The following is a 461,373-nucleotide window of genomic DNA, read 5'->3' on the forward strand; positions in this document are numbered from 1 at the left end:
CGGAAAAGTGCTCCAGCAGTGCACCCCATGTAAAGCCCTCGCCTAGCCCGCATACTAACGTTCACTACATCCTCCTCACATAGACGAATATCTATATGACTAATAGTTTATCAACATATAGACAATTGTCAATGCAAGTGAGAGACTGGAGGACATGACCATTACACTGCCGAACCCCACGAGTCGCCAGCAGTCCACCTGTTGCACGCCGACAGAGACGACGATACCTCGCCCAGCCGAGAGCCGGGACCTTGCCCGCAGGCTCAAAGCACTCTCTGACCCCACCCGATTACAGTTACTCCAACTTGTCGCCGCACACCCAGGAGGAAGAGCCTGCATCTGCGACCTCGCGGAACCGCTTGGAGTTACCCAACCCACCGTCTCCCACCATATGAAGCTCTTAGCCGAATCCGGTTTCGTAACTCGAGAACAGCAAGGAAAGTGGGCTCACTACACTATTAGACCTGAAGCTCTCAACGATATTGGGCAGCGTCTCGCCAGCCTTAGCCATCCGTGCAGTTGAACCCTCACCATTGGCCGGAACTTCTGACAAAAGCGGACAGTTCACAAACATTTCCTATACGCATCCACAGAGTAGCTATTCACGATAACGTCGGATTGAGCCGTTCCTGCAGATTCCAGTTAGGCGTACAAGAGAGAGATTGACGGGAAAAGTAGAGGGCAAACCGACTTATGAGACCACCACTGTTTACATTATTCTGCTAGTGCCATCATTGAGTTCTGGAGCATTCGAATAAGGTCCTTCGTCTTCACTGTCATTATTCCGACGCAGTTTGCGACTAGCGATGAGTCCGATACTGAGAAGCAGCAGGATGATCGCAACCTCAATCAACCCCTGCACGGCTACGCCGGTTTGGGCGAGGTTCGAATTGTTGTATCCGTTCCAATCGGATAAGGGGCTGCGGACGTTTTCTTGGAGATTGAACGAGAGGATTCTATGTTCAGTCAAGAGGAGCGTGGTCGTGCCGTGGGGTTGTATTGCTCCACTAGTATGACGACCCAGCAGGTCGTGGAGTATCTAGGTTATCCCACGCGTCAGTGTTTGGAACGCTGGCTGCACCAGGATCCCCGGTATATGCAGAGAATCCCCAAGCCAATCATCCCGCTCTCCATGCGGGTGAGAGCCGTACGCCTGTGTCTTACCGGCTTGCAACAGCAGGCAGCGGCGGCGCAGTTGGGTGTCAGTGCTGGTGTGGTGAATCATTGGATGGCCTTGTATCGTGAGGGTGGTATGGCAGCATTGCAACCCCAAAGGAGGTCCCCGATGCCCGAAGAAGAGAAACCCGGGGTTCACCCTGTTTCTGATGATGTTGGTGAGCTGCACCGTCGGATCAGAGAACTTGAGCTGGAGAACGCGCTGATGCGCCAGGTGGTCAACGTGGTAAAAAAAGACCCAGGCGCCAGCCTGGGGCGCCTTTCGAACCGGGAGAAGACCAGGCTGATCGACCGGCTGCGCCCGACGTTTTCACTGCACTGTTTGGCCCGCAGGCTCACGATCCCCTTGAGTAGCTACCATTATCACCACGCTCGAAGAGATGGGGATAAGTACTCGGATATCCGAGTACGCGTGAGAGCATTGTTCAAGGAGTCGTCCTCACGCTACGGCTACCGTAGGCTTCATCACGCTCTGGGTATTCACCTCTCTGAGAAGGTGGTACGCCGGATTATGAGGGAGGAGGGATTGGTGGCTCGTATCCCCCACCGCAGGCGTTACAGCTCCTACCAGGGTGAGAGCACGCCAGCCCCCGACAACCTGATCCACCGGGATTTCAGTGCCAAAGAACCCAATATGAAGTGGCTGACCGGCATCACTTGAGAATCAAGGCGTGTGACGGCAAAGTGTATGTCTCGCCCATGATCGACTGTTACGACGGCAAGATCGTCGCCTACACGAGGGGATTACACCCGAACGCCCGATTGGCCAACACCATGCTCAGAAAGGCGATCGGAACCCTGCCCGATGATACCAGGGTGATCGTGCACTCAGATCGTGGCTGCCACTACCGGTGGCCCGAGTGGATCCGGATCTGCCAGGAGCACGGTATCATCCGCTCCATGAGCAGGAAGGGCTGCTCCCCGGACAACTCCGCCGCCGAGGGATTCTTCGGCCGCATGAAAACCGAGGCGGTCTACCCCGAATACTGGGAGAAACTGACCTGCGCGCAGGTCGTGGAACACGTCGACACGACCATGCACTGGTACAACCACCAACGCATCAAACAATCCCTGGGATGGAAAAGTCCCGTACACTATAGAATGCAACAAGGGCTAGTGGCCTAAACCATCTCCAAGAAAACGTCCGCAGCCCCCTACCCATTATCCAGCTAAAAATTATATCACAATGAAATCTTCTTCGAAGTTTCCCGGACGTTATCCTCAGCCCGAACCGACACGGCGTTGATGACCATGCAAATGAGTCATCATCGCGCCCGATCCAGAGTCGGACCTATCCGACGAACGTTCAAGGTGCCGTCGGGCCGCAGGTTACTCATGCTGAGGGCCTACCGATAGACCAGGGTACGCGATATGCGGACCATACACACATTGGAACAGAACATTCCGACGCCCCGGCAAAATCACCACTAGAAACCGCCGTCTGCACGAGCACAGGGACCAACCAATACCAGCCCCTATATCATCAAACCAAGCGGCACCCATCGCCCAAAAACATCAGAACCAAAAACAAATCCATATCACTCCGTCCCCATTGACGTGGTAAATAATGTGGCAACACGAAATATGAAGTCAATTCCCTAATACTAGACCTTCAAAGATTCACTCCGAACCCGGCTTTCCAACATCCCACCAGACCGTTCTGCCGGTGTGCGCGTTCTTCCGCTAGTAGGGTTCACCGCGTCTGTCACGTCTTATGAGAACCAGTGCAGCACACGCGTGCACTGTGCGGCGATGCCGTCCTGGATGCGGGTGAGGAGTCTGTCTCGATTGTTCTGTGTTTCCCTGTCCGCGTGTAGGATTCCGCTGGACAGTTCGCGGGCGGTTTTCGCCGCGTCGGCGAAGGCATCGGGCAACGTGGCAGCATACCGTGCCAGGAGCAGTTCCACAAGTTCGGAGTCACCGGAACCGTCGATGTCGGCGAGTTTTCGCCAGTGTCTTAACTCGACGCGCTCCCAGTTGTATTCCCCGCCGATACTCATTGCAAGCTTGCGTTGGTTGCGCTGCGTAGCATAGGCAAACATGGAAGCGATGTCATACAGTGGTGCCAGTCTCGGGCGTTCTCCGACCGGCTCCTCGATTGCGTAGTTCTTGGCATGGGCATCGGTGCCAGCCATCAGGAAATTCAGTATCAATGCAATGTAGAACAGGCCGACACTGGTCGCATCCAACCCGTTGATGCGCAGGCACGAGAGAATTTCAGTGGCTCCCGGGCCACCATCGGACTGGTATTTCTCAGCCGTCGGATGCCCGGTCGCCTGGCAGAGATCCTCCTGATGGATGCGGATGACCTCCGTATCACCGTCCTGGTTCATCACCCATTTCCGGTCCCACCGCTCACTGACCAATGCTGGGAGCCCATCGAACTCCCGGAACTCGCAATTCGATACCGGCACGTGCAGTGCTGCTATCGCCTTCAGACACACGTACTCGTTGAACGCCTGTTCGTGCATTTTGAGGATGCCCGGTTTGATGATGTGCGTGGTAGCGGCCGAACCGTGCGCCTCGTACCATTGGCCGTCCTGGAAGCGCAGCGCGATCTTGTCCTGGGCGCCGTTCAACGACCAGTGCTCGTCAACGCCCTGCCAGCTCGCCTGCCGAACGTCGGAAATCGATACCAGTCGCTGCCTGATCTCAGCTTCCGTTATCGGCCGCAATGAAGCTTGCTCGCTAAAAGAATCCACGTCCGACGGCGGCACGAATTGCGCTCCGCCGGCACAGTCAAGGCCGATGGCGGTCAGCAGGGAGAACGGATTGCCGGCATTGACATCATACCGGCGGGCGATGCGTTGCCGCATAACCTGATCGTCTGGTAGCACGCCATCGATGAACGCCTCCACCGGCTTTCCCCTCCAGGGCGCCACGCGGCGAGGCAGGGACAGCGACAGTGGCGCATCAATCTCGGCATCCGTGTCATAGGTGAAAATATGCTTTCCATAGCTATCCTCGCTCAGCACACCGATGCGTCTGCCTTCGAGGAACACCACAAGCTCCTTGGGTTTCATAAACTATTCTCCTCATTGGCAGTCACAGTGCCATTCTCGGTACCCCGCGCGAGGGACTCAAGAATCGCAGCTGCCTCCCTGACGGTCTGCGGCCGTATAGTTCGCTCGTCACCCTCCAAGGCTTTTGACGCGCTGCCTTTGGCACGTTGTCGACTGTGTCGTCTAGTGGGAAGCACCTGCTTCCCCGGCGCATATGACGCGGACAGATCGATGCTCAGCACATCGCACATCGCAAGAATGCGACGGAAACTGGGGTCGGAGATAACGGATTGCTCAAAACGGTTGATCCAGACCCTGGAAAAACCGGTTTGCGCCGCCACCTCCTCCTGCGTCCATCCACGGGCGTTCCGCGCGTCCTTGATGACCGTGGCGATCTGATGGATGCTGAAGATCCGCGAGGAAAACTGTTCCATAAGGCCTCTCTCCCGTATTCCCTTAGAATGTTTCAAGATCCTAACATCGTATAAGTGTAATGATATCGCAACATACTAAGAATGTAATAATCAACGAACATTTCGCGTTGGCCATGTGCATGCAACGACCTACCGCCGCGCATACCACCCTATTTACCTGCAAGGCCATATGACAAGAGTATGGGCCCGTGGCTCTCCGATGTTGAGGAAGACTCATCCGGGCCATGCAAGAGAGTTGCGGTCCAGGGAACGGTCGTCCACTGTTTTTCTCACTGGGAGGGATAGTGCTTGTTCACACGTGTCATATTCCCCTTTGTGGTGAATGAGGTCACTTTCCCATGTTTTTTTAGATACTCTAGGAGGATAAGGTTGCCTCGTGTATCCGACAGTTTCGGATGGTCCCTGCCTGCCACTGTCAGGCTCGCATACTCGTCGGGGAGCATGTTCAGGATCGTCTCGACCTTGGATATACCCATGCTCTCGCAACTCGGGCCCAGCGCGTCGATCACCAGTGCCACGTCGACATGCGCGTCGATGAAGAGCCGGAAGTCCTCATCGGCGAACGTGTAGTCCTTGCTCAAGGCGTAGCGGATGGCGTCTTCCATAGTCGGCGCGTCGGCATCCTTTGCGTAGTCGACGATCTTCTTGAGGACCCGCTCCCTGACGGCGTCAGGAACCCGTGTGCTCAAGAAAAGCCGGCTGAGCATCGCGGGAGGTAGTATCTCCGGACTCATGAAGTCCACGAATCCTGTAGACGAGGCGATCGCCGGCTCCATCGCGGGCCAACCGGCCTGGACGATCTTGAGAAACGTGGTTTCGTCATCGGCGATAAGGTTGTGCCCGATGAGCTTCGCGAACAGCTCGTCCGCCTGGATGCCAATATGGTCAGCATCCAGTTGCTTTCCCAAATCCAACGATTCGACTAAGTCGATGCGAAGATCGATGTCCGGCAGTGTATCCGGTGAGTTGAGGATTCTCTCTGCCAGCATTTCCCGGCCTTGCGCGGATTCCTCGTTGTCCGGAATGTCACCGATCGTTCGTTCACCGTCGAGTAGGTTCGCCATGTCCTGGCTGATGGTGTCCGAGTCGTTGGTGAAGGCAGCCACGTTTGCGTAGCTTGGTGGCACGCGTGAATATTCGACCAGCGGATTCCAGACGTTGGCATCGACCGTGGACAGTTCAGTGATCCGGCAGTCCTCTGTCGCCAGTGTGACGATACGATCGAGAACCCCTTCATCGTAGCGCCCCTGTCTGGCGATATCGTTGAGGATTCCAGCGAAGGAGCCCGGTGCCGTTACGCTGTGGTCGTCAGTGGAGAGGGTCGTGAGATACTCGTCGAGATGCGACAGGATATGGTTGTATGCCATGTCCTTCTCCAGCAATTTGAGGCTGTTGAGCGAGATGTCTTCGGAACCCGTGATGACCGTCAGGTTCATACGGTTGATTTCATACATGGATCTCGATATGAATTCATCGATGAACGGCGCCGAGAATTGCCCCAACCCCTCCGCTGACGCTCCCGCCTTCTGCAGTATCCCGCTTATGGATGTCACCGTGTCTTGGGACATGTCTGTCTTATGGAGCACTTCCAGCCCTCCAAATCGATCACACAGGTACGTGGCCGCCGTGTCATCAATGAGATACTCCTGCTGGGCGGAGATGTTCTCCAGGGCGAGGCTGACCCAATGCCTCCGGTCATCATCGGAAAGATCAATGCCGGAAATGAAATATCCCAGTACACCGGGATTACGCTCCAACAGCAGGACCAGGAGCGCATCCTTGGCGGTATTCCTTCCCGATTCGAAATACGATTGCAAGAAACTCCGTTCGTCATCCCCCAAGTCGGCTATCGCGGTTATCAGCCTGCCGGTTTCCACCCTGTTCCCCGAAGCGTCCATTGTGTTTTCCTTGTAACCGGGTCCTAGTATGTAGTCGAGAATGCACGCGTTATAGTAGGCCCGTTCACCGAGATCACCTCCCGTGCTTTCGCGTAATATACCCTGGACGTCCCTGTCCGTGAGTGGAAGTTGGGTATCCATCTCGTTGGGTCCGACCTGGTGATGGATGAAGTTCGTTGCCGCCGCGCTCACCCGGTTGCCATAAAACGTCTGCGCATATATCGCATAATCACGTGTTAGGGCGCCTCGTCTGACCAGTTCGAAGGCCAATCCCCCGCCAAGATGCCGTTTCGTAATGGCTTCGAATGATTCTCCGTGCGCACCTTCATGGTCCGTCTCAGTCGCAGACCTGCCTCTTGACTCTGGAGGTAGCATGAAGTTCTGGTATTCGAATAGATCCGACATGGATGCAGCTCGAAGAATCTTGATCTGATCCGTATTATGGCGTATCGCCTCTTCGATCGACCCGAGTCTTTCAACATTCCACTCGTCGAATTGCAACGAAGCACCGGTGATATCGGCAAGGTCGACCGTGGCGAATCGTGCCGTGTGACTGTACCCGTTTCGGTCTCGAATGTTAATTGTAAAAACGTCTTGTTCAGATGATTCCGCTGCAGCTGCCCAGAAGGACTGCTTGTCAAAATCGGCAGGGCTGAACGAGCGATTCTGCAAGTTAATGCTGTAGGAACTATTCGCAGAGTTCAACGATTTCATCTCTCTCTGCAAGAATGTTCGCAGTGCTGCACCATACTTTGCACTTCGCTCACTGGTCAGGGTGAGGTCGGTTTGCTGCTGTACCAGTTCTCGATTCTCCTGTCGCAGGACGCTGATATTACGGGAGACCAGTCGGCGGTAATCCACGTACAGGCCGTCCATATCGCTTTCCCCGGTCTTCATCAGCTCGAACTGGCGGATGCGCGTGTTCTTGTAAAGCATCATCGCGAAGATCTGATCGGCTTCGTATTTCACATCGACCCCGTCACCGGCGTTGAGACGATCATGGAAAACGATGAATTCGTTGCAGACGTTCTTCAGCAAACGCATATCAGTCACATAGCGTCCTGCAACATCGGCAATCCATGGCGACACACGGGATTCGGACCTCTCCAAGAGTTTGAGGATCAGACTGCCGGCGGTCGTGTGCGAAATGAACGGCACGACCGGAATCACGATGTCGAAGAACTTGGTCCTATTCGCACGGATTGATTCGACCTTCTCCGGGTCATATGCTTCTGGAATGTTCTTTGCTTCTGTCCCCTCTTTCGCTTCGGACGGTTTGGCCTTGGGCAATGATGCTTCATCGAATACGCTGTCCTTGAGCGCATAGATGAAACGAATGGGGTTTCTCAGACGTTTCCCCGGACTATTCAGCAGTAAGTTCAGCGCCCTTAGCGTCTCGAAAATGTGGAAGTCATCGAACCGGTCCAGGTCCTCGAAAATCACTATGGTGCGACGAGACCGCTCGAAGAAATAAACGATTTCATCAAGGTACTGGTCGAAGAAGGAAACAGACTCCTCATCAAGGGTCACAGTCGCGGGACCGGCAGATAATTGCCGCAGGTGAACCCTGCCACGTGACAGTTCGATAAGGACCAGTGCCAACACCGCGCCCACCAAGAACAAAACCACCACGTTCGCGACCGGATTCCAATCCATCTTGAAAGTTGACGATACCGCACTTCCTATTTTTCCAAACCAGCCGGTAATGAACATGATGCCAAGAAATACAACTCCGCAATATGCTGCAATAATCGCTTCACGCAATCGACTCGGCTTGCCAATACGTCTGAACCGGGACTGCGACATATCTTTCGGCTCGGCGCTGTAGAGCAGTTGTTTCACGATTTCCTGTTGGATGAGGTTTGTCTTTGTGGTGGCCTGCTTGGGCACCGAATCATCTATCTGGCTCTTATCCACGGGAGTGAGTGTCAGCAACGATACCCGTACGACATCCCCCTCATGCTCATCCGCAAACCGGGATAAGATACTGCTCTTGCCCACCCCATAGCCACCGGCCAAAGCGATGTTGTGGATGTTTGTGTTCTTCAAACAGGCATTCAGTGCCTCAACATACGGCGAGTGATGACTCTCCTGATACCTCGGAGTCAATGGGCGAAGACCCCATTCCCCGATGAATTCATCGTCCTGCTCTATATTGTCCACGTCGCCCCGCCGCTCTTCCATTTTCCCAACAGATATACAGTTTCAGCAATCATACGTTCCGGGACAGTACAACATCCTGCCCTCCAAATCCATCCGAACTGTTCACCGGGAGCACGCTCTCCAACATCCACCCCAGCGACTTACAAACGGTCTCGTCCTGCCTCCATTGACGTGGTAAATAATGTGGTAAAAAGAGATAAGAAATCAATTCCCCAACGATAGCAAGGCCTTTTAAACACTCATTCCGAACCCGGCTAGGATCGCATGGTCACCCAGAAGGTCACCGAGATCCTCAACCGGATGCTGGACGCTTCAGGCAGACGAGATCACCGGTGCCGCACGCTACGAGCGCTCCGGTTCCAGGAAGGCGTACCGTGCCGGCCATTACGAACGGGACCTGACACTCAAAGGCCGGGAAAATGGCGGTGAGGGTGCCCAAGCTCAAGGGGGCGGTTTTCGAGTCGGCGGTCATCGAACGCTACCGTCGCCGCGAGGAGTCGGTCGAGGAGGCGCTCATCGACATGTATCTGGCGGATGTCTCCACCCGTCGGGTCGACGACATCAGCCAGGCCCTGTGGGGTGAAAGGATGCCGTCCCAGACCCTGTCGGATCAGTTGAAGAAGGTGTATGCGCAGATCGACCAGTGGCGTGAGCGCCCGCTATCCCAGTCCTACCCGTACGTGTTCATGGACGGGGTCTGGCATAAACGCTCATGGGGCGGCGCCGTGGAGAACGTCAGTGTGCTCGTGGCGATCGGCATCGGTATGGATGGGCATCGGGAGGTGATCGGGGTGGCCGAGGGCATGGAGGAAGACACGCAATCTTGGCGCTCCTTCGTCTCCTCGCTCATCTCGCGCGGGCTTACCGGCGTGCGCATGGTGACCGGCGACCGGTGCGCCGGACTCGTCTCAGCCATCGGTGAGCTGCTGCCGGAGGCCCGTTACCAGCGGTGCATGGTCCACTTCATGCGCAACGTGCTGGCCAGGGTCAGTCCGCGTCACACCCGATGGGCCGGCGACGCGCTCAAAGCGATCTTCGCGATGGAGTCGCGCGAGGCGGCGCTAGCCAAGGCCGAGACGGTGGCCACCGAAATGGAAGCGAGGAAGCTCAAGGAGGCCGCCAGGTGTCTGCGGGAGGGCATCGGCGAGACCACCACCTACCTGCTGGCCGACTACCCCAGAGAGCACCGCCGGCGCCTCCGCACGAACAACATGATTCGGGCGACTCAACCGGGAGATCCGCCGCAGGACCCGCGTGGTGCGTGCGTTCCCGGATGGCAGATCGGCGTTGATGCTCATCAGCGCGAGAATCAGATACGTCACCGGCAACGACTGATCCACCCGACGCTACCTGGACATGTCCCGGCTGGGCGACACCATACAGGAAGCGAACTGAACACCGTCACAACGACGAACCAAAACCAAAGTGCGCAAACAACCGGGCACTACCGATCATCCAACATTTCCTATTGCAAGCGGAATCAAATCTTGGTCGGATGCACTATTGATAATAGATAATGATAGTTAATTTTCCCCGCATTTAGAGCTACTACACGGGAAACTTCTGGTTGAGTACATGACAATTGCTATTGAGCTTGCGTACAGCAAGGGCAATAGCAAGAGGTTCATTTGTTTGAGCGTCAACAAGTTGGTGGTGAGATTCAACACCAACACAACACCTGCCGCCTTCTCAACAGAGCATATTCAGCTCGCGTAGTTCTCAAGCATAGGGATCTTTAAAATTACCGTTAGGATATTTTGTCTTGAAGGCAGCGAACGTTGTAAGGGCTTGGTTCTCCCAATCTTTGATGTAATTATCGTCAAAGAGCTTCGTGCTAGAAAGGTCTGAAGCAGAGGCTTGAGCGAGTTGTATAGAGCCTGTATCAGGATACGTCATGAGAAAACGAGAAGTCAGATCGTATGTGGCATCAGTTTTGTAATCGCATGAGATGTATGCTCCATTAACGCTATCAAATACACCCTTAGCTAGATTTACCGAAACCTGCGTTTCGATATTCAATGACTGCTTAAATACCTGTTGTTGCAGCTGTTGAGCATAAGATTCACATACAGTCTGTGCTTGATCTGTATACCACTCTGAAATTGTGCTCAGAGTAACTGATTCTTCCGAAGTTGTTGCAGTCGATGGTGTAGTCGGGACGCCAGTCGTACTTGCCGTGTGGTCGGTAACGCTCTCTGAGAGAACAATCTTTGCAACTGATGATGTATTGTCCACTTTGCTGACTACCCAATTTGTTGGATCGGGTACAGAATACAGAGCAGCCGAATCTGTTCCTATGAGTGAATAATCTGTTCCTAGAGTATAACCAGATTCAGTAAGTTGCGACTGTGCTTTTTCCCACGACAACTTTTCAACTGAAGTAGGTATATCAAGGTGAATAGTGACTATTGGCTTCGTTGTCCCCACTTTGTCGACAGATTTGACAATGTATTTCTTGGCACGGTTTCCAGCCGGTGGAACTGCATAGTTCCCGTCCGAATCTTGCAATGCATAATCATATGAATCCAGGCCGGCTTCATCTAAAGTTTGTAATGCCTTAGACCACGATTGACCTTTGATCTGATTGTATGCGGCAGCCTCTTTATCGCTCGCTTGGGAGCCACAATATGCAATTCCGACAATTATTCCTACTACGAGAATTGCCAACACCAGCAAAGTGCGCCAAGCTCTCATTCTACGTTTGCGGTGGAATGCTTGTTGTTGCTCAGGTGGAGCTGCATCGATGATTCGATTCAGCTCGTCTTTAGCTAGTTGAACGTTGTGTTCCAAGTCTTCTAACTCTTTGTGCGCATCTGCAAGCAGCGGAATGTTTTGGTTTATCTGTTTCTTTGTATCAGCAATATCGTTGGCGATTTCCGCGGCTTCCGCGTTGCGCTGTTGCAGAGCTTCTGGATACTTTGCCTTTGCCTCCCAAACTTTGGTGACAAAGTCCTCGGCCTGTTTCTCCTTAGATATGTCAAAAACGGTTGTCAGACGTAGCCCATTCCCACTAACTTCAATTCTTCCTTTTCTGGTATCATGAACGGTTGATTTCGAGGTTATTGGGTTGCGCTTTTGAGACGCCATGCCTACCGCCGCGCCTAATCCTCCACCCAGTAGAGCCCCTGTCGCGACTCTCGTCAATGTCGGGCGTGCATCACCGCCACTGACCTCCGTTGTGATGTGGACTGGGTTTTGTTCCTGATTTCCCCCAGATAAGGAATGATGGAATTATGGGTACGAGATATGCCAAGGAGTTCAGGGACCGGGCGGTGCGGCTGTTGGCCGAGTCCCGGGAGAATTACGCGTCGGAGACGAAGGCGTTGCAGGGCGTGGCGAAGGATCTGGGTGTGGCTGCGGAATCATCGCGCCGCTGGCAGGCCAAGGCTGATACGGCAGGCACGGCGGGTCCCGAGGAGTCCGGCGAGCTCAGGCGGCTGCGTCGGGAGAATGCGCAGCTGCGTCGGGCGAACGAGATCCTGTCGAGCGCGTCGGCTTTGTTCGCCTCACGGCTCGACCCGACACGACGTTGATGGTCGAGTACATCGACACTCATCGCCACCGGTTCGGGGTCGGGCCGATCCGCACGGTCCCGCGGGCTGCGCTGGCTGGCGGGTTTCTCACCGCCAGAGCATACCGGCAGGTCAAAGCCCGTGCCGCCAGCAGGATGCGTGCTCGTCACGAGACGCCGGCCCGTGACATCATGGTGATCCACGCGCACCGGTTCATGGCGGTGTACGGGTATCGGAAAGTCCATCGTCAGCTGATCCGCCGGGGATGGCGTGGGATCGGGCGTGACCAGGTGCTACACGTCATGCGCTCCCTCACGATCCAGGGGGTGCGTCGGGGACGGAACCCGATCACCACGCGACCCGCCAGAAGCACGGGCGGCAGGCCGGACCTGGTGAACAGGCAGTTCACCACCGAGGCTCCTGGACGCTTGCACGTGGCCGACATCACCATCGTCACGACTCGCGTCCGGCTCGTTCGCGTATGTGGCGTTCGTCACCGACGCGTACGCCAGAAGGATCGTGGGCTGGGCCGTCGCCGCGAGCCAGCACACCAGGACGCTGCCCCTGGTCGCGTTGGACCGGTCCATCAGCTGGACAGCCCGGCACGGGCGGACCACAGGCCTGATCCACCACAGTGATCATGGCACCCAATACATCAGTGCCCTGTACGGCACGCACCTGACACAAGCAGGCATCCTCGCATCCACCGGCAGCGTGGGCGACTCCTACGACAACGCGCTGGCCGAAACCGTCAACGGCGCGTACAAGGGCGAACTGATCCGCCGATCCAAGCCATTCGAATCCGTGCACGCGTTGGAACAGGCCACGTTCCCATGGGTCTCCTGGTGGAACAACCAACGTCTCCATGAAAGCCTCGGCTACCGGACACCATGCGAAGTCGAAACCCTGTATCATCAACAACAGGCGATATCAATCGCCCCAAAAACCAACAAAACAGCGTGAACAAAAACCAGTCCACTTCATTCTAATGAACGCCATTCCCTGGTCCCACACCATGAGACAAACTTTAGACAGCGAAAACGCAATAGCCATTGAGCTGCATAGTTAAATAACTAGTTAGTTAGGCTTTGATGCTGCTGTAGATGGTTTTCCGGCTGACGTGGTACTTGTCGGCTATCTCCTGCACCGTAAGCGCGCGGCTCCGGTAGAGTTCGCGGATCCGTGCGCGGTCCCCGTCATTGAGTTTCGCAGGCCTTCCGCCCTTATGTCCCCTGGCCCTGGCGGCCTGGAGGCCGGCGTTGGTGCGTTCGCGGATCAGGTCGCGTTCGAACTGCGCCATCGCGGCGAACACGTTGAAGATCAGCACGCCTCCCGGCGTGGTGGTGTCCATGTTCTCGGTCAGACTTCTGAAACCTACTCCCCTGGACTGCAAGAGACTCATGAGATCCACGAAGTTCTGCCCGCTCCTGCCGAGACGGTCGAGTTTCCACACGACCAGGGTGTCTCCCTCGCGGATCACATCGAGCAGGTGATCCAGTTCGGGCCGGTGCGCCTTCGCGCCCGACGCGTGATCGACGAAGAGTCGTTCGCAGCCGGCCTTGGTGAGCGCGTCGGTCTGCAACTGTTCGTTCTGTTCCAGGGTGCTTACCCTGGCGTAACCCACGATCATGCCGGCTGGGCGGTCTGGTGACGGCTTGCATGATTGTCCATGTCGCGTTCGACCAGCATGCGCAGGTACTCCGACGTGTACCGCATGCCCGACCGCTTGCGCTGCTCGGCCAGCCATGTCGCCATCTCCCGGGTGGCCTTGAAGTGCACCTGCACGGTCTCCTCACCCTTCCGGAGGCGGGGACGCCCCAGCAGCACATCCTGGGCCTGCCCGACATCCGGCGCGCCCGTCATCTCCATAAGCACCTGCGCCGCCCGTTCGCGGGCTTCCTCACCCCGGTACTCGGCCACCTTGCGCGGCCTTGCCGTCATATCACGTTCCGTCATCACGTCCTCCAATCCTTCAAATGCCGACTGCCTACTCATTGGTATCGTCAAGCTGCTCTTCCACTGGCCTGTCCCAGAAACCGCCCTGCTCCGCGTTCACATGGAATACGACCAGCGCATCATCCGGGGTCCGTTTCATGATGACCTCGATGCTCGGCACCAGCGGGTCGCCATGATGCAGGCCGGTGAACTTATAGATCACATCCCCGCCCTGCTCGTACACCTCCGTTCGCGTGGCATTGACAAACGCATGCGTGACGTCGGCAAGCGTGTAGCTGTGCTTCTGCGCAGACCGGGCGAACACGATTCTTGGATTCATGGGACCATCATATCACACTTTCGTGCTACAAAATGTATAAACCTATAAGAACAATAATGTTATTACACATTGATTGTTAGACGGGTTTCTATACACTTTTTCGCATGAAAAACGGCCCGGATCACCGAGCCGTGGGATTGTGTAGTAAACGTTCGTTATTTGTACCAGCTTGCGCGCAATGGATTGTTCATGAAATTGGTTGTCACACATGTGAAATTGTCAACTCACCGTGCAGCGGTGGCACGGGCCGTTCGGATGATGCAACATGTGGCCTGTTAAGCGTGCGAAACTGCAGCCCAGTAACAGTATGGCCGCTGGAATCAACCAGCGGCCATACACATGAGCGGCCTTGTTGTGCATAGCTATCTGGCCAGCGCGAAAGCGATGCGCTTGCACCCATATGGCATGGACGCAAGCGCATCCTGATCAGAGGCTCAGATGCGTGTTGCCAACTGCGGGAAGGCGTGCAGTCCCGCATATTCGACGGAGTCGCCGAGCCGTTCCTCGATCCGCAGCAGCTGATTGTACTTCGCCACACGCTCGCCACGAGCCGGAGCGCCGGACTTGAGCTGCATGGCGTTGGCGCCGACTGCAAGGTCAGCGATGGTCGCATCCGGTGTTTCGCCGGAACGATGGGACACCATGGTGGTCAATCCGTTGCGATTGGCAAGCTTGATCGCCTCGAGGGTCTCGGTCACAGTTCCTATCTGATTGAGCTTGATGAGCGTGGAGTTGGCGGTGTGCTCACTGATCGCCCGGCGTAGGAACTTCGGGTTGGTCACGAAGATATCGTCTCCCATCACCTGCACTCTGTCGCCAATCTTGGAGGTGAGCGCCTTGAAATCGTCCCATGCATTCTCATCGAATGGATCCTCGATGGAAGCAATGGGATACTCGTTAATCAGGCTCTCGTAGAATTGAGCCATGTCCTGTGCGCTGGCCTTGGAACCATCAAAGTTGTAGACGTCGTTCTCTTTGTCGTAGAACTCTGAGGCAGCGGAATCGAAGCAGATGGCAATCTGCCGACCTGGCTCATAGCCCGCCTTTTCGATGGCCTCGACCAGAAGGTCGAAGGCCTCCCTATTGGACTTGAGGTTCGGTGCGAAACCACCCTCGTCACCCAATCCGGTTTCCAACCCCTTCGCAATCAAGACTTTCTTCAAAGCATGATAGGACTCGACGTTGGCTCGCAGCGCCTCGTGATAGGAGTCAAACCCAACGGGTGTGAACATGAATTCCTGAATGTCCACGTTGGACGAGACGGCATGAACGCCGCCGTTGAGCACATTCATCGCCGTCACCGGGATGACGTGCCCATTGGTGCCACCAATGTACTGATAGAGCGGCAGATGCGCCGAGGCCGCCGAGGCATGCAGGGCAGCCAGCGATACGCCGAGTATGGCGTTGGCTCCGAGCCGAGACTTGTTCTCGGTTCCGTCCAGACGAATCAGCGTCTCATCGAGATGGCGCTGATCGGATGCATCGAGACCGGCAACCGCCTTGGCTATCTCACCGTTGACTCCGTCGACGACGGTTTGCACGCCTTTGCCGTCATATCGTTTCGCATCCCCATCACGTTTCTCGTTGGCCTCGTTCTCACCGGTCGAAGCACCGGATGGAACGGATCCAAGACCGTAAGAACCGTCCTCCAGTGTCATCTCGACTTCCAGAGTTGGATTGCCGCGCGAATCGAGAATCTCGCGTGCGTGAATATTCGAAATCTTGCTCATCATATGTTCCTTTATCTTGTGAAATTTTTTTCAAGGAGTTCACCGCCTCTATACGGTGACTTCCCGAGTCATTCATGAATTGAGACTATTTTCGGTTCGCTCTGTCGAATGCCTCAGCGATTTCCTGCTGCGCCGCTGGCAGATCAGCCCACGACAGATCGGAATCGACGTGCTTGCCTGGTTCTATCGACTTGTAGTTGGAAAAGAAATGCTTGATTTCGGCCTTCTTCCAATCACTGACATCGTCCAGACCCAGCACGCCCTCATATCGAATGTCGTCCGGCACACAGATAACCTTCGAATCAGGACCGTGCTCGTCGGTCATGACAAACAGCCCGATTGGCCGAGCATTGATCAGGCATCCCGGGAATACCGGTACCTCGTCGAGAACCAAGGCATCGAGGGGGTCGCCGTCTTCCCCCAGTGTCCCCTCGACATAGCCGTAATCGGCGGGATAGCCCATGGATGTGAACAGGGTGCGATCCAACTTGATCCTGCCTGTCTCATGGTCCATCTCATACTTGTTGCGCTCTCCCCGTGGTATCTCTACAAGGACGGACAAGGTTTTCGTTGCGCTCATATTCCTCCCATCGTTCTGGCGGAGATGTGGGAGATAAAAAAACAGACCCCTGCATCTCTGCAGAAGTCATCAGCCTAACAGCGGTTCAGACGCTCATCACGACCGCGACAAACTATCTTGGGTAACTTCATACCCATGCTCACCAATATAGCAGGCACGGTCAATCATCGTATTCGTCGGCGAGTGGAACGGTGAGAACGGCAATGTGCTGCGTGTGCGCCAGACGCACCGAAACCGACCCATTGACCCACTCCTGCAACGCAGCCAAGGCCCCACGCTCCCGGGTGCCCACCACAATCATCACGGCATCGTGCTCACGGGCGAACTCCGCAAGCTCCTTCACAGGGTCTCCCACCAGAAGATGGTAATCAGCATCAGCGCCTGCACCCCGGGCAATTTTGAGCGCATGCTCAGACAGTTGCTTCGAGTTGTCACGCTCGGTTACGCCCATGCTGTCGGGATCTAAGGGCTCGATATGCCCGTCTTCCTTGACAAGGGTGGGATCCACATAGACAAGATGAAGCTTGACAGGGGCCATTGATGCGGCCATCTCGCATGCCTTCTCGATCACCCTATCAGGCTGCCCGGGAATGATTCCGACGATAATGGACGATAAATGTGCGGTTGGATGTTGCATAACAGCCCCTGAGTTCTAGTTAGAAGTGCAACACCGCTTATGGTTGGGATTGCTGATGTTCCGACCTTTGGGAGGTGCTGCACTCACTATGAAAGCTTATCCGCATGTGACCGGGGGTGAGCGGATCAGGATTGAGATGCTGCGTTTCGGGGATCATGAGACGATCCGGCAGGTGGCCCGCCAGCTGCATCGTTCCGCCTCCACGATCAGCCGGGAGCTCAGGCGTGGCCTGTGGTTCGCGTCCAACGAGAACGAGTCGTACCGGCCCTACCATCCCGGGCGGTTGAAGACGGGGGCGTGGACGGCTGGCCCGTTCTATTCGGCGTTGACCGCGCAGCGCAAGGCCGAGGCACGTTCGCGCAGGCCGAGGAAGCCCAGGCGCATGATGGACGCGCGCCTGCACGCGTGGGTGGCGGACGCGTTGACGCGTAGCTGGACGCCCGAGCTGATCGAGGGCCGGTTGAAACTGGAGTATCCGGCTGACCCGTCGATGCGGATCAGCCACGAGTGCCTCTACCAGTGGATCTACCAGGGGCATGCGGACGGCGAGGATTGGCGGCGCTACCTGCCCCGGGCCAAACGCCACCGCACCAGACGGGCGGGCCGCAGGGCCGGGCGTGTGACGATCCCGATGCGCGTGCCACTCGCCCTGCGTCCCAAGGTCGTGGACCACCGAGGTTCGTTCGGCCACTACGAATCCGACACGGTCATCGGTTCGGCTCCCTCGAAGCGGTGCGTCGACACGCAGGTCGAACGCAAAACCAGAAAGCTGTTCGCCCGCCTCATCGAATCCAAAAGCGCACCGGCGACCGCCAGGGCCGAATACGCGATCTACAGCCACATCCCCGCAGCGGCGCGCATCGACCGGACCTGGGACAACGGGTCCGAATCCGCGTTGCACCGGCTCGTGGACGAGGCCCTGGGCATGCTCACCTACTACGCCGACCCATACTCGCCCTGGCAGCGCGCCAGCAGCGAGAACCGCAACGGCATGATCCGCCGCTACCTGCCCAAACACACCAGCCTGAAGAACCTGACCCAAACCGAACTCGACGACATCGTCACCGAGATCAACGACACCCCCATGAAACTCCTGGACTACCACACGCCCAACGAAGCATGGCAAGAGGAAATATCCAAACTCGGCCTATCATCAAACCAGACCAGCCAACAAGCCAAACATTGCACTTGCAAATAGAATCCAGCGTTGAAGCTTGCAGTCAGTGGTGATGATAGAGTCTGAATTGTGACGCGCCGAACTGGCCTCCTGGGCGCAAAAACGGCAGGCCGATGAGTAAACCCCGTTATCCGCGCCGATACGATAGGGCATCGGCGCTCAGGCTGGTCATTCTGATGATGGCTCTGCTCGGAGATGTTCATGAGTTTGATGCAAGGGGCAGGATGTAGCATGCATACGATTAGCGGGCGTCGGCGATGTGCTTGAGGATGTCGATCTGTCGTTTGAATGCCCGCCGCCCCTCGTCGGTAGCGCTGATTTCGGTGAGTATGCGTCTGCCGCGGGCAATCTTGCTGACGTTGATATATCCAGCGTTTTCGAGGATGGTGACCTGTTTACTCAGTGTTTGTGGAGTGGTCTGCGCGGCTCTGCGAATGTCCGCGAAGCCGACCGCGTCAGCTTGGTTGATCAGCGACATAATCGTGAATCTCAGTGGTGAGAGAATGATTCTGTCCCAATCTTGCAGATCGTCTGAGAGATTCATGCGGTTCGCTTACTTGCTAGGAGTCGAACCGCGAAGATTAGACGGCAGGCACAGCCGACGGCGCAGATGATCCCTGCCACCAACGCCATCCAACCTAGACCCCTGCTCCCTGTCGAGCTGAACGACGCGGGTAGACCGGCACTCGACGCCGCCGCGCCCAGCAGCACGCAGCCTATCGCTAGGAGTACGTTTCTCCAACCCAACACGATACGCTCGAGATGCTTGCTGCCACGGGGCAGAATGTGACGGTGATTGCGTTCGCTGCGTACCGCGAAAAACGACAGCAGCACCGCACATATGCCGAGGAAAATGATGCCGTTCCAGGACCATGAGACAGACCACCACGCACCGAGCGTCAGGAACAATAGGACTTGGACGCTCGAGACCCAGGCGACCGTCCATCCGTACGACCGGATCTCCCGGTACGGCATGAAGCCACTGGCATCACCGCTGTGCTTGAGGAGTTCCCTCGCCTCTGCCGGTGTCGCTGTGCTGATGTCGTGGGTGTCGTCATCGGTTGTAATATCGTTAATAGTATCCATGTTGGCAAGTATACACGATTCTGTTATTGGTGCAAAGTAAGGTACGGTTCTTAATCGAGAACTTGATGAGGGGGTTTCTCGTCAACCGTTGTTGGAAGAAAGAGGTTCATGCATATGTTGCGTTCAATTTATCGTGTGGGAACAGTGTTGTTCTCCTTCGCCCTGGCCTTAGTTTTCGTCATGGCAGGATCAGAACTGCATGCCCAAGCGGCAGAGCCTGCAACGCAGGTTAAACAAGTATCGACATCCACCGAACCCACCGCTGGAGGCTATGTGCTCTCGTATTCGGACAATGAGGCGACCCGTTCGGCGACGGCGACTTTGAAGATCGGAACCAAGTACACCTTGGCATTGAGATCTCCGGACGTCCTCGTCATCAAAGACGGCCAAGACAAGACCATCGAAAGCCTTGCATCGTACAAGCAACAGCTCGAACAACGTTACCCCGAGGTCGCGGTTGGTGCGTGGATTCTGGCAACAGACCATGAGGCCACGATTACTATTTCTCAAAAACCGACGGCGACTGGGTTATATGGTGAGGAAAAAATCAGCGCCCCAAGTAAGGCATGGTACAACTGCATGGCCAATCACGGTATCGACGGGGGCATTGGCCGGTGCTGTGGCCGGATGTGGCGCGTCAGCAGAAATTGGCTGCATCGAAGGCGTAGCCCCCGAGCGGTCTGTTCGGTGCGGTTGGCGGAATCGTTACAGGAGTGTGGGACTGCAGAGGCAAGTGGTGAACTGCAATCATAAACCTTCGTTTGCTCTATGATCGAGGCACTCCGACTGAGGAGATTAGACAGATTCTCTAAGTTAGATTCAAATCGTTTTGAATTTCTGGTCTCACAATTAACGTCTCGGCGTGACCGTCTGAATAGGAGAAGCGACAAATGTTGATACTGGTCTAACGGTTCTTCTTAAATACGATCATGACTGCATCCATAGATGGATGCAGTTGACCGATGACTTCTGATGAGCGTTGCAAGCTTTTAAACGCTGCGATTCCTAATATCTTCAGATCGATCTTGATGCATCCAGCAGGCGACGGACGTGACGATGATCGGCGGAAAGCGCTAAGTCTACTGTGTTCTGTTTGGTAATTTATTCATTGATGCCATATAAGAGTTTGAGTTTGCTGGCGTTAAGTTCATTCTGTCTTTATGAGTCGGCTCCTACTGGAATCTAAATACCTTATTGAGGAATGATTTATTGTCCTCAATGGCACATGGAGCACGAAGTTGTCGTGTATCCAAATTCCGCTCTAACAGCTAGACGATACGAAACCGATTGATGACCATTTCAGCGTTGGGAGATGAGCAATGACTTAGAGGAGGTGACAGTATCTCATGCTCAGATCGACGATGATGCACTTGATATGCCTGCTATCAGAAAGAAAATCGTAACCCTCAAGGTAAACAATAATGGCTTGGACTGCCGGCCTGTATACGTCGCCATGAGACTGTGAGATTCTGTATAACAACAAATAAATCATATGTGACGACCAGTTGACCGGGATTTATCAAGGCTCAGATTCTCTGGAAGTCGTTTATAGGAATCCCAACCACTGTGTGGACAACATTCCCTGTCGCCTCCCACAGCACTAATCGAGTTTGTTCTTGGACTGATTCTCCAGTCTCCGCCACCCCCCTTACAAGCCCATGATTACCGGTGTATACACGCGGTCTGGCCAGAAAGAACTGACTACACTGGATTTCCGGATGCGATTTGCTTCACATATGAATTATGCAGCCTGTTCGATGCTCTCAAAGGATGGCTGCTGCAACAGCCACTCCTTGAGAACCATCACATGGTTGTGCTCGGTATCCTTTGCCGCGTACAACAGCAATATGTCCTGATCGCGAATGATGTGCGAACAATTACGAGCAAATTCAGCCGCCTCGTCGCTCGCATCCAATTCACTCATATAGCGGTTACGGAACTCTTCGAACCTCTCGGCCTTATGCCCAAACCATGTACGCAGCGGTGTTGAAGGAGTAACCTCCTTCGCCCACAAATCCAAGCGAAGCCTATCTTTCTTCATGCCACGCGGCCATAGACGATCGACAAGTATGCGATACCCCTGTGTATCCGGATCCAAGGAATAGACTCGCATCATAATCATCGAATGCTTCATGTTTCACACTCCCCTGATGACCGTTATAACCATCACGCACTGACAAATCGCTTACGCCCCCAACGCTTGTCAGCAACCATGAGAGGACGCGTGCCTAGTCGCTCGTTTCCTTGGCGTCTCGCGCCGGAGTGATCATCGTCAGCATCATGACGGAGGCCTCGACAGCCTCCACCGCATGCGGCAGACGCGTCGGGAAATACGCCAAGCCACCAGGTACCAGATCGACCGTTTTGCCCGACGCGGTAACCTTCAGATGGCCGGACCCGGCCTGTACGAACACCGGCATCGCTGCGGTATGCTCACTCAGAACCTGCCCCGCATCGAAGGAGAACAGCACGACATTGCCGCCAGCATGCTCCATGATCGTGCGAGACACCGTGGCCTCGTCCTGAACCTTGACCAATGACGAGACATCGCCAATGAATCCAAGCCCCCCCGTCTCACCGTGCTCATCAGACATTATATTTCCCTTTCGGTATTAGCGTGCTCTTATTCTCGTGACGGATAATCCTTCACCCCAGCTTATGGGCGACGATGGCTATGCCATTGATATGCTTCTTGTATTTGGTGAAAGTACGCTTCATAGTGAGAACCCGACTTCTCGCCTGACTGTCCTTGAGGAGGTTCTTCACAATGCGCAACACCCCAATGATTCCTTCATCCGCGATATTGCGTTTCATGTTCAGCAAGGCCATCGGTGCCGCATCAACCCAGTCAACCTCGAAACCGGCATCCTTCAGTAATGCCGTCCACTCGGCTGCGGTCAACGGCCTCGCACTCACCTTGATGGACTGAGCCAGTTCCTTGCGGATGGCATTCTTCACCTTCGTGTCCAAGGTGTCGGGCTGCAGCCCGAGCTCATGAATGGCATAGCGCCCACCTGGACGCAGCAGGCGGGCGGCCTCGGCAATGATCTTCTGCCTGCCACGGTCGGACTGCATTGTCAGCATTGCCTCGCCCACGACCACGTCGGCGCTTGCCTCGGGCAGACCGGTATCGCTGGCATTCGCCGTGATGCAATGCCCTCTACCAGCGACGATCTGGCCGACGATTGCAGCCGCCTTGGGATCCTCATCGACGCCAATATAACTGGCCGGCGAGTGCCCCAGGATCTCCGTCGCGGTGCGACCAAGACCCGGAGCAAATTCGACCACATCACCACCTTCCGCCTTGGCATGGTCAAGCATATGCTGTGTCAATTCCAGTCCACCCGGCCTGAGCACGCGCTTGCCGAGGCGAGCGAGCAGCCAGTGCCCGGGAAGGTGTGCGGAGTCGCGCTCCGAAAAAGGCAGCTCATCACCGCTAAAGTCTTCAGCATGACGTTCTGATGTAGGTAAAGAATTGGTTCCCATGCGTCACACTATAATGAGCCCTGACAAGACACTCCAGATACCTGATGCGGATAAAGGCAGGGCGGAACCATCCACTGACTGACCGCTGAGTAACCGAATAATTATGGACTGGACTGGAGATCACTTCGAAATCTGATACCAGCCACGTGCGCGCGAAGCGATTGATTCAAGAAAACATGGGCGATCCAAAGATGCGAATCTACTCGGTGCCATGCCTTTTCCCTGCATGAGCCGACAACCCGCAACCGCACGACACGGCGTCATGGCAAGATCCCTCGTTCCAGTGCGATGGCGGATCCACGAGCCACGCTTACTTTACAAACACTATATCTTGTGTCGAAAAAAATACCATCACTATATATAGTGGTTTCGATACAACGATAAAGACGAAAGCGTGAAACGGTGAATGATAGGTTTGTGGTAGAACTTGCAGATGACGCCATAGCAAAAGTCGTCAAGGATGTGCAACCTCACTGGGGGCCGCTCGGCTGGGTGACCTACAAGCGCACATATGCGCGTTACGTCGATTCCCAGCAGCGTACCGAGAATTGGGATGAGACAGTCAAGAGAGTCGTCGAAGGCAATATCAACCTTGACCCTCGCCTGCGTGCGTTACGTGGCAAGAAGAACAGAAGCTCTGAAGATATCGCACTCATAGCAAGTCTGCAGGAGGAGGCAATGCGCCTCTTTTCCCTCATCTACGGCTTGGGGGCCACTCCCTCTGGACGCAATCTTTGGGTAAGCGGCACTACGTATCAGAGTGAACATGGGGATGCCCTCAATAATTGTTCGTTTTACGCACCAAGAGTTAACCTACACAGCTATCACCATAGGCAATCGAATCAACCGTGGTTGTTGATCCATGCTCTAGGAGAATGGTCGAACTGATCCAGATCGGCGGGCGTGGGCGGCAGCCCACGATTCATCTCCCCCGCCCGTGCCGGTACTTCGAGATCTCAGGCGGAGATTGATCTGTCGTGAGCCGCTTGGCCTCCGCCTTGAGTTCCTAACGTAGGTAACTGGCGGTCTTCTTTAATTTGGACTTGTCACTGCCTTTGGTCTGGTAGCCGTAGCGTTGGCGCTGCCGCTCGTATTCGCTGTCGCTCAATGCCTGGTATACGTTCGGTGTTGTGGAATCATCATGACCACCGGGCTTGAAGCCGATGGAGGGTAGGAGCCGGCGATCCTGCTCGGGTGGGAGCGGTTGCACGATCTTGTCGAACATGGCTTCCAGCTTGCTATGGTCCACGTTCTCGTGGGCGATGAACGAGGCAATGTCGTTCTCTCGCTTGGATACCTGCGACCAGTCCAGGCCCCAACCGGCGTCACGGGCTATCAGCGTCCAGAAGACGCGCTGCGTGCGACCATTGCCCTCGCGGAACGGGTGCAGGGTGTTGAAGTTGTCGAAGTTGACGGCCAGACGCTCGATGAACCGGCCGCGATCCAAGCCTTGCAGCATATGATCGTTGCGCAGCGTCGTCTCGGCGTACTGCACGCCCGTGTCGAAGAGTTGCAAGGGTTGGAAGACGCTGCCTCCGCCCTTGCTCATGTCGATGGTGCGGATCCGTCCCGTCCACTCATACACATCCTGGAAGAGATAATGGTGGATCCACTGCAACTGGCTAACCGTACCCTCGGCCCTGAGAGGCATCCTGGGGAAGATGGCCGACACCTATGGCGAGAGAACAGTTGCGGTGGCGGGGTTCATACTTCAGACAGCAGGGTACGGGTGGATTGTCTTCGCTTCACCCCCAGGCACGCCATACGCAACATTAGCGTTAGCGCTGTCAGTGTGCAGCGCAGACATATCGATGACGGACCTGCGCTGCAGAAAGCCATGCTCGGTTCCGTTGCAAGGGAATACATTACTAACGCCTCAGGCGTATTCAACGTATCAAGACAGCTGGGAGGCGCTGTAGGCACAGCAATATCCGTCATGATGTTCTACCATTTCAGCACCACACTGTCATACCCCGCGTTCGCCCAAGGATTCACCGCAGTCATGACCGTCTCGGCATTGATATGCCTCGGGGCATGCTTCATGACATTGCTGACGAACAGCGCACACCAATAGGCGAATGCCCCCAACCTGGATCGAGCGCGCCAAAACGTCTCCACCGCGAGAAATGCCTCTTTCTCGTCCCGCAGATGCAGGACACCCGATTCCCCCAACAATCCCACGTCGAACAAAACTACAAGTCAAACGCGTCTCATGGTCCCAGACTCAGCGTCTGCCCAAAGAACAGTCCTTTCATTATCCGCGTTAATCAAAGTGAAGACCGTGTCAGGCACATTGACTGCAGAGGTGGGGGTTGTTTGCCTGTTTAACTGAGATTTCGCATGCACTGTTCCGCCGGCTGAAGGTATGCAAGGCAGCGTACTTTCTCTGACAGGACAAATTTTAGAGTATACTCGTTTTAGAGTATGCTCTATAACTATAGGTAGATTCAGCTAGCGCATCATCAAAGAGGTAGGAAGCATGACCACAGGAATGCAAGAGAGGATGAAGATTAGCCGCCGTGAACGTAACACCACTGCTACGCGTGCGAAAATTTTCGACGTTGCACATGAATTGTTTTCTGAAAAAGGGTATGACGCGGTAACTGTCCAACATATTGCTGACACGGCTGATATTGGTATCGGAACGCTGTTCTATCATGCATCTTCGAAAACTGAGTTGTTTCTCATGGTGTATAACTCTTCGCTGGAACAAGCAATACAAGCTGGCCGAAAAGCCCAGAATGATCTTCCGGCGGATGCTAGTCTTTGCGATCGTATTCTTGCTCTCTCGCTTCCCATTGCCGATGCGATGAACAGTCCTGAAGCTGGAAACTTTGCCAGATATCACAAGGAGTTGCTGTTCGGTGATTCCAACGATCGTTATAGGCGTGCCGGCATTGATTTGGTCAGAGGCTTTGAAAGCGAGGTTGCAGGTGTGTTAGGCGGCGCGCTGCATATTGATGCGCACAGTTTGCTGACACGACTGACCGCCCGTGCAATCTTCGCTGCATTGCATTTCGATATTGCCTTACCTGAGACGGATTTGAACCCGGCCACCAGATTCGCGGGTGCTGGTTCGATGAGTCTTCGCATGCAGATTCAGATTATCGTCGAAGGTTTTGAAAGTATCGGCGCACGCCACGCCACACCCAACCGTGGTGAGTTGAATCTGGGGACGCAAGCAGCTCACACCAGTGACGACAACGACTCTTGGTTGGCCGTCATCCCGGCTCACGATGTTTCCTGATAGTTCTATCGCAACAATTCACAGATATGTCATTAGCTTCGAAAGGAAATACTATGCATTACTCAAGTGGTAATTATGAAGCGTTCGTTCACCCACGCAAACCAGCTCGATCTGATTCAGTGTCAGCATATATTGTCGGGAGCGGACTAGCTGGCCTTTCGGCCGCCGTGTTCCTCATCCGAGACGGGCAGGTTGCTGGGGAGCGCATCCATATATTGGAGGAACTGCCGTTGGCAGGAGGTTCACTTGATGGCATTCAGCGACCTGATATAGGGTTCATCACCAGAGGCGGTCGCGAAATGGAAAACCATTTTGAATGCCTGTGGGACATGTACCGGTCCATCCCATCCTTGGAAGTTCCGGGAGCCTCATATCTCGATGAATACTACTGGCTTGACAAAGATGACCCGAATTCTTCAAACTGCCGACTCATACACGAGCGAGGTGACCGCGAGCCTAGTGACGGCGATTTCACACTCACAGATGATGCGCAGAAGGAAATCGTCAAACTGATACTGATGCCGGAGAGTGAAACCGGCGATAAGACCATCGAAGACTTCTTCTCTGAGGAATTCTTTGCCAGTAATTTCTGGTACTACTGGGCGACCATGTTTGCATTTGAAAAGTGGCATTCGCTTGCCGAGATGCGTCGCTATCTTATGCGGTTCATTCATCATATTGATGGGCTTCCCGATTTCACCGCGCTCAAATTCAACCGCTACAACCAGTATGATTCCATGGTCAAGCCTCTCCTCGCATACCTTGAAGAACACCATGTTGACATTCGCTATGGCACCACTGTTCGCAATATTGAAGTCGAATCGCATGGGGACAGCATCGTTGCGAAGAAACTGATCCTCACTGTCAGCGGCGAGGATCAGGAACAGCCATTGAGTGAGGATGACCTGGTATTCGTCACCAACGGTTCCATCACCGAATCGACGACCTATGGAGACCACCACACTCCTGCGCCCGTCACCAAGGAGCCAGGAGGCAGCTGGACCCTTTGGAAGAACCTCGCTAAACAGTCACCTGAGTTCGGGCATCCTGAAGTGTTCTATAAAGGTTTGCCTCAACGAAGCTGGTTCATTTCTGCAACAGCGACCATAGAAAACACTGAAGTCGATCCATATATCGAGCGTCTGACCAAGAGACCTCTGCATGACAACAAAATCAATACCGGCGGTATCATCACCGTCACCGATTCCAACTGGCTGCTGAGTTTCGCCGTGCATCGTCAACCTCACTTCAAAGAACAACGACCGAACGAAACCACTGTGTGGATTTATGGCCTGTATTCCGATACCGAAGGCAACTACGTGCACAAGAAAATTACCGAATGCACTGGTGAAGAAATTACTCAGGAGTGGCTCTATCACCTTGGTGTTCCCGAGGCGCTGATCCCGAAGCTTGCAAAACAGGATTCCATCAACACCAACCCTGCATACATGCCGTTCATCACGAGCTATTTCATGCCACGCAAGGCAGGCGACAGGCCTGCGGTAATACCACAAGGATCAAAGAACCTTGCCTTCATCGGCAACTTCGCCGAATCACCCACCAGAGACACGGTATTCACCACCGAATATTCAGTGCGCACGGCAATGGAAGCGGTTTACTCTTTCCTCGATGTGGAGCGCGCTGTGCCTGAAGTATTCGGATCCACATATGACATCAGAGAATTGTTGAAAGCTGCGTACTATCTGCGCGATAGAAAGAGCCTTCTCGAAGCTCCTCTGCCAACTAAATTACCAATACCTGCTCTTGTGAAAAACAAAGCATTACACAAAATCCAAGGCACCTGGATAGAAGAACTCCTCAAAGAGTCCCACCTCCTGTAAAACGGATTGAATTCAAAATCGATTCGTAACCAGGATCCTCTACAACAGGACTACGGAAAACGCATCTTCTCTCGGCCAAGTCAAAAATACGCATAGCCAAGAGAAGATGCATTCTTGATGCCATCATTACCTTGTCATGTGGCAATGCCCACAGTTTCTCCGTGAAACACCTCCGCAGATGATCACAAGGCCATACCACAGTCATACGAATCCATACGCTTTCTTTCCAAGCTGAAACGCCCCACCGCCAGCCAGCATACGAGGCAGTCGAATCAACCGTGATTGTTGATCCATGCTCTAGGAGAATGGTCGAACTGATCCAGATCGGCGGGCGTGGGCGGCAGCCCACGATTCATCTCCCCCGCCCGTGCCGGTACTTCGAGATCTCAGGCGGAGATTGATCTGTCGTGAGCCGCTTGGCCTCCGCCTTGAGTTCCTAACGTAGGTAACTGGCGGTCTTCTTTAATTTGGACTTGTCACTGCCTTTGGTCTGGTAGCCGTAGCGTTGGCGCTGCCGCTCGTATTCGCTGTCGCTCAATGCCTGGTATACGTTCGGTGTTGTGGAATCATCATGACCACCGGGCTTGAAGCCGATGGAGGGTAGGAGCCGGCGATCCTGCTCGGGTGGGAGCGGTTGCACGATCTTGTCGAACATGGCTTCCAGCTTGCTATGGTCCACGTTCTCGTGGGCGATGAACGAGGCAATGTCGTTCTCTCGCTTGGATACCTGCGACCAGTCCAGGCCCCAACCGGCGTCACGGGCTATCAGCGTCCAGAAGACGCGCTGCGTGCGACCATTGCCCTCGCGGAAGGGATGCAGGGTGTTGAAGTTGTCGAAGTTGACGGCCAGACGCTCGATGAACCGGCCGCGATCCAAGCCTTGCAGCATATGATCATCGCGCAGCGTCGTCTCGGCGTATCGCACGCCCGTGGTGAACAGTTGCAAGGGTTGGAAGACGCTGCCACCGCCCTTGCTCATGTCGATGGTGCGGATCCGTCCCGCCCACTCGTACACATCCTGGAACAGGAAATGATGGATCCACTGCAACTGCTTGACCGTCCCCTCGGCAGTGAGTGGTGTCTTTTGCAATTGCAGGAATCGGAACGTGACCCAATCATTCTCAGCGGCATTCAACGCCTGCCCGCTATGGGCGTTGACCAGGTTGCGCAGCACACCGGTGCCAGGAATCAGATACGGGTCAACGTCGCTCATAGGCTGCTATGCATGGCATATCGTTGGTTCAACCGGTCGAGCAAACCCTGCAAGTCAATGGATCCATCCACATACTCTTGCGCGTCTCGATGGAAGGCGTCGGTGACGCGCCCGCCTTCAAGCTCGGCGGAATGCATGCCGTCACGCAACGCTAATGCTCGTCGTGTCCTCTCATCCATTGAACCCTCCCTTACTCGTACCTTCCATTATCCCACAATCAGCGGTGTTTCACCTTGCCGCGCACTGGGTCAGGAGATTCACGGTCTGCGTCTTCTCCGCACTGCTCATGGTGAGCCGATACTTGTGCTTGATGTAGGCTCTTTTGGCCATGTAGTCGCAATGCCAGGCCGTGTTGTCGGGCAGCCATACCGGGCTGCTTGACACATCCCAGTCCACGCCGGCGGCCTGCAACACGTCTGGATCGTTGTAATAGGAGACCCGCTCCCCCGCCCTGGACGACCGCCACAGGCCCGACGCCCAGGCATCCTGCACGGCCACGACATGATCGATCTGCACCAGCATGCTCGTCTTCTCACCCTTCACGAAATACATGCTCTCACTCGTATAGGGATCCTGGAGGTCGCCGGACTGCATCTTGCAATACCGGTTCATGACCACGTTCGTCATATCCCTTTTCAACACGTAATCCCTGGTCGTGCCATACCCGCACAGACTGCTGCTTCTCTGCCAGTCACCGAACTGGCTGTCACGGCTGTACCCCGGCAAGATGAGGCGTGGCCACACTCTCCTGCCGCGCATACCGCAAAGCCGTCGCATAGGACACGGGAGCCTTGAACGCCGAGGCGAAGGAACCAGACGCAGACGGCGACGAGGCAGAGGATGACGTGGCGTTGGCCTGAGCGGAACCGGAGTCGGCGGTGATATTCCTGCCATACCCCTGCCAGGCCGCGAACACGGCCATAACAACCAGCGTCGCCAGCCAGGGCACTGATCCTCGCGCCGGCCGGCGCGGATAGTAGCGTCTACTCATCGGACTTACCATCCTTATGCAGTCGATCCCAGTTGAGCACGTCATAGCCCAGGCTCGTCTCACTGCTGAACACCACAAGCTTCAGCTTGCGCTTGTTCCCCTTGGCCTTCGCCGGGCTGCCCCCGGCCATGACGAACGAACCCTTGCACAACGGATCCACGGGTGCGGCAGCGAGGTTCTTGATGTATTCCTTCGTCTTACCCCTGGCTTCCAACTCCACATACTCGGTGGCCGCGCCCGTATGGTTCACCGCCACCGTCAGCCACACCACCTCGTCATACATCCCATCAGCAGCAGGAAACCGCTGCACGCGAGGATCCGTCGCCAGATTGCCCGCCACATACACAAAGTCACCAGACATGAAAGCCATGGTCGCCTCACCTAACAGATTTATCGCTTTATGTCTTTATTCTAGCAATATTAGTGTTTTTATGTAATTCTGTTTCTCTGTCTTTATTGCATTGTTGCTTAGTTCTTTATCTCTGTGTCTATCCATTCCTCAATGATTTTCGTCATGGGTTTGCCTGTTCTTACCGATTCCATCTTCAGCTTCCGATGCTTGCTCACCGGAAGGTACAGACTGATCTGCTGCGTCTTCTCCTTCGTCTCGCCGGTCTTGTCAATGAGCACGTCGGTGAGCTTCTTCGTTGCCTTCTTATTCAGATCTATTGCCATGATTCTTGCTTTCTGTCTTTATTGCTAATGTCTTTCTGCATTTATGTTTTTGTTGCTTATTGGCGGAAGGCGGCCATTACCTCGTCCACGGCTTCCTTGTACCCACTGTCTGCCGGGATGGCATTGGTGCCGATGGCTCGCTTGATGCTTTCTCTTGCCTTGATGTAGGAATCCAGGCGAGATAGCCCGGCTTCCTTGATGCGTTTCTCGCATTGACGCCACTCGACCGTGCGATCATCCACGCGCGTGACCAGCACCGTCATGGGCTTATCGACCGCCTCTGCCGTTTCCAGTGCTCGGGTCACGTCCAGTTTGCTTGGCTGTGTGGTGATGATGACAAGATCAGCCGCCGAGATTGCCGCTTGAATGATCTCGGCTTGCAACGGGGGGGGTGTCGATAAGCACCCAGTCGGCGTCTGATACGGGTGGTTCATCTACTTCCTTCATGTTTGCGCTGTGCACGAGAAAGGGGAGAGGCGTCCCGTTTTTCTGTGCCATCTTTTTCCAGTCCGTAGCCCCTCCGGAAGGGTCGGTGTCCCTAACTTCCACCTTTTCCCCTCTTGCAGTCAGGATACCGGCGAACATGAGGGCGCTTGTGGTCTTCGCCGCGCCGCCCTTGGTGTTGGCGAAGGTGATGAAGTGTGCCATGACTATGCCTTTCTGTCTTTATTGCTTATGTCTTTATTGTAGCACTAATTATTGCTTGCAATAAAACGGTTATTATTGTTGGCAGCTATTTCAAATAATCCCTTACTCACCGCGTTGAATGCTATCCGAAACCAATCGAATCAACTTTGTTGTTGATTCGTGCGGCAGTGCCGAGGGCATGGTCGAGCTGATTCAGCTCGGCGGGGTAGAGGGGCGGCAGTCCCTCATGCAAACATCAGAACAACCTTTGCAAACATGATTTCGTGTGCTCTATATGTTTTATGGCCTTTCGCTGTTTGGTGTGGGTGGGGCTGGTTATATGGTGACGGTGGCTAGGTCGAGCTTGCCGCAGGTCAGGTAGATCATCGTGGAGAAGTAGTCCATGTTGCGCAAGCCGCGGGCTCGGGTTTTGATGTGTTGGATGATGCTGTTCAATCCCTCGAGGATCGCGTTGGTGCACCGGTGGTCGAAATACGTGAGGATGTCCTGCCAGTGACGACGGATCCGGCGGGCGAGGGTTTTCATGGGTTCCAGACGGGAGTGCATCATCCACGAGCACAATGTCTGGAACCCGGCTTTGAAGTGGACTGGTTTTTGTTCACGCTGTTTTGTTGGTTTTTGGGGCGATTGATATCGCCTGGCGTTGATGATACAGGGTTTCGACTTCGCATGGTGTCCGGTAGCCGAGGCTTTCATGGAGACGTTGGCTGTTCCACCAGGAGACCCATGGGAACGTGGCCTGTTCCAACGCGTGCACGGATTCGAATGGCTTGGATCGGCGGATCAGTTCGCCCTTGTACGCGCCGTTGACGGTTTCGGCCAGCGCGTTGTCGTAGGAGTCGCCCACGCTGCCGGTGGATGCGAGGATGCCTGCTTGTGTCAGGTGCGTGCCGTACAGGGCACTGATGTATTGGGTGCCATGATCACTGTGGTGGATCAGGCCCGTGGTCCGCCCGTGCCGGGCTGTCCAGCTGATGGACCGGTCCAACGCGACCAGGGGCAGCGTCGTCCTGGTGTGCTGGCTCGCGGCGACGGCCCAGCCCACGATCCTTCTGGCGTACGCGTCGGTGACGAACGCCACATACGCGAACGAGCCGGACGCGAGTCGTGACGATGGTGATGTCGGCCACGTGCAAGCGTCCAGGAGCCTCGGTGGTGAACTGCCTGTTCACCAGGTCCGGCCTGTCCCCGGTGCTTCTGGCGGGTCGCGTGGTGATCGGGTTCCGTCCCCGACGCACCCCCTGGATCGTGAGGGAGCGCATGACGTGCAGCACCTGGTCACGCCCGATCCCACGCCATCCCCGGCGGATCAGCTGACGATGGACTTTCCGATACCCGTACACCGCCATGAACCGGTGCGCGTGGATCACCATGATGTCACGGGCCGGCGTCTCGTGACGAGCACGCATCCTGCTGGCGGCACGGGCTTTGACCTGCCGGTATGCTCTGGCGGTGAGAAACCCGCCAGCCAGCGCAGCCCGCGGGACCGTGCGGATCGGCCCGACCCCGAACCGGTGGCGATGAGTGTCGATGTACTCGACCATCAACGTCGTGTCGGGTCGAGCCGTGAGGCGAACAAAGCCGACGCGCTCGACAGGATCTCGTTCGCCCGACGCAGCTGCGCATTCTCCCGACGCAGCCGCCTGAGCTCGCCGGACTCCTCGGGACCCGCCGTGCCTGCCGTATCAGCCTTGGCCTGCCAGCGGCGCAATGATTCCGCAGCCACACCCAGATCCTTCGCCACGCCCTGCAACGCCTTCGTCTCCGACGCGTGATTCTCCCGGGACTCGGCCAGCAGCCTGACGGCCCGGTCCCTGAACTCCTTGGCATATCCCGTACTCAACATCCCATCATTCCTTATCTGGGGGAAATCAGGAACAAAACCCAGTCCATATCATTACGTTGATCGGCGCCGTCTTCACACTAACCTACATGCCTGCTGCCAGCATGTATCCACTCATGACCATGAAATACTTTCAGGGAACCGTTAGTCAGGCTGGCTTAATTGAAGCCATTTATTCAACTGGCATGCTAATCGGCGGCACTATCATTGGCCTCTTTGGTAAGTGGCAGGACCGGATGAAGCCCGTAATCATCGCGTTTTTCCTGGTTGGCATTCCAACCGGTATTAGCGGCATTTTGCCAGGTAACCAAACCGGATTTTTATGGTTCGCAGCTTTAAACATCATTGAAGGAATTGCGACCCCATTTTTTACAACGCTTTTAATGGCAATGATTCAACAAAGTTATCCAGCAGAAGAGTTAGGGCGGATTCTAGGCGTTTTGAATTCTTTGTTGAATCTAGCTGGACCAATTGGCTTAATTTTTGCCGGTCCCCTAGCTGATGTGATTGGCATTGAACGCCTATTTGTGATTGCAGGAATCGGTGCTGCCATTTGCGGGGTGGTCGCGGTGTTAATGCCAATTACCAGGCAATATGACATTAGGCTGCATCAAAAATTGGCGAAATTAACTGAGCAACCAGATAAGTAATTAACATGATGATCATAAAGAGGAGAAAGACCAGACTACCAGCTGATCTTTCTCCTCTTTTTGTCATCACTTAATTACACGTTTTTAATCTTTTCACCGGTCAATCCCATCGCATTAATTGCCACGATAATTGTCGACATCGCCATGACCGCAGCACCAACGGCTGGGTCTAGAATGATTCCAATAAATGACAACACACCGGCAGCGAGTGGAATTGCGAAAATATTGTAGCCTGCTCCCCACCAGAGATTTTGAACCATTTTCCGATTTGTGATTTTAGCCAAATCAAGAAAATGTAAAATATCGCTGGGTTCTGATTTAACCAACACAACATCAGCGGAATCAATGGCAACATCGGTTCCGGCGCCAATTGCAATTCCAATATCGGCCGCGGCAAGACTTGGTGCGTCATTTACGCCGTCACCAACCATGATGACGTGATTGCCCTTTGCTTGATAATCAGCAATAACCTTTTGCTTATCATCTGGTAATAGGCCTGCATGGAATTCAGTCAATCCTAGTAAGTTAGCAACGTGTTCCGCGGCTTTTGGATTATCGCCAGTGAGCATTACGGGGGTAATTCCTCGCCTCTGAAGACCACTAATTAATTCCTTAGCACCCGCTTTGATGGTGTCGCCTTCAGCAACCATTCCTTGGACTTGGGTGCCCTGCAATAAGAAGCTGACGGAATTACCCTTAGCAGCCCATTTATCAGCAGCGGCCTCGTCGAACCTGATCCCTTGCTTCGTTAAATAGTTACCATTAACAATCGTATAGTCAGTGCCATCAACATTACCGGAAATACCAACGCCCGGAATATTTTGAGACTTTTCAGCCGCAACGACTTCAATGTCCTTCGCTTGGGCTTCAGTAATGATTGCTTGGGCCAGCGGATGAGTCGAATTATTTTCAAGGGCGGCCAGTCGGCTTAATAACGTTGTTTCGTCAATCCCATCATTTGGAATCAATGCATTCACCGTAAATTTACCTTCTGTTAACGTGCCAGTTTTATCCAAGAGAACGTGGCTAACATGTTGACTTGCTTCAATGGCTTGGCGATTTCGAACTAATAGCCCATTTTGAGCGCCAATCGTAGTAGAACGAGAAACCACTAATGGAATCGCTAATCCTAATGCATGCGGGCAAGCAATCACGAAGACGGTCACCATGATCGTCATTGCAGTCGCCAATCCCTGGGGTAACCAGGCAAAGAAAGCAATAATCCCAACACCAAGTGCCGCGTAAAATAGATACTTGGCAACTAAATCAGCTTTATCTTCTGCTTTAGATTTAGCTTGCTGGGCATTTTGAACCATTTTCATTACTTGAGAAAGATAGCCGGAGTCACCAGTACCACTAATTTTAACCGTTAGCGTCCCGTTATTGTTGGTTGCACCACCAATGACCTTATCGCCAACGTTCTTGGTAACGGCAGCAGATTCACCGGTTACCAGTGCTTCATTCACGGTCGACTCCCCAGCCGTAATAACACCATCGGCTGGAATACTCTCACCTGAACGCACTTGGAAAGCTTGACCAACTTTTAAATCAGATACTGGCACTTCTTTTGTTTCACCATTATCTGTAACTAGATGGGCCGTCTTAGGCAACAGGGCCGCCATCTTTTGTAAGGCATCCCCAGCCCCCATCAATGCATTCATTTCAATCCAGTGTCCTAGAAGCATAATTAAAATCAGGGTTGCAAGTTCGAACGAAAAATTCATTACATGATTTTCCGGGTTCAAGAAGTTGTTGGCAATAAATGCGTACAAACTGTAGAAATACGAGACGGAAATTCCAAGGGTTACTAGCGTCATCATTTCAGGAGATTTATCCTGAATTTCCGCTTTAGCCCCCTTTAAAAATGGCATTCCGCCATAAAAGTAAAGTGCTGTATCAAACAAAACGATGATAATGCCAACAATTAGCGGTGAACTGAAACTAAGGATGGAAACGTTTAAACCCATGATTGGTGCTAACAGTAAAACTGGAATCGCTAAGACAACGGAGACCCAAAATTTAACTTTCAAATTCCCCATATGCATCATTGAGCCACCGTGCATCATCATGTCGGTCCCAGCCATATCCATATCACCGTGATTCATCCCACTCATATTCATAGTTTCATGATTCATGTTCATTTGGCTGTGATCCATGTTCATTTGATTATGATCCGTTTCGGTCATATCGTGATCCATTTTCATGTCATCATGATCCATATGACTCATATTTGATTCATTATTTTCCATATTCTTAGCACTCATGTTTTTCATGTTCATATGGTCCTCTTTATTTGCCATGATTATCGACCCCCTAAAAATAAGTGTGCGTAGCAAAGCGGTTAGAAGCCGGAATATAAGTTCCTTGTGTGGAAATCCCCGGGCTCGGGATTTTTCCACCAGGTTCTTATATTTAGGCTTCTGCTTTGCGGAGCACCATGCCACTATATGAATGAGAATTACGACAAAAATTCATAAATTTCCGCCATCAGAAATCCCAGATTCTGGATTTTTGTGCAGCAATCCTAAAAGTAGACAGAACACCACAGTCTTAACACGTTTGATCACCTGGCAAGCAGTTACACTGAACTTCCTCGGGCGCTGTTTTGGCCTTTTCAGCTAGAATCGCCTGTAAGTTCGCAATATCCGCCCGTGAGAGTTCCCTTGACTGAATAACGCCGGCAATTGTTGAACCAGCCCGCATCGCACACATATGGTCAAACAAATCATCTGCCGCTGCCGCCATTGATTCCTTCTCGCCAACAACCGGCTTATACGTGAATGGTCGACTGCCGCCATGCTGCGCAACCGCCTGTTTTTGAATCAACCTGTGAAGTAGCGTTTTGGTTGTTGAAGCTGACCAGCCTTCTAATTCGTTCATAGCATCGATTAGTTCACGACTAGTCGCATGTCCCATTGTCCAAATTGCTCTCACAACCATCCATTCAGAATCGGTGATGGTTACATTCTTTGCATCCTTCAATTGGCTTCCTCCATTAATTGAATTCTAAGTTTACGTTTGTAGTCTCCTAACACTTATTAGTTTACAACCGTAGTCACAATAATGCGACCTTTCTGCCAGAAAATAGGCCTTTCGCTGTTTGGTGTGGGTGGGGCTGGTTATATGGTGACGGTGGCTAGGTCGAGCTTGCCGCGGGTCAGGTAGATCATCGTGGAGAAGTAGTCCATGTTGCGCAAGCCGCGGGCTCGGGTTTTGATGTGTTGGATGATGCCGTTCAATCCCTCGAGGATCGCGTTGGTGCACCGGTGGTCGAAATACGTGAGGATGTCCTGCCAGTGACGACGGATCCGGCGGGCGAGGGTTTTCATGGGTTCCAGACGGGAGTGCATCATCCACGAGCACAATGTCTGGAACCCGGCTTCGGCCTGCATCCGGCTCGTGCCGGTGGCGTGGATGTCCTGGAGGGTCTCGCGCATCCGGCGGGCGCGTCCGGTCTTGACCCGTTGTTTCTGCAGGTTATGCTTGGTCTCCAGCTGGAGCCCGGTCAGGCCCTCCTCGTTGCGCAGCCACAGGTATTTCGTGCGCCTGAGCGGGGGGTTGCGCCCGGCCTGCGTCTTGCGGACCTTGTCGACGGCCTCGTTGGCGTGCTTGATCACATGGAACTTGTCGATCACCTTGGCGGCGTTGGGCAGGTGTTCGCGGATGCCCTTGGCGAACCCCAGGCTCATGTCGCAGGTGACCAGTGTCACCCGGTTCGGGTCACCGTTGTGGTCCATGAAATCCAACGCGAACCGTTTGACGGTGTTCGCGTCCTTGCCGGGCACCACGCAGATCACGTTGCGCTCCGCCAGATCGGCGACCACGGTGATGTACCGGTGGCCTTTGCGGCCGGTCTCGTCGATGCCGATCGCCTCCACGCCCGTGTAATCCCCGTACAGGCGGGCCTGGTCCACATAATGTCTGATGAACCGCCACAATCTCGTGTCATGTTCGCCGACCTGCTCGGCTATGTCCGCGACCGGCTGGCTTTTCGCCAGCTCCACGACCATCGCCTCGAACAACAGCGTGAACCCGCTGCCTGGACGGGCCCACGGCACCGGCACCGCACGCACGCCGTGCTCGGGGCATGATACGCGCGGCACGCCCGCGTGGATGAACGCCTTGTACCGGAAGAAGTTCAAGTGCCGCCACACCCGGTTCCTGACATCATGCATCGGGCACGCCTCCCGCCCGCACTCCGCATGCGGGCAAGAAAAACGCGAGCCGGGCTCGAATCCGATCATGATGTGCAATTCGCGTCTGCCGCCCTCCCCGTCACGCAACTCCACACCCGAAACCCTCCAGGAATCAGGCAACTGCAAGGCGGCGGCGAACAACAACGTGGTATCCATACCCCCAAACTACCCGCCAGCCACCTCCACCCGACCAGCCCACCCACACCAAACAGCGAAAAGCCTATTTAAGAATTCGGTTAGACAAACGGGAGCTGTCAACATTTTCCTGATATCTCGCACTCTGTTGTAGCTGATTGAGTCATTCATAAACTCGGCAATATGGGTATTCGTCATATCTGTTTCAGTTATCAATCTATCGATTTCTTCTGAAGCGACTACGCTGCAATTTGACCGTTCGTATTTTCGCGTTGGCGCGCACTGCATCAAATCATGACATATATCACTTGCTGTATTCTTATATCAAGCGACATTCCCCATGCTGTCATAAAGTAACAAGTGTTATATTTCTGGTCGTGAAGAGTCTAAGAGAGGAATCCCCTCGCACACTTGTCACTTCGGTAGCTAGGAGCTCAGCGCACTACTTGGAGAGTCTTTTGTGAGATGAATGCGGTGCGCAGTGACCATAGGATGCTGGCTGCATCGATGCCTTCCTGGATAAGCGCTCCAAGGACAACGGAAATAAGCCCGAATGCTGCAAGAACCATACACGCTGTTGCAACAACCAGTCCTCCTACAACCGCCTGTAACATGATCTTACGCGTCATGCGGGCAATCTCAACAGCCGAAGGCACTCCGCCAATGTCATCGTTCATGATGACCACCTGGGAGGATTGCGATGCCGCCGTGGATGACCCGTCAGTCATGGCGATGCCTACATTCGCAGCAGCAAGTACGGGTGCATCGTTGACACCGTCACCAACCATCATCGTTATCTCGGCATGATGTTTTACATCAGTTTCCGATTGTTCGGCACGGTTTGCATGAACCGCAGCGAATTTATCCTCCGGTAGCAGGGACGCACGCACATCCTGGATGCCAACCTCCTTGGCCACGATCTGTGCCGAATCCATATGGTCGCCTGTAAGCATCGTTATCTTGTGGATGCCCAGCACGCGCAATCTCTCGATGGATGCTCGGGCAGCCGGTCTCGGTACATCACGCAGAATAATCCTCGCGGCAGGCGTGCCATCGATGGAAACATATGCAGCCATCTCATTCAATGCAGCTTTGCCCCACTTGTTCCATTGACTCCGGCTCTGTTGGCTCCATTCATCTGATTTGCCTGGCAGCGACAAGCCATTTCCCACAACGAATTCAGCTCTGCCAACGCAAACGGTTTTCCCGTCTACAACCCCCTGTACACCTTGGCCTGGCAGCTCACGAATATCCGTTGCAAGCAATGTCTCCTTCCCTGTTCGTTCGGCAGCCGAAACAATGCCTTTGGCCAGAATATGCACCGAATTGCTTTCCAACGCCCCTGCAGCACAAAGTATCCATGTCGAATCTGTATGCTCAAACCCCTCGGCCAGTTCAACCCTTGTCACCTGGGGTTGTTTGCTTGTAAGGGTTCCAGTTTTATCAAAGAAGATGTGGGTCACCTTCCCAAGCACTTCCAGGATTTCCTGCCGTTTGATAATGATGGAGGACCGGGCCAAACGTCCGGTTCCTCCCATATATGCAACGGGTGCCGCGATAAGCAATGGGCATGGTGTCGCCAGCACAAGCACTTGTGGGAATCTGACCGGATTGCCGGTCAAAGCCCATGCCGCGCCTGCCAGGATCAGTGACAGAATCGTGAATGGAATCGCAAGCGTGTCGGCTGTTCGAACTATTGGCGCGCGCGACTCCCTTGCCGTTTTCACGAGGTCAAGGATGCGTTGGTACTGCGATTCGTTTGGAGGAGTCGCAACGCGCATGGCAAGCGCCATCTCTCCGTTGATGGATCCCGAAAGCACGTGCCCAGCCTTTCCGACATGCACAGGCATCGATTCCCCGTTGATTGCGGACATGTCAAGGGTGGCCCGATCGCTGAGAAGCTCACCATCGGAAGGAACTGTTTCACCAGGTCGGACGATGAGGACATCGCCCACCTTCACCTGGTCTATCTGTCGCACTTGCCAGGGAGAAGACAGCAGATCATTCCCTGTTCTCGTGACAACGTTTGCCGTTGCGGGTGCTGCATCGACCAAGGCAGTTAGGCTTTCCTGTGCGCGTCGCTGCGCATATATCTCGATCATCTCACCGGTACGAATCATCAGGCATACTAGCCAAGCAGCCCAGTATTCTCCCACCATTGCCGTTGATGCGATAGAGAGCAACGCAAGAAGATCGACTCCAACTCTGCCCTTTCTGAAAGCAACGATCATCTCGTGAATCGTATCGATCGCTGTATAGACGACTAGAGCCACAATCAGCCACACCGCTCCCTGATGCCAAGGTGTGCCCGGATTCCACAACCCCGCACTGCACACACCGACGAATGCAGTTACCGCCATAGCCGGGTAACGGGCAATCAATCCACCTGCATGGGGGAGAAGGTCTGTCAAAGTCATATGGTCATGTTCTGCAAGTGTCGGTGCATCTCGTCGATTGTTGTTCATTACGCATGCCTTCAGTAATTCATTAATTGTATTGCGAGTGTTCACTACCGGATGGGTTGTTCTATACTGAATTGTTAATTGTGTGGTTATGCGATCGCAACAAACAATGTGGTGTGTTTGTTCGATATCGGACACTTCTGCGTAGTTGTATGGGATGAAAGCACGGTTGCAGGAAATGCGGTCGTGCAAACTGGGGAACTCCCTATGCAGGGAGCATAAAGGTGGGAAGCATGTCAAGAACCGTACTTGATCCGGACAGGCGTCGGCAACGGACACAGCAGGCGATCTTCGATGCCTTCGCCGGACTGTTCGCAGTGGAAAACTACTCTGATATCACCGTGCAGCAGATCATCCGCGAAGCGAACATAGGCCGCAGCACCTTCTATGACCATTACCAGTCAAAGGAGGATCTGCTTGACGACCTGTGCGTCGACATGTTTCACCATGTCGCTTCGCCACGACCTAGTACCTTGCAGGATCATGGATTTGAGCAGCGTCCCGGCGAACTGATGCCCGCACTCACACACCTGCTTTTTCATCTTCGTGAAGACAACGCCAGACTTCGCGGATTGCTTACAGGCACCAGTTCGGGACTGTTTCTCAAGAAGATCAAACCCTACCTGCATGCTCTGGTGAAAGACGAACTTCGAGCCGACCAGCACTGCTATCTATGTGATGAGGTTCCCGAGGACTTTCTCATCAACCACATCGTAGGATGCTTCACCACTGCTGTGGATTGGTGGGCTTCCCATGATTTCAAGGAATCACCCATCACATTGAATTCATATCTTTGCACGCTTCTGCCAGCGGAAATCACTGCAGGCGAACATACCAGCATCCACAAGAAATGAGGAATATTGAGTGAAAAACATACCTATAGGAACCGCCGACATGGCCGCGTCACGTATTGCTCTTGGCGTGATGCGCATGGACGTACTGAATAAATACGATGCCGCGAACGTTCTGAACACCGTGCTGAAGCGCGGCGTGAATTTCTTCGATACGGCCGACATCTATGGATTCGGCGCGGGTCACGCCCATGCGAGTTCTGAGGTGTTCGGAACTGCACTGAAAGACACCGGCGTGGAGCGATCAGATGTCTTCATTCAAACGAAATTTGGCATACTGATCGATTATTCCAATGGCAGTGCCCGCCGCTACGACTCGTCCGTCAAGAATCTAACGGAATCGCTGGATGGAGAACTCGTCGCATTGGGAACCGACTATGTCGACAGCGTGCTCATGCACCGCCCAGATCCACTCGTTGACGCAGATGAGTTCGCCAATGTCATTGATACACTGATCAGCTCCGGCAAAGTGCGTCATGTCGGCGTGAGCAACATGGACCCCTGGCAGATCGAGTATCTGCAGTCTTCCTTGAAGACCCATATTCAAGTAGACCAGTTGCAGTTTGGGCTGATGCACACGCCAATCATTGATGCCGGGATACACGTGAACATGTCTGACGACGATGCAATCAGCCGCGAGGGTGGCATCCTGCCATATTCACGACTACGCAACATCACCATTCAGGCGTGGAGTCCCTTCCAATCCGACACCCAGTACGGCGCGTTCATTGGAAATCCGCATTTCCCGGAACTGAACAATGAGCTTGACCGACAGGCACAGAAACACAACACCACACTGAATGCAATCGCTACGGCATGGGTACTGTATCACCCTGCAAACATACAGATCATCCTCGGATCGATGAATCCGCAACGGCTGTCACAGATGATCGACGGTGATACCGTTCAGCTCGAACGTCAGGACTGGTGGGATCTGTACAAGGCAGCAGGTCATCGGGTGCCTTGAAATCCGCTCGCTCCGGTGAACCGTACCCCATTGTTGAATTGGAATATTCAATTCAATGAATGGAGTGCGATTTTCATGCCTGTGAATCGTGTAAGAAAAGAAGATTATGACTTTAAGTTGACAGCTTTTAGCTTGATCGTCAAGGTATAGGGGAGACGTTCGACTGCTTAAGAGCTTGAGATTTCCGAGGATGTAGCGTGACAGTTGATTTTGACGTATCGCACCCATGGCATGGAAGAACTGGCGATGAGCGGAAAATGATCGCATGGATCGAAGACGAAGCTTTCGGCCTGTCGCTATCAAGTTGGCCGCGGGAGGACCCTGTCCTAGTGGTCGTGAAATATGGTCTTTCGAACGGAAGCCTGCTAGTGAGATGGTGCAGTGAATACCGCAGTGCAGGTGGCCATTTCGCCGATCTTCTAGAAAGGAGGAATAGTTCCTCCACTGATTCGCCCGTCAGATTGGCATTTCAGGCCAAACCTGCGCACAATCCTGAGCACTGTCTTGGCTGCCACTCTCTTGCCGAACTCGCCAAACAGACACATGTGTATATGCCGATGCCAGCACCCATTCGGGCTTCTTAAGAAAATCCTGGCAATCAATGGCTCCTGTCGGGTCTCGCCACGGGCGCAGGATACAAAAGATAGTAATAGTAAGAGGAACTGGACTGGATTACGGACAGCGACCATTGTGTTTGCAGTGTCAGTGGACATTTGACATGTAGCGATGTGATTTTTCTGTCGTCGTTGCGGAGCGCAGCGTCTGCTCCTGTGATGGCGAAGAGTCTGCCTGTTGTGCTGCGTCCTGCAACCGCACATTCAATGGCGTATTGCGCTGACTTGACGTGGTGAATGCTCCAGACACGGTGAAGTTCTGCGTTACGGGCGAAGTAGGTGTCGAAGAAATCTTAAGTCTTGTCGATTCCCGTCGATCTTTCGCCTCGTCCGGAGGTGAAGGATGCATCTGGGGCAAAGAGCTGTACCGGTTCCGTGAAATCCCTCTCGTCCTGGCCTGCGGTGTTTGACAGTGAGAAGTAGTGGTTGAGAACACCGCTGGAAGGGGTCATGCGATATTTTTCTTTTTCTTGGATGCGTTCTGTTCCAATCGAATGTCGTGCTTCGCATGTGTCAGGTGTTTATACAGTAGGATAATTCAAGTTCTCACGCTTGCGGGGAAGGGTAAGGAGCACAGCAAGGCATTCTGCGCCATCGCGGCGGGACCTGATATGGTCTGGAAACGGGACGGGAATGAATGCGCGTGCAGTGTCTTTGAATCCCTGCAACTGGTTCACCATTAATGTCTGCTATGTCGAGAACATATTGCAGGTCGAATGAGTGGAATTCTCTGCCGTCTAGCCCATTCAAATATCTTGTTTCCTCAAACGCTGAGGTAGTCCGATCATGCAGGTATTCATTCATGAATACTGTTTATCCGTGGATGCCGAATGCCATGCCAATCAGCCATGCGAACAGCATAGTCGATAGCCCCATGAGGACGTTGCGCAATATGGCCTTTCCTAGTGCTGCCCCGCCAATTCTTGCTGAAATGCTACCCGTAATGAGAAGAGCTATGGCAACGGAAAGCACTATGAGAAAAACCCTCAACGGGAAAGAAACCGGAATCAATGAAAACAGCATGGGAATGATTCCGCCACTGACGAATGACAGGAAAGATGAGTATGCGGCCTGCCAGGGACTCGTCAGCTCATCCGGATTTATGCCTAACTCGTCGGTAGCATGGGCACGCAAGGCATCATATTGCATTGCTTCGAATGCCGCTCGTCTGGATGTGTTGGCGGAGATGCCCTTAGCCTCATATATGTGAGCCAGCTCGTCAAGTTCTTCAACTGGAAGGTTTTCCAACTCCCAGCGCTCCTTATCGAGGAGTGCGCGTTCTGTATCACGCTGTGCGCTCACGGATACATACTCTCCTCCGGCCATGGAGAAGGAGCCTGCCGCAAGGGCTGCAAGGCCTGCGACGAGCAGCGAACGGGGATTGCTGTCTGCTCCGGCCACGCCTATGATCGTGCCGGCGACGGACACGATGCCGTCGTTGGCGCCAAGGACGCCGGCACGAAGCCAATTCAACTTGCTGGATGTACCCCTGGTATCATGCAACTCACCTGGGTGAGAGAGAGCGGTTTTGCCACTCATCTTGTTTGGCTGTTGCTGACTTATCCACCCACCGTAATCCTTATCAGGAATCGGGAATGATTCCGTAACGTCTTTATCGACGGCATTTTCCTTATGGTCATCCATGGGTTCACCATTCAATCATGGAACAGCTGCGGTTGCGCTGTCTTGTCTTCTACGTTTTCGCCTGCACTACTAAAACATCGTATTCATCATTCGTGTCGTTTGGTTAGTGTCGGACATATTGCAAAGAGTGTCCGGGGCCAGGCTGCGGATGACATTGAGTCAAGACGCTTAAATCTGTAAGTTGCAGCCTCAAGCATCCTGATTCTTAGATTTTTCTGAGTATGAAACATGTAGTTTGTTGCTCGGTGACATATAGAAGATGTTCATGGAATCCGATGGCACTGCTAAGAAACCACCCATGAAACATGAAAGTCAGCGAATCAGAATACTCTCAGCGGATGATGTGATGTACACGATACGGATCGCTCACGGATGTGAATGACTTTCGCAGTGGTCGGGGCCGGAGTATCAATGGCAGAAAGTGGATGCAATGAAAAGACAAGGTAAGATGGCAATAACCGCAGTATCGTTGTTGGCGCTTTCAGTTGACGTAGCGGCGATATTTGTCGTACCAGAGTTACGCATGCGATATGCAGATGCGTCTTTGACTTCAACGCAAGCCGCAGGGCAAACTGCCACGCAGGCAGGCAGTTCACGCGGTGAGAATAGCTCACCAAGCAGCTCGACCCCCTCTTCAAGTTCATCGGTATCCTCGAGTCTGAAGGATGGAACATATTCGGGAGCGGTTGTCTCTACCAATAGAGGTGATTTCCAAGTGGATTTGACAGTATCTGGTGGGAAGGTAACCAATGTCGAAGTCTTGGAATATCCGCAGGATCCGACATCCCAGTCCATCAACGAGCAAGCCATTCCAGTGTATGTCAAAGAAGCCTTGGCAGCGCAGAGCGCTCAAATTCAACTCGTTTCTGGCGCAACCGAAACCTTCAATGGATTCACCGGATCGCTGCAGGATGCCATCAATCAGGCCCAGGGTCCAAAATGAACACGTACGTTCTTAATGTGATGAACCTTCCCTTTACCATTATGGTTAATTCCATATCGAAAGATCTCAAAATTGAGAAGACGGTCAAGACCATCCACAGCCTTCTGATCGATGCAGATCGACGCTTCTCCCCGTTCAAGGCAAACTCTATGGTAAGCCGCTTCCAACATGGTGACCATGGCGTGCTGTCAGACGAGGATTTTCAAGAAGTGTATCTCAAGACTCTTTTGGCACAGGTTGAAACAGATGGACTTTTCGACCCATTCTACTCAGGCGTGTATGACCCTACTGGATTGGTGAAGGGATGGATCGTTGAAACTGCGTTCAATCAGGTTCTGGAGCCTTTGTTGCGTACTGGTCAGGTCACGGCCGCGGCCATCAATGCGGGAGGAGACATGATCGTTTCCGCCAATGCATTTCAGACTGCCTGGACAGTAGGCATTGAGAATCCATGTGACACCCACCACTATGTGGCAGCATTCCCACTGCGTTCTGGAGCTGTCGCCACATCAGGAAGCAGCAAACGAGGCGAACATATCAAACGTGCACATCATGACATCGTACAGTCGACGGTCATTGCCGATTCATTGGTCGATGCCGACGTTTGGACCACCGCCCTGTTTGCAGCCTCTCGTGACGACATCCCCCATCTCATAGCGGAGCATGCGCTTACGGCCTTTCTCGTCACTGATTCAGGACAGTATCAAAATTATTCACGTGGCACGCTCGTAGACGCATCGTCAATATCCAGTCATGATAAGGAGTTCTGGCGATGAAACACCTATCGACACGCATACTCCTAACATGGATGATCCTACTGTTTATTGTGCCCGCGCCCATGGTGCTGATGCTTTCGACGACCTTGCCAACGTTGTATTTACACAATATGGTCGGCATCCAACTTGGTGTCATTGCATACTCATGGATGCTTGCCGCCATGTATCTTGGCACTCGTCCTCGATGGGTGGACAGAAGTGTCGGGTTACCACATGTATATGTGGTTCATGGGGTGATGGGACTTATGGCGATTACCCTCGCAGTCCTGCATCGCCAACTTTCCCTTTCGTCGGGGTGGATCAAGAGAACTGGCGATTGGGCACTTATGCTGTTCATCGCACTTGCAGTCTGGTCATGCGTGTTCATGGCAGGTTGGCTTACTTCACGCTTACGGTGGCTCGAACTGTTGAAACATTGGCTCGAACACCTCGCAAGGCATGAACTTTCAGTATGGCTTCACCGGCTTAATCTCATAGCCGTAGTCCTCGTGTTCATCCACGTGCAGCTCATCAACTACATAGCATCACAACGAATTTTCATGGCAGTGTTCGATACTGTTACCATACTGGTATTCACACTATATGTTCTTGAAAAAATGCGTCTTCATTTCATTTCCATAACGGGACGGATCACTGGAACTCGCATGATAGCTCACAAGGTTCATGAAATAGCAGTTGCGATTCCACGTCAGCATGGTATGGATTGGGAAGCCGGAGACTTCGCATTCATCCGTTTTCCCGATAGTGACGGCTTGCGGGAATACCATCCGTTCTCGATAGTGAACGCACCTCTCGATCACCGGAACCATGGGGTGGCAAGACGCAATCTTCCCAATGCAGTGACACTATTTTTTGCTATTCGTGAAGATGGCGATTTCACACGTCGAATGGGTGCGTTGCCACCAGGAACGGTTGTTGACATGTTGCCGCCATACGGGCGCTACCGACGCTTCGTTGAAGAGCATGCACACAATGCCCCCATGATTCTTATTGCGGGTGGTATTGGCATCACGCCACTGATTGCCGTGCTTGAGCACTATGGGCCGCGTGTTTCGACCTTCGTGTACACGGCCAGGCGAGGTCAGATGCTGCCGTATACCAGTTATCTGCGATACTGGGCCGAGACGAGTCACATGCGTTCAATCATCTCCGAGCATCGGATACCGCCATCGCGAATAAGGAATGAGGTGATTGTCCGACACGCGATCTATCTCATAGCCGGCCCTATGCCCATGCAGCGCATGTGGTCCAAGTATTTGTGTTCCCAGGGCATTCCGGCAGATGACATATACGCCGAACCCTTCTCCTGGTAAAAGAAGCGACAGACCAAAGACTGGTCATTTTTCAGACATACGCCCTCTGATGTTGTAACTGTCCTTATGCAAGGAAGCCACAATTCAAACTACAAGCATTCTAGCAGCTTGAAAAATCTGCCGATATCTTACTAGGTCGCACACTGATATTGCCGTGCAGGGATTGAATTCAGACACCACCGCTGGGATATCACGATGTACACCTTGTTGTTACATCTTTGATGCAGTTCATGGATTTTCAACGTGATTAGAAAATATGCGCAGCACATCGTGGATCTGGAACACAGCGGATGTTGACCCATATACAGGGCGGCGGCCTGTTGCTGCCGATACTGAACAGAATGGGAAGTACTTTCAATAACTAATTAGCGGCGTCTATTGCTATCAGATTAAGAAAACGTCCATAATGTACGATAGTCGAAACTTATGTAGTGCACGAGCGGTATTGTTCTCGGCATCGAAGTTGCGTTATAAATGTTTCGAAACGGTATCATTCATAAACAATGCTTGACCATTATTAATCACGGCGAATGTTCGGTGATACTTTATGGGCAATCTCCTTAGCATATCAATATTGTTTAAGAATGGTTTTAGCCAATTTTTAATGGTCATATGGTTGTTGACTGATTTGTCAATTTCATCCTGATCGAGATGTTCAACCCTGATCATAGATGCATTGAGCTCAGCATGTTCCATTATTGGAGAGGAGGGGCGCTCAGTCAAAGATTGATGAGTATTTATTGCTTTAGGGATTCTTGGAGAATTGATCGAAGTCCTCGACGCGGCTTGCAACTTGGCCGTTGACATTGTTCCGGCATAATGTTGGTTTGGGAGCAGGATTGACTGTTTAGACCGTGCGTGGCTCGAACTGGTCAAGTTCGGTGAAGCAGCGTCTGTATATCAGTATCATGATCAGGGTGTCTCCGATTATGGTGATCGAGCTGAGTGCGGCAAGGACGACGAACTGGTATTTTGCCGCTTCGAGTGGATCTCCTCCTGCCATGATCTGGCCCGCCATCATTCCCGGTATGAGTACGATGCCGCTTGAAGCAAGCTGTGCGATCGTAGGGATGAGACCCAGTTTCGCCGAGGCGATGATTGATGGTTTCGCTGCCTCGAAGGGGGTCGCACCCATGCTGAGGTAGACCTCAACCTCATATTCCCGGGCTTTCATATCGGAGAAGAATCGGCTCATAGCAACGGCGATTGCGGCGACGAGATTGCCAAGCATCATGCCGGTCACAGGAATCAGAATCTGCGGGGCGTACCATGGCGATGGCGCGATGATGAGTTCGCTGACGACGCTGTCGACGATGAGCACACTCACCATCAAGGTCAGCAGCACTGGCATCACCAGGCCTCGCGGAATTCCATCTGCACGGGTGAGCGTGATCTGCACGGCGGCGATGACCATGAAAACCATCAGTGCCAGGACAATCCACGGGTTGTTGGCTTCGATGACGTATTTGATGATGTAGCCCATGGCCAGTAGCTGCAGTAGTGAGCGCAGGGTCGACCAGATCATGGATTTCGCCATTCCCAGTCTCATGACGACGGTCAGGATGGCAGCCAGGGCGACCAGCAGAAAAGTCACGGAGAGTCCGAATATGTTGATGTCATACACGGCGCCTGCAGTATGCGAAGCGATAATCATTCCATCTCCTGTCGTGACAGCCTGCCATGTGCGAGGCTAAGAATCCTGGAGGCCCGTCCATCTGAATTTCTGTGCCGGACTCGCAACACCGCCATTCCCGTGTGAGTTGCCGCGTTTTGCAGCATGGCGCCGACCTTGTCGGAACTATCTGGATCTAACCCCGCATCCACCTCGTCACTGAGCAGGACTTTCGGCTGGAGCATCAGGCTGCGCAGCAGACACACCCGTGCCTGCTGCCCAACGGATAGCATTGCGGGGTTGCGGACAAGCTCCACATCATCCAACCCCAGTTCGTCCAACCCATTTCTGATCTGCTTGGCAACAGGCTTTGCCGTTTGCGGTCTCAAGCCTTTAGCGTTCCTGTTGATGGAAAAGCCGAAGGGAAGCAGCACCGCATCAAGAACGGTATCAGAAGTCAGCACAGGCCTTTGGGGGAGATATACGACATTGCGCCTCCAGCTTTCGGGTGTGAAGCTGCTGCTGTCTCTCCCCTCGAGTGTCAGCTTCGCTGAAGCATGTGGGTCAAGCAGTGCCAATGCCATGAGCACATGTGATTTGCCCGAACCAGAGGGTCCCGTGAGATCGACGATCTCGCCTCGCTCAAGATGAAGAGACAGGTTGGAGAACAGGGTTTTCCCGTTCTGTTGTGATGAATCCTGTTTAAACACGCACGACAGGGCATGCGCCGAGAAGTAGCTCACTTGTTGTTTCCTTTCGATTCGGTCGGATCGACTGTCAATCGCAGCGTAATCTCCATCGTCGTTCCGGATGATGATGTTGAAAGAACACGAATGGTTCCTTGGTAGCGGGACAAGATATCGCGCGTCAGGGCCAGTCCCAGACCATACCCTTGGTGTTCGGATTCCGCATCGGAACGTGCAAAGCGCGCGAACCACTGTTCGGGATTTCCTTCCATTCCCGTTCCTTGGTCCCGAACCGTCACGACTGCTCTGTCTTGTGCAGCATGCAGTGTCACTTCTATGTTCGTGTGATGCGGTGAATGGACGATTGCATTGTCAAGCACGGCGACAAGACAACGTTCGATTCCCGTTTCTTCGCACAAGACGAGAACGGTGGCTGAGGGTGATGCGAAATGGATCGCAACCTCACGCTGCTCAGCAAGCACATCGATTGACTCTAGGGCGTGTGTGATTGCCTGGGATAGATTCACTGCGTGCGGGCTGGTAGCGCCGCGTGCCGCCAGCAATAGGTCGTTGATGATGATGTCCATTCGTGACACGTCAGTTGTCAATTCCTTCAGCAGAGGATCGATGGGTTTTCCGAGTCGCAGGCGACGCTCGATGAGTTCGCTACGAGCGTTGATTATTGCAAGTGGCGTTTTCAATTCGTGACTCGCGTCTGCTACGAAGTTACGTTGCAGCCGTATGGCCTGATCCAACGGCCTGATCTCTTCGCGGGATAGAAACCATGCAACCATCCCTGTGGTGATGATGATTCCAGCGACAAAGAGAATGATGAAGATTATTGCCTTTTCGGAGTCTATGATCAAGCTGCCGTGGAAGAGAGCTCCCGAGGTTACGTCGTTGGGGCTGAAGCCGCGTTCGCTGAGTTCATGTCGCGAACCTAGAATGACGCCAATGACCAGCAGAAGTGCTCCGAGAATCGCAATTGCACTCATTGCCAGCATCATCCGTATGCTGATTGATCGTATGGCTTTCATCCCGGATGTCTTGCGCTCGACCTGTGCATCTGATTCGTTATTAAATCTCATATGGGGTCGCTTTCCATGGGATTGCCGAGGCAATATCCCTTTCCTCGAACTGTCATGATCAATCCTTTGACTGTCTTCTGTCTGATATAGGAAACATAGGTATCAATGGTTCCCTCCCCAGCATCACGGCTGAAAGCAGCCATGAGCAATTCTTTTCTTGTGAAGACCCGGTCAGGATTGATGCACAGCGCCTTCAGCAATGAAGCTTCCGCAGGAGATAACTGGATGTTTATTCCCGACGGCGACTCGATGAGCCCTCGGTGCTCCTTGAATGTCCAATCGCCAATCGCGTGACTCTGCTGCTGTGCCTGATATCCGCGCAGCAATGATCGTATGCGTGCGTTGAGTTCCTCGAAACGGAATGGTTTGGAAAGATAATCATTGGCACCTGCATCCAATCCTGAGACGATCTCTTCCGTACTTGAAAGAGCGGTGAGCATCAGCATGGGAACGGTGATCCCTTCCCTCCGTGCCGAACGCACAAAATCCAACCCATCCATATCAGGCAGTCGTCGATCGACAATCACTGCATCATAGGGATTCATGCCAAACTCGTGGATGGCTGCCTTTCCCGTTGTAACCCAATGCGCACGGTAATCGTCCTCAAGGAGTTCCATGAGAATCCCTCCCATCTGCGGATCATCCTCAATGAGCAGAAGGCTGGGTTGGAGCAGCTTGATCGGGTCTGACAATGCGTACCGGCTGTGACTATCATCAAGTTCATTCATATTTCAGCCCTCCACCGATGACGGTATTACTTCGCTTCGATTTCTTCACTTCTTGACAGCCAAGACGTAAAAGCCTTGAATGCCAATGGAAGAATCGAAATGAGCACGATGCACAAGCACACTATTTCGATATGATTCGATATCAGCGGGATACGACCAAGAGCATACCCCATGCTTGGAAGTGCAACGCCCCAGATAACTGCCCCGACAAGGTTCGCGATGATGAAACGGCGATGATTGAAATGCGTCATGCCTATGATGAAGGGAACAAAGGTTCTCAATATGGGCACGAATCTCGCCAGGATGATCGCCCGGCTGCCGTAATCATCGAAGAAGCGCTGTGCTCGCTTGATGCGATTTCTATTTTTCCCCTGCACCCAGGATTTAATCCGGCGAATGTTTCCGCTGTGCTTCCCGGTCTCATACCCGGCTTGGTCTCCGGTGAAGGCAGCCACCGATACTATGAGACAGATGATCCACAATGGCATTCCTGATACGGGTGAGTCAGCCAGCGTCATTGACGCGGGAACCATGCCAAGCAGGAAAACTAGGGAATCTCCGGGAAGAAAAAATCCTATCAGCAGACCGGATTCTGCGAAGATGATGAATGCGCAGGCTGCAAGTGCCCAAGGCCCTGCTGCTGCAATAACGAATGCCGGGCTAAGAAAAGATAGCATGTTCAAGTCCTTCTTGAGTACCTTTTATACTGTCACCGACATAATCCCAGTATGGAGCTAAGCAAACGCTAAGAATTGCATGCCAGACAGAGCAGACACGTACAGAAATGATTCTTGGAGAATTCTTGGTATTTCAATGCAACACTTGAACGCATGAATAATCCTTTCGTCATGTCGTTGTCTCGGCTGCCTTGGACCAGGCGGCTGCTCCTCTTAGTGACAGCATTGGCTCTCATTTGCATCATTCCTATCGGAGACGCATTGAAAAGAAGTCAGTCTATCACGAATCACGAGATGAAGATACTTGAACAATTCCAAAAAGCTCCACATTTGTTGCTGGCTATCTCAACAGGCTTTGGACAGGCTTTCTCGATCGCGGGGACTGCACTGATAGTTTCACTTTCTCTGCTCTATTTGGTTTGGACCCAGCGTGGCTGGGTCCAACCTTTGAGGGGTGCCATAATCGCCGTCACTCCAATGATGGTGACGCTCGTGGTAAAGGTTATCGTCAATCGTAGCCGTCCAGGAACATCCCTCGGGAATCTGGAGAACGATCCAAGCTTTCCAAGCGGGCATGTCGCGGCTTCGATATGCTGCGTGGCGCTGCTGTTTCTGATCATGCAGTTGCGTCATGTCCGCGAATCGTCAAGAGGGAACAGATATTTTCTGAGGCTCGCCGTATCGGTGATTCTGATGCTCATTCCAGTGATGACTGCAGTCTCCAGACTGATATTGGGCGTCCACTATCCCAGCGATGTAGTGGCTTCTCTGATTCTCAACGCCCTGCTGGCAGCAAGCATGGGAGTCATAACACAACAAGAGATAATGGCAGGTCCACTGCATTAATATCGATGGATAAAACGACACAACCGACAAAATTATCTTAAGATCTCAGGTGAAACTAACAGAGTAGTACATTATACGGTGATACTCATATCCAGCCAAAGCGGAATTCAATTTAACTACGTATAACCTACATGCATTCTTGATATGTTTCATCCCCCGCTTCTAAATCGAATCTGGATGATGAGGTTCGATGCAAATCCACATGTAGCCGTTGGATCCGCTGGCTGCTGTTTACCAGACATTAAGAACAGGGATATCTGGGTCTGAATCTTGGCTGATTCGACTCCTTACTTTACTCAAGTGCGCTATTTCTGCCTGCCAGCTTCTTACGGGCGTCAGTGGTTCTCACTGCTCTTTTCCACCCATCTTTCGGAATGGTTCACCATCGTACTCAGAACTGGCTATCTCATATTTCTTAATATCAATATTCTCTTTATTCTGCATCTTCCATTGTTTTTGAGTGGACCAATCTGTTTTCCAACGTGGTGATGCCCTCATTGGTAACATCTGGTGAATTGCTCTGGATTCCTCGTGTATGAGTTCTGACCAATCCTGTGAGAGGAAGAACTGGCATCAGGAAACCAGGCGACGGTGGCTTTCCCTGTTGCCAGAACAAAGCCATAGTAATAGTCATGATCACTGCCAAATGTGATATGGACTGGTTTTTGTTCCTGATTTCCCCTAGATAGGGAATGATGGGATTATGAGCATACAATTTAGCGATGAGTTCAAGGATCGGGCCGTGAGATTGTTGGCCGAGTCGTGGGAGAATTATTCGTCGCAGACGAAGGCGCTGCAGGGTGTGGCCAGGAGCCTATGGGTCGCCACGCAGTCGCTGCGCCGCTGGCAGGAACAGGCCGATGCGAACGGTGCGGCCGGTCCTGGCGAGTCTGCGGAGTTGAAACGGCTGCGCTGGGAGAATGCGGAGCTACGTCGCAGCAACGAGATACTTTCCTCGGCCTCGGTTTTTTCGCCTCAAGGCTCGACCCTACACGGCGTTGATGGTAGCGTACATCGACCGTCATCGCGCACGGTTCGGGGTCGGGCCAATCTGCTGGACGTTGAGGGTCTCGTTGGATGGCGGGTTCATCACGTCTCGCGCGTACTGGCAGACGAAGGCACATACCGTCTCCACCGGTACGGGCTCGTCACGAGACGCTGGCGCGTGGCATTGGCGGGCATGCACGCGCACCGGTTCATGGCGGTGTACGGGTACAGGAAAGTGCATCGTCAGCTGATCCGTCAGGGTTGGAGTGGAATCGGGCGCGACCAGGTGCTGCATGTCATACTCTCCCTTGGGATTCAAGGCATACGTCGGGGTCGGATCCCTATCCCCACGCGGTCCGTGAGGAGTACGGGCGGGCGCCCGGACCTAGTGGAGCGCCGGTTCAGCGCAGCCGCTCCCGGTCGTCTGCATGTGGCTGATATCACCTACGTGCATCTGAGCGATGGAAGTTTCGCTTATGTGGCGTTCGTGACCGACGCTTACGCCAGAAGGATTGTGGGCTGGGCCGTGAGCGCGAGCCAGCCCACCAAGGATCTGCCCCTGCTCACGTTGGACCAGTCCACCGGCTGGGCAGCCCGGCACGGTGATACGCGTGGACTCGTGCATCACTCGAATCACGGCACCCAGTACATCAGTGTTCTCTACGGCTCGCACCTTAACGAGCATGACATCCTCGCGTCCACCGGCAGCGTGGGTGACTCCTACGACAACGCCCTCGGGGAAACTGTCAACAGTGCGTACAAGACCGAGCTGATCCATCGCGGCAGGCCCATCGACCGCGTGAAGGCACGGAACAAGCCACCTTCCAGTGGGCGTTCTGGTGGAGCCAGAAACGTTTTCATGAAACTCTGAACTACCTGACACCAGCCGAAGTGGAAGCACGTTACTATAAATCACAAGTGATACCAATCACCCCAAAAACCAATAAAACAATGTGAACAAAATCCAGTCCACTTGAAATGGCTTAAAAGATCGGTTTGGTTCTAGTGGTGGTTGCGGCATCTGTCTTTCTGGGAGGAATGGATGTCGCAATACGAGTATCGGGGCTCGGTCTATCCGCCCCGGCGTGCGATGTGCCAGGCAAGACGCGCCCACTATGTTGAGCTGTTGAATCAGGGTATGAACTTCACCCAGGCTGCCCGCATGGTCGGGGTGTCCAAACGCACTGGGAAAGCTTGGCGCAAGGGGCGAGCCAGAAGCACTGACAGGAACGAACGGCCCCGGGTCGACTGGTATCGTCATGACATGGACCAGCCCGACCGCCATGACGCCCAGAGCGTGCAGCACGCCAGTATCGCCAAGATGCGTCACCTGCCCAAGCTCCTGCGCAACACCCTGACACCTGGGGCGAACTCGCCCTGCACCAGAAGATCAGCACCAGCCTGGGCATGCAGGTCTACTTCTCCCGACCTGCACAGCCCCTGGCAGCGCGGCACCAACGAGAACACCAACGGACTAATGCGCCAATACTTTCCCAAAGGCACCGACCTGAGCATCTACCCCGAGAAATATCTCGACGCCGTCGCCGAGGAGCTCAACGACCGCCCGAGAAAAACCCTCGACTACATGAAACCCAACGAAAAAATCATCGAACTCATCAACCAAGCCGCATATTAGAAACCACAAACACACTACCAACCGTTGCAACCACCACTAGAAACCGCCGGGCTGCGGCCTTTTTCTGGGGGGCGTCGAAGTAAGATGGACACGATGCTGCGGCTACCGCCGTTTGTCTCAAGCCCGGTGCTTGTGATAATTGGCATGACACCATCGGCGAACAATGCACTTGTGCTATAAGCCTTCCCTGAGTGTATGGGGGCATACCGTATCTACCGTTCAAGAAACAGTCACGAGTCATCGGCATTGATTGCTCCGTCCTCATTGATGTGGTAATTGGCGGGGTAAAGGAGAATGTAGTCCATACTTTTGCTTGTACTTTCAAGCATCTACACAGAATCTTTGCACTCTCCCTAGCTCCACAATTCACCTCAAATCGTTGCAATTCCAACGCTTTGGGGTTTTTCTTTGCCTTTGAATCGGTGGGGAAATCGGGGTTAAGTAAAGAATTGTGGTTAACAGGCAAAACGTGGGTCTTATACGGCGTGTCATTTTTGTCCTGCCCAGCCTTTTCTGATGCCGAATCCGTGTTCGTAGCCTCGGCCGCTTTGTCGCCTTCCTGTTGGCCGCCATATGCCCGGTAGTCGTTCCGGCCGCCATCCAGAGTATTTCAGATTCGTGGGATCCCGGCGAGTTAAGAACAAAGTTGCTGGCTCGATCCCCGTATATCGTGTAAAGTTTTGCAGATATTGCGCTGCTTCTCGTCATCCGCACGCCGGGCGGACTTGATTGCTTGACATGGTCCACGGTGTTGCCGAGACAGTAACGGATCCGAAGCACCAATGTCTGGTTCTGATACTCATATTTTGGATACACATACGTAAGAATACAAAAATATAAGATATTTTTTGAGACATATGTATAATATTTCGTGGAATGATACGAAATTTATGGATATATTCAGAAATTGAGGTACATGGTTATGTCCAGCGAGCTTGAGGAAGTGGTTCGCAGCGTCATTCGCGGCCAGTGCGAGACACAGACGCTGGAGATCAAGGCTGCGAATAATGGCGCGCCACGTGTCCATGACACCTTGTCGTCATTCTCGAATCAGAACGATGGAGGCATCATTCTGTTCGGCATTGACGAAGGCAACGGCTTCGCGATATGTGGCGTCTATGACGCGCAGGATCTGCAGAAGAAGTTGCATGGCCAGTGCGAAGCCATGACGCCTCGGGTGAGGCCGGTGTTCGACGTGGCCCAGGTAGACGGGAGAACCGTGGTCGCGATGTACATCACCGGGCAAGCCATGAGCGAGCGACCGGTATACCGTACCATCAAAGGAATTCCTGAAGGGAGCTACACGCGCATTGGCGATGCCGATGTGCACATGACTGCAACCGAGCTTTACGAAATTCAAGCGTTTAAAGAAGGCCGCCGCGATGATGTCGATGTGGATGAATTAGCGAGCGCCGCCATGCTGGATTCATCAAAGGTTTCTCGTTTCATCGATGCCGCAGCCATAGAACGCCCACTGCTTGGAAGACGTTCCCATGAAGAGATGCTGTCATTATCGGGAATAGTGCGCGATGGGAAACCCACGTTGGCTGGCATGATGGCTCTTGGCGATTACCCGCAACAGGTGTACCCCAATTTGTGCGTCACTGCCATCGCAGTCAACGGCACGGAACTGCTGCACCACGATTCTGGAGAACGGTTCGTCGACAATAAACGATACGAAGGCACCATTGACGAAATGATAGAAGGTGTCATGGGCTTCGTGGCGCGTAACAGCAAAACCAAAGTAGTGATCCGGGACGGCAAACGAGTCGATGTTCCGCAATATCCGCAGACTGCAGTGCGCGAGATCATCGTCAACGCGCTCATGCACCGCGACTACGGGCCATACTGCAATGGGACACCCATACGACTCGTGCTGTTCACCGATCGACTGGAGTGCTGGAATCCCGGTGGAATCTATGGCGGCCAGAGCATCAACGAACTTGGCATTGCCAACATGCCTACGCGCAATCCGACCCTGGTATCGATTCTGGAGATTGAAAAAATCGCCAAGAACCGGCATACCGGCATACCGGTAATCCGCGATGAAGCGAGATCTTATAGATTGCGTGAACCGGAATTCATTGACCATAAGGGCTCGTTCCTTGTGAGGCTCTTCAACGAAGCCGCGAGCAATCATGACATAGCTCATGCCAATGCCACTGATCGCCGGCAGGCAAAGACTCGTTCCGGCCAGACCATCCAGGACATTCTCGACTACTGTTCCCAGCCCCGCTCTGCACAGGAGATCGCTGATTCCCTAGGCTACAACATGCAATATGTCAGGAAACGATATATACGACCGATGATCGACGATGGCAGACTTTCCCTAACCATGCCAGATAAACCGCAAAGCAAATTCCAACGGTATCAGTCTTCCAAACTGATTACGCGCGTTCGATTCCCGTCGCCCGCTCCACGTTGCGCTGTTTAAGCGTTCATTGTGAACTTCCCAAAGTATACAACCCTTCAATCGATGGAAATCAGGCCGGTTTAACCCGGATTTTGCCCCTTTTGGGGCTTCTATACTTTGGGAAGTTCACAATGAACGCTAGGGGATGGGGTGCTGGCTGTGTTGATGACACCACCAGCAGATGGCCTTGATGCGTCGCATGAGGCGCAGTCCCCGCTGCTGGCGCATCATGTCGCGCAATTGATGCGAACAAAACCCAGTCCAACAATCGGGGTGCAATTCACTTCTTAGGCACGATCTGCTGAAGCGAGTAAACACTCATGCGCATCGTTCATTGACGCTCAGCGGTGATACGTTCCAGCCAGTTTTTCACCAATGCTTCGGTGAGGGTTTGCTGTTCCAGATGCACATTATGTCCGGCAGCGTCCAATACTGCAAAACTGGCTCGTGGGTAATGTTCTATCCGATGCCATGCATCCCTGTACCCCACCACCTGGTCTTGTCTGCCTGTGATAAACAGACTGGGTTTTGTAAACGCTTCAGGATGCTGATCCTCAGGCTCCTGCTCGAGTGAATACTGTGCCGAGATGGCGTGCAATGCGTTTCGATCCGCGAGCTCGATACCCGGCATCACATACTTCTTAAACGCTGCGGCATGATCGGCGGTCTGCACCACGGCCATCTGCGCATAGTCCTCGCCAGTCTCTCCGAGCGATTCGATGAGTTCGCGATCCTCGTGCAGCACGGTCGTTCCGGGCAGCGTGCGCCGTTCATGGGCGTTCACAAAAACGCCCGCCACGGTCGCAAGACCCAGCACCTGATCTCGCATGTCGTGCGCGATGCAGCGCGCGACCATGCCACCGAAGGAGTTGCCGATAACCGCAAAGGGCTTGCCGCCCATATAGTCCCGAATCCAGTCTTCAACGGCATTAACCACGCCTTGCGAACCTTGGATATCACCAATCGGGGTTTTGCCATGCCCTGGAAGGTCTATGAATATCTGACGCCACCCACCGAGCTCATCAAGCATCGGGCTCAAGTTGGAGAGGATGCGATGATCCACTCCGAACCCATGAATCAGCAGCAACGCCGTTCCGCTTCCCCGCTCTTCTACATACATAAGGCACACCCCTGCAACGTAAACAAAGTGCCATAGGCGGCACTCCCCTTGAAACACCAGCCTATGGCACAATGAAGATTTCTGAGTGACCTGCGTACAGAATGGTTTGCAGCATCGCTTACAGACCCAGCACTTCCTTGAGTCCTTCTTCAAGCGATGCCAGTGGATGACCGAGTGTCTGTTCAAAATCGGACGAGGTCACCTCAAGGTCACCGGCCTTGATGAGTTGCTGAATGCCGAGCGTGCCTTTGGCGGCCTCCTCGGGCAGCCCCTTGCCTTCCAAGGCATCGACGAAGGCGTCCTCGTCAAGGTCACGAGACGTGACGGGCTTGCCGGATGCATGCGACAGGGCTTGCGCCAACTGCTTGTAAGTGTGCGGCTGTCCGGAAAGTTCAAGAATCGAAGGATTCTCCTGCCGCCCCGAAAGCACGCGTGCCGCCGCCTCGCCATATTCCCGTTTCAGAGCCCAGCCGACGGTAGCATCTCCAGCGGCATCCCCTGCCGAGGAATCGAGCTCGCCAGTGTCAAGAGCAGCCTTCAACAGTGCGGTCTCATTTTCGAGATACCAATTATTCCGTAGGAACGTGTGCTCCATGCCGGAACGTTCAATCAGCTGCTCGGTGAATTGATGGTCCGTGGAAAGCATGTTGTCCACATTGCTGGCATTGGCGAAACTCGTGTACGCGATAAAGGAGACGCCGGCCTTCTTCGCCTCATTCACCACATGTGCATGTTCAGCCTGTCTGTTGCCAGGAGCTCCCGAAATGAGCAGCAGCCGGTCAACACCTGTAAACGCCGCGCTCAAAGAATCGCTATCGCCGTAATCCCCCACGCGGACTTGGACGCCCTGCTCCTTGAGCGAGGCGGCTTTCCCCTCATTGCGCACCAACGCGATGATGTCCGAGGCAGGTACCAGCTGCTTCAGATATTCCAGCACGTAGCCACCCAAGCCACCCGTCGCTCCGGTTACCAGATATGTCATAGTCATGCTCCTTATCACTCGCCCCTGAACGGTGTTCCCGCCGAGAGACAAGCATCCAATTTTGCTGTATATTTTTAATGTACAGCATGAGAATATATAATTCTCAATGCTGAGTCAAGTCCTGACGAACCGATCCCACGACAACTCAGCATCGCAAACCGGCCGACTAGCGCACTAAGGGGCACGAACATGAGATATTCCACGCAATTAAGCGACGCGGTGCACATTCTCGCCTACATTGCTGTGTTCTCGGGAACCAGAGATATCACCAGCGACATTCTCGCGGCAAGCATAGAGACCAATCCCACGAACGTACGCAAAATCATGGGTCAGCTTCGACAGCGCGGCCTGATCCACACGATCAATGGCCGGCCCAAGCCAACGCTGAGCCGCCCTGTGGAAGCAATCACACTGTATGACATCTTCACGAGCATACAAGGAGAAACGGCACTCATCGAAGTGGACGAACACACAAATCCACGATGCATCATCGGCGCGAACATCCAGCAAGCCCTCGAAAAAGAATATTCACGGCTGCAACAGAGCGTCGAACACGAGATGAAGAACATCACTTTGGCAGACATTCTACGAAGCATCTCCACCTCAGCCATCAAATCCAATGCAGAAAACACAACACTCGTGGAATCATTCCTCTAATACAGCAAACGTCGAAACCTGCACTGGTCGGTACTGCATACCCAATCCTCTGCAACTTTTGCTGGCATCTGCCCGCACAGTACTCTTTCAAGCTTTGCTGATTTCACTGCCAGCGAGTCACCATATCGTTACACTACCGAAGCTAAGGTGGCGAATATGAGCGCTGCATCACGGGCAGTTCCCGACCATATGACACCAACCCAAGTGGCTCCTGCGGATGATCTTGGTCAGATTCGTTCGCATGCTGAAGCACCGTTGCCTTCACACGTTTCCAACCTTATTCAAAAACCGCGATTACGAGGAATATTGCATGTAATCGCATTCCCCATCAGCATCATTGCGTCGATAGTACTGGTCGGTCTGGCCCCCTCAGGCGAACAGAAAATCGGTGCCCTTGTGTACGCATTGAGTACGATGCTGCTGTTTGGCAATAGTGCGCTGCTCCATGTCGGACATTGGGGCAAGCGGATGAATACGATTCTGTGTCAGATCGATTACACTAATATCTTTGTCATCATCGCAGGTACAAACACCGTCTTTCTGCTTACCCTTCACACCCCGATTCGCTGGACATACCTTGCCATCGTATGGTCGGTAGCATTCCTCGGTTCTGTCTGCCATGTTATTTGGCATGACAACCATGATTGGCTATTCACTGTCATTTATGTGGTTTTGGGTCTTTCTGCGGTGTTGCTGCTACCTTTGCTCTGGAATGCACCACATCATGGTCACGCAATCACAATTCTGCTGGCCGTGGGAGGTGCCGCGTATATTGCAGGTGCGTGCTGTTTTGCGATTCGTCGACCGAACCCTTTCCCAGGCTGGTTTGAATATCATGAAGTCTTTCATGCAGGGACCATTGTTGGCTATACCTGCCACGCAGTAGCAGCTTTCCTTGCCATCACATCAATCGCAGCCAGATAATCAAGCGGCTCAACGGCAATGTCATGGTCGTATGGAAATGCATGGTCGTCCGGGAATGCCGGATAAAGAAGCCGGTAAGTTAGGTGTGAAGTTTTCGCTCTTTCATGTACCGCCATTGGCAAGCGCGATATGCCTGTACGATAGCAATACGGCGATGGGTCGGCCTGTCAGACCAACCCATAACGCATAACGTCAGACGACTATTTGGCCTTATCCCTGCGGAGAGGAAGCGTGGCGCAGCGAAATCCGCCAGGGAACTTGGTGACTTCCGAGAAGTCCAACGGAACTGGCTCCACATCATGAGTGCGCAGGGCATCGGCCAATCGGCGTGCACGCGAATCGATGATGATGCGATCAGGGGCAAGGGCAACGGTGTTGACCATCAGCGATCGCGCTTCCACATCGTTCGCTTCGATGAGTTCGAAGCGAGAAGCGATCTGGCTGCGTGAATATGGGGTCAATGACGAGGAGTGGATATACCCCAGTTTCGGTCCGACCATCGTGAACTTTGTATCGAGATGCACCACGCCCCTGCCAGAGAACTCAATCGGAACTATGTCCCTGTCGATGCCAGCGTGAGAGAAACTTTCTCTCAGCGCGCTGATTCCCTGGAGATTGGTCACCTCGCTCAGCCCGACGAAAACGACATCGTCAGTCACGATCACATCGCCGCCTTCGATATGACCGGATTCGATTCTCTCGACTTTCGAAAATTCCTTCAGATAGGGTTCAAGAGCCCGCTGCTCCTTCTTCCTGATGGGATCGCGCGAACGCGAGAGAAAGATCGTATCATCGACGGCGAAAGCAATGTCTCTCGGATACAACTGAACATCCACATCCGGCAAAGAGGCAAGCGTATGGACCTTCACTCCCGAATCGATCAGAGTCTGCACGAACTTGTCATGCTGGCGACGAGCAATGTCATGGTTCGGCACGCGAACGGCGTTGTTTTCCACATATCGAAGATTGGCGAGATCCGGATAGCGCAATGATCCCCAGATCAGACTCCACCAGCTGTATGTCTTGTACGGTCCGACGATCGCCTCTCGCAGTTCACCGATATCGCTGGGGTTTGCAATGTGAATCATGATGCTCCTATTATTTTTCGTCGCCGCCTGTGCAAGTCGCTGACCATGCCGCGGCACTTTTCGAATGGCCAACGTCTCACGGCTATATTGGCCATATGTCCAACATAAGCGAACTCGCAACTTACGTCAAGCTCCGCTGACTTGCTCGAGCGCATCTGCTCGCTATGCTTACAAACATGAGCAAGATCGTCAATCACTCGGCTCGCCGCCTTGAAATCGTCGACGCATGCCTCAGGGTGGTATCGCGAGTTGGTCTTTCAGGAGCGACGACACGAGAAATCGCAAAAGAGGCCGGGGTCTCACACGGAATCATCTCTCATTATTTCAATGGAAAGAACGAAATACTGCGAGCCGCACTTGAACGTTCATATCAACAGCTCGCCGAACACATAGATGCGAATCTCAATGGGCTCTCAGGTACCGAGGCGCTGCAGCAAGCCATCTATGACGCTCTCCCAGTTGACGAGGAAGGCAGAATCGGAGAGCAGATAGAGCTCGCATTCTGGGCATATGCGATAGGAAATCCAGAGTTGGCCGAAGAGCGTTGGCGTTCATACACCGAGTGGAAACGCGCACTTGAACTCCTGATCAAAGGCGCACAGGCTCAGGAACATCTTGACGGTCCAGACCCGGCTCTTGTTGCAGAAACGATCATCTCGACGCTTGATGGGCTTGGCGCGCAGGTCGCGATATACCCTGACCGCATCTCCCCGGAGCGCATGGTCGAGATCATGAACGCCACACTTGCCGGTTTCGGATTCGCTACTAGCAACAACGCATGATGTGAATTCAACAATTCTTCAGAAAACCAGAAAAACCGATGATTTATATTGTCCATATGGTCAATTTATCTATGTTTGAGCCTCTATCCGCATGGCTATCAGCGGGAGACTTCGAGTTTTGTTGCCTTTTCTGAGTATCAATGGCATTAATCCGTGAAATGGCGATTGAAATGTGGCCAAAATCGGTGCTGATACTCAGAAAAGGCAACAAAACTCGAAGTCTCGATCAGGAAAGGCCATCCGCGCTTGAGAGGGAAGGGTTCGGCTCTTTTTGCGTTTGTTGCATTCGTCGTGTTATTTCAACAAACGTAATTGCAACATTTTTCAACAAACTCACTATCTAGGTGAAACATATCTAGCATGAGTGTCATGACTACAAAGCGCGTTGCGGCAACACAGAGCCAGTTTCCCCGGGGATCTCGCAGTTACATCATGTCCCGCATTCGCGGACGAGACACCAAGCCCGAAATCATGGTTCGCAGGTATCTGTTCTCTCGGGGTCTGCGATTTCGAAAGAACGATCCGCGATATCCTGGAAAGCCAGATGTGGTGCTGCCGAAATATCATACGGCCATCTTCATCAATGGCTGCTTCTGGCATCACCATCAGGGATGCCGCTATGCAACGACACCTAAGTCAAACGTTGAATTTTGGACTCAAAAATTCTTGCGTAACCAGCACCGCGATACAGCAGAGGTGACAGCCCTTACCCAGCTCGGGTGGCATGTGATAGTCGTGTGGGAATGCGAGTTAAAGAAGCCGGTATGCGCCGAACGCCTTGCACAGCTGTACGAAGAAATTTCACAAGGCAAGCAATAGGCGCCTGTCAATCGTGGGGCGAATGATTCCTCGCCTGCATATTCGTCTGTATGAAGGACCAGTGAGTGACGCCCCGCAACCGTTAACGATCTCCGTGCGGCATGGGTCGCATCGTTTGGAGCGATCGCTGCTAGCGAGCAGGTGTTGGATCGTCCAAGCTCATGTAATAGCTCCAATTCCCAACGGTTATGCCGTTGCGTTCCACCATTTGGCTCAAAAACTCGGTAAAGCCATTCTTGACATAGAACCTTCGATTCGGCTCGGTGTTGGTCATCAGCGTTATCTCTGTTCCTCCACGTTGTCTGACGTAAGGAATCAGACAGTCATGAATCATGCGACTTCCAAGTTGCTGGCCTCTGCAGTCACTCTTGACGGCAAGCAGCTCAACATACCATGCGTCAGAATATCTGGCGAAGCAGTCTTTCTCGGTCTCATTGCATATTCTTGAAAAGTCAATCAGTCGTCTCACGCCCACCTGCATCGGCAGACGCCATCCACCGGAGACAATGTTATTCAGCAATCCAACGTGTCGGTTTTTCGGTTTCTCCACCAACGCCATAGAGACGATGGTTCCGTTCTGCACGCCAACGAGACAGTCGTTCTTACGCCCGATTGAGCGGATATACATGCTGAAGAGTGTTTCAATGAACTTGAGATAGTCAGCTTGGCTGCTGAACGCATCTCGAAAAACGAAACTGAATAATGGATATTCCAGGAATGATCGAGAAACCAGATCGACTATCGCATGCAATTCCTTGGGTTTGGCGAATCGATATTGAATGGCTGACTGCTGTGGGTTACAAGACATATACCCCATCATAAGCGCCTTCACCAGCCTCCCCACGGAGGTACAAGTGCCGAATGCCGCAAGAATGAGCTGACTAATCCGAAAGCTATTCATAAAAAAGCAACCATGTGGTAACTTATAACTGTCACAATGAAGTGCGGAAGGAGAAGCTTATGTCAACGCCAAATAAGTCCTTTGAAACGCGGCCATCAGAGGCTGTTGAACCATCGATGACGGAAGCACCCGGTGCCGGGGCAGCGTCAACAGCAGTTGCGGGGAGCAATTTCTCTGCAGACGATTCCCCGCTCAACGAGTTTGGAGAGCGACGATTCGTCAACAAACTCAGCTGGTTCGGCCCGCTGAATCTTGTTACGGTCCTAGCCTTCACCATTCCAACGGCGGCAACCGCCTCCCTGTTTTCGTTCATGTATACCGTGGTGCTCTCCGAAGCCAAGGCCAATTCCGCAATCGGCATCACCAACATCTTCGGAGCATTTTCAGGAGCGGTCTTCGCTGTACTGATTGGCTATCTCTCTGATCGGACCAGAACGCGTCTGGGCAGAAGAAATCCTTGGATCATCTTCGGAACGATACTTGCAACCATCGGCCTGTTCGGACTTGCACTGGCCAATTATTCAATGATCTGGATGGTCGTAATCTTCTTCTGCATCTTCCAGGCGGGACTCAACACCTTCTATGCCGCATACACGGCCCTGCTCCCAGATCGCGTGCATTCTGCACTGCTTGGCCGCGCCTCAGCCTATTCAGGTTTTGGCAGTCTCGCAGGCACCGCACTCGGTTCAATCCTGACTCAGGTTTTGGTTGGACTGTTCGGCGCTGCCAATCTCAAGGCGGGCTTCTTCACCTTGCCGTGGCTGATGATCGTCATTGCTATAGTCATCGTCATCGTTCTTCCTGGAGCAGACATGCACACCAAGCATGGCACACCGACGACAGAACAGCATGCCGAAGGTGTCAAGTCACCATTCCGCATTCCTAAGGATCGTGATTTCTGGCTCGCTTATTTCGGCCGATTCGCCATCGTGCTTGGCGTGATGTTGATTCTGCAGACGGCAACCCAGATCATGCGTTACCATTTGGGACTCAGCGTCAAGGATGCGGCATCTGTCGGTGCGGTCGCAGGTTTGCTGATGGCTGCTGCAGGGGCCATTTCCTCCCTGTTTGCAGGCTTCATCTCCGATAAGATCGGCAAAAGAAAGCCACTCATTGCCTTCACGGTCGCCTTTTTCATCATCGGTGCAGCATTGCTTGCATTCAGCAGCAGCGTGATCGTCTACTACGTGTACACCATCTGTGCAGCGCTCTCCTACGGCAGCTTCCAAGCCATCGATCAGGCTCTTATGGTCGAGGTTCTTCCCGACAAGGAGCATGTGGCACAAGACATGGGCATGCTGGGAACAACCAACACGCTTACCGGTGTGATTGCAGGCGGTATGGGTGCCTTGGTAATTGGCGTATTCGGCTATGAGATGTTGTTTGTTATTGCGGGTATCCTCGCACTCATTGGGATTCTCATATTCATCCCCATCAAGCGAGTCAAATAGAGGGCGATTTTCATATGTCGGTAAGTGCACGTTGGTCCAAAGAAACAATGCCAGAACTCGGAAGCCAAACTGCAAGCCGTGGCGAAACAGACGAGCGACGCTTCATCGATGCATTGCCGCCAGCCGAACCACTGGCTTCGGACTTAAGCAACGGTACCGTGCAAACCGTTGCCGTCCGCTGCAGTTGGGGCGGCGAATTAACGGCTTCAGTGACGCCAAATTACACGACTGCCAAGCATGTTTCATTGTTTGTGCCCGGATTCACCGGTTCGAAAGAGGATTTTCTTTCGTTCTTCCCACATCTGATAGACGCGGCACAACCGTCGGAATCTCGAGCATTCATGGCATTCAGCCAACGGGGTCAGGCGGACTCTGCGCGACCTGCGGGCGATAATGATTATGCGCTTGAGGACTTTGTGCACGATGCGCAGGAAGTCCTCGTCCGCATCGGTGCCGACAAGCGCCCAGTCGACGTGATCGGTCATAGCTTTGGTGGGATTGTCGCCAGACGCTTGGCTCTGGCCAGTCCCTCACTCGTGCGCTCACTGACATTGCTGTCGAGCGGAGCGAAGCCGATTGCTCAGACGTCCCAGGCCAAGGCATGGTTGCAGACTCTGCGCACATTCGGCTCGACCATAATCTACAAGTCCAAGTTCCCCAAGCTTGGCGACGAGCCACAGCAGGATCCTGACATTGAAATGTACCGGGTTCGAGCACATCGAACTTCATTGCATAACCTGCTCTCAATCGCCGCGATTTTGGCCGATTATGACGATGTGACCGATGCGCTTCACGCTGCTGGGATACCAGTTTCCATCATGTTTGGCGAGGATGACCCCGTATGGCCACACGACACCTATAACAACGAAGCAGAGCGCCTCGGAATCACACCCGTCACCTTCCCAGGGGCTGGGCATAGCGCCCAAATCGATACGCCCGACGCGCTGGCTCAGGCACTCTGCAACTTCTGGTCAAAGGTGGGTGAGTGACCATCTGAGTTGCACCATTCATGCGCCCGTCCACACCATGCCACTCTTTGCAAGGGAACAAAGGAGTTTCTATGTCATCAACCATTACCATACCCACCAACTTCCTCTTTGGTGCCGCCACCGCACCTCATCAGGTGGAGGGCAACAACATTCATAGCGACTGGTGGGCATACGAGAACGCCTCCGACAGCACCATTGCCGAGAAATCGGCGGAAGCCTGCGATTCCTACCATCATTGGCACGATGATATGCGGCTGCTTGCCAATGCCGGTTTCAACGCCTACCGTTTCGGCATTGAATGGGCGCGCATCGAACCGCAATCCGGCACCTTCGACCAGGAAGCGATCAAGCATTATGCCTCAATGGTTGCCGAAGCGCATGAGCTTGGCCTGGCACCTTTCGTAACGCTTCACCATTTCACGCTTCCTCTCTGGTTTGCACAGGAAGGTGGCTGGAAAAGCGCTCACGCCACGGAACGTTTTCTACGCTATATCAACGCGATTCTTCCAATCCTGCAGCAGGGCGTTGCCGGCATAGTCACGATTAACGAACCCAATATGGTAGCCATCATGGGTCGCGTACTCAGTGGCGACATTGCCTTCTCAGATATGGAACCTGGGTTGCTGCCAACACCCGATCAGGGCATAGCCGACAAGCTGATGGAGGCGCATCATGCAGCAGTTGACATGCTGCATCGGGAGCTTCCTGGAATCCCGATTGGCTGGAGCGTCGCCAATCAATGCGTTCAGGCACAGAGCGGTGGCGAGGAACGCGCTCACTCCTATAGTGAAGCCATTGAAGACCAGTTCATTCTCGCAGCGCAGCACGATGATTTCATTGGCATACAGTCATATACCCGCACGGTATTTGGAGCAGGAGGCAAGAAGATTCAAGCCGATGCGAGCAATCTCACATCAAACGGGTGGGAATATTATCCGCAGGCAGTCGGATGCGCCCTGCAGCATACCCATGCTCTGATTGGCTCGGTTGCCATGGTGGTGACAGAAAATGGCATATCCACGCATGACGATGAGCGCAGAATCGCGTATACCAATGATGCATTGGTGTCCATCAGCAGATTGATTTCGCAAGAGCTGCCTATTCACGGCTACTTCCACTGGTCTTTGCTCGACAACTATGAGTGGGGCAGCTGGGCACCCACATTCGGCCTCGTGTCAGTGGATCGAAAGTCAAGCAGCTTCACACGCACTGCCAAGCCATCGCTCACATGGCTTGGGCGTTGGAGTCAGCAACATCAATTGCCAAGTAACTGAAGCGTCAGATGGCGCATTGTTCGGTCTGTCTGACCAATCACCTGAAAGGAACTCATATTATGCACAAACTCACCATAGAAGAGAAGGCATCGCTGACTTCTGGAGCTACGACGTGGACAAGTCAAGCTGCTGGAACCATTGCCTCGATGCACATGAGCGATGGTCCTCATGGACTTCGATACCAAGGGTCCGAAGGTGACTCTCTCGGCTTGGGAGCGAGCGTCCCGTCAATCTGCTTCCCCACTGCCGCAGGTCTGGCATCCACATGGGATCGAGACATGATCCATAAGGTCGGGGCTGCGTTGGGCGAGGAAGCCCGCGCATTGCATGTAAGCATGCTGCTAGGCCCAGGACTCAATATCAAACGCTCCCCTCTGGGAGGACGCAACTTTGAGTACGCTTCCGAAGACCCCTTCCTTGCCGGAACATATGGCACGGCTTTCGTGAAGGGCGTGCAATCACAAGGAGTGAGCGCAGTCCCCAAGCATTTTGCCGTAAACAACCAGGAAACCGACCGATTCCGGGTCAGTGCGGATGTCGATGAGCGCACACTTCGCGAAATTTACCTGCCCGCCTTTGAGATGACGGTCAAGCAGGCTCGTCCTTGGGCTTTCATGTGTTCATACAACAAGGTAAATGGCGTGTATGCCAGCCAAAACCATGAGCTTCTCACCAAGATTCTTCGCGATGAATGGGGCTTCGATGGCGTTGTGGTGTCGGATTGGGGAGCGGTCGCGGATCGCGTTGCTGCAGTCAAGGCTGGTTTGGATATCGAAATGCCACCGTCGAACACCGATCATAAAATCGTTGCCGCAGTTCGCAGCGGAGCCTGCGACGAATCCGTGCTCGACACCGTTGCCGACCGTATTGCTCTACTCGCGCAACGCACTCAATCCTCCAGAACGGGCGAACAGCATGATCTGCAAAGCTTTGCCGAAACCCATGACGAGCTTGCCCGCAAGGCCGCACAGGAATCGGTGGTGATGCTGAAGAACACTGGCATACTGCCACTCTCCACAAGCGACACCGCACCAATTGCCATGATTGGCGAATTTGCTCGCACCCCTCGGTATCAGGGAGGTGGTTCTTCACATGTTTCTGCCATCCGCGTCCATGCTCTTGTGAACGAGCTGAGATCTGCCCTTCCCAACCGCACCATCACCTTTGCGCCCGGCTATGCCTTGACACAGCATGACAAGTCTGCCGAAGCTTCAGATGAATCCGACGCGCAACGGTACATTGATGAGGCAGTCGATGCCGCCAACCGCGCCGCCATTGCCATTGTCAACGTTGGCTACTTCGAATCGGATGAAACCGAAGGCGCAGATAAAACCACCATTGAACTCAGTGACGCACAGAATACACTGCTCGAAGCCGTCACCGCAACAGGCACCCCAACGGTTGTCATTCTTTCGGGCGGCGGTGTCATACAACTGGGCCAATGGGCAGACAAGGCAGACGCCATACTCGAGGGATGGCTGCTGGGCGAAGCAGGAGGCGCAGCACTGGCTGACATACTCATTGGAGCTGTCTCACCTTCCGGACACTTAAATGAGACGATTCCGCAACAGCTCGAAGACAATCCCAGCTACCTGCATTTCCCTGGCTCGAACGGCCATGTGCTGTATGGAGAAGGGCTCTATGTCGGATACCGTTATTATGACACCCTGAACCTTCCAGTTGCCTATACATTCGGATTTGGTCTGAGCTACGCAACATTTGCCTATAGCAACATCAAGGTGGAAGTTATCGATGGGACTCATGCCAAGGTGTCGCTCACGATTACGAACACTGGCAACTGCCAAGCAGCCGCCGTTCCACAGATTTATGTTCGCAGCAATCAACCCGATCGCCCGGTTCACGAGCTCAAAGGCTTTGCACGCATCGATCTGGCACCCGCAGAAAGTCGCAGCATCACTGTGGAACTCGATGCTCGTGCGTTTGCAAGCTGGAACATCGAACAGCACCGTTGGCGGGTTTATGCCGGGGACTACACCGTTGAGATTGGCACATCGAGCCGAGATATCGTCAGCTCCACCACCATCAGCCTTGATGGCGATCACTATGTCGCTCAACTTCAGACCATGTCCACGCTTGGAGAATGGCTTGCCAACCCCTACGGCGCTCAGATTCTCAAACCTTTTGTCGACAAGGTTCGGGAATCGGTCGCTGATCCTTCGCCAGAAATGGCGGCCATATTTGCTCAGATGCCGCTCATAAAATTGGCATCATGGGGCGTCGGACTGGATGAGCAGCAGATAGAGGCGATGGCGACGGCAGCACAACGACTTGCCGAAACAGCATCACGTCAATGAGAGCGCATGGGCGTGCATGCCCGACGAGCCTGCACGCTCCACCATTGGAATAGCAATGACATTGTAATAACACTGCAGAAGCACTGTTGAAGGGATATACGGATGACATGCACGTACACCGGGCATCAGCTCGAAGCTTTTCTCAACCATGTTGCCGAAACCACACCCGGGCCGTTCACAGGCATCATGCCGCATCGCATGAGTGCATATCTTCGCTCACAAATCGAAGATCCTTGGTTCATGTGGAATGAATTCTGCCCGTCTGGCATCTGTCTCGAACTGACCATCACCGCACCGACCACGATTGCGTTGACCGGATATTCACTGGACGATACGCGGCAATGGATTTCAATCATCTCGAACGATCATGGCAAATCACGGCGCAAGGATGTTCAGATGACCGGTCTTGGCCGCCTCATACCCGATCTGGATCATGGAAGTTTTGCTCTGCATGCCGGTGCCCCCATGACGATTTCGCTTGAACCCATAGAGGGGGCGAGCACGAATTACACCATCATGCTCTCGCACACATGCCTGATCGAAATCATCAGCGTGGAGTCCGACCAAGCCGTGCACCGCAGTGAAGGCAGCATTCCGCGCCAGCGCTGGACACACTATGGCAGCTCCATCAGTCATGGCGCGCAGTCGCCCCGTCCGGCAGATAGGTGGCTGATGCAGGTTGCACAGCGACTGCACCTCGATCTGACTGACCTATCGTTATCCGGCAATGCTCAGCTCGACCAAGCCGCAGCGCGCAGCATTGCGTCACATCCGGCTGATGTCATCACCTGCGCAATCGGCATCAATATCGTCAATGCCGATTCCATGCGCGAGAGAAGCTTCATCCCTGCACTGCACGGCTTTCTTGACACGATTCGAGAGCGGCAGAAGCACACGCCATTGATTGTCATAACCGCGTGCACCTGCCCCATACAGGAGAATGCGCCAGGCCCGATTATCATCCAGTCAGACGGGACATACAGGGTAGCCTTGCGCAGCGTCGAACATGATGAGGGCGCACTCACCTTGGCAGCGACCCGCAGCATCATTGAACGGGTGGTTCGACAACGAAACGACCCAGCGCTGGCCGTGATGAACGGATTGGATCTCTTGGGCGCACCGGACGCACATGTGTTGAAGGACAATCTGCACCCCGACCAGGAAGGCATCAATCTGATTGCCTCACGTTTCGCGACTTTACTGCCGAACACGCTCGCATCCATGCAAGAGACACCGGCCACGCAATCGATGCGACTCGATTTGGACAATGGGGAAAGAAAGGCATTGCAATGAACGCACACGTGAATGTCATCTATGGAGCCGGAGGGTTTGGCACCGAAGGAGTAGGCAATTTCAAGCGCCTGTGCGAGGGCAGAGGCGCACAGTTCGAATCTCTGCTGCCTTTCGACTCATTGACGCTCCAATGCAGCCCTGCATCTGAGCACATCACGGAACGGCATGAAGCGTCCAGATACATTGATGTCAACGGCATAGAGCCTCATGACGATGCTGCAAGCGAGAGCTTCACCACGAGCATGAATCCCGACAGCCATCAACCGATCATTCAAGCACACTCCGAAGTGGGCATTTTCCGAGCCTTATGCGCGCTGACGATGGGGGAAAGTTCGCGCAGGCACACCACTCCGCACTATCTCTGGCGGTCTCTCTGCCTCGATGTGGCACGATATCAAGCGTCGATTCAGGAAATAGAGCGCGTCATAGACCTGCTTGCCCTGCACGGCATGTCCGTGCTGCATCTTCATTTAACCGATCATCAGTCGTGGCGCATTCCCGTTGATGGGTTCGACAAGCTTTTGCAATCGCCCGGCTGCTTCACATGGGAGCAGCTCGATAGTTTGCGGCGCTATGCCAAGCAACGATATCTCACTCTGGTTCCTGAGATTGACATGCCCGGACACTGCGCCTCGTTGCTGCAGCGGTATCCCGAGCTTTCCGGCAAGCCTTCATTCATCCATCCGCTGGTGTCATATATCGATGCACATGCCGAAGAGTCGCAGAGATTCCTACAATCATGCGCTGCATCTTTGGCCCGTGTAGCATCAGGCGACTATGTGCATATCGGTGGCGATGAAGTGCTGGGGATGCCCGATTCTGACTATGACATGGCGATGACCATGTTTCAGGATGCCGTTCACGATCTGGGGCTCAAGACCATTGCATGGCAGGAGGGTTGCCGCGGCAAGGTTACTGCAGATGCCTATCAATTCTGGATGGATCGGGACGATATTCCCAGTGAAGATAGCCTGGTCGAAGCATGGCCGAAACAATTCTCTGCGGTTGCCAAGCAAGCAGCGGCCATGTATGCGCTCTGCTATGACGATCCGCAACGCCTGCAGTCGAAGGGTTCGCCGGTTATAGACTCCCAGCAGTCCACCATGTATTTTGATCGCAAATATCAGGAGCCGAGCCTTGTCCCCGAACAGAATGAACGCATGAAAACACTGGGCTTCCCCGGCTATGCTCCCAAGCCTTCTCAGGATTGTCTGAACTGGACTCCACTGTCATGCAACCAGAGCCACGATCATCCCACTGACACAGCTGCATCATCGGTGCTGACTCGTGGCGTTGAAGCGGCACTGTGGACTGAGACTATCCGCTCCACAGCTGATCTTGATATGCTGCTACTTCCTCGTTTGGCGCTCATTGCAGATTGTGCCTGGAATGGCACACCGGAGAAGATAGCTGGCAACCCATGTATCGAACAGTTCGATACCTATGCACATGTCTGGAATCTCTGCGGTTTCCATGATTTCTATCGTTCGTCATCGCTGTTCTCAGACGCGGCGTAGCGTCTGAGAATGCCCTGAACATCAATGCCTGCGCGTTCAAGAAAATCTCTCGCATCGGCAAGCATATCAACGCTTTCAGGATCCAGCAGCCATTGGATCTGTATGCCGTCCATATACGCGATAAACTCCTGCGCAACACGCCTCGCGCGTGTGGTGTCAACATTGCTCAGTTCAGCGATGCTGTCAGCAAGCAGTGTGGTAAAGGTCAAATAACGCATGTGGAAGTACTCATGCGCCGGATGACCGGCATCGGTTGCCTCCGCAGACAGCTTGACAAAGGTCGCGACAATGCCAGGATTGGCTGCGTTCTGACGTATGGTCTCAAGCAGCCATGGAATGATGGTCTCTGGAGTCACTTCCCCGTTATTTGCGAAGAATGATCGGGCTGCATCCGCGGTTTTGTCTCGCCGTCTGATTGCCTGAACGATCAAATCATCCTTGTCGGCAAAATATCGCAGCAGACCAGAATGCGAAATCCCGGCTTCGCTTGCTATTGCACGGATTGAAACTGCATTCGACCCACTTTGGGAAAAGAGATGCAAGGCCGCATCCAGAATTCGATCTTTCGTTCTCTCACCCTTGGTGTCTTCTTTGGGACGGTGAATGCTGCGATTGGTATGAAGCTTCGCACGATTGTTTGGACTGTGCGACTGATGCGAGGAGCTGCTCAAGGGATGCTGCGGTTCATCGCTTCCGTGTGATGAATCTTCACCCTTCATGTGTGCATGCTTCTGCATCTGACCAGCTTTCTCTTTACCTGATCTCACTGTAGCCGCAGCAGCACGATTCTGCCCGATGCTGTCAGCGCAGACCTACGCCACATGGCATCCGCATGATTCGCGGATTGTCATGTCTACGGGAATGATTTGCATTCCCGGCGCATCTGGATTCAATGCCGCCTCCAGCGCCCCTCGTGCGATGCGTGGGATGTCCTGCCGCACCGAAGTTAGCTGGGGCCATGTCTCCAAGCCAAAGTATGTGCCATCGAAGGATATGAGCGACGTGTCCTCCGGCACGCGGATGCCATGCTCGTGTAGGGCTCTGAGCACTCCGCCAGCCTCGAAGTCAGAAACCACGAATATGCCGTCCGGCCGTTCACCGGCATCCAGCATTGCAGTGGCGGCTCTGTACGCGCTTTCATGCGTATACCGACTGCGATAGACGCGCCCTCTACGCAATCCGTGCTCTTCATGCTTCTCGTACCATACCCTGATGCGCGATTCATCACGACTGTTGTCCTCGCCATAGAACATCACGAGATTCGTCCGCCCATGCCACACCAGATGGTCGATCGCCAATCTCACACCTTCGCAGAAGTCGGAAGAAATACAGGCAAAGCCCGGTATCTGCACATTGTTTTCCAGCATGACGAAGCTGCATTCATAGTCCTTCAACCGCTCCAGTTCCTCAACCTTCTGGCAGGGCGCCATGAAAATGGCATCGACCTCTCGGTCAACCATTTTCTCAATGCTCTTCCGCTCCAGTTCAGGGTCTGAATGCGCGGTGAGAAACATCGTCGAATATCCACGACCGTATGCTTCCTTTTCGATTGCCTCGTTCAGCAGAGCAAAGTATGGGTTGCGAAAATCGGGGACGATGATGCCGAGCAAACTGCCAGAACCCTTGCGAAGCGCCCTCGCATAGGCGTTGGGATGGTAGTTCAACGATTCGGCAGCCTGACGAACTCGGCTTGCGGTTTGCGGGGCAACTTTCTTGGGCCCGTTGTTCATCACATAGCTCACGACTGCAGTCGAGACTTGTGCGAGTTCGGCAACATCGGCTCGTGTGGCCTTACCTGTTCTATTGCTGTTCACTGTGAGACCTGTTTCGAATCTTGGCGGCACCTGCGACAATGAGATTTCCCAATGGGGTCATGGTTGCAAGGCGCATTCTTCATAGGGTTCGTCTTGAAATATGTATCATATCCCACTGCGGCTGACACCACCATCGCCCCATGCTTGAAGGATGACTCGCTCACGAGGCGCACAAAAAATATTTGCATTCATTTTTCAACACTGTTACCGATAACAACATCGCAGAATTTATACAATGCGTTTGCATTTAAAAATCTACTCGTGTAACCTTTTGCCTCGCTGAGCATGTTCTCTGCTGCATTACTCAGAAAAAGACCTCGAAGGAGAGATCTGTGAAAACAAGAAAGAAGCATCCTGCAACCACGCTATCAGCGCATTCGGTTCGCGAGCGCCGAGCTGCCCTGGTATTTATTCTCCCCGCTCTCGCGGGATTTTTGCTGTTCTACCTATGGCCCACACTCTGCGGGTTCTATTATTCATTGACGAAATACAATCTGCTCGGCAAGCCGAGATTCATTGGCTTGGCCAATTTTGCGAAGATTGTGCACGACAAGCTCCTGCTGAACGCCATCATGGTGACCATCGAATATGTGCTGCTGAATATCGGTTTCCAGACGGTCATCGCTCTTGGACTTGCCGTCTTGATGCAACGCCTCACCAAATCAATCACGCTGCGCGGCATGCTGCTGCTTCCGTGGCTGGTATCAAATGTCATTGCAGCCATGCTCTGGTTCTGGCTATTCGATTATCAGATTGGCTTTGTCAACATCGTCATCGATGCATTGAACATCCCCAAGATTCCATTCTTCGGTGGTGAGTTCTGGGCAATCCCGACCATCGCCTTCGTCAATGTGTGGAGACATATGGGATATACCGCTTTGCTGGTATTTGCGGGCCTGCAGACGGTTCCGAATTATGTCTATGAGGCGGCATCCATTGATGGAGCCTCCGAATGGCGCTCATTCAGCAGCATCACGCTTCCACTGCTTCGGCCGGTGCTTGCCATGGTTCTCGTAGTCACCGTCACCGGTTCATTCCAGGTCTTCGACACGGTCGCGGTAACCACCAAGGGCGGGCCTATGAATGTGTCACGAGTCTTGCAGTACTACATCTATCAGAAAGGCTTCGACCAGGGTGAATTCGGTTACGCATCTGCACTCTCTGTGGTGCTCTTCATCATTCTTGCAGGCGTGGCCTTCGTGCAGCTCAAGATGATGCGCGCAAATGAATCGGATATGGCATAGGAGCAACAATGGATAATCAAGCACAGTTCAACGGCGTAAAAAACCGCTTCTCCCCCGGCAGGATTGCCGCCTGGGTAGCGCTCTATGCAACGCTCGCCCTGACCATCTTCCCCTTCCTGTGGATGCTTCGCACAGCGCTTTCAACAACGAAGTCACTGCCTTCAGCGCCCGGCTCGCTGCTGCCCGTTGACTTTACCTTCGGTGCATTCCAGCGCGTTCTTGGTCTTTCCTCAACTGCTCAGGCAGTTGCCGAAGGTGGATCGGGAGCAAGCGTCAACTTCCTGCAGTATCTGCTGAATTCAGCCATCTATGCTTCGCTGGTGACCATCGGTCAGGTTGCGTTCGGCTCCATGGCCGCCTATGCCTTCGCCCGTTTGCACTGGAAAGGCCGCGATATGGTCTTTGGCGTGTTCCTGGCTGCGTTGCTCGTCCCACCGATTTTCACGTCACTGCCGAACTTCATCTTCATCAAGAACATCGGCCTGCTGAACACCATTCCCGGAATGGTGTTGCCAACATTCTTCATGACTCCATTCGCGATCTTCTTCCTTCGCCAGTTCTTCCTCGGCATCAATAGGGAGATAGAAGAGTCTGCAATGCTTGACGGCGCTGGACATTGGCGAACATTCTTCACGATCATCGTGCCCATGAGTTCGGCACCCATCACCACGCTCGGCATTCTGACCTTCATCAACACCTGGAATGACTATTTCTGGCCATTGCTTGTCGGAAAAACCGAAGGCACGAAGATGCTCACCGTGGCTTTGGGCGTATTCCGTTCGCAGACTCCGCAAGGTAGTCCAGACTGGGCTGGCCTGATGGCAGCAACACTCATTTCCGCTCTGCCGGTGCTCGCGCTCTTCTTCGCATTCAGCAAGAAGATCGTGGATTCCATCGGGTACTCAGGCGTCAAGTAAACACTCACCGTGGTTGCTTGCACCGCTGCAAGCAACCACGCACAGCAGAATATTTCAGCGAAAATCTCGCACAACATTTCGGTATCACACCACAGCTCAGGTGCACATCACCTTGGTTTCGTGATGCCAAAAACAGGTGAACGCCATTCACCGGAAGAAAGGAATAACCATGAGAAATACTCGAAGGGCACGCAAGATTGCCAGTGCTGTTGCAGCAGCGACACTGATTGCCACAGGCTTGGGAGCATGTGGTGGTTCAGATAGCTCAGCTGACAGTGGTGCGCTCTCTTACTGGCTGTGGGACGCAAATCAGAAGTCAGCATATGAGAGATGTGCACGCGAATTCGAGAAGAAAAACCCAGATATCAAGGTGGAAGTCACCCAGTATGGCTGGGATGACTATTGGAGCAACATCACCAACGGTTTCGTTGCAGGAACGGCACCAGACGTGTTCACGGATCACCTGGGTCATTATCCTGAATTCATTCAGCAGGAGCAGCTCGTTGCACTGGATGAACACATGACCATTAACGCCAGTGATTATCAGAAAGGCCTTGCTGATTTGTGGACCGGCCCTGATGGGCATAATTATGGCATGCCAAAAGATTTCGATACCACGGCACTGTTCTATAATAAGGACTTCACCGAAACCGCTGGCATAAACGAAGAACAGATGGCGAACCTGACCTGGAATCCTGATGACGGGGGCAATCTTGAAACAATCATAGCCAAGCTTACGGTCGATAAGAACGGCAAGCACGGCAACGAAGCCGGCTTTGACAAGAACGGCGTCGAAGTGTACGGCCTCGCCCTTGATTTCGGTTCCGGCGATGCCATCGGTCAGACACAGTACGCACCGTTGGCGGGTTCAACCGGATGGCGCAACACCAACAAGAATCCTTGGGGCACCAAGTACAACTTCGATGATGAACGATTCCAAGCCACCATTGCGTGGGAGCGCAAGATGATCGAGGCTGGCTTCGTGCCAACGCTGGAATCCACCAAAGGTCAGAGCTCCGCTGACGTCTTTGCAGCGGGCAAGATTGCCATCGCTTCCAACGGTTCCTGGATGGCGAATCAGTTCTTCGGTTATGAGAAGGTCAACGTTGGCTTGGCTCCAAACCCCACAGGTCCAGAAGGCCGCGCCAGCATGTACAACGGTCTTGGCGACTCCATCTGGGCGGGTTCCAAGAAAATCGATCAGGCAGCAAAGTTCATTGAGTTCCTAGGTTCGGCAGCTTGCCAGACCATCGTTGGCGAAGATGCCGTCGTATTCCCGGCAGTTCCAGCAGGAACCGAGAAAGCCATCGAATCCTGGAAAGCCAAAGGCATTGACGTGACGCCGTTTACCACGCACATTGACGAAGGTACCACATTCCTCTATCCCATCACGGATCATGCCTCGAAGATTAGCCAAATCATGGCTCCTGCTCTTGACTCGGTGCTCATGGGCAAGTCGAAGGTCTCGTCGCTGAACGCAGCCAACGACGAAATCAATGCACTGTTCGACGAGTAAGCCGAATTCGAGCAATATCCCTCGACGGTTTGATCGTTATGACCTCTAAGATCGTTGTGGCCTCTTGAAAGCAAAACGTTATGCGTTGATTGAAACGCGGTACGAAGAACAATCAACGCATATGCGCTCAAGTGGCCGCAACAATTACTTCTTTGCCGGTTGATTTGGGCTCACCTCATTGCTGTACACATAGATGCACTGGCCAGCATGTTTTTCCTCAATGACTTTCTTGACCGAATCACTGCCATACGCCTCAACGACTTTCACGTAGGCAGGATTCTTGACGTCCTTCGCACGTCCGGCAATGATGTTGATCCATGGCTGATTGTATTCATCACCCGGGTTGACAGGCACGCTATATATCGCATCATCAATGGGATCCAGGCCTGCATCAATCGCGACGTTCGTATTGATGATGCCAACCGTGTTATCGGGTAGTAGGCGTGGTACCTGCGGATACTCGACTGGGTTGAAGACCAGATGCTTGGGATTGTCGGTAACATCGGCTTCGGTGGGCAGATATCCCTTGTCGGGATTCGTCTTCAACACCCCAGCCCGCTCCAGAACCTTTAATGCTCGACCCAAATTCGTTGGATTATTTGGCAGTACTACGCTGTCACCATCCTTCAGGTCGTCGAGACTCTTGATCTTGTCGGAATAGACATTCATGGGCTGTATGAAAGTGTTGGCATAGGTGGTGAGGTCATACCCCTCGCTCTTATTCTGATCATCGAGATACGCGTGATGCTGGAAAGCATTCAGGTCGAGTTCACCGTTGGCAGTCGCCGCATTGATCTGGCTTCCATCCATATGCACCAATTCGACCTGTATGCCTGATTTATACTCCTTGAGCTCTGCATTCACTGCATCCCAGATATCGTTGTACGAGTCGCTGTCCACTCCCACCTTGACCGTGGTCACATGGTCGGATTCACTACTGCTGAAACGGTTATAGGCGAAGACAGCCACAGCCGCCACCGCCACTGTGACAAGGATTGCCGCCAATATGATGAGACGGGTTTTTACTGATTTCAATTGATTTCTCCTTTTTTTGTTAACAAACAATGAGATGTTGCCGAGGAAACGCTGCCACAAGCAGGCATGCCTCTGCCTTGATATCGTGAAATGGGACTGAGTGCGCTACTGACGTGCCGTTGCATCGACTACGATCTTGCCGACGAATTCGACAAAACCTACCATGCAGAGCAGCACGATAACCGAGGCAAGCGTGGCGTCGAACATGAATCGCTGGTAGCCATATCTGATGGCAAAGTCGCCAAGCCCACCGCTGCCAAGCGAGCCTGATATCGCCGACAGCCCTATGAGACTGACCAGAGTGATGGTCGTTCCCTTGGCAAGGGCGGGTATGCCTTCTCTGAGATACACCAGACGGATTATCTTCCAGGGCGTGAATCCCATGGAATATGCGGTTTCAATCAGATTTGGCGGCACAGTCATCAGAGCCGCCTCGACCTGGCGCGCAAAGAATGGCGTAATGCCAACAACCAGCGGGAAGATGGCACCCTTGAGTCCGAGGGCCGCTCCGGTCAATGCTCGTGTCAATGGCACGAGGGCTGCGGCAAGAATGATGAAGGGCACCGAACGCAGCACATTGATGGCATACGACAGTATCCGATTGCACAGCGGCGCGGCAAGCAGGCCACCTCGGGGAGTGGTTACCAGAAGCACGCCGAGAACAAGGCTTAATACCAGCGAAATCGCCCCCGAGATGCTGACCATGACCACCGTCTCCCAGATTGACGACACGAATTCCGCACGATATTCAACTACGTGGGGAAACCATCGAGTTACGACATCAAACATGTTCGAGAACCTCCACTCGAATATCCTTCGCTCTTAAGAAATCAAGAGCTGATTCCATGTTCTCCGCAGGCCCTTCAAGGGTTGCGACAAGACCGCCGATAGGTCTTCCACCGATGTTTTCAATGTCGCTGAGCAGAATGTTGACAAGCACGCCAAAGCGAGCGGTTATCAGTGAAACCAGAGGCTCAGAAACATCTTCCTTCGAATATTGCAGACGTATGAGCCGCTGCCCTGGCTCAATCCTGATCGCAGGATCATCCCCGTGTACCAGATCGTCAATCCTTGCGAGATTCGACGTGGTTTCGATGAACTTTCTGGTGAGCTCGGCATGAGGGTTCACAAAAATCGAATACACGGATCCCTGTTCCACAACGGTTCCATGATCGAGAACCATCACCTCATCGCATACATGCTTGATCACGGACATCTGATGCGTCACGATGACGACGGTGACGCCGGTTTGACGATTGATCATTTTGATCAAATCCAGAATGGACGTTGTCGTGGCCGGGTCGAGAGCGCTGGTCGCCTCATCGCACAACAGAATCTTGGGATTGTTGGCGAGCGCTCGAGCGATTGCCACGCGCTGTTGCTGACCGCCTGAGAGTTCGTTCGGATAGGCTCGCTCCCTGCCAGATAATCCGACGAGTTTCAGCAGGCTGTCAACCCTCGTATTGCGCTCTTCCCGTGAGAGATCCTCGTCTTGCAGGGGCAGCAATATGTTGTCTCGAACAGTTCGAGAAGGCATCAGATTGCAGGACTGGAAGATCATCCCGATGGTCGTTCTCAGCTTTCGCCCCTGACGGGCATTCAATTGAGAGAGCTTGCGACCTTCGACAATCACTTCGCCTGATGTTGCCGATTCGATGCCATTGATAAGCCGCACCAGTGTGCTCTTTCCGGCACCGCTGAGGCCAATGATGCCAAAAATGCTGCCCGGCGATATGTCTGCGCTGATGTCGAGCAATGCGGCGTGTTCGCCGTCGCCACTGTGAAAAGTCTTGGAAACCTTGTCGAAGCGAATGATGGCTTCCTGACGTTCACCATGCGTCGTATCGGCTTCAGAAGAGGGAGAAAGCGTATGTGTCATAATGCATATTCCAGAAGTTCGATCACGTCTGCGGTATTCAACTGCAGATAATTGCCAAGCAGGATGCTTCCATGCTTCGTGGCGCGAAGCGCAATCTTTTCAAGATCGGACTGAGATATGCCGTGCTCGCTCAAGCGGGTGTGCAATCCCAGCTCTCTGTAGAATGTCTCGAGTTCAGCGGCCGCAATTTCGACGATTTCGGCATTGGTCCAACTCACGGCGTCGATGTGGAAGACTCGCGTGGCGAACTGCACCAGCTTGTCCGGTTTGCGCGATGCCACGAAACGCAACCATGCCGGGGTGACGATGGACATGCCTTCACCATGAATCAGCCCGAACAGTCCAGATATCTCGTGTTCGATCTTGTGCCCGACCCAGTCGGGAATGCGTCCCTTGCCGAGAATGCCATCGTTATGCGTTACCGCAGAGAGCATGTGCAGCTCTGAACGGACATCAACGTCTTCTGGATCGCGGATCACCTTGCGGCCATAGATGAGGATACTGGTGAAACTTGCTTCAATAAGTCTGTCGGTGACATCAACCGGTGCCTCATCCGTTGCATAGACTTCAAGCAGGTGGGCGGTCATGTCTGCGATGGCACTGCTCTGATACACCGTTGGAACGCTACGACTGAATTCTGGGTTGATGATTGCAAAGGTCGGAAGGATAAGCGGATGCTCGAAGAAGACCTTGTTCTTGCCTTCTTGGATCACCGCACAATCCGATTGCTCTGACCCGCTTCCAGGAATCGTCGAAATCACTCCAATGGGCAAGGCCGTTGCTGGAACGGCTTTTCGTTGAAAGAAATCCCACACATCGTTGTGATACGGCACTCCCAAGGCAATCGTCTTCGCTGTGTCGATGGAGCTGCCACCACCAACCGCTATGACCAGGTTGACATGGTGTTCTCGTGCCGTGCCAATGAGTCGGTGCACAAGCTCCAACCGTGGATTTGGACGTACTTCATCGCTCCAGATCAGGTCAATGCCCAGCTCGTCGCACACAGCTGCGACCGTTGTTCGGATTCCCAGCTCTTCTGGATAGGTGGTGCCGCTGACTGCCAGTATGCTGTTCACATGAAGCTGGAGGAGCACGCTCGATAGCTGGTCAAGTGCGTGCCGTCCAAAAATGGTTCGTGTCGGTTCGTGAAATTCAAAAGCTTGCATTGTCCTGTCCCATCTCATGGCATGCACATGCCTGCTGAAGCTTGTGTGTAATACGTTGATGCACCGTCAGCAAGACTGTATACGATGTATAAATTTGCTACAAGTCACGAAAAGACGCCCGTCAGTTCCACATCAGGAACGGCGGGCGTCTGTTACTCGGGGAATCCTACAATTGCAACGATTCTCAATCAGAGCCATAAGTTAGGGTTATAGACAGTAATCACATTTACTGAGGTATCGCATCGCGCCATGTTGCCGGATGGAATTCATCTTGCAGTGGCAGCAGCCTTGAGTCAACATCGATCTTCAGCACGGAATTGAAGTTGTTGGTTGCTATCATCTGGCCAGCAAAACCAACCAGCACGATTATCTCAGCATCGGTGTAATGCTCATGCAAGTCAGCAAAAAGGGAGTCAGGCACTGTCGTTGGATTTTTCACTATATGCTGCGCAAGGCTTTGCAGGAGCTCTTCTTCCTCGGTTGTCTCGAAACTCGAGGGGTCCAGTCCCAGTTCTCGCAAGTCATGCACGAAGAACAGCGAGCACAGCTGGCAGCTATTCGTCGTCGAGATTGCATGGGCATAGACCGTTGCAGCACGCGTGCCTATGATTTCCGCCAAACGCTGCCATGAGACGTACCAGGCCATATATGCTTCGTAGGTCGCCTGATCGCGCAACAACGCTCGTTTCATGTTCGATAATTTTCCTGCTGACTCCAGCCTGCGATATTCCTCAAGGGAGTCATCGTTGAGATTCTCCTCCGTTGCAAAAGCCACTCGTGCCATGTCACTGTTCTCCTGATGATAAGAATATGGCGGCATTCGGCAAAAAATCGATGCCGGGATTCCCCGAATGGATCATGCCCAAAGGCCGCCAGATGATTGATATGCATGCAGGCAAGCCGATCAATGATGCCGCAACCGGCCTATGCCTGTTTCAGTAGTTAAGCGCATTTATGGACATATTGTCAAATAATTTCGTTTGCAGGTCTTCCCGGCAGTTCTTCCAACTGCGCTGGAGGATTCACCACCTCATGCTATGCGATCTGTTCATGCACCGATGCATTGACCCATTGATGCTGTTCGACGTTTGCCCCGGAGAAGGTGCCGATGTCAATGACGCAGTCGCGATAATCCCGGCCATGGGAAATCGTGATGTAATCGTCGTTGACCAGCCGATTATGTGTGGGATCGAAACCAACCCAACGACCATTGTCATAGATTTCAACCCAAGCATGCGTGGCCCCTTCACCCATCAGCAGACCTGCGATATATCTCGCGGAAATGCCTAGCTTACGACAGACGGACAGCATCGTATGCGCATAATCCTGGCACACCCCAGTCCCCTGCTCCAACGCCTCCTCAGCGGTGGTGCGGATCGTCGTCGCACCTGGCGTATAGGTAAAGGCATTGAATACTTGGCTCATGACCTCACTGGCCGTTGCCATTGAATCGTCGCTCTTGTGCTCTGCAGCCAGCTTCTCCTTGCAACTCCTGCACAGTGCCTCAATTGCCGGACCTGGTACTGTCAGCACTGATTCATAGGTATACAGTGGTTTGAATTCTTCTGACTGCGTATGGTCATTGTCAACAAAGGCAATGCCTGTGACCGAATACTCAAAGGATGCGTGCGGCTTGGGGATAAAGCCAGTCATGACGACAGAGCCGAAGCCATCATGCTCGGTCTCCAGATCCGTTGATGGAAGAACCTTCACCTTGACATCGATAACCTGTTGACGTGGACCTGAAGCTGGCACGCAGCGCAACTGAAAGCGATGATCTGTCACGGCATCGCTGAAGCTCAGCTTCATCACATAGTCGAATACAAGTTTCTTCACAAGCAATCTGCTCCTCAATACATGCGTGAAACAGCAAGTCCCAAACCAGCATCTCACGCATTCTTACGTTGTTAGCATACACACACGCATCACAACACACTTGGTCAGTCAAGCGTCAGAGAAAACGGCGAGCATATGTCCACCGAGCGTGTTCATTCCCACTCAACAACGTTTATTCAAGTCGAAAATCCATATTCATCGAGTTCATCACTCGTGGTTTCCCGCTATCAATATCCAGTACCCGCCCTTCAAATCCATTGAGAAACTCGCTGATGCGCTGCGAAAGCTGCTCGTAGCCTCGTTCTGGCAGCTGTTTGAGCAACTGCCGTGCCCCCGATGCAAAGCACTGCGGCAACGGCATGCCGTTCAGCATCACACCGTAGGTGGCGAGCTTGTTCAGAGGCGCTTGCAAATCAGCCTCAGGAAGACCAAATCGCGTATATAGGTCCACTCGCTCAAGATATTTACCGATGAACAGGAATGCCTTGAGCACGGGTGCCAATGCTGAATTCTCGACCCCTCCCCACAGCGCCAGCATATAATCGGTGATGTCACGCTGTCTGTAAATGTTTTCGGATTTCAAGCCGCCATGAGCAGCTCCGGTTATCGTATTCACCGACATTTCAACGTACTGCACCAGATCCGATCCAAGTTCAGGACGCAATACAACCGCATTGTTGAAAGCTGCCTGCATGGCGCTGCGAACGGAATTGGCATTGTTAGGGTCATAGAGGAAGGAATGGATGAAACTGTCGAAGTCGTCAAAGTCTTCCGACAGGTCCAATGCCTTGGCGAATGGCTTGAATGCCTCGACCTGAGTGTCCATGACCAGATCATAGAAGGGGAAGAATTGACCGATGGTGGTGAACACGCGTTCGGTGTAGCGGCCAAGCCAATAGAGATTGTCAGCCTTGGCTGCAGTGACCAAGGTCGCCGCATGCTTGGAATAGTTGCCAACCAGATTCACAGCATCACGCTGGGTTTTCTCATCCAGTTCCTCGGAATGCTCGGGCGAAAGAATCCATGTGTCCTTGAACCCGCCGCCCTGCGATGAGTTGACGATCATCTCGCCTTTGAACGACGAATATCGCGTCAATCCCGAATACCAGACGTGCGTATGCTGGCCGGATATCACGAACGCCCGCAAATCGGCCTTTCGCGGCATCCTTTCGCCTGTCTTTGGATTGACGATGTCGATGTCTTTGAACTGAATGACCTCTTGGGCGATGAAGCGACGTGGATCTTCACGAATCCTATCCGCCATCTCCTCGCGTTCCTTGCCATGCAGACTTGAACCGAACACCACCCCGTATCCGCCAGCTTCGGCCACATCCTTGATGACAAGCTCGCCAAGACGATCAAGCACGATCTTTCTATCCTTCTCGAACATCGGCATATAGGTCGGCGCGTTCTGAAGAATCGGCTCCTCGTGCAGGTAGTAGCGAATCATGTTGGGCACGAAGTAATACATGGCCTTGTCATCGGCGACACCATTGCCTGGCGCATTCATGATGGCCACATTGCCAGCACTGTACGCTGCCAGCAGCCCAGGAACTCCGATGACTGAATCAGGATTGAAGCTGAACGGGTCAAGGTATTCGTCAGCCAAGCGCCTGTAGATCACGCCGACTCGTTGACGTTTGCCTGCATAGTCGACAAAGTACACGCGGTTCTGCACGACTTCCAAATCTTCCGGAAAGGCGAGTGTGGCTCCGGTCTTTTCGGCAAGATATGCATGTTCAAAGAAGGCTGAATTCTGACTGCCCGGCGTCAGCAGGACGGCTATGCCCTCAGTGGAGACGAAATCCATTGACTTGCGCAGCAGCCGGGGATATGCGCGGTTATCTCGTATGTGCACGTCACGGAAGAGTGTTGGATGGATGCGCCGTTCAATGTCACGGACAAAGAGGGGGTAGCTCGCACCGGACGGTATGCGAAGGTTGTCTTCCAGAACCCACCACTGCCCGTCTTCTCCTTGGACAAGATCCTCTCCGGCAATATGCGCGAAGACTCCACCCGGAGGTGTGACACCATTGACCTGTGGGCAGTAGCCAACGGAGGTGTACACGTATTCTTCGGGAATCACGCCATCCTTGATGATGCGCTTGTCTGAATAGATGTCACGAAGGCATGCGTTGAGCGCCTTGACTCGTTGTTTGAGTCCTCGTTCAAGATTGTCGTATTCGTCAGATTCAATGATTCGTGGAATTGGATCATAGGGGAAGAGCCGATCCTCGTAATGGCCATTGGCATAGATGCCGAAACGGACACCGTTGCGACTGAGCTCGCGATTGATGGATTCTCGCCGACCAACCAATTCGCCTGCAAGTTCACGTGCATTGGATTCTAACATGTCCTGCTCCATTCCCTAGTCGAACGGTGAGCACCTGACCGGCTATACCACTTCATCACATGCTTCGTGGAAAAGTCAGGAATAACACGGCCTCACACCAATTTATACTCTATGAATGAATGTCATGCTAGACATGCAACATTACCACTACCCGCACAGCGTGTTACATGTCACGTCCTTCACAGCAGCGATTCGCGAAGTCGTAGCCCGGTTCTCCGTCGGATTGCATGCTCCAGGCCTGATGCAATCCATTTGGCAGTTGTGGTATGCCTCACACTTGCCGAAAGCATAATTTTGCATCTCTGCAAAGTTATAGTACTGTAACTTTTTGCTTCGAGCGCTTCTTGTGAATTCGCTTGGCACACTTGCACGGCGTACTTGGAACATGGCAATTCGTGTATGGTACTGATTTCCCCGATGGAAGGAACGATGGCATCCTATGGCATCTGAAATAGCAGCAACAGGTCGTCCCCAGGGCAGACATGCGCCCGGCAGTCACAGCCTTATGGATCAGCGTCAGATCATGCTGGTGATCTATGCCTTGATGACGGCCATGTTCTTGAGTTCCCTGGATCAGACCGTGGTGGGCACCGCAATCAGAACCATCGGCGATGATCTCCACGGGCTCAACGAGCAGGCATGGGTGACCACCGCCTATCTGATCGCATCGACGATCACCACGCCGCTCTATGGGAAGCTTTCGGATATTTACGGACGCCGACCGCTCTTCATCATCTCAATCGGTCTCTTTATCGCGGGCTCGCTCATGTCAAGCTTCTCGACATCCATGATCATGCTGGCGGCTTTCCGCGCCTTCCAGGGTCTTGGAGCTGGTGGCCTCATGTCACTGCCACTTGCCATCATCGGCGATATCGTGGCTCCTCGTGATCGAGCGAAATATCAAGGCTATTTCCTTGCCGTGTTCGGTGTCTCGACCGTCATCGGTCCGCTTATCGGCGGCATCTTTGCCAACGCGAGCAGCATCCTTGGCATCACAGGATGGCGTTGGGTCTTCCTGATCAACGTGCCGGTTGGACTGCTGGCTTTCGGCATGGTCTTCGCATTCCTGCACCTTCCGCGCTTTGGCGACAAACGCCGAAATCGCGTCGATTGGTGGGGTGCAACGACGGTCGTCATCGCGCTCGTTCCACTCCTCCTTGTTGCAGAGCAGGGTCGTGACTGGGGATGGGGATCCACAGGCTCCATAGTGTGCTACATTATCTCGGCCATTGGCCTGATTGCCTTTATCGTCATCGAACAGCATATGGGCGACGATGCGATTCTGCCGCTGCGCCTCTTCATTTCTAGGCCGTTCTCGATGGCATCGATTCTCGGCGCACTGCTCGGCTTCGGCATGTTTGGCGCAATGCTGACCATTCCACTATATTTGCAGATTGCAGAAGGCCTTTCTCCGACCCAATCAGGATTTGCGACGATTCCTATGGTGATCGGACTGATGATTTCCTCAATCACCGTGGGTCTTATCATTTCACGTACTGGAAAATACCAATGGTTCCCTCCCCTGGGCACCGCCGTTGCAGTGATCGGATATGGGCTTCTGATTTGGGCCATCGGACGGCCTCTTCAGGCCATGATGCTCGGCATGTTTGTGCTTGGCCTTGGCATCGGCTTCCTGATGCAGGCATTGATCCAGGCAAGTCAGAATGCCGTCTTGAGCAAGGACATGGGCGTTGCCACCAGCTCGGCCACCTTCTTCCGTCAGATAGGAGGAACGATGGGCACTGCGGTATTGCTGTCCGTACTGTTCTCGGTCATGCCGACCAATATTCTCAATGCCATGTCGGATCAGACTGCATTGAGCAACGGTTTGAATGCCGCTTTGACGCCAAGCGTTGCAGCCGCTTCAGAAAACAAGGCAGTCATGAAGCAGATTTGGAATCCTATCGTCTCGCAGATCAAGAAGCAGTCGCAGCAGTCGCTCGATGCGGCTACGACCAAGGTTGATGCGGGAGCAAAAGCTGCCGTTGAAACCAAGGTCAGTGCTGCCGTACAGCAGCAGGCTAAGGCCAAAGGCATCACCGATGCCGCCATGGTTCAGTCCATGATTGACAAGCAAGTGGCAGCGGCGGTACCTGCAGCCCAGAGCCAGGCACTGCAACAGGTCGCTTCCCAACGCAATCTCAGCGTTGTTGATGGAAAGCTGAGCATTGACTATGCCAATGCATCACAGCGCAAGAGTGTGGTGAAAGAGGTCGTTCCCAAGCTCTCCGATTCCATGAAGAAGAACAGTGGCAAGAGCGGTTCACTCTCTTCCTCTTCGACATCCACAAGCGATACGTCATTCTTGAACGGTGCTGACAGCAGGCTGACGCGGCCCTTTATCAACGGCTTTGATGCTTCAGCGCGCACCGTCTATTGGATAGGCGCAGGAGTGCTCGTCGTCGCGTTGATCCTGACCAGCATGTTCCGCGTACCACCGCTCAGGGAGCGCTCTGCCTTGGAAGAGCAGGCCGCAGACAGGGCGGCAGACCAAGCTGCTGCCCAAAAGTCCGGGGACGAGTCGGAATAGAACATCTACACTCGGACTAGAAATATGGTGTGCACTCGAAGACGATGTGATTGAAAACGGTATGTTTTCTTGCTCGCAAGCATGCAAACGACCAAAGAACCATAAGCCTTTAGGAATAGAAAGTGATAGTGAACGACATGGAGACTCTCGGATTGCGCGAGCGCAAGAAACAACTCACGCGTGACACCACTCATGATGTTGCCATGACGCTTGCGCAGAAGCGCGGTTTTGCAGAGGTTACTGTCGAGGAAATCTGTGCAGGAGCCAATGTCTCGGCTCGAACTTTCTTCAACTACTACCCTTCCAAGGCAGATGCGATTTTTGGAATCTCGTTGCACCCTTTGACGGCAGTGCAACGAGAGCAGTTCCTTCATAGCAAGGGTGGGCTACTCACAGACCTGTGCGGTGTGTTCGCATCGTGCATTATTCTGCCCAAGGACACGACCACACTTCGCGAACAGCTTTCCAGCTGCCATACCGAAGCGTTTGCTGAGATTGGTGCTCATTTCAAGGAACTGTTCAAAAGCATGCATGTACTTGCAGAGCGGCGCACCTCTGACCCCCACCAGGCACGTCTCGCGGTTGCGCTGCTCATCGCCGCCTTGAAGGTGGTGGTGCATGTCGATACCGACGAGGAAGTGCACAGCGTGCGCACACTCGAGCTTTCCCTTATCGCAGCCGTCAGGGAACTCGGTGCCATGGCAGGTACCGTGGATGCCTGACTCCCACACAGTTTCCATACACAAACACCATGAAAACTACATCATTGTGGAGAAACTGACTCATTTTAGTCATATCGTATAGTGTTCTTCGATTCGCTCCCATAAGCTGTTTGAAGCCGGACGTGACCGGTAACAGGCCAATTGAGAGGATGAGAGGAGAACGGTGAAACATATACGATACCTTCTACCAGCAATCCCCTGTGCGTTCATTTTCCCCTGGGTTGGTTTCCAACTCGATCTTGCATTCAACCAAGCATGCAAACTGTTGACTTCTTATGTGCCAAGCAATCAGCAAAAGGCCATCTACAATGTGCTCTTCACTAGTGGAGAACATGCCATAACCATACTTTTTGGATTTCAAATGCTGGTTCTTATGTTTGCCATTGCCGACTCGAGGATGCAAGGCCAACTTCGAGAGGAGCAGCTGAAGCACAATCGTTTCGATGTATTGCAACTGCTGTTCGCTTACTTGTCTCTTGCACTGCTATCATTTCTCTGGCTTGGCATGGCGTACGTGACGGGATTGCCGACAGCGATAATTGTCAGCCTTGCCATCGGGGCGATGGACATGCTCGTCATTAACCGACGAAGCGTCGTACCGACATCACCTAACCCGAATCTCCTGGCGTATCAGAAAAAAACCATGCGGCTCGAATACATCAACGGCGCGATTCAATTTTACAAAAAAGAATCGTCAAGCTTCATTGCGAAAATGCAGCATACTACGGCACAGTTCATTCTCGCAGGAATGATCGTTCCCAGCATTGCCATCATCATCGTTGAACCAGGTCTGGATCAAGTGCATCCGCTGCTCGATATGTATGGCTACATATTGCTGCTCTACCTTGCCTTGGTGAGTGAAGCGCATGGGTTCGCCTATTCGATATTAAACATTGAAAGAGCCCTGTTCTATATACAATCCTGGCTGCACTGGCTACCGTTTGTGGTCATCACCGCACTTCTGACCGTCTATGCCTTCATGACATTCGGCATGAACGGGTTTGCCGCGGTGGCATGCATGATTCCGCACACGCTCTTTGCAGTAATCTATAGACGCAAGATTCTGGGGAAGCGATATATCAAAACCCTGCTCCAGGCACGACGCACTCTCAAGCGTGAACTTCGGCGGGAAGTGCGCCTACATCCCGAATTGGCAGAAGAGGGATAGGATGCGTACTACGATGCGCCATCTCGTCCACAGCAGAGCTGACATGAACTGACTTGTCGCACTGAAGATTGTTAGAGTTAGATTGTTGGAGTTGCAAGCGGCAAGGCATATCACGCTGTTCCCTCACCGTTTGCTTCCCAAATCAGATGGTGGCGTGCTGATTGACGCAGTATCCGGCGATGGTCATGATCAAGCTTGCCACACCTAGGAAGGCAATCAAGGTCCATACGCCCCACTCCGCGAAGAGTCGCAGGATGGGTGTGCTCTGCCAGATGCTAACTGCGAATGCCGCGAGAAGCACCACACCGGTGGCAATGATCGATACAGCCAATGCCTTGGTGCCGAAGGAACGAAAAACCGTTCCGAATGTTGCCCCAATCATGAGACTGGTGAACGTCAAGGTGAACATGACCAAGAAGGCAAGGATATAGTTTCCCGAGCCTAGAATTGCCACATCAAATGCATGTACGCCCAACCACCAGTGGTTCGTGATCTTTTCACAGAGCAGAGCAATATCCACGAATATCCCGCTCGCCGCAGCAGTGACAAAGAAGCCCAAGGTAGTGCCTATCCAAAAATCCCTTCGCGTGGACCCAAATGAAAGCGCAGCGTTGAACTGCCTATTCACGCATAACGCTCCCCCTACGACCAGGAAATATGGTGTGCTCATGACCGAGCCGACATTGCCGACTGCATTGCCCTCCTGAATCGACGTTGGCAATGGAAGTCCCGCCTTGATTCCCATTAAGAGAACAATAATCACACTGATAAGCCACATCAGAACCAGTATGTATAGGGGAATGAGCAGAGAGTATTGCCTTTCAGCCAGATATTGAGTCAGCACAGCCATAACGTTGCGCCGTTTGCCTTGATGTCGCTGAACGGCTCCGTTCGGATTGTGATTCAATGGTGCATTCTCCCCGCGTTGCATGCCCCTGTCTCTCTGCATTCCAGAAGATGATGCTGTTCCAGTCATTGCAATACTCCTTTCGTGGCGGTATCTCTGTGGCCTCCATGGAACGAATCATCCTTCTCAACGGTTGACTGCTCATGGCTCTGTGGCTCAAAAGCCCCGATAGCCGAGACCAGTTCCTGAAGGGTTGCATGCCGCAGATCTGAAACGTCACCCGTTCGTAATTGCGCAACTTGCCTGTCGTCAAGCGAGCCCTTGAACACCACCGAGCACATGGCACCCATACTGGAGGAAGACAGTATTTCCAAGGCCGGAAGCATCGGCTCTAGAGACCGCTTCATGCCGGTGAATGACCAGACTTTCGACAGCACATCATCGACTTCACCGGATTGCGACACATGGCCTTGATCCAGGATGGTCACCGTCTCCATAAGCCCAGCACACTCATCAATCAGATGGGTCGACATGATGAAGGTTCGTGGATCGTCCGCCTGCGTGGTAGCAAGTTCCTCATAGAAAATTCCACGAGCTGTGGGATCAAGACCTAGGTATGGTTCATCCAGAAAGCTGTATTCGGCATGCGATGCCAAGACAATCGTTATTGCCAATGCGGAACGCTGCCCGCGTGAGAGCCTACTGACCTTGGTCGCTGCTGGCAGACTGAATTTCTTAGCAAGATGCGCTGCCAATTGCCTGTCCCAGTTCGGATAGAATCTCGAAGCGGAACCAAGGATCATGTCTGCCGTGTAATTGTCGTGCCACCGCTGATCTTCGTGAACAAAACAAATGTCTCCAAGAACAGCGGCATTTTCCGCAGGATCTTGCCCATCAATGTATACATTGCCTGAGCTTTTGAAATTATGGTTGCAGATAATGGACATAAGCGTCGTCTTCCCAGCGCCGTTTCGTCCAAGAAGACCGTGAATGGTGCCTCTGCGAAAAGTAACGTTGACGTTGTCCAACGCATGGGTAGTTCCAAATTCTTTCGAAAGCTTTTGGGTGACAATGCCATCCGAAATCCCACTTTCTTCGCTATTCATTATCGTTCCTTCCAAGGATCAGACATGGTTTCAATTCCTAGCAACGTGTTGTTTCTCTCCGCAATCTTCTGTGCTATCTCTCTATCGGAAATGCCTAGGAGCTTTGCTTCCGCAAGCAGAGGATCGATGAACGTGCGGGTGAATTCATCAATTCGTGATGCACGCAGCAGCGCAACCGCATCCTGAGTAACAAAGGTCCCCACTCCTCGGCGCTTTGACAAAATCCCCTGTTCTGTGAGCACGGTCAGGGCACGTCCCGCAGTTATCGGATTGATTTTGAAAAAGGTTGCCAATTCATTGGTGGATGGCACCTGACTGCCTGGCTTATATGTTCCTGCAAGTATTGCGTTGCTGATAATCCTCGCAAGAGCAAGAAAGATTGGCTCAGATGATGAAGATATTTCGGGCATTCATTTCCTCATTTCTCATTCGTCGATCTCTTGATGCAAAGCTTGCGGGCTTGTGCGCTGCTCATGAGGCCGCACAAGTCATCTGCCGAATTCACCATAACTCAGGTTATTTAGTTATATACATAACTATATAACCCATGTTGGCGTTATGCAACTTCGGGACTCCATGAACGGCTGAAAGCCTACAGTCGAATCGGATCGTTGAAGAACGAGATCATTCTGTCAATATAAGGCCCCATCGCTGGATTGGGCATGCTGTAGAGCTCATGAGGGCCGTTATCAACTCGAATCAACTCGGCAGGGCAGCCGCCGTCACGCACCTGTTGAACGAAGCGATTCTGAGGAGGATTGAGCACATAGTCATCATTGCCAGATTGAAAGACCAATACGGGCGTCTCGATGCGTGCACACATACCTGGCTGGAGCACGCTGTGGGAGAGCTTCAGCGACTCTCTCACCCATCCATATGTGGGAGCGCTGGTATGGCGTCGCATGTTGTTCATGCGCAATGCATGAAACCAATTCGCGCGCGAAGCGCTGACATTCTCAACATCCTGCACGCGCGCCGAGGCAACGAAAGGCCGCTGACCTGGAGCCATGCGCTTGGAGAATCCTGCGGCACATGCCGAACTCACGAACGCCGCAGCAAGCCAGTTGGGCAAGCCGGTTCGCGGAGCGATCATTGGCGAAGACAGCACAGCCTTGTCAAAAATCGTCGGACGCTGTTCCAGAACGGCAGCACCGATGCCTCCACCCATGGAATGCGCAAAGAGGCACAGAGGCAAGCCATCGGCATATTCCTGCGCAATCTGGGAGCAGAAATAGGACATGTCTTCTGCATACCTGTTCCAATCATCGATCCATACAAGATCGGGGTCAGCAACGTCTCGTGCCGACTGACCATGACCTCGGTGCTCGATAATGCACACGGAATACCCCGCAAGAAGGAAATACCAGGCAAGCTCATTGAATTTCTCGGCAAATTCCGTCAGGCCGTGGGAAATGACGACCGCACCGCGAAATATTGCCGTGGCACCGCTGATATGCAGTGCATCGAAAGCATGGGCATCGAAACATACATAATGTATCTTCCCAGGATCGTGGTGGTGCAAGTCATGCGAACCAGCAGAAGCTGTAAACCAGCCTTCAGATCGGCACGCGTCCAACGCTGGCAGCACTGTCTTTCGCATTGCCTGAGAATAGTGACGCTCATCGAGAAGATCAACCTGCATGATTCCAACTTACAACAGCAGGGTTAACGTACACGGGCTTTCAGAAGAAAATCACGTGATCTTGCATCCGTTGTTTTCCATGCATGCAAGAATAAGCAGCAACGAGAGGAGCTCGTATGGGAAGAAATCGTATGGAAGCCTTCAGCGATGGAGTGCTTGCCATCATCATCACGATTATGGTGTTGGACCTGGATGTCCCTCGGGGGGCATCCTTCGCTGATTTGGAAACAGATGTGCCTGTTTTTCTAGGATATGTGCTGAGCTTCATATATGTCGGCATTTACTGGACGAATCACCACCATCTCATCATGATGGTCGATGCCGTGAACGGGCAGATACTCTGGTCGAACCTTCATCTTCTCTTCTGGCTTTCCTTGATTCCCGCATCGACCTCCTGGACAAACGAACACCCTCTGACTGCAGCTCCTGCATGCGTATACGGCATAATTCTGCTGATGTGTTCCGTTGCCTATATCCTTCTGCAAAACCTGATCATTCATCTGCAGGGCAAGGAATCGCCGCTTGGCAAAACCCTCGGCAAGGACTACAAGGGCAAAATTTCGGTGGTGGGATATGCCATTGCCGCAGGAGCTGCATTCATTCAGCCAATCGCATCGTATGTCATATACGTGTTGGTCGCCCTGCTGTGGATCATTCCCGATATCCGCATCGAAAAGGCAATTTACAGCGACGACGAGTAACAATCTCGTGGCGATAACGTCGCAATGTCGAGTTTTGCGACAATTGAAAAGTAGAGGAGGTCAATTTTCGCAATATGCTGCCCTGATTTCAACCATTTCCGACATTGATATCTGCGAATGGCAACAAAACTCGAAAGAACAACAAATGAGGGCTGCATGTGCATACCATGCAGCCCTCAACTCTTTGATTGACATCGTTAGCAATCAATCATGAGCAATCAATCATGAGCGTTTTCCGCTGAACAATCCTCTTACGAATCCAAATACCGCAGTAATGACGAACAGCACAAGAGAAACCCAGAACAGCCAGAGAAATCCCTTGAGTATGATTCCAGCGATACCACCAATAATCCAGAGAACTAGAAGTACAAGAACCAATCCCAACATCGTAAACCACCCCTCTCATATCAATTGCCATACGTTCAAAGTCCCACTCAGCCCTTTGAACCATAGCCCGGACTAGCAAATTCTAACACTTTGGTCAGCAAATCGCCGTAATTCAGCCATTCAGAGAAGGTGTCGGGATCGAACCAGTTCCTTCACTGCATCTTCCAAGCCGACAAGGGAATGCCCCAGAGCGAGCGCAAAATCGCTGGATTGCACTTCCAGATCACCGTGAGCAATCAATTGTTGAGTCCCTATCATCCCCTGAATGGCCGGTTCAGGCACTTCATCGCGAAGCGCTTCAGCAAATTGCGTCTCATCCATGTCAACGGCATCGATGGCCTTGCCGGTTGCCGCCTCCAACGCCTGTGCCAATTCGCTATAGCGCGTGGGATTGGCGGAAAGTTCCATGACTTTCGGCTGATTTCCTGCAATCAGTACTCGTGCCGCAGCCTCGGCATATTCGCGCTTCAACGCCCATCCGACCGTTGCCTCGCCAGCCATGTACACCAGCTGCCCGGTTTCCAACGCATGTTTCAATAGTGTCGTTTCATTTTCCAGATACCAGTTATTGCGTAGGAAGGTGTGCGCAATCCCGGATTGCACGATCTTGGCCTCGGTGAATACATGATCCTCAGAGAGCATGTTATGCACCAGGTCGGCATGCGCAAAACTCGTATAGGCAATGAACGAGATGCCGCACTTCTTCGCAGCTTCTACGACATTCGTGTGTTCCTGCTGACGATTGCCGGGAGCTCCTGAAACGAACAGCAGTCGGTCGATGCCTTCAAAGCTTCTCGTGAGCGAGTCGATGTCACTATAATCGCCGATTCGTGCTTCTGCGCCCTTGGATTCAACATCGCCAGCCTTGTCGGGATTTCGAACCAAACCGACAATATCATCATCGGGAGCAATCTTAAGAAGCCAGTCCAATGCATAGCCGCCGAATCCGCCTGATGCTCCAGTAACCAAATATCTCATAATGTTGCCGCTCCTCATATCGATGTTGCACTCAATGGTTACCCAACCTTTTTCATATATCTCACTGTAGGATTGCTCGCTCAAAGTTCCAAATACCCTTGCCGACATCGAGTCAATATCCAACGCAGCGTTGCATGGGCATCCGGGAGCACACGCAGACCGTTCTTCGCCCTTCATGACTAGACTCAACATTCGTGAACATTGCAGTCATGAACATTGCAGTCAAGAACATTGCGGAACCCGAACGCACGCGGCTTTCTCCCTGGGTGGCTCGCCTTATGCTGCTCATAGCGGCCGCCACATGGGGTGGTGGCTACACCTTTTCTAAAATTGCCTTGGACGCGATACAAGTCCAATGGATGATGGCGATCCGCCTCACGCTGGGATCGCTGATCCTGGTGGCTGTGCTCTGGCATCGCATTCGTCGAACAACAATATCGCATATGCTCATCGCCGGAGTTTTGCTTGGACTGAGCTACTGGGCAGCCTTCATATTCCAGATGGAAGGTCTACGCACCATTGAGCCGGGTCGAAACGCATTCCTGACTGCCACATACTGCGTTCTTGTTCCGTTTCTCGTCTGGTTGATTGCACACCGAACTCCGACGATACGTAATCTCGTTGCTGCGGTCGTATGTCTGATTGGCATTGGATGCATTTCGCTACCCAGTTCAGGCTTTGGCCTTGACTTCGGCATGGGAGACGCATTGACGATGGTTTCGGCATTGCTGTTCGCGTTGAATCTCGTCCTTGAAGGCTTGTTTGCCAAGAAATTCGATGCGCTGATTCTGACCGTCTATGAATTCATCGTCGCCGGCATGCTCTTTCTCGTGGGCGCAGCCATATTCGAACCATTCCCGAAAGCGGCAAGCTTTACGCCAGCCGTTTCCTGGTCCATGGTGTATCTGATCGTGGGTTCGACGCTCATTGCCCAGACCTTCCAGAATGCCGCATTCTCTAAGATTCCCTCAACGCAGGGATCGATCATTCTCTGCACCGAAAGTCTGTTTGGCGTACTCGGTGCCATCGTGCTCGTCCATGAACACGTCAATATGCAGACTGCCCTGGGCTTTGTACTGATCTTCTGCGCAATACTGCTTTCAGAATTACGCACTCAACCGCACAACATACCCAAGGCAGCATCTATCTCAATCGATGATGGCGTTGTTCGCCATGATGGAGAAGTCAGTCATCGCCAAGAATGACATGCACGCCGCCAACCAGCGCGCTGACCAGGTTGTACAGGAACGCACCGATGGTTGCGAGCACCATGACCAGAATCACTTCAAATATGGAGAAGATGGTGGTTGCGCTCAGCACGGTTCCCAAGCTGAGTACACTGGCCAGATCGAAGCTTCCAGCATCCAGACCAGTCTTTGACACCAGCTGCGTCACACTGTCGAACAGGCCGATGGAATTGAGCAGGAACCATATGAATCCCACTGCCACGATCTGAACGATGCCACCGGCGATGGCGAGCAGGAACGAAACCTTGGTAACAGACCAAGGATCGACGCGTGTCACCGAAAGCTTCATTCTACGAGCTCTCGGCACCGATGGCTGCTTGCCTGGCGTTCTTTGGGCTGGACGTTCCCTTGCACCTTCGTTAGAGGAGGAGACGCGAGCCTGCTCCACAGGACGAACGGATGGGGTCTCACGAATCTGGGGCTCAGTCACCGCCGGATTGGAAGACAATGAACGCGCAGACCGTGCCGGACGTGACTCATGCTCCTCGTGCTGAGTATTCTCATGCAGCACGCCATCCTTCTCGGCTCCATCGCTCTGACCGTGTGCATCCAGATGCTCGTCCGTGCCTTCCAGAAGCTCATCATGGTTCAAATCGATAGGCTTACGCGGTTCATCGTTATTCTGGCTCATCGTTTCTCCTTGATCGACATGCCTCGCAACTCTGTTGTGACGCTACCAGCTTTTATGGTCTTTTGCTTCATTTCGCGGAATCGTCCACATTCTCAGCAGAATTGCCATCTGCATCCCCATTGGCACTCGGTGCGGAAGCGAGGGCATTTTCAGCGACTTCTCCGGTTTCGACCATTTCCGCGGCAGTGCTGTCATCCTCGGCATCTTCCATGTTGCGAGCAATCGAGAGAATCTCGTCACCCTTATCCGGCTTGGCCAGCGTGACACCTTGAGTGGTACGTCCCGTGCGCTTGACCTCGGCAACGTTCGAACGAATGACCTTGCCTGACTTCATGATGGCAAGAATCTCGTCATCCTCACTCACGACAACAGCTCCTACGAGAGATCCTCGACCTTCGGCCAATTGGATGGCCTTCACACCGAAACCATTGCGTCCCTGCAAACGATACTCACTCAGGGCCGTGCGCTTCGCAAACCCTTCATTCGTGACCACAAGCAGATCATCATGGGAATCCTCAGGAACGACATCCATGCTGAGCAGCTCATCGCTTTCACGGAAGCGCATGCCCTGAACACCGGCGGTCTGACGACCCATCGGACGAAGCGTGGAATCATCGGCGGAGAACTTGACGCTCATGCCCTTGCGAGATACCAGAATGATATCGTCCCCAGCATTGCACAGCGAAGCACCGACCAATTCGTCAGCAGTCTGACCATCATCAGCCTGTGCATCGGCTCCGTCGATCTGACCATCGCCAGCGAATTCCATAAGGCGCACGGCTATGAGTCCGCCCTGACGCGTCGAGTCATATTCGCTAAGCCTGGTCTTCTTTACCTTGCCGCTCTTGGTGGCGAGAACCAGGTACTGCGCTGCATCGTAATCACTGATCGACAGCACCTGCTGAATCTTCTCGTCAGGAGCAAACTGCAACAGATTGGCTACATGCTGCCCCTTCGAATCGCGTGAACCCTCCGGCAACTCGAATGCCTTGATTCGATACACTCGTCCCTTGTTGGTGAAGAACAGCAGCCAATGATGGGTGCTGGTGAGGAAGAAGTGGTCGACCACATCATCCTCGCGCAGCTTGGCACCACGAATGCCCTTGCCACCGCGATGCTGCGCCCTATATTCATCAGCCTTGGTGCGCTTGATATAGCCAGAATGGGTAACGGTTACCACCACATTCTCCTCGGCAATCAGGTCTTCAACGTTCATTTCGCCCGAATATGGCAGAATCTTCGTTCTGCGTTCATCACCATACTTATGGACGATTTCGTCAAGTTCATCCCCGACAATCGCACGCTGACGTTCTGGCTTGGCGAGAATGTCGTCGTAGTCGGCAATGCGGCGCATCAGTTCTTCATGCTCGTCCAGAATCTTCTGACGTTCCAAGGCTGCCAGCCTGCGCAGCTGCATGGCAAGAATGGCATCCGCCTGCACCTGATCGACATCCAGCAGTTCCATCAATCCGGTGCGAGCCGCATCGACATCGGGAGAACGGCGAATCAGGGCGATGACTTCGTCTATCATGTCGAGAGCCTTGAGATAGCCCTGCAGGATGTGATCGCGTTCCTCGGCTTCACGCTTCAAATACTTGGTTCTGCGTTCAACGACGTCGAGCTGGTGGTTTACCCAATGGCGAATGAATGCGTCAATGCTTAAGGTGCGTGGGACGCCGTCAACCAGCGCAAGCATGTTCGCGCCGAAGGTCTGCTGCAACTGTGAATGCTTGTACAGGTTGTTCAGCACAACTTTCGGCACGGCATCGCGCTTCAGGACGAGCACGAGTCGCTGACCGGTACGGCCCGACGTTTCATCGCGCATGTCAGCGATGCCCTGGATCTTGCCATCGCGCACCGCATCCTTGATCGAAGAGGCCAAGCGGTCAGGATTGACCTGGTACGGCAGTTCGGTCACGACGAGGCACATGCGTCCACGAATCTCTTCGGTGTTTACGACAGCGCGCATCGTGATGAGTCCACGACCGGTACGATATGCCTGTTCGATGCCCTTATGTCCAAGAATCGTTGCGCCTGTTGGAAAATCAGGTCCCTTGATAATGCCAAGCAGAGCCTCCAGCAGCTCCTCTCGGCTTGCATCCGGATTGTCCAGCGCCCAATGCACGCCGGTGGCGACCTCACCCATATTATGTGGAGGAATGTTGGTTGCCATGCCCACGGCAATGCCCGACGATCCGTTGACCAGCAGGTTCGGGAAGCGAGCAGGCAGTACCGTCGGCTCCTGTGTCTTGCCATCGTAGTTCGGCGCGAAATCGACGGTGTCCTTGTCGATGTCACGCACCATTTCCATCGCCAAAGGTGCCATGCGGCATTCGGTGTATCGCATAGCCGCTGCAGGATCGTCGCCAGGCGAACCGAAGTTGCCCTGACCGTCGACGAGCAGATAACGCATGGACCATGGCTGAGCCATACGAACCAAGGTTTCGTAGATGGCGCTATCGCCATGCGGATGGTATTTACCCATCACGTCACCGACCACGCGAGAACATTTGTTATATCCGCGATCCGGTCGATATCCACCGTCATACATGGCGTAGATGACACGGCGATGCACGGGCTTCATGCCATCGCGCACATCGGGCAAGGCTCGCTCGACTATGACGGAAAGCGCATATGCCAGATATGATTCGCGCATCTCCTGCTGCAGATCCATGCGCTGCACCCGTTCTCCATTGAGGAGACCATAATCGTTGGTGTCGCTCTCTTGGGGACTGAGCGGCTCCTGTGAACGCTCAGAGGAATCATGGTCAAATTCGTCGGATCCGTTGGTATTGTTATCGTCTGCCACTGTTATTCCTTAGTGTTTTGGACTGTTCGCACGTATAGATATTGAGACGAATCTCAGATGCTGAGATTCTTATGCTGTGACTGTCTACCTGTATCAGGCATCGATGAATCGAGCGTCATGGGCATTGCGCTGGATGAACAGACGGCGTGGCTCAACATCGTCACCCATCAGCATGGAGAAGGTCTCGTCCGCCTGCGCTGCATCTTCGATATGAATCTTCTTCAAGACTCGGTGCTCGGGGTCCATGGTCGTTTCCCACAGTTCCTGATAGCTCATTTCTCCCAGACCCTTGTATCGCTGGATGCCTTCGCCCTTGGGCAACTGCCTGCCCGATGCCTTGCCCTCGGCAAGCACGCGGTCACGCTCCGCATCGGTGTAGACGAAGTCGTGCGAACCTCTGGTCCACTTGAGTCGATAGAGCGGCGGCATGGCTACATACACGTAACCTGCAGTGATCATCGGACGCATGTAGCGGAAGAACAGTGTGAGATTCAACGTTGCGATATGGGCGCCGTCAACATCGGCATCTGCCATGATGATGACCTTGTGGTAGCGAACCTTGTTCAGGTCGAATTCCTCGCCATAACCCCCACCTACTGCCGTGATCAGCGATTCGATGGTGTCGGACTTCATCATGCGGTCGATGCTTGCACGCTCGGTGTTCAAAATCTTTCCACGAAGTGGCAGGATTGCCTGGGTCAAAGGGTTCCGGCCCTGTATGGCGGAACCTCCTGCGGAATCACCCTCGACGATGAAGAGCTCGCACTCACTGGGATCGTTGGACTGGCAGTCCTTGAGCTTGTCGGGCATGCCGGCAGTCTCGAAGATGGACTTTCTGCGAGTATTCTCACGAGCCTTCTTCGCGGCGATACGAGCGCGGGATGCTTCCAGGGACTTCTGAATGATCATCTTGGCTTCGCCGGGATGGGCGTCGAACCAATCCCCCAGCTTCTCCGTCATGACACGCTGCACGAAGGTCTTCGCCTCTGAATTGCCCAGCTTGGTCTTGGTCTGGCCTTCGAACTGAGGATTCGTGAGCTTTACGGATATGACGGCGGTCAAGCCTTCGCGAACATCGTCGCCAGAGAGATTATCGTCCCTGTCCTTCAGAATGTTCTTGTCGCGAGCATAGCGATTGACCATCGAGGTGAGCGCTGCGCGGAACCCCTCCTCATGCGTGCCGCCTTCGGTCGTAGAAATCGTGTTGGCAAAGGTGTGCACGGATTCCGAATATGCTGAAGTCCATTGCATGGCTATTTCAGCAGAAATGCCAAGCTTGACATCCTCTGCCTCGATGTCGATGACGTCCTCTTCGACAGGATTCGCCTTCTTGGCTTTCACCATGTAGGCAACGTAATCCTTGATGCCGTTGTGATAGAGGTACGAAACCGTTTGATGCAGCTCCTCGGCCACATTTTCCCCATCGCCGGTGACTTCATCGACCGCCTCGTCAACATGGCGCAGGTCGGTAAGCGAAAGGCGCAGCCCCTTGTTCAGGAAGGCCATCTGCTGGAAACGACTGCGCAATGTTTCAAAATCGTAGACGGTCGTCTCAAAGATTGCTGGATCTGCCCAGAAGGTCACGGTCGTGCCGGTCTGCTCACCATCGGCCATGGGCTCGGTGCGCTGCAATGGCGCAGTCGGCTTCTGGTTGACATAGTGCTGCACCCAGTGATAGCCCTTCTGACGCACTTCAACGTCAACGTGGGTGGACAGTGCATTCACTACTGAAATGCCGACCCCATGGAGTCCGCCGGAGACGGCATAGCCGCCGCCACCGAATTTGCCACCTGCGTGGAGCTTGGTCATGACTACCTCAACGCCGCTTGCTCCCTCACCGGGAACCTCGTCGGTTGGAATGCCGCGACCGTTGTCTACGACGCTGACGCCATTGTCTGGCAGTATGGTCACTTCGATATGGTCGGCATATCCTGCAAGCGCTTCGTCTACGGAGTTGTCGACAATCTCGTAGACCAGATGGTGCAGACCTCTCGGACCCGTCGAACCGATATACATGCCGGGTCGGATGCGCACGGCCTCAAGTCCCTCGAGAACTCGCAGATCGCTTGCATCATAATGCTTGGGTGCCAGGGAATCGTCCAGCTGTGCATCCTCGAGGCCGTCTGCCTCAGATGCAGCTTCGGCATGTTCAGCGTTGTCTGCGTGTATTTCTTTACCTTCGTTCAATTCACTGCCTTCGTTGATGGGGTGGGTATCGTCCTGAGAAGAAGTCGCATCCAACGAATCTGAATTCGCGTCATGTGTCGCCACGACCATTCCTTTCTCCGTCGATTGCAATCAACCGATTCATCTTGGCTCATATCGGCTTTTCAGCAATGTCAGCGTCATCGAATGTCTGCAACATCACCATTATAGTCTAAAAAGCAAAAAAACGACCCTTCAAGGCCATAAACCTTCTACAGCTAGGATACTTGTTGAGCGGGACTATATGCCCTTAGAAGTACGTATCTCGCACTCCACGACCGGGGATATCGAATTTTCCCCGTCTGAAGGAATACGAATGAGGTCCGGTCACCCTGATGCGTTCAATGGGAAGACCTTCGAGCTTTTCTGCAATCGTGCCCTGCAACTGTGGAATCAGATAATTCAGCTGCGTGGACCATACCGTTGACGATGCCTGAATGGTCAGCACTCCACGATCGTATGCCACCACATGGGAATGGGCCGCGATGGCCGTTCCGACCACATCGCTCCAATGACGCTCCAACTGTGCGATCTTCAGATGAGGAACCCATTGTGACTGCTGTGCAAACTGTTCGAGTATCCCACCGAACTTATCGGGATCTCTTCCAGGCTTTCCAAAGTTCCACCACGCCTCTTTCGATCTCTCGCGCAGACGCTTTGTCGTCATGCCCTTGACTTCAAAGGGACTGAAAGTCTGCTCGGGCAATGTGCTCACGTTGAGATGCAGCAGAATGTCCACGGGAGTATCGTTCATCTCGATGCCTCTGCTTCCCCCTCGATCTGTTCATCACCGGAAGGCTGTTCGTTGGGCCGGTGAATCGCCTGAGCCTGAATCATTGCCTCGAACATCGTGCTGTCATATTGATTCTTGTCATACACCTGCTGAATATCAATGATATGTGCATCTGCAAACTCTGGGATATCGCTGGCAGCGGCAACCGTAATCAATACCTGATGCTGCTGGCTTGCGAAATGGATGATCTGCGCCCTGCGCTGTTCGTCCAGCTGTGCAAACACATCATCGAGCACAATGATGGGCTCGCTGCCACGTTCACGCACCAATGCCTGATACAGACTCATTTTCAAGGCAATCGCAAGGGTCCACTGCTCCCCATTGGACGCGTACTCTCGAGCTGGAAAACCGTTGAGCATGAACTCGACATCATCTCGCTGCGGCCCGATCAGGTTGAATCCACGAGCCATCTCCCCCTTGAAGATGCGCTCAAAATGAGCGCTTATGGATTCATGGGGATGCTCCTGATCGAGCACCTCTGAGAATGATGGCCGGTATTCCAGATGTGCATCTGCCTGATCTGGAAGGGTTGGCTTTCCAGACAATCGTTGATATATCTCAGGAAAGGTCTCATTCAGCGCATCGATGACCGCTTTTCGGCGTCTCGTCAGTTCAACGCCTGCATCGATGAACTGACCAGTCCACACCTCCAGTCCGCTCAGTGCAGCCGCTTGAGAGGATTGGCTCAGGGCACCGGCATCTGCACCGGCATCGTCCGAGACGAAACCCTGGCCGAAGGCTTCTCCATGATACTGACCATTGCGGCCCAGCTGCTTGAGCAATGCGACCCTTTGCTGAGCGATGTGCCTCGTTCTCTGCAGTATCTCCCCATAATGCCCATCAAGCTGCATGCCCGCCTGATTCAGAAAAACCCTTCTCGCAGCGGGATCCTCCGTAACCAGATGCTGGTCCTGAGGAGTGAAGCTCACGCACGATACCAGACCCTGAACGTCTTTCATCATGAGGGAATGTCCTGCATTGACACGCATTCGGTTGGCACCACGAGCATGAATGCTCATCTCCAACGTCGTTGGTGAAGCCCCTGCTGCGTGACTGTCGTTGCCTGCGCTCCCCCGAAGCTTCTCATCGGCATGCTCGACCACATTCGCTCGAACGACCGCCGTGGTACTGCCGCGCTGAATGAGTGGAAGCGTCGAAGTGACGCGCTGGCTCGAGCCGGTCGCCAGAACCTCGATGGATTCAACGATATTCGTCTTCCCCAAGCCATTCTTTCCCTGAAGAATGTTGATGCCCTGATCGAAGTCAAGTACGCACGCATCCCAGGATCTAAAATGATCCAGCGCCAGTCTCGAAATATACATACCAATCCCCCGAGCCGCTTCTCATTTCGCCATGCAGCACCCTATGCGTTCCCTCTGCCTAGCCTTGGCTCTGCAATCTTCCCATTGCCTCCACGCTCTGCAATTCGGCAATGCTGCTCATGCCATCAGTTGGTGAAGCGCATGGGAACGAGCAGATATCTATAATCGAGCGACTCATCAGAATCACTCTCCTGCTGCCCATTGAACTCGACTGCCTTTACAGCCGTCGTCATTTTCATCCTCACGAACGGTTCGCTGATGGCATTGAGACCTTCGATCAGGTAGGAAGGATTGAATGCGACCGTGATATCGTCACCAGCCATATCGATGTCGAGCGTTTCCGATGCCTGCGCCTCGTCACTCGCGCCAGCAGACAACACAAGCTCCTGCTTCGAGAACACCATGCGGATGGGCGCGTTGCGTTCTGCAACGAGGGCGACGCGCTTGATGGCATTGATCAGCGATTGCCGGTCAAGCACTGCCTGAATTGGATACTCCGCAGCAAACAAGCGGTCGACCGCAGGAAACTCTCCATCAATCAACTGAGACGTTGACACGCGTCCGGCATTTTCAAAACCTAGCAGTGATGGATTTTGCGGATCAAAATCAATGACAACGTTTTCATGCTCGTCGAGTGAACGGGCGATGTCGCGAAGCAGGGAACCGCGTACCAAAGTGACGGTCTCGGTATCGCTGTTCTTCGGAGTCCAGGTGAATGAGGATCTTGAAAGTCTGAAACGATCCGTCGCCGTCATAACGACCTTGTCGCCCTCGATGCTGATCTTGACGCCGGTGAGAACCGGACGGTTCTCTTCACGAGAGACGGCGACCGTCGCCTGAGCGATGGCCTGCATAAAGGTCTGTGAATCAACTTGCCCTAGATGTGCAGGGACCGACGGCAGATCAGGATATTCCGCATCGGGCATCAGCTGCAAGGTAAAGGTCGATTTTCCTGACTGAATCGTCATCTTGGAATCATCCGTGGTCAGATACGTCGTCTCGGAAGGAAGTGACTTGGTGATGTCGGCCAGCAGTTTCCCCAAAACGAGAGCCGTTCCAGGCTCATCGATGCCTGCTTCAATGTGGTGACGGGCGGATACTTCATAATCGAATGCGCTGAATTGCAGTGTTCCATCGATTGCCTCGAGTTTGATTCCGGCAAGGATTGGTGATGCAGGGCGCGCAGGGATGACGCGAGTCGTCCATGCTACAGCGTCGGCAAGTGCCGATGAATTTATTTCAACTTTCATAATGTGCCTTCATAGTAAGATTTCTGGATTCATTCTAGCCAAGGTTTTGTGATTGCGCTTCACATGATGCGCTGCTTCGTTATTGCCGTGATGATGAACTAAGTATGTGTGTCTGTAATCATCTTCATAAGGGCTGTGGATAATGTGGATAAGTGCCGCGCCCCTTGGTTTTCCACAGCGTTTCACCACACAAGGATTGTGGATAAGGTAGTGGAAAAATGTGTATAACATGGGTAGTTATCCACAATTGGAAAACACGATGTAAGTTATCAACATTTTCCCTGCACCTATCAACAGCCGATACACAAGTTATGCACCGAAAGTAAGCAGTTATTCCCAAGCTTATCCCACATCTGTGCATAAACATGTGGATAACTTTGTTCACAATAATTTCCCCCTCGGTGTGTTTGAGTACGAAGTTTTGCACATGCATGGAGCAGACATGCACAACAGACAGTCACATCGCGGCACAGCTGTGCGCGTTGCGGAAACTACTCGATTGGATGCTGCTTCAATCTGACCGTGAGTTCCATCACATAGTTATAGATTTCACGCTTCTCCTGCATCTCTCCAGAGATACGGGTATATGCGTGCATGACTGTGGTGTGGTCGCGCCCGCCAAATACCTCGCCGATGTCAACAAGGGACATGCTGGTCATCTCACGCCCTAGATACATGGCAATCTGGCGTGCCAGCGCGATGTTCTTCGTGCGGGTCCTGCCTACAAGATCGTCAAAGGTGAGATGGAAATACTGGGCAACCTGCGTGATGATGTCGGTCGGTCTGATTTCCACATCAGTCGTGAAAAAGTCCTGAAGCGTCTGCTCGGCCAGGGTCTTGGTCACATTCTGACCATTCAGGCTCGCCACTGCCGTGACTCGTGTCAGCGCTCCCTCAAGCTCTCGGATGTTTTCGGTGAAGCGTTCGGCTATCAGATCAAGAACCTCGTTCGGAATCCTCGCTCCACTGTTTGAAGACATCATGCGAAGAATGGCCACACGAGTTTCACGATCTGGCGGCTTCACATCAACGGTAAGACCTGAATCGAAACGAGAAATCAGCCGCTGCTCGAAGCCTTTCAGATTCTTCGGCTGCACATCCGAAGCGATGACGATGCGTTTGTTGGCATCATGCAAGGCATTGAAGGTGTGGAAGAACTGATCCAGAGTGGCTTCCTTGCCGCCTAGGAACTGAATGTCATCGATGAGCAATACATCGACCTGTCGATATCGATGATTGAATTCTGCAATCTGACCACTGCCGTGTGCCGAATTCTGCAACGCATCGATGAATTCGTTGGTGAACTCCTCTGAATTCACATATCTGACCTTCAGAGATGGATCCTTCACCAGCGCGTAGTTTCCTATCGCATTGAGCAGGTGGGTTTTGCCCAACCCGGAACTGCCGTATATGCATAAAGGGTTGAAGTCGCGCCCTGATCCCTCGGCAACGGCCAAGGCGACGGTTCGAGCGAATCTGTTCGAATCGCCAGGAACGAAGGTATCGAAGGTGGCGTTGGTATTGAGATGGGTTTCGGGATCACGCTCAACCTTCTGCTGTCCGACGGGAAAGCTTGGCATCGAAAACGGCAGCGGGGTGCGCCCATCAAAGGTATGGGCAGGCTCTTCAGCAATGTCATGAAGCGCACTGGATGATTGCTGAGGCGTTTTCTGCACACTTGCCGGCGAGGACGTGCGCTCGTCTGCGGCTGCGTGCTCGACATGCTTGGGAACGGCAATGGGATCAGCCAGGGTAAATTCCGCTTCTTCTGAAGCTTTGCCCGCTGTGTCAGACCCTATCGTGCCTGCGTGCTGGTCTGGTGTTGAATGATCAGAGCCTGTGTCTTCCGAAGAGTCGGTAGCGTCGATGCCCGGCTGTGGCTGCGATTGTCCATCGGCCTGCGAATGCTCAGCTGTCTGAGTTGGCGAGTTTGAAGCCGCCTGTCCCGTTCTGAAAATGGGTCGCGTCTGCTTCACGATTTTGATTGCGGGGAACATCGCAATGCCGCTCACCGTCTGCAACGCATCGAGCAGCGAACCATTCAACGTGTCCTGAATGGCCTCCTGCGCAGCCTTATTCGATACGCAGAGAACGATCGTGCTGCCGAAAACCGCTTCTGGAGAAATGTCTTCCAACCAGCCTTTGTCACGGGCTGTCAGGGTGTGACTGTTGCGGAGAAGTTGCAGAACAGAATCCCAAATATGCTTCGCTTCCAGCGAGGCAGCTTCTGGACCCTGTACCATCATTCCTTCTTCCCCATATCGCAACGCACACCATCAGTAATAGACAATAGGTCATGTTTACACCGTATTTGTCGAGTTATCCACAGTATTGCGTGTTGAAATGACTCATTTGTGAATAACAAGCATGTAATTTGTGGATAACTCCCCCACGGCTAAGCACTGTAATTCCAGTATTTTCTGTGCTTTTCTCGTTGCGATTATGTCGGAAAAACACGAAAAAATTTCTTCTGCTTTGACTGATTGCGCTAAGCTGTGTAGTTTGGTATAGCTTGACTCACCATGAGCCGTGCCTTTGCATGGCTGAAAATCCAGGAGCGTTGTAAATTATGAAGAGGACATTCCAACCGAATAACCGCCGTCGCCACATGAAGCACGGCTTCCGTCTGCGCATGCGCACCCGTTCAGGCCGCGCACTCGTCAATCGCCGCCGCGCAAAGGGTCGCAAGACGCTTTCAGCCTGAAACTGATTTCAGCTCAACATCTGATTTCGAAACTCATTTGAAGGTGGAACGGCTTAAGAGCCATCGCGATTTTGTGGCAGTGCTGAAACACAGAAGCAGGGTCACCAGCAGAGATATCGTGTTGCATTATCGTTTCTTTGATGATACTGCCAATACCTCAGCTACTGCTGTATCCACACCAGCGGGTGCATCGATTGGACATTCGGCACTAGATGAAGATCGTGATTCCCTGGATAAGCATTTCCTGGAGTCCTGCGATTCCGCTCCTGATGACAGTGACCGCTGCATGCATCGGCGCAGGGTGGGTTTGGCGGTTGCAAAGAACGTGGGGAATGCCGTGACCCGCAACCATGTCAAACGGCGTTTTCGTCAACTGGCTTCTGCGAGCGAGCATGTGCTTCCATCTGTATGCGATGTGGTCATGAGAGCCAAACCGCACGCGGCGCAACAGTCATATGCTTCATTGGCTGAACAGGTTGCAGAGCTGTTTTCAGAAGTAGCACGGCAGTACGATCAGCAGTCTGCACGCACTGTAGCGCAAGGGGGGACCGCATGACTTCAGAGCACAGGCCCGCTCATGGTCCAAGCACTCCGGCCATGTGGATGCTGCATGCAATTCGCTGGTATCAGCGACGAATTTCACCCCAGATGGCACCACGATGCAAGTATTACCCGACGTGCTCGCAGTATGCCGTCGAAGCAATCAACCGTTTTGGTGCATGCCGTGGCGTGATCCTTGCAGCATTTCGGCTGCTGCGCTGCCGCCCATGGAGCAATGGCGGCATTGACGATGTGCCCCAGCATTTTTCATTGTTATATCGTTGTTCATGGTCGAAGGCACATGAGGAGCCTCGTCTGACCGCAACTGCCTCAGATAAGGAGATTGCCTGAGACAATGATTTCGCATAACTTTACTTTTGATTCCGGCCTGTTCGGATTCTTCTACCGGATTCTTCGGCCAATAGAATGGGTCATGACCTACGTCATGGTCTATTGCCATAAGTTCCTGACCTTCATAGGGTTTTCAAGTGGATCCAACGTTGCGTGGGCTCTGTCGGTAGTCCTTCTCGTGGTGTTGGTCAGACTCCTGATTCTTCCACTGTTCATCAAGCAGATGATGTCGATGCGAAGACTTCAGGCCATTCAGCCACAGATGCGCAAGATACAGAACAAGTACAAAGGCAAGACTGACAGAGCCAGCAAGGAAGCTTCAAGTCGAGAGATGATGAAGCTCTACCAGGACAACCATGCCAATCCTGCGGGATCATGCCTGCCTGCCCTAATTCAGAGCCCCATATTCATGACGATGTTCTATGTGCTCTCAGCCGTGCCATACATCGCCAACGGCAAGCGAGCACCATTGGGTGCCTTCACCGTGAAGGTAGCCAAGGAATTCGAACAGACGCAGATATTTGGCATTCATATTTCCGACAACCTGACGACCGCCCAGGGTGCAAGTAAAATCGTCATCATTATCTTCATCGCATTGATGTGTCTGACGATGTTCTACTCTCAGTTCCATAACACGAGAAAGAACATGCCCCGCGCCTCGATGGAAGGTTCTCAGTATCGCATGCAGAAAATGATGGCATACATCTTCCCTGTCATGTATATCTTCTCTGGCGTGGCTTTCCCGTTTGCCGTGCTGATCTACTGGTTGACCAACAATACGTGGAATCTTGGCCAGACGCTATGGCAGGTACGACGCATGCCAACCCCAGGCTCCCCGGCTGCCGAGGAAAAGGAAGTGCGCGACCGTAATCGTGAAAATCGTCGCAGAGACAAGGCAGGCGAACCATCCCTCGAAGAAGAGGCTCTGACCAAGGCAAAGGAGGAGCAGGTGCAGCAACTGGAATCCGGTGTCTCCCATCAGCGGCAGCAGCCAAAGCGAGGGAAGAACAAAAAAAGACGGTAGCTGTACACCCTTGGTGAACCTGTCCGCCACAGGTCACCGACTGGCATGAAGAGCGTGACGTCCTGAATCAAGCGGAAAGCGGTGCCCATGACAGCCCATGACAAGTCGTGAGCATCGCATCAACGTGCAGTGCGTGGCGAATATGCAAGTTCTCCAGGATTGGCTTAGACTGAATTACCAAGTGCACGTGTAAGGAGCGAATATGTCGCAAACCGAAGACAAAACCATCGATCAGCTCAATGAAGAGGCTGATATCGCTGCGGATTACCTTGAAGGGCTTTTGGATATCGCTGATTACGATGGTGATATCGAAATGGGAATTCGCAATGATAGACCACTTGTCCAAATTGTGGCCGATGACAACACCGATATCAAGAATTTGATCGGCAAGAACGGCAGCGTCGTTGACGCGCTTCAGCAACTGACACGTCTGGCAGTTCAGCAGAAGACAGGGGAGCGTTCCAGATTGATAGTCGACGTCGACGGCTATCTGAAGCGCAAGCGTCTGCACCTTCGCAATCTGGCTCTTGATGCCATTGACGAGGCACGGGAGTCTGGTGAGGCAGTGGATCTCGCTCCGATGAACTCCTTCGAGCGTAAGGTCATCCATGACATCGTACGTGAGGAAGGTCTCAAGTCTCGCTCACATGGCGAAGAGCCGCACCGATATGTGAGCGTCTATATGCGTAAGAACGACGAGGCAGAAGATTCAGATGCCGTCAATGCCGCCAGTTCCTCGAAGGCGGTTTCTGACGATGATGCAATCCTTGATGACACGGCTGTTGGTGACAACGCTGTTGATGATGCAGACGTGGAAGACACTGACGTGGAAGACACAGACGTGGAAGATGGCAATGTTGAAGATAGTGATTCGGAGTGACTCAGGACACTTCTTCACGGCAAGCACACGAAGCTGAAGCCTTCCCCAATGCAGAACCAGTAATCGATCTGCTGAGCAATTCTGACATCCCGCAAGCCATCCTTGGCAATGCCTATCCTCAGATGCTCCGCTTCCATGAGATGATTCAGCAGGAAGGTCTCGTCAGAGGACTGATAGGACCGCGCGACCGTTCCATCATATGGGAAAGGCACATACTCAATTCCGCAGCGGTGGTGCCCTTCATCAAGCAGCATCTTGACACGCATCACGGATCAGGACGCATTGCAGACATCGGTTCGGGTGGCGGATTCCCAGGAATCATCGTTGCCGCCATGCTCCCGGATACACCTATAACACTGATTGAACCGATGGAACGTCGTGTAGAGTGGCTTTCCTTCGTGAAATCCGAACTGAAACTTGAGAATGTCACCGTTGTGAGAGCACGTGCGGAGGAAGCCTTCCCTCCTTCGGCACGGCAAGCACATGCACAGCAGGCACATCACAGACGCCGCCACGCGAAAGACGATGGTCAGACAACGTCCTCGACATCGATTATGTCTTGTTCAGTCGTGACCTGCAGAGCAGTTGCACCCCTTCACAAGCTCGTGGGATGGACCTTGCCTTTTCTTGAGCACACAGGCCAGCTGATCGCCCTTAAAGGCAAGTCAGCCCAGCTTGAAATCGATAAGGCAGCCAAGAATATCCAAAAGCTGCATGGACGCAATGCTCGTGTTATCGAGGCACCAGTGGGGCAGGATCTTCAATCAACCCATGTTGTCATCATCGACAAACAATGACGGTATCTTCGTATCACTCTTGACATTGCCTTGACCTCTCAGCTTCGAGTGTTTCACGTGAAACATTTATGGGCAGGGAAGCATGGCAATTGTAGTTATGCACAATGCAGCGCGAGTTATGCACAATGCTGAGGCTGCGGTGAATGGATCATTGTTGTATCTGATTTTTGTTGCAATGGCCGGGAATAGGCGGTGGATACAAGTTACGCAGATGTTGTTTATACACATGACTTATCCACAGGAATCCACATTTGTCCACAACGCGATTGTGAGTTCACCATATTGAGAGATGTCCAGCATCATGATGAAACTGGACTATGCTGTCAGTTTCGAAAGACTGTGGGATGGTTCTTCATGGGGAACATATTCAGTCACGAAGAATCTGATGGATAGCACTGTACTATCAAGGAAAGTGAGCATAGAGTGACGGTCCCGAGCAACCACTTATCCTCCGAATCCGAAGATGAACATCTTGAGAATGCAGATGAAGTATTGCAACGTATTTTCGGCAGCAGTGCTGGCTCCATGGGTACCGAAATGGTAAATCTTGCAGAGAAGGCAAGAAAGCTTGCTTCTCTGGATTTTGCGAAACCTTCGTCAACACGATTGATTGCCGTTGCGAATCAGAAGGGCGGTGTTGGCAAGACGACCACTGCAGTCAATATAGCGAGTGCACTTGCCGATCACGGGTTGTCGATACTTCTCGTAGATATGGATCCACAGGGCAACGCTTCAACTGCGATGGGTGTTCAGCACGCTGAAGGTGACAAGTCGGTCTACGATGTGCTTGAAGGACGTCTGACCCTCAATCAGGTACGATCGAGATCCGAACACTTCCCCACCCTTGATGTTGTTCCCGCATCCATCGACCTGTCTGGCGCCGAGATGGAACTCGCGAACCTTCCTGACAGGAACAACTTGCTGAATACGGCAATGCACCAGCTGCTCAGTGAATCCCCCACCGCGTATGATTACGTTATTGTGGATTGTGCCCCCAGCCTCGGTCTGCTGGTGTTGAATGCCTTATGCGCTGTGCATGAAGTGCTGATTCCCATCCAGGCCGAATACTATGCGTTGGAAGGTTTGGGGCAATTATTGCATACCATCAGCCTTGTCCAGCATAACTTCAATCCGAGCTTGACAGTCTCAACGATGCTTATCACGATGTACGATAAGCGTACCTTGCTGAGTAAAGAAGTGTTTGATGAAATCCAACAGCATTACAACGGAATCGTGTTGAATACCACGATCCCCAGATCGGTTAAAATTTCCGAAGCACCAAGTTTCGGGCAAAGCATCATCACCTACGATCCGCACGGAGCAGGTGCGGTCGCATACGGCGAAGCCGCCTATGAGGTGAACTCACGATCTGAATCAGTGTTACAGCAACTCAGCAACAATCATCAAGGAAATGAGGAATAAGGAATGGCATCCAGATCTCGTTTAGGTAAGGGCCTTGGAGCGTTATTCCCAGATCTTCCGCATCCGAACGATACCAGCAACAATCTCAACAACAGTGATATCAACTCTGACTCCGAGCACAACGAGCGAGAACAACGCGCTCAAACTGATGGATCCGAGCGCTCATTGGAGATTCAGCCGGAGCTCATGGATTCACGGCACGACGATGAGCCATCGAAGCGCAACGGTTCTTCTGCGTCGTCATCAACGAGCAATGTTTCACGTGAAACGTCACCAGGAAGCAGCGAAAGTGACGCACTTGGTACAAGATCACGAACCAAGAGTGTCAAATCCTCGCATCGTCACAGCGCGACCGGAAGCCTCGAAGATTACACGGAAGGCATCAGATCAGTAAAGGCATCGAGGACTCGACGCTCCAGTGTTCCTCATCTGGATGAATTATCGCATCCAAGTGATCTATTCTTTGGTGAGACGCTCCAAGGTGATGCGAATCGTCAACATCGTGAAGCTAACGCCGAAAATAAAGCCATTCACCGTATCGATGCAGACGGGAAGATTGACGATGTTTCACGTGAAACATCGAAGAATGGCTCTTCACAAAGTTCGAAGCAATCAGCGCACGACGGCCTCTCGGCGCATCAAACGAGCGACAAAGCTAGGCAGCCGAAGAACGCGGAAAACCCGGATTCGAGCCAAACTGAGGACTTGCAACCAGTCAAAGGTGCTTATTTGACGTCGCTGAAAGTCGACGAAATCTCGCCGAACGCTCATCAGCCGCGAAACATCTTCGACGAGGATGAATTGGTTGAATTGTCACACTCGATTCAAGAGGTCGGGGTCTTGCAGCCAATAGTGGTGAGAAAACGCACCGCTCAGGAGGTGCAGACAGACAAGCAGCAACCCTATGAGCTGATTATGGGGGAGCGCAGGTGGAGGGCTTCGAAACTCGCGAAGATTGCAGAGATTCCAACCATAGTCAAGACCACGCCCGACGATGAAATGCTGCGTGATGCCCTGCTGGAAAACTTGCATCGAGTGGCACTCAATCCCCTGGAAGAGGCCGCGGCTTATCAGCAGATGATTCAGGACTTCAGACTCACGCAGGAACAGTTATCGCAATCGATATCGAAGTCTCGTCCTCAAATTGCCAATATGCTGAGATTATTGCAGCTACCCAGCATTGTGCAGAAGAAAGTGGCATCAGGAGTGCTGTCTGCAGGGCATGCACGTGCGTTGCTGGCGCTCTCAGATACCGCAGCCATGGAGGCTCTTGCGAATCGAATCATTGCTGAAGGCCTTTCGGTTCGTTCGACAGAAGAAATCGTTGCCATGGCAATTCATAGGCCGGACCATCGAAAGCCTGGTCGTCACAGCACAGCGAATATCTGGGCCGATTCTGACGTGAGAAACAGTCTTGAAGATCGTTTTGAAACCAAGGTGAGCATCAAGGGTTCTGAGAAAAAGGGAAAGATAGAAATTGTCTTCTCCTCTCCTGAAGACATGCAACGAATCGTTGACATGCTATTGCCCAATGCTCAGAAGAGTCAACCAACACACGATGAATGGGTGTGATGGGAATGCCGACGCTGCTGCCTGCCTGCGGTCCATGCTGAGAGAAAGGCAGGCAGGGCAGGTAACGAGCAGTGCGGAGAACAATCAGGCTGAAGCCGGTGCTGTGGCGCTTGTTTGCTGTACGCTGTCATGACGCGTTGCTGCATCCTTCGCAGCAGTGCTGTTTCTGGCGTTGTTTGAGAGCCCACTGAGATAGGACTGTGCGTCCAAGGCTGCTCGGCATCCCATGCCTGCGGCTGAAACGGCCTGGCGGTAAATGCGATCCACGACATCGCCGGCTGCGAACACGCCAGGAATGGATGTGCGCGTGCAGTCGTGCTCGACGGTAATATAGCCATCCGCATCGGTTGTGAGTGCGCCATTCAGAAAAGCGGTTTCAGGAGTACTCCCGATGGCAACGAACACGCCCTTCGCGTCCAAGGTGCTGGTCTTGCCCGTGACGACGTTCTTGAGTTCCACCGAGGATGCGCCGTTGTCGTCGCCCAGCACCTTGGTAACGACAGAGTCGTAGATGACATTGATTTTCTTGTTGGCGAGCACGCGGTTGGCCATGATCGTCGAAGCTCTGAATTCATTTCTACGATGGATGACGGTCACGGTGGATCCATATCCGGCCAAGAAGTCAGCCTCTTCCATGGCTGAATCACCGCCGCCAACAACGATGATCGGCTTGTCCTTGAAGAAGAATCCGTCGCAGGTGGCACAGTACGAGACGCCGCGGCCAGAATATTCGACTTCGCCTGGAACGCCGAGCTTCTTATACTGTGCGCCAGTCGTGACGACCACTGCCCGAGCCGCATAGCTTGCACCGGAGTCCGTGGTGACATGCTTCAGCCCGTCATCTGCAAGGAAATCAACCGAGACAACGTCTTCATATTCGACCTGTGCTCCGAATTTTTCGGCCTGCTCTTGCATCTTGTCCATGAGATCTGGGCCAAGGATGCCTTCTGGGAAGCCGGGATAGTTCTCAACCTCGGTGGTATTCACCAGCTGGCCGCCTGGGGTGAGCGCACCAGCGAGCACAAGAGGCTTGTATCCTGCCCGTGCAAGATAGAGAGCCGCTGTGTATCCAGCCGGACCCGATCCGATGATGATTACGTCCTGCTGTTGAGTATTATTCGATGCTTCAGTCATGACCATAACAATAATCGCTTTCGAGTAGCTCTACGATGATGTGCTCAGCGTGAAAGCAATGACAGGGAGAACGCACGATCATCGCTTGCACCGTTGGAAGGCATTCTATGCCCCTCTATGGCGGTTTTGGGACAATACCGACTCAACTATGCGCGAATACAGATCAGCCAGGTGGTAGCCGGCTGCAAGCGCCGATTCCGGCAGGAGCGACGTGTCGGTCATGCCTGGTGTCACGTTCGATTCCAGGAATTGCGGCACGCCATGCTTGTCAACGATGAAATCAGTGCGGGAAATGTCACGCAGGCCCAGTGCTTTGTGGGCTGTCAAGGCTTCCGTTCGCAATTCATCCAGTATCGAACGTTCGACACGTGCTGGAATGAAGAATTCTGTGGGCCCGGGGGTATAGCGGGCGTCATAGTCATAGGTGCCGTTTGGGGTGTCGATTTCGAGAGGCGGCAGAGCAACCGCCTCACCGTCAATCTCGAGCACGGAAACGGAAACCTCGGTACCCACGACGGCCTTTTCGACCAACGCCACATTGCCGTAGGCGAAGCAGCTCACCATCGCCTGGGGAAGCTGCTCGGCATCCGTGACGAGTGTGCAGCCCATCGCGGAACCACCCATCGTGGGCTTGATGAACAGCGGAAGTCCAACGGAGTTGACGAGCAGGTCAATGACTTTGGTGGCCCCAAGTTCCCTGAACATGGATTCCGGTAAGGTCACTGAATGCGGGGTGTGCAAGCCGGCCTTGCGTACGACATTCTTGGCAATGGGCTTGCTCCAGGCTGTTCTCGAAGCCTTGGCACGCGAACCCACGTAGGGGACATCCTCCATTTCGAGAATGTCACGAATGGAACCGTCCTCCCCGTTGGCACCATGCAGGAGTGGCCACACCACGTCCGGGTGGGTTTCTGGATTGCTCAGATAATCGAGCAACTCGCTGTCCATATCATGAAGTCGAACCGACCAGCCCGCATCTTCCAGAAAGCCTGCGACTCGGTGACCTGAACTTAATGACACATCGCGTTCGTGACTTAATCCGCCGCAAATAACGAGAATGGAGCTATTCTTGCGCTCTTCAGCGGAGAACACACGATGCGATGGCTTCGCTGAAGCAGCGACTGTATCAGAATCAACGGCAGCCGCAGCATGCACTGCCGCAGTCTGCACGGTTTCCGGCTTGCTTACCCTCTTGACCATGACTGTTGCCTTTCTAGGCTGTTACCTCACAAAACTGTTCGAAGTTGCTCATGATTATGACTCACGTGTCAGTTGGCTGCAGGCCCTGGATATTCCACATCGCGTGGATCGGGATCAGGCTTGCCGGTGGTACCAAAGAGTTCCGCCGTCTCCCTCTCTGCATCGATGACTGTGGAAAGTCTTCGAATGCCCTCGGTGATGCGTGCGGGCTTCGGGTAGCAGAAGGAGAGGCGCATGTGATCGGTGCCTTCGCCGTTGTCGTAGAATGCCGTGCCAGCAACGTATGCGACCTTTGCGGTGATGGCGCGCGGTAGCATGGCGCGCGAATCGAGCCCTTCAGGAATCTTGAGCCATATGTAGAAACCGCCCTTGGGCTTGTGCCAGGAGCAATATGGCAGATATTTCTTCAACGCGGCATCCATGGTGTCGCAGCGTTCCTTGTACATGCCACGATAGTCATTGATCTGAGCCTTCCAATCGAAGTTATCAAGATAGGTCGTTATGGTCATCTGACTCATGTTGGACGGGCAGAGAATCGCAGATTCGTTTGCAAGCACGAGTTTATGGCGAATCCCTGGAGGGGCGACCATCCAGGCAACGCGCATGCCTGGAGCGATGATCTTGGAGAAGCTGCTCAGATAGACGACATTGTCAGGATCCATGGAACGTAGTGCAGGGTAGGTCTTGCCTTCGAAGCTCAGCAGACCATAGGGGTTGTCCTCTACGATCAGTACGTGATATTTGCGAGCGATTTCAAGAACCTTTGAACGACGCTCGACACTCATGGTGGCACCGGCAGGATTATGGAAATTCGGCACCGTATAGAGGAACTTGACTGGATGACCCAATGCTCGCTGCTCGATGATTGCCTGCTCAAAGGCTTCAGGAATCAGGCCATTCTCATCAAGCAGCACATTGACGACATGAACCTGGAACGATTGGAAGACACCCAGTGCGCCAACATAGTTTGGCGCTTCCGCCAAAATGGAATCACCAGGATTACACATGATTCTTGTTATCAGATCCAGTCCGGATTGCGAGCCATTGACGATGATGACATCATCAGGCTGCGCATCGGTGATGTTCTCAAGTTCCATGATTTGCAGAACGTCTTCGCGTAGATGCGGATCGCCCTGCGCAGAGCCGTACTGCCACGCGATGTCGCCCTTGTCCTTCAGCATTTTCGCCAAAAGCGGTGCCAGCTCGTCGAAGGGCATGCGGTCGAGATAAGGCATGCCTCCGGCGAGAGAGACCACCTCTGGGCGGCTGGCAACGGCAAACAGTGCTCGGATTTCGGATGCTCGCATCGCTTCTGCTCGATCGGCGTAACTACCGAACCAAGGGTCGTTCTTGATGACCTTCGATGGGATATCTCGATTATCCGACATGATTGCTGGCCTTCCCACTTAAGACTTGGCACATTGCTGGCATCGCATCAAGACGGCAAACGCCGGAATCCGATGCCATGGGGCACAATGCCACACGTTGATTTCATACTGTATTACAAACTGCATGGTTTAGGGACCATGCAGGGAAGCTATTACGACTTCAGTACACTTTGCTTCAGTACACTTTGACCGAGTTGAAGAAAAGCCCTCCGGAGGGAGTCGATGTCAGCGGCACCCATACCATCACATCCTGAGTGCTGACCGGCGTAGCCAGCTTGACTTCGGTAGTTCCGCTCGCATCGAAGGTGAACTGTGCAACGGGACTGCCCTGATTGGGAGAAGTGGGCGTGGAATTGACATAAATCTGCCCCTGACCACCTGATTGACGTATCGAAATAACCAAGCGGGACACACGTTCAGCCTGGGTGAGATGGATATACCATCCTCGCCCCTGCAATCCGCCCGGCTGGTTGACGTACGTTTCGGTCCCCGCTGCGTATGCCGTGGTGTTCTGTACCGCTGGATCTGGAACCTTCGCGGCATCCTTGTCGGCATGGGTCACAGCCGCGGCAGTGGGAGAGGCGGAGCCAGAACTCGATGTGGATGCACTGGAGGAAGCTTTGCTCGAAGCCTTCGCGCTGGAAGATGCACTTGCCGATGGGCTGGCAGACGAAGCTCCGGAGCCGCCTGTCGACGCGGTTGGACTCGATACACCCGGCAAGGTGACATTTGACATGTCCGGCCATGTATTGGTGTCTGACGACGATCCACCGATCTTGCCAACATCGCCGAACAGAGCGGTCACCGCAAAGAACAGAGCAACAAGAATCACGATGATGCCGACGATGATCGCCATGGAGCGCGTGGTGAAGAAGCCCATGATTTTCCCGCTGGAGGAGTCATCGTTCGTTGATTCCTCTCGCTCAGTGCGGAATTGGCTGTCAGGTTTGGCCCGTGGAGTGAAATCGCGCGGTTTCGGTGTAAAGCTGGGCGGAAGCGGCTGCATGGTGGCGGTCATCTGCTCGTCAAGCACTCGTTCTGCCTGACGTTGGCGATCCGCGCTTTCATATCCGTCGCCAAGATCGCCAAGATCGAGGCTGCCGGTATCGGCAGGTATATCGCCTGTGTTATAGAGCGAGTCACCGCGGATCTGGGAGACATCGTAAGGGCTGGTCCTGCGGGAAGCGCGCGGATGCGTGTGGGTGCCGTCGTCAAAGGCCGAGAAGAAATCGCCGTCGCTGGACTTTGGACGAACCAGCTGCACTTCGCTGCTTTCGGGGAAGAGCAGCTGGTTCGTAGCCCATTTTGGCTCTGCCGAATCCTCGTTCGTTTCGTCCTGGGGAGCAAAGGAATCAGGGATCTGCAACACTTGAAGGTCGGGGCTTGGAACGATGCCGACCTGTTCGATCGATTGGCGTCCGGTCGCCTTGGGCCAGACGATATCTTCGTCAGAAAGCTCTGCCGTAGGACTCCACGTTCCCAGAAGAGCCGAGAGTTCGGCGAGCGTAATCAACGGAATTGGCTCGCGTCCATGTGATCCAGTGATGTGCAATCCGCGTCTGCAGATGATGCCGAATTCGTCAGGCATGGTCGATGGCAGCGAATCCTCGGTGAACTTCATGCCCCGGATTTCAGGAGTTCGTGTGAGCATCGCATAAAGAACGCCTGATAGCTGACGGGTTGCAAGCTCTTCGAAGGATTCGCGGGTGGAGACGCGAGCCAGTGGATGCTCAAGCATCATGTTGATAGGGGCTGCAGCCAGAGAAATGCCTGATTCAGACAGACGAATGGTATCTGCGGAAACCGCTGCGTCAATCAGATGAGCCTGCTTGAGACTGATCAGAGCGTCACAGGCTTCGCCAACGATCGTACGCATGGCTTCGAAGCTCAGCGTCGACATTTCTGGACCGGCGAGATAGTCGGACACGGATATCCCTGCATCGAGTGCGGTGACGAGCAGTCCGACGCCCTGCTGGGTGCTGAAGTGATAGACGGGTGTGAAATGGCGGTTATGACGAAGCGCCAGACCAGAAGCAAAAGTGTTGGTTTGCGACACCAGCGTCTCGTCGGTGACGATGAACAGCTGGCAGTCACGTGCAAGAACCCTGTCGGTCGCCTTCCACGCCTGTAGACCGGGTTCATCACGCAAGGAAGCCACCAAGGTATACCGGTGAATGAAGGTATCACCAACTGTTGGTTTCATGCTCCCTGTTCTTTCTAAATGCCCCACCGATGTGCTGTCAACCGGTACTCCTGACATTCTAACGTTGCGGATACCCGAAGGTCGAGAATTTTCCAAAGGAATTGTGGATGTTTCCCGAGTTTTTTGTGCACGAGCCATAGAAACTGGTATTGAGGCAGGCATGACATCGGGTGCTGGAATGGTGTTGGACACCTCAGCGGCATCATCATCAGGCGAGACGATGGTCGTCGACGAAGACCTTGAGCCAAGCATTGACGAGACCCGGCCTTTAACACCTACCAGCATGCTCGTGAATTCCTCGGTCCTGAGCATCACCAGCAGTCCACCGTAGACCAGCGTAAGAATCGCGACAAGGATGATGCAGATGATGATGGACTGCACCCAGCTCATATGACCATCAATCCGCGTGACGTCGGAACCTGCGAGATGAAGAACGGGGGTATACAGCAATCTGCAAACGATCAGCGCAACTGCACCGGCAACAATCGATTTGGCATAGGTCAGCGATATGCGCCTGCCGTCCATATGACCGCCAAAACGTTTTCTGAGCATGATGGCAAGGAACGGGAACGCGATCACGACTCCCAGCGAAAGCGAAATTCCAACCCAGCTTGTCCATTCGCTCGGTGGAACGAGGGTGGTGGCAATCAGCACGATGATAACCTGCAGCGCGTTGAACAGCAGCGCGAAGATAAACGGATTCCTTCCATCTTCGAAGGCGTAGAAGGTGCGCTGAATGAGCAGAAAGGCACTGACCGCCACGAGTCCCCAGGAAAGTCCGACAAGAGGCTGCGCTATCAGAATCGCTTCTCGAACGTCAACCGAAGGCAGTAGGGCACGGGTGATGGGTACAGGCATGGCGATGAGCGCTACGGTGAAATACATCATCAGCAGTCCCACGTTACGGAGGGCCTGGCTGAGATCGATTCTGGCATCATTGATGCGATGATCGGCAATGGCCTTCGACAGCTTCGGGAACATTGCGGTGGTCACGGAAACCGCTATCAGAGAATACGGCAGGATATAGAGGGCATAGGCGTTCTGGTACGAGCCATTGCCCGCAATGCCAAATGGATCATGACCTGCAAGTGGCGCGCCATTGGTGATTCTCGCATCGATCACATTCGCCAGCTGATTCACGGCGACGACACCAAGGCTCCATGCCGCGATTGGTCCCATTGACCGTAAGCCGATGCCACGTATGCCCCATCTGAATGTGAACTTGAATCCGCTGCGGAACAATGGCCAGAACAGCACCAAGGCCTGAAAGCCCACGCCAATGGTCCAGGTTCCTGCGGTCAGGGCGGTTTTCATCGGTGTCCAGAACGCCAGATCCTGATGCTGAGCATTGCCAAAAATGACGATAAACACGATGAATCCTGCGCAGCTGATGATGTTTGCACCTACGGAGCTCCACGCGTATGCCGTGAATCGGCCCTTTGCCGCAAGCAGCTGGCCAAGAACCGTATACAGACCGTAGAAGAATATCTGAGGCATGCACCAGAGCGTGAATGAGTCCACCAGCGCTCGCTGTGGACCATCCCAACGCGAATCGAGATAAATCGAAGTCAAGACGGAAGTGCCGAGCATCAGCAGCAGCGTCAACCCAAGCAAGAGCACGATTGCCGTTGTTATGAGCTTGTTGAGGCGCTCCTCTGCATGTTCGGACTTGAGCGTGCGCACGATCTGCGGCACGAGAACGGCGTTGAAGATACCCCCTGAAATCAGCGTAAACATGACCTGCGGAATCATGGCACCGGTCTGATACGCATTGATGGCGGTTCCCGTCGTGCCAAGCGCGGCAGCAAGCAGAATGGTTCGTATCTGCCCCGTGACTCGGGAAGCTGCTGTGCCAGACGCCATAATGAGAGAGTTACGCCCGACAGAGTTCATTCGTCTGGATCCTTTTTACGATTAAATTGGCGCCAAAGGCCAAGCAGTCCAAAGATACCCGCGACAACGAGAATTGCAAGCCCACTCATATCGCTCAAACGCAGGCTGCTGGTGATGCGCGTGCTGTGGGTGACTCCAAAAGCCTGTCCGGTGCGATCCAGAAGTACCAGAGAGGCATTGGCCTGACCGGCGGCTGCTACGCGAATTGGCAAGGTGACCTGAACCTCGGCATTTGCTGGTATCTCGACCTGCGCCTCGCGAGCAGTCACGATTTCTGCGGAATCCGTTTTAGAGCTCACGATCACGTGTACCGCGTATGGATGGTCATTGCTTACCGTGACGGGCAAGCTAGCCGTTTCAGTGACCACCGTGACTGAGTCGGACGGTGTGATGTGGACGCCTGATAGCAATGCCTGGGCAAGTTGCGCAGCCGTGCCTGGAAGGGCAGTATTGCGGCCCGTGCCATCGAGCGAATGAATGGCAACGGTGCTCTGTGAAAGGCTGAGCTGGCTGATCCAGCCGGAAGCGTCATCGCTGTGTTGACCGGTCTGTGCAGCATCGCCTCGTGCGAGCGCCTGTGCGTCTGAGGTTCCCGATGAGGTTGGCGAGGATTCTGATTGCTCCTTTGAAGAAAGAATGGAAATGGCGAAGCGTGAAATATCATTTTTGCTCGCAGTCAGAGCATTCAGCGATGAATTCAGAGCTGTAAGCTCACCATTGCTCAAACCGGTGCCTGTTGGAATCGAATGTGTTGCCGCCTGCCCGCTTTTGTAGGCCGTAGCCTTCTGCAGAGTTGCCAGATCGCTGATGGTGAGCCATGAAGCCTTACTCAGGTTTGACATCACCTGGTCAGCGTATGTCAAATCTTCGGTGGTTTTCATGGCTATGAGCAACACCCGCTCCGCGTAGGGCTGTTCCATCTGGTAGAACGCGCTCTGTGCCATGAGACGAGAAAGGCGCCCTGCCGAGGTCGTTTCAGCGTCTGCAGACTTCGTCGTCGCCGTATTCTGTGCAAGAAGGCTCAGTTGCCTTTGAGCGACGAGCACACTGATATCCCCACTTGCAGTCTTTACATCGTATTTGCTCGTATGGGCGGAAGCAGAATCGTCGCTTGAGGCAAAGTCGGTCAGTGAGATAGCTGTCGAATACCCCTGTTTCTTTGCAATATCCAAGGCACTTTGAGTCCAGTTTCCCTGACCTTGCCAAGCGTAAGCCTCCAACGTGGACTTGGGATTGCCGGTCGCGGTCTGCAAGGCTTGCTGCGCCAGTGACTCGTTCCACATGGAATCGCTGATTCCTGCTGCCGCATATGCTGACGAGCCTTTTGCTGCATACGCTGTGATGTCGAAATCAGCCGGTTGCATGATGCCGCTCGTCTGCGGCGGAATGGGGAAGTTCTGCAGATAGAGCGGATCGGCAATGGATTGCACCATTGGATATTTCTTGAGTAGCTCGAGTTGCTTGCGTTGGGCACTCGATGCCTTTTCACTGAGGGAGACGATGCTTGGGTAATGCTCGGCATCGGCATGGGATGCTTCCTTGTCACTGTCAGATGATGATGCAGACGATGACGAGGAGGCAGAAGGTGATGAGGATGCCGTTGAGAGCGGCGATGATGCCCCTGATGACGATGATGAATTCGCGTCATCCGTTCCTGAATCGCTCTGGCGTGGCTCAGACTGCTTCGATGCGCTCGCGGATCCTGAACTCGAAGCCGATGGCTGATCACCGGCACCGACCTCCAATTTCTTTACGGCATCGGCATTGCCACTCCAGCTCGACGCTGTGAGGGGAAGAACGACAGTTACAGAAAGTGGCGGCGTATTAGCGGTTTTCAATCCATCGGTCGAACGGGTGACGAAGGAATTCACGCTTGCATGATCCTTGTCCACGCCGTTGGAAAAGTCAAAGAGAAGAGGCTTGGGACCCCAGCTGAATATTGATGCGAGCTGACTGTTGTCAGCTGGAACCGTGATGCTGACATTTGCGCTGTGCCCTGCCGGGATCTGGGGAACCTGAACCGTTCCCAACACACTGGGCGTGGGAATGTGGGCATCGCCGTTTGCCCAGTCCTGCATGTCGACGCGGGAGGCGAATGAATACATGGCATTCATCTCGACCGTGAGCATTCCGGCTTTCAATGCCGTACTTCCGGAATTGAATATGGTCACTGAAGTGGCATACCCTGACGTACTCGTCAGCACTGCCGTGGCGGATTCGATGCAGATTGCAACCTCAGCGTTGGAACATGAGGTATCTGCATCTGCAGCGTTCGTGGATTGAGAGGAGACAGTCTTCGCGTTGTCAGTGGTTGCAGCGTGTGCAGGCGTGCTCGCCACTGTGGTGGCCACCACCATGAGCACCGCCGTGATACACGCAATCAAGGCCCAGGCGACATGCGACATGCGTGCCGACGATGTGGCGTGATAACGCCTTGTGTGCTGCCAGTCCATCATGCTTGTTTCTTCAGTTTCCTTGCGTACAGCCAAACGATCTTGCGTTCATTAGGATAGCTCAGAACGCTTTCCAAATCATTGAAGCTGACCCATGCCGCCTGCTCGGCTTCATGATCTGGATCGCCCTCGACGGTCAGATAGCCTCCGGTCTGCTTCAGCACAAAATGATGGACAAGCTTGTGAATGCGCTGGTTGGTGCCGGTGAACCAGTAATCTATGGTTGCAATCGATTCCTGAACCTCGCCAAGAATGCCTGTCTCCTCGTGCACTTCTCGAACCGCGGTCTGTTCAGGGGTCTCACCTTTTTCGATATGGCCTTTCGGCAGGCACCATTCAAGATGGCCTGATCGTGAATGGCGGGCGATGATGGCAACCTGCTGCTTCTCATTGAATATCAAGCCGCCAGCAGAATATTCTCGCACGACAGGCAGATCCTGATTGCCCAGAGACGCAAAGCTGGTCAGGTTTCCGATGATTCTTCGACGTGCCATGATTGCTGGTGTCGGGACTCCGGAGGCATCACCATGCTCCCCTGCCGACGTGTCGTCTGAAGGGTAGTTTGTGCGTTCCTGCATGCTCTGAGAGGTGTATAGCAGCGTGTCTGCCTTGATGATATTTTGGGCAGAGTTCTCCGCAACATCGGCCTCATGCGCAAGCATGCGTGCGAAGTCTGCGGGCGTAATCATAGTTACACTTTACGTAAGTTATTGTGCAGGTGGGGTAACGGTATGCTGGTAACCATAGGTGAGGGTTACTTGGAAGGGTACTCGTGGATTTTGAAGTGTGGCCGGAAGCGATTGAATTAGGTCAATTATTTGCAGAACGTGGCTATGAGCTGTCGCTTGTCGGCGGACCGGTGAGAGACTTACTCCTACATAGGCGTTCGCATGATTTGGATTTCTGCTCATCTGCCAGGCCTGAAGAATTTGAGCCCATTCTGAGAAGCTGGGGAGACGGCTTTTGGGACATGGGACGAAAGTTCGGGACGCTGGGAGCGATCCAGCATAGAAATGATGGCACCGAAGTGCGTGTCGAGGTAACCACATATCGCAGCGATACCTACGATGCTGATTCTCGCAAGCCTGCAGTGGCATATGGTCACGAGCTGCTCGGCGACCTTTCTCGACGCGATTTCACGATTAACGCGATGGCGCTTCGCGTGCCGTCGCTGGAATTCGTTGATCCCTTTGGGGGCGCTTCGGATTTGGGCAAGAAGGTGCTGAGAACTCCTGTGGATCCGGAGCAATCCTTCGATGACGACCCATTGCGTATGATGCGTGCGGTCCGATTTGTGGCGCAGCTTGGCTTTTCGATCACTCCCGACACGGCAGCGGCCATAGCTGACATGGCGCAGCGATTGAGCATCGTCTCTGCCGAACGTGTGCGAGACGAATTCGTGAAGCTGCTCCTTTCGGACAGACCACGCCAGGGCATTGAGGCATTTGTCGAATCCGGCCTTGCAGATGTCGTGTTCCCTGAGATTCCGGCCCTACAGTTGGAAATGGATGAGCATCATCACCATAAGGATGTCTTCGAGCACACGATGATGGTTCTGGAACGAGCGATTGCCTTGGAAACCGACGATGATGGGCCGGTGCCGGCACCGGATCTGACCTTGCGGCTCGCAGCGATCATGCATGATATCGGCAAGCCTGCGACACGAAAATTCGAACCCGGAGGCAAGGTCAGCTTCCACCATCATGACGTCGTCGGCGCAAAGCTCACACGAAAGCGTATGCGAGCATTGCGATTCGACCGACATCTGATTCAGGACGTCAGTGAACTCGTCGGGCTTCACCTGCGCTTCCACGGCTATGTTGACGAGCCATGGACCGATTCTGCAGTCAGACGCTATGTGAAGGATGCAGGGCACCTCTATGAGCGCCTGAACCGTCTGACACGTGCCGATGCCACGACGCAGAATCAACGCAAGGCGCATATGTTTGAACGAGCCATGGACGAGATGGAGGCACGTGTCAGGGAATTGAAGAAGAAGGAAGACTTCGATGCCTTGCGTCCAGACCTTGATGGGAGTCAGATCATGCAGATTCTTGACCTGAAGCCAGGTCCCGAGATTGGCAAGGCATACAAGCATATGCTTGCGTTCCGCCTTGACAATGGGCCGACTGACGAAGTGACAGCGACTGCAGAACTTAGACGCTGGTGGCACGAGCAGCAAGGATAAAAGGATAAGCAGTAGAGCTTAAGTGGATAAGAGCTGAGCTGGATTATGCATTGCTCAGCCTTGCCATTCAGCGCCGCGCAGTACTGTGATCAGAATGATGCCAAGGACTGAACGAACAGTGGCGTGCGTCAGTCGACGGCAGTGTGGCTGCTGGCCTTTGGCAGATTCTTCATGGTGGACGGATCCGTGACGCAACCCTCGATAGAAGTAATCTTCTGCCCAGAAGCGGTCGTTTTGTTGGTCTTCTTCAGATTGTTGAAGGTTGAACCGACGATGACATCGACAAGCTTGTCGGAACGATCGTCCATGCGAAGAATGGCATCGTTGAATTCAGTGGAAAGGGTATAGGCCTCGGCAATGCCATTCTTTCCGAAACGAATCTCAGTGCGGGTAAACTCGTGAGAGCTTGGGAAGTCGGCCGCTCCCTGCGTGCTGAAGCCGTCATTGTTCAGAGCTTGCATGACCGCCGTGCCCAGCCCGGACTTGTCAGTGCCGTTGAGCACGCGAATCGTTACATTGGGATGGTTGACATAGGTGGAATCGGCTGGTGCGCACGGTACGGCAACGCCGTAGTTGGGCTTGCTGGCCACCGATTGCTTCACCGTTTTTCCGAGACCTCCAAGTGCAACAAGCAGAGAAAGTACCAGGGCTACGGCAAGAACTACCACCGTTATAGTGAACACCAGCTTTTGACGCCTGCGTATGAACTGCTTACGCGCTTGGCGTTCATCGAATGGCTTGGGAACCGTCATATGCCAACCCTTCCGCAAAATTGACTTAACTCAGCTTAGCGTCATAGTCTGACCCAGTTGCCTCTGTGTTGTGCTGTTCTTGAAAAGGTCGCGCTGATTCAGCCTGAGCAAGGGCATCAAATTCGTTGACAGTCAACGTTTCGCCGCGTCGCCGTGGATCGATACCACTCAAGCTGTATGCCGCATCGTGAACGATGCCTTTCAATGCAGCGTGAAGCGTCTTGCGTCGCTGGCGGAAAGCCGCATCGATAATGGCAAAAACGGCAGTTGCATTGCCATGGTCATGCATGTGTGGAATCCGTTGGAACCTGACCAGGGCTGAATCGACATTGGGTGCTGGCCAGAATACGTTCCGTCCCACCAGCCCTGCCCGATGAGCCTGGCCATACCAGGCAAGCTTCACGCTGGGCACGCCATAGATCTTCGTTCCTGGCTGTGCGACCAGCCGGTCCGCAACCTCTTTCTGCACCATTACCAGCAGTGAGTTCAGCGAGGTGAAACGTTCGAGCAGCGTGAGAATCACAGGTGTCGCAACGTTATAGGGAAGGTTCGCCACAAGCGTGAAAGACTGTCCATCAGCCAATCCAGGCACGTCCAAGGGTTCGACCTGCAATGCGTCCTTGTTGAGCACAGTCAGCCGTCCGGAGGCTTCAGGCATGAACTCGTGAACAGTTACCGGCAGATTTTGGGCAAGTGCGGCATCTATCTCTATGGCATCAACGACGGCACCGGTTTCTAGAAGACCGAGGGTCAGCGAACCCAGTCCTGGTCCGATTTCAAGAACGTGTTCGCCGGCTTGCACGCCCGCCTCGTGAACGATGCGTCTGACCGTTCCGGGATCGATAACAAAGTTCTGTCCCAGTTTTTTCGTTGGCGAGATGTTCGCCTGTGCCGCAAGTCTTCGAATATCAGAAGCTCCCAGCAGACCTGAGCCTTGATGATCTGTAAGATGATTCGTGTCGTGCATGGTCTCCCCAGTCATGCACTCTGAGCGTGCACTGTTCGTTGAGTTGTGTAGTTTCGTGTCGTGGTTTCAATCAGTATGAACCATATTTCTGCCAGAACGCCATGGCTTGCAATGGAGTTCCGTAGCGTTGCGCAATGTAGAGCAGACCCCAATCAATCTGAACCGCCCCATCATCGTGCCAGCCTGTTCCCATTTTGCTGGCTGGCCATGCCTGTGGAATGCCATAGGCATGGCTGCTCGGGTTTTCTGCTGACCAGCTCCATCCGGATTCGTGATTCCAAATCCACACGATTGCATCCCATTGATCGCCTGTCCAGCCGCGTTGTGCCGCTGCGCCCGCTGCATACGCCTTGGCCTGAGCAACGGTCGGATGCCACAGTCTGGCAGAGCCTGAGCCACCATCGCCTGTTGAGGGATTAGGGGTCGGAGTTGTGGTGGTTGGGGTTGGTGTGGGGGTGGGAGTGGACGTAGGCTTGGGTGCAGCGGTGGTCGTTGGTGCGCCTGTGCCTGACGGTGAACTGCTTGCACTCGGCTTGCTTGAAGGTTGCTTCGAAGATTCGGAAGCGCTCGGCGAACCGCTTGATGACGATGACTTGTCAGAGCTAGAAGCGCTACTCCCTGAGGATGCGCCAGCTGATCCAGAGCTTGAGCCTGAACCTGAGCCAGAACCGGAGCCTGAACCACTGCCGTCGGAATCCTGGGTTTCGGTTTTCTGCGGTCCTACGGCGATGATCGTGTCGATTGCCACGCTCAGTGTCTCTTTCTTCACCAGCTTCGAGGACTCTACGACGCCGTCCACAACAGTATTGTCAAAGGTTTCCCGGTCTTCGCCATCCTGACCCTGCTGCTCGACCTTCGTTTCACCGGGTGCGAGGGAAGCATCGACAACGGTCTGCGTTCCATGGGCTACGGTTACGGTTTTTGTGGACTGCGTATATTTCACGCGCCGAACGCGCAGAATCGTCGTTCCCTGATCTGTTTCGACGCTGACGCGATCGTTCTTGCCAAGGACGATTCCCTTGGAATCAAGAATCGAGGCAGCAGGAAGCTCACCGTTGGGAGCGATTGAACTCTTCCCATCGGCAATGACGGTGACAGGACCCTTCGCATTGATGACCAACCCGCCAGTGAGCTGGTTGTAGACATTGGGAATGTCAACGGTCACCTTCACGGCGTTCTCTTGGTTCTCGTGGAAGAAGGAAAGCAGCTGCTGCATGCTCGTCGCTGTTGTCCAGAATGGAACCTGCTGACCGTCGATGTTGATTGTTGTCTGGTAGGCGCTTTGCACGCGAACCACATCATGATTGGTCAGATCGTAGCCAGAGGTGCTGTCTACAAGATCGTGCGTCTTCACATCGATCTTCTGCTCCTGCAGCAGCCGGCTGATGCTCATTGCATAGGTATGAACGATTCTTGTATCGCCATTGATCTCAAGCGCGACGGTTTTTCTTGCTCCGATGCCAAAAGCGGTGAACGATGCTGCCACGATAGCCACAACGCAGACTGCAACGCGTATGCGTCTGCGTATGAGAAACCTCCGAGGTGTCCAACGTCTAGCCATATCAGAGCTCCTCATCCTGTGCTGTTTGAGCCTTCTGTTGCGATTGTAATGGCAGAAGCTGAAGAAGGTCAGTCCTATCGTTCAAGTTATATACAAATTTCTACATTTGTGAAACCGCAGCAGCGCTCGCGCTGTGTAATGTATGCGGAGAGTGCGTATGCTTGCCGCGCTGACGATACGATGATTCATGCTCATGAAGAGACGTCGGCTTTGTAGAGAACGTCCAGCAGAGGTTCAGGAAACTATTGCACGAGTCGTACATAACTATGACGTTATGCGAAGAACATGCCAAGAATGCAGCATTTCAATAGAAGCATGAACACATTAAGCAATATGCAGACAGCCGGTTCAGATAAAGCCGAAACTGATCCTCACACAGCAGAGATCACAGAACGCCGAGGGCATCCGAAAGGCGTTGATGCGGACATCGTGATACCCGTTTACAACGAGGAACACACCTTGGAGGCGTGCATCGGGACACTTGGCGCATATCTTGAGGGACAGCTGAACAACGTTAACGCATTCAGCTGGAATATCATCATTGCAGACAATGCCAGTACGGATCACACCTGGCAGGTTGCCTGTAGAATCTGCGAAAGCTATGGCGGTATGGTCAGAGCGGTGCGCATCGGTCGCAAGGGACGCGGAGCGGCATTGAAGAGTGCATGGTCCGAGTCACTAGCCCGCGTTGTGGCATATATGGATGTCGACTTGTCAACGGATATCAGGTTCACGGAAACTCTCATCTGCTCGCTTCTTGCAGGAGGCGCGGACGTGGCAATAGGTTCACGCCTACTGGCGCAATCAGATGTGGAACGATCCACAAAACGTGAATTCATCTCACGAACATACAATCTGATGCTCAGAACGTATCTCGGTGTGAGATTTCATGATGCACAATGCGGTTTCAAGGCGCTCACTGCACGCGCTGCTGATACCCTGCTGCCGCGAATCAAGGATGATGAATGGTTCTTCGACACCGAGATGCTGGTGTTGGCAGAACGATGCAACATGCACATTTATGAGATTCCGGTGACCTGGGTGGAGGACAGCGACAGCAGGGTCAACATTCCTGACACGGTGAGCAAGGACATAGCTGGTATGAGACGGATGCGGCAAGACGCGCGCAAGGAAATCAAAGGTCGCATCACGAACCCATATGCTCCCCTGGGTTGGGGGGATCAGAGCCAGCGTGAGTTACGCGGGTCGTTGATTGAACTTGCCAACGTGAAAGTGAGCGCATAATGACAGAACAATTCGGGACTTCTCTCTCTTCTGCAGCGGCTGCTCCGCACAGTGCAAGAGCAAGATGGTATGAGCGAGCAACGTTGTCTGGGAATCGGCATGCATCTCGCACGGGGATCACCATGTATCGTCTACCGAAGCGACGACTATCGGATTGGATTCTGCTGGCGCTCCTGGTCTCTGCCGCCGTGGCAACGTTTTTCATCAATCTTACGGCTTCCGGCTATGCCAATGAATTCTATGCTGCAGCAGCGCAGGCAGGATCTGTGAATTGGGAATCCTTCCTATGGGGCTCCTTGGATTCCGGCAATGCCATAACCGTCGACAAGCCACCGGCATCCATCTGGATCATGGCACTTTCGGTGCGTGCGTTCGGTCTCAACTCTTTCGCCATACTGTTGCCTCAAGCAATTATGGGTGTGGCGACCACCTTGCTTCTCTATGCCACAGTCCGCAGGTATTGGGGAAATTCAGCTGGCATGATTGCAGGATTCGTTTTTGTACTGACACCCGTTGCAGCTCTGATGTTTCGATTCAACAATCCAGATGCGCTGCTCGTGTTGCTGATGATGGCAGCTGCGCACGCCGTGCTGCGTTCGCTTGAATATGCTGCAACGAAGTCAGGAAACCGTCGGCGCACATGGTGGATGATCGCTGCAGGAACATTGATCGGATTTGGTTTCCTCACCAAACAGATGCAGGTCTTCCTCGTGCTCCCTGGATTTGTTCTTGCATTCCTCATCGCTTCGCCGACAGGCTTCGTGCGCCGTTTGATTGATGGGTTTGTCGCTGTTGGGAGCATCATCGTCGCTGCGGGCTGGTGGGTGGCATTGACGGTTCTTGTGCCAGCTGGCTCACGTCCCTACATAGGTGGCTCGCAGAACAACTCATTCCTGGAACTTACCTTTGGATATAACGGTTTTGGCAGGCTGACAGGCAGTGAAGAAGGCTCGGTCATACCTGGTGGTTCGGCAACGACTGCAAATGGTGGAGGAATGTGGGGTCAGACAGGCTGGACACGCTTGTTCGATGGCGAATATGGTACGCAAATCGCCTGGCTTGCACCGCTTGCGCTTGCCGGAATCTTTATCGGTGTCATGGTGCTGGGCCGTGCCTCTCGCGTCGATCTTCGGCGCGCAAGCGTTATTGTTTTTGGTTCCTGGCTCGTCGTCACGTGGCTGACCTTCAGCTTCATGGCAGGCATCTTCCATCAGTACTACACCGTTGCTCTATCACCAGCAATTGCCATACTTGCAGCCATAGCAGTTACCGGGCTATGGGTGGCGCGCAAGTCGCTATGGGCAAGAATTGTTGCGCCCCTGCTGCTGCTTGGCTCTTCGTATTGGGCATTTATCCTTGCGGGAAGAAGCACATGGTTGCCGTGGCTGAAGTGGTGCATTCTTGGCGTTGGCATTCTTGCAGCGGTGATCCTTGTTGTTGCCGCAGTATCCTCCTCTAAGAGGATTGCCTTGGCTGGCTCTGTGCTTGCTGCGGTCTCATTGCTTTCCGGCCCACTCGCTTGGACTGCTTATACCGTCAGCGTGGGGCATACGGGGTCAATCGTTCTTGCTGGACCCAATGTGACCTCTTCCAATGGCATGGGCGGCATGCGTGGCATGCGTGGCATGGGTGGTGGCCCGGGCGGTGGTCCGGGCGGTGGTCCGGGAGGTAATCAGGGCGGTGGCGCAATGGGTCAGCCTCCGAGTTCAGATTCAACGCCAGGCGGTACTCCTGGGATTGGCGAAGCCATGGGTCAGGGTTCTACACAACAGGGTGGAACAGCTTCGATGGGTGGCATGAGAGGAGGCAGGGGCATGGGTGGAAGCTCGGTCAGCTCGAAGATTGTGTCGATGCTGAAAAAGTCATCGAACTCCTATCGCTGGGCTGCTGCAACGACCGGCTCACAAAATGCTGCAAGCTATCAGCTCTCTTCGCAGAAGGCCGTGATGGCGATTGGAGGCTTCAATGGCTCAGATCCCGCCCCGACACTCAAGCAGTTCAAGCAATATGTCAAGAAAGGGTTGATTCACTACTACATCGCGTCTTCCTCAATGGGTGGAAGGCAAATGGGCGGCTCTGGCTCAGCATCGGAAATTGCTTCATGGGTGGCCGCGCATTACAAGGCAACGACCGTGGACGGCGCGACAATCTACGATCTTTCTCAACCAGCGTCGTAGAAAATGTGGCTTCTTGTGGAGCGTGCAACCTTTGGGTGCACAGCACGGCAAGAGCTACCTGCTAAAACTGCAAGATCGGCTTAAGAAGAGAAAGGCAAGAAAAAGAATGAGGGGCGGGAATGAAGGGGATGCTCCCGCCCCTTAACGGAACGAGCAGGTTGGGGGATAGCTCGTCCCATCGGTGACCAGAAGTCATTGTTGGGGGGAAGACTTCTGGATACTTACCCAGCTAAAAATATGAGTTCCAACAGATTCCAATAGTAATATACAAACTGTATAAATCAAATCGGTGTGTCGCATATCGGATGGAACAAAAATCCCACGTCATGGGTGACGTGGGATTGTATTGTGGGCAGTGGTATCAAGAGCCTTACCCAATGGCTGTGAGGCGGGGAGATCAGCGCCAAGCCATGGTCATGAAGAAGCCGATCATAATGAGGCCGAATCCGATGGCAAGATTCCATGCTCCAATCGAAGGGATTGGGTAGCCGCTGTTGAGGTAATAAACCACGCACCAGATCACGCCAATGATCATGAACGCACACATGACCGGGACGAACCAGCTCGAATTCGCCTTCGTTCCCTTGATTGAGTCCTCAACGCGTTTCGTATTTTCTTCTTGGCGCTGAATCATGCGCTTCATCTGAGGTGTGAGTTCACTCTTGTCAACCGTCTGGTTGAGGACAGCCTGAACCTTGTCCATGGAAACCCCGTAGTTTTCATCGTCATCGGTGTCTTCTAAGCTGTTTTCCGTGGTCAGCTGTTCTTCAATTGGCTTTTGTGGCTCGGAATCCAACGCATCAGCGCCGGTTTCGTGCAGCTCTTGATCTGCCATGAGTGTAGTCTCCTTCGATAGGCTATTAGTCATAATAATGGTTAGATTCTAAAGTAACCACTTCGACAGCCAGAAAGGTCGGATATGGCACAGCGCACCGGCAAGCATCAAGTCCACCATTCGTTGCCTGGAATGGTTGCCGTTGCGGTCATTTTTGCTCTTACCGGGTATCTGCTGATTACCAATATTCGAGTCAATCGTTCTGTCACTGTTACCTCAGACACAGCGGGTCTGGTCGAGGAGCGCGTGGACAAGGTCAATTCTCTGAGCGCTCAGGTGAGCCGGCTGAGTTCGCGCATCAATTCGCTGAAGTCAAGCACGAGCGAGACAGGCAAGGGCGAGAGCGAGGATCCAGGATCCAGTACGGTACTCCCTGCGGTCAAGGGGCCGGGCGTGACGGTGACCCTTGACGATTCACCGTTGTGGGAGCAGAAGCTCGATGAATCAGGATCATCGGCGACCATCAATGACTATGTCGTGCATCAGCAGGATCTCGAAGCCGTGATCAACGCTCTGTGGGCGGGCGGCGCGGAATCCATGGAAATTCAGAACCAGCGCATACTGCCGACCACGGCTGTACGATGCGTGGGCAATGTGCTGCTGATCCAGGGCAAGAAATTCTCGCCTCCGTATACGGTTTCAGCAATCGGTCCAACGCAGAGCATGATTGAAGCCCTCGATGATTCGCCAACCATTCAGATTTATCAGCAGTATGTGAACTCCATTGGTCTAGGATGGAAAGTCGAGACGCCCGAATCTCTGACATTCCCGAAGGCAACTGCCGTACTTCAACCATTGCAGTATGCGAAAGTAGATGAAAAGGCCAAAGCTAATGAGTAGACATAACGCTTCTTACATTGGGCGGCATGCCATAAGCCAGTCACTTGAAGATCTGGATTCGAACTCGTACTTTGATGATGAGTCGTCTGAAGCTGAGATTGCCCCGCAACCAAAGCCTCGCAGTCCGAGGCGCGCACTGCTCGTGGTGATGGGATTGCTTGGAGAGATTCTCCTCACGCTGGCCGTTGTCTGCGCACTGTACATTGCATGGCAATTGTGGTGGACGGGAGTTGAATCGGAACACACGCAGCTCGCCACCCGGCAGAGCTCGTCTTGGACGGATCCAGGCAATGCTAACGGCAAGGTTTCCATCGCTCACGCCCAACAGGGCAATCCTCCTCAGGAGCCAACTAGCGCAAAGGTCGGAGACCTGATTGCACAGCTTTACATCCCTCGCTTTGGCTCAGCCTGGTCGCGCAACGTGGTTGAGGGAACCACGAACGAGCAATTGGCACGTCATGGCGTAGGCCGCTATACGAATACGCAGATGCCCGGCCAAGTGGGTAATTTTGCCGTTGCCGGACATCGTGCAGGATATGGCGAACCTCTGGCACATGTCGATACCTTCGTAGAGGGTGATGCGATTATCGTGCGTACCAAGGATTACTGGTACGTCTACCATTACACGACCAAAAGCATTGTGCTTCCTACGGATATAGGTGTCATTGCGCCGAACCCGACAGATCCATCGGCAGCTGCGGTGAAGCGGATGATCACGTTGACGACCTGTGAACCCCGATACTCGGAAGCCACGCACCGCTGGATCAGCTGGGGTGAACTGGATTACTGGGCAAAGGTTTCTGACGGCATCCCCAAGGAACTGGCCGATTCAAGTGGAACCAATGCAGTCACCTTCAAGGAGCAGAATCAGGGAGACGTTCTGACTCGTCTCAATTCATTGCGACCAGTCGTTATGGTGCTGCTGCTTGCGTACGCAGTCATTTATCTTGCCGCGCTCGCAGTGTGGCGCTATCCGGCGTTGCGAGCAATTCGCAATGGTTCCAAGCCCCGCCCCGATTTCAGCCTCTATGGAGCGTTCTATCGGCATCAATCAGGCATTGCACCGATCCGATGGCTGCTTTTGCTTATCCTCGCAGTGGCTGCAGCGGCTGCCATGTTTGAATGGCTGTTTCCGTGGGTGGCAAGCAACGTGCCATATCTGCAGCTGATGTCCAATTATGTCTCGGTTCAATGACCGAGATGACGGCAACCATCAGCGCCTACCGCTGATTTGGCATATTCAATGACCTGTTATGGCACAATATTCGTATACTCTCTGGAGGGGAAATGAGCGATTCTGCACGCATCCTTGTAGTGGATAATTATGATTCCTTCGTCTATACCATCGTCGGCTATCTCAAGACGCTTGGCGCAACCGTGACCGTGCGGCGAAACGACGATGCCGACCTCAGCGACGAGCATGCCTGTGACGACGTTGATGGTGTCCTGATCTCTCCAGGACCGGGCACTCCGGCAGAATCCGGCATGAGCGAGGACATGATCCGCCTGTGCGCTCGCACTTCGACACCCATGTTTGGCGTGTGCCTAGGGCTTCAGGCGCTTGCCGAGGTATATGGCTGCACGGTTGGGCATGCGCCCACGATCATGCATGGAAAAACCAGCCGCATCGAACATATTGATGACGAGATCTTCGACGGCATAGCAAACCCTATGGTTGCCACGCGATACCATTCGCTTGCCGTACGCAGCGACACCGTGCCTGACGAGCTTGAGGTCACTGCATGGACGCAGAACGACCACATCATTCAAGGTCTGAGGCATCGTACGCTGCCCTTGCATGCAGTTCAATTTCATCCTGAATCGGTGATGACCCAGGGTGGGTATCGAATGTTGGCTAATTTCCTTGCGCTCTGCGGACAAACGAACGCTGTTGAAAAATCAGAAGGGTTGCAACCAAACGTGGTTGCCTGAACAAGCCTGAACTCTTGTCATTCAAGGGATCCGAGCCTCCTGTCAGATTCGAACTGACGACCTGCCGCTTACAAGGCGGCTGCTCTGGCCAACTGAGCTAAGGAGGCAACAAAGGAACAGCATAGCAGTACATCTCTAGAAATACGAACAGAGTGTGCCCCGCTGCCGTGGAATCAAGAAAAGGCTCGTGACCTTCCTGCAGCAAAGGCACGTTCATGCCATGTCATGGTTACTGCCACGGCATGAACGAGACCCGGTGTACCAGTGTCTGTGCTGATTTGTGTATGCTGATTCGGCTGTGCTGATTGCTGCACGATTGCTAGCTGATCGCAATGGGCTTTCCGGTGCCGCCAATGGAAGGAAGCTTGCCAGATGTTCCAATTTCTGATTCAGGAAGCCCAACTGCCTTGAGGAAATCGGAGACAAGATCGCTATTGGCGCTTCCGATGCTGACCAAATCCCAATAGTTCTCGTTGATGCGCACGGTCGGAGTCGTCATCTGACCTTTGCGCGAGCCTGAAATGTTCCACAGTTCCTTACGCAATGGTGTGTAGGCTGAAATCTTCGTGATCCAGCTCTTGTAGGTTCCGTCCGTTGACTTCTTGGCGACATCGGATGGCACCCCGGATTTTACTGCCAGCTGTTGCAAGGTTGCATCGCTCACTGCCTTGTAGTCGCTTTCGCTTGGCTGGAAGTCTTCAGCGAAGAGGTTGGCAATGAAGGCGATAACATGGTCAGGATCGTTCTGCGCAATGTAGGCGACCTGACTTGCGGTACGTGTCGAATATTGATCGGTCGTCAGAGAATCCAGGAACGCGCTCGGATAGATTTCGATATTGATCTGACCGGCCTGCTCCATCGCCGTCAGGGTTGGATCAAGGGTACGGTTCAGAGAGCCGCAGCCAGGGCAGAGGAAATCCATGTAAATCTCAACCGTTGGAGCCTTGGCGATTTTCTTGTCCAAACCACGCTTGGAAATCAGGAACCCCCCCCTGCTATTTGCGCCCGATGGTTTTGTCTTGACTGCCTGTGCAGCGTCATATGATTGCTGCACGGTTGCCTCGCTGACGGGACGGTTGGCTCTCCAAACCGAGAACCCTGCAATCGCGACCAAGACAACCACAACGGCGACAACGATGATGCCGATTATTGTCTGCTGCTTGCGCTCCTTAGCAATCACTGCAGCCTGCTCACGTTCAGCCTGTTCCTCAGCCGCTCGACGTCTGTTTCGTGCATTGGCATTCTGTGGGGCGCGGGTCGAAGAGGATGCTGATGTGGCTTTGTTCTTGGTTGATTTCTTGTTGGGGTTCTGAGCCATCTCATGTCCTTTCACGGTTCATATCAGCCTTACTCTACTGTATGTTCCTCACAATATTGCGTGCATCGGATTCCAGTCGATGCCTGGGAACTGCCAGAACGCCACGCATAGTGCCATGCAGGCCGCTAACCATACAAGGAACAGCACTCTCGATGGTGTTGGGCTGAACGTTCCATGGGCAGATTCCGCTTCATCATGGTGACGCTCTTCGTCCGTTTCGCTGTCGTCGAAATCGTATGGCTTGGGGAACTTGCGAGCATCGCCACTGAGATATCTGCCTCGAATGCGGCCTGCACCTATATGGATGATCTGAGCGAGAGGACCGGAGGTCGTCAGCAGCCAGGCGAGCAGCATGGCCACGGCCAGTATGATGCCCGTCCTGGAAAGAGCACTGCCTGAAGGCAGGGGGACGTTCAGAGTGAGCGTACCTAAGTTCATGACATGCGTCGTGGTGGGTAGCGACAGGGCAACCGTGGCGAGCCCCACCACCATGAGCACCATGATGATTTGTACCAGCGCCCGCGACAGCATGACGATGAAGGATTTGACGATATGCCAAGGCAAAGTCGTGAACGACACCAGGGCATCGGATTTCGCGCGGAACCCTCCTCTGCGCTCTTCACGTTGCAGTTGAGCTTCGGTAGCCGTTCCCAGGCACATGCAGATCCAGAGTCCCATGCAGGAGGCGATGACGGCATAGATCGGCAACAATGTGAACATGGCAGTTATCAGCAGAGCGATGCCAGCCAGAACAATCGTGCCGCGACGCTGGTATGCGTCACGCTCCATTGCTGGAATATCGGACGGAGCGAAGTCGTTGGGTTCTCGGCGCTCAGCAGTGTATTCCTGCCGCTCCTGGCCACCAGTGTCGATGTCGATGCCCCACAGCGAACGGGGATTGGACGGGTCTTCGGCCACCATGCCACCGAGCGCAGTCGTGGGCGTCTCAATCAAAGAGGTGTCGCCAAAAGGGCGCATCACCTTGGTCCCATGTGTCTGTTCGGGGACTGGTGCGTGTTGTTGCTCGTTGCCAGCAGCTTGGTCATAGGAGGTGCCGATTCCGGCTTGGTTGCCGAGTATGGCCGTAGAGGACTCCTGGTTGGCGATTGCCTGATTCCACAGCTGAGGTTCAAGGGCATCCAGTGCAATCGCATGCAAGAGTTCCTCGGGTGTCGAGCGTACATGCGGATCTGGTGACAATGCCTTGCGAAAGGCTTGCTGAGTTCTCTGGGGCAGTCCTGATAGGTCGGCATTGCCGGAGGCTTCGCGCTCCAAAACCGTCATCATCGGACGTGTGCCGAAAACTGCCTTTCCGGTAGCTGCATAGGCAAGTACGGCAGTGACACTCCACCAATCGGTCGCTTCAGAGGATTCTGCGCCATCGATGATTTCTGGAGCGATAAATCCCGGTGTTCCCATAACCAGTCCCGTGCGCGTCACATGGCTTTCCCCCTCGCCCATGGCGATGCCAAAATCGACCAGAATCGGTCCGGTTGCGGCGACCATCACGTTTGTCGGCTTGATGTCTCGATGAACGATGCCGGCACGATGTACGGCGTGCACGGCATCCATGAGCTTGCGGGCGAGACGTTCCAGATCGTCGCCACTATACCGTCCGTTGTCGGCGATGTCATCACGAAGGTTGTTGCCTTCAATGAGTTCAGTCACAATGAAGGCAAGCGCGTCGTCAAGTTCCATGTCTACGATTTCGCAGACTCCCGGATGATGCACGCGTTGCAGCGCCATTGCCTCTCTGCGAAGGCGCTCGCGGGCTGTGACGGTCTCCGAATTGCCCGAATCTGCGTTCTTGTCAACTGTGGTGCTTACCAGGGATTGTTCATCATTGAGGGAGTCTCGGAGGATTTTCATGGCGTGGAGCTGTCCGCCGTCATCTCGAACCTTCCATACTGAACCCATGGCTCCTCCACCGAGGGGTGCAATCAACGTGTATCCGCCGATCTGCTCTCCTGGTTGAAGATTGACCATGTTCAAATCGTCCATACTTCTATTGTGCTCCATGGTTTAAGGTTTTCGACCCGAATTTTCATAAGAGACACGCCATATGCTTGGTAATTCCTCTGGTGTATAGTTTGTGGTGGCTCAAGGGAGAGTTTTCTTCGATGAACCACACAACATAACGCTGCAGCAGGTATTTTTCCACAGTCGGGAAGGTAATTGCTCTACAGCACCACAGTGAAGCCCTTCACTACGGATCGTTCGGCACGTACCTGCCGATGAAAGGAAACAACATGGCAGAAGTGGTATTCGAGCATGTTACTCGTATTTACCCAGGCAACGATAAGCCTTCGGTAGATGATTTGAATCTAGATATCAAGGATGGGGAATTCCTGGTTCTCGTTGGCCCTTCCGGTTGCGGTAAGTCAACTACGCTGAGAATGCTTGCAGGACTTGAGGAAGTCAACAAGGGTCGTATCCTCATTGGTGGCAAGGATGTCACCACGATGCAGCCCAAGGATCGCGATATAGCCATGGTGTTCCAGAACTATGCGCTGTATCCTCATATGACCGTTGCAGACAACATGGGCTTCGCCCTGAAGATTGCCGGTACTCCCAAGAACGAGATTCGTCAGCGTGTTGAAAAGGCAGCTGAGATTCTCGATTTGACCGAGTATCTCGACCGCAAGCCGAAGGCACTGTCCGGTGGTCAGCGTCAGCGTGTGGCCATGGGTCGTGCAATCGTCCGTGAGCCTAAAGTCTTCCTTATGGATGAGCCTCTCTCCAATCTGGATGCCAAGCTTCGTGTCCAGACACGTACCCAGATCGCAGCACTGCAGCGTCAGCTCGGTGTTACCACCCTCTACGTGACACACGACCAGACCGAAGCGCTGACGATGGGCGACCGCATCGCCGTCATCAAGCTTGGACTGCTCCAACAGGTCGGCCGTCCGACCGAACTCTATGATCGTCCAGCCAATGTCTTCGTTGCTGGCTTCATCGGCTCACCTTCCATGAACCTGAACATCCACCCAGTCGTGAATGGCCAGGCCAAGATTGGTGATGACACGATCAGCCTTCCCAAGGAAGCCGTTGACAAGCTCACGCCCGAGGACAATAACAAGATTGTTCTTGGATTCCGTCCAGAAGATGCCTCCCTCGCAGGCTCAACCGAAGCAGATGCGTTCTCGCTGAAGGTCGCAAACGTTGAGGATCTCGGTTCCGATGGGTACATCTATGGGCATATTCTGACCGACGATTCGGCTGCTGAGGACGCGACGATGATGTCCGATCAGAACAACATGACAACCGTCCGCGTGTCTCCTCGCGAGCTCCCAGCGGTTGGCGCAACAGTGAAGATTCACATCGATCCAGCGAAGATGCATCTCTTCTCCACTGCAACCGAACTGCGTCTGAACTAATCCGGTCGCCGGATCAGGGCTTGTAGAAACCCTGATCCGGCTACCATATAATCCTCTCTTTTCATTCTCTCTGATCTGCTCCCGTCATGAAGATGACGGGAGTATTTTTTGTACTGCCCGGTTCGGCGTATTGTCAGATTGACAATCTTGTTCGGCTCTGTGTGGATACTGGAGACATGACTATGGATGATCAGAAACTCTCTCGGATGGACCCACGGGTCGGTAACGCGACTTCCGTCGACTCGATGGATGAGACGAACGGGACACATGTAGCCCAAGCATTGCGGATTACAGCGGCAAGCTCGAATCCGAAGATGTTCACTCTTCCTTGGGAAAAGCCACTGTCACAGTGGCCAAAGGATTATCTGGCGAATCTGCCACGTGGCATCTCTCGGCACGTGGTGCGCTTCGTGCATGTCGGCGAGGATGTGTACGCAATGAAGGAGATAACGCGATCCGTGGGTGAGCGCGAATACGAACTGCTTCGACGCCTGCAGAAACTTGAATTGCCAACCGTCACACCCATTGCCGTGGTGACTGGCAGACATACGCCAGATGGGCAGGAGCTGGAAGCCATTCTGGTAACGAAACATCTCAAGTTCTCTCTGCCATATCGTGCATTATTCGCACGCAACCTTCGTGCCGACACGGCCGAGCGACTGATCGATGCCCTGGCTGTGCTGATGGTTCGTTTGCATCTGGTTGGTTTCTACTGGGGTGATGTTTCGCTTTCAAATGTACTGTTCCTCAGGGATGCCGACTCCTTCGCTGCATTTCTTGTCGATGCTGAAACTGGTGATTTGCATCCGAGACTTACCGATGGTCAGCGCGAATACGACATTGATCTGGCCCGCACCAACATCATCGGCGAATTGATGGATTTGAATTCCGGGAACCTTCTGCCGGCGGACGTCGATGAAGTCGCAGTCGGCGACAGGCTTGTCGAGCGTTATCAGTCCCTGTGGGGAGCGCTGACTGACGTCGATAGCTTCAACCCTAACGAGATGTGGAAGATAGAGCAGCGTGTCAACAAGCTCAACGATCTGGGTTTTGACGTTGATGAGCTGGAAATGAAGACCGCAGTCGACGGCAACAGAGTGCTGGTTCGCCCTCGTGTTGTCGATGCGGGATATGCCTCACGAAAGCTGCTGCGTCTGACGGGGTTGGACGTTCAGGAGAATCAGGCCAGAAGACTGCTTAACGATCTGGATGCCTACCGTGCCTCGACATGGCGCCAGGGCGAGGATCTGGAGATTGTTGCCACGGACTGGATGCGTGAAATATTCGAACCCACAGTGCGCATGATTCCTGCCGAATACCGTTCACAGATCGAACCGGCGCAGTTCTTCCATGAAATTCTGACAGACCGCTGGTATCTGGCGGAAAAAGCTGGGCATGACATCCCGATGGGCGATGCCGTTGAAAGCTATATTGAACATGTCTTGCCAAAATACAAAATCGATGAAGCTGCGATGAAGGATATCAACGAAGAGGCCGAAAGCGGTGTCATCGACGATGAGGCAAGCTATGGCGACGACAATCTCGACGATGATCCAGATGCAGCGGTGTGGGCTAGCTGATTCGTGAATGCAAACGGGGTGAAGAGCCTTGAACCCTTCGCCCTGCTTCTAGACTTGTTCCAAACTCACGTAAGGATTACTCGGTCGCCTGACGATTACTCGTTTCGTGCCTTCGCGACCGCATACAAGCTGATTCCTGCGGCAACCGAGGCGTTAAGAGACTCGACCATCGAACTGATCGGGATTCCGGCGATAACATCGCAGGTCTGCCGCACGAGTCTGCTCAGACCTTCACCTTCGGAGCCCAGAACAACGACCAACGGGTCACGTTCGAAGCCAGTCTCGCCAACCACCGACGAGCCACCGCCATCGAGACCGACGGTATAGTATCCGCGCTCTTTCAAGCCTTCGAGTGCTCGGGTCATATTCACGACTCGGGCAACGGGCATATGCGCTGCGGCACCGGCAGAAACCTTCCATGCGGCAGCCGTCACTGAAGCACTTCTGCGCTCTGGAATGATGACGCCTGAAGCTCCGAACGCAGCGGCGGAACGAATCACCGCTCCCAGATTCTGTGGATCGGTTACATTGTCGAGCGCAATGAACAGCGGCTTAGCCTGGATCTTGGATTTTTCCGATGCGCCGTCCATGGCCCGAGACTTCTTTTCGGCATGCTCGACAAGATTCTGCAATGAAGAATATTCATATGGCTGAACCTTCAGCACCACGCCCTGATGGTTGCTGGAATGCGCGATGCGATCCATCTCATAGTGGTCAGCCTCAAGCAGATTCAATCCAGCCAAGCCAGCGAGACGCACGATTTCGCGCGTGCGATCATCATGCTCGAGCCGACTTGCGATATAGAGCTGAGTCGATGGGACACCGACCCGCAGCGCCTCAAGAACCGAGTTACGACCAAAAACCAGATCGTCTGAATCCGAAGTGTAACGAGCCGCGCGACGGCGCGCAGCAAGTCTAGGATCAGAAGCGCTACGGCGCTCGTACGCCTTCTTCGCCTTATATGCCTTGTGATATGTGCGGTCCTCTGCCTTTGGGGTGGGACCTTTTCCGCGCAGTTTGCTGCGATGCTTCCCGCCCGAACCCTTGGTCGGACCTTTCTTAATAGCCATGCTCCCAAACCTACCTGTTGCTCTTGTCATCCAAGCGGAAAACAGATCAATTTTTTCGTTCATACCAAAACATCACGCGTGTAAGGCACCAAACAAGAGGGTATATGGCATAATAAATGAATTACAGCCAGCGCATACGTGCTGGAACACAACCGCGCAGTCTGGGCTATCACGAGAACGCCGATGTGAACATCAACTCGAAAATTCGCATCTTGCCCGATGACTGAATACTCCGCGGCTGATCTAGGAGTTCGAGAATGACTGGACCTACCAGTGAACATATCGACGTATCCGTACCCAATGCAGCAGGCGACCAAGCAATCACAGGCAATCAGACCATGAGCGAGGACAAGGATCCTTCATTGCTTGACGCTCAGAGTGTCTTGTCTGCAATGAACGTCAATGCCTCAGCAGGGTTGAGCACAGACGAGGCACAACGCCGTTTGAAAGAATTCGGGCGTAACGAGCTTGAATCCGCGCCACCCGTGCCGAAGTGGAAGAAATTCCTCGAGCAGTTCAGGGATCCCTTGGTATACCTGCTGTTCGTCGCCACAGGCATATCGGTGATTGCATGGTTCATTGAACGCGCGCAGACGACGCATGGCGGTGAGGGGAGCGAAGCGCTTCCATTCGATGCCATCGTCATCGTGCTGATTCTTCTGCTCAACGCCGTGCTCGGCTATCTGCAGGAAGCCAAGGCAGAGAAAGCCGTGGACGCGCTATCGAAAATGACAGCACCACAGACTTCCGTCCTGCGCGATGGGAGAGTATCCCATATCAGCACTGCCGAACTGGTTCCAGGCGACATCATGGTTCTGGGAGAGGGCGATACCGTATCGGCTGACGGGCGTCTGATCAGTGCCGCCAGTCTGCGCATTGCAGAAGCCTCGCTGACCGGGGAATCGGTGCCTGTGGGCAAGAAGCCGGAGACACTTGAAATCGCGAAGGCTCTTGGTGACCGCACCAACATGGTTTTCAATGGCACAGCCGTAACACAGGGCACCGGCCGGGCAATCATCACCGGAACGGGAATGAACACGCAGGTCGGCAAGATTGCTGACATGCTGTCACAGACCGAGGATGAAACCACGCCACTACAGAAAGAGATGGCGCATGTTTCAAAGATTCTCGGCATCGCCGTGTGCATCATCGCAGTGCTGGTACTGGTGGCGCTCGCAACGATTTCAGGATTCCACAGCACCGAAGATGTGATTGATTCCCTGCTGCTTGCCGTATCGCTGGCCGTGGCAGCCGTTCCCGAGGGTCTTGCTGCAATTCTTACGGTCGTGCTGGCACTTGGCGTGCAGCGCATGGCTCAGCATCATGCCATCGTGAAGAAGCTGAGCTCAGTCGAAACCCTTGGCTCCGCATCAGTCATATGCTCTGACAAAACCGGAACGCTGACACGCAACGAGATGACCGTTGAACGAGTGGTCACACCCAGCGGCGAGGTTGAGCTGACCGGAACGGGCTATGCCCCAATCGGCCAGATGGTAGGGGTGGACGGCTCTGAACTTGATGCCAGCGCACCGCAGCGCCTTGAAACCTTAAGCACCTTGGCGATTGGGGCCATTGCCAACGATGGAGACGTGCGCAAGGCAGACGGCTCCGATGAATGGACGATTGTCGGCGATCCCACCGAAGTCTCCCTCGTGGTTGCCGCACGCAAGGTTCATGCCGATAAACAGCTTGAAAGCATGCGCAGAATTGCAGAGATTCCTTTCACCTCTGAAAGAAAGCGCATGTCCATCATTGCCGAAGACCGTGGCGATGGCAATAAGTTGAGCGTATTTGCCAAGGGCGCCCCGGACGTGCTGCTGCAATACTGCACCAGAATCCGCGTGAATGGTCAGGTTCGCAGACTTACCGAAGGTGATCGCCAGACGATACTCGCCGCAGTTGAACGACTGTCTGGTCAGGCATACAGAACGCTCGGTCAGGCATACCGCCCGCTCGGAACGTCTTCACTCGCCGACGTTCCAGAGGTGCGGACGAATGCCGCAGGCCAGGTGAGCGATATTTCCGAACAGGACGAAACGATTGAACAGGACTTCATCTGGACCGGCATGGTCGGAATCATTGACCCTCCACGCACGGAAGTTCGCGCAGCCGTTGCCGAAGCGCATCGAGCAGGTATCCGAACGGTGATGATCACCGGCGACCACCCGCTCACCGCAGCCCGCATCGCCAGCGACCTTGGCATCATCGAAGCCGGTGGGCAGGCCAAGACCGGAGACGAGATCGATGCGTTACCGGAGAACGACTTCGATGCCACGACGCGTGAAGTTTCCGTATACGCTCGTGTGGCTCCTGAACACAAGCTCAAGATCGTTTCTTCGCTGCAACGTCAGCACAATATCGTTGCGATGACTGGTGACGGTGTGAACGACGCTCCTGCGGTCAAAACGGCTGACATTGGCGTAGCCATGGGCATCACCGGAACCGAAGTCACGAAGGAATCGGCCAAGATGATTCTGGCCGATGACAATTTCTCGACCATCGTTGCTGCGGTGCGAGAGGGACGCGTCATCTTCGACAACATTCGCAAGTTCCTTCGCTACCTGCTCAGTTCCAACGTCGGCGAGGTGCTTACCGTCTTCGGTGGCGTTATCTTCGCCGGATTCCTTGGCATCACTCAGCAAGGGGTGGAAGGGGTGACCGTTCCCTTGCTCGCAACCCAGCTGCTGTGGATCAATCTGCTCACCGATGCAGCACCTGCTTTGGCGATGGGCGTTGACCCGCAGACCGAGGATGTCATGGGCAGAAAGCCTCGCGGCCTCCACGACCGTGTCATTGACCGCAAGATGTGGGGAGACATCATCTTTATCGGCATCGTTATGGCGGTAGTGACCCTGATCGGCATGGACATGCATCTGAGCGGCGGATTGTTCACGGATCGTTCAGCCGAGGCGCTGGGCCATGATGCGCAGATGGTCGAAGCCAGAACGATGGGCTTCACCATTCTGGTGTTCGCGCAGCTCTTCAACGCGATTGCGTCGCGGTCGGCACGACAGTCAGCATTTGTGGGGCTGTTTACCAACACATGGCTCTGGGGTGCCATTGCGCTATCAATCGCCCTGCAACTGCTCGTGATCTACGTGCCATTCCTCAACACGGCCTTTGGAACGACACCATTGAGTCCGTGGGCCTGGTTTGAATGCATCGCGCTCGCAGCCTTGGTACTCGTTGCGTCTGAACTGAGAAAGCTCGTGCTCCGGGCGATGAACCGCTAAAGGGGAGTAGGTACTGCAACCAGCCATCTCATCGGCTTAAGGCTACTTTGAAACGTCAGCCCTATAGAAATTGACGAATGAGCGAGAGGGAGTCGGTCCGCGCTGCCCCTGGTAATGCGAGCCGACCCCTGTCGATCCATATGGGTTCTCAGCAGGGGAAGACAGGCTGAAGAAGCACATCTGCCCAATCTTCATGCCTGGCCACAGCTTGACCGGCAACGTACTCACATTCGAAAGCTCCAGGGTGATGTGTCCCTCAAACCCCGGATCCACAAAACCTGCGGTCGAATGGGTGAGAATGCCAAGCCGTCCGAGGGAACTCTTGCCTTCGAGCCGTGCGGCGATGCTCGCATCCAGCTTGATGTACTCCCATGTCGAGCCCAAGACGAACTCACCGGGATGCAGAATCCACGGATCGCCATTGCGAACTTCAAACTGCTCCGTGAGCTGACCCTGATCTTCCGAAGGATCGACATAGGTGTATTCGTGATTGTTGAACACGCGGAAGAAGCGATCCAAGCGCACATCGACGCTTGCGGGCTGAACCATCTCAGGAGTCCAAGGATCCAACGAAATGCGCTTTTCCTGATAAGCAGCTTTGATGTCACGGTCGCTTAATAGCATGAGTTCTCCTTTTAAGTCCAGTACCCAAGCTTAGCGCCTGCGCGGGAACGTCGCGCGCATCGGTGTCGATTGTGAAGGGTCAGATCAAGGCCGTTGCCTGATGGTGTATACCCAGTGGTTTGCCGTTTGCGCAGTGATTTACACGGTGATGTACACGGTGATTTACCCGCCGACCTGTCAAGTTTGGAAAGATCATGAACGAACGAGGCGTGCAATTGCTGCGCTTGCCTCATGAACCTTCTCGTCAGCTTCCTCACCGCCCTGGCTGATCGCACTCCTGACGCAGTGATCGAGATGGCTATCGAGAAGCTCAACGGCGACGGCTTTGAGAGCCTTGTCTGATGCGGCAATCTGGGTGAGTACGTCGATGCAGTACCTTTCGTCCTCAACCATCCTGGTGATGGCTCGAACCTGCCCCTCGATGCGCTTCATCCGTGCGACGACCTTGGCCTTCTCCTTCACATAGCCAACGCTGGCATGGGCGGTGCCGCCGTGCTCAATGCCGTTACGGTTAGTGTTTTCCACAGTATTGTCGATGCCGTTGCGTGTCTGATCCATGGCGATGCCCCTGACTGTTTGTGGCCCTGCCTGACATGTGCCGCTTGTGCTGCGCGGTTATATGCCAAGAGAACATTTCTGCAATAATTATACCCCTAGGGGGTATAGTTAAGGTCATTATTCGTGCAGCGAATGAAGAAGCACATGCATAGGCGACTGGATTGATGTGAATTCGGTGACTGACCAACGTGGCAGGAGGCGAGGCGTATATGACAACGGCGATAGCGGTGATTATTGCAGCGGTGCTGACGGCTGTGGTGGCGCTGTATTTCTTCGCGCCGAAGAAGGCGCAGGAGGCATCCGACGAGGGAGATGTGCAGCTTGCTCGCATTGAAGTCAAGGGTGGCTATGCCCCTTCACATATAGCAGTGCAGTCTGGGAAGCCTATCAGACTGGTTTTCGATCGCAAGGAAGCCGGTGAATGCTCCTCGCATGTGGTCTTTTCCGACCTGGGCATAGATCAGGCGCTGCCTGCATATGAGACGACGACCTTGGAACTTCCAGCGCTTGCTGCAGGAGAGTACCCATTCGCATGCGGCATGAACATGCTGCATGGCATGCTCGAGGTCCGTGGCGGCGAGAAACCCAGCAATGCCGAGAGTGGTGAAAGCGCCGTTAGCTTCGCTGTGCCGCAGCACGCAGAACATGAGGTCTCGCGTACCATCGGTGGCGAAGTGCCGGACATGCATCAGCGCCGGGCAGCCGACTGGCGTGGAGATCAAGGCGCAGATGACGCAGAAGGTGATAGTGCTAACGAAACAACTCAGTCTGCAGGGCTGAACGATGACAGCCGTGCCCAGGAAATTCATGACCTGTGGATTCGTCTGATCGTTGGCATCATCTTCACTGTGCCTGTGTTCGCTGCCGCAATGCTGCACCCGTTCCTCGGTCATATGATTCCTTCATTCCTGATGAATCCATGGGTTCAGCTTGTTCTGACCTTGCCTGTCATGTTCTATTCCGGCTGGCCTGTGCATCGCACGGGTTGGTTGGCGATGGCGCATCGTTCTGCGGAAATGAACTCCTTGGTTGCCTTGGGAACGGCCACCTCGTTTATCTACAGCGTGGTGGTGACCGTAGCCCCGGCCGTCGTTCCTGCCGGTTCTCGGGAGCCATATTTCGAAGCTGTCGGAACCATCATCACCCTGATGATTCTCGGACAGCTCCTTGAAACCAAAGCGCGCGCAGGAACCGGAGATGCCATCAAGAGGCTTATCAGCCTTCAACCCGCGACGGCTCACATCGTGCACAATCCTGACTCAGAGAATGAACAGATCGAGGAGATTCCAGTCGAGAAGGTTCAGGCAGGTGATGTTATTCTCATACGTCCCGGTGAGAAATTCCCGGTTGATGGTTCGGTTCTTTCAGGTGAGACCAGCGTTGACGAATCCATGATTACCGGCGAATCGATGCCGGTCCACAAATCCAAAGGCGACGACGTTATCGGTGCCACGATGAATGCCCATGGTTCACTTCGGTACAGGGCCACCAAGCTAGGCAAGGATTCAGTGCTGTCGCACATCGTTGGTCTAGTGCGTAGCGCGCAGGCTTCAAAGGCCCCGATTCAACGGCTCGCTGACCGCATAGCGCAGTATTTCGTGCCTGCTGTCATGATTATTGCAATATGGACTTTCGCTATCTGGTGGATCTTCGGACCAGCACCACAGGCGGTGCATGGTCTCGTTGCAGCGGTTTCCGTTCTGGTGATCGCATGCCCTTGTGCTCTCGGCATTGCCACGCCATTGTCGGTTACCATAGGCACCGGCAAAGGCGCTCAGGCAGGTGTGCTGATTCGTTCAGCGGCTGCGTTGGAATCATTGCACGGTCTCAAAGTCCTGGTGCTTGACAAGACCGGAACCATAACCGAAGGAAAGCCCACGGTAACCGATATCCTGCCGAAGGATCTCGATGACCAGACACTTGCCTTGATAGCGTCTGCCGAGCAAAATTCCGAACACCCTCTGGCTCAGGCCATTGTCGAGAGGGCTCAGCAATCCTCCGCATCCTTGCACAAGGCAGAACGCTTCACTGCCGTAGCTGGGCAAGGCATCGTTGCCGAGGTGGGCGACCACAGAGTCGTTGTCGGGAATGCGACGATGTTGAAGCATCAGCACATCCCTGTTGAAGGCACGAATGCCGAGGATTTGCTCAAACAGTCACGGAAGCTGGCCGCAGAGGGGAAGACCCCGGTTGCTGCGGCGATAGACGGGACTCTGGTGGCGGTCATGGCAATCGCCGATGCCGTCAAGGAGGATTCCAAGAGTGCCGTCAGCGAGTTGAAGCAGCGTGGCATCGATATCTACATGATCACCGGCGACGGAAGGAACACTGCCGAATCAATCGCACGGCAGGTTGGCATCGAACATGTCATTGCCGAGGTTCTGCCAGAAGGCAAGGCCGCGAAGATCAAGGAATTGCAGCGCAACAATACGGTTGTTGGCATGGTCGGCGACGGCATTAACGACGCCCCAGCCCTGGCACAGGCGAATATCGGTATCGCAATCGGAACTGGAACAGACATTGCCATCGAATCATCTGACGTCACGCTGATGTCCGGCAAACTGACTGGCGTGGTGACGGCGATTGATCTGTCGCGGGCAACGATGCGCAACATCAGAGAGAACCTGGCGTTCGCCTTTGGCTATAACACGCTCGGCATTCCGATTGGCGCGGGAGTATTGTTCCCATTCACCGGATTGTTGCTGAACCCGATGATAGCGGGTGCGGCGATGGCATTCTCTTCGCTTTCCGTCGTGATCAATGCCAACCGTCTGCGTTCGCCGCATGGGAAGGATCGTGACGTTCATACGGCAACAGAACGCAGATCATCGCTGGACACGAGTGAAGAAACAGCAACCTATATGGCAGATATCCACATGGCAGATGCCCGCATAGCAGATACCCACATGGCAGATAATCGAACACGTAGCAAAGGAGACAGTGCAATGGTAGCAACGGCAGAATCCACGGTACAAGACCCAGTATGCGGAATGAATGTCAATATTCAAGACGCGGCAGCAACGAGAACTGTAGACGGAAAGCAATACGCTTTCTGCAGCGATCATTGCGCGGTCGAATTTGACAACAATCCCGAGCGATACACCAAGGCGTGATAAAAAAGCGTCTACAAGATACACAATTGCCCTCACACTCAACGAGTGTGAGGGCAATTGTTGAGTTTTGCGGCAATTGCAAAGTAGATAACCATATTGTTGGCTTATCCACGACCTGATTTCAACGATTTCAAGCCGAGGTACTTTGCAATTGCCGCAAAACTCGCAATCTCGGTCGCGATGCGACCGATTCCACATCATCCGGTGTTCTGCAGACCCGCAGCAACACCCGAAACGGTGCAGAGAATCAGGTAGATGAAGTCCGCCTGCTGGCTCTTGCTCAACTCTTCCTTGTCGTTGCGGCGGCGAAGCGTGCGGAGCGCACGAACCTGAGTCACCGAAAGTGCATCAACATAAGGCGAGCGAATGCGAATTGCCTGACCAAGCACATGACGATGCTGCAACGGCCATTGATCCCCAACGATGAGCAGCACCCACTTGCGAGTGAGCTCCATCTCATGAAGCACCTTCTTGCTCAAATCATCGCGATCACCCAAGGCGAGATACATCTTGGCAATGCGCTCGTCCGTCTTCGCAATCGACATTTCGATGTTGTCGATGAAAGTGCTGAACAGCGGCCACTCCTCATAAGCCTTGCGCAATGAGCCGAGGTCGTTGAGCTTCTCGCACGCTGTGCCGAGGCCATACCATGCAGCAAGGTTGATTCGCGCCTGAGCCCAGGAGAAAACCCACGGAATCGTTCGCAAATCGTCCAGTGACTTTGCACCCAGACCCCTCTTTGCGGGACGAGAGCCGATGGGGAGCAAGCCAACCTCATTCAATGGCGTCACGATCGAGAACCAAGGAGTGAAGTCCGGCGTGTGCAGCAGGTCGAGGAATCGTTCGTGCGAGGCATCGTTCAATGCGGCAGCCATATCCGCATACTTCTCGGTCATCTCCGTATTGCGCTTTTCGACGCTTGGAGCGGACTGAAGCAGTGTTGCTGCGGCAACGGACTCGATATGGCGAATGGCAAGCACCGGGTTGCCATAGCGAGCAAAGATGACCTCTCCCTGTTCGGTGAGCTTGAAGCGGCAGTTGACAGAACCCACTGGCTGAGCCAGAACTGCACGGTTTGCAGGACCACCGCCACGACCAACGGCACCGCCACGGCCATGGAAGAGCGTCAGATCGATGTCATGCCTCTTTGCCCACTTGGCAATGCGTTCCTGAGCGGAGTGCAAGGCCAGTGTGGCAGAAGTCGGGCCTGCATCCTTGGAAGAATCCGAGTAGCCAAGCATGACTTCCATCTTGTTGCCGGTGGCCTTCAGACGAGCCTGCACCTCGGGGATCTTGATGATTTCTTCAAGGGTGTCAACGCTGTTCTGCAGATCTTCGAGCTGTTCGAACAAAGGAATCACATCGATTGTGGGAACATCGTCAGGATGGGCGAAGGCGAGACGGTTCAGCTCGAACACATCCTTGACATGCTGAGCTGACTTGGTGAAGGAGATGATGTATCGGCGAGCAGCCTTGATGCCATTGCGCTTCTGAATCGAACCGAGCGCACGGAAGGTATCGAGCACCTCGTGAGTCATGGGCTGCAGTTCGCCGCGTTCACCGTGGAGACCATGCTCGCGAATGTCTTCGAGCGCACGGGCATGAACGAGGGAATGCTGACGGAATTCCATCTCGACAAGATGGAACCCAAAGGTCTGCGCCTGCCAGATAAGTTCCTGCAGGGGACCATAGGCATGACGGTTTGCGCCGGCCTGAGCCAACGAACGCTGTACGATCTTCAAATCGGCGATGAAATCCTCACAGCTGTGATACATCAAATCTGCGTCGCGGTTGATGGATTCATGAAGGCGATCGGCGATGACCAGCATCACTGCACGATGCGTTTCATGGCGAGAGATCAGGGCTGCCTTTTCGGTAAGACGCTCACTCATTTCCTTCTGGTGACTCCACAGGTTCAGCAGTTCGGGGCTCGAAGGTGTCGTATCCGTTTCGACAGTAAGATTGCGGCCAACCTTACGCGTGGCATCCTCAAGCTTGGCAATGATGTAATCGGTGAATTTGCGAGCAACGCGACGGCTGATTTTCGCCGTAACGTTTGGATTTCCATCACGATCCGAACCGATCCAGCTTCCGGGATGGAAGAATGCCGGGCACAAGGGCGGAACCGTACCGGCCTTCTTGCCGAGAATCCAGTCATCGAAACGACGATAGACCTTGGGAATCGTGTCGAACAGCGTGTTGTCGACGATGTCGATAATGGTGTCGGCCTCTTCAACGGGTGTCGGCTTCTTCAAGGCAATGGGTGAAGTGCGGAACAATGCGTCGATTTCGTTGCAGAGTCGACGTTCGTTCTCTTCCAGATCAGATCCGCCAAGCATTGGACGTATTTCGAGCAAATCAGCTATGCGACGAATCTTGCCCTCTACCGCCTTACGTCGGGCCTCAGTCGGGTGTGCAGTGAAGACGGGATGGAACTCAAGCTTCTCAAGCAAATCCGTCGCCTTTGCTGGGCCCATTTCATCGATAAGTTGGTGATAGGCACCGGTCATTTCGTTCACAGGGTCGGTCGCCGAATCGATGCTGACCTTCATCTCACGCTGATGCAGTGCTGCAACACGGTAGTTCTCTTCGCACAGGTTGGCGAGATGGAAATATGTGGTGAAGGCGCGGGCAAGAAGCTGGGAATCGTGCATCGGCGTAGCGTCAATCAGCGATACCGACTTGGCAAGCCCATCTTCATCGGGGTGTGGGTCAACGAGAACGTCGCTGAAATGCTCGGCGCTTGCTTCGACTGCGTCTTGTCTGAGGGCATCGAATTTCTCGAGCAGCTCAGGGTTGAATTCACCAAGTACGACGCGTAGAAGACGCAGACATAAGTCCATATCGCGCTTGAGTGTTTTGGGAAGATCACGCTCTTCGGGGCCTCTTGTGCCCGTCCCGGATGTCACTATTGCGGCATCCGCAGCAGTAATCTGTTGATTGTTATCTGTCATCAGACCTCCTATTCCAAACTTTTGGTTGCCTGGTCATTTCGTCCTTCGCAGCTCCTCTGCGATTGTGATGCGAAACGTTGCAGGCCCACAGCCATCCATTTGGTAGTTACGGGGAATATTCTATGCCCTTTTGTTACATTTTCATGACATTCAGCTGAGAATGTGTGCTGTATCACGGCTTTTATGTAGCTATACAGCATGGAACGCCTTGGATTCGGGAAGATGCGCCAGGGCAATGAAATGCACGCCGGGGAGTACAAATAGAAGAGTGAGTTTCGGATCAATGTTTATTAAAGGTCGAGAAAAAGCCAAGAACAGGCGCAGCAAGGAGCGAGAGGCCCAAGACAAGGTCTCCGTCTACCACAGCCATGCGCTGCCATTGGATATGGAAGACATCATCCGAGACTATGACAAGCCCGTCACCGATGCTGGTTTGGCAGCAAAGACAAGCATTATCGTTCGCGTTGGCATGCTCGACCTTGCCGCAGGAACCGGGAGCTTTCGCGTCAGAGAGATGATGCATCGCATAGCGTTTCCGATGGGAGTTCATGTTCGATCCGATGTGAATCTCACCGATATCGAGGCCACCTGCACCGATGGCAAGGAACGCATCACCGAAGTCGTCGATTTACCCACCACAGGCGTGAATACGGAAAGAATATGGCTGCTTGAGCATTTCGCAGACTGGTTCAGCGTGCGCTGCGGACTCACTGGCCTGTATCACCATGAATCCTCCATTTCGACTGAACTGGTCGATTCGCTGGGAACCAAGGAGTCAGAAGGTTCGGCACTGCGCGCGATCAAAAGACACAGAAAGAAGCTTGCTGCCAAGCTTCCCACCGGTGAATACGCGGAACATTTCGAGCACTACCAGCCAGATTCAGTTGAGCACGGCATGAAGTCCATCACGGTGGGAGAGGCCCATGCTCGGCTTGACACGATCGAACATCGCCATCCGCTGTATTCCCCGGAATTCGCAGGGTTAGCGTCTGCCGTAGCCTGCGCATCCTTCGTGTTCCTGCTCGGCGGGGGGCCGATAGACATGCTTGGCGCATTCATCGGCGCGGGGATTGGGCACTACGTTCGCAGACTGCTTCTTGCCAAGCACATCAACCAGTTCTTCGTCACCTTTGTCGTTGTTGCGCTCGCCGCGCTTGCATGCGTGGGAACGCTCAGACTCTTCGGCCTTTTCGACCCGGCAGCATTGGAGCATGATACCGCGTACATCGGTGCAACGCTGTTCGTGATACCCGGCTTTCCACTGGTGACAGGCGGATTGGACATTGCCAAGATTGATTATCCATCGGGCATTCAGCGACTCACCTACGCACTGTCGATCATTCTGATGGCCACGCTGGCCGGTTGGGCAGTTGCTCGAATAGTCATGCTCAACCCGCAAGGCTTTGAACCGTTGGGCTTGAATGACTGGACGAATGGCATGCTCCGCTTCGTCATGGCGTTTGGCGGGGTCTGGGGCTTCTCCGTCATGTTCAATTCTCCGCAGCGCATGGCCTTGACTGCGGCAAGCATTGGTGCGGTCACGGATACCTTGCGTTTGGAGATACAGGATCTGTTCGGCGTGCCACCGGAAGCTGCGGCCTTCGTAGGAGCCTTCATCGCCGGTCTTCTGGCTTCGTTCTGGCGCAGTGCGGTCAGGCGTGGGTGGCTTCCGCCGCATTTGGGATATCCGCGCATATGCCTCACGGTTCCGTCCATCGTGATCATGGTGCCAGGGCTGTATATGTATCGTGCGATGTTCTATCTCGGGCAGTTCAATACGCTTCAAGCCCTTGACTGGGGCTTCAGGGCTTTCATGGTCATTCTGTGTCTGCCGGTTGGTCTCGCCATGGCAAGAGTCATCACCGACCGCTCCTGGAGATACGACAAGTAAGAAAGTCAGTACACCATACCCATCGCGGAACGGACTTCATCGAGAGTCTTTTCTGCGATTTCGTTGGCCTTGCGATTGCCTTCCTCAAGAATGTCGCGAACCGAATCCATGTCTTTGGCCAGTTCGGCGCGGCGCTCACGGTGTGGAGCGAGGAACTCGTTCACCTGTTCGGTCACATACTGCTTTAACGTGCCGGAACCGCCATTGCCGATTTCCTCGGCAATCTCTTCCGGCTTCCTGCCGGTAACCAGGCCGGCGGTCGTCAGCAGCGCAGAGACCTGTGGGCGTGCGATGGGGTCGAAGGTTATCATGCGTTCGGAATCGGTTGGCGATTTCTTGATAAGCTTTGCGGTTTCCTCTGCGCTCGCGCCCAGCTGAATCGAGTTGCCGTACGATTTGCTCATCTTGCGGCCATCAAGCCCCGGGATTTCGGGCGCTTCGGACAGGATTGCCGATGGCTCGGGGAAAATCTCGTGCTTCGGACTGTACCGCTCGTTGAACCGGCGGGCAATGGTGCGCGTCAGCTCGACATGTGGAAGATTATCCTTGCCAATCGGCACGACGTTGGCCTTGCAGAACAGGATATCGCACGCCTGATGCACGGGGTATGTCAGCAGCAGCCCGGTGAGCGCATGACCGCTGGCTTCCATCTCGGATTTCACGGTTGGATTGCGATGCAGCTCCGCTTCCGTGATCAGAGAAAGGAAGGGAAGCAAGAGCTGATTCTCCGCAGGAACCGCTGAATGCGTATAGATCATGGTCTTGTTCGGATCAATGCCCGCTGCAAGATAGTCGAGAACCATATTCAGGACGTTGTCTTGAATATGTGCGGTGGTGTCGCGGTCGGTGATGACCTGATAGTCAGCGATGATCAGATTGGTATGGACCCCGCGCTCCTGCATCTGCACGCGTTCCAGAATCGATCCAAAGTAATGTCCCAGGTGAAGTCGGCCGGTTGGACGGTCTCCCGTGAGCATCGTGAACTGTGACGGGTTTGCCTTAAGCGCTGCGAGTGTCTTGTCAGATCGCTTCTTGGCGGCCATGAAGCTCGCACTTATCTCATTACCAGCTGCAGTCAACTGCTCTACGTCCGTCATCGGCATGTCCCTTGTGTTGTTCTTGCAAAGAGTGTAAAAATTCTCGCTATTATCGTAAAAGTCCGAGCAGACAACATAACTGGTGGTAACCTCTTATGTGATGGAAATTACGAAATACATTGCCTGATACAGGCATCTAGCTGGCGAAGGGGGTCGGATGGGCCGCGGACGTCAGAAGGCTAAACAGACGAAAATAGCCCGTAAGCTCAAATATCTGACAACTGATACCGATTACGATGAACTTGCGAAGGAACTCAGACACGAAGAAGCGGACACGACTAGCGTTGATCCCTTCGTGGAGGATTCCAAAAAATATAATCGGGATGAGTCGGATTCATCTCATAACCATTCTTACAAGAACGATGCAGATGATGTGAATCCTGTTGACGATGATTTGGATGATTATGCCAAATGGGCCGCACAGGCAGCAGCAAAGGCAACAACGGGGGAGATCCCTGCAACGCCCAAGGGACATGGACATGGACCGATACCCATGCCAGTACCAAGCATGCTGCACCGCTCAGGCAAAGCCAAGAGCACAGTCTCGCCAGCAGCGTTGAGCAAGGAATCGAAATCTGGCCTGAAATCAGCGACAGCGGCCACCAAGCCGGCTAAGTCAGCAGTGAAGTCAGCAGGCGATGTCAAGGGAAGCAAGGCAGCGCGTACTGCGTCAGCGCCCAAAGCCGCCAAGTCAGCTCGATCAACTGCATCAGCCAAGACTGTGAAAACCGCCAAGCCTGCTAAAGCTACCAAGCAAGCGACAACGAGCAGGAAAGCCGCAGCCGAATAGTTCTGCGTCCTTTAACAGGGCTGTTACTCGTTGTGAATTCAACATGTGATGCACGTCTGTAATTCACTTCTGCGTGAATGCATAGGCGTGCATCATTGCATTCCATGTCATGTGTCCATAGTTATGTACCCAATGCTGAAGCTCACATCAGGGGCAGCAGCGCGCTCAGATCGTCTCTCTCGCCAATGGCTGAGATATGCCCAGCCTGTTTCTCTTCTGCCCATTGCGTTATGCCACATGCCAAGCGAAGCCAAACGTCCGGATCCAATTCGATGACGTCGGGTGGCGTCAGGTTATGGGGGTCAGAAGCTGGCCCGTCGAGAATCTTCACTGCACCCCAAGGTGCCACACGCACCTCTACACCCGGCCCGGGCGCTCGCAGTTGCAGAAGATACAGCGAGTATCGCACCGACATCGCCCACACAGGTCTTGGAAGAGCAGGGGAGACAAAGTGAGAGCCCCCCCGTGCGTCAGCATGCATGGAGATCATGTCTCTTGCAGACGCTGCCCATTGTTGCAATGATTGCTCGCCGACGATAATGTCTTTTTCTCGAATCACAGCCATATGAACTGTTTAGCATGATGTGTTAACTTCATATAGAATTTGCCCTCGATTATGCTGATGTGTTTGCGTGGTTCAAGCAATAACGGGCATAATGGGCAGCGTAGCCGATCGAGATTATGCCGTTATGGAAAGAGAGTTCTCATGGTTGATATCACAGCTCCGAAAGCATCCTTGTCTGTTGAGGACTTGAAGAAACGAATAACCACGAATTTGCAGGAGAAACAGGGTGTAAGGCCAGAAGAGGCAACGGTTGCCGATGCCTATGCAGCCACCGCTGAGGTGGTTCGAGACTATCTCTCCGTATCGTGGATGGATGCAAAGCAGCGCATGGTTGAGGGGCACGTCAAGGCCGTTGGCTATCTGAGTGCGGAATTTCTGCTGGGCCGTCAACTTTCCAATGCACTGCTCAATGCAGGGCTGACGCAGCAGTTTGAAGGGGCTGTCGCAGAGCTTGGATTCAAGCCAAAGGATGTGATTGAGACCGAGCCTGAGCCAGGACTTGGCAATGGCGGGCTTGGACGTCTCGCCGCCTGCTATGTGGATTCTCTCGCTTCGCTGGGAGTTCCAGCCTTTGGCTACGGCATCCAATACCAATACGGCATCTTCCGCCAGGAATTCGATGACGAGGGCAAGCAGGTCGAAAGGCCAGATTACTGGCTCAGCGAAGGCAATTCATGGGGGCATGAGGATGTTGCACGATCCCAGCGCGTGAGCTTCGGCGGTTCCGTTGTCGATGGTGACGATGGTGCGAGAATCTGGAAGCCCGCGTGGTCGGTGCGTGCAGTGCCTGTCGATTATCTGGTGCCAGGCTATGATTCAGGCAGGGTCAATACGCTTCGCCTCTGGACTGCGAAATCATATGATGAATTCGATCTGGCCACCTTCAACCGTTCAGATTACATGGGGGCAGTAATCCCACAGGTCAATGCAGAAAACATCACCAAGGTGCTCTATCCCGAAGATTCAACCCCACAGGGCAAGCGGCTGCGCTTGGAACAACAGTACTTCTTCGTTTCCGCTTCGATTCATGATGCAATTCGCACATTCTATCCGGGCGAGAAGAATCCTGATCTGACCACCTTCCCTGACAAGATCTGCTTCCAATTGAATGACACACATCCGGTGATTGGCATTCCTGAACTGATGCGTGTGCTCATCGATGAGAATGGCATGGACTGGGATACCGCCTGGACGGTCACCCGCAAGACCTTCAACTACACATGCCACACGCTCCTGCCCGAGGCGCTCGAAGTATGGCCTGCCAAGCTTATCGGCGAGCTGCTTCCTCGCCATCTTGAAATCATCAGAGCCATCAACGCACAGTTCGTTCACGAGCTTGAATCCAAGGGCACTGACAAGGATGCGATTGATCGCATGCGCATTGCTACGGATGGTCCTGACGGTCAGGTTCGCATGGCATATCTTGCAACGGTTGGAGGCTCGTACGTCAACGGTGTGGCGGCACTGCATTCGCAGCTTCTTAAGGATGTGACGCTGAAGGATTTCAGCAACGCTTATCCTGACAAGTTCACCAACGTTACGAATGGTGTCACTCCTCGCCGTTTCATCAAGCTTGCCAATCCTCGCCTTTCCGACCTCATAACTGAAGGCTTGGGGACCGACAAGTGGATTCACGATCTGGACGAGCTCGAAGGACTCGTGCCACTGGCAGACGATGCCAGCTTCGTGGAACGCTTCCGCAAGGTCAAGGATGCCAATAAGCAGGATTTTGCCAAGTACGCGAGCGACAAGTTCGACTTCACGATCAACACCAGCACGATGTTTGATTCCATGATTAAGCGTCTTCACGAATACAAGCGTCAATCGCTGAAGATTCTGGCTGTCATCGCAGAATATGCGGCCATCAAGGATGGTTCGGTCGATGCCGATGAAATCCTGCCCCGTTCCGTTTTCTTCGGAGCGAAGGCAGCTCCGGGATACGCCATGGCAAAGCTTACGATTCAGCTGATCAATAACGTTGCCCGGGTGATCAACAGCGATCCTGCCGTCAAAGGCAAGCTCGCTGTGTACTTCCCATGGAATTACAACATTGATCTTGCCGAGCATCTGATTCCTGCCACCGAACTCGATGAACAGATATCGCAGGCCGGCAAGGAAGCTTCTGGAACAGGCAACATGAAGTTTGCGCTGAACGGTTCGCTTACCGTAGGGACGCTGGATGGTGCCAATGTCGAGATTCGTGACCGGGTCGGCGCAGAAAACTTCTTCCTCTTCGGCATGCAAGTCGAAGATGTCGAGAAACTCTATGCCGATGGCTACGATCCGATGGAATTCGTGCATGCGGATCCGCGTCTGCATCATGCCATCGATCTGGTTGCCAACGGAACATTCTCCCACGGCGACCGTGGTACCTATGCAGCGCTGACATCTGATTGGCTGACTCACGACTATTTCATGACAATGGCCGATTTCACTGCCTACATGGATATTCAAAAGGAAATCGAGGCAACGTACCGCAAGCCCGACGAGTGGGCGCGCAAGGCCATACTGAATGTTGCGCACAGCGGTTTCTTCAGCTCTGACCGCTCTATCGAGGATTATCTCAAGCGCATCTGGCACACCGAGCCGCAGCGCTGAACCCGTATCGCCACATAAAGCGCTCATTGTGAACTTGTCAGAGTACTCAAGACGTTTTTTGGTTTTATACGGCCGGTATATCGAGGATTTCAGGCGTTAATACCGTGACGAGTTCACAATGAGCGATTGGGGCCGGCAACAAGGGTAAAACTTAGGGGTCTGGAAACGTTTTCGTTTCCAGACCCCTAAGTTTTACCGTGAGCTTCACCTCGACTTGGTGCTTACTCGGCAGCTGCTTCAGCTGACTTTTGCTCAGCATCGTCGTCAGCGTTTTCTGTTTCCGAGTCAGCATCGGTGTCTTTGTCGGAATCGTCCTCTTTGTCAGAATCCTTATCTTTTTCGGATTCCTTGGCAATCCCAAGATCAACCGGTGAAGAACTGTTCTCCCACGGTTCCTCCCAAGGGTCATAGTCGGGATTCTGCTGCTTGTAAATGTAGAGTCCGACGACACCTGCGAGCAGTGCGCCGAACAGCAGCGCAAAGAATTTCCAGCCGTTTGAAGACTTATTCTCCATGGTGGCTCCTTTCAGCGATGAATGTCGGCCTGCTCTTCCAAGCCAACGCTAGTACTTATCTTAATGGTCTTTATGTGGCGATTGCGTGTGAATAGTGTGAAGCGGACGGTAATGTTCCCTTGCAGTTCTCTATGCGCACAAGGAATGTGACAGGGCGACGAGCCTTCCATACCTTGTTGTTAGAGTGGTGATTATGCACAATGGCTTCAACGGATTCAGCAATTTCAACAACCGCTCACCTCTGCGCACTCTGGTGAATCCACAGGAGATTCGCAGGTCGTGGCGCAGTGGTGGCCCGGTCATTACCGGAACCATCATTGTCGCGTGCGCTGTGATGTGGCTGATCGAGATTATTCTGCGTTTTCTCGCCCCAGAAGCATATATGGCGGTTATCTCTGAAGGGGTTGTCAGTCCAAGTCTTGCGTTGATCAACCCGTGGCGGATCTTTACGTCCATGTTCCTTCATGCAACGAACGTGCTGCATGTGCTGTTCAACATGATGGCACTCTGGTCCGTTGGACCGCTGCTTGAGCGCCTGATGGGACATTGGCAGTACGGCGCGCTGTACCTGATCTCTGGCATGGGGGGTGCTGTTGGATTGACTGTCTGGGCAGCCATCGAGCCTACTTATGGATGGTATACGTACGCTCTCGGTGCCTCGGGCGCAATATTCGGCCTCTTTGGTGCGGTTATGGTGGTGTTCCGCAGGGTGGGGGCGGATATTCGCCCCATGCTGATCTGGATCGGCCTTAACTTTCTCATGCCGTTTGTCATCAGTGGCATTGCGTGGCAGGCGCACGTCGGCGGATTCGTCACCGGCATCGCGCTGACTGAGTTGCTCACCAAAGGAATTCCCCGCCTCAGAAGAACGAGTGTTGCCACACGAATGTGGATATATGGCAGCGTGATCGTTGTGACGCTTATCGTTGTTACGTTGGTCTGCAATCTGTCGAATCCGTTGCTATGACTGGGCTGAAGTCAGACGAGAGCGCCTTTCAGGTCATGCAAACAACAGTGATGTAATTTATCCACAATGGTGCATAAACATGTGGATAAGTTGTGGATAGCAGGTGGACTGCTGTGGAAAACTATCGATTCAGTTTCCAGAGCCGCTGCCCGAACTGCTACTCGATCCGCTGCTTGACGAGCTGACGACCAAGGTGACCGAACCATCACTATTGAGCGTGACCTGGCTCACTTGCGACGAACCAGAGGCCGTTGACGGCTGGGTTGTGACCGTATAACCATACGATTGCAAGGTGGTTGTTGCCTGTTGGACTGTTTTTCCTTGCAGTGTGGTGGGACTGAAACTTGTGTTCGGACCGGTGGTCAATGTGATTGTTGATCCCTTGTCAACCTGGGTGTTTGTCTGATCCTGTGCCGTCACCATAGCGTTGTCCACATCGGGACCATTGACCTTTATGGTAAGTTTGCCATTGAGCGATGCTTTGACATTGCTGAGAGTTTGCCCGACGTAGTTGCCAACGGTGACCTTCTCCTTGCCGCTGGACACGTACACATTCACTGTCGTGCCCTGTTCCACGGAAGTGCCAGACGAGGGGTCGGTTCGTGTCACCGAACCGGACGGAACCGTGTCGGAAGTCTCCTGGGTTATGGTTCCAATGCGCAGTCCTTGATCCTGAATCATCTTGGTCACATCGTCCTGGGATTTGCCTGCAAGATCGTTCGGCACCTGAGTCATGCCCGATGAAATGTACAGCAGGATGCTCCCACCCTTTTCCAGCGATTTGCCCGCAGCTGGATCAGTTCTCGTCACATGGTCTTTCGCAATGGTGGCGCTGTCTTCCACGGAAGCTGAAGAACTCACCTTGAAACCAGCAGCTTCAAGGGTCTTGCGAGCCTGCTCCTGAGTGCTTCCCGAGACATCGGGCACCTGAACCGACTGTGGACCAGCAGAGAACCAAACCGTGACGGTCGTACCTTTGGCGACTTGCTTGCCTCCGTCAGGATTCTGCTTGGTGAACGTTCCTTCAGCCTGATCAGAAGAGGTGTCTTGTTTCTGCTGGTATTTCAAGCCAGCGGATTCGATGATTTCCTTGGCTCGTGCCTCAGACATCTGTGAGGTGATGGTCGGCACGGTGACTAGTCCGTCAGACTCCTGACTGGTCAGCGCCCACACGCCTGCAGCGATGCCGAGAAGAGCGAGGAATGCGATGATCGTGATGATGATCGCCCGCTTCCTGCGTTTGCTTTTTTCCTGAGACGCCCGCTGCGCCGCACGGCTTTCGGCACCCTTCGCCGAAGGAACCGCTTCGAACTGGCCGGTCACTGGGTTAAAGGCCTGTGTCGCCGAGACGGTGTCGGTTTGTGGAGCCATGGCAACGGTGGCCGTACCCTGCTCAGCATTCTTGCGCACCTGCATGTTGCTCAGGTCAGTGAGTGGGTTGAAGGCAGCGGCGACTGGAGTACCGCCATTCATGAAGGTCAGAACATCGTTCTTGAACTCGGCTGCCGTCGTGTAACGGTTTCTGCGATCCTTGGCCATGGCCTTCGCGCAGATCGAATCCCACATCTTTGGCAGACCGGGAACGATGTTGCTGGGAGGTGTCGCCACTTCTGAAACATGCTGGTACGCGATTGCCACGGCAGAATCACCGATGAATGGCGGTCTGCCCGTAATCATTTCATAGAGCACGCAACCTGCCGAATACAGGTCGGAACGCACATCGACCGTCTCGCCTCGAGCCTGTTCGGGGCTTAAATATTGTGCCGTGCCGACAACACCCTGTGACTGGGTCATCGTCGCTGCGGAATCGTCGAGAGCACGGGCAATGCCGAAGTCCATGACCTTGACCGTTCCCTGATCGCTGATCATGATGTTGCCAGGCTTGATGTCTCGGTGGATGATACCCATGCGATGTGAATACTCAAGCGCGTTCAGCACCCCGAGCATGACCTGTTCGGCATCGCGCTGACTCAACGCACCGTTGGCGCGCAGCACATCTCGCAAGGTCTGCCCCTTGACGAATTCCATAACAAGATATGGCACGCGCTCGTTGTGCCCTGCCTCGTCAGTCAGCGTCTCTTCGCCGGAATCGTAGATTGATACGATATTGGGGTTGTTCAGCTGCGCGACCGAATGCGCTTCACGTCGGAAGCGTGAAAGGAAGATCTCGTCATTCGTCAAATCGGAACGCATGATCTTGATGGCGACGGTGCGACCAAGTCGCATATCTCGAGCCACATGAACTTCTGCCATGCCACCACGACCGATAAGCTGTCCAAGCTCGTAGCGGCCGTTGGCCAATGAGTTCGGCAATGGAGTGCTCATTTCGATTCCTCTCTTCGTGACATCTCTGATTCGGTGTCCAAGTATCTGCCAATTCGGTCTGCTATCGGAGCCTGAGAAGCGTCCTTGTGGCCTGTTGCGCGCCATGCTGCCTGCATCATATTCCGCACTGAATGTGGAGCGCTCACCACCTTACGGGGGAGTCTGGAACCGGGTTGGAAAATCATTTCAGTATCCATGGTCTGCTGATCCAGGAGTCTTCTCTGAATTCTGGCAAGCGTTCGCGCCACGCTCAGGGCATCGGGCGGACGATCATGGGGATCCTTTGCCAACATGGACATGACATATCCTGCGAGCTGTATGTCAGTCGAATCTGGCAGTGGAGGCACTGATTCATTCACATGTGCTGCAGCGATATCAACCGGAGTGGCTCCGGTGAAGGGACGATGACCGCACAAGCCTTCATAGGCGACGACCCCGAGTGAATAGATGTCGGATCGTGCGGTTGCCTGAAAGCCCTGTGCCTGTTCCGGCGAAATATATTGCGCGGTGCCCACGACCATGCCGTCCTGAGTGATCTGCGCCTGATTTGTCGAGTATGAGACCCCAAAGTCGGTGATCTTGACCTCACCGCTATCGGAAACCATAATGTTTGCAGGCTTGACATCGCGATGGATAACACCGTGCGAATGGGCGACAAACAGTCCGCGAGCAGTCTGAATGAGTATCGGCAGGAGTTCCGTAGGGTCCAAGGCGCCGGACTCCTGATAGATCTGAGCAAGAGATTTGCTCGGCACGTATTCCATGATCAGGAAGCCGATGCCGTCATGCTCATAATATTCGAACAAGGCAGCGATGTTCGGATGAGCCAGATTTGCGGAATTATGCGCCTCTACGCGCAGACGGCGCAGCTTGGCCTCTTCCTGCACTACATCGCCGCGCAACGCTTTGATTGCAACGGTTCTGCCGAGCTCAATGTCATAGCCTTTCCACACTTCGCCCATGCCGCCTTGCGCGAGGCGTTGATCCAGACGGTAGCGGCGGTGTATGAGTTGCCCCTCGACCAGTCTCATTGCAACGCCTCCTTCATTACCTGCTGCATGATTGGACCAGCAGCATCAACACCATACGTTGTCACGTTATGAACGACAACGGCGATGGCAATCTTTGGACTTTCAGCGGGCGCGAAGCCTATGGTCCAGGCGTCATTCGAACCCCCGGAACCGATTTGTGCAGTGCCGGTCTTGGCTGCCACCTTGACATTGCGAATGGCAAGTTCAGGAGAATCCTTGGTGACCACATCCTCCATCATGGAAGTGATTTTTGAAGCAGTATCCGACGAGAATGCTTGCGAATACTCCTGTGGCGATGTCTTTGAGAGCACGCTCAGATCGCTCGCACGTACGCGGTCCACGATGGAGGGCTTCATGAGCTTTCCACCATTCGCAACGGCAGCGGCAACCATCGCATTCTGCAACGGAGTCTCCACATTGTCACCCTGACCGATGGATGCAAGCGCCAGCTTGTCTTCCGTAACCGTATCGGGGAAGTTGGAAGCGGTGGATTTCATGGGAAGGCCTGTCGCACTGCTGCCATCAAGAATCATGGAAGAGCCGAAGCCGAATTTCCTCGCTTGGCTGGCAAGCGCATTCTGACCAAGACTGACGCCGAGCTGCGAGAAAGCCGTGTTGGAAGAATAGGCAAGTGCGTCGTCAAGTGTAATCTTGCCGTCCGTGCCGTTTCCTGTGGCTGTGGCGTTCGTCAGATTCGTGGTGGTGCCTGGCAAGGTGTACGAGTTACCTGCAGGAATCTCGCTCGTGGTGTCGTATTTTCCACTTTCGAGAGCGGCTGCGGCCACGACGACCTTGAAGGTTGACCCAGGCGGATAGTACTGGTTGATTGCACGGTTCAGCATGGGATTGCTGGTAGCCGATGCCAATGCGCTGTATTCCTTGGCTGCATCCTGAGAGTTGTGCGTTGCGAGTGCATTGGGATCGTAGCTTGGAGTGCTTACCATGGCAAGAATTCTGCCGGTGCTGGGCTCAATCGCCACCACCGACCCGGACTGATCCCCCAACAGCTTGTATGCCAGGGTCTGAAGCTTGGTGTTGATGGATGTTTCTATGGATGCGCCGCGATTCTGCCTTCCGGTGAGCTGCGACTTGAAGCGCTCCCACCAGAGGCTGTCGGATTGGCCGCTGAGCAGCTCGTTGCTTGATGCCTCGATGCCTCGATCGGCGCGCGACGTTATCGAATAGTAGCCGGTGACTGGGGCATACACGGCACCATTGGAGTACTTGCGCTGGTATTGGAACGAATCGTTGACTGCATCGGATTCGGCTAGAACAGTGCCATCTGATGCAAGTATGGATCCTCTGGGCAGACCGTATTCCTGATAGAGCGCGCGCGTATTGCGAGGATCGGCATTGAGCTCATCCGTTCGCACCGTCATCAGCAGAGACGTCGAGAATCCGAGCACGACGAAGAGCACCAAAACAGCGGTAAAGAGCTGGCGTAGATTCTTGTTCATTGCGATGCCCCCTTTACTGTTCTTGGCTCTCTGGGCTGTGGCGTATCAGCTTGGTCAGCTGGGTCAGCTGGGTTTGTTGGGTCATCTGATTCATCTGATTCATCTGGTTGCGGGGCAGAATCCCGGATAATGGCCATGGTTGCCGTATCGGAACCTGCCTGCTCAGCCCTGCTCTTCTCAACCTCATGCTTTCTCAATGCCGCCAACGCCTCATATTGGAAGGTGTCGGAAAGCACCTGCGGGTCGGGCTTGTTGGCCTCGTTCGAGATAATCACCAGCAAGATCACCAGAATGAAATTAGCGAGAAGGCTGGAACCTCCTGCTGCCATGAAAGGCATCGTGAGTCCTGTCAGCGGTATCACCAAGGTGATGCCACCTACGACCGTGAAGACTTGGAAAGCCATCGTGAATACGAGTCCAGAGGCCAGAAGCTTGCCGAAACCATCGGTTACCTTCATCGCGGTTATCATGCCGGAACTGATGATGATGAGGTAGAGCAGCAGCACGAGCATCAATCCCACGAGTCCAAGCTCTTCGCCAACGGAGGAATAGATGAAATCAGAGTTTGCCAGAGGTGTGATCCACGGATGTCCCTGACCAAGACCAGTGCCCAGAAGACCACCGGAAGCAAGACCGAAAACGCCCTGCACCAGCTGTCCTGAGCCACCATATGGCTTGTTGTATTCAGCGCTGCTGAAGGGGTTCAACCATGCGGTGACACGGTCACCAACGTGGCTGAAGACCACGGCGGAAGCGACCGCACCGATGACGAAGAACACGGCTCCGATGAAGATCCAACTCTTCTGACCAGTTGCGACGTAGAGCATCGAAACGAACATGGCAAAGAACATCAGCGATGTGCCCAGATCATGCTGCAGGACCAGCACACCCATCGAGATGAACCATACGACGATGATCGGCCCTAGGTCGCGGGTTCTTGGGAGCCGAATGCCGAGTATCTTCTTGCCGCCCACTGCAAGCTGATCGCGATGATCGAAGAGATACGAGGCGAAGAAGAAGGCAAGGAAGAGCTTTGCGAACTCGCCAGGCTGAAGGCTGTGGCTGCCGATACCCAGCCATATTCGAGCGCCGCCGATCTCACGGCCTATCCCCGGGAGCATGGGGGAGAGCAGCAGCACGATGCCGATCACCATGCTGACGTATGAGAATTGTCGCAGCAGCCGGTAGTTCTTTAGGAATGCGACAAGAAGACAGCATAATCCCAGTGCACAGGCCAACCATATCAACTGCATCGTGCCGGCATCGGAATTGATGCCAAGCTTCTTGTTCCCCACATCGATTCTGGAGATCATCGTAATGCCTATCGCATTGAGAATCATGACGCAGGGCAGGATGGATTGGCTCGCGTATGGCAGAAATATGCTGATAAGAACCCAGAGCACGATGAACAATGCTGCAACGATGAGCAACAGCATGCCGAAGCGGGCCGGAATTGTGCCGGTCGTGCGTTCGAACATCTGGAAGAATGACATGCCGCTGATGGCCATTGCGAAAATCAGCAGCGATGCCTGACGCAAGCGTGTACGAACCATCACTTGCCTCCCTCTGAGCTGCTTGAAGCGTCTGCGGAGGGGCTGGAAGTTGAGTTCGATGGCGAGGGTGAACGTGTAGGGGTGCTGCTCGCCAGATTCTTGGCTTCGCTCTTGATCAACGCCGCATGACGTTCCGCCTCGTTCCTGTCGGACACGACGATGCCTTCGGCCAATTGCTCGCGCCACGACTTTGGCAGTGAGGAAACCTTGACATTCGTTCGCTGAACCTCATGAGAAAGATTGAAACCGAAGAAATTCGTGGGAACGCCCTGATAAATGACCATCGTATTGTCTGATTCGCCTAAATAATACTGGGTCTGACTCCAACGATACGCACCGAATCCGCCGATGACGACGCACAGAAGCACTGCGGCAAGGATGCTGACGATGATTGCGCGAATGCGACGGATTCTGGCTTTCTTTTCGTGAAGTTGCTTGTAGTGTGCGCTGCGAATCGCGTTCGCGACTTCAGGATCGTTCGGGTCGGCGCTGGAAGTGCCATCCTGCTTGTGAACGATGGGTATTTCACCCGTATCGGGCACAAGTCTCAGACCGCTTTCCTCCCGCTCGGTCGATGGCTGAGCCACTCGTGCAGTTGATCCCTGTGACGGCTGCTGGGAAGGATTGCGCAGTGCGGCGGCTCTGCCCGCAGGATTGTTGCCGCTCTGCCTTAGAGCAGGCGCACTGGCGACCTGGCTGCCAATGATGTCGGCAATTGGTTCCAGGGAACTTCCTGCAGCTCCGCCGATCAGGGGCGTCTGGTGCGGAAGATCGAATGCGTTGGCGTCCAAGGCCAGCGTTGCATCGGCAATGATTGCGGTGACGTTATCGGTACTTCCAGCCTTGAGCGCCATGGTGACTAGCCGTTGAGCGCATTCTTCCTGATCCGACACTGATTCAAGAACCTCTTGTATGGTCGAATCTTCAAGAACTCCGCAGAGGCCGTCGGAACACAGCATCCAACGATCCGCAGCCTTTGCAGGCCGAATCGATATGTCAGGCCGTGGATCGATGTCGAAATCGCCCAAGACGCGCATGACGACATTGCGCTGCGGATGATTCTTCGCTTCGGTTTCACTGATTCGTCCGGTATTGATCAGGTGTTGGACATAGCTGTGATCCTGAGTCATTCGTATCAGTTTTCCGTCACGAAGCAGATACCCTCGGGAATCTCCGATATGTGCGAGAACCCAGTATCCAGCAACCAGCGAAACCGCGGTGACGGTTGTTCCCATGCCCGAGAGCTTGCGCTCGCGCGTTGCCTTGCCGACGATTGCATCATGCGCTGCCATGACGGACGTTTCCATCATGCGTGCAACGGCCTGCACATCGTTGTCGTCGTCATCGCGTTCGATATGCGCCAGCGAAAGCACGGCGATTGTGGACGCCGTGTCTCCTCCTGCATGTCCGCCCATGCCATCGCAGATGGCTACAAGGCGCTGCCCGGCGAATGCAGAGTCCTGATTGTTGCTGCGGACATATCCGATGTCGGAAACCGCAGTCGAATAGAGGAACAATGCATGAGCTGGTGTCATATCGGTCATACTGTATTACCTCAGCTCGAAAGTCGTTGCACCAATTCGTACGGGGACTCGCGGTGGCAGGCTGACAGGCTCGCTGATGCGTTGCCCGTCGACAACCGTGCCATTGGTGCTGCCCAAATCCTCAATGATCCAAGTTCCGCTTGATGGATCCTGGAAAATACGTGCGTGGTGGGAAGACACGAATTCATCTTCCAAAACCATTGTATTGGAAGCGGCGCGTCCCAAGGTAATCGTCTGATGACTCAGCGGAATGGAAACGCCTGCTGTCGGTCCATCAATGACCACGAGCAGCGTAGGGCTTTCATTCGGTGCAGGAACGTTCGAAGCTGCGGGCTGCCCAGACGAACGTTGCGTGCGTGCCGAGGATCTGTTGGCAGCACGGGCTCTTTTGCGTCGTGCGCGTGAGGTCGTCGGACTGAAGCTTTGAATGTCCTGGCGCAATGAGCGTACGGCGAGCCAAGCGAAAACCCATAGCACTATCAGGAATCCGTATTTGAGGAAGGCGAATGTGAGTTCAGTCATATTGATTCGACCCTTGCCTCGGTCAAGGCCTAGTCCTGTTCCTGTGACGATGCCCAGTACAGGATGCGTGTGCGACCGATGGTTATTGTGTTGCCGTCAAGAAGCGTAGCCGCAGGCACCTGATGACCTTCGACATACGTGCCATTGGTGGATCCAAGATCCCGGGCGATAACGCCCTTATCAGTGACGTCGATTTCGAGATGTCTGCGAGAAATGCCCGGATCGTCAATGACGATGTCGCAATTTGAACCGCGTCCCAGCACGGTCTTCGGTGCCGTAAGCAGGTATTGACGTCCGTTGATCTCCAATGCAGGGCAATCCTTGGAGTTTGATTGTGGCGATGCTGGTGCCGCATTGCCTTGAACTGATTCTGAACTCAGGTGGAAGTCGCCACCGGAGAGATTCAGATCCTCTTCAAAGATGACGACGACGGGACCGACAAAGGCGTAATGTTGAGTTTCTGCATATTTTGTCAGTTTGTCGGCCAATTCATTGGCTAAGGTTTCAGAGCCCCACTGCTCGATGCGATCAAAGTCCGGCGTGGAAAGCTTAAAACGGTATTCGTTTGGAGCAACGGTTCTATCGCGGCCCATTGCCATTGCCTGAGAATCAATCTCTCGTTCCAAGGCACTCGACAGGTCAACGGGCTGAAGATCCTTGGAGCCAAATTTTGAGAACACACCGTTGACGGCACCTTCAACGCTTTTCTCAAAACGGTCGAGAACGCTCATGGTCATCCCTTTCTATAATGCTCACTACATCTTACGCAGGGTTGTGAATTCCCCACACATCGCTCGAAAATTCTTGCAAAGTCTTCAATACGTCTCACTAATACGTCTCATTCGCTCAGAGTTCAAACCCAGCACATACCTATATACATGACTATTCAGCAATGCCGTCTGAACTGCACGGTGCTAGCGTGATGTTCATGAGTGAAACCAAGCATAGTGTTATAAAACGGGGAATCGTCAATTTTCCAAGAAAAGAGGCACGAACCTTACGCTTCTCTCTGGGGGCTCCGCGTTCGGCTCGCGCCGTGGGAGATGGGTCGCGTGCGATATTCCTGCGTTCTGGCGGACAGGAGGATCCAGTCACCAGCCTGTGGATGAGTTCTTGGAACAGTCAGGGGAAGCATTGCGAGACGCTGATTGCCGATCCTCGACAGTTGCTGCAGGGAGCTGCAATCGGTGAACATCTGGGCCATGCCGATGATGATGTTCCTGACGAAGAGAAGGCTCGCAGGGAGCGAAGCCGCGAGAGTGCCGAGGGGATTGTTGACTATAGCGTCGATGATGCTGGCGAACGTGCAGTTTTCGCGCTTGGGGGGAGCATCTGGGTTGCCGATCTTTCCCCAGCGGCGGCCGATGAACATTCTCTGGAAGGCACAAGGGCTCGGCGCGTTCGTGTTGTGGATTCCACGGATATACCTTCGACTGGGGCAGATGCAAGGGCACAATCGGGGGCAGTGCCTGGTGAACGGTCTGGCTTGCGGCAGAGTCCGAAACTGAACCCTACAATCTCGCCCGATGGTTCACTGGTGGCCTATACGACAGGCAGAAGCCTTGTAGTCATTCGGCTTGCGCAGGGCGAAGGCATCGAATCTGGAAAGGGCATCGAATCCGGGGAGCTGGAAGCTCCAATCCTCGCTGCGGTCGATCTGGCCGAGAGCGTCAGCGAAGACATCAAGATCGGTCTTGCCGAGTTCGTGGCCGGTGAGGAAATGGACCGCTACGCAGGGTTCTGGTGGTCGCCGGATTCTCGTCAACTGTTGATTGAACATTATGATGCCTCGAATGAGGATGTCTGGTATATCAGCGATCCAGCCAATCCAGATCATCCAGCATCTCGACGGAGATATCCGCGTGCCTTGACGAAGAATGCCAAGGTCGGCCTGCTGCTCCTCGACATATGGCAGCCAAGGCTTTCACGTATCACTTGGGATACGGCTGCTTATGAATATCTCGCTTCAGTCCATTGGGTTGCTGGTCATGACGCGCTGATCCTGGTGCAGAATCGTCGGCAGAACAGGGATCAGATTCTTCAGATTCCGCAATCCGGGTCTTTGTCTGGTCCCACGCTTGCAGAACAGGCATCATCACGGTATCTGCTTGATAATGACGAGATTTCCGACCTGCACAGCATACTCACGCATGTTGTTCAGACCCATAGTGATGAATGCTGGCTCGATCTGACACCAGGAGTGCCGACATGGTCTCCCAGGGGCACGCTGATAGATGTTCGTGCTGACGAGAAGAACGACACGAACAGACTGTATTCGGATGGGGAAGCCATCTCGCCAGTGGGTTGGCAGCTGCGCAGCGTGGTTGCTGTGGGCGATGATTCGATTCTGGCAATCGCCTCGAAGGACCCTCGAAGCTTTGACGTCGTTCGCTTCTCGTATGACGGCAATGCCGAGGTTCTTAACGCTGAGCCAGGCATATGGACTGTTTCTCAGTCAGGAACCGGCATGGTCATTGCAGGGCGAGGCATGAACACGGCAAAATCACAGATGACGCATTGCTTTACTGCGCATGACTGCACCTCTCACACCACTGCCGACAAGACAGCCGCGATTGATAATTTCGCGGCAGAATGCGGTTTCACTCCAAACGTCGAATTCGTGACTATGGGCAAACATGCCCTGCGTGCTGCGATTGTGCGGCCTTCCAAGGGCAGCGGGTACGAGCATGCAGAAAAGCTGCCGGTTCTGGTCAAACCCTATGGAGGCCCCGGTCACCAGCAGGTGATGCTGGCACAGTCATATTATTGGGCATCGCAATGGTGGGCCGATCAAGGCTTCATTGTACTTACGGCAGACGGTCGCGGAACGACCGGACGAGGGCCGGCATGGGACCGCGCCATCATGGACGACATGGCTCAGGTCACCCTGGACGATCAGATTGAGGCGGTTCAAGCTCTGCCAGAGTTTGCTCCCGAGGCGGACCTTGATCGCGTCTCGATCATCGGATGGTCGTACGGTGGGTTCCTTTCGGCGCTCGCAGTGCTACGCGCACCCGAGGTATTTCACGCTGCATGTGCCGGTGCGCCGCCGACGGACTGGACACTCTATGACACGCATTACACCGAGCGCTATCTTGGACTGGATGAAGCCACCTATCGTCGCAACAGCATTATCGAAGACGCTCCGAAGCTGCGTAGGCCGCTTATGCTGATTCATGGTTTTGCCGACGACAACGTTTCTGTGGCTAATTCGCTGCGTCTCTCGCAGGCTTTGCTCAGCGCAGGCCGCGCGCACACCGTGTTGCCGCTCAACGGCATCACCCATATGACCAATGACGAGAAAGTCGCGGAAAATCTGCTAATCTTGCAGCGCGATTTCCTCAAACAGTCCCTCAGCTTGGAGTGAAAGCGCATACATGAGGGTTAGTTTGATTCATTGTGAACTCATCAAAGTATAAACGTCGAAAAAACGTGGAAAAGTGCAAGAATTCCATCGTTTTTCCACGGAAAATGAGGTTTGATACTTTGATGAGTTCACAATGAGCAGTTCTTATGGGGTTTTCCTGCCGATGGTGTCGTGCTGACGGTAGAAACTTGTGAAGTGATCATGTGAGGAGGTGGCCGGTGAGCGTGGCTTTTCGAATATATTGGCGGGATGCCCTTCGTCTACTGCGCAACCCCATCGCGCTGATTGTCACGATTGGCGTATGCCTCATCCCATCCTTGTATGCATGGTTCAACGTTGTTGCGAACTGGGACCCCTACTCGAATACGAAAAACCTGAAAGTCGCCATAGCCAATGAAGACAAAGGCACACAGTCGGATTCATTCGGAAGCGTTGACATCGGCAGCCAGACAGTCGCCAGTCTGCACAAGAACAAGGACCTCGGGTGGCAGTTCGTTGATGAAAGCGATGCCATCAATGGAGTGGAATCGGGCGACTACTATGCAGCCATCGTCCTGCCAAAGGACTTCAGCGCAAAGGTCATCGGCTCGATAGAGGGCAAGAATCCCCAGGCGGCGTTGAACTATTACGTCAACGAAAAGAAGAACGCGATAGCGCCGAAGATCACCGATACAGGTGCCAGTTCAATCGACAAGACAATCAATTCAATGTTCGTTTCGACGGTGAGCGATGTCGTGGCATCACGACTATCCCAGGCTGCAGGCAATCTTGACGACTCAGCTACGAAAACTCGGGCAAACGTCGTCTCGAATCTGAATGCCACAATCGACGACATCAACGGTCTTCGCGCGAATCTCAGAGGCATGCAGGACACGATAAGCCAAGCGCAGTCGGCGGTGCGATCCGCGGAAACAACCAGCACCGGCCTGTCAGCGCAGATGGATTCGGCGCAACAGGCACTTGCGCAGTCACAGAAAACTCTGAGCAGCGCACGCTCCTCGTCACTCACCTTTTCACATGCGTTGACTGGGGCCTTGAACAATGGTTCGACGGCGCTTTCTGGCATTACGGTCGATGTGAATCTGGCTTCCAGTTCGATTCTCACTGGATTCAATACCGCAGACGAGGCGGTGAACACCGTAAATGACAGGCTGACCGGGGTTCTGGACACCAACGATGATGCTCTCAATGACCTGCAGTCCGCCTTGAAGAATTCAGGACTCGACCCAGACAGTCAGGCATATCAAAACATCAATAATCAGATACTCGCATTGCAGGGAATCAACAAGCAGCAGCGCCAACAGCTCAACACCTTCAATTCTTCCACGAACACCTTTATCAATGCCGGAAAATCCGCCACAGGAAACATGTCGAGCGCGGTCAACAATTCCGCAAATTCTGGCATTTCAACCTTGAACGCCGCGAACAATACGCTATCAACGACCACACTTCCCGGCCTGATGCAGGGCTTCGACTCATTCTCAGCAGAAGCGGGCACACTGTCGGGTTCGATCACATCCTTGCAGTCCACGGTCGAACAGACCGTTTCGTTGCTGCAGGAACTGGATGGCACACTTGCCCATGCGAGCAGCTCAATCGGCACGACTGAGCAGTCGCTCGCAACAGTGCAGTCGCAGCTGACATCGGTACGCACAGACGTTGCAGCCCTAGGGAGTTCAGCGGTCTGGAAGCAAGTCACGAAGGTGATGCATCTCGACAAGGCCGGCATCGCACAGTTCATGCAGTCTCCAGTCAACCTCGCTACAACCACGGTGTACCCGATAGCGAACTATGGTTCATCCGTGGCACCTTTCTACACGAATCTGGCACTGTGGGTCGGCGGCTTCATCATCATCGCCATCTTCAAGCTTGAAGTCGACAGGGAAGGGCTGTCTCGCATCACCACCACGACTTCATACCTTGGCCGAGGGCTGCTTGTAAGCACCCTGGGAATGCTGCAAGCCTTGTTCGTGACCGTCGGCGATCTGGTCATAGGCATTCAGTGCCCATTGCCGTGGCTGTTTGTGCTGGCTGGCATGTTGGCATCGTTCGTCTATGTGAATCTCATCTACGCGCTCGCGACGGCTTTTCGTCACATAGGCAAGGCTGTGGCAGTGATCCTGCTGATTCTGCAGATTCCAGGATCGTCGGGCATGTATCCGATCGAGCTGATGCCCGAGTTCTTCCGCAGACTCAACCCTTGGCTACCCTTCACCTATGGCATCAACGCGATGCGTGAGACCATAGGCGGCATGTATGGCACTCATTATTGGTGGTATCTGCTGAGCCTGTCATGCTACATTCCGATCGCTCTGATCCTAGGCCTTGTGGTGCGCAGATATCTGTTGAATCTGAACGTCATGTTCGATAATCGGCTGGCAGTGGCCGATCTCTTCATCACCGAACAGAGCAGTCTTACCAACCCACGTTTGAATCTCGCCTCGATGCTGGGGGTGTTCGGCAATTCCAAGGAATTCGAGAATGATCTTCGCAAGCGAGGCCGCCGGTTCTTCCGCAATTATCCGTTGATGATTCGTGCCGGACTTATTTCCGTCGTCGTGCTTCCGATTATCTTCCTCGTGCTGCTGTTCAGCGTCGAAGCGAAAATCGTGATGCTGAACCTGTGGATAGCTTCGATTATCCTCATTGACTTCTATCTGATCATGGTCGAGTACACGCGCGATAGCTATGCGCGGCAGTTGGGAATCGTATCGGGCGCAGCCGAACATTCCAAGAATGAAAGCAGCGAGACCGGACCGGGAAGCGCCACTGCAACTTCTGCGGGCGAGGTGACGGAAAAACTATGAGAAACATCTGGAGACTGTTCATCACCGACATGCATAATGCGACGCGCAATGTGATCGCAATCATCGTGTGCATGGGTCTGGTCATCGTTCCTGCACTCTATGCGTGGTTCAACATCGCAGCGAGTTGGAATCCGTATGGCAATACTAAATCCTTGAAGGTTGCGGTTGCCAACACTGATGTGGGATACAAGTCGGACCTGATACCCATCAAGGTCAACGTCGGTGAGACGGTGCTCAATCAGTTGCGTGCGAACGATCAGCTTGACTGGCAGTTCGTGTCGAAGGATCAGGCGCTCGATGGCGTGCGGTCAGGGGACTATTACGCCGCAATCGTGATCCCCAAGCAGTTCAGCGCAGACATGATGACCTTATTCTCCACGCAGATTCGCCATGCTGGGCTGCGATACTACATCAACGAGAAATCGAATGCGATTGCCCCCCACATCACCGAGAAGGGTGCCGATACCGTCACCTCGACCATCAACACCAGCTTCTCCAAAACCATAGGCAGCGTGGGCCTCGACATTGCCTCAAGCGTTCTGAAATACGCCTCAAGCCCTCAAGCGAAGGATTATGTGACCAACGCCACGAACCATGTTGGTACCTTGGCTGGTCAGCTCAACGCGGCTGCAGATCAGTTGGACGCCTATTCAGGATTGCTTGGAGCTTCAGGCAGCATCATCCAGTCCACGAATACGCTGCTTGGCAAGTCGGCCGATGGTGCGAATTCAGCTAGACAGGCCTTGAAACAAGGGGAGTCGGGCATTGCTGCCGCCAGCGATTCATTCGATGCGACAACCGCATCCGTCAATGTGGCGCTCACCAATGCCAGCGCATCGTATGACGTGATATCGCAGGAGGTTGACGACGCCTTCGGCAATGTGTCGCAGCAGGGAAACTCGATTCAGACCCAACTGGGCACAATCAAGAATCAGGTGGACAAGAACGCCGCCGATTATGCCACCTTGGCGCAGAAATTCACCGATCTTGCATCGAAAACCGACAATGACAGCTTGAAGAATGCATTGCTGGCAGCGGCTGCAGGAGCTACGCATACCCAGCAGCGGCTTGAAGACATTTCCGCCAAGCTTTCAGATGCCAGTGCCTCAATTGGCAACAGCGATGACAGCGCCCGTAAGAACATCGATGACATCAAGACCAACATAGCCAGCGCCAAGGCTTCGATGACGACGGTTTCTAACGATTATGCAAACAATCTGAAACCGCAGCTCGAAGCCTTGAATCAGTCGATGCGCAGCCTGTCGAACCAGACCGGTGCAGTCATGGGAAGTCTTTCGAACACCATCGCTGGCGTGTCAAGCCTTGCTGACAATACGGTGAATGGCTTCCAAGCGATTCAGACCAACCTGGGTGGATCGGCCAACACGCTTCGCAAAGCAGCAGCATCATTGTCTGACTTCGGCAATCAACTTACCGCAGCTTACAATAACGGCGACATCGCAGGCCTGAATGAGCTCAGCGGCAGCGGCGATCCCGATGCTTTGGCAACCTTGCTCTCTTCTCCCGTCGCCCTCAAGCGCATACCGGTCTATGCGGTCGCGAACTATGGCTCCGCAATGACACCTTTCTATACGGTGCTTTCGATATGGGTGGGCAGCATCATTCTCGTAGCCATGATTAAGGTGTCGATTTCAAACAGGCAGAAGGCGAAGGTTCTAGGGTTGAAACCCATGCCGAAAGAGGGTGTGACGGCTCTTGAGATGTTTCCCGAATCAGCTGGCAGCGCCCAAGACTATGGACTGATGCTCCATCAGGAATACTTCGGACGATACATGTTCCTGCTGCTGCTCGCCATATGCCAAGGTGGTCTGGTTGGGCTTGGCGATCTCTTCTATCTCAAGGTCCAGGCCGACCACATCTTCCAATTCATGCTGGTCTGCTGGCTCTGCGCGATAGTGTTCTCGAACATCATGTATACGCTTGCGCTCTCCTTTGGCACGATTGGCAAGGCGCTCGCCGTGATCTTGCTGGTTATGCAGGTTGCCGGTTCGGGCGGCACCTTCCCCATTGAATTGCTGCCAAGCTTCTTCCAGAAGGTATACCCATTCCTGCTGTTCCCGCATGCGATTGAGGCGATGCACGCTGCGATGGCAGGCTCGTATGGCAATGAATACTGGAGAGAGATGGGCTATCTTGCGCTATTCCTAGTGCCGTCGCTCATTCTCGGTCTCTTCCTGCGCAAGCCCGTCATCAGTCTGAATCAATGGATAGTCAGAAAGGTTGAATCCACCAAGCTCATGTGAGCTGGCCGTTATTGAGTGCGGCGACATTTGTTTTTTCGTGAGTGGGATTTTGCGGTGAGAATATAAATCGTTACATATTGTAAAATGTTGTTCGTCATGTTCATTGCATGTTCTCTCCGCTGAACCGTTCGTTGCTTTGATCGCGGTCGCGGGGGGGGGGTGCCGTTTTCGGCTTCGATGGTTGGTGTTCTCATGGGTATGTTTCGTGTGCTGTGGTCTCGTGTCGGTTCAGCGCTTTCGCGTGCAGCTGTGTCTCTGTCCGCGCGTCATTTCGGCCATGTCCGCCTTGGTCATGCCGGTCGTTCCTGTTCGCCGTCATTCTGGGCAGGCGTAGCGGGTCGAGGGATCTCCGCTTTCGCGGCCCTTGTCCTGTCATTCATCATGCTCCTGTCTGGTGTGCTGGTGTTTTCACCGGTTGAGCGTGCGTCTGCGGATACGGTTGAGCTGGGTCCTGATGGCTATTTCAGTACGTTGAACGCGGGAGATAAGCCGGTCGCGTCGGCTGGTTGGGCTTCGACGCGTCGGATTGTGTTCGGCAAGCAGGGGAGTTCAGGCACGTATAACGGTGGCACAGTGTCTGGTGGGTATAAGACCTTGGCTAAGGGTGCCGTGGCGAGTGTGCCTGATGCTGATTTCGGTCCGGGTCAGAATTATTCGAAGTCGGCGACGACGTCGGTTGCTGCTGGTGAGGCGTTGTTGTGGGCCGATAATGTGGTGACTGCCGGTTTTAGGTTTGATACGAACGGTACGTATCGTAATTCGTTCGATAGTGCGACGGGTTCGTATAGGTCGAATCTGGCTCTGGTGTCTGATGCGGTGGGGGCGGCGAATTATTCGAGTTTTGAGCAGTCCTTGTTGCGTTCTGCTCCTGTTGAGGGTGTGTGCACTGCTGCTCAGTCTGCAGGGTGTTCGTCTGGCAGTTATACTGCTCAGTCGAATTCGGTGAATTCGTATAAGGTGTTTCCGTTGTCGATTGGTGATGTGAGGCAGTATTTCAACCACACGAGCGGCTGGTCGCGTGACTCTAATCTTGTTTGTCCTTCGAGCGCTTGTGCTAATGGTGTTTCTGGCTTTTGGTTACGTTCTGCTTACTGGAGCTACGCGCAACGTGCGCTCGTTGGGTGGTTCGACGGTCTCCCGGCCTATTACGTTACGGACGACACCGGTTTCGGGTTGCGACAGGCTTTTCGTCTGAATCTTGATAATCTGCTGCTGTCGGCAGACAGCAGCAATCAGAGCCAGAGCGCGTCGGGTGATCTGCGCTTGACATTCGTGGATCCGGGCAAGAGATTGAGTGCCTGGTCGGCTTCGGTTACGGGTGGGGCGGGTTCGCGCGCGTTGAACCTGTCGGGTAGTTCCGATCTGGGTTCGGAGCTGGGTTGGAAGATTGTCGACCCTGCTCAGCCTGGCAAGGTGTTGGGGTCGGGCAGGACGAGCAGTGGTGGCAATGCGCTGTTGCCCGAGTCGCAGATGACTGACGAGAACAAGGATTATGACCTGTATGTGTGGGGCCAGCAGGATGGGAGCGCTACGGCGGGTCTGACGAACAGGGCGACGGAGCCGGTGAAGACGACAATCCGTGGGGGGAATGTCACGGGGCAGGCACCGCCGTTTGGTATTGAGTTGACGGGTACCACGGCGGGTACGTTGCGGGCGTATCGGATTGGTGAGTATGACGAGACCGCGTTTACGCAGACTGGTGCGTTGCGTTCGGTGAAGCTGTCGACTCCTGCGGATCCGGTGAGGTCGTCGGTGTTGGCTGCGGCTGGGGTTGCTGGTGGCGTACATGTGGATGGTGATAATCCGGCTGGCTGGGTGGCGGCGCATTGGCTTGGCTATCCGACGGATCCGCTGAGTGATGATTCGACGAGCGCGTTTAGCCCGTTTGCGGGCAGATTGCAGTTGTTCGCCCGGGCGTTGCGGGACAGGGTGTTGGCGGATGGTGATGCCAGTCTTGGTGGTGTGCAGGGGAGTCTGTCCGGCTTGTCTGGTGGCCCGGAGACGTTGGTGGTGTCTGGTCCAGGCTTGTATCTGGTTGTGGATGACAGTGGCGCGAGCTTGCCGATCATCGTGGGCACGAAGGTGTTCAACGAGGATGTGGGCGAGGAAGGCGAGTTCGTGGACTTCGTGGACGCGGGGGTGCGTGGCAAGCCTCGCCTGGGTGTGGCGAGTCTGAAGACGAGCGTCATGGACGTGTCGAAGCGGGTGGTGAACGATGCGGGCATGGATGGGTTCGACGTGGGGGCGAGCGTTGAGTTCGAGGTCGCGTTGCAGGTGCCTGATTTGAGTGGCTTCTCCTCGCTGTCGTATGCCTCGTATGAGTTTGGTGTGGTGGATATGGCCGCTGCGGGGTTGGTGTTGCCTGACCCGTCGGAGGTGCGTGTGTTCATGGATGTGCCTGCTCCGGATACGGAGGTGACAGGCAGTCTGCCGCCTTCGTCAATAGGAGTCACTGGTCAGGCGCTGACGGTGGCCGGGTTGAAGGCCCTGTTCGCGGAGGATGTGTCGGGCCATGTGGCGAACAGAGCGGACGTGCCTGCGGGTTCCCTGGTTCGTATCCGGTATGCGGCTGTGGTGGATGCGGATACTGGCGCGAAGACACTGTTGAGTGCTGCTGGTGCGGGTGAGATTCAGGCGAATGAGAATATGGTGACCCTGACGCGGTCGAAGAGCGACGGTTCAACTGAGCAGAAGAGCGCGACCGCTAACGTGTATTCCTTCCAGGTGAATGTGATGAAGGTGGACAAGGACACTCCTGCGACGCGTCTGGCTGGCGCGGTGTTCGAGGTGTCGCGTGACGGCGAGACGCTCGAGTTCGTGGATGTGGGCGATGGCGTGTATCGTCTGGCGGTCGGGGGCGACGCTGTCACGACGCAGAGTGTGGTTTCGCACACGGATGGGTCGTTGGTGCTGCAGGGCGTGGAGGCTCGCGAGCTTTCGTTCCGGGAGACCGAGGCCCCGTCTGGCTATTTCAAGGTGTCGGGCTTCACGGTGGATGTATTGCCCGAGTGGAATCCTGACGCGAGCGAGGTGACGCTGGCCTCGTATCGCACCGAGGGCACGAATCTGGCGTATGTGAGTGAGGATGGCCGTCGGGTTGTGGTGGGTGATCCGATCTGGAGTCTGGCGAACCTGCCGTACACGGGTGGCATCGGCATCCTGCTGCTATTCGTGGCTGGTGGCACGCTCTTCATCCTCGCCATCCGGCCCTACTACCTGTCCCACAACGCCGAAGCCACCGCCAACCTCCTCGAATAACACGCAAGAAGCATGCCCAGCCGGGCCGAAACGAAAGAGACAGTGAATTCCGAGCAGCCCAGAGAATCCTGAGTAACCCAGCACGATGCCCTGAACCGGTATATGACCGTGCGCAGATAATTCCGGATTGCAGCGGTGAGGGAGACGCTATCGTTTCACCGACACCATATCTAGTGTCTACCGTGTTGTCTGCATGCTGTATGTGGCCTGTGGCGAGGGCGTCTGGGATGCTTCCCTCGCTGACGGCGGAACCAGGTGATGTCCTGGTCGCTGGCCGTGTGCGATTCGTTGCCGTACAGCCGTTTCGACTGGTTCGGACATGCGCTTTTACTGCCTCTTTTGAGATTCTCTACTGCCTGGCAGATGGTTCAGAAGTATCAGGGATTGAATTGGCGTTGGTTCCGGGCTGTCGCCCAGACCTGTCGAGCTGGATCAGCTCGACCATCGTCTTGGTGCACGAATTAACAAGACACATTGATTCCCTTGCCTAGAGTGATGGACAGTGAAGGGCAAACTGCCTGTGGCAATGCAGCGGTCTTCCCGTGCAATGGAAAGGACCGTGAAGAAGGAGAAGGAATGGGAATTACAAATACTGATTTTCTCATGGCCTTCGAGGTGCTCTTCTCTATTGCTACATGGGAATATATGAAGCATCTCTGGGATGAACGGATCGCGCCTGCAAGGCAATAGGACGGTGACACTTATACAACGAACATTTTTGGAGTGGGGTTAGCGAATGGGTTTGTGTTAAGTTCAGCTGTTGTGAATATTCGGAGTTCTGCAGTAGGTGCGACAGTGGGACGACGGTGCAATGGTGTGTCGTAGGAGCGTTGATCAGAGTCATGAAGAGGAAGCGTCTGAAACTATGAATAGGTCTCTTTCGGATATGACGGTGGAAGAGTTGTGGCAGCTCTTCCCGATACAGCTTTCAGAGCATGACCCGCAGTGGAGCGCCTGGTATGAGGATGAAAGTAGCAGCCTAGTCAGAATTCTTGGTGGGAATGTCGCCCGCATTGACCATATTGGTTCCACCTATGTGAGCGGCCTGGTCGCCAAGCCCATTGTCGATATCCTGCTTCAAGTGAGGCCGACAGCTGACATTGCTGACGTCAGGGGGGTTCTTGAGGGGGATGGGTGGCTGCTGATGGCGGAGTGTCCCGAGCGCGGGGAGTTGGATCTCAACAAGGGGTATACGCCTGAAGGTTTCGCGGCAAAGGTCTTCCACTTGCACGTGCGTAGGGAGGGAGATTGGGATGAGCTTCGTTTCCGTGACTATTTGGTGGGGCATTCCGATGCTGCGGCGCAGTATGGCGAACTCAAGCGAAGGCTGCTCGTGAAGTACGAACATAATCGAGATGCCTATACGCAGGCGAAGACCGGGTTCATCCGGTCATGCGTGGACAAGGCACGAAAGACGTGAACTCCAAGGACATACAACGACCGGCGTTCTTTCGCGGACTCAATTGTTAGCCTTACCTTCTCGAACCATCTGGAACGTTGCTCTGAACTCTTATGCGGATCACAGTGCCTGCATCTGGATTGTCGAGAGCAAGAAGCCGATGCGTCTTTGTAAAATGTAGAAAATCTTTTTCTACATTTCATTGAGTATGAGTGTGAGAAGATCCAGTGTCATGGTTTTAGCTGCTGCGAAGTCTATGCGCTCTTTGACGGGGACCAGGGTTTCGTTCACGTTGTCGTATTCTTTCCGATACTGGTCCTCGTATGTGTTCACATCGTTTATGAGGCCTGTCAGATCATTCTCAGTGACGGCGATGCTGGCGGTGACCTTTGTCAGCCTTTCAGGCCTCGTTCATTCGGATTCTATCCCTTGCGGGTAGTAGATTCCGATATCCGGGTCGAGCAGCTTGCCATGCATGTCCTTTTCCAGATAGGCGGTGAACCCGGTCTTGTCCGGTCTCGAACGTTCTGTGACCAGGCTCTTCTGCCGTTCGGAATATCCTGCCCTGTCCATGTAGAACAGAATGTTCTTTTCATAGGGAAACAGGTAGTTGCCTGCCTTGAGCAGCTGCATCATCCTGAGTATCTTCAGTGTTTCCCTTGCCCTGCGGAACGCGTCGAGCACCTCGCCCGCCCCACCCGCGTAGTCCGGTTTGACGGCGCATTCGACAAGAGTCTTCTCGACGCCGCTCACGGCTATCCCAGAGGGGGCGTGGGGAGCGGGAACCTTGGTGATGCCGTTGTCAACCTCGGCGGACTTCTCCAGGAGATAGACCTCGTGCGTGGTGCCTTCATACTCAAAGGTGTAGATGTTCCTCGTCATCCTCGCCGGAAGCGAGAACGCCGAGTCAAGCTGCTCCTGCGTCAGCTCGCCCGGCTCGTGCGGCGGATTCTTGGCCTTCGTTCGTCTGCTCTTGACACAGATGGGCTTGGGAACATTCAGCGTCAGCCCGTGCAGATACAGGGCGGAATAATGCGAGACATACGCATGGGTGGAAAGGGACAGAGCTATGGCATAGGGTGAGACCGGCTGGCTTCGTGGTATCAGCCTGACAACCTCCTTGCCATCGAATTTCCTGACCAAATGCAGTTCCCTAAACAGATTCTCGTCGGGAGAAAGAATGTACTTCGTGAATTCCGACAGAGACACTCGCTGTAGAAGATAGCGCTGGTCCCGAAGGGCACTGTAAACTTTCCTGATTGAAGCTGGCACCAGCACGTTGTTGAAGACGCTACTCTCTGACATCACTGCGGCAGGAATGTCCTTCGCCTTGACCTTCTTGTAGAACACGTACGGCATGACCATTCCTCGACGGTATCGCATTTCTGGAAGTTGACAAACAAATAAAGTATTGATAAAGTATAAATACTTTATCAATCATACAATCATGACAGTATTGCCAATGTGTTCTAGGCAAAACGCCGGTGAATTGACAAATTTTATTCTATTACATAAAGTATAAATACTTTATGTAATAGGTTATAGCTCATCTCTGTCTATGGAAAGGATGTTGGGCCGCTCCACGCCGTGTGTTGGCCCGCCATTCTAATCGCCAGCCTTCGCCTTCAATTACAACATCAGTCATATGAAAAACATGTGCTCGGACGGTTGAACGATCGCCGTTCGTATTCGTACCTGTCTAATGCCCGTATCGTTCTCATACGATGCGGGCGGTGGTCACTACTCATCGCGTTGCCGAGCGGGAAGTGCGACGGCAGTTCTCAAGGACAACGAGGCGATGATCTCATCGCTGAGTGCTGCAGGTTTGATTGCGTCTCCATGCTGCAGATGGAAGCGAAGGATGTTCCATAAGCCGCCGATCATCAGCAGGTCGATGTGCTTTTCGTCGCCAAGCTCGCCGTCATGCCAAGGAAGAGGCTGCAATGGCAACAGTTCGATGAGTTGTCTGGTCTGAACGTCGAGCACTGAGCCCAGGAGGTTGTTGCGCTGCAATACTCTCAGCGTGGGCGCAGATGCGTTCCAGAACTTGAAATAGTGAATGAGAAGATCTCTGAAATCCACGAACCCGAGTTGTTTCGCCTGAGCCAGGTACTGATCCACCAGTTCACAGATGTACTCGTCTATCACATCTTGCTTGCCATGAAAGTTCTTGTAGAACGTTTTCCTCGACACGCCAGCCGAGGCGGCGATCTCGGATATCGTGATCTCGTTGAAGCTGCTCGTCCTCAGCTTGCAGAGCAGCGCAGCCACTATCATGCTTCTGGATCTCATCGCCGTCGAATTCATCAATCCTGCCTCTTCCAAAAGGTTACAGAAGCACAAATCTGTAACTGCCATCGTCTGATTGCCGGAATCGATCATACAGTAAATAGGTAACATATGTAACCTATTAAGGAGTGGACATGGAAATGTTCCTAAGCTACTGGATGCTGCCGATTCTGTTCATACTGCACGATTTCGAAGAGATGATAGCGATGCCGATTTGGAAGAGAAGGCACCGTCGGATGCTTTCGACCATGAGCAAGCCATTTTTCGGCGCAGTCTCCAATGGGCAGGCGTTCTCGTGCGGAGTTCTGGAAGAAATGACGATTCTTCTCGTTGTTTCCGCCATCTGCAGCGTAACGAACGACAGCACGCTCTATCTTGCATTCTGCATTGCATACGCGTCACATTTCATCATGCACTATCGCATGTGCATGCAGATGAGGGCATATGTGCCTGGCGTGGTCTCCGCCACGATAGAGATGCCGGTGATGATCTGGCTCATCATCTCATACTGGCATATGGGACAGGCGACGTTGGAGACATTTCTCGCCTATCAGGCGGTGGTGCTGCTCTTCGTCTATGCGAATCTCCTGATCATGCACAGGTTGATGCCTGCAATCCAATCAAGGCTCCTGGCCTATGCCAACGACCCTGCATGATGCGCGGACCTGATTCGCGGGAATGTTAGTCAAGACATCCGCGCCAATGCGTGAGCGTAGTTTCCATGTCTCGTAAACGAACGTATTTTTGATAGATGCTGCCGCAGAACATACGGTGCCTAGAGCAGCCGGGCTACTTCGAAGCGTTCCAGTGTCACCAGGGTATCGTCGTTGATCGTGAAATCCTGGCCGAATTCTTCGCGGTATTCCGTGGAATTCCAGAAATTTGCGTGGGCCTTGCGCCACCCTGCCGCATCCGTGTATCCCTCGCCCTCATCTATGGCGTGGCGGTCGTCAACGTCGATGAAGCGTTTGCTTTCGATGGAGGTATAGCGCAGTATTGCGATATCCTGGCCATGTGAATCGATGAGCATTCTGAGGTCACCTGCCTTGGGGATCCTCTCGTCGAGGATCTCGAATTCTCTGTGCAGGCAGGCGGTGCTGGTTTTTCGTCCTGCAAGAATCGAAGCGGTCAGAGCGTCGCGAACTGGACCCGGATACGCGAACTCGTCTTTCGGAATGCGAGCCATTCCCTCTGGAGTGAGCGAGTCAATATCAATATCGTGGCTTGTGCTTGTGCTTGTGCTTGTGCCTGTGCCTGTTGTGCTCATGCGTTTCACTGTAACAGTGGGATGACACAGCCATTGGGCTTGCGTGGCCCACCTCGGGCACAGGGTAGTCCACACAACATCACACATACGTGTGCAGGCTGCCGTTGCAGATCCGCCGATTCGCGTCGTATGTCGCATCTTCTGCAGGCACGGGATGCCTGAACGTCGTTCACGAGGCCTGTCAGATCATGTTTGGTGATGGCGACGCTTTTCGCCGGAGATCTAGGGCATCAGAAGGATAATCCATTCGATACGAAATCGCTCAACGATTGGACCCCAGCCGTCATCCCCGGCCACCCTTCATGGACTTGGAATAATGCCGACTACAATTATCGGTATATGAAATTCCGATAATGTCATTCCGAAAGCAACATTTACGCCGACATGGGCGACCTGATATATGTGGACTGGACTTCCGACGGCACGATTGACCACTCGATGATAATTACCTAGGCAAACCGCAGTTTCCCGCCAGGCGGGTTAATTGTTTTTAACAGCTATATCAGTCAAAAAACAAACAATAGGCACAACATCCCTCTCAAGACGGAGGTAAGCATCGCAGTCAAGACTCATCCACACATCACCTGGTACGGTCTTTCCAAAAACTGGAAAGCCTGGACTCCGAATGGAAGCTCATCCGTTGCCATGTTCGGTAGTGACCCAGCCAGTGCCGTCCTCTGATTTTTGTGGATTGTACGTCAATAGGTACACATAGGTGTCAGCTGGCGACATTGAAGATGTTTGTTCGTTGAAGGAATAGCACCGGTATGACATAAGGAACTGCGCCTCACTTCCATACCTATTCAAAATTTGCTCTCTTTCGAAAGATTGACCATTGTAGGAGCCGTCTCCGGAATAACTGATATGGGTAATCGCGCAACCTCGCATGAATGACACATCATTTTCGATATGCCTGGCTCCCTGTTTCAAAACGCGCTGACTGAATAAAGAGGAGCCAGGTATTTTTATATCAGTATGCGCGGTATCAACTGCAGGCTGGAAAAGTGTGTATCCGGTCATTTTCTCATATACCTTTGGATACAGCATCGCACCGGAAAATAAGGCGATCACTAGTATGAGAGCAATTACAATGGCCCTGCGAGAGCCCCGTCTTTCCCTGATCACATTTCCCTCCCTACATAACATGTTAAACATAGGCTCAGGAACCTTCTCATTCTCATGAAGATTGTTTCTGATTCTGGAAGATGTTTTGTAAGACGCGTGTCTGTTCCCGGGATCGAGAAACTTTGTGTTCATGCGGAAACCGGCAAGAAAGAAAGGAACGAACGCCTATCCGCTGATACATCGGGCGATGGTGCGGGTGATAAGGCATTGCCGTCAGATCGTTCCGCCATGCACGAAGGTGATCGCACGCAAAGATTCCAGTACCATCCTGCTCAATTCTCAGCAAGGCAATGAATAGTGCCGGTCGCCCCATCGCACAAAGCGACATGGATATTGTGACGCTTATAAAAGGAGGTTTCTGCGATGAATAGTGATTACGTCTGTATGCGTGTTGCATTCTGCTGGCATCTTTCACGGCTTTGATTGCGATGAGCATCGCTCTTGGCATGCTTCCTTTTACGCTGCGTGCCTGCCCTTGGTTTTCTTGTGGGTTGATGCTTCGGTCCTGGTGCTGGTCCTGGTGCTGGTCCTGGTGCTGGTGCTGGCAGTGGCGGGGTTATACTGGGGGCGTATTTCTTGCAGAGTGTCCAATACTGGGGAAGTGTTGCAATGAAGGCCATTGTGTTTCGTGACTGGCGTTTCTATAACAGGCCCACGAGGTGGGCCATGATCGTGGCCGTGCCGATTCTGGTGATGATGGTGCAGGCGGGGTTCGCGGTGGCGTTTCCTTTTGGCCATGACACCCCACTTCTTATGGCTGCGTTTTTTGTTGCCTGCGGTTCCTATATGGCGTATGTTCCGGCGTCTCTGGCGGTGGCTGCGGTGTTGGAGGATGTGGCTTCTGGTGTGGTGGTGTCGGTGCATCTGGCTGGCATGGGCATGTGGCGGTATCTGCTGTCGAAGATGGTGCTGCCTCTGGCGTTCACGCTTGCGGGTTCGCTGCTGGATCTGGCGTACATGTGGTATGGGGGCGTGCTCACAGCGGGGGTGATTCCTGGCGTGGCGATCAGCGTGTCCATGCTGGCCGTGGGCACCCTGTCTCTGCTGCCGTTCTGCATGGGTACCGTCCCCGAGCGGGCGCATGGCAAGCAGAACAGTCTGAATTTTCTGCAGATTATCATCATGCTGCTGTTCATGGGACTGGCGTTTGTGGGTGAGATCAACAGCACATTGGTGTTGTATGGCGTGTGTGTGGCACTACCCCTGTTGCTTGCGGCTGCTGGCATGGTGGTGACGGTGATTCGTCTCAATCGCATGTATCCGAACACGGTCGTGGACATGCAGAAGGCTGGCCTGGACTGATGGTCTTGTCTGACTCGTTTGTGGAGGGAAATTCATGGCGCAACGTGATCTTGATTTCAGCGGTGCTCTTACCATAGGTGAAAGATATGCCGCCATGAAAAAATGTCTCTTCCAGACAAAATGCTTGAGGATGAATCTTCAAAGATTGATTTGCCGGGTGTCTTGACGTCAGATGATCTTGCCGAGATGAATAGACTGCGTGGCTATGATGATGACCTGTACAGGGTGAGTGTCACGGAGACGGTTCCTTTACTGGGTGCTGGGGGAGTTGGATCGAATTCACCGCAGTGGCTTCAGCTGCTGCATTCAGTGCTGGACGGTCGGAAGCAAAAACGGGATGCAGTCGGGGAAACCTGCACGGATGATGGTTTCGGGAGGCTTCTCACTCCGTTTGCGGATTATGCGACTGATAAGCTGGGAGCCTGCCTGGAACGGATGGATTTCATAGGCGACGCGGCGGCTGTCCTGGATGAGGTGCGGGACGCTCTCCTTGAACGTCTGGTCGAGATGTCTCTGAAGACCGAGGTTCTCGAAATGAACCGGGAACGCGTGTCCGGCTCTTTGAACGGAGACACCAGTGCAGAGCGGCAGGAATCGTTTTTCGACCTGCTGTCTCAGCCAGGGTATCGTCAATCGTTTTCACCCAGTATCCTGCCCTCGCCCGATTTGTAGCGGAAGTCACCCTGAATTTTATTATCCCGGTCAGGACTATAACTATCGCAGCGGCAAGCATATGGTTGCTGATGAAGTCTTGTTCCAGCACACGTTAGGCAAGATTCCGTAGCGCATGTGTAGTTCTCTTGGTGCTTGATCGCTCAGCAGATTGACAATTTTCTTCACTGTGACATTCCAGTCGGGTATGGGGCACGTGGATACTGTAACAGTCGAATCTGGCAGTGGATGACGAAACGCATGGTGGAGCGTCCGTTGCATGAGCCTGATTCCGTTGGTTTGTAACGGTTTGTGGCGGTAGGGTAGTCGGTGTATTCGAGAGCAGGGGTCGGATGGTGGGGATTTTGAGGGTTTCGCGTGGTAGAGCGTGTGTTTTTGTGGCGTTGAGTGCGGTATTGGCTGCGTTCGTGGTTGGTGATTCGTTTGTGGTCAAGGCCATCATTGCGAGTGTCGAGGCGTCTGACTGGTCTCGTTTCAGGCTGATTGCAATGTTCGCGGTGGTGTATGCGATTGCGCATGGTGGCGTGTATCTGTGGCAGCAGCTGTTCACGGAGCATTTTGCGAATGCGGTGGTGGCGCAGTTGCGGGAGCGTCTGTTTCATCGGGTCGCGGCGATGCCGTTAAAGGATGCGGTGGATACGTCTCCTGACTTGTATTTTTCCACGTTGACCGCGCAGATTGACAGTGTGAAGCGTGATCTGATCGATGTGGTGCTGTGGGGTGCGTATCTGCTGTTCCAGCTGGTGTTTTCGGTGGTGGCGGTGCTGGCGATCAATCCCACGCTGGGCGTGGTGGCATTGCTGCTATGCGTTCCGATGTCGCTGGTGCCTGTGGTGTCGAAGCGTTTCGTGGTCAAGGCGCGCACGAGGGTGGCTGCCGGTGTTGACGCGTTGAATACGGTGACTGGTGATTTGTTGCATGGGGTCAGTGATTGGCGTTTGGCTGGCAGGAGTGTGCAGGCGCAGCGTCGTTTCGCTGGATTGAATGGGCGGTGGCGTGAGGCGTCCGATCATGATGCGACGGTGCAGAAGGCCGCGGATTCGGCGAATAATTTCATGACGAATGTGTTGATTTTTGGCGTGTGGATTATCGGTGGTCTGCTGATTATGCGAGGTAGCATGAGCGTTGCTCAGGTGGTGGCGTTCTTTAGTCTGATTGGTAATATTTCGGTTCCGTTGTTTTACATGTCGGGGTTGTTCTCGCAGTTCAATGCGGGGCGTGCCGTGCTGCGCAAGATCAATGAAACGATTCCTGATACGGCTCATCGGGCGCAGTTGGTCAGCGATGTGCGGCGGGATGCTCAGGGGCCGAAGACGGCCATTGATGCACGATCAGATGATTCGCGACGGGGTATGGCGTCTGTTGAACGCTCCAGTCTACGTTCAATTGCCTATCGAAATGTGGCGTTTCATGCTGATGATGCTCATGTTCGGACGCCATTTTCTCTATCGTTGGACACGAGCAAACGGTATCTGGTTGTTGGCCCGAGTGGCGCGGGCAAGTCGTCGCTGATTCGCCCGCTATTTGGTTTGGACAGCGATTATACGGGCGAGATTCTGGTCGACGGGCATTCAGTGAGGGACATTCCGGCTGACAGGCTGATTGATCGGGTCGGCCTGCTGTCGCAGTCGAGTCATATTTTTCACGCGTCGATTCGTGAGAATGTGCGTCTGATGGATGACACGGTCGATGACCGCGCGATCCTTGATGCGTGCGACGCCGCCTCCATCGGCGGATGGGTGCGCGAGCAGGGTCTGGACTACGTGCTCGATGACCGGCTGCGCACCATGTCGGGAGGGGAGCGCCAGCGCATCCTGCTGGCCCGCATGCTGGTGCGGGGGCGGCGCTTCTGCGTGTTCGACGAGCTGACGACCGGACTTGACAATCGCAACGCCGGACAGGTCGAGGCCACCATCTTCCGCGCGATCCCTGGATTCGTGTACATCACCCACCGGCTGAACGCCACGGTGCTGGAACGTGCCGATGAGATCATCGTCATGGACGGGCTCACCGTCAGCGCCGCTGGGAGCTATCAACAGGTGCTGCCCACCCTGAACAGGCTCAAGCTCGTAGCTCAGCCGGATGCTGCGGGAGAAACCGTCACGCATCCCGACGACGACGGTTCCGTCAGGGAATGAGCGAGAAGACGGGCATGCTGTGCAGGTCGATCATGTTGTGACCGTGCAGGATGCCTGGGCGTCCGGCCTGTGGCAGCAGTCGTCCAGGGCGGAGAAGCGTATCTCCTACTGCAGCGACCCGCAAGTGTTGCAGGCTTCGGACGAGGACAGCAACGAGGCGAAGGGTGCGGGCATGGACTGGGATGCGTCGAGCAGCCCGGTATGGCTGCCTGCGAACAATTCCTGGCATTGCGACTACATGGCGAAACGTGTCTACATCAAGCACAAGTATCAGCTCACCATGAGCCAAACAGAGAAAATACAGACCGTAAGCCTGCTCACCCAGTGTCCGGCAAGGTGAAAACATCGCAGATTGTGGGATAATGGAAGGTACGGGCAAAGGAGGGTGCAATGGATGAGCGGACACGACGGGCATTAGCGTTGCGTGATGGCATGCATTCCGCCGAGCTTGAAGGAGGGCGTGTCACCGACGCCTTCCGTCGAGACGCGCAAGACTATGTGGATGGATCCATCGACTTGCAGGGTTTGCTCGACCGGTTGAACCAACGGTATGCCATGCATAGCAGCCTATGAGTGACATTGACCCGTATCTGATTTCTGGCACCAGCGTGCTGCGCAACCTGGTGAACGCTCATAGTGAGCAGGCCGAGGGTGGCTCGAAACCCAAGTCGAAGAAGACTGCCAGTGACATACATCAGGAACTCAGAGTGGAAACCAGTCGCCTTAAAACGGAGAAGCATCTTCCTGAGACCGCGCGCTATCACCACAGGCGGGGGAGATGAATCGTGGGCTTCCTCCCACACCTGCCGAGCTGGATCAGCTCGATCATCGTCCTGCCGCACGAATCAACAAGAGCGTTGATTCGATTGCCTATGAGGAGGGCTTCGGGCGGCTGCGAGTAGATGTGGGTGGTTATCCGAAGGTGATGCACAGAACGGCGAAGGTAGCTGCAAGCATGGCCAGAAGAATTTTCTCGGCGGTGATCTCCCATTTGAGCAGTCTTCCGTCGAGTGTTTCATCCAGGCCGGTGGTGTCCCAGAAGCACCAGGTGAGGTGGCCGAGGAATACGATGGTGAGCGAGGGGATGCCGGCGAGGGTGATGTAAAAGCTCATGGTGAGTGGAATGAGAGTGTGCAAGGTGTGGTTCCTTCCGATTTCTGATGACATTACAAGCGTAGGTTCCCCGCGGTCCGTGCCCACGAGAAAAGTGCGGGTGCGTGTCGCGGTCATGTGGTGGCAGGTGAAGCGGGCAGTGAAGTTAACGAACCATATTGAGGAACTGTTCAGAAGCTAGACACAGCGCCAAACCCATGAATATTCGCTACAACGCTTCCAGTATGAGCTTGAGCATGCGCAGCACCATGCTATGTGTCTGCAAAGTGTATGCGCTCCCTAACTTTTGCTAGGTTTCGTTCACAAATTCGCATTTTTCCAAGCACTGATTTTCGTGCATGATCAAAATGCTAATCTTTCTAAGTGCGTCAGGCAAGCTGGACTAAAAGCGCAGCTGGCTGACATTAAGAGTCGGGTGTGGAGGAAGGCTTTGCAGCGATGAGCGAGAATTTAGCAGCGGTCAACGGCATGGTCGTGCTGACCTTACAAGCGTTACCCCATAATCATGAAGATATCCAGTTGTCAGCTGTGGCAGGTCGATGACATTGAATACCTATGGCGCGGAACGAAGTTCTCTGGAAACCTATTACATACAAAATCATGACTTACCGGTTGCTTATATCGATGAAAGTTACAACACGGATAGATCGTTCACGCAACTGTATTACATATTGACCGCGGTCATCGTGCAAAGTGACGAAAGAGACTCGCTGCGAGAGGGTCTGGTAAGGGTGGTTGGCGGAACGCATTGGCATACGACTAAAGCTTTAAGGACTATAGAAGGTCGGGAGAAGACGCATCGGCTTCTCGAATATCTTGCAGATGAAGAAGGTAGCGAGGAATGCGTATTAAGCGTCATGAGCACCATTCAGCCCAACGATCATGATGGCGAACAAGCAAGAAGGCAGGCATTCTATAAATTATTCAAGGAACTCACTCCAGAGATAGAGCTTTTCATTCTGGAACGCAGAATGAACGATGCTCAGGCTGGAATTGACGCTAACACGAAAAAAGATGCCATTGGGGCAGGATTATGCCCACCAACGACAAGGATGCCACAACGAAGCCCTGCGATCGAACCCCTATTATGGTTACCGGACCTAGTTTGCAGCGCCTACCGTCAGCGCCTAACGGGAAGAGACTGCACATACTTCGAACACGTTCAGCGAATCAGCACTCTGATATGAAAAATAATGACTCCGTGACGGATATAATCACGGAGTCTAACGTTGAGAGCGAGCCGTTGCTGCCGCAGCTACACAAACGACCAGCCATACCCGCCTAATAAGGGGGCATGCGCATTGCTCATATATCAATATATCATCGGTGCGATGATAATACAACTGTGCGAACCGCCGTCTCTGCTCGAAGACACTTCTCTGCGCCGCACCCGTTCAAGCTGCAAATGAAGACAGTCACGCACCTCCGTATAAAAATCGAACGTTAATTTCATGTGGCGGGGTTATACTGGGGGCGTATTTCTTGCAGGGTGTCCAATACTGGGGAAGTGTTGCAATGAAGGCCATCGTTTTTCGTGACTGGCGTTTCTATAACAGGCCCACGAGGTGGGCCATGATCGTGGCCGTGCCGATCATGGTGATTCTGATGCAGGCGGGGTTCGCGATGGCGTTTCCTTTTGGCCATGACACCTTACTTCTTATGGCTATGATTTTCGTTGCTTGCGGTTCCTATATGGCGTATGTTCCGGCGTCTCTTGCGGTGGCTGCGGTGTTGGAGGATGTGGCTTCCGGTGTGGTGGTGTCGGTGCATCTGGCTGGCATGGGCATGTGGAGGTATCTGCTGTCGAAGATGGTGCTGCCGGTGGTGTTCACGTTCGGCGGTGTGATATTGGATTTGCTGTATCTGTGGTATGCCGGCGTGCTCACCACTGGGGTGATACCTGGTGTGGCGATCGGTTTCTCGATGCTGGCGGCTGGCACCCTGCCGCTGTTGCCGTTCTGCATGGGTACCGTCCCCGAGCGGGCGCATGGCAAGCAGAACAGTCTGAATTTCGTGCAGATTATCATCATGCTGCTGTTCATAGGATTGGCGTTTATCGGTGGGATCAACGGCACGCTGGTGCTGTATGGCGTGTGCGTGGCGCTGCCGCTGCTGCTTGCGGCTGCTGGCATGGTGGTGACGGTGGTTCGCCTGAATCGCATGTATCCCCGGACGGTCGTGGATTTGTAGCGTGGGGGATTGGTGCTGGCGTGTGTGCAAGCGTGTTGGGCGTTGTAGGCGAAGGGGGTTGCTGTGAGTGTTGATGGGGATGTGGCTGTCGCGGTGGAGCATGTGTGGTTCGGCTATCGCAAGGCCGGCAGTGTGCTGGAGGACGTCGATTTCAGGGTGCCTGCGGGGCAGTCGCTGGCGATACTGGGATATAACGGGGTGGGCAAGACGACCCTGCTGAATCTGATCGTCGGCCTGCTTCGGCCTTCCAAGGGTCGGGCCGTGATCAACGGGAAGCTTATTGCCTCGGTGCGTGAGGTGTTCGAGCTGACCGAGCGCAGCAATCTGATCGATTCGATGAGCGTGCGCGACAACATCCGGTTCCGTGATCTCCTGTTCTCGGGGCAGGGGCCTGCCCGGCCGACGCCTGGCATGGAGCATCTTGATAGGGAGCGGCTGGTCGTGGCGTTCGGTTTGGCGGAGCATCTGGACAAGCGGGTCGACGAACTGTCTTCGGGACTGCGCAAGCGTGCCGGCCTGGTGGCTGGACTGCTGTTCGACCCGCGTCTCATTCTGCTGGACGAGCCGACGAATTCGATTGATCCGCTGACGCGCAGCCTGCTGCTCGACTGCGTCGGCCAGCTGCGCGGGGATGGTCGCACGCTGGTGACGGTCACGCATGATCTGGACTACTGCTGGAAGGTGGCCGACCGGATCATCGTCCTCGACGACAAGCGCATCGCCCTGGATCGCATGACCCATGACTTCGCCGACTTCGACGCGTTCAAGAAAGCCGCCACCCTGGGAAGGCAAGCCACCCACACCGACTTCGGACTCACCCACACCACAGCCACCACCATCAAATAAACGAATGCATCTCCATTGGTGAAAGCCTCAGATTTACATGGGACATATGCAAAAGACCCCAAGAAGACCTCGAAAGCAGGTTTGAAAAATAATTCAGAAAATCAGGCGAAGAATATGAAAGAATCAAAATACACAGTTAAAGAAACTAACAAACTGTCCAAAACTAAGTGCGGTAATCAACATGGCATAAGATATCTGGAAAATCCTTCTAACACCACTACCCGTAAACAACACCGTGCTGCCAGTTCTTCAGCTTTTCCTGCTGTGCACGAGAAAGGAGCCGGCGCGAGCGAGAGCAGAGTCGCTCCGACCACCATGCAGATGACCAGCCTCGCGACAACATGCCTTTGAGCCTTTTGCTGCGCTGTCGCTTCCATTGCCTCATTTGACTGAGTTGACTGAGTTGACTGAGTTGACTTCATCGTTCCCATCGCCGGGTACGGCACCACTCAAAGGGGGATTGACGCGACGCTGCATTTGAACACATCCAATGCAAAGAGGAAAAGTGATGATGTCACACATGCCATGCCGTCGGGACTGTGTAGCAAACAAAGGATTTGCATTCACTGCGTCGGCGGAGTGCTTCAAGGGAACGGTGCGCTGAGCCGTGCACTGGCGCTGTGCAATGACATGCAGAAATGATTCAACTGTATATAAACAAAGTACTTGAATTGGGAAACGACAATACTATACTTAGTTTATAGGCATATAAGTATATAAACTAAGTATAGTTTTGTCGTTTATATACTTAGTTTATACCATTTGGGTTCTGCATCGAGGGAGGTGGGTTATGAGTGCTGTATCTATGCTGGCGCTGCTGAGCGAGATTGGTGCAAGCCAGTGGGGTCTCGTCACGCTCAGACAGGCAAACAGATATGGCATTTCAGGCCAGGAGATGCAGCGAATGCTGAACAAGGACATCATTCGGAGAGTGCGGAGGGGTGTATATGCGCTGCCTTCGGCAAGTGCGTCCTCGATTCAAGAGCTGCGCGCGGCCTGGCTCAGCATCGCGCCGTTCGGGACCTGGCAAGATCATGATGCCGCGAGTCCTGAGGTTTTCGTATCGCATGCCTCTGCAGCCGTGGTGTATGGCTTGGGCGACATCATTCCCAGTGTGCATGAGTTTACCTGCACGCAGCGCAAGCAGACCTCGTTCGAGGACATACGTCTGCATCATGGCCGTCTCGGCTCTGCGGACATCACCCGTGTCGATGGCCTGCCCATAACGTCAATCAGTAGAACGGTTCAGGACCTCGCCTATCAGCTTGGCGACATGGACTATCTGTCCGTGATCGTTCAGCAGTCCCTTACCAGGGATGGGGTGAAGGCGGTCGATATCGAGACCCGTTTGAACCGGGTTGCACGCAAATACGGTTTTCTGACAGGAAAAGATCTGGTGGACGAATGCGTGAAGAACGCAGGCCGCCCAGCTGTGGTAGAGAACTTTACTTTCCAGCCGAGTCTCGAACTTTCCGAATCGGTTCTCAAGAAGATGCAAGCCTACCAGCACAAGATGGCAGACACGCTCGTCACTCCGCAGATCGTGGACGCAGTCAGCCAGGCAGCGACTCAGGCAGTCACGAAAGCGTTCATGGAGTTGGCGGCGAAAACCGAAACGCAGAAGTAGCATCAGGCCGCCATAATGAAAGGCACGAGCACCCGTGCACAGAAAGGACACAAGCATGAAGCCTGACCTGAACGAAAGAACTCCCATGGGGGAGGTCGCGCATGTGAGGAGCATGCTCAGGAACCAGGCCAAGGCACGACACGTATCCGTTCAGAAGCTCGCCAAGCACTATGTTTTCCAGCTCTTCTTCAAGCAGCTGTTTGCCAAGGCAGACAATCCTTGGGTCGTGACGGGGGGAGCGGCCATGGTGATCCGCAATCAATCCAATCGATTCACGTCAGACATCGACCTGGTCAAGACCGGCGAGCTGAATGGCGCCGTCACCCTTGCCAACGGCTCCATCGACGAGGATGACATTGCGAATCTCACAGCACTGATTGCCAGTGACAACGATTCGGATTATGCATTTGAAGTCACCAAGGACGAGGAACATGACAACAAAAACTTCGACCCTCCCCACATAACCCACAGGCTGACAGTCACCATGTCACTAAAAGGCATCAAATTTGAAACTTTCCCCATCGACGTCAGCGTGGCCAGATTCAGTACGCAGAGCGTACAGGCCATTCAGCCAGAAAAAGTCGTTCAGGGGGATCATAGGCTCTCAAACCTACCATCAATTCCACTGATACCCGTTGAAGACCATCTCGCAGACAAGGTCTGCGCCATGTACGAGACGCATGGACCCAGTGGGAACACCCCATCGACTCGCGTACGCGACCTCATTGACATCGTATTCATGGTAGCTGGGAGCGATATCGTTGCAGATCGACTTCACGCCGCACTGGATCGCGAAAAAGGAAGAAGGGATCTAACAATCAAGCCCCCATTCGCTTCGCCGGATTCTTCTTGGAAAGGGAAATATGAAAAGGCCGCTAAAGCCGTGCCCGGCTTCCCTCAAGAGTGCACGGACATTGCGCAGGCAGTGACATTTGCCGGCAAGTGCCTCAACCCCATACTCGATCAGACACGGGTTCAGGGGACATGGTCGCACATCGAACAGCGATGGGCATAGCCCGCATGTCAGCGAGTGAAGAGCGAACCGTTGATGCCACAGCCACACAACCAGCCAGCCGCACCCGTCTGATAAGGGGGGGCATGCACAATGCTCACCCATCAATATGTCATCGGTGCGAGGATACACAACTGTCTGAGCCGCCGCCTCTACTCGATGAAACTTCACTGCGACGCACCCATGCAAAGTGCAAATGAAAACGGGCATACGCCTCTCTGCATCGAAAGCGAAGGTTTTGTTCGTGTATGTTTTGGGCGATGATTTGGCGTCAGCACTTATGGAACTGACCGAGGAGGCTCATTCTCTTGCAGCCTCATTCAGCACGGATCCATTGATCTGCGTATCGTTGACGGTAGTGTGTTCTGAACGAGACGGGTGATTTTTTCAATGAGCCATGAGGCGCTTTCCATCAGAAATGTGAGCCGTGATTTTCATCATGGTGAAGTCCATGCTGTCAGGAACGTGTCATTGGAGATTTCCCCTGGGCAGATTCATGGATTGGTTGGCGTGAACGGAGCGGGTAAAACAACTCTCGTGAAGATGTGCGCCACCATACTGGCTCCCACGGCGGGAGAGATATCTATCGCTTCGATCGACGCAGTGAAGAATCCCGAGCGTGCGCGAAGTGGCTTGGGTCTCGTGCTTGGCGGGGATAAGGGGTTTTACCCGAGGGCGACCGTTGACGCCAATCTTCGCTTTTTCGCTGACATCGCAGGTGTTCCATATCGTGACAATCATCGTGAAGTGGCTCGTGTTCTGAAACTCGTGGCATTGTCAGAAAAGGGAAGGGTCAAGGTTCAGGAGCTGTCTCGGGGTCAGCGTCAACGTCTGCACATCGCAAGAGCGCTGCTCGGATCTCCTGCTTTGCTGCTGCTTGATGAACCCACGAACGGTTTGGATCCTGAAGTGGCTTTGGAAGTGAGAGACCTTATTCGCGTCGTTGCGAATACTGGCGTGGGCATACTGTTAACCAGCCATTCCATGCCGGAAGTCGAGGAGCTTGCTGATCGCATCACCATCATGGATTCGGGAACGGTCCAGGTCAGTGGGTCTCTTGATGAGATCTATCGCTATGCGGGTGTTGAACAAGCAACGACATTCTCGTTTCTGCCTAATGCCGGTTTTTCACTTGACGAGTTTTCAGCGCTGCTTGATGGCACTGCGCTGATCGTCAGTAGATCCGTCGGCTCGACATGGTTCATCACCGCGTTATGGAAGCCAGGAACCACTCCGGCAGTAGAGAAAATACGTTCCTACTTCACGTCCCACGGCATATCGATTCTGGAAGGAACCGTTACTCGCGCCGCTACTCTCGAAGATGCTTTCTTGGCCATCTCCCATAGACCTCAGAAAGATGGCCGGGCATGAGATTCCTCAGACAAGTGTGGTTCCATCTGAAGGACTTTGCGAGCACTCCGTATTTTGTCCAGATAGTGCTCGTGAGTACCGTTTCAGCCTCACTGGTGCAACGTCTGGGCGTTGAAGCCTGGGGAGCAGACCCGTACCTTGGTTTTGTTCGTTCGGGAACGATAGGGCTGTGGACGTCATGCACCGCTTCAGCGGGCATCATCGGATTCGAAAGACGCAAGGGTACGCTGGTATACCTGCTTTCTGGCCATATCAACCCGCTTGCTGCGGTGGCCTCGGTCGTGTCATCGGCTGCGACGTTTGGGCTCTCTGCATTCCCCATAGCTCTGGTGATCTGGTTGATTCATGGCGAATCAATGCTGAGTCTTTCAGCTATCCAGTTTCATGCGGCACATCTTATCGTCGGAAGCTTGATGCTCTGGGTCTCGACCGTATCGATCACCTTCGTGATTGCGTCCATTTTTATATTGACGCCTCATGCCCTTGCCTATGAAGGAATCATTCTCGTACCCGCTTTAGCAGCATCGGGAGTGTTCAATTCGTCTGTTCCAGCACGCAGTTTTCCTCGCATCAACGAGCTGATAATCCCTTCGGCAGCAGCCACTCGTATCCTGTATGACAAGGGAACAAGCGCTTCATACCTGTTCCCTTACGCTATCCTCTGTCTGGCTATCACGGCGATATGGTTAACCATCGCAGCGATTCTCGGCAGGAAGGCGCTGGCTGCATCACGCAGGCGCGCCTCGATTGAGGTGATGTGACATGAGCTGGCTCTCACGTTTCTTCCACCTGTTGGCGTTGCAGTTCCGCTCCTCGACCATGTTTGCCAACATAGGCACGGTTCTCGTGTCTTTCCTCGTCACGCCCATGCTGGATATTGCTTTCTCAGTGCTGATGGGGGCCAGCCTTTCGGCACCTGATCTGGTCCGTATCGGGTATGGCAGTTGTCTGGTCGGCGCCGCTATCGGTGTGTGCACCACAATGGCGGCATCGGTGGCGAACGACAAGGACCAGGAAATATTGCAGGATGTGCTGTTGCGCAGGAAGATCGATATGGCCTATTGGCTGGGAGTATCTGTTCCGGGCGTGCTCATGGCATTCGTGACGGGGATTATCGCATCCTCGGGAATATTCCTTATCGATGCCACTCAGGACTTGGAATCATTATTGAGAACACTCACCCTATTGCCCATGGCGCTTGTGTCGGGAGCATTGCTGGGGATAGGAGTCTCCGGTCTTGGATTGCCTCTGAAGGATTCGTTCATGCCGCTCAACACGGCCGTGCCGCTGCTGCCCATCATCGCGGGTGTCGTGGTACCTCTCAGATACTATCCACTCTGGGCGCAACATATTGTTGTGCTGCTGCCCATGTCTTCATATTCAGCGGTTCTCACAGGTGCCGCATCCATACCTGCAGCAGTGGTTCGAGAGACGCTCACTGGCGGAGCATGGGCTGTTATCGGAGTAATGTCCTCAATCCTCGCAGTGCGATCCTGGAAACACGGAAAAGCCCCACAAGCAATGTAACCCAGTAATTACAGATACTAAAAAATATTGAGAAACCGAACGTTTTCTATACAGTCCCACGGCCTGCCGATCCAGGCCTGTGAATTGTGGCTTTGTTTGGCGTGTTCGTGACAGAATTGTCTGACTTGATCGTTAGCGCACTGCGAATGCGTCCTTTCGAAAGGCCAATTCATGACATTCCATGCAGAGCTGCAGTCGGGCTTGGGATAGGGTTTGCACCCGACCAATATTCTTGACTGTTCAGTCAATTAATGGTACGTTGCTGCGTATGGGCAGGAGCAGGGGTTTTGACGATGGCGAGGTCCTCGGTCGCGTCCGAACGGTGTTTCTCGAACGCGGGTTCGAGGGGGCTTCGATCGATGACCTCGTCAGGGCGACGGGGCTTCTTCGGGGCAGTCTCTATGGCGCTTTCGGCAGCAAGCGCGGCATGTTCGTCGCAGCGCTGCGCGATGCGACATCCTCGAAGTCGCAGGATTCGGACGTGCTCAATCTGGTCTTGGTGGCACTGATGGAGCTGTCGAATCGTGACTCTGAGGTTCGCGGGCTTGTCAAGGAATATCTGGAATGCCTGCTCTCTTTGGAAGCGGGCGATGGCGATGCTGGAACCGCTTCGATCGCTTCCCTGCTCGGGAGGACACTGTTGAAGCGTGGCAATGTTCGGCTGAACGTTGATGGTGGAGGAAGGTAGTCATGGTGAATAGGGTGACGATAGTCGGACGGAATCTGCAGATCGAGCCGCTTGGCATGGACAGGGTCTGGTCATTCACGGGAAAACTGGTAATACCGATGGAGCATGTGCTGGGGGCGACCGAGGATCCGGGCATTCTTGACGATGCCAAGGGACTGCGCGCACCCGGTCTTCATGTTCCGGGCAAGTGGTCGGGCACGTTCATCCAGCATGGGGAGAAGACATTCTGGAACGTCGTCCGGCCGGAACGGCCCGTTGTCATCCAGCTCGAAGGAGAACGATACAGCCGACTGATACTCGGAGTGAAGAATCCGCATGAGCTGGCAAACCTGATCAATGCAGCGATAATCGGACAATAATCGATCATTTCTGGCGCTCCCCTCCCAACCGTCGCCGCGAGTGTCCCTTCCCCTGTCATCCCGAGCAAAGGCGAAGCCGCAGACGAGGAATCTCCGCTGTTTGGATTCCAGTGAGGTGAGATCCCTCGATTCGCTGCGTTTGCTCGGGATGACGAGGGAATTGTGCTGCTGTTAGGGATGACTGAGAAGGCGACATCAAGAATCTTTGGATCTCTACGTGCCAAAACAAGAAGAATATCAACAACTTGAATCCGAGTATTCATCCCGCACATGCACGTCAAATCACACGCCAAAAAACGAAGAGCCGACAAAACGCATCGAAGCTAGGCAGCCGCTAACCCCAGCAAGCATATGATCTGGGTGTCTGAAAAACTACGGGCATCGTTTGCATATGAGAAGTGGACTGCTCGCATATCTGGTTTCGACCAGTCTCTCCCCATTTTGCTTTCCGTGTTTGTCGCTTTCATGCAGCCTGTGAGCATTCACTGCCATACCGGACATGCAGTCTCAGGAGGGGTGCCGATCTGTGCAACGGGTCGGTCTAGTGATATCTGACTGGTCAAATGGGCGCTGGTGATTCTATCGAGACGAAACCATCGAATTGCCTGTCTCATGTGGCAATAAGCAATGAGATACCAAGTGTCAAAAGTGTAACCAAGTAGCTGTGGATCGACCCGCCTCTCACTGCTATGGCCTTCACTGTCCTTATAACATATTGCCAACGTGCGGTTTTCAGCGAGAGCATCCTCAATCCTGCGTTGAATGTCAAGATTCGATACCCCGTCTGTGTACATCACGTCTGTGAACATTCCGTCTGTGTGCCTCTCATGGTTGATCCACACACGCTGCGACAATCGCTGTGCTCGCTCTCGCTGCTGTGGTGATGTCACAGCGAGAATTTTGCTCAGTGCCCGTAGGAATCCTGCTCAAATAGATATGCCTGGTTTAGTCTTAAATGGCAAAAAGAATCACAAGGAGGGCATGGAATGAAAGATGTAAACATTGTCTACCACCACGAAGAGGGAGTTTAGTGGGCTGAATCCGCCGAGGTTCCGGGTTCTCTGCAGCTGCCGAGACGTTTGGTGAAATTAGGAAGATGGCATTGGATGGGATTGATTCTACTCTCGCTCGGATTCTTTCCTGCTCACGGTCAGGAGCATTGAGGGGGGTGACATTATTTTGTTGCCCTTTTTGGGAAATGTGCAAGTATGAAGGCAAATTCGCACCGTCGTTTCAACGTTTCTAAGTTGCGTTTTTGAAATAAGGCCACAAAACAGTGGAGTTGGCCGACAAAGCCTGATTTTCCCGAATTCTCAAGAGTCATCAACGCGGTGATGGTCATGGTCGGAGTGCTTCGTTTGTTATCCATATCACGCCCCGAGTCGCTTGGGGCTTTCTCCAATCATTGCTTTATCCATGCAAGGATCTCTGTGTCCGAACTGAGCATTAAGGAGCTTTGTGACAATATAGGCTGGCTGCTAATCAACTATTTGAGGCCAAGGTTCGGATGTTATGCGCGCAGGAACGTAACAGCTTTGGTTTTAGCCAGCCCTGTCGAAGATTGCAATCTATGGCGTTCAACAATGCATAACATGTACCGATGATGCTGTTAACTTGGGATGCCTCGAAGTACAGGGTATTGTAATGAGCTTCATTGTTGCGAACGGTGCGAAGATACTCCAATTGCCGTGCTACGAGCATTCTTCCTGTTTCATCTTGAGAGACATTCGGGAAAGCCAAGCGTGTAGATATCCTCCACAATTCTTGCTGGTCATTGTTTCTTGCGTTGTGGGCTGGCATTCCTATGAGTTTGACCCAGGTTCCCCACATGAGTTGCGAAAGCACATCAGCATGGTTGACAGCATTGTTTTCCCTGTGACTTTGCCTGCTTGTCCGCAAATTCGCATCGTTTGACGCATGCGCACGGGCCTGTCTGAGCATTCTCGTAATCAGAGTATTCACTAGGTGGGGAACCTTGTGCTCTGTAGTCCAATCCCTCGTTCCTGTTTCCGCCAAGGAGAGTGTCTGCAACTGGCGGTCAATGGAATTTCTAACGGCAAGCTCGACATATCCGAGCTGAGAGTGAAGTAGTCCAGCGTAATGTTGATTCAATCGGCAAAGTTCCAGTGCCTGTGCAACATCATCGGAAGTATCCGACAAGTATCGGTCGAACCTTTCTTCTCCAAAAAGCAATCGTGCTTGAAGCAATCGTGCTTGAAGCAGCGGCGAATTTTGATCAATGCCCATAGGAATCATGCTACAATAATAGTGCTTGGGTGGGGTGAGTCCCATCTTCTTTTTCGGAATGCCGACCACAATGGTCGGCATTCTTGTTATTTTCGAGCATACTGGGTTAATAGGGTTAATAGGGTTAATAGGCAAAAGGGAGTTCGGGCAGTGTGCTGTCGTGTTCCATGTGAAAGCGGAGCAGGGCACTTTCTGGGGCAGGCCCAGGACGTGCTGCTGGGACGTCCTCGTCTCAAGAAGGGGGAGACGACCGTGCAGGTGCATTTCAAGGCAACTCAGGAGATGGCGACGTGGCTGGCCGAGCAGCGCAAGCGGTCGGGCATGCGGTACACGTCGGAGTACCTGCGCATGCTGGTCGAACGCGACATGCACGCTCATGCCAATCATCATCAGACTGCCCAGCCGGCGTGATGTCGGGTGCGAGGCGGGCACGGCGCACGGTCATTCAGATCATCGGAGTCGATGAACTCTCTCCTGACTAGCGCAGATGCCGGAACGGCTGAATGCCCGTTACGCAAGCCTTGGCGGTCGTCAGCATGAACGTCTGGATTGGCATCAGCGTGTGTGGCGTCGAGCTTTTCCAGTCGCGATTGAAACCCGGGTGCGTCTGTTGGCGTTAATCCTCCTCGTCATGGTCTTTCATCAGTTCCCCGGCCGTGGAGCATATTGTGCTGATGTGATGACCGGCTTCCCACCTTGCTTGGGTAGTGAAGTCCATGGCGGCGACATTTGCTTTTTCGTGAGTGGGATTTTGCGGTGAGAGTATCAATCGTTACATATTGTATAATGTTGTTCGTCATGTTCGTTGCATGTTCTCTCCGCTGAACCTTTCGTTGCGTTGATCGCGGTCGCGGGGGGGGGGGTGCCGTTTTAGGCTTCGATGGTTGGTGCTCTCATGGGTATGTTTCGTATGCTGTGGTCTCGTGTCGGTTCAGCGCTTTCGCGTGTCGCTGCTTCTCTCACCGAGCATCATTTCGGCCATGTCCACTATGGTCATGCTGGTCGTTCCTGTTCGCCGTCAACCAGAGCGAGCGTAGTGAGTCGAGGGATCTCCGCTGTTGCTGTCCTGGTCTTGTCTTTCATAATCGTGTTGTCTGGTGTGCTGGTTTTTTCGCCGGTTGAGCGTGCGGCTGCCGATGCTGTGGAGTTGGGCCCTGATGGCTATTTCAGTACGTTGGCCGATGGCGCGCTTCCGGTGGTGGATGCGGATGATGCAACTTCAACTTCGCAGGATGGCTGGGCGAATACGCGTAGAATTGTGTTCGGCAAGACAAATTCCTCGGCGACTTACCAGAATGCTTCGGTGTTTGGCGGATACAAGACTTTGGGGTTTGGTGGGTCAGCGGGTATTGCTTCGGTGCCCAATGCCTCAACTCATGGCACCGGCGACGAGAGGTATACGTCGGCGACGACGTCAGTGCTTGCGAATGAGGCGTTGCTGTGGGCTGATGATGTGGTGACAGCTGGTTTCAAGTTTGACGCGAACAGTCTGTCCCATCACACGTTTGATAGTGCGACGGGCCCGTATAAGTCTAACCTGGCGCGGGTGTCTGAGGCGGTGGGTGCGCAGAATTATTCGAGCTTTGAGCAGGGGCTGCTGCGCGCGGCTCCGGTAGAGGGTGTGTGTACTAGAAGCCAGAGCACAGGGTGTGGCGGTGGTACTCATACTGCTCAGACGGATTCAGTGAATTCGTATAAGATTTTTCCGTTGTCTATTGGCGATATGCGGAAGTATTTTGGCCATGATAGCGGGACTGCGGCGGATAATAACTTGCGTTGTAAAACGAATCTTGACAATTCATCTAACCACTGTGCCAACGGTGCTTCTGCCTCTTGGCTGCGTTCGGCTGTTTGGCAATACGTAGGCCTTGCCAACATTATATTCGACACAGGCGGACCTAACTATAATTCCACGGACAGTGTCACTAATGGTATACGGCCTGCTGTTCGTTTGAATCTTGATGATCTGCTGCTGTCGGCAGACAGCGGCAGTCAGGGTCAGAGTTCGACGGGTGATTTGCGTCTGACGTTTGTGTCGGACGGTGCTTCGTTTTCTTTGACTTCGTCTCCTTATTTGGAGGGGGACCAGGGTGTCTGGAAGTTGCGTGATGTCGTCGGGGCGTCTGATTTTTCTGGTGTGGCTGGTTCGGGGTTTGGGTGGAAGTTGGTGGATCCGCTGGCTGGTGATGGTTCTGTGATTGCCTCTGGTCGCACCAACTATGATGCGGCGGCCGGTTCGGATGGAAACATGGTGGTGCCGTGCGCGACATTGACGGCGAATAAAGACTATGACCTGTATGTGTGGGGTCAGCTGGATGGTTCGGATGTGTCGGGTTGGACGAACAGGGCGACGATGCCCGTCAAGGCCGTGGTGAGGACTGATGATGCGGGAGGCTGCGAGTCCAAGGTGAAGCTTCCTCCCTCGTATGGCATCGATGTGTCGGGTGTGACGGATGGTGGGTTGAAGGCGTATCGGATTGGTGACTATGGGGATGTCGTGTTTGATCATACTGGTGCGTTGGAGAGCGTGAAGGTGTCGACTCCGGTGTCTGTGCGGTCGGCGGTCGCGTCTGCGGCTGGTTCTGCTGGTGGTTCGAATGTGGATGGGGTGAATCCGATGGGTTGGGTGGTGGCCCGGTGGCTGGGCTATCCGACGGACCCTTTGTCGGATGACACTACTTCGGCGTTTGACCCGTATGCGGGGCAGCTGCAATTGTTCGCGCAGTCGCTGGTGGATGATGTCGGTTCGCTGGGTCCTCCCGCGGGTTCGCTTCCCTCGGGCACGTTCTCGTCTCCTGCGGCGGCGCGTCTGTCGGTGTCGGGTCCGGGCCTGTATCTGATAGTGGATGACAGTGGTGAGTCGCTGCCGATTGTGGTGGGTACGAAGGCGTTCAACGAGAGCTTGGGCGATGATGGTGTGATGGTGGATTTTGCGGACGCGGGCGTGGATGGCCGGCATCGTCTGGGGGTGGCGGAGTTGAAGACGTCGCGCATGGACTTGTCGAAGCGTGTGGTGAACGATGCTGGGGTGGATGGGTTCGACGTGGGTGCTGGCGTGGAGTTCGAGGTCATGGCCAGGGTCCCCGACCTGAATGGCCATACGACGGCGTATTCGGGGTACGCGTTCTCCCTGTCTGACGTGGCCGCGCCGGGGTTGACGCTGCCTGCCGTGTCGGGGGTGCGCGTGTCCATGGACGTGGACCCGGTGGATGGTTCGCCGTCTCCGGGCCTGGACGTGACTTCTCTGGTGGGTGTGGGCGTGAGCGGGCAGACGCTTATGGTGGACGGGCTGAAGGCCCTGTTCGCGCAGGACAATGGCGCGAGTCCGGTGTCGAACAGTCTGGTGCCGGTGGGTGCCCTGATCCGGGTGCGCTACGTGGCGATAGTCAACCCGAATGCTTCGTGGACGGATGCGGGGGGTGCGGTCGAGTCGAACGACAATACCGTGACCCTGTCCCGGACCATGCAGGATGGCAGTGTCGATAGTTCGCTGTCGGCGACGGCTCGCGTGTATTCCTTTGAATTGGATCTGGTGAAGGCGGACAGGGGGCGTGCGACCGAGTTCCTTCCGGGTGCCGAGTTCGAGGCTGACCGGCTGGCGTCTGACGGTTCGGGCGTGCAGACCCTGCGGTTCAAGCAGGAGAGCAGTGGCGTGTACCGTCTGGCCATGGACGGTGAGACGGGCACCACCCAGACGTTGGTGACGGGCTTGGGTGGCAGGCTGGTCGTGCGGGGTGTGGAGGCTCGCATGCTGACGTTGCGGGAGACGAAGGCTCCCGACGGCTATTTCAGGCTGCCGAGCGTCATGGTGCGGGCGGTGGCGGTGTGGTCGAACGACCTGTCCGCGGTGCAGGCCGTCTCGTACCAGACGGACGGCTCGGTCCTGGCAAGCGTGTCGCAGGACGGGTCGACCGTCATGCTCATGGATCCCAGGGTGGGCCTGGCGAGTCTGCCGTACACGGGCAGCGTCGGCATCGCCATCCTGCTCCTGTTGGGCACCGCGGTCGGCATCCTCGCCATCCGGCCGTATTATCTTTCTCACAACGCCGAAGCCACCGCCAACCTCCTCGAATAACACGCAAGACGCATGCCCGACTGGGGCCTGGACTGGTTGCAGGTATCCAAGCGTGAGAACGACCAAGCCTCGTTCATCGCTCACGAGAACGTGGATACCACCTGCTGGAAGTCATGCTCGACAGGATCGCGCAGCCGTTGCCTCCTGAGCAGGATCAAGAACCCTGCCATCCATCGGCTTCACATCCGCTGAGTGAAACAGGTCGGCGAATTGTAAAGCTTTCACGCATGAATATGCAGTTCTGTCTGCTTATAGGCAATTAGGGGTGACAGAATCGTATAGTTAATAAGAATGATTATTGTTATGCTTATGAGGTTCGTATTTACTCTCGTCTTCGTAAAGGTATGCGTTCTTCGTGCCCTGCGTGCGGAAAGGTAGGCAATGTTTGCATCGAGAAGGGTGACTCGTCCAAGGGTTTTGATTGTTGAGCAACTTAATCGATTGGACGCATTCTCGACGGCGCAGACGGTTTATACGAGTTTGTGTGCGCGTGGCAAGAAGGTAGGCATAGCCACCATTTATCGAAATTTGCAGGCTATGGCCGGTCGCCAGGAGCTCGATACTTTGCATATGGATGGAGAAACTTTCTACAGGTTATGCAAAGACCGTCATCACCATCATCATTTGGTGTGTCGTAAATGTGGTCGAACGGTTGAGTTTGAGATACCAGGCTTTGAAGAGTGGACGCGTGAGGGTGCTCGGTCGCTAGGTTTTAGTGAAGTAAGCCATTCCCTAGAATTATTCGGCGTGTGCAAGCGTTGCAGGCTTGGCGCAACGTCGAACGATTCAGATGCCTCTGATTGATACTCGCTATCAGCAGTTTCACCGTGAAGGCGTTAAGACCCTATCGTGTGAATGTAATCGCTAATACATAGTGACGTAATACGATTGATAGGACGGTACATGATGAACATCAAGAAATATGACGAGCATGCCTATGAGATTGACACAGTTTCTGGCGGCAAACTTGCTGTGGATATGACGACTCTGAAGAATTTCGATCTTTCCAACCATGAGCATGGTAAAGCTGCTTGCGGCTGCTGTGGCTGTTGCTTCACGGGAGATTGCTGCAAAGACGTGGACTGTGTGAATGGCAAGGAGTGCGGAGCGAAAGACTGCCATGAAGCATGCAGGGAAAATAACGAGCATCACGACTGCGCTTTCTGCCACTTGGCATTCGATACCGACGAAAAGTCGCATGAAGAGATCCTGAAGGACTTGAAGGAACTGTCTCAGGCTCTCGCAGCTTGATATCTGTGGCTATCGTCGCTGTGAAAGTAGTCTGAGGAAGCTCTGATATGCGGTTCAAGTGGATTCGCTGGGCACTATCGCGATGAATCATATGGTCTTGTTGCATCTGTGACTTGTAGCAGCTGTAACAAGACCAATTTCCAGTTGTGCGCCTGCGAGCGTTCACTCCAGAATGTTGAATACATTCCCCCCTGGCTAGTAAGTCTGTGTGCTTGCCCTGCTTGACAATATGACCTTCATGCAGACTTGCGCCGTCAAAGATCGACTGGAAATACGAATAATCCACCTCCTGCAGTGAATGGCTATAAAACTTGATTAAGTCCTGTCGAACCATCAGGAACGTTGCTCTGAGCTCTTATGCGGATCACAGTGTCTGCATCTGGATGGGTTTAGCCGTGACGAGAGGTCTTGGAGATGGGTGAGGTTCATGATTACCATATAGTATCATGTGTGGTACTATATGTGATACCATCTCTATATGGTGAGAGTCGTTGATCTGGTGGGAAGAATGCGAGCCAATCCCAAGAACGTCCGCTACGCCGATCTATGCAAGGTGTGCGATGCGTATTTCGGGAAGGCTCGGCAGAACGGTACAAGCCATCGCGTGTATCGAACACCTTGGCAGGGTGATCCGCGCGTGAACATTCAGAACGCGCACGGTGGAACCAACCCATATCAGGTGAAGTAGATACTGCGTGCCATAGAACGTTTGGAAGGGGATCGATCATGAAACAGCAGGATAGATATGTGTTCCGGGTGCATTACAGCAACGAGGATCAGAAGTTCGTTGCCACTGTTGCGGAACTGCCTTCGCTTTCGTGGCTTGCCGATAGTCAGGAGAAGGCATTGCGGGGGTTGCGCAAAGTGGTGGATGATGTGGTGGCCGATATGCGGGAAAACGGTGAGGAGGTGCCGGTGCCGTTCGATGACAGGGAGTATTCGGGGAAGTTCTTGCTCAGACTCACCCCGGGCGAGCACAGACAGCTTGCCTTGCAAGCCGCCGAACAGCATGTCAGTCTTAACAAGCTGGCAGCCAGCCGTGTTATGTCTCACGCGTAAGACACACCTATGATTATGAGCTTATGCGTCGGGTGCGAGGCGGGCGCGGCGCACGGTCAAGGCTAACCCCATGCGGTTGAGCATGTTTGTCGCTTGCTGTTTGAGTTGCGCACTGGTGTGGACTTGTACCCGGGTAGTAGCAATCAGCGTGGCCAAAATATTGCTGCTGCTCAACGTCGCTGCATCAACGCTGTACCCGCCTCAGATCGCTATTCGAGTTCAACGGCTCCGGTGTAGAGCTGATAGTATTCGCCGCGTTGAGCAATGAGTTCCTCGTGAGAGCCGCGCTCGATGATTCTGCCGTGGTCGAGCACCATAATCACATCGGCATTGCGCACGGTTGAGAGCCTGTGGGCGATAACGAAAACCGTTCGACCCTTCATCAGAGCATCCATGCCAGCCTGAACCACTGATTCGGTTCTGGTGTCAATCGAGGATGTCGCCTCGTCAAGGATCATCGTCGGAGGATCTGCAACGGCTGCTCGGGCAATCGAAATCAGCTGCCGCTGACCTTGCGAAAGACCGCTGCCATCGCCCGCAAGAACGGTCTGATACCCTTCCGGAAGCATACGAATAAAGCCATCAGCATTGGTGAGTCTGGCTGCCTCGATGCATTCTTCGTCAGTGGCGTTGAGCCTTCCATAGCGAATGTTGTCCATGACTGAGCCGGTGAACAAATTCACGTCTTGGAGCACGACGCCCAAGGAACGACGCAGATCGGGCTTCTTGATGTTGCGCACATCGATGCCGTCATAGAGAATCTGACCCTGCTGAATGTCATAGAAGCGATTGATCAGATTTGTGACCGTGGTCTTACCCGCACCCGTTGCACCCACGAGCGCGATTTTTTGGCCCGGTTCTGCGAACCATGTGATGTCATGCAACACGGGCGTATCGGGGGCATATCCGAAGGTCACATCGGTGAAGCGCACATCGCCGCGAAGCAGAGTCAGACGGCCATCGGTTGACGTGACCGCGACCTTCTTTGCCTTGCGCGCCACTTGTGCGGCACCATCACTCAAGAGATTCGCCTGTGCCAGAGATCGCGTGCCATCGTCGTCTGCGGTTCGCTTCCACGCCCAATGCTTGGTTGCCTTGTCTGATTCGACAAGGTTGCCATTCGCATCTTTGGACACATTCACGAGAGTGACGCTGCCACCATCGACCTCTATCGGCTCATCCATCAGAGCGAAGATACGTGAGGCGCCGGCCAAAGCCATCAGCACCATGTTGAACTGCATCGAAACCTGTCCGATTGGGTTCACATATGAACGTGTCAGGGTGAGGAGAGCGATGATCGTTCCGAGCGTCATCGGGCCCGCCCCGGTGAGCCCAAAGTTGCCCCAACCTGAAATTGCCGTGATTCCGCCGGTTATCGCCATAAGAATGTACAGCAGATATCCCATGTTTGCGACGACTGGCATCGTGGTGTTGCCATACATGTTCGCCTGAGCGCTTGCGCTGAAAAGCCGAGCGTTCTTCTTGTGGAAGGTGTTCGCAGTGGCCTGCTCATGGTTGAAGACCTTGATAATCTTCTGCCCATTGACCGATTCCTCAACGAATCCGTTGACATCGCCCAAAGCCTCTTGCTGAATGATGAAGAAATGGCCGCTGCGCGTGACAAGCATGCGTACGACGACAATCAGCACGACGCTGAACACCATGGTGAAGAGGGTAAATGGAATCGAAAGCCACGCCATCGCCATCAGCGATGCAAAAGCAGTCACCACGGAAGAGAACATCTGCGGCAGGGACTGACTGATCGCCTGACGAAGGGTATCGGTGTCATTCGTATAGCGGCTCATCACATCGCCATGCTCGTGCGAATCGAAATATCCGACGGGAAGGTGTTGCTGATGGGCGAACATGCGGTCGCGAATGTCTTTCAGCGTGCCCTGCTCGACACCGACAAGAAGCCAGTTATAGAGCCATGTGCTGAAGGTTCCCAACCCGTACAGCAGACCCATGAGTGTCAGCGCCTGCAGCAGAGGTTCCCAGTTCGGGTGGGAAGCGCCGACCAAGGGAAGGATGTACCTGTCCACAAGCGTCTGCAGAAACAGTGCTGAACCAGCCTGTGCCGCAGCTGAGATCAGAATTGCGACAATGACGGTGATGACGCGCCAGCGGTATTTGAACATATAGCCAAAAAGACGCTTGGTGGTGCCTGGCGCTGCCTTGCGCGAACCCGCACCCGAACCACTGTTGCGACGACCCGTGCCTGCACTGCGAGAGCGCGATGCATTGCCACGCTCGGATGCTTTCTGCGTCTTGCTTGGCTGCTGTGCCTGTGCTGCACTGCTCATGCCTGTGCCACCTCCCTGTTCTGAGTCTGTGATTCATATATTTCGCGGTATTCCTCGCTGCTGGCGAGCAACTGGTCATGGGTGCCCTGATCGAGAATCTCACCGTCGCGCATCACGATGATCAGGTCTGATTCCTGTACGGAAGCGATGCGCTGAGCGATGATGATCTTGGTCGTGTCTGGAATCTCCTCATGGAAAGCGTGACGGATCTTCCGGTCTGTATTCGTGTCCACGGCGCTCGTGGAATCGTCGAGAATCAGAATCCGCGGTTTCTTGAGCAAAGCCCTTGCGATGCAGATTCGCTGCCGCTGACCGCCAGAAACATTCGTTCCACCTTCATCGATGTGCGTGTCATACCCCTCCGGGAATTCCCGGATGAAGCCGTCTGCCTGGGCAAGCGTGCATGCATGAACGATGTCTTCGTCGGTGGCATCCGGGTTACCCCAGCGCAGGTTGTCTCTGATGGTTCCGGTGAACAGCAGATTCTTCTGCAATACCATCGCCACCGAATCGCGCAGTGCTTCGAGGTCGTAGTCCTTGACGTTTACGCCACCGACCTTCAATGAGCCGCCAGTCACGTCGTAGAGTCGTGGAATGAGCTGGACGAGGCTTGATTTCGATGAGCCGGTTCCGCCCACGATGCCAACGGTCATGCCGCTGGGTATCGAAAGCGAGAGGTGATTCAACACCGGTTTCTCGGAGCTGCTGGCGTAACGGAAAGTCACATCATCGAATTGGATGGAACCATCGGCAACCTGCTCGATTGGATGTGCCGGATTGGTGACCGTGCTCTGTTCGACAAGCAGCTGAGTGATTCGCTCGGCCGAGGCGCGGGAAATGATGACCATGACGAAGATCATCGAAAGCATCATCATGCTCATGAGAATCTGCATGGCATAGGTGACCAGTGCCGTAAGATCGCCGGTCGTGAGTCCAAGGGAGGCGCTGTTGCCAGATGCAACGATCTGATGGGCACCTGCCCATGCAATCACGATCATCGTCGCGTACATGCACAGCTGCATCAGTGGCATGTTGAAGCTCAGCACCTTCTCGGCCTTGACGAAGTTGGTGAAGATGCGCTGTGAGATCTTCGAGAACTTATGAACTTCGAAATCCTCACGATTATACGATTTCACGACGCGAACCGCCTGAAGATTTTCGTCAACGACATTGTTCAGCACGTCGTAGGTGCGGAACACCCGCTCGAAGATGGGGTGGACGAACCATGACAATGCCATAAGACCGATGCCGAGAATCGGGATCGTAATCAGGAAGATCATGGAAATGGAAGGACTGATGCGGAATGCGAATATCCACGACACGATAACCATTACCGGTGCACGCATGCCCAGACGAACGATCATCTGAAAGGCGTTCTGAATGTTGGTGACATCGGTTGTCAGACGTGTGATGATCGATCCGGTTGAGAAGCGGTCGATGTTGGTGAAGCTGAAGGACTGCATTCGGTCGAACATGTCGCCACGAAGATTTCTGGCGAGCCCGGATGCAGAATATGCTGCGTATCTTCCCGACAGGAACCCACAGGTGAGCGAAACGGCTGAGCAGCAGAGCAGAATGATGCCGAAATGCCACAGTGCACTGACATTCCTGTCGGTGATGCCCTGGTCAATCAGGGTTGCCATGATGGTGGGGATGATGATTTCGAGAATGCCCTCGACAAAGACGAACCCAGGTGCCAAGAGCGTTGTCTTCTTGAATTCGCGCAAGCTTGAAAGCAGCACTCGCAAGGTGTGTGGCTTGCTCGTCTCTGGCGGTTTCGCGCTCATTGGGTTACGCGTATCTCCGCCTCGGGCGGCTGTGTGCTCTGACTGTGCGATGTCGTTGTCATTTCGCGTTGCTGTTGATGTCATTCGCTCTCATCCCTTCCTCGTCTCGTACCTCAGTTCTTTGCTGCGTCAAGCTGGGTTTTTCCCGGGGGCTCTGATTTCGAGATGCTCCGACAAGCCCGGTCGCAATCAGGTTCTTCCTCATGGTTGCCAGTGACTGCAACAGTTGCTCGACCTGCGCATCGTCCAGACCTGCAAGCATCGTCTCTTCCATATGAGACGCATTCTCGCGCAATTGCTCAACGATGCTCCACGACTCATCGGTCAGAGAAATCTTGCGCAAGCGCTTGTCCTGCGCAACCTCCTCACGCTTGATCAGACCCTTGGACTCCATTCGTGTGAGCACCCGGGATGCAGTCGAGCGGGTAATCGAGAAATGGCGTTCTACATCATGCTGGAACACGTCGTCTGCTTGATGCTTGGAAAGATAGACGATTATTGGCGTATTCGAGCCTGTGGCGATGCGCGCATCTTCGGGCAACGTGGCACCGAGGTAGCGGTAGATGAGGTGGTGCAGGCAATGGATGGCCAGGCTTGGACGCCTTGGCCCTTCACTGTTGGCAGCTCCATCATGGAATGTGCGATTTGCCGTATGTTCGGTCTGCAAACTCCCCTCACTCTCTTAATCGGGAAGCTCCCACAAGGGGGACATGTGGATATGAGCAAGATGTAATGGTAATACCAGATATGTACATTTGTTGCATATGCAACAAATGTAGGCTGGTCGAGTCCTCTCGTTGTCGTCAATGCTCAGACATCAGCCAAGGTACTGAAAATCGTGGCACGATACCGTAACGGTCGCTTATTCGTGAGAAATTGAGAGATACGTGTAAGGACGGCCGAATTGCGTGGATGATTCGAAGGACGAGGTGAACAGCTCACGGTAGAGGTCGGTTTCGTGAGGATTCACCGAGCTGCTGAGGAATTCGATGTGTCTGTCAGGATTGCTGGTTCGCAGCAGCTTTGCGTCACCCAGCAGATGCGTGAGATGGCGGGTGAGCCCTTCATAGCCCGTATAGAAGCGTGGTTGCGAAGGAATATAATCGGCTATCAGCTTCTTGACGAAGGGATAATGCGTGCACCCGAGAACGACGGCATCGAAGCGAGTGCCACTCGTGGTGCTCAGCAGTCTCCGCAAGAGATCTCTGACATCGTCAAGTCGTTGTGCGCCACATTCAATGAGGCCAGCAAGACCTGAGCATGGCAAGGTTTCGATGTGACGCTCGCCGGAGAACAGATGAAGCTGCTTCTGGAACTTCGGCATGGCAAGGGTCAATGGCGTTGCCATGACCAGAATGTTCCGGGCACCGTTGTCTACGGCTTCCTTGAGTGCGGGTTCAATGCCGACAATCGTCAGGTCGGGGTAACGCTCAATCAGCATCGGCTTTGCGGCGCTGGTTGCAGTGTTGCAGGCGATGACCATGCCCTTGATGTGGTGCTTCAGCAGCTTCTGGACGGCGTTGTCTGTAAGTCGCTGCACCTCTTCGCGCCGCTTTTCGCCATAAGGCGCGTTTCCCGAGTCGCCGAAGAACACGAAATCCTCGTGCGGCAGCATCGTTGCAAGAACCTTGAGCGTGCTGATGCCGCCAACACCGGAATCGAAGACGCCGATTGGTGAATCTACCTTGTTCAACTCGTTGCCTCGCATTCTTATGGTTACGACATATGTTTACCACAGCCATTTGTAGGTAGTGTGCGCATCACGGTACCGACGAAGGTCAGTCAGTCGGCTTGCTGTCGGGCAGGGATTCCATCCCCTGGGAATGGCGGTTATGACGTTCATGGCGGGCTTGGAACGCATAGAAGACGAAGAAAATCAGGCACCAGACAATGGCGCCGAAAGCTCCTGCGCGATCATCCGGCATGACGAACAGGCTGAGGAAAATCAGACCAAAGAATGCAATACTTAAGGGACTGGTAATCGAATAGGCAGGCATGAGGAAGCCGTTGGGCGTGAAGTCTGCGGATTTGCGATATCTGCGGTGAGCGAGCATGGCAAGAATGTACACCACGATATACAGATCACTGGAAACTCCGGTGACAATGGTGAACGCGCCGCTCACTCCTCGAAACAGGCTGAGAAATGGGGCAAGAAGCACCAGCATTCCCGAAATGACGATGCCGTGAGCCGGAATGCCGTTCCTTGAGATTTTTGCGAGGAAGTCATTGAATCCATGATGGCTCTTCGCTTCTGTCGCAATCTGGTAGAGATGCCTGCCAGCCGAGAATATCGAGCTATTGAGCGCAGAAGCGGCTGCCGTGAGCACCACGGCATTGATGACTGCGGCTGCCGCCGGCAGACCGGCAAGTTCAAACACCTGAACGAATGGACTTCTGTCAGGCTGAATGCTCTTCCATGGAACGATCATCATAATCACGGCAAGCGAGCAGATATAGAACAGCAGTATGCGGATAAGAGTATTGTTCACCGCCTTGCGAATGATCGTACGAGGGGATTTCGCCTCGCCGATCGTGATGCTGATGAATTCAATGCCCTGGAATGCGAAGAACACCATGGGGAATGCTGCTGCAAAGGCCATGAAACCCTTGGGGAATGCATGAAGGTCAATGAAGAGATTCGACACTGCTGCATGGCCCAGTGGGGTGGATGCGTGGTTGATGGTCATGAAGATGCCTGTGGCGATCAGGGCGATGATGGCCACGATCTTGATCATGGCAAACCAGAATTCGGTTTCGCCAAACAGCCTTGCAGTGGAAAGGTTCAGCAGAACCAGCACGGCCAGAACGCACAGTTCGATAAGCCATGCTGGAACCTTAGGCAGCCAGAATTGCACGTAGTTGCCAATGGCGGTCAGCTCGGCCATAGAGAGAAACACGAGTCCCAGCCAATAGGTCCATCCAGCGAACTGTCCCATTCTGTGACCGAGATACTTGCCAATATACGCAACGAAGGTGTGCTGTGAAGGGTCGGCATAGAGCATTTCGCCTATGCCACGCATCATGAGGAAGAAGAAGAGTCCCAGAATCAGATAGACCAGGAGCACCGATGGACCGGTCTGGCTTATTGTGGTGCCCGCACCGAGGAACAGTCCGGTACCTATCGTTCCACCGATGGCAATCATCTGAACATGTCGGTTGCTCAGCGATCTGTGTGTGCCGTCCTTGTTGATAGTCGGCTGTGTCTGCGCCATGTTTTCCCCTCCGTCCAAGCAGCCACGATGCCAAAGACCGCCAAGACTCAAACTCTTTGACACCTTAGAGTCGCTCAGTGACATATTTTGGGGGATGTATCTGTTCATTGTGAACTTGTCAAAGTAGCATTCATGAAAATCGGCCAAAATTGAGCCGTTTTGGCTTCAATATCGAGCATTTTCGTCGTTGATACTTTGACAAGTTCACAATGAACAGATACTGCTCGTTTTTGCAGTTCATGAGGTGCGTATACGATTGCTCGACGTGCGATGATTGTTGCCCGTGACGGCATGGAATCATTGCATTTGTGTTTATTGGCACAGATTTGGGGGATTATGGCCAGCAACAATAAGGAGTCGCAAGAAGGCTCCGAGCAGCAAGTCGTGACAGAAGATCGAAGCGACGCTGATTACGCAAAGGATCTGAAACCAAGACATATCCAGATGATCGCCATCGGCGGCTCCATCGGGACCGGTCTGTTTCTCGGTGCGGGAGGGCGTCTTGCACAGGGTGGCGCTGGACTGACCATTGCGTATGCGGTGTGCGGAATCTTTGCATTCCTCATGGTCCGTGCCTTGGGGGAGCTGGCAATTCGCCGCCCTTCCTCAGGAGCGTTTGTGTCATATGCTCGTGAATTCCTCGGAGAAAAAGGTGCCTACATCACCGGCTGGCTGTTCTTCCTTGACTGGTCAACAACGATCATGGCAGACATCACCGCTGTTGCAGTCTATGTTCATTATTGGAAGTCGCTGCAGTTCATTCCGCAATGGATCATTGCGCTCGCAGCTCTGGCACTTGTCGTCGTCATGAATCTCATGAGCGTGAAACTGTTCGGTGAAGCTGAATTTTGGTTCGCGGCCATCAAGGTCGCCACGATTCTCATATTCATGGCGGTGGCCATCTGGGCAATCGTATCGGGCGCTGCCGTTGATGGCTCCCATGCAGGATTCGCCAACATCACCAGTCATGGCGGCTTCTTCCCAGAAGGATTGCCGATTGTATTCGCACTGACCCTCGGCGTGGTGTTCGCCTTTGGTGGCACCGAGATGGTCGGTGTTGCAGCGGGCGAGGCGAAGAATCCTCGCAAGGTGCTGCCCAAGGCAATCAACTCGATGATCGTTCGCATCTTTGTGTTCTATGTCGGTTCGGTGGTGCTCATGGCGCTCGTGCTTCCTTACACCGCTTACTCCAGCAACGAATCGCCATTCGTCACCTTCTTCTCCGGTCTGGGCATTCCGTATGCGGGAAGCATCATCCAGCTCGTGGTGCTGACTGCGGCGCTTTCATCATTGAACGCCGGACTGTATGCCACCGGTCGCACCCTTCGTTCCATGGCAGTGGCGGGTTCTGCCCCGAAGATCGCCCAGGTCATGAACAAGCATCATGTCCCTGCAGGTGGCATCATGATCACCTCGGCCTTGGGACTGTTCGGTGTGCTGTTGAATGCCATATTGCCCGATGAAGCCTTCGAAATCATCATGAACCTTGCAGGCATAGGCATCGCTGGAACGTGGGCGGCGATTCTTGTGACGCATCTGGTATTTCTCAGGCGCGTGAAGCAAGGCAAGGAGACCAGACCTGCATATCATATGCCAGGAGCTCCGTACACGAACTATCTGGCACTGGTGTTCTTCGTGGTCGTTGTCATATCGAATCTGACCAGCAGCTCTGGGCGCTGGACGCTTGCGCTGTTCTGCGTGGTCGTGCTGCTGATGGTTGCCGGATGGTATTACGTGCGCGGCCGTGTTCGCGGCGACCTGCTTGATGAGATTGATCTTGGGCAGGACGATGATGCCGCGCCATCTCTGGCATCGGACGACTCTAACAAATAGTCGACTCTAACAAATAGGCGGCTCGCACGAGAGAGCCAGCAAGGCGAATATCCACGAAAGGTGAGTGACTCACATGCGCATTCATGTGACATATACGGGTGGCACCATCGGCATGATTGAGTCCGATGAAGGTCTGGTCATCGGAGCTGACATGCGGGGCTGGCTGTTTCGCATTCTTTCCGAGGGGAGCGAGGAGCGCAGCGATGACGTCACCTTCACCGAGCTTGACCCGCTTATCGATTCTGCGAATGCAACCCCAGAGAGCTGGCAGCAGATAATTGACGATTTGCACAGGCATCGTGACTCAGCGGATGCCTTCGTTGTGCTGCATGGCACGGACACGATGGGATATACCACGGCAGCGCTGTCGTATGCCTTGACGGAATTCGGCAAGCCGGTCATCTTCACAGGCGCGCAGCATCCACTTGGCCGTATCGAATCCGATGCGACGGCCAATGTGACCGGCGCGTTGAATGCCGCCTTGAGCGGCCGTGCGCGTGGGGTCAACCTGTTTTTTGGACATCATCTCTTTGCAGGCAATCGCGTGACGAAAACCTCGTCATGGGCCTTCGAAGGTTTTGATTCACCGATAACCGGGCCTGTGGCACAGTCGGGCACTCCCTGGCATTGGCGCGATATCGACCGCACCGGCAAGGGCTGGGCAAATCCGAAACCGTATCAGCGTCATGATGTGGCCGTAATCGACATGGTTCCCGGAATCACCGCCACCCGTTTTGCGGCGATGGCTTCTCCGCAGCCAGAGGCTGTCATCATTCGCGCCTATGGTGTGGGCAATGTTCCGAGCGACGAAGAGGGTCTGACGGGGGCAATTGCGGGACTGCTCGACAATCAGGTGCCCGTGGTCGTCGCTTCACAGTGCCAGCAGGCTGAGGTGTTGCTCGGCCGCTATGAAACCGGCGATGCCATTGCTCGGGCAGGCGCATGCAGTTCAGCTGACATGACGTTCGAAGCGGTCTATGCGAAGACGATTTTCTTGCTTTCGCAAGGGTTGCGCGGCAGAGAACTGGCAAATTGGATGACCATTCCCATTGCAGGAGAGCTCACACCCGGTGTTGCGTGATAGCGCGCTGCCTTGAAATACCGCTGTTCTAGCGGGTTCTAGTGTGTTTTAGCGTGTTCTAACGGCGGTGCAGCTTGCGGTCTGCCCAGTTTGCCACGAGGGTAAGCAGGGAAATCGCAACGAAGTACAGCACGCCAACCATGAGCAGCGTCTCGGTGACGCGGAAGTTGGCCGCGTACAGCTGTTGCGCCTGATACAGCAGGTCTGCGAAGCCGATGGTCAGCAGCAGTGACGAATCCTTGATCATGATGATCAGCTGGTTGATGACCGATGGCATCGCAATCTTGAACGCCTGAGGAAGAATGATTTCGCGCATGGTCTGGCCGTATGTGAGGCCTAGCGATTGCGCACCCTCGGTCTGGCCGATGTTCACCGACTGAATCGCGCCACGCAGAATCTCCGTCAGGTATGAACCGGAATTCAGCGAGAGCGTGAGCAATCCTGATATCCACAGCCAATTGCTCAGAGCATGTCCGACCAACTGCGGAATGCCGAAGTAGAAGAAGAATGCCCAGACCAGCAATGGTGTGCCGCGGAACACTGCAACATATATCTGCGCGATGAATCGCACGATTCTATTGGGGTAGACGCGCATGAGCCCAAAGATGAGCGAGAGCAGCATGGCGACGATGAATGACAGCGCGGTGATGATCAACGTGTTGCGCAGACCAAGCATCAATGCCGGGAATGAATGCTTGACCAGCTGCCAGAAGCTCGATTGTGCAGCGGTTTTGATGGTCGCGGAGCCTGTTGAGGCGCTGCTACCCAGATATTTCACGAGAATCTTGTCGTATCGGCCATTTTCCTTCAGGTTCTGCAGGCCGACGTTGAAGGCTGCAAGCAGTGCTTGCTGCTTTCCCTTGTTGACGGCGAAGCCATATGAGCCTTCGGGGATTTTCTTCGTCACGGTTTTCAGACCATTGTTCTGCGAAACCCCATAGGCAAGAACCGGATAGTCGTCAAAGACAGCCGACGCGTTTCCTGACTTCACCATTTCATACATGGTTGCGGACTGATCCACTGACTTGATGCTGAAGCCATATTTCTGAGCAACCGACTTGGCATAGCTTTCGCCCTCTGAGCCGGATTTGACGACGACGGTCTTGCCCTTCAGATCCTTATAAGATGTGATCGTGCTGTCATTCTTTGCGACCGCCATCTGAATTCCTGATTCGAAATACGGGTCAGAGAAGTCATAAATCTGCTTGCGCTCGTCGGTTATGGACATGCCCGCTATGACACCATCGGCCTGATTCGAACTCAATGCCTGCAACGCCGCATTGAATCCAAGGGATTGAATGGTGACCGTAAAGCCTTGATCCTTGGCTATCGCATTCATCAGGTCCATGTCGATGCCGACCAGTTTCCCGCCATCTCGGAATTCGAATGGTGCAAAGGTCGTATCGGTGGCAATCGTGAACGCCTTGCCCTTGGCCTTCAAAGCTTCCTTGCGCGTCGCTTCGGTGACCGTCGATGTGTTCGAGGCCTTCTGGGTGCCTTCGGCAGCTTGCGCAACCTGAGTACCGCCTGCGAATAGTCCCATGATCATCAAAGCGATGGCGATTATCGTCGCCAGGAGTTTTGTATTCTGTGATGATCCGGCGCGCGCGTCTGTACCTGATTGCATATGTATTCCCCCTACACTTAGCCAGAACGGGCCAAGTATGTAATCCTTAATTTCTGTCCACGATAGTCGAAGCGACATCGTTATGGCTGTTTCGTATTAGCAAACGAACATTGAACGGTGTCTACCCACGGCCTACCCATGGTCTACGCACGGTCTACCCACGGTTAAAAGGCTTTGACCCCACCTTTGGCAGGTGAATGAGTTTCATCCGTTCCAAGGCACCGGTGTGGGTCTCATGACGTACGGAATAGATGATAAGCAGAGCAACTGCCAGAAGGGTCATTGGCATGCCAGACAGCGCTGATGCGTGATAGTTGCCTGAAGTTGTAGTAAGGGCGATGCCGCCGATGATTGATCCAATCGCATTGCCAAGATTGAACGCGACCTGAACTGCTGCGCCGCCAATCAGTTCGCCGCCGCCTTTCCCCGCATCGACCATGAGAATCTGCTGGGGAGAGGAGACGAAGAAGAGACCGAATGAAACCCAGAAGGTCAAGATCGCCGTGGTGAGCGTGGTACCTGGAATGAGAAACACCAGCAAGAGTCCCAAGGCAGATAGAATCTGCCCTATCGAGGCCGTACCTGCATGGCGCCAATGATCGGCTATGTTACCTCCCACAAGGCCTCCGATGACCATGCCGAATCCAGCCAGCATCATCATCGTGGGGATTGATGCGGAATCATAGCCACCGACCTTCATGAGCCATGGCGAGACGTAGCTCCACCAGCAGAAGATACCGGCGTTGCCGAAAAATACCGCACCCAGAATCAGCCAAGGCGCACGGCGACGGAGGAAGGCGAACTGACCGCCGATTCCAGCATCTTTGATGGCCGGAATGTCAGGCAGCCACACGAGAGACAGCACCAAGGTCACAACCGCCCAAGCGCAGAGCGAGGCGAACGTCATTCGCCAAGTCAGATGCTCTGCGAGCAAGCTTCCGGCTGGAACTCCAAGCATATTGGCGAGCGTCTGGCCGGTGACCATCATCGACACGGCCTTGGCTTCTTTTCCCCGCTCAGCAACTGATTTTGCTATCAGAGTTGCCGTTCCAAAGAAAGCTCCATGCGGAAGACCCGCTATGAAACGGGAGACTATCAGCATTGACGCGCTCGTTGATAATGCTGAAAGCAGATTGCCGACGATGATGAGTGCAATGCAGAAGATAATCAAACGCTTTGGAGAAACCTTGCGACCAAAAACCAATATCAAGGTGCCAACGCACACGCCTATCGCATACGACGAAATAAAGTTTCCGGCAACTGGAATGCCGACGTTCAGGGCATGGGCAGTCTGTGGAAGAATGCCCATCATGACGAACTCTGCCGCACCAAGCGCAAAGGCGCCCAACGCCAATGCAATAAGACTCTTCTTCACCAGTGTCCTTCGAATAGCACCATCATTCTCTCCGCTGCAGGAATCTCAATAATCATCATGCCCGCGACGTCCAATTATGAGGATACAACAGTGGACTTCCTAATAATGAGTTCTGGCTCCAATTCTCTTCGTGAAGGAAGCCAGCTTTTTCGCTCTTGCTCTGCAGCGACCAGTGTCACCGCCTCTGCTGCGATTCGATCCCATGGCAGTTGCACAGAAGTAAATGAAACAGATTCGAACGTTCCGTTCTCGCACAGCGCGGAATCGTGTAAGACTGCAATTTTAATCTCCTCAGGAACGCTAAGTCCTGCTGCTGCACACGCCCTGTAAACACCAACTGCGGTCAACCCATCGGAACAGATCACAGATTCAGGGTAGAAGCTGTGATCAGATAGAATCTTCTGCATGATTCGGTACCCGGAATCTACACTTTCCTGGGTGAAATGAATCCACTCCGTATACGTAGAAAGGCCTGAAACGGTCATCTGCATATGGAACGCAGTGAACAGGGTCATGCCATCAAGGTCATCCGTAGAAGATCCGATATAGGCGACGGATCTGGCTCCGGCAGTGCTGAGATGATCTGCGATGATCTGCATGACTGTGGTTTCACTTATTCCAACCCAATCGAGTTTATTGGAATAGGTCTGAGAAAGCAGCTGAACGACAGGGATTTGCTTCGCCACAGTTTCAAGAAAAGGCACGATGAACTCGGTCTCGACGGGGATGATGATGAGGGCATCCACCCGATGGGAGAGCACTAGACGAATGCGCTGTTCCTGTTCGGCTGCGGTGGATCCGATTCCGAGGATAAGCTGTTTGCCCGCATGATTCACCGCCGGTTCAATGGCCTGCGTGAGGGAAGAATACAGTGAATTATTCAGTTCCGGCACGATAAGGCCGATACTGTTCGTTTTAGCGCTGCGCAAGGCGCTCGCGGCATAGTTGACTGAATAGTTCAGCTGTTTCGCAGCTGCCCTGACGCGTCTGCTCAGGTCATCGTCCTTACGCCGGCGACCTGACAGCACGCGAGAAACCGTGGCTGTCGAGACGCCTGCCACAGCTGCGACATTCGCAATTGATACGTCATCGCCAAGCGAATGCTGCGACATGTCACCTCGCTGTTCTTGTATTGTGTTCGCTTCAGCCTTTGCTGCCTTGCACTCTGATAAGGAATGGTAGGGGGCGGAGGCCCGTTCACCGTGAGATTGTATTAATGCTGCAACAAAATTTGAACGAGTTTATCGGCTTTGTTTTCAGCATCCTCACCATTGACGGTGATTTCGACGGTGTCGCCTTTTTTGATTCCCAGACTCATAATCATCAATACGCTGGATGCATCGACAGGTGCATTGTCGGGCTGTTTCGCAAGCGTGACGGTGCAAGCACTTTTCGTCGCAGCCTGAGAAAATGCTGATGCGGGCCGCGCATGAATGCCGACTGGATCTGTTATTTCTACTGTTCGTGTTGCTGTTGGCATGAATCCCCCTTGAATGGAACGGCGTTGTGCCTCGGTGACATGTCTTGCGACATCACGAGCTATGATACGTCAGTTTGAACTTTTTCAGAAATCGATTACCATAATAGTCAGTTGGTTTTACAGCCACATTGGGGTCAGTTGTAAAACCGCGTTGTATCGTGATTTCGAATTGATGAGTCGCGGTATCAGCTTGCTTATCCAGAAGCTCAATGTCGGGGGAAGTGGTCTCGCACAAGAAGGAGTGCGCATGAATATACAAGGCACAGGAATCGGACGTGGCGTCGCAATAGGACCCATCCTACGTGTGGCACCAGCACTGAAAGAACCAGCAGACACAGCAAGAGATTCTCAGATAAGTGCTGAGGAAGCTGAGCAGAAAATTCAAGCAGCGCTCAACGATGTCAAGTCACAGCTCGAACAGAGGGCCGAGGAAGCTGCGCAGTCATCACAGTCATCACAGGACAGTGAGATTTCGGACATTCTTGGTGCATTGGCACAAATGGCTGCAGATCCGGCACTTATCGATGAGATTTCCAAGGTTCTGAAAGCCGGTAAAACGCCAGAGCGCGCTGTATTCGAAGGCTTTGGCGAGTTTGAAGCAAAGCTGGAGGCGCTTGGCGGGTATATGGCAGAACGGGCGAAGGACCTTCATGACGTTGGGCAGCGCGTCATTGCCCTGCTCACCGGTGCAGCCATGCCAGGCATTCCCGAAAGCAAGGAACCAAGCATTCTTTTGGCGGAGGATCTCTCACCAGCAGATACGGCTTCCTTGGACTCATCTCAAGTCCTTGGGATTATCACTATTCAGGGAAGCCCGACCAGTCATACCGCGATTCTTGCGCGTTCCCGTGGAATCGTTGCGATTGTTGGAGCGCAGAAGGCAGGCTCTCTGCATGATGGCGATACAGTCATTCTCAATGCCGCAAAGAATGTGATTGTTCTCGATCCAGACACCGATGACTTGAAAGAGGCGGAAAATCAGAAGCGACAGTCTGAGCGCGCACGTTTGCTCAGAGGCAAGCCGGGCGCAACAAAGGATGGTGTCCCTGTTGCCTTGCTGGCGAATGTAGGAAAGCCTGAAGATGCCGATGCCGCGCTTGAGCACGGCGCTGAGGGAGTCGGGCTATTCCGCACTGAGTTCATGTTTATTGCCTCTTCGCAGTCACCCTCTGTGGAAGACCAGACCAAGGCATACGTCGAGCTGCTGAAGCATTTCCCGCATCGCAAGGTCGTTATTCGCATGTTGGATGCTGGCGCTGATAAACCCATGGAGTTTCTGACGCCAGACGACGAGCCAAATCCTGCGCTCGGCTTGCGTGGTCTGAGAACGTTGCGGGCTCATCGTCAGGTGCTTGACGATCAGTTGGAGGCCCTTGCTCGTGCACATGAGCAGACCGATGCGGATCTGTGGGTCATGGCACCGATGGTTGCCGATGAGCATGAAGCTGACTTCTTCGTCAAGCTCGGCAGGGCACGGGGCATCGAACATGTTGGTGCGATGGCAGAGATTCCATCGATTGCATTGATGGCCGACGAAGTGGCACAAGTTGCCGATTTCGTCAGCATCGGCACTAATGATCTGACGCAATACACCTTGGCGGCGGATAGAACCTTGGCATCGGTTGGTTCGTATCAGACGGCTTGGCATCCAGCGGTATTGCGAGCAATCAAGTTGATCGCCGATGCCGGCAAGAAACACGATATGCCGGTTGGCGTATGCGGCGAAGCGGCTGCAGACCCCAGTCTTGCACTGGTTCTTGTTGGGCTGGGCGTGACCTCATTGTCAATGGCACCGGTCGCTCTGGATGATGTGCGCGCGAATCTCGCGGAGCACACCTTCGAAGAGGCGCAGCAGCTTGCTTCGCGTGCTCTTGCCGGAGAGTTCTATCCTCAACGCACGGATGAGTAGTAGGAACGAGTAATACCAACCTAGACGGTGTGTAGTGGAGGCAAACATGGCAACTGACTTTGAACAATTCCTGCCGGATTCGGCTTTCCTTATCGATGCAGAGGCGCAGGATTGGAGAGATGCAATCCGCTTGGCGGGCAAGGGTTTGGTGGATTCGGGATTCACCACGAATGCCTACACGGATGACATGATCGCAACGGTGGAAGCAATGGGGCCGTACATCGTTATCGCTCCAGGACTTGCTCTCGCCCATTCGCGACCGTCAGCTGCGGTGCTGCACACCGGCTTGAGCTGGGTGCGCCTATCGAAGGCCGTGCCGTTTGGCAATGAAGCGAACGACCCAGTGTCATTGGTGATTGGATTGGCAGGGCGCGACGAGAATGAGCATCTGCAAGTCATGTCCGCAATTGCACGGGCATTGTCAAATCCTCAGGCGAGTGAGGAGCTGCGACACGCTGCAACGCCAGAGGCAATCAGGGCCATTCTTCAGAGATAAGCAATTGTGCATCGCCGTATTTCGAAGTTGTTATCAGATTAGCGATATTTCAAAGGAAGAAATAATTATGAACATTCTATGTGTTTGTGGCAATGGAATTGGAACGTCTGTCCTTCTCAAAGTCAATGTCGAGCAGGTTGCGTCTGACATGAACATGGACGTGAACGTCACGACTTCTGACGCGGGCAGTGCAAAAGGTACAGCAAACATGAGTGACTTGGTGCTTACGTCGCCACAGTTGGCTGCAGAACTTGAAGGTGTCGATGTTCCTGTCGAAACCATTGAGAACTTCATGGATCCCGATGAAGTCAAGAAGATTTTGGAAAAATACGCCGATTGATTGATGCGCGATCAGAGACGATCGCGCATTACATATAGGAAGGTCAAAACATGGGCGTTATCGTACAAGTATTGAATTTCATCAGCCAAGAGATACTCAATGTCCCGGCATACCTGATCGGCATCGTTGCCGTAGTCGGGTTGATAGCTCTCAGGAGAAGTGCAGGCCAGGTTATTTCTGGCGGTCTCAAGGCCGCCATGGGCTATCTGATCCTTGGGGCGGGGGCGACGGTTGTCACTGCAGCTCTGGCTCCATTCGGCCAGCTTGTCTTGAAGTCGACCGGGGCACACGGCGTTGTGCCGACTAATGAGGTCATCACGGCTCAAGCGTCGAATCAATATGGCGCAACATCTGCATACATTATTGTGCTCAGCTTTGTCGTGATGCTTATCCTGGCAAGATTCACGCCGTTGAAATATGTGTTCCTCACGGGCCACCATATGGTGTTCATGTCCACATTGCTCGCTGTCGTGCTTTCGGTAGGTTTAGGCTCGCAGAATCAGCTGCTCGTCATTCTCGTCGGATCGGCCTTGATGGGTGTGGTGATGGTGGTTCTGCCTTCATTCGCTCAGCCGTTTATGAACCGTATCACGGGTAACGATAAGCTCGCCATCGGGCATTTCAATACCTTGGGATATATCATTTCAGGTGCGGTTGGAACGCAGGTTGGGAAAAAGTCAAAGTCGACTGAAGACATCAACTTCCCGAAGGGCTTGAACTTCCTTCGCGATTCGATGGTTTCGACGACGCTGCTCATGGTCATCCTGTATTTCGTATTCTCAATCTGGGGCGCGATAGTGCTTCCAGCAAAGATTGCGTTTGCAATATTTGCTTCTGGACCGAAAGATTATGGAGCATTCTTTATGGCTGCCTTTGCCCAGGCCCTTCAGTTCGGAATAGGCGTGAGCATCATCCTTTATGGTGTCCGCATTATTCTTGGCGAGCTTGTTCCAGCGTTTCAGGGTATTGCAAAGAAGGTTGTCCCTGGAGCGAAGCCTGCGCTTGATATTCCTATCGTTTTCCCCTTCGGAGCGAACGCTTCGCTTATTGGATTCTTGTCATCGTTCGTGGGCGGTCTTGTCGCCCTTGTCATCATCGCTGTCTGGCTTGGGCCCGCTTGGGGCGTCGCCCTGATCCTTCCCGGAATGGTTCCTCACTTCTTCGATGGTGGCGGTGCAGGCGTATTCGGCAATGCAACAGGCGGAAGGACTGGTTCGGTCATTGGTGGTTTCATCAACGGCATGCTCATTACCTTCCTGCCAGCCGCACTGATGACAGTTATGGGCAGCTTTGGCATCGCGAATTCCACATTCGGTGATGCAGACTTTGGCTGGTTTGGAACAATCGTCGGCAACATAGCCCACTTGGGTCCGTTGGGCGGTGCTATCGGCCTCATCGTTTTTGCATTGATTCTGTTTGTCGCTGCCTGGATTTGGCAGGTGCGAGTCGTCAACACTGGCTGGCTTCCAGCCAAGGAGCATGCGGACTTCATCCAAAGCGTCAAGGATGCTGAGAAGGCGGAGCAGGAAGCCAAGAGGAATGCCAGAAAGTCTGCAGCTGCAGAGGCATGATAATGGTGCGGAAGGTAGGGGTGTGAACTACCGTCACATGTTATGCGACGCTCTGGAGCACTCCTACCAACTAACCCCTCGATAACCCCTCGGTGTCTCGAAGCACGAGGGGCTGCGTTTGACTGGCATAATCCTGTTTGGCCACAATTTTGGTAGGGCTGTCGGCATGGTTGCTGCGATTCTGGATCGGATTCCTCTCAACACTCATGTGGAACGACCGGTATTATAAGTAGATTGCGAATCGAGGCAGCATGAACAACGAAGACGCCAGGATGACACGGCGCTCGATTGAACTTACCAAGACATTGATTTCGATGCGCTCGGTGTCGGGTTCCAGCGTGCATGCAGGGAGGGGTTGCTCTGTGTTGTCGCGATGACGAAGGATGAGGAGAGGAGATTGGCTGTCTGGGCAATAAAACGTGCAATCTGGGGACCATACATGGTGGTGCAGTTCCTCCCAGTTTCATGTGTTTCTTTCAATCAACATGTCAACTGGGAGGAGCACAAGAGCGACGTACGATACTTGCCTTTGCGAGTAATTATCCCTTATTGCTCATCACCTGTAGGGACTGTTGTGGGTGAGATATCCATGGTGGTTTCGATTCTGGGCATGGCAGAGATCAGTTCTTTAGTGTATTGGTGGATGGGGTGGTCATAGATATCGTCGCTTTTGCCGCATTCAACGATGTGGCCTTGGTGCATAACCGCAATCACATCGCATTGGTTGCGAACAACGTGCAAATCGTGCGAAACGAAAATAAGCGTGAATGCGTATGCGTCTGCAAGATCAGACAACAGATTCAACACTTGCGCTCGCACGGAAACATCAAGTGCGGAAACAGCCTCATCGGCGATGAGTATGTCAGGGTGCGTCACAAGGGCGCGGGCGATGGCAATGCGCTGCCGCTGACCGCCAGAAAACTGGTGTGGAAACCTGTCAAGCGCAGAGCGTTCCATGCCGACGGCCTCAAGCATTGTTGCAGCGCGTTTTCTGCGTACATCCCTACTCTCATTGACAATGGGTTCTGAGATGCTTTCCCATACTCGCATGCGGGGATCCAAAGAACTCATCGGATCCTGGAATACGATCTGAACGATTCTATGCACCCATGCATTTGCCTTTGTGGTCATGCCTTCTATTTCATGCCCCTGAATTTGGACAGAGCCTGATGTCGCCTGATCAAGACCCGCGAGAATCCGCAGTGTCGTTGACTTGCCGCAGCCTGATTCTCCTACTATGCCAAACTTCTCTCCACGGTGAACATCGAAGGAAACGCCATTCAACGCATTAACTGTTTTATTGGAAAGCGCCATCCCTGATTTGTATTGACGGGTCAAGTCTGTCACTTGAAGTACGACTTCCGGAGGATTCTCATGTACTGAAGGTTGATAACGATTGAAAATGATTGATTGTCCTTCATTTTTCATGCATTCATGCGGCGGAGAGAACTTTCGAAGAATTCGGCGTATGTGTGCAGCTTCCATCGATCTGGTCTCTTCGACAGCGTTTTGCTCAGCGTTGCTTTGCAGTGTAGCTGGCTTGGGATGAGTAGAAGATTCGCTGATTCCCTGCATTATGCGATTGCTGTCCTCTTTCTCTCCAGCAGGCTCGGGTTGTATGTCATCCAGTGTCAGCAGTCTGTTGGTTTTGGGATCCTTTGTAAGTTGAGCGGCTGCCAACAGCGCTTGGGTGTATGGGTGCTGAGGGTGGGCGAAAACCTCGTTCAGGGGCCCATGTTCGACTATGTAGCCATGCCGCATTATCGCTACCGTATCGCATAGTCCTGCAACTACACCCAGATCATGGGTGATGAAAAGTAGGGACGAGTGGGCTGATGCTACTTGCTCATCCATGAGTTGAATGACCTGTTGCTGAACGGTGACATCAAGTGCGGTCGTCGGTTCATCGGCCAGGAGTATGTCAGGGCGGTTGATCATTGCCATGGCGAGCATGACACGCTGTCGCTGCCCGCCTGACAATTGGAACGGATATGAGGTGAAAACTCTGGACCCCTCAGCGATTCCAACACTGCTGAGCATACTGGTCACCGCTGCATGCAATGCTTTTCCTTTCAGCGGGTTTCCGTGTATCGTCAAGGTCTCTGAAATCTGCTTGCCGACTGTCATCAGAGGGTTTAGGGCTGTCATCGGCTCCTGGAAGACCATTGAAATGGCATTGCCGCGCAGCGCACAGCGCTCCTTTTCCGAGAGGTCCAGAATATCCACGCCTTCCGAAAGAAGTTCGATGCTGCCCTCTGCACGAAGGCCAGAATCCAGCAAGCCCATGATTGACAGGCAGGTGAGGGATTTCCCGGAACCGGACTCACCAATTAAACCGAACCGCTCACCTTTATGAATGGTCAGGTCTATGCCGTGTATTATTTCCGTATCTCCGGCGTAGACTTTGAGATTTTTGATGTTCAGGCACACGGAATCATCAATCTGTTGCGATTGCCGTTTATTGTCATATGTCATTTGTTGCCTACCATTCTCGGATCAAGATAGTCACGGATGCCGTCTCCTAACAGGTTGAAGGCGAGGACCGTCCATGCAATGGCAACTCCTGGAATCAGTACCAGCAGCCAGTCGGAGTAAATCACGGACGAGGAATCTCTCAGCAACCGTCCCCATGATGGCAATGGTGCAGGGGTGCCGAGTCCGAGATAGGACAAACCTGCCTCGGCAAGAACTGCAACGGCGAAATTCACCGAAAGTTGCACGATGATAATGTCGCGTATGTTGGGAAGTATATGCTTCCACGATATGAAGAATGAACTCTTACCCGCGGCACGCGCAGCCATCATATAGTCCTGTTTGACGATTTGCAGTGTTCCGCTGCGTGAGACGCGGGCGAATGCAGGGGAGGACCCAATCCCGAGTGCAAGGGCTGCAATGAAGGTGCTTTGGCCGAATGCAGCGGTCAGAATGATCGCAAGAAGCAGCGGGGGAAAGGCCTGAACGATATCAGTCCACCGATCCAGCCAGTTGCCGATCGACCGTTTAGACAATCCTGTGAGAATGCCATAGGGTACTCCAAGAACGGCTCCTATGATGACTGCAACGGAACCGACTTCAAGCGTAGTCCTGGAACCAGCCATGATGACGGATGCGACATCCAAACCTGTCCGGTCGGTTCCCAGCCAGTGAGCTGCACTCGGACGGAGCAATTTGTCATCAACTACAGCCGTTGGATCATACGGTGTCCATATCAGTGATATCAAGGCCATCAGTATGACCACTGCCAGCATGATAACGCCGCAGATCAGAGTTGGGCTATTCCAGGCATTGCCGGAACTTTTGTTCGTGGAATTCGTTTTGGTGATTGCGCTCATCGTGCACCTCTGATTCTCGGGTCGATCACAGCGGAAAGTAAATCAACGATGAGATTCACCACAAGAACTAAAACTACAAGGACCATAACGATTGATTGCACCTCTGGTAGGTCACGATTCTCCACCGAAGAAATGAGCAGACTGCCCAGACCTCGGATTTCAAACACCCGTTCAACCACTACGGCTCCGATGAGCATGGAGGCCATTTCAATACCTGCTACGTTCATGATGGGAACCAAAGCGTTGCGGATGCCGTGTCTTCGCAATGCTCCGTTTCTACTTAGGCCTTTTGATCGTGCAGTTCTCATGAAATCATCACCAATGACTTCGAGCATCGCCGATCTGACGTATCGGCTCATAATTGCCCCCTGGACCAGTCCCAACGAGAAGGCGGGAAGAATGAGATGGCTTGCAAAGCCTCCCGGATCGTCCGGAGCTACCCAGCCGGTGGCAGGCAAGATACGCAATTGGACAGCGAAGACTATCACCAATATCAGTCCTGCCAAGAAGCTTGGAATAGCGATACCGACCTGGCTTAATACGCTGATGATGAATCCAAACGCTCTGTCCTGAAACCTTGCGGCCAGAATTCCGAAGCCGAAGGCGATGATTAGGGCGATGATCATTGCCGTTATCACCAGAATCAATGTTACCTGTAGACCGTTGAAGACATCTGTGGCAATGTTCACCCCTGATATCGCAGAAATCCCCATATTTCCTTGAAGTATATTGGTAGCCCAAACCCAATACCGAATGGGCAAAGGTTGGTCGAGGCCAAGCTCGTGCCTTTTTGCCACTAGAGCGGCTGCTGAAGCGTCCGTTCCAAGTGAGGTGGATGCAGCATCGCCTGGCAGTGCTGACAGCAGCAGGAACACGATTATCGAGGACGCTACCAGTGTCACGATAAAAACAGCGATCCTATTGATCACATTGCGAAACATCATGCATATCTCCCTTGAATCGGGTTCTCAACGAGAATGCTGACCGTGATCTTCTGACACGACCAGCATTCGGGATTGATCGCTTACTGGTGGATGACGTCGAACGCTACGATGCCATCCTTGGGCTTCAGCCCTTTACGCCCGTCAGATCCATGGCAATGCCGACATCATTCTTGCTGAATCCTGTGATGCCTTTCTTGGTGATGGTGATGAGATTGGTGTTGTACAGCCAGTCAGCCGGGGCATCTTGCTGAATCTGTGTGACGGCATCTAACATGCTCGAATTGAAGTCTGTATCGCTTCCGGCCTTCTTGGCTGCGGCAAAATCGCTGTTCACCTTCGCATTGTTATAGTTCCAGTAATAGTTCGCATTGCCGTAATTGGTGACATTCCTTGCCTCAACGTGCCACATGGCTGTCATGTCGTAATTCTTGTTCGTCATGGTGTTCTGAATCCAGACGGCCGGGAATTCCTGTTCTGTGAGATTCACCTTGAACCCGATGGCATCGAGTTCCGTTTTCACAATCTGTGCTATCGATTGGGCGTAAGGACGGGTTGGAACGGTGAAGTTCACCGTCAGGTCCTTCACACCCGACTGCTGTACCAGTTGCTTAGCCTTTGCCGTATCGTGCTTGTAGGTAGATGACAGGTTCTTGTACCAAGGGTCACTCGGAATAACCGGAGCAGAAAGAACGGTTCCATACCCGTTGATAACGGTTTTTAGTATTCTGTCTTTGTCGACCGCATACATCACAGCCTGTCGAAGCTTGATATTGGAAAATGGACCTTTGCTGGGATTCATGACCAGCATCGTGTCTCCTTGAGCGTTCCCGGTATTAATAGTGTAGTTATCGTTCTTGAACTGATCAATCTGGTCATAGCCTTGGAAGTTGTATATCGCGTCAATGTCTCCTGAGAGCAGGGCATTCGAACTTGATGTGGTATCCGAGTAGTACTTGAGCTGAGCCGTTCTCAGTGCTGGCTTCGTCCCCCAGTAGGAGTCATTGCGTTTCAGATCCATCTGGCTTCCGACCTTGTAATCTGACACGGTGAACGGGCCGGTGCCGATCGCCTGGGTATCCATGTTGTTGACTTCGTTGGGGTCGACCATTGCTCCCAGAACGCTGGTCAGCCAGAACAACGTATTCCTGTCCGGCTCTTTGAGAACTACCTTTGCCTCGGTATTCGAAACGGCATCGACATGATCGATGGCCGAGAGATTGGCGGGAGTGTTCGCCTTCCACTGGTTTAGCCGCTCAAGGTTGAATTTCACTGTACTGGCGTTGAAGGGATCGCCGTTTGAGAATTTTACCCCGCTCCGAAGATTGAATGTATAGGTGAGACCATCATTGCTGATCTTCCAGCTTTTTGCGAGGAGTGGTTGAATGGTTTTTCCGTTTTCATTGAGCTTGACCAACGATTCATAAACGTTGTACATCAATGCTTGAGGAATTGCCTGCCCTGCTGTTTGCTCAAAGTTGAGGTTTGCTGGCGAGGGGGTCAATCCTATGCGTATGCTCGTGTTTGCGGATGTGCCGGATTCAGATGATGAAGCACCGGTTCCTCCTGCACACCCCGATAACACCATCGCTGTTGCAATGCCGACTGATGCAAGCATTGATATTTTTTTCATCCAATGAACTTTCATCGATTTCTCCTTAGTGTTCGTTCCGCTGTTATTCGTTTCACTTGCTCGAATTGCCGCCGAATTTCTTCTTGATGCAGTGTCGCTGTGATCTGTCATTTGCAAGATGCGTGCGAGCCATGTAAGTGACTTGCTTACACCTCCGATTGTCATTTCCAGATCGTCGGCCATTGAGATACGCGTGCGGAGCTGGGTTTGTGATGCTCATAGAAGGTTCCGGCTTGTAAAACGGTCAAATCCTCGTAGCGTTGTCCGGCAATCTGCAAGCCGATTGGTCTGCCATCGGATGTAAACCCGCAGTTGACACTGATGGATGGTTGGCCTGACATGTTGTACGGAAGGCAAAATGCAATGTGATTCATGGCATGGTCGACATCGTTAACGGGCATCGCCCAGTCGACCGGGTATGTCGCGTCCGGAGACACGGGAGACAGGATAAGGTCGTAATCCTTCGTTGCGGCCAGTGTCTTCTTTGCCAGGGTAAGTTGCTCATCGCTTCCCGCAACAGCAGCGTCGCTGGAAATCCCAGCCCCAGATTCGCACCATTTCGCTATGAACGGCAGAATCATTTTCCTGCGATATTCTGGAAGTGCCTTGTAGGCGAGAAAATGTCCCGCTCTCCAGAACATGTCGATTTTGGAGACGCTGTCACCAACGTAAGGTGCAAGTTTGGATATATGTGCGCCGGCCTGTTCAAAAATCTGTGCGGCCTGCGCCACTGCCTCGGCGACCTGAGGAGCTACCGGCTGCCCTGCTCCGGCGTCCAGGAGCAAGGCAATTTTCATGCCCTTGCATTCGCGTTCCAGATCGTTCCAATCAGTTTTCTCGACGGGCAAGCTGTACGGATCGCGCCAGTCGGCCGCCAGGGATTGGGAAAAGGCAATGGCCAGATCGGGGATTTTTCTCCCTAGTATCCCGATGGTACGGCCAAAATATGGAGGATCAACAGGGATGCGTCCGAAGGTGGGTTTGAAACCGATGCTTCCATTCCAACTTGCCGGTAGACGAACCGAACCGCCGATGTCACTGCCATAGTTCACAGGAGCATACCCGGCTGCCGAAGCCGCCCCAGCGCCGGAACTTGAACCTCCAGGGTTCCAGTCCCGGTTCCATGCGTTACATGTCGTCGCATGATCTGTTGACAAGCCCGAGGATAGCATTCCCCATTCGGGCATCGCTGACTTGCCCAGTGTTATGCACCCCGTTTTGTCAAGCAGATCAATAATGGGTGAGTTCAGGGTTTCAGGGGGATTGTCTCGGAATGCTTTGGTTCCCCAGGTAGTGATTTCGCCGACAACATTCATGTTTTCCTTGGTCAGTACAGGGACACCATCGAGAGGGCCGATTTGCTCGCCATTGGCATACCTGCGTTCAGACTCCTTGGCAGACGCAAAGGTTGATTCGCGCTTGTCATAACGCATCGCAATCGCGTGCAGCACTGGTTCCGCCTGATCAAACAATCGTTGTTTATGCTCCAGCACTTCCAAAGGTGACAGATCGTGCCGTGCATAGGCTGTTGTCAGCTCTGTAACGCTCATATCATCAATATCTGTATCTTCCAATGGTGCCCCTTTTCCTGCTTCCCCCACTGATGCTTTTCATCTCTGAACAACCAGACGAAAAGGATATGTGTTTTGTGTATCCGCGGATTGTCAGTAATGACATGGAATGCATGGCGGTGTTTGCATCGCGTCACGGAACACAGATCATGGATTATTACCAATGAAATTGCTATGGCTCATCCGATTCTTGTAGATGAATTGCGTTCCGATACAGCACAGTATGTAAGTTGAACATTTCGATAACATTCCTTGATGGGAACATACTCGTAAAATCCACTGTAGGGTATTGAAAATGACAAAATGTTGGAATTGCTGCTTTTAAGAGGGCGTTGGCGCTGAAATATTCGAAATATTAACCAAAGAATGTTCAATAACATTAAACCAGATCATTGAAAATGGATTTTTGGAAATATCGATGATGCAATAGCTGATGAATTGATATCCGACGAACGGATGGACTCCGGATGCTCGATGACCGTTCACAGGAGATCAGTTAGCGCAGTGCAGCAGCTTCTGCGATTCTTTCGGCAATCTTTCCGTAGATTCCCTCATCGCCGACGACGGTGATGCGCAATCCGGGGCCTGCAGAGCTTCCTGAAAGGTCACGCATTGAGCCGCCTCCCTCTGAAGCCAGTGAAAATGGCGGGCGAAAAGGTGTCCCAGGCGCAACACGTATCGTATGTTCAGCAAGGTATTGCAATGCTGCTTGCTCATTGTTCACTGGGATCCACATATTCAGCCCGTCGCCTGGTCGAATAGCCACACCATGTTGCTGCAGCAATGCTGACAATGACTGCTGTCTGAGGGCGTATACATGTCTTGAATGAACAATTTGCTGAATAACGCTTCGATCAGTCAGCATCTCAAATAGCAATTCCTGAAGGAAACGGCTGACCCATCCTGGGCCGAGCATCCTTCTTGCCACGATCCTTCCCACCATTTCGGAGTTGCTCGACAGGGCAGCAAGTCTCAAATCGGGGCCATGTGACTTTGAAAAGCTGAGAATATGCACCACACGTTCAGGAATCAGTGAAGCGAATGTTTCCGGCGATGCGTTTGCGATTGCGCCACTACTGTCATCTTCTATGATGTATGGAAATCTGGATTCATTGGGAAAGCGTTGACGCAGGATGTGTACCAGCTGGCTGATTCGTACCTGGTCATAGCTTGCCCCGGTCGGGTTCTGAGCGCGAGGCTGCACGATCATTGCCTTGATCTGTCTGCTTGGACCGGTATGTCGGCTTTGTCTGCTGATCGCCGCTTCAATTGCCTTATCCAAGCCGTATGGGGTCATGCCGGCCTCATCGATGGGAACGCCGATGATCATTCCTCCTCGTGCTTCAATCATGTCGAGCAGCGGGGGATAGGTAGGGTCTTCTGTAAGTACGAAATCTCCGGGATCGATAATCGTGTCTAAGGTGCGGGATATTCCATCCAAAGCGCCTGAAACCATGGTGATCGTGTCCGGTTTATAAGGCCAGGCATGTCTGAGCACATCCTCAAGGGGTGCGATGATTGTCGGCCCGGAATAAGAATTGACGAAGGCCTTCCTGACTCCCAGTCTTGTGAAAAAAGGCCTGATATCGGGGAGAAGCATTGGATCTGGTGTTCCTTGTGACAAGTCGAGGAATGTTCGTTCCACAGGTGCAACAGCCAGTTGCTCCTGCCTGTTGGGCAACCATTCCTCGGTCTGTGGCAGAACAAAAGTTCCGCTTCGACCGCGTGTCCTTATCGATCCGACTCTTACCAGACTGTGATATGCCGCTGAAACGCTTGCCGGGCTTATCGAAAGGCTTTTCGCCAGCATTCTCACCGTTGGCAATCTGTCATTCGCTTTCAGAAATCCGGATGCGATGAGTGACGATATGGAATCCATTATTTGATGTGGTGTCGGAGAAGTCGAGGTTTGAAGAATCAGCCGTGCGAGATTGGCCGCGTTCTCCTCAGATGATGACTGGTTGCTGATGAACCCTGTGTCGATGCTGTCGCTCATATCTCACTCCTTATGGATGCTCACAGTCCGACTCTCGACTGGACGCGTGTAAATCCAACTCCGCAGGCGTGGAGGCGCTGCCTGGTGGAGCTAGACGTAAAGAAATTTACAAGAAATGTTCAATCAATAGAGTAACGAATATATTCGACGATATGAAATTCAGAAAGGTTGGTGTGAACATGGGGCACGAATTATCTAATGATGACAATATCTGGGATGATGCCTATGCGCTTGACCGCGCACATGTATTTCATTCGTGGAGTGCACAGGCGAATCTGCAGCCAACCGAGGTCGTGACAGGTCATGGATCAACGCTGCAGTACAGCGATGGGCGCGAATTGCTGGATTTCACCAGCCAACAGGTGAATGCGAATATCGGATACCAACATCCAAAGGTCATCGAAGGCATCAAGAAGCAGGCCGAACTGTTGGCCACGATTGGTCCACAATATGCAAATCTGGCGCGTGGTCGTGCAGCATCACTGGTTGCCAGACGAGCGCCAGAGGGATTTGAGAAGGTGTTCTTTACCAATGCTGGCGCAGATGCCAATGAGAATGCCATCCGTGCCGCAAGATTATTCACAGGCAGGCGAAAGATACTGTCTTCATACCGCAGTTACCATGGGAATACAGGTGCCGCTATTTCGGCAACGGGTGATTGGCGGCGAAAACCGAACGATTATGCGAGTGGCCACATCCACTTCTTCACACCATATCTATATCGTTCCGAGTTTCATGCCAAGACGCAGGACGAAGAGTGTGAATTCGCCATCCAACATCTCAAGCATGTGATCGAATTTGAGGGACCGGACACTATTGCCGCAGTGCTGCTCGAATCCGTGCCTGGAACGGCCGGCATCATCATTCCTCCCGCGAATTACTTCAAGAAAGTGCGTGAGCTTACCGAACAATATGGAATTTTGATGATCACCGATGAAGTTATGGCTGGTTTTGGACGAACCGGCTACTGGTTCGCACTGGACGATTACAACTATGTTCCGGACATCATCACCTTTGCAAAAGGATGCAACTCGGGCTATGTCCCAGCCGGAGGAGTGATACTTTCCGATCCTGTGGCCCACTACTTTGACGATCGCGTATTCCCAGGGGGACTCACTTACTCGGGCCATCCTCTTGCCATGGGAGCGATCGTGGCCGCTCAGGATGCCATGGCCTCGGAGCATATCGTCGACAATGCGCATGATGTGGGAGAAAATGTGATTGGACCAAAGCTCAGGGCACTTGTCAACAAACATCCGAAGATCGGCGAGGTGCGTGGCAAGGGCGTATTTTGGGCCATTGAGCTGGTGAAGGACAGAGATACCAAGGAATTCGTTGATGACGATACGATGAAGCAAATTGTGGCTGAGTCTGATAAACGAGGTCTTATCGTAGGCACGCATTACAACCGAATCCATGTAACTCCGCCATGCGTCATCACCTCACAAGAGGCTTCCGACGGCATCGACATACTGGATGAAGCCCTTATGGCTGTCGGATGCTGAGCAGGAAAGGCATATCCAGTGGCTTCAAGGAATGGCTTCAATGAATGGTGAACAAGGTTCAGACAAGGAAACAGGCAAAGTGGCAGACAAACAAGTAGCGCTGGTGACCGGTGCTTCAAGTGGTATCGGCGCGGCTACTGTACGTGTGCTGAGTGCACGAGGTTGGCAGGTTTTTGCGCTCGCGCGTCGTGAGGAGAGGCTCAAAGCGTTGAGAGACGAAACAGGATGCTCTCCAGTAGTGGCTGACATTACGGATGAGTCGTCTGTCAACGAAGCGGTCCAGAGGATAACTGCTTGTGGCCCCGTCAAAGCCTTGATCAACTGTGCTGGAGGTGCGATAGGAAAAGATCCGGTTGCGACGGCGAATATCGACGACTGGCGTAATATGTATGAGCTGAATGTGCTGGGTACACTGCGTATAACGCAGAAACTTCTGCCGGCGCTTAGAAAGTCAGAGGGTACCGTGCTGATCATTTCTTCGACGGCGGGCATTGAGCCATATGAAGGAGGGGCGGGGTACTGTGCGTCGAAATCCGCCGAGCGCGTCATGGCTCGTGTGCTCCGCCTAGAAATGATTGGTGAGCCGATCAGGATCGTGGACATTTCCCCGGGAATGGTGCAGACCGAGGAATTCTCGAAGAACCGCTTCCATGGTGATGAGCTTAAGGCGAAGGCTGTGTATGCGGGAGTGCCTGATCCGCTCAGTGCTGAGGACATCGCAGAATCTGTCAGATGGGCGTTGGAGTTGCCCGACACGGTCGACATTGACAGCATCGTCGTTCGTCCGCGTGCCGAAGGCTCTTACACCAAGGTATTCAGAAACCAGCAGTGAAGCGATTCGATATGCTTTGCTGTAATAATTCAAGAATCACGAACATTGTTTTCGAGCACGCAGCTTGTTGCTCGATTCGTGGTTGTGCAGCCGGTCATCAGAAAGACAAACTGATGACCGGCACTTTTTCCTCTATCAACGATCAGCGTCAGCGTCAACGTCATTGACCAAAATCAGAGCATGGACTCAGCTGAACAGACCACCGCACGCCAAGCGATCATTCAAAAACACAATGCACGCATTTCAGAGGCATCCGTTTGGCACAATTGTCAGCCATAAATACTCTATGTAATATGCAAACAAAGTAATTGCAAATTGTGCAAGAAACCCAACGCTATCTGTTCAGATCGTTGGAATTATGCCGTTTGTGTTTTAGGACACATGGTATTGCAATGTTTCTGCGACCTTGAGTTTCCCACTGTTTCCTAGCAGCATCGCGGAGATTGTACATGCTTTTGTGGGTATTTTTTGAGAGGTGTTCTCATCGCAGTGATGTTGGTACTTCTGATTCCATGAACGATTCTTCGGTCACAAGCTCGGCGCTGCACTCCAATCAGGGATATGGATTTTGATGGATTCGTGCTAGTTAAATGCTTGTATAAGGCTTTGCAAGTTTTCGTTAGAATCAAAAGAATGCAAACGTTTGTCGAATCTTCGGTTTGAATTGCATCCCAATAGTTGGACTCAGTCGATAAGAATACATTCTCAGGCGGTGAGAGTCATTGCTGGGCATTCGATCGGGATGTGGTCGTTGAGCAGTTGTTGTCGCCGTCTGATAGGGACAGCTCGAATTGTGCGTTCAGCCATCTTCGTGACCGTGTAAGCAACTGGCGAGCGGGTTCGGTGTTTTCGAAGAGTTCAAATGCGTGTGCGGCGGCCGGCACGTGTTCCAGGGTGACGTCGACGCCTGCGTCGTGGAGGCGTTGTGCATAGAGACAGACCTCGTCATGGAACAGTTCGATGTCGGTTGCATACAGCCAGGTTGGGGGCAGTCCGCTCACATCATCACGGCGGCTTGCTGAAGCATATTTCGGGACTGCCTGCGACCCTGCGGCGACAGGAAGGTACGCGTTCCACGCATAGCGGTTCGCTTGATTGTTCCACACGAAGTGGTTGATTGCGTCGAGACTGCGATCTGTGGCGGTGCGGTCGTCAAGCATGGGCGCGAACAGCCATTGGGCAATCGGCTGGATGCCTTCTTGGTCGTGCACCCGTTGGGTCAGGCAGGCGGCAAGGCCACCGCCCGCGCTTTCTCCGCCTATCGCAAGACGATTGACGTCAATGTGGAGCTGACTGCCATGGGCGATCATCCATTGCCATGCAAGATAAACATCGTTGATAGCCGCTGGATACGGATGCTCTGGGGCGAGTCGGTAATCCACGGACACGACAACGGTTCCCAATGAAGCGGCGGTTCTGGCGCACAAACCATCATCCTGCCTTGCGGAACCGACCACTAGGCCCCCGCCATGAATCCACAGAAGTCCCGGATGCGGTTCCGTTCCGTGGTGCTGTCTGGGACGGGTTCCATCATGCGTGCTTGCGTTGAGGTTTCGTCGTGGCTCTGTATGTGATTCATTGTCTTTTGGGATGAAGACGCGCATCGATATGCTGCGGTAATGCACGATTTTTACGCTAATCCCTGTGGCATTCACTGAGGGTAAGTGCCTTAGTACTGTTCGGGTCGCAGCTCGCACAACTGGATTATCAACGTGTCGAATGCTCAGGGCCCGCGCCATAAGTCGCAGCCTGGGGTCGATCTGACTCATGCTCATCCGTGCCAACGCATCGCCTTTCAACATTTCACCTGTGTAGCGAAGCCGATTGCCGTACGTTATCTATCGTTGCGGGAAGCAGATGCATTCACCGGTGCAGTATCTCCTGTCAACGCTCACGATAGCGCAGGCAACGTCGTTTTGCCTCCTTCGGCACCGTGCCAATCACTCCGATGATTGTGGGAAATATCTTGGAAAGTGTGTGACTGACTCTGATCAAGGATCATCGTGATTAGCGGGAAGGGTTGATGAGCATGCCAGATGAGTCCATGATTGGTATGACAGCCGAAGGCAGCAATCTGAACGAATGAGCTTTTCGAAGGTGAATGCAGTCATCGAGCCGATGCGCCCAGCGGGGCATTAATGCTTACGAACAAGGGTCCGGCATCAGAGAAGGCAGAGTGGGACAAAAACCGACACGACGTATAACATCCCCTATCGCCCTGGGCTTCTCGTCTGCGGGAAGGTAGTTCGCATACCGCAGTGCCTGCTCGACCGGCATCACTGCCGTGCCCTGGCGCTGTTCGGCCAGGAATCGCGCGTTGAGGCTGAGCACGTCAATGTAGCCGACGAGCGCTGTTGGATGCTCGAATTCCGTCTCCTCGAGAGCATGGGGGCGACCCAGCATGTTCTGCAACAGATCCATCCAGAACTTCTGCGTCTCCTGCTTCTCATCCCCGTGATTTTTCCAGCGATTGGCGAAATCGTGCGCCTTCTGCTCTCGAATGTTCATACCCCACATGATACGTTCCGACAAGCCTGAACCGAACGGTACGACGCCCGTTGGTGAGGTCAAGTCCTGTCAGGCCGGCAGTGCCTGGTCGATGGTGCGGCGCAGGAACTGGGATCGCGACTCGCCACGCTCCCTGGCGCTCCTGTCGATCTCCTGCACGCGCGACTTGGGAATGCGGAACGATATGGTCTCCAGTTCCTCGTCGAACACCCTGGGCCGTCCCGGCCTGATGGTGCCCACATGGCCCTTCCATGTGCCGTTCTCGTACTCCTCGGCCATAGTGTCGAGCTGGCGGTCGGTCACGCCGAACATCTTGTTGACTTCCTCGCGTCTCATGGTTTCCTCCCTGCGGGCTTCAGTTCATTCATGGTCTTCCTCGAAGGCGGCGTCATCGCATGGTAGACCAGCCAGCGTCCCCCTCGGTTCCTGACCGACACCATCTCGAGGAGCCGTCCCCGGCCGTCCACGCCGACAGTGATCCACGAGCCGGCCCCGTCCATCCTGGAGGCGGAGAGCAGCGCCGACCTCCAGGCAGCCAGCACGTCCCCGTCCTCGATCTCGGGATGCCGTTCGTGGATCCTCGGATGGGCCATCGGATCGTTCCCGTCGAGCATGGAATCCTCTGACGCCTAATATTGTAATACATATATATGGTACATTATTACGCCTCGGGCGACGGCTCGTTTCTGACTCCCTTTATACGTTTTGTCCCTTCAGCGTCCCCGATGTCTATATTTCCTGTCGATGGCTTCGTCAGTGGATGGCTGCTCCTTGCTGAGCCGCTGGAACCGTTCTGGAAGAGGCTACCGCATGGAAACTAATACCGTTTCATGTTGTGGTGCCTGTCGAGGTCCATGCCGACCGTCAATGGGTATTTACGATCGAGCTCTGGTTCCATCCATAGGTTGCGTATGGCTTTGATGGCGGAGAATCCTAGAATCCAAAGCACGCACCAGGCTAGGGCGAGCACATGGAATAACGGCTCGTTGCCGTCGAAAACAGGCGACAGCGCCGCGCCCAGGGCGATCATGGCGAAGATGAATCCGAAGATCATGATCTTCCGGTAGAGTCCTCCCTGCGCGCTGCGTTTCCTCATTTGCCTGATGCGTTCGGCGTCAAGGTCCATGATTTCTTCTTCCTTGTCGGCGGATTCGATGTTCTGGAATAGGTCCTGGATATTTACGTCCAGCGCCATGGCCACGAGTCGCAGTGTCTCCAGGCTCGCATCCTCCCCTGATTCGAGGCGTTGGATGGTACGCACGGTCACTCCGCTCTGTGCTGCGAGTCGTTCCTGTGTCCAGCCGCGTTGGCGGCGCAGTGCTCTGATGTTCGTTGTGTTCATGGCTCCAACCCTAGAACATGTGGCGCGACAGGCACACGAAACGAGAACGACATCTACATGACAGTTCTCATGGTTCAAGCAGAAAGGAGAGAGCAGGCATCAATGGTCGCGGACATATAATGGGCGCATGACATGGATACTGTCCCTGATCAGCCTGTTCCTCATTCCCATAGACCTGCATCTGCGCCGCTACAGCGACAGGCAGAGCAGGCCACAATGACTCACCGACCCGCCTGCCTATCCCTGTTCGCCGGCTTGTTACGGGCTACTTGATGATTTCTTTATAGATGAATTGCTCTCCGCGTTTTCCGATGTATGTGTTCGTTTGTTTCTTGAATCCTGCTTTTTCGTATAGTTTTTGCGCAGGAGCGTTCTTCCTGTTGACGCCGAGGACTATTTCGACCACGTTCGGGAACCCGTTCCTTACGTATGCAGGCAGTAGATTCAGCGCCTTCAATGCATATCCCTTTCTCATGTATCTATCGTCTGTGGAAAAGCTTCTAAGGAGCATGCTCTGGGGGTTATCTGTGTACCGGAACTTGTCTTTCCCGTAGTCCAGGACAAAGAATGTGGGAACGACGTCTTCGCCTGTCAAGGCAAGGCATGGATGGTAATCCGAATTAGTTCTTGATATCGTGACTGCGTTTTCGGGCAGTCCGGTAAAAGTCGCATCTCGTAACTTGTAGTCTCTGATCTGCTTGTTGAATCTTTGGTCGTATTCGATAATTTTCAAGGCTGGTCTTCGTTCCCTCTCTCCGCGAAGCGGAGTTATCCACCGTCACAATCAAAATCAAGAAATCATTTTTTCTAGTATAGGTATACAGGCATATAGGGGACACCTCCTAAACCCTACTGAGAGTAGGAGATGAAGCACCTCTGCGTCCTTATAACCCCACACTTCTGTGCCTATAACCCCATTTTTGCTTATAGCCCCCGAACGCAGCTAAGGAAAAATCCTCGGGCTGCTGGTGTTCCAACAGTTCCGAGGATTCATGTCTCGTGCGCGCGGGGGGAGTTGAACCCCCACGACCTTTCGATCACTGGCACCTGAAGCCAGCGCGTCTACCATTCCGCCACGCGCGCAGACAACGGTTAAATCTAGCACCTACCGGCAACAAACTGCAACTATTCCAACTCGTGTCGCCATGTTGCAGGGGAAAAATCAGCCGCGTGAACCATGTTCATAGAAGTGAGTAACGGTTTCCTTTCTGAATTCATCAAAGTAGTCGCCCTCTATTGCCTTGCGAATATCGGCAAGCAGTGTCACGAAGAAGTGCTCGTTATGAATGGTCGCCAAGGTATAGCCGTTCATCTCGCGGGCTCGCAGCAGGTGATCGATGTAAGCCCTGCTGTAGTTGCGGCAGGCATAGCAGTCGCAGCCATCTTCGATTGGATCGAAATCATGCTTGAACTGCGCACGTTTGATGTTCCATCGACCTTGATGCGTGAATACCGCGCCATTTCGTGCACAGCGTGCGGGTGCGACGCAGTCGAAGGTGTCGCCACCGTTCTCTACTGCGCTGAATATGTCATCCACTGACGCGATGCCAAGAACATGCCGTGGTCTGCTCTCTGGCATGGCGTCACATATCCAAGCACAGGTCTGGCCGAGCAGACGCTTTTCGATAGCGCCACCGATGCCGACTCCGTCAAAGTCCAGCGAAGCGATCTGCGAAGCTGCAAGACGGCGCAGATCCTCGTAATTCGCACCTTGAACGACGCCGAACAATGCCTGATATGGTTTGCCGAGGCGTGTCTCGGTGAGTCGTTGATGCTCAGCGACGCAGCGCTTTGCCCAACGGAAGGTTCTCTCCACTGATTGTTCCTGATATCTGCGCGTATTCATCAGTGTGGTCAGCTCGTCGAATGCAAACATCATATCGGCACCAATGTTGTGCTGTATTCTCATTGATATCTCGGCGGAAAAGCGCTTCTTTTCGCCGTTCAGCGGCGACTTGAAAGTAACGCCATCGTCATCGACGAAAGCCAATCGTTCCTTGCCTTTTGCGATGATGTCATCGGATTTCATGCCCTCCACATCCATGGCGAGGGTCTTCTTGAATCCGGCTCCCAGCGAAAGCACCTGAAAACCGCCCGAATCGGTGTAGGTCGGGCCATCCCAGTTCATGAACGTGCTCAAACCGCCGGCTTCGTTCAGCACCTCATCGCCTGGCCGCTCGAAGAGATGGAAGGCATTGGAAAGCAAACATTGGGCTCCGAGTTCTTTCATCTGTTCCGGCAGAACGGCTTTCATGGCTCCCTGCGTTGCGACCGGGATGAAGGTCGGCGTCTGAATGTCCCCATGTGGCGTGTGAATTATCCCCGTGCGACCATAGCGCGCACCGTCCCTGCCAAACCCATCGCTTCGGCTTTCAAGCCGTTTGTGTGTTTCAAAGCTGAAAGCGGAACGATCTCCCGGCTTTCCCACTACCGCTCCCTTTGGCTTCCTCATCTGCATCATGCGCTCAACCTTATCCTCAAGCATCGGCCAAGCTTCCCAGCTTCTGAAGGCAATGTGGCAGAATCCGACAGATTCACTTGTCGTGAGCCCGGCATCGAATGAGTGCGAATGTGAGATTTTCAGATAATTCCGTCATTGGCGAACTCTTTCGAACGGTTGAAAGCGCTGAGATGGAGACGTTTCAAGGGAATTTCAGTAATTTTCTATATTTTAGGGGAAAATTCGCTAACATCTTCCAAAGAACATTCAGATAACTTTCAGACAAGCTATCTTAACTCTTAGATAGCAACACATGCGAGAGTTTTGAAGTTGCCTTCATGACTCCGCCTGCCGGAAAGCCTTTTTGGTTTGCCGTGCGAAACGTAAGGAGCAGCAATGGCTGAAGATGAACACAAGATTCACCCCTGGGAGGGTGATGGCGACGATCAGTCGTGGCAGCCAAGCCACATTGATTCGCATGACACTATGAACAATGACGCTATCAACAATGACGACAGCACTGACAATGTAAGCAATGACACCATGAACGAATCACACAACACTGATCCAGTGGGCAACGGCACCGCAGCCGACGGCAATGGAGACAATCACGATCACAGCTCTTCTCCCGATGTGCAGACGGAGTCCTTCACTGAGCCGCTGACGAAAGCCGTTGGCATCGACCATGATGCGAGTGCGCAGGAGACGCAGCAGATCGATACTGCATCGTCCAACGATTACCCAACCACCCGCATTCCCAGTGGAGACAACCATTGGTTGGATGCTGATTCATATGGATCTTCCACTGCTGGCGATGACAATCCATTCGTGAGCCATGCCCACAGTGAGGGCGTTCAGAACGACGATGCGCAGAACGGCAATGTTCGCAACGACGATGCGCAGAACGACGATGCCCGTAACGATAACGACGAATTGGGTCAAACACGGAATCTGAGTTCGGTTGCGGATGAAGAGCCGAATGGCTCAGACCGCCCAACTGAGGCACTTCCTGCGACTTCCGACCAGCCGACGGCGACGCAGCCTGACTATGCGCGTCAGCAGGGGTATCGTCCTGCCCCGGAATATGGAGCTTTCGCTCCTGGATACAATCAGCAGCATGAGTCTGGTCAGCAAGGCCAGCCGGGCCAACCAGCATATGGTGCGTCATACCAGGGTCAATTCAACCCGTATCCATACGGAGGTCCTGAGACGACGCAAGATTCGCAACAGTCCAATCAGCCGAACCAGTCCAATCAGCAGCAACCACAACATTCCCCATATGGCTCACCGCTGGGTTCTGATTATGCGCAAGGACAGCAGCAGTCGCAGACACCCGGCCCACAGTATCCTCAGGGCCCGCAAGGTCCTCAAGGGCCTCAGGGGCCGCAGTATCCGTTCGGGCCGCAGTTCAATCCGCAGAATGGCCCGACAGGTCCCAATCGCCGCAGTGCCAAGGCGGGAAGTCGTAACAAGCCGCTCAGTACCATCATGGTGGCGATCATCGCTGCACTGGTGAGCGCGGCATTGATGCTCGGTTTGGGATGGGCGGCGATCAGCAACGGTTTCGTGACCTTGCCAACGTCTGCCTCAATTTCCAGCCTTGATTCATCGACCTCGGGATCAGGCAGCGCAACTGCCAAAAGCGGCGAAGCCCCCGACTGGCAAGCAGTGGAAAAGCAGGTTTCCTCGTCGGTCGTATCCATTGAGACCACCGTTTCGAACGGCGTTGACATGGGTTCCGGAGCAATCATCGACACCGATGGCGATATCGTGACCAACAATCACGTCATCACCGGTGCGACAAAGATTCAGGTCACGCTCTCCAACGGTCAGATATATTCCGCTAAAACCGTAGGAACGGATTCCACGACGGATTTGGCGGTCATCAAGCTTGAGAATCCGCCGAGCGACCTGAAAGCTGTCACTTTCGCGGATTCTGACTCGGTCGCGGTAGGTGAAAACATCATGGCAATCGGCAACCCTCTGGGTTACGACAACACGGCAACCACAGGCATCGTTTCCGCCTTGAACAGGCCAGTCTCCGTTCTGGACGACACGAGCACCACGATTGTAACGAACGCCATCCAGATCGATGCAGCCATCAACCCAGGCAACTCGGGTGGCCCAACATTCAATGCAGCCGGTCAGGTCGTTGGCATCAATTCGTCGATTGCCTCAACCGCTACATCCAGTTCAACGGCAGGATCGATTGGCATCGGTTTCGCAATTCCTTCCAATCTTGTCAAGCGCATCTCGCAAGAGATCATCAAGGATGGCTCGGTGAAGCATGTTGCCTTGGGCATCAGCATCCAAAGCGCAACGGTTGAATCCGATGGGGTCACCCGCGGAGGTGCCAAGGTCGTTTCGGTTACATCCGGCAGCCCTGCGGACAAGGCTGGTCTGAAGACCGGTGACGTGATCGTTGGATACGATGGCAACGCAGTAAACAGCAACTACTCGGTTCTGGGCTTCGTGCGAGCCACTGCCTACGGTGCGAAGGCAACGATAACCGTGGTGCGCAATGGCAGCACGCAGAATGTGACCGTCACGCTGGACCAAGAGGAGTCGGCAGTCACCGGCAAGTCAAAGTCCGATTCGAAGTCAGGTTCGGGTAACGGCTCCAGCGATGGTAATTCTGATAACGACAATGGTGATAGCAACGGTGGATTGACCGACCCATTCGGCTTGCTCCAAGGTAACTGATTCACTGGTTCAATCGCTGAGCGAATCGGGTAACTGGTTCAATGCTGAATATCAATCTCAATCAGGCATTAAACCGCGCACAAGAGGGTGAAGGCCGTCGTATGTCGACCGACACCCTCCTTGCTCTCAATAACGACGCAATGAACATCAGAAAGACTCTTTTTCAGATTACGTTCAGCGAAAATACAGTATGCAAGGTTAGGATTTAGCGCATGAACGGCAAGTTTAAGGTGCATGGGCATTTCAACGGATTGAAAACAGCCCTGCTGTTCGCCCTGATGTGGGCGATAATCATGCTTATCTGGTGGTTCACCGGTGGTTCCGAAGGAACTTTGGGAATCTATATCGTCATCGGTCTGGTAACGACCTTCGCTTCATACTGGTTCTCGGACAAGATTGCGGTCGCGTCCATGCGCGCTCGCCAAGTCAGTGAACAGGAAGCACCTGAGCTGTATCAGATTGTTCGTGAACTTTCGGCAAGGGCGGGCAAACCCATGCCACGCATATACATCGCTCCAACCATGTCTCCCAATGCTTTCGCCACGGGTCGCAATGAACGTCACGCAGCGGTGTGCTGTACTCAGGGAATTCTGCAGATGCTCAATGTTCGCGAAATTCGGGGTGTGCTCGGCCATGAGCTCATGCACGTCTACAATCGCGATATCCTGACTTCAGCGATTGCGTCTGCCTTGGCAACGATCATCACCTATCTTGGCTATTCGATGATGTATCTGGGAGGGGGAAACCGAGACCGCGATTCGCGTGATTCCGGCGGCTTTGGACTGATCGGCGTATTGCTCAGCACGATTCTTGCCCCCATCGGAGCCACGCTCATTCAGCTCTCCATTTCGCGAACCCGCGAATTTGATGCCGACGAAGATGGAAGCCGTTTGACTGGTGATCCCGCAGCCTTGGCATCGGCGCTGAACAAGATTGAAAATGGCGTGCAGCAGCATCCGATGCCCAAGACGGCCGGAACGCAAAATGTTTCTTCCATGATGATTGCCAATCCCTTTTCGTCCAAAGGGCTGAGCCGACTCTTTTCAACGCATCCGCCAACGAGCGAGCGTATTGCGCGTTTGATGCAGATGAGCAGTGAAATGACCGGCTCCCAGTCGCCGGAGAGCATCGCACCGCATTACTCCCAACGCGCTGATCAGAGTACCTTCTAGAACACTGCCGTAGCAGGCATCTGACATTGCTTGGCTCAGGTTGCTCTTATTTATGGGTTCGAGTTCAGACTCGTTTCAGGTTGAACCTGACGTATGCGAGCCATTCGCCTTGGACATCAGCTTGTCACAAAGTCGAATCTCAGATGCTAGACTGTAGCATCGTATGTCACATACACAACATGCGGGCGTAGTTCATCGGTAGAATGGAAGCTTCCCAAGCTTCAGAGGCGGGTTCGATTCCCGTCGCCCGCTCCACATTGCGCTGTTTAAGCGTTCATTGTGAACTTCCCAAAGTATAAAACCCCTCAATCGATGGAAATCAGGCCGTTTTAACCCGGATTTTGCCCCTTTTGGGGCTTCTATACTTTGGGAAGTTCACAATGAGTGCTAGGGGGATGGCGAGGTGAGGGATTCGTTCCAGTTGATGCCGGTGCCGCGCCGTCCTGCGCGAGTTCGCCGTAGCCCGGAATTTCGATGTCATGTTTCGCCTGGCGCCCAGTGATGGGGAACATGGTCATTGGGATGCTGGCGCGTTGATGAGGGGCTTGACGGTGTTCTGTAGTTCCGAGGGGTCGAAGCTTTTGGCATCGTAGTCGGTTTGCAGGTTCATCCAGAACATGGCGGTGGTGCCCAGAGCGTAGGCGAGTCGGTATGCCATTGCGGTGCTGATCCGTCGTCTTCCGTTGATGATCTCACTGACGCCTGTCTCACCGACGCCCATCGCCTTGGCGAGTCTGTAGACGGTAATGCCCAGTGGGTCGAGGAATTCCTCCTTGAGAATTTCCCCTGGTGTACTGAGGATGGGTGGGCGCTCAGTGGTAGTCGTCGAAGTAGGCATCATAGGCCTCCTTGTTGGTGTCGTCCCATTGGAAGACGAGCCGGTATTGCTGGTTGACCCTGATGCTCCAGTGCCCCAGCAGGTCCCCGCGCAATGCTTCGAGCCGGTTGCCCGGCGGGATGGTCAGATCCCTGAGTTCATGAGCCGCGTTGAGCATCTGTAGTCGGCGCATCAGCCGTCGTTCGAAGCCGGAGGGGTATCCTCGCGGGTACGCTCCTCCCATCCAGAACGTCCACAGCTCGTTCGAGCGTGCTCTCATGCACAGATACTACCGCAATGCGATAGTATCGTCAAGTGTGAGTATCGGTGCAGGGTCTCCTGTCCCGGGCAAGGATGATCTCGCCAGACCTGCGGTCGGACGGGATCGAGAGTGTTCGCAGTGTGGGTCAGAACTCTGGTTCGCGCTGTTGTTGCTCGAACCCGACCACCGTTCTCGTGTCCTGTCGATTCGTGTTGACACCGAGTGCGACCATGTCTTCTGGCAGATGATGCCAGTAAATGGACTCATGGCGATCTTCGGTATGCATGTTGTCGGATTGGTTTGGGCGTATCCACGTTCTACTGCGTATTCGTAGAAGGATTTCACGGCGTTTCTGAGGTTTCTGTTTCTCATGACACGAATCGCGTCGTCGGTGGTGGCATTGGCAGGAGCTTTGCCTACCCGTCTGGAGAATCGTGATATCTGATACCATCTGGTGCGCATCCTGTTCGCCGGGGTCTTCAACAACCAGAATGAGGCCGATGCCATGCTGTCCAGGATTGCACAGGCAGCACAGGGAGCAGAGAAAAAGCTTTCACAGACCTTCTCGTATTTCCAGGAGACCGGTCAGTTGGTCGATTGGCCGGCGCTGCGCATCGTGCGATATACCGCCGCGGCGATCATCAGCCACGCCTTGCCAGCGGTCCTGATGAGTGATGATGACCAGACCCCAATCGACATCGAAGAAGCCACGAGAGATGTCGTGACTTTTCTGCAACACGGATTGGCCCAGAAACAGTGACCGGTCTATGCCCTCCGGCAATCGGTATTTGCTTGGGTGCCCTCCGGCTGCGTAACAGGCTCCCTATGTTGGCCCAAAAACCCGACGAATAGACGATGCGTTCAACTCCAGCGTTGTGAATGCATCGACAGCATTACGATGCTGCTGCTGACGAACCTCACCCACCGCCATCGCCGAGACCATGAACCCGACATTCGCCCCTTTCAATGCCTTCGTGAGTTCATCCGGGTCCGAGTAGCTGGCTTTCCATGCCACTGCCCGTCAACACCGGTTATCGCATACCTCATCTGTATACCTCATCGTTGCTTGTTCCTTTTTCATAGGATCATCCTCGCAAGCATCAGGATGCCCCACAGTATAGGGAAAGAAACGTGCTCTGATAAAAGGCATCTGACGGTTTCTCGGTTACCTAGCAGTGCCTGACAATCCCCCTAACTTGGGGAACGCATAATCCAAGGCTGAGATAATCGGCAAGCTCACGCAATGAGCATATATGCAGTATCCATACGCATTAGGGAGTGTGCATTTCTGGCCATTGGGCACCTTGTTTTCGGAGTTTCGTGGCTACTTTTGGACACTCGCACCATTGACTGGCTGCTTTCGAGCAAACTCATGTCGCACGCGTGCAGCAATATGTGTGCTCGCGAAAAGCCAACCATGCCACGCCGAGATATTTACTCCGTGCTTCGATTTGCAGTGGAGCCGGTAGTCAGCAGCGCTTGGTATGAGTCAGGACGTCTCGTCGCATAGAAGGGAAACAGCGTGAGCCAATCCTGGCGTTGCTCCAAATCAAGACGGGCAACAAGAACCGCGTCATCATCGCGAGGAGCCTGAGCCAGCACGCGCCCAAAGGGGTCAGATATGAATGATGATCCATAGAAGGTGATCTTTCCCTCACAACCGTAACGGTTGGGAACAATCATGAACAATCCGTTGGCAATGCCGTTTGCTGTAATCACCTGCTGCCAGAGGGGTTGCGTATCGAACTGTGGATAGTCTGGCTCCGAACCGATGGCCGTTGGATAGGCGAGTAATTCGGCACCTTGAAGACCGTATATTCTGGCAACCTCAGGAAACCACTCGTCCCAACATGTTGGTAATCCCAGTCGTGGCTTACCCGGAGCATCAGGTGAAACCACCGGATAGGCTTCAGCGGAAGCTGGGCCATGCGCAAAATATTCATCTTCGTAATAACCTGAGGTGACGGGAATATGCATTTTTCGCGTCCGCTGCACAAGCTCCCCAGAAGGGGTCACCATAACCGCCGTGTTATAGCCACGATCATTATCATCACTGGTTTTCTCAAAGATGGAAGCGCAGACGAATACGCCGGATTCCCGAGCCTGTTGCCTGAAGAATTCAATGCTCGGTCCAGAGGTGAGATCTTCCGCGACATCCGAGCGCTTCGATGGGTTAGGACGTTCATCTGCAAGATAGCGCATCATGGTGAGTTCTTGGAGGAAGACGATTGCAGCTCCAGCGTGGGCCGCTTCGGCAATCCCCGTGCTCAGTGCGGTTTTATGCTCACTGGCATCTGCATGCCACCGGGTCTGCACAAGTCCTACGGTGATTATCCGCGGTGCTGGTCGGTCTGCCCTTGGGCATAGGGATGGGAGTTCTTCTGCAATAATCACTTTCACTGGGAAACCCCTTTCATGATTGTTGTGTCGATGTGTATGGCCTACACTGCTGGCTGTTGTTGGGTTATGCAGTGGATGCCTCCGCCGCGTTCAAACAACGGACGGGCCTGAATGGGCACGATGGTACGTCCTGGATACGCCGAAGCGAGTATCTCGACTGCCTGTGCATCATTGGGGTCATCGAACACGCAGGCAAAAACGGCACCGTTGGCAACGTAATGATTGATGTAGCTGTAATCGTTGGGGCTGCCGTCAGGATTGAAACCGTTGCTTGGTGCGGGTAGGGCAATGACGTTGAGTTGCTTACCTTGGGAGTTCCTCGCGTGGGAGAGTATCTTCATGGTCTGCTGCGAAACTCGGTAGTCGGGATGATGGGGGTTGCGTTGCTCATGCACCAGAACCGTTTCGGCATCTGGCATGCACGCCAAGATATCAACGTGTCCTCTGGTGCCGAATTCACCATAGTCGCCTGTCAGACCTTCCGGCAGCCAGATTATCGTCGTGACACCCAGCAATTCATGGAAGGCCCTCTCAATATCCTCTCGGGTCGCTTCAGGGTTCCTCTCCGGGTCGAGGGCAACGGTTTGTGTCATGATGGCCGTGCCTCTCCCGTCAACGTGAAAGCCTCCACCTTCGAGAACGATTGGGCTGCTGGTGACCGTACTGTCCGCGAGTTGCGCCACATGTCGGCCAATCTGTGCGTCATGATTCCACCGAGCCCAATGCTGTGCGCCCCAGCCGTTGAATGTCCAGTCAACGGCATCAAGCGTCACAGCGCCCGCATCGTCGCTAACCGCTACGAAACTCGGCCCGATGTCACGCATCCAGCAGTCATTGAGAGCATGGGAGTGCAAGTCGATGGAGCTTTCAAGGCAATCCCGTGCCACGCGCATCATTGACGGGTCAACAATCATGGAAAGACTTTCATACTTACTGATAGCGTTGGCGACCGTGGACCACATACGCAGTCCCTCATTGCGACGTTCCGCACTTCCTGAAAGCACGTAGCCATCACAGGGGAAAGCCATCCATGTCCGTTCATGCGGGGCGGTCTCTGAAGGCATGAGACGTTGTCGTGTCATGATGCGCTCCCTGCCCCATCGAATCCCTTATCCATGGTGTCAAGAACCATAACCAGCTGATCGAAGGTTGTTCGCGGATTGATGATGGCAAATCTGACAACCGGCTCACCTTGAAAGAAACTGGGTTGCACGAAGGCGATCTGCCTATCCAACAGGCTCTGAGACCAAAGCTCATAATCCTTGATCTTCCAGCCTTCATGCCGAAATACGACAACTGAGAGCTCAGGTTTGCGCAAAAGTTCAAGCTGTGGTCTGAGCCGTATCTCTTCTGATATCCGTTGTGCCAGCCGCACGGCTGTTGCTATCGCGTGCCGGTATTCATCAGCACCGTAGGCTGCAAGCGAGAACCATAACGGCAGTCCCCTTGGTCTTCTGGTCAGATTGATCGCATAATCGGATGGATTCCACGCCTGGTCAGTATCAAGAGTTTCAAGATATGATGCGTGCTGTTGATGCGCCAGTCGGCCCTGCTCAGGATCGCGATAAATCAGGGCGCAAGCATCATATGGTGCGAAAAGCCATTTGTGCGGATCAACTATCACCGAGTCTGCGCTCTCAACGCCCTTATAGTGGCTGCGTAATTCCGGTACCAGACAACCTGCAAGCCCGTAGGCTCCGTCGACATGGAACCATACCCCTTCCTCATGGGCCACCTGCGCACAACCTTCAAGATCATCAATGAGACCGAAATTGGTGGTGCCTGCGCAGGCGACTATCGCTGCAATACCGTCACGTTTTTCCGGAGAAAGTTCGGCGAGCGTCTGCCTGACGCGCTCCCCTTGGAGTCGTCCGCTGTCATCGGAGGGAACAACTATCACATCGGCATCCATAACTCTGGCCGCCGATCGAATCGAGGAATGGGATTCTTCCCCGCACACGATGGACCATCGTTCAGGCATTGCCTGTCCTGAATCCCTCCGCTGCCTTCTCGCAGTCTCGCGGGCAGCCACCAGAGCCGAAAGATTGCCGATTGTGCCGCCCTGCACGAACACTCCGCCCGCCTGTTGTGGCAGGCCGAACTCATGCGCGAGGAATGCAAGGACCTGATTTTCCAGATGGACAGCCCCCGAACCCTCCAACCATGAACCGCCATAAAGCGCTGATGCCGATACGACGAGGTCGAATGCCTTTGATGCCTCGGTGGGCGCACTGGGGATGAAAGATAAGTACATGGGATGGTCACTGGATAGGCACGCTGGAGCAATGACATCTTCGAAAAGGTGTAATGCCCTGATTCCTCCCATGCCATGTCCCGTTATCGTGTTTGGTGCCAGACGCTGCAAGTCAGACGGCCGCATCGGATGATCGAGTGGCGGTGAATCATACGACATGCGCTGTTGTGCGTATTCCAGCACCGCCCGCACCATTGTCATGGTTTTCTCATCAACTGCATGCATCCTGCCTGCGTCACCTTGACCGATGCCATCACTGTCTGCATGTTCAAGAGCGAGATCCCAAGGAGCCATAATCGTCATCGTTCTACCACCAATATCCCCCGATGCCACTGCTTCCCGTCACTGCTGCAGTGGTGGCATCTGTATCTCATTTGCCAGAATCGAGCTTACTGTCAAGGAAACTCCCCAGGATTGCAACTACGTAACATTCCCATTAATTATTTAGTATTCTGAGAGAATTCACGCTGATAACGCAGCAAATACGCATTTTTAACACGAATTCCGTGATATTGAGATACTCTTGCACACACATTTCACCATCATTCATACAAGACCCGAAGACAGCAGTCTCTCAAACAGGGACCTTTCGCCAGCACCTTCGTTCTCATCCATCAATTCGCTACAATGTCCGTGAAATGTGGGTTATAGGGCAATGAAGTAGATACTTCTGAAAATATAAAATTGTGCCGTGGGTGTGCGCCGTGGAAAGGAGTTCACGACGCGCACCCACGGCACACGTATTTGGGGGATCAGTCCTTCGTGAGATCGTGGGCCATTTCATCGAATGCCGAAATGTACGCGTCAACGGCTGCATAATCATGAGCCACCGAAAGCGTCCACTCCTCTTCGCGGCCTGGTGTCATGAACACGCCCCGGTTCATGGCATACAGCCAGCAGAGTTCGTTGAGTTCACTGCGCTGACCTTCACGGAAGGTGACGTAATCCACGACTTTCTTGGGGGAGAAGGTGATGCAGCCTTTTGCGCCGAAGCCGACGGCGTATCCTGGGAAGCCAAAGCGTTTGACAACGTCGGTGCAGCCTTCCATGAGCCTGCTGTTCAGATCGTCGAAATGTGCGTAGGCTTCTGGAGTCAGCACTTGCTCAAGATTGGCGCGCGCGGCGGCAACGCACAGAGGATTGCCGCTGTATGTGCCGACCTGGTACACCTCGCCATCCTCAACGACGCTCATAACCTCTTCGGTTCCTCCGATGACTCCCATCGGGAGACCGCCGCCAAGAGCTTTCGAAACGGTAACCATGTCAGGAGTCACGCCGAACAATTGGGTTGCTCCGCCTGGCCCAATCGTCAAACCGGTCTTCACCTCATCGAAGATCAGCACGATGCCATGCTTTTTGGTGATGGCTCGAACCGCTTCAAGATAGCCTGGTTCAGGCGGGACGATACCCATGTTCATCAGGCAGGGTTCCATGATCAAACATGCTGGAGGGTTCCCCTCCTTCTCCATTTCAACGATGCGATGTTCAAACGCCTCCGCGTTATTGAACGGCACGGGCACGGTGAGAGGGATGGTCGCCTTGGGAATACCGGCGCCATAGGGGAGTGACTTGAGATGGTTCGGATCGCCAATCTTGTCATAGTCCTCACTGATGGAAATCATGACGGCATCGTGATGGCCGTGATAGGAGCCAAAAATCTTCATGAAATAGTCACGATGCGTATACGCTCGCGCGATGCGGATCGCATCCATGGTCGCTTCGGAACCAGAGTTGGTGTAACGCCATTTTGGTAGGTTGAAACGCTTCGAAAGTTCACCGGCAAGAATGTAATCATCCTCATCGGGGACGGCGAAATGCGTTCCTTTCGGGAAGCGCTCGTCGATGGCCTTGCCGATTATGGGGTTGCCGTGGCCTTGAATCATGGCACCGAAGCCGTTGTGGAAATCGTAATATTCGTTGCCATCAACGTCGTAGATTCTGGAGCCCTTTCCGTGGTCAACGTAAATTGGCCAGGGGTCACGAAGCTGGTACGATGACGCGACACCATTGCACAGGTGAACCCGCGCCTTTTCATACATTTCCCGCGACTTGACGAGCTTGCTGTTGAGCAGCTCGCTCTCCTTGGCCGTGAGTTCCTTAATCCTTGTTGGATTGATAACGGTAGTTCTGTCAATGACTGTTGACATGACGTATTCCTCACTGCTACCGGCCTGCGTAAGCACGATTGCTATGGTTGAAAACTTGCTATTCGAAACCCGGCCTGCGGTTCTATAAGCAATATAAGCTAATCAGTTATATATTTCCAAGATATTTCGCATATAAACCACGAAATTCGTAATAAAATGTCATATTTTTTTAAATTATAGGGCGTTGATAGCCGTATGTTCTAATGCTGCGCGAAGTCCTCATAGAGTTCGGTGTAATAATCGTTGACGGTATTTGAACACTGTTGCTCCAGGGTGAGAGTTTTCGCTTCGGCATCGTTTGGCACCACCGCATTCACCTTGCGCATCGCTTCAGGCAGTAGGTCATCGCCACCCTTCAGCACGCTTCCCGAGCCGCCGGTCTCTTCAACGGCCTGCTTGTTCTTTGCGTCAAGCATGTAATTCAGGAAGGTCAATGCCTGGCCCACATGCTTGGATCCGCGCACAATGGTGGCTGTGTCGACATACATGCTCGTGCCGTCTTTGGGATATACGAACCGTAGATGAGGATTGCTCTGTATGGCCTGGTATGCGTCAAAACTCCAAGCCATGCCAAGCTTCTCCTCTCCTGATGCGAGGCGGTCTGCAACACCGTCCGAACTCATGACACCAACCTTGCCTTTGAACGATGAAAGCAGGGTGTCGGCCTTTTGATAGTCGGTCTTTCTGGTTGAGCACTGCTTCGCGCCGACAGCGCGTAATGCCGCATTGGCTATCTCCACTTGATCGTTCAACAGCTGCACCTTTCCTGCCGCTGCCGGCGGATTGAAGAACTGCTTCCATGTCGTTGGCGCTTGCGCACTGCTAAGCACGGTTGAATCGTATACGAATCCTGTGTAGCCGACGATATAGGGAATCGAATATTCCTGATGTGGGTCATAATACTGGTGTGTTAGCTCCGTTTTTATCATCGAGGCGTTGGGTAGGCTGGCAATGTCTATCTTTTGCAGCAGGCCGTCGGCAATCAATTGCTTGACCATGTAATCGCTTGGCATGACAATGTCATATCCTGCGCCGCCGCTGGATTGCAACTTGGCTTCAAGAGCCTCATTGCTGTCATATGTGTCGATGGTGAGCTTGGTTCCTGTGGCCTTCTCATAGGCTTTCTGCACATCGGGAGTCACATAGTCGGCCCAGGTGTAAATATGCAATTCGCCGCCGCGTGCGGCCTGCGACCATGTGATTGCCGTGTCACCTGCGCCACCTGAGGGCATGACGCTGTCGCTGACACCTCCGCTGCATGCTGCCAGGGAAATCGCCATGGCCGACGATATCAGCGATGCTGCGATGCGTGCAGCGTTTTTCAGCAGGCGAGGGGAGTGGTGTTGCCAATGTTGAGCTTTCATGATGTGTGCCTCATATCCCATAACAACTTCATTTGCGGTTCTGTGAACGGGTGAGCAGCGTGGACGTTATCGTAACGATGACTGCGAGCAGCAGGAGCAGCGTGGCGACCACGTTGACGCTGGGATTCACACCTTTGCGTATCAACGAGAAGATATAGATGGGCAAGGTTGTGGTTCCCGCCGATGTAAGAAAATTGGAAATCATGAAATCGTCCATGGAGACGACAAAGGCCATCAAGGCGCCTGAGACGATTGCCGGGGTGAGCATCGGGAGCGTGATGCGGCGGACGGTCTGCAATGTCGAGGCGCCCAAATCCTCTGCGGCTTCAAAGCATGTGTGGTCAAGGGTTGACAGGCGTGAACGAATCGGCATCACGACGAAGGGTATGCAGAATGTGGTGTGAGCAAGCACCAGTGGCAGGAAGCCCGGTGTCAGACCAATCAAACGAATCAGTGACATGGTGGAAACACCCAGAACGACCTCCGGGATAATCAGTGAGACGTTAATCAGCGATGTCGCCAACGTTGAGCCTGCCAATGACATGTGATCAACGGCGAGCACAAACAGTACGCCAATCACGCTCGAACAGAGCGTTGCGATGCATGCCACCTCAAGTGATGTCAATGTTGCGCCAAGAATGTTGTTGTCGGAAAAGACCCTGCCATACCATTCGAATGAAAAACCGTGCCAGAGCAGGGCCTGCTGTCCCCGGTTGAACGAGAATATGATGATGAACAGCATTGGCACATACAGGAATGCCAGCGACAATATGCTCATAAGCGCCACGAAGGGGAAGCGTTTGAGTGGGTCTTGCCTATTGCCTGAGCGCGTTGTGCTGAACGGTCTGTTGGGCTGCTTGTGAGCCAGCCATTCGGGGCTGGCAATGGAGTTGGGCTCCTCACCGCTGGCAATTCGGTCGGCCTGGGTTTGTGCGACAAGATCAGCGAATTCAGCATCGTTGCGCTCACTCGTTTTGGTACTGTCCTTCATGATCTTCATAATGTGATCCCCGCATTTCGTGAGGCGCGTCCGCCCATATAGGTGGCGACAGCCATGCCTATGAGCGTGATGACCAGAATGGTTGTTGACAATGAAGCCCCGAGCGGCCAGTTGCGAGCCTCTGAAAATTCAGAGGCGATGAGATTGCCAACCATCAGCACTCTGCCGCCTCCCAGCAGCACCGGCTGTAAATATGCGCCGAACGCTGGAATAAAGCACAGTGCAATGCCTGACATGACGCCCGGTCTGGCCGCACGTAGAATGATGCGTCGCATGACGGTGAGCTTGCGCGCTCCAAGATCATATGCCGCTTCAACAAGACGAAAATCGAAACCGGACAACGTGGAGTACATCGGAAGGATTGCGAAAGGCAGGAAGGTATATATCAGGCCGATAACCGATGCGGATTGCGTGTACAGCAGTTGCTGGCTACCGAATCCGAGGAATCTGAGAAGTCCGTTAATCGGACCATTCTCATTGAGAATGAGCATCCACGCATAGGTTCGAACCAGCTCGTTGGTCCAGAACGGTATGGTCACGGCCAGCACAAGCAATTGCTGAACGCGTGGCTTTTTCAGCGACATCCACAGGGCGATCGGGAAGGACAGCGCGATGCATACGACAGTCGTGAGCAATGCTTGCCATAGCGACGTGCCCAGCACCGACACGTATCGCAAGTCGAAGGAAACGGTGTCGGTGAAGTTGTGATTGAACAGCAGCGACTCATATGCGTCGGTTGAGAATGAGAAAACGACCCCACCGCCGGATTCCGGTCGGCTCATGAAGGAGAAGGCAATGATGACGCCGATAGGTCCAAGGGTAAACACCAGGCCCACTAGTACCGCAGGCCACGCATACCAGTGATTGAGCAGACCGGGCAATTGACGTTGCGCCGTGCCAAAAAGTCTGCGCAGGCCGGTGGCTGGCCTGGCATTGGAAGAATCCATATTGCTGCTCATTGATCCACCACCCTGAGATGCTGTGGGCGAATGCTGAGCGACACCTTCCCATGCTCATGCAACACGTCGGTATTGAATGGTGCAGGCACGCGTACCAAGACAGTTGTGTTATTGTCCAGCTGAACCTCGCAACGCATATTGGTTCCCATGAAGGTTTGCGAGATGATCGTGCCGTGTATGGCCGATTCCTTGGGATCGTGCAGCGTGATGTTCTCTGGACGCACGGCAAGGGTCAGCGGGGAACCGGTGGGTACCTTTCCCAGATCTTGCTCGACAGGCAGGTCGATGTGTGCAACGGTCACGGCATTGTCATCTGCCTTGTGTGCCGTTATGAAATTGATGTCTCCGATGAAATCGGCCACAAAGCGGTTGACCGGCTTGTCGTATATCTCCTCGGGCGTGCCAACCTGTTCGGGCTTGCCTTTTGAAAACACGGCTATATGATCTCCCATCGAAAGCGCCTCCTCCTGATCGTGGGTCACGAACACGAAGGTGATGCCCGTCTCTCGCTGTATGCGCTTCAATTCCACCTGCATTTGACGCCTCAGCTTGAAGTCCAGGGCCGAGAGCGATTCGTCCAGCAACAGGACCTTGGGACTTTTTGCCAAGGCGCGGGCGAGAGCGACGCGCTGTTGCTGGCCTCCTGAAAGCTGGTCGGGCTTGCGTGCTCCCCGGTCGCCCAGATGGACAAGATCAAGCATTTCCTGTACGCGTTTTCGTATGTCTGCGCGCGGCTTCCCTTCCATTTCAAGGCCGAACGCGACATTCTCCGCCACCGTGAGGTGTGGGAATAGGGCGTAGCTTTGGAATACGGTGTTTACAGGCCGCGAATACGGGGGCATGCCGTCAATGCGCGTGTTCCCCAGATATATCTCTCCCGCATCGAGGGATTCCAAACCGGCAATGGCTCGAAGGAGCGTTGTTTTCCCACATCCGGAAGGGCTAAGCATGACGAAGAATTCACCAGGACGTATTTCGAGATTCGCCTGGTCCAATGCGCGAACTTCGCTTCCTTCGGCGGATGTAAACACTTTCGTCGCCATATTGATGGTGAGGCCCATCTCTTGATGAGTTTCGAATTGTCGGCTAGTTGTAGCGCTTTGCTTTGATATCACAGCAAACTACCTCCTTCGCTGCTGTCCCTCGCGGAGATTTTCTGCCATACAGCTAAGAATGCGCAATCATGGACGAGATGGAGTCAGCAACCTATTGCAACGAAAAACTAATTTAATTGTGTACTTCGCTACGAATAACACTGCAAAATATTCATTTTGCTATGTAAATCATGAGATTATTACAAATGCTGCTGATTTCATCAAGGTAAAGAAACGATTACCTCTCAATCTGTTCGTAACATAAGGTCCACAGCGTTATGGGTCTTCGGTGATGAGATAATGGAGGAATGACAGCCAAAACCAATGACACAAGCCGAGAAGTCGCTAAACCCTTGCTTGACGATATCAATAAAACAATTATCAAGGAACTGCAAAAAGATGGGCGGCGATCCTTCGTTGCCATAGGCAAACTCGTCGGGCTTTCCGAGGCTGCCGTGCGTAGCCGGGTTCAGCGCCTTACCGACAGCGGCATGATTCAAATCGTTGCGGTCACCAATCCCATGCAGCTGGGATATCATCGTCAGGCCATGATCGGGGTGACCTTGAGTGGCGCGTTGGAGCCGGTCGTTGCCGAGCTCAAGGCCATCACAAACATCGACTACATCGTCGTGACCGCTGGCAGATATGATCTCTTGCTTGAGGTGTTCTGTGTGTCCGATGCCGAGCTGCTGGACCTGGTGAGTACCATTCGCAAGCTCTCTGGGGTGAATCGCACGGAGATTTTCACTTACCTGCAATTGGCCTCCGAACATTATAATTTCGGTGTTCTCTGAGTTTTTGGCAACGATATATATTTCATAAATCTCAAATTGCTTCGATAATCGAAACATAATCAGTGCATGCTTGGTTTATGCAAGCTAAGCAGACAGCTCCGCTGTCCACGTCTGAGACGACTGCAGACCGTGGCTCGGACAAGGCGTATTCGTGCGCCCAGCATCATTCGTCAGTGTTCGGCCGCTTCTCTGGGGTGATTCCGCACGTGATGCTGCTGGGAGCGGCGGCGATCTGGGGAAGTACATATGCTGTTTCCAAATCTGCGATGGAGGTTATCTCACCGCAATGGCTGCTCGCCATCCGCACTCTGCTGGGTGCGCTCATACTTGGTCTTGTGTGCCGCCATCGCCTGCACGCCGTGTGCAATCGACGCACGATGATGATGGCAGTTGGCGTGGCCGTCGTATATTACATCGCGTTCCTGGCGCAGATGAAGGGTCTCACGCTTATCAGTCCGGGACGTAGCGCGTTTCTTAGCGCACTCTATTGTGTGATAATCCCGCTGATTCAATGGGGCATGAGGCATCGTGCACCCGGCTTGCATCATATTGTCGCTGCCGTGCTGTGTCTGATTGGCGTTGGCTGTGTTGCTCATGACTCCGCCGCAGCCGGATCGGGAATGTCAGTTCTGGGCGATGCTTTGACCATTGCCTGTGCCGTGGCGTTCGCCGTGTATTTCTATGCGCTTGGCAGCCTCAGTGCCACCATTGATGCGATGGCGCTCACCTTCGTTATTTTTCTGGTCTCAGGCGTGCTGTTTCTCATAGGAGCGTTGTTCACAGAACCATTCCCCACGCATATCGCCCAGCAACATACATGGATTGCCGTGCTGTACCTGGTATGCGCAGCCGTCGGAGCCCAGGTGTTGCAAAACCTGGGCCTTGCTCGCACCTCTGCGATGGAAGCGTCCATCGTGCTCTCCACGGACACGGTTTTTGCCTTGGTGATTTCAGTCATATGGTTCGCGGAACGTCCAAGCGGCATTGCGCTCATCGGTTTTGCCTGTATCTTTTTGGCAGTGCTGCTGGCTGTCACGATGGAACGATTTGTCCGCAATTGACCAGCGGAGCGTGAAGATTGGCATGCGAACGCTGCCGTGCTTCCTGACTGGGCGAACCGTGCCTTACAAGTCACTCCTGATGGGTAGAGATAAGCTTCAAGTTCACGAATTCACGAATGCCCGGAGTTCCCATTTCGCGGCCGAATCCTGAATTCTTCACACCGCCGAAGGGCATTTCAGCCGAGTCTGCTCCGGATTCGTTGATGTAAACCATCCCGGCATCGATCTGCGCTGCAACGCGAGCCGCCTGCTTGGCATCCGTGGTGAATAGGTATGAGCCAAGACCATATGGCGTGTCGTTTGCCAGGGCTATGGCCTCCTCCTCTGAACTCACGCGATAGAATTGCGCGACCGGACCAAAGAACTCTTCATGTCGGGCCGCCGCACCTTGTGGAATGTCGGTTAGCACGCATGCCGGGAAGAAAGCCCCATGGTTATCCGCAGAACCCATGTCCAGCGTTGCACCCGCATCCAATGCGGCATGAACCTGACCGCTCAATCGTTCCGCTGCCTGAACGGAGCACAGGGGCGCAAGCTTGAGTTTGGATGCGAATGCCTTGAATTTGCTGAGGAATTCGTCATACAGTGCGTCCACAATGATGAAGCGTTTCGCCCCGTTGCAGATTTGGCCGCAATTTTCAAATCGTGCGGCGGCTCCAGCTTCGACAGCGGCATCCATGTTGTCGGTGCTGAGCACAATGAATGGATCGTTTCCACCCAGTTCGCACACGACTTTTTTCAGATGACTACCCGCCTGCTGAGCTATGTCTTTGCCTGCTCGTTCGGAACCGGTGAGTGAGACGCCTCTCACGCGGGGGTCGGCGATGATGGTACGGACCTGTTCAAAACTTGCATACACATTGGTGTATGCGCCTTCAGGGAATCCTGCCTGTGAAAAAATCTGCTCCATCGCTGCGGCGGATTGCGGGCATAGTTCTGCATGTTTCAAAATGATGGTGTTGCCAAGCATGAGATTGGGGGCAGCGAAGCGGGTAACCTGATAATACGGATAATTCCAAGGTTGAATGCCAAGAAGCACGCCGATTGGTGATTTGCGCATGGTCGCCGTGCCGCCGGAAACTCTGGCGACCGGTTCATCGTCCAACAATGCGACACCGTGATCGGCATAATAGCGGTAGATGTCGGCGGTGAACCCCACCTCTCCCACGGCTTCCTCATGGCTTTTGCCCATCTCGTGGGTAATGATGTTCGCAAGGCTTTCCGTATTGCTCGCATAGATGTCAGCCACCTGTGACAGCAGACGTGCGCGTTCGTGTTTCGTGCTCGTTTTTCCCCATGTGCGATATGCGTGATCCGCGTGGTCGAGAGTCGTGGCTATCTGCTCGTCGCTCGCCAGTGCATACCGTCGTTCGACTTCGCCTGTTGCTGGGTTGGTCACTGCATACGATTGTTGCTTCTTGGTCATGATGACTGGGGTCCTTAGCATTGACAAATCTGAATAAATAATACTAATATAGTGAAATTATTACGATAATACAACGATATACATCACGTATACCGAATATTACCAAGCAAACAATAACAAGGATGTTACATGTGCCTTGTGATGCCCACAGCGGCTGCAAGCAGTCATGCCCCCGCATCATATGGCTCGCTGCATGCTTCCATACTGTTCGGAGGTCGTGGTGGTGAGCGAGCATGGGGGTATGGACCCGACGCTTTCTCTATTTTCAGCAGTGACAGCTTCGTGGTTCGAACGCAGCCTGGGCGCGCCGACGCAGGTGCAACGAGAATCGTGGCCGATCATTGCAAGCGGCGAGCATGTACTCATCAGTGCCCCAACAGGTTCCGGCAAGACCTTGTCAGCATTTCTCTATGCCATCGACCGCCTCTACAAAGAGCATAATCAGCTTCATGCGCGCAGTCATGACAGTCATCATCGCACTGAACAGCCCAGCAGCCGAGGCGCAAAGGGGAATCGGCCGGTGACAGGAGATCAAGACCATGCAGGCGTTCGCGTGCTGTACATATCTCCTCTCAAGGCTCTGGGCACCGATATCGCGCGGAATCTGACCTCGCCTTTGCTCGGCATTACGCAGCTTGCACGGCAGGAGGAGCAGGATTCGCATGAGACGGGCGCATCGTCCGTGTCTGATATCAGTGTCGGCGTGCGCAGCGGTGATTCCACGCCACAGCAGCGACGCATGATTGCCCGACATCCGCCCGAGATACTGGTCACCACCCCTGAGTCGTTGTATCTGATGCTCACCTCCAAAGTGCGCACTATTCTTTCGAGCGTCGATACGGTGATCGTTGATGAGATTCATGCCTTGGCGGGCAACAAGCGTGGTGCGCATCTTGCGCTCAGCCTTGAACGGCTCGAAGCTTTGGCCTTTCAACCGATTCAGCGCATCGGATTGTCCGCCACAGTGCGGCCCTTGGATGAGGTTGCACGTTTTCTCGGTGGTGGCCGAGCTGTGCGCGTGGTGTCCGTTCCCGAAAGTCCAAGGATGGATCTTCGCGTCGTCGAGCCGCTGGCTGACATGCGCGATCTGACCACGGGCGTGGACGATGATGACCATGCTGGTGGTTCAATCTGGCCACACATTGAGCGACAGGTGCTCGACATCGTGCTCCAGCATCACACCACCTTGGTATTCGTCAATTCACGCGGACTGGCGGAACGACTGACCGCGCGTCTGAACGATCTCTTTGCCGAATCCGACCGAGCCGCAAGCCATACAGTGAATAACGCTGCCAAACATCTTCGATCCACAGTCGGTTCAACAAGCGAAATGGTTCACGCTGGCGACGATGTCAATGATATTGCGATGGCACATCACGGTTCGGTATCCAAAGAACGTCGAAGGCATGTTGAGGCATCCTTGAAAGCTGGACGGCTGCGGTGTGTGGTAGCTACATCAAGCCTTGAGCTCGGCATTGATATGGGATCGGTTGATATGGTCGTGCAGATAGCGCCGCCTCTTTCTGTGTCCAGCGCCTTGCAGCGCGTAGGGCGAGCCGACCATCGTGTCAAAGGGGTTTCGCACGCGGTGTTCTTCCCGCTGACGCGCGAGCAGATTGCCGGCACCGCAGCCACAATCGAAAGCATGCGTGACGGTCGCATTGAGACGATATCGGTTCCGAAGAATCCGCTCGATATTCTCGCACAACACTGTGTCGCCGCCGCAGCAATGGACGATCTCAATGCTGATGCGTGGTATGAGACAGTAAGGCGCAGCGCTCCCTTCGCGCATCTGAGCAGAGCGATGTTCGATGCGGTGCTGGGAATGCTTTCTGGTGCATACTCGACGAGTAAGTTTTCCGCATTCAGACCGATACTGGTCTGGAATCGCAAGGATGGTGCGATAACGGCGAGACCTGGTGCGCAGCGCTTGGCCGTCACCTCCGGTGGCACCATACCCGACAGGGGAAGTTTCACCGTCGTGCTTCCAGAAAGTGACGCCCAGGGTGGTTCGCGACGTGTGGGTGAACTGGACGAGGAAATGGTGTACGAGTCGCGCGTCGGCGATGTGATTACCCTCGGCACCTCGACATGGCAGATACGAGAAATCACGCGAGACAGGGTTATCGTCGTGCCCGCACCGGGGCAATCCGCCCGGCTGCCATTCTGGCATGGCAACGGTAACGGCAGAGACAGCGAGTATGGAACGTCGTATGGCGCGTTTCTGCGCACGGCGAGTGCAGGTCTGCTTGATGATGACAGTGACACGGATGGTGACAACGGCAGCGACGACGATACCGACAACGGCAGCGATGCAACGGCAGACGAATCTCACGCAGCGTTGCAACGATACGTTCAAGAACGCGCCCAATTCAACCCGGCGATGGAAACGCGCCTGAAGCGCGACGGCCTCGATGAATATGCCAGAAGCAACCTTGCGGCGTTGCTGCGCGAGCAGCGACTCAGCACAGGCACCGTTCCCGACGATCTCTGCATTGTCGTGGAACGCTGCCCCGACGAGGAAGAGGATTGGCGCGTTATCGTGCATTCACCCTATGGGCGCAGAGTGCACGAGCCGTGGGCCATGTGCATATCGGCACGCTTGCGCGAACGCTATGGATACGATGGCGCAGTCTACGCAGCCGACGATGGTATCGTGCTGCGCATTCCCAAGGCGGATGCCATGCCTAATGCGCGTGAACTCCTCGCATTCGACACCGATCAGCTTGAATCAATGATCCGAGACGAAGTCGGTCAGTCAGCCTTGTTTGCTGCACATTTCCGTGAATGCGCCGCCAGAGCGCTGTTCATGCCCAGACAGAACCCTGCAACACGCGTCCCCTTATGGCAGCAGCGCCTGAGAGCCTCACAGCTGCTCGGAGCGGCACGCAGTGTGCGCAATTTTCCCCTGGTACTGGAAACAACCCGTGAATGCCTGCAGGATGTGTACGACATGCCTGCACTCAAGGCGTTGATGACGCGCATTCTGGCAGGGGAGGTACGACTGCTTGACGTGCAGACTGCAACGCCATCACCCTTCGCGTCATCCCTGCTCTTCTCATACACCGGAGCCTTCCTGTATGCTTCCGACGCTCCGCAGGCCGAACGCGCGGCCTCGACACTCTCCGTGGACCCGGCAGTCCTTGAAGGATTGCTGGGTGACATCAATGTCTCGCAGTTGCTCAACGCCGAGGTCATCAAAGAGCTCGAGTCTGAATTGCAGCGTACCGCGCCAGAACGCCATGGCGTGGGAGCTGAAGGGATAGCCGATTTGCTCAGAGTGCTCGGGCCTCTCAGCACCACTGAAATACTGCAGCGATGGAATCCCGAGCCTTCTTTCTCTGATAGCGGCAGCAGCCAACGGCAGTCAAATCACCGGCAGTCAGATTCCGAGCAACTCAATCGCAAGCAATTGGATGACGAGCGAGACAAGGCGCTGCAGGCAGATCTGGAGCTGCTGCTGCAACAGCAACGCATCGCTCGCATCTCTCTGGATAATGGCGAAGGTTGGGCCACCGCTCAGGACGCGCAGACATTGGAACACAGTCCAGATGATGCCGGGATTAAGGATCTTGTGCTTCGATATGCGCGACGGCACGGCCCATTTTCAACCAGGACCATAGCGCAGCGCTTTGACCTCACCACGTCACAGGCGCATGAGCTGCTTCAGGACTTGCAACTGCGTGATGGCATCTTGAATGTGCAAGGCCAGTCAGCTTCCGGCACCACAGTTTCCGATACCACAGCGTCCGATACGGCAAACACTCCCACGAATGCAGATATCGAACGAGCCGACGATGGACAGTGGCTTCACTCCGAGGTCTTTCGCATACTGCGCTCGCGGTCGCTCACACGTGTACGCAGCTCTATTGCCCCCGTGAAAGCTGAGGTGTTCCAAGCTTTTCTGCTGTCTCGCCAAGGTGTGGGATCGCCGGGGAATGGTGCTTATCAAGGCGAGGAGGGGCTGGCGAGGGTCATTGAGCAGCTTGAAGGGTTGGCGCTGCCAGCCGCATTGTGGGAATCTGACGTGTTCAGGTGCAGAGTGCGTGACTACACTCCCAGCATGCTTGATGCTCTGCTCGCCACAGGACAGGTGATATGGCTGGGGTCTCGTCAGGGTGGGCAATCCGGCATGCCCGCAGTGGCGTTCTACCTGTCTCAATCTGATATGTTGCGTGGATATCTGCAAGTTGCACAGCAGTCGCGCACACAAGATGATGCGCGTGATGCGCGTGATGCGCGTGAAGGGCAGAGCGAAAGCGATGACCACGATGCTCAGTCACAGGCATTCCAGGTGCGTACCGGCATTCTTGAACGCATCGCATCAGGTGGAGCATTTCTTTCCCGACAACTCGCTGCTGAAGGTACAGGCAGCGATGTGCTGTCGCGCGAATTATGGGATTTGGTATGGCAGGGTCGCCTCACGAACAGCACCTTTGCCCCATTGAGAGCGTATCTTGCCGCAACGCACCATAGCGCGCAGCATCATGGCATGCAGCGAATGCGAGCATCTTCGTCGCTGCGGTCACAGGGCAGAGCATATGTCGCGCAAGCCCGTGCGCAGGCACTCAATGCCAGCAACACACTGGATGAACTGTCTGGCCTGTGGCATGCACCTGATGCGATGGTTCGTGCGGACAGTGGCTCCGGCTCCGATGCGAGCAGCAGTGGCGACATCGCGGCGTATGCGCTTGCTCTGGTCGAGACGATGCTTGACCGCTATGGTGTGATTTCGCCAGCCGTGGTGAATGCTGAAGGGGTAGAAGGCGGTTTCTCGGCCCTATACCCGGTATTGCGCCATTTGGAGGAGCACGGCCAGGTGGTGCGTGGAATGTACATCACAGGATTCGGAGCAGCCCAGTTTGCCAGCTCTGCAACGGTAAACACCTTGCGAACATTCCGACATGACTTCTCACAGGTGCGCAGCGGTGAAGATGATTCCAGTTCGCAGGCAATCGTTGTCGATGCCACCGATCCGGCAAATCTGTATGGAGTCGCATTGCCGTGGCCTGCAGCCAAGGAAGCGCAACCCATACGGCAGGCGAGCGATGCTGACAGGAGCGAGAGTGCCAGTGAGAACGCTGAATCCGGTGCTGGCAATGTCGGTATCAAAGCGATGCGGCGAATGGGCACGGTTGTGGTGATGATGCATGGGCGCGTGGTGCTTCATGCCAGCCAGACAGGGCATCGGGTACTGACCTTTGACGATGATCGGGAGCCGCTGCGTGCAGGCTTCGATGCATTGGCGCGTCACATTCACTCCACCACTGATCGTTCCGTCACCTTCTCTACGGTCAATGGTGAGAACGTGTTGTCGAATCCCACGGTGCGAGGAATCATGCAGACCGTCGGCTTCGTGCCGGTGCCGCAGGGCATGAGGCTGTATCATTGATGTCAATCAATCCGTCAACTTGCTCGCAACCCTCATCGCTTCAGGGAATTGGCAGGGTCGCTGCATAGCTGCAACGTTGCTTGACTGCATTGCATAGGCGATGGATTGGGTGTTTCCGGCTGCACAGCGCCGCGCAACAGCAGAATACGCAAAGGTGAACGAGAGCAACGTTGAGGTTGATATTGAGTTCACGCAAACAGTGAACAAGGGAATGGCGGAAGACACCATGGATGCGACCAACACCAGTGCTGATGCGAATACCGGCACCGACACGAGCACGAGCACAAGCACAAGCACCGGCATACAGCGTCAACACATGTTGCAATTCATCAGATGCGCCACGCAAGCACCGTCTGGCCATAATACGCAACCGTGGAAATTCAGGATACATGACGGGCACACGATAGACATCGTGCCCGATTTTGCAAAAACCCTGCCGGTAGTCGACACGAATAACAGAGAATTGTATATCAGTCTGGGCTGCGCACTGGAAAACCTCTGCATAGCTGCCGGGCACGAAGGGTATGGGTATGACATTGTCAGCCAAGGCAAACAGGGCATCACCATACATCTTGCCAAGGGAACGTCAGAAAACGAGGACGGCCTGTTTACGCAGATCAAAGCCCGGCAAACCAATAGAGGCGTGTATAGCGGCCGGACGATGGACGACGAGACACTACTCGCGCTGGATCAAGTGCGCGTCCAGCCCGATACGCGCATGTATGTCGCCAAGATTGGCGAACGCTTCGCCGACACATTGACACAGTACATCGTGCAAGGCAATGACATGCAAATGAATGATGACGATTTCAAGAACGAGTTGATATCGTGGATGCGCTTTACCAAGGGAGAAGTCGAAAGGATGCGGGATGGGCTGGCACATGACGTCATGGGCTTTCCCGCCATTCCCCGCGCCGTCGGCAGACTGATAGTGGGCGGCTTCTTGAAGCCACGCAAGCAGAACGAGTCAGACCTGGCGAAGATACGCTCATCATCCCATCTGGTGCTGCTGACGACGAAGCATAATACGGTATCCGAATGGATTGATCTAGGCAGAACCTTGGAAAGCCTGCTGCTTACCGCGACGAAATTCAATCTGGCACACGCCTACCTGAACCCGCCCTGTGAGATTGCAGCGCTGGCCGATGGCATGAGAACGGCATTGCCGATACACGAAGAGTATCCATCACTGATAGTGCGCCTCGGCTATGCAGACCCGATGCCATGTTCGCCGCGACAAAGCGTAGAAAAAGTGATTGAATAGCATGAAACAAGCGTGTCAAGAGTTGCACGAACGATAAGGTGCAGGGCGGCTTCGTTATCATGGAGCGGTGTATTTTCGAGCAATGTATTATGGAGCAATGCTCAGGGGGAGACGGAAATGGAAAGCAAGCTGTTCTCTCTCTATCAGACATTGCATGAGCGGTATGGCGACGCTCATTGGTGGCCGGCAAAGACACCATATGAAGTGATGGTTGGTGCGATTCTGACGCAGAATACAGCCTGGACCAATGTTGACAAGGCGCTGGACAATCTTCGCCCAGACAGGCTGCAGCCTGAGATCATTGCGCGAATGCCCATGGATGAACTGTGCGATGCCATACGTCCTGCGGGATTCTTTAACCAGAAGTCGAAATATCTGAAAGCCATGACCGCATGGTTTGCCCGATACGATTACGATGTCGAAACGGTGCGCCGCCATCCGCTGAAGCAATGTCGAGCTGAATTGCTCGCAACCAAAGGCATTGGGCAGGAAACGGCGGATAGCATCCTGCTGTATGCGTTTGACGAGCCGACCTTTGTCGTGGATGCATACACGAATCGTCTTTTCGATCGCATTCCCATCAAGGCAGGCAAGAACAATAGGGAAATCAAAGCATTTTGCGAGTCGCAGCTTCCCGCAAGCGCCGAACTGTACAACTCGTTCCACGCCCTGATCGTGACCAACGCAAAAGAGCATTGCCGCAAACGGCCACTGTGCGATACCTGCCCATTATTCACCCAATGCTCCAAAGTAGGCGTCCTGCTCTGAAATACCGCCATACGAAACGGCGTCCACAACGCGCAGTTTCTTTTCGACGCAAGCCACCCAGCCGAAATGAGCCATTAATATTCGACCCATGCTTCTTAACTCCTCTGTAACAGACTGACCGCGATTCTACCTGTCAGCTCTGCAAGAATTCAATGCATTGATGGTGTACACGCGTACATTTCAACGCCACATATGTGGGCATATGCGGATTGATGACCATGCACCATATGCAATGAATCATCTGGTAGAGATCGGAGAAGCAATGTCAGAAGTAGCACATGTTCTCGATGAACCACAGCAGTCGGTCAGTTTGAATGCCTTCAGCAGCCTTTCCAAAGGTGATCCGGCTCCCTTCTGGCTGTTCCAAGGCGTCTGCGCGATTTGGGGGCTGCAGAAATCCCTCACCACTCTGGATCTGATAACCGTTTCGGAAAATGCGACCTTTCTGCTCAAGATAAACGGCGCAAACGAAGGTGTCGTTCGCGTTTCGCAACCCGGCTATGTGGGAGGGCCAGAGGCTGTCGCATCCGAAATACTGTGGCTCAACTCGCTTCATGATGTCGCTGGAATCAATCTGATCGATCCAGTGCCGACCATACGAGGCACGTTCGTGGGCACGGTTCGTGATCGCAACGATGTCGGCTGGACGGTCATCTCCACCAAGTTCGTCAACGGAACAATGCTGGAAGATCTTGACAACCCAGCCCCGTATTACACGACAATCGGATCGTGGGCGGCAAAATTCCATGAACAATCTCGACACTGGAAGAAGCCCTTCGGCTTCCGCCGTTTCAATTGGGACATTTCGAACATGGTCGGACCTTCGCCCCGCTGGGGCAGGTGGGAAGATGCGTCGCTCACACCAGAGCAGCACGCCCTGTGTGAACAGGCGCTATGGAAAGCCATGGACGTGGTGATGAAAACCCCGCGGAATCCTCAAACATGGGGGCTGATTCATGCAGATCTACGACCGTCGAACATCATCAGAGACGACGATGGAACGTTAACCGTCATTGATTTCGATGATGCGGGATACAGCTGGTATCTCTACGACTATGCTTCCTCGCTGAGCTTCATAGAGCACATGCCCTATGCTCCCGATCTTGCGAAATCATGGATAGCCGGCTATGAAAGCGTTGCCGGTGCCTTTGATGACCGGCAGATAGAAGTCATGTCTGCCCTCTCCATGATTCGACGATTGCAGATGCTCGGCTGGACAACCAATCACCGCGAAGATGCGCTACCCCAAGAACTCGCGACAACGCAGGTCAGTGGAACTGTCGATTGCGCCCATCGTTATCTGGAGGACTCCCGATGGTTGCTCAGATAACCCTAATCCATGATGGCATTCCTCGTCTCGAAGCCGCTGGCAGGCACCCGAGGATGACGGCCATCCGAACACAAGCGAAGCATAGCAACAAGAAAAGGTGGTGAGGAGTATGTCGGTAATAACCGCAGACGATACTTCAAAGGAAGTCAAAGGGGCTGGTGGCGTCACCTATGTGACCACAGACAAGGACTATTTCAAAAAACGACAGCTGAGTCGAACCACAGGAGCATTTGGACTGTGGGCAATCGGCATATCAGCCGTTATCTCTGGTGATTTCTCCGGCTGGAATGGTGGCATCCTGCAAGCGGGCTGGGGTGGCATGCTCATAGCTGCCATCGTGGTGTTCATCATGTACGTGTTCATGCTGAACTCGATCAGCGAAATGGCATCAGCAATGCCGCACACAGGAGGCGCTTACTCATTCGCCCGAGCTGCGATGGGTCCTTGGGGCGGTTTCGTAACCGGCCTTGCTGAAACCATCGAATATGTGATGACCGCCGCCGTCGTCGTGTATTTCTCTTCCGCATACGCCGATGCCATCCTGAACGATCTTGTCGGATTCTCCTTCGACTCGCACGGTTTGATGTGGGTGTGGTGGCTTCTCCTATACGTGGTCTTCGTGATTATCAATTGGGTCGGTGCCAAAACCTCATTCAGATTCGCGCAGGTCGTCTCAATCGCAGCGCTCGCCATCGTCGCCATTTTTGGCATCGGCGCATTCGTGGCAGGCAAGGTCAATTTCGGCAGTCTGCTGAACATGGGTGCCACAGCGGGAAACTCGTCCTTCCTTCCATTCGGCGTGCAGGCAATCTTCTACGCGATGCCCTTCGCAATGTGGCTGTTCCTTGGAATCGAGCAGCTTCCACTCGCCGCCGAAGAAGTGCGCGACCCAGAACGCAACATTCCGAAGTCATCGCGACTTTGCATTCTCACGCTTGGCATTTCAGCACTGGTCATCGTGTTCCTGAACCCGGCAGTCGTCGGTTCCAAGGCGCTCTCGTCGTCAGACGAGCCGTTGCTTGACGGCTATCGCGCCATTCTTCCGGGCAATCTTGCCGCAGTGCTTTCGGCCTTTGCTCTTATCGGCTTGCTGGCATCGGTGCAGGGCATCATGTTCGCATATGGCCGCAATCTGTATTCGCTGTCGAGAGCGGGATATTACCCTGCCTTCCTCTCCCTCACCGGCAAGAAGAAGACACCTTACTGGGGACTTATCGTTGGAGCGGTCTTCGGTTTCGCAGCACTGTTCATCGTGGCCTATGGCGGGTCAGGAGCCGGTTCCGTGGTGCTGAACATCGCAGTGTGGGGAGCGGTTCTGGCCTATCTGCTGCAAATGGTCTCATTCGTTATTCTTCGTAAGAAGATGCCACAGATCAAACGGCCATTCACGAGCAGTTTCGGCAGCACCGGAGCCATCATTGCCGGAATCGTCTCATTCGTCATTTTCGTCGCGGTGCTGTTGAATCCTGACTATAGGCTCGCGGTTTACGTGATGGTTGCCATATATGTGGTCGCATTGCTGTTCTTCGCATTGTATGGCCGCAAGCATCTGGTGCTGTCTCCAGAAGAGGAATTCGCCGCATCAGGAGGTCAAAGCGAATACCGGACCGAGAACTGAGTGCAACGCACTGGGCATAACGCATAACGCACTAGGCACTAGGCACAAGGCGTTAGGCATGAAGCACAGGGCAGCATCGCAATTTTCCCAAGTAACTTCTCACAACTGATAACTCAAGAATCGAAGGAATCATGGCAGTCCGCTCAACGATTATGGATACGAATAGTTTTCGACCGGAAATGGAGAGCGCACTCGATCCGCAAACGCGTCAACTCACGCGAGAACGTGCGGTGCTCGGGCCTGCGTATCGTTTGTTCTATCGCAAGCCCGTGCATCTGGTGAGGGGAAGAGGAAGCCACCTCTGGGATGCAGACGGAGTGGAGTATCTGGATGTCTATAACAACGTGGCATCCGTCGGGCACTGCCATCCTCGTGTTGTCGAGGCGATAACCAGACAGGCTTCGATGCTGAACACGCACACCCGATATCTGCATGAGAACGTGCTTCATTATGCAGAAGACATCCTCTCGACCATGCCCGATGAAGTCAACCGCATCATGTTCCAATGCACCGGATCCGAAGCCAATGATCTAGCCATTCGTGTCGCCCAGTCATATACGGGCGGCGAGGGCATCATCGTCACGCATGAGGCGTATCACGGCAACTCGGCACTCACATCGAAGCTCTCACCAGCTCTGGGAACGGCACAGACCTTGGGACTGAAGATGCGCATGATACCAACCCCCGACACCTATCGTGTTGACATAGACGGCCAGATTGCCAATCAGTGCAGCCCCGAGGTCTTTGGCGGTTGGATGGCCGACCAGCTCGCTCAGGCCGTTGCGGACATGAAGCGTCATGGCATCAAGTTCGCTGCCTTCCTCGCCGACTCGATATTCTCCTCCGATGGCGTGTATCCCACGCCGACCGGCTACCTCAAACCGGTCATCGACAAGGTTCATGAGCTGGGAGGCGTCTTTATCGCTGACGAGGTGCAGCCCGGCTTCACTCGAACCGGCGATGCCTTCTGGGGCTTCCAGCGGCATGGCGTGGTTCCTGATCTGGTGACTTCTGGCAAGCCCATGGCCAACGGTCTGCCAACGTCGCTCATGGCGGCACGAGCAGAGGTTCTGGAACCTTTTGCCTCTTCGATTCCCTACTTCAATACCTTCGGAGGCAATCCCGTATGCATGGCGGCAGCACAGGCCACCCTTGACGTGATGCGCGACGAAGACACGATGGGCAACGCCAAGAAAGTCGGCGCCGTATTCATGAAGGCGCTGAAGGAATTTCAGGCGACGCATGGGTGCATCGGTGATTTGCGAGGCGCAGGGCTCTACATCGCCTGCGAAATCGTGAAGCCGGGAAGCAAGGATCCCGATCAGCGCAAGGCCTTGGACATTCTTGAGTCTCTGCGAAGCAACCGTGTGCTGACCTCGGTATGCGGCCGCTACGGCAACATTCTCAAGCTTCGCCCACCACTGGTATTCAGTGAGGACGATGTCGATTGGTTCTCCACTGCCTTTGAGAAAACCCTCAAGGAATGCGGTGAGTAGGAGCTTCGAAGCACCTTCGCGAAGTCCATGCCAACGGTCGGACGCATACCGGTGATGGTGCATGAAACTCCCGGCAAAGCGGCAGACCGTGACGCATTTCGAAACCTAACCCTAGTAACTTCATGGGAATAACGCGACGTTTGTCGGATGCGGGTGAGTCACGGTGCGACCTTGGGACTCACGAATCCTGCAATCCCGTGAATGAAGGTGGTGACAATCCGATGGGTTCATCGGCTCATATGGCATCGAATCCTCAGCGTAGGCTGACTCAGCTGGACAACGTTCGGCTATTGCGCAATCTGATTCATGAGCATGAGCTGTTGCCTGGCGAACGACTCGGATCGGAGCGTGAAATTTCCGCGCAGCTGGGCATCACCAGGGCGGATCTGAGAATCGCGCTCGCATCAATGGAAAAAACTCATGAAATCGTCCGGAGGATAGGTCGTGGCGGGGGAATCGTCATTTCAGACGAACGGCTTGAACGCAATATCAATACCCTCGAGTCATTGCCGATGATTGCCCGTCGCCAGGGCAGAATACTGCATTCCAAGGTGCTTTCCGCAGTCATCGAAGCGGCATCCGCCTCCGACATTCGTCTGCTTCAACTGCAGCGGTATGTTCCCGCATCAATTCACAACATCTATCACATCACGCGTCTTCGCTTCATCGACGGCAGACCACTGTCCTTGGAAACTTCGCGACTGCCGTCCGACCTTTTTCCGGGGCTGCTGAACAAGGATCTGACAACATCCTTCTATCAGCGGTTTGAAGAGGATTATGGGGTGCATCCAGCTGAGGTCGATGAAACCTTGGAGATCATTCAGGCCGATGCAACATACGCAGAGCATTTGCAGGTGGCCGAGGGCACGGCTCTGGTGAGAATCAGGCGCATTGCGAAGGTTGCGACTGGACGACCCTGCGAGCGGGCAATCGACGTGTATATCGCTTCACGCATGCGTTTCGCCATGCACCATTCCGGCTATGTTCGGCTATCGGCAACGTCAAGCAGTTGATGCCGACCATTGACATTGCATGAGCAAGGTGTGGGGTCAGGTTGCGCAAGCACATTGCATGAGCAATGGTGCAATGCCGATATGGGGGGATAATGGGGCTATGACGGTTGCGACTCCAGAGCGCTATGCGCACATGCTTGATTCCGCGAGGCAAGGCGGCTACGCCTATCCTGCAATCAATGTGACCAGCACTCAGACCTTGAATGCCGCGCTTCAAGGCTTCAGCGAAGCCGAGTCCGATGGCATCATTCAGGTGTCAGTCGGCAGCGCGGCTTACCTGTCCGGCCATGTGGTCAACGACCGCGTTGCCGGATCGATAGCGTTCGCCAGATTCGCGCATGAGATCATCGGGCATTACCCCAATATCACGGTTGCCTTGCATACAGACCATTGTGCCGTGCAATATCTCGATGAGTGGGTGCGTCCGCTGCTCCGGTATGAAGCCGATCAGGTGGCACACGGCGAGGAACCGCTCTTCCAGTCGCATATGTGGGACGGCTCCACGATACCGATTCATCAGAACCTTGCCATTGCCAGGGAGTTGCTTGCCAAGTCGGTGAAGGCGCGCACGATGCTTGAAATTGAAATCGGGGCGGTTGGTGGCGAAGAAGACGGCCAAAGCGCTGCCATCAACGATTCCTTGTATTCCACGGTCGCTGATGGCAAGCGAGTCGTTCGTGAGCTCGGCCTTGGTGAAAACGGCCGATACATGGCCGCCTTCACCTTTGGCAACGTTCATGGAGCATACAAGCCAGGATTCGTGAAATTGCGGCCAGCACTGCTCAGGGAAATCCAAGAGGGCACTGCCGCATCCCTGCCCGGTTTCAAAGGGAACAAGCCTTTTCTACTGGTGTTCCATGGTGGTTCCGGTTCTCGCCTCGAGGAGATAGCGGAGGCTGTCTCGTATGGGGTCGTGAAGATGAACATCGATACCGACACGCAGTATGCCTTCACCAGGGCAATCGCAGGCCACATGTTCAAGAATTACAATCAGGTGCTCAAGGTTGATGGCGAAATGGGCGACAAGAAGCTGTACGATCCGCGATCATGGGGACGTGAAGCCGAAGATGCGATGTCGCGGCGCGTGGTCGAGGCGTGCAAGCAACTCGGCAGCGCCGGGAAAGCCTTGCGTTGAGCGCCATCCAGCGCAAGGCGGGTAGTTGTCTATGTTGCGCTTCTCATGCTGAACTACTCCATGCTTTGGGGTAGTCTCGTCATGGCGGAGGACTATGCCGCTGCCGCACGTTATGGAGGTGCATATGCCTGGAATAGTTCTTGTTGGAGCTCAATGGGGCGATGAAGGAAAAGGCAAGGCAACTGATCTTATTGGCGACAAGGTTGACTATGTCGTTCGTTTCAATGGCGGCAACAATGCTGGTCATACCGTCGTCGTGGGCGACGAGACGTACGCGCTGCACCTGCTGCCATCAGGCATCATCCATCCGAATGTGACCCCTGTTATCGGCAACGGTGTTGTCGTCGATCCAGAGGCGCTGTTTGCCGAACTTGACGGTCTCGAAGCACGCGGGGTCGATTGCAGCAACCTTCTGGTGAGCGAGTCCGCTCACATCATCGCTCCCTATGACCGCACCATCGATAAGGTGAGCGAACGTTTTCTTGGCAAGCACAAAATCGGTACGACAGGCCGTGGCATCGGTCCTGCATATGCCGACAAGGTCAACCGCGTCGGCATCCGCGTTCATGACCTGTTCAACATCGATCATCTTCGCGACAAGGTCATCGCGAGCCTGCATCAGAAGAACCAGATGTTGGTGAAGCTGTACAACCGCCGCGCCATTGACGTAAATCAAACCGTGGACGAGCTTGCATCCGTCGCAGATCGCCTCAAGCCATATGTGGCGAATACGTCACTGATCTTGAACAAGGCGCTTGACGATGGCAAATCCGTGCTTTTCGAAGGCGGTCAGGCAACCATGCTTGATGTCGACCACGGCACATACCCATTCGTGACCTCATCGAATTGCACAGCGGGCGGCGCATGCACGGGCAGTGGCGTCGGCCCGACAAAGATTTCGCGCGTCATCGGTGTGTCCAAGGCCTATATCACCCGCGTCGGCGAGGGGCCATTCCCAACCGAACTCGACAACGAGCAGGGCGAATGGCTGCGTCAGCAAGGTCACGAGTTTGGCGTAACCACTGGCAGACCTCGTCGTTGCGGATGGTTCGACGCCCTGGTGAACCGATACACCGTGCAGGTGAACGGATTGACCGATATCGTGCTCACCAAGCTGGACGTACTGACAGGACTGGAAACCATTCCATTCTGCGTTGGATACAATGTCACGATGGCCGACGGCTCTCGCGTGCGCTGCAATGACATGCCCACCGATCAGGCCGAATTCGCCTCTGCAACTCCTATTTACGAGGAAATGCCAGGCTGGAGCGAGGATATCGCAGGAATGCAATCCTTCGACCAGTTCCCGCAAAACGCGCAGGATTACGTGCATCGTCTCGAGGACCTCTCGGGTTGCCGCATCTCTGCCATCGGTTCAGGCCCTGGCCGCGATCAGATAGTGTCCATTCATTCCCTTATCGGGTAGGCTCCACTATCGATTTGCGCTAGACATGAAAAGAGGCGATGCGCATGGTCGGCATGCGGGATGTTGCGCGCAAGGCCGGAGTGTCCCTCAGCACTGTTTCTTTGGTCGTTAATGACACTGGCTATGTTTCCGATGAGATGCGTGCTCGCGTCGAATCGGCAATGAAACAGTTGAGCTATGTCCCTCGCGAATCTATCAGGAATCCTTATCGTGTACGAAGCAACACGGTTGGCGTAATCCTGCCGACCGTCCAACATCCGTTCTTTGCCACCATGCTTGAATCCTTGCAGAAGGCTCTTTACAGGCGTGGGCTACATACTCTGCTGTGCATTGCTGCAGGCACTGATGCAGACAATGATTCGAGCGCTGATGCAGGTGTGGAACAATACGTTGGCATGCTGAAGCGCCATCTGGTGGATGCCATCATCATGGGTGCCCATACTTCGCGTGATGAAGGGTACTGGACTGCCATCAAACGACCGATCGTGGCGTTTGACCGCTATCTTGGTGACGGGATTCCTTCTGTCGGTTCTGACCACGAGCAGGGCGGGGAGCTGGCTGCCATGATGTTTGCACTTTCTGGGGCGCGACATGTGGTGGTTCTGGGCGGTCCACGCTCTCAGCTTGAGAATGCCGCGCAGAGCCAGAGCGGGCTGAACGCTTCGGGTGCTGCTTCTCGCAAGCTGGCAGCGGATTCTCCGGCCAGATATCAGATAGCGCTTGAAGAAACCTTGGACAGCACAGGAATCCGTCACGATTACATTGAGATTGCAGACCTTGCGAAGATTCAGGAATTCGCGGATGCTGCCCGTTCCGTTCTGGAACGTTTTCCCGATGTCGATGCAATTGTGGCACCGGATCTGGCTGCCGCTCTCTGCGTTCAGGAGGCCATGCGTAGGGGCTTCGTCGTGCCCAGTTCCTTACAGATACTTGCATATGACGGCACCTATGCCACTGATGCAGCGGGGCTGCGCATCACGAGCATTCTTCAGGGATTCGATGCGATTGCCGAACGCATCGCAATGCGCACCGTAGAGCAGATAGAGCGGTATCAGCCTGAACGCGTGTCCAAGCTGCGGCTCGGTTCTTCTGATTCTTCTGATTCTTCTGATTCCTCCAACGGTTCTGTCGGCAGTTCTGCAATCGGCTCTGCGACTGGTTCTGCTATACGCGGCAGCGATAACGATACTGTCATTGTTCCCGAGCCAGAGGCCGCAGGCATTGGCGACCTGATTCCCATGAAGGTCAAGATCGGAGAAACCACGCTCTGGAACGACGCAATTCGTGAACTCTTGGATGGATCGCGGCCACAAACCGATTGAGAGCCTGCTGAGTCGTCTGTGATGCACGCAAAAGCGACTGAAATATTCGAGAATTCGAGTTTTGCGGCAATGCTGGAGTATAAGCTTCAATATTTGGCTTTCTGGTGACGCTATTTCAACAATTTTTCGCCTGTATATTCCGAAATTGCCGCAAAACTCGCAATGCGTGCTGACACGAGAGTGGAAAACTGTGCCTGACCTGCTTGAGCCGCGGGGGTGACCAGAACTTCTTCACCGAAACGGGAGGGATATCTGGTTTCAACAGGGCGTTCGGTTCTTTGCATGGTCTTTTCGGCATTGGTGTGAGGCTGAGGCAGTAATTCCGGCACGTACAGTTCACAGCGTATCGTGTCCCGCAATGCCCAACGCTGTCCACTATTTGGACATGGGTTGCTTCTGCCGTGCAAGGGTCCTACCTTCATAACCATTCAAGGCAAGAACGTCAAGAGAAATAACGTCTTGATATTTACAGTGAGGAGGTCCACATAATGAGAAGCATGTTAGCATTCCATCCCGTGGTTTCCTCCAACATTATTGCGCTGCCGATTCGAATTATTAACCCGTCATTCTTGACGGACTGAATCCAGCATAAAACACTGTTCGGCCCCGTTGAGAAGCGGGGTAGAAAACAGCGAGCAGTGTGTTCCAGCGTTCCTGAGAGTTCGAATCAATCCATGTCAGTGATTCACATGTTCTCATCTTACGAACAACAGCAAATCTCAATATCTGAGAAATGTATCAATATCTGGAATTCATGGCATCATATCTTCAACCTCGTATCTCAATGAAGGCTCTGGTCCGACTGAAAGCCAGTCGTACCAAAGAAACTGAGGAGATGAAGTGATGACAGCAGTCAACCAGACTGTTCAATCCGTCGGGGACGCCACGACAGTAGGTGTCAATGCAGGGTATGATACGACGGCTTCAACTGCAGCAGGACATGCAGCAACGCATTCGCTCGCCGACAGACTCAAGTCAATGAGCCGCGATTCGGTCAAGACGGTCATTGGGGCATCAATGGTCGGCACAGCCATTGAGTTCTACGATTTCTATGCGTATGGCACAGCGTCCGCAAACTACTTTCCGAAGCTGTTCTTCCCGGAAACCAACGGAACCGTAGCTCTGCTGGCATCCCTGCTCACCTTCGCAGTGGCCTTCGTCGCTCGCCCGGTCGGATCGCTGGTGTTCGGGCACTTCGGCGACCGTCTTGGTCGCAAGGTCACGCTCGTGGTTTCCTTGCTCACCATGGGCTGCGCAACCGTTCTGATTGGCGTTCTGCCCACATATGGTACCTGGGGAGTGTTCGCCGTCGTTGCGCTCTGCCTCTGCCGCTTCGTGCAAGGCATCGGTCTTGGCGGCGAATGGTCCGGTGCGGCGCTTGTCGCGACTGAGAACGCCCCTGAGCATCGTCGTGCGCTGTACGGCTCTTTCCCGGAACTTGGTGCACCAATCGGCTTCTTCCTTTCGAATGGCACGTTCTTCGTACTCGAAATGTTCTGCGCACCCGATCAGATGATGAGCTGGGGCTGGCGCGTTCCATTCCTGCTTTCGTCGGTGCTCGTACTCGTCGGACTTGCCGTGCGCGTCACGATGGAGGAAACCCCAGTATTCCGTCTCGCACTCGAACAGAAGAAGGTCGTAAAGGCCCCGCTCGTCGAAGTGTTCAAGAAGAGCTGGAAGCAGGTTCTCCAGGCCACATTCCTCGTCGCCGTCACCTATACGCTTTTCTATACGCTCGCAACATGGTCGCTCGCCTTCGGCACAAAGTCCACCGCGCAAGGCGGTGGCGGACTCGGCTTCTCGACCAGCGAATATCTGCTCATGCTCATGGTCTCCATCGTGGTCTTCGCAGCGTTCATCGTGCTCTCGTGCGTCTACGCAGACAGAGTCGGCCGCAAGCGCGTTCTGGTCGCAAGCTCAGTCGCATTGCTGGTATTCAGCCTGCTGTTCCCATACTTGCTCATGGCACATCACAACACATTCCAGGTCATGACATTCCTCTGCGTCGGGTTTGCGCTCATGGGCATCGCGTTCGGACCTATCGGCGCATTCCTTCCGGAGCTATTCGAAGCGAATGTCCGCTATTCGGGCGCAGGAATCGGATACAACCTTGCAGCCATCGTCGGTGCTGCATTCGTGCCGACAATCGCAACGTGGCTTTCCACCCACTGGGGCGTGCGTTCAGTCGGCGTCTACCTTGCGGTGATGGCGGCGTGTTGCTTGGTGGCGGTGCTTTCCTGCCACGAGACCAAGTCCGTCGATTTCGCACAATAACAAACACACATACTTTGAACAGAGCGGATTTTTCCGTGGTTGCGCAGTGATTGTGCAAGGAATTCCCGGTGATTTCGCGGTGATTTCGCGGTTATTTCGTGACTGTCTCGCAAGATTCGCACTGTTGAAAAGGGTTCGACATGACTCGCATTGACAATACAATCCCAAAAGGAATGTTCGAAATGTGAGTCGTGGAGCGGTTCGCTGGAAGAGTCGGGTACAATCAAGAACGGCTACCATAAGACTTTACTTCGGTAACGGCCACACGGGACAAAATCTCGTAGCGTCAACCGACTAGCGACGACATTTAGTACACGACAACCAATGGCATGGCGGCAATTTCTAACCTGCCCACAACCAATAAGCATTCACATTACAAGGAGTACATATATAATGGCAGCACAAATCTGGTATGAAAAAGACGGCGATCTCTCAGTTCTCGCGGGCAAGAAGGTGGCCATCATCGGCTACGGCTCACAGGGCCATGCCCACGCGCTGAACCTTCGCGATTCCGGAGTAGATGTGGTTGTTGGCCTGCGCCCAACCTCAAAGTCCGTTGAATTCGCCAAGGAACAGGGTCTTGAGGTCAAGTCGGTACCGGAAGCGACCGCTGAGGCGGATGTCGTGATGATTCTGGCACCAGATCAGTACCAGCGCACCATCTGGGATAAGGACATTGAGCCAAATCTCAAGGAAGGCGCAGCAGTCGCCTTTGCACACGGCTTCAACATCCACTACGGCTATATCAAGCCTTCTGCAGATCATCCAGTGTTCATGGTTGCGCCAAAGGGACCAGGCCACATCGTTCGTCGTGAATATGCCGCCGGCCGTGGCGTGCCCGTGGTCGTCGCAGTCGAGCAGGATCCACGTGGTGACGGCTGGGCAATCACCTTGGCATACGCCAAGGCGCTCGGTGCACTGCGCGCAGGCGCTATCAAGACCACCTTCAAGGAAGAGACCGAGACCGATCTCTTCGGCGAGCAGGACGTGCTCATGGGTGGTATCAACCATCTTGTCGAGACCGGTTTCGAAGTGCTGACCGAGGCTGGATATCAGCCAGAAATCGCATACTTCGAGGTCTGCCACGAGCTCAAGATGCTCGTCGATCTCATGAACGAAGGCGGCCTGAACAAGGCACGCTGGAGTTGCTCCGACACCGCACAGTATGGCGATTACGTTTCCAAGGTTGTTGACGAGTCCACCAAGGACCGCATGCGCTACCAGCTGGGACGCATCCAGGACGGCTCCTTCGCCAAGGAGTTCATCGACGATCAGGATGCAGGCGCACCAAAGTTCAAGGAACTTCAGGAGAAGTACTCACACGAGAAGATCGAGGAAGTTGGACCGAAGCTCCGCGCCATGTTCTCTTGGAACAAGGGTGAGGCTGCCGATGCCGATGAGGCACAGTCCTTCACTGGCAAGATCGCCCGCGCACAGGTTCAGGAGTAGGCTTCAGCCACTCTCAGCCTCGTGGACTTGAACGCATATGGTTTTCAGCGCTCTTCTTCGGGATACAGATTCTAGGTCGCGGTGCTGAGCGTGCAAAGCTGAAAGTGCAGTATCAAGTGTCGAGAAGAGGGGTTGGTGTCTGAGCATAGACTCAGACACCAACCCCTCTTTTGCGGTTTCCAATGCTTGAATTTCGATTCTTGAGGTCGAACTTGCGAGTTTTGTTGCCTTTTCTCAGTATCAAAGCTCCAAAACGGCTTCATATCGATCATATGACAATGATTTCAGCCCATGCTAATGGAAAAAGGCAACAAAACTCGAAGTCTTGACTCGTTTTGCACACGTCAACCAAGGCATGAAAACTACTGGATGCCCTTTCGTTCGCGTTGTGAGTGCAGGCTTCTGCGATGGTGAATCTCGTAGGCGACAAGCAGGAGGGCTATCCAGACTGGTCCGACCAGCACTGCGATGCGATAGCTCGGAGAGAACCACATCAGCACGATGATTGCTCCCAAGAACACAAGGACGATCATTCGGCTCCATCGTGCCACGGGGAGTCCGAAATGAAGCAGATTCAACGCATCTGCGCCATGCTTGCCTGCGAATTCATTCGGCCCTTTGCCTGCGACGATTGCCTTGCGGAAATGAGATTCCGTAATCATGATCATCGCCCAGTTGATGACACCAGCGATGGTCGCGATCGACATCAGATAGTTGAAGGCGAACTGTGGCCAGAGGAATACGACGACAACCGCAAGCGAGATGATGATCGCAGAAGTAAGCACGCCCGCAACCGGAACGCCGTTGCGGGATACCTGGCGGAGATACCGTGGCGCATTGCCTTGCCGTGACAGTGAGTAGAGCATGCGCGAATTGGCATAGAGCCCTGAGTTGTACACGCTCATGACTGCCGTCAAACATACGAAGTTGAGGATTCCCGCCGCAGCGTGGACGCCCACTGACTGAAATATCTGCACGAAGGGGCTGACGACCGTTCCCTGCGCGTTGGCCCTGCCGATCATGTTCCACGGAACGACAGCCATAATCACGCCCAATGCGGCGACATAGAAAATCAGAATGCGCCATATGATGCTGTTAGTCGCCTTGGGGATGGTCGTTCGCGGGCTTGCGGTTTCGCCTGCGGTAATGCCGATGAGCTCGGTTCCACCGAAGCTGAACATCACCACAGGCAATGCCATAAGCAGCCCGGTCCAGCCCTGAGCAGAGGAATGACCGATGATGCCATGCGGCATGAAACCCCCGCCAATATCGAACCAGTGAACGAAGGATGCTGCAACGCCGTTGGTCGCTCTGATCTGGAAGGCGACGATGAATAGGCCACCGACGATCATTGCAATGACTGCAACGATCTTGATGATCGCAAACCAGAATTCGAATTCTCCGAACTTGCCCACGCCCAGCAGATTGGCTGCGGCTATCAGCACCAGGAAGAATGTTGCAGAAACCCATGGGGGAATGTTAGGAAACCAATAATTCACGAAGGACCCGACGACAGACAGCTCGACCATCGAAACCAGCACGTAATTGAACCAGTAATTCCAACCAGAGATGAATCCAGCACGCTGAGACCAGTATTTGCTCGCATAATAGCTGAAGGCTCCGGCCGCAGCTTCCTCGGTACTCATCTCGCTGAGGGCGCGGACGACGAGAAATATGATGATGCCGCCTGCAATGTATGCCAGCAGTATGGATGGGCCAGCGATGGAAATTGCCTCGCTTGAACCATAGAACAGTCCAGTCCCTATCGCACCACCCAAGGCAATGAGCTGAATCTGACGATTTTTCAGCGATGTGCGGAGTGATCGCTGCGGTGTCGGGTCGCTTGCATGATGCGTGCTCTTGGAGCCATGCATTGCTCGTGAATCATGCTCCGCCTGTGAACCATGTTCCGGGCTCTCGGAAGCAACTTTTGAGTCTGTCGAATCCACCGAGCCTTCCGAATCTACCGCATCTTCCGTCGTCGTTGCCTGTATCTGCATGGCTCGCGCTGCCCCTTGTCCCCTCATGCCCTTCACACATACGTATGCACAGAACGCATGTATGCCCAAACACACGTATGCCCAAACAATAGTACGTTGAGCCCGAGCCGGGGCCAAGAATATGGAATGTGCCTTCTGGCTTGCCGCTGCAACTTCATCGGCTGCATTCGCACCAGGCTGCAGCAATGGATCTTTCCCATCAGGCATCAGACACGATGGCTGAATGTGCAGGTTTGAGCAACAGGTGAATATTGGTGAGCAGTATTGGTATTTCATGCTGTGAGCAATATGCTAAGGTTAATAATAAACACTGTTAGATAAATGGTGTACAGTGACTCTCGATTGGAGGTGCAATGGGTTTTTCAGAGGAAGCCTACGAGCAGATGAGCCGCAATTTTCGGCGCGCTCACTTTGGAATGATGAAGAAAGCGAATCGTGAGGCGCAAGGCGAGCCGCTGATCTTAAGCATTCTGATGCGAATGGGGGAACAGACGCCGTCAAGACTCGCTGAGTTCTCGGGCAGTAGTTCTGCACGCATCAGCGCCATTCTTGGCGCGCTTGAGAAAAAAGGTCTGATCACACGCCGCATCGATCCTGATGACCGCCGAAACATTCTTGTTACCATCACGGATCAGGGCAAAGAACGCATTAACAACAATCATCGCGAGATGCGAGAAACACTCAAGTGGGTCTTTGAGCAGATGGGGGAAGGGAAAACACACGACTTCCTGAAGCTCATGAATGAGTTCGTCACCTACATGTCGCTCACCCATCCGGGGGAGCCCCGTCCGACAAGGGAGCAGGTGCACGATGCTATTAATGAGGCGCAAGACAGCTTCGAAAAGGAATTTTCAGCTGCGAACGACCATGCGAACGACCCTACGAATGACGATGTAAGTAACGCTGCGTAGGAGATGATGCCTATGCATCGGTGAATGCCCCAGCACAACATGCAATGACAGGACAGAACCGACAGAACAGAACTGACAAAACCGACAGAACTCATAACAATTCTTAACTGAATACTTAACAGACACACCATAACCACAGCAATGAGGTCGCTACGGACCTCACATAGTCCTTGGAGGACTTCGTGCTTCGTATATGTAAATATCTATCAAAACAAGAGATCGCAGAACTCGTTCTTGGGGTTGTTCTCGTGGTCACTCAGGTCTGGTTCGACCTGAAACTGCCTGACTACATGTCGGACGTCACGCGAATCGTGGAGACGCCGAACTCGAAGGTTTCGGATGTCTGGACTGCGGGCGGCAAGATGCTGCTCATCTCGCTCGGCTCCATCGCATGCGCGGTCGCCACCGGATTCATTGCAGCCCGCGTATCTGCCACCTTCACACAGCGTCTACGCTCGCTTGAATTCAAGCAGGTTGAATCGTTCTCGACCGAAGAGCTCGGCAAGTTCTCAACCGCAAGCCTGATCACACGTTCCACCAACGACATCACACAGATCCAGATGTTCATCACCATGGGGCTGACACTGATCGTCCGCGCTCCAGTCATGGCGGTATGGGCAGTGCTCAAGATCGCAGGCAAGGGCTTTGAATGGACTGTCGCCACAGGCATCGCAGTGGCCTTCCTGGTCGTTGCCATCGCCATCTTGATGGCTATGGTCGGCCCGAAATTCCGCAGCATGCAGCGCCTCACCGACAACATCAATCTTGTCGCACGCGAGAATCTGACCGGTCTGAGAGTCGTACGTGCATATAATGCCGAGGACTATCAGGAAGAGAAATTCGACGAAGCCAACACGGATCTGACTTCAACGCAGCTGTTCACCAACCGTGCGATTGCCTTCCTGATGCCGCTGATGAACACGGTCTTGAATGGACTGATGCTCGCTGTCTATTGGATTGGTGCGTATCTGATCGAGCAGGCAACGATTGCGAACAAGCTCACGCTCTTCTCGAACATGGTCGTCTTCTCAAGCTATTCCGTGCAGGTCATCATGGGCTTCCTGCTCATGAGTATGGTCTTCGTGTTGCTTCCCCGTGCCAACGTTTCGGCACAGCGTGTGCTCGAAGTGCTCGATACGCCGATTTCCATAACCGATGGCAGCGTGGAACAGGGTGAAGCGGATCAGCAGGGTAGCGTCGAATTGCGCAATATGGGATTCAAGTACCCTGACGCCAAACATAATGTGCTTGACAACATCAGCTTCAAGGTCAGCAAAGGCCAGACGATTGCCTTCATCGGCGCAACCGGTTCAGGTAAATCAACGCTTATCAACCTGATTCCACGCTTCTATGACGCCACGGAAGGGCAAGTGCTGGTTGACGGAGTCAATGTGAAGGACTACAAGCTCAGCGCACTCCGCGACAAAATCGGATACGTGCCGCAGGAATCCTTCCTCTTCCGAGGAACCGTCGAATCCAACATCGCGTATGGAGCGAAGGCCAACAATGTTTCTGAGGAGCGCAAGAAGGCGGGAATCGAGACTGCGGCATCCATCGCGCATGCAACCGAGTTCGTGGAAAAGATGCCAGAGGGCTTTGATTCTCCCATCGCTCAGTCCGGATCGAACGTCTCCGGCGGTCAGAAGCAGCGACTCTCGATTGCCAGGGCAGTATGGAGCAAGCCGGAGATTCTGATCTTCGATGACTCATTCTCCGCTCTCGACTTCAAAACCGACCGTGAGGTGCGTGACGCGCTCGCCCGTGAAACCAAGGGCAGCACGGTCATGATTGTCGCCCAGCGCATTGGAACGATCATGAATGCGGACATGATAGTGGTGCTCGATCAGGGAAGAATCGTCGGCATGGGCACGCATAAGGAGCTGCTGGACTCCTGTGAAATCTACAGGCAGATAGCTGAAAGCCAGCTTAGCGCAAAGGAATTGGTGGACTGATGTCTTCAGCACAAACGCAATCAAGCAATCAGCAATCAGGCAGTCGTCAAGGGTCTCGTAGAGGCATGGGCGGCCCTGGACGCGGCATGGGCAGAGCGGTCGAAAAACCGGAGGACTTCAACGTCTCCATGCTCAAGCTCGTCAAGTTCATGCGCACCTACATTCCCGCAACCCTGGTGGCGCTCGTTCTCGGTGCAGTGGGAACGATCTGCCAGATCATTGGGCCCGACAAGCTCAAGGACATCACGAATTACATCGCCAACGGCCTCCCAGAGATCATCAATGGAAGACCTGTCCTGCGTTCGATCGACATGACTTCGGTCGAGCATGTGGCCTATCTGCTGGTCGGCCTCTACGTGGGATACGCCGTCCTCAGCTACCTGCAAAGCTGGATCATGGCAACGATCACGCAGAACACCGCAAAGAAACTGCGCGATTCGATTTCCAAGAAAATCAACAGGCTTCCACTGAAATACTTCGACAAGGTAAGCTACGGCGATGTGCTCAGCCGCATCACGAACGACGTGGATGCCATCGGCGAGACGCTCGGCCAAAGCCTGGGAGCACTGATCACCTCGATCACGCTTTTCGTGGGCTCGCTGGTCATGATGTTCCTCAACAACGTGATCATGACCATCGCTGCAATCGCTTCAAGCATTCTGGGCATCGTGCTGATGCTCGTGATCATGAAGATATCGCAGAAATACTTTGTGCAGCAGCAGGTCGCCCTCGGGCAGGTCAATGGCCACGTAGAAGAGAAGTACACCGGTCACGTCATCGTGAAGGCCTATAACGGCGAGGCGGATTCCATCAAGGAATTCGAGCGATACAACCAGAGCCTGTACGAATCCGGCTGGAAGTCGCAGTTCCTTTCCGGTCTGATGATGCCGCTCATGAATTTCATCAGCAATTTCGGATATGTGGTTGTCTGCGTTGTCGGTGCGGTGCTCGTCATCAATCATTCGATAACCTTCGGCGTTATCGTCGCATTCATGATGTACATCCGCCTGTTTACACAGCCGCTGAGCCAGTTTGCTCAGGCTTTCCAGAATCTGCAGCGCACGGCGGCAGCTTCGGAACGCGTTTTCGGATTCCTCGAAGAGCCGGAAATGGCAGATGAGTCGAAGAAGCAGACTCTGCTCGGTCAGGATGCCGCAGGTAATCCGGTACCAGTGAAAGGCAGCGTCGAATTCGACCACGTCCGATTCGGATATGACCCCGATACGCCTGTGATTCACGACTTCAGTGCAAGTGTCAGTGCCGGAGAGAAGGTTGCCATCGTTGGCCCGACAGGTGCCGGCAAGACCACCATGGTCAATCTGCTCATGCGTTTCTACGATCTTTCAGGCGGAGAAATTCGCATCGATGGCGTTTCGACGCATGATGTTCCCCGTTGGAATGTGCACAGTCAGTTCTCGATGGTACTGCAGGACACCTGGGTGTTCCGTGGCACCATTTACGAGAACGTCGCCTATGCGAAGAAGGGCGTAACCCACGCCGATGTCGAACAGGCATGTGCGGCCGTCGGTCTGGATCGTTTCATCCAAACACTTCCGGAAGGCTATGACACCAAGCTCGATGACAAGACGTCGCTTTCGCAAGGTCAGCGGCAGCTGCTCACGATTGCCCGTGCCATGGTTCAGAATGCGCCCATCCTGATCCTTGACGAAGCGACCAGCTCGGTCGATACTCGCACCGAAGAGGTCATTCAGAAGGCCATGGACTCTCTGACGGTCGGGCGTACGAGCTTCGTGATTGCCCACAGGCTATCCACCATCAAGAATGCCGATCTGATTCTCGTCATGGATCATGGCGACATCGTCGAACGTGGCACCCACGACGAACTTCTCGCCAAGGGTGGCTTCTACGCCGACCTGTACAACAGCCAGTTCGTTCAAACCGATCTCACGGCCTGAAGCCTGGCGTTTTCGGTCTGAATCGTGGCGTTCCTTCATGGTTCGGCCGAGATAACGCGATACGGGTGTACGCGAAGTGTGTGTCAACACATGCCTCGCGTACACCTTTGTGTATGTACCCAGATGCATCCAGTGCGTTCACCTGCGCAAACTGCGAGTCGCCTCAGACGCGCCTATGCTACAGGAGTTTCCGGGGCGATTTCTTCGGCCTTGGTGACCAGCTCGTTCGTCGCTCCGGCACCATCCTTGGCCTTGCGCGTCCAGATGTCTGCAAGCTGGCTCTGCTGGTCATCGATGATTGACTGTGGCAGTACGTTTCTGTACATAGGGTTCTCGTCTTTGATAATGGCGATTGCCTTATCGATAACAATCTGTGGGTCATACTGCTCATGCGGGAAGCTGAGCTTCGCATAATCAAAGACTGGTTTCGGCATGTCGCTGCCCCAGTTGCGGTGGCTTTCAAACATGCGGTCATTGAATCCAGTCAGGAATGGGCCGGGATTGATGGTCAGCACATCGACATTGTATGGCCGTGTTTCCTTGTACAGTGCTTCGGCAAAAGCTTCGACTGCATGCTTCGAAGCTGAATAGGCTCCAGAGAATGGATCGACGGTCAGGCCTGCGACTGACGACATGAAGATGATGCGGCCGGATTTTCTGGCTACCATCTTGCGCGCCACAATCTGCGTCAGGGCAACCGGGCCGATGACATTGGTCTGAAGCTGGGCATTGATGGCCTTTGCTGGAATGTCCAGTACGGAACCGCCCTCGCTGATGCCCGCATTGTTCAACAGGACATCTATATCCCAGCCTTCGACCTTGCTGCGGTCGTCAGGCGACGTAACATTGAGCTTGTCGAATTCGATGTTTTTCAATCCCCGTTTCTTTGCCTCCTGCTCGAGTGAGAATATCTGTGCGTAATCCTGAGTGGTTGCAATGATGCTGTACCTGCTGTCCTGCGCCAATCCGAAGGCGATTCCACGCCCAAAACCTGAACCTGCGCCTGTTATCAACACGCGAATACTCATATATCTGTCCCTTCGGCGGTCAGCCCACCCTCGTCTCTTTCTCTTACCGTGTCCCACTCTAGAGATTGATACCTGATATGTCTCAGACCTGCCGACTATCCGCTTGACGCGAAAGCCCCCCTCGCCAGCCTGCGTGCAGCGAATATGGGTCGGATATGCGAGTTTTGTTGCCTTTTGTGGGTATACACGCTCAAAATCGTTGAAAAGTGGACAGGATTATGCCATTTTCAGCGAGGACTACCTCAGAATTGTCGCAAAACTCGCAATCGCGGTCTATTTCTGCGTGAAAAAGGTGCCGGGGAAGTGCTCAGATGCGCTCGCATGACGGTCTGCATGGAGCATTGCGCAGTCAAAGGTGACCTGACCGGCAAGATGTGAAGCGAGATGGTCGGGATTGGTGACGAAGAGTGCGGTTGAGAGTGCATCTGCCCAGGCTGCGGGATGGCTGCGTACAATCTCTGGGTTGCCTCCATGTGAGACTTGCACCCATGTGGCAGCGATGCTTCGCACCGGTTCTCCGTCAATCGCGTTCAGCAGGTGGTGCATGAGCAGCAAATGGGAATCCCTCACGACCGATGGGGGATAGGACGAGCCCTTCGATTCGCTGTCGGGATTATTGGCGATATTGGAATCGCTGGCGGCATCGGGGTCATCGGGGTTCTTGACGAACCAATGCCGCCGACTGGGAGCAGATGCACAGAAGGAGGCATCGCTGAGGGAAACGGTTCCTACGGCCTGTGTCGTATCCTGCGGATCTTCAAGAGCTATGGATTGCGGCTGCAATGTGCGTACGCACAAGTCTCCACCGGCATCAATGACATAGGATACCTGCGGTTCCAGCAGGGTTGCAATCTGGTCGGCAATCATATCAACCAGGAAGCCCTTGCCGGCCGCTCCGAAATCGAGCTGGACGGCACGATGGGTGCGCAGCGTGGAGCCATCGCGTTCAACGGCTTCTGCCCAGCATGGCCGACCATGAGCCGCGCCGTTATGTGCCAGCGCTTCGGGCAGCATCTCGAAACTCAAGTCGGGTCCATAGCCCAATCGCACCAAATCCGCACCAACAAGCGGGTCCACAGCGCCTGAAGTGGCGCAGTACAACGCATCGTAGATGTGGAACAGTGGAGCCAGATGTGCAGAGAACTCGAAGCTTCCTCCATGCGTGGCATGGGCGATGGCGCTTACGGTCGAATCGTCTCGAAATCTGGACAGTTCACTCTCGAAATGCTCGATCATCGCGGCAACGGTGTCTTGGAAATCCTGCGTTGCGGGCTGGTCAAGAGCGATGATAATGCCGGTTCCCAAGGCTTGTGGGAAGGTCACTATGTGAGATAACTCGCTCATGCTGCATCATGATCCTTCCCGTCTTGCATCAGAAACCCCGTCATTGCACAAAAAACTAATCGTTACACTATAAATCTGGAAATAACAAGACTGTATATCCTGACCTTTTCAGGTTACATTATGGGATTGGTGATACTCATCACACCCTTCACACGCCCACTAGAAGGCGAATGTATCGAGAATACATGAAGCGAACTTGGAGAGAGTCAGAACATGCAGCATAAGCATTCTGTTCAACGCAAAGGCTTGGGAGCGTTTGTAGCACTGGGCATCGCGCTGTTGTCGATTGCTGCCATGCTTTCACCCGCCAGGGCTCTTGCGTCAAGCGTCAGTCAATACGCAACGTGGAGTGAGATTTCCACCGCCATCTCGCAGCAGCTGAGCGAGGGGCAACGAGACTATGACTCCAATAACACGGCTGGGGCTGCATCCGACTTTGGCAGTGCCTACAACACCTTGTATGTGGCTACAAACTTTGCGAGCGTCACCAGCGACAAGCTCGGTACTCAGACGCAGCAGCAGTTGCAGCAGCAGTTCCAAAACATCCAGCAGCTTTCATACATGACCGGCAATGACGAAAAGATCCAGCAGGGGATTGCCAATCTCGATCAGCAACTGAGTGACACGGGCCAGAAACTCGACGCCGACAGCTCGCTTATGAAACCTGCAGCATATGCGCAGGCATTGAATGCACAAATTGATGCTGATCGTAAAAAAATAGATGCTGCGAAAAGAAACAAGAACAATGGCAAGGGATCGAGAACGTGGTCCGAAGTTGCGGCCCAGATGACCAAGATTCTTGACAAGGCTCAACATGCCAGCGATTCCGGTGACGGGCGCAAGGGATCCGACCTCGTCAACGAGGCATATTACCAATATTATGAAAAGCTTGGCTTCGAGAAAACCGTGATGAACGCCATCAGTGGCAATCGCGTATCTCAGGTTGAGTATCAGTTCAAAGAGACGCGCATGGCCATGGTGAAGGGCGAATCGAAGAGAACCGTCGCCACGCTTGTCTCTGATCTTCAGGGCATGCTCGTCAAGGATGCTTCGATTCTCGATGGAGGAGCCGCTGGCAAAGTCAGCCCGATGACGGCGTTCTTCACCAGCGCCTTCGGACAGGCCTTCGTCGTGCTGCTGCGCGAAGGCCTGGAAGCGATTCTCGTTGTTGCGGCCATCATCGCCTATCTGTTGAAGGCCGGGCACAAGGACAAGATCAGATACATCTATTGGGGCATTGTCGGCGGTCTTGGTGCCAGCGGCTTGGTCGCGCTGCTCTTCACTTTCGTTTTCAGTTCGGCTGGCTCGCATCAGGAGCTGCTTGAAGGGGTGACCGCGCTGATAGCTATGGTCATGTTGCTCTTTACCAGTAGCTGGATACTGTCCAAATCGTCGACCGAATCATGGAATCGCTATATCAAGGAGAAAACGGTTGCAGCAGTGTCGACAGGCAGCGTGATTTCGCTAGCCCTGCTGTCATTCCTGGCCGTTTTCCGAGAGGGAGCCGAAACCGTGATGTTCTATCAGGCAATCTTTACGATGGCTCCAAGCGGCAGCCGCGACATATGGGGAGGTTTCGCGGCAGCAGCCGTGCTGCTCATCGGCATATTCCTGCTGATCCGCTTCACTTCCGTGAAGATTCCCATTCGACCATTCTTCGCGATAACCAGCGCTTTGATGGCAATCATGGTGGTGATCTTCGCTGGTGGCGGCGTGCACGCGCTTATCGAGGGCGATCTGATTCCAGCAAGCTACTACCCATCAGTTCCAACGAACGACTGGCTCGGCCTGTATCCATATGCCGAGACGATTGCTGCACAGATCGTCGCCATCATTGCGGTCATCACGCTATTGCTGATCTCGTTGATTCGCTCTCGAAGAGAACGCAGGAAACAGGCAGTCGAATAGCGCAGCTTCATGCCACATGAACGCTTGCAAGACAAGGCGCTGAATGAGGCACTGAATGCTGGATCGTAAAGGCTTATGCAACGTCAACTGAAACCAATCAATAACCCTAAAGAAACAAGGAATACAACAATATGAAGAAGAAGACACTCATGATCGCCGCCGCGCTGGTGCTTTCTGGAGCACTCGCACTTTCCGGCTGCGGTTCTTCAGCAACCAGCAGCGGTGCGAAGAATGCTGCATCGGCATCTGGCAGCTCTTCGGCCAGTTCCAAAGGCTTCGAGGAGGTTCCCATCGGGGATGACCAGCAGGTCGGCCCACTCAACGTAGGCACCGTGTTCTTCCAGCCAGTCGATATGGAACCCGCAGGCATGGGTTTGAAGGCAGCGGATGCGAACATGCATTTGGAAGCGGATATTCATGCGCTTGCGAACAACGAGCTAGGTTACGGGAAAGGTGAATTCGTTCCCGATCTCACGGTGAATTACACGATAACCGATGAAAGCGATGCCAGCAACACCCAGTCGGGCACCTTCATGGAAATGAACGCCTCGGATGGTCCACATTACGGTGCAAACATCATGCTGAAGAAGGCGGGAAGCTACAAGCTGAGCTACAAGATCGAGTCGCCTGAAGCCAAGGGCTGGATGCTTCATGTTGATCCCGAAACCGGTGTGAAAGGCCGCTTCTGGACAACGCCGTTGACGGTGAGCTGGGACTGGGATTACACGCCACACGAGTGGTAGAAAATCCAGTGGTAGAGAACAGACAGTAGAGAATCCTGTGGTAATGAACTCGATGGTAGAGAACCAATCGGTAGACAATCCAGTGGCGATGAATCGAGCGGCACATGCCGCTTGTCGCTGGTGATGTGCTGGCAGTCGTGAAGGGCGTTCTGAGGCAATGGGAAGAATGCCCTTCACTGCGTGCGAGCGTGACAACTGTTTCGGGGAGGGGAGCATATGCTTGAACAGTTCGTTACGGTGATGCCGGGGACATTGGGCTCGGCTTTGCTGGTGATGTGTCTGAATGTGCTGCTGTCCGTTGGGGAAGGCAGAAAGCGGCCACGGAGCGCATATTGGCGCACTGCCGGAATGCTTGTGGGATTGCTTGCAGCCGTGGCGTTTGCGGCTTTGCGCGCGACCGCTGTCATCACCCAGCGCACCTTCATCAACTATCCGACGCTCGTATGCTGCGTCGTCGCTGACCTTGCGCTTATCGTGGTCGTCGTATTCGCACGGAGAATCACCCGCGACTGGAATCGTCATGCAGTCTGGCTTCACGTCGGGAATGCCGTCGCAGGCATCGCGATTGCCTTCACCATATTTCGTGCCTTGCCTGACGTGATACTTGAACTGACGATTTTCATAGAACCTGGTGATCCCGTTTTCACTTCCGCAATGCTGCTACGTGCGCTCGGCTTCATTCTGGGAGTGGCGGCGTCGATTATCGTTGCATGCATGTTCAGGTCGACGCGACTCACGGCTGCACCGCTTTGGTTTACGGTTGCGACACTGATGCTGCTGGCCTTGACTCTGGTTCAGCATCTGACATCGTTGCTTACCGTGATGCTTTCCGTCGGCGACATCATGCTTCACGGTCTGGGATTCCATCTGTTGGTGTGGCTCATCAACAATGCGGGCTGGCTTATCATCGCACAGGTATGGGTGTTCATCGTGCCGGCAATCGCAAGCGTCGTTGCGGGATTCAGCATGCCGGTCGCCGCACAGAATCAGGCGGATTCGCGTAGACACACCGCTGTGAAGCGCCGTGCGATGCTTTCGGCAGCGTGGACTGTGATTGCTGCCATCGGGGTGACGTTTGCGTTGACCTATGGCGTCGCTCAGACCAACAAGCAGCCGGTGCTCTCTCCTCCAGAACGCTATTCGCTGTCTCGTGACACTGCAACGATCAGGTATTCACAGGTGGAAGACGGACATCTGCACCGCTTCCAATACACGGCAAAAGACGGCACGGTCATGCGGTTCATCGTCATCAAGAAGAATGGCGGGGCATACGGCATCGGTCTCGATGCCTGCGATAACTGTGGCGATGCTGGCTACTACGAAAAGGATGGGAAGATCATCTGCAAACGTTGCGATGTCGCCATCAACCTGGCGACCATCGGCTTCAGGGGCGGTTGCAATCCCATTCCTTTCCCCTACACAACCAACCACGGCGCAATCGTGATCAACACTGCGGATCTTGATGCTTTGTCCAGCCATTTCAAGAGTTGAGGTGATGATGAAATGTTCTTGAATCGTATGGTGTTTCGCTCGCTCAGCAGGCAGTTGCGCCGCCGCATACTGATTGCGGTGAGTGTGGGGCTCTCGACCTGCGTGTGCGTTGCCATGCTTGGAATCGTGTTCGATGTTGGTGACAAGTTGAACGCCGAACTTTCGACCTACGGCTCGAATATCGTCGTGCAGCCAAAGTCGGATGCGGTGATTTCCGACCTGTATTCGTCCGGGGGCACCGATTCCTCAGATGGTTCAAGCAGTGCGGCCGCAACGGCAGGTTCTGCCCAAACCGATCCGACCGCATTCATGAAGGAATCCGACGTGCAGAAGATCAAGACGATCTTCTGGGCATACAACATCACGGATTTTGCACCTCAGCTGAACATGCGCGCAACGGTTGGGAATGTGTGTCGCGATGATGCGCAGCAAGCGTCGTGCTCGGCTGCGTCTGAGTCAGCAGCGTCAGGGTCAGCTTCGTCTGGTTCAGGGCGTTCTGTGGCAATCGTTGGCACCTGGTTTGCCAAAACGCTTAACCTCGATACCGGCGAATCCACGGTTGTCGGCATCCGCAACATGCGTTCGTGGTGGAAGGTGACGGGCAGATGGGCATCCGACAAAACAGTCGAGAGTTCTGGAGTGGAAAGCAGCGAGGCGATGATTGGCAGCACGTTGGCCCAACAGTTGAACGTGCAAGTTGGCGGAAGTGTTACGCTGCATAAATCTGGACGTGAACAGCATGTGCGCATCGTGGGCATCTTTCAGTCGGGCGACAGCGATGACAACGCGATATATATGCCTTCCGAAGCTGCTGAAAACCTGAACGACACTCCGAATTCGATTGATCGCATCGAAGTGAAGGCTCTCACCACGCCAGAGAACGATCTGGCGAGAAAGGCGGCCCGCAATCCTGCCGCACTCTCTCAGGAAGAATGGGAAACCTGGTATTGCACGGCATATCCTTCATCAATCGCATATCAGATCGAGGAAGTGATTCCGGGTGCGGTTGCCAAGCAGGTGCGTCAGGTCGCCGCGCTGCAAGGCGATGTGCTGAAGAAAACCCAGGCAGTGATGATTCTGATGACGGTGCTGAGTCTGATTTCAGCAGCCATAGCCGTGGCGAACCTTATGGCAGCTTCGATTGGCGAACGCTCTTCAGAATTCGCACTGTTGAAGGCGATTGGCGCGAGCGATGGTGCGGTCATCAGATTGACCCTTCTTGAAACCGCAGTAGTCAGTCTGGTAGGCGCACTCGTTGGAACTGCAGCCGGCTTTGGGGCGGCGCAGGTGATTGGACGCGTCGTGTTTGGCTCTAGCGTTTCTATGCGTCCGATGGTCTTCGTGCTGGTCTTCGTGCTGCTTGCTGTGACGATTCTGCTGGCATCGTTGTCAGCGATTAGGTCGATTCTCGGGCTGCGGCCTGCCGAGGTGCTGCATGGGAGATAGAGCTGCGAATTCGCAGACGCGAAGGCCGGCTTCGCTGCTCTGCTGTGATGATCCGTTGTGCAAAGTGACGACATGAGGGGAAATGAGGTGCATGGTGATTCCAAGCTTGGTGATTTCCAGGGTGGAGAAGGGTTGACATGAATAACACGCGGATGTTCATAGCGATGATTCTCGGCGCGATATTTCGCAGGCGCTCGCGGGCAATGATGGCAGTCATTGCGACGATGGTTGGCGCTGCAACGCTGTTTTGCCTTGCGGCGGTATGTATTGCGGTGCCGCAGCAGATGAACGAGGATATGCGCTCCTATGGGGCGAATCTTGTCGTTGCTGCCATCGAGAAGCAAGGCTCTGAGAAGACCGGTATACCTGACGAGATGGTTGAACACACCACATCGATGGTGCGGGCGAAAGCGTCTGCCAGATTTGCGACCTATCGCTACGAAACCGTGCGGATCAACGCGGCCCCATACATGCTTGCGGCAATCGACAGCGCACAGGTGAAGGCTCTGAACCATCACTGGAGCGTGCAGGGTTCATGGCCTTCGCATGGTGCGGTTATGGTCGGCAGCGATGTGGCTTCGGCATTGGGGTTGAACGTTGGCGGCAATATAACGATTGCCTATCAATCCTCTGATAATGACGGTTCTGCCGCGTCCAAGACAACGCGGGATGGTCGGGTTTCCACGGATATTCTCAATGGTGGAGGAATCACCTACCGGGTTGCGGGCATCGTCAATACCGGAGGTTCTGAAGACGAGATCGTGTATGCCACGAATGCCGATGTCGATGCATTGTCCGGTGTCAAGCGTGGAGCTGATGTCATTGAATATTCATCACAGGCGATGGGTGCCAATCTGACGGCGATTGCAACGAGCATCAACGATATGAGCAGCATGGGCGTGAAGGCGCAGACGGTGACGAAGATAAGTGCTTCCGACTCGAAGATCATCACCATGCTGCAGACGTTGTTCTGGTTGATTTCCGTCGTGGTCCTTGCGCTCACCTTCGTTGGTGTGGGCACGACCATGGCTTCGATTGTCTCTCAAAGGCGCAATGAAATCGGGCTTCGCAAGGCTCTCGGTGCGCCCAATTCGAGCATTCGCACCGAGTTTTATACTGAATCGGTTATCTATGGTCTCATTGGTGGCGGTCTGGGCGCAGCTGTGGGCTTCTGGCTCGCTCGTTTGCTCTGCTCGCTGGTTTTCGACAGGAATATCGCGATGAACTGGTGGCTGCTTGTTGTCTCGGTCTTGGTGAGCGCGATTATTGCCATCCTTGCGACGATTCGGCCCGTTATGAAGGCTTCCCACATAGATCCCGCCGTCGTATTGAGCGAGGAATAAGCGAGATGTCGAGTTTTGCGGCAATTTCAGAGTATCCAGCCCAATATTCGTTGAAATGGAGACGTCAGAAAGCCGTTTTGAGACGTTTATACCTTGCAATTGTCGCAAAACTCGCAATATCATTTTTTTGGAGACGAAAGGAGCAGACATGCTGCTCGAATTAGACCATGTTTCGAAGATTTATGGCGATGTGCATGCCGTTGATGATCTCAGCCTCTCGGTTCAGGAAGGGGAGTGGCTCGCAATCGTTGGTTCATCGGGTTCAGGCAAGACCACGCTGATGAACATCATCGGTTGCATGGATGCTCCAAGCGAGGGAACGGTGTCGCTCGAAGGTCGAGAGCTCAATGATTTGAACGCGTCCCAGCTTGCCGACATAAGGAAGAACGTCATTGGTCTGGTCTTTCAGAAGTTCTATCTGGTTCCACATCTCACGGCAGTCGAAAACGTGATGGTCGCGCAGTATTACCATTCGGTCGTCAACGAGCAGCAGGCGATGGAAGCGCTTGCCAAAGTCGGTCTGGCTGAGCGAGCTCACCACTTACCAAGCCAATTGTCTGGCGGCGAGCAGCAGCGGGTGTGCATTGCCAGAGCCTTGATAAACTGCCCCAAGCTGATTCTGGCTGACGAACCCACGGGAAATCTTGATGAAGCGAATGAGAAGATTGTGCTCGAGCTCTTCAAGCAGTTGCATGAGCAAGGTACGACTATCGTAGTGGTGACTCATGATTCGCTGGTGGCTTCATGTGCACAGCGTGAAATCATGCTCAACCATGGTGTGCTGGTTGACGAACGGTGGAACGACGAAGCTGCGCAACGGCGATATGCCGAAGCGGGTGGCAAGCCTGCAAAGCTTCCTCAGGCTGCAAGCAGCAAGCATTCAGGCGAGGAGTCATCGATTCCTGTGGGTTTTGATACCATCACGAAATCGGCAAAAACGCACTGAATGCCAGATGTGCAGGCCGTGATGCAGCCTGATGCATGCGAGGGACGCGCACTGAGTATGCATAGCTGTGTAAGCATAGCTGTGTAAGCAAGCACAGTTGAATAGGCATAGCTGAATAGGTGCAGCTAAAGAGTAGATACTGATGAAGAGCAACAATGATGAAGAATAATAACGGTTCACATGTCGCTAACCATGCGGCAGCTCCGTCGCGAAGGGTGAAGCGTGCGGCTGTAGCCGCTGTCGGTGTGGTTGCTGCGAGTGTGGTGTTCGGCGCATGCGGTCAGCCGAAGGCCGTGCCGATGGATGACGAATACGCTGGAGGCAGCGCAGAGTCGAGCTCGGCCCCCGCGGATTCAAGTGGGTCGCAGGGTTCATCTTCCGCATCGTCATCTGTCTCTGCTTCACCCTCATCGACAAAAACCGATAGTGGCACCTACCAGGATGGAAGGTATTCGGTCACGAGCACGTACGGTCCGGTTGGTGAAGATTCGATCGATGTCCATGTGCAGGTGAAGGCCGGCAATGTCAGTGACATAGCAGTTGTGGGTCACTCGTCGAATTCGATCTCGCAGAAGCATCAGCAGGCCTTCATCAAAGCCATTCCTGGGGTGGTCGACGGCAAACCGTTGAAAAGTCTGAAGGTGGACAAGGTTGCAGGAGCCAGCTGGACCTCAGACGCATTCAACAAAGCCATGGAGGTAGCTCGGGAGCAGGCCTCCGAATAGGAATGCAAACAGCTAGGCCGTTGGAATCCGCTTCTGACGTCAATCAGAAAAACCGACTCCAACGGCCTAGCTGCTAGCATGATGCCGCAAGACGCGCATACATCTCAGTGACGTGGCCACCAAGGACGCAGCGGATAGGTGGTCGTGCCGGTCTCGGGATCGGGCTTGATGCATAGGAACTGGTGAATCTGAATCGTGTTCATTTCGAAGTTGAAGCGTGAACCTGCCATGTACATGCCCCAGAGCCGTGCCTTCTGCTCTCCGACCATGTCGACGGCCTTCTTCCAGTTGCGTTGCAGATTCTTGTTCCAGTTCATCAGGGTCAGCGCATAATGCTGGCGAAGATTCTCCTGGTTGATGACTTCGAAGCCCACGTTGTTGATCACGTATTCGATTTCACCTGGGCTTGCGAGCTCGCCATCGGGGAAGATGTAACGGTCGATGAAGCCGCCTGCACGCTTGCCCTGGTGCGAATTCGTCCGTGTGATCTGATGGTTCAGCAGCATGCCACCTGGACGTAGCTTCTCCAGCATTTCCTTGAAGTAGGCGGGATAATGCTTGTGCCCCACATGCTCCATCATGCCGAGGGAGCAGATTCCATCGAAGCCGGACTCAGGAATATCGCGATAATCCTCGAGTCGAACCTCGGCCAGGTCTTCAAGACCCTCTTTGCGAATCCAATCATTTGCCCACTGGACTTGCTCCTCTGAGAGGGTGACGCCGATGACGTGGATGCCGCGCTTTGCTGCGGTGACCTCCATCGAACCCCAGCCGCAGCCGATATCCAGCAGATAGTCTCCGGACTTGAGGTTCAGCTTGTCAAGCACAAGATTCAGCTTGTTGTATTCTGCCTTCTCGAGTGAATCGTCCTCCGAGTCGAAGCAGGCGCAGGTGTAGGTCATTGATGGTCCGAGGAAGAGATTGTAGAACTCGTTGCTCAGATCGTAGTGATAGCTGACTGTGGCTGCATCGCCCTTTTTGGTGTGGGGCAGGATGCCTTCGCTGATGCGCTTGGCCACGGATGGCAGTTCGATCTCCGGTGGCTTGGGAACGTGGAATCCATGCGAAAGAATCGACGAGGTGATGTTTGCCAAGGTTGCCGCAGTGGGCTTGTGGAACTGAGCTTGCAATTCCTGCAATTGCTTGAACACTTCATAGGGATCGCCAGGCGTAAGTTCTGGAGAGGCGATGTCGCCCTGCAGATATGCGCGGGCAAGTCCCAGATCGTTCGGATTCTCGAATATGTAATATACGGCCCGTGAGTTGCGTACCTCAAGATGCAGTTGTGCGTCGTCGTTGCCACAATGCGAACCGTCGAACGCGGTGACCTGTAGAGGCGCATCGGGATCGATAAATGCCTCGACCATTTCTGCAACATTCATTCTATGTTTCGCCATGAAACCCCAATCTTTTGTGAATATCCCCCCACCCCTATATTGCAGGGTAAGTACTGCTCACCTAGGTTACTACCCCAGTGGTAACAAATCGTATGCTTGTTCACTCGTGCAATGGAGCGCTGACACTGTAATTCTGGCGTTATACAGTGGCATTATGCAGTCGACATATGACAGTCAGTGGGTTCAGGGGATGCTGGCAAAGCTCGCACAGTCGAAGTTTCGCGCGAGCTTTAAGCTGAGTGTAAAAGATAGGGTCTATGCCCAGAACAAGGGTCTTGACGCCATCGATCGGCATGCTCATGACATGCTGCGCAGCCGCGTCGGGGCTGCCTTTCCGTTGAAGGACGGCAAGCAGACACCATATCGTGGTCATCCCGTCTTCACGGCGCAGCATGCGACGGGCACATGTTGCAGAACGTGCATGGAGCGCTGGTATGGGATCGGGAAAGGCCGTGAGCTTACACCTGATGAAATCGACCATCTTTCGGCTGTCATCATGGCCTGGATAGAGCGTGACATGCGTGAACACCCTGTGCGATCTGCACAGCATGAGGCCGAACAGCTGACCTTGCTGTAGCGAGCCCTGAGCTGTAGCAAACCCTGATGCTTGAGCTTTCAAGCAAGTTGCGCACGATCTGCCAAGCGTATGTGGCGTGATGGAAGCTATGCGGGCGGATTCGCGCGTCTATTCAAGCGCTCTGCTGCGGCGATGACGCTCTTATCGGAACCCGAAGGACCCATAAGACATGCGCCGCAGGGCAGACCTGCCGCTGTCCGTATAGGAATGTTCACGGCTGGCAAGCCTGCGATGCCGGCTATCGTCGTCAACAGCATGGTTGCGGCTCTGGCTTGCGCGATTGCCCGGGTGCTTTCGTCCGTATTCCCGGCGAACGGTGCGACACAGCTTACCGTCGGAATGAGGAAGAGATGGTTGCCGAGAAGACCCCTGATCGTAGCCCGCGCATCTGCAAACTGGATGGAAAATCTCTCGTATTCCTCGGCGGTGATGTGCATATCACGTTCAAATCGTGATGCGATCTGCGGATCCAGGTCATTCCCATGGCTGCTGACCCAATCGCCATGTGCCTGCCACGCTTCATAACCGCGCACGACGTTGAATATCGTCAGCCAGTCTTCAAGCATGTCGTGTGTGATGGCAAGCTCCTCCGAATCGTTGATATCTGCAGCAGGGGCTGCTGAATTCTGCGTATAACGATCGCGCAGAGCGGCGGATCTCCATTGTGAAAATGCGATTCTCACGTCCTCGTCAACGTATGAATCCAATATTGGGTCTATCTTCACGCCGACTGGTGTGACGCTATCCGGTTCAGGCATGAGTTGTTCCGCCGTGATGGCGAGCGTGTGCGCGTCTCTGGCAAGGATGCCTACCGTGTCGAAGGAATGGGAGAGCGGATGCACGCCGTCCCGCCGAACTCTGCCAGACGAGGTGCGAATGCCCCATAATCCTTGATAGGCGGCAGGTACGCGAATCGAGCCTGCCGTATCCGTGCCGAGCCCGATCTGCGCCTGTCCGCTTGATACTGCAGCTGCGGGCCCTGAGGAAGATCCGCCGCTGATTCTGCCAGGTGCGGCAGGATTGGGGGCAGCCCCATAATGAATGTTCACTCCTGAAAGCGAATAGGCGAATTCATCGGTTTGCGCAATGCCTGCCACATGAGCCCCAGCCTCAAGCAACAAGCGAACAGCCGATGCGTGATGCTCCTGTATGCTCGCTTCGCTTAAGAATTGCGGGTTACCGACACCTATGGCAAAGCCTTGCACGGCAAACAGGTCCTTCACAGCAATGCCCAAGCCTCGCAAGGGGCCGTCATGAATTGCGGAGACGAGAGGATGCCCCACGATTCGCCAGATGCTAGGATCCATGGACTTATCTGTCAACTTATATGTGGGTTTACCGCTTGTGGGTCTACCGTCTCGCGCTTGCTCTGCCATCGTCTCTGCTCGATTCATTTACGTGATGCTCGCCGTCGGCTATCGCTGCCATGCCTATCGCTGCCATGCCTATCGCCGCATACTTATTGTCTCAGGATCAGATGTTCCTTGCTCGCAGCCGGTTCTGCCCCGCCGATGAGCGTGCGAACGACGACACCCTGAAGATTCTTGCCATCAAAGGCACTGATGGGATTGCGGCTGCTGAGCTTGGCAGCGTCAACGACGAAATGCTCCCGAGGCTTCACGATAACGAGATCGGCCCGCTTTCCCACGGCAATGGATCCACGATCATGCAGTCCCACGAATGCAGAGCTGTTGGTTGACATCCAGCGAATCACATCCGCAAGTCCTAGACCTCGTTGCATGGCAGCGGTGAGCACGGCGCGGAATCCAACTTGCAGGCTCGAAACGCCACCCCATGCTGTGACAAGCGTTCCGGCCTTCATGCGAGCGGTCGTTGGAGAATGATCGGTCACGACCATGTCAAGCGTGCCATTCGCCAGACCTTCCCACAGCTTGTCCTGTTCCTGAAGACTGCGAATCGGCGGGCAGCATTTGAACGCAGTATTGCCATCGGGAATGTGATCGCAGTCCAGAGTGAGGTAATGAGGGCAGGTTTCCGCCGTGACGGGTAATCCGCTGGCTTTCGCATCGGCAAGCACGGATACCGTCAGACCGCTGGAAACATGCAGAATATGCGTGTTGCAGCCGGTGCGTTCAACCAGCGTCATCACATGTGCCACCGCATCGCTTTCGCTGCGCGAAGGTCGAGATTCAGTGAAGCTGCGGTAACTCTGTCCAATCAGTGAAGAGTCCGAGACCAATTCATCGGGTTCTTCCGCATGAATGATGAGCTGGCCGCCGAAATCGGCTATCTCTCGCATGGCTTCTTCAAGCTGATCAAACGAAAGCGAACCATATTCTTCGACGCCACTGGGGGAGAGAAATGCCTTGAATCCGAACACTCCGGCATCCCACAGAGCTTTCAGATGGCCAAGGTTCGAACCGTCCACACCTCCCCAGAAGCCGAGCTGCGTATACGCCTTGCCTGCCGCAATCGATTGCTTGAGTTCGAGGGCTTCAACATTCAAGGTCGGAGGATTGCTGTTGAGAGGCATGTCGATAACCGTGGTGACGCCACCGTGTGCCGCTGCCCGCGTGGCATAGTCGAATCCCTCCCATTCGGTGCGTCCTGGCTCATTGATGTGCACATGGGTATCCACCACGCCAGGTATGAGTACCTCGTCATCGCTGAGCAACGTTTCCCGCTTAGACGCAATGCTCTGGGCAGGGTCTTCGCAAACCTGGCTTATCGTGTCGCCAGTAATGCCCACCGAAGCTTGGGAGATGGCACCATTGATCAGTACCTTGCCTCGGAAGACCTCGTCGGCAGTGCGAATAGAGCCGCCATCGTCATCACGCATATGACAATTATGCATATGAAACCTCCAACATCGTATTGAGTTATGTGAAGTGTCTAAGCCTCGTCGATGCGAGCGGCGAGCGCTTCCACCGCCTGCTCGAATGCATCGACGCCAAAGGCAACGTCGATTTCCCTTACGGATTCGTCGGGACTGTGGCTGATGCCACCCTTGCAACGCACATACAGCATGGCGATGGGGAGCAAGTCGGAAACGGCCATGCCATCATGCCCGGGGAAGCTCACCAGTCCAAAGGCATCCTTACCCTCCGCCTTCTCGATGCCCTCGGCGATGCACGACAGCAATTGCGCATCGCAGGTCACTGCGCTCGCGGTATGGATGAGCTTTCGTTCCACGCTGACCTTGCGGGATGCGCAGACGACATCGATGGCGTGCCATATTGCAGCCAATGTCGAATCGCGTATGTCGTCGGTGCCTGCCCTCACGTCGAGGCTGAATGTCGTCGTGCCGGCGATCACGTTCACGCCGCCCGGGAACGCGGAAATTTCACCCACGTTGGATCGTGCCCCGGCCTCGCGGCTGATGCGGTCGATGGCTTCAATCATTTCGGCCGCTGCCGTGAGCGCATCCCTTCTCAAATTGTATGGGGTGGCAATATGGCGGGATTCTCCGGTTACCGTGATGACATATCGCGATGCTGCCGCAATCGAAGACACGAAGGACAATGATCGGTCGCGAGACTCAAGAATCGGCCCCTGTTCAATGTGAAGTTCCATGTATCCGAGGGCATCGGTGGAGTTCAGAGCAGCGGTGCCGACCCTGTCAGGGTCGAGCCCGAAGTCGAGGAATGCCTGTCTCATGCTGATGCCGTTGCTGTCCTTGAGATTCAGCCATGCAGGATTCCAGCTGCCCGCCAGAGCGTATGAGCCAAGAAGAGTGGCACCGAAGCGTGCGCCCTCTTCATCCCCGAATCCCACGACTTCGAGCGAGAAAGGCAGCTTGCCCATCAACCCGCTGGTCGTCAGCCGCTTCGCTACGGCGATAGCCGAGACCACGCCAAGGATGCCGTCATATTTTCCCGCATCGGGCACGCTGTCAAGGTGCGACCCAAGGATCAGCGAAGGAAGACCATCTTCGCGCCCTTCGACCTTGCCGACAAGATTGCCTGCGGGATCGATATGGACTTTCAGACCCGCTTCCTCCATCCATGAGCTCGTAAGCTGGTATGCCTGGCTCATTTCTGGAGAGAGATAGGTGCGTTCGATGCCGTGTTCCATCTGCGAGAATTCGGCAAGCTGGTCGCAGCGATCCATCATGATGCTGGCTTCGCTGCACGCCCATTCATTCGGTCTGCCGGATGGGTGCGAGAAGGCCGGAGCGGTGTCAGTGATGTCTGTGGAGTCCATTGCCTTGTCCTTCAGCGATGTGTTCATGCCTTGCCCTCTTTCTCTGATTGGGCGTAGATGGCCGACGCCGCGTCAATGCCCTGCTGAACGTCAAGTTTTGCGCCGTTTTGGTTGAGCACCATACCCAAGGCGGATGCGGCCGTAAGCACTGCGTCCTTTCGAGCATTGCATGCCATGACTCCGATGCGCCAGATTCTGCCTTGCAGTGGGCCGAAGGATGACGCGATTTCAACGCCGAATTCCTCGAGCAATTGTGAACGGATTGCCGTGTCATGAAGGCCTTCTGGAATGACGACCCCGATGACGTCATTCATTCTCGTCTGTTGGTTTCCGTACAATTTCAGGCCCATGTTCACAAGCGCAGTAGACATGGCAAGTCCATTGATTCGATGGCGTTCGATCACATGGTCAATGCCCTCTTCCGTGATGATTCGGGTTGCCTCGTGCACCCCGTAGAGCAGGTGCGTTGCCTCGGTGTGATGATTAAGATGCCGTGGCCCCCAATAGTCGATGATCTGGGGCAGGTCGAAGTAGTTGCTGTTGATGCGGTCGCTCCGTATTTCTTCGCTGGTGTCGGCTATGCCAGCCTCGATGCTCTTGCGCTCATTCATCACTGCGACCGCTCGCGGAGCGATGGTGATGGGAGCCATGCCCGATGAGGCTCCCAGGCATTTCTGCATGCCGGCGGTGACGATGTCAATCTGCCATTCGTCGGTTTTCAGCTCGTTGCCGGCAAGCGATGCCGTTGCGTCGGTGAAGAGCAGCGCGCCCTGTTCATGGCAGATCGCTCCGAGTCCTTCGAGGGGTTGCAGCATGGTCGTCGAGGTGTCTCCGTGAACTGTGGCCACAAGTTTCGGATGAATGCGTTTGATGGCATCGGCGATTTCGTCGATGCTGAAGACCTCGCCCCAGGGTCGCTCGATGACATGGGTTTCGGCCTTGCAGCGCTGAGCGATCTCCTTGAGCAGCATGCCGAAGCGTCCGGCGCAGCAGACGAGTACCTTGTCGCCTGGGGCAAGCACGGAAACGAAGGCGGCTTCGATCGCTGAACGTGAGGTCCCGTCGACGACGAAGGTCTGTTCGTTGGATGTCTTGAAAATCGACCGCAGCATGAGCTGAACCTCGCCCATGACCTTGAACATGTATGGATCGAACTGTCCGACCGTAGGCTGCGACATCGCACTCAACACACGTGGATCGACATTCACCGGTCCCGGTGCCATCAGCAAACGATGCGGTGGATTCAACGCCTCCACCTGCATCGCTTGGGCATCGACACTGTCATTGGACTCTACGCTCATAACCTCTCCTCCGGCCATCAAGACCTGTGTAGTAACTTCCATCACCGTTCATGTATGAAATTTATTATTCATATATGTCCACTATGAAACAAATATTTCCATCAAGAATCGGCATCATCCAGCGACTCGGCATTATTCAATGAATCAGCGCCATCCAGGGTGAAGGCTTGCAGCAATCCAATAACGGGCTTTGCCGGAGGAAGCGCGAATTCTCCGACAGAGCTTGTATGCATGTTCATCCTGACCAAAGCCTGCGAGAGTGCCACGGCTGCCTGCACGCCGTCAATCACCGGCACGTGCAGCGCCTTGGAAAGACGCTGACACATTCCCGCCATGCCTGCGCAGCCCAGCACGATGGAGTCTGCGCCGGATTCGGCAAGCACCTTTTTCGACTCCGCCTCCAGCTTGCGGTAGCAAGCCAGCGGCTCGCGTTCAAGGGCCAGAACGGGTATTTCACAGGCGGCATAGCTCACGCAGAGCTTGGAAAAGCCATAGGCATCGACCAGATCCCTTGCCCTGCCCAACGTTCGTGACAGCGTGGTGACTATGCCGAACGACCTGCCGGCGAAGCTGGCTGCATGAAACGCTGCTTCCGCTATGCCCAGAACCGGTGCAGATGTCAGTTCCCTGGCAGCATCGAGCCCTGGATCTCCAAAGCATGCAATGACATACGCGTCAGTGCCTTCGGCTTCACCTCGGCGAATCTCGTCGAGCACCCCTACGCTGGCAAGGGCCTCGTCATAGTGACTTTCTATGGATACAGGCCCCATTGCTGGGCTCACGGCCTCGATGGTGGTGCCAGTTTCCGCCACCAACAGTGCAGCCTCTTCGATGGAACGCGTCATCGCCTCGGTGGTGTTCGGATTGATTACCTTGATTTTCATAACGGTATCCATGCCTGTTTCGAATGCTTAGTTGTTGGCTGGCAGAGCGCCGTTGTTGACTTCGGGCGAAGCGGCATCCAGCTGTGGCATCTGCGGATTCCTGCGCTCGAAGAATACGAACAGCACGTATCCCAGACCTGCGCCGATGAACCAGCTGAAGTTTGAAATCCAGGTGATGTCGAACAGTCCGAGCTGCTTAAGAGGGGAGGGGGCGATGGCACTGGCGACCGCGATGACACCGGCGATGGCGAGAGCCAGCACCGCATTGGGGTTGAATCCCTTGTGGTACCAGTAATGGCCTTTCGGACTCATCGTGAACATGTCGTCAACGGCTACGAGCTGCTTGGAGATGGTGAAATATCCGGCGATCAGAATGCCGAAGAGTGGTCCAATCAGCGATCCGAGCAGATCGAGCGTGTAGTGGATGGCCTGATCGTTTGCATACCAGTTCCATGGGGTGATGACCACCGATCCGATTGCGGCGATCATGCCGCCCGCGCGCCAGCTGATCTTCTGCGGATTGACGTGTGAGAAGTCGAATGCCGGTGAGACGAAGTTTGCGACGATGTTGATGCCCACGGTGGCGATGACGAAGGTCAGGCCTCCAAGAAGAATCGCCACTGGAGCGCCGATATGTTCGACGGTTTCGATGGGGTCGGTGATGAGCTTGCCGAACACGGGTTCCGTTGCCGAGGCGCAGATGACGGTGAGCAGCGAGAAGACGAGGAAGTTGACGGGAAGTCCCCAGAAATTGCCTTTCTTGACACTCTTGTAGGTGTGTGAATACCTTGAAAAATCACCGAAGTTGAGCATCGGTCCTGCAAAGTATGAGACGACCAGTGCGATTGCGGTGATGATGACGGGAATCGACTGCATGAAGCTCAATGGTTTGCCTGAGGAGAGGTTGAGGTTGATATGGCTGATGCCCCCAGCCTGGGCCACGAGGTACACGGCGAGAATGAACATAACCGCATACACCAAGGGACCAGCCCAGTCGATGAATTTACGGATGGCGTTCATGCCCTTCCAGAAGACGCAGGTCTGGGCTATCCACAGGATTCCATACGAAATCCATCCCAGCGCTGAGAGGCCGAGGAATTTATAGTCGGTGGCAAGCGTCTGCGTTGCCGGGATGAATTTCAGAAATACGATGTTCAATGATTCCGATGCGAGGAATGTCTGCACGCCATACCATGCCACGGCTATGATTCCACGGATGATTGCTGGGATGTTGGCGCCCTTGACGCCAAATACGAATCGCGTGGTGACGGGGAACGGCACGCCCATGCTCTGGCTGGGCTTCGCGACCAGATTGACGAACACCTGGACGATGACGATTCCCACTATGAGCGCGAGCAGTACCTGCCAGCTTGCGATGCCGAGTGCGAAGAGGCTTCCTGCAGTAACATACCCGCCTACGGAATGCACGTCGGACATCCAGAATGCGAATATGTTGTACCAGGACCACGTCTGTTTCTTGAGTGGTGCCAGATCCGAGTTGGCTAGACGCGCATCGTAGTCGCTTTTGATGACCACCTCATCCTGCGGAGTCGTGTGACTCTTCTGTATTCCTTCTTCAACCGATATTGAAGTCATGTCTGTTCTCCTTGCCAGACGAGCTTCAACGATGGTTGACGGCAGAGGGTGCGGAAATTTCAATTTCAGTACAACGTAATGAATTGAACCGATTGCTGCGTATCTTGAAGCTCAATGGGTGATGACAGCTTCACTATCTGAAATATTTGTTTCATAACTTAGATTCTGAAATTTCAATTTCGTTACGTAATGGTGCGAAGCGAGACATTTGGTGCCAAAGTCACTTATATGTGGAAATCTTCTGGTAAACAATTGGAAATATTCGTTACGTGGCGCTCCATGGTGCATTGACGAGCGGCACGCGCAGGTGCGAGAACCATCAGTTCTTGGGCTGAGGGAGCGTTCAAACGCGGCCACCATTGTAAGATGTGAGGGTGATGAGCATAGTTGAGCGTATACAGAATCATTACGATTCGCTGACAGCGGCGGAACAAGACGCGGCGACGTTCATTCTTGGGCATCTTTCGGATGCGCTCCTTTTGAACTCGGCGGAGCTCTCCAAGCTTTCGAAGGTCTCTCAGCCAACCCTAAGTCGGCTCTATCGTAAGATAGGATTTCGCAACGCAGCGGAATTCAAGCGCGACATCCGCAGACACCATCAGCCTGGTTCGCCTGAGTTTCTTAGCCAGGGAGAAACGACCACGGGTCTGCTGGTCGATCATATGAACAACGATATTGCCGCGCTGCAGCATACCTTCAGCCGACTCGACAATGCCATGATGGACCGTATCGCTCAATCAATCATGAAGGCCAGAAACGTTGCAGTCATCGGCCTGAGAAACAACTATCCGATGGCCCTGCACCTGCGTGAGCAGTTGATGCAGTCACGCGCACGGGTACAGGCTCTTCCTGAACCTGGGCAAAGCCTGGCCGAAGAGATAGTGGATTTGAACGAGGAAGACGTCGCAATCCTCTGCGGCGCTCGCAGACGCACGGCAGTATTCCATAATCTTGCTGCGACGCTTGCCGAACAGCATGTGCAGCTCATCATCATCGGCGATTCGACGGTTCGACGTACGGCACTCGAAACGGATGCGGAATTCATCGAAACCGATCTTCACTCCCATGTACTCTCCAGCTATACAGCCGTATTCAGCGTGCTTGCGCTCATCGCCGAATATGTGGCAACCAGCGCCCAGCAAGGCGCGAACGTAGACGCGTCCCGCAGTCGAATCGAGACGATCAATGAGCGTTTTGACAAGCTCAAAGAGCTTGAGAACTATGCATCCCATCGCTGAGCGCACGAGGGAACGCAATGTGTTCACGAAACGCAGGACAGTGTTGCATATATAGGCTGTGTATATAGCTTTCCTCAGACGATCAGCGTGCAGGTTGGCGAGGGTATGTGCAGCGACGCTTCCTCATGAGGTCGGCCGTCATCGTCGCAGACGAAGCAGTTGACGGTGGACGAAAGCTGATTCGACACGAGCAGTCTTCGGCCGAATGCCAGAACATGTCGCGGCCAGCTTCCGCCACTGGAAAAGCCGTTCTGCCATGAACCATCGCCTGCATGTGGGAGCCTTGCCAAGGTGCATCCATTCCAGCGCAGCGGAATGATGCGGTTGGTTCCACGCAGCCCGACATAGGCGAAGCCACGTTCGGGTGAGCTGGCATCGTCGGGGATATATGCCAGCGATGATGCCTGATCCTTCTGCGTTGCGCCCAGATTCACACTGTCGACGATGCTGATTCCAGCAGGATTGGACGGGTCGAGTCTGAGCACGAATGCCTTCCGACTCCATTCGGTTATCAGCAGGATTGCGGCTGAAGCGCCAAAGTCTTGCAGATTCGCCGGCAGAATGTGCAGATCCCTCGGCCCGGTTCCTGCTGGTAGATACAGTGCTCCCAGCTTGTTGAGCATTCCGTTGCGCCACATGTAGGTGCGGATGCGGTCTGCGCCGAGGTCAGCAACCAATACCAGATGGCGAGCGGATGGGGACGATCCTGCTCGTGGGCTTGCCGCGTCTTCCTCAATGGTGGAAGAGGCTGTGGAAGAAGCTGTGCATGAGGTTGAGCATGATGATGGGTCTGAGTCAGAGTCTTGGGATGATGACTCGATGGGAAGAATCCAATGAGCATGGGAATGCTCCTGCGCGGGCAGAGGGCCGTGTCCTGCTCCATGCAAGGCTTGTTCAGCCTCGCCGATGCGTCCCTTCGCATCGATGGGGTGCACGGTCACGGTCCCGTCGCCATAGCAGGCGCTGACTATATGCATGGCTCCCCTATCGTCCCTGCACAGGGCAACATGCGTTGGCCCCTCACCCGGAGTGCGCATGCGAGAGAGCTGATGGAGTTGAAGTTCTGAGCGTCGCTGATCGGAGTGTCTCGTGCATGAGTATGACACGAGTTCATTGCTGAATTCCAGGCAGCCATACACGATGCCGTCGTTCAAGCACATCCATGAGGGTGAAGGAATCTCAGCCACGCACCTTCGGTGTTCGAGCTGGATGCCTTCTTCATCGCTGTTTCCGTACGCTTGGCTGCCAGCGGATTCATGACTTGCCGTGATCCATTCGATGCCCTGTGCCTGGCCGTCTCCGTCTTTGCCCCATCCGCCTACCAGCAATTCACGAGTGCCGTCGTCTGCCGATGCTCCCAAAGCTGTTCCCATACAGAGCATTCTACTGTTGTGACAGAGATACGGCACAGACAACCGGTGACAGAGCGGTCAGATCGAGCGGCGTTGAAGGCGTAGTCTCGGTCTTCAAGCCCATACGGTGCTGATGGTGTTGCCAGTACTGTGCCAATACTGTGCAGCTACTTCGTATGTGCTTTGCAGTGAAATTGTGAATCTCCACTGTATTATCATCGTTCTGCGCTGCGAGCGAGAGACATTCGACCGTATAATCCTTAATCGGTATGCATGTAATAATGGCGAGAGGGAAATGTTTCCGGTAACGGTTCGTGCGGCGGTTATGAATCGTGGTATGCACCAGAATCGTTGAGCCGGAAAGGTGGAGCAGGGCATTCATGAAGGAACTGACGTATGAGCAATACCGCAGACGACCGCAGCCAGCTCTGCTGGGCGCAGAAACCGCTTCAAGAGTTTCGGGTCATATGATGCGCTCCGCCAGCCCTCAGCTTGCCGTTCAGCCTGCACGCGTCGGCAGTCCTTCGCGCGGAGCATTCCATTCCGGATATGGCGAAACGTGGGCAAAGGCGATACTCATAGGCGAGCACAGCGCAGTCTATGGCTATCCTGCAGTGGCGCTTCCCCTGCACAGCCTGAAGATGAAGGCGTGGGCAACACCGAATCTCAGCGGCAGACACGAATTGCGAGCCTTGGGATTCAGCGGGCCCTTGGAGGAATCCGGTGAACGATTCGCCGGCATTCGAAGAGCGGTGGCCGTTGCAGAGGAATTCGTCTCACCAAGACGCTGGTCGGCTTTCACCCTCGTGACCGAGGCGGATTTTCCAGCCGAACGAGGACTGGGTTCTTCGGCGGCCGCGGCTGGAGCCGTTATTCGAGCAGTGCTGGATGCCTACGGAATCAGCGCCACTCCTCAGGAACTGTTTGAACTTACCAATCGTGCAGAAATGGTTACCCACGGCCACCCGTCCGGCCTGGATTCGGCAACCACATGTTCGCGAAACGCCGTGATGCTCAGCGCAGGCAGAATCTCACAGCTATCCATACAATCTTCAGGTGTTGTGATCATTGCCGATTCGGGAATCTGTGGAAGTACGCGAGAGGCCGTCGGCAGCGTCCGCAGCCAGTACGAGCAGAACAAGCCCCGCGTCGATGCCATTCTCGCGGAGCTCGGAACTCTGGGCTCGCAGTCCGTGAACGACCTTCAACGAGGTGCTATCGAGGATTTGGGCATTCACATGAACGCTGCCCACATTCTGCTCGCCCAACTCAAGGTAAGCGACCCAACCTTGAACAGGCTGGTCAGCGCAGCGCGCGAAGCCGGAGCGTTGGGTGCGAAGATGACAGGCGGTGGACTCGGTGGCTGCATCGTCTCACTCGCCGCAGACCAGAATCAGGCCGATATGATTGTGCGCAGACTCAGGCAGGCTGGTGCGCGAGGCGTCTGGTCACATAGAATCGGAGCCGTCGCATGAGACCGGAGAGTGCTCGAAGCAACGCTCAGAACAAGACTCAGGCTTCACAGGCTTTACAGCCATCACAGGCATCTCAAGGGCCTTCCGAGGCGATGCAGGCAACCGCAAGGGCAAACGCCAACATAGCTCTCGTAAAATACTGGGGCAAGGCAGACGAATCACTGATCATTCCCCATGCATCAAGCCTTTCCCTGACCGTCGATGGACTCGGCACGACCACGCAGGTCACCTTCCATGACGGCACATCCGGCAAGGCAGCGGCATCGAAGCATGAATCCGAGGAGTCAGACGAAACCGGCGACACTCTGACCATTGACGGCGAGCGGCACCAAGGCAAGGCATTGCACAGGGTGAGCGCCTTCCTTGACAGAATTCGCGAACTCGCGGGAATTCAGGCCCGTGCCAACGTCATCTCATGCAACACCGTGCCGTATGCGGCTGGACTGGCGAGCTCCGCATCCGCCTTCGCAGCGCTTGCAGCGGCGGCTTCGCATGCTGCCGGTCTGCATATGGACGACAGGGACCTTTCAAGACTGGCACGATACGGTTCAGGTTCAGCCTCGCGTTCCATCTACGCTGGTTTGGCAGTCTGGCACGCAGGTCATGACGACGCAAGCTCATATGCCGAAGCAATCGCGTCGCTGCTTGAATCCGAGGGCGCTTCGGCTGATGCAGCCGAATCTGCACGCGATTTCGGCATGCATCTGGCGATGATCGTCATACTGATCTCTAACAAGAAGAAGGCCATCTCAAGCCGTGCGGCCATGCACCGTTCGGTCGAGACCTCGCCCTTGTACAGACCCTGGATTCAATCATGCAAGGATGATCTACGGCAGGCCATCACCGCCGTCAGGCGAGGCGACATCGAGATGCTTGGAACGGTGACTGAAAGAAACTCCTACGGCATGCATGCCACGATGATGACGGCTCAGCCGCCTGTGCTGTTTTGGCAGCCAGAAACGGTGGAGGCATTGCACGCGGTTGAGGATCTCCGCGCCAGCGGCTTGGGGGCCTGGTCTACGATGGATGCGGGACCGAATGTCAAGGTGCTCACGTCTGCCAAGGATGCGGTTCGAGTATGCGAAGCACTGCGCGAGCGCATGCCCGAGCGCGATATCCGCATACACATGGCCGGGGAAGGTGTCCGAATACTGGATAAAAATTTGGACATGCACAGTCGTGTCCAGTGATGACGTCGCACATGGAAACCGGACGAAGGACGAGGATTTGGAAGAGACAGCTACTGGCAGAGCACCTGGAAAACTCTATGTGGCAGGTGAATATGCGGTTGTCGAACCCGGCCATCGCGCGATCGTCGTCGCGGTAAACCGTTTTCTTGTCGTGCAGGTTCGAGCCTCCCAGCATGGCTCCTCTCAAGGATCATTGCAGTCGAGCAGATTGACGCAGCAGTCTGTTCGCTGGCATCGCAGCCAGGACACGATAGTCGTAGACTCCGCAGACCAATCGGGCTGGGGATTTATCATCAACGCCATCCGCATGGTCGAAAAACTTGCATGTGAAGCGGGAACATCGTTGACATACTGCGATATCGCTGTGTCAAGCAGCTTGGACGATGCATCGGGAAAGAAATATGGCCTTGGCTCTTCAGCCGCGGTCACCGTTGCCACGGTTCAGGCACTCTGCAGCTTCTACGGCCTTGACGTCAGTGAAATGGAACGTTACAAACTCGCCTTCCTAGCAGCGAACGAAGTGCAATCCTCCGGTTCGGGCGGCGACATCGCTGCAGGCACCTTTCAGGGCTGCATTGCATACAGTTCGCCGGACCGTGCATGGATATCGTCACACAGCGCAGAGGCATCGCTGAGCGTTGCACAGCTTATCCAGATGGATTGGCCGGGATTGTCAATCGAACGTCTGCCAATACCCAAGGCCATGCGCTTCCTCGTCGGATGGACAGGAGCACCCGCTTCGACTCCTGAACTGGTCGCCAACGTTCAGCACAGCGTGCATCAAGAAGACACGCATCAGCATCATGCACCGTCCGATCACCCTGAGCGCAGCTACGCACAGTTCATACAGCGCAGCGATGCCTGCGTCCAATCCATGGCTCACGCCTTCAGACATGGCGATATCGCTGCAATCCAGACACAGATTCGAGAGGCGAGGCAAACTTTGCTCAGTCTCACCGAGATAACCGGCGCAGTCGTTGAAACACCGGCATTGCATCGTTTGGTGAGCATTGCCGAATCCCACGGCGCTGCAGCAAAAAGTTCTGGAGCAGGGGGAGGCGATTGCGGCATCGCCATCTGTGGAATGGACGTTGATGCGCATGCGATTCAGCACGACTGGCATGAATGCGGCATCGAGGCTTTGGACCTGCACATCAGCACGGGGGACGAATAACCATGTCAAGCAGTAGCAAGCATGAACACCCTGATTTCTCAAGTTTCTCAAGATTCCCAGCTTCCACTGACGCATCCCGTGCATCAGACGAGCAGATTCATACAGCCGCGGAACGCTCGCATGCTCGCAAGGACGACCATGTGAGACTGGCAAACAGCCAGCACGAGGCCGAAAGCCGTAATGCCTTTGACGATGTCAGATTCGTTCACAACAGCTTCCCCGACATTGCCGTCAACGACGTTGATCTCCACACGGACGTGCTTGGCGCACGCTGGGAGCTACCCTTCTATATCAACGCCATGACCGGAGGTTCCGAACACACCGGAGCCGTGAATGCATCGCTGGCAGAGGCCGCCAACGCGACAGGCATCTCCATAGCCTCGGGCTCACAGCACGCAGCCTTGCGCGATCCGACGCTCACGCCTACGTTCGCAACGCTCAGAGAGCACACGCAAGGCTTTCTCATAGCCAATGTCGGGCCGAGCGTGACTGCCGCACAGGCGCAGCAGGCCGTCGAGATGATTGACGCCAATGCCCTGCAAATCCACGTCAACGCAGCCCAGGAGATCGTCATGCCTGAAGGCGACCGTGACTTCAGCGAGTGGAAGGCGACCATCGATGCGATTGCGCAGACGGTTCAGGTTCCCGTCATCGTCAAAGAGGTCGGCTTCGGCATGAGCCAGGCAACGATCCGATATCTGGGCACCACGCAGGTAGCCGCAATCGACGTGAGCGGCAAAGGCGGGACCGACTTCATCTCCATCGAGAATCAGCGCAGGCAGCGTCTCGAATTCAGCTACATGACCGGATGGGGAGAATCAACGGTGCTGAGTCTGATGAACGCTGCCGCAGTGAACCATGATTCGTGCCGTAAACCCAGCATCATTCAAGAAGAGGCGCAACAACATCGTGCCAAGCCGCAGGTGATCGCTTCCGGTGGTGTCAGAACGCCACTTGACATTGCCGTGGCGCTATCCATGGGTGCTCAGGCAGTCGGGGTTTCCGGGCATTTCCTGCATACGCTGATGACATCCGGCACGGATGGCCTGATTGCAGAAATCGAACGGTGGAAGCAGCAGCTACGCTCCATCATGACCTTGCTAGGAGCACGTTCTGTCGCGGAGCTATCGAAGACTGATCTTCTCATCACCGGAAAGACGGCGCAGGAGGCCGAACTGCTCGGAATTTCACTGAAAGGCTATGCAAATCGCTCGGTTCAGTGAGTGGACTACTATTAATATGTCCTTTTTGCATAATCAGATTTTCTGATGAACACCATGGTGACATCGTTGGGAGAAAGCCGTCTGCATGACGGCAGTTGGTTGAGAGCGAGATAGGGAAACGGCCGGTTGAGACTGGCGATGGACGCAATAAGAGAGCAGTTGAGCACGACTGCAGAAGGCGAGTAAGCGACTCGATGACAGTTGAGATGACGGAAACAGTACCGGAGCGGCAAATTCGGCGATATTTCGGGACTCGAGCATATAACCGCGCATATGAGGTGATATCCAGCGGACGCATGCATTCCATGAGAAGCGCGAAGAAACATGAAGGCACGCCAGACGCTCAGCTCATGCTCTCCGCAGAGGTAGAAAGCACCGCTCCCGTGGTTTCCACGCGATTCCACTCATCAGTTGGCAGCGCCGACTACCAGGTCAGCGCCGCGATTCGGATTCCAGACGGTAAGATCATATCGATCTCATGCACGTGCCCCGCCTTCAATCGCATGGGCGCAGGCTGCAAACACACCGTTGCACTGATCAAGCAATATAACGAACATCCCGAACTGTTCCTCGGCTCAAGCGTGCCACGCGCTCCCTTGCAACACAAGGCGAGTCATAAAGGCACTACGCGAATCCTGAGAAGGTTCATGCGTCAGCGCGATGCCGAGCAAAGTGCCGAGGCCAAAAACCGTCAGATAGCGCTCTTGAAGGAAATCAGCACCGTATCCGAGGCGGCAGGTGGCCATGCACATTCGGACATGCGCAAGAACATGCCTGACGGCAGCGTGCGCCTACACCCGAGCATCGAATGTGCTGCGCGTGGCTGGTCGCTGCGGCTTCGCATCCTTGTGCCTTCACGCAACATCAACTATGTGGTCAAGGACATTCAGGGCATGATCGACGCCTTTCGCGCTCGCGACTATTTCTCGTATGGTCAGCGTCTTTCTTTCATCCATACGATGGAAGCTCTCGAGCCACGTTCTCGTGAGGTACTGGGCATCGTTGACCGTGCTCTCGAAATCCGAAAGAGTCTGGCTTCCGAACGCAGCTCAGGCTATTATGCGGAGCATTATCAGCCGAAGATAGCAGTGCTGCAACTTTCTGACTCTGAGACCGCAGAATTGCTGGAACTGTTCGTCGGCTCGGACGAAACCATCGACTATGCCCCGCCGCAGGAACTCTTCGAGGCTTCCGGCCCGGCGCGTGTGGTTGACGGCGATCCCGATCTGGGGATTCGGATTGTCCCCGAGCATGGCTCAGCAGAGCACAATTCTTCAGATATGAAATCTACTGATCTGGAATCTACTGAGAGGTCTGATTCCTTCCAGTCGCAGACCGATCACGATTCGGGATATCTTATTCAGCATGCCGCTGTCGCCGAACGGTTCATCCCTGGCAGGAATTCATCCTTCGTGGTGATTCGTCCCGTTGAAACACCTTCGCGCACCGTGCAGGCAATCGAAAGGAATGCGGCTCTTGCAGCCTTGGCCGACACGTCGAAAGCTTCAACATCGAATCCTTCAACATCGATGCCTTCTCTGGCTTCGCAGAGCATGGTCGTCAACCAGGCTGTTATTTATCGTTGCAGTCAGTATTTCGTGAACCATCGTGAGCTTATCTCAGCCCTCTGCGCTGAGGGCGATCCAGATGGGCTCTATCTCGGTGAGGATGATGTGGAGGCCTTCACTCGCACCATTCTGCCATTTCTTGCTGCCCCTGCTGAAGTGCAGGCTGCGTCAGAGAACAGCGATGCCGCAAACGCTGTCCATACAGACGCTGCCCATACAGACTCTGGCAGTGCCAGCTCTGGCAATCAGCCATCACGTTCTGTAAGGCAGAACCATATCATCGCGGAAGTCCCGGAAGAACTGTTGCAGCTGCGCACCGAACCCTGCCTCATCGAGTGCTATCTCGACCGTGACAGTGAAGGCATCACCTGCGATGTGCAGGCCAGATATGGTGATGTGAGCTTCCACGTATTTTCTGGAATCGACGTCAACGACAGCAAGGGAATCAAACGCGACAGAGACACCGAACGCTTGGCGGTCGAGGCAGTGCGCCAATACTTCCCCATGCCTGAGGGCACGACCGCACGCATCGAAGAATCCGACAACAAGGCAATATACAAGCTCATCACCGAGGGATTGACCATCTTGAAAAGCCTCGGCACTGTATTTGCAACGCCAGCCTTCGATGGACTGACCGACATGCCGAAGCCAATCATTGGCGTTGGCCTGAACATGAAATCTGGGCTGGTCGAGATTTCACCGATTGCCGACGAAATCGACCCGGATGAGGTGCAAGAGCTGCTGCAAAGCTACCGCAAGCATCGCCGCTTCCACAGACTGCGCAACGGCACCTTCATCGACATGGGAACGGTCGATACCCACAAACTCGACGATATCGCCGACGACCTTGCCATCAAGCAGAGCGCATTTGCGTCAGGCAGCGTCGAGCTGCCCGCTTTCGAAGCGTATTACCTCGATAGTCAGGTTCCTGATTCTGCGAAATCCGACAGCTTCAAGGCATATGTGCAGGAGTTGAAGGTCATAGACCCATCCCGATATTCCTTGCCTGAATCCTTGCAGGGTGTGCTGCGGCCATATCAGGCGGAGGGCTTCAGATGGCTGAGCGCCGTGTGCGACAAGGGATTCGGTGGCATTCTGGCAGACGAGATGGGCTTGGGCAAGACCGCACAGCTGCTTTCCTTCCTGCTGGCTCGCCAGAAGGAAGCGAGAGCGACGGGACCCAACCTGATCGTATGCCCGGCATCACTGGTCTATAACTGGGCTGCAGAAGCTGAGAAGTTCGCTCCAGAATTGAAGGTCGTGGTGGCGTCGGGCACGAAGTCCGAACGTCATGAATTGCTGGAACAGGCACGAGCGTCGAGCGTTGACCGAGCGGAGCACGCCACATCCTCGGCAAAGGCTCCCGACGTGATCATCACGTCATATGACCTGCTACGCCGCGACCTGAGCGACTATAAGACCTTGGAATGCTATTGCATGGTGCTGGACGAGGCACAATATGTCAAGAATCATGCCACCAAGTCATCTCGTGCCGTGCGATCGATCAAGACGCTGCATCGATTTGCCCTGACAGGTACGCCAATCGAGAATCGTCTTTCGGAACTGTGGAGCATCTTCGACTTCCTGATGCCGGGAATCCTAGGATCCTATGCCCACTTCCGTGAACGCTTTGAAATGCCCATTCTGAGCGGTGACCGGCATGTTCAGATGAAGCTGCAAGGGTTCATCGGGCCGTTCATCATACGACGTCTGAAGTCTGAAGTGCTGAAGGACCTGCCTGACAAGATCGAAAATGTCATCACCGTGAAACTTCAGGGAGAGCAGCGAAAGCTCTATGCCGCACTGGAACAGCGTCTACGCGATACGCTTACGCATCAGACCGATCCCGATTTCACAGAGGGGAAGCTGCTCGTCTTGGCTCAGCTCACCAAGTTGCGCCAGGTATGCTGCGACCCACGCCTGCTCTTTGCCGATGCAGCAGCAGGCAAGGGCGAATCCGCAAAGTTGGATGCCATCGAAGATCTGGTGTCAACATCTCAGGATGGCGGACGCAAGATGCTCATCTTCTCGCAGTTCACAAGCTATCTCGACTTGATCGCGGAACGTCTCCGCGCAGACGGTGTGGCATACGATGTCATAACAGGAGCAACGCCGAAGAAGAAGCGTCTCGATCTGGTCAACCAGTTCAACAAGGACGATACGCCAGTGTTCCTGATTTCATTGAAAGCCGGGAATACAGGCTTGAATCTGACCGGCGCATGCGTGGTGGTGCATGCCGATCCGTGGTGGAATGCTGCTGCGCAGAATCAGGCGACCGATCGTGCTCACCGCATCGGTCAGACGCAGGATGTCAATGTCTATCAGGTCGTAGCTCAAGACACCATTGAGGAGCGAATCCTGAAGCTTCAGCATTCCAAGTCTGATCTTGCTTCCCGCTTCGTGGATTCCGCATCCCGTTCCGGCCAGTCCATGTCGTCCCTGACCAAGGACGATCTGCTCTCGCTGCTTTCGTGAGCGACAGAGGTGTTCCAACACGCTTTTGCCATACGTAACCGGTCACTGAATCATCGGCGGTGGTAGCATTTTTCGCATGGGGGTGCGTGATTGAGCGAATCTGAACATGGCCATGGCAAGGGCCCGAAACATGAGCATAGACAAGAGAAGAGTCGGCAGCGCAGAGTCTCGCGCTCTGGACGCCGCACCTCGGCGATGTTCGCATTCGGCATTCCCATCGGGCTTGTTGCATTCTTTCTTGGGAAGAGCATTCCGACAGCATTCGTGATCGGATGGGTCAGCGCATGCCTGTTCTATCTGGTACGCGTATGGCTGCGCATCGCCAGGCTCGACGGCGAGAGAACCCGCGAACATGCACAGGGCGAGGATCCATCACGGACCATTGCAGATATTGTGATCGTGGTTTCCAGCATGGTCTCCGTGGCGGCGCTTGTCATCATGATGAGCACAAGTCATGCCTCGCGCGAGCACACTCTGCCGATGGCAGCGCTGACCTTATCGAGCATTCTGCTCACCTGGGGACTGATTCATACCCTCTATACACTCAGATATGCCGGAATGTACTACGGTCTGGATCATGGATGCGTCGATTTTCCCGGCACGAAAAACCCGCAATACAGCGACTTTGCCTATCTCGCCTTCACGATGGGCATGACGTTTCAGGTCTCCGACACCGCTCTGACAACTCAAGCCATCCGCAAGACCGCGCTGTTCCATACCTTGCTTTCATACCTCTTCAATACGCTGCTGATCGGCGCAACCGTCAATTTTCTCGCTGGCGCGATGCTATGAAACTGTGAAACTGTGAAGCTATGAAACCGTGATGCTGTGCAGCATTGACCAGTTTCAGACGGCCGTCGGGCACGGCTTGAATGTCGTTACACTGATAGAGAGCGAAAAAGAATGCGGAGGATGGTGTGAAAGAGCATCTCAGTGGTAATCAGATCGATCAAAAGACGCTGAAAGTCACGGTATATTGCGGAGCCGCAACAGGCAACGATCCCACCTATGCGGATTGGGCAGACCGGTTGGGCACATGGATTGCCGACTCGAATGGTGAGCTGATATTCGGCGCAGGAGGCGTTGGACTCATGGGCATCGTTGCTAAGAGCGTCCTGAAGCATGGCGGTTCTGCGCATGGCATCATTCCCCAGGCGCTCGCGGAACGCGAACCGCCATACGAAGGATTGACGACCGTTGAAGTCGTGCGTGACATGGACGAACGCAAGCGTCGCATGATGGAACTTGGCGATGTATATATCGCATTCCCGGGCGGCCCAGGAACCGTCGAGGAGATCACCGAGGCATTTTCGTGGACCAGGATAGGCCTGACTTCGAAACCATGTGTCTTCTTCAATCTGGATGGTTACTGGGATCCAATGCGTACTATGTATCAGCGCATGGTTGACAACGGTTTCCTCAACCAAGGCTCATTCGACAAGCTGCTGTTCGCCAATTCCTTTGATGACATCATCCCGTGGGTCAGGCAATACGTTCCGCCAACGGTCCGCACCTACACGCGTACCCAATGAATGCCCTCACAACGTCATGCGGTCACGCTTCCGGTTTTTCTAGGAGAGGTGAAGGAGATCGCCTACCGTTCTGATTCAGCATTCAACAACGTTCACGGCCAGACCGCCACGGGAAGTTTCCTTATATTTATCCATCATGTCGTGACCGGTCTGCTTCATCGTGTTGATTGCCTGATCGAGGCTTACCATATGTTTGCCTTCGGCGAGCAGAGAGATGCGCGCTGCATTGATGGCAGTCATGCTTGCCATGGCATTGCGTTCTATGCAAGGTATCTGAACAAGCCCTGCAACAGGGTCACAGGTCAGTCCAAGGTGATGTTCGATACCAATTTCCGCTGCGTTCTCAATCTGGGCGGGTGTACCACCAAGCACGGCGCATAGGCCAGCGGCCGCCATCGAGCAGGCAGAACCGACCTCTCCCTGGCATCCGACCTCAGCGCCAGAAATTGAGGCATTTCTTTTGAAGAGATAGCCGACTGCACCAGCAGTGAGTAGAAAGCGTTCGATGCCGCGAATGTTCGCCCCTGGTACGAAATACCAGTAATAATGGAGTACGGCTGGAATAATGCCAGCAGAACCGTTGGTGGGAGCGGTGACGATTCGTCCGCCACTGGCATTTTCCTCGCTCACTGCCAAGGCAAAAAGATCCACCCACTCCATTTCCTTTTCTTTCAGCGAGGCTTCGAAGGAATGGTTGCTTTCGCCCAATATGTCGATGTCAGCGGGCTTGAGACTGCGATAGATATGGGCTGCGCGTCGAGGCACATGCAGTCCGCCGGGCAGCGTTTCTCGCTTGCTGGTGCAGCCAGCCTGAACGCAGGAATGCATGATATGCCAGATCGAATCCAGTCCGGCAACAATGTCAGCTTCTGGACGAGAGGCCTTCTCATTGGCCATCATGATCGCTTCAATGCTCATGTGCTTGGCGTCGCACAGTGCGAGCAACTCGTCACATGTGGCAAAGTCATAGGGAACTGGAGCCGAGTCGCTGTCTTCATTGGCGGGAACATCGCCGATGTCGCCCTGTGAAGTGTCGCTGGCCGGAGTGGTTGTCTCGGCAAGCCATGTCGAATCGGCTGTCGCATTGTCATGCAGGCCGACGAGAGGGTCATGGGGTGTTCCCTTTCTGATGAAACCGCCTCCTATGGAATACCAGACCTGCTCATCCAATACGCTGCCTGCGCCGTCGAATGCTTGGAATCTCATGCCGTTTGGGTGGAGCAGCATGCGCTTCCAGCGCTCAAACACGATGTCTTCGCCATAGTCGAAGGCAATGCGGTGCGTGCCCATCAGATTCAGCGATGAGCTATGCTCGCAGCTCTGCACGATTTCGGCCATGTGATCGGTGTCGACATCAGCGGGCGTTGCACCTTCGAGACCGGCAAGAATGGCGCGGTCAGTGCCATGTCCGAGACCGGTAAGCGCCAGCGAACCGTAGAGCGTCACCCTGATGCGTCTGATGGCACACAGCACCCCGCCATCAATTCCGCCAATTCCACCATCGATTCCATGGTCATCCACAGAGCCGATGAACGCTCGCGCTGCGCACATTGGGCCAACGGTATGCGACGATGACGGCCCCACGCCGATACTGAAGATGTCTTGAATGCTCAGCATGCTGCTTTCCCTTCCTTGGAAAAGCGTATAACCGAAATGATTCAAACAGATATACATATGCTCACTCACAGCGAACACCGTCATGAAGCACCATGTCAGAACGTGTATGGACAGCATTGAAACACCGACCATGCTCTTCAACGGGCTCTTCAACATGCTCTTCGCTGAGGGGAAAGTTTCATGATTCAGGACTGCCGGTGATGATTACGATGGCATCATGCAAGAAAATTCAACAATGAACGCGATCGTAATCAATCAGACGGAACCGCATGACGATTCGCAGAGCTTCCGCGATGCGGTCGTGGATCGACCGGCTCAACCGCAGCACAGAGATCTTCTCGTCAGAATTCACGCCATCTCCATCAATCCCGTCGATACGAAGATATACGCATCGATGAAGTCACAGCCCACCGCTGACGCTACTCGAATTCTTGGGTGGGATGCAGTTGGCGAGGTCGTTGCAGCTGGCCCCGACGCGAAGCTCTTCCACGAAGGCGAGCGAGTCTGGTACGCAGGAGATGTGACTCGGCAGGGTTCGTACGCTGAATATCAGTTGGTTGATGAACGAATCGTTGGACATGCTCCTACCAGTCTTGATGATGCCCATGCTGCAGCGATGCCCCTGACAAGCATCACCGCATGGGAGGCATTGTTCGACAAGCTGGGCATCGAGCATGACTCCGAGTCTGAAGCGACCAACTCAACCCGCCCCCAGGTCTCCGACACGTCGAAGCGGCAGACGCTGCTCGTCGTCGGCGCGGCAGGTGGAGTGGGATCCATGATCATCCAGTTCGCACATCGCTTGACGACGCTCAGGATCATAGCCTTGGCCTCCAGAGACGAATCGAAGCAATGGGCACTCGATATGGGTGCCGATGAGGTAGTCGATTATCATAGCGATGATCTTGCACAGCAGATACAGAAGCTCGCACCAGAGGGCGTCGATTGGATTTTCAGCGCCTACAGCAAAAGCAATATTGGGCTGTACAACACGGTGATGAAGCCATTCGGAGAGATTGTGGCGATTGATGACCAGACCGATCTCGACTGGTATTCTCTGATGGACAAGGCACTCTCGTGGCATTGGGAATTCATGTTCGCACGCTCGAAGCATCACGCGCCCGACATGATTCGGCAACATGAGATTCTCGATACCGTTGCCAATCTTGTCGACTCGGGCATCATTCGCAGCGCCTTGACACAGCAGCTCAGCCCTATACACGCAGACTCCATCAACAAGGCTCACCTCATGGTGAAAAGCGGGCACATGGTCGGCAAGGTTGCCATTGCGGATAAGCCACAGGAGTAGATCCTTCACCTCGTCCATCTAGCGAAAGTTTTCGGTATAGTTCCAAGGTTTTCTTCTCACAACGTATGTCTGGGTCCAGCTTGGTATAGAATTGACTGGCATTGATGCAGGGGGAGTTTTCATAGGGGAAGCAGAGCAAGCGTATCGGTGACGTGGCTGGCTCTGTCGTATGAGCAAGCTTCCATACACGGCTCAATCGTCTTGCGGGTCAATGAAGCGCGACCCATTGCAAGCCACACAAGAGAACAATCACAGAACAAGGGTTTCGAGGGCGATATTCCTCATGTACGTCAAAACCAATACCAATACGACGGCGAACAACTATCGCTGGATCATGCCATACTGCCGACCTGACCTGCCCCGCGTGGTAGCGGCCGCAGTCCTGTTCATCGTTGACAAGATCATGGTCATGATGGTTCCCATCATCGCCGGCATGATCGTCGATCAGGTCATCGTCAACCATCATGAGGATCGTCTTGTCAGACTATGCCTGTCCATGGTTGGCGTGACCGCAATCCGCGTGTGCGCACGCTACGGATACCAGATGCTGATGGAGCGCTTCGGACAGAATTCGATTTTCCGGCTTGTCAGCGACGAATACGAAAAACTGCACGGTCTGGATTTTCCCTACTTCAACCACACCCGCACCGGCGACATCATGAGCCGCATGACTTCGGACACGGATGCAATACGCCACTTCCTCTCATGGGTGCTCTACAACGCAACGGATTGCATTGTCCTCTTTGTCGGTTCGCTGGCCATGATGTTTACGATCGATTGGCGTCTGGCACTCGCTCTGGCCTGTGTCACCCCGTTCCTTTACTACTTCACGCGAGAGCTTTCGAAGCATGCCCATCCGCTGTTCTTCGATATCAGGAATTCGCTGGCACGCATGAATTCGATGGTCGAAGAGAACATCGAAGGCAATCGTGTGGTCAAGGCCTTCGTGCGCGAACCGTATGAGACGAAGGTATTCGATACCCATAACGACGATTACATGCAACGCAACATGAAGCTGGCTTACAACAGCCGAAAATACATGCCATGGATGGATGGAGCATCCTTCATTCTGCAGCTGATCACCCTGGTCTTCGGAGGATGGCTCATCATCAAAGGCATGATGACACTGGGGGATCTGGTCGTGTTCAACAGCTATCTATGGATGATCGACGGCCCTGTCCGCCAATCGGGATGGCTGGTGAATGATGTCGAACGATTCAACGCCTCGTGCATAAAGATCCGCTCATTGCTCAATTCCAGCTCCAATATCGTCGAACGGGTCGGTGCAGACGCTTCCGTGAATCGAGCCCTGCAGATTCGTAAACAGGTGGGCGAGTCGGAGTCGCTCACCCCCGGACGAATCAGTGGAGAGATTCACTTCGAACATGTCAGCTTTGCCTTTGCCGACGACCCTCAGACCCCGATTCTCAAGGATTTGAACTTTTTCGTCCCTGTCGGGTCAAAGCTTGGCATCCTGGGCGAGACCGGATCCGGCAAATCCACGCTCGTCAACCTGATTGCCAGATTCTACGATCCAACGGCAGGCAGAGTGCTGCTCGACGGCATCGATGCGCGCGACTGGCCGATAGCGCAGCTGCGGTCGCAGGTCAGCATCGTCGCGCAAGACACCTTCCTGTTCTCTGACACCATTGACAGCAACATTTCATTCGGCATGGATGCCCGAGACGAGCAGCATGTGCGCAACATGGCTTCGATTGCCGGAGCGGACAGTTTCATTCGCAATATGCCAGAAGGCTACAACACGATTGTCGGCGAACGCGGAGTCGGATTATCCGGCGGCCAGAAGCAGCGTCTGAGCCTGGCGCGTGCGCTGGCCGACGATCCGTCGATTCTGATACTTGACGACACGACATCCGCCGTTGACATGGAGACGGAAGTGTTGATTCAGGAGCATCTGCGTGAACTCGACAGCAAGAAAACCATCGTGACAATCGCCCACAGAATCTCTTCCATCAAGGACTGCGATCTGATTCTGGTGCTCGAACACGGTCAGATCGTCGAACGAGGCAACCACGAGCAGCTTGTAGCAGCACACGGCAGATACTGGGAAATCTACAGCAAGCAGCTGGGACTGCAGTCAGGCCAGTCCGCAGGGTACGAGGACTAGGAGCAACGAAAGAACGATGGCAAAGCAACGCGATACGCATGCACACGAGCGCAACGACAAGGAATCACAGGGCGCTCAGCAAAGAAATACCTTCCGCGAAGACGAAGAGCTTGAAGAGCAGATCAACATTCACGACATCGCAAGAGTTGGAGCATACCTCAAGCCCTATCTTGGCAAGGTCATGAAGATTCTGGTCGTCGTCATCGTCATGAGCTGCATCGAAGTCGCGATTCCGTATCTGACGAAAATCGTGATTGATTCGGTGATCCCATCCAAAAGCATTCACAATCTGCTCATGCTGGGCGCAGTGTTTCTCGTGGCCGTTATCGCCTATGAGCTCTGCCTCAGATACCGCACGGTATCAATAACCCTTGTCGGTCAGCTCATGCTCAAGGACATGCGCAGGCAGCTGTTCACGCATATTCAGACACTGCCCTTCTCCTACTTCGATTCGCGACCGCACGGCAAGATTCTGATTCGCGTGGTGAACTATGTCAACACGCTTTCCGACACCTTGAGCTCTGGCCTGATCAGCGTTATTTCTGACGTATTCACCTTCATCATCACCTTGATCGTGATGTTCGCCATCGACTGGAAGCTCGCGCTGTGGTCGCTGCTGCTCTTCCCTGCGCTTATGGTGTGGGTCAGAATACTGCAGCATTACCAGCGCAAGGCATACCAGGTACTGTCGAACAAGCAGAGCAATCTCAACGCGTATGTGCATGAGTCCATTGCCGGCGTCAAGACCACGCAGACCTTCGCTCAGGAGAGCTCACAGTTCAGAACCTTCCAGGAGCAGCAGAGCGATGTCAGAGCATCCTGGATGAAGGCAGTGCACATCCAGTTCCTGATGTGGCCCGGCGTGCAGGTGATCTCATCCATGACCATTGCCCTGATCTATTATCTGGGAATCATGCATGTCGCGGGTGTGGGCGTCACCACCGGCGTTCTGATCGCGTTCGTGGGGTATGCAAACAATTTCTGGAACCCTGTCATCAACATCGGCAACTTCTACAATCAGCTCGTCACCTGTTCCGCCTATCTCGAGCGTATCTTCGAAACCCTCGATGTGAAATCGGAGATTCGCAACAGCGCCAACGCCGTTGAGCTACCACAGATCAGAGGACAGGTCGATTTCAACGATGTCGTCTTCCGCTACGAGCCGGAAGGACGCAATATTTTGAACCTGGTCGATTTCCATGTCAAGCCAGGCAAGACCGTCGCTCTCGTCGGCCCGACAGGAGCGGGGAAGACGACCATCGTCAACCTGCTTTCGCGATTCTACGATGTTGCCGAAGGGTCGGTAAAGATTGACGGCTATGACCTTCGCGACGTGACACTGGATTCCCTGCGCAAACAGATGGGAGTCATGCTGCAAGACACCTTCATCTTTACCGGCACCATCAAGGACAACATACGATATGGCCGACTCGATGCCACCGACGAAGAGATCGTGGCCGCATCCAAGGCAGTACACGCCGACGAATTCATCAACGGTCTGCCGCATGGATACGATACCAACATCGAAGAGCGGGGATCAACGCTATCGAGCGGGCAACGCCAACTTGTTGCATTCGCAAGGGTATTGCTTGCAGATCCGCGCATTCTGATTCTTGACGAAGCCACCAGCAGCATCGATACGCAGACCGAAGAGGCACTGCAGGCCGGACTCGCACACCTGCTGAAGGGAAGAACCTCATTCATCATCGCTCACAGACTGTCAACCATCGAGAGCGCGGACGAGATCTTCTACATCGATTACGGTCGCATCGTCGAGCATGGCACGCATCAGCAGCTCTTGGCATTGAAAAAGGCGTATTACAGGCTCTACGAATCACAATATGCAATGATCACAACAGCGAACGGCATATGAGCCTTACCCAAGCGATGCCGCATTCCCAGGGAACACTCATGACTTTGTGGTTGATATAGTCAACAGAGATGAATGCTGCGGCCACAAGGAAAACGAGGAATTCAATGCGCTCAAGAACGTTAAGGAATGAACGCATTGAATTCCTTCGCGTATGCGCAATCTTTGGCATTTCAATATTTCATGTGATGCTCGTCTGGTTCCAGCAGGCATCTGGACTCAGCGCCATGCATCCGCAGACCGTCACATCCCATGCAGAAATATTGGCCACCTCGTTTCCATCCATGTGGCTGATGAGCATCATCAACCTACTCGGCGCATGGGGCAATCACGTCTTCTACATGATTTCAGGATTCTTCCTGATCGCCTCCCTTGCCCAAAAATCAAGAAGCAAAGGATTCTGGCGCTCGCAATGCCTCGCCACGCTCAGACGAAGCATCATCATTGTGCTGACACTGGCGTTCTACGTCTGTCTAGCGTTGCTGATCAATGCATATGTGATGCCACTTCCAAGGGTCGGCGGTTCAACATGGCTCGGCATCGATCTCGAATTCATATGGCTGTACCTCATATTCGTAGCGCTCGCCCCTGCAATCGCCTGGATAATCGAACGCGTGGGAAGCTTCAGAGCAGAGATGACCGTGGGCGCGATGCTTATCATCGTCTACCTGCTCAACGGGTATATCGCATTCTTCACACAGGGCAGTCTCGACGGCAGAGGCTTGGGGGACTGGCGCAAGCAAATGAGCGCAGTCACCTATCTCTTCTCCTTCGTCTTCGCCGGACTCATAGGCAAACGATTCAGAGAAGCCCACGAGTCACACAACGCATCCACGCTCTACAAGGCGTTGACATATCTCAAATCTCCGAACATCGTCACAAGACTCATAGCGCTCGCATGCGTCAGTGTTCTAGTACTGACGGGCATTCTTGCCGTCACGGGTCACAACAGCCTTCTCTACGATCTTTCGTTCAAATCGACATCGGTCATCTCATTCGTGCTTGCACTGCTTGCATTGATGCTATGCGTGGTTTCTGCCCGAGGTCATGACGACCGAGCAAGCGCGCGGCCCAGCTCGAAATTCTTCACCGCCATCAATGCTCTTGCCCCCGGAATTCTAGGATTCTATATCGCGCAATCGCTGATGCATGAGCTGTGGTACAAGGCGAGCTACTGTGTCATGCACGCCATCCTTTCACAGGCATCGCTGCATGGCGGGGCTGAGGGCTCTGGACTGCTCATACTATTTTTTGCTTTTGGCATCCTATTCGCAGTCGCTGTGGCCGCTGTCGTATGCCTGTTTGACCGCTTCACGCGTCAACCCGCATTACGGTTGTTGAAACTGGCATGATGAAAGCAGTGCCATCGACGACGAGACCGAGCCGTCGTTCGCTTGTTGCATAATGTGGAAACCTCAAAGCAACAAATGCTTCCTATGGTGTCAGATTAGCCAAATTATTTGGGGAATTCATGGATTTGGTTCATCTACATAGGGGAGATTCTCTTGTCATTCAAGAAACGCTTCATTGCTGTCGCCACATGTGTGACAGCGATTGCATCATTGGCCGCTTGCGGAGGAGTCAAGGCGGATTCGAGTGCCAGTGGCAGCTCGACTATAACAATCGGCACCACCGACCAGATCGTCAGCCTTGATCCAGCAGGCTCATACGATAACGGTTCATATGCCGTACAGATTCAGGTTTTCCCATTCCTGTACGCGCAGAACTACAATTCTTCGCAGGTAAGTCCTGACATTGCGGCCAACGCAGGTACCTGGAGCAGTGACGGCAGCGAATTCACCGTCAAGCTCAAGAGCGGCCTGAAGTTTGCCAACGGCAACACCCTGAACTCAAAGGATGTCAAGTTCTCCTTCGATCGCATCAAGAAGATCAACGACCCGAACGGTCCTTCGTCCTTGCTGGCAAACATTGAATCCATCGCAACTCCTGACGACAACACGGTGGTGTTCAAGGATTCCGTTCCTCACGACGTGACCTTGAAGCAGGTGCTCTCAAGCCCTGCAGGTCCTATCGTCGACGATCAGGTCTTCTCTGCTGACAAGTTGACGCCTGCCAACACCATCGTCAAGGACAATGCCTTCGCTGGCCCTTACAAGCTCACGTCCTTCAAGCTGAACGAAGCGCTTTCGTACGCAAAGAACACAAGCTACAAGGGTCTGACACCAGCCAAGAACTCGAACGTCGATGTCCAATACTTCGCCAATACATCCAATCTGAAGCTCGCAGTTCAAGAGGGACAGGTAGACATCGCATATCGTTCGCTTACGCCAACCGACATTGCCAGCCTCTCGAAGAACAGCAAGGTCAAGGTCGTCAAGGGGCCTGGTGGTGAGGAACGCTTCCTTACCTTCAACTTCAAGACCCAGCCATTCGGTTCATCTCAGAAGGATGCCAGCACGTCAAAGGCAACGGCCGTACGTCATGCAGTCGCCGATCTGATCGACCGCAATGACCTCGCGACATCGGTATACAAGAACACTTACACTCCCATGTATTCCTTCATTCCTGAGGGGTTGAGCGGACACGAAGACACGTTGAAGTCCGCATATGGAGACGGCAAGGGTGCCCCGGATGTCGAGAAGGCAAAGAAGACTCTGCAGGATGCAGGTGTCACCACGCCAGTTACCTTGAACATCCAGTACAACTCGGATCACTATGGTGCGTCCTCAGCAGATGAATATGCGGCAATCAAGACGCAGCTTGAGAAGGACAACGTCTTCAAGGTGAATCTGCAGCAGACTGAATGGACCCAGTACAACAAGGAACGTGTGGTCACCGACTCTTCCGATGGAGCATATCCTGTCTACCAGCTCGGATGGTTCCCTGACTATTCCGATCCAGATAATTACCTGTCTCCATTCTTCAGAGATGGCAACTTCATCAACAACGGCTATGCGAACAGTACAGTGAATGCGCTGATCGTCAAGCAGGCTGGAGAGCAGAATGCTTCAGCGCGCGAGAAGCTGCTGAAGCAGATCCAGACCTTGGAAACCGAAGATCTGTCTACGATTCCGCTGCTTCAGGGTTCTCAGGTTGCCGTTACGGGCAAGGGCGTGAAGGGCGTTGTGCTTGACCCATCCTTCCGCTTCCGCTATGCGTCGGTAACCAAATCCTGACATCGATGATCCGGCCATGCTCATGGTGAATTCAGTGCTGCTGCGCTGAGTTAGCCATGAGCATGGCCGTCACATTCGTATGTGCGATTAAGGAGTTCATGTGTCTGAAGGCAGCATTCAGGGAATGCCGATAGATGGCGATTCCCAACCGACGAGCCCGGTCAAGGCAAAAGCAAAGAAAAATAGAATTTCCAGCGGATTCTTCCGCTTCGTGGTGACGCGATTCCTGCTCATCATTCCCACAGTGTTCATTCTTGTCACCGTCGTATTCTTCGTCATGCGCGCCACGGGAGACCCTATTTCAGCGGCTCTTGGTGGTCGTCTGGCACCTGAAGAATTGCAGCGACGCATTCATGCAGCAGGATATGATCGACCACTGCTTGTGCAATATCTCTCATATCTGTCTGATCTTCTACACGGCAATCTCGGTACGACGCTGACCGATAACCAGCCTGTAAGTTCGATCCTCACCCAATATGGCGCGGCAACGCTGGAACTCTCCATTCTGTCGCTGATCGTTGCCTTGGTCGTCGGCATCCCGCTTGGCCGTCTTGCCGCACGATACCGTGACCGCGCTTCCGATGCGGCCGTTCGCGTGTTTGCCATTCTGTGCTACGCCACCCCGGTGTTCTTCCTGGGGCTTGTGCTGAAACTTATTTTCTCTGTATGGCTTGGCATTCTTCCAAGCTCTGGCAGATCATCGTTGAGCTCTACCATCCAGTTCGACAGGCTGGTCTCGCCAACGGGCCTGTACATCATCGATGCGTTCCAGCTTGGCAATATGCAGGTGCTTGGCGATGTGCTGCTCCATGCGATTCTTCCTGCACTGTCGCTCGGCTTGCTGACTGCAGGCGTATTCATTCGCCTGGTACGAACCAATGTGATATCCACCTACACTTCGGGATATGTCGATGCGGCTCGTTCACGAGGCGTGTCCGAAGGTCGTCTCCTATCCAAGCACGCATGGAAGCCGGCCCTGATCCCCATCATCACCGTCATGGGCATGCAGATAGCGCTCATGCTTGCAGGCGCCGTACTTACCGAGACCACCTTCGAATGGAAGGGGCTGGGTTTCATGCTTGCCCAGTATCTGAAGGCGCGTGACTTCGTTGCGGTGCAGGGCATCGTGATTCTGATAGCAATAATCGTTTCCGTGGTCAACTTCATCGTTGATATCGTGAGCGCCATGATCGACCCGAGAGTGAGGTACTGAAGATGGCATCAGATCCTCAAATCGTTACCGTTCCAGGTGACGCAAGACTTCAGAATCTCAAGAACAAGTCAGGTTCGCCACTGTCCAAACTGCCTATCATTCGCGAGCTGCGTATAGCCGTAGGCTGGCAACGAGGCATGCTGATCACCGGTCTGGCGATCTCCGCAGTGTTTATCGTCCTTGCCATATTCGCTCCTATCATCGCTCCCTATGGTTTCGCCCAGACTACGGATGCCAGCGGCCATGCATTCCCCACGCAGGCAGCGCCCAGCTCGTCACATATCTGGGGAACCACGGTTGGGGGCTTTGACGTGTTCAGCCGCACCATCTGGGGTGCAAGAACGGCAATCATAGCCATCATCGTTGCCGTCATCCTCTCGCTCTTCCTTGGCGTGCTGCTCGGACTCGTATCCGGGTACTTCGGTGGCTGGATCGATCGCGTGCTGGTAGTCATTGCCGACGCAATCTACTCATTCCCGTCATTACTGCTTGCCATTCTGATGGCAATCATGATCTCTGGCGGCCAGTCCAGTCTGGCAGGAGGCATACTCGCTTCTGGCATCTCCATTACGGTCGTGTACATTCCCCAATACTTCCGCACGATTCGTGCAGAGGTGATTCGCATCAAGGAAGCGGCATACGTCGAATCGGCAAAGGTTGTCGGTGCTTCAACATGGCGCATCATGACCAAGCATCTGTTGAAGAATTCGACACGAACCCTGCCTGTCATTCTTACGCTGAACTCGTCAGAAGCCATTCTGACACTTGCAGGACTTGGATTCCTCGGCTTCGGCATTGAACCCACGTCCGCCGCTGAATGGGGATATGACTTGAACCGTGCCGTTGCCGATGTCACGGCTGGTATCTGGTGGACGTCCATCTTCCCTGGCGTGGCAATCGTGCTTATCGTGCTCGGCATCACCCTCGTCGGTGAATCGTTGAACGATCTGGCCGATCCTCGGCTGCGTGCACGCAAGTCAGCTGGTGAAGTCATCGGATCGATTGAGGATACCTCTGTTGACCCGAGTGAAAAGGCCGGACCCTCCAATGAGGCAACCGAAGAGGTTTTCGCCTTGCATCGCAGCATTCCCATCGAACCGGAAGCAGACCATACAGCGGAGGCCAAGAATGAGTGAAACCAACGCACTGCACATGAATCAGAACACGGATGACAGCAGAACTTCCATAAGCAACCACACCAGCAACAATCTGGCACAGATCAAGAATCTGAGTGTCTCGTTCATGACGGACGCTGGTTCGATCAGGGCAATCGACAACATCAGCTTCACCATCCCGAAGAAAACGGTGGTGGGAGTTGTCGGCGAATCCGGTTCTGGAAAATCCGTCACCGCACGATCCATCATCAAGCTGCTGCCTGAAACGGCCACGACTGCCGGTGCAATCTATCTGACGAGCAGAGATGGTAGCCAGGAATTAGAGGTACTTTCGCTGAAGCTCGAAGATCTGCAGCATATGCGCGGCCAGGAAGCCGCCATGGTGTTCCAAGAGCCCAATGCTGTCTTGAATCCGGTATACACGATTGGATGGCAGATTGAAGAGGGTTTGCGGGCTCACGGCATGAGCGACAAGCACGAACTTCGAGCCAAGACCATCGATATCCTGGAGAAGGTCGGCATTCCCGATGCCAAGACGCGTGTTGACTATTACCCGCATCAGTTCTCTGGCGGCCAGAAGCAGCGCATTGTCATAGCCATGGCTTTGGTATTGAATCCTGGTCTGATTCTTGCCGACGAGCCAACCACGGCGCTCGATGTGACCGTGCAGGCTGAGATTCTTGATCTCTTGCGGCTTGCGCGCGATGAATTCGATGCCAGTGTGCTTATCATCACTCACAATATGGGCGTCATTGCCGATATAACGGATCAGGTCGTCGTGATGTATCGCGGCCACGTGGTTGAGCAGGGCGATGTCGAACAGATTTTTTACCATCCGCAAGAGGAGTACACGAAGCGACTTCTGGCTGCGGTTCCTAGGATCGGGCAGAAACTTGTGGTGCGCAACGACAGTGGTGTGGCCATCGAACGCAAAGCCGATTGGCGCACTCAGCCCATTGCGGTCGAGGCCAAGGGACTTACGGTCACCTATCCAGGGCATCTCTTGCAGCCTGACTTCGTTGCGGTGAAGAATGTCGACTTTGAGATTCATCAATCTGAAGTGCTGGGTCTTGTGGGCGAATCCGGTTCTGGAAAGTCAACCACCGGTCGTGCCATTGCTGGTCTGCAGAGAATTTCCGACGGTTCGCTCAAGGTTCTCGGTTCCGAGATGAACGGTTTCAAGGAACGCGAATTCAAGCCGAAACGTGCCGATATCGGATTTGTGTTCCAGGATCCCGGCAGCTCATTCAACCCCTTGATGACCATAGCGGAGAACGTTGCAGAGCCTTTGCTGGTTCATAAGAAGTATTCTTCGGTGGCTGATGCAAGCGATTATGTTGGCGACCTCTTGGAAATGGTGCAGCTTCCCAGAACCTATATGAATCGTTTTCCGCATGAGCTTTCCGGTGGGCAGCGTCAGCGCGCTTCTCTGGCAAGAGCATTGGCGCTGAAACCGTCGCTGATTATTGCCGACGAGCCTACTTCTGCGCTGGACGTATCCGTTCAGGCGAAAGTCTTGCAACTCTTCAAGCGATTGCAGGTCGAGATCGGGTTTGCATGCCTGTTCATCACCCACGATTTGGCAGTTGTCGATATGCTCGCAGACCGCATCATGGTCATGCATAAGGGCAGCATCGTCGAGCATGGCGAAGCCGGTCAGATCATGCAGAATCCTCAGAATCCCTATACGCGCAAGCTGTTGGCCTCACTTCCCGTACCCGATCCCCGAGAGCAGAGGAAGCATCGCGAACAGTTGCACGAATTGCTCAAGCAGGAGTAAGACAGTCTGTGTGGCTGGAGACTTGCGAGCAGAGGCAAGAGACAAGGCTTGGTGAACGGTTGAATAATCCCTGGACTATTCAACCGTTTCTCCGCGATATCGCGCCATCATCTGCGATTGAAGCTGTTGAGCGCTGGGCGGAGTCCAGGTAAGGGCATCGGCACCGGCTTGCAGCGTGTTGACAATGGTGTTTTCCGTACTTCCACATGAGGCAAGAATCGGAATCTCAGGGTGATGCGCGCGGATACTCGTCACTGTGGCTGTGGTATTCGCGCCGGCGGCAACATTGATGATCGCGGCACCGGCGAGGATTTTTTCCTCAGTGATTTCGTCGTCTGCAGTGACCGTTGCGATGACTGGAATATCGACCGAATTCATCGCAGCCTCGATGGTTTCGGCAGGGGCGGGAGCGTTGATGACGACCCCGGCAGCGCCCTGCATCTCTGCAACCATTGCAAGCTCAACGACACGTGTGCCGGTAGTCGTTCCGCCACCAACGCCTACGAAAAGCGGCTGTTGAGCCACTATCAGCAGCGCCTGCGTAATCACCGGCTCGCCGGTGAACGGGTAGACGGCCAGAATGGCGTCAGCATTGGTATTCCTGATAACCGCTGCATCCGTAGTGTAAGCGAAAGTTCGGATGGTGTGGCCCTTTACCGTGATGCCACCAGCCTGCGAAGTTGATTCGGGAACTCTCGCGACTGGCGACGTAAGACGACCTTCGACGGTTGCCGTACCCGCCGAGGAACGACTCACCGATGGCGTTGCACTATGCTGCTCAATCGCTATTGACTCACTCGATGAGAACAAGTGCATACTTGGTTTTGCGCTCATTTTTCCCCTTCTTGAAAGTTCGCCTCGCGGAATTCACGCATCGCTTCCTTCATCATCCTACGGCGCTCCACAAATTCATCTTCAGGATATTTTTGCTCAATGTTGTCGATGATTCGCTGTAAATATCCGCTGAACTGTTCCAATTCCTCTGCATTCAGACAATCGAAGGCATCCGCCGCATGCTGCATAGTCTCGTGCAGCTGGTGAGCGGCCTTGATACCCTTTTCCTTGATCTCCACCATCGCGACCCGCCTGTCTCCATCTGAAGGCTTGCGCGAAATATAGCCCTTTGCCTCAAGCTTCCCGAGCAATTGCCCCAAGGCTTGACGACTAAGACCTAAAATCGTAGCGAGATCGCGTTGACTGATGGTGGGCTGCAAGGTAAGAGTAAGCAGCACACGCCCCTGCCCTCGCAAGGCATAATCACCGCCGCCGAAGGCATTATTGGGATTATTCATGCCAAAGGTGTTCATGCGCTCGCGGCCACGTTCGCCCATGCGTACCTGACGAACAGCCATGCGACGTTCAGCCATATGTCGATACGCTCGCTCAGTGGCTTTGTCGTCATCTATTCGGGAAACCTGCGTGCGGATGCGAATCATCATCATGCTGAGTTCGCGCAGTTGATCGAGGACTTTCGGCTTGACTTCTAACTGTTCTCTGCTGTTCTGGCCTGTGTCTGTGGCTGTGTCTGTTGTTGTGCTTGTGTGGGTGTCTGTGTCTGTGCCTGTTCTTGTGCCTTTCCCTGGGGTGGGGGTGCTTTCATCATTGGAATGATATTCGGGGTGATAATTCATTGTGGTTCCCTTGTTCGTTGTGTTTGGTTGAATCTGTTTTGGTTGAGTATGTTTGGTTATGTGGCAGTCTGTGCGGCTGCTCTGTGGCCGTTGTGCGGCTGTTGTGCGGCTGTTGTGCGGCTGGATTGACCGCGATCAGGCTGTTATCATCGTAATTGTCAAGTACCTGACAATTACGATGATATTACTTCTCGCCTGTTTGTCAAGTACTTTACAGTATTGAATAATCGTTGTGAATCCAAGCTTTCTGGTGTGTATCCCGAACAAGTGGCAACTTTTCTCATTACGTTGTATGATGGTTGGCTGTTGCCCCTCTAGCTCAATGGCAGAGCAGCGTCCTTTTAAGTCGTGGGTTCTCGGTTCGAGTCCGAGGGGGGGCACAAATGACGGGGCTTATGCCTCAAAACCATTGCAATTGCAAGGGTCCTTACAATGTCAGTGGGGCAACTTCACGGGGCTTATAGACCCTTTCTGACGGGGCCTATACGTGATACGATGGCACCATGCAAGGGCTAGGGACGGTCTATAAAAAGAGCCGTGTGCGCAAGGATGGCGGCACGCGTGTCTTCTATGTCGCGCAAATTCGCATGACCATCAACGGCGTGTCGCGGCGCATCGAAGGTCAGGGGCAGACGCCAGCGGCAGCGGTGGCTGCACGGGAACGAGCGGTTGCAAAAGCCCTCACCGGCGTAACGCGCACCCCCACCCATACACAAAAACCCGAGTCGGTGCTCGCTCTGATGACCGATTGGAGCGCCACCCGTGACGTGAAACCGAGGACGCGCGAACACACAGCCAGCGTCATTAAAAACCATATAGATGGTATAAATTTGGCTGATAAAAGACTGAGGTCACTGCGCCGCGAGGACATTGAAAGGCTGCTCGACAGCAAAAAGGGATGGACACGATTCGCTGTCTATAAGGTCATGCGAGGCTTCCTGAGCCATGCCCTTACCGAGGGCCTCATCAAAGACGACCCCATGAAAGACATCAAGAAGCCGCACCCGCCGCGCGCAACGGGGGCGAATTCCGCGACGATGGACAAAAGGGTGCGACTCATGCGCGGCATGATTGGGTGGATGAAGACGACAAACTGGATGAAGGACAATCCCATGTATTGGTGTCGAATCCAGCTCGCGCTCGATGGGCTGCGGCCCGGCGAAGCGCGCGGCATCAGCTGGGACGACGTGCTCGATTTGCACGGGACAACCAACACCCACGTACCTCGACTCGTCATACGACGACAACTCGGCTACGCGGATGGAAAGCTCTCGCTGATGCCGGTGAAAGGCGACGCGCCGCGCGTCGTGGTGCTACGCCCAACCACCGCTGAAGCGCTCAAGGCATGGAAAAAACAGCGCGGTGCGCTGCGGCGACGCAAGACGTGGCACCCCCGCGAGGGGATGGAAACCCTCGTCCTTACCCTCGAAGATGGGCGACCATTGCGCCAACAGGATGACGGGAAAATGTGGCGCGCGCTACAGCTGCAAGCGCAGAAAAATTACTCACCGGAGAGACGCGCCCTTTGGCCGATGTCTTACAACAGACACATCGCGGTCTCCATCATGCGGGATTCCGGGGCATCAGCGTCAGCAGTATCAACCATCATGGGGCACAGCATCGCCGTAGAAGACTCGATCTATTACCAGCCACAGACCACGGCGCAGCGCGACGCGATGGCCGCGATGGATGCCTACATCACGACCACCACGACAAAGAAAACGAAAAAATAGCGTCGTCACACGCCCGCAGCCGCATCAAAATCGGCATCGTAAAACGCCCCGCTGCCAGCTTCCTTTGCGGACGCTTCCCACGCGGGGACATAGCCGGGTACGCCTTGCGGACCACCATCGTTGCGCGCGCCCTTCATGGCGTCGTCACGAGATGCATAGGGCAACGGGGTGCTGGGGTCCGGCTTCTCGAAAACGACGCCGTGAGCAAAGCGCCTTAGCAGCGGCGCGCGGTTTTCCGTGAGGCTTGGGTACTGGTCGCGCAGCGCGATGTTGGCGCTGATGACCACCTTTTCCCAGCGCGCCCACGTATGAGAGTTCTTGACATCGACCCGCAGCGGGTAGATGTCAAGAATGCGAAGCAGCTGAGAAAACCTTATGTTGCTTCTGAAATCATCGAGAAGCAAGACGGATTGGCCGCTGTACCCGTCAAACGGGAATGAGGACCCCAAATCAGCGATGAAGACGGTACGACGCCCATACAAATCGAGGATGCCGCGCGTCTTGCCTGAGCCAGCGGGGCCGAAAACATAATCAACGGACACGGCTCGGTCGTGGGCGCCATATGCCTCATCGTCATGGGCGCTAATCATGTCGGCGATGGCCTGACGGTGACGAAGCGCCCAGACACGCCAATGGTCATCATTGATGAAGTCGTTGTAAAACCATCCCGCCGCGATTTTATCGTGGGCATCATCGAAAGTGCTCTTGCGCTGGGTCTGGGCCTCAGTCGGCGCCATGCCCGGCACGTCGAGGTAGCGGCCCACCCACCACGGCCCAGCCACATGACTCTTATCCTTGGTGCAGTAGCTAGCGCAAGCCACGGCGGGCTTCCCGGCCGGCTCACAGTGGGCGTCACCAAACAGGGCGCGGACGCGACTGCCAACAATCTTCCCGGCCCAGTACGCGAACGCTTGGTAGTGTCGGTAACCCGTGGTCGGAGCCACTTCCTCGGAATAGACTGAGGCGGTGGGGAGGATGCTCAAAATCCCATCCACTTCCTCTTTAGAATGCTTCTCGACGCTGATGGTTATCATCCAGCCACGGGCGCGGACATGGGCGATGGGCGGCAGATGCTTTTGGGCGTCAGGATGGAGCTTGTTCCATGCCTTGATTGGAGCGGCGAGAGTGTTCCAGGCCTTAGCGGTAGTGATGTACTTAGTAGTCATTGTGTTTCCCCTTGATTGTCGGACCTTGGTGGTTAGGAGGGGAATATCAAAACGGCGCTTAAAGCGCCCAGAAAGAGCGCCCAGTGCCCAGCAGAAGTGCCCAAACGCCCAGCAAAAACCCTCGCCGTTTCCCCAAGGGAAACGGCTCGGGAGTAGGCATTGCAGCCGATGTGCCCAGTGCCCAGCACGAACCGTAATACTGGGCGGCGGCAAAAAAGCCGCGGCCCCGAGGGTCGCTGCGCGGCCCTCGTTACGGTTCGTGCCGGGACATGGGAACAATGAATCCAGGGTGCATACACCGCACCGCCGTACATATAAAGAATGACCCCACGCTGGGAAACTTTTAAAGCGTGGGGTCAGCCCGACAAGATGTAAATATCAAATGACGTCGGGGCGTTGCGTGCGCTCAGAATCGACGTCGTGTATTTGATCGGTTATAACCGCGCATATGCAGGTCTCATGTCACAGACATGGCGAAAAAGCGCTCTTGCGGGTAGAGGGTCACAAGGGAAGCGCCTTTGCGCTCAGAATCGAGATGAGCGCCGGTGGCAAAGGACGCCACCGGCCAGCACGGGGCGCATAGACCGATTTTTCTTTCCTTTAAGGGGAGCAACGAGGGGGGGCCGCGCTAGGCGGGTCGGTTCCCTCACCCGCACCATCCGGCCGAAATCGCGTTTGGATAGATAGGGGTCGTAAGGGCTGAACAGCCCCACAACCAAGGAGAAGAAAATGACAGACAGAGCAGGCAGAATCAGAACAAGGTTCGACCTTTCAGCGGAGACCCGTCGCCACCTTCGCATCATGGCGGCAGAAGGCGACATCTCCATGAGCCGAGCGCTAGAGCAGCTCATCGACGTCGAATGGCAAGAGGAGCACACCCCCGACCTCTACAGGGTGCGCAAGATTCGCTCGCACGCCGACGAGAGACACGACATGGTCATGAAGTGGCACCGAGAGGGGAAGAGCGTGGCTTGGATTTGGTCGGCGCTGCCAGAACACCTGCACGCAACAACAGCGGTAATAGAGGCCATTATCAAGGAGGCAGACCATGACTAAGAGACGCATCACACAGGTGGCGCTCAAGGCGCGGATACTGAAGGTCGATGCCGAGCTTCTAATAGCAGCGGAGGGCGTCTTCGGCGCTCGAAGCGCCGAAGACTGGACGGAGGCATGGGGCGCGACGACATACCCCACCATGACCGCGTACCTCGAAGCCGCCCTCATGCCGCCGTCCGGCGTCATAGGGATGCACGAAAACAACAACAAGGAGAAGGGAAATGAATGACAATTTTGTGGGGGCACTCGCGGACCTGACCGCGCTCAACTCGACGCTGACACAACGCTATGTGGGTCCGGCGGTTATCACAATCGTGATATGTGTGAGCATCATGTATCTTATCAAAAAGGAACTGAGGCCATTCGTCGTGTTCGCAGCGATAGCGGCTCTTGCCGCCATCATCATCTACGCAGCCCCGGCCATCTTCGGGCAGGGAAGTACCGCCGTCCATAACGGCGCGACCCTCATCACGCAGGTAAATTAGGAGGACCATTATGAGATTCCATTACGCTTCGGAGCTGTACAGCCGATACGGACAACGCACAGTTGATGCAGCATGGCACGCTTGCATCAACTGCCCTGGGCAGACATATTCGGATTATGACAGCACGACCGGGAGACGCATCGGCCCGGGGTCGATGACACCGACACCCGCGACGACGGCCATCCCGGACCGCTACTGGGCGGTCTTCGTCGCCAACGTTGAGGCGATGAAGTAGCAGCCGTTACACAACACTGACCCCACCCGTTACACGATACGGGTGGGGTTCCTTATGTCAAAAAACAAAAAACAAAACAACCAAAAACAAAAAAATAAACAAACAACGTATGCGACGCCGCAACATTTTTTTCACGCAACATTTCATCATCATATAGAGATATAAATTTTTGTTTGGCTGAGCGAGTTCATCTTGGGAGCGGAGCGACACAGCCAAATTGTAAGCATGTTTGCTATTGCTAACGTGCGTCATTTTTTTTATTATTTTTATCTATTTATTATGTGGGCCGACGCTCGGATTCCAAGCGTCGGCGCTGCGACCGACTGGGATTTTTTGGTCTTTTACATATTACCCACTGGAACACCATTGGTAAGGTCATGGGTAATGTCATAGGTAACACGATAAAACGGTCTATAATTACGGGGCCTGATTGACGGGGCCTGTGATTTGGTACTATAAAACGGCATCATATCAACACAAATCATCCAAAGGTTCGAGTCCGAGGGGGGGGGGCACGTTTCTTCAGATATCTTTTTGCACCATATTTTTGGATTGCAGCTATGTTATTTGCTCGTCAGTATTTTCTCAGGCACGTTCAATCGATCCTGCATGCTGCCCGCACGCTTACCGGGCCACGCATCCAACGAGGCCTTCGATCAGACCGAGCAGACGTCCCAGCGGCCGGTTTAGGCTGGTAGGTTATGCCCGGCCTATGGAGAATGGTGGCGACCTTCTTGCGGAAACTATGGGATGTCAGCATCGGGGATCTAGTTGTTCTCGTTGAGCTCTCATCTGACGTGGCACATCTCGCCACTGCTGCACATGGTATATAGTTAATACTGTGAACATTATTTTTGTTTACAGGAAAAAGGAGCATCATGAAAATTCTCCACTTAGAAATGGTAGGCCTGAACCCTTTCGAAGGCCATAGTCTCAAGCTGGATCTGTTTGCCAGAGACCAGGTACGGGATGCCGGCCCGGGAAATGGATTAATGCACATAGGTGACAAAAAAAGCTCCATTTACTCGCAGAATGTCGTCTGCATCACCGGTATTAATGCATCCGGTAAAACGACCTCGCTTCGAGCACTTGATTTCGTCACAAATGTGCTTAACGGAAATATCGGCAAATATTATGGCTCTTATCGGCAGAGTGATCTACTTGCCTTCGAATCCGAAATATCGTTATCCGTTATCTTCGCTCTTAACAACGACTTTTATCTTCTTGAATCCAAATTGTCACGAATAACAGAGGATGACGAGGGAGATGCGGATATCGATTCCGATGCCTTACAGCCGTTTGTTTTCACACAAGAGACTATGTGGAGGTTCAACAAAACACAACCTCATAAAGCGCAGTTGAGCGATCCTGGCATGTTCAGAGATAATGCATCAATCGTAAAGCTACGTATCCCTCTTTCGCAAAAGGAGCAGTACAATCTCCAGACATCGCGCGACTTGGAAGATGAATGTTTTCTTACAGACGAGTCGGTTCAGTTTTTGTCCCCCCAAGCAAGCATCTCAAATGCTTTTACGATTGGCGATCAAAGGCTAAAGGCACTGAACTCTCCCGATACAGAAACTCCAGATATTGTGCCGACACGGTTCAGTGTACTGTTTCCTGCCTCGGTGGATTGGCGACCCATGTCATCAATTGCAAATCCTATCCTTCATGTGTTTGATGACAGTATTGAATACTTCACAACAGATGAACAGAAAAAAGTACACGTGAAATTCTCGGATTCGGACAAAGAAATGGTCATGTCCCGCAGGTATGGTTCCGCTTTGCTTTCTTCCGGCACTAAACGAGGTGCACTATTAGTGACCCAATCCATTCGAACATTGAGAACGGGCGGATATTTATTCGTAGACGAAATCGAGAATAGCATTAATAAAGAATTGGTACACATGATTGTGAACTTGTTCGTAGCAAAAAAAACCAATCCAAAGGGTGCAACACTCGTTTTCTCTACACATTATCCCGAACTTCTTGACATCATCAATCGCAAAGACAATATCTATATTCTACGACGCAGTGCTACAAGCAACAGGGTGCAGACTGTGAATTACACGGATGAAGTGAAGCGAGGGGAGCTCAAACGCAGCGAGGTATTTCTCTCCAACTACATCGGTGGCACCGCACCGAAAGCAACCGAGCTCACGGAGATCCTCCGATACGTGGCCCTACGAGTGAGGGGCGCAGCTCATGATGAATAGATCAATCGAGCTCCGACAAGTCATTGGTGATGACAAGGTACTGTTCTCTTGCGAGGGTACGGCTGAGTCAGTAATCATCAGTAAACTGTTCGAACATGAACGCCTCATTGTCCCCTCGGATAGGGTTATCTGCGATCCTTATACTGATGCATGTTTTACGCACTCTAGAAAACCAGAAAGCATACAAAACCAGTTTCTGAATCAGGATTATGAACGAAACGTATCGATAATCTGCGTCTGGGATTCCTTGACAGCAGCATTACATCTTTCACGAGCATATGGCAAGAGAACAAGCGTCCAGTATGCTATTACGCATCCAGAAATTGAAATGATTGTCGTGTACAACGAAAGATTCGAGCAAGAATACAATGCCTGGGTCAAACACCAACGCGGAAAATCTGGTGCAAAACTTAAACCGAGTCGGTTCCTGAAAGAAGAGAAGAACCGCGATTTCCGTGATATTAAGAAAAGGGATTTCCTGCAAGAATACTGGGCAGACATCGACACCCTAGTCATGGCACTTCAACGATACTGCCAATTTACCAACCCTTCAAAGGCCACGAAACGATTCATGCTGGCCGATCTCGTCGCAAACTAGACGAGTTGCTCAGACTTAGGGGCGCATCGTCGTTCCTGTGATAGACATGGTGTATAAGAACGGACGGCAAGCCCACATTGTCTGCGGATTATCGGCTGATCAAGCCCGTGACAGTGGCGAATGGGTCGTGAGGCCATAGAGACAAGGAAGCGACTGCGCAGACGTCTCAGTTCGTTCCGGGTATCTCAATTGGAGTGGCGACAGGTATGCCTATCTGATTCGCTAGGTTGATGGGAGTCCACAGATCGACGCTCGAATCGAGCCTGGATCCCGTTCCTGGTCGGAACTCAAAACAAACCTGTCAGACTCACAGATCTGCAGAATCTCCGGATTCTTCGTCTCTGTCTTCTTGTTAAGTCTTGCCTTGAAACGGGCGATGGACTCGTTGCGCCGCTGCATGGACATGAGCAGACCGGTCTTTTCTGACACCTCGCTGATGAGTATGGCCTTCTCTTTCCGCGCAGTTTGCTATGAACCTTGGTTCATACTTTACGCTGTGTGGTGCCGGCCACGGCGGAAAGGAATGATCATTATGACGAAATCGAGATTTGAAGCAGGCTCAGAGGCGCTGGCTTCCATTGACGGCGTTGGTGGCCAAGCTGTGGTGGATTCACTCAAAGACATAGCGCCGGATCTGGGTAAGTGGGTGGTGGAGTTCGCATTCGGGGACATCTATACGCGGCCTCAGCTTGACCCTATGCAGCGTGAGTTGGTGACCTTGGGGAGTCTCGTCACTCAGGGGGATACCGTTCCCGAACTCACGGTCCATATCAATGGCGCTTTGAATGTGGGAATCAGCGAAAAGCAGGTGATTGAGGCTATTCTTCAATGCGTTCCCTATGTCGGATTTCCACGAACCATCAATGCAGTAAACGTTGCGCGGAAGGTGTTTGCAGACCGAAATGACAACAAGACAGGTAGCGCAAAGACGGGTAGCGCAAAGACGGGTAGCGCAAAGACAGAATAAAGCCTGCACCTTATATGAACGGTTGTTGGAGGGCCGTTCATGAGGGATGCGCGGTGATGCGAGAGCGAAGCTGTCTGATATCAGAGGATGTTGCGGAAGTGGTGGGAGCTGATGCGGAAGTCGTTGTCCATGTAGAATCTGTGTGCCGCGAATCGTTGCACGCCTGAGTCGAGATCGATGGCGTGGGCGCCAAGTTCGATTGCGCGTCGCCTGAGTTCGTCGATGAACTGGTGACCATAGTGCTGAGAACGACGGGAAGCGTCGACGCATAGATCGTCCACGTAGAGCACTCGCTTGAGATGCGTGTTGGCGAATAGTCGCCATCCGGCGATGGCGACGCAGGTCTGACCGTCGAACATGGCAGTGAATCTCAGTCCCTGGGGCGTTCCTTCGTCCATGACTGTCTGCAGTTCGTCTCGTGTCAGGTTGTCGCGCAGCTGCAGCAATATCGTGAACGCCTGATCCCAAGATGGGTCGTGGAATCCTTGCATGTCATGAAACGAGACGTCGCCCATCGATATTCCCCTTAGCTATTTTCGCCTGTGTCGCATGCAACGCTAGCACTGTGATCTCATGAGAGAAGCATTGACGGGAAGCCCATGTGGGAAAGGCAATCATTCGGTGAGGGGATTGGGAAGGAACATGGAATCAAGCCTGCATGATTGCTATTAATGTGCATTCTCTGATAAGGACTGGGTTGGCTTGCGCTCAGTGAACCTCGACTAGCAGCGATGTGATTCTATTGTCGGCGTTGAGGGTTGCCGTGTCCGTTCCTGTGATGGCGAAGACCTTTCCTGCTGCGCTGCGTCCTGCGACGGCCCAGTCGACGGCATATTGCGTCGAATCGACGCGTCGGGTGTTCCATACGTGATGGAGTTCCGTGTTGCGGGCGAAGAAGGTGCGGAAGAAGTCCTGGATCCCGTCGATTCCCTTCGCCGTTTCGCCTCGTCCGGATGTGATGGTCGCTTCCGATGCGAAGAGCTTGATCAGTTCCGTGAAGTCCTGCCCGTTCTGGCCTGCAGTGTTTGACAGGGAAAAATATCGGTTGAGGGTATCTGTGGGAGTGTTCATTCGGTGCTTTCCTTGTTGTTGGTTTTCAGCGGCTTCCATCGTATGTCGTGGCTGGTTTCACTCTGGGGTCTATACGGTGAGCTGAACCGGGCCCTGCTGTATGTGATTGGTGGCTTCTGGAACATTGCGTATCGTTGTCGAAAAACGTGACGAACGTTGCCTGGTTGAGTTGCGTAACCACGTAGTATATACTTCGTATACACATTGGAGGGCTAAGGAGGATGCGATGACTGCGACGAAACTGGTGAGATGGGGCAATGGACAGGCAGTGAGACTGTCCAAGGCGGACATCGAACGGATCGGAGTCGAGCCAGGCGACCCTTTGGATGTGCGTGTGGAATCGGACCGCATCATCATCAGGCCTGCCAGGCATCACAGCATCGAAATTCCTGATTATAAACGGCTCTTCTCGGGATACGATGCCAGACAACCCCGAGAGGACGGCTTCGCCAGGAGAGCGGGGGAGGAGCACTGATGAGCCAGTGGCATTACGGTGACATCGTCTGGGCCGACCTCGACCCATCAGCAGGACATGAGCAGCGCAAGCGCAGCCCGCTCGTTGTTGTCAGCAACGACCAGTACAACCAGTTCAACAATCTCGTCATGTGCGTTCCCATAACCTCCGACAGCACCTATCCTTTGCATCTAGACATCGGCGCGATTCCCAGCGAAGATGGACGCGTCATAACGGGCTATGCGGCAATAGAACAGGCCAAGAGCCTCGACCTTCAGGCAAGGCACGCTCGGAGGGTGGCCAGTTTCGACGGGTCGTCGCTCGATCGTGTCGCGGAACTTATGCTCGGAGGGCTCATGCAGCCCACCATGCGCATAACGCGCTTCGTCTGAACCGGCACCTCCATGTCGGTGTTGAGCTTCTTTGCCACGCTCTGCAGCGCTTTCGTCTGGGATGAATAATTCTCGTGGGGCTCGGACATCAGCCTGACTGCCCGGTTCTTGAACCCCTTGGCATATAGCACGCGCATCAGTCCAGCAATCCTTATCGTGAGGAAGTCAGGAACAGTCCTCCACGTCACTGCATTACTCTTTACGGTCTGATAAAATTTGGAACCGTAAGGTCTCAAGTGCAAAAATTATCTGAGAATTGTGCTCGTCAACCCGTCACGTCCTTTTAAGTCGTGGGTTCTCGGTCTCAATCTCGCTCACGCAAGTTGCTTCTATCAGCATCAAACCGCGGTCCCAGCAGGACTCTCCTTGCTATCTGCGTAGCATGACACCAACATATGCATATATTTCGGTCGGCGAAGCGTACTGCGACACTCATGATGTAATCTTGAGCATGCAATAATCAGTCAATGAATAATGGGGAATTTCTTGGTGGGGCAGAACAACTATGGTCAGCTAAGATAAGCGCTCAACGCGGGTGAAATATGTGATCGCGCACCATCGCAAAGTGTTGAAACCTTCGATATCACATTTGATTTCAATGATCGGAAGGACACAGTGCAAGCGCATCGTATTTTCCTCGTGAATCTATGGGATATGTATCTTGCATGGGGAATCAGCAAGACATTGAACCGTCTGCAGCAGAGTTCAATGCGATAGCTAGCAAACGCGTTAGACGCGTATGCAGGACTATCTCTGGCTGCATCAAAGACATAACAAGGAAAGGCAATTTCTGTGGGTAAACGTCATACCGTGGTATCCGTTGTCATGACGCTGTTCATCGTGTTTCCGGCTGTTGCCATCGTTCTCTATGATGTAAATCTGTACGCTCCGCATATCTTGGTGGCGACCATGTCGTTGGTCGCTGCTGGTTTGATTGCTGGCGCCTTGCTTCCGGGCATACTGACGACATGGCTTAATATCCTGTATACAGTTGCCAGCGTCGCCGTACTGCTGTTCGCAGAGTTTTCCATACCGCTCTTTCAGAGATTGCTTCTTCTGGTGGTCTTCCCAATTAGCGCCGACCTGATGTTGATTATTCGTCATGCATTGATCAAAGCTGGTTGGACTACCTTCAGCAGAACTTCGATAGAAAGATACATTCAGCATTATCATCCGGTTACCAAGTTGCAGACGAGCTATAACGCAGAAAAAATGTATGCCAAGGTCGTTCATTTTATTCAGAATGATCACGATGAAACCCTTTGGACCAATGTCACGGCTGTGCATTGGGCGCATAATGCGCAATACAAACAATTTCATGCCTCGAATTATGATGTGATCCTGAGAAAGATTGCCAAGGTTCTGAAAGAAGATCGTCTGCCGTCTGAATCACTGTACTATCTTGATCGCGGAACATTCCTGATCATCTCTCACCATTTGTCTGATGAACAATATGAGAAGCGTAATGAAGTCACCAAATCTCATCTTACGAAGGTGAAAACCATGCAAGCCCTTGCCCAGTTTAAGTGGGGAAGTGTGAGGATTGACCGTTCCAACGCCAGCAAATACCAGGCGCTAAGTGACGTGATGAAACGATTGCAGCGCGAAATGGAAACTGATCTCGTGGTGGAATATCTTAAGGCAGAGGTCGTCTCATGAACGATTGGGTATGGTGTTTCGCAGTAGTTGTCAGCGCCCTGTTCTTCATTGCCATGGTGGTGATAACCATCTGTCAGTGGGTCATCTATTATCGCATCGAGAAGACCACATTGAAACAGCGGAAAGTTGCAACGTTCCGAAAACACGATGAGCCTGAGGTGAACGAATAATGGTCACGCAGCTGTTCTTGATCGTTGTTATCGTCACAATCTGGATGTCTCTTTTCATGTCCCTGACGACCCTTGGCGGTGCAATCCATTTTTGGCTTCGACAGAGCAAGGAGCTGGTTTTCCTCACTCCGCTCCCGTCTTATCCAAAAGTGACGATTGTCGTACCTGCACACAATGAAGAGATTGTCATTGGGCAGACGGTGCAGGCCATCCTGAACCTGAACTATCCAACTGATCGGATTGAGCTTCTACTGTATGCCGACAATTGCGCCGACCAGACAGCTCGCGAAATGCGCAGACTCGTGGATTCGCCAGAGTATCGAGACCGCAAGGTCACCATAATCGAGAGAACCGGCACGGGTGGTAAAGCGGGAGTTCTTAATGACGCTCTTGCCATTGCCGAAGGCGAGTATATCGGAGTCTACGATGCCGATGCGATGCCTGAGAAGAATGCTCTCTACTTTTTGATCCGCAAAGCCTTGGAAGACCCAAGTCGGTATATGGCAGTCTTTGGCAGAAACAAGACACGCAATGCAGAGCAGAATTTCTTGACACAGTGTATCAATCAGGAGATTGTCGTTTCTCAACGTATTCAGCATTGCGCGATGTGGCATATGTTCAAGATCGGGCTCATTCCTGGCACGAACTTCATCATCAGCCGAGATTACGCCAAATCAATTGGTGGGTGGAGTAACGGGGCGCTCACCGAGGATACTGACATATCCTTTAAAATCATGCAAGATGATAAGATCATTGCGTTGGCATATAATTCTGAAGCCTTTGAGCAGGAACCTGAACATCTCCGTGATTATTACCATCAACGGAAAAGATGGGCAAAGGGAAACTACCAGATTGCCATACACAACTTCAGATACTTGTTCACGCCTGGTAACTCACGAATCAAGTTCGAGGTATTGTCTATCGCTGCAACGTTTTTATGGTTTGATGCAGCAGTCATACTATCCAATATCATTTTCTTAACAAATCTTGTCTTCTACTTTGTGAGAATATACCAACCCGCGGTATCTATTCCGTTTACTTTTGGCGATAACAACAGTCAGATTCTGCAGGTACTGCTGATGAACTGGATCTTGATGATTGTCCTGTATGTCCTGCAGATTTCCGTAGCCATGTCAACGCAATATGGTCAGGCCACCACCAAGCAAATCTGGATCGCCCTCGCATCGTATTTTTCGTATTCTCAGTTGTTCATTATCGTCTCCATCCATGCGGTCTGCTCCGTGTTCCTTGATGCCCTGCTCAAACGCGATGGAAGCGTCTGGGTGAAGACGAAACGTTTCAACAACTAGGGGGAGCTGTGAGGAAAGATGGGAAACGGGTGTGGATTATCGCTGCCTGCATAGCGATGCTCTATGTCGTCACCATGCTGCTGACACGCTCTGGAGGTTCGGTCACCAATCAATATGAGCAGTACGCGCAGTGGCGAAGCGCTTATGTCATGCAGGAGAGCGATCATCGCAGCTTTGTGAATACGAGCAATGACAGGAAGCACCCTGTTGCGCTCTCCGAAGGACAGGGCTACGGGATGTATCTCACCGCCATTGCCGGCATCAAGGGCTGGGGCCGGCAGCAGGATTACGACGAGCTGCTGAACTACTACCTCACATACCGTGTTGATGGTGTCCGTGTTGATGGTGCGGACGGCAATACGAAAAGCTACTTGATGCAATGGCGGCAACATTCGAATGGTCATCAATGGATCAGCCAGGATAGCAGTGCGACGGATGGCGATCTCTATATCGCCTACAGTCTCAATCTGGCGAGCAAGGCATGGCCGAAGAGCTCCGACCAATACATGAAGCTCGAACGCAAGCTGGCTTCTGACATATTGAATTACGAATATAACGGCACGACCCACACCTTGACGGTCGGCAACTGGGCTGATGCGACATCGAAATACCATGATCTGATGCGCACCTCTGACGTGATGCCAACCTTCTTTAAGTCTTTCTACGAATCGACCCATGACAGAAGATGGCTTGAGATTACCGATGCCATGCTTGACCGCCTGATGGATCTCAGCGAAGACCATGATACGGGGCTTGTGCCCGATTTTGCATGGGTGAGTGAACACGATGCCACTGCCGCGAAAGCCAATGCTGTCGCTTCGCGCTACGATGGCGATTACTCGTCGAACGCCTGTCGCGTACCGATGATGCTGGCAACGAGCAACGACCCCCGTGCGAGAGCGGTGGTGCTCAGACTGTTGCAATTCTTCAATCGGCAGAGCGCCGTCACAGCCGGATACACACTGGCTGGCAAACAGCTCAACGACTATCGGCTGAATAGCTTTACGGCTCCCGTGGCCTATGCCGCTTCTCAGCATCGCGAGCATCGATACGATCGCTTGCAGAAGGATTGGCAGAATGTACTGGTGCAGCCAGTGGAAACCAATAGATACTATGATGCCACGCTAACGGTCATGGCAGTGATGGGAGAAGTTGATTAACGTGTTGAACATTATGACGATCTTTGGAACCAGGCCAGAAGCGATCAAGATGGCTCCGATCATCAAGGAAATCGAATCTGATCCAGACGTCGCCTCAGTCGTTGTCGTCACCGGGCAGCATCGCAAGATGTTGCAGCAGGTTTTGGACATCTTCAACATTCAGCCCGACCATGACTTGAAAATCATGGGCAAGAACCAGACGCTTTCCGATATCACGAACCGGGTCATTCTCGGACTCGACCCAATCCTGAACGATGTGCGCCCCGATCTCGTCTTGGTTCACGGTGACACCACCACCACGATGGCGGCGAGCCTGAGTGCGTTCTATCACAGAATACCGGTCGGTCACGTTGAGGCAGGGCTGCGAACATGGGATAAGTACTCTCCGTATCCTGAGGAGATGAACCGCATGCTGACCGACGACATCGCAGACCTGTATTTTGCTCCGACTGCGTTGAGCAGAGACAACCTGTTGCAGGAGCATCATCCAGAATCAGGTATCTTCATCACCGGGAACACGGCAATCGATGCGATGCGCTACACCGTGCGCGAAGGGTATCGTCATGACGTTCTCGCGCAGATTCCCGAAGGCCACAGATTCATCCTCCTGACCATGCATCGTCGGGAGAACCAGGGTCAGCCGATGCGCGAAACCTTCAAGGCCATCAGGGAAGTCGTTGAGGCGAGGTCTGATCTTGATGTCGTCTATCCGGTCCACCTCAGTCCGCGAGTGCAGGATATTGCCCACGAATCATTCGATGGTGTCAGGGGAGTGCATCTGATAGATCCGCTGAACGTCGTGGATTTCCATGGTCTGGCGGCACGGAGCTATTTCATCATGACGGATTCGGGTGGAGTCCAGGAGGAGGCTCCCTCGCTGAACAAGCCCGTGCTGGTGTTGCGCGACTCCACGGAACGACCTGAAGGCGTGGATGCGGGAACTCTCAAGGTGATCGGTACGGATGAACAGGCGGTGAAAGCTGCCATGCTTGAGCTTCTCAACGATCCGCAGGAATACCGGGCGATGGCAGAGGCGAAGAATCCCTACGGCGACGGTCATGCGGCCGAACGCATCGTTGCCATATGCAAGAACCACGCGCTGCAACAGCTCCGCCACGCTGCGAAGTGAGCGCCGGTTCTTGGCAGGCGTTTAGTCGAGTCCAAGGTCGAACGCGGCCTTCATCTCCTTGCGGGAATAGGTTTTGAACGCCATCAGCGTTTGTGTGCTCAGCACCCCGTCAACCTTGGCAATGCCACCGGGGATGATATCGGTAAGATCGTCAAAGGCATCGGCGGAAACGACAGCCACGAGATCGACGTCTCCGGCAACTGAATACACGTCCCGGACTCCTGGAATCTCCACGATGGACTGTGCAGCTTCATTGATTTTCTGCGATTCTGCGCTGATTAATACGATTGCGTCTGCCATGATGCTCCTTCTCGATGCTTGCTGGCCGGTGTTCAAGATTCTACTCGTGGTGCAGAGCGGTGTGAGGCTATCTGCGTTCCTTGCCAAGTATAGGGTTCGACAGCATGGGGTTCCACAGTACAGGGTTCCACATCGGTCATCTGGCTCATTTCGGGAGCGGCCAACGGAATTTTTGGCGTCATTGCAAGCCCGACACGACTAAATGTCACGATGACTATAAGTCGTGTATACTGAGTGCGGATTCGATGAGATTCAGGAATTCAACAATCTGTTTTTCAACAATCTGGTATGTGACAGTGCTGGTATTCGACAATGCTGTGTCAGTGAAAGACACCGTGCTTGCGCGCCTGACAGCGAGCTTGAGGACAAGGCGCATTATCGTGGCACATCAATGAGTGCAATCGTGAGGTGACGGATCATGTCGTGGGGAAATGTATCCGAGCGAAGGCGTGGCGCACCCGATCTGGGCGTGTCCGTGGTGATTCTTGCCCTGGACAAGCATGCCGGCATCGCCTCTGGCTCGGCTGAATCTGAGCAGAACGACGATGCATCTGTCGGCAGCGAAGTTGGCAGACTCTGGCTGCCGTTGGTCAGGCGTGTGAAGCAGCCGTACTTCGGATGCTGGGCACTGCCAGGTGCAGGTCTGCGCAGCGACATTTCCCTGGAAGATGCGGCTTTCGCAGCACTGGAATCCACAACGGCGATGCATCCTCACTATTTAGAGCAGCTCTACACCTTTGGAGGTCCCGCTCGTTCCCAGGGAGGATTACCCATGGTTTCCGTCGTGTATTGGGCCTTGGTCGGTCAGGCTGAGGCTGCAGCACTGCACGAGGAGAACAATGTTCATTGGTTCGCTGCAGACGCACTGCCTGACATGGCTTTCGACCATGAGACAATCGTTGATTACGCATTGTGGCGGCTCAGGAACAAGATCGAATACTCGTCCATCGCATCCCGTCTGGTGGGCAACGAATTTACGCTGACTCAATTACGGCACGTATATGAGGCAGTTCTTGGCAAGGCGTTGGATCCGGCTAATTTTCGAAGACGAATGCTGGCATCGCACTCCCTGCACCAGACTGGAAGGCAACAGGCAGAGGGCAGGCATCGACCTGCGGCACTCTACCGTTACTCGGCAGATACCCCGATTGAAGAAAGCTACGAAGGAGCACTTACGTCACTCATATCGCAGAAAGTACTGGCTGCGAGCATGACAGGACAATACCAATGAATCTCATACCAACGAATCTACTTACGCAACTCTCATTCTTACGCGACCCTCATCAGGGAAGAAGTACTGAAAGTAAAGGAATATCATGACCGCAATCAATGAAATACTTGAGCGTCTCGGCGCTGAAGATAGCTGTGATTCCCGACTCACGCTCGACCCATGGGCCTTTGACGAGCCTACGGAAAAGCCCACCTATGGCCCTGGTGCCTCGATCTTCGACAAGCTTCCCTCTCTTGCACCCAAGCAGCGCATGATTCCTGAGGAGTATCGACATGCCTCCGACGAGGAATTGCATGACCGCATTGTCGCAGCCAAGGCAAAGATGGGCTCTCGACTGCTGATTCTGGGACATTTCTATCAAAGAGACGAAATCGTAGAACATGCCGACTATGTCGGTGATTCTTTTCAACTCGCAAAGAAGGCCACAGAACACCCCGAAGCACAGCATATTGTGTTCTGCGGCGTCCACTTCATGGCAGAGACTGCCGATATTCTCTCCAAGCCCGAACAGAGCGTCACGCTTCCCAATCTTTCCGCTGGGTGCTCCATGGCCGATATGGCGAATATCGATCAGGTCGAAGACTGCTGGACGCAACTGATGGATGCCTGCGGAACAGATGCCGATAGCCAAGGCCGAGCCTCCATCATTCCCATCACCTACATGAATTCCTCGGCAGCCTTGAAAGCGTTCTGCGGACGTCACGGCGGAATCGTGTGCACATCCTCGAACGCGAGAGCAGTCCTGACATGGGCCTTCGAACGTGGGCAGCGCGTGCTGTTCTTCCCCGACCAGCATCTGGGAAGGAACACCGGCATGCAGATGGGGATTCCATTGGAGCGCATGCAACTGTGGAATCCATTCCGTCCCATGGGTGGAGCGCAGGCCAGTGACTACGCCAAGGCCGAGTTGATTCTGTGGAAAGGTTTCTGCTCGGTCCACCAGAGATTCACCGTCGAACAGATCGAAAAGGCTCGCGCCGCCTACCCCGGCGTGAAGGTAATCGTGCATCCTGAATGTTCGGCCGAAGTCGTTCAGGCAGCCGACGGTACCGGCTCGACAGCATATATCGTCAAGGAAATCGAACAGGCCAAGTCCGGCGCTGCAATCGCAGTCGGAACGGAAATCAATCTCGTCAATCGACTCGCCGCGCAGCATCCCGATAAAACTGTGTTCTGCCTCGATCCTGTGGTCTGCCCTTGCTCGACCATGTACCGAATTCATCCAGCGTATCTCGCGTGGGCGTTGGAAAGCATCATCGAGGGTGACATCGTCAATCGCATCACCGTCGATGCAGACACGGCAGCAGAGGCGCGAATCGCCTTGGAAAGAATGTTGGAGGTTCATCCATGATCGTGGTTGTAGGAGCTGGTATTGCAGGACTGTCAGCAGCGCTCGCCATTGCCGGAGACAATGAGACATCTGAGCTTGATTCCGGTCAGCCCGGCGAAGATGTTCTCCTTATCGCCAAGTCATATTTCACTATGTCCAACACTTACTGTGCTCAAGGAGGCATAGCCGCAGCCGTAGCCGAAACGGACAGTCCGGCCATGCATATGCGTGACACCCTCCTCGCCGGTGATGGTCTGTGCGACGAGGATGCTGTCAGGATTTTGACGACCGAAGGCGCGAAGGTGGTACGCGCTTTGGCTCAAGGTGTCGTGCATTTCGATAGAGATGATTCCGGTCAACTGCAGCATGGCATGGAGGGAGCCCATTCGGTTCCGCGCATCCTGCATGCTGGCGGTGATGCCACGGGCTATGTGATGGAAGTGGATTTGGCAGCAGTAGCCGCAGCCAATCCACGCATCCACATGCTCGAATACGCATTTCTGGAGGATCTGTGCGTTCATCACGGGACGGTGCAGGGCATCACCGTGCGCATCGACCCCGATGCCGCCACTTCTCCATTCCTGCAAGAAAGCTATGAAGCTCGCGGCAGAGATCCCATCGCGGACAAGCTGCGCGAGCAGTCAGTCGCAGCGCCTGACCATGTCATCGAGATCAGAGCGGATTCCGTCATCCTGGCAACCGGGGGAGCGGGACAGGTCTATGAATATACGACCAATCCTGAAATTGCAACTGGAGATGGCGTGGCAGCAGCATGGCGCGCTGGTGCCCGTATTCAGGATGCGGAATTCTATCAATTCCACCCAACGGCCCTGGCATCCCACCGACATTTTCTGGTGTCGGAAGCCGTTCGTGGAGAGGGTGCAGTCCTTCTTGACGCGCACGGCAACCGTTATATGCCCGCTATCGATCCCAGAGCAGAACTCGCACCACGAGACATCGTCGCACGGGCCAACTTCCGCACCATGCTGAATCAAGACGGGATGCCTGTCCGTCTGGATGTCACCGTGCTTGCGCAGAAGCACCCCAAGCTGGCTGATTTCTTGAAACACCGTTTCCCGACGCTCGATGAATTCACCAGAAAGGAAGGCTTTGACTGGTCTCAGGAAGCGATTCCGGTCACGCCTGCCGCTCACTACTGGATGGGAGGCATTCATACGGATCTGTGGGGAAGAACCACGCTCAAAGGACTGTATGCAGCCGGGGAATGTGCGAGAACCGGAGTCCACGGAGCGAATCGGCTGGCTTCGAACTCGCTGCTTGAGGGATTGGTTTTTGGCAAGCGTGCAGGCACTGCGGCCATTACTGATCGAACGCAAGCATCTGTGTCAGTCCATGAAGATGCTGGGCGCGATACTCGTCTGCCATCCCTGGAAACTCAGGCGGACGACGCTCATATACCTTCGCATATACCTTCGCATATACCCTCGCGCACCGAAATACAGAAGCTGATGTGGACGAAGGTCGGCGTTATCCGCACAGAAGCCGACTTAGTGTCTGCGGTCAAGACACTTTCGGCATGGCTTCGGGCGATGAACGATGCCTATGACCAGCAAGCCGCGTCGAAGGGCGGCGCGAAACGCAGTGCTGTAGACAGGAGTTTCTTGGAAGATCGAAATCTCGTCACCGTCGGCTACCTGATAGCGCAAGCCGCGTTGAACCGTCCCGAATCATTGGGCGCGCACACCAGAGCATAGGCGCGAATCGCAATACCGCTAAGCTTACGAACTTCATCTCACCAACACTGCAATCATAAGGAAACCATGATGCTATCTCAATCTGTAATACACGATCTCTTGCGCAGAGCTTTTGAAGAAGATTCCCCGCATGGAGACATCACCTCAGAGCACGTCATCCCTGCGCATTTCACAGGGGAAGCGGATCTGGTGGCTAGAGAAGATGGAGTGCTCAGCGGAATCGACATCTTCGCTGCTGCATTCTCCTTCATCGACACACAGGTGAAGGTCGAGCAATATGCTGCTGACGGCCATCATTTCCAAGCAGGAGAACGACTTGCGAAGGTGAGTGGCTCAATGCGTGCGATACTGCGCAGTGAGCGCATCGCATTGAACTTCGTGCAGCATATGAGTGGCATCGCTACCGCCACGGCATCGTTTGTGCATGAGGTCCAAGGCAAGTTAATCGCCATCAAGGATACGCGAAAGACACTTCCCGGATTGCGAGCCGTGCAACGCTACGCTGTCGTCTGTGGGGGAGGCGTCAACCATCGCGATGGGCTGTCCGATGCCGTGATGATGAAGGACAATCATCTGGCCGCCCTTCGCGCGGCTGGAATTCCGATAGCCCGCGCGATTGAAGAGGCTCGAAGCATACGCGTTGATGGCAAGCCCGTGAGTGTGGAGGTCGAGGTTGATGATCTCGGGCAGATTGATGAAGTGATTGAGGGCAAGCCGGATGTAATCATGCTGGATAACTTCTCTCCAGAAGACACCGTGCGCGCCGTAGAGCACATTCGCCGCATCAATCAGCATCAGACTGAGATTGAAGCAAGTGGAAACATGACACTGGAGAAGGTGCGTTCCATAGCCGATTCGGGTATCGACACCATCTCCATCGGATCGCTTACGCATAGCGTCATCGGAGTCGATCTTGGATTGGATTGGGCACAGTAATGCGTGCAGCAGCAAGTGCCGATTCATCGGAGGCAATATATCTTGACACTGCTTCGACAGAGGCAGCGGTTCCAAGCGTTATCAAAGCGATGCTTCCGTTTTGGCTCAGTGACTACGCCAATCCTGCGAGCGTGCACGCCTTCGGCAAGGAGGCTGCGGAATCTCTGGAGAGAGCCCGGAGTCTTTTCGCTTCCGATGTGGGGGCTGCTGCACAGGATGTGATTTTCACTTCTGGCGGCACTGAATCCGACAACCTTGCCATGAAAGGCATTGCGATGGCAGTGCTTGACCAGGAAAATGCGCGCCGTACAGTCCTGAACAGTGAGGCAAGCTTACGCAATCGCATTGCCATCAGTGCCGTGGAACATCCTGCCGTCAGCGAATCGGCAGCATGGATGGCACGATATTTCGGTTTCCACGTCGATGTGCTTCCAGTCGACAAGTTCGCCCGCATCGATGTCGAGGCAGCGAAAACCCTTATCACCGAGCAGACTGCACTGGTAAGCGTCACCCTAGCCAACAATGAAGTCGGAACGATTCAACCCGTGGCTCAGATTGCTGAAATTGCGCATCGCGCAGGGGCTTTCATGCATACGGACGCGGTTCAGGCAGTCGGCCATATTCCCGTTGACATGGCTGCTCTGGGCGTTGATGCGATGAGCGTATCCGGCCATAAGTTCGGTACCCCAAAGGGCTTGGGCGCACTGATGCTGCGATCGACGACACCCTACGAACCCTTGATATCAGGTGGCGGACAAGAGCAGGGACGTCGTTCAGGAACGCAGAACGTTGCAGGGGCTGTCGGCATGGCAGTGGCGTTGCATGCTGCCCTGGAACAGATGAGTTCTTCGAATGCCGCACTAGCTGCTTCGCGCGACAAGCTTATTGCGGCCATTGAAGAGGAGATTCCACAGGCCAAACTCACTGGAACGCCTGACCCTGAACGACGTCTGCCCGGCCATGCATCCTTCGTTTTCCCTGGAGTGTGGGGCGAGGCGCTTCTGGTTGACCTCGATGCCGCAGGCATCATGTGTTCGAGCGGATCGGCATGTTCAGACGGCAACAAAGAGGCGCCCCATACTTTGCTCGCGATGGGTTTTGACGAGCAAACCGCCAAGACTTCCATCAGAATGACCTTCCAGAAAGCTTTGGAAGCCAATCAGATAACGGCAATCGTTCACGTGCTCAAGGCATCATACGAGAAGCTTCATGGCTGACCCCTGCTGACGCGGCTGGAGGGAGCGGATCACCTGGTTCGTCTGTCGATGCGGGCATTCCTGCATGACTGCTTTCGCTGCTGCCTTCGCCGCCGCTGTCATTGGCGCTTTCATCCTTATATTCAACTGTGTCTTCAACTCCGTCCTCAGCTTTGTCTTCAGCGGTGTCTTTCGCGTTGCCTTTATCGTTGCCATTCTTGTCCATCTTGGGCTGTGCCGCTTTGGCATGCTTGCCTTCGTATCGGAGCGTGGGCTTTGATTCCAGTCGAGACAAGCCATTCCACGCAAGATTGACGATGTAGGCGGCCAACTGCTCCTTGCTCGCCTTGCGTCCATCCGCCCAGTACTGTCCAGTGAACACCGTCATTCCCACCAGCATCTGAGCATAGAAGGGTATGCCCTTCGTCGATATTTTGCGGTGCCGGAAGTGCTCCTTCAGGATTTCCTCAACGCGCATGCTGACCTCTCCCAGCAGCGAACTGAATGAACTTGCCGGATCTGTGGTCGGCGAGTCACGGGCAAGAATCATGAATCCCTCGGTATGCTCCTCGATATAGGTGAGCAATGCCAGGGCCGTTTTTTCAACGATCTGGCGTGGATGCCCTTCGGCATCGCTCAGCGCATCGGTCAATGCGGTCGTCAGGGATTGCATTTCACGGTCCACCACAACCGCATAGAGTCCTTCCTTGCCGCCAAAATGTTCATAGACAATCGGCTTGCTGACCTTTGCCTTCGCTGCGATTTCCTCAACACTCGTAGTTTCGAACCCCTGCGAGGCGAATAGCGCTCTGCCTACGGTCAACAGCTGCTCACGCCGCTGAAAAGAAGTCATCCTTGTTGTCCCACTCATAAGACCCCAGTGTGGCACGTGCGCTACCCACGTGCGCCATCGTGCATACAGTCAGCAACAATGCAACGCTATAATGGTCGTGCAATCTTCAATTCTTCTCAATCGTTCCACTTGGCTGGCTTTGAAATGTCATCATCAGCAGCAGCACCAACGTCGTACGCGGCAGTGCCGCACGATCAACTTCGAGCTTTGAGATGTAGAGGACACGGAGGATTGTGGTTCATAATTGGAGAATTGAGCGAAAACTGGCAGAATGAACAGTATGGTTTGGGCAATACTCATTTGGCTGCTGGTACTTGCAGTGTTGGTAATTGTGGTGCTATGGCTGGCTCGGGGCGAATCCAGGAATGGTTCGGTATCCGCTGATATAGAAGAGCATGCGCGTGAAGGCTCGGAGGCCCGGCGCAGGCATCGTGATCCCCGCGTTGCTGGTAGCGCGCCGTCATTTGAGCCAAGGATGCATGTGCATCCTTCCGCTGAAACGCGACGGATGCTTGAGGAGACCTCTGAGAATCCCGTATATGTCAACAATGATTCGGTAGTCGAGGTGCATGCGCTCTTCCAGACGGACTCGGACGAGCCATCATCGCGCAATGCTCCCGATCTGAATGCCGCGGCACAGAATTCACAGCAGCATACCGGCGATATCCCCAAGATCGATCGCTAGGCCTCGGTGAAGTCTGTCCCTCTCGATTTTTAGGGTGAACAGTATGGATACAAATTCTGTGATTTATCTCGTCATCGGATTGACGGCACTGGTTCTTGCAATCATCGTTGCAGCGCTGATAGTCAAAGCTGCACGAAAGAAGGGCGGCAGACCCGAAGCGACCGGTGCTTCCACACCATCGCAAGCAGTGCCGCCAGATGTCTCTTCCGAGGCAGCATCAGACGAAACAGGAGCAGGCTCAGCAGTCGAGTCAGCCGAGTCAGTCGGGTCAGTCGCTTCACAGTCCGGTTCTTCACAGGCTGCTTCGCCTGAGTCCGCTTCCCCACAGGCAGCAGCATCTGCGGCCCCCCAATTGCAGACTCCAGAATCTTCAACATCGAGGTTGATTCGCCTGCGGGCGCGACTTTCTCACAGTGCCAACCCCTTCGGCAAGGCATTGTTTACGATTCTCAGCAAAAATCATCTGACAGACAGCGACTGGGAAGATGTCGAAGATACCTTGCTGCTGGCCGATGTCGGTGCTGACGCCAGTTCCCGCCTTGTCGAGCAGCTCAAGTCGGATGTTCGCGTCCAGGGCGAAACCGAGGCGAATGCCGTGCGCGACATGCTCAAGGCCAGACTGTTGACCATTGTTGACGCGGGCATGGATCGCAGGCTGTATGCGGAACTGCCTGAGAATGAGCTTCCAGATGCTCGCAAACCGTCAGTGATCATCATGGTCGGTGTCAATGGAACCGGCAAGACAACGACGGCAGGCAAGTTGGCGCGCTTCTTCGTGGCCGAAGGCAAGTCGGTGATGATGGCTGCCGCAGACACCTTCCGAGCTGCGGCTGCCGACCAGTTGGAAACATGGGGCAACCGTGTAGGCGTGAAGGTGGTGCGAAGCGACAAGGATGGAGCCGATCCTGCCTCGGTAGCCTTCGAGGCGGCGCATACGGCGCAGGAGCAGCAAAGGGATGTGCTGATCGTCGATACGGCAGGACGTCTGCAGAACAAAGCCAATCTGATGCAAGAGCTGGGGAAGATTCGTCGTGTCATCGAAAAAACGGCGAAGGTTGACGAAGTCCTGCTCGTGCTCGATGCCACCACCGGGCAGAATGGCATGGCACAGGCCAAGGTATTTGCCGAGGCAATCGGCATAACAGGCATTGTCCTCACCAAGCTTGACGGCTCGGCGCGAGGCGGCATCGTCATCTCGGTTCAGCGTGAACTCGGCGTTCCTGTGAAGCTGGTCGGCCTGGGAGAGGGGCCGGATGATCTGACGATTTTCGATCCGGCAACCTTCGTTGATGGCATCCTCGCGCTGAACTGAGTGAACCCAATATTGCTCAGCGCGTGACATTGTTACATTGTCGTAACGCTGATTGACTCAGACCGAAACCCATACCACGTTGTATTGCAGTCATTGGTCTCTAAGAAGAGACCGCTACCATTGTTACAAGTCGGGTTCGCTCGACATCGGTTCTCGGTCATTGGTAGGCAGAGAGAAAAGGAAAAAGAGAGAGAGGTAGATATGGACACTGGTAATGCAGCATGGATGTTAACGTCCGCGTCCTTTGTATTCCTCATGACGCCAGCAGTGGCGTTCTTCTATGGAGGCATGGTCCGTTCAAAGGCAATTCTGAATATGCTGATGCTTTCAGTGGGCGCCTTGGCTGTCACAGGAGTCGTGTGGACATTCTGGGGTTGGTCAATAGCGTGGGCAGGTACGGATATCGGTGGAATCTTCGGTGATCCGGCAACAGGATTCCTGCTCAAGGATACGATGGTCGCCACTGATGGTGTCTTCGGTTCGGTCAATATCAAGGATGCCGCATACCCACACAGCATCGACGTCGCTTTCCAGGTGACATTCGCGATGATTACCGTTGCCTTGATTTCCGGTGCTCTTGCAGAGCGTATCAAGTTCAGCACATGGATGATTTTCGTGGCTTTGTGGATCACCTTCGACTATGCGCCAATGGCACATATGGTCTGGAACGGCGGTCTGCTTTCTCCAGACGGTGCGATCTCGCAGGCAATCGGCGCACACGCTCATGATTTTGCAGGCGGCACGGTTGTTCATATCAACGCTGCAGTTGCGGCTTTGGTCATCGTTCTTATCATTGGCAAGCGCAAGGGCTTCGCCAAGGAGCCGTTCCGTCCGCACAACGTTCCCTTCGTCATGCTTGGCGCGTTCCTGCTGTGGTTCGGCTGGTTCGGCTTCAACGCAGGTTCGGCGCTCGCAGCCAACGGCACCGCAGGATATGCGTGGGTTTCCACAACCGCAGCAACTGCCGCGGCCACGTTGGGCTGGCTCTTCACTGAGAAGATCCGCTCCGGTCATTACACAGCGATGGGCGCTGCCTCGGGTATGGTCGCCGGTCTGGTTGCCATCACGCCTGCAGCCGATGTCGTCTCGCCATTCTGGTCGATGGTTCTCGGACTGATTGCCGGTATTCTTTGCTGCTTCGCCTGCGGCCTCAAGTTCAGGTTCGGCTATGATGATTCACTCGATGTCGTGGGCGTCCACGGTGTTGGCGGTGTCACCGGAACCGTTCTTATCGGCTTCTTCGGCGAGGGAACCGGACTGTTCGCTGGCGGCAACTTCAAGCAGCTGATTGTTCAGATCGTGATTGCATTGATTGCGATCATCTTCTCCGGTGTGATTACGTCCGTGATCGCGTTCGCACTTGAAAAGACCATTGGTTGGCGCGTTACCGAGGCTCAGGAAGTCAGCGGTGTCGATTTGGCTGACCAGGGCGAACGTGCTTACGATTTCGCTGGAACTGCCAGCTCAATCCTCAAGGAGGTGAAGTGAGATGAAGCTTATAACAGGAATCATTCAGCCACATAAGCTTGATGACGTCAAGGAAGCATTGTCGGCTTCTGGAGTCCATGGTCTTACTGTTTCGGAGGCCAACGGATATGGCCGTCAGCGCGGCCATACGGAGATCTACCGCGGTGCAGAATATACCGTCGATCTCATCCCGAAGGTGCGCATCGAAGTCATTGCCGATGACGCAGATGCAGAGACTCTGGTCGATGTCATTGTCAAGGCTGCCGCGACAGGCACCATTGGTGATGGCAAGGTCTGGGTTTCACCTCTCGAATCAGTAACGCGAGTTCGCACAGGCGAAACAGGCTCAGCAGCCATCTGATAGTGGCTCATATGAGCGTAGTCCAGCTCATAATCCCGCGAATCCCCACACAAAGTCTTGTGTGGGGATTCGTTATTCCCGCGATGTTGAGTTTTGCGGCAATTTTGAAGTACAACACCTGTTTTTTGGCTTAATCGCATCGTCATTTCAAGGATATATGCGTCTTGTACTTTCAAATTGTCGCAAAACTCGGATTCTCGCTCTGAACATTGCGTTTTTTCCGGGTCAACCATATGGTGAGGATGATTTTTCATGATTGCAGCAGTTCAAGGACTCCATGACAAGCTCGTAGCCATGAGTCAACCGGATTCGGATGGTGTGTATCGTCAGGGCAGCGTGAAACGAGCTCAACGGTCTGAGTTTGTGGTGAATGCGCTGAGTACCCTGTGGCAATATGCAAGCGACGAGCTGCCTTTTGACATTCCGGAAACTGGTGTCGGCCTTGCCGCAGTCGGGTCTCTGGCAAGAAAGCAGCTCGGCCCCAGTTCTGACCTTGATCTGGTGTTGATAGTGGACTCCCATTCCCTGAATGATGAGCAGATCTCCCAACTGGCTGACAAACTCTGGTATCCACTGTGGGATTCGGGTTTGGATCTTGACCATTCGGTAAGAACCCGAGCACAGTGCGAATCCGTTACCGATCATGATCTTCCTGCTGCAATGGGATGGTTGAATGTGCTCCCCATCGCAGGTGACACCGATCTCATTGCCGATATCGCCTCTTCCATTCTTGACAGATGGAGGAAGGCTGCACGGAAGCGCCTTCCTGAACTCGTTGAGTCCGCAACCGCGCGCCTTGATAGATTCGGCCGTCTGGCATACATCAATCAGCCAGATATCAAAGAAGCCCGTGGCGGGCTTCGAGATGCCGTGCTCGTTTCGGCACTGACCGCGACGTGGCTCGCTGACCGGCCTCACGGACGGTATGATGCCGCCGTTGACCGTCTGCTTGACGTGCGCGACAGCATCCATCTGATTGCCAACCGTGACACTGACATGCTGCTCCACCAGTATCAGCCCAAGGTGGCACAGATGCTTGGGCTGACTGACCCCACGCTTCCCGAGGAATCGCGCAACGTTGTTGCCATTGATGATCTGCAGACACTCCTCGCATCCCTCGGCCGACGCATTGCCTTCTCCCTTGACATGACCTCATCGAACGCGCAGCACTCCTTGATTCATGAAAAGCCACGATTCACCTTCTTCCGCGGCAGACGGGGAGCACCCCGCTTCGACGTTGTTGCCCATGGGGTGGCAACCCATGAGCAGGAAATCGTGCTTGCCATTGGCGAAAATCCTGCTCGCGACCGTTCAATCGCACTTCGAGTGGCTGTCGCGGCCGCTGAGTTTGATCTGCCAATCTCGGTGGCAACCCTCCTGAATATTCGCCGCTCGCCCATTCAGGATCATGCATGGACCGAAGAGGAACGCGAGCTGTTCGTTCGGCTGCTTGCCTCCGGCCCAACGCTGTTGCGCATCTGGGAAGAGATTGACTATGTGGATATTCCGGGCCGTCTAGTGCCGGAATGGTTGGGTGTTCGCAATCGTCCCAGCGCATCTGATGCCCATCGATACACCATCGATAGGCATATGGTTGAGGTCGCTTCACGCCTGGATAGGCAGACGCATAGCGGTGGCAGATATGACGACGATCATTATGCGGCGCTGCTCTTGGCTGGAATTTTCCATGACATCGGCAAGCGTCAAGGGATTCTTGACCATTCGGTTGAAGGTGCACGACATGTGCCGATTATTCTCAGCCGCATCGGATATGCGCAGAACATAGTCGATATGGCAACCTTGCTCGTCCGTGAGCATCTGACGCTCTCACAATATGCAACGACCAAGAATCCACATGATTCTGCTGTCATTGAAGACCTGGCGAATCGCATTCATCGAGATCCCGTGCTGCTTGACATGCTCTACGATCTGACCAAGGCAGACGGGTCCTCACTGGGAGCGACGGCGAACGAAGCGATCACGAAACGCTACGGCTGGTCTTCGTGGCGAGCGTCGATTGTGGAAAACATGTATCAGGCCGTGCGCAGGATGATAGTTCAAGCGCAGCCATCAGCCTAGCGCTCCGCATGACTGCCGATGGCGTGCTCGATCCAGACATCTCCGCGCGTGCGCAGGGCATTGCTTATCGCCCGAATGCCAATGAAGAACACGTTGATCGCTGCCCACAGCATGGCGATTCTCCATGCGTCATTGGGCCAGTTCAATGAAGTCAAACCCCAGAGCGCCAGCACATAGACCACCGAGGTGAGCGTGCAGGTAGCCGCGAGGTAGCGATAGTCCTCGGCACCAATAAGAATCCCGTCCATTGCCCACATCCATCCGCAGAGGGGCAAAAACACTGCCTGCACGACCATGCCAACCATGATCAGATGCTGAATCTGCGCATCGGGGCTGAACAGCCCTGTGGCGGTGAATCCCAGCAGCACCATCACGCCTCCGGTGAATACGCCCATCCACATGCCGGCTGTGCTTGAGGCATGCACCATGAATCGTGTTTCCTGGCGTTTCTTCGCTCCGAGAGCCGTAGCAACGAGTGATTGACCAGAGATGCCTATCGCATCAAGGACGTTCAACGCGAAGTTCCATGTGGCATTGACACCTTGGTAGGCGGCTAGAACCTGCTGGCCCATCCTTGCGGCAGCGACGACGGTCATGAACAGTGACGCGCGCAGGGCGAGTGTGCGGATGAACAACGGCAGCCCGTCGCTTGCACTCGACGCTATGCCAGCGATTCGAGGCAAGCAGCTTGCGCCTTCCTTGACCGCCCACATCACTGCTGGCACGATAAGCATGATGCTCATCACCCACTGTGCAATCAGCGTGGCAATGCCAGATCCCAGGATGCCCCAATGGAGCATGACGACGAACACGATATCGAGAACCGTGTTGATGACGGCTCCCGTTATTGCTGCAATCAGCGTGATGCGGACCTTCTGGAGACCGCGGAAAATCCCGTTTGCCGCATATACGAGCAGCATTCCCGGAAGTCCGAACACCACGGCATTCACATAGGTGGTCGCTTGGCTGAGCACCTGACCTTCGGCACCCATGAACGCGCATATCTGCCTACTGAACGCAACGATGCCGAGTGAGACGACGACCCCGATGATCAAGGCGAGCCACATGCCGTCGATGCCGGCTTCGAGCCCCTGACGCTTGCGTCCGGCTCCAATGAGCCTCGCCACCTGGGAGGTCGTGCCATATGCCAGAAACACGCATAGCCCAACGGTGGTGAGGATGATGGTGGAACCGATGGACAGTCCTGCAAGCGCTGCACTGCTCACATGGCCGACAACAGCTGTGTCGATAAGTATGAAGGCGGGTTCGGCAATCAGCTGTCCAAAGGTGGGGATTGCAAGTGCAGCAATATGCAGATATGGGGATCTCCGATCCTTGGCTGCCATATCCTCATCGTGTTGTGCCACAGCCATTGGATTGCCCCTTCCGACACGTTTCGGTCGCGTCACAGATGGTACAGGCTTTCTCAGACCATTGAAGGCAGCTCGGGCAACCATGCTCACATCATGGACGCGAAGTTTCGCGGTGGGCGCGTGCACGATGCGTGGATGTGAATAATCGCCGCTTTACAATGAATGTGACGAAATGATGGAGAGACACTCGCATACCACGCTTCTAGGGAAAAAAGAAGTGAATAACTCAACATAGGTGTTATCCCCCGACTATCCACAAAGTTATACCCATCATGTGGATAACTTTGTGAATTATCCCCACAAACACGCCTAAATTGTGGATAACTTATTTTTTTATCCACAATTGATGAACGTAAGGTGGTGGATTGGTGCTGAATTGGTGAATTGGAGCTGAAAGAAGGCTGAACATACGGCATGCACACCGCATGGGAAGCTGAGTGAGCTTGGAGGGTGAGCGTCCTTTCGTCCATGTACCTTGAAAAGAATCATCGGATTGTGCGTGACTGCGTGTGCAACGGTGAAAGGGGATCGATGAACACTGAAAAATTCTTCCACTATTTGAGCTGGGTAGCCACGACGACGGGATTACTGATGTATGTCTCGTACATTCCGCAGATAACGAACAACTTGGCAGGCGACAAGGGGAGTCCTGTTCAGCCGCTCGTCGCTGCAATCAATTGCACGCTCTGGGTGACCTACGGATTGCTGAAGAAGCCGCGAGACATTCCGGTCGCCCTCGCCAATGCACCAGGCATACTTTTTGGTCTTCTGGCATTCTTCACGGCCTTGTAATGCTGACCGGGGTGAACATGAACATGAACGTGAACATGAGCGTCATGCGTTCCATTGTTCTGCCCTACTGACAAGGGCACATCGTAGAATCGGCGCTATGAGTTCTTCTGGTTTTCCCAATTCACCCCACGGCGATACTTCACATACCGCCGTTGCCTTGCCTTCTGGCGACGCTTTGTTTGACCGCGTTCCGCCGCATGATGATGAAGCTGAGATGGCTGTGCTGGGTGGAATGCTCATGAGCAAGGATGCCATAGGCGAAGTCAGTCAGCTCATTGACGTTTCAGATTTTTATCAGCCCAAGCATCAGACCATTTATGAAGCGATCATTGCGCTCTTCTCGACCTCTCAGCCAGTCGATGCCGTGCTCGTTGCCAATCAGTTGCTCAAAGACGGCAATCTTGACAAGGTCGGCGGCACTGATTACCTGCATTCCCTGGTTGCATCCGTTCCCACTGCGGCAAACGCCACATACTATGCCGAAATCGTGCATCAGCGGGCCATTCTTCGCAACGTGATTACGGCTGGAACGAAAATCGCGCAGCTTGGCTATTCGGCAGAGGGGTCGCAGGCTGAAGACATTGTCAATCTGGCGCAGTCCGAAGTCTACGAGATGAGCGTGGGCAAGGTTCGTCAAGACTATTCAGCCATAGGTCCAGTTGTCCACGATGCTCTCGACCAGCTTGACAAGCTTCAGAACGGTGATCTGCAGCGTGGCGTGCCAACCGGCTTCCGTGATATGGATGACGTGACCCAAGGGCTTCAGCCTGGTCAGATGGTCGTCGTCGCAGGTCGCCCTGCCATGGGGAAGTCCACGCTGGGGGTCGATTTTGCACGCTCGGCAGCACTCCATCACCATATGGCAACCGTCATATTCTCGCTAGAAATGAGCAAAACCGAGCTGGCGCAGCGCATTATCTCGGCGGAAACGAATATCCCTCTCGTCGCTCTGCGTCGTGCCGATGACATCACGCCAGAACGTTGGAATACGCTGAATCGCTTCTGGAGCACCTTGGATGAATCGCCACTGTTCATCGACGATTCGCCGAACATGAGCTTGATGGAAATCCGTGCCAAGTGCCGCCGTCTCAAGCAGACCAACGATCTGAAACTGGTGGTCATCGACTATCTGCAGCTGATGAGTTCAGGCAAGCGAGTCGAATCGCGTCAGCAGGAGGTTTCGGAGTTCTCGCGTGCGCTCAAGCTTCTGGCGAAGGAGCTGAATCTGCCTGTTGTCGCGCTCAGCCAGTTGAACCGTGGCCCGGAGATGCGAAACGACCGAAAGCCAATGCTTGCGGATTTGCGTGAATCCGGCTCCATCGAGCAGGATGCCGACGTGGTGTTGCTGGTTCACCGTCCTGACTTCTACGATAAGGAGGACCGGCCGGGCGAGGCTGACATCATCATGGCGAAGCACCGTAACGGTCCGACCGATACCTTCCACCTCGCGTTCCTTGGAGCCACCTCCAAGTTCAAGGACATGCCCCAGGACTATCAGCAGGATGGCGTGTAACATCACGAGACTGTCCACACATGTGCTTGGCGCATTGGGTGTGTATCATGGCTTGGAAACACAATGCGCTGATAGGAGACAAGTTCACAGCAAGCTTGCGATGTGTGGAGCAATGCAGGCGGCAATGAACACGCGTGCGAGCTGCTGACCTGCGCCTCCGACGCACAGCACAGGCGAACAGCACAGGGACATAACCCAGGCGTACAGCACATGCGCACAGGACTTTTGAGAATGGCGTTAGGCAGTTGGCACACATGATTCGAGCAAATGTATCTGGTGGTAATGAATGACTTCAGCAATCGGCAAGGATAGATCCGCGAAACCTTGGTATTCGCGTATGATCCCGCTTCTTGGCAAGAGCATCAGGGCGTTGTCGCGCTTGACCCGTCATGGTGGCAGCGCCTTCCCCGGCAAGGTGATTGAGGCCTGCGATCCAGACTTTCTGGCAAGAACATTGGCCCAGCTGCCCGATGGGGTCGTTCTGGTTTCGGGAACCAACGGCAAGACAACGACGACGCGCATGGTCTCCTCGATTCTCGAAACCCTGGGAATGAGAGTGTTCACCAATCCCACCGGCTCGAATTTCACAAGAGGAGTGGTCTCCGCCCTCTTGGACAAGGTTGACATGAAGGGCAACATCGATGCCGACATCGCCGTCCTTGAACTCGATGAAGCCTATGCGGTGCATTTCGTCCATCAGGTTCAACCACGATATGCCCTGTTGCTCAACGTCATGCGCGATCAGCTCGACAGATTCGGAGAAATCGACAACACGGCAAGGATGCTTGGTGAGGTTGCCAAGCGCACCACCGGCACGGTGGTGCTGAATCGTGAGGATCCTCGCATCGCAGCCCTCGCACAGTTGGTTCCCGAGGGCACGCAATGCGCCTATTTCGGCCTTGCTCCTGCAATGCGCAGCTATTTCCCTGATGACGACAGCATGCATGACGACAGCATGCATGACAACACTATGCATGACGATATATCAGGCAACGGTTCTGCAGAGCCATCGGGCAAGGGGTCGGCTCATAGTCCTGTGTCTCAGCTGGAAGTGCCGCCCAGCGATGCGACAGAGACCACATCCGATGGCCAGCAGTCCTCCCAGCCACAGCTTCCCGCCGATGTCACGCTCAATGGTCTGGTCGATCACGGAGCCATATTCGATGTTTCCGGCACCATATTGTCAACGACCGTCAAGCTCGAAGGTGTGTACAATCTCTTCAACGCAGCTGCCGCTCTGACACTCGTAGGCCGAATCATCAAGGCTTCATCGTTTGCAGGCCAGGGCAAGACAATCGATACGCAGTCGATGGTGACGGCTCTCTCACATGTGACGCCAGCCTTTGGACGCGGCGAAATCATAGATTTCCATGGAACTCCGGTGGAACTGGTATTGGTGAAGAACCCCATGGGTTTCCGACTCGCATTGGCCTCGTTCACGCCGGCAGGCCACGACACGATGATCGTCATCAACGACGAGTTTGCTGACGGACGAGACATGAGCTGGCTGTGGGACGTGGATTTCAGCACCTTGCGCAAGACCGGCGTAGCTGTTGTTTCCGGCGTTCGCGCCTGGGACATGGCCCTGCGCCTCGATTATGACCAGGTCCATGTGGGAGCCACGGAAACGAATCCTTCAACGGCCCTTGAGGCTTTTCTGGCAGTGAACCCGAGTCATCCGAAGCGCATTTTCTGCACGTATACGGCTATGCTGAAGATTCGAACACTGATTTCGCATCTCACCGAAGTGGCGGATGCAGGTCTGTAACCCACGCACGAGGCATCATCATCGATGCATCACAATCAACGCAGGGCACATCATGAGCCACGACGGGGGAGGCTGCAAGCTATGGCTGAAGTAATCGACGTACTGTCGCTCTATCCAAAAGACATGAACATCTATGGCGATTCCGGCAATCTGCTCACTGTGGAGCGTCGTCTAAGCCTAAATGGCTTCGAGCCGAGGATTCACTACTATAACCAGGGTGATGCATGGCCGGATCACGTCGATATGATTCTCGGCGGTGGAGGCCAGGATGAAGGGCAGCGCAAGATCATTCGCGACCTGTGCAAGCGGGCGGAACTTCTCAGAGGTCTGGCCCACCAAGGTACGCCAATGCTGATGATTTGCGGTCTGTACCAGCTTTTCGGGGAGTATTTCCAACCCATCGAAGGCGATAGGCTGCCTGGAATCTGTGTGCTGGGCATCCACACCATCGGCGAAAAGCTGAGGCTCATAGGCAATCTGGTTGAGCACTCGGAACAATTCGGCGCAGTCGTCGGCTATGAGAACCATTCGGGTCAGACCTTTCTACACGAGGGCACCAAGCCCTTGGGACAGGTCGATTCGATCAGCACCGGCAACAATGGCGCTGACCGCACCGAGGGGGCCATCAATCACAACGTCATCGGCACGTACATGCATGGTTCGCTGCTGCCCAAGAATCCTAAAATCGCTGATTTCCTCATAGCGAAGGCTTGCGAACTTCGCTACGGCGCGTATGAGCCCCATCCAAGCGACAAGGGCATGGCCGAGTTGAAGCGTCTGGATGCCTTGGCGCAACATGCCAAAAGCGTTGCGATGCGGCGGCCCCGCTAGAGTCATCGAATCTGCGATGCCTCTGTGACACATTTGTGACACCGTTGTGACACCTCTGTGCCGAACGCAGGTGCAGTCAGCTATGCGCAAGATACATGCGTATGTGCGCTCCCCGTTAATTGCGTCTGACAGAGTAGAGTTGATGGAACGCAGACAATCATGCCAAGGGGCTGTTCCCAATGGTTTTGCATTGTATGCTCGTGCTCATGTGATGCACGACTTCAACAGGTAAGGAGAATGTCATGGCTACGCAAGATCTAGGTGATGGACTTCGCAAGGTGCTGCTCGCAGGTGTCGGGGCTTTGGCTACTGGAATCGAAAAGAGTCAGGCTATCGTCGATGACCTGGCGCGCAAGGGGGAAATAACCGTTGAGCAGGGCAAGCAGCTCAATTCTGAACTGAAGCGCACCTTCAAGGACAATACGGGTTCTCAAGCGCGATCCGCTGCAGAGGATCGAGTCGATGCAAAGAAGGCTTCCGAAGCGGCTCCGTTTGCATCGACAGAGGAAGGTCCGACGGGAGATCCGGACGACCTTGGCAATAACGTCAATGCACTCTGATTGCGTGCTGCAGACTCTGTGAGGGTGGTATACATCAATGGTTTCAGGCGATAGAAACTCTGCTGACCATGTGTTTGCCGATGCCGCTGGGGACTTTCGCCAGCGCACGCGAACACAGAAAATAGGTCTGTTCGGCGGCTTGTCTGACAGCGCAGAGGGGGAGACTCTCCGCGCCAGCAGACATGGCCGGGTGCGAAGGCTGTTCCAGATTGCCAGAATTGCCACTAAATTCGACATACTTCACGGCGTGACACCTACGAATCTGAGGCTGATGCTCGAAGCCTTGGGACCAACCTTCGTGAAGGTCGGACAGATACTATCCATGCGCTCAGAGATTCTGCCCGAGGCTTTCCGCAAGGAACTCTCAAAGTTGAGAGCCGATGCGGATCCCATGCCCTATGCGACGGTTATCAGTACCCTCACCAATGAATACGGCAGACCGATCGACACGATGTTCTCGACCATCGACCCGACTCCACTAGGTTCGGCATCATTGGCTCAGGTCCATCGTGCACGGCTGCTGACCGGAGAAGATGTTGCAATCAAGGTCCAACGTCCCGGCGTCAAGGAGACCATGGCACAGGATGTTGAAATCATGCGCTCCTTCGCAGGCTATGCCACCAGATTGACGCAGAGCGCGCAGATACTCGATCTGCGTGGCGTGGTCGAGGAATTGTGGGACACCTTTCAGGACGAGACTGACTTCTTGACGGAAGCCCGAAACCTCAAGGATTTCCGCCGCTTCTGCGCCTCGTACGCATACATGGACTGCCCAAGCCCCTACATCAGCCTGTGCACGCAGCATGTGGTCGTGATGGACTATGTGGAAGGCATCTCGGTGTCTCACCCGCAGCAGCTCATCGATGCCGGCTACAGTCTCAGCGACATCGGTGAGAAGCTTGTCGACAACTACGCTGCTCAGATTCTTGATGAAGGCTTCTTTCACGCTGACCCTCATCCGGGCAACATCATCATCAACGATGGGCGTATCGTGCTCATTGACCTGGGGATGACTGGACGCGTCAACAAGAGTTCACGTTCGGCCCTCAAGGAAATGATCTTTGCGGTCGCCAAACGCGATTCGCCCGCCCTGGCGAGGGGATTGCTGCGCTTCACGGCAAGCGCTGACAAGGTGAAGGACGATTATCCACTGCTGCTTGACGATCTGGATTCTGTCATTGACGAATTTGGAACGATGAATCTTGCCGACCTCAATATCGGTGAATTCTTCAATGCGATTATGCAGCTGGCCCGCAGACATGCCATCGCCGTGCCCAGCTCGGTCACGACGGTTGCTCGAGGGCTGGTCACGCTTGAGGGAACGGTTGACGAGTTCCTTCCCGATGTGAACATGATAGAGATCATTTCGCATCATATCGCGGCATCTCAGGGCACTCTGGCAAGTATCAAGAACGAAAGCATCCAATTGGGCAGAGAGAGCAGCAATGCCTTGCACGGGGTGCTTGGAGCATTGGCTGATGCAAAAACCGTATCAACCATGCTCTCGCGTGGACAGCTTCGCATCAACATGGAGCTGGTCGGCTCCGAGCAACCACTGCAGCAGCTTTCAGACATGGTCAACCGCATCACCATGGCACTGATTGTGGTCGGCTTGTACGTCGGCTCGTCAATCGTGTATTTTGCCGGAATCAAGCCCGTCATTCTGGGCATTCCGGTGATTGGTCTGATGGGATATGTGGTGGCGTTCCTGCTTTCCGTGTGGATTGTCATCGATATCTTCCGCAAGAATCGAGCGATACGCAAGCACGCTTCGCGCCTGTGAGATGACGAGTCATGCGTGTCGTATCGACGATGCTTCGCGTCTGCTCGCGGATTGCAAGGCAGTGAGCCGCTGATAAACCCCGGTATGAAGCCATTCTTGAGTCGGCTACAACAGAATGCTATAACGCTACACGGAAAAATATCTGTCAAAGTTACACGGATCCTCATTTCTTCGGTTAGATTAAGGTCTGTAATTGAGCCGAATCGGGGTAGGCTCGCTCCGCATGACGTCGGGCCTGACCCAGCATTCGGATCTAGAAGAAGGAGATCGATTATGTCACTTACGGGAAAGCGTGCGCGTACCCGTCGCGCAGCATACGTCGCTGGCGCAACCATGCTTGTCGCGGCTTTTGGGCTGCTTGCAGGTTGCGGCGAAGCGCCGACTGCATCAACGGCAAGCGGTAGCAGCTCCAGCGCATCCGTCAATCCAGACATTGATGTAAACGCATACACAAAGATCATCGATTCCGGTGCCACGGCTGATTCCTCAACCGTCGAGGCGAACACCTGGGCAGCGGCTGTCAAGAAGGCTGGAGTGCTGAAGGTTGGTGGCACGAAGACATCGACGCTGTTCTCACTGCAATCCACAAGCGACAACAAGGTTCGTGGTTTCGATGCCGGGCTTTCTCAGCTCCTTGCCAAGTACATCATCGGCAAGGCGGATACTCAGCTCACCGTGGTCGATTCCTCGACCCGTGAGAGCGTGCTGCAGAACGGCACAGTGAATTCCGTGTTCGCAACCTACTCAATCACCAGCGAACGCGCGCAGAAGGTTGATTTTGCTGGCCCGTACTATGTGTCTCAGACCGGCATTCTGGTCAAGAAGAGCAATAATGACATCAAGAGCGTGAAGGATCTGAACGGCAAGAAGGTTGGCGTCCAAGAGGGTTCGACCGGTGGAGACATCGTTGCCAAGAACGCTCCGAAGGCAAGCGTCCAGCAGTTCCAGACTGATACTGAAATCACTCAGGCGCTGCGTCAGGGACGCATTGACGCCTATGTTGTCGATGAAAGCCTTCTGCTTGGCGATGTCGTGAAGAATCCTAATGATTTCAAGATCGTTGGCAAGCCATTCGGAGACAAGGACACCTATGGCATCGGTCTGCCGAAGGGTTCCGACGCGACCAAGTTCGTCAACGCATGGTTGAAGAAAATCGAAGCTGACGGTACCTGGGCCAAGCTCTGGAAGGTCACGATCGGTGATCGTACAGGCGTGACTGATGTCCCAACGCCTCCAACGATCGAGTAGTTTCAACGAGAGAGCAGTCTTAGCTGTCGAGTTTCTATGCGCGGTGTTACCTTCGGGGCATCGCGCTTGCATGACACCGCTTCTGTCTCATTAACAAAGCATACCCAAGCTGCAACTTTCGAGTGGTAGCTTGGGTACATTATCTTGCAGCCGATACGGTTCATCAGGTTGCGTCTGGGAGGACATGTGAAACAGCTGATAAGCGAGTATGGTTGGCAGTTTATTGCGAGTTATGGTGTTTCACTGCGCATCTCATGCATCGCCTTCGTGCTTGGACTGTTGCTCGGCACACTGCTCACAGTCGGCCGAATCAGCCCCATTCCGCCACTTCGCCAAGCCATCAACATATATGTCGAAACATTTAGAAACATCCCCGTGCTTGCCTTGCTGGTGTTCATCGTCTATGCGCTTCCAGACCTAGGACTCGTCATTGACTACGAACCATGTGTCATCATCACTTTGATTCTGGTGTCTTCCGCCTTTACCTGCGACAATCTCAGAACCGGCATCAATGCCATCGATGCCGAGCAGATTCAGGCTGCGCGTGCCCTCGGATTAAGTTTCTCCACCATAGTGACCTCCATCATTCTTCCCCAGGCTTTGTCATCGGTGATTCAGCCCATGGTTACCCTGTTCATTTCTGTGGTCATCAGCTCGTCAACGGGTTCTCTCGTGCCGCTGGCTCACGCGGAATTGACCGGTTTGGTCACGCAGATCAACAACAAGGAGGCGATGGGTGTGGTGACCTTCTTGCTGGCATCGATCCTCTATGTGCTGACGGGACTGATCATCGCATTCGTTGGACGCAGGCTTGAAAAGAGGTACGCACTATGGCGATGAGCAGAACCGAGACGGCTCTTTTCGAGGCAACTGGCCCCAAGGCACGTCGCAGAATCATCATCGGCACCATCGTCAGCATTCTGGCGCTTATCGCCCTTGGCGTCTGGATTGTGTACCGCTTCTATATCAAGGGTCAGCTTGAATCCCAGTACTGGTACTTCTTCTCGCAGATCAACGTCTGGGCGTTCATTGGCGCGGGCTTGGTAGGCACGATTCGTGCGGCAATTGGTTCAGGCATCATTGCGCTGATCATGGGTCTGGTGCTCATGTTCGGACGGATGTCGAAGATCGCTCCAGTTCGATGGCTTGCCACTGCGGTTATCGAGTTCCTGCGTGGAACGCCAACGCTGCTGTTCATCTATTTCATGTTTCTGGTGCCTGCCCAGTTGGGTCTGCATATCAGCACCTACTGGATGGTGGTCATTCCGACTTCTGCCTACGCTTCGGCAGTGCTTGCCGAGGTGTATCGCTCGGGCGTTGCCGCCGTGCCCTTCGGTCAGAAGGAGGCTGGTCTCTCACTCGGATTTACGCGTGCCCAGAACTTCGTGCACATCATCTTGCCGCAGACCATGCGTATCGTGACCCCTGCCTTGGTGGCGCAGCTCGTCGTCGTGGTCAAAGACACCACCTTCGGCTACGTGGTCACCTACCCCGAGCTTATGGTGAACGCGAAGGTGATCATAGCCAACTTCAGTTCCCTGGTGCCGGTCTATCTCGTGGTATCCATCATTTATGTGCTGGTGAACTATGCAATCTCAAGGCTCGCTAACTGGCTTTTACACCGTGAAGCGGCACATGTGACGTCTGACGAATCGAGAAACTGAGTTTTGCGGCAATTGCTAAGTAGACAAGTTCAAAAACCTTGATAATCCTTCAATTGTGTGACGGAAATAAGCCACAATGAAGTGTTGATACTCAGCAATTGTCGCAAAACTCGCAATGTCTTGATTTTTACGAACATTTTCCCCCTCACATTTCATTTTTATCCCCCACCTGGCGTTTGCAAGCGTCGTTGACACTCGGGCTCAGCTTCGTAGGTTGGCAACCGGCGCACCAGTATGATTGGTGACTGACAGAGGCGTGTAACTTACGGTTCGGTTCACTGAACATCGAATCTGATTGAAAAGGGGTTCTGGAAAATGGGGTTCTCGAAAATGGCGAAGTCCCTGGCTTTGCTGGGCGCTGCCTCCGGGGCAGCAGTCTGGGCATGGATGCCTCGCAATGCACAGGGACGAAAAGATGCATACGTTTCTTCCATACCCGGTTCCTTAGGTTCCGGCTCACAGTATCGCGATGACGACATCATTCCCGACGTTCCCTATGCTCATCGAGGTTTGCATGATGCAGGTTCAGGATTGACGGCAGCATACGCAGCTACCAGCGGCAGCTATGTCGCACTCGCCCGCACCATGGCAGCCAAGGCGGGATATGGCGATGAAACATCCGAATTCCCCATTGCGCCAGAGAATTCACTTGCCGCATTCGCCGCCGCATGCGAGGCTGGATATGGCATTGAACTCGACCTGCAGCTGACCCGCGATGGACGAGTCGTCGTGGTCCATGACGCAAACATCAAACGCGTGACCGGAGTGGATGCGCAGGTTGCGGATTTGACATACAAGGAATTATGCGAGATTCCACTCTTCCCTGCACCAGCCAAGCCAGGGGATGCCAAGGCAACGCCGATAGAAGGCAAAGCCGGCATCAAGGATGAGCCGACCGGCATCAGCCATGACAACTTCCAGCACGTTCCCCTATTTACGGATGTGCTCGAACTCGTTGACGGCCGCGTTCCGCTCATTGTCGAATACAAGATGGGTGAGGCATTCGACGAGCCATTGATGGAGGCCGGACATGAAATCCTTGAAGACTATCGAGGACCATATGTCATTGAATCCTTCCACCCAGAAGCCGTTGCATGGTATCGCAACAACGATCCGCAGGTGTGCCGCGGCCAGCTCTCCAGCGAGCTGGGACGTCCCATCAAAAGCGTCATAGACGGCAAGCAGTGGCTGCTCTCCAAGTTGCTGCTGAACTGGAAAGGACGCCCCGACTTCATTGCATATGACTGGAAGGGCGGCAACTCATTCCAGCTCAAGGCCGCAGTAAAGCTCGGAGCGATTCCAGTTTCATGGACAATCCGAAGTGAAGAAGAACTGGAAGAATCAGCTCCGAACTTCGACAGATTCATATTCGAAGCCTTCGTCCCAGAGGCGTAGCAGAGCTGGAGCAGAGGCATAGCAACTTGCAATAGCGCCTAACAGCGTCAATCGCTGACAGATCAAGAGTCAGCACATCAAGTCAGCACAGGCAGCGTGACTGCCAATCCCTGAACCGCCCATGGCCAAGCCATGAGCGGTTCTCGCTATATGAGATCATGGTGCAAACCAGTCCGTGACACCACTGCAATCTCCTTATGTCCAAACTTGTGACTTCCTTGTGTCGCACCTTCGCGGTGACTTCCTCGTGACTTCTCCGTGACCTTCTCATGACCTCATCATGAATTCAACATGAATGCTTGCTGACCTTCCCCGTGCCGACCCTCAAGAGCTGTTACTACAGATATGGGTTCGGAAGCAGCATGGGTTTTTCCGCGCCCATAAGCAGCTCGTTTCCGATGGAAACGGCAATATGGAAGGGTGTGCATGTCGACCTCAGCACCGCGTTTCGCAGGTCAGAATAGCAGCGTTCACCGTCTGCAATCACCGGTCGAGAAGCCGGAGCAAGAGCGCAAACCGCAGCGAACGCCAATCACGCAATACTGGTACCTGCTTCCGGCAGGCATCGTATTTTGCATCTTTGTGGTCTATCCCTTGTTCCAGACCTTCAGACTTTCCGTGTCAGGAACCGATCTCTTCGGAAGCGCTGACACCTTCGTCGGCCTACGCAATTTCACGAGGCTCTTCACCAATCCCGACTTTGCGCGGATTCTCGTCAACACGGCACTCTTCGCCGTGTACACGGTCGTTCCCACCATAGTGATTTCGCTGGCAATCTCCCTGATGCTCAACCGCGAATCACTCGTCAATCGAGTATTCCGCACGGTTTTCGCATTGCCCTTTGCCTACTCGGTTTCAGCCGCCTCCATCGTCTTCTCCGCATTCTTCAATCCAGCGACGGGACTCTTCAACGAAATCATCAGACAGTTCGGCGGTTCAGGCGTTGGCTGGCTGACAGACGAACGCTTTGCCCTGCTTTCCATCGCACTCACCACAGTCTGGATGAACATCGGATACAACATCCTTGTGCTGCTGGCTGGTCTTGGTTCCGTCCCCGAAGACATTGTCGAGGCAGCACGGCTTGACGGTGCTTCTGGCCTGCGTCTGCAGCATTACATCATGATTCCGCTGATTCGTCCACAACTGTTCTTCCTGATCGTCACGGGCACCATCCAGTCCCTCGAAAGCTTCGGACAGATTCATGTGCTGACCAAGGGTGGCCCGGCATCCTCGAGCACCACGCTTGTCTACGACATCTATTTGCACGGGTTTGCAAACAATAATTCAAACTTCGGGTATGCATCAGCCGAAGCGCTCGTGCTGATTCTGGTGGTCGCCATCATCACGGTCATCCAATTCGGTGGCATGGGCAGAAAGGTTGATGTGGCATGAATAACAATCGAGTCTCCACCCTCGCCAAACGCGGCTTCGGCGTTCTGGTCCTGTTGCTGCTCGCCTGCATCGTGGCATTCCCCGTGTATTACTCGTTCATGGGTTCGGTGATGAAGAACACGGATATCGTCAGCAGCCCGCCAAGAATCTGGCCGGAACATGGGCTCACATGGTCGAACATCGTGACTGCCGTGCACCTGATCCCGCTTGGCAGACAGTACCTGAACTCCTTCGGATCGACCCTGGTGATAACCGCCTCACAGATTCTCACCTCCCTGCTTGCTGGATATGCGCTCGCAATCATGAAGGTTCGCGGTGCAAAGATCTGGTTTGCGCTGTTCCTCGGCACCATGATGATTCCTGGAGAGGCAATCATCATTCCCAACTATCTGACGATTGCCTCACTCGGTCTACGCAATTCGTTCATAGCGCTGGTCCTGCCATATCTAGCCAGCGGATTCGGGATTTTCATGATGGTTACCTTCCTCAGACAGTTCCCGATGGAGCTTGTCGAGGCCGCTCGGCTGGATGGGTGCTCGCACCTGCGCATTCTGTGGTCAATCGTGCTGCCATTGAGCAGACCGGCCGCTGCTTCGCTTGCAATATATACCTTCCTGACCCACTGGAATGGCTTCCTGTGGCCGTTGCTCGTCGCGGAAACACCGCAGATGCAGACCATACAGATTGGTATCACGCAGTTGCAATCGCCCGACGACTTCAATCCAGGGCTCACCATGGCTGGAGCCGTTATGGCAGTAGTGCCGACGGTTATCATCGTTGCCCTCTGCCAGCGTCAGATTGTGCGCGGACTCACTGCTGGGTCAAGCCGTTAGCACGCTTCATGGCGTGTTTCAGATTTCAGCAGCGGTAGTGATAAAGATTTCCTGCAATAACAAACAAGGAGAAGTAAATGAAAAAGGGATTCAAAGCAGCATTGGCTGTGGTTGCAACCCTCGGAACGCTGATCAGCACAGGATGTGGTTCTGCAAGCGCTGCAGGGACCGCAACCAAGGATGCCGGTCCGCAGACTGTCACGTTCTGGCATTCCATGTCAGGCACGAACGGACAGGTGCTTGACAAGCTCATTGCACAGTTTAACAAGACCAACAAGGACAAAATCACCGTCAAGGCTCTCTACCAGGGCCAATATGATGATGCCATCACAAAATACAAGTCAGCCGTGCAGTCCAAGTCCACGCCGACCTTGATGCAGGTCTACGATGTCGGCTCTCGATTCATGATGGATTCAGGCACCATCACGCCGATGCAGAACTTCATTGATGCAGATAAGTATGATGTGTCTGACCTGCAACCGAACGTAGCAGGATATTACAAGGTTGACGGCAAGCTGTATTCCATGCCATTCAATTCCTCCATGCCTGTGCTCTACTACAACAAGAGCATGTTCAAGGCTGCTGGACTCGATCCAGACAAGGCACCCACGACGCTTGATGAAGTCAAGGCCGATGCCGAGAAGCTTTCGCAGAAGAATGGTGGCCCCGCACAATACGGATTCAACGCAGCCGTGTACGGATGGTTCGTCGAGCAGGAAATAGCTGCCAACGGCCAGCTGTATTGCTCTCCTCAGAACGGAAGAAGCTCGAAGCGTGCGGATAACTTCACCTTCAACAATTCTTCGGCAACGACGTTCCTCACCTGGTGGAAGGGCATGGTCGATTCCGGCATTTCGGGCAATACCGGAACGGATACCGATAATGCAGACAGCGCTTTCGAATCAGGCAAGGTGGGCATCACCCTCGAATCCACGGCAGATCTAAGCGGCATTATGGGAGCTGCAAAGACCAAGGGCTTCGAGGTTGGCGTAGGGAACTATCCAAAGATCAAGAAGAACAATTCCGGCCCAATCATCGGAGGTGCTTCGCTCTGGATCTCCAAGCTTGGTCATTCCTCGGCCCAGCAGGAAGCGGCATGGAAGTTCATCAAGTTCCTCTCCGAGCCGGAGAATCAGGCAGCCTGGCATACTGGCACCGGTTATTTCCCAACTTCCAAGAAGGCGTTGAACACGGAAACCGACAAGGCGTGGAGAAAGCAATATCCACAGTTTGACGTGGCCGTGAAGCAGCTGGAAAGCACCAAGCTGACCGCTGCAACGCAAGGCTGCTCGGCAGGTGTGATGCCACAGGCTCGCAAGGCCGTCGAGGATGGCATCGAGAAGGTCTTCGCTGGCGCAGATGCAAAGTCGGCGCTGACGGCTGAGGTCAAAGGCCTGCAATCCGACATCCAGGATTACAACAGCTCCGTTCAAAACTGAATAATGCGACTGGCCGTCTCACTCCGAACAGGGGAGAGACGGCCAGTCGCATTACTATCTTCGATTCCCGCTGGTGGAATCAGTCGATGACACCGTACAATCTGTCGCCAGCATCGCCCAGACCCGGCACAATGTAAGCCTTGTCGTTCAGCTTCTCGTCAACCGCGCATACGACGACCTTGAAGTCGATTGAAGGGTCAATGTCTCGCTTCAGACGCTCAAGGCCCTCTGGAGCTGCCAGAATGTTGATGGCAGTGACATCCTTGGCACCGTGCTCGGCAAGATAGTGCGTCGCCGCAACGAGCGTGCCACCGGTTGCCAGCATCGGATCAAGCAGGAAGCACTGACGCCCTGAGAGGTCTTCAGGCAAGCGGTTGGCATAGGTGATGATGTCAAGGGTGCTTTCATCGCGCTTCATGCCGAGGAAACCGACTTCGGCGGTCGGAACAAGGCGTGTCATGCCATCGAGCATGCCCAACCCTGCTCGCAAGACCGGCACGACCATCGGTCGCGGCGTGCTGAGTTTCTTCCCAACCATAGGTGCTACCGGAGTTTCAATCGGATAATCCGAAACGCTTAAGTTGCGTGTTGCTTCATAGGCTTCCAGCATGACCAGCTCGCTGACGAGCTCGCGGAAGGTATTGGATGGTGTTTTCTTATCCCTCAAAACAGTGAGCTTATGCTCAATCAGAGGATGTTCTAGTACATGGAGTTCCATACTGCTAAGCCTAGCCCCTTAAGCATCAGAATCGCAGAAATCGCACAAACGCGAGGTTATGAGCATGTTTCATCGCATTATCTTCCATTGAATCTCGCAGTTGCATGGCTCTGACATGGAAGGAGTTGAAGGCATTGAAGGCGCTAAAACCTTGTAAGCAGAACATAAAGTTAAAACGCCGAACCGTGAAAGCGCCTGTCGGCGCAAACGCCGCTCGAAGCGGCAACAAATGGAGCCCGGGGCTTAAGCACGGTTCGACGCGGATTTCATTCTACGACATGATTGCTTGTCGCATGTTCATAAGCGCTCTGCGAAAGAGAAGAATTGCGAATCGCTTGCGCGTGTCTGATATTGAATGAGCGCTGGGCATCAGAATGTAGGAGTGCCAGAACGCCAGAGTGTAGGAGTACCAGAATGTCGCAGCGGGCTATTCCAACGATCCCTGACGCCATAGGTGTGCACCATGCACAAAATCCCGCCCTGTGGTATGTAGCGCCTGTGCGGAATGAAGTGAACGTGCCAGCTGCGTGGCCAGGGCAGAACGAGAAGGCGAACCGACTTCGTCGCTGCTTGCCTTCTGCAAGCGCGTGCATTGTGCGCGGATGCCGAGGCTTATCACTTCGCAGAATGCGCCGGCACGTTCCAGTGCAACGGCGAAATCGCCTTGGAACGCTCCCGAAAGAATTGAATCGGCAGTGCGCGCAATATCCTGTGCCACAGGTGGTCTATCGACTCCAACGATGGCAGAGGCAGCCGTGTCTACTGGTTCGCCCAAAGCCCAGAGTTCGCTGATAACATCCGAACTGCGTCGCATCCAGCTGCGCAGGGAATAGAGACGCCAGAGAATGCCTGGCAAGGAATCGGGGTCGGCATCGCTCCACAGTTCGGCAATGATGTCAACGCCTTCACGGTCGACCAGCGTGAGCACGCGTTGCACGATATTAGGATCCTGAGTCTGATGCACGCGATTGAGCAGCGAAGCCGCAGAAACATGGCTGATTTCGCTGATTTGCTGAGGATCCATGCCTCCTGAAAGTTGGTCGGCAATCGCCTGATCGAGCTGTCCGGGGCGCGAAGGACGCTGCGAGCCGGAGGTTGAAAATCCTGATCGCGACGCACGAATCGAAGAGGAACCATAGCGTGATGCAGCATTAGTAGACAATGGGTACCACTTTCTGTATGTCAATGATCTGAGGGCCTTCGCTGGCATTGACGACACTTAATGCCACGCCATGGCCGGTGGGGATGAATGGCGATTTCGTCGGCAGACGTTTCGCCAAAGAGCTGCCTATGCATAGTTCGCGTACGAAGTTGAAGATACCACCCAGAAGTGGCCTGTGAGTGCAGACGATTGAATTCTTCCGCAAGCGAATCGATGCTTCGATGACCTCGTTCATCGAGGCGAGTGCTTCGTGGGGAAAAGCCTCGTAGCTCGATTCGGTGAGACGTTCATCTTCGCGGATTTGAAGTCGTGATTGCAAGGCGAAGGGTCGAATGGTGTCAATGCAGCGCAGCCAGGGTGACGAAACCACCAACGTGGGGTTAAAGCATGTCAGTTCGCGGCCGAGTGCATACGCAGCCGCTGCGCCGCGTGGCATCAGCGGTCGGTCAGCATCCTCGCCGAGCCATGTTTTCCGCGACTCCGCCTTGCTGTGTCTCACAATGAGGACAATGCGCGAATGCAGGGCACCCTGCTGCACTCTATCGGTGAATTCGTCAAGCACGTCCCTATCGGTTGAGTGTGAGAGCATGTGCCTCGCCGCGTTGGGGCTGACCCAGCGCACGTCATCAACTTCGTTGAGGTCAGGCTCATGGACAGGGCCGAAGGTGAGCCTGCGCCGCTCCGCATCCTGTTTGGGCAATGCTTGGGCCATCCAGAACGATACGCGCTTGTTGCCGGTGATGTTGCCTTTGCGCAGCTTGCCGCCTTCACGGTTCAGCGGGTATTCGACGGTTCTCAGAAACGATTCCAAGGCAACGGCAATGCCGGTTTCCTCGCCAACCTCTCGCACTGCTGTGTGGTATAGGGATTCGTGCTCTTCAACCTTGCCTTTGGGCCAGCTCCAATCGTCATATTTGGGACGGTGAACCAGACATAGTTTAACCTTGCCCATGATCTCATGGACTTCGTCGTCGCTGAGGGGAAGCTTTCTCGCATCATCGAGCGTCCGAGAAGCGTCGGCGTTGCGCCAGCGATATACGATTGCTCCAGCTGCATCAGTCGTTTTGGACATGCATCATCACTTTCCTGATGTCTTTTCCTGCATCGTGAAAATTGCGGCTAACAGTGGTGTGCTGTCAGCCGCAATCTGGTGTCTCAGTGTGTAGTGGGTCTTTTGATTCGCGTGTGCTTCTTGATCAGATATTCCTGGCAGTCAACAAGCGGATTGCCCTGCTCGTCGCGCGAGTGGCGAATGTAGCTGCCATCGCCCTTCATGTGCCACGAAGCCGTAGTATCAGCCATCTGCAAGTCGATGTATTTTATCAGCTCGTCAATTTCGTCGGGAGATGTGATTCTTACCAGAGCCTCAACCCTGCGGTCAAGGTTTCTATGCATCAGATCGGCTGAGCCAATCCATACTTCCGGACCGGAAATCGGACCTTCGCCGATCTGCGGGCCCTGCGAGTTCGCAAAGGCAAATATTCGACTGTGTTCGAGGAATCGTCCGAGAATCGAACGGACACGGATATTGTCGCTCAAGCCTGCAATCTCAGGCTTGATTGCGCAGATGCCGCGTTCCACGATATCGATTTTGACACCGGCTTGGCTGGCTCGATACAACGCATCGATGCATTTCTCGTCAACCAGGGAGTTGACCTTGATTTTAATCCAAGCATCCTTGCCATCCTTGGCTGCGGCTTCCTCACGCTGAATGCGTTCGATAAGTCCAGAGCGTACGGAGCGCGGTGCGACTAGCAGCCGTTGGAAGCTTAATTTGGGAGCGTAACCTGACAGCTGGTTGAAGAGCCGGGTCAAATCCTGCCCCACGACGGGATCGCAGGTAAGCAGACCGAGATCGGTGTATTGCCGGGCGGTTTTGGGGTTGTAGTTACCGGTTCCGATATGGCAATACCGTCGCAGGCCATCGGCTTCCTGACGGACCACGAGCTGCAGCTTGCAATGGGTTTTCAAACCAACGATGCCATAGACGACGTGCACACCCGCACGTTCGAGCTTGCGTGCCCAGGCGATGTTTGCCTCTTCATCAAATCGCGCCTTGATCTCGACAAGCACAAGCACCTGTTTGCCGGCGTGAGCGGCATCAACCAGCGCATCGATGATGGGTGAGTTGCCCGAAGTTCGATAGAGCGTCTGCTTGATTGCCAACACCTGTGGGTCGGCTGCCGCCTGTGCCAGAAAAGCCTGCACGGAGGTGGAGAACGAATCGTAGGGATGATGGAGCAAGATGTCATGCTCGCGAATCGCAGCGAAGATGTCTTGTGCACGACTTGATTCGACCTCTGCAATCTGGCGGTTCGTGCTGGGTATGAAAGGCTGATACTTGAGGTCTGCGCGATCGATGGACTGCAATTCGAAAAGCACCGTGAAATCGAGCGGGGCGGGAACCCGATACACTTCCTCGTCGCTGACTCGGAGCTGGTTTGCCAGCAGCTGTGAAAGGAAGGGCGAGGTGGTGTCTGAAATTTCGAGACGAATGGGAGGTCCGAAACGGCGGCGCAGCAGTTCCTTTTCCATCGCGTTCAGCAGATTCTCGGCATCGTCTTCCTCAACGTCGATATCTTCGTTTCTCGTGACGCGGAACGAGCGCGCCTCCTTGATTACCATGCCGGGGAAAAGCGATTCAAGATGCGCTATCAGCAGATTCTCCATCGTGATGAAGCCGTAGCGTTCCTCGCGCCCTTCCTCATCGGTGAGATCGTCCACTGCAACCAGACGCGGCATGTTATCGGGGATTTTCACGCGGGCAAAGTGCGATTTTCCAGAGATTGGGTTTTCGACAAGAACCGCAAGGTTCAGGGAATTGCCCGAAATGTAGGGGAATGGGTGCGCTGGGTCTACGGCCAGCGGTGTCAGTACGGGGAATACCTGCTGGCGGAAGAAGCGAGACAGACGCTCCTGTTCCGTCGCGGTCAGCTGGTTCCAGCTCAGCAGCACGATATGCTGCTCGGCAAGTTCAGGAAGTATATGGTCGATGACGTAATGCGCGTATTCGTTTTGCAGCTTGTGGGCCTGCTCAGATATGGAGCGAAGCTGCTGCCGCGGGCTGAGTCCGCTTGCCGCGGTCACGGCGATGCCTGTTGTCACTCTTCGTTTGAGTCCAGCAACGCGAACCATGAAGAATTCATCAAGATTGCTGGCAAAGATAGCCGCATAGTTGGCTCGTTCGAGCATTGGTTGTGTATCGTCCTGAGCCAGCTCCAGAACTCGTTTGTTGAACTTGAGCAAGCTGATCTCACGGTCGAAGAAACGATCTTCGGGCAGAGGTGCTGCGCCCTCGTCAGGGTTGGTTTTTCGTATCGAACGTTCGGTTTCCGCTATGTGTTCCGCAATCTGGCTGCGGAGCACGGATTTCGAAGGTGCGTCAAATATCTGAGCCATGCCCCCATCCTAGTTTATGGGGTGGCGTATGGAGGTGCGAGCAGCGTAATAATTCAGCTGCAATTCATCCGGGGCAATCTCAGATACCAACGTGCTGTGCAATAGCATACATGGTGTATGGATAAGATGGTTATGGGGCAGCGATGCCCCTTGATCCACTGAGGTTCATGGATCGCGAATCTTTCTGGTCAATAAATGCTATCCGCATCGCATAATGAAAGGCACTCCAATGGGAAGAATTCAAGAGATTCTCGCAACAATTCATGACGACGTATCGCTTTCGGAGCAATTGTCTCAGCGCATGCTCACGGGAATAGTCGATGGGCACATCGACTATGACGTGATGGCGCATTCGCTTGCTGATTTTGCCACTGAACACGGGTTTGAGAACCCTCCCTCGCCGTCCAGCATCAAAAAGCTCATGCTTGCCAATAGTGGCAAACCCTTGGTTGAGTTTCATGGCGATCAATTGCTGGGCGACTTCCATCTTGGCAACATCGCAAAGGTGAATGTCGCGTGCCGTGGGGCGTTCATTGCTAGGCTCGCCATTCTGGCCAGTCTCCATGACGAACTATGGGTTGGCGACTGGATTGCAGTGAACAATGACACTGGCGCATATCTTGACAGCCTCAGGCTCTCCGGTCGCCTTGATGACGGCGATTCGTTCATCGTTCGCGTTGACATTGGCACAGGCCCATCTCAATATGGTCCGATGCTGGTGTACAACGAGGGGCTTCATAACGCCAGCCCCCGGTATGCAGCCAACTTTACCGTCAGCGGCACCACCTGCGATGTTGGGTATTCAAGGCAGAATGACTCTGTATTCGGGTGACGGAGCGTATTTAGGTGACGGAGCGTTGCATGGTGCAGGCTTCTGACGTTTGTTGGTGATTGTCAGACGAGGCATCCATGCGTGAAATGTAATCACTGTGAGCAGAATTACTGAAAAATTGACGTAAGGTATAACAATGGTTATTCTGTATAGGGTGTCGACTTATAAGGGTGTGACCGCTCCTTGGAGTTTGTGAATGTGAGATTACTGTCTTTCAGATTGCAGCTCAGGTATATCGCGGGGGTTGGGGCATACCTCACAATAAGTCGGCTGAGAAGCACGAAGTTTGCGCATAGAGTTTGCGCCAAGCGGCGGTTTCTATCAGGAAGAAAAGGTTCTACAGTTAAAGGAAAACGACCATGGACACGAAGATTCGTGCGAAAAGGGTGGCCGCGGTAGTTGCTGCTGCCTCCGTCGCACTGGCTGGCTTCGGCTTCGTACACACTGCAAACGCAGCTGCGAACGATGCCACCATCACGGTAAACGTAAAAGAAGATGGTGCTGCTAGCGCCACCTACACCGCCTATCTCATCGGTGAATATGATGGGATCACCTACGATGCAAGTGGCAATATCAAGTCGCTTGTTGTTAAAGCTCAAAACGACCCCATTAACACTGCAATCAAGACTGATGCGGTTAATGCTGGTGCCGAAGCAACCGCCATTGATGCCGACAAACCAGCTAACTGGGTTGCAGCGAACTGGCTGGGCTACCCGACAAGTCCAAACACGGATGACACAATCTCGGCCGTCTCCCCATATGCAGGCAATTTGCAGGCTTTTGCACAGAAGCTAGCCGGGGATACGAACTTCAAGACCAGCAACACCACTGCCACAGGTACCGGCTTTACAAGCGGTGGGGCGATTGCTGGTGACACCATCAGCTTCACAGCCTTGACGCAGGGCTTGTATCTCATCGTTGACTCCACAGCTGAGACTACATCCGGTCACTCACTGCCCATCATCGTGGGCACCAAGGCTTGGAACGCCACCAAGAACGCTTTTGTTGACTTTGCGGACGGCGGCGTTGACAAGAAGCCAGCGCTTGGCGTGGCTCAGTTGAAGAATGACGCCACCTTCGTCGGCAAAACCATCGTTGGTGACACCAACGGTTTCAACATCGGCGACACCGTTGACTACGAAGTGACTTTCCCCGTTCCAGCGATCCCAGGAAGTCAGTCGACCTGGACGTCGACCATCACCGATACTTTCCCAACTGCGTTGACACGTCCGGCGGTTACCGATGTTGAGATCTTCGTTGGTTCAGACACTACCGACGTTGCGGGCTTGCTGCCGGGTGGATCCATAACACATGAGAACGCCGACAAGCTGAAAATCACCGGTTTGGAGACATTGTATGGCGAGTACAACGGTTCTGCCTGGGTCAACCTAACGACAGTGCCTACCACGACAATCCCGGTGGCTGCCGGAACGATCATCCGTATCAAGTATTCCGCTGTCATCAATGACAACGCTGTGTCAGCCACCGCTGCAACCAATGGTGGCCAGCTTGCCGACAACACCAACTGGGTTGTATATGAGGACCCTACTCACACCGGAGGTAGCAATGGCGGCACTGATAACGCGGTTGCGTATGTCTTCGGTATCGATTTGGCGAAGGTTGACAAGGCTGACCACTCCGTCCCGCTTGCAGGTGCGACGTTCACGGTTGCGAAGGCAAGTGCTCCGGCAACTCCATTGACGTTCTCGCAGGAGTCCGCTGGCGTGTATGAGTATTCCCCAACCGGTTCGGCCACAATTACTTCTAACACGGGCACTGGCCGCTTTACAGTCAAGGGCCTTGAGGCCGGGGAATACATCTTCACGGAAACCAATGCTCCTAGTGATTACTTCAAGGTGAGTTCCTTCAGTGTCACCATTGTGCCCACCTGGGATTTGAACACCCAGACAGTCAGCAAGGTTGACTATCAACTGAGCACCACCACCGATGTGTGGCTGACCGCAACCGACACAATTGTGACTATCGGCGACACCAAGGAAGCGCTTTCCAACCTTCCTTACACGGGCGGCATTGGCATTGCTCTCTTCGTTGCTGTAGGTGCCGCAGTAACCATCATCGGTGTTCGTGCACACCGCAAGAGCGCCAAGGCTGAAGCAAACGCAACGGCATTCTAACACCAGCGACATGTCGTAGCACGCATTCAGCTACGCGCCGTCAGTGAAGTCCCTCTCCCACCCCCGAGGATTGGGAGAGGGACTTTCTCATAACCCTTCCTGAACAACGACTCTACTAGGAGCAACATGATGAAAGACCGACTGCATCTATCAGCCTTGTCAACGCTTTTCGCACTGATTCTCAGTGCCGTTGCCTTGGCAGTTGTTTCTCCGATGAGCGTGGCTCAGGCAACACCAATAACAGACGCGAGCATAACCATCAGCGGGTCGCCGGTGTCCGGCAGGGAATACCTCGGTTATCAGGTAGCGGACTACGTCAATATTCTTCAAAACAATGGCAAACCAGTTGGGGTTGGTTTGCAAACGGTCGCAACATCTAACAACATAGGCAGCATAACCCTGTGCGATAATTCGACCATCAGTAACAAGAACTTCAAGCAGGTGCTCGCAGCTCAGATTGCCTGCTTAGAAAATGCGCGCAATGGTTCGAGTCCTGCCCCTGCCATCGATGCCGAGGGAAACATCGAACACCGAGACCCTCTGGTATGGGCGACCGCCCAATGGCAGATGGGCGCCAATACCAATGACTCTGACCCTTGGCTCAATCCTGATATCCTTTCCAATGGGCCGCTCAAGACTCTGGTTGAATGGATGGCTGACAATATCATCGAATCGCCGGGCTGCACGCCAGGAGTGGATAGTCCATGCTTTGGCCTTCCCAACGCGTCGAAGTCTCAGGGAACCAAGAATCCAGGGCAGGTGCAGTTCACGGGTCTGATTCCAGGCATCTATCTCGTATTTCCCACGCAAGCCGTGCTTTCCTCCGAAGATCTTTCCTCAAGCACGATAGTGGCCCCTATGCTCGTAGGCACTAAGATTCCCGTAACCGATGGTGCTGGGATCACCACACTGATGGACCTGTACAAATCTGACGGTATCGAAATTCGCCGGTATCTCGGTGTATTGAATGCCAAGGGCGACGAAGTCAACATCACGATCAATATCAACGATCCAGTCAAGAAAGACAAGCCGACTTTTGGAATCGGTGACACGGTACCCTACATTGTTACCGCAGTCCTCCCTAACTTTGATGCATTCAATCGCAAGGGGAATGATGGATCGTATACCGGTGAGACGTCAAATGTTGCATTCAAGAAGCAATCACATGGCGGCGGTGCGTCTGCGTCTCGGCCCGAGCCGTTTGCGGCATCGCACATACCTGCGATATTCAAGAAGGATTCCGGCAAGGTTATTCTCAGCGATGCCGAATCGGAGCCAGAAGCTGAGAATCCAGTTCGCTTTGACATTGCGATAGATTATTCTTCCGCTTTTTCAGCAATTGACGTAGATGGCAGCAACCCTAAGATTGCCGATGTACATGTGCTTGTAGGAAGTACTGAACTGCACTATTCGGACTCCTGCGTCCTTGGAGTTAGCAATACCTCAGACCCTTGCTTCGGATTTGTACAAGGATTGCCAAACGCTGGTGGCGAGGTGCGCGAGACCATCCAACTCCCAAGCTGGATTCTCCGGGCCAATGGAGGAGCAGACGTCGAAGTCACCTTCGAACAACAGATACTCCATACAGTGAACGATGATGCCGCCTCGCCGCTTGAGGCGTATGACGAACTCGATGGTGGTCCGTGGACGAAAGACTGGAGCGTCGCCTCTGCGATGTTCAGCAGCAACCCGGGTGCAGACGATTACACCGATTTCAGCATGCCCACATTGTTTGCAACAGCCAAAGCCCGCGAAGTGTCTGTGTTTACCTTCCCGATAGTTATCACGAAGGTCGATTCACATACGAATCAGACTCTTGCTGGCGCAGAGTTCACACTTTCCCAAGGCGACGAACAGCAATGTTTCATAAATAAAGCAGGAAAATACACTCGCATTGGGGTCGCTCCCTGTGAGCAGTCTTCCGACACGCTGTTGCAGGCAAACTCTGATGGTCGCATAGAGATTATCGGCCTTGAAGCACATGTGGACTACACGGTCAAGGAGACCAAGCAGCCCGATGGGTATGATCCCGGCAATCTAGATATGGTCGAGTTCACCGTTCAAGTTTCGCCGGTTTATGATTCGGATTCACGGCCAACCGAGGTTCTTGCGACCGAATATATACACGCGGGTGCCAGCTTTATGCACAGTACCGGACTGCCAAGCTACATCAGACCAGCAACAACGGAATGGGTTGATGACGTCAATCATGTGAAACACACCTTCTACGCTCACGAGATTGACATTCTGAATGGTAAAACATCGCAGGATGTTGCTGCCATCACGCCTATCTCATGGAAGGATACCTTGGCAAAGACAGGTATTGGGATCCTTCTCTTCCTCATTGTCGCGATGATTCTCATGGTGTTGGGCATGGTAATGAAAAGAAAAAAGAAGAATGAAAATGAAACTGAGAATGAAGCAGTTGCGCAAGGAAATCTGATTTCACAAGTTGAGCATTCTTCATGAGATAAGGAGTGATGGTGGTTGCTAAGAAGGGGAGAACGCAGCAAGGCTTGGGGAAGCATAACAAGAAAGCAAGGCAGTCATTTATCTCGTACGAGCGTGAGCGAGCATACGCTCACGAAGACAATGAAGGTTTGGATTTTGACGCCCTTCTTGCCGAATCGGTTGAAAATGCCCGCAAGGTTGGTGAACTGCGAGTCAAGCTGCGTAGGAAGGCGGCAATCTACCGATATTTTGCTTTTCTCGCCGTGTTCCTCGGACTCATCATCGTCATGTACCCTATGATGTTTCAGTCCTACAATGCTTATAAATTTGCACTGATTGCCGAGGAATCCAGTCGCAAGGTTGCACAATGGCCGTACCCCGAGGGTGAGCTGGCTCTTGCCAAGGCTCGTGAATACAACAAGAAGCTGCTCGCAACGGGCCCTCACAATACCGGTGAATTGAATGATCCGTATTCCTCACCCGATCACGAGGGGGATGTTTCTACCGCATTGGGCGAGCTTGTCGGAATGAATCAAGCGTCAAAGCTTACAGGTCAGACCACTTCTGAAAAAGACAAGGAATATATGAGCATCCTTGATCAGGGTGGTGGAATGATCGGCACTGTTGAAGTACCAAAAATCTCTGTGAAACTTCCCGTGTATCACGGCACATCATCGCAGACGCTCAACTCAGGTGCAGGTCATCTGTACGGCACTAGCTTTCCTGTTGATCAGCCGGGTTCGCACACCGTTATCACAGCCCACCGTGGTCTGCCAACGGCTCTGTTCTTCACGCGTCTTGGCGAATTGAAAAAGGGTGATGAAATGTATGTCACCACTATGGGAAGAACCTTTGGTTACATTGTCGATCGGGTCGAGGTCATCGTACCAACCGATATTTCCAAGATGGGACTGGTCGAGGGAGAGGAACGACTGACATTGATGACATGTACGCCATATGGCATCAACACGCACAGGCTGTTGGTTTCAGGTCATCGAGGCAATATTCCACAACCTGTTTCCCCAATTCCCGATGCTAAGCGAGACTTCCTATGGATACCGGCAGTGGGAGGAATTCTGCTGCTTGGTGCCTTGATTTGCGCTGCGATAGCTAGACGACGCAGACGTGCGATGTGGCTGATGCGCGCACGCCATGCGCTATGGCTGCCGTGGTGGTGATGCGCCTCCGACTTCAGCAGCGTCTGTGAGCGCTTGATGCTGATGTGCCCACCTGAATGTGAGGAAGCTCGTAAAACGTAAAAAAGGGAACCCCCTGATGAGGGGGTTCCCTGCAAGTTCAACAGTGGCAGAATCTCTGCACAACATCCTTGTTGCAACGGTAAGTCCATCCAATGCCCGTCCAACATATTGGTCCTCGTGACCATATACCTTTGTGGGCTTCTGCTCTCTTCTGTTTTCCTTGCAGTTACTATTATGCTCTTCTGGCCTAAGGATTCAAGTTCTGAAGTGCAGAATTGTGCAATGTGACATTTATTTGTTTTTTGTTATGAGAAGTGAGCAGAACCCGGGAGATTGTTATCTGATGTGCTGTATCTCTCGGGTGAATGTTCATTTGTGTGAAGTCCTAGCCAAGTCCGAATTTCTCGGCGTGTCGCATCCTGGATGCCACATTCGACCACAGTGCCTGATCTGGATTGCAGAGCACGTATAGGACGATTTCAATGGCAATATGACTACTGAACATGTTACAAACGGTTCCGGCGTTTCCGGCACCCGTATGCCATCCCGCCATGCGAACTCGGCACAGACTGTGGTGTTCACCGCACCGAGTGGAGGTTTGGGATTGACGACGCTTGCCTCCATGTTTGCCCTGCACATCTCCCAAGCAGGCAGAACGACTGCGCTAGTCGATCTCGACATACATGAAGGTGGCTTGGACGTGATACTGGGCATCGAAGGCGAGAGCGGATTGAGAATGAGCGAGATTTCTGCGCCGCTCGGCCATCTGTCAGGCGAGGCACTGTGCTTGGAATTGCCGCATTGGGAGGGCATGCCCGTGTTGGCCGCAGATCCATGGAATACTGCGGCGCGCGGCGATGGTTCGATGGTGAAGGCATGGGAAATCAAGGCTGCCGTGGACGCCATGACCCAGATGCATGATCTTGTGGTCATCGATGCGGGCTGTGCACATGGTTGTGCAGACAGCATTGCTGATTATGGTCTTTCCAACCAGTTGCACCTGGTGATGCTTGTTGAGATGTCAGTGCTCGGCATGGCTCGCGCAAAGCATCATCTGACGCGATTGATTCGGCAATGTGGTCAGGAACAGGTACTCGTCGTCGGCATGCATCCACATCTGGCATGCAGCCAATCGGTGCGGATGAATGATGCTGATGCCAAGGCATATCTGCAGATGCCCATAGCCGATGCGATGCTGCCACGCCGGGCGTTGAGCGTGTCCATCGTGCAAGGTCTGGGCATCGCTTCGATTCCCAAAGAGTATCGCACGCTGTTGGCGACGATTGAGCGCGACACCGTGGGAAGATCGGCACACAAGCTTCCGTCGCATGTGGCAGAAACAAGCGCTCGCAACAGACGATTCCGCTAGAGAACAAGCGCCATCATGCTCATTTCAACGAAGGAACAGTCAGCGGTTTCACAGCGCCGAGACCACGCAACGGCCACTACCATTTCCTTAGGCCCTTTACAGGAGTTCGCTGACGATGTGCGCGTGACTGATCTCGCGATCACTGCGGATGGTCGCGTATGGACTGATCGCGGCGAGGGCATGGAGGAACGAGGCAGGCCGCAATGGCTGCAATCGCCGCATATAGTGCGAGAATTCGCTGTGCAGCTGTGCTCGCAATGTGGTGCACGGCTCGATGATTCATGCCCTATAGCCGATGCTTCGACAGCGGATGGGTTGCGCATCAATGCCGTGATTGCACCATTAGTGCCGCAGGGAGCTTCAATTTCCATACGATTCCCTGATCGGGTGCATGCATCTCTTTCCACATTGTGCGATTGGGGCATGATTCCCAGAGCATGGGTGCAGGTCTTAAGAAATATCGCTCTTGGTCATGCCAATATTCTGATAACGGGCGGTACTGGTACCGGAAAAACAACCTTGCTGAAGGCGCTGCTCAAGGAATGTTCAAGTCGGGAACGGATCATCACCGTTGAGGAGACCAGAGAGCTCGGAGACATCGGCAGGCTGAACCATATTGCGATGGCGACGCGCGATGCGAATGTCGAAGGTGTGGGAGCTGTCTCGCTCAGCGAATTGCTTCGAGCCACGCTGCGCATGCGACCGGATCGTGTGATTCTTGGCGAGTGCCGTGGCGCAGAGATCACTGATCTGCTGATGGCTCTCAATTCTGGGCACCACGGGGGCATGGCGACTTTGCATGCCGATAGCGTCGAACGTGTGCCAGCGCGCATGCTTTCACTGGGATTGCAAGCCGGCTTGAACATGCAGACCCTGAATATGCTTTCCATCGGAGCATTCGACATAGTGTTGCATCTGGCACGGCATCGCGGCAAGCGTCGATTGGCTCAGATTGGCAGATTGGAGCTTGCATCAGATGCATGCGTCGGCCGAAGTCTGGCAGTATGGGACGGCTCTTCTGCAGTGCAATGTTCTTCAGCATTTCAGCATGTGATGTCTCGCTGGGATGTCGAGAATTCGGATTTTGCTTCGATGACATCGGAAATGCCCGTGATTCGCGCTTCGGGAGTTCACTCGGACACGATGGGTACCGAGTTTCTGCATCGCTCCCACGTCAGTCATGACCAGACACGAGGCGAGGATGACCATGCAGCTTATTGAGATATGGAATCGTGTCGATGACATTGCCTGCGGGCTGGCATCCATTGCGCTGCTGCTGTGCTCGGTGTGGTTGGTGAACAGATCCCTTCGACAGCTTGGATGGAATGCACGATTGCGAATGATTGACGAAGCATCAGGCAATTCGGCTCTGTTCGCATCAAAAGGCTCAGTTGGTTCAGGCTTCGGGCGCTCGCGTATCCCAGGCGCGCATCATATGGGCACGCAAGCGCTGATTGCGTCATTGTCGTCACTGCTGCGCAACGGTTCAGATGTGGTCACCGCTTTTGAAGAGCTTGCCGGTCGAAAGTTTGCAACGAAGGAGTTGAATCTGCAGCGTGCCATGAATCTTGTCGAAGCGGCGCACGGCAGACGTGGCAATCGTGCAGAAACCCTTCGAGTTGCGCATCATCTGCTTGCTGCATATAGGCTGAGCGCCCAGTCTGGCTGCGAGATGGTGAAGTGTCTGGATGCTGTGGGTGCATCGCTCAGCCGCTCACAGCGTATCGAAGCATTACGCTCGCAGGCTTGTTCCATGCCGCTTGCCACCATTCGTCTCTTGTCGTGGCTTCCGTTGGTATCGATTGCCTTGGGTGAGCTGATAGGAGCGAAGACGATGCGTTTTCTCTTCACCACGTTCTCTGGAGCCATATGCCTTGCCATCGGGCTCGGACTCTACGCATGTGGGCTGGCGTGGACGCAATCGTTGAAGAAGGGATTGTCAACATGAACATGCCAGCATGCGCGGGACTTCTCGGAGGCGTGCTCGTGCTGCTTCTGCTCAGAACAAGACGACATGGAGAATTCCACAGTGAAGAAAGCGAACTGCATGTTTCGCTCTCTTTCGTGCTGGAGATGATAACGGTATGCGTACGACTCGGTGCCTCGATTCCCAGAGCGCTTGAACTTGTTGGCGAGGCTTTGGAGGGGGAGTTTGGAGAAGGCCTGCAACGAGTGGCACAACAGTTGCAGGACGGAACCACATGGCATGAGGCATGGAGCCAAGAGGTGCTGAGTCAGAGGGGTTCGAGAGGTGGTCTGAACGGTGGTGGTCTGAACGGTGGTGGTTTGAACCGTGAAAGGTTGAGAGAACAGGGTTCTTATATGAATCAAGCTACCGGCATTGGTTCTTCTCGAAGGAGAGGAAACACCCGATCCACACATGGGAGCTTGACCGTCGGCAGACAGCGATGCGCACACTATCATGCACGCCTTGCCGAGGCGCTCGAACCCTCATGGCGTCATGGAGTCTCGCCAATTCTGAGAATCGAAGCGGTTATCGAACAGCTCGACAGAGACGACAAGCGTGGTATTGAAGACGCAGGTGCACGACTGGCGGTGCGCATTCTGCTGCCAGTGGGTTTATGCTTCCTGCCATCATTCATCATGATTGGCGTGATCCCATGCCTGGCAGCTTTTGCAAGTGATCTGTTCTGAAACTATGCGTCGGTGAAGGCATGATGAAGGCAAACGTTGGTAAGGCGGCTCGCTGAAAACCTCTCAATGGATGTCACACTCCTATGGATCTCGCACTTCTAGGGATCTCACATTGCTCTGGAATTCACATTCGACCACATTGTCTGAATGCGGTGTTGCCAGCCTTGCTGCTTCTCGATAATGGAACGACCATATTGGCATTCGTTCTAAGGAGTTCATCATGCAGGGCATGGAAATAAGCAAGCGTCCATTGGCGCAGCAAGCTCAGATTCGCAGCACACAGGGAAGACTGGGAAGACTGCACGAGCTGCGGATCATAACCATACGAAAACGCATGCTGTTGCAGATGTGCCGAGTCGAACGGCGTATGCGAGTGCTGGTGGAGTCACCGGAATCTGGCATGGCCACTGCAGAGTATGCGGTGGTATTAATCGCTGCGACAGGGTTTGCAGGGCTGCTGGTGGCCATTTTGAAATCCGGGGCAGTGAAAGCCTTGCTTACGGAACTGGTCAACCGTGCGCTCGCGGTGTGAGCATGTATACGGGTGCTGGCATCGATTCTTGGTGTGGTTTTCCCATCAGTTCAAGAAGCTCGTGCGTCAGAGCTGTGCTTTGGCCGATTCTGGAACGGTGACGGCTGAATTCGCCATCCTGCTGCCAGTCGTTATGGCACTCGCCATGCTGATTCTTGGTCTGACGCGCACGGTCATAGTCGGGTTGAACTGTCAGGAGGCTGCGCGCGTTGCCGCACGGGAGATTGTGGTGAGTGAGAATTCCGCTCGAGTCTCAGCTCTGGTACGTTCCATCGCGGGCAGCGCGGCGACGGTATCGCTGAGCGAGCATGCCGATTCGATAACGGTTTCCACACAATGCCCGGTTATTGCCGATGCTTTGGGCGTTCTGCCGATGCGCATGTCGGGACGGGCCGTTGCCTTCCATCACGAGTCATGAAAGGAGCAGACGTGTTGCCACAATGCACTTCACGATGCCAAAAGAAGCAATGTCGCAATCAGCAGTGTTGCGAACAACAGCGTTGCGAGAAGCTGAATCACAAGAAGCTATCTCGACGGTCACGCTTGGACAAGCACAAGCCGCACGACAATCGCTGGTATGCGGTTCACGATGCCGGTTCAGGAACGATTCAGGCTGCAGCTCTGGTCTGTTGCATTGGAGTCGTTTTGACGATTTGCCTCACACTCGGGGCAATCCTGCTTGCCAAGGCCAAGGCGCAGACCGCATCGGATTCCGCTGCGCTCGTGGCAGCTCAGGCATGGTATGAAGGCGATGCCGATCCATGCGAACAGGCGCGCAGGGCTTCGTCTGCCAATGATGCCGTGCTTGTCTCTTGCAGCATAGAGAAGGACGATATCATGGTTACAGCGGAAGTCGCCGTTTCCATCCCATTGCTGCCCTCGATAACATACGAGTCACGCGCTGGGCCGCAGGAATGCTGAACGCGACTTGCATGGCCGATGAATCGACACAGCGTTCATATGCTGCTGAGAACGAATAAGTTCGTTGCGGCTCACTATGCTTGAGACGTTCAGGACAAGGTCGAGAATGAGTAAGGTTGGTTAGTATGGGACTTGCGTTATATCGCCGGTATCGTCCAGATACTTTTGATTCGGTGATTGGTCAGAACCAAGTGACCGTGCCACTTTCCAGGGCCTTGGATTCAGGCAAGCTTACACACGCCTACCTGTTTTCCGGCCCGAGAGGCTGCGGGAAAACCAGCTGTGCCCGCATTCTCGCTCGCTGCATCAACTGTGAGAAGGGTCCCACCAGCCATCCCTGCGGCACGTGTGAAAGCTGTAGGGACCTGGCTACGGGCGGGCCCGGTTCGATTGACGTTGTCGAAATTGATGCGGCAAGCCATAACGGTGTGGACGATGCCCGTGAACTGCGAGAACGGGCAGGGTTCGCGCCCGCAAGAGACCGCTATAAGATATTCATCCTTGACGAGGCTCATATGGTCACGAGCCAGGGCTTCAACGCGTTGCTGAAAATAGTCGAGGAACCACCTGAGCATGTCATCTTCATTTTTGCAACGACCGAGCCTGAGAAGGTCATCGGTACTATTCGCTCGAGAACGCATCACTATCCATTCCGTCTGGTACCGACCGAAATCATGGGACCATACCTGGAGCAAGTATGCGAAAAGGAGCAGGTGAAGCCGGCTGCGGGTGTACTGCGTCTTGCCATGCGTGCGGGCGGCGGCTCGGTTCGAGACACGATGTCCGTGCTCGATCAGCTTATGGTAGGTGCAGAAGATGGTGTGATCACTCACGAGGCAGCCAGCGCTCTCCTCGGGTTCACTCCGGATGCCATGATTTCGGACTCCATCGACGCCATTGCTCAGCAGCAAGGCGAAGCTCTGTACGCGGTGATTGAAAAGGTCGTCATTGGCGGATTTGATCCCAAACGCTTCGTTGAAGATCTGCTCTCACGAGTTCGCGATCTTCTGGTCGTTGCCGTGAGCGGTTCCAAGGCACAGTCGGTTCTTGAATCAGACGACGACAATGAGAGCTTTGAGCAATTGCAGCGTCAGAGCGCTTCGTTGGGTCTTCATGCCTTGAACGATATTGCCGATGCCATCAATGTGACCTTGTCGAATATGAGCGGTGCCATTTCACCGCGAATGCGTTTGGAACTCCTTGCTGCAAGACTGCTGGCCATACGAGCCGACGAACTGCATCCTCAGACCAAGGCGCAAGCAATCGCAACAAACAAGGTTCTTCAGCACGCGAGCCAGGCAGACAGCGCACAGGGGAAGACTTCTGTGCCTCGAAACGGTTCAGGCTTCATCGGCTCTGAACGTCATGCCGAATCTGCTGCTCAACCGGCAGACGTGGCATCCCCGACACAGGCGAAGCATTCGAGCAATGACACGCAAGCAGAGAAATCAGGTCACACACACCGTGCGGGCAGTGTTGGCAGCGATGGCACTGTTGAAGGTGTTGAAGGTGTTGAAAGTGTTGACCGCGCGACCAGTTCTGACAAGTCGAATGTCAACAGTAGGGATGTCAACAGCGCGAAAGCCACTGCTGTAGATGACACAGCTGTGCATGCTGAGCATGCTGACGAATCAGTCCAGGGCCAGACTGCGGCGACTACCGAAGGTAAGGTCATGGACAATTCGAGCCCCGACGAGCGTTGGGACGCACTGGTGGCGAGTCTTCCCAACGATGTCAGAGCATATGTGAGCAGAGACAGGGTTCCCAACGTGTCGCTTATGGATGCGCCGCACGGCAGAAAGCGACTGCTGATGACATTCAATGTGCCGCTCAGCCAGCATGCATTTGCCCTTGCGGTGTCTCAAGAGTCGGTGCACGGACAGACAAGCGTTCCCAAGATCGTGATGCATGCCGTTCAAGAGGCGTTCGACTCTGAAACCATGATTTTCCCCTCTGGGGTGGCGGCGAATGGCGAGAAGGTCTCTTCGACTCGCAGAATGTCGCCGGAACAGGTGGCGAATGTCAAAAGACAGATTGCCTTGCAGAAAGCTGGTCTTTCGGCATCGAATCTTGGTTCTGCCATCAACAAGCCTTTGACACATCCTCGTTCTGCCCAGCATACGAAACACGTAGCCGTGCCAGACCTGAATGATTCGGTTGACCCTTGGGCTCCCAAAAGCGCTGCAACGTCAAGCGCTGCAACGTCGAGCACTGTGCCGACCAACGCCGCAACTTCAGTTCCAGCACAATCGCATATGGTGCAGGCTGACACGCAACAGTCCAGTCCTGCCGCTTCGAACAATCTGGAATCCGGTGCAGCTCAGCTTGATTCAATGCAGCCTGGCTTAACGCAATCTGACTCGCAGCGACCTGATTCAGAACACCCAGATGCAGCACATCCAGATGCAGCACAGTCTGATTCAGCACAGTCCCGAAGCTCTGATCGGCAGGATCCACCCCGGAAGGCCCAGACCGGATCCGTTCACCATGTGCAGCAAATGGCTATGCGAACCGCTGTACTGCAGCGTGAGACCCCAATCGATCCATCGCAAGACACCTATTCCATGGACGATCCGTCCCTGAACACCGACCAATCGTTGAAATTGGACGATATCAAGCAGCTGTTCAATGTGAAGAAAGTCGAAGAATTCGCCGCCGATGATCCTCAGAATCCAAGGAATATCCAGCAACGTCGCAACAGTCAACAGCATGCACAGGGGAATGATTAATGGCACTCGCGTATGATGGCGCAATTCAGCAACTGATAGATTCCTTTGCTCGATTGCCGGGCATCGGCCCAAAAGGCGCGCAAAGAATCGCTTTCTATCTGCTTGGTGCGGACCAGCAGGAGGCACAGGAACTTGCCGATGCCATTACCACGGTCAAGGCGAAGGTACGCTTCTGCGAAGTCTGCGGAAACGTATGCGAGACCAGCCCATGCTCGATATGCTCAGATCCTCGGCGCGATCACACCACGATATGCGTGGTTGAAGAACCGAAAGACGTTATGAGCATCGAGCGGACTCGTGAATTCCGAGGCGTGTATCACGTTCTCGGCGGTGCAATCAATCCGATGTCCAACATAGGCCCTGCTGATTTGAGAATCCCGAGTCTTCTCGAACGGCTCAGAAGCGATGAGGTCAAGGAGATCATTCTTGCCCTCGACCCCAATATCGAAGGTGAGGCGACGACTACGTATCTCAGTAGATTGTTGCTTCCACTGGAGCTGAAGGTGACACGTTTGGCGAGTGGATTGCCGGTCGGCAGCGACTTGGAATATGCCGACGAAGTCACGCTCGGTCGTGCCTTGTCGGGCAGACGTCCAGCGTAAACGGTCTCTTCTGGACATCATGGTCATGTTTGCCCATGTGGAATGTATAATCGTTGCAACTGTAGAGAAAATGTCGTGCCTGATGAGTTCGGCTGTGAGATTGGATTGATGTGTCACTTATCGTTCAGAAATATGGCGGCTCCTCCGTTGCAGATTCGGATTCGATCAAAAGAGTCGCCAAGCGGATTATCTCTACCAAAAAGGCGGGAAACGACGTTGCTGTGGTGGTTTCTGCAATGGGAGACACCACTGATGACCTGATCGATCAGGCCATGGATATCGATTCCAATCCACCAGCACGCGAGATGGACATGCTCATGACCGCAGGAGAACGAATCTCCATGAGTCTGCTTGCGATGGCCATTCATGCTCAGGGAGACAAGGCATATTCATTTACCGGTTCACAGGCGGGATTCGTGACCGATGCGAGATATGGCGCTGCGCACATTCGTTCGGTGAAGCCACAGCGAGTGGCACGGGCACTGTCGAAGGGCAACGTCGGTATCGTTGCAGGATTCCAGGGTGTCAGTACCGAAGGCGATGCCACCACGCTGGGTCGAGGAGGCTCGGACACCTCCGCAGTCGCGCTGGCAGTAGCTCTTGGTGCCGATGTCTGCGAAATCTATACGGATGTAGACGGCGTATTCACCGCAGACCCGCGCATTGTTCCGACCGCTCGACGCATTCCGACCTTGTCGTATGACGAGATGATGGAAATGGCGGCGTCAGGAACCAAGGTTCTTGCCTTGCGCTGCGTGGAGTATGCCCGAAGATTCAGCATGCCGCTGCATGTGCGCAGCTCATTTTCGCATCGTCCAGGAACGCTGATTCTCCCTCATGACTTGGATCCATCTCGCATCCCGAACGTTTGATTCCCCGCGAGGAGTGATGCACCACAATGTGATATACCACAATGAGTAGGTTGAATCTGAACGACGAATCAGGCCAGAGATTCATGAACGCTTCGAACATCAGTACCATCAGCAGTATCAGCAAGACAACAAAGGCACAATGAATATGACTAACACAGAAGCCGGTAAGTCCATGGGGGAACTCTTCCCCGATCTGAATGGACCTGAGTCGCCTGTCGTCTCAGGAGTCGCACACGATAGCACCGAGGCTCAGGTGACGCTGCGCGCCGTGCCTGATCGCCCGGGTGTTGCTGCGGAACTGTTCACCGTTCTTGCCGAAGGTGGCATCAACATCGACATGATAGTGCAGGCAGGCGCAGAGACGGGCACTGCCGACATCTCATTTACCATGCCTGAGTCGCAGACCAAGGCCGTCACTGAAATTCTTGAGCGCCGCGAGAATAAAGAGTGGAACTCAGCAGGCATTGATGTCAACCCCAACGTGGGCAAGGTGACGCTGGTGGGTGTGGGGATGAAGAACCATTCCGGCATCACAGCCACCTATTTCCGTGCATTGAGTGATGAAAACATTAACGTGCTGATGATTTCCACATCGGAAATAAGAATTTCTGCACTCGTGCCGCTCAAGGAACTTGACAACGCCGTGAGAGCGATTCACACTGCGTTCAAGCTTGATGCCGATCAAGTTGAAGCCGTCGTCTATGGAGGGACAGGACGCTGAAATGACCTTAATCAATGAACAGGGAATCAATGTAGCCGTACTCGGAGCCACTGGCCAGGTCGGTATGGTGATGCGCCGCATCTTGGCAGACCGTAAATTCCCAGTGAAGAATCTGCGTTTTCTTGCCTCTGCCCATTCGGCCGGAACGGTGCTGGAATGGTGTGGCAAGAAGATCACCGTCGAAGATGTTGCCAAAGCTGACCTGAGTGGCATCGATATCGCCATTTTCTCTGCTGGCGGCGGCACTTCGAAGATCTGGGCTCCACGTTTTGCCGAACAGGGAGCGTTCGTTGTCGATAACTCTTCACAGTGGCGTCTGCATGATGATGTGCCGCTGGTCGTTTCAGAGGTCAATCCGGACGATCTCGACAACATTCCCCGCCGGATAGTCGCTAATCCAAACTGCACGACCATGGCGTGCATGCCGGTGCTGAAACCGCTTTCTGACGCATTTGGCTTGAGCAGGCTGATCGTGTCGTCATACCAGGCAGTTTCCGGTGCAGGACGTGCAGGAGCACTGCAATTGATGAACGAAGCCAAGGCTGCGCTCGATCAGGGTGCCGACAAGCTCGTTTTCGATGGTTCGGCCATCGATTTTCCAGAACCGACCAAGGTTGCGCGCACGATTGCCTTTGATGTGGTTCCATTCATCGGCGGAATCGTTGACGATGGCAGCGAAGAAACGGACGAGGAGCAGAAGCTTCGCAATGAGAGCCGCAAGATACTTCATCTTCCTGAGCTCGCTGCATCGTGCACCTGCGTGCGCGTCGGCGTGTTTACGGCACACGGCATGAGTGTCAACGCCGAATTCGAGCGTGACGTGACTCCAGACGATGCCCGCGCCGTGCTTGCCAAGGCGCAGAATGTCACCATCACCGACATTCCAACCCCATTGCAGGCTGCTGGAAAGGATGTCAGCTTTGTTGGGCGAATCCGACAGGACCAGGCAGTCCTAGGCCGCAAGGGTCTTTCCATGTTCATCACCAGCGACAATCTGCGCAAGGGTGCAGCCCTGAATGCGATTCAGATTGCCGAAATCATCGCGGACAAGTACTTCAAGCGGTGATTCATAGCTGATGACCTTCAAGCATTGAGTTACGATGTGTCTTGAGGCGTATGGCAAGGATTGCAGCCATATGGTGGATTGAGAGCCATATCGTATTGTTGTTTGGGTTGAAATTGACGGGTCCAGAACGGCTCGGGGTCGTATGAAACTTGGATATCATGCGGTAGTGCATCGGTGAGGGGAGTCAGTATGTCGAGGGCATCGGATGAAGCGCAGCGGCAACTTGATCGCATTGTTGCGCTTGGATACCCCGATGTTGCTGACATGAGCGATTCGGCATTCAGGGCACTGGCGAAACCGATCATTCATGCCCTCGAAGGCAGTGAGCTGAATGTTGGCTTTGTTCTGGTACCGACGCGCGAACTGGTTTCGCCCGAATCTTTGATTGCGCGAACGAGCATCAACCGTATGGCTGGTTTCACGACACTGCCGCCTAGAGACATCATCTCGTTCACGCCTCAGCATGGTTTTGAGCCTCCAGAGGGACCGTTCTACATCGTGCTCGACCCTCATACGGGGACCGCATATGTGAACCGTGAGCCGGATGTAGCTAGAAAGCTCATTGATTCCGATGATCGTTTGCCACTGACTCTCGAAGAAGGTCTCTCGATAGCCACCCAGCATCCTAACTGGCTTTTGGAAAAGAACGGTTTCAATCTCTTGGGATCGCGCAGTCCGGACGGTCGTGTGCCAAGCATATGGATGAGCCAGAACGCGCCGCGTCTGGCATCCGTGTGGCCAAATTCGCGCCATACCTGGCTGGGCAACGCCTATTGCATGGGTCGCCAAGGTATAAGCCTCTTCCACTAAATTTTTCACCCCCCCAAGCGGGTGGCGGCGCTCATTGTGAACTCGTCAGAGTATCAATGGCTTAAAATGCTGAAATGACGGTCGAATATCGCCATTATTCGGCTTCTCTACTTCAACAAGTTCACAATGAGCGCGCAGATTCCTCGAAAATGAACACTCCGCTTATGATTGCGCCAAATCTAGGTACAATGTCCGATTGTCACGTGCAACACTGTGCGTGCATGGTTACGTCTTTATTTATAAGGCAAAGGAGGAAGTATGGATAACGATCATTCATCTGTGTTTGATTTGGCGGCCGAAGCTGCAGGCTCCAACGGAGGTAATAATGATCTGCTGCTGCCTCCTGCACGATTTGTTGGTTCGCCGCAACGGCCTAGCTCAATGCCTTTTCACAAATATGTGGCATACGATAAGCAGGTTCCATTCGAATACCCGCAGCGCACCTGGCCTGACAAGAAACTCATGAGAGCGCCACGCTGGTGCTCGGTCGACTTGAGAGACGGCAATCAGGCGCTGGTTGATCCGATGGATCCTGAGCGAAAGCTGCGATTCTGGAATCTTCTCATGCAGATGGGGTACAAGGAAGTTGAGGTCGGTTTTCCATCGGCTTCTTCGACTGACTACGATTTCATCAGATTGCTGATCGAACGAGAGCTGATTCCTGACGATGTCACCATCGTCGTGCTTACTCAGGCTCGCGAACACTTGATTCGCAAGACCTATGAAGCGCTTCGCGGTGCGAAGCGAGCGGTCGTGCACTTCTACAATTCGGTTTCGGTACTGCAGCGTGAAGTGGTGTTCCGCAAGGACAAGGCGGGCATCAAGCAGTTGGCAGTAGACGCTGCAAAGCTTTGCAAATCCTTGGAGAAGGACGCTGGCAACACCGATATCTATTACGAATATTCGCCTGAATCCTTCTCGGGTGCAGAGCCTGAATATTCGCTTGAAGTGTGCGATGCGGTGACCGATATCATTCAGCCGACTCCCGATCATCCAATGATTATCAATCTGCCGAATACGGTCGAGATGACTACGGCCAATGTATTCGCTGACGAGGTTGAATACATTTCTAAGAACCTCAAGAACCGTGAATCCATTGTTCTTTCGCTCCATCCGCACAACGACGAGGGCATGGCCGTCGCCGCGACGGAATTGGGCGTGTTGGCAGGCGCAGACCGAGTCGAGGGCTGCTTGCTTGGCAATGGTGAGCGCACCGGCAACGTTGACCTGTGCACGCTTGGCTTGAATCTTCTTGTTCAGGGCATCGATCCTCAGATTGATTTCTCCGACATGGCTGAGATTCGTCGCACGGTCGAATACTGCAATCAGATCAAGATTTCAGAACGCCATCCATATGCTGGACATTTCGTGTTCACAGCGTTCTCCGGCTCACATCAGGATGCCATCAAGAAGGGTCTCGAAGCCCGAGAGCAGGCTGCGTTGCGAGACAATGCGGATCTGTCGAACTACCTGTGGCTCGTGCCGTACTTGCCTATCGATCCCAAGGATGTTGGCGGCAGCTACGAGGCAATCATCCGAGTCAATTCGCAGTCGGGCAAGGGTGGCATGGCCTTCCTGCTCAAGTCGAATCACAACCTGGATCTTCCCAAGCGTCTGCAGGTCGAGTTTGACCGTGTTGTTCAGCATTATGCCGATCAGACGAAGCGCGAAGTGCATGACGAGGATATCTGGCGTCTGTTCAAGGACGAGTATCTTCCCGTCGAGGCATCAGGAAGCACCAGCACAGTTGCAAGCCGGGCATTGAGCGATCAGGCCGACGCCTCTCTTGTGCGGTGGGGACGACTCAAGCTTCACAACGTTTCGGTGATGTCAGGCGAGGATGGGTCCGATACGATCCTGCAGGCCTCGGTCATGGATCGCGGTGTCGGAGGCAGTGGAGAGGCCGTCGAGCGCAATATTCGCGGCGAAGGCAACGGACCTCTGGCGGCGTTCCTGAATGCTTTGGAATCCTTGGACATTCGGGTTTCGGTCCAGGACTATGTCGAGCATGCTATGGCGGCCGGCAGCGACGCTCTCGCGGCATCCTACATCGAATGCAAGATCGGTGCCGACGAAGGTTCACAGACACTGTGGGGCGTTGGAATTGACTCATCCATCACCACGAGTTCCTTGAAGGCCATCATTTCGGCAATCAACCGTTCCGAGCGATAGTGGTCAGTGCCTGTAGTCAGTAGTCAGTAGCCCGGAAACCGGTGCCATGTGAGATGTTCATGTGCGCGAACTGGTTTACTCCGGTATACATAATAAAATCCTGCCGTGTCTCCTGTGAATTGAGAGACGGCAGGATTTTCTATATTTCAGTCCGCTGTTGCCTAATCTCTAGCATGCTCTGACAGATGCTCTGGAAAATGACCCTTCTGCGAATGGTGCCTTATGCCAAGGTGGAATACTGGAGCGGAATGCTGGAGCGGCTCGGAGTGCTATCCATAATGCGCATATTACGTGGAATTAATTGCCAGAACCGCCTTGCTGCCCTTGAGCACCCTTTGGCTCAGTTGTGGTAGGTTCCGTCGACATTGGTGTGGTAGTGGGCAAGGATGCAGTCGGTTGTGACGATGAAGGCGCTGGCGATGTGGCAGAAGCCGATGGAGAGGCAGTCACTGATGCCGATTGAGAGGCCGATGGCGATGCAGTAGGCGTTGGCGACACGGTCCTCTTCCCATAGTTGCTGCCAGCACCCCAGCTTCCATCCGGACCTCCGACCTTGCCGGTATCGGTTGCCGTGGGGAAGCTCTGGTCTGGCACGCCTTCCAAAGCCTGAGCCATATATCGTGCAAACAACGTCGTCGGATAGCCTGAACCGTGAGGATATCCGAGGAATGTCGGCACTTCTTCAGCGCCTCCGGTTGGCGATGGATACCACAGGCCGAACGCGGTCAGGGTCGATGGTGTGAATCCAACGAAGGCTGCGGCGGTATTGTCATTTGCGGTACCTGATTTTCCAGCCATGGTTTTGCCTATCGAGCGGGCTGGCGTGCCCGTACCGTTCTGAATGACGCCGGTCATGGCCTTTTGCAGCAGGGCAACATCGTTGGCATCGAAGACCCTGCTCGTGTCGGTGGAAGCCTTGTATTGCTCCTTGCCTGCCTGATTCTGCACGCTGGCGACGATATGCAACGTCGGTTTGGCGCCATCATTGGCCAAGGTGGAATATCCACGTGCCAAGTCCATGACACTTAAGGAAACGACACCGAGTGTGTTGAACGTCGATTTGCTGTCAACCGTGCCTTGGATACCAGCATCCTTGGCGATTGAAGCGGTCTTTGCCGGAGTGACATGCTCGTTCAAATCCATGAACACGGTATTGACCGAGTTGGCCAGTGCTGTATACAGATTGATGTATCCGTAGCTGATGTCGGCATCGTTGGCCACCGCCTTGCCCACGCTTGAGAAGGTTCTGGGGGAGTTGCCGTTGAAATAGGTGTTGAGACTCACATCGTCCTGAATGGCACCAAGCAGGGTGAACACCTTCATGGTCGAACCGACCTGGAAGGTCGACTGCGAAGCATTGTTCAGCTGCCGTTTCAGATAGTCGTCTCCAGCGTAGAGCGAGATTATCGCCCCAGTCTTGGGATCCACGCTGACACCGCCCACTTCCAGACCAGCGGGAAGTTCACCATTCTTGGTCGATGGGCTGGCAGTCTGGAACATCAGATCCTGCTTTGCCTTGTCAATCGTCGTCGTAATCTTGTACCCGCCGGTATCGAGCTCGCTCTCGGTGAATGCCTTGCTGGATATGAGTTCATCCTTGACCATGCGCAGCAGATAGCCCTGCTGACCGGCATAGGCATTCTGCGTCGAGGGAGCGATGGACTGCGGCATGCTGGCATCCTTGGCCTGCTTGGCGGTGATGTGATTGTCCTCGCGCATGATTCTGATCACGCGGGTGAAGCGCAGCTTGGCCTCGTCTTCATTGACCGCAGGATCCCAATATGTCGGTGAGGGGACGATGCCAGCGAGCATCGCCGCCTCTGAGATGGTCAGATCTTTGGCATCCTTGTTGAAATAGGCTTTCGCAGCGGCCTCGATGCCATATGCGCCACGCCCAAGATAAATCGTGTTCATGTAGTTGCAGAGCACGGTGTCTTTATTCTCAGTCTGCGCAATCTTCAGCGAGAGGATGGCTTCACGGAGCTTTCCTGCATAGCTTGTGGTCTCGCCAAGATAATACCGTTCGGCATACTGCTGCGTGATGGTTGAACCGCCCTGACGCGTGCCCTTCGTGACATTGTTCAGGAATGCTCTGCCAATGCCCCGAAAATCGATGCCGCTGTCTTGATAGAAGGTCCGATTTTCCGAAGAGATGATCGCATTGCCCACATATTTGGGCAGTGTCGAACAGTCGATTATTTCGCGATTCTGCTCGGCATAGGAGCCGATTGGCGTTGTTCCATCTGCATAATAGACTGTCGTCTTCTGCGCAAGCGCTATGGATTCAGGTTTAGGAATCTCGGTTGTCGCATACATGTAGCCCAGTGTGCCGGCCACAGCGACAATGCCCAGGACGAATAGGGCAAGAAGACTGAACAGTATTTTGTGGGCTATGCCATGCTTGCGATTTCCGGGCTTTTTGCCGGAATTATGCGAGGGGGATTTGTTTACGTTCTTCCGATACTTCGAAGCTTTCGACTTTCCTGCTGCTCCTCGTTTCGAGTTCTTTGATGTGATGCTGCGGGTCCCTCCCGCATTCGAACGTATTGATCGAGTCTCAAAATCCATGGACACTACGCTATCCAATTCAGCTGAAAATCACACATCGGGTTTGTCGAAACCGTTCTTTTTGTACGTTTCATTCACATCTTTGCTTGCACAAGCGTTGATTGTGGCGAATTTTCCTCAATCTGTTCTTTGCAATCTCTCATGGTTCGAAGGTATGCTATAGGGTTGGGATTTAACGTTAATGAACTGAGGAGTGGTTTTATGTCAATTCGTGTTGCCATCGCTGGCGTAGGTAATTGTGCCTCGTCGCTGGTGCAGGGTGTTTCCTTCTACAAGGATGTTGATGACGACGAGCATGTGCCAGGCTTGATGCACACGGTCTTCGGAGGCTATCGCGTTCGCGATATCGAGTTTGTTGCTGCATTCGATGTGGATGCTGCGAAGGTTGGCTTGGACTTGAGCAAGGCAATCTATGCTTCTCAGAACAACACCTACAAGTTCGAGGATGTTCCTGATCTGGGTGTCGAGGTTCAGCGCGGACCAACCGGAGACGGCCTTGGCGAATATTACCAGCAGATGATCAAGGAATCAGATGCGGAGCCTGTTGACGTTGCTAGCGTATTGCGTGAGCGTCACGTCGATATTCTCGTCAGCTATCTTCCTGTCGGCTCCGAGGAGGCTGACAAGGGCTATGCGCAGGCCGCGATGGATGCGGGATGCGCATTCGTCAACTGCCTTCCGGTGTTCATTGCTTCGGATCCCGAGTGGGCTCAGAAGTTCAAGGATGCAGGCGTTCCCATCGTTGGCGACGACATCAAGTCCCAGGTCGGAGCCACCATCACGCACCGCGTCATGGCTCGCCTTTTCGAGGATCGCGGCGTTCGTCTCGATCGCACCTACCAGCTCAATGTCGGCGGCAACATGGACTTCATGAACATGCTGCAGCGCACGCGTCTTGAGTCCAAGAAGATTTCGAAGACACGCGCAGTGACTTCAATCGTTCCTCACGACATGGAAGACCGCAACGTTCATATTGGACCTTCTGACTATGTCGCATGGCTTGATGACCGCAAGCTCGCATTCGTCCGTTTGGAAGGTACCACCTTTGGTAACGTTCCGCTCGAACTGGAATACAAGCTCACCGTATGGGATTCCCCGAATTCAGCGGGCATCGTCATCGATGCAATTCGTGCAGCGAAGATTGCTCTTGACCGCGGTCTTGCAGGCCCGATCTTGGCTCCAAGCTCGTACTTCATGAAGTCTCCTGCGGTTCAGCATGAAGACAATGAGGCTCGCCGTCTGGTCGAAGAATTCATAGCAGGTTCCGTTGAATCCACGCAGGACACGCTTGACGCTGATGCAGCGGCAGCAAAGGCAGCCGGCAAAGACGTGTGGAACGCCTGAACTGGCTTCGATATGAGCACTTCGCGTGAATTGCTCAAGTGAAGTACTCACGTGAAGTGATTGCTGACAGTTGAACTTAAAACTCTTGGGGGACGCGGCTTCGAGCCGCGCCCCCCAAGAGTTTTTTACTTCGCAGACATGAGATTTTCCGCTCCTCATACCGAGATTTCGAGTTTTGCGGCAATCCTGAAGTATCAGGGCGAAAAAACAGTGAAATAGTGACAAGAACAAGCCAAAAATTGCGGCTTATACTTCAACATTGCCGCAAAACTCGAAATCTCGAAATTCAGCGGTGATTTTCTGCATGAATTGGGGCAATCAGTTCTTGAGATTCTTGAGAAGCGGCTGAACTTCGTTTTCAAATGAGTCAAGAGCCTTGTCGATCACCTGATGCATGTCGTAATAGGCATACGTTCCGAGTCGCCCGCCGAAAATGACCTGTGGCTCAGCGGCTATCTTCGTTTTGTACTGGGCATAGAGCTGCTTGTCTGCAGCAGTGCTCACAGGATAATATGGCTCGTCATTGCGCGAGGCTGAACGGGAATATTCCTCCCAGACGACCGTGTGCTCGTGATTCTGCTGATCGTATCGTTCTGGATTGAAGTTCTTGAACTCGATGGCACGGGTGTATGGCACATCCTCATCTGCAAAGTTCATGACAGGGCATCCGAGATGGTCATCCTCGTCGTAACGCTTTTCCTTGAAATCCACTGTCTTCCATTGCAAATCCCCAAGCTCGTAGTTGAAGTATTTATCAACGGGACCCGTGTACACAATCGGCACCTTGCCGACGAGTGCATCTCGATTGAGTGGTTGACTCGTATCGAAGAAATCAGTCGACAAGGTCACATGAATGCGAGGGTCATCAATCATGCGTTCGAACCAGGCAGTATACCCATCGACAGGTAAGCCTTCCCAGGTGTCTTTGAAATAGCGGTTGTTGTAGTTGAAACGAACGGGCAGTCTTCGAATGATAGATGCAGGAAGAGTGCTGGGATCCATCTGCCACTGCTTTGCCGTGTAATGCTTGATGAATGCCTCATACAAGGGTCGACCGATAAGGCTGATGCCCTGATCGTTGAGATTGTTCGGCGTGCTGCCGGCCAATTCCCCGGCTTGCTCTGCAATGAGCCGTTTGGCTTCTTCCGGCGAATAGTTCGCATGGAAGAATTGATTGATGGTGCCCAGGTTTATGGGCATGGGGAACACTTCACCGTGGTGTGTCGTATATACATGATGAACGTAGTGCGTGAAGCTGGTGAAACGATTGACGTATTTCCATACGCGAGGATTCGAGGTGTGGAAGAGATGGGCCCCGTACTTATGAATTTCGGCACCTGTCTGTTCGTCGAAATAGCTGTATGCATTGCCGCCGATATTGCCGCGAGCCTCAATGATTTCAACTCTCGCACCGTTGCGTTCCACCGCCTGCTGCGCAATGGTCAACCCGAAGAGTCCTGCCCCAACGATGATGAGATCAGCCTGTTCGCTCATCAGCTCCCTTTCTGTTGCTAAAATTTATTGCCCGCATGTCTTGTTGAAAGCCGTCCGTGATGTCTCGAGGAGTTCGGCCCGACATGGTTTCCCTCATATCGTATCCCTGATATCGAATCCGTGTATGCCATGGTGCGAGAAGGTCATACGAGACCTCATTGGTAAAATCCACCTATTCAGGTACAATATCTTCTGCTCCCACGTGGCGTTATGTCACCCAATCCCCCCAGGGCAGGAATGCAGCAAGGGTAAGTGGCCTCTGACGGGTACGTGGGAGTTTTCATATGCTGATTCAGCAATGCTCGCACATATAGACCTACCCCTAGAGTCTTGGTTATGAGTGAATTCAAAGAACAGTCAAGCGACACGTCTCGTCCCAGTGATCCGAGCAGTTCAGAGCTTGAGCAGGCGACCGATTCCTTTGAAGAAACCGCAGCCGAGAATAATACTGAACAAACTTCAGAACCTGACAGACTTTCTCTCGCTGGGGTTACGACGGATCCGCTGATCTCCAGACCTCGAAAGGCAAGCATCGCGTTGTGTGCAGGCTTGGGCATTGCGATGCTGCTGCTCAGTGCTGCCCTGTGGCTGTTTGCCGTGCGCACGGTGACGGGACAGGAATACGATGACATGGTTTGGGGCTATTTCTCAGCTGCAATGCCAGCATGGTTTACAGCCGTGCTCAAGATTTTCGTTCACACCTATATCGATGTTGCCATCGTTGCAGTATGCGTGGTGATCGCAGTTGCCGTCAATATAGTGCGTAGACGCTGGGTGCTTCTGATTCAGCTCGCTGTCTTCGCAGTGGTCAGCTTCGCCATTGCATCAACCCTCAAGCATGTGCTGCCTCGGCCATTTCTGGTGAACGTCACATCGTTGACATCGAATTCGGCCCCATCAGGGCATACCCTGTTGGCAGGGACCGGTGCCGTGATTCTTGTATGTGCAGTGCCGCGCGTGTGGCGTGCGGTTGCGGCCATTGTCGGTTGTGCATTCACCGTGCTGGTGGCACTGTCTGTGGTCGAAGCGCAGTGGCATCGTCCTGCCGATCCGCTCATGTCGTTGCTGATCATAGCCGGCCTGGCATGCATCATGCTTGCCTGTACTCGGGGAAGCGGCATGGATGAGCCAGGAACGCGAATGTCTTCGGCAAGCGTTCAAATCGTTGCAACGGTAATGATTACAGCAGGCATTGTGGCTGTGCTCTATGGGGCTTACGCGTTTTGGCAGATTGAGCCAGGTCTCGATCTGGGTGCTCAATGGGCACGCCCCGGTGCATGTGCCGCTGCGTTTGCGCTTATGCTGGGAGTATCGCTGGTGACTTTCGGAATGGTCGCGGCACTTCGTCAGCTCACGGCATCTCCGCTGAGCAAGATAGGCCTGATTGGTGCGCCGCCAGAGCCTCCGAAGTCGGCAGAAGAACGCGATAACTGAACTGTGATGATGCTCGACACAGCCAAACGCGAAGGCGTATTGCCTGATGTGCTTCCCTTATGAGTATGATTGCGTGCGTTGAACATGGTAAGGAGATCAAGATGGCAACCGGCAGCAAGCTTGTGATTGTTGAGTCGCCGACCAAAGCCAAGAAGATAGGCGGCTATCTTGGCGATGGTTATACCGTCATGGCATCAGTGGGTCATATTCGTGATCTTGCCCAACCATCACAGGTTCCTTCGGCAGAGAAAAGTCATTTTGGAAAGTTTGGCGTTGATGTTGACGACGGCTTCAAGCCGTATTACATCGTTGACGGCAACAAGAAAAAAACCGTTGCCGAACTGAAAAGCGCCTTGAAGTCCGCCGACGAACTCTATCTCGCAACTGATGAGGATCGCGAAGGAGAGGCCATCGCCTGGCATCTTGTGCAGACCCTGAAACCTAAAGTTCCGGTAAAGCGCATGGTGTTCCACGAGATTACGCGCGATGCCATCCGAGCCTCACTAAACAAGACGCGCAACGTTGACGACAACATGGTCGATGCCCAGGAGACACGTCGTGTGCTTGACAGACTGTATGGCTACGAGCTGTCGCCAGTGCTCTGGCGCAAGGTTGGGCCGGGACTGAGTGCCGGCCGTGTGCAGTCGGTCGCCACTCGCTTGATCGTCGAGCGTGAACGGGAACGCATGAATTTCGTCCGTACGGCATATTGGGATGTTGTCGCAATGCTGGTTCCTGACGATGCGCAGGAAACTTCATTCCCGGCCCGTCTGGTAGAGCTCGGCAATCGTCGTGTGGCGGGTTCCAGAGACTTCGACGATCAGGGGAAGCCCACGGAGGCCAGTCGCAAAGACAATGCACTGCTCGTTGATGAGGCATTGGCAAACAAGCTCGCAGAAGAGCTCAAGCCAGCTGACTTCACGGTCACCGGCCTGGACACGAAGCCATACCGTCGTCGCCCACAACCGCCTTTCACCACCTCAACCTTGCAACAGACCGCAGGCAATCGTCTTTCCATGAGTTCGAGAGCTACGATGCGAGCGGCACAGGGCCTGTACGAAAACGGCTACATCACCTATATGAGAACCGATTCGGTCACCCTCTCCCAGGAAGCCATCGAAGCTGCACGCGACGACGTTCGCGAGCGATATGGCAAGGAATATCTTTCCGAACATCCAAAGCAGTACACCACCAAAACCGCTGGCGCACAGGAAGCCCACGAGTGCATCCGTCCTGCAGGGGCTCATTTCAGATCGCCTGATGAACTGGCATCGCTGGTTCCTCCCGATCAGCTGAAACTCTATACGCTGATCTGGCGTCGGACTCTGGCTTCACAGATGGCCGATGCTACGGGCTCCACGGCAACCGTTCACATGGAGGCTGAGACGCAAAGTCAGGGACTCGCCCATTTCCAAGCATCGGGAACGGTTATCGACTTCCTTGGATTCATGAAGGCTCTCGGCGAGGGTACCGGCTCGCACGCGCACACAAGCAAATCGAATGAGACTAGCAAGTCAGAGCGTCATCACGAAGAATCCTCGAATGTGGCGCTGCCACAGTTGGACCGTGGCGATGTGCTGAAGGCTCAGGACGTGACTTCCGACGGACACGAAACGCAGCCCCCGGCGCGATATACCGAGGCAACCCTGGTCAAGACCCTGGAGGCAAGGGAGATCGGCCGCCCTTCGACCTATGCAAGCATCATTTCCACGATCATCGATAGAGGCTACGTATATGAACGTGGTCGGGCGCTGATTCCTTCATGGCTGGCTTTCTCAGTCATCAAGCTCTTGGAAAGCAATTTCCCGCAGTATGTCGACTACCATTTCACCGCACAGATGGAAAACGGACTCGACATGATTGCCCACGGCAAGGAAAAAGGCAAGGATTGGCTTACCGATTTCTACTTTGGTGCAGGCGAGCATGCGGCAAAGACCACTTCGCAGATTCATGAAGGCTTGCAAAAGCAGGTGGCACAGCTTGGAGATATCGATGCGCGGGCAATCAACACGATTGCCATCGGCGATGGGTTGCAGGTGCGTGTCGGTCGCTACGGCCCCTATCTTGAAGACACGGTGAACACCGATGAAGAGGGCAATCCGAAACGTGCCTCGTTGCCTGAAACGGTCGCTCCCGACGAGTTGACCGTAGAAAAGGGACATGAGCTCATCGCCACGAATGCCGGAGGCCCGCGTGAGCTTGGCGAAGATCCTGAGACTCATGGCAAGGTTGAGGTGCGCAAGGGTCGGTTCGGCCCATATGTCGCACTGACGCTGCCAGAAGACGATGAAACGGAGCACGCATCAGGTGCGACCAAGAAGACCTCGGCACGGGCAACTTCCAAGACGACAAAGAAAACGACACGTTCAAAAGCAACGAAGAAAGCGGCCGCATCCAAGCCGAAGATGGCATCTCTGTTCAAAACCATGGATCCTGAGACGGTTTCTCTCGATGATGCTCTGAAATTGCTCAGACTGCCTCGTACCGTGGGTGAAGTCGAAGAAAGCGATGACAAGACCGGAGAGGTCTATCAGGCTACGATCATGGCCAACAATGGACGCTATGGTCCGTATCTCACTAAATCCCTGCCTGATGGCAAGAGCGATACGCGTTCTCTGGGCAGTGAAGATGAAATCTTTACCGTCGATCTTGACAAGGCGAAAGAGCTGTTCGCACAGCCCAAGTATGGCAATCGCAGACGCGGAGCCGCAAAGCCCCCACTGCGCGAGCTCGGACCAGATCCCGACAATGGCAAGGCCGTCACCATCAAGGATGGGTTCTATGGCGCATACATCACCGATGGAGAGACAAACAGGACGTTGCCCAGGCAATACACGCCAGAGTCGATAGAGCCTGCTCAGGCATTTGCACTGCTGGCTGAAAAGCGTGCTGCAGGTCCAAGCAAACGACGAAGCTCAAGAGCGAGAGGAACACGCAAAAAGGCTCCCGCAAAGAAGACCGCGGCCGCAACGTCAGCCGCGAAGAAAACAACAGCAAAGAAAACTGCTACTCAACGAAGGTCAACCGCATCAAAGCGTGCGGCCACCACAGCAAAGACTTCTGGCAGGGCTGGAAAAACTTCTGCAGCAAGTCAAATGAAGGAAGCATGAACGGTCTTTTTATATCTTTTGAAGGTGTTGATGGATCCGGCAAGACAACACAGCTTCAACGGCTTAATGCATATGTCATGTCACAGGGGCGCAATGCGCTGATCACCAGGGAACCAGGCGGAACAGCTACGGGTCTGGTCATTCGCGAGCTGCTGCTGCACGGCATCTCGTCATTCCCATCGCTTGCAGTTCTGGGCGCATCGGATGTGGTGGAGCATGGCGCTGATCTGAGCGACAAGGCAGAGGCGCTGCTGTACGCGGCTGATAGGGCTCAGCATGTGCACGAAGTCATTCGACCGGCACTCGATCGCGGCGATGTGGTGCTGTGCGATCGATACATCGATTCTTCGCTTGCTTACCAGGCTGGTGGACGTGAGCTGCGTGATTCGAAGATCCTTGACATCAGTACCTGGGCAACCGACGGTCTGATGCCTCGCCGCACCTATCTTCTGGATATGGATCCTGAAGAATCGCATAAGCGCCTCGAACATCAGCTTGACCGTATCGAGGTGGAAGGCGCTGATTTTCAGAATCGCACGCGTGAGCGCTTTCTCGAATTGGCGCACGACGACCCACAGCGCTATCTGATCATCGATGCAAGTCAGCCAGTCGATGATATCTGGCAGATCATTCAGAAGGATTTCGACGCACTTGCTGCGGGAGACGAGGCTACTGGCGAAGCTGCGGATGCTGCTCCCGCAACTTCAGCCGCAACTTCAGCCGCAGCCCCAACCGCAACCACCGCCCCAGCCGAGAGTGCGGTGCTTGGGGGGATGAAGCAGAGCTTGCCCAGCGAGCAAAGCAACATCGAGGTCCGTGAGTGAGCGTCTGGGACTCCATAGTCGGCCAACGGCCCGTCGTGGAGATGCTGAGCAAGTTGGCTGAGCTCTCTGCGCTCGAAAACCGTGGGGCTATGGCTCGGGATGCAATGGCTCAAGGTGCTCAGGAAACTGAGCCGAGCCACAATCGTGAGCAGGATGAACGGCGCGTCAGGCACGGACTTGCACAGTCCTGGCTGTTTTGCGGACCTCCGGGATCTGGACGTTCGAATCTCGCGCGTGCATTTGCCGCTGCCTTGGAAAGTCCCGATCATGGCATGGGTGACACGCCAAGCAATGTAACCCAGCAGATTCTAGCCGGAACGCATCCTGATGTGACGGTTCTCTCGACAGACAAGGTCACGATAGGCATTGACGAGGTTCGCGGCCTTATCGCTCAGTCCGAGCAGATGCCCAGCACTGCACCGTGGCGCATCATCATCATTGAGGACGTCGATCGAATGCTGGAGCGCACGACCAACGTGCTGCTCAAGGAGATCGAAGAACCTGCAGAGCATGCTATCTGGATGCTCTGCGCGCCAAGCCCGCAGGATGTGCTTCCCACGATTCGCTCCCGAACGCGCGTGGTGAACCTTGCCGTACCTTCGCAGGCAGCAGTTGCCAAGTTCATTCTGGAACACACCGATGTCGATGAACATGTGGCATCGAGGGCATCGCGACTGGCTGAGGGGCATATCGGCATCGCCCGCCTCTACGCCACGAACGAGCGAGTCATGAGCGATAGGGACGAGCTGATCGTCGGCGTGCTCAACCTGCGTCGAACGTCCGATGCCGTGTTGCTGGCGCAACGGCTGATCGACAGTGCCCAAGGGCAGGCTCAGGAAGAGGTCGAATCTCAGGTTGATCGTGACGAGCGGAATTTCCGTCGCATCAACGGACTCGATGAAGGTGAGCGACTGCCCGCCGAATTGCGACCGGCTTTTCATGCCATCGGCAAGAAGGAAGATGTCCGAAGGCGCATCACGCGCCGTTCCAGGGATGTGCTTGACCGAGCCTTCAATTCGGTTGCCAGCATCTACCGAGACGTTGGCGTGCTGCAGAATAATGCAGAAGACTCTGCGGGTCTGATCAATCTTGAAAACAGAACGGCAATAACCGAATTGTCAATCCGCATTGACCGCAATCGAGCGGTCGCGTGCCTTGAGGCTGTCGAAACCGCTCGACGCCGACTGGGTTCCAATGGAGCCCCTCTGCTCGTTTGTGAAGCATTGTTTTCAAGCTTGGTGCCATGATGGCATGCCATGCCGTTGATGTCACGGCCGTGAACATTACGGGTGTGTGAATGTTCACTTTCAGGCTTCCTCATTGTCTGAGCGTGCTTGGTGAGCGATACTGGAGACATGAACATTCAAACGGACTTTTCCACTATTCCAGACCAATACGCAAAGCAAGCTCCTGAAGAACTCAAGATTGATGGAACGCCGATACTTTCCTTTCCTTTCACCGTGAGTGGGGTGAGCGAGAATGCCCTCTATCTGCACTGGATGTTTGTCGATCCAGACTCGATTCCAGTATGTGGCTTCCAGTGGAATCATTGGGCTGCTGCAAATGTTCCGATTGCCGCACTACAATCGGGCTCCGCAGCTTCCGTGTCGATTCCTGAGGACTTTTCTCGCAAGGTCGAACTGATTGCACCCGAGGCCATGCAGGGCAAGAATTCAGAAGCTTCGGCGCTGCTCGGGCACAAGAATCCGAAGATCACCACGGGATACGTTGGTCCGACACCCCCTGATGCCGATCATGAGTATCACTTGATCGTCTGGGCAACCACCGAGCCATTGAAAAAACTGTCGCAAGGATTCTGGTTCAACGAGCTCGAGCGAGAGATTCGCGATGCTCAGGAGGCACCGGAGCGCGCCGAGGTCTTTTTGGTGGGCAGGGTCTGATTGCCAACACCAGTGACGACAGTGTGTATTACAGTGTCGAACATCGAGCGGTCACATGTCTGCCGTGGTGAAGCGCTGCTTGAGCGAGCAGCGGCAGGTTGAGGGAAAGGTTTTGCGCGTATGGGGTGCACAACGATTTTGGTAGGTAAGGACGCAAGCTATGACGGGTCAACCATCATCGCTCGCAACGAGGATTCTCCCAATGGAGAGTTCGATCCGAAGCGTTTCGTCGTCGTACATCCCGAAGACCAGCCACAGCATTATCGCAGTGTGCTGAGCCATGTAGCCGTCGATTTGCCGGCGCATCCGCTGCGATACACCTCCATGCCCAATGCGAATACCGATCAGGGCATCTGGGGCGAAGCAGGAGTGAATGAGGTCAATGTGGCGATGAGCGCCACAGAAACGCTCACCACCAACGAGCGGGTTCTGGGTGCTGACCCCCTCGTGGAGATGAAGACAGGTCAAGGCAAACCGGACGACGTTGACTATCAGCCTGAAACCGTAGGCGGCATTGGCGAAGAGGATATGCTCACCATCGTATTGCCGTATATCAGGACTGCACGCGAAGGTGTTCAACGTCTGGGCGCTCTGCTTGAACAGTACGGCACATATGAGATGAACGGCATTGCCTTCAGCGATGACAGCGAAATCTGGTGGCTTGAAACAGTCGGAGGGCATCACTGGATTGCGAAGCGAGTTCCCGACGCCGCCTATGTGACGATGCCGAATCAGTTGGGCATAGACGAATTCGATATCGACGATGCGTTCAGCGAACAGCGTGAACACATGTGCTCTGCCGATCTTCGCGAGTTCATCGAAGACAACCATCTCGACCTTTCCGTTGAATCGACCACGCCGTTCAACCCGAGGGATGCCTTCGGATCGCATTCGGATTCCGACCATGTCTATAACACCCCTCGCGCATGGTATATGCAACGATTCCTCAATCCATACGACGAGATGTGGGATGGTCAGGATGCTGACCATCGACCGGATTCTGACGACATTCCCTGGGCGCGTCAGCCAGAACGCAAAATCACGATCGAAGATGTGAAATACGTGCTCAGCTCTCACTATCAGGGCACCCCGTTCGATCCATACGGTGCGCGAGGCGATGCTCATACCCGCGGATTGTTCAGACCAATCGGCATCAATCGCAACGGCGAACTTGCCGTATTGCAGATTCGCCCCAGCCTTTCACCAAGCTACCGTGCCCTCCAGTGGATCTCTTACGGTTCCAATGCTTTCAATACGCTTGTTCCCTTCTATGCAAACGTCGACCGCACGCCGGAATATTTGGAGCAGACGCCCCTGCAGGTCAACACCGAAAGCTTCTATTGGGCAAACCGTGTGATAGCGGCGCTCGCGGATTCTGCGTATGCCGAGACTTCGTCGGACATTGAGCATTATCGTCAGGTCGTTGGGACGATAGGGCACAAGCTCATCGCCGAAACCGATAAGCAGTGCGAACAGCTCGAGAACCACGAGCAGCAAAGCGATGCTTCGGATGCAAGCAGCCTGTTGGAAATTGCAAACGAAACCATGTCGTCTTATCTCAAGCAGGAAACCGAACAATTGCTCACAAAAGTGCTCTATATTGCAAGTATGCGCATGAAAAATGGCTTCGGCATGTCGGATAACTAAGCAATCGAGGATGTTGGAGCTTCATTGTGAACTTCTGCAAGTATCAACGCCTTAAAATGGCGAATATTGGACACAAAAAGGCCTGAAATAAGCTCGACTACTTGCAGAAGTTCACAATGAAGCTCAGTGGCCGTGAATGTTGCCAAAGGAGGCGCGGATGGTGTTGCTCGATACGGCAGTTGCTGCCGTGCTTTCGAACAAACGGCGGGTGAATGCGTTGAAGGCGCTTGGGGTCGTGACCTTGCAGGACGCCTTGACTTACTACCCCTTTCGAGTGACCGATCCCGTCCCTATACGTCATCTTCGTGATGCGAAGGTGGATCAGAGCATGGCATTTGGCGCGCAAGTTAGGGCAATACGAATCATGCCGATGGCTCAGCGAAGCGGGCACCGCCTGGAAGTGATCATCGAAGACAATGAGGATTCTTCGACTGCCTCGCTGGTCTTCTTCTCATACAAGCAGTATTTCGTCGATTGGATGAGCACCCGGCTCAAGGTCGGCAGCATGATAGTGGTGCAGGGAATCCCAAGCTTCTATAACGACCGACTTCAATTCACACATCCCGAGATTCAAGTGGTGGGAGAGGATTGCCCGAATCTTCAGGCGGGATTGGCAAGCGTCTCCCGACCTCGCCCGGTGTATCATGCCAACTCAAGAATATCGAGTCAGCACATCCACGACACGATCATAGGAATATTGCGCCTGCTTGCATCGGATGACGATGTTCTCAAACCAAGTTCGCAGACCGAAGAGGCGCAGGATGGCATCGGAGCAATAATCCCCGTCGAACAGCTCGCTGCCAGAATCCCTGACATTCTTCCTGAATCAATAATCCAAGCCAATGGATTGCTGCATCGTGCACAGGCGTTTCTTTCAATTCACGAGCCTGATTCGGTTCAGGCATTCAAGGCCGCACTCTCAAGCCTGAGATTCGAAGAGGCGCTGGTCTCACAGACAGCGTTGCTTCGAACAAAATCCGATGTGAAAACCACGCCAGCCCTTCCCTGCGATGGGTCTGATGCCGATGACCTGGTTCATGAATTCCTGGCCTCGCTGCCTTTCGAGTTAACGCATGGCCAGCGCGATGTCATGGCTGAAATCCGAGCAGATATGGCGCATGCCTATCCAATGCAACGTCTCCTTCAGGGCGAGGTCGGATCTGGAAAAACCATCATTGCTGTGGCCGCGATGCTTCGGGCAGTTGGAGCTGACCAGCAGGCGGTTCTGGTCGCGCCAACCCAGATTCTTGCCGAACAGCACTTTCAGACGATCCGGCGCTTGCTGGGTCACAAGACGCAGGATGAGGCGACCAGCGACAGCGATGCAGCTACAGAGCTGAGCTCCATTCCCGTCGTCCTGATTACAGGTGGCATGCGTCTGGCTCAGCGTAGGAAGGTGCTGGCTGTGGCTTCGAGCGGGAATCCGTGCATCATCATTGCCACGCATGCGGCATTTTCCAAGACCTTCCAAGCCCCCAACCTTGGGCTCGTGGTGATAGACGAGCAGCATCGCTTCGGTGTGGAACAGCGCAACGTGCTGCGAAACAAGTCCGAGCATGCGCCGCATCTTCTGGTCATGACCGCAACGCCAATTCCTCGCACGGCAGCACTCACATGGTTTGGAGACCTTGATCTCTCATGGCTGACAGAACTGCCTGGCGGAAGAAAACCAATCCGCACCACGGTCATCGAAGAGAGCGATGCCTCGATGATGGCGAAGATGTTCGTGCATATTCGCATGCGCATAGATGCAGGGGAACGGGCATACATCGTGTGCCCGCGCATCGATGAAGGGGAAGAGGGCGGCTCAGAACAGTCGCCGCAATCACACCAGACAGGGCACGGGGTATCAGTATCTTCCACAGCTTCAGCGGCTCCAGCGACAGCCCGCCGCTCAAAGCCTGCACGCCAGCATTCCAAGGAACGAGCGGAGGAATTGGAATTCGATGATTTCGAAGAGTTCTCTGTGCCGAATTCGGACGATGACGAGACATCCGCGTCCTTGCCTCCGCTGCATTCAGTCACGACGATTGCATCAAGACTTTCGGCGCTGCCACAGTTCGCTGGACTCAGCATGGCAACGCTCACCGGGCGTGATGACGATGAAACGAAACGTAGCGTCATGCAGCACTTCTCTGCAGGCGAGTGCCCCATCATCGTTGCCACAACCGTGGTTGAGGTGGGTATGGATGTGCCTGAAGCTACCTGCATCGTCGTGTTCGACGCGGACCGCTTCGGTCTTTCGCAGCTGCACCAGCTTCGCGGCAGGGTTGGGCGTGGCGGCAAGCAAAGTTGGGCGTTCTTCATTTCGCGTGCACAGCCTGACAGCATTGCCGCACAACGACTGGCGGTTATCCGCGATTCCACTGACGGCGCTGAAATCGCCCAGGCCGACATGGAGCTGCGTGGGGCAGGCGACGTACTCGGGGATGCCCAATCGGGCGGCCAGTCGTCGTTGAAGCTGCTGCGTGTGATAACCGACGCGAAAATCATCGCGAAGGCTCGGGAGCAGGCTGAAGAATTGCTTGCAGCTGATCCACAACTGAAGGATGAGGTTCAGCTCGCCGGAGCGGTGCTCGATTTCATGCGAGGCAATGAACGATTCCTTACCAGTACATGACGTACATGACAGTACATGAACGAACCGTCGCATGTACAGGCTTGACATGACAGGGAGCGCAATCCAAAGACTCTGAATACTCTGAATACTCTGAATACTCTGAAACTCCGCTCCCTGCCACGCAGCTCGGCAAGCTTACAAGCTAGAACCCGCCCTGTTCGATTGTGCCAATATGTGATTCAAGACCTTCCTTTTCGAGGAAGTACGACAGCGGCTTCAGATCTTCTGCCTCATAGCGCTTCTTGAATCGCTTGATATCCTCATCCGAATGCAGTCGCGGATCAAGCTCAAGCAGCTCCGCAGGCAGAGGACGTTCGTTGCTGATCTTGGCGTCAATGACGACGACACGACCATGTGCAATGTCTCGAATAGCAGCATCGAACACGTCGTTGAGCTGGCTGATTTCCGTAACCGAATAGCCAACGGCCCCCATGGATTCAGCAAGCTTCTTGTAATCCGTGTCCTGGAATTGAACGCCAAGGAACCCTTTGTTGGTGTCCTCCTGCTCGTCCTTGATGAAGCCGTACTGCTTGTTGGCAAACACGACATTGATGATCGGCAGCTTGTATTGCACCTGAGTGGCCAGATCCTGCATCACCATGTTGAACCCTCCATCACCGGCGAGATTCCAGACCTGACGGCCAGGGAAGTCTTGCTTCGCGGCGATGGCACCCGGCAAGCCGATTCCCATCGTGGCAAACAGGGCGGATGTTCTCCACATCTGCTGCGGATTCATATGCAGATGACGAATGGAAGTCTGCGTCACGTCACCGACGTCGATGGAATAGATGGCGTCCTTCTCGGAAACGCGATTGATCTGGTTATACACCTGATACAGTTGCAGCTCGCCTTCGGTTTTCGTCTCCAAGCGGTGAACATACTCGTTCCAGTTGGCAACGTTATCAAGATTTGCACGCCACCAGCCGTTCTCCGGCTTCTCATCGACCTTGTCGTAGATGGCCTTCAGAGCATCTCCTGCATCGCCAAGAATTGCCACATCGGCATAGTGACGCTTGCCCAGCTTCGAAGGATCGATGTCGATTTGAATGAATTTCTTGACGTGCTTGAATACCTTGGACACTTCGGCAAAGGGATAGTTGTTGCCGACGAACACCACAACATCGGCTTCAGGGAACACTTCAACCGATGGCTTGGTGGAAACGCGGTTCGGGCTGCCAAGCAAGGCTTCGAAATCAGATGGGAAGTTGTCCCAGCTGATGCCGGTATTCGCCAGCGGAGCCTTGATCTTGCGGCACAGATCCATGACGATCTTGCCCTTGCCGCGCGTGCCGATCCCCGCGAAGATGACGGGGCGTTCAGCCTCGTTGAGGATGTTGACTGCCAGAGCGATATCTTCGGGATCGAGCGTGGGGTTCGGATACCGACGGTGTGCATGTGCAGTGGAATACCAAGCATCCGTGGCAATGTTCACCCAGCCCAGGTCGACCGGAATCTGCACGACCGCAACGCCATTCTTGGCGTATGCCTGACGAATCGCCTCATCGACGACGTGGGGAAGCTGATCGGCGGTCATCACGGTTCTGTTGTACACGGCAACGTCGGCAAAGATTGGGTTTTCATTCATTTCCTGGAAGGTATCCCAGTTCATGCCGGAAGTGCCAAACTGACCGACCAAAGCCAGAACGGGAACGTGATCCTCTCTGGCATCGTAGAGTCCGTTCATCAGATGTGTGCCGCCGGGCCCTGCCGACCCGAAGCAGACACCGATTTCGCCGGTCATCTTGGCGTGCATGGAAGCCGCCATCGCGCCAACTTCTTCGTGACGCACCTGAACATAATCGATGTGTTGATTCTCTTCGTACAGGGCATCCATCAGAGAATTGATCGAACCGCCTGGAATGTCGTAGATATGCTTGACACCCCACGATTCAAGAAGTTTGACTGTGGCGACACCCGCTGTGATAGTTCCAAGCTCATGCTTGTTGGCAACCTTGGTATCAAAACCGAATTGAATGACATTCTTGGCCATGTTCCGCTCCTTTGCGTTAGTACAGTCACCAATCTGTGTCATCATCGACGCAGATCGCAAGTATTGATTTTTCGAAAGCTCCCCAGTTTCTTACAACTGCTCCTACAACTGCTTCTTACAACTGCTTACAGCTTCTAGCAGTGGAAAATCGCTTTGGAAATTCAACGATAGTCAAACACTATCATCGAGAACGACGAATGGAAGCATTTGCACTATGAGCTGCATCACAGTTCATTGAAGGTGAAAAGGAAGGGTGAAATCATGCAGGTTCAGGCCTTGGATTTCACCGAGAATTGATTATTCTCCCACGTCACCATTAGACTGTTGTACATTATGGCAGCTTTTACTTCTTTGACCGACAGGCTTTCACAGGCGTTCAAACACCTGCGTTCCAAGGGAAAACTCTCTGAGTCCGACATTGACGGCACAATACGCGAGATCCGCCGAGCTTTGCTCGACGCGGATGTCTCGCTCGACGTTGTCCGCTCGTTCACTTCCCGCATCCGTGAGCGCGCTCTCGGTGCCGAGGTTTCCCAAGCGCTGAATCCAGCGCAGCAGGTCGTGTCCATCGTCAACGAAGAACTGACCAAGATCCTTGGAGCTGGAGTAGACCGTCCGCTCAACTTTGCCAAGAAACCGCCGACGATCATCATGCTCGCAGGTCTGCAGGGAGCCGGAAAAACCACGCTTGCTGGAAAACTTGGATACTGGCTGCGCGACACCGGCCATACGCCGCTTTTGGTTGCAGCCGATCTTCAGCGCCCGAATGCCGTGACGCAGTTGCAGGTCGTTGGCGAGCGGGCCGAGGTTCCCGTTTTCGCCCCTGAGCCAGGAGTGCAGGCAGAGAGTTCGGATGTCGTCGAACCTGGCAAGGCAACCGGAGACCCGGTACAAGTCGCCAGAGATTCGATTGCGTATGCACAGGAGAAGCTGTACGACACGGTTATCATCGATACTGCAGGTCGTCTGGGCGTCGATCAGGAACTGATGCAGCAGGCGCAGAACATCCGCAATGCCGTGAATCCCAACGAAATCCTCTTCGTCATCGATGCCATGATCGGACAGGATGCCGTTCAGACCGCCAAGGCTTTCGACGAGGGTGTTGACTTCACCGGCGTCGTGCTTTCGAAGCTCGATGGCGATGCACGCGGTGGTGCCGCACTTTCCGTTGCCAGCGTTACGGGCAAGCCGATTCTGTTTGCATCAACCGGTGAGGGACTGAAGGATTTCGAAGTCTTCCATCCTGACCGCATGGCATCGCGAATCCTTGACATGGGTGATGTCCTGACCCTTATCGAGCAGGCGCAGCGCACTTTTGACGAGCAGGAGGCTCGCGAAGCCGCCGCGAAGATGCAGGAGGGGAGCTTCGGCCTCGATGACTTCCTTTCGCAGCTTCAGCAGGTTCGCAAGCTTGGCTCCATGAAGAGTCTGCTGGGCATGATTCCCGGCATGGCGCAGCACCGCAAGGAACTCGAGCAGTTCGATGAACATGAGGTGGATCGCACCGAAGCCATAATCCATTCCATGACGCCACAGGAGCGACGAGAACCAAGCATCATCAATGGTTCCAGACGCGCTCGCATAGCGTATGGTTCCGGCACCACCGTATCGGCCGTCAATGGTCTGCTGCAGCGATTCGAGCAGGCGGCAAAGATGATGAAGCGCATGAGCAACGGCTCCCGCAGCATGCCTGGCATGGCCGGGTTGCCAGGTATGGGTGGCATGGCTGCGAACGGTTCCAAGCGTGGAGGTAAGAAGAACAAGAAGCATCGTTCAAAGTCGGGCAATCCCATGAAGCGTGAGGCAGAAGAAAAGGCTTTGCGCGACAGGCTCTCTGGCAACGGATCGAAGTCGTCTGGTTCTGCTTTCGAGAAAAGTCCTCAGCAGCAGACTCCTGACGGTCTGCCAGATCTTCCACCGAATCTTTCCGGCGGTTTGTCCGGGCTCTTTGGTCGTTGATGGCTACCAGCAGATTCTCTGTACCGTTCTCTGTACTGTTCAGTTCACTGTATACTCTCTAGTTCAGGATAAGCATTATGCTTTGGGTTCTCTATGTGCTGGTCGCTTTGTGGATGGCTCTGTGGTTTGTGCCATACTCCGTCAATGGTGTCAGACCGCTGCCAGAATGCATTGCGCTTATCCCGATGCTCACCGTCCCATTGGTGCTGGTGATGGGAGCTTCAGCGGTGACCGGGCATTGGCTCCAATGGTGCATAGGAGTGCCTCTTCTGCTCGTCCAACTGATGTGGTTTGGCGCGTCGCGGTGGAACATGCCGAGATTCATTCTTCATCTGTTCGGATTCTCGGAGCGAAGACGCCGAGCGCGAGCGGATTCTTCGGAGCACAGCGATGTTGACGCTTCACACCAAGCGCGCAGCGAACATATGGGGAGTATTTCTCTGCACCAGCCGCATTTCAAGGTCATGTCGTTGAATTGTCGCTTCGGTCGTGCGGATGCCGCTGAATTGCTGACCTACGTGCAATCAGAGCATATCGATGTCCTGGCCTTGCAAGAAGTGACCGAGGAGTTGATTGAAAGACTCGACAAGGCAGGCATAGGACTCGACATGCCATACCGGTCGTTGGGCAGACCGTCGCCTCAGGATAACGGCGGAACGAACGCACTGTTCTCTCGTGTGAAACCGGTCGAGCAGTCGGCCGCATCTGTTGACATTCTTGCTGCAAACATTCCGACATTGTGCATCGAGATTGCCGGTAAAAGAGTTCGCTTCGCTTCGGCACATCCCAAATCGCCCGGACGTGGAGGCAGGTTCTGGCAGATTGGCATCGAGCGTCTCGCTGGATTCTCCAAGCGCATCACATCGCTGCACGAGATATCCGACATATCGCATGAGCAGGCTTTTCCTTCATACAGCCCTTCACCGCAGGATACGGTTGTCATGGGCGATTTGAATTCCAGCATCTACCATCCAGTCTTCCGCCATCTGATACGCACTTCGGGGCTCTCTGACGCCGCATATGAGATGCGGGCAGGACTCCACCCAACATTCCCCTCGTCGTGGCGGTATGTTCCTTCAATCCTTGAAATCGACCATGTGCTGCTGACTGAGGGGGTGGTTCCTCAATCCATTTCCACGGCGATCATCCCAGGTAGCGACCATCGAGCCCTGATCGTGGCTATCACACTTTCATGAACGCCATCCCGAGGAACTGAACGGTGCTGGTATGAGATTGTGCAAAGAACCATCGCGTCGATTGGCATGTTGACCATGCCTGTGCCTATAATGGCACACTGTTATTCATGCGAACGGCGCCCTCTCAACCCGTTTCTCATGAGGACACGCTGAACAACCGATGTGCCCCACACATTCGGCTCGTGAAGCACCCTAATGTACAAGGAGAGCCATTTTGGCAACCAAGATTCGTTTGAAGCGCCTGGGTAAGAAATTCTATGCCTTCTATCGCGTAGTTATCGTTGATTCACGTAAGAAGCGTGATGGCGAGGTCATTGAAGAAATCGGCGTGTACGATCCGAATAAACAACCTTCGTTGATCCAAATCGATTCAGAACGAGTGCAGTACTGGCTCGGCGTTGGCGCACAGCCAAGCGAGCCTGTATTCAAGCTGCTCAACATTACTGGTGATTGGCAGAAGTTCAAGGGTCTTCCAGGTGCCGAAGGCACGCTGAAGATGCCTGAAGGTCACAAAGATGCAGCAACGCGCATCGAAGAGGCTGACAAGTCCGCACAAAAGCTGAAGGCAGCAAAGTCCGAAAAGGATGCCAAGGCCAAGGCAGAAGCAGAGGCAGAGAAATCCGCTGAAGCTCCAGCCGAGGAAGCTGCCGCTGAGGAGAAAGCCGAGTAAATCATGTTGGCACAAGCTGTCGAGCATCTTATTCGCAATATCGTCGATTTTCCCGATGATGTGTCAGTGAAGTCTCACGAGAACAATCGCGGCGAACTGCTGCGAGTCCGAGTCAATCCTGAAGATATCGGTCGAGTCATCGGCCGCAGTGGGCGTACGGCGAATGCCATCCGTACCATCATTCAGGCTTTGGCAGATCACAAGGTTCGCGTAGACATCATGGATGTCTGAAAGCATGTGTCGAGCATGAGCGGTTTGAACCATAGCAATGAGTTTGCTAGCGTGAACCCTCAGCAGCGTGAGTTGCTGAGGGTTTGTCGTATAGGTCGTGCGCAAGGTCTTAAGGGTGAGGTGAATGTCTGGGCGTTCACCGATGAACCGGAGCTGCGCTTTGCCCCGGGAGCGGTCCTGAAGGATTCGCACGACAAGGAATTTCGCGTAGTGTCGTCCCGCCAATTCAAAAAGCGTTGGATTATTCTGTTCGAGCATGTGCACGACAGGAATGCTGCCGAGGCATTGAACGGCATAGAACTGTATGGTGAAGCCGATTCAGCGGAAGAGATGGAAAGCGAAGAAGCGTGGTATCCATCCGATCTGATTGGGCTTGAAGTGCGTCTTGATGCACAGTATTGCAATGAGCATGGGTTCGATCCGGAAGTTTCGATTGCACAGGTGAGCGACGTACTCGAAGGTGTGGCGCAGTCTCTCCTCGAATTGAAGCCAGCGACCCCTGCATCCCCTTCGCAGAATGCTCCCGGGCAGGCTGCACGCGGTAAGGCTGCGACGGAGACTCCAGCGACGATTCTGGTTCCCTTTGTCGAAGCAATCGTTCCCGAAATTGATCTTGAAGAAGGCATTCTACGCATCAATCCGCCGAGTGGACTGATACCAGCAAGCATGCTTGATACCGTAAAGAAATAAGTGGTGCGACTGCAATGGACATTGATATCGTTTCGGTTTTTCCCGAATATTTTGACGTGCTGAATCTAAGCCTTCTTGGCAAGGCTCAGGAGCATGGATTGCTGTCGATTCAGGCGCACGATCTGCGCACATGGACTCATGACGTGCACCATTCAGTGGACGATACCCCTATTGGCGGCGGTGCTGGCATGGTGATGAAGCCCGAGGTGTGGTCGCAGTGTCTGGATGCCTTGCTGGGCATTCCCGATGACGTGCAGACCCCGAAGCGTGTAGCCCCTGCTGACAACGATGCTGAGGCGGCAGCAGCAGTGTCTGACGCGGCTTCGACGCAGCAGTGCCAGACGCTTGATCCTGCGCCCGGTACGACCATCATCTTTCCCAACCCTTCAGCTCCGCTGTTCACCCAACAGGATGCTCAGGAGCTGTCACGTCAGCATCGGCTGATTTTCGGCTGTGGACGGTATGAGGGCTACGATGCTCGCATACCCGCGCACTACGCTGCTGCAGGCTATGACTTTCGGGAGTATTCGATTGGTGACTATGTGCTCAATGGGGGAGAGGTTGCCGTATCCGTGATGGTTGAGGCGATAACGCGCTTGCTGCCCGGCTTTATGGGCAATCCCGATTCCATCGTAGAAGAGTCATACACCGGCAGTCAGGCGCTGCTGGAATACAAGCAATACACGCGTCCCGCCGAATGGCGAGGGCAAACCGTTCCCGATATTCTGCGCAGCGGAGACCATGCCAAAGTCGACCGTTTTCGCCGCGACGAGGCGTTGGTGCGTACCGCAAACATACGGCCGGATCTGATTGAGCAGCTTCGCATCGCAGATCTCGACAAGGCCGACCGCAAACTCTTGAGCAGCCTTGGCTGGGATCTCAGCCACAGCTATCCCGAAGTGCACTGAAGTCCTACAAGGCATCTTGCGAGCTACCTTGTGAGTTAACTCAGAAAATACCTCGCAGGCGTGCGAATCGTACCTTGGCATCGGCTGTCCATGTGCAATGCACGAAGGATTACCGCTCACGCTCGATATAGAAGACTTTGGTTTCGCCATAGTTTTTTACTTGGGTGGCGACCCATGATGCCGGAAGCGTGGGGTCTGGAGTGCGGTCGGAGCGTTCAAGAACTATAACCGTATTGGCTGTGACTAGAGTGCTCGAAACGAGCGATTGCAAGAGTGCTTCGCAGTTCTTGGATTCGTAGGCATAGGGCGGGTCGATGAAAATCAGATCGAAACCCGGCTCTTGGTGATCGTGGGCCTCGGTGCTGAGCTGATCTGGTTCCGAGGCAATGTCAGCATGGTGAATCGCATGTGACCGCACGAATTTTTCTGCCTGAGTCTGCACGGTTCGAGCGCTGGTATTGTTATTCCACGATGCGAGATGCCTCAGCTGCGAAAAGGTATTGCGAAGCATTGAACCCGCTTGGCCGGCCGATTCCACGGAAACGAGTCCCGCAGCACCGCGTGATAACGCTTCGATACCAAGGGCTCCTGTGCCGGCAAAGAGATCGAGCACCTGAGCGTCCTGAACCTGTCCGTATGCTTCGAGATGCGAGAAAATACCCTCTTTTGCACGGTCGGTCGTCGGACGGGTCCCCGACTTTGGAACGTTCAGCTGGAAGCCCTTATATGTGCCCGAAACGATTCTCATACGAATGTTCTTTCATCGATGCCTGTGCAGGTGTGAGCGCGTTTCATTCCATGCTCCAGCTTGATCCGTGAGGGGTGTCCTCGATCACGATTCCTGCTTTTCCAAGCTCGTCGCGAATCGCATCGGCCTGTGCAAAATCCTTGTTCTTTCGAGCCTCTGTACGCTTGGCAAGCCGTTCACCGATCAAAGAGTCCAAAGCATCGTGCTCCTGGCTGGAAGCGTCAGCATGAGTATCGCTTTCAAGCCATTGCGCGTTGAGCGGGTCGAGGCCCAGCACGTCAAGCATTGCGCGAAGCTGCAAGACCAGCGCCCGCAACTGTGCATTGGCATTCGGAGTGTTTGCTGCATCGAGCAACGCGTTGCCCTGACGAATGGTGGTAAAGATGCTTGCGGTAGCACCGGATACGTTGAAATCTTCGTTCATCGAGCTTATGAATTCCGCAGGGAAGTCGCTTACGGGCAGTGCATTGACTTCGTCAACTGAAATGGGCTCATGAATCAATGCGTCTGAGCGGTCGATGAAGTTCGTGATTCGCTCATGGGCATGTTCGGCTTCACTTAGCGTCTGGCTACCCCATTCGAGCATGGAACGATACTGTACCGAGGCCATGGCATAGCGAACCACCCATGCCGAGTGTTCGGCCAGAATGGAATCCACCGAGAGACCATTGCCGAGCGACTTGCTCATTTTCTCGCCTTTTGCGGTAACCCATGCCGAATGCATCCAATGGTGTGCGAAACCCCAGCCCGCTGCCTTGGATTGGGCCATTTCATTCTCGTGATGAGGGAAGCGCAGGTCCAGTCCGCCGCCATGAATGTCAAAGTCAGCACCAAGGTATCGGTGGCTCATCGCCGAGCATTCGAGATGCCATCCGGGACGACCGATGCCAAAAGGCGTCTTCCAGCGGGCAGTCTGAGGGTCTGTGTCCTTTGGTGCCTTCCACAGAGCGAAGTCGCGAGGATCATGCTTGTCTTCTGCAAGATCTGCGGCATCGACAGGATTGTATTTGTCATCACCGGTGCTGTCGACGCTCGGGCCCATCTTATCGGCCAGTGCAGCGCTTTCATCGGCTGCCTGAGTGCCGGCCTGCTGGTGGGTGAGTTCGCCGTATTGGGGCCATGATGGCACATCGAAATAGACGTTGCCGGAAGGATTGCCATCGGCATCTGGAATCACGTATGCGTGGCCGTTGTCGAGAATGCGCTGGATCAGATCTATCATGTCGCTGATATGGCCGGTTGCACGCGGCTCATAGCTGGGAGCAAGCACGCCGAGCCTTTCGTATGCGTGCGTGAACTCCCGCTCATAGATATATGCGCGTTCCCACCACTGCTGGCCAGCGGCTCTGGACTTGTCGAGAATCTTGTCATCGATATCGGTGACATTGCGTATGAAGGTGACATGATATTCGAGACGCATGAACCATCGTCGAATCACATCAAATGCCACCGCAGCACGGATATGTCCGATGTGTGGGGAGCTTTGGACGGTCGCCCCGCAAACATAGATGCCAACCTCGCCAGCGTGAATCGGAGTGAAAGGCGTTATCTGATGTGTTGCAGTGTCGTAGAGCCTCAGCTGGGGTACTTGAGAAACACTGGAATCATGCGGTTTATGGCTATCTGTCATACCTACGAGGTTATTATCGTTGGCCGACATAGTTTCATCGGCGACGCGGACCGCTCCAAAGCTCTTGCGCGCATCGCGCAAACGTAATTCGGAAGAAAGCCCGCGACACATAGAGACACTACATTGGGGTGCAGTTTAGAGAAGGTGAGAGAATACATACTATGGCAAAATCAAAGGTTCTCATACTCCAGCATGTTCCCTGGGAACGCCCGGGTCGAATTCTCGAAACCCTTGAAGATGTCGGTCTTGAGACTCAAACGCTGAACATCGTTGATGAGAAGAAGCCTGATTTGCCTGATTTCAAGGAAGTGTCTGGGCTTGTGATCATGGGAGGGCCAATGGGAGCCCTCGATGTTGACGCCCATCCTGGACTGAAGACCGAAGCAAAATTGGTGCGCGCATCGGTGAGCGTCGGCAAGCCTGTTCTGGGCGTGTGCCTGGGACATCAGATCATTGCCACGGCGATCGGGGGAAAACTCAGCAGCAATGCTGTCGAGGAAGTCGGATTCGCTCCGATCAAACGACTTGACCAGCATGACTATTTCTCAATGTGGAACAAGCAAGTCAATGTGTTGCATTGGCATAGTGATGTCGTTGGTCTGCCTGAAGGGGCGCAGCTGCTAGCGCGTTCCGAGAAGACGAAGGTTCAGGCTTTTCGCTTCGCTTCGGCGCTCGGATTGCAGTTTCATATGGAAGTGAACCTTGCCATGCTTGAAGCATGGCTTTCGGAATCCACCATGTCGGGAGATCTGAGCAAATCCGACAAGAAAAAGATGATTGCAGACTTCAACGAATACAATCCTCAGCTGCTTCCCCTTGCCGACTCCGTATTCAACGGCTTCGCTGCCCGCTGCTCCACTTATTCCGCATTTTTGGAAGACAATTAGACGATTTTTGAGCGACATTGCGAGTTTTGCGGCCTTTTTCAAGTATAAATGCTGATTTTCCGCAGTATGAGGTGCCAGAATCAACGAATTCATGCCCTTATACTTGAAAAAGGCCGCAAAACTCGCAATGTCTCGCTGGAAGAGCCCCTCAGGAGCCAAGAATCAGCGAACATTCATGCGATTGACCCCGTGTCGAGCTATATTTGAGCATCATGCCTGTTTATGACCTTGGATTAGAACACGTCTCTCTTGCTTTTGCCACCACAAACGTCTTTGCCGATGTGACGCAAGGCGTTTTTGAAGGCGATCGAATCGGTATCGTTGGTCGCAATGGTGGTGGGAAATCAACGCTTCTCCAGCTGCTTGCCGGTCAGCAGCAACCCGATGACGGACGAGTCACCAGACGCAATGGACTGAGCTTCGGACTTCTGGATCAACGCGACCCCCTGGACGATAATCAAACGATTCGTCAGGCAGCGCTGGAAAACCGCGAAGACTATGAATGGGCGGCAGATGCTTCGTCACGCGAAATCGTTGAAGCCCTGCTTGGTGGTCTGCGTTTGGATACCAAGATTGGCGAGCTTTCAGGAGGTCAGCGAAGGCGTGCGGACCTGGCCCGTCTCCTGCTGCATGATTGGGATATTCTTGCGCTTGATGAGCCTACCAACCATCTGGACATCGTCACGATCCACTGGCTTGCAGAGCATCTGAAGAACCGCTGGTCGAACGGCAGTGGCGCGCTGCTGCTCGTCACCCATGATCGCTGGTTCCTTGATGAAGTCTGCGAAAGCATGTGGGAAGTGCATGACGGTTCCATCGACCCATTCGAGGGCGGCTACAGCGCCTATATGCTGCAGCGCGTGGAGCGCGACCGTCAGAACAGCGTTGCAGAGAACAAGCGTCGCAATCTTGCACGAAAAGAACTCGCCTGGCTGACCCGCGGCGCAAGGGCTCGCGCCACCAAGCAGAAATTCCATGTCAAGGCGGCGAACGAGCTGATCGCCGATGTTCCTCCCATGCGCAACACTTTGGAACTCAGGCAGATGGCGACGTCACGCCTCGGCAAGCAGGTTGTGGATCTCACCCATGTCACGCAGATCTATGCAGAAGCAGACACGCATGAGAGTCAATCCGATGTGATTCCATCGCCTTATGCCGCAGCAACCGTCGAGGCTTCGGTAACGGTTACGGTTGACGAGGCGCGTGCGAACGCAGCGCAGACTGTCAACGATCCCGAGGTCTTGGATGCAACGACAAGCTCTGGTGTCGCAAGCGTCGAAAGTTCAACAGATACCTCTGTCGATGATGTTGTTGCTGCGAAAAGCGTTGTGGTGACCGGCAAGCGCATTCTCAACGATGTGACCTGGCTGATTGGGCCTGGAGACCGAATCGGCATCGTTGGAGCGAATGGTGCCGGAAAATCGACGCTGCTGCGCATTCTTGACGGAACGTTGAAGCCAACCAAAGGCCGTGTCAAGATTGGCAAGACCGTGAAGTTCGCAGTGCTTACCCAGAGGCTTGATGAGCTGGAAAAGCTCGGAAAATATCGGATCAAAGAAGTGTTGAGCCGATATAAGACAAGCTACGTCGTCGAGGGCAAAGAGGTGACCCCCGGCCAGCTTATGGAGCGTCTCGGATTCGAATCCGCGCAGCTCATGACGCGCATTCAGGACCTTTCCGGAGGACAGAAGCGCCGCATGCAGTTGCTGCTGATTCTTCTCGATGAACCGAACGTGCTGGTCATGGACGAGCCAGGCAACGATTTGGACACTGACATGCTTGCGGTTATGGAGGATTTGCTCGATACATGGACAGGCACCCTGATTGTCGTCTCGCATGATAGATATCTTCTCGAGCGGGTGACCGACCAGCAGTTCGCGCTCATTGACGGCAAGGTGCGGCATCTGCCCGGAGGTGTGGATGACTACATGCAGTTGATCGCATCGGGAAGCGATCAAGCTGATTCGCAAGCCGACAGCGATGCCAGCAATGATGAGAATATTGCATCAGCTGGAGATGACGATGGCAGCCGTGTGGACGCTAAGGCAGAACGTATGGCGAAGCGCGACGCAGCGAAGCGTGTCTCGGCAATTGAGCGGAAAATGTCCAAATTGGAAGACAGCAAGAAGAAGATCGAACAGCAGATGGCCGACCATGATCCTTCCGATTACGAAGGTCTGAACAAGCTCAATGCACAACTCGAAGCCGTTACGAAGGAAAATGCCGAACTCGAAGATGAATGGCTTAGCTTAAGCGAGGAAATGGACTGAGCGAAGGGGCTGAGGACTCTCGTTTCCGCTAATCTGTTCGGAATAAGTCGCACAGCTTGAGTCGTACAGCACGAGTCGTACAGTGTGATTCATACAGCTTGAGTCAAGCGGAATGCATTGGCTCAGAGTCTCCATGCTCTGAGCCAATGCAGCAGGTTACCGGCCGGTGACGGTCGAACCGATGACCTTTTCGCTCAAGGCTCGTGGTCCTCGAGTCACGGCCACGGCTCCAGAGCGCACCAGTTCGATGATGCCGTAGTTGTCAAGCAGTCCGAGCAGTGCGTCAAGTTTGCCGCCCGCGCCGGTTGCCTCGATGGTCAACGATTCAGGATGTACATCGACCACGCGCACACGGAACAATTTGACGATCTCGAGCACGTCGGAACGGTTGCGCTCATTCGCAGCAACCTTGATAAGCACCAGCTCACGCTCAACGGTGTTGTCGGGATCGAGTTCGACGATCTTAAGCACGTGCAGCAGCTTGTTCAGCTGCTTGATGACCTGCTCAAGCGGTACGGCCTCGACATCGGCGGTAACCGTGATGCGCGAAATATCATCGCGTTCGGTTGGAGAAACTGACAGCGAATTGATGTTGAACGCACGTCGGGCAAAGAGTCCAGCAACTCGAGCGAGCACGCCTGGCCGATTCTCGACAAGCACGGACAAGGTATGACGGCCGGAGCCGATCTGCGATATTGGATAATTCACCATGATGCTCAGCCTTTCTTCTCGGTCGTTGTGGAGTCCGCTGCATCTGCGTTCGATTCCAGAGCTGTGTCATGCTGCTCCGGTGTGTGGTGCAGAGGCATTACTCCAGGCTTATACATCACGTCGTCGTTGGAGTGCCCGGCTGGAACCATCGGCCAGACCATCGCATCCTTCCATACGCGGAAGTCAATGATCACGGTGCGATCATTGGTCGCATTGGCAAGGTCGATTGCTTCCAATGCCTGTTCCTTCGTGAATGCGCGGATGCCGAGGCAGCCGTAAGCCTTCGCCAATGTCACGAAGTCAGGGATGTCGGCAACCGATTCATCGTGCTCACCGGCGAGACCGTCCTCAAGGTTGGTCTTCGAATAGTGCTTGTCGTAGAACAGCGTTTGCCATTGGCGGACCATGCCATACACGGAATTGTTCAGAATGGCTATTTTCAATGGTGTGTGCTCGAAGAAAGCTACAGCCAATTCCTCTGATGTCATCTGGAAGCTGCCGTCGCCGTCGATAAGCCATACTGGCTTTTTGCTGGCAAAGTCGCGTTGAGATCCGATTTCGGCCCCGATGGCTGCTGGCAGGCCATAGCCCATCGTTCCCAGACCGCCTGATGAAACCCAGGTTTGGGTTTTCTTGAAATCGATGATTTGGCTGGCCCACATCTGGTGCTGTCCCACACCGGAAACCCAGATCGTATCAGGAGATGCCTTTGCGGAAAGCTGCTCAACGACCCACTGGGGTGCGAGACTGCCATCTGTGGGTTCGTCGTAACGTAATGGATAGCTCTCGCGCCAGTTATCAATGGTTTTCCACCATGAATCGAGCTCAGGCCGTCCATGGACGCTCTGAAGCCGCTCAATTTCTGGAATGAGATCATCCAATACCTGAGACACGTCGCCGACGATAGGCACGTCGACATGACGATTCTTGCCAATCTCGGCAGGGTCGATATCGATGTGGATCACGCGGGCAGCAGGTGCGAATTCAGCGACATTGCCGGTGACACGGTCATCGAAGCGCGCGCCGATGGCGACGAGCAGATCACAGCGTTGCACCGCTGCAGTTGCTGCCACAGTGCCGTGCATGCCGAGCATGCCAAGCACAGCATGGTCGGCATTGGGCACTATGCCTCGCGATTGCAGCGTGGTGACGATAGGTGCTCCGGTGAGTTCTGAGAGTTGCTTGACCTCGCGTGACGCGTTGGATCTCACGGCTCCTCCACCCACGTACAGTACGGGGCGATATGAAGTGGTAAAAAGCTTGGCGGCATCGGTCAGCACATGTCCGTGTGCCTTGGTGGTTGGACTGTAACCAGGAAGAATCATGCGTTGCGGCCAGGAATATCGCATTTCGCCTGTCTGGGCAGTCTTCGTCAAGTCCACGACCACAGGTCCGGGACGTCCGGACTTTGCAATATAGAAGGCTTCCGTGAGCACGCGAGGAACATCCTCGGCATTGGTCACCAGGAATGAATGCTTCGCAACCGGATACGTGATGCCCACGATGTCCGCCTCTTGAAACGCATCGGTTCCTATGGAAGAAACGTTGACCTGGCCGGTTATGACGACGAGAGGGACTGAGTCCATCATGGCATCCGCGATGGGGGTAACCATGTTTGTCGCTCCAGGACCGGATGTCACCAGGCAGACTCCAACACGACCAGTGGTTACGGCGTAGCCTTCCGCAGCGTGGCCTGCAGCCTGTTCATGACGTGACAGTATGAAGCGGAAGCCCGTGTCATCATTGATCGCATCATAGGCGGGCAGAATGTATCCACCGGGAATGCCAAAGACATCCTCTACGCCTAGATCGACCAGCGAACGCACCAGTGCCTGTGCACCGGTCATCGTTTCGCCAATGCTGCTGGAGCTGCTGACGGAAGTTTTTGCAGAATGGTTAGCTGAATCGTCTGGGGTGTTGGGAACCCCACTGAATGCCTGTAGAGGCGTGGGCAAAGCCATGATTTCCTCTCACATAGATGTACGCGAGCCACGTACACATGTCCAAATTGTTTCGCGGAATTTCGAACGCCAGCATGCTTGCTGATCGTGGAACTTGTGATTCCAACGTATCGTGGTGAAGCCAGATGACGCGCACTTTTGCATTCATCCTAGTGTAGGTTACCGAAGGCTGAAAATCGCTGATATGTCATATAGCGGATAGCCGCGATGCCCCGGAGCCTTTTTGGAGCCTCATCGTCGGTCGGATTGCGAGTTTTGCGGCAATTCTGAAGTATCAACGTCCAAAAACCGCATTCTGCAGCTGCCGAATCAACGTTTTCAGCACTGTCTACTGAAAAAAGGCCGCAAAACTCGCAATCCGATGCACATACTCATGCTTGGGACGGCTGTTGACTCTTCTTTGCGTCCAAAATCTTCCACGCGACCTCAGCCGCCGCCAGCTGAGCCTTGCGCTTGCTGCTTCCTGTGGCGCTGGCAAGAACTTCGGTGGAATCGCCAAGCATGACCTCGGCTGTGAAAATCTGTTGGAATTCTGGCCCTGACACCTTCATTCGATAGTGAGGCTCTCCGAGATCCATATGATGAGCCTTCACGGTCAGCGAAGTTTTCCAGTCGAGTGCGGGCCCTTCGGTGGCAACTTCGGCCAGGGTGTCGTCAACCAGTCGATGAACGACCTTGCGGCCGCCTTCGATGCCATGCTCGACGAACACGGCACCAATCAAGGCCTCGACCGTGTCGCAGAGAATGGATGACTTGTCCGCGCCGCCGCTTGCCGACTCACCTACTCCAAGAAGAATGTACGGTCCAAGTTTCAGCTTGGTACGTGCTATTGCAGACAACGCTTCCTCGGAAACGGCTTTTGCTCGCATCTTGGCAAGCTGACCTTCATTCATGTCAGGATGAATGCTGAACAGCGTTTCGGTGGATACGAGTTCAAGCACGGCATCGCCAAGAAATTCGAGTCGTTCATTATTCGGCAGACCATGGTGTTCGTTGGCGAATGAACGATGGGTCAGGGCATGAACCAGCAATTCTGGACTCACGGTGCATCCCAGCGCCTCCAGAAGCGCATCAGGCCCTGTGGGAGCCTTCGGCTGCTCGATACGGTCGTGTGCTTGTTCTGCAGAGTCAACGGGAACCGTGGCATTCAATCTATCCGAGTTTCCGTTGGCTTCTGGTGATGACATCCGTTCCTGCTGAGACATGAATCCTCCTGAAAAGAAGCAAAAACCCCGCCACCCGTCGATGGCAGGGTTTCATTGACGAGCATCGAAGCTCTTCATTACTTGCTGAAAACTGACTTCACAGCATCCTGATAGACACGGCCGCGGAATGAACCGCAGCTTGGGCATGCCATGTGCGGCAGCGTTGCTGCACCGCAGTTAGGGCAGGCTACAGTCTGTGTTGCCGATGCTTTCCAGTTGGCGCGACGCGAATGGGTATTTGCGCGCGAAGTCTTATACTTTGGCAGTGCCATAATTTCCTCTATTTCGATTAATCGATAGTGCTTAAGCGTTCAGTATCCTAGCGCATGGTGAGGATTTTGTCATCTTGAAGTCCTCGATGCCAGCGCACTGTGCTGTGGTATCCCTCGCCGCGTGCGCCTATCAGTCGTCGTGCTCGTTCTCAAGCTGCTTTTTCAAGCCTTCAAGACCGGCCCAGCGCATATCGGTCACATCGTGGTGATGATCGGGATTATCGTTCAGATTGATGCCACACTGTGGGCATAGTCCCAGGCAATCCTCGCGGCATAGGGGTTGCAGGGGGAGTGCCTCGACGAGGTTGTCGCGAATCAAGGCTTCAACATCGGCGTAAGCCGAACCTGCCGAGAGAGGATATGTATCTTCCGATTCGTCATCCTCTGCAACAATGTCAAGGTCTTCGTCACGACTTGCGGAAGTTTGCCTCAGCGCTGCACGTCCTGCCACTTCCGCATTGTAGGGGAAGAAGGCCATCGCATTGACATGCCAGTCCTTGCTGATCTGTTTCAGGCAGCGAATGCATTCGGCGTGCACAGGCGCAGTGATCTGCGCGTTAAAAATGAGCCCATCGGCGATGGAATCGAAGCTTCCCTGCACCCGAACGTGTGACCCTTCATCGACACCGATGATCCGGTCGCCGATACCACTCGGCGCGGGGCAATCAAGGTCAACGGGTTTGCTTTGCCCTGCTCTGCTGGCCACCTGTGCCACAGAGATCGACCACGGTGAATCTTCTGGTCTACTCATATCATTTCCCTCCGGCGTCTATACAATCAGCAAGACAGCGTATGCAACCGCATATTCGACAAGACCATGCGTTCAACAAGACCATGCGTTCAACACATAGTGCGTTCAGCAAGGCAGCCACAATCGACACCACATGCCGCAGCCATCCCGTATCTGTCCGCGTTATTGCCGCTTACGCTGCTAGTGCTGCTCAGATTCCTGCTGCGCCTTCTGCTGTCGTTCCTCGAGAACTCTCAGTCCTGCCTGAACATCCTGCTGAATCTTGTTAAGCTGTTCGTCCAAGTCATTCATCACTCTGATGGAATAGCGATCAGCTCCTGAAGAGAGTGTAGACGCTTTTGCGCGCGCCGTGTCGAGAATGACCTTCGACTTCTGCTCTGCAATGGCAACCACATGCTCCTGTCCGGCAAGGAATTGGGCCTGTTCCTTGGCCTCCCGCACCGTATCCGCTGCGCGGCTCTGAGCGCTTGCAATGATTGCATTCGCCTGTGTTCGAGCATTGCGCAGCCTGCGTTCGGATTCTCGCATCAAAGCGGATGCGCGCTCAAGCTGTACCGGCAGCATCTTCTTCAGTTCGACTATGCTGTTGGAGAACTCATGCCTGTCGATTTTCACCATTCCAGGCGTGAAAAGACCACCCTTGGCCTCGTCAAGCATCTGCTGCATCGTATCGATGATGTCATAGACGGTGGTGAACTCAGCATGTGACGAATCTTCGTCATCGCCATTGAATGGCTGGCTTTCGTGCCGCTCGCTCATGTCAGGAAGCGATTCGGGAGAAAACAGAGGCTTCGGATTGGGCGAGGGAAGCGGTGTGGACTTCGAATCCGAGGGTGCCGCAGGCACGAATCCCGTGGCTTCGTCATCCGTGCTTGCAGCATGAGGACGGAATGCCGCATAGGGGTCGTTGCCTGAAGCGGTAGCTTCGGCAGGGAAAGTCATCGCTGATGCAGTGCTTGGCATAGACGCGGGGCTTGGCATCGCACCCGCCGGATTGTCCTGAGCTTGTTCCGAACCGTTCTCCGCACCCTTGGAAGAGTCGGACGCTTCTGGTGATTCAGGGGTTGGGGCAGCGTTGGCTGCCTGCAACGAATCCGCAACATGGCGTACCTGAGACTCGCCCGTATCGTCGTTCTCTGTGCTATCTGTCATATCGAACTCTTTTCGCTGGTAAGTGCCTGCTGCAGCATGGGAACAACACCATCAGGAACCATGCCGGTAACATCACCGCCATGCCTGGCAACATCCTTGACGATCGAACTGGAAATATGCTCACGGATCGGATCTGCTGGAAGAAACAGCGTTTCTACCTGAGCAAGCTTGCGGTTCACCAGGGCCATCCCTAGCTCTGCCTCATAATCGCCATTTTGCCGTAGTCCTTTTACGATAACCGATGCACCGACCTGCAGGCAATAATCGGTGATCAATCCGCTTGTGGCAACGACCTTCACCTTGTTGTATCCGTCGTCGTCCAATGCCTTGCGAATCATCTGCACTCGTTCCTCGTCGGAGAACAGTGGAACTTTCGCCGCGTTCGCCGCCACGACAACGTGGACTTCGCAGAAGAATCTGCTGCATCGTTCAATAACATCCACATGCCCCGATGTCACGGGGTCATATGAGCCTGGGCATACTGCAATAGTCATATAAAACAGAGTAGCGCGTTTGACGCCATGTCGTGGCATGGAAGACACGGCACGACATGCCCGTCCGAGCTGATTTCTCTTCAAGCATGAGCTATGCCATCGCGAATTGCTTCTAAGATAGAGCTATGAGCATGATGATTGAATCAGCAGCTGAAGAGTTGCGCATAATGAATGACCTCGATACTGAGTCGCCGCTGTCCGATCCTGACCAGTCCACCGGAACTGCCGTTCTGGAACGTCCTGAAACCAAAGAAGAGACGAAGAAGTCTGATGATGGTGACGCCGACCGGTTTGCCCATTACGTTTCGAGAGAGCGCATTGCCGAGTCAAGGCTCAACGGCAGACCGGTCGTGGCATTGTGTGGCAAGGTGTGGGTGCCGAAGCACGATCCCTCGCAGTATCCCGTATGCCCCGACTGCAAGCGCATCTATGAGGAAATGCACCACTGACCGGCAGCTTACCTGCCAGCAGTAATCGGGACATACGCTCAGTGAACTTTGTGGGCTCGGTGAACTCGGTGAGCCCAGTGAACTCAGTGTGATTCGAGTGGTGCTGAAATCCGATCAATCCGTTGCAGCTCCTCGTCGCTGAAACTTGTATTCTTCAATGCGCCGATGTCGTCGAGAATCTGTGACGGCTTCGAAGCCCCAATCAGCACGCTCGTAACAAGTCCGTCCTTAAGAATCCATGCGAGTGCCATCTCTGCAAGGCTCTGGCCACGTTCTGCAGCGATTGCGTTGAGTTCACTGATGCTGTGCACGGTAGCGTCGTTGATTGCGGATGAATTCAGGAACCGTCCATCACGAGCAATGCGGCTGTCAGCAGGGATTCCGTGCAGATATCGGTCAGTGAGCAGGCCCTGTGCAAGCGGGCTGAAGGTGATGATGCCTTTGTCTAGCTTGCTTGCCGTTGCCTTCAACCCGTTGTTCTCGATGGTTCTATCGAATATCGAATAGCGGTTCTGATTGATGATGAACGGGCAGTGCAGTTCATCGAGAATTTCTGCAGCGCGTGCCATGGTTGCGCCGTCGTAGTTTGACAGTCCGACATAGAGAGCCTTGCCGCTTTTGACGGCTGTATTCAGAGCCCCCATGGTCTCTTCCAGTGGCGTTTCCGGATCCATGCGGTGATGATAGAAGATGTCGACATAGTCGAGTCCAAGCCGTTCGAGACTCTGATCCAGGCTGGAGAGCAGATATTTGCGGCTTCCACCATCGCCATAAGGACCATTCCACATCTGGTAGCCGGCCTTGGTGCTGATGACGAGTTCGTCCCGGTAATGCTTCAGTCCGCGAGCGAGTATGCGGCCAAGGTTGCGTTCGGCACTGCCATTCGAGGGGCCGTAGTTGTTGGCGGCATCGATATGGGTGATTCCGTTGTCGAAAGCCGTATAGATCAAGGCTTCCATGCTATCCAGTGCAGCGGCATCGCCAAAATTGTGCCACAGTCCGAGCGAAACCTGCGGCAGCTTCAGGCCGCTGTTTCCGGCGCGATGATAGTGCATCGCGCCGTAACGGTTCTCCCTCGGCTCTATATGGCCGTTGCTGTATTGGATCGACTGTGGTGCTAGTGGTGCTGGTTGTGCTTGCTGTGTCATGATTCACCTCATTGTGTTGGATAAGTGCATCAGATCATGCATGCCCAATCATGCGCGTCCAACTGTGCGTGTCCAAATATGCCCGCGCCACGCCCAATTCATGCATGCCTGTT

General features: G+C 54.0%; 379 protein-coding genes, 4 tRNA genes, 1 other RNA gene, 8 pseudogenes and 1 riboswitch. Of the genes and pseudogenes, 220 read left to right on the forward strand and 172 right to left on the reverse strand.

The annotated features are described in order from the left end of the window. Positions 1-154: 154 nt before the first annotated feature. Positions 155-523 carry an ArsR/SmtB family transcription factor gene (locus QN215_RS00495; RefSeq protein WP_369344228.1) on the forward strand — a complete coding sequence of 123 codons (369 nt, stop codon included), beginning with the start codon at positions 155-157 and terminating at the stop codon, positions 521-523. Between the two features lie 186 nt (positions 524-709). Here QN215_RS00495 and QN215_RS00500 read toward each other — a convergent pair whose 3' ends face one another. Beyond that, positions 710-970 carry a hypothetical protein gene (locus tag QN215_RS00500; protein WP_369344229.1) on the reverse strand — a complete coding sequence of 87 codons (261 nt, stop codon included), beginning with the start codon at positions 968-970 and terminating at the stop codon, positions 710-712. Positions 971-1,155: 185 nt separating this feature from the next. Between QN215_RS00500 and QN215_RS00505 the strand changes: the two are divergent. Continuing rightward, positions 1,156-2,301 (forward strand): annotated as a pseudogene (locus QN215_RS00505) (IS3 family transposase); the annotation flags it as partial. A gap of 587 nt (positions 2,302-2,888) precedes the next feature. On the opposite strand, the gene QN215_RS00510 reads toward QN215_RS00505, so the two are convergent. The 3 genes from QN215_RS00510 to QN215_RS00520 all read right to left on the reverse strand — a co-directional run bounded on the left by QN215_RS00510 (position 2,889) and on the right by QN215_RS00520 (position 8,673). Further along, positions 2,889-4,199 (reverse strand): type II toxin-antitoxin system HipA family toxin, encoded by a 1,311-nt coding sequence (locus tag QN215_RS00510; RefSeq protein ID WP_033498383.1) that lies wholly within the window; start codon positions 4,197-4,199, stop codon positions 2,889-2,891. Beyond that, positions 4,196-4,612, reverse strand: coding sequence for a helix-turn-helix domain-containing protein (locus QN215_RS00515; RefSeq protein WP_369344230.1), 417 nt, complete (start codon positions 4,610-4,612; stop codon positions 4,196-4,198). The genes QN215_RS00510 and QN215_RS00515 overlap by 4 nt, the downstream gene beginning before the upstream one ends. A 269-nt stretch (positions 4,613-4,881) precedes the next feature. Continuing rightward, positions 4,882-8,673, reverse strand: coding sequence for a hypothetical protein (locus QN215_RS00520; RefSeq protein WP_369344231.1), 3,792 nt, complete (start codon positions 8,671-8,673; stop codon positions 4,882-4,884). 264 nt (positions 8,674-8,937) lie between these two features. On the opposite strand from QN215_RS00520, the pseudogene QN215_RS00525 reads away from it, so the two are divergent. Then, positions 8,938-10,008: pseudogene (locus QN215_RS00525) on the forward strand (IS256 family transposase). Between the two features lie 384 nt (positions 10,009-10,392). Here the strand turns inward: QN215_RS00525 and QN215_RS00530 are convergent. Continuing rightward, a complete protein-coding gene (locus QN215_RS00530) occupies positions 10,393-11,760 on the reverse strand; it encodes a hypothetical protein (protein WP_369344232.1) in 1,368 nt (455 codons plus the stop codon). A gap of 146 nt (positions 11,761-11,906) precedes the next feature. Here QN215_RS00530 and QN215_RS00535 point away from each other — a divergent pair. Next, positions 11,907-13,031: pseudogene (locus tag QN215_RS00535) on the forward strand (IS3 family transposase); the annotation flags it as partial. 235 nt (positions 13,032-13,266) lie between these two features. Here the strand turns inward: QN215_RS00535 and QN215_RS00540 are convergent. From QN215_RS00540 to QN215_RS00565, 6 genes are all read right to left on the reverse strand, one after another. After that, positions 13,267-13,815: a recombinase family protein gene (locus QN215_RS00540; protein ID WP_369344233.1), complete on the reverse strand. Its 549-nt coding sequence runs from the start codon at positions 13,813-13,815 to the stop codon at positions 13,267-13,269. Then, the gene (locus QN215_RS00545; protein WP_034254597.1) at positions 13,812-14,141 is read right to left on the reverse strand and encodes a hypothetical protein; all 330 of its coding nucleotides are present in this window, start codon (positions 14,139-14,141) and stop codon (positions 13,812-13,814) included. Before QN215_RS00545 ends, QN215_RS00540 begins: the two co-directional genes overlap by 4 nt. Positions 14,142-14,172: 31 nt before the next feature. Continuing rightward, entirely contained in the window at positions 14,173-14,460 is a 288-nt protein-coding gene (locus QN215_RS00550; protein ID WP_034254599.1) for a hypothetical protein, read from the reverse strand. 434 nt (positions 14,461-14,894) lie between these two features. Further along, positions 14,895-16,190 (reverse strand): phosphopyruvate hydratase, encoded by a 1,296-nt coding sequence (gene eno, locus QN215_RS00555; protein WP_034254602.1) that lies wholly within the window; start codon positions 16,188-16,190, stop codon positions 14,895-14,897. An 85-nt stretch (positions 16,191-16,275) separates the two neighbouring features. Next, positions 16,276-16,770, reverse strand: a complete 495-nt coding sequence (locus QN215_RS00560; protein ID WP_034254603.1) for an inorganic diphosphatase — start codon at positions 16,768-16,770, stop codon at positions 16,276-16,278. Positions 16,771-16,823: 53 nt separating this feature from the next. Next, positions 16,824-16,914, reverse strand: a riboswitch (Fluoride riboswitch). Between the two features lie 16 nt (positions 16,915-16,930). Then, entirely contained in the window at positions 16,931-17,407 is a 477-nt protein-coding gene (locus QN215_RS00565) for a universal stress protein (protein ID WP_034254605.1), read from the reverse strand. 88 nt (positions 17,408-17,495) lie between these two features. Here QN215_RS00565 and QN215_RS00570 point away from each other — a divergent pair, with 88 nt between their 5' ends. Next, positions 17,496-18,605, forward strand: a complete 1,110-nt coding sequence (locus tag QN215_RS00570) for an IS30 family transposase (RefSeq protein ID WP_369344234.1) — start codon at positions 17,496-17,498, stop codon at positions 18,603-18,605. 220 nt (positions 18,606-18,825) lie between these two features. Here the strand turns inward: QN215_RS00570 and QN215_RS00575 are convergent, their stop codons facing one another. Further along, complete coding sequence (locus tag QN215_RS00575) at positions 18,826-19,128, reverse strand: transcriptional regulator (protein ID WP_033513732.1); 303 nt, start codon at positions 19,126-19,128, stop codon at positions 18,826-18,828. Continuing rightward, positions 19,125-19,670 (reverse strand): hypothetical protein, encoded by a 546-nt coding sequence (locus QN215_RS00580; protein ID WP_033513734.1) that lies wholly within the window; start codon positions 19,668-19,670, stop codon positions 19,125-19,127. Before QN215_RS00580 ends, QN215_RS00575 begins: the two co-directional genes overlap by 4 nt. A 114-nt stretch (positions 19,671-19,784) precedes the next feature. Between QN215_RS00580 and QN215_RS00585 the strand changes: the two genes are divergently transcribed. After that, positions 19,785-20,423: a hypothetical protein gene (locus QN215_RS00585; RefSeq protein ID WP_369344235.1), complete on the forward strand. Its 639-nt coding sequence runs from the start codon at positions 19,785-19,787 to the stop codon at positions 20,421-20,423. 988 nt (positions 20,424-21,411) lie between these two features. Here QN215_RS00585 and QN215_RS00590 read toward each other — a convergent pair. The 3 genes from QN215_RS00590 to QN215_RS00600 all read right to left on the reverse strand — a co-directional run bounded on the left by QN215_RS00590 (position 21,412) and on the right by QN215_RS00600 (position 23,156). Next, entirely contained in the window at positions 21,412-21,804 is a 393-nt protein-coding gene (locus QN215_RS00590) for a DUF488 domain-containing protein (protein ID WP_034254610.1), read from the reverse strand. A gap of 94 nt (positions 21,805-21,898) precedes the next feature. Continuing rightward, positions 21,899-22,264 (reverse strand): cupin domain-containing protein, encoded by a 366-nt coding sequence (locus QN215_RS00595; RefSeq protein WP_202962010.1) that lies wholly within the window; start codon positions 22,262-22,264, stop codon positions 21,899-21,901. 52 nt (positions 22,265-22,316) lie between these two features. Then, positions 22,317-23,156 carry a class I SAM-dependent methyltransferase gene (locus QN215_RS00600; protein ID WP_034254614.1) on the reverse strand — a complete coding sequence of 280 codons (840 nt, stop codon included), beginning with the start codon at positions 23,154-23,156 and terminating at the stop codon, positions 22,317-22,319. Positions 23,157-23,558: 402 nt separating this feature from the next. Between QN215_RS00600 and QN215_RS00605 the strand changes: the two genes are divergently transcribed. After that, on the forward strand, positions 23,559-24,044 hold the full coding sequence (locus tag QN215_RS00605) for a hypothetical protein (RefSeq protein ID WP_162174647.1): 486 nt from the start codon (positions 23,559-23,561) through the stop codon (positions 24,042-24,044). Between the two features lie 118 nt (positions 24,045-24,162). On the opposite strand, the gene QN215_RS00610 is transcribed toward QN215_RS00605, so the two are convergent. Continuing rightward, positions 24,163-24,807, reverse strand: coding sequence for a Fic/DOC family protein (locus QN215_RS00610; protein ID WP_369344236.1), 645 nt, complete (start codon positions 24,805-24,807; stop codon positions 24,163-24,165). Positions 24,808-24,948: 141 nt separating this feature from the next. On the opposite strand from QN215_RS00610, the gene QN215_RS00615 reads away from it, so the two are divergent. The 3 genes from QN215_RS00615 to QN215_RS00625 all read left to right on the forward strand — a co-directional run bounded on the left by QN215_RS00615 (position 24,949) and on the right by QN215_RS00625 (position 28,244). Beyond that, positions 24,949-25,230: a hypothetical protein gene (locus QN215_RS00615; RefSeq protein WP_369344237.1), complete on the forward strand. Its 282-nt coding sequence runs from the start codon at positions 24,949-24,951 to the stop codon at positions 25,228-25,230. 405 nt (positions 25,231-25,635) lie between these two features. Next, positions 25,636-26,403, forward strand: coding sequence for a TetR/AcrR family transcriptional regulator (locus QN215_RS00620; protein ID WP_051917739.1), 768 nt, complete (start codon positions 25,636-25,638; stop codon positions 26,401-26,403). Between the two features lie 53 nt (positions 26,404-26,456). Then, positions 26,457-28,244 (forward strand): oleate hydratase, encoded by a 1,788-nt coding sequence (locus QN215_RS00625; protein WP_033512380.1) that lies wholly within the window; start codon positions 26,457-26,459, stop codon positions 28,242-28,244. Positions 28,245-28,680: 436 nt separating this feature from the next. Here QN215_RS00625 and QN215_RS00630 read toward each other — a convergent pair whose 3' ends face one another. The 10 genes and pseudogenes from QN215_RS00630 to QN215_RS00675 form a co-directional block, all read right to left on the reverse strand. Further along, positions 28,681-29,457, reverse strand: a complete 777-nt coding sequence (locus QN215_RS00630) for a Fic/DOC family protein (protein WP_369344238.1) — start codon at positions 29,455-29,457, stop codon at positions 28,681-28,683. Next, positions 29,454-29,636 (reverse strand): hypothetical protein, encoded by a 183-nt coding sequence (locus QN215_RS00635; protein WP_156958336.1) that lies wholly within the window; start codon positions 29,634-29,636, stop codon positions 29,454-29,456. The genes QN215_RS00630 and QN215_RS00635 overlap by 4 nt, the downstream gene beginning before the upstream one ends. Positions 29,637-29,685: 49 nt before the next feature. Then, the gene (locus QN215_RS00640) at positions 29,686-30,216 is read right to left on the reverse strand and encodes a hypothetical protein (protein WP_156958337.1); all 531 of its coding nucleotides are present in this window, start codon (positions 30,214-30,216) and stop codon (positions 29,686-29,688) included. Further along, positions 30,164-30,448, reverse strand: coding sequence for a hypothetical protein (locus tag QN215_RS00645; protein WP_301452273.1), 285 nt, complete (start codon positions 30,446-30,448; stop codon positions 30,164-30,166). The genes QN215_RS00640 and QN215_RS00645 overlap by 53 nt, the downstream gene beginning before the upstream one ends. Then, positions 30,441-30,809: a hypothetical protein gene (locus tag QN215_RS00650; RefSeq protein ID WP_156958338.1), complete on the reverse strand. Its 369-nt coding sequence runs from the start codon at positions 30,807-30,809 to the stop codon at positions 30,441-30,443. Before QN215_RS00650 ends, QN215_RS00645 begins: the two co-directional genes overlap by 8 nt. 107 nt (positions 30,810-30,916) lie before the next feature. Further along, positions 30,917-31,123, reverse strand: a complete 207-nt coding sequence (locus tag QN215_RS00655; RefSeq protein ID WP_369344239.1) for a hypothetical protein — start codon at positions 31,121-31,123, stop codon at positions 30,917-30,919. Between the two features lie 56 nt (positions 31,124-31,179). Beyond that, positions 31,180-31,506 carry a hypothetical protein gene (locus tag QN215_RS00660; RefSeq protein WP_301452271.1) on the reverse strand — a complete coding sequence of 109 codons (327 nt, stop codon included), beginning with the start codon at positions 31,504-31,506 and terminating at the stop codon, positions 31,180-31,182. After that, complete coding sequence (locus QN215_RS00665) at positions 31,466-31,771, reverse strand: ParA family protein (protein WP_273172187.1); 306 nt, start codon at positions 31,769-31,771, stop codon at positions 31,466-31,468. Before QN215_RS00665 ends, QN215_RS00660 begins: the two co-directional genes overlap by 41 nt. A gap of 315 nt (positions 31,772-32,086) precedes the next feature. Continuing rightward, positions 32,087-32,332: pseudogene (locus tag QN215_RS10070) on the reverse strand (transposase); the annotation flags it as partial. Beyond that, a pseudogene (locus tag QN215_RS00675) lies at positions 32,317-33,617 on the reverse strand (IS3 family transposase). The pseudogenes QN215_RS10070 and QN215_RS00675, both read right to left, overlap by 16 nt. Positions 33,618-33,673: 56 nt before the next feature. Here QN215_RS00675 and QN215_RS00680 point away from each other — a divergent pair. Then, positions 33,674-34,264 (forward strand): MFS transporter, encoded by a 591-nt coding sequence (locus tag QN215_RS00680; RefSeq protein WP_274518453.1) that lies wholly within the window; start codon positions 33,674-33,676, stop codon positions 34,262-34,264. A 74-nt stretch (positions 34,265-34,338) separates the two neighbouring features. On the opposite strand, the gene QN215_RS00685 is transcribed toward QN215_RS00680, so the two are convergent. From QN215_RS00685 to QN215_RS00700, 4 genes are all read right to left on the reverse strand, one after another. Then, positions 34,339-36,564, reverse strand: a complete 2,226-nt coding sequence (locus QN215_RS00685) for a heavy metal translocating P-type ATPase (protein WP_033495534.1) — start codon at positions 36,562-36,564, stop codon at positions 34,339-34,341. A gap of 250 nt (positions 36,565-36,814) precedes the next feature. Next, complete coding sequence (locus tag QN215_RS00690; RefSeq protein WP_033495530.1) at positions 36,815-37,246, reverse strand: CopY/TcrY family copper transport repressor; 432 nt, start codon at positions 37,244-37,246, stop codon at positions 36,815-36,817. A 137-nt stretch (positions 37,247-37,383) separates the two neighbouring features. After that, complete coding sequence (locus QN215_RS00695; protein ID WP_369344241.1) at positions 37,384-38,616, reverse strand: ISL3 family transposase; 1,233 nt, start codon at positions 38,614-38,616, stop codon at positions 37,384-37,386. Positions 38,617-39,029: 413 nt separating this feature from the next. Next, positions 39,030-41,012 (reverse strand): heavy metal translocating P-type ATPase, encoded by a 1,983-nt coding sequence (locus tag QN215_RS00700; protein WP_369344242.1) that lies wholly within the window; start codon positions 41,010-41,012, stop codon positions 39,030-39,032. A 278-nt stretch (positions 41,013-41,290) separates the two neighbouring features. On the opposite strand from QN215_RS00700, the gene QN215_RS00705 reads away from it, so the two are divergent. Continuing rightward, positions 41,291-41,911 (forward strand): TetR/AcrR family transcriptional regulator, encoded by a 621-nt coding sequence (locus tag QN215_RS00705; protein ID WP_369344047.1) that lies wholly within the window; start codon positions 41,291-41,293, stop codon positions 41,909-41,911. A gap of 10 nt (positions 41,912-41,921) precedes the next feature. After that, positions 41,922-42,875 (forward strand): aldo/keto reductase family oxidoreductase, encoded by a 954-nt coding sequence (locus QN215_RS00710; RefSeq protein ID WP_033498220.1) that lies wholly within the window; start codon positions 41,922-41,924, stop codon positions 42,873-42,875. A gap of 702 nt (positions 42,876-43,577) precedes the next feature. Here the strand turns inward: QN215_RS00710 and QN215_RS00715 are convergent. Both QN215_RS00715 and QN215_RS00720 read right to left on the reverse strand, forming a co-directional pair. Next, positions 43,578-43,838, reverse strand: coding sequence for a hypothetical protein (locus tag QN215_RS00715; protein WP_369344243.1), 261 nt, complete (start codon positions 43,836-43,838; stop codon positions 43,578-43,580). Positions 43,839-44,302: 464 nt separating this feature from the next. Beyond that, positions 44,303-45,133: a VIT family protein gene (locus tag QN215_RS00720; RefSeq protein ID WP_369344049.1), complete on the reverse strand. Its 831-nt coding sequence runs from the start codon at positions 45,131-45,133 to the stop codon at positions 44,303-44,305. A gap of 430 nt (positions 45,134-45,563) precedes the next feature. Between QN215_RS00720 and QN215_RS00725 the strand changes: the two genes are divergently transcribed. The 3 genes from QN215_RS00725 to QN215_RS00735 are packed head-to-tail and all read left to right on the forward strand — an operon-like array spanning position 45,564 to position 48,165. Then, a complete protein-coding gene (locus tag QN215_RS00725; protein ID WP_369344244.1) occupies positions 45,564-46,076 on the forward strand; it encodes an FMN-binding protein in 513 nt (170 codons plus the stop codon). A gap of 41 nt (positions 46,077-46,117) precedes the next feature. Continuing rightward, positions 46,118-46,852, forward strand: coding sequence for an FAD:protein FMN transferase (locus QN215_RS00730; protein WP_369344245.1), 735 nt, complete (start codon positions 46,118-46,120; stop codon positions 46,850-46,852). Positions 46,853-46,884: 32 nt separating this feature from the next. Continuing rightward, positions 46,885-48,165 (forward strand): hypothetical protein, encoded by a 1,281-nt coding sequence (locus tag QN215_RS00735; protein ID WP_369344052.1) that lies wholly within the window; start codon positions 46,885-46,887, stop codon positions 48,163-48,165. A gap of 847 nt (positions 48,166-49,012) precedes the next feature. Here QN215_RS00735 and QN215_RS00740 read toward each other — a convergent pair. Genes QN215_RS00740 through QN215_RS00760 form a run of 5 tightly spaced genes read right to left on the reverse strand, consistent with a single transcriptional unit; the run spans position 49,013 to position 52,956 of the window. Further along, positions 49,013-49,819, reverse strand: coding sequence for an ABC transporter permease (locus QN215_RS00740; RefSeq protein ID WP_273202362.1), 807 nt, complete (start codon positions 49,817-49,819; stop codon positions 49,013-49,015). Further along, complete coding sequence (locus tag QN215_RS00745; RefSeq protein WP_369344246.1) at positions 49,816-50,520, reverse strand: ATP-binding cassette domain-containing protein; 705 nt, start codon at positions 50,518-50,520, stop codon at positions 49,816-49,818. Before QN215_RS00745 ends, QN215_RS00740 begins: the two co-directional genes overlap by 4 nt. Beyond that, positions 50,517-51,551: a sensor histidine kinase gene (locus QN215_RS00750; RefSeq protein ID WP_369344247.1), complete on the reverse strand. Its 1,035-nt coding sequence runs from the start codon at positions 51,549-51,551 to the stop codon at positions 50,517-50,519. Before QN215_RS00750 ends, QN215_RS00745 begins: the two co-directional genes overlap by 4 nt. Then, positions 51,548-52,279 (reverse strand): response regulator transcription factor, encoded by a 732-nt coding sequence (locus tag QN215_RS00755; RefSeq protein ID WP_369344248.1) that lies wholly within the window; start codon positions 52,277-52,279, stop codon positions 51,548-51,550. The genes QN215_RS00750 and QN215_RS00755 overlap by 4 nt, the downstream gene beginning before the upstream one ends. A 26-nt stretch (positions 52,280-52,305) precedes the next feature. After that, positions 52,306-52,956, reverse strand: coding sequence for a DedA family protein (locus QN215_RS00760; protein ID WP_369344249.1), 651 nt, complete (start codon positions 52,954-52,956; stop codon positions 52,306-52,308). Between the two features lie 153 nt (positions 52,957-53,109). Between QN215_RS00760 and QN215_RS00765 the strand changes: the two genes are divergently transcribed. The 4 genes and pseudogenes from QN215_RS00765 to QN215_RS00780 all read left to right on the forward strand — a co-directional run bounded on the left by QN215_RS00765 (position 53,110) and on the right by QN215_RS00780 (position 58,859). Next, the gene (locus QN215_RS00765) at positions 53,110-53,802 is read left to right on the forward strand and encodes a phosphatase PAP2 family protein (RefSeq protein WP_369344056.1); all 693 of its coding nucleotides are present in this window, start codon (positions 53,110-53,112) and stop codon (positions 53,800-53,802) included. Between the two features lie 703 nt (positions 53,803-54,505). Further along, positions 54,506-55,660, forward strand: coding sequence for an IS3 family transposase (locus QN215_RS00770; RefSeq protein ID WP_369344250.1), 1,155 nt, complete (start codon positions 54,506-54,508; stop codon positions 55,658-55,660). Between the two features lie 171 nt (positions 55,661-55,831). Continuing rightward, positions 55,832-56,425: pseudogene (locus tag QN215_RS00775) on the forward strand (IS30 family transposase). Between the two features lie 922 nt (positions 56,426-57,347). Beyond that, positions 57,348-58,859, forward strand: coding sequence for an ATP-binding protein (locus QN215_RS00780; protein ID WP_369344251.1), 1,512 nt, complete (start codon positions 57,348-57,350; stop codon positions 58,857-58,859). A 310-nt stretch (positions 58,860-59,169) separates the two neighbouring features. On the opposite strand, the gene QN215_RS00785 is transcribed toward QN215_RS00780, so the two are convergent. Together QN215_RS00785 and QN215_RS00790 are read right to left on the reverse strand one after the other, a co-directional pair. Beyond that, entirely contained in the window at positions 59,170-59,958 is a 789-nt protein-coding gene (locus QN215_RS00785; protein WP_369344252.1) for an alpha/beta fold hydrolase, read from the reverse strand. Positions 59,959-60,076: 118 nt separating this feature from the next. Next, on the reverse strand, positions 60,077-60,940 hold the full coding sequence (locus QN215_RS00790) for an SDR family oxidoreductase (RefSeq protein WP_369344253.1): 864 nt from the start codon (positions 60,938-60,940) through the stop codon (positions 60,077-60,079). A gap of 189 nt (positions 60,941-61,129) precedes the next feature. Here QN215_RS00790 and QN215_RS00795 point away from each other — a divergent pair, with 189 nt between their 5' ends. Together QN215_RS00795 and QN215_RS00800 are read left to right on the forward strand one after the other, a co-directional pair. Then, a complete protein-coding gene (locus tag QN215_RS00795) occupies positions 61,130-61,597 on the forward strand; it encodes an Rrf2 family transcriptional regulator (protein WP_369344254.1) in 468 nt (155 codons plus the stop codon). A gap of 156 nt (positions 61,598-61,753) precedes the next feature. Continuing rightward, positions 61,754-62,521 (forward strand): hemolysin III family protein, encoded by a 768-nt coding sequence (locus QN215_RS00800; RefSeq protein WP_369344255.1) that lies wholly within the window; start codon positions 61,754-61,756, stop codon positions 62,519-62,521. 200 nt (positions 62,522-62,721) lie between these two features. Here QN215_RS00800 and QN215_RS00805 read toward each other — a convergent pair whose 3' ends face one another. Beyond that, positions 62,722-63,609 (reverse strand): dimethylarginine dimethylaminohydrolase family protein, encoded by an 888-nt coding sequence (locus tag QN215_RS00805; protein ID WP_369344256.1) that lies wholly within the window; start codon positions 63,607-63,609, stop codon positions 62,722-62,724. Between the two features lie 176 nt (positions 63,610-63,785). Here QN215_RS00805 and QN215_RS00810 point away from each other — a divergent pair, with 176 nt between their 5' ends. Further along, positions 63,786-64,391: a TetR/AcrR family transcriptional regulator gene (locus QN215_RS00810; RefSeq protein WP_369344257.1), complete on the forward strand. Its 606-nt coding sequence runs from the start codon at positions 63,786-63,788 to the stop codon at positions 64,389-64,391. Positions 64,392-64,760: 369 nt separating this feature from the next. Then, positions 64,761-65,210, forward strand: a complete 450-nt coding sequence (locus tag QN215_RS00815) for a very short patch repair endonuclease (RefSeq protein WP_369344258.1) — start codon at positions 64,761-64,763, stop codon at positions 65,208-65,210. 130 nt (positions 65,211-65,340) lie between these two features. Here QN215_RS00815 and QN215_RS00820 read toward each other — a convergent pair whose 3' ends face one another. Further along, complete coding sequence (locus tag QN215_RS00820) at positions 65,341-66,018, reverse strand: GNAT family N-acetyltransferase (protein WP_369344259.1); 678 nt, start codon at positions 66,016-66,018, stop codon at positions 65,341-65,343. A gap of 152 nt (positions 66,019-66,170) precedes the next feature. On the opposite strand from QN215_RS00820, the gene QN215_RS00825 reads away from it, so the two are divergent. The 6 genes from QN215_RS00825 to QN215_RS00850 all read left to right on the forward strand — a co-directional run bounded on the left by QN215_RS00825 (position 66,171) and on the right by QN215_RS00850 (position 74,950). After that, positions 66,171-67,562: an MFS transporter gene (locus QN215_RS00825; RefSeq protein ID WP_369344260.1), complete on the forward strand. Its 1,392-nt coding sequence runs from the start codon at positions 66,171-66,173 to the stop codon at positions 67,560-67,562. Positions 67,563-67,609: 47 nt separating this feature from the next. Beyond that, the gene (locus QN215_RS00830) at positions 67,610-68,551 is read left to right on the forward strand and encodes an alpha/beta fold hydrolase (RefSeq protein WP_369344261.1); all 942 of its coding nucleotides are present in this window, start codon (positions 67,610-67,612) and stop codon (positions 68,549-68,551) included. Between the two features lie 71 nt (positions 68,552-68,622). Further along, complete coding sequence (locus QN215_RS00835) at positions 68,623-69,825, forward strand: family 1 glycosylhydrolase (RefSeq protein WP_369344262.1); 1,203 nt, start codon at positions 68,623-68,625, stop codon at positions 69,823-69,825. A gap of 59 nt (positions 69,826-69,884) precedes the next feature. Beyond that, the gene (locus tag QN215_RS00840; protein ID WP_369344263.1) at positions 69,885-72,140 is read left to right on the forward strand and encodes a glycoside hydrolase family 3 C-terminal domain-containing protein; all 2,256 of its coding nucleotides are present in this window, start codon (positions 69,885-69,887) and stop codon (positions 72,138-72,140) included. 102 nt (positions 72,141-72,242) lie between these two features. Beyond that, a complete protein-coding gene (locus tag QN215_RS00845) occupies positions 72,243-73,433 on the forward strand; it encodes a GDSL-type esterase/lipase family protein (RefSeq protein WP_369344264.1) in 1,191 nt (396 codons plus the stop codon). Next, a complete protein-coding gene (locus QN215_RS00850; RefSeq protein WP_369344265.1) occupies positions 73,430-74,950 on the forward strand; it encodes a family 20 glycosylhydrolase in 1,521 nt (506 codons plus the stop codon). The genes QN215_RS00845 and QN215_RS00850 overlap by 4 nt, the downstream gene beginning before the upstream one ends. Here QN215_RS00850 and QN215_RS00855 read toward each other — a convergent pair. Further along, positions 74,914-75,669, reverse strand: a complete 756-nt coding sequence (locus QN215_RS00855; protein WP_369344266.1) for a TetR/AcrR family transcriptional regulator — start codon at positions 75,667-75,669, stop codon at positions 74,914-74,916. The genes QN215_RS00850 and QN215_RS00855 overlap by 37 nt on opposite strands. Positions 75,670-75,762: 93 nt before the next feature. Beyond that, positions 75,763-76,764, reverse strand: a complete 1,002-nt coding sequence (locus QN215_RS00860) for a LacI family DNA-binding transcriptional regulator (protein WP_369344267.1) — start codon at positions 76,762-76,764, stop codon at positions 75,763-75,765. 332 nt (positions 76,765-77,096) lie between these two features. On the opposite strand from QN215_RS00860, the gene QN215_RS00865 reads away from it, so the two are divergent. The 3 genes from QN215_RS00865 to QN215_RS00875 all read left to right on the forward strand — a co-directional run bounded on the left by QN215_RS00865 (position 77,097) and on the right by QN215_RS00875 (position 80,441). Next, positions 77,097-78,008 (forward strand): carbohydrate ABC transporter permease, encoded by a 912-nt coding sequence (locus tag QN215_RS00865; protein WP_369344268.1) that lies wholly within the window; start codon positions 77,097-77,099, stop codon positions 78,006-78,008. Positions 78,009-78,016: 8 nt separating this feature from the next. Then, on the forward strand, positions 78,017-78,925 hold the full coding sequence (locus QN215_RS00870) for a carbohydrate ABC transporter permease (protein ID WP_369344269.1): 909 nt from the start codon (positions 78,017-78,019) through the stop codon (positions 78,923-78,925). A gap of 169 nt (positions 78,926-79,094) precedes the next feature. Continuing rightward, complete coding sequence (locus tag QN215_RS00875; RefSeq protein WP_369344270.1) at positions 79,095-80,441, forward strand: sugar ABC transporter substrate-binding protein; 1,347 nt, start codon at positions 79,095-79,097, stop codon at positions 80,439-80,441. A gap of 144 nt (positions 80,442-80,585) precedes the next feature. Here the strand turns inward: QN215_RS00875 and QN215_RS00880 are convergent, their stop codons facing one another. The 5 genes from QN215_RS00880 to QN215_RS00900 all read right to left on the reverse strand — a co-directional run bounded on the left by QN215_RS00880 (position 80,586) and on the right by QN215_RS00900 (position 85,305). After that, entirely contained in the window at positions 80,586-81,476 is an 891-nt protein-coding gene (locus tag QN215_RS00880) for a MetQ/NlpA family ABC transporter substrate-binding protein (RefSeq protein WP_369344271.1), read from the reverse strand. A gap of 105 nt (positions 81,477-81,581) precedes the next feature. After that, the gene (locus tag QN215_RS00885; RefSeq protein WP_369344272.1) at positions 81,582-82,265 is read right to left on the reverse strand and encodes a methionine ABC transporter permease; all 684 of its coding nucleotides are present in this window, start codon (positions 82,263-82,265) and stop codon (positions 81,582-81,584) included. After that, complete coding sequence (locus tag QN215_RS00890) at positions 82,258-83,355, reverse strand: methionine ABC transporter ATP-binding protein (protein ID WP_369344273.1); 1,098 nt, start codon at positions 83,353-83,355, stop codon at positions 82,258-82,260. The genes QN215_RS00885 and QN215_RS00890 overlap by 8 nt, the downstream gene beginning before the upstream one ends. Further along, a complete protein-coding gene (locus tag QN215_RS00895) occupies positions 83,352-84,521 on the reverse strand; it encodes an iron-containing alcohol dehydrogenase (RefSeq protein WP_369344274.1) in 1,170 nt (389 codons plus the stop codon). The genes QN215_RS00890 and QN215_RS00895 overlap by 4 nt, the downstream gene beginning before the upstream one ends. A gap of 226 nt (positions 84,522-84,747) precedes the next feature. Continuing rightward, the gene (locus QN215_RS00900; protein WP_369344276.1) at positions 84,748-85,305 is read right to left on the reverse strand and encodes a hypothetical protein; all 558 of its coding nucleotides are present in this window, start codon (positions 85,303-85,305) and stop codon (positions 84,748-84,750) included. A gap of 26 nt (positions 85,306-85,331) precedes the next feature. Between QN215_RS00900 and QN215_RS00905 the strand changes: the two genes are divergently transcribed. Beyond that, on the forward strand, positions 85,332-85,463 hold the full coding sequence (locus QN215_RS00905) for a hypothetical protein (RefSeq protein ID WP_369344277.1): 132 nt from the start codon (positions 85,332-85,334) through the stop codon (positions 85,461-85,463). A 93-nt stretch (positions 85,464-85,556) separates the two neighbouring features. Here QN215_RS00905 and QN215_RS00910 read toward each other — a convergent pair whose 3' ends face one another. Then, a complete protein-coding gene (locus QN215_RS00910; RefSeq protein ID WP_369344278.1) occupies positions 85,557-86,357 on the reverse strand; it encodes a transglutaminase domain-containing protein in 801 nt (266 codons plus the stop codon). Positions 86,358-86,529: 172 nt separating this feature from the next. Continuing rightward, a complete protein-coding gene (locus QN215_RS00915; protein WP_369344279.1) occupies positions 86,530-88,710 on the reverse strand; it encodes a circularly permuted type 2 ATP-grasp protein in 2,181 nt (726 codons plus the stop codon). A 439-nt stretch (positions 88,711-89,149) separates the two neighbouring features. Between QN215_RS00915 and QN215_RS00920 the strand changes: the two genes are divergently transcribed. From QN215_RS00920 to QN215_RS00930, 3 genes are all read left to right on the forward strand, one after another. Next, positions 89,150-91,240, forward strand: a complete 2,091-nt coding sequence (locus QN215_RS00920; RefSeq protein ID WP_369344280.1) for an MDR family MFS transporter — start codon at positions 89,150-89,152, stop codon at positions 91,238-91,240. 122 nt (positions 91,241-91,362) lie between these two features. Then, positions 91,363-91,962: a TetR family transcriptional regulator gene (locus QN215_RS00925; protein WP_369344281.1), complete on the forward strand. Its 600-nt coding sequence runs from the start codon at positions 91,363-91,365 to the stop codon at positions 91,960-91,962. Between the two features lie 361 nt (positions 91,963-92,323). Then, the gene (locus QN215_RS00930) at positions 92,324-93,130 is read left to right on the forward strand and encodes a hypothetical protein (RefSeq protein WP_369344282.1); all 807 of its coding nucleotides are present in this window, start codon (positions 92,324-92,326) and stop codon (positions 93,128-93,130) included. A 142-nt stretch (positions 93,131-93,272) separates the two neighbouring features. Here QN215_RS00930 and QN215_RS00935 read toward each other — a convergent pair whose 3' ends face one another. The 4 genes from QN215_RS00935 to QN215_RS00950 all read right to left on the reverse strand — a co-directional run bounded on the left by QN215_RS00935 (position 93,273) and on the right by QN215_RS00950 (position 96,725). After that, on the reverse strand, positions 93,273-94,106 hold the full coding sequence (locus QN215_RS00935; RefSeq protein WP_369344283.1) for a hypothetical protein: 834 nt from the start codon (positions 94,104-94,106) through the stop codon (positions 93,273-93,275). Next, positions 94,103-95,083 (reverse strand): ATP-binding cassette domain-containing protein, encoded by a 981-nt coding sequence (locus tag QN215_RS00940; protein ID WP_369344284.1) that lies wholly within the window; start codon positions 95,081-95,083, stop codon positions 94,103-94,105. Before QN215_RS00940 ends, QN215_RS00935 begins: the two co-directional genes overlap by 4 nt. After that, complete coding sequence (locus tag QN215_RS00945) at positions 95,083-95,493, reverse strand: GntR family transcriptional regulator (protein WP_369344286.1); 411 nt, start codon at positions 95,491-95,493, stop codon at positions 95,083-95,085. The genes QN215_RS00940 and QN215_RS00945 overlap by 1 nt, the downstream gene beginning before the upstream one ends. 182 nt (positions 95,494-95,675) lie before the next feature. Continuing rightward, a complete protein-coding gene (locus tag QN215_RS00950; protein WP_369344287.1) occupies positions 95,676-96,725 on the reverse strand; it encodes an alpha/beta fold hydrolase in 1,050 nt (349 codons plus the stop codon). Positions 96,726-96,841: 116 nt separating this feature from the next. On the opposite strand from QN215_RS00950, the gene QN215_RS00955 reads away from it, so the two are divergent. After that, the gene (locus tag QN215_RS00955; RefSeq protein WP_369344288.1) at positions 96,842-97,426 is read left to right on the forward strand and encodes a TMEM175 family protein; all 585 of its coding nucleotides are present in this window, start codon (positions 96,842-96,844) and stop codon (positions 97,424-97,426) included. A gap of 507 nt (positions 97,427-97,933) precedes the next feature. Here QN215_RS00955 and QN215_RS00960 read toward each other — a convergent pair. Further along, positions 97,934-98,791 carry an NAD(P)H-binding protein gene (locus QN215_RS00960; RefSeq protein ID WP_369344289.1) on the reverse strand — a complete coding sequence of 286 codons (858 nt, stop codon included), beginning with the start codon at positions 98,789-98,791 and terminating at the stop codon, positions 97,934-97,936. Positions 98,792-99,000: 209 nt separating this feature from the next. Between QN215_RS00960 and QN215_RS00965 the strand changes: the two genes are divergently transcribed. Further along, positions 99,001-99,996: a DMT family transporter gene (locus QN215_RS00965; RefSeq protein ID WP_369344290.1), complete on the forward strand. Its 996-nt coding sequence runs from the start codon at positions 99,001-99,003 to the stop codon at positions 99,994-99,996. Here QN215_RS00965 and QN215_RS00970 read toward each other — a convergent pair. The 7 genes from QN215_RS00970 to dnaA all read right to left on the reverse strand — a co-directional run bounded on the left by QN215_RS00970 (position 99,977) and on the right by dnaA (position 111,294). After that, on the reverse strand, positions 99,977-100,669 hold the full coding sequence (locus QN215_RS00970; RefSeq protein WP_369344291.1) for a DUF3566 domain-containing protein: 693 nt from the start codon (positions 100,667-100,669) through the stop codon (positions 99,977-99,979). The two genes, QN215_RS00965 and QN215_RS00970, sit on opposite strands and share 20 nt — an antisense overlap. A gap of 67 nt (positions 100,670-100,736) precedes the next feature. Then, positions 100,737-103,478 carry a DNA gyrase subunit A gene (gyrA, locus tag QN215_RS00975; protein WP_369344292.1) on the reverse strand — a complete coding sequence of 914 codons (2,742 nt, stop codon included), beginning with the start codon at positions 103,476-103,478 and terminating at the stop codon, positions 100,737-100,739. Positions 103,479-103,571: 93 nt separating this feature from the next. Further along, entirely contained in the window at positions 103,572-105,581 is a 2,010-nt protein-coding gene (gene gyrB / locus QN215_RS00980; RefSeq protein WP_404978509.1) for a DNA topoisomerase (ATP-hydrolyzing) subunit B, read from the reverse strand. A 352-nt stretch (positions 105,582-105,933) separates the two neighbouring features. Then, positions 105,934-106,437, reverse strand: a complete 504-nt coding sequence (locus QN215_RS00985) for a DUF721 domain-containing protein (protein ID WP_369344293.1) — start codon at positions 106,435-106,437, stop codon at positions 105,934-105,936. Beyond that, positions 106,434-107,798 carry a DNA replication/repair protein RecF gene (locus QN215_RS00990; protein ID WP_369344294.1) on the reverse strand — a complete coding sequence of 455 codons (1,365 nt, stop codon included), beginning with the start codon at positions 107,796-107,798 and terminating at the stop codon, positions 106,434-106,436. The genes QN215_RS00985 and QN215_RS00990 overlap by 4 nt, the downstream gene beginning before the upstream one ends. A gap of 125 nt (positions 107,799-107,923) precedes the next feature. Beyond that, positions 107,924-109,048 carry a DNA polymerase III subunit beta gene (dnaN, locus tag QN215_RS00995; RefSeq protein ID WP_369344295.1) on the reverse strand — a complete coding sequence of 375 codons (1,125 nt, stop codon included), beginning with the start codon at positions 109,046-109,048 and terminating at the stop codon, positions 107,924-107,926. A gap of 491 nt (positions 109,049-109,539) precedes the next feature. Continuing rightward, complete coding sequence (gene dnaA / locus QN215_RS01000) at positions 109,540-111,294, reverse strand: chromosomal replication initiator protein DnaA (RefSeq protein WP_404978499.1); 1,755 nt, start codon at positions 111,292-111,294, stop codon at positions 109,540-109,542. Positions 111,295-111,617: 323 nt separating this feature from the next. Here dnaA and rpmH point away from each other — a divergent pair, with 323 nt between their 5' ends. The 8 genes from rpmH (at position 111,618) to QN215_RS01040 (ending at position 118,338) form a co-directional block, all read left to right on the forward strand. Continuing rightward, positions 111,618-111,752, forward strand: coding sequence for a 50S ribosomal protein L34 (gene rpmH, locus QN215_RS01005; RefSeq protein WP_369344296.1), 135 nt, complete (start codon positions 111,618-111,620; stop codon positions 111,750-111,752). 43 nt (positions 111,753-111,795) lie between these two features. Then, a complete protein-coding gene (gene rnpA, locus QN215_RS01010; protein ID WP_369345011.1) occupies positions 111,796-112,308 on the forward strand; it encodes a ribonuclease P protein component in 513 nt (170 codons plus the stop codon). A gap of 47 nt (positions 112,309-112,355) precedes the next feature. After that, the gene (gene yidD / locus QN215_RS01015; RefSeq protein ID WP_369345012.1) at positions 112,356-112,643 is read left to right on the forward strand and encodes a membrane protein insertion efficiency factor YidD; all 288 of its coding nucleotides are present in this window, start codon (positions 112,356-112,358) and stop codon (positions 112,641-112,643) included. 4 nt (positions 112,644-112,647) lie between these two features. Next, entirely contained in the window at positions 112,648-113,667 is a 1,020-nt protein-coding gene (yidC, locus tag QN215_RS01020) for a membrane protein insertase YidC (protein WP_369344297.1), read from the forward strand. A 202-nt stretch (positions 113,668-113,869) separates the two neighbouring features. Beyond that, positions 113,870-114,547, forward strand: a complete 678-nt coding sequence (locus tag QN215_RS01025; RefSeq protein WP_404978500.1) for a protein jag — start codon at positions 113,870-113,872, stop codon at positions 114,545-114,547. Further along, complete coding sequence (gene rsmG / locus QN215_RS01030) at positions 114,544-115,344, forward strand: 16S rRNA (guanine(527)-N(7))-methyltransferase RsmG (RefSeq protein WP_404978501.1); 801 nt, start codon at positions 114,544-114,546, stop codon at positions 115,342-115,344. Before QN215_RS01025 ends, rsmG begins: the two co-directional genes overlap by 4 nt. 525 nt (positions 115,345-115,869) lie before the next feature. Next, positions 115,870-116,766 carry a ParA family protein gene (locus tag QN215_RS01035; protein ID WP_369344298.1) on the forward strand — a complete coding sequence of 299 codons (897 nt, stop codon included), beginning with the start codon at positions 115,870-115,872 and terminating at the stop codon, positions 116,764-116,766. A gap of 3 nt (positions 116,767-116,769) precedes the next feature. Then, positions 116,770-118,338: a ParB/RepB/Spo0J family partition protein gene (locus QN215_RS01040; protein ID WP_369344299.1), complete on the forward strand. Its 1,569-nt coding sequence runs from the start codon at positions 116,770-116,772 to the stop codon at positions 118,336-118,338. A gap of 84 nt (positions 118,339-118,422) precedes the next feature. Here the strand turns inward: QN215_RS01040 and trxB are convergent, their stop codons facing one another. From trxB to QN215_RS01070, 6 genes are all read right to left on the reverse strand, one after another. Beyond that, positions 118,423-119,484 (reverse strand): thioredoxin-disulfide reductase, encoded by a 1,062-nt coding sequence (gene trxB, locus QN215_RS01045; RefSeq protein WP_369345014.1) that lies wholly within the window; start codon positions 119,482-119,484, stop codon positions 118,423-118,425. Between the two features lie 93 nt (positions 119,485-119,577). Then, positions 119,578-120,672: a D-alanine--D-alanine ligase gene (locus QN215_RS01050; RefSeq protein ID WP_369344300.1), complete on the reverse strand. Its 1,095-nt coding sequence runs from the start codon at positions 120,670-120,672 to the stop codon at positions 119,578-119,580. A 68-nt stretch (positions 120,673-120,740) separates the two neighbouring features. Beyond that, positions 120,741-122,060, reverse strand: a complete 1,320-nt coding sequence (locus tag QN215_RS01055) for a PLP-dependent aminotransferase family protein (RefSeq protein ID WP_369344301.1) — start codon at positions 122,058-122,060, stop codon at positions 120,741-120,743. A 175-nt stretch (positions 122,061-122,235) separates the two neighbouring features. After that, the gene (locus QN215_RS01060) at positions 122,236-126,126 is read right to left on the reverse strand and encodes a lipid II flippase MurJ (protein ID WP_369344302.1); all 3,891 of its coding nucleotides are present in this window, start codon (positions 126,124-126,126) and stop codon (positions 122,236-122,238) included. Between the two features lie 26 nt (positions 126,127-126,152). Then, on the reverse strand, positions 126,153-128,612 hold the full coding sequence (locus QN215_RS01065) for a DUF6049 family protein (protein ID WP_369344303.1): 2,460 nt from the start codon (positions 128,610-128,612) through the stop codon (positions 126,153-126,155). Then, positions 128,609-129,298 carry an NUDIX hydrolase gene (locus QN215_RS01070; protein ID WP_369344304.1) on the reverse strand — a complete coding sequence of 230 codons (690 nt, stop codon included), beginning with the start codon at positions 129,296-129,298 and terminating at the stop codon, positions 128,609-128,611. The genes QN215_RS01065 and QN215_RS01070 overlap by 4 nt, the downstream gene beginning before the upstream one ends. 83 nt (positions 129,299-129,381) lie before the next feature. On the opposite strand from QN215_RS01070, the gene QN215_RS01075 reads away from it, so the two are divergent. After that, positions 129,382-130,797, forward strand: coding sequence for a CCA tRNA nucleotidyltransferase (locus QN215_RS01075; RefSeq protein WP_369344305.1), 1,416 nt, complete (start codon positions 129,382-129,384; stop codon positions 130,795-130,797). Between the two features lie 128 nt (positions 130,798-130,925). Here QN215_RS01075 and QN215_RS01080 read toward each other — a convergent pair whose 3' ends face one another. The 3 genes from QN215_RS01080 to QN215_RS01090 all read right to left on the reverse strand — a co-directional run bounded on the left by QN215_RS01080 (position 130,926) and on the right by QN215_RS01090 (position 134,077). Further along, positions 130,926-131,549 carry a LytR C-terminal domain-containing protein gene (locus tag QN215_RS01080; protein WP_369344306.1) on the reverse strand — a complete coding sequence of 208 codons (624 nt, stop codon included), beginning with the start codon at positions 131,547-131,549 and terminating at the stop codon, positions 130,926-130,928. Positions 131,550-131,574: 25 nt separating this feature from the next. After that, a complete protein-coding gene (gene rsmA, locus QN215_RS01085; protein ID WP_369345015.1) occupies positions 131,575-132,516 on the reverse strand; it encodes a 16S rRNA (adenine(1518)-N(6)/adenine(1519)-N(6))-dimethyltransferase RsmA in 942 nt (313 codons plus the stop codon). A gap of 70 nt (positions 132,517-132,586) precedes the next feature. Continuing rightward, complete coding sequence (locus tag QN215_RS01090; RefSeq protein WP_369344307.1) at positions 132,587-134,077, reverse strand: G5 domain-containing protein; 1,491 nt, start codon at positions 134,075-134,077, stop codon at positions 132,587-132,589. A 315-nt stretch (positions 134,078-134,392) separates the two neighbouring features. Here QN215_RS01090 and QN215_RS01095 point away from each other — a divergent pair, with 315 nt between their 5' ends. Continuing rightward, entirely contained in the window at positions 134,393-135,322 is a 930-nt protein-coding gene (locus QN215_RS01095; protein WP_369344308.1) for a dolichyl-phosphate beta-glucosyltransferase, read from the forward strand. A gap of 122 nt (positions 135,323-135,444) precedes the next feature. Further along, positions 135,445-137,499, forward strand: a complete 2,055-nt coding sequence (locus QN215_RS01100; protein WP_369344309.1) for an ArnT family glycosyltransferase — start codon at positions 135,445-135,447, stop codon at positions 137,497-137,499. A 397-nt stretch (positions 137,500-137,896) separates the two neighbouring features. Here QN215_RS01100 and crgA read toward each other — a convergent pair whose 3' ends face one another. Next, entirely contained in the window at positions 137,897-138,334 is a 438-nt protein-coding gene (crgA, locus tag QN215_RS01105; RefSeq protein WP_369344310.1) for a cell division protein CrgA, read from the reverse strand. Between the two features lie 84 nt (positions 138,335-138,418). On the opposite strand from crgA, the gene QN215_RS01110 reads away from it, so the two are divergent. From QN215_RS01110 to QN215_RS01120, 3 genes are all read left to right on the forward strand, one after another. Next, positions 138,419-139,174, forward strand: coding sequence for a DUF881 domain-containing protein (locus tag QN215_RS01110; RefSeq protein ID WP_369344311.1), 756 nt, complete (start codon positions 138,419-138,421; stop codon positions 139,172-139,174). Between the two features lie 148 nt (positions 139,175-139,322). Continuing rightward, entirely contained in the window at positions 139,323-140,369 is a 1,047-nt protein-coding gene (locus QN215_RS01115) for a class E sortase (RefSeq protein ID WP_369345016.1), read from the forward strand. Positions 140,370-140,461: 92 nt separating this feature from the next. Then, positions 140,462-141,106 carry an aminodeoxychorismate/anthranilate synthase component II gene (locus QN215_RS01120; protein ID WP_369344312.1) on the forward strand — a complete coding sequence of 215 codons (645 nt, stop codon included), beginning with the start codon at positions 140,462-140,464 and terminating at the stop codon, positions 141,104-141,106. Between the two features lie 33 nt (positions 141,107-141,139). On the opposite strand, the gene QN215_RS01125 is transcribed toward QN215_RS01120, so the two are convergent. From QN215_RS01125 to QN215_RS01135, 3 genes are all read right to left on the reverse strand, one after another. Next, positions 141,140-141,213, reverse strand: a tRNA-Thr gene (locus tag QN215_RS01125). A gap of 212 nt (positions 141,214-141,425) precedes the next feature. Then, positions 141,426-142,424 carry a DsbA family protein gene (locus QN215_RS01130; protein WP_369344313.1) on the reverse strand — a complete coding sequence of 333 codons (999 nt, stop codon included), beginning with the start codon at positions 142,422-142,424 and terminating at the stop codon, positions 141,426-141,428. Between the two features lie 48 nt (positions 142,425-142,472). Further along, positions 142,473-144,425, reverse strand: coding sequence for a serine/threonine-protein kinase (locus QN215_RS01135; RefSeq protein WP_369344314.1), 1,953 nt, complete (start codon positions 144,423-144,425; stop codon positions 142,473-142,475). Between the two features lie 248 nt (positions 144,426-144,673). Here QN215_RS01135 and QN215_RS01140 point away from each other — a divergent pair, with 248 nt between their 5' ends. Together QN215_RS01140 and QN215_RS01145 are read left to right on the forward strand one after the other, a co-directional pair. Then, on the forward strand, positions 144,674-145,801 hold the full coding sequence (locus QN215_RS01140) for an ABC transporter ATP-binding protein (protein ID WP_369344315.1): 1,128 nt from the start codon (positions 144,674-144,676) through the stop codon (positions 145,799-145,801). A gap of 206 nt (positions 145,802-146,007) precedes the next feature. Further along, complete coding sequence (locus QN215_RS01145; RefSeq protein ID WP_404978510.1) at positions 146,008-147,381, forward strand: DUF4032 domain-containing protein; 1,374 nt, start codon at positions 146,008-146,010, stop codon at positions 147,379-147,381. Between the two features lie 95 nt (positions 147,382-147,476). Here QN215_RS01145 and rlmB read toward each other — a convergent pair whose 3' ends face one another. Continuing rightward, the gene (gene rlmB, locus QN215_RS01150; RefSeq protein ID WP_369344317.1) at positions 147,477-148,451 is read right to left on the reverse strand and encodes a 23S rRNA (guanosine(2251)-2'-O)-methyltransferase RlmB; all 975 of its coding nucleotides are present in this window, start codon (positions 148,449-148,451) and stop codon (positions 147,477-147,479) included. A gap of 338 nt (positions 148,452-148,789) precedes the next feature. On the opposite strand from rlmB, the gene QN215_RS01155 reads away from it, so the two are divergent. Then, positions 148,790-151,684, forward strand: coding sequence for a cation-translocating P-type ATPase (locus QN215_RS01155; protein WP_369345017.1), 2,895 nt, complete (start codon positions 148,790-148,792; stop codon positions 151,682-151,684). A gap of 42 nt (positions 151,685-151,726) precedes the next feature. Here the strand turns inward: QN215_RS01155 and dcd are convergent, their stop codons facing one another. Further along, positions 151,727-152,308, reverse strand: a complete 582-nt coding sequence (gene dcd, locus QN215_RS01160) for a dCTP deaminase (protein WP_369344318.1) — start codon at positions 152,306-152,308, stop codon at positions 151,727-151,729. 192 nt (positions 152,309-152,500) lie between these two features. Then, complete coding sequence (locus tag QN215_RS01165; protein ID WP_369345018.1) at positions 152,501-152,809, reverse strand: metal-sensitive transcriptional regulator; 309 nt, start codon at positions 152,807-152,809, stop codon at positions 152,501-152,503. 266 nt (positions 152,810-153,075) lie between these two features. Here QN215_RS01165 and QN215_RS01170 point away from each other — a divergent pair, with 266 nt between their 5' ends. Further along, a complete protein-coding gene (locus tag QN215_RS01170; RefSeq protein WP_369344319.1) occupies positions 153,076-155,979 on the forward strand; it encodes a heavy metal translocating P-type ATPase in 2,904 nt (967 codons plus the stop codon). Between the two features lie 197 nt (positions 155,980-156,176). On the opposite strand, the gene QN215_RS01175 is transcribed toward QN215_RS01170, so the two are convergent. Beyond that, positions 156,177-158,933, reverse strand: a complete 2,757-nt coding sequence (locus tag QN215_RS01175; protein WP_369344320.1) for a phosphoenolpyruvate carboxylase — start codon at positions 158,931-158,933, stop codon at positions 156,177-156,179. Between the two features lie 283 nt (positions 158,934-159,216). Between QN215_RS01175 and QN215_RS01180 the strand changes: the two genes are divergently transcribed. Continuing rightward, positions 159,217-160,824: a threonine/serine exporter ThrE family protein gene (locus tag QN215_RS01180; protein WP_369344321.1), complete on the forward strand. Its 1,608-nt coding sequence runs from the start codon at positions 159,217-159,219 to the stop codon at positions 160,822-160,824. A 5-nt stretch (positions 160,825-160,829) separates the two neighbouring features. Here QN215_RS01180 and trpS read toward each other — a convergent pair whose 3' ends face one another. Continuing rightward, positions 160,830-161,921, reverse strand: a complete 1,092-nt coding sequence (gene trpS, locus QN215_RS01185) for a tryptophan--tRNA ligase (protein WP_369344322.1) — start codon at positions 161,919-161,921, stop codon at positions 160,830-160,832. A gap of 157 nt (positions 161,922-162,078) precedes the next feature. On the opposite strand from trpS, the pseudogene QN215_RS01190 reads away from it, so the two are divergent. Further along, positions 162,079-162,435 (forward strand): annotated as a pseudogene (locus QN215_RS01190) (DUF3073 domain-containing protein); the annotation flags it as partial. 418 nt (positions 162,436-162,853) lie between these two features. Here QN215_RS01190 and QN215_RS01195 read toward each other — a convergent pair. Beyond that, positions 162,854-163,276 (reverse strand): sterol carrier family protein, encoded by a 423-nt coding sequence (locus tag QN215_RS01195; protein ID WP_369344323.1) that lies wholly within the window; start codon positions 163,274-163,276, stop codon positions 162,854-162,856. A 141-nt stretch (positions 163,277-163,417) separates the two neighbouring features. On the opposite strand from QN215_RS01195, the gene QN215_RS01200 reads away from it, so the two are divergent. Further along, positions 163,418-165,874, forward strand: coding sequence for a glycogen/starch/alpha-glucan phosphorylase (locus QN215_RS01200; protein WP_369344324.1), 2,457 nt, complete (start codon positions 163,418-163,420; stop codon positions 165,872-165,874). Between the two features lie 221 nt (positions 165,875-166,095). On the opposite strand, the gene QN215_RS01205 is transcribed toward QN215_RS01200, so the two are convergent. Next, positions 166,096-166,389 carry a hypothetical protein gene (locus QN215_RS01205; RefSeq protein WP_369344325.1) on the reverse strand — a complete coding sequence of 98 codons (294 nt, stop codon included), beginning with the start codon at positions 166,387-166,389 and terminating at the stop codon, positions 166,096-166,098. Between the two features lie 193 nt (positions 166,390-166,582). Here QN215_RS01205 and QN215_RS01210 point away from each other — a divergent pair, with 193 nt between their 5' ends. Next, complete coding sequence (locus tag QN215_RS01210) at positions 166,583-167,356, forward strand: rhomboid family intramembrane serine protease (RefSeq protein WP_369344326.1); 774 nt, start codon at positions 166,583-166,585, stop codon at positions 167,354-167,356. Positions 167,357-167,485: 129 nt separating this feature from the next. Here QN215_RS01210 and pknB read toward each other — a convergent pair whose 3' ends face one another. Genes pknB through QN215_RS01245 form a run of 7 tightly spaced genes read right to left on the reverse strand, consistent with a single transcriptional unit; the run spans position 167,486 to position 176,519 of the window. After that, positions 167,486-169,681 (reverse strand): Stk1 family PASTA domain-containing Ser/Thr kinase, encoded by a 2,196-nt coding sequence (gene pknB, locus QN215_RS01215; RefSeq protein ID WP_369344327.1) that lies wholly within the window; start codon positions 169,679-169,681, stop codon positions 167,486-167,488. Continuing rightward, on the reverse strand, positions 169,678-170,712 hold the full coding sequence (locus tag QN215_RS01220) for a serine/threonine-protein kinase (RefSeq protein ID WP_369344328.1): 1,035 nt from the start codon (positions 170,710-170,712) through the stop codon (positions 169,678-169,680). The genes pknB and QN215_RS01220 overlap by 4 nt, the downstream gene beginning before the upstream one ends. After that, positions 170,709-172,169 (reverse strand): peptidoglycan D,D-transpeptidase FtsI family protein, encoded by a 1,461-nt coding sequence (locus QN215_RS01225; RefSeq protein WP_369344329.1) that lies wholly within the window; start codon positions 172,167-172,169, stop codon positions 170,709-170,711. The genes QN215_RS01220 and QN215_RS01225 overlap by 4 nt, the downstream gene beginning before the upstream one ends. Beyond that, positions 172,166-173,722, reverse strand: coding sequence for an FtsW/RodA/SpoVE family cell cycle protein (locus QN215_RS01230; protein ID WP_369344330.1), 1,557 nt, complete (start codon positions 173,720-173,722; stop codon positions 172,166-172,168). The genes QN215_RS01225 and QN215_RS01230 overlap by 4 nt, the downstream gene beginning before the upstream one ends. Further along, a complete protein-coding gene (locus QN215_RS01235; protein ID WP_369344331.1) occupies positions 173,722-175,266 on the reverse strand; it encodes a PP2C family serine/threonine-protein phosphatase in 1,545 nt (514 codons plus the stop codon). The genes QN215_RS01230 and QN215_RS01235 overlap by 1 nt, the downstream gene beginning before the upstream one ends. A gap of 6 nt (positions 175,267-175,272) precedes the next feature. Continuing rightward, the gene (locus QN215_RS01240) at positions 175,273-175,788 is read right to left on the reverse strand and encodes an FHA domain-containing protein (RefSeq protein WP_369344332.1); all 516 of its coding nucleotides are present in this window, start codon (positions 175,786-175,788) and stop codon (positions 175,273-175,275) included. A gap of 29 nt (positions 175,789-175,817) precedes the next feature. Further along, complete coding sequence (locus QN215_RS01245) at positions 175,818-176,519, reverse strand: FhaA domain-containing protein (protein ID WP_369344333.1); 702 nt, start codon at positions 176,517-176,519, stop codon at positions 175,818-175,820. Between the two features lie 197 nt (positions 176,520-176,716). On the opposite strand from QN215_RS01245, the gene QN215_RS01250 reads away from it, so the two are divergent. From QN215_RS01250 to QN215_RS01275, 6 genes are all read left to right on the forward strand, one after another. After that, positions 176,717-179,155: a prolyl oligopeptidase family serine peptidase gene (locus QN215_RS01250; protein WP_369344334.1), complete on the forward strand. Its 2,439-nt coding sequence runs from the start codon at positions 176,717-176,719 to the stop codon at positions 179,153-179,155. A gap of 218 nt (positions 179,156-179,373) precedes the next feature. After that, positions 179,374-181,962, forward strand: coding sequence for a YhgE/Pip domain-containing protein (locus tag QN215_RS01255; protein ID WP_369344335.1), 2,589 nt, complete (start codon positions 179,374-179,376; stop codon positions 181,960-181,962). Next, complete coding sequence (locus QN215_RS01260) at positions 181,959-184,226, forward strand: YhgE/Pip family protein (protein WP_369344336.1); 2,268 nt, start codon at positions 181,959-181,961, stop codon at positions 184,224-184,226. The genes QN215_RS01255 and QN215_RS01260 overlap by 4 nt, the downstream gene beginning before the upstream one ends. Before the next feature lie 192 nt (positions 184,227-184,418). Next, positions 184,419-187,484: a SpaA isopeptide-forming pilin-related protein gene (locus QN215_RS01265; protein WP_369344337.1), complete on the forward strand. Its 3,066-nt coding sequence runs from the start codon at positions 184,419-184,421 to the stop codon at positions 187,482-187,484. A gap of 495 nt (positions 187,485-187,979) precedes the next feature. Next, positions 187,980-188,174, forward strand: a complete 195-nt coding sequence (locus tag QN215_RS01270) for a hypothetical protein (RefSeq protein WP_369344338.1) — start codon at positions 187,980-187,982, stop codon at positions 188,172-188,174. 196 nt (positions 188,175-188,370) lie between these two features. Further along, a complete protein-coding gene (locus QN215_RS01275; RefSeq protein ID WP_369344339.1) occupies positions 188,371-188,904 on the forward strand; it encodes a GrpB family protein in 534 nt (177 codons plus the stop codon). A 390-nt stretch (positions 188,905-189,294) separates the two neighbouring features. On the opposite strand, the gene QN215_RS01280 is transcribed toward QN215_RS01275, so the two are convergent. Together QN215_RS01280 and QN215_RS01285 are read right to left on the reverse strand one after the other, a co-directional pair. Beyond that, positions 189,295-190,242 (reverse strand): hypothetical protein, encoded by a 948-nt coding sequence (locus tag QN215_RS01280; protein ID WP_369344340.1) that lies wholly within the window; start codon positions 190,240-190,242, stop codon positions 189,295-189,297. Positions 190,243-190,623: 381 nt separating this feature from the next. Next, positions 190,624-191,175 carry a TetR/AcrR family transcriptional regulator gene (locus tag QN215_RS01285; RefSeq protein ID WP_369344341.1) on the reverse strand — a complete coding sequence of 184 codons (552 nt, stop codon included), beginning with the start codon at positions 191,173-191,175 and terminating at the stop codon, positions 190,624-190,626. Between the two features lie 131 nt (positions 191,176-191,306). Here QN215_RS01285 and QN215_RS01290 point away from each other — a divergent pair, with 131 nt between their 5' ends. Then, positions 191,307-191,828 carry an HXXEE domain-containing protein gene (locus QN215_RS01290; protein ID WP_369344342.1) on the forward strand — a complete coding sequence of 174 codons (522 nt, stop codon included), beginning with the start codon at positions 191,307-191,309 and terminating at the stop codon, positions 191,826-191,828. 119 nt (positions 191,829-191,947) lie between these two features. Here the strand turns inward: QN215_RS01290 and QN215_RS01295 are convergent, their stop codons facing one another. Further along, positions 191,948-192,439, reverse strand: a complete 492-nt coding sequence (locus QN215_RS01295) for an ASCH domain-containing protein (RefSeq protein WP_369344343.1) — start codon at positions 192,437-192,439, stop codon at positions 191,948-191,950. A gap of 633 nt (positions 192,440-193,072) precedes the next feature. Continuing rightward, positions 193,073-193,564 carry a hypothetical protein gene (locus QN215_RS01300; protein ID WP_369344344.1) on the reverse strand — a complete coding sequence of 164 codons (492 nt, stop codon included), beginning with the start codon at positions 193,562-193,564 and terminating at the stop codon, positions 193,073-193,075. A 621-nt stretch (positions 193,565-194,185) separates the two neighbouring features. On the opposite strand from QN215_RS01300, the gene QN215_RS01305 reads away from it, so the two are divergent. The 6 genes from QN215_RS01305 (at position 194,186) to QN215_RS01330 (ending at position 198,458) form a co-directional block, all read left to right on the forward strand. Beyond that, positions 194,186-194,866, forward strand: coding sequence for a hypothetical protein (locus QN215_RS01305; RefSeq protein ID WP_369344345.1), 681 nt, complete (start codon positions 194,186-194,188; stop codon positions 194,864-194,866). A gap of 102 nt (positions 194,867-194,968) precedes the next feature. Next, positions 194,969-195,538, forward strand: coding sequence for a hypothetical protein (locus tag QN215_RS01310; RefSeq protein WP_369344346.1), 570 nt, complete (start codon positions 194,969-194,971; stop codon positions 195,536-195,538). Between the two features lie 332 nt (positions 195,539-195,870). Continuing rightward, positions 195,871-197,676: an ATP-binding cassette domain-containing protein gene (locus QN215_RS01315; RefSeq protein ID WP_369344347.1), complete on the forward strand. Its 1,806-nt coding sequence runs from the start codon at positions 195,871-195,873 to the stop codon at positions 197,674-197,676. Positions 197,677-197,695: 19 nt separating this feature from the next. Next, positions 197,696-198,016 (forward strand): hypothetical protein, encoded by a 321-nt coding sequence (locus QN215_RS01320; protein WP_369344348.1) that lies wholly within the window; start codon positions 197,696-197,698, stop codon positions 198,014-198,016. A 50-nt stretch (positions 198,017-198,066) separates the two neighbouring features. Continuing rightward, entirely contained in the window at positions 198,067-198,249 is a 183-nt protein-coding gene (locus QN215_RS01325) for a hypothetical protein (protein WP_369344349.1), read from the forward strand. Next, the gene (locus tag QN215_RS01330) at positions 198,246-198,458 is read left to right on the forward strand and encodes a hypothetical protein (RefSeq protein WP_369344350.1); all 213 of its coding nucleotides are present in this window, start codon (positions 198,246-198,248) and stop codon (positions 198,456-198,458) included. Before QN215_RS01325 ends, QN215_RS01330 begins: the two co-directional genes overlap by 4 nt. A gap of 130 nt (positions 198,459-198,588) precedes the next feature. Here the strand turns inward: QN215_RS01330 and QN215_RS01335 are convergent, their stop codons facing one another. After that, a complete protein-coding gene (locus QN215_RS01335) occupies positions 198,589-198,813 on the reverse strand; it encodes a hypothetical protein (RefSeq protein ID WP_369344351.1) in 225 nt (74 codons plus the stop codon). A 393-nt stretch (positions 198,814-199,206) separates the two neighbouring features. Between QN215_RS01335 and QN215_RS01340 the strand changes: the two genes are divergently transcribed. The 12 genes from QN215_RS01340 to QN215_RS01395 all read left to right on the forward strand — a co-directional run bounded on the left by QN215_RS01340 (position 199,207) and on the right by QN215_RS01395 (position 208,409). Further along, positions 199,207-199,332: a hypothetical protein gene (locus tag QN215_RS01340; protein WP_369344352.1), complete on the forward strand. Its 126-nt coding sequence runs from the start codon at positions 199,207-199,209 to the stop codon at positions 199,330-199,332. Beyond that, positions 199,329-199,976, forward strand: a complete 648-nt coding sequence (locus tag QN215_RS01345) for a hypothetical protein (RefSeq protein ID WP_369344353.1) — start codon at positions 199,329-199,331, stop codon at positions 199,974-199,976. Before QN215_RS01340 ends, QN215_RS01345 begins: the two co-directional genes overlap by 4 nt. Before the next feature lie 328 nt (positions 199,977-200,304). Next, on the forward strand, positions 200,305-200,979 hold the full coding sequence (locus QN215_RS01350; protein ID WP_369344354.1) for a hypothetical protein: 675 nt from the start codon (positions 200,305-200,307) through the stop codon (positions 200,977-200,979). Positions 200,980-201,042: 63 nt separating this feature from the next. Beyond that, positions 201,043-201,825 carry an ATP-binding cassette domain-containing protein gene (locus tag QN215_RS01355; protein WP_369344355.1) on the forward strand — a complete coding sequence of 261 codons (783 nt, stop codon included), beginning with the start codon at positions 201,043-201,045 and terminating at the stop codon, positions 201,823-201,825. A gap of 18 nt (positions 201,826-201,843) precedes the next feature. Then, on the forward strand, positions 201,844-202,176 hold the full coding sequence (locus QN215_RS01360) for a hypothetical protein (RefSeq protein WP_369344356.1): 333 nt from the start codon (positions 201,844-201,846) through the stop codon (positions 202,174-202,176). A 439-nt stretch (positions 202,177-202,615) separates the two neighbouring features. Continuing rightward, positions 202,616-203,452, forward strand: a complete 837-nt coding sequence (locus QN215_RS01365) for a type IV toxin-antitoxin system AbiEi family antitoxin domain-containing protein (RefSeq protein WP_369344357.1) — start codon at positions 202,616-202,618, stop codon at positions 203,450-203,452. A gap of 55 nt (positions 203,453-203,507) precedes the next feature. Further along, entirely contained in the window at positions 203,508-204,467 is a 960-nt protein-coding gene (locus QN215_RS01370; protein ID WP_369344358.1) for a nucleotidyl transferase AbiEii/AbiGii toxin family protein, read from the forward strand. A 375-nt stretch (positions 204,468-204,842) separates the two neighbouring features. Next, a complete protein-coding gene (locus QN215_RS01375; RefSeq protein WP_369344359.1) occupies positions 204,843-205,835 on the forward strand; it encodes an ABC transporter ATP-binding protein in 993 nt (330 codons plus the stop codon). Next, a complete protein-coding gene (locus QN215_RS01380; RefSeq protein WP_369344360.1) occupies positions 205,832-206,596 on the forward strand; it encodes a multidrug ABC transporter permease in 765 nt (254 codons plus the stop codon). The genes QN215_RS01375 and QN215_RS01380 overlap by 4 nt, the downstream gene beginning before the upstream one ends. A 1-nt stretch (position 206,597) precedes the next feature. After that, positions 206,598-207,362: a hypothetical protein gene (locus tag QN215_RS01385; protein ID WP_369344361.1), complete on the forward strand. Its 765-nt coding sequence runs from the start codon at positions 206,598-206,600 to the stop codon at positions 207,360-207,362. A 268-nt stretch (positions 207,363-207,630) separates the two neighbouring features. Next, complete coding sequence (locus QN215_RS01390) at positions 207,631-208,050, forward strand: helix-turn-helix domain-containing protein (RefSeq protein WP_369344362.1); 420 nt, start codon at positions 207,631-207,633, stop codon at positions 208,048-208,050. A gap of 2 nt (positions 208,051-208,052) precedes the next feature. Next, a complete protein-coding gene (locus tag QN215_RS01395) occupies positions 208,053-208,409 on the forward strand; it encodes a hypothetical protein (RefSeq protein WP_369344363.1) in 357 nt (118 codons plus the stop codon). Positions 208,410-208,891: 482 nt separating this feature from the next. Here QN215_RS01395 and QN215_RS01400 read toward each other — a convergent pair whose 3' ends face one another. Next, a complete protein-coding gene (locus tag QN215_RS01400) occupies positions 208,892-209,218 on the reverse strand; it encodes a helix-turn-helix transcriptional regulator (protein ID WP_369345019.1) in 327 nt (108 codons plus the stop codon). 673 nt (positions 209,219-209,891) lie between these two features. Beyond that, complete coding sequence (locus QN215_RS01405) at positions 209,892-210,737, reverse strand: hypothetical protein (RefSeq protein WP_369344364.1); 846 nt, start codon at positions 210,735-210,737, stop codon at positions 209,892-209,894. 69 nt (positions 210,738-210,806) lie between these two features. Here QN215_RS01405 and QN215_RS01410 point away from each other — a divergent pair, with 69 nt between their 5' ends. The 6 genes from QN215_RS01410 to QN215_RS01435 all read left to right on the forward strand — a co-directional run bounded on the left by QN215_RS01410 (position 210,807) and on the right by QN215_RS01435 (position 217,041). Further along, entirely contained in the window at positions 210,807-211,067 is a 261-nt protein-coding gene (locus QN215_RS01410) for a hypothetical protein (protein WP_369344365.1), read from the forward strand. Between the two features lie 484 nt (positions 211,068-211,551). Continuing rightward, positions 211,552-214,731 carry a hypothetical protein gene (locus tag QN215_RS01415; RefSeq protein WP_369344366.1) on the forward strand — a complete coding sequence of 1,060 codons (3,180 nt, stop codon included), beginning with the start codon at positions 211,552-211,554 and terminating at the stop codon, positions 214,729-214,731. A 381-nt stretch (positions 214,732-215,112) separates the two neighbouring features. Then, a complete protein-coding gene (locus tag QN215_RS01420; RefSeq protein WP_369344367.1) occupies positions 215,113-215,535 on the forward strand; it encodes a Fur family transcriptional regulator in 423 nt (140 codons plus the stop codon). Positions 215,536-215,634: 99 nt separating this feature from the next. Beyond that, positions 215,635-215,982, forward strand: coding sequence for a lectin-C (locus QN215_RS01425; RefSeq protein ID WP_369344368.1), 348 nt, complete (start codon positions 215,635-215,637; stop codon positions 215,980-215,982). 478 nt (positions 215,983-216,460) lie between these two features. Then, the gene (locus QN215_RS01430) at positions 216,461-216,670 is read left to right on the forward strand and encodes a hypothetical protein (RefSeq protein WP_369344369.1); all 210 of its coding nucleotides are present in this window, start codon (positions 216,461-216,463) and stop codon (positions 216,668-216,670) included. Positions 216,671-216,708: 38 nt separating this feature from the next. Beyond that, positions 216,709-217,041: a type II toxin-antitoxin system HicB family antitoxin gene (locus tag QN215_RS01435; protein WP_369344370.1), complete on the forward strand. Its 333-nt coding sequence runs from the start codon at positions 216,709-216,711 to the stop codon at positions 217,039-217,041. A 209-nt stretch (positions 217,042-217,250) separates the two neighbouring features. Here QN215_RS01435 and QN215_RS01440 read toward each other — a convergent pair whose 3' ends face one another. From QN215_RS01440 to QN215_RS01465, 6 genes are all read right to left on the reverse strand, one after another. After that, the gene (locus QN215_RS01440; RefSeq protein WP_369345020.1) at positions 217,251-219,179 is read right to left on the reverse strand and encodes an ABC transporter ATP-binding protein; all 1,929 of its coding nucleotides are present in this window, start codon (positions 219,177-219,179) and stop codon (positions 217,251-217,253) included. Positions 219,180-219,340: 161 nt separating this feature from the next. Beyond that, on the reverse strand, positions 219,341-221,131 hold the full coding sequence (locus tag QN215_RS01445) for an ABC transporter ATP-binding protein (protein ID WP_369345021.1): 1,791 nt from the start codon (positions 221,129-221,131) through the stop codon (positions 219,341-219,343). A gap of 58 nt (positions 221,132-221,189) precedes the next feature. Continuing rightward, positions 221,190-221,798: a MarR family winged helix-turn-helix transcriptional regulator gene (locus QN215_RS01450; protein ID WP_369344371.1), complete on the reverse strand. Its 609-nt coding sequence runs from the start codon at positions 221,796-221,798 to the stop codon at positions 221,190-221,192. Between the two features lie 195 nt (positions 221,799-221,993). Further along, positions 221,994-222,824 carry a glutamate racemase gene (gene murI / locus QN215_RS01455; protein WP_369344372.1) on the reverse strand — a complete coding sequence of 277 codons (831 nt, stop codon included), beginning with the start codon at positions 222,822-222,824 and terminating at the stop codon, positions 221,994-221,996. A gap of 85 nt (positions 222,825-222,909) precedes the next feature. Beyond that, positions 222,910-224,343 (reverse strand): amino acid permease, encoded by a 1,434-nt coding sequence (locus QN215_RS01460; RefSeq protein ID WP_369344373.1) that lies wholly within the window; start codon positions 224,341-224,343, stop codon positions 222,910-222,912. Positions 224,344-224,447: 104 nt separating this feature from the next. Further along, positions 224,448-224,636 carry a hypothetical protein gene (locus QN215_RS01465; RefSeq protein ID WP_369344374.1) on the reverse strand — a complete coding sequence of 63 codons (189 nt, stop codon included), beginning with the start codon at positions 224,634-224,636 and terminating at the stop codon, positions 224,448-224,450. Positions 224,637-224,679: 43 nt separating this feature from the next. Between QN215_RS01465 and QN215_RS01470 the strand changes: the two genes are divergently transcribed. Both QN215_RS01470 and QN215_RS01475 read left to right on the forward strand, forming a co-directional pair. Beyond that, the gene (locus QN215_RS01470; protein ID WP_369344375.1) at positions 224,680-226,176 is read left to right on the forward strand and encodes an amino acid permease; all 1,497 of its coding nucleotides are present in this window, start codon (positions 224,680-224,682) and stop codon (positions 226,174-226,176) included. Positions 226,177-226,249: 73 nt separating this feature from the next. Further along, the gene (locus QN215_RS01475; RefSeq protein WP_369344376.1) at positions 226,250-227,257 is read left to right on the forward strand and encodes an asparaginase; all 1,008 of its coding nucleotides are present in this window, start codon (positions 226,250-226,252) and stop codon (positions 227,255-227,257) included. Between the two features lie 58 nt (positions 227,258-227,315). Here QN215_RS01475 and QN215_RS01480 read toward each other — a convergent pair whose 3' ends face one another. From QN215_RS01480 to QN215_RS01495, 4 genes are all read right to left on the reverse strand, one after another. After that, positions 227,316-228,884: an amino acid ABC transporter substrate-binding protein/permease gene (locus QN215_RS01480; protein ID WP_369344377.1), complete on the reverse strand. Its 1,569-nt coding sequence runs from the start codon at positions 228,882-228,884 to the stop codon at positions 227,316-227,318. A 154-nt stretch (positions 228,885-229,038) separates the two neighbouring features. Further along, positions 229,039-230,259, reverse strand: a complete 1,221-nt coding sequence (locus QN215_RS01485) for an MFS transporter (RefSeq protein ID WP_369344378.1) — start codon at positions 230,257-230,259, stop codon at positions 229,039-229,041. Positions 230,260-230,333: 74 nt separating this feature from the next. Further along, positions 230,334-231,371, reverse strand: coding sequence for a LacI family DNA-binding transcriptional regulator (locus QN215_RS01490; RefSeq protein WP_369344379.1), 1,038 nt, complete (start codon positions 231,369-231,371; stop codon positions 230,334-230,336). Positions 231,372-231,472: 101 nt separating this feature from the next. After that, entirely contained in the window at positions 231,473-231,739 is a 267-nt protein-coding gene (locus QN215_RS01495; protein WP_369344380.1) for an HPr family phosphocarrier protein, read from the reverse strand. 247 nt (positions 231,740-231,986) lie between these two features. Between QN215_RS01495 and ptsP the strand changes: the two genes are divergently transcribed. The 4 genes from ptsP (at position 231,987) to QN215_RS01515 (ending at position 236,055) form a co-directional block, all read left to right on the forward strand. After that, complete coding sequence (ptsP, locus tag QN215_RS01500; protein ID WP_369344381.1) at positions 231,987-233,648, forward strand: phosphoenolpyruvate--protein phosphotransferase; 1,662 nt, start codon at positions 231,987-231,989, stop codon at positions 233,646-233,648. A gap of 46 nt (positions 233,649-233,694) precedes the next feature. Continuing rightward, a complete protein-coding gene (locus QN215_RS01505) occupies positions 233,695-234,144 on the forward strand; it encodes a PTS sugar transporter subunit IIA (RefSeq protein WP_369344382.1) in 450 nt (149 codons plus the stop codon). Positions 234,145-234,211: 67 nt separating this feature from the next. Beyond that, positions 234,212-234,484 carry a PTS sugar transporter subunit IIB gene (locus tag QN215_RS01510; protein ID WP_369344383.1) on the forward strand — a complete coding sequence of 91 codons (273 nt, stop codon included), beginning with the start codon at positions 234,212-234,214 and terminating at the stop codon, positions 234,482-234,484. A 50-nt stretch (positions 234,485-234,534) separates the two neighbouring features. Next, positions 234,535-236,055 (forward strand): PTS ascorbate transporter subunit IIC, encoded by a 1,521-nt coding sequence (locus QN215_RS01515; protein WP_369344384.1) that lies wholly within the window; start codon positions 234,535-234,537, stop codon positions 236,053-236,055. A 546-nt stretch (positions 236,056-236,601) separates the two neighbouring features. Here QN215_RS01515 and QN215_RS01520 read toward each other — a convergent pair. The 6 genes from QN215_RS01520 to QN215_RS01545 form a co-directional block, all read right to left on the reverse strand. Beyond that, positions 236,602-238,530, reverse strand: a complete 1,929-nt coding sequence (locus QN215_RS01520; RefSeq protein ID WP_369344385.1) for a dipeptide ABC transporter ATP-binding protein — start codon at positions 238,528-238,530, stop codon at positions 236,602-236,604. Further along, positions 238,527-239,387, reverse strand: a complete 861-nt coding sequence (locus QN215_RS01525) for an ABC transporter permease (protein WP_369344386.1) — start codon at positions 239,385-239,387, stop codon at positions 238,527-238,529. Before QN215_RS01525 ends, QN215_RS01520 begins: the two co-directional genes overlap by 4 nt. Then, positions 239,384-240,331: an ABC transporter permease gene (locus QN215_RS01530; RefSeq protein ID WP_369344387.1), complete on the reverse strand. Its 948-nt coding sequence runs from the start codon at positions 240,329-240,331 to the stop codon at positions 239,384-239,386. Before QN215_RS01530 ends, QN215_RS01525 begins: the two co-directional genes overlap by 4 nt. A gap of 124 nt (positions 240,332-240,455) precedes the next feature. Then, positions 240,456-241,976: an ABC transporter substrate-binding protein gene (locus QN215_RS01535; protein ID WP_369344388.1), complete on the reverse strand. Its 1,521-nt coding sequence runs from the start codon at positions 241,974-241,976 to the stop codon at positions 240,456-240,458. A 146-nt stretch (positions 241,977-242,122) separates the two neighbouring features. After that, positions 242,123-243,511 (reverse strand): amidase, encoded by a 1,389-nt coding sequence (locus QN215_RS01540; protein ID WP_369344389.1) that lies wholly within the window; start codon positions 243,509-243,511, stop codon positions 242,123-242,125. 517 nt (positions 243,512-244,028) lie between these two features. Beyond that, positions 244,029-245,528: an aminotransferase class I/II-fold pyridoxal phosphate-dependent enzyme gene (locus QN215_RS01545; protein WP_369344390.1), complete on the reverse strand. Its 1,500-nt coding sequence runs from the start codon at positions 245,526-245,528 to the stop codon at positions 244,029-244,031. Between the two features lie 179 nt (positions 245,529-245,707). Between QN215_RS01545 and QN215_RS01550 the strand changes: the two genes are divergently transcribed. Both QN215_RS01550 and QN215_RS01555 read left to right on the forward strand, forming a co-directional pair. Then, on the forward strand, positions 245,708-247,033 hold the full coding sequence (locus QN215_RS01550) for an aspartate aminotransferase family protein (RefSeq protein WP_369344391.1): 1,326 nt from the start codon (positions 245,708-245,710) through the stop codon (positions 247,031-247,033). Between the two features lie 40 nt (positions 247,034-247,073). After that, on the forward strand, positions 247,074-247,865 hold the full coding sequence (locus tag QN215_RS01555) for an SDR family oxidoreductase (protein ID WP_369344392.1): 792 nt from the start codon (positions 247,074-247,076) through the stop codon (positions 247,863-247,865). Positions 247,866-248,584: 719 nt separating this feature from the next. Here the strand turns inward: QN215_RS01555 and QN215_RS01560 are convergent. The 8 genes from QN215_RS01560 to tgt all read right to left on the reverse strand — a co-directional run bounded on the left by QN215_RS01560 (position 248,585) and on the right by tgt (position 254,200). Next, positions 248,585-249,520: an alpha/beta hydrolase gene (locus tag QN215_RS01560; protein ID WP_369344393.1), complete on the reverse strand. Its 936-nt coding sequence runs from the start codon at positions 249,518-249,520 to the stop codon at positions 248,585-248,587. 487 nt (positions 249,521-250,007) lie between these two features. After that, positions 250,008-250,373 (reverse strand): type IIL restriction-modification enzyme MmeI, encoded by a 366-nt coding sequence (locus QN215_RS01565; protein WP_369344394.1) that lies wholly within the window; start codon positions 250,371-250,373, stop codon positions 250,008-250,010. 69 nt (positions 250,374-250,442) lie between these two features. Beyond that, the gene (locus tag QN215_RS01570; RefSeq protein ID WP_369344395.1) at positions 250,443-250,709 is read right to left on the reverse strand and encodes a ribbon-helix-helix protein, CopG family; all 267 of its coding nucleotides are present in this window, start codon (positions 250,707-250,709) and stop codon (positions 250,443-250,445) included. Next, positions 250,706-250,987 carry a hypothetical protein gene (locus QN215_RS01575; protein WP_369344396.1) on the reverse strand — a complete coding sequence of 94 codons (282 nt, stop codon included), beginning with the start codon at positions 250,985-250,987 and terminating at the stop codon, positions 250,706-250,708. The genes QN215_RS01570 and QN215_RS01575 overlap by 4 nt, the downstream gene beginning before the upstream one ends. A gap of 203 nt (positions 250,988-251,190) precedes the next feature. Next, complete coding sequence (locus QN215_RS01580; protein WP_369344397.1) at positions 251,191-251,715, reverse strand: helix-turn-helix domain-containing protein; 525 nt, start codon at positions 251,713-251,715, stop codon at positions 251,191-251,193. Between the two features lie 265 nt (positions 251,716-251,980). Next, on the reverse strand, positions 251,981-252,448 hold the full coding sequence (locus QN215_RS01585) for a GNAT family N-acetyltransferase (protein WP_369344398.1): 468 nt from the start codon (positions 252,446-252,448) through the stop codon (positions 251,981-251,983). Positions 252,449-252,715: 267 nt separating this feature from the next. Then, positions 252,716-252,798 (reverse strand) — tRNA-Leu (locus tag QN215_RS01590). A gap of 79 nt (positions 252,799-252,877) precedes the next feature. Continuing rightward, complete coding sequence (gene tgt / locus QN215_RS01595; protein ID WP_404978502.1) at positions 252,878-254,200, reverse strand: tRNA guanosine(34) transglycosylase Tgt; 1,323 nt, start codon at positions 254,198-254,200, stop codon at positions 252,878-252,880. A 351-nt stretch (positions 254,201-254,551) separates the two neighbouring features. Between tgt and QN215_RS01600 the strand changes: the two genes are divergently transcribed. The 3 genes from QN215_RS01600 to QN215_RS01610 all read left to right on the forward strand — a co-directional run bounded on the left by QN215_RS01600 (position 254,552) and on the right by QN215_RS01610 (position 258,285). After that, positions 254,552-256,858, forward strand: a complete 2,307-nt coding sequence (locus QN215_RS01600; RefSeq protein ID WP_369344399.1) for a S1C family serine protease — start codon at positions 254,552-254,554, stop codon at positions 256,856-256,858. Between the two features lie 212 nt (positions 256,859-257,070). After that, complete coding sequence (htpX, locus tag QN215_RS01605) at positions 257,071-258,030, forward strand: zinc metalloprotease HtpX (protein WP_369344400.1); 960 nt, start codon at positions 257,071-257,073, stop codon at positions 258,028-258,030. Between the two features lie 181 nt (positions 258,031-258,211). After that, a tRNA-Gly gene (locus tag QN215_RS01610) sits at positions 258,212-258,285 on the forward strand. A 259-nt stretch (positions 258,286-258,544) separates the two neighbouring features. On the opposite strand, the gene QN215_RS01615 is transcribed toward QN215_RS01610, so the two are convergent. The 3 genes from QN215_RS01615 to QN215_RS01625 are packed head-to-tail and all read right to left on the reverse strand — an operon-like array spanning position 258,545 to position 259,616. Then, entirely contained in the window at positions 258,545-258,871 is a 327-nt protein-coding gene (locus QN215_RS01615; RefSeq protein ID WP_369344401.1) for a HigA family addiction module antitoxin, read from the reverse strand. After that, complete coding sequence (locus QN215_RS01620; protein ID WP_369344402.1) at positions 258,843-259,127, reverse strand: type II toxin-antitoxin system RelE/ParE family toxin; 285 nt, start codon at positions 259,125-259,127, stop codon at positions 258,843-258,845. The genes QN215_RS01615 and QN215_RS01620 overlap by 29 nt, the downstream gene beginning before the upstream one ends. Positions 259,128-259,136: 9 nt before the next feature. Next, positions 259,137-259,616 (reverse strand): hypothetical protein, encoded by a 480-nt coding sequence (locus QN215_RS01625; protein WP_369344403.1) that lies wholly within the window; start codon positions 259,614-259,616, stop codon positions 259,137-259,139. Between QN215_RS01625 and QN215_RS01630 the strand changes: the two genes are divergently transcribed. Next, positions 259,615-259,869 (forward strand): hypothetical protein, encoded by a 255-nt coding sequence (locus QN215_RS01630; protein WP_369344404.1) that lies wholly within the window; start codon positions 259,615-259,617, stop codon positions 259,867-259,869. The genes QN215_RS01625 and QN215_RS01630 overlap by 2 nt on opposite strands. A gap of 674 nt (positions 259,870-260,543) precedes the next feature. On the opposite strand, the gene QN215_RS01635 is transcribed toward QN215_RS01630, so the two are convergent. From QN215_RS01635 to QN215_RS01670, 8 genes are all read right to left on the reverse strand, one after another. Continuing rightward, positions 260,544-261,509 carry a nitrilase-related carbon-nitrogen hydrolase gene (locus QN215_RS01635; protein WP_369344405.1) on the reverse strand — a complete coding sequence of 322 codons (966 nt, stop codon included), beginning with the start codon at positions 261,507-261,509 and terminating at the stop codon, positions 260,544-260,546. Positions 261,510-261,550: 41 nt separating this feature from the next. After that, positions 261,551-262,591: an agmatine/peptidylarginine deiminase gene (locus QN215_RS01640; protein ID WP_369344406.1), complete on the reverse strand. Its 1,041-nt coding sequence runs from the start codon at positions 262,589-262,591 to the stop codon at positions 261,551-261,553. Continuing rightward, entirely contained in the window at positions 262,588-264,057 is a 1,470-nt protein-coding gene (locus tag QN215_RS01645) for an aspartate aminotransferase family protein (RefSeq protein ID WP_369344407.1), read from the reverse strand. Before QN215_RS01645 ends, QN215_RS01640 begins: the two co-directional genes overlap by 4 nt. A 458-nt stretch (positions 264,058-264,515) precedes the next feature. Then, positions 264,516-265,910 carry an aspartate aminotransferase family protein gene (locus QN215_RS01650; RefSeq protein WP_369344408.1) on the reverse strand — a complete coding sequence of 465 codons (1,395 nt, stop codon included), beginning with the start codon at positions 265,908-265,910 and terminating at the stop codon, positions 264,516-264,518. A 200-nt stretch (positions 265,911-266,110) separates the two neighbouring features. Then, on the reverse strand, positions 266,111-267,274 hold the full coding sequence (locus tag QN215_RS01655) for a PotD/PotF family extracellular solute-binding protein (protein WP_369344409.1): 1,164 nt from the start codon (positions 267,272-267,274) through the stop codon (positions 266,111-266,113). Positions 267,275-267,302: 28 nt separating this feature from the next. Continuing rightward, the gene (locus QN215_RS01660) at positions 267,303-268,265 is read right to left on the reverse strand and encodes an ABC transporter permease (protein ID WP_369344411.1); all 963 of its coding nucleotides are present in this window, start codon (positions 268,263-268,265) and stop codon (positions 267,303-267,305) included. A 5-nt stretch (positions 268,266-268,270) separates the two neighbouring features. After that, on the reverse strand, positions 268,271-269,233 hold the full coding sequence (locus QN215_RS01665) for an ABC transporter permease (protein WP_369344412.1): 963 nt from the start codon (positions 269,231-269,233) through the stop codon (positions 268,271-268,273). Then, complete coding sequence (locus tag QN215_RS01670; protein ID WP_369344413.1) at positions 269,230-270,276, reverse strand: ABC transporter ATP-binding protein; 1,047 nt, start codon at positions 270,274-270,276, stop codon at positions 269,230-269,232. The genes QN215_RS01665 and QN215_RS01670 overlap by 4 nt, the downstream gene beginning before the upstream one ends. A gap of 359 nt (positions 270,277-270,635) precedes the next feature. On the opposite strand from QN215_RS01670, the gene QN215_RS01675 reads away from it, so the two are divergent. Then, on the forward strand, positions 270,636-271,121 hold the full coding sequence (locus QN215_RS01675) for an Lrp/AsnC family transcriptional regulator (RefSeq protein ID WP_369344414.1): 486 nt from the start codon (positions 270,636-270,638) through the stop codon (positions 271,119-271,121). Positions 271,122-271,198: 77 nt separating this feature from the next. Further along, a complete protein-coding gene (locus tag QN215_RS01680; protein ID WP_369344415.1) occupies positions 271,199-272,182 on the forward strand; it encodes a DMT family transporter in 984 nt (327 codons plus the stop codon). A 70-nt stretch (positions 272,183-272,252) separates the two neighbouring features. Here QN215_RS01680 and QN215_RS01685 read toward each other — a convergent pair whose 3' ends face one another. Then, positions 272,253-273,608 carry an NAD-dependent succinate-semialdehyde dehydrogenase gene (locus QN215_RS01685; RefSeq protein WP_369344416.1) on the reverse strand — a complete coding sequence of 452 codons (1,356 nt, stop codon included), beginning with the start codon at positions 273,606-273,608 and terminating at the stop codon, positions 272,253-272,255. A gap of 241 nt (positions 273,609-273,849) precedes the next feature. Here QN215_RS01685 and QN215_RS01690 point away from each other — a divergent pair, with 241 nt between their 5' ends. The 10 genes from QN215_RS01690 to QN215_RS01735 all read left to right on the forward strand — a co-directional run bounded on the left by QN215_RS01690 (position 273,850) and on the right by QN215_RS01735 (position 290,372). Then, positions 273,850-279,000, forward strand: coding sequence for an ATP-dependent helicase (locus QN215_RS01690; RefSeq protein ID WP_404978511.1), 5,151 nt, complete (start codon positions 273,850-273,852; stop codon positions 278,998-279,000). A gap of 100 nt (positions 279,001-279,100) precedes the next feature. Continuing rightward, on the forward strand, positions 279,101-280,264 hold the full coding sequence (locus QN215_RS01695) for an Acg family FMN-binding oxidoreductase (protein WP_369344417.1): 1,164 nt from the start codon (positions 279,101-279,103) through the stop codon (positions 280,262-280,264). Positions 280,265-280,381: 117 nt separating this feature from the next. Continuing rightward, positions 280,382-281,032, forward strand: a complete 651-nt coding sequence (locus QN215_RS01700) for an endonuclease III domain-containing protein (protein ID WP_369344418.1) — start codon at positions 280,382-280,384, stop codon at positions 281,030-281,032. A gap of 262 nt (positions 281,033-281,294) precedes the next feature. Further along, a complete protein-coding gene (locus QN215_RS01705; protein ID WP_369344419.1) occupies positions 281,295-282,362 on the forward strand; it encodes a phosphotransferase enzyme family protein in 1,068 nt (355 codons plus the stop codon). A gap of 109 nt (positions 282,363-282,471) precedes the next feature. Next, complete coding sequence (locus QN215_RS01710; protein WP_369344420.1) at positions 282,472-283,980, forward strand: amino acid permease; 1,509 nt, start codon at positions 282,472-282,474, stop codon at positions 283,978-283,980. A gap of 131 nt (positions 283,981-284,111) precedes the next feature. Then, complete coding sequence (locus QN215_RS01715) at positions 284,112-285,476, forward strand: aspartate aminotransferase family protein (RefSeq protein ID WP_369344421.1); 1,365 nt, start codon at positions 284,112-284,114, stop codon at positions 285,474-285,476. A 197-nt stretch (positions 285,477-285,673) separates the two neighbouring features. Next, a complete protein-coding gene (locus QN215_RS01720; protein ID WP_369344422.1) occupies positions 285,674-286,489 on the forward strand; it encodes a GntR family transcriptional regulator in 816 nt (271 codons plus the stop codon). A 100-nt stretch (positions 286,490-286,589) separates the two neighbouring features. After that, positions 286,590-287,624 (forward strand): class II fructose-bisphosphate aldolase, encoded by a 1,035-nt coding sequence (gene fbaA / locus QN215_RS01725; protein ID WP_369344423.1) that lies wholly within the window; start codon positions 286,590-286,592, stop codon positions 287,622-287,624. Positions 287,625-287,748: 124 nt separating this feature from the next. Continuing rightward, positions 287,749-289,050, forward strand: coding sequence for an adenylosuccinate synthase (locus QN215_RS01730; RefSeq protein WP_369344424.1), 1,302 nt, complete (start codon positions 287,749-287,751; stop codon positions 289,048-289,050). A 44-nt stretch (positions 289,051-289,094) separates the two neighbouring features. Next, positions 289,095-290,372, forward strand: coding sequence for a LacI family DNA-binding transcriptional regulator (locus tag QN215_RS01735; RefSeq protein ID WP_369344425.1), 1,278 nt, complete (start codon positions 289,095-289,097; stop codon positions 290,370-290,372). Positions 290,373-290,482: 110 nt separating this feature from the next. On the opposite strand, the gene QN215_RS01740 is transcribed toward QN215_RS01735, so the two are convergent. After that, on the reverse strand, positions 290,483-290,656 hold the full coding sequence (locus QN215_RS01740) for a hypothetical protein (protein ID WP_369344426.1): 174 nt from the start codon (positions 290,654-290,656) through the stop codon (positions 290,483-290,485). 694 nt (positions 290,657-291,350) lie between these two features. Here QN215_RS01740 and QN215_RS01745 point away from each other — a divergent pair. Then, entirely contained in the window at positions 291,351-292,646 is a 1,296-nt protein-coding gene (locus QN215_RS01745) for an MFS transporter (RefSeq protein WP_369345023.1), read from the forward strand. A 390-nt stretch (positions 292,647-293,036) separates the two neighbouring features. Next, positions 293,037-294,095, forward strand: a complete 1,059-nt coding sequence (gene ilvC, locus QN215_RS01750) for a ketol-acid reductoisomerase (RefSeq protein ID WP_369345024.1) — start codon at positions 293,037-293,039, stop codon at positions 294,093-294,095. A gap of 362 nt (positions 294,096-294,457) precedes the next feature. Here ilvC and QN215_RS01755 read toward each other — a convergent pair whose 3' ends face one another. After that, entirely contained in the window at positions 294,458-295,969 is a 1,512-nt protein-coding gene (locus QN215_RS01755; RefSeq protein WP_369345025.1) for an amino acid permease, read from the reverse strand. A 479-nt stretch (positions 295,970-296,448) separates the two neighbouring features. Here QN215_RS01755 and QN215_RS01760 point away from each other — a divergent pair, with 479 nt between their 5' ends. The 3 genes from QN215_RS01760 to QN215_RS01770 all read left to right on the forward strand — a co-directional run bounded on the left by QN215_RS01760 (position 296,449) and on the right by QN215_RS01770 (position 300,874). Continuing rightward, positions 296,449-297,006: a MarR family winged helix-turn-helix transcriptional regulator gene (locus QN215_RS01760; protein ID WP_369344427.1), complete on the forward strand. Its 558-nt coding sequence runs from the start codon at positions 296,449-296,451 to the stop codon at positions 297,004-297,006. A gap of 182 nt (positions 297,007-297,188) precedes the next feature. Continuing rightward, positions 297,189-298,958, forward strand: a complete 1,770-nt coding sequence (locus QN215_RS01765; protein ID WP_369345026.1) for an ABC transporter ATP-binding protein — start codon at positions 297,189-297,191, stop codon at positions 298,956-298,958. 86 nt (positions 298,959-299,044) lie between these two features. Next, positions 299,045-300,874: an ABC transporter ATP-binding protein gene (locus QN215_RS01770; RefSeq protein ID WP_369345027.1), complete on the forward strand. Its 1,830-nt coding sequence runs from the start codon at positions 299,045-299,047 to the stop codon at positions 300,872-300,874. Positions 300,875-301,047: 173 nt separating this feature from the next. On the opposite strand, the gene QN215_RS01775 is transcribed toward QN215_RS01770, so the two are convergent. Both QN215_RS01775 and QN215_RS01780 read right to left on the reverse strand, forming a co-directional pair. Continuing rightward, a complete protein-coding gene (locus tag QN215_RS01775; protein WP_369344428.1) occupies positions 301,048-301,902 on the reverse strand; it encodes an SDR family oxidoreductase in 855 nt (284 codons plus the stop codon). Positions 301,903-302,175: 273 nt separating this feature from the next. Beyond that, positions 302,176-303,246 carry an FAD:protein FMN transferase gene (locus QN215_RS01780; protein ID WP_369344429.1) on the reverse strand — a complete coding sequence of 357 codons (1,071 nt, stop codon included), beginning with the start codon at positions 303,244-303,246 and terminating at the stop codon, positions 302,176-302,178. A gap of 213 nt (positions 303,247-303,459) precedes the next feature. Between QN215_RS01780 and QN215_RS01785 the strand changes: the two genes are divergently transcribed. The 7 genes from QN215_RS01785 (at position 303,460) to QN215_RS01815 (ending at position 311,848) form a co-directional block, all read left to right on the forward strand. Continuing rightward, a complete protein-coding gene (locus QN215_RS01785; protein ID WP_369344430.1) occupies positions 303,460-305,154 on the forward strand; it encodes an FTR1 family protein in 1,695 nt (564 codons plus the stop codon). Positions 305,155-305,285: 131 nt separating this feature from the next. Continuing rightward, entirely contained in the window at positions 305,286-305,897 is a 612-nt protein-coding gene (locus tag QN215_RS01790) for an iron transporter (RefSeq protein ID WP_369344431.1), read from the forward strand. A gap of 216 nt (positions 305,898-306,113) precedes the next feature. Further along, positions 306,114-307,388 (forward strand): Fe-S-containing protein, encoded by a 1,275-nt coding sequence (locus QN215_RS01795; protein ID WP_369344432.1) that lies wholly within the window; start codon positions 306,114-306,116, stop codon positions 307,386-307,388. 12 nt (positions 307,389-307,400) lie between these two features. Continuing rightward, entirely contained in the window at positions 307,401-308,834 is a 1,434-nt protein-coding gene (locus QN215_RS01800; RefSeq protein ID WP_369344433.1) for an ABC transporter permease, read from the forward strand. 137 nt (positions 308,835-308,971) lie between these two features. Next, positions 308,972-310,177, forward strand: a complete 1,206-nt coding sequence (locus tag QN215_RS01805) for an ABC transporter permease (RefSeq protein WP_369344434.1) — start codon at positions 308,972-308,974, stop codon at positions 310,175-310,177. 148 nt (positions 310,178-310,325) lie between these two features. Then, positions 310,326-311,123 (forward strand): ABC transporter ATP-binding protein, encoded by a 798-nt coding sequence (locus QN215_RS01810; RefSeq protein ID WP_369344435.1) that lies wholly within the window; start codon positions 310,326-310,328, stop codon positions 311,121-311,123. Between the two features lie 158 nt (positions 311,124-311,281). After that, positions 311,282-311,848, forward strand: coding sequence for an FMN-binding protein (locus QN215_RS01815; protein ID WP_369345028.1), 567 nt, complete (start codon positions 311,282-311,284; stop codon positions 311,846-311,848). Between the two features lie 104 nt (positions 311,849-311,952). Here the strand turns inward: QN215_RS01815 and QN215_RS01820 are convergent, their stop codons facing one another. Next, on the reverse strand, positions 311,953-313,245 hold the full coding sequence (locus tag QN215_RS01820; protein ID WP_369344436.1) for a class I SAM-dependent methyltransferase: 1,293 nt from the start codon (positions 313,243-313,245) through the stop codon (positions 311,953-311,955). Positions 313,246-313,399: 154 nt separating this feature from the next. Between QN215_RS01820 and QN215_RS01825 the strand changes: the two genes are divergently transcribed. Next, positions 313,400-313,822 carry a DUF4186 domain-containing protein gene (locus tag QN215_RS01825; protein WP_369344437.1) on the forward strand — a complete coding sequence of 141 codons (423 nt, stop codon included), beginning with the start codon at positions 313,400-313,402 and terminating at the stop codon, positions 313,820-313,822. Between the two features lie 86 nt (positions 313,823-313,908). On the opposite strand, the gene QN215_RS01830 is transcribed toward QN215_RS01825, so the two are convergent. The 6 genes from QN215_RS01830 to QN215_RS01855 all read right to left on the reverse strand — a co-directional run bounded on the left by QN215_RS01830 (position 313,909) and on the right by QN215_RS01855 (position 321,767). After that, a complete protein-coding gene (locus QN215_RS01830; protein ID WP_369344438.1) occupies positions 313,909-315,129 on the reverse strand; it encodes an amidase family protein in 1,221 nt (406 codons plus the stop codon). Between the two features lie 152 nt (positions 315,130-315,281). Continuing rightward, positions 315,282-316,622, reverse strand: coding sequence for an allantoinase AllB (allB, locus tag QN215_RS01835; RefSeq protein ID WP_369344439.1), 1,341 nt, complete (start codon positions 316,620-316,622; stop codon positions 315,282-315,284). A gap of 53 nt (positions 316,623-316,675) precedes the next feature. Next, positions 316,676-318,013 (reverse strand): allantoate amidohydrolase, encoded by a 1,338-nt coding sequence (locus QN215_RS01840; RefSeq protein ID WP_369344440.1) that lies wholly within the window; start codon positions 318,011-318,013, stop codon positions 316,676-316,678. Beyond that, entirely contained in the window at positions 318,010-319,287 is a 1,278-nt protein-coding gene (locus QN215_RS01845) for an alanine--glyoxylate aminotransferase family protein (protein ID WP_369344441.1), read from the reverse strand. The genes QN215_RS01840 and QN215_RS01845 overlap by 4 nt, the downstream gene beginning before the upstream one ends. A gap of 101 nt (positions 319,288-319,388) precedes the next feature. Further along, entirely contained in the window at positions 319,389-320,171 is a 783-nt protein-coding gene (locus QN215_RS01850; RefSeq protein ID WP_369344442.1) for an aspartate/glutamate racemase family protein, read from the reverse strand. 27 nt (positions 320,172-320,198) lie between these two features. Further along, positions 320,199-321,767, reverse strand: a complete 1,569-nt coding sequence (locus QN215_RS01855; RefSeq protein ID WP_369344443.1) for an NCS1 family nucleobase:cation symporter-1 — start codon at positions 321,765-321,767, stop codon at positions 320,199-320,201. 377 nt (positions 321,768-322,144) lie between these two features. Here QN215_RS01855 and QN215_RS01860 point away from each other — a divergent pair, with 377 nt between their 5' ends. Further along, positions 322,145-323,005 carry a MurR/RpiR family transcriptional regulator gene (locus tag QN215_RS01860; protein ID WP_369344444.1) on the forward strand — a complete coding sequence of 287 codons (861 nt, stop codon included), beginning with the start codon at positions 322,145-322,147 and terminating at the stop codon, positions 323,003-323,005. A 74-nt stretch (positions 323,006-323,079) separates the two neighbouring features. Here the strand turns inward: QN215_RS01860 and QN215_RS01865 are convergent, their stop codons facing one another. After that, positions 323,080-324,378 (reverse strand): lactonase family protein, encoded by a 1,299-nt coding sequence (locus tag QN215_RS01865; protein WP_369344445.1) that lies wholly within the window; start codon positions 324,376-324,378, stop codon positions 323,080-323,082. 359 nt (positions 324,379-324,737) lie between these two features. Here QN215_RS01865 and mvk point away from each other — a divergent pair, with 359 nt between their 5' ends. From mvk to QN215_RS01900, 7 genes are all read left to right on the forward strand, one after another. Continuing rightward, a complete protein-coding gene (gene mvk / locus QN215_RS01870; RefSeq protein WP_369344446.1) occupies positions 324,738-325,832 on the forward strand; it encodes a mevalonate kinase in 1,095 nt (364 codons plus the stop codon). Continuing rightward, a complete protein-coding gene (gene mvaD / locus QN215_RS01875; protein ID WP_369344447.1) occupies positions 325,829-327,022 on the forward strand; it encodes a diphosphomevalonate decarboxylase in 1,194 nt (397 codons plus the stop codon). Before mvk ends, mvaD begins: the two co-directional genes overlap by 4 nt. Beyond that, complete coding sequence (locus QN215_RS01880; RefSeq protein ID WP_369344448.1) at positions 327,012-328,196, forward strand: phosphomevalonate kinase; 1,185 nt, start codon at positions 327,012-327,014, stop codon at positions 328,194-328,196. The genes mvaD and QN215_RS01880 overlap by 11 nt, the downstream gene beginning before the upstream one ends. Before the next feature lie 2 nt (positions 328,197-328,198). Continuing rightward, the gene (fni, locus tag QN215_RS01885) at positions 328,199-329,419 is read left to right on the forward strand and encodes a type 2 isopentenyl-diphosphate Delta-isomerase (protein ID WP_369344449.1); all 1,221 of its coding nucleotides are present in this window, start codon (positions 328,199-328,201) and stop codon (positions 329,417-329,419) included. A 305-nt stretch (positions 329,420-329,724) separates the two neighbouring features. Next, positions 329,725-333,462 carry an SNF2-related protein gene (locus tag QN215_RS01890; RefSeq protein WP_369344450.1) on the forward strand — a complete coding sequence of 1,246 codons (3,738 nt, stop codon included), beginning with the start codon at positions 329,725-329,727 and terminating at the stop codon, positions 333,460-333,462. Positions 333,463-333,552: 90 nt separating this feature from the next. Further along, positions 333,553-334,254: a DUF1345 domain-containing protein gene (locus tag QN215_RS01895; RefSeq protein WP_369344451.1), complete on the forward strand. Its 702-nt coding sequence runs from the start codon at positions 333,553-333,555 to the stop codon at positions 334,252-334,254. 125 nt (positions 334,255-334,379) lie between these two features. Continuing rightward, entirely contained in the window at positions 334,380-334,994 is a 615-nt protein-coding gene (locus tag QN215_RS01900) for a TIGR00730 family Rossman fold protein (protein ID WP_369344452.1), read from the forward strand. 75 nt (positions 334,995-335,069) lie between these two features. Here QN215_RS01900 and QN215_RS01905 read toward each other — a convergent pair whose 3' ends face one another. Then, on the reverse strand, positions 335,070-336,611 hold the full coding sequence (locus QN215_RS01905) for an L-serine ammonia-lyase (protein ID WP_369344453.1): 1,542 nt from the start codon (positions 336,609-336,611) through the stop codon (positions 335,070-335,072). 235 nt (positions 336,612-336,846) lie between these two features. Here QN215_RS01905 and QN215_RS01910 point away from each other — a divergent pair, with 235 nt between their 5' ends. The 8 genes from QN215_RS01910 (at position 336,847) to QN215_RS01945 (ending at position 349,163) form a co-directional block, all read left to right on the forward strand. Next, on the forward strand, positions 336,847-337,920 hold the full coding sequence (locus QN215_RS01910; RefSeq protein WP_369344454.1) for a zinc-binding alcohol dehydrogenase family protein: 1,074 nt from the start codon (positions 336,847-336,849) through the stop codon (positions 337,918-337,920). A gap of 283 nt (positions 337,921-338,203) precedes the next feature. After that, entirely contained in the window at positions 338,204-340,048 is a 1,845-nt protein-coding gene (locus QN215_RS01915; RefSeq protein ID WP_369344455.1) for an ABC transporter ATP-binding protein, read from the forward strand. 16 nt (positions 340,049-340,064) lie between these two features. Further along, positions 340,065-341,921 carry an ABC transporter ATP-binding protein gene (locus QN215_RS01920; RefSeq protein ID WP_369344456.1) on the forward strand — a complete coding sequence of 619 codons (1,857 nt, stop codon included), beginning with the start codon at positions 340,065-340,067 and terminating at the stop codon, positions 341,919-341,921. A 104-nt stretch (positions 341,922-342,025) separates the two neighbouring features. Next, positions 342,026-343,270 (forward strand): acyltransferase family protein, encoded by a 1,245-nt coding sequence (locus tag QN215_RS01925; RefSeq protein WP_369344457.1) that lies wholly within the window; start codon positions 342,026-342,028, stop codon positions 343,268-343,270. Between the two features lie 153 nt (positions 343,271-343,423). Further along, a complete protein-coding gene (locus tag QN215_RS01930) occupies positions 343,424-345,055 on the forward strand; it encodes an ABC transporter substrate-binding protein (RefSeq protein ID WP_369344458.1) in 1,632 nt (543 codons plus the stop codon). 124 nt (positions 345,056-345,179) lie between these two features. After that, positions 345,180-346,268 carry an ABC transporter permease gene (locus QN215_RS01935; protein ID WP_369345029.1) on the forward strand — a complete coding sequence of 363 codons (1,089 nt, stop codon included), beginning with the start codon at positions 345,180-345,182 and terminating at the stop codon, positions 346,266-346,268. A 2-nt stretch (positions 346,269-346,270) separates the two neighbouring features. Continuing rightward, complete coding sequence (locus tag QN215_RS01940) at positions 346,271-347,404, forward strand: ABC transporter permease (protein WP_369344459.1); 1,134 nt, start codon at positions 346,271-346,273, stop codon at positions 347,402-347,404. Between the two features lie 16 nt (positions 347,405-347,420). Continuing rightward, the gene (locus tag QN215_RS01945) at positions 347,421-349,163 is read left to right on the forward strand and encodes a dipeptide ABC transporter ATP-binding protein (protein ID WP_369345030.1); all 1,743 of its coding nucleotides are present in this window, start codon (positions 347,421-347,423) and stop codon (positions 349,161-349,163) included. A 75-nt stretch (positions 349,164-349,238) separates the two neighbouring features. Here the strand turns inward: QN215_RS01945 and QN215_RS01950 are convergent, their stop codons facing one another. Together QN215_RS01950 and QN215_RS01955 are read right to left on the reverse strand one after the other, a co-directional pair. Continuing rightward, a complete protein-coding gene (locus QN215_RS01950; protein WP_369344460.1) occupies positions 349,239-349,979 on the reverse strand; it encodes a dioxygenase in 741 nt (246 codons plus the stop codon). Between the two features lie 14 nt (positions 349,980-349,993). Beyond that, positions 349,994-350,530 (reverse strand): MarR family winged helix-turn-helix transcriptional regulator, encoded by a 537-nt coding sequence (locus QN215_RS01955; RefSeq protein WP_369344461.1) that lies wholly within the window; start codon positions 350,528-350,530, stop codon positions 349,994-349,996. Positions 350,531-351,102: 572 nt separating this feature from the next. On the opposite strand from QN215_RS01955, the gene QN215_RS01960 reads away from it, so the two are divergent. Next, positions 351,103-351,174, forward strand: a tRNA-Lys gene (locus QN215_RS01960). Between the two features lie 123 nt (positions 351,175-351,297). Then, complete coding sequence (gene xerC / locus QN215_RS01965) at positions 351,298-352,527, forward strand: tyrosine recombinase XerC (RefSeq protein ID WP_369344462.1); 1,230 nt, start codon at positions 351,298-351,300, stop codon at positions 352,525-352,527. Between the two features lie 5 nt (positions 352,528-352,532). Here the strand turns inward: xerC and QN215_RS01970 are convergent, their stop codons facing one another. Beyond that, positions 352,533-353,693, reverse strand: coding sequence for a hypothetical protein (locus QN215_RS01970; protein ID WP_369344463.1), 1,161 nt, complete (start codon positions 353,691-353,693; stop codon positions 352,533-352,535). A 729-nt stretch (positions 353,694-354,422) separates the two neighbouring features. On the opposite strand from QN215_RS01970, the gene QN215_RS01975 reads away from it, so the two are divergent. The 6 genes from QN215_RS01975 (at position 354,423) to QN215_RS02000 (ending at position 358,283) form a co-directional block, all read left to right on the forward strand. Continuing rightward, positions 354,423-354,749 carry a hypothetical protein gene (locus tag QN215_RS01975; protein WP_369344464.1) on the forward strand — a complete coding sequence of 109 codons (327 nt, stop codon included), beginning with the start codon at positions 354,423-354,425 and terminating at the stop codon, positions 354,747-354,749. Further along, complete coding sequence (locus tag QN215_RS01980; protein ID WP_369344465.1) at positions 354,742-354,978, forward strand: hypothetical protein; 237 nt, start codon at positions 354,742-354,744, stop codon at positions 354,976-354,978. The genes QN215_RS01975 and QN215_RS01980 overlap by 8 nt, the downstream gene beginning before the upstream one ends. Beyond that, positions 354,971-355,234 (forward strand): hypothetical protein, encoded by a 264-nt coding sequence (locus QN215_RS01985; RefSeq protein WP_369344466.1) that lies wholly within the window; start codon positions 354,971-354,973, stop codon positions 355,232-355,234. The genes QN215_RS01980 and QN215_RS01985 overlap by 8 nt, the downstream gene beginning before the upstream one ends. A 10-nt stretch (positions 355,235-355,244) precedes the next feature. Then, the gene (locus tag QN215_RS01990) at positions 355,245-355,469 is read left to right on the forward strand and encodes a hypothetical protein (RefSeq protein WP_369344467.1); all 225 of its coding nucleotides are present in this window, start codon (positions 355,245-355,247) and stop codon (positions 355,467-355,469) included. 878 nt (positions 355,470-356,347) lie between these two features. Further along, complete coding sequence (locus QN215_RS01995) at positions 356,348-357,685, forward strand: ATP/GTP-binding protein (RefSeq protein WP_369344468.1); 1,338 nt, start codon at positions 356,348-356,350, stop codon at positions 357,683-357,685. Further along, positions 357,675-358,283, forward strand: a complete 609-nt coding sequence (locus QN215_RS02000; RefSeq protein ID WP_369344469.1) for a hypothetical protein — start codon at positions 357,675-357,677, stop codon at positions 358,281-358,283. The genes QN215_RS01995 and QN215_RS02000 overlap by 11 nt, the downstream gene beginning before the upstream one ends. Positions 358,284-358,505: 222 nt before the next feature. Here QN215_RS02000 and QN215_RS02005 read toward each other — a convergent pair whose 3' ends face one another. Beyond that, a complete protein-coding gene (locus QN215_RS02005) occupies positions 358,506-358,712 on the reverse strand; it encodes a hypothetical protein (protein ID WP_369344470.1) in 207 nt (68 codons plus the stop codon). Between the two features lie 103 nt (positions 358,713-358,815). On the opposite strand from QN215_RS02005, the gene QN215_RS02010 reads away from it, so the two are divergent. Next, positions 358,816-359,250: a carboxymuconolactone decarboxylase family protein gene (locus QN215_RS02010; RefSeq protein WP_369344471.1), complete on the forward strand. Its 435-nt coding sequence runs from the start codon at positions 358,816-358,818 to the stop codon at positions 359,248-359,250. An 80-nt stretch (positions 359,251-359,330) separates the two neighbouring features. Here the strand turns inward: QN215_RS02010 and QN215_RS02015 are convergent, their stop codons facing one another. Both QN215_RS02015 and QN215_RS02020 read right to left on the reverse strand, forming a co-directional pair. Then, positions 359,331-359,765, reverse strand: a complete 435-nt coding sequence (locus QN215_RS02015) for a GNAT family N-acetyltransferase (protein WP_369344472.1) — start codon at positions 359,763-359,765, stop codon at positions 359,331-359,333. 193 nt (positions 359,766-359,958) lie between these two features. Continuing rightward, on the reverse strand, positions 359,959-360,321 hold the full coding sequence (locus QN215_RS02020; protein WP_369344474.1) for a nuclear transport factor 2 family protein: 363 nt from the start codon (positions 360,319-360,321) through the stop codon (positions 359,959-359,961). A gap of 226 nt (positions 360,322-360,547) precedes the next feature. On the opposite strand from QN215_RS02020, the gene QN215_RS02025 reads away from it, so the two are divergent. The 7 genes from QN215_RS02025 (at position 360,548) to wecB (ending at position 366,595) form a co-directional block, all read left to right on the forward strand. Next, positions 360,548-360,796 (forward strand): AbrB/MazE/SpoVT family DNA-binding domain-containing protein, encoded by a 249-nt coding sequence (locus QN215_RS02025; RefSeq protein ID WP_369344475.1) that lies wholly within the window; start codon positions 360,548-360,550, stop codon positions 360,794-360,796. Next, on the forward strand, positions 360,796-361,167 hold the full coding sequence (locus QN215_RS02030; protein WP_369344476.1) for a type II toxin-antitoxin system PemK/MazF family toxin: 372 nt from the start codon (positions 360,796-360,798) through the stop codon (positions 361,165-361,167). Before QN215_RS02025 ends, QN215_RS02030 begins: the two co-directional genes overlap by 1 nt. A gap of 792 nt (positions 361,168-361,959) precedes the next feature. Further along, entirely contained in the window at positions 361,960-362,826 is an 867-nt protein-coding gene (locus tag QN215_RS02035; RefSeq protein ID WP_369344477.1) for a hypothetical protein, read from the forward strand. Further along, on the forward strand, positions 362,823-362,996 hold the full coding sequence (locus QN215_RS02040; RefSeq protein WP_369344478.1) for a hypothetical protein: 174 nt from the start codon (positions 362,823-362,825) through the stop codon (positions 362,994-362,996). Before QN215_RS02035 ends, QN215_RS02040 begins: the two co-directional genes overlap by 4 nt. A gap of 17 nt (positions 362,997-363,013) precedes the next feature. Next, positions 363,014-364,306: a glycosyltransferase gene (locus QN215_RS02045; protein WP_369344479.1), complete on the forward strand. Its 1,293-nt coding sequence runs from the start codon at positions 363,014-363,016 to the stop codon at positions 364,304-364,306. Between the two features lie 8 nt (positions 364,307-364,314). Further along, a complete protein-coding gene (locus QN215_RS02050) occupies positions 364,315-365,466 on the forward strand; it encodes a glycosyl hydrolase family 8 (RefSeq protein ID WP_369344480.1) in 1,152 nt (383 codons plus the stop codon). Positions 365,467-365,479: 13 nt separating this feature from the next. Beyond that, positions 365,480-366,595 (forward strand): non-hydrolyzing UDP-N-acetylglucosamine 2-epimerase, encoded by a 1,116-nt coding sequence (gene wecB / locus QN215_RS02055; RefSeq protein ID WP_369345031.1) that lies wholly within the window; start codon positions 365,480-365,482, stop codon positions 366,593-366,595. A 21-nt stretch (positions 366,596-366,616) separates the two neighbouring features. Here the strand turns inward: wecB and QN215_RS02060 are convergent, their stop codons facing one another. Continuing rightward, entirely contained in the window at positions 366,617-366,895 is a 279-nt protein-coding gene (locus tag QN215_RS02060; protein ID WP_369344481.1) for an Lrp/AsnC family transcriptional regulator, read from the reverse strand. A 418-nt stretch (positions 366,896-367,313) separates the two neighbouring features. Here QN215_RS02060 and QN215_RS02065 point away from each other — a divergent pair, with 418 nt between their 5' ends. From QN215_RS02065 to QN215_RS02085, 5 genes are all read left to right on the forward strand, one after another. Then, positions 367,314-368,126, forward strand: a complete 813-nt coding sequence (locus QN215_RS02065) for an NrtR DNA-binding winged helix domain-containing protein (protein WP_369344482.1) — start codon at positions 367,314-367,316, stop codon at positions 368,124-368,126. Positions 368,127-368,211: 85 nt separating this feature from the next. Beyond that, complete coding sequence (gene nadA / locus QN215_RS02070; protein WP_369344483.1) at positions 368,212-369,477, forward strand: quinolinate synthase NadA; 1,266 nt, start codon at positions 368,212-368,214, stop codon at positions 369,475-369,477. Then, positions 369,474-371,171 carry an L-aspartate oxidase gene (locus QN215_RS02075; RefSeq protein ID WP_369344484.1) on the forward strand — a complete coding sequence of 566 codons (1,698 nt, stop codon included), beginning with the start codon at positions 369,474-369,476 and terminating at the stop codon, positions 371,169-371,171. Before nadA ends, QN215_RS02075 begins: the two co-directional genes overlap by 4 nt. Before the next feature lie 69 nt (positions 371,172-371,240). Then, positions 371,241-372,107, forward strand: a complete 867-nt coding sequence (gene nadC / locus QN215_RS02080; RefSeq protein WP_369344485.1) for a carboxylating nicotinate-nucleotide diphosphorylase — start codon at positions 371,241-371,243, stop codon at positions 372,105-372,107. Next, positions 372,107-373,324: a cysteine desulfurase family protein gene (locus tag QN215_RS02085; protein WP_369344486.1), complete on the forward strand. Its 1,218-nt coding sequence runs from the start codon at positions 372,107-372,109 to the stop codon at positions 373,322-373,324. Before nadC ends, QN215_RS02085 begins: the two co-directional genes overlap by 1 nt. On the opposite strand, the gene QN215_RS02090 is transcribed toward QN215_RS02085, so the two are convergent. Then, positions 373,293-374,156: a TetR/AcrR family transcriptional regulator gene (locus QN215_RS02090; protein WP_369344487.1), complete on the reverse strand. Its 864-nt coding sequence runs from the start codon at positions 374,154-374,156 to the stop codon at positions 373,293-373,295. The two genes, QN215_RS02085 and QN215_RS02090, sit on opposite strands and share 32 nt — an antisense overlap. 280 nt (positions 374,157-374,436) lie before the next feature. On the opposite strand from QN215_RS02090, the gene QN215_RS02095 reads away from it, so the two are divergent. The 5 genes from QN215_RS02095 to QN215_RS02115 all read left to right on the forward strand — a co-directional run bounded on the left by QN215_RS02095 (position 374,437) and on the right by QN215_RS02115 (position 380,060). Further along, entirely contained in the window at positions 374,437-374,841 is a 405-nt protein-coding gene (locus QN215_RS02095; protein ID WP_369344488.1) for a hypothetical protein, read from the forward strand. Between the two features lie 43 nt (positions 374,842-374,884). After that, a complete protein-coding gene (gene ftsY, locus QN215_RS02100) occupies positions 374,885-376,153 on the forward strand; it encodes a signal recognition particle-docking protein FtsY (protein ID WP_369344489.1) in 1,269 nt (422 codons plus the stop codon). Between the two features lie 201 nt (positions 376,154-376,354). Next, positions 376,355-377,641: an ammonium transporter gene (locus QN215_RS02105; protein ID WP_369344490.1), complete on the forward strand. Its 1,287-nt coding sequence runs from the start codon at positions 376,355-376,357 to the stop codon at positions 377,639-377,641. A 1-nt stretch (position 377,642) separates the two neighbouring features. Further along, the gene (locus tag QN215_RS02110) at positions 377,643-377,981 is read left to right on the forward strand and encodes a P-II family nitrogen regulator (RefSeq protein WP_369344491.1); all 339 of its coding nucleotides are present in this window, start codon (positions 377,643-377,645) and stop codon (positions 377,979-377,981) included. A gap of 252 nt (positions 377,982-378,233) precedes the next feature. Further along, the gene (locus QN215_RS02115) at positions 378,234-380,060 is read left to right on the forward strand and encodes a protein-PII uridylyltransferase (RefSeq protein ID WP_369344492.1); all 1,827 of its coding nucleotides are present in this window, start codon (positions 378,234-378,236) and stop codon (positions 380,058-380,060) included. Here the strand turns inward: QN215_RS02115 and QN215_RS02120 are convergent. Then, positions 380,057-381,433, reverse strand: coding sequence for an MATE family efflux transporter (locus tag QN215_RS02120; RefSeq protein WP_404978503.1), 1,377 nt, complete (start codon positions 381,431-381,433; stop codon positions 380,057-380,059). The two genes, QN215_RS02115 and QN215_RS02120, sit on opposite strands and share 4 nt — an antisense overlap. Positions 381,434-381,964: 531 nt before the next feature. On the opposite strand from QN215_RS02120, the gene QN215_RS02125 reads away from it, so the two are divergent. From QN215_RS02125 to QN215_RS02185, 13 genes are all read left to right on the forward strand, one after another. Then, positions 381,965-382,225 carry a SemiSWEET family transporter gene (locus tag QN215_RS02125; protein ID WP_369344493.1) on the forward strand — a complete coding sequence of 87 codons (261 nt, stop codon included), beginning with the start codon at positions 381,965-381,967 and terminating at the stop codon, positions 382,223-382,225. A 97-nt stretch (positions 382,226-382,322) separates the two neighbouring features. After that, positions 382,323-383,738: a replicative DNA helicase gene (gene dnaB / locus QN215_RS02130; RefSeq protein WP_369344494.1), complete on the forward strand. Its 1,416-nt coding sequence runs from the start codon at positions 382,323-382,325 to the stop codon at positions 383,736-383,738. Between the two features lie 286 nt (positions 383,739-384,024). Continuing rightward, positions 384,025-385,506 carry a MurT ligase domain-containing protein gene (locus tag QN215_RS02135; protein ID WP_369344495.1) on the forward strand — a complete coding sequence of 494 codons (1,482 nt, stop codon included), beginning with the start codon at positions 384,025-384,027 and terminating at the stop codon, positions 385,504-385,506. 81 nt (positions 385,507-385,587) lie between these two features. After that, entirely contained in the window at positions 385,588-386,337 is a 750-nt protein-coding gene (locus QN215_RS02140; protein WP_369344496.1) for a type 1 glutamine amidotransferase, read from the forward strand. A gap of 242 nt (positions 386,338-386,579) precedes the next feature. After that, positions 386,580-386,897: a phasin family protein gene (locus tag QN215_RS02145; RefSeq protein WP_369344497.1), complete on the forward strand. Its 318-nt coding sequence runs from the start codon at positions 386,580-386,582 to the stop codon at positions 386,895-386,897. Between the two features lie 37 nt (positions 386,898-386,934). Then, positions 386,935-388,680: an ABC1 kinase family protein gene (locus tag QN215_RS02150; RefSeq protein WP_369344498.1), complete on the forward strand. Its 1,746-nt coding sequence runs from the start codon at positions 386,935-386,937 to the stop codon at positions 388,678-388,680. A gap of 273 nt (positions 388,681-388,953) precedes the next feature. Continuing rightward, on the forward strand, positions 388,954-389,928 hold the full coding sequence (locus tag QN215_RS02155; protein WP_369344499.1) for a glutamate ABC transporter substrate-binding protein: 975 nt from the start codon (positions 388,954-388,956) through the stop codon (positions 389,926-389,928). A gap of 186 nt (positions 389,929-390,114) precedes the next feature. Further along, a complete protein-coding gene (locus QN215_RS02160; protein WP_369344500.1) occupies positions 390,115-390,768 on the forward strand; it encodes an amino acid ABC transporter permease in 654 nt (217 codons plus the stop codon). Then, positions 390,765-391,592: an amino acid ABC transporter permease gene (locus tag QN215_RS02165; RefSeq protein ID WP_369344501.1), complete on the forward strand. Its 828-nt coding sequence runs from the start codon at positions 390,765-390,767 to the stop codon at positions 391,590-391,592. Before QN215_RS02160 ends, QN215_RS02165 begins: the two co-directional genes overlap by 4 nt. Positions 391,593-391,907: 315 nt before the next feature. Continuing rightward, the gene (locus tag QN215_RS02170) at positions 391,908-392,987 is read left to right on the forward strand and encodes a glycerophosphodiester phosphodiesterase family protein (RefSeq protein WP_369344503.1); all 1,080 of its coding nucleotides are present in this window, start codon (positions 391,908-391,910) and stop codon (positions 392,985-392,987) included. A gap of 426 nt (positions 392,988-393,413) precedes the next feature. Next, positions 393,414-394,379 (forward strand): carbohydrate ABC transporter permease, encoded by a 966-nt coding sequence (locus QN215_RS02175; protein ID WP_369344504.1) that lies wholly within the window; start codon positions 393,414-393,416, stop codon positions 394,377-394,379. Next, positions 394,376-395,212, forward strand: a complete 837-nt coding sequence (locus QN215_RS02180; protein WP_369344505.1) for a carbohydrate ABC transporter permease — start codon at positions 394,376-394,378, stop codon at positions 395,210-395,212. Before QN215_RS02175 ends, QN215_RS02180 begins: the two co-directional genes overlap by 4 nt. Positions 395,213-395,289: 77 nt before the next feature. After that, positions 395,290-396,651 carry an ABC transporter substrate-binding protein gene (locus QN215_RS02185; RefSeq protein ID WP_369344506.1) on the forward strand — a complete coding sequence of 454 codons (1,362 nt, stop codon included), beginning with the start codon at positions 395,290-395,292 and terminating at the stop codon, positions 396,649-396,651. Positions 396,652-396,730: 79 nt separating this feature from the next. On the opposite strand, the gene upp is transcribed toward QN215_RS02185, so the two are convergent. From upp to QN215_RS02205, 4 genes are all read right to left on the reverse strand, one after another. After that, positions 396,731-397,369 carry a uracil phosphoribosyltransferase gene (gene upp / locus QN215_RS02190; RefSeq protein WP_094694232.1) on the reverse strand — a complete coding sequence of 213 codons (639 nt, stop codon included), beginning with the start codon at positions 397,367-397,369 and terminating at the stop codon, positions 396,731-396,733. Between the two features lie 427 nt (positions 397,370-397,796). Further along, positions 397,797-398,531, reverse strand: coding sequence for a thymidine phosphorylase (locus QN215_RS02195; protein ID WP_369344507.1), 735 nt, complete (start codon positions 398,529-398,531; stop codon positions 397,797-397,799). Then, entirely contained in the window at positions 398,521-399,603 is a 1,083-nt protein-coding gene (locus QN215_RS02200; protein ID WP_369344508.1) for an NUDIX domain-containing protein, read from the reverse strand. Before QN215_RS02200 ends, QN215_RS02195 begins: the two co-directional genes overlap by 11 nt. Positions 399,604-399,686: 83 nt before the next feature. Continuing rightward, positions 399,687-401,930 (reverse strand): RNA degradosome polyphosphate kinase, encoded by a 2,244-nt coding sequence (locus QN215_RS02205; RefSeq protein WP_369344509.1) that lies wholly within the window; start codon positions 401,928-401,930, stop codon positions 399,687-399,689. A 229-nt stretch (positions 401,931-402,159) separates the two neighbouring features. Between QN215_RS02205 and QN215_RS02210 the strand changes: the two genes are divergently transcribed. The 18 genes from QN215_RS02210 (at position 402,160) to leuA (ending at position 422,996) form a co-directional block, all read left to right on the forward strand. Continuing rightward, positions 402,160-402,762 carry a hypothetical protein gene (locus QN215_RS02210; RefSeq protein ID WP_369344510.1) on the forward strand — a complete coding sequence of 201 codons (603 nt, stop codon included), beginning with the start codon at positions 402,160-402,162 and terminating at the stop codon, positions 402,760-402,762. A gap of 359 nt (positions 402,763-403,121) precedes the next feature. Then, positions 403,122-404,897, forward strand: coding sequence for a SpaA isopeptide-forming pilin-related protein (locus tag QN215_RS02215; RefSeq protein ID WP_369344511.1), 1,776 nt, complete (start codon positions 403,122-403,124; stop codon positions 404,895-404,897). A gap of 126 nt (positions 404,898-405,023) precedes the next feature. Next, the gene (locus tag QN215_RS02220; protein ID WP_369344512.1) at positions 405,024-407,366 is read left to right on the forward strand and encodes a prealbumin-like fold domain-containing protein; all 2,343 of its coding nucleotides are present in this window, start codon (positions 405,024-405,026) and stop codon (positions 407,364-407,366) included. Positions 407,367-407,377: 11 nt separating this feature from the next. After that, positions 407,378-408,526, forward strand: coding sequence for a class C sortase (locus tag QN215_RS02225; RefSeq protein WP_369344513.1), 1,149 nt, complete (start codon positions 407,378-407,380; stop codon positions 408,524-408,526). 511 nt (positions 408,527-409,037) lie between these two features. Next, entirely contained in the window at positions 409,038-409,916 is an 879-nt protein-coding gene (locus QN215_RS02230; protein ID WP_369344514.1) for a hypothetical protein, read from the forward strand. Between the two features lie 15 nt (positions 409,917-409,931). Further along, on the forward strand, positions 409,932-411,137 hold the full coding sequence (locus QN215_RS02235) for a CpaF family protein (RefSeq protein ID WP_369344515.1): 1,206 nt from the start codon (positions 409,932-409,934) through the stop codon (positions 411,135-411,137). Next, positions 411,118-411,864 carry a type II secretion system F family protein gene (locus QN215_RS02240; protein ID WP_369344516.1) on the forward strand — a complete coding sequence of 249 codons (747 nt, stop codon included), beginning with the start codon at positions 411,118-411,120 and terminating at the stop codon, positions 411,862-411,864. Before QN215_RS02235 ends, QN215_RS02240 begins: the two co-directional genes overlap by 20 nt. Then, positions 411,861-412,571: a hypothetical protein gene (locus QN215_RS02245; protein ID WP_369344517.1), complete on the forward strand. Its 711-nt coding sequence runs from the start codon at positions 411,861-411,863 to the stop codon at positions 412,569-412,571. Before QN215_RS02240 ends, QN215_RS02245 begins: the two co-directional genes overlap by 4 nt. A gap of 229 nt (positions 412,572-412,800) precedes the next feature. Then, a complete protein-coding gene (locus QN215_RS02250; protein ID WP_369345033.1) occupies positions 412,801-413,103 on the forward strand; it encodes a DUF4244 domain-containing protein in 303 nt (100 codons plus the stop codon). 31 nt (positions 413,104-413,134) lie between these two features. Then, positions 413,135-413,521, forward strand: coding sequence for a TadE family type IV pilus minor pilin (locus QN215_RS02255; protein WP_369345034.1), 387 nt, complete (start codon positions 413,135-413,137; stop codon positions 413,519-413,521). Positions 413,522-413,646: 125 nt separating this feature from the next. Continuing rightward, the gene (locus tag QN215_RS02260) at positions 413,647-414,024 is read left to right on the forward strand and encodes an Rv3654c family TadE-like protein (protein ID WP_369344518.1); all 378 of its coding nucleotides are present in this window, start codon (positions 413,647-413,649) and stop codon (positions 414,022-414,024) included. A gap of 125 nt (positions 414,025-414,149) precedes the next feature. Beyond that, positions 414,150-416,753, forward strand: coding sequence for a DNA polymerase III subunit gamma/tau (gene dnaX, locus QN215_RS02265; RefSeq protein ID WP_369344519.1), 2,604 nt, complete (start codon positions 414,150-414,152; stop codon positions 416,751-416,753). Further along, positions 416,753-417,355, forward strand: a complete 603-nt coding sequence (gene recR / locus QN215_RS02270; RefSeq protein ID WP_369344520.1) for a recombination mediator RecR — start codon at positions 416,753-416,755, stop codon at positions 417,353-417,355. Before dnaX ends, recR begins: the two co-directional genes overlap by 1 nt. Before the next feature lie 110 nt (positions 417,356-417,465). Further along, a complete protein-coding gene (locus QN215_RS02275) occupies positions 417,466-418,227 on the forward strand; it encodes an aspartate kinase (RefSeq protein WP_369344521.1) in 762 nt (253 codons plus the stop codon). Between the two features lie 145 nt (positions 418,228-418,372). Then, entirely contained in the window at positions 418,373-418,948 is a 576-nt protein-coding gene (locus QN215_RS02280; RefSeq protein WP_369344522.1) for an ACT domain-containing protein, read from the forward strand. A gap of 1 nt (position 418,949) precedes the next feature. Next, positions 418,950-420,014 carry an aspartate-semialdehyde dehydrogenase gene (locus QN215_RS02285; RefSeq protein WP_369345035.1) on the forward strand — a complete coding sequence of 355 codons (1,065 nt, stop codon included), beginning with the start codon at positions 418,950-418,952 and terminating at the stop codon, positions 420,012-420,014. 189 nt (positions 420,015-420,203) lie between these two features. Next, the gene (locus tag QN215_RS02290; protein ID WP_369344523.1) at positions 420,204-420,824 is read left to right on the forward strand and encodes a DUF5701 family protein; all 621 of its coding nucleotides are present in this window, start codon (positions 420,204-420,206) and stop codon (positions 420,822-420,824) included. A gap of 258 nt (positions 420,825-421,082) precedes the next feature. Then, entirely contained in the window at positions 421,083-422,996 is a 1,914-nt protein-coding gene (leuA, locus tag QN215_RS02295) for a 2-isopropylmalate synthase (protein WP_369344524.1), read from the forward strand. Positions 422,997-423,293: 297 nt separating this feature from the next. Here leuA and QN215_RS02300 read toward each other — a convergent pair whose 3' ends face one another. After that, entirely contained in the window at positions 423,294-425,564 is a 2,271-nt protein-coding gene (locus QN215_RS02300) for a transglycosylase domain-containing protein (protein ID WP_369344525.1), read from the reverse strand. Between the two features lie 201 nt (positions 425,565-425,765). Here QN215_RS02300 and QN215_RS02305 point away from each other — a divergent pair, with 201 nt between their 5' ends. After that, complete coding sequence (locus tag QN215_RS02305; protein ID WP_369344526.1) at positions 425,766-426,908, forward strand: inositol-3-phosphate synthase; 1,143 nt, start codon at positions 425,766-425,768, stop codon at positions 426,906-426,908. A gap of 318 nt (positions 426,909-427,226) precedes the next feature. Here QN215_RS02305 and glf read toward each other — a convergent pair whose 3' ends face one another. Then, positions 427,227-428,402, reverse strand: a complete 1,176-nt coding sequence (gene glf, locus QN215_RS02310; protein WP_369344527.1) for a UDP-galactopyranose mutase — start codon at positions 428,400-428,402, stop codon at positions 427,227-427,229. 192 nt (positions 428,403-428,594) lie between these two features. On the opposite strand from glf, the gene ffs reads away from it, so the two are divergent. From ffs to QN215_RS02350, 8 genes and pseudogenes are all read left to right on the forward strand, one after another. After that, an RNA gene (ffs, locus tag QN215_RS02315) (signal recognition particle sRNA small type) lies at positions 428,595-428,685 on the forward strand. A 53-nt stretch (positions 428,686-428,738) separates the two neighbouring features. Next, on the forward strand, positions 428,739-429,836 hold the full coding sequence (locus tag QN215_RS02320; RefSeq protein WP_369344528.1) for a phosphatase PAP2 family protein: 1,098 nt from the start codon (positions 428,739-428,741) through the stop codon (positions 429,834-429,836). Positions 429,837-429,937: 101 nt separating this feature from the next. Then, positions 429,938-432,946 carry a type I DNA topoisomerase gene (gene topA, locus QN215_RS02325; protein ID WP_369344529.1) on the forward strand — a complete coding sequence of 1,003 codons (3,009 nt, stop codon included), beginning with the start codon at positions 429,938-429,940 and terminating at the stop codon, positions 432,944-432,946. Beyond that, a pseudogene (gene tmk, locus QN215_RS02330) lies at positions 432,943-433,611 on the forward strand (dTMP kinase); the annotation flags it as partial. The gene topA and the pseudogene tmk, both read left to right, overlap by 4 nt. Positions 433,612-433,766: 155 nt before the next feature. Next, complete coding sequence (locus QN215_RS02335) at positions 433,767-435,017, forward strand: DNA polymerase III subunit delta' (RefSeq protein WP_369344530.1); 1,251 nt, start codon at positions 433,767-433,769, stop codon at positions 435,015-435,017. A gap of 108 nt (positions 435,018-435,125) precedes the next feature. Then, positions 435,126-435,671 (forward strand): YbhB/YbcL family Raf kinase inhibitor-like protein, encoded by a 546-nt coding sequence (locus QN215_RS02340; RefSeq protein ID WP_369344531.1) that lies wholly within the window; start codon positions 435,126-435,128, stop codon positions 435,669-435,671. Between the two features lie 120 nt (positions 435,672-435,791). Beyond that, a complete protein-coding gene (locus tag QN215_RS02345; RefSeq protein WP_369344532.1) occupies positions 435,792-437,318 on the forward strand; it encodes a C69 family dipeptidase in 1,527 nt (508 codons plus the stop codon). A gap of 157 nt (positions 437,319-437,475) precedes the next feature. After that, positions 437,476-439,938: an ATP-dependent DNA helicase RecG gene (locus QN215_RS02350; RefSeq protein ID WP_369344533.1), complete on the forward strand. Its 2,463-nt coding sequence runs from the start codon at positions 437,476-437,478 to the stop codon at positions 439,936-439,938. Positions 439,939-440,080: 142 nt separating this feature from the next. Here the strand turns inward: QN215_RS02350 and spxB are convergent, their stop codons facing one another. Continuing rightward, positions 440,081-441,928, reverse strand: coding sequence for a pyruvate oxidase (gene spxB / locus QN215_RS02355; RefSeq protein ID WP_369344534.1), 1,848 nt, complete (start codon positions 441,926-441,928; stop codon positions 440,081-440,083). A gap of 333 nt (positions 441,929-442,261) precedes the next feature. On the opposite strand from spxB, the gene ffh reads away from it, so the two are divergent. The 6 genes from ffh (at position 442,262) to trmD (ending at position 447,582) form a co-directional block, all read left to right on the forward strand. After that, the gene (gene ffh, locus QN215_RS02360) at positions 442,262-443,887 is read left to right on the forward strand and encodes a signal recognition particle protein (protein ID WP_369344535.1); all 1,626 of its coding nucleotides are present in this window, start codon (positions 442,262-442,264) and stop codon (positions 443,885-443,887) included. Positions 443,888-443,964: 77 nt separating this feature from the next. Further along, a complete protein-coding gene (locus tag QN215_RS02365; protein WP_369344536.1) occupies positions 443,965-445,083 on the forward strand; it encodes an endonuclease/exonuclease/phosphatase family protein in 1,119 nt (372 codons plus the stop codon). Between the two features lie 214 nt (positions 445,084-445,297). Continuing rightward, positions 445,298-445,753: a 30S ribosomal protein S16 gene (rpsP, locus tag QN215_RS02370; RefSeq protein WP_369344537.1), complete on the forward strand. Its 456-nt coding sequence runs from the start codon at positions 445,298-445,300 to the stop codon at positions 445,751-445,753. 3 nt (positions 445,754-445,756) lie between these two features. Continuing rightward, complete coding sequence (locus tag QN215_RS02375) at positions 445,757-445,984, forward strand: RNA-binding protein (protein WP_369344538.1); 228 nt, start codon at positions 445,757-445,759, stop codon at positions 445,982-445,984. A gap of 15 nt (positions 445,985-445,999) precedes the next feature. Continuing rightward, positions 446,000-446,674: a ribosome maturation factor RimM gene (gene rimM / locus QN215_RS02380; RefSeq protein WP_369344539.1), complete on the forward strand. Its 675-nt coding sequence runs from the start codon at positions 446,000-446,002 to the stop codon at positions 446,672-446,674. A 14-nt stretch (positions 446,675-446,688) separates the two neighbouring features. Next, the gene (gene trmD / locus QN215_RS02385; RefSeq protein ID WP_369344540.1) at positions 446,689-447,582 is read left to right on the forward strand and encodes a tRNA (guanosine(37)-N1)-methyltransferase TrmD; all 894 of its coding nucleotides are present in this window, start codon (positions 446,689-446,691) and stop codon (positions 447,580-447,582) included. 109 nt (positions 447,583-447,691) lie between these two features. Here the strand turns inward: trmD and QN215_RS02390 are convergent, their stop codons facing one another. After that, the gene (locus QN215_RS02390) at positions 447,692-448,330 is read right to left on the reverse strand and encodes an RsmD family RNA methyltransferase (RefSeq protein WP_369344541.1); all 639 of its coding nucleotides are present in this window, start codon (positions 448,328-448,330) and stop codon (positions 447,692-447,694) included. Positions 448,331-448,373: 43 nt separating this feature from the next. Continuing rightward, positions 448,374-449,960 carry a cysteine--tRNA ligase gene (gene cysS, locus QN215_RS02395; protein ID WP_369344542.1) on the reverse strand — a complete coding sequence of 529 codons (1,587 nt, stop codon included), beginning with the start codon at positions 449,958-449,960 and terminating at the stop codon, positions 448,374-448,376. Between the two features lie 161 nt (positions 449,961-450,121). On the opposite strand from cysS, the gene QN215_RS02400 reads away from it, so the two are divergent. Then, complete coding sequence (locus tag QN215_RS02400) at positions 450,122-450,847, forward strand: type 1 glutamine amidotransferase (RefSeq protein WP_369344543.1); 726 nt, start codon at positions 450,122-450,124, stop codon at positions 450,845-450,847. 212 nt (positions 450,848-451,059) lie between these two features. Further along, complete coding sequence (locus QN215_RS02405) at positions 451,060-453,117, forward strand: ABC-F family ATP-binding cassette domain-containing protein (RefSeq protein WP_369344544.1); 2,058 nt, start codon at positions 451,060-451,062, stop codon at positions 453,115-453,117. Between the two features lie 156 nt (positions 453,118-453,273). Here QN215_RS02405 and ilvN read toward each other — a convergent pair whose 3' ends face one another. The 7 genes from ilvN to coaD form a co-directional block, all read right to left on the reverse strand. After that, positions 453,274-453,828, reverse strand: a complete 555-nt coding sequence (gene ilvN, locus QN215_RS02410; RefSeq protein WP_369344545.1) for an acetolactate synthase small subunit — start codon at positions 453,826-453,828, stop codon at positions 453,274-453,276. Positions 453,829-453,833: 5 nt separating this feature from the next. Then, positions 453,834-455,789: an acetolactate synthase large subunit gene (locus QN215_RS02415; protein ID WP_369344546.1), complete on the reverse strand. Its 1,956-nt coding sequence runs from the start codon at positions 455,787-455,789 to the stop codon at positions 453,834-453,836. Positions 455,790-456,160: 371 nt separating this feature from the next. Further along, positions 456,161-456,994, reverse strand: a complete 834-nt coding sequence (rnc, locus tag QN215_RS02420) for a ribonuclease III (protein WP_369344547.1) — start codon at positions 456,992-456,994, stop codon at positions 456,161-456,163. Between the two features lie 77 nt (positions 456,995-457,071). Then, positions 457,072-457,266: a 50S ribosomal protein L32 gene (gene rpmF / locus QN215_RS02425; protein ID WP_369344548.1), complete on the reverse strand. Its 195-nt coding sequence runs from the start codon at positions 457,264-457,266 to the stop codon at positions 457,072-457,074. A gap of 130 nt (positions 457,267-457,396) precedes the next feature. Next, on the reverse strand, positions 457,397-458,017 hold the full coding sequence (locus QN215_RS02430) for a DUF177 domain-containing protein (protein WP_369344549.1): 621 nt from the start codon (positions 458,015-458,017) through the stop codon (positions 457,397-457,399). A gap of 180 nt (positions 458,018-458,197) precedes the next feature. Beyond that, positions 458,198-459,169, reverse strand: coding sequence for a cell division protein (locus tag QN215_RS02435; RefSeq protein ID WP_369344550.1), 972 nt, complete (start codon positions 459,167-459,169; stop codon positions 458,198-458,200). Then, complete coding sequence (coaD, locus tag QN215_RS02440) at positions 459,166-459,663, reverse strand: pantetheine-phosphate adenylyltransferase (RefSeq protein ID WP_369344551.1); 498 nt, start codon at positions 459,661-459,663, stop codon at positions 459,166-459,168. The genes QN215_RS02435 and coaD overlap by 4 nt, the downstream gene beginning before the upstream one ends. A gap of 167 nt (positions 459,664-459,830) precedes the next feature. Here coaD and QN215_RS02445 point away from each other — a divergent pair, with 167 nt between their 5' ends. After that, entirely contained in the window at positions 459,831-460,112 is a 282-nt protein-coding gene (locus QN215_RS02445) for a DUF3039 domain-containing protein (RefSeq protein WP_369344552.1), read from the forward strand. An 83-nt stretch (positions 460,113-460,195) separates the two neighbouring features. On the opposite strand, the gene QN215_RS02450 is transcribed toward QN215_RS02445, so the two are convergent. Next, entirely contained in the window at positions 460,196-461,167 is a 972-nt protein-coding gene (locus QN215_RS02450; RefSeq protein ID WP_369345036.1) for an aldo/keto reductase, read from the reverse strand. Positions 461,168-461,373: the final 206 nt, after the last annotated feature.

The sequence above is a fragment of the Bifidobacterium sp. WK041_4_12 genome (genome assembly GCF_041080795.1).
Lineage (GTDB): Bacteria > Actinomycetota > Actinomycetes > Actinomycetales > Bifidobacteriaceae > Bombiscardovia > Bombiscardovia aquikefiricola.

What these genes read in the sequence shown, in the direction of transcription:
- QN215_RS00650 (WP_156958338.1), bottom strand. Translation starts at nt 30,809, where the DNA reads ATGTCTGGTGACTTTGTGTATGTGGCGGGCAATCTGGCGACGGATCCT.
- QN215_RS01295 (WP_369344343.1), bottom strand. Translation starts at nt 192,439, where the DNA reads ATGAGCACAACAGGCACAGGCACAAGCACAAGCACAAGCACAAGCCAC.
- QN215_RS01545 (WP_369344390.1), bottom strand. Translation starts at nt 245,528, where the DNA reads ATGAGCGACAGCATCGACACAGGGTTCATCAGCAACCAGTCATCATCT.
- QN215_RS02060 (WP_369344481.1), bottom strand. Translation starts at nt 366,895, where the DNA reads ATGGCAGACGCAATCGTATTAATCAGCGCAGAATCGCAGAAAATCAAT.
- QN215_RS01785 (WP_369344430.1), top strand. Translation starts at nt 303,460, where the DNA reads ATGCAGCATAAGCATTCTGTTCAACGCAAAGGCTTGGGAGCGTTTGTA.
- QN215_RS00645 (WP_301452273.1), bottom strand. Translation starts at nt 30,448, where the DNA reads ATGAGTAGACGCTACTATCCGCGCCGGCCGGCGCGAGGATCAGTGCCC.
- QN215_RS01715 (WP_369344421.1), top strand. Translation starts at nt 284,112, where the DNA reads ATGGCAGTCCGCTCAACGATTATGGATACGAATAGTTTTCGACCGGAA.
- rpmF (WP_369344548.1), bottom strand. Translation starts at nt 457,266, where the DNA reads ATGGCACTGCCAAAGTATAAGACTTCGCGCGCAAATACCCATTCGCGT.
- rlmB (WP_369344317.1), bottom strand. Translation starts at nt 148,451, where the DNA reads ATGGCTATTAAGAAAGGTCCGACCAAGGGTTCGGGCGGGAAGCATCGC.
- QN215_RS00780 (WP_369344251.1), top strand. Translation starts at nt 57,348, where the DNA reads ATGTCCAGCGAGCTTGAGGAAGTGGTTCGCAGCGTCATTCGCGGCCAG.
- QN215_RS02075 (WP_369344484.1), top strand. Translation starts at nt 369,474, where the DNA reads ATGATCGTGGTTGTAGGAGCTGGTATTGCAGGACTGTCAGCAGCGCTC.
- QN215_RS00960 (WP_369344289.1), bottom strand. Translation starts at nt 98,791, where the DNA reads ATGAGATATTTGGTTACTGGAGCATCAGGCGGATTCGGCGGCTATGCA.
- QN215_RS01615 (WP_369344401.1), bottom strand. Translation starts at nt 258,871, where the DNA reads ATGATGCCTACTTCGACGACTACCACTGAGCGCCCACCCATCCTCAGT.
- QN215_RS01815 (WP_369345028.1), top strand. Translation starts at nt 311,282, where the DNA reads ATGAAGAATAATAACGGTTCACATGTCGCTAACCATGCGGCAGCTCCG.
- QN215_RS00800 (WP_369344255.1), top strand. Translation starts at nt 61,754, where the DNA reads ATGAGCGCTGCATCACGGGCAGTTCCCGACCATATGACACCAACCCAA.
- QN215_RS00990 (WP_369344294.1), bottom strand. Translation starts at nt 107,798, where the DNA reads ATGTATATTTCGAGACTGGCGCTGGATCATTTTAGATCCTGGGATGCG.
- QN215_RS01850 (WP_369344442.1), bottom strand. Translation starts at nt 320,171, where the DNA reads ATGAAAATCAAGGTAATCAATCCGAACACCACCGAGGCGATGACGCGT.
- QN215_RS01935 (WP_369345029.1), top strand. Translation starts at nt 345,180, where the DNA reads ATGCCGATAGATGGCGATTCCCAACCGACGAGCCCGGTCAAGGCAAAA.
- QN215_RS01205 (WP_369344325.1), bottom strand. Translation starts at nt 166,389, where the DNA reads ATGGAGAATAAGTCTTCAAACGGCTGGAAATTCTTTGCGCTGCTGTTC.
- QN215_RS00900 (WP_369344276.1), bottom strand. Translation starts at nt 85,305, where the DNA reads ATGGCACGAGTGGCTTTTGCAACGGAGGAGAATCTCAACGATGACTCC.
- QN215_RS01990 (WP_369344467.1), top strand. Translation starts at nt 355,245, where the DNA reads ATGAGATTCCATTACGCTTCGGAGCTGTACAGCCGATACGGACAACGC.
- QN215_RS01685 (WP_369344416.1), bottom strand. Translation starts at nt 273,608, where the DNA reads ATGACCAAGAAGCAACAATCGTATGCAGTGACCAACCCAGCAACAGGC.
- QN215_RS01655 (WP_369344409.1), bottom strand. Translation starts at nt 267,274, where the DNA reads ATGAAAGCTCAACATTGGCAACACCACTCCCCTCGCCTGCTGAAAAAC.
- QN215_RS02220 (WP_369344512.1), top strand. Translation starts at nt 405,024, where the DNA reads ATGATGAAAGACCGACTGCATCTATCAGCCTTGTCAACGCTTTTCGCA.
- QN215_RS01445 (WP_369345021.1), bottom strand. Translation starts at nt 221,131, where the DNA reads ATGAGCGCGAAACCGCCAGAGACGAGCAAGCCACACACCTTGCGAGTG.
- QN215_RS01920 (WP_369344456.1), top strand. Translation starts at nt 340,065, where the DNA reads ATGGCAAAGCAACGCGATACGCATGCACACGAGCGCAACGACAAGGAA.
- QN215_RS02405 (WP_369344544.1), top strand. Translation starts at nt 451,060, where the DNA reads ATGCCTGTTTATGACCTTGGATTAGAACACGTCTCTCTTGCTTTTGCC.
- QN215_RS01970 (WP_369344463.1), bottom strand. Translation starts at nt 353,693, where the DNA reads ATGACTACTAAGTACATCACTACCGCTAAGGCCTGGAACACTCTCGCC.
- QN215_RS01945 (WP_369345030.1), top strand. Translation starts at nt 347,421, where the DNA reads ATGAATCAGAACACGGATGACAGCAGAACTTCCATAAGCAACCACACC.
- QN215_RS01985 (WP_369344466.1), top strand. Translation starts at nt 354,971, where the DNA reads ATGAATGACAATTTTGTGGGGGCACTCGCGGACCTGACCGCGCTCAAC.
- QN215_RS00835 (WP_369344262.1), top strand. Translation starts at nt 68,623, where the DNA reads ATGTCATCAACCATTACCATACCCACCAACTTCCTCTTTGGTGCCGCC.
- QN215_RS00840 (WP_369344263.1), top strand. Translation starts at nt 69,885, where the DNA reads ATGCACAAACTCACCATAGAAGAGAAGGCATCGCTGACTTCTGGAGCT.
- QN215_RS02280 (WP_369344522.1), top strand. Translation starts at nt 418,373, where the DNA reads ATGACTAACACAGAAGCCGGTAAGTCCATGGGGGAACTCTTCCCCGAT.
- QN215_RS02090 (WP_369344487.1), bottom strand. Translation starts at nt 374,156, where the DNA reads ATGACTTCTTTTCAGCGGCGTGAGCAGCTGTTGACCGTAGGCAGAGCG.
- QN215_RS01405 (WP_369344364.1), bottom strand. Translation starts at nt 210,737, where the DNA reads ATGCCGACCATTGTGGTCGGCATTCCGAAAAAGAAGATGGGACTCACC.
- QN215_RS01285 (WP_369344341.1), bottom strand. Translation starts at nt 191,175, where the DNA reads ATGAGATCCAGAAGCATGATAGTGGCTGCGCTGCTCTGCAAGCTGAGG.
- QN215_RS01475 (WP_369344376.1), top strand. Translation starts at nt 226,250, where the DNA reads ATGCGCATTCATGTGACATATACGGGTGGCACCATCGGCATGATTGAG.
- QN215_RS02250 (WP_369345033.1), top strand. Translation starts at nt 412,801, where the DNA reads ATGGAAATAAGCAAGCGTCCATTGGCGCAGCAAGCTCAGATTCGCAGC.
- QN215_RS00825 (WP_369344260.1), top strand. Translation starts at nt 66,171, where the DNA reads ATGTCAACGCCAAATAAGTCCTTTGAAACGCGGCCATCAGAGGCTGTT.
- QN215_RS02065 (WP_369344482.1), top strand. Translation starts at nt 367,314, where the DNA reads ATGTCGTGGGGAAATGTATCCGAGCGAAGGCGTGGCGCACCCGATCTG.
- QN215_RS01805 (WP_369344434.1), top strand. Translation starts at nt 308,972, where the DNA reads ATGAATAACACGCGGATGTTCATAGCGATGATTCTCGGCGCGATATTT.
- QN215_RS00665 (WP_273172187.1), bottom strand. Translation starts at nt 31,771, where the DNA reads ATGGCACACTTCATCACCTTCGCCAACACCAAGGGCGGCGCGGCGAAG.
- QN215_RS01115 (WP_369345016.1), top strand. Translation starts at nt 139,323, where the DNA reads ATGGGATTGCTTGGAGAGATTCTCCTCACGCTGGCCGTTGTCTGCGCA.
- QN215_RS01775 (WP_369344428.1), bottom strand. Translation starts at nt 301,902, where the DNA reads ATGAGTATTCGCGTGTTGATAACAGGCGCAGGTTCAGGTTTTGGGCGT.
- fni (WP_369344449.1), top strand. Translation starts at nt 328,199, where the DNA reads ATGTCAAGCAGTAGCAAGCATGAACACCCTGATTTCTCAAGTTTCTCA.
- QN215_RS01975 (WP_369344464.1), top strand. Translation starts at nt 354,423, where the DNA reads ATGACAGACAGAGCAGGCAGAATCAGAACAAGGTTCGACCTTTCAGCG.
- QN215_RS02365 (WP_369344536.1), top strand. Translation starts at nt 443,965, where the DNA reads ATGCTTTGGGTTCTCTATGTGCTGGTCGCTTTGTGGATGGCTCTGTGG.
- QN215_RS02135 (WP_369344495.1), top strand. Translation starts at nt 384,025, where the DNA reads ATGACTTCAGCAATCGGCAAGGATAGATCCGCGAAACCTTGGTATTCG.
- QN215_RS00695 (WP_369344241.1), bottom strand. Translation starts at nt 38,616, where the DNA reads ATGGATACCACGTTGTTGTTCGCCGCCGCCTTGCAGTTGCCTGATTCC.
- QN215_RS00705 (WP_369344047.1), top strand. Translation starts at nt 41,291, where the DNA reads ATGTCAAGAACCGTACTTGATCCGGACAGGCGTCGGCAACGGACACAG.
- QN215_RS01800 (WP_369344433.1), top strand. Translation starts at nt 307,401, where the DNA reads ATGTTCTTGAATCGTATGGTGTTTCGCTCGCTCAGCAGGCAGTTGCGC.
- QN215_RS01770 (WP_369345027.1), top strand. Translation starts at nt 299,045, where the DNA reads ATGGGCAGAGCGGTCGAAAAACCGGAGGACTTCAACGTCTCCATGCTC.
- QN215_RS01210 (WP_369344326.1), top strand. Translation starts at nt 166,583, where the DNA reads ATGCACAATGGCTTCAACGGATTCAGCAATTTCAACAACCGCTCACCT.
- QN215_RS02235 (WP_369344515.1), top strand. Translation starts at nt 409,932, where the DNA reads ATGCTCATTTCAACGAAGGAACAGTCAGCGGTTTCACAGCGCCGAGAC.
- QN215_RS01060 (WP_369344302.1), bottom strand. Translation starts at nt 126,126, where the DNA reads ATGGCGTCTGGCACAGCAGCTTCCCGAGTCACGGGGCAGATACGAACC.
- QN215_RS01890 (WP_369344450.1), top strand. Translation starts at nt 329,725, where the DNA reads ATGAGAAGCGCGAAGAAACATGAAGGCACGCCAGACGCTCAGCTCATG.
- QN215_RS01845 (WP_369344441.1), bottom strand. Translation starts at nt 319,287, where the DNA reads ATGAGCGTAGAGTCCAATGACAGTGTCGATGCCCAAGCGATGCAGGTG.
- QN215_RS00790 (WP_369344253.1), bottom strand. Translation starts at nt 60,940, where the DNA reads ATGACATATCTGGTAACCGGAGCGACGGGTGGCTTGGGTGGCTACGTG.
- QN215_RS01795 (WP_369344432.1), top strand. Translation starts at nt 306,114, where the DNA reads ATGCTTGAACAGTTCGTTACGGTGATGCCGGGGACATTGGGCTCGGCT.
- QN215_RS02240 (WP_369344516.1), top strand. Translation starts at nt 411,118, where the DNA reads ATGACCATGCAGCTTATTGAGATATGGAATCGTGTCGATGACATTGCC.
- spxB (WP_369344534.1), bottom strand. Translation starts at nt 441,928, where the DNA reads ATGGCCAAGAATGTCATTCAATTCGGTTTTGATACCAAGGTTGCCAAC.
- QN215_RS01790 (WP_369344431.1), top strand. Translation starts at nt 305,286, where the DNA reads ATGAAGAAGAAGACACTCATGATCGCCGCCGCGCTGGTGCTTTCTGGA.
- QN215_RS01490 (WP_369344379.1), bottom strand. Translation starts at nt 231,371, where the DNA reads ATGTCGCAGCATTCGCTTGGCGATGACGTATCAATTGCGAATGTCGCA.
- QN215_RS01575 (WP_369344396.1), bottom strand. Translation starts at nt 250,987, where the DNA reads ATGCTCGACGGGAACGATCCGATGGCCCATCCGAGGATCCACGAACGG.
- QN215_RS00580 (WP_033513734.1), bottom strand. Translation starts at nt 19,670, where the DNA reads ATGGATACTATTAACGATATTACAACCGATGACGACACCCACGACATC.
- QN215_RS02140 (WP_369344496.1), top strand. Translation starts at nt 385,588, where the DNA reads ATGGCTGAAGTAATCGACGTACTGTCGCTCTATCCAAAAGACATGAAC.
- QN215_RS00700 (WP_369344242.1), bottom strand. Translation starts at nt 41,012, where the DNA reads ATGACTTTGACAGACCTTCTCCCCCATGCAGGTGGATTGATTGCCCGT.
- QN215_RS00655 (WP_369344239.1), bottom strand. Translation starts at nt 31,123, where the DNA reads ATGGCAATAGATCTGAATAAGAAGGCAACGAAGAAGCTCACCGACGTG.
- rsmA (WP_369345015.1), bottom strand. Translation starts at nt 132,516, where the DNA reads ATGCACGACACGAATCATCTTACAGATCATCAAGGCTCAGGTCTGCTG.
- QN215_RS01760 (WP_369344427.1), top strand. Translation starts at nt 296,449, where the DNA reads ATGGGTTTTTCAGAGGAAGCCTACGAGCAGATGAGCCGCAATTTTCGG.
- QN215_RS01175 (WP_369344320.1), bottom strand. Translation starts at nt 158,933, where the DNA reads ATGACAGATAACAATCAACAGATTACTGCTGCGGATGCCGCAATAGTG.
- QN215_RS01660 (WP_369344411.1), bottom strand. Translation starts at nt 268,265, where the DNA reads ATGAAGGACAGTACCAAAACGAGTGAGCGCAACGATGCTGAATTCGCT.
- QN215_RS01650 (WP_369344408.1), bottom strand. Translation starts at nt 265,910, where the DNA reads ATGTCAACAGTCATTGACAGAACTACCGTTATCAATCCAACAAGGATT.
- QN215_RS01955 (WP_369344461.1), bottom strand. Translation starts at nt 350,530, where the DNA reads ATGGCTGAACGTCGCATGGCTGTTCGTCAGGTACGCATGGGCGAACGT.
- QN215_RS00725 (WP_369344244.1), top strand. Translation starts at nt 45,564, where the DNA reads ATGAAAAGACAAGGTAAGATGGCAATAACCGCAGTATCGTTGTTGGCG.
- QN215_RS00730 (WP_369344245.1), top strand. Translation starts at nt 46,118, where the DNA reads ATGGTTAATTCCATATCGAAAGATCTCAAAATTGAGAAGACGGTCAAG.
- QN215_RS00530 (WP_369344232.1), bottom strand. Translation starts at nt 11,760, where the DNA reads ATGGCGTCTCAAAAGCGCAACCCAATAACCTCGAAATCAACCGTTCAT.
- QN215_RS01755 (WP_369345025.1), bottom strand. Translation starts at nt 295,969, where the DNA reads ATGCATGGCTCCAAGAGCACGCATCATGCAAGCGACCCGACACCGCAG.
- QN215_RS01425 (WP_369344368.1), top strand. Translation starts at nt 215,635, where the DNA reads ATGATGAACATCAAGAAATATGACGAGCATGCCTATGAGATTGACACA.
- QN215_RS01460 (WP_369344373.1), bottom strand. Translation starts at nt 224,343, where the DNA reads ATGGCGCAGACACAGCCGACTATCAACAAGGACGGCACACACAGATCG.
- mvk (WP_369344446.1), top strand. Translation starts at nt 324,738, where the DNA reads ATGAAGGAACTGACGTATGAGCAATACCGCAGACGACCGCAGCCAGCT.
- QN215_RS01565 (WP_369344394.1), bottom strand. Translation starts at nt 250,373, where the DNA reads ATGAACATTCGAGAGCAGAAGGCGCACGATTTCGCCAATCGCTGGAAA.
- QN215_RS02305 (WP_369344526.1), top strand. Translation starts at nt 425,766, where the DNA reads ATGTCAATTCGTGTTGCCATCGCTGGCGTAGGTAATTGTGCCTCGTCG.
- QN215_RS00720 (WP_369344049.1), bottom strand. Translation starts at nt 45,133, where the DNA reads ATGGATGACCATAAGGAAAATGCCGTCGATAAAGACGTTACGGAATCA.
- QN215_RS00870 (WP_369344269.1), top strand. Translation starts at nt 78,017, where the DNA reads ATGGATAATCAAGCACAGTTCAACGGCGTAAAAAACCGCTTCTCCCCC.
- QN215_RS00930 (WP_369344282.1), top strand. Translation starts at nt 92,324, where the DNA reads ATGCTGGTTCTTATGTTTGCCATTGCCGACTCGAGGATGCAAGGCCAA.
- QN215_RS02300 (WP_369344525.1), bottom strand. Translation starts at nt 425,564, where the DNA reads ATGGATTTTGAGACTCGATCAATACGTTCGAATGCGGGAGGGACCCGC.
- QN215_RS02375 (WP_369344538.1), top strand. Translation starts at nt 445,757, where the DNA reads ATGTTGGCACAAGCTGTCGAGCATCTTATTCGCAATATCGTCGATTTT.
- QN215_RS01365 (WP_369344357.1), top strand. Translation starts at nt 202,616, where the DNA reads ATGAGTGCTGTATCTATGCTGGCGCTGCTGAGCGAGATTGGTGCAAGC.
- QN215_RS02165 (WP_369344501.1), top strand. Translation starts at nt 390,765, where the DNA reads ATGAGCAGAACCGAGACGGCTCTTTTCGAGGCAACTGGCCCCAAGGCA.
- QN215_RS02400 (WP_369344543.1), top strand. Translation starts at nt 450,122, where the DNA reads ATGGCAAAATCAAAGGTTCTCATACTCCAGCATGTTCCCTGGGAACGC.
- QN215_RS00625 (WP_033512380.1), top strand. Translation starts at nt 26,457, where the DNA reads ATGCATTACTCAAGTGGTAATTATGAAGCGTTCGTTCACCCACGCAAA.
- QN215_RS00760 (WP_369344249.1), bottom strand. Translation starts at nt 52,956, where the DNA reads ATGCTATCTTTTCTTAGCCCGGCATTCGTTATTGCAGCAGCAGGGCCT.
- QN215_RS01625 (WP_369344403.1), bottom strand. Translation starts at nt 259,616, where the DNA reads ATGGCATCGGCCTCATTCTGGTTGTTGAAGACCCCGGCGAACAGGATG.
- trpS (WP_369344322.1), bottom strand. Translation starts at nt 161,921, where the DNA reads ATGACGGACGTAGAGCAGTTGACTGCAGCTGGTAATGAGATAAGTGCG.
- QN215_RS01100 (WP_369344309.1), top strand. Translation starts at nt 135,445, where the DNA reads ATGTATCGTCTACCGAAGCGACGACTATCGGATTGGATTCTGCTGGCG.
- QN215_RS01025 (WP_404978500.1), top strand. Translation starts at nt 113,870, where the DNA reads ATGTCGCAAACCGAAGACAAAACCATCGATCAGCTCAATGAAGAGGCT.
- QN215_RS01120 (WP_369344312.1), top strand. Translation starts at nt 140,462, where the DNA reads ATGAGCGATTCTGCACGCATCCTTGTAGTGGATAATTATGATTCCTTC.
- QN215_RS01540 (WP_369344389.1), bottom strand. Translation starts at nt 243,511, where the DNA reads ATGAGCGTTACAGAGCTGACAACAGCCTATGCACGGCACGATCTGTCA.
- QN215_RS02175 (WP_369344504.1), top strand. Translation starts at nt 393,414, where the DNA reads ATGTCGACCTCAGCACCGCGTTTCGCAGGTCAGAATAGCAGCGTTCAC.
- QN215_RS00920 (WP_369344280.1), top strand. Translation starts at nt 89,150, where the DNA reads ATGGCATCTGAAATAGCAGCAACAGGTCGTCCCCAGGGCAGACATGCG.
- QN215_RS01225 (WP_369344329.1), bottom strand. Translation starts at nt 172,169, where the DNA reads ATGAACAAGAATCTACGCCAGCTCTTTACCGCTGTTTTGGTGCTCTTC.
- QN215_RS02025 (WP_369344475.1), top strand. Translation starts at nt 360,548, where the DNA reads ATGACTGCGACGAAACTGGTGAGATGGGGCAATGGACAGGCAGTGAGA.
- rpmH (WP_369344296.1), top strand. Translation starts at nt 111,618, where the DNA reads ATGAAGAGGACATTCCAACCGAATAACCGCCGTCGCCACATGAAGCAC.
- QN215_RS02205 (WP_369344509.1), bottom strand. Translation starts at nt 401,930, where the DNA reads ATGGCTCAGATATTTGACGCACCTTCGAAATCCGTGCTCCGCAGCCAG.
- QN215_RS02285 (WP_369345035.1), top strand. Translation starts at nt 418,950, where the DNA reads ATGACCTTAATCAATGAACAGGGAATCAATGTAGCCGTACTCGGAGCC.
- xerC (WP_369344462.1), top strand. Translation starts at nt 351,298, where the DNA reads ATGCAAGGGCTAGGGACGGTCTATAAAAAGAGCCGTGTGCGCAAGGAT.
- QN215_RS02225 (WP_369344513.1), top strand. Translation starts at nt 407,378, where the DNA reads ATGGTGGTTGCTAAGAAGGGGAGAACGCAGCAAGGCTTGGGGAAGCAT.
- QN215_RS00630 (WP_369344238.1), bottom strand. Translation starts at nt 29,457, where the DNA reads ATGAGCGACGTTGACCCGTATCTGATTCCTGGCACCGGTGTGCTGCGC.
- QN215_RS02105 (WP_369344490.1), top strand. Translation starts at nt 376,355, where the DNA reads ATGGACACTGGTAATGCAGCATGGATGTTAACGTCCGCGTCCTTTGTA.
- QN215_RS01090 (WP_369344307.1), bottom strand. Translation starts at nt 134,077, where the DNA reads ATGGCTAGACGTTGGACACCTCGGAGGTTTCTCATACGCAGACGCATA.
- QN215_RS01110 (WP_369344311.1), top strand. Translation starts at nt 138,419, where the DNA reads ATGGCACAGCGCACCGGCAAGCATCAAGTCCACCATTCGTTGCCTGGA.
- nadC (WP_369344485.1), top strand. Translation starts at nt 371,241, where the DNA reads ATGCTATCTCAATCTGTAATACACGATCTCTTGCGCAGAGCTTTTGAA.
- QN215_RS02095 (WP_369344488.1), top strand. Translation starts at nt 374,437, where the DNA reads ATGGTTTGGGCAATACTCATTTGGCTGCTGGTACTTGCAGTGTTGGTA.
- cysS (WP_369344542.1), bottom strand. Translation starts at nt 449,960, where the DNA reads ATGACAGATAGCCATAAACCGCATGATTCCAGTGTTTCTCAAGTACCC.
- QN215_RS00510 (WP_033498383.1), bottom strand. Translation starts at nt 4,199, where the DNA reads ATGAAACCCAAGGAGCTTGTGGTGTTCCTCGAAGGCAGACGCATCGGT.
- QN215_RS01430 (WP_369344369.1), top strand. Translation starts at nt 216,461, where the DNA reads ATGGTGAGAGTCGTTGATCTGGTGGGAAGAATGCGAGCCAATCCCAAG.
- QN215_RS01315 (WP_369344347.1), top strand. Translation starts at nt 195,871, where the DNA reads ATGGTGGGGATTTTGAGGGTTTCGCGTGGTAGAGCGTGTGTTTTTGTG.
- QN215_RS01830 (WP_369344438.1), bottom strand. Translation starts at nt 315,129, where the DNA reads ATGGATCCTAGCATCTGGCGAATCGTGGGGCATCCTCTCGTCTCCGCA.
- QN215_RS00735 (WP_369344052.1), top strand. Translation starts at nt 46,885, where the DNA reads ATGATCCTACTGTTTATTGTGCCCGCGCCCATGGTGCTGATGCTTTCG.
- QN215_RS00830 (WP_369344261.1), top strand. Translation starts at nt 67,610, where the DNA reads ATGCCAGAACTCGGAAGCCAAACTGCAAGCCGTGGCGAAACAGACGAG.
- QN215_RS02450 (WP_369345036.1), bottom strand. Translation starts at nt 461,167, where the DNA reads ATGCACTATCATCGCGCCGGAAACAGCGGCCTGAAGCTGCCGCAGGTT.
- yidC (WP_369344297.1), top strand. Translation starts at nt 112,648, where the DNA reads ATGATTTCGCATAACTTTACTTTTGATTCCGGCCTGTTCGGATTCTTC.
- QN215_RS01400 (WP_369345019.1), bottom strand. Translation starts at nt 209,218, where the DNA reads ATGTTCACAGACGTGATGTACACAGACGGGGTATCGAATCTTGACATT.
- QN215_RS02210 (WP_369344510.1), top strand. Translation starts at nt 402,160, where the DNA reads ATGGGAAGAATTCAAGAGATTCTCGCAACAATTCATGACGACGTATCG.
- ilvN (WP_369344545.1), bottom strand. Translation starts at nt 453,828, where the DNA reads ATGGTGAATTATCCAATATCGCAGATCGGCTCCGGCCGTCATACCTTG.
- QN215_RS00640 (WP_156958337.1), bottom strand. Translation starts at nt 30,216, where the DNA reads ATGCGCGGCAGGAGAGTGTGGCCACGCCTCATCTTGCCGGGGTACAGC.
- QN215_RS01280 (WP_369344340.1), bottom strand. Translation starts at nt 190,242, where the DNA reads ATGCCGTACGTGTTCTACAAGAAGGTCAAGGCGAAGGACATTCCTGCC.
- QN215_RS01345 (WP_369344353.1), top strand. Translation starts at nt 199,329, where the DNA reads ATGACATTGAATACCTATGGCGCGGAACGAAGTTCTCTGGAAACCTAT.
- leuA (WP_369344524.1), top strand. Translation starts at nt 421,083, where the DNA reads ATGGATAACGATCATTCATCTGTGTTTGATTTGGCGGCCGAAGCTGCA.
- QN215_RS01905 (WP_369344453.1), bottom strand. Translation starts at nt 336,611, where the DNA reads ATGCTGAGCATTCAAGACATCTTCAGTATCGGCGTGGGGCCGTCATCG.
- QN215_RS01145 (WP_404978510.1), top strand. Translation starts at nt 146,008, where the DNA reads ATGGACCCACGGGTCGGTAACGCGACTTCCGTCGACTCGATGGATGAG.
- QN215_RS00685 (WP_033495534.1), bottom strand. Translation starts at nt 36,564, where the DNA reads ATGGCAAATAAAGAGGACCATATGAACATGAAAAACATGAGTGCTAAG.
- QN215_RS00590 (WP_034254610.1), bottom strand. Translation starts at nt 21,804, where the DNA reads ATGAAGCATTCGATGATTATGATGCGAGTCTATTCCTTGGATCCGGAT.
- QN215_RS02170 (WP_369344503.1), top strand. Translation starts at nt 391,908, where the DNA reads ATGGGGTTCTCGAAAATGGCGAAGTCCCTGGCTTTGCTGGGCGCTGCC.
- QN215_RS02215 (WP_369344511.1), top strand. Translation starts at nt 403,122, where the DNA reads ATGGACACGAAGATTCGTGCGAAAAGGGTGGCCGCGGTAGTTGCTGCT.
- QN215_RS00565 (WP_034254605.1), bottom strand. Translation starts at nt 17,407, where the DNA reads ATGCAACATCCAACCGCACATTTATCGTCCATTATCGTCGGAATCATT.
- recR (WP_369344520.1), top strand. Translation starts at nt 416,753, where the DNA reads ATGGCACTCGCGTATGATGGCGCAATTCAGCAACTGATAGATTCCTTT.
- QN215_RS02445 (WP_369344552.1), top strand. Translation starts at nt 459,831, where the DNA reads ATGAATGACCTCGATACTGAGTCGCCGCTGTCCGATCCTGACCAGTCC.
- QN215_RS01860 (WP_369344444.1), top strand. Translation starts at nt 322,145, where the DNA reads ATGAGCATAGTTGAGCGTATACAGAATCATTACGATTCGCTGACAGCG.
- QN215_RS01420 (WP_369344367.1), top strand. Translation starts at nt 215,113, where the DNA reads ATGTTTGCATCGAGAAGGGTGACTCGTCCAAGGGTTTTGATTGTTGAG.
- yidD (WP_369345012.1), top strand. Translation starts at nt 112,356, where the DNA reads ATGCTGCATGCAATTCGCTGGTATCAGCGACGAATTTCACCCCAGATG.
- QN215_RS01095 (WP_369344308.1), top strand. Translation starts at nt 134,393, where the DNA reads ATGAACACATTAAGCAATATGCAGACAGCCGGTTCAGATAAAGCCGAA.
- mvaD (WP_369344447.1), top strand. Translation starts at nt 325,829, where the DNA reads ATGAGACCGGAGAGTGCTCGAAGCAACGCTCAGAACAAGACTCAGGCT.
- QN215_RS00905 (WP_369344277.1), top strand. Translation starts at nt 85,332, where the DNA reads ATGGCGGCATTCGGCAAAAAATCGATGCCGGGATTCCCCGAATGGATC.
- QN215_RS01520 (WP_369344385.1), bottom strand. Translation starts at nt 238,530, where the DNA reads ATGACATATGACAATAAACGGCAATCGCAACAGATTGATGATTCCGTG.
- QN215_RS01350 (WP_369344354.1), top strand. Translation starts at nt 200,305, where the DNA reads ATGAAGGCCATCGTTTTTCGTGACTGGCGTTTCTATAACAGGCCCACG.
- QN215_RS00515 (WP_369344230.1), bottom strand. Translation starts at nt 4,612, where the DNA reads ATGGAACAGTTTTCCTCGCGGATCTTCAGCATCCATCAGATCGCCACG.
- QN215_RS00550 (WP_034254599.1), bottom strand. Translation starts at nt 14,460, where the DNA reads ATGAATCCAAGAATCGTGTTCGCCCGGTCTGCGCAGAAGCACAGCTAC.
- QN215_RS02120 (WP_404978503.1), bottom strand. Translation starts at nt 381,433, where the DNA reads ATGGCTGTGGCACAACACGATGAGGATATGGCAGCCAAGGATCGGAGA.
- QN215_RS01230 (WP_369344330.1), bottom strand. Translation starts at nt 173,722, where the DNA reads ATGGTTCGTACACGCTTGCGTCAGGCATCGCTGCTGATTTTCGCAATG.
- QN215_RS02320 (WP_369344528.1), top strand. Translation starts at nt 428,739, where the DNA reads ATGAGTGAATTCAAAGAACAGTCAAGCGACACGTCTCGTCCCAGTGAT.
- QN215_RS00985 (WP_369344293.1), bottom strand. Translation starts at nt 106,437, where the DNA reads ATGAACGATACTCCCGTGGACATTCTGCTGCATCTCAACGTGAGCACA.
- QN215_RS02020 (WP_369344474.1), bottom strand. Translation starts at nt 360,321, where the DNA reads ATGAACACTCCCACAGATACCCTCAACCGATATTTTTCCCTGTCAAAC.
- dnaX (WP_369344519.1), top strand. Translation starts at nt 414,150, where the DNA reads ATGGGACTTGCGTTATATCGCCGGTATCGTCCAGATACTTTTGATTCG.
- QN215_RS00795 (WP_369344254.1), top strand. Translation starts at nt 61,130, where the DNA reads ATGAGATATTCCACGCAATTAAGCGACGCGGTGCACATTCTCGCCTAC.
- QN215_RS02290 (WP_369344523.1), top strand. Translation starts at nt 420,204, where the DNA reads ATGTCGAGGGCATCGGATGAAGCGCAGCGGCAACTTGATCGCATTGTT.
- QN215_RS01665 (WP_369344412.1), bottom strand. Translation starts at nt 269,233, where the DNA reads ATGAGCAGCAATATGGATTCTTCCAATGCCAGGCCAGCCACCGGCCTG.
- dnaB (WP_369344494.1), top strand. Translation starts at nt 382,323, where the DNA reads ATGAGTTCTTCTGGTTTTCCCAATTCACCCCACGGCGATACTTCACAT.
- QN215_RS00945 (WP_369344286.1), bottom strand. Translation starts at nt 95,493, where the DNA reads ATGCCCGAAATATCTTCATCATCTGAGCCAATCTTTCTTGCTCTTGCG.
- QN215_RS01580 (WP_369344397.1), bottom strand. Translation starts at nt 251,715, where the DNA reads ATGAACACAACGAACATCAGAGCACTGCGCCGCCAACGCGGCTGGACA.
- QN215_RS02430 (WP_369344549.1), bottom strand. Translation starts at nt 458,017, where the DNA reads ATGAGTAGACCAGAAGATTCACCGTGGTCGATCTCTGTGGCACAGGTG.
- QN215_RS00715 (WP_369344243.1), bottom strand. Translation starts at nt 43,838, where the DNA reads ATGCATCCTTCACCTCCGGACGAGGCGAAAGATCGACGGGAATCGACA.
- crgA (WP_369344310.1), bottom strand. Translation starts at nt 138,334, where the DNA reads ATGGCAGATCAAGAGCTGCACGAAACCGGCGCTGATGCGTTGGATTCC.
- QN215_RS01535 (WP_369344388.1), bottom strand. Translation starts at nt 241,976, where the DNA reads ATGAAAGTTCATTGGATGAAAAAAATATCAATGCTTGCATCAGTCGGC.
- QN215_RS01695 (WP_369344417.1), top strand. Translation starts at nt 279,101, where the DNA reads ATGGATTGGGTGTTTCCGGCTGCACAGCGCCGCGCAACAGCAGAATAC.
- QN215_RS02085 (WP_369344486.1), top strand. Translation starts at nt 372,107, where the DNA reads ATGCGTGCAGCAGCAAGTGCCGATTCATCGGAGGCAATATATCTTGAC.
- QN215_RS01270 (WP_369344338.1), top strand. Translation starts at nt 187,980, where the DNA reads ATGGACAGTGAAGGGCAAACTGCCTGTGGCAATGCAGCGGTCTTCCCG.
- nadA (WP_369344483.1), top strand. Translation starts at nt 368,212, where the DNA reads ATGACCGCAATCAATGAAATACTTGAGCGTCTCGGCGCTGAAGATAGC.
- QN215_RS01645 (WP_369344407.1), bottom strand. Translation starts at nt 264,057, where the DNA reads ATGGCTCCTTGGGATCTCGCTCTTGAACATGCAGACAGTGATGGCATC.
- rimM (WP_369344539.1), top strand. Translation starts at nt 446,000, where the DNA reads ATGAGCGGTTTGAACCATAGCAATGAGTTTGCTAGCGTGAACCCTCAG.
- QN215_RS01050 (WP_369344300.1), bottom strand. Translation starts at nt 120,672, where the DNA reads ATGGTCAAGAGGGTAAGCAAGCCGGAAACCGTGCAGACTGCGGCAGTG.
- QN215_RS00570 (WP_369344234.1), top strand. Translation starts at nt 17,496, where the DNA reads ATGAAAGCTTATCCGCATGTGACCGGGGGTGAGCGGATCAGGATTGAG.
- QN215_RS01555 (WP_369344392.1), top strand. Translation starts at nt 247,074, where the DNA reads ATGAATGGTGAACAAGGTTCAGACAAGGAAACAGGCAAAGTGGCAGAC.
- QN215_RS02390 (WP_369344541.1), bottom strand. Translation starts at nt 448,330, where the DNA reads ATGAGAATCGTTTCGGGCACATATAAGGGCTTCCAGCTGAACGTTCCA.
- QN215_RS01865 (WP_369344445.1), bottom strand. Translation starts at nt 324,378, where the DNA reads ATGGGAACAGCTTTGGGAGCATCGGCAGACGACGGCACTCGTGAATTG.
- QN215_RS01925 (WP_369344457.1), top strand. Translation starts at nt 342,026, where the DNA reads ATGCGCTCAAGAACGTTAAGGAATGAACGCATTGAATTCCTTCGCGTA.
- QN215_RS01325 (WP_369344349.1), top strand. Translation starts at nt 198,067, where the DNA reads ATGGATGAGCGGACACGACGGGCATTAGCGTTGCGTGATGGCATGCAT.
- QN215_RS01855 (WP_369344443.1), bottom strand. Translation starts at nt 321,767, where the DNA reads ATGACTTCAATATCGGTTGAAGAAGGAATACAGAAGAGTCACACGACT.
- QN215_RS02125 (WP_369344493.1), top strand. Translation starts at nt 381,965, where the DNA reads ATGAACACTGAAAAATTCTTCCACTATTTGAGCTGGGTAGCCACGACG.
- QN215_RS01480 (WP_369344377.1), bottom strand. Translation starts at nt 228,884, where the DNA reads ATGCAATCAGGTACAGACGCGCGCGCCGGATCATCACAGAATACAAAA.
- QN215_RS00560 (WP_034254603.1), bottom strand. Translation starts at nt 16,770, where the DNA reads ATGAGCGCAACGAAAACCTTGTCCGTCCTTGTAGAGATACCACGGGGA.
- QN215_RS02155 (WP_369344499.1), top strand. Translation starts at nt 388,954, where the DNA reads ATGTCACTTACGGGAAAGCGTGCGCGTACCCGTCGCGCAGCATACGTC.
- QN215_RS00885 (WP_369344272.1), bottom strand. Translation starts at nt 82,265, where the DNA reads ATGTTTGATGTCGTAACTCGATGGTTTCCCCACGTAGTTGAATATCGT.
- QN215_RS00815 (WP_369344258.1), top strand. Translation starts at nt 64,761, where the DNA reads ATGACTACAAAGCGCGTTGCGGCAACACAGAGCCAGTTTCCCCGGGGA.
- allB (WP_369344439.1), bottom strand. Translation starts at nt 316,622, where the DNA reads ATGCGTGATGACGATGGCGGCTCTATTCGCACTGCCGACGAGGTCTTC.
- QN215_RS01505 (WP_369344382.1), top strand. Translation starts at nt 233,695, where the DNA reads ATGGCAACTGACTTTGAACAATTCCTGCCGGATTCGGCTTTCCTTATC.
- QN215_RS02030 (WP_369344476.1), top strand. Translation starts at nt 360,796, where the DNA reads ATGAGCCAGTGGCATTACGGTGACATCGTCTGGGCCGACCTCGACCCA.
- QN215_RS02180 (WP_369344505.1), top strand. Translation starts at nt 394,376, where the DNA reads ATGAATAACAATCGAGTCTCCACCCTCGCCAAACGCGGCTTCGGCGTT.
- QN215_RS01670 (WP_369344413.1), bottom strand. Translation starts at nt 270,276, where the DNA reads ATGGCGACGAAAGTGTTTACATCCGCCGAAGGAAGCGAAGTTCGCGCA.
- QN215_RS00610 (WP_369344236.1), bottom strand. Translation starts at nt 24,807, where the DNA reads ATGCCTCTCAGGGCCGAGGGTACGGTTAGCCAGTTGCAGTGGATCCAC.
- QN215_RS00875 (WP_369344270.1), top strand. Translation starts at nt 79,095, where the DNA reads ATGAGAAATACTCGAAGGGCACGCAAGATTGCCAGTGCTGTTGCAGCA.
- QN215_RS01035 (WP_369344298.1), top strand. Translation starts at nt 115,870, where the DNA reads ATGGGTACCGAAATGGTAAATCTTGCAGAGAAGGCAAGAAAGCTTGCT.
- QN215_RS01515 (WP_369344384.1), top strand. Translation starts at nt 234,535, where the DNA reads ATGGGCGTTATCGTACAAGTATTGAATTTCATCAGCCAAGAGATACTC.
- QN215_RS02245 (WP_369344517.1), top strand. Translation starts at nt 411,861, where the DNA reads ATGAACATGCCAGCATGCGCGGGACTTCTCGGAGGCGTGCTCGTGCTG.
- QN215_RS00755 (WP_369344248.1), bottom strand. Translation starts at nt 52,279, where the DNA reads ATGAATGAACTTGATGATAGTCACAGCCGGTACGCATTGTCAGACCCG.
- QN215_RS01630 (WP_369344404.1), top strand. Translation starts at nt 259,615, where the DNA reads ATGCTGTCCAGGATTGCACAGGCAGCACAGGGAGCAGAGAAAAAGCTT.
- dcd (WP_369344318.1), bottom strand. Translation starts at nt 152,308, where the DNA reads ATGCTATTAAGCGACCGTGACATCAAAGCTGCTTATCAGGAAAAGCGC.
- QN215_RS01385 (WP_369344361.1), top strand. Translation starts at nt 206,598, where the DNA reads ATGAGCTGGCTCTCACGTTTCTTCCACCTGTTGGCGTTGCAGTTCCGC.
- QN215_RS00750 (WP_369344247.1), bottom strand. Translation starts at nt 51,551, where the DNA reads ATGAGATTTAATAACGAATCAGATGCACAGGTCGAGCGCAAGACATCC.
- QN215_RS01740 (WP_369344426.1), bottom strand. Translation starts at nt 290,656, where the DNA reads ATGCAAAGAACCGAACGCCCTGTTGAAACCAGATATCCCTCCCGTTTC.
- glf (WP_369344527.1), bottom strand. Translation starts at nt 428,402, where the DNA reads ATGAGCGAACAGGCTGATCTCATCATCGTTGGGGCAGGACTCTTCGGG.
- QN215_RS01840 (WP_369344440.1), bottom strand. Translation starts at nt 318,013, where the DNA reads ATGAACACATCGCTGAAGGACAAGGCAATGGACTCCACAGACATCACT.
- QN215_RS01465 (WP_369344374.1), bottom strand. Translation starts at nt 224,636, where the DNA reads ATGCCGTCACGGGCAACAATCATCGCACGTCGAGCAATCGTATACGCA.
- QN215_RS00765 (WP_369344056.1), top strand. Translation starts at nt 53,110, where the DNA reads ATGAATAATCCTTTCGTCATGTCGTTGTCTCGGCTGCCTTGGACCAGG.
- QN215_RS01200 (WP_369344324.1), top strand. Translation starts at nt 163,418, where the DNA reads ATGGTTGATATCACAGCTCCGAAAGCATCCTTGTCTGTTGAGGACTTG.
- QN215_RS01415 (WP_369344366.1), top strand. Translation starts at nt 211,552, where the DNA reads ATGGGTATGTTTCGTATGCTGTGGTCTCGTGTCGGTTCAGCGCTTTCG.
- QN215_RS01980 (WP_369344465.1), top strand. Translation starts at nt 354,742, where the DNA reads ATGACTAAGAGACGCATCACACAGGTGGCGCTCAAGGCGCGGATACTG.
- QN215_RS01040 (WP_369344299.1), top strand. Translation starts at nt 116,770, where the DNA reads ATGGCATCCAGATCTCGTTTAGGTAAGGGCCTTGGAGCGTTATTCCCA.
- QN215_RS01780 (WP_369344429.1), bottom strand. Translation starts at nt 303,246, where the DNA reads ATGAGCGAGTTATCTCACATAGTGACCTTCCCACAAGCCTTGGGAACC.
- QN215_RS00575 (WP_033513732.1), bottom strand. Translation starts at nt 19,128, where the DNA reads ATGAATCTCTCAGACGATCTGCAAGATTGGGACAGAATCATTCTCTCA.
- QN215_RS01470 (WP_369344375.1), top strand. Translation starts at nt 224,680, where the DNA reads ATGGCCAGCAACAATAAGGAGTCGCAAGAAGGCTCCGAGCAGCAAGTC.
- QN215_RS02185 (WP_369344506.1), top strand. Translation starts at nt 395,290, where the DNA reads ATGAAAAAGGGATTCAAAGCAGCATTGGCTGTGGTTGCAACCCTCGGA.
- QN215_RS00935 (WP_369344283.1), bottom strand. Translation starts at nt 94,106, where the DNA reads ATGACTGGAACAGCATCATCTTCTGGAATGCAGAGAGACAGGGGCATG.
- QN215_RS01705 (WP_369344419.1), top strand. Translation starts at nt 281,295, where the DNA reads ATGTCAGAAGTAGCACATGTTCTCGATGAACCACAGCAGTCGGTCAGT.
- QN215_RS02350 (WP_369344533.1), top strand. Translation starts at nt 437,476, where the DNA reads ATGGTGTTGCTCGATACGGCAGTTGCTGCCGTGCTTTCGAACAAACGG.
- QN215_RS02145 (WP_369344497.1), top strand. Translation starts at nt 386,580, where the DNA reads ATGGCTACGCAAGATCTAGGTGATGGACTTCGCAAGGTGCTGCTCGCA.
- QN215_RS01260 (WP_369344336.1), top strand. Translation starts at nt 181,959, where the DNA reads ATGAGAAACATCTGGAGACTGTTCATCACCGACATGCATAATGCGACG.
- QN215_RS01495 (WP_369344380.1), bottom strand. Translation starts at nt 231,739, where the DNA reads ATGCCAACAGCAACACGAACAGTAGAAATAACAGATCCAGTCGGCATT.
- QN215_RS02110 (WP_369344491.1), top strand. Translation starts at nt 377,643, where the DNA reads ATGAAGCTTATAACAGGAATCATTCAGCCACATAAGCTTGATGACGTC.
- trmD (WP_369344540.1), top strand. Translation starts at nt 446,689, where the DNA reads ATGGACATTGATATCGTTTCGGTTTTTCCCGAATATTTTGACGTGCTG.
- QN215_RS02200 (WP_369344508.1), bottom strand. Translation starts at nt 399,603, where the DNA reads ATGTCCAAAACGACTGATGCAGCTGGAGCAATCGTATATCGCTGGCGC.
- QN215_RS00495 (WP_369344228.1), top strand. Translation starts at nt 155, where the DNA reads ATGACCATTACACTGCCGAACCCCACGAGTCGCCAGCAGTCCACCTGT.
- QN215_RS01065 (WP_369344303.1), bottom strand. Translation starts at nt 128,612, where the DNA reads ATGATGGACTGGCAGCACACAAGGCGTTATCACGCCACATCGTCGGCA.
- QN215_RS01130 (WP_369344313.1), bottom strand. Translation starts at nt 142,424, where the DNA reads ATGGCTCAGAACCCCAACAAGAAATCAACCAAGAACAAAGCCACATCA.
- fbaA (WP_369344423.1), top strand. Translation starts at nt 286,590, where the DNA reads ATGACGGTTGCGACTCCAGAGCGCTATGCGCACATGCTTGATTCCGCG.
- QN215_RS00915 (WP_369344279.1), bottom strand. Translation starts at nt 88,710, where the DNA reads ATGTTAGAATCCAATGCACGTGAACTTGCAGGCGAATTGGTTGGTCGG.
- QN215_RS01690 (WP_404978511.1), top strand. Translation starts at nt 273,850, where the DNA reads ATGGACCCGACGCTTTCTCTATTTTCAGCAGTGACAGCTTCGTGGTTC.
- QN215_RS00740 (WP_273202362.1), bottom strand. Translation starts at nt 49,819, where the DNA reads ATGATTATCGCTTCGCATACTGCAGGCGCCGTGTATGACATCAACATA.
- QN215_RS01140 (WP_369344315.1), top strand. Translation starts at nt 144,674, where the DNA reads ATGGCAGAAGTGGTATTCGAGCATGTTACTCGTATTTACCCAGGCAAC.
- coaD (WP_369344551.1), bottom strand. Translation starts at nt 459,663, where the DNA reads ATGACTATTGCAGTATGCCCAGGCTCATATGACCCCGTGACATCGGGG.
- QN215_RS02040 (WP_369344478.1), top strand. Translation starts at nt 362,823, where the DNA reads ATGAACGATTGGGTATGGTGTTTCGCAGTAGTTGTCAGCGCCCTGTTC.
- QN215_RS00850 (WP_369344265.1), top strand. Translation starts at nt 73,430, where the DNA reads ATGAACGCACACGTGAATGTCATCTATGGAGCCGGAGGGTTTGGCACC.
- QN215_RS02415 (WP_369344546.1), bottom strand. Translation starts at nt 455,789, where the DNA reads ATGGCTTTGCCCACGCCTCTACAGGCATTCAGTGGGGTTCCCAACACC.
- QN215_RS01220 (WP_369344328.1), bottom strand. Translation starts at nt 170,712, where the DNA reads ATGAGACTGGTCGAGGGGCAACTCATACACCGCCGCTACCGTCTGGAT.
- QN215_RS01245 (WP_369344333.1), bottom strand. Translation starts at nt 176,519, where the DNA reads ATGAGCGTTCTCGACCGTTTTGAGAAAAGCGTTGAAGGTGCCGTCAAC.
- QN215_RS01675 (WP_369344414.1), top strand. Translation starts at nt 270,636, where the DNA reads ATGACAGCCAAAACCAATGACACAAGCCGAGAAGTCGCTAAACCCTTG.
- QN215_RS02230 (WP_369344514.1), top strand. Translation starts at nt 409,038, where the DNA reads ATGACTACTGAACATGTTACAAACGGTTCCGGCGTTTCCGGCACCCGT.
- QN215_RS01275 (WP_369344339.1), top strand. Translation starts at nt 188,371, where the DNA reads ATGACGGTGGAAGAGTTGTGGCAGCTCTTCCCGATACAGCTTTCAGAG.
- QN215_RS02000 (WP_369344469.1), top strand. Translation starts at nt 357,675, where the DNA reads ATGATGAATAGATCAATCGAGCTCCGACAAGTCATTGGTGATGACAAG.
- QN215_RS00805 (WP_369344256.1), bottom strand. Translation starts at nt 63,609, where the DNA reads ATGATTCACATTGCAAACCCCAGCGATATCGGTGAACTGCGAGAGGCG.
- QN215_RS01240 (WP_369344332.1), bottom strand. Translation starts at nt 175,788, where the DNA reads ATGACTGAACTCACATTCGCCTTCCTCAAATACGGATTCCTGATAGTG.
- QN215_RS01680 (WP_369344415.1), top strand. Translation starts at nt 271,199, where the DNA reads ATGCAAGCTAAGCAGACAGCTCCGCTGTCCACGTCTGAGACGACTGCA.
- QN215_RS01390 (WP_369344362.1), top strand. Translation starts at nt 207,631, where the DNA reads ATGGGCAGGAGCAGGGGTTTTGACGATGGCGAGGTCCTCGGTCGCGTC.
- QN215_RS00820 (WP_369344259.1), bottom strand. Translation starts at nt 66,018, where the DNA reads ATGTCTTGTAACCCACAGCAGTCAGCCATTCAATATCGATTCGCCAAA.
- QN215_RS01195 (WP_369344323.1), bottom strand. Translation starts at nt 163,276, where the DNA reads ATGGCTGTGATTCGAGAAAAAGACATTATCGTCGGCGAGCAATCATTG.
- QN215_RS02015 (WP_369344472.1), bottom strand. Translation starts at nt 359,765, where the DNA reads ATGGGCGACGTCTCGTTTCATGACATGCAAGGATTCCACGACCCATCT.
- QN215_RS01080 (WP_369344306.1), bottom strand. Translation starts at nt 131,549, where the DNA reads ATGACGGTTCCCAAGCCATTCGATGAACGCCAAGCGCGTAAGCAGTTC.
- QN215_RS01995 (WP_369344468.1), top strand. Translation starts at nt 356,348, where the DNA reads ATGAAAATTCTCCACTTAGAAATGGTAGGCCTGAACCCTTTCGAAGGC.
- QN215_RS01530 (WP_369344387.1), bottom strand. Translation starts at nt 240,331, where the DNA reads ATGATGTTTCGCAATGTGATCAATAGGATCGCTGTTTTTATCGTGACA.
- dnaA (WP_404978499.1), bottom strand. Translation starts at nt 111,294, where the DNA reads ATGATGGTACAGGGTCCAGAAGCTGCCTCGCTGGAAGCGAAGCATATT.
- QN215_RS01550 (WP_369344391.1), top strand. Translation starts at nt 245,708, where the DNA reads ATGGGGCACGAATTATCTAATGATGACAATATCTGGGATGATGCCTAT.
- QN215_RS00895 (WP_369344274.1), bottom strand. Translation starts at nt 84,521, where the DNA reads ATGCAAGCTTTTGAATTTCACGAACCGACACGAACCATTTTTGGACGG.
- QN215_RS00635 (WP_156958336.1), bottom strand. Translation starts at nt 29,636, where the DNA reads ATGGATGAGAGGACACGACGAGCATTAGCGTTGCGTGACGGCATGCAT.
- topA (WP_369344529.1), top strand. Translation starts at nt 429,938, where the DNA reads ATGGCAACCGGCAGCAAGCTTGTGATTGTTGAGTCGCCGACCAAAGCC.
- QN215_RS00770 (WP_369344250.1), top strand. Translation starts at nt 54,506, where the DNA reads ATGAGCATACAATTTAGCGATGAGTTCAAGGATCGGGCCGTGAGATTG.
- QN215_RS02115 (WP_369344492.1), top strand. Translation starts at nt 378,234, where the DNA reads ATGATTGCAGCAGTTCAAGGACTCCATGACAAGCTCGTAGCCATGAGT.
- ffh (WP_369344535.1), top strand. Translation starts at nt 442,262, where the DNA reads ATGGCAGCTTTTACTTCTTTGACCGACAGGCTTTCACAGGCGTTCAAA.
- QN215_RS01440 (WP_369345020.1), bottom strand. Translation starts at nt 219,179, where the DNA reads ATGTTCAAATACCGCTGGCGCGTCATCACCGTCATTGTCGCAATTCTG.
- QN215_RS01525 (WP_369344386.1), bottom strand. Translation starts at nt 239,387, where the DNA reads ATGAGCGCAATCACCAAAACGAATTCCACGAACAAAAGTTCCGGCAAT.
- QN215_RS02435 (WP_369344550.1), bottom strand. Translation starts at nt 459,169, where the DNA reads ATGACAGATAGCACAGAGAACGACGATACGGGCGAGTCTCAGGTACGC.
- rnc (WP_369344547.1), bottom strand. Translation starts at nt 456,994, where the DNA reads ATGTCTCAGCAGGAACGGATGTCATCACCAGAAGCCAACGGAAACTCG.
- QN215_RS01235 (WP_369344331.1), bottom strand. Translation starts at nt 175,266, where the DNA reads ATGACCGATATGACACCAGCTCATGCATTGTTCCTCTATTCGACTGCG.
- QN215_RS01620 (WP_369344402.1), bottom strand. Translation starts at nt 259,127, where the DNA reads ATGAGAGCACGCTCGAACGAGCTGTGGACGTTCTGGATGGGAGGAGCG.
- QN215_RS01825 (WP_369344437.1), top strand. Translation starts at nt 313,400, where the DNA reads ATGCAGTCGACATATGACAGTCAGTGGGTTCAGGGGATGCTGGCAAAG.
- QN215_RS00940 (WP_369344284.1), bottom strand. Translation starts at nt 95,083, where the DNA reads ATGAATAGCGAAGAAAGTGGGATTTCGGATGGCATTGTCACCCAAAAG.
- QN215_RS01395 (WP_369344363.1), top strand. Translation starts at nt 208,053, where the DNA reads ATGGTGAATAGGGTGACGATAGTCGGACGGAATCTGCAGATCGAGCCG.
- pknB (WP_369344327.1), bottom strand. Translation starts at nt 169,681, where the DNA reads ATGAGCACTCCATTGCCGAACTCATTGGCCAACGGCCGCTACGAGCTT.
- QN215_RS01070 (WP_369344304.1), bottom strand. Translation starts at nt 129,298, where the DNA reads ATGATTACGCCCGCAGACTTCGCACGCATGCTTGCGCATGAGGCCGAT.
- QN215_RS01265 (WP_369344337.1), top strand. Translation starts at nt 184,419, where the DNA reads ATGGGTATGTTTCGTGTGCTGTGGTCTCGTGTCGGTTCAGCGCTTTCG.
- QN215_RS01910 (WP_369344454.1), top strand. Translation starts at nt 336,847, where the DNA reads ATGAACGCGATCGTAATCAATCAGACGGAACCGCATGACGATTCGCAG.
- QN215_RS01950 (WP_369344460.1), bottom strand. Translation starts at nt 349,979, where the DNA reads ATGCACTTGTTCTCATCGAGTGAGTCAATAGCGATTGAGCAGCATAGT.
- QN215_RS01940 (WP_369344459.1), top strand. Translation starts at nt 346,271, where the DNA reads ATGGCATCAGATCCTCAAATCGTTACCGTTCCAGGTGACGCAAGACTT.
- QN215_RS02340 (WP_369344531.1), top strand. Translation starts at nt 435,126, where the DNA reads ATGAACATTCAAACGGACTTTTCCACTATTCCAGACCAATACGCAAAG.
- QN215_RS01735 (WP_369344425.1), top strand. Translation starts at nt 289,095, where the DNA reads ATGGTCGGCATGCGGGATGTTGCGCGCAAGGCCGGAGTGTCCCTCAGC.
- QN215_RS00855 (WP_369344266.1), bottom strand. Translation starts at nt 75,669, where the DNA reads ATGAAGGGTGAAGATTCATCACACGGAAGCGATGAACCGCAGCATCCC.
- ptsP (WP_369344381.1), top strand. Translation starts at nt 231,987, where the DNA reads ATGAATATACAAGGCACAGGAATCGGACGTGGCGTCGCAATAGGACCC.
- QN215_RS01435 (WP_369344370.1), top strand. Translation starts at nt 216,709, where the DNA reads ATGAAACAGCAGGATAGATATGTGTTCCGGGTGCATTACAGCAACGAG.
- QN215_RS01820 (WP_369344436.1), bottom strand. Translation starts at nt 313,245, where the DNA reads ATGGCGAAACATAGAATGAATGTTGCAGAAATGGTCGAGGCATTTATC.
- ftsY (WP_369344489.1), top strand. Translation starts at nt 374,885, where the DNA reads ATGGATACAAATTCTGTGATTTATCTCGTCATCGGATTGACGGCACTG.
- QN215_RS00600 (WP_034254614.1), bottom strand. Translation starts at nt 23,156, where the DNA reads ATGGGAACCAATTCTTTACCTACATCAGAACGTCATGCTGAAGACTTT.
- QN215_RS00585 (WP_369344235.1), top strand. Translation starts at nt 19,785, where the DNA reads ATGTTGCGTTCAATTTATCGTGTGGGAACAGTGTTGTTCTCCTTCGCC.
- QN215_RS01510 (WP_369344383.1), top strand. Translation starts at nt 234,212, where the DNA reads ATGAACATTCTATGTGTTTGTGGCAATGGAATTGGAACGTCTGTCCTT.
- wecB (WP_369345031.1), top strand. Translation starts at nt 365,480, where the DNA reads ATGACGATCTTTGGAACCAGGCCAGAAGCGATCAAGATGGCTCCGATC.
- QN215_RS01170 (WP_369344319.1), top strand. Translation starts at nt 153,076, where the DNA reads ATGACAACGGCGATAGCGGTGATTATTGCAGCGGTGCTGACGGCTGTG.
- QN215_RS01330 (WP_369344350.1), top strand. Translation starts at nt 198,246, where the DNA reads ATGAGTGACATTGACCCGTATCTGATTTCTGGCACCAGCGTGCTGCGC.
- QN215_RS01640 (WP_369344406.1), bottom strand. Translation starts at nt 262,591, where the DNA reads ATGACACGACAACGTCTCATGCCTTCAGAGACCGCCCCGCATGAACGG.
- QN215_RS01180 (WP_369344321.1), top strand. Translation starts at nt 159,217, where the DNA reads ATGTTTATTAAAGGTCGAGAAAAAGCCAAGAACAGGCGCAGCAAGGAG.
- QN215_RS01570 (WP_369344395.1), bottom strand. Translation starts at nt 250,709, where the DNA reads ATGAGACGCGAGGAAGTCAACAAGATGTTCGGCGTGACCGACCGCCAG.
- QN215_RS01380 (WP_369344360.1), top strand. Translation starts at nt 205,832, where the DNA reads ATGAGATTCCTCAGACAAGTGTGGTTCCATCTGAAGGACTTTGCGAGC.
- QN215_RS01700 (WP_369344418.1), top strand. Translation starts at nt 280,382, where the DNA reads ATGGAAAGCAAGCTGTTCTCTCTCTATCAGACATTGCATGAGCGGTAT.
- QN215_RS00545 (WP_034254597.1), bottom strand. Translation starts at nt 14,141, where the DNA reads ATGACGGAACGTGATATGACGGCAAGGCCGCGCAAGGTGGCCGAGTAC.
- QN215_RS01310 (WP_369344346.1), top strand. Translation starts at nt 194,969, where the DNA reads ATGTCTCTTCCAGACAAAATGCTTGAGGATGAATCTTCAAAGATTGAT.
- QN215_RS01710 (WP_369344420.1), top strand. Translation starts at nt 282,472, where the DNA reads ATGTCGGTAATAACCGCAGACGATACTTCAAAGGAAGTCAAAGGGGCT.
- tgt (WP_404978502.1), bottom strand. Translation starts at nt 254,200, where the DNA reads ATGCTTGAGGATAAGGTTGAGCGCATGATGCAGATGAGGAAGCCAAAG.
- QN215_RS00620 (WP_051917739.1), top strand. Translation starts at nt 25,636, where the DNA reads ATGACCACAGGAATGCAAGAGAGGATGAAGATTAGCCGCCGTGAACGT.
- QN215_RS01810 (WP_369344435.1), top strand. Translation starts at nt 310,326, where the DNA reads ATGCTGCTCGAATTAGACCATGTTTCGAAGATTTATGGCGATGTGCAT.
- QN215_RS02345 (WP_369344532.1), top strand. Translation starts at nt 435,792, where the DNA reads ATGGGGTGCACAACGATTTTGGTAGGTAAGGACGCAAGCTATGACGGG.
- QN215_RS02010 (WP_369344471.1), top strand. Translation starts at nt 358,816, where the DNA reads ATGACGAAATCGAGATTTGAAGCAGGCTCAGAGGCGCTGGCTTCCATT.
- QN215_RS02150 (WP_369344498.1), top strand. Translation starts at nt 386,935, where the DNA reads ATGGTTTCAGGCGATAGAAACTCTGCTGACCATGTGTTTGCCGATGCC.
- QN215_RS01745 (WP_369345023.1), top strand. Translation starts at nt 291,351, where the DNA reads ATGAGCCGCGATTCGGTCAAGACGGTCATTGGGGCATCAATGGTCGGC.
- QN215_RS01370 (WP_369344358.1), top strand. Translation starts at nt 203,508, where the DNA reads ATGAAGCCTGACCTGAACGAAAGAACTCCCATGGGGGAGGTCGCGCAT.
- QN215_RS00955 (WP_369344288.1), top strand. Translation starts at nt 96,842, where the DNA reads ATGGGAAGAAATCGTATGGAAGCCTTCAGCGATGGAGTGCTTGCCATC.
- QN215_RS01250 (WP_369344334.1), top strand. Translation starts at nt 176,717, where the DNA reads ATGAGTGAAACCAAGCATAGTGTTATAAAACGGGGAATCGTCAATTTT.
- QN215_RS01135 (WP_369344314.1), bottom strand. Translation starts at nt 144,425, where the DNA reads ATGGACGATTTGAACATGGTCAATCTTCAACCAGGAGAGCAGATCGGC.
- QN215_RS00540 (WP_369344233.1), bottom strand. Translation starts at nt 13,815, where the DNA reads ATGATCGTGGGTTACGCCAGGGTAAGCACCCTGGAACAGAACGAACAG.
- QN215_RS00785 (WP_369344252.1), bottom strand. Translation starts at nt 59,958, where the DNA reads ATGTATGTAGAAGAGCGGGGAAGCGGAACGGCGTTGCTGCTGATTCAT.
- QN215_RS01730 (WP_369344424.1), top strand. Translation starts at nt 287,749, where the DNA reads ATGCCTGGAATAGTTCTTGTTGGAGCTCAATGGGGCGATGAAGGAAAA.
- QN215_RS01055 (WP_369344301.1), bottom strand. Translation starts at nt 122,060, where the DNA reads ATGTCGGATAATCGAGATATCCCATCGAAGGTCATCAAGAACGACCCT.
- upp (WP_094694232.1), bottom strand. Translation starts at nt 397,369, where the DNA reads ATGGAACTCCATGTACTAGAACATCCTCTGATTGAGCATAAGCTCACT.
- QN215_RS00845 (WP_369344264.1), top strand. Translation starts at nt 72,243, where the DNA reads ATGACATGCACGTACACCGGGCATCAGCTCGAAGCTTTTCTCAACCAT.
- eno (WP_034254602.1), bottom strand. Translation starts at nt 16,190, where the DNA reads ATGAGCAAGATTTCGAATATTCACGCACGCGAGATTCTCGATTCGCGC.
- QN215_RS00810 (WP_369344257.1), top strand. Translation starts at nt 63,786, where the DNA reads ATGAGCAAGATCGTCAATCACTCGGCTCGCCGCCTTGAAATCGTCGAC.
- QN215_RS00890 (WP_369344273.1), bottom strand. Translation starts at nt 83,355, where the DNA reads ATGACACATACGCTTTCTCCCTCTTCTGAAGCCGATACGACGCATGGT.
- QN215_RS01290 (WP_369344342.1), top strand. Translation starts at nt 191,307, where the DNA reads ATGGAAATGTTCCTAAGCTACTGGATGCTGCCGATTCTGTTCATACTG.
- QN215_RS00965 (WP_369344290.1), top strand. Translation starts at nt 99,001, where the DNA reads ATGAACATTGCAGTCAAGAACATTGCGGAACCCGAACGCACGCGGCTT.
- QN215_RS01600 (WP_369344399.1), top strand. Translation starts at nt 254,552, where the DNA reads ATGGCTGAAGATGAACACAAGATTCACCCCTGGGAGGGTGATGGCGAC.
- QN215_RS00970 (WP_369344291.1), bottom strand. Translation starts at nt 100,669, where the DNA reads ATGAGCCAGAATAACGATGAACCGCGTAAGCCTATCGATTTGAACCAT.
- QN215_RS00595 (WP_202962010.1), bottom strand. Translation starts at nt 22,264, where the DNA reads ATGTCTGATGAGCACGGTGAGACGGGGGGGCTTGGATTCATTGGCGAT.
- QN215_RS01155 (WP_369345017.1), top strand. Translation starts at nt 148,790, where the DNA reads ATGAGCGAGGACAAGGATCCTTCATTGCTTGACGCTCAGAGTGTCTTG.
- dnaN (WP_369344295.1), bottom strand. Translation starts at nt 109,048, where the DNA reads ATGAAAGTTGAAATAAATTCATCGGCACTTGCCGACGCTGTAGCATGG.
- htpX (WP_369344400.1), top strand. Translation starts at nt 257,071, where the DNA reads ATGAACGGCAAGTTTAAGGTGCATGGGCATTTCAACGGATTGAAAACA.
- QN215_RS01915 (WP_369344455.1), top strand. Translation starts at nt 338,204, where the DNA reads ATGTACGTCAAAACCAATACCAATACGACGGCGAACAACTATCGCTGG.
- QN215_RS00950 (WP_369344287.1), bottom strand. Translation starts at nt 96,725, where the DNA reads ATGCAGGTTGATCTTCTCGATGAGCGTCACTATTCTCAGGCAATGCGA.